Below are 423,539 nucleotides of genomic sequence, written 5' to 3' on the forward strand. Positions count from 1 at the left end.
CCATGGTATACTCTTGGAAAGTAGCCGTTTGGCTGCTCATAAAAATCGCCTCCTGGTGGTGTTGGTTTTGTCGCTTACACACACAGGTTCGGCGATTTTTTTCTGTTTCCTTCTATAAAATTACTTCTATACATAAAAAGGGGCTGTCCCGTCGATAATATCGACTTATGGGACAGCCCCTTTTTTAAGGATTACAACCTCGTTCCTGCTTTCTAAATGTATAACATGTTTTGAAACAACGTAAAATAGGTATTAAATGGAATGAAACAGAATGAAGATTCTACTTCACAAGCAGCGACTGATAAGCTGCCTTCAAAAAGGAGAAGATTAATGATGAAAGCACTTTTTCTGAACGGTTCGCTAAAGCCGTCCCCTGCCCTTTCACACACCTCTGGTTTATTGGAGGAAGCAGCGGAATGGTTCACGAAGCTTGGCGTGGAAACCGAAGAAATCCGGCTGGCTGATTACCGTATTCTGCCTGGAATGGAGAAGGACCTCGGGGAAGGTGATGAATGGCCTCAGCTTCTTGAAAAAGTCATGGAAGCAAACATTTTAATTATGGCAACTCCCATATGGATCGGGGAAAAAAGCAGCGTTGCCACGCTAGCCATGGAACGGCTTTACGCGGCTAGCAGCGATTTGAACGAGCACGGCCAGTCGATTTATTACAATAAAGTAGGCGGTGCTGTTGTAACCGGCAATGAAGACGGAGCAAAAGAATCCGCAAAATCCATCCTTTACGGCCTGTCTCATATTGGGTTTACGGTTCCGCCAAATGTGGATGCCTACTGGGTTGGGGAAGCAGGCCCTGGTCCGTCTTACTTAGAAACGGACCGTGATAACACATTCACACGTCAGAATACGAAAATCATGTGCTACAACCTGGTGCATTTTGCGCGCATGCTTCAAAAGCATCCGATTCCTGCTGAAGGCAACACCCGCAATTGAACTTATGAATAGCAGCAAACAAACCAGAATGTCAAGTCATGGAAGCTAACGCCGCTGCGCCTGGTTCATCGGCAGCCACATGAGTATGAAAACGGATGCATAAAGACCGGTCGCAATGCCGAGCAGGGCGTTGCGGCTCAGCGGTGCGAACCAGTAGCTCTCTTCCATCAGCAGCGGTCCCGTTACAAACGTAACCGTACATAAAAGCACGATCCCTGCCGCCGTTAAAACCGGCGGCTGCTTTCTGCTCCACCGTGCAAGCAGGAATGCTGCCGCCATGCTGATGACCATCATTCCTAAGAGATGACGAAAGACGCCTGGAATGGCCCAATCGTAAAAACGGCTTCCATAGTCGAGATAAATGAGCAGCATTGGCAGCGGAAAGGCGAGCGCGCACACGTAGATGATTCTGGTGAACGTGTCAGCCTTCATCTGAAAACCGTCCAAGCGTAAACGAAGTAAGATCCATTGTCGTATCGCTGCCTTCGACGAGCTGCACGAGCGCTTCTCCTACTGCCGGCGCGAATTTAAACCCGTGCCCGGAAAATCCGGCTGCGACCGCGATGTGAGCAAACTGCGGATGCCGGTCGATGACAAAGCTTCCATCCGGCGTCATCGTATATAAACACGTTTTGCCATGCTTCATGCTTCCGCACTGCGGCAGGAACCGGCTTAGAAAAGCTGACGCGTCTGCGCTGTCCGCTGCCTGAAAAGGAGCGAGCGGCTGCTCCGGATCGACCGCTTCCCCGCCGTCGTGGCGACCCAGCTTGATTCCTGCCTCATCGACACTTGAAAACCCGTAAAACGTTCCACCCGCTGTTTCCATCGCAAACCCCGGAAATACGTTTGCTGAGTAAAGCGCTTCATCGGCCTCGTACCAGGAAAACGTTTTGCGAATAGGCTGCAGCGGGATTCGCAGCCCAAGCTGCTTTAAAACAGCTCCGCTCCTCGCTCCGGCAGAAATGATTACTTTTTTTCCTGTAAAGCTGCCGCGGTCAGTCACCACAATCACATGATCCGCCGACGGTTCAACGGATTGCACGGTCGTGTGCGTATAAAGCTTAGCCCCGGCTGCGACTGCCTCCCGCCGGTAAACGCGAAGCGCTTTTTCAGCGTAGATAACGCCTCCCTCCGGTTCATAGCAGCCCGCATAATCAGCCGGAAGTGCAAGGCCCTTCCAGCGAGCATTTGCCTCCTCAGCGGTAAGAACATCGAGCGGAAGCTTGTATTCACGGGCGCTATCAATCATTTGATTCACGAAGGCCCCATCTTTTTTGCCTGCTCCAAGCACTCCTGTTTTCAGATACAGCTCTTCTCCCGACGCATGCTCCAGCTCCTCCCAAAGCGCTTTTGCCCGCAGTACAAACGGCACATACTGCGCACCCTCTCCATAAGCGAGCCGGATCATCCGCGTATCACCGTGATGACTGCCAGCTGTGTGCGGCGGATCGTCCGCGTCAATCATCGCCACGCTTTTTCCGTCTTTCGCTGCCGTATAACCGGCGGCAAGCCCCATCGTTCCCGCGCCGATAATGATCACATCAATCATGGAAAACCCCCTGTTATGTTCTAGTTAATGATAGATTTGCGATAAACAGCATTCCTGCAGCTCCGGCTGTAAATGTGACACCTGAAGCCACCCACACTGCTGGTGCTGAGGCTTCGAGATTGACACCGAGTGCATACAGAGAGCCCGTTACGAGGCCGGTGATGAGCAAATATGTACGAAAAGGATGGTTTGTAAGAGCTGCTTTAACAAGTCTGCTAATGACGAGCAGCCCTGTTATAACTCCTGCTGAGATTGGCAGCAAGACAGAGAAATTCAGTTGCAAAACAGCCGCCGTCGCCGTTTCGTACACACCGAGAATCGTTAAAATAAGTGCACCGCTCATTCCGGGCAGGACAAGCGCTGTGCTGGCAGCCAGTCCTGCAGAACCTAGAAATAAATAGTGTACCCACGCACTGCCTTCTGTTTCAAACGTGATTCTTCCTCCTGCTGCTTGCAAGACTATAACAGCAGCAATTCCTGCAAAAATCCACCCTGCTTCTTTGACTCGAATTCCTTTTCCCATCGCTGCCGTTTCTTTTACGAGTCCAGGTAAAAAACCGGTGATGATTCCTGCAAAAAAGAGTAAGGTTGGCGTTCTATAGGTTTGAAGCAAATGATCAATCGTCCACATCGCTCCGAGCAGCCCCGTCACCATGCCAAACCCAAATATCGCTAAAAACGGAATCGCCTTTTGTCGATCTTTCGTTGACAGCATGCTCAGCGAAGCGATTAGTCTCATAAATACCCACCATCATGGCCACCGTGCTCCCGCTAATCCAAGGCACGGTTTCTGTCACTCCTACGGCCACTCCTTTCCACCACAAACCTCTCATTCCTCCGCCTCCCAGAAATCTTTTCCAGCTCATTGTAGCACACCTTTTTTCCATTCAGTTTCCTCATCCAATTTTTTCATGCGGACGTCATCAGCATTTGATGGTATACTGGATTCGGAATCTCAGTCATTCCAATACCTTCAGTAAGGAGATCAGTATGAATAAGCTGACACTGTTTGGTAAAGCAAACGCTGTTTTCGGAGCGCTTCTGTTGATCGTCGGATTTTACGCAGCCTCAGCAGAATTTATCGGCGGGACATTTTCAGTTACGCCGTTGATCTACATTGCCCTCGGTGCTGTGCTGCTCATCAATGTATTTGTGTTCCCTGCTGCTTCGCTGAAAGACCATACATAAGGAACAAAGAAGCGCCCTTGGAAAGGCGCTTTTTTATATTTATAAACTATCTATCTTGATGCTTTGTAATGAAATTTATGACATTTATATGCTTTGATTTGGTATGATAAAAGTATATTAATTAGGGGGTATGATTATGAAAAAATCATTAGGTCTCCTTTCGATGAGTTTTATTTTACTGCTGGTTGCTTGCGGGGAAGAAAACAATGTGAATGAAACAGAAGCAAGCAATAACAACGATGCGACTAACCAAATTGAAGATAGCCCAGACAACAACTCTAACAACGGTGATAATGATGAAGAAGTAAGTAATGAACATGATAATTCTAATGAAGCTGCTAATGACTCGGCCGATCAAAACTTGAATAATGAAGATGAAGAGGTCATGGAAGAGGTTCAGGAGGATGGATGGGAAACGGAAGTTGGGGAAACCATCGAAAATGAGGGCGGTACATTCACACTCCATGCCCGACAAGATGATATTGATACAATTGAAACTGGTCCAGTCATAATGGATATTCTTCAAGTAAACACTGTATCCGGTGAACTAACGCCTGATATGGCTGAGCTGATGGAGTCAGACGTGATTGATTACATTCAAATTGATGTTGAGGTGCAAAACTCGTCTGATGACGATATCACATTCTATGTAAATCAGGCCACTATCTCAACAGATACAGGGGAGCAGCTTGAGTCTGACTGGCTGATGTCTGATTATTTAGACAGTGATATGATGGCAAATACGACTCATAGTGGCAGCTTCTTTTTTATTCTTGAAAATTCAAATGCAGAAGATGTAAACAGTGTAAGAATGACATGGTCAGCTCCGATTGATGAAGACTGGAATGAATTAGGGGAAGACATCGATATTGAGATTTCATTTTAATGAATTACAGTCTATTACTAAACTATCGTGAAGTACTTTTTTCAGATGCAGCTTAAGTACTTTATACAACTGACAGGCTCCAGTCATCATTTGACAGGAGCCTGATTATTTCATTCATAGTTGTTATGTTTATTATGATTCTTCCACCTGAAACGTAAACGTCTCCTGAAGCGACTCTCCTTCCTCGTGCCAATCAAGGGTGATGGTAATTGGTTCTTCATTTGCTATGCTTCCTAAAAAAGCAGGGTTTTGCGCGCTTCCTCTCCGTTCCTGCTCCACTATCTCGCCTGCCTCCACTTCATCGACTGAGGAAGAGGCCATTTCATTCTGATCCAATTCTGCAGATAGCGACGTGATCCGTACATTTTCTGCAACCGCTGATTCATTCCTATACTCAGCTGTAATGAGCACTTCTTCCCCTTGATCGTCCCCGGCTTCGAGTTCTTCAACCGAGACGTGCACGTCCCAATGATCCGATGTTTCATTCCATTCATAAGCACGCAGCTCGTCCGTTGCACAGCCTGCCAGCAGGATGGCAACAGCAATAAGTAAAACTCTTACCATTTCTCACGCTCCTTCCTTTCAATTACACGCACATATTAATAAAGTGTTCCGGGTTCTTCAACAGGCAGCTCCGAATGTCCGCTGACTGGTTCTGGCTCAGTCCTGTCTGCCACATCAGGGTGCACCGGTGCTACCAACGTGTACGGCTTTTAGTCGTCGGTGCAACCCTCTTGTCCTTCAATTGGGTCCGGATGCAGCTCAGCGAGTCCGCTTTCAAACACGCGAAATTCAGTAGGTTCGACGGCGCATGAGCTGCGATGATTCCCTTTTTCATGGAAACCCTCCTCTTATGATATTAGACGGGAGGCGTGCCTCCACGTTTCAACAAATTGGCAGTTTATTGAAACCGCTTCCGTCTTACTTCCGTAGTCATTTATAGAAGGAGGCGGTTATGAAAGCAACGTTACCTAAAGTTACAGTCCTGCTTGTATCAGCCTGCTCGACCGAAGAGGTTATCACTGACAAACAGGAACTAACGGGATTCTCAAGTGATTATGACGTGAACGCCTGGGAGATCACATACGAAAGCGACGGCTATCTGATTGACGGGTATGTGGTCAGTGCGGATGAGGAACCGGCACCGACGCTGATCATCAACAGAGGCGGAAACAGGGACTTTGGTGAAGTAACGCACGATGAACTCGCATACTTCCACAGCTACTGGGCCGAGCAAGGCTATACGGTGATAGCCAGTCAGTATCGGGAGGGCGGCAGCAGCGAAGGCGAGGATGAATTTGGCGGGGACGACGTGCACGACGTGCTGCAGCTCGCACACGTTGCGGAAGAACTCGCTTTTGCCGATGCAGATGAAATCTATATGCTCGGCTTTTCCAGAGGAGGCATGATGACGACCCGTGCCATCCAAGAAGGCATGGACATCCGGGCCGCCGCTGTCGTTGGAGGAGCGACTGATATCCGCGAGCTATATGAGAATCACCGCCCCGAAATGCGGCCGCTGCTCACTGAACTGATCGGTGTTCCCGATGAGGTGCCGGAGGAGTATGAAAAACGGTCAGCTGTTCATTGGGCAGAAGAGATCAACGCACCCCTCCTCATTCTCCACGGCGAGGCAGATGATCAGGTCCCGGTTGAACAGGCCGAAAAGCTGCACGAAGCGATGAATGCCGCCGGGCAGGAGTCCTCGCTGCTCACCTATGAAGGGGATGATCACAGCGTGCAGGATAACTGGGACGCTGCACAGGTTGAGATACTCGACTGGTTCGAACGTCACTAAACAACGAAGAAGCTTTCTGCAACATACTCTGCAGAAAGCCTATTCCCCTTACGTTTTTTGCTCATGCCGCCTCTTTACTCCGATCAGCAGCAGCCCGAAAAAGGCAATGGATGAAAGCAGCACGAGCAGCTGGGCTGTCTCGGACGAAGTCGTGAAAAAGACGACGCCGTTCACCAGCAGAAACACTGTGATAATCGCTAACGCTGCTGTTGATGGGTACTTCACGCGTTCCGTTCCCTCCATTCGTCTTCCAGCATGCTCATTTCAATTAAGTTCCAATATGTATCGCCGACTTTGCGAAAGTCACGGTACGTGCCTTCGTAATGGAAGCCGAGCTTTCGGTACGCATGAATGGCAGGCGTATTAAAATCAAATACGCCGAGGCTGACCCGATGAAGCTGCAGGTCGTCAAATGCTGTGGATAGGGCGTGTGACACCATCTGTCCGGCATAGCCACGGCCTCGTTCTTCCGGCACGCCTACGATGACTTTACCGATCCGCGCACTGTTGTGCGTGTGATCTATTTTTCGAAGCGCCAGGTGGCCGATAAGCCGCCCTTCTTTTTCAGCGCTCCAGATAATGCTGTCCGGCTCCTTCCGGTAATCCTCCAGCTGCAGCGATGTAAGCGGGAAGCTAAACGTCGTTCCTGCCCACTGCACGAGCATTTCCGGCGACGTGATCCAGCTGATTAACGTCGCATCATCCTCTGCCGTAAACGGACGAATGGTTAGTGTATCAGCTGATTTCATAGTGCAGCCACTCCGATAACGTTCCGCCCATTTTTGCGTAAAAAGCCTGTGCCGGCTCATTATCCGCTGCGGTTTCCCAGACGAGCGACGCATAATCGCCGTCGCGCACAAAATCCACGCACGCCGTAAACAACTTTTCCCCGACCTTGCCGCCACGCATCTCTGCCGTCACGTACAGGTCATTCATAATCGCCTGCGGCTTCATTTTTAACGTACTGAAGCTCATGTAGAGCGTTGCAAATCCGGCAAGACCGTCGTCCGTTTCCGCGACGAACTGCACGCCGAACGCTTCATCCTCCATTAATCGCTTGATTACCTCTGCGGTCTGCTTTGGATCGGGCTCTGTCTGTTCGTAAAACAAGGTAATATACTCATGCATCAGCTTTTGCAGTGCTTCTGCATCCTGAGGCTGTGACCGTCTGATCCGAACGTCTTTTTCCACACTGGTTCCCCCTCTGTCATCAAATCTGCTGTTTATCCTTCCATTCTTCCCGCAGATGAACGAGCTGATACACCATCTGCTCCTGCAGAATCTTCTGTTCACGGAAGTGCTGCTTCACTGTTTTCAGCAGAATGAGAAGCAGAACACTTTGTCCGATAAGTACGAATACCCCAATGATAACGGCTGCTGTCAGCATGACCTGCGCCCCCTTTCCATGTCCTCTTTCTTTACCACCAGAGGAAACCGGCTAATCCAACCAGCGCGAGAAAAGCAAAAGCCGCTCCAATCACGAGCTTTGTGCGCTCTTTCCCTTCTGCTGAAACGGCTGCTTCCTCCTGCTTCGCCAGTAAGCGGAAGGCGGCAATCAGAATTCCAAGCACAAACAGACCGAGAATACCGACGACCGCACCAAACATCCCCATGTTACTGCTCCTGAACGAAACCGAGCTCATTTCCATCCGGATCCTGAATCGTAAATTTCCTCGATCCGTACTCTGTTTCCAACAGCGGCTCCAGAACACGCACCTGATTTTTCAGCTTGCCCCAAAGCGAGTCGACATCCTCAGCATGGAAGTTAAACCGCCCGGCTGACGGAAAGTCCTCGTTTTCCATCAGGCCGAAAACAGCTCCATCAGCCGCTTCAAAGTGGACGTAGTTCGGCCGTTCTCTCGGCCACTCGGTCTCCACCTTCCAGCCAAGTGTCTTCGTATACCAATGAACCGCTCGCTCCAAATCCTTCACGTTAATTCGCACGTGCGCTAATTTCGTCTTCATAAACCCCACTCCTTTCGAACCTGATTTTACCCAGTTTATCAAACTATGCAGCTGAAAGCGATTTCCTCGGAAAAACAGGACCTTTTCATAGATTCCTTTTATTGATTTACTATTACTAAGGAGGGATATGCATGTTCGAAACCGAGAGACTGATCCTTCGTCCGTTTATCGGAGAAGAGATTGACTGGCTTATTGATTTTCTCGGTGAAACAGATATATGGACGACATTCATCTAATTACCGGTTGACTTCTCTCCAGCTCTGCGACAGAATATAAACGAATGCTTATATACTCACTCGATGCTGGAGGCTTGCTGACATGAGACAATATTTAACGGCGGAATTCGTCGGTACCTATATCCTTGTATTCGCCGGTACGGGAGCCGTGATCGTCAATGAATTAACCGGCACCATTACACATGTCGGGATCGCGCTTACGTTCGGACTCGTCGTCATGGCGCTTATTTATACGTTTGGTCATATATCCGGGGCCCATTTTAACCCCGCGGTGACGATCGGCTTCTGGGCGATGCGCACCTTTCCTGGAAAAAGCGTGCTTCCGTATATTGCGGCTCAGGCAGGCGGTGCGACTGCCGCAAGCTTGACGCTGCTTGCCCTGTTCGGAAACGTCGCGGACCTCGGGGCGACCCTGCCTGCCTATGCCCCTGAGCAGTCGTTCATCCTTGAAATCATTTTAACGTTCATTCTCATGCTCGTCATCGCCGCTTCAGCTGTACATGCGAAGGCGATTAAAAGCTTCGCCGGCATCGCGATCGGGGCAACGGTCGGGCTGGAGGCGATGTTTGCCGGTCCAATCAGCGGTGCCTCGATGAACCCTGCACGCTCACTCGGTCCCGCACTCGCGTCCGGCACGCTTGAGCACCTGTGGATTTATCTGACTGCAACGGTGCTCGGAGCATTGCTCGCTGTCGTTGTCTACCGGCTGCTGCAGGATTGACCTAAGACACATTGGAAAAGTCTGTATGATTTCATGATTGACAATCCCCCGCTTCCGGCGTAGCTTTAAAAGCAGGAAGTATAGGGGGGTTATTTTTTATGAGAAAAAAGAAAACTCGTCATAAAAATCAATACGCGGTGATCGGCCTCGGACGATTCGGAGGCAGCGTCTGCCGGGAGCTGCATAATATGGGCCACGAAGTGATGGCCATTGATATCGATCAGGATAAAGTCGATCAGTACAGCCGATTTTCCACTCATGCCGTACAGCTCGACAGCACGGATGAACGGCAGCTGCATGGCATCGGGATTCGAAATTTCGAACACGTTGTCGTCGCAATTGGTGATAACATTCAGGCGAGCATTTTAACGACGCTCGTGTTAAAGGATGAAGGCGTCTCACAAGTGTGGGTCAAGGCTCAGAATATGTATCATCAGAAGGTACTTGATAAAATCGGCGCAGACGTTGTCGTGCATCCGGAATTTGATATGGGCAAACGAATTGCCCATAACATCGTCTCCGATAAGGTTATCGATTATATCGATCTTTCCGATGACTACAGCATCATCGAGCTTCGCGCTTCCGATAAAATTGATGGGGAAACGCTTATGTCACTGCAGCTGCGAGCGAAATACGGCATTACGCTGCTTGCGATTAAAGACGGTGAAGCGATGAATATTTCACCAAAGCCGGATGAACCGATCCGCACAGGTAATATTCTGCTCGTCATTGGCCATAACAACGATCTTGAGCGATTCGAAGATACGGAACTGTAGCCTGGTGTTTTTTCATCCTGAAAGGAGCCGATCATGAACTGGTATCTGCACGTTTTAAAAAACTATGCTACTTTCTCCGGACGGGCGCGCCGCAAGGAGTACTGGATGTTTTTTCTTGTCCACTTGATGATTCTTGTCGGCCTCGCGATGATGGAAACGCTGATCGGCCTGCCCACGGTGATTTCTTCCGTTTACAGCCTGGCGGTCCTTATTCCGTCCCTTGCCGTCGGTGTCAGACGGCTGCACGACACAAACCGCAGCGGCTTCTGGATTCTGATCAATATTCTGCCGTTTCTCGGCTGGATCATTTTTATCGTATTTATGGCGTTGGAATCAGATTCCGGCAGCAACCGGTTTGGCCCCAATCCGCTGCATGAACCCGAACCATAAACCGTATATCCTTGAAACCGACCCCGCCGCGGGTTGGTTTTTTCTTGTTTTTCATGCACCGCGCCTTACAAATGATATTGTACCGTGTATACTGGAAGTCTGATTGTGGAAAGGAGACCTTGACACGTGGCACTCTTATTAGGATTTTTAACTGCCGTCTTATTTGGAATCGGTGATTTTCTGGCCGGACAGGTAACGCGCCGCATGCCGACGCTTGCGGTCATTTTTTATGCGCAGGCAGCAGGAACGTTGATGATGATTCCAATTGTACTGCTTACAAATGATACATACAGCACGGATGCTCTTATTTGGGGAGGTTTGTCAGGCGCAGCGCTGGCCGCTGGCTTTTTGTTTTATTTCCGGGCACTGGCTAATGGAAAAATGGGCGTTTCCGCGTCCATTTGCGGGATTATGTCGGCGATTATGCCGGTAACGGCCGGTCTGTTATTCGGCGAACGTCCCGGACTGCTGATTTTTGCTGGACTGGTTGTCCTTACACTCGCGATCGTATTAATTTCAAAGCAGGATGAGAATGACGATACTGCTGCTTCAGCCAAAGTGATGCTGGAAGCGGCGACGGCGGGCTTTCTGCTCGGGCTCTTTTTTGTGCTCATTTACGTTCCGCCAGCGGGTGAAGCGATGTGGACGGTGCTGTTTACGATGGCCGGGGCTCTCTTTCTGACCGCTGCTGTGATGATCGTGCAGCGTACAAGCCTTCAGCTGACTGTTCGAGCCGGCGTACTCGTTACCATTATGGGCGTTTTTCAAACGTTAGCTGCCGTGCTCTATATTATAGGCGTCAACATGGGGCTTCTCTCGGTCATTGGACTTGCCGGATCCATGTCCCCATTGTTCACGCTTCTCTGCGCCCGCCTGATCATTCAGGAAAAGCTCTCCGGCTGGCAGATGACCGGCTTTCTCATGGCGCTTGCAGGCGCCTGCCTGCTCGTGCTTGGTTCGTAATATTCGCTGAAATGAACAATTAGGGACATGTTGTTCACTTCACTGAAAAATAAGCCTTTGGACCTAATTAGAACTATTTACAAATTTCGACATTGTTTGTAAGATATATAGAAATACCAAGCGATATCCGCTTGAGGAGGAATGCACCATGAGCCCGTCGTTAACTTCTGCACAGCAGGCTGCCGACATCGTTCACCGTCACTTCAGTTCACCGTCCCTTACTGTTGGTCGTATTGCGAAGGAGCTTTTTATCTCCGAGTCTCATCTCAGCATGCTGTTTAAGAAGGAGTTTCAGATCGGTCTAAAGGCTTACCTGGTTGCGTATCGTCTCGATGCCTCCCTGCGCCTGTTAGCGGATAATCAGCTGTCGATCGAAGAAGTATCCATCCAGGTCGGCTTTCAATCCGCAAGCTATTATTCTTCCGTTTTTAAAAAGCGCTACGGCATCTCCCCAAAAACGTACGCCATGAAGCACGTTTTTGCTGGATCTGCCAGCTGATTTACTTCCTCTGTGAGATCTTCACAGAGGTTTATTTTATTTATTAAATCAAATTATTTTGATTTAATTGTTGCATAATTAGTCGCGGTTTATTATGATAAGGTTATATCAATTATTCTTGATAAAAGGAGGGAATTTGATGGAACTGCCGATTACGCTGTCAACAACGGTCGATTATGCTGCCTATGAAAAACAATTTAAAGCGCTCGGTGACCAAAAACGACTGCAGATATTGCATTTGCTGTGCGATCGTGGAGAACTTTGCGTCTGCGATCTGACAGAGCTTGTGCACCTGCCCCAGTCAAAGCTGTCCTATCACATAAAGCTGCTGCTTGATGCCGGACTGATCACCCGCGAAAAACGCGGCACGTGGAACTACTATTCTGCGAATCGAGAAACGATGAATCACCTGTTTTCCGAGGAATTATGCTGCATCTTCCGCCCGGCCCCGTAAGCCGGGTATACATTTTGCCTAATATATCAATTTTATTTGATATAAGGAGGGTCCACCATGTTTTTCGACATAGTGATATCGTTTGCCTCTATCATGTTGAAGCTCACAGCCTTGTTTATGATACTCTCGTTTATTCTTCATTTGCTTCAGGTATTTATTCCGTATCATAAGCTGGAACATTTACTGAAGCGGCACTCCGGCTTTCGCGGCGGATTGATCGCGCTTGTTTTCGCCTTTATGACACCGTTCTGCTCCTGTTCTACCGTTCCGATCGTCGTCCATTTATTAAAAAACAACATTCGCTTCGGTGTCGTTATGGTATTTTTGTTTGCTTCTCCTCTGCTCGATCCAACTATCTTAACCGTGATGACCGTGTTTATGGGCTGGGAAATAGCAGTCGCCTACACGCCCGTTACTGCCAGTTTTTCTTTAGCAATTGGTCTGATATTGGAACGATTCGGCATGGAACGCGCGGTGAAGCAGGTCGTCATGAGCGGCTACGATAACCGTCATAACTCGTTCTCAGTGAAACGCGCCTGGTTTGAAACATGGGCGATGATGAAAACTGTTTTTCCTTATTTGACAATCAGTGCTGCCATAGGAGCACTTATGCACGGCGTCGTTCCAACTGATTTCATCAGTACGTATTTAGGCGGCGATGCCTGGTGGCTCATTCCGGCCGCAGCAGTGATCGGCATACCTCTCTATATCCGCCTTTCCACGATGATCCCGGTATCGCAGGTCATGATCGCCGGCGGCATGGCCGTCGGACCGGTGATGGCGATGCTGATCAGTTCAGCCGGAGCCAGTCTTCCGGAGCTCGTGTTATTAAAAACCATTTTTAAAACAGAGCTGATCGTTACGTTTGTCCTCTCTGTTATTATGATGTCGACCGTGTCCGGATTTTTATTTTATCTCATACACGTATAGGAGGAATAAACAATGCTAAAAAAATGGATCAAACAGCTGCTTGGCGTTAAGTCCAGCACACCGAAGAACTGCTGCAGGGTGGAGATCAAGGAAAAATAGGCTTTCTCACGAGAAACGTCTTCTAACACCATAACAGTTATCGCTACTTTGCATTCGTACGCCGAAGCCTCATATAGTCGTTGACACTATCAGACAAACCATGTAATAATTTAAATCGTAACAATAACGATTTAAAAAGGTGGAATGCTATAATGAAACGAACAACGATGATACTATCATTCGCTGCGTTGCTCACAGCAGCTGGATGCCAGTCTGCTAATAACGAAGGCACAGAAAACGCCTCTGCGGAGCAAAGCGAACATCAAGCTGAGGAAAACGAGAACCACGATCAAGCGAATGAAACTAATCATCACAATGAGGAAGATCACAACGATCACGATCATAACCATGATGACAATCACGACCATAACCACGATGACGAGCACGATCACCATCACGACGAAGAAGATCAGGACATCTATGACGGGTATTTTGAGGATGATCAAATCGAAGACCGGGACCTCTCTGACTGGGAGGGAGAATGGCAATCCGTTTATCCTTATTTACAAAACGGTGAGCTGGATGACGTGATGGAGCATAAAGCGGACGAGGACGAGTCGATGACGGCCGAGGAGTACATAGCGTATTATGAAACAGGCTATCAAACAGATGTCGATGAAATTATCATTGAAGAAGATACATTTACATTCCTGACGGAAGATACGGAAATGTCAGCTTCCTACGATTATGATGGCTACGAGGTGCTTACCTATGAAGCCGGTAATCGTGGTGTCCGCTTCATTTTTGAAAAGCAGGATGGCGACAGCGATATGCCTGCCTTTATTCAGTTCAGCGATCATCAAATCGCCCCGAACCCTGCCCACCATTTCCACCTGTATTGGGGCGAAGATCGTGACGAACTCCTGGATGAAGTCACAAATTGGCCAACGTACTATCCAGCCTCCATGGACGGGGATGATATCGCACATGAAATGATCGCGCATTAAACAAGCTGCACGCTAGCAAAAAAAGAGCCGCTCCCACGCTGGGAACGGCTTCTTTTTTATACAAACAAGGAAATGGTAACACCGATCAGACCAATGAAGGCCATGATGTATACCGGCTTTTTCGGCATGTCGCCGCCGTTTTCCATCGCGCGTCCGAACATGTAAAACACAAGCGGATGCACGAGGAACGGCATGGAGAATACGAACGGAATGAGCAGTGCTGCGTTCTCTCCGAACATCCCTTCCTGAATCGCTGCAAACAGTCCGAAGTGCGAAATCGCGGAAGCCTGCGCCATCGCGGCATAGTCAATCGCGAGCGGCCCCATGTACAAAAACGCCAGGCCTCCGAACACCGCGCAAAGCTGCCAGCCGAAGGAAAACTGCATCAGTGACGTGACTTCGCGGCGATCCTCCCCTCCTGCTGCGCGCAGGTTTTTCAGTGCCAGCACCGTCAGCCCGAGGCCGATTGCAACGAGCAGAAGCGCCGGCCAGAGCCAGAGGCTTCCCTGCTCTGCACTTACCGCAAGGATTGAAAATACAAAAATGTGTCCGAAAAACGGAATGTTAATCATAATCGGCGCACGGCTTGCTGCCGTTTTTCCGAAGTCTCCGGCTGTACACGCGCCGGTAAGACCGGAGTGTGACAGCGCTCCTGCCATGCCCGGCGCCAGATTGCGGGCGTTGGACGTTCGGGCGAAATACATCAGCAGTGCGATCCCGCCGAACATCCAGACGAGCTGGCCAAAGAAGCCGTAAACGAGTACCGCATTAACGCCCGGAATATCGAATGCCTCACCGATTCGTGAGCCGCCGACGAGAAAGTTCGCGGCAAGCACGATCGGAATTCCCGCAAACAAAAGCGAGCGCAGCGTAGGACCAAACGTCCATTTATAAAACACGGCCCCGATCGCAGCCGAAACCATCATAGCAAAGAATATCTGCGGCAGCGCAATGACCGGCGCCACAAGCTGGGCAATCATGTAGGAAATGAGCAGCACTGCAAGCAGCAGCGTAAGCTCTACCACACCTTTACGCAAATAGAGCCGCTTGTTTGTAACGCGCGCCTTGTTATCGATCAAAATCAGCGCACCGATGATGCCGATGTAAGCAATCACGGGATAATAGCTGCTTAGTTCTTCCGTTCCCGTTCCTTGAATCGCATGCATCAGTCCGTACATGCCGAGCAAAATGAAAAGCGAGCGAACAATGAGAAACATTTGCGTGCGCGTTGTACCAAGAATGACTTCCTCATCTGCCGGCGTGACCATGTCCTCCGCATCGAGCGATTTTCGCCCGAGAATTTTGCGCAGCTCCTGTCCGCCGACAAAAAACGAAGCGATCAGAGCGATGATCGTCGTCTGCGCCATAATGCCGACCATCGGGAATGCCGTCAGTCCAGGGTCGCTCACCCCGCTGTATTCAAGTAAAAAGCCCATCGCCAAACCGAACAGCACGACGATCAAAATAGGAGAATACCGAGTCCCGGCTACGACCGTTCTCGAAATCAGCACGATCGGAATCAGGAAAAACACGATAATCCAAAACTGGTTCAAAAAATCCAGGTTCGTCATAATAAGTTCTCGTTCCTTTCTAGTTAAACGTCCGCTCTCTAGCTTACCGCAGCCAGCGTTTACGCTCAACGATGCTAACCGCTTACATTGAAAAAAAGTCGCAACGAACTGTGAACTCACTGGACAGGTATGGAAAACTGGTGCAGCTTAGGAGAACATGATGCCGGAACTGCGCAGGATCTGCTTCCGGAGCCGGAAGCTTCCTTACGAAGGGGGGTTGCTTGGGAAAGTGTTCATCTTTTCTGGTAAAATCATTAACTTCTTAAGGAAGATGTTCAACTTTTCAGGTGAAAGCTTTAACTTCGGTATCTAACTGTTTACGAGCATCAACTTTAATCTGCTATAACGAAGAAATGTTCATCTGGCGGACGGAAACGTTTATCTTCTCTAGAAAATGTTCAACTTTTCCGACTGAAGCAGATTGCTTCCGGGGTCCGGAAGCTTCCTTTAAGGATCTTGATAAGTTGACGGCACCAAATGAAAACTTGGCTCGGTCAACTAATAACTTTTTCGCTATATAGAACGCCAAATAATAACAATGATAACTTCGACGCAGAGGATGAAATGTTTGCCTCGTCATTTAATAACTTTTCCGGCCCAATTGAAAACTTCTTAAGCCGGAATGATAACTTTCATGTCGCTGCGGCTCTCTGCATTCGTCCGCAGAAAAACTCAGGAGCACATTGGCTCCTGAGCTTTTCATAGGAGAACAGAGATCTCCTTTGCAGATTGGTCGCGGTGACGATTGAAGTAGAATAAGTAGAGTGAATAGTAGAGTGAGTAAGAGTATTGAATCTGCTGTATGCTGTTGTACGGCTGCGAACCGGTTTATGCAAATGTTCCCTTCGGCTTCTCGGAAACAGGTGACGTCGCTTCTTCTGCCGACGCTTTTCTGACCTGCCACTCCATGGTAGGACGGATCGATTTATTCAGCGCTGCTGCCATCAATTCCGCTTCCTCCTTCGAGTCAAAAACCTTCGGAATGTCCAACCCAGTATGAGTCAGTATTTCATCCGTTCCCCATCTGTTGCGAAAAAGAATATACATGGTATCCCCTCCAAACGATGAGTATACGTTTATGATAGTTGGAAGCGGACAGAAAGAAAAGTAAATCTTTTCTAATACATAATTTCACACAAAAAAGACGTTTATTCAACAAATAGTGATGAAAATGACCTGATAATCATCTATATAACCAGGCTTAAATACTTACAAATTTCCATTAAAGGGGTTGCTTTCGTATGAATCACACAAAAACGCGAATATAATATTCATTTTACAGGAATTTACGTACTATCAGCACACATGAAGGAGGGTTTCTAGTGAGCCGTTTACTAAGAGGCATTACACCGCTGTTTGCGGTCGTTATGATCGTCGGCGCTGCCATTTATTTTATTTACACAACGACGCAGGAGCATCCGATTGGCGGACCTGCACAAGTTGCTGCCGACATCCTGATTCTCGTCGTTCTTGCCCTGGGATTAGGGTCGTTGCTTTTTGCCAAAGTTTCAAAAGAAGAAGGCACGATGAAGCCGGTTAAAGAAGGCCGCGCTGAAACAGATGAGGAAAAGGCAGACGTTACGCACGATAAAGATAATGAGAATCGATAGCGATATTAAAAAGCTGCTGCCAACTTATGGCAGCAGCTTTTTTATCAATGCCTGCTCTCCAGCTTTCGGCAGGCTTCAAACACTCCTTGATAATGATCGTCATTTTCCGCGTCGAAGGCTTCATTCCGATAGACGAGTGTGCCATCTCGGTGGATTAAGAAACAGGCACGGCTGGATACTTCGTCTTCGGGCTCTAAAACGCCAAAGTCACGAGCCGTCGTCTTATGCCAGTCGGCCAAAAGCGGATACGGAAGCGTCCCGAGCGTAGCTTCAAATACGTTTTGCGTGTACATATGATCGACGCTGATCCCTAGGACTTCAATCTGGCGTTCGTCAAAAAAATCGTAGGCCTCTTTCCAAGAGGTCAATTCTCTGATTCAGCCAGGAGTGAAGGCAAGCGGAAAAAACACGAGCAGCACATGCTTCTCCCCCGTATAATCAGAGAGCGCTATGCTTTTCCGCTTTGTGGATGGCAGCGTAAATTCCGGAACACGTTTTCCTTCTGATACTGTCATTTGATCACCTGCTTTCTAGTTGTCCCTATCGCCCCTGCTTCCCACAAACTGTGAATCGTTAACCTCTCTGTCTCAAATTAAGCCTTAAGCAGCAGCCGGAAAACATCCTGTGAAACCCTCCTTGCTAAAGCCACCTGCCCTCATTAAGACTAAAGCAATCTACTTCTACATATAAGAAATCATATAGTCTCATTTTTGATAAAATGATGAATCATTCGTTTATTTTTAACTGAATCGGCAATGAAGATCGTGAATTAACTTTTAAAAGGAGGTATACCATGAGTGCAATTAAAGAATTTATGAATACGGAAATTCAGTCTGCAGAAACAGATGCGACGCTGGAGGAACTTGCAAAGCTGATGGCAGAACACGACACCGGGTTTCTTCCAATTTTGAAAAATGAGAAGTACGCAGGTGTGGTGACGGATCGTGACATTGTCGTAAAAGGTCTCGCAAAAGGTTCGATCGACCAGCTTCGCGCAGAGGATATTATCAATGAAACGGTCATTACGGCTAACGCAGATATGGATGGAGAAGAAGCGTCTCTTTTAATGCAGGATCACCAAATTAAACGGCTGCTCGTAGTAGAGCATGATAAGGTGCAGGGCGTCGTCAGCTTAGGGGACATTGCCGCAGATGAAAATCCTGCTATCGCCGGAGGGGCGCAGCAGGAAATCAAAAAAGGCGATGCAACTAACTAGTCCCATCGCTAGTTCATCATCAGCCGACGTTATTCCGTCGGCTGATTTTTTTGTACCGGCTCAAACGGATAAAAGCTCGTGCGCTGCGTTTCGGCCAAGTGCACGACGGGCTCTTCCGGAGTGAAGCCGTCGATAAAGTCAAATAAGGAATTGTTATACACCTCTATCTCTGCATTTTTCACTTGCCAGACACCGTGTTCAATCGGCCCTTTGTACAACTCTCCTTTATTGGTCGTAAACAGTGCATATCTCTCCATCAGGAACTCCGTCAGCGGATATTGTACTGCAGGATAAACGGCATCCCTGCTTGCCGCACTGACGGTGAAGACCGCCGAATCTTTTTCTTTTCCTTTCCGAATAGAGGTGAAATCGCATCCATTCTCAAACGTGCGAATGTTCATAATAGCTTCATAGTAAGGGAGCGACGTCAGCCATCTTGCTCCTTTTACGGCGGTAAGCGAGTTGGCATCCATTGTTAAAAAGTAAACACCGCGCTCTGCTTCGTAATTCACGTACGTGCGGACATTCAGCTCCAGAAAGGATGGTACGACAGAAATACCGCTTGCAAGCCGGATTTTATTTTCTGCGGCTTCGAAACTGACGATCCCAATCCACGCACTTCCGTCGTACTCTTCAATGGTCAGTTCATCAGGCACGTGCGGGCGGAGCAGTTCGACCGGAATACGGTAGTGTACAAACAGCGTATGCTTCCAGTCCTGACTACCTATCCAGAATCGTTTCATTCTATCAAAACCCCTTTCATCATTCTTATCAACACAACTTTTTGAATGACTGACACCTGCGATTGTTCAGCTATGTTAGCAAGCTGCACCTATATGAATGTTCAGCGCTAAGCAAATGCCTCTTTACAACCTCGCCTTCCTCCTATCAGCGTCATCTTAAACATTTTCTCTGCATACCGATTGTATATTTTGTCGATAAAGTACACCAAATATGCGCCAAACCACGTATGTTTCAATAACGAGACAGATAATTCTGACTCTATAACCACGATTAAGTGAGTATTTATGCTTATTATAAATATGATTAATACGGTGATTCCAGTTTTTTGTCATATTCATGTAATCTGACGTAAGGCTTAAGAACGTTTTTTCAAAAATGCCTCAATAATCGTTTTATTGAGGGTATTCACACGTTGTACAAATTTTTTAAGACGTTTCTATTCGTTAGTTATCGGTTACACTAGTTATATGAGTAAATAAATAGACATGGTTATTTTGTATTAAAAAAAGTAAGTGATTCACTTCGTGTAAGTATAAGGTAATTTTTGTCTGATTACTCGAAAAATCGCATAAGTTATTGTAAGAAAAGAACCACCTGCAGGTTCGTTTCAGCCAGAGTAGTCAGCAGATGAACTCATCCAAAAGATCAACATGCTTGATTTCAAAATCGTTTTTATAAGGAGGAAACCTTACCATGAGTCAGCCAAAAGAACTGTCAGAAAAGGAACGGGAGATTAGGGAGAAGCAGCGTGAACAGCACCGTGCAAATGGAAAGAAAGGCGGTCTCGCGACAAAAACGAGATACGGCCGAGATTATTATGTGAATCTGGGCAAAAAGAAAAAGGAAACGTGATAACGACTGCTTCAATATGTCCGTATCAGGCTGCCTTTGAATAGAAATAGAGCGCGTGTTCTCCATGAGAAACACGCGCTTTTATACGTATAAAGAGTCTGCTTATTGCAATGTGTACGGAGCCTTCCCTTCAAGCATCAGGCTCCACACATCAGCGAGATACGGCATCATCTCTGCAGCTGCTTTAGCATCCGTCCATGTCATTGCAGAAACGGTGTCTGTATCCTCTATTTGTTCGGTCCCTCCGACAATAGTTCCATGAAACGTGATAAACAGGACGTGATTGCCTTTCAGAAACGCCTCGTTGATGCCTGCGACGCCTTCAACTGTTACAGTAAGACCGGTTTCTTCTTTTGCCTCCCGCACGGCTGCCTGCGCGAGCGTTTCTCCTGCTTCGACTCCGCCGCCCGGCAGCGACCATGAATCGTGCTTTTTATTATGGACAATCAGCACACGTCCTTCTTTCTGCAGCAGGACGTACGCGACATCGGCACGCTTCATCATGCATCCCCCCGAAATAAAAAAGTAATTGCGTCTGAAAAGCGTTCTCCCCACGAGGCTTCCTCATGCGTCCCGTTTTCCTGGACATGAAAGCGCGTGTCTGCCTTTGTTTGCTGCAGCACCTTAGCCGTAGAAAAAACCGACTCCATATACGCTTTCGACCCGACAGATCCAACGTGTTCATCCGTACCTGTATCGATGTAAATGCAGTGCTGCGGTGTGAAAGCCGCTTCGTTTATCTGATGCTCCAGCTTCTCCTGAAACAGCCAGCAGGCTGGGCTTAACGCTGCCGCATACTGAATCAGGTGTGGATACATGCAGACAGCGCTTAAGGTACAGTTCCCACCAGCAGAGCTTCCGGCCATCCCTGTGCGATCCGGGTCCGTGCGCCATTTCCGGTCCATTTCCGGCTTCAACTCCTCCATCAGATAGCGATTATACGCCGTTCCCCGACCGCCTGCTGAACGAGAAGGATCGAGAGCCAGCTTCTGTTTCACGTCGGCCTGCAGCTCCCACACGCTGTATTCGTCGAGCCGGCCGGTTCCTTCCGTGTTGCAGTCGACGGCGACAATTATTACATCTGCCCGCTCCGCTGCTTCCGCGGCCCGCCAGCTTCTACCGTAAAAAGCCCGCTCGTCATCAAAGACGTTCTGTCCGTCGTGCATATACAGCACAGGATACCGCTTCGCGCTCCTCTCATAGGACGCCGGCGTGTGAATGCTGATCTGTCGGCGTTTATCAAGCACCGTCTGCTCATATGTATCGATCGGCACTTTCTTCTCACCTCCTGTTTTTTCCAATTATAACATGAACTTCTTTGTAAGACGTATGAGGCTGCATCGTGAATGAGGAAAGGTCGGTTCACAGAGAAAACAGTGACCTACAAAAAAGAACGAGCTCCTGATTCCATTCTCAGGAGCTCGCCTCGTTCATGTGAATAGCAAAACCGTTCCAATTACCTTCCGTTTATACCTTGTCTTTCCAGGCTTCTTGCTCTGATTCTTTCATCTGCTCTTCGACTTCCTCCGGATAGGCGGTGCGGAACAGATGTGAATCATCGGCTATGACTTCTACCATCTTGCGGATCATATCTTCCGGATCGTACTGCTCATCTAAAATTTCTGCTGCTTCATTGATTGATTCTTCCTTCGTAAAGTGTGTGTCTGGATCGTACCACTTTTTTCGTTCTTCAAACATCCGGTCATTAAATCCAGTTTCGAACGGCCCAGGATTAATCGTAGCTACTTGTACGCCAAACTCTTTCAGCTCTGCACGCATCGTTTTCGCGATAGATTCTATCGCATGTTTCGATGACCCATAGGCACCGAGATACGGCATCGGCACGATTCCGACGATGGAGCTGAGGAAAATGATCTTTCCTTGCTGCTTCTCCACAAATTTTTTCGCTGCGATCTGCGCGTTTTCAAGCGTACTGAATACGTTCGTCTCATAGATCTCACGCATTCTGTCTACCGGGATTTCCGAAATTGGTCCACCCTCACCGATCGCCGCATTTGCAACAAATACATCGTAATCGTAGGACTCCAGAAGCTTTTGATCTTGTTTATCTGTAATGTCAAGCTTCACCACTTCTATATCGAGGCCTGCCGCTTCTGCCTCTTCCCGAAGCGGCGTCACCTGCGAAATGATTTCCACACCGGCGATCACCTTGTGCCCCTTTTTTGCTAAGCCAAGTGCCGTTCCTCTGCCCAGACCTGTCGCTGCGCCTGTGATAAAAACCGTTTTACTCATGTTGTCATTCCTCCTCTTTAGAAGCTATTGGCAGAATTCCCAAAAACATGTACTTGCAAACATCAACTTCTTTTTTTACCGAAATGAAAGAGTCCCAGCAGCAGCCATCCTGTCATAATCACAGCAGCCACAATCAATGCAGGAACTGGTCCAAATGCAATAATAAGCGGAACTGATGCCGCTGTTACAAGTCCGCCGCCTACAAAAATATCGAGCAGCAGCTGCTTGTAGCTGAAGCCATCTTTTGCAGGAGACTCATTTTGCGGGTCTGCCAATTTAATCAATAACAAGCCGGCGGCGCTCATTCCCATCGCTTGCCCCAGATCACCAATTCCTCGCTCGAACCAGTAGTCCGGCATGATTCGCGGAGCAATAAATAGAAAGGCAACGACGTTCCATAAAATCGCACCCGCTGCCATAATGAGAAACGGAAACAGGTGATTGCCGATCACCGTAAGTGCAAGTGTCGCGATAGCTGCTGTGATCAGCATATCAAGCGCAAGCCCCTGAATGCGGTTAATCATCCCCCGGTCGATGACATTATGTTTCACCACATTTGTTAAAAACAGCTGAACGATGACTGCTCCAATCATGGCAAGCGGAAAAAGCGGCAGATGAGTAAAAATCTCGATCTCTTCGATCCAAAGTGCTTATTCGATCAGAATCATGCCTTCCAGCATCAAAAACCCGATGGTGATGGCGACCCCAATGTATCCTAAATGAACGGTAAGGGTTTCAATGAATTCTGAATGCGTCGTTTGATGCCCGGCCGGTTCTTCCTGCTGATTTTCTTTTGCGATAAGTCCCTTCTTTTCCTCCTCGCTAATATCATCCGGGTTTTTAATAATCTCTGTTTTTCCTTTTCTGGCCGCCCACCATTCCTAAAAATACACCGGTCAGGACACCAATGGTTGCCAGACCAATTGCCAGATCCCTGCCTTCTTCAAAACCGACAGCTTCAAACGTTCCCGACAAACCCGCCGCTGTACCGTGCCCGCCGACAAAACTGATTTCCAGCAAGGCTCCTGCAGCTGGGTTCATGCCAAAAACCGGTGTTAATATAAGGAGCGTTAACAGTGTTCCGACAACGTACATTCCCCAGGAAATAAAATGGGCAAATGTAATCTGCGGACCGGAAATCTCCCACATCTTTTTAATAGACGGGAACGTCATGCCGAGAAATAACGAGGCAAAGATGACGTTGATCAGTAACCCCGGTAGCTCGCTCCACACATCCACCATGGATTGAGGAAAGAATCCTCCCTCGTCAAACAAATTCACTCCAAATTGACCTGCTATTTCAGGACCGAGCAGCAAGCCAATTAAACCAGCAATCATCGAGCTTGGCAAAAAGAAGTTTTGAAAGAACGGTGTAAAAACGCGAATCCACTTACCGATTAAGAGTAAAATACCTAAAAATAATTAAACTGAATCCGACCAGCTCCGGACTTATATCCATCGTCTCCCCCCCAGTGTTCATTTGGGTCTTTATGGTACTCATTTTCCAGTTAGCTTTTGTCATAAACGTGTTGCACGTAAATTAGGTCCAACTAAATAAAAACCGGCCTGCAAATAGACCGGCTCTTGGAAGTGCTCTGCACGATTAATCCCTGCTTTAGCACCATGAAAAACGCTCTGTTATGTAAATCTGTTGCGCTGTCATATCAAATCTGTTGTTCAAGAGGCTGCCATACACGCAAAAAACCGCACAGTACTCCTGTGCGGCTGTCGGTCAAACGGCCAGCTGACTGCTCATGATGACGCGTTACTTACTCTGTTTCAAACCCGGGCTGGACGATGACAAATCCGTCGCCTTCAAATTTCATTTGAATCGACTCCCCGCTGCCTCGTCCTAAAAAGGTGCGGTAGTTGATGTCGGTGTGAAATTCCGGTGTGAGGCCGCCGGACCAGGCGACGGTCGCGGTCGGATCGGTGTAGACCGGCTTATCCGGCGTCACGCTTAGGGTAAGCGGCTCGAAATACGTGGTGATCGCTACTTTTCCCTCGCCTTTCAGCGTAATATTGAACAGGCCGCCTGACATCATGCCGGCGACTTTTCTCATCAGCTCAATATCCCATTCGACGGTCGGTTCAAATGCCAGCAGATCATTGCCGTTGACCGTCAGCTGTCTGTTCCCAAGCTCCAGCACCGTCACGCGCTTTCCCTGGTCTGCCAGAAACAGATTGCCGCGGCCCGTTGCTTTCATCAATTCGCCGCCTTCGCTCGTAAACGTTTTTTTAAACATTCGTTCCACGCCGTGCTCCAGCGCCCGCTCCCGTTCAAATTTGATCTCACCGGTATAGGAAATCATGGCACCCATTTTCGCCCAGACTTCTCCCGCAAGCTCTACTTCCAAAATGCGGTCTGACTGCAGGCCGAACGCTTCCTCGGGCCGCTCTTTACGTTCTGTTCGTTCAATAAATTGTTCAATCGAATAGCTGCTCATGCGTGCGGACACCCCTTCAAATATTAAATACTTGCCAATAATACCTACGATTGGAAGAGACGGAAGGTTTCTCTTTTTTCAAGTACGGGAATGACGTGCGTAAAGAGAGGAGTGCCAGGATGACAAAACCAATTGCGTTAACGAACATTCGGATCGAACAGCAGCAGCCCCCGCACCGTTAAGCCTATCTGGAAGGATTTGAGGACCCGTTTGATTTTGGCGTTCACGGAGGTGTGAAGGAGTTTTACAGAGTCGAACCCGAAACGGAATATCCATCCACGCTGGATCACATCGTCGCCGCTGCCGGCGGCTGACTGACCGGCACCCTTGCCGGCGCGCTGGATGCGCGTGACATCCCTCTCTATCCGGACCGACTGAAAACCGATGTACAAGGCACGATCGAAGCACCCGAAGGCGTGCTAAAAATCACGAAAATTCACTGTCATTATCACATTCAAGTGCCTCGTGGAAAACGTGACCAGGCGGAGCGCGTTCTGCCGGTGTTCGAGAAAAAATGCCCGGTCGCACAAACCTTGAAAGGCTGTGTGGAATTCATCCACGACTGGACGATTGACGAATACGACTGAACAAGCAAAAGCCGGTGATTCCCTGTGGATCACCGGCTGCTTTTTAGTACCTGTTATCCTATTGCGACAGCTTTTACTGCATTCTTTAACCCGCAACTTGTTCCTTTCTCTCTTCCTGATGCTTGACCTTGCTCCGAAAATCTACATGAAGCCAGCCTGCTAGCAGAAGGAGCAGCACAACCATTACGCCTGGAATGGCCCAGACAGCATTTGTGACGATGGATGTTCCAAAAAGCACGAGAACCATAACAGGCGACATGACATAGAAAGCCCGTGTGTTATACAGCCAGCCATATGGAAAAAAGTGCGCTGCTACAATAACTGCTAGAAATAGGACCGCTTGTGATGGGGCCATGGAAACAGCCCAGAGCACGAGCGGTATGTACATCACCTGTGCAACATTCAGCTGCGATCCGAGCGACGCGAGCGGATGACCGTCAAACTTCCACTTCGCTTTTAACAGCACAGAAGCTGCCATTGCAAATGGGAACATGAGTCCAGTCGCAAACAGCATTCCTATATTTTACGTATGCTGATCAAGCGGCAGAAAAAACAACATTGTAATCAGGCACCAGATGACGCTGGCTGCCGCAATAAATGCAATCCCGTTTTTCCCCCGTAAAGAAAGCTTTTCTCTCATATGATCAAATTCTGACATCCGTTTCCTCCTAAGTGAACCGTTCAATAGACTTTAAATCATCACCCTGCCGCCTATGGACAGGGTGATCATTAAACGTTTCAATTCCTGACTTCAGGCGGTGAATTAAAAACCACCGGATCCGCCTCCTCCGCCGCCTGCTCCAGCCCCGCCGCCCGCGCTCGTTCCCGCGGAGCTATGCGTGCTCGAGGCTGCAGCTGTAGAAGAGGAGAACTGTGTACTTGCAAACAAGCCTGCTGTCATAAACACCGGGATCATATTGTCCTGATAAGCCGGCGCCGAGCCCTGCTTCATTTTCGGCATTGATTTACTGAGCTGCCTGACGGATTTTACATTCAGCCCGAGGCCGTAAATAAAGGCGAGCTGCTGCTCATCCGGATCGAGCCGCTGCCAGTCTTCCGGCTCGTAGCCGGCAACCTCTTTTTTATAATCGTGCCACTCCCCGAGAAGCCGCCAGCCTTTTTCCGTACGCGGCTGGTGCAGCGCAGCAGCCGCAATGCCGGCGAATCCGGTGAGAAGAAGCAGTATCGCCGGTAGAAACAAGCCGAACAGGAAGTACATAACGGAGGCTGCAATGGCGCCGACTCCGGCTGCTCCCGCCAGTACTCTCAGACCCGTTCGCGGGATTTTCAGCTCTGCCTGATTTTTCTCATGAACAACTTCCTTTGCCCAGGCCGCTTTTTTCGTTTCGAACTCGTTGTAATTCGCTTCTTTTTTCAAATGCTGCTCGAGGTCGCTCATGTTAAACGTCGTTCCATCTCCAATATCGTCGAAGAGCATCGCGGTCAATATTTGCTCATGTCCGCTTAATCCTTCGCGTGTCTTCAGCGTAAAGCTGTCTCCGTTTTGCTCGGCAAACCCTTGCCGGACAAGATCCAGAAGCGATGCCGTAAGCAGCTCGGACGTGACTGCAGGCTGCACATAAAACATCGTTGCCGGCAAACTCAGCTGCAAGTCCGGTGCTCCTTTTTCAAAGCCCTTTTCCATCGCCCGCCGTTTGTTAGGGAGATACTTGCGTCGGTCGAACCAGATCGGCACGAGCGAGAGTCCCGCAAACAGGACAATCAGAATCGGTGCAAGCGTCGTCATCACGTTTTCTCTTGCTGCTGCAGCTGCCGCTGCTTCCTCTGCTTCCCGCTCCTCAGCCTCCAAGATTTCCATCAAAGAGTCCGCGGATGTGACGGTCGCTGCCGGAAACAGCTCTGCATCAAAGGCGACGCGGAGATCCCCGTTTTCACCGGACGGAACCCGCCCCGGCAAAAAGGCGACCGTCGCTTCATCCAGCTGCTGTTCGGCGTCCTCAAGTGCATCGAATCCGGTGCCTAAAACTTCTTCCGACGGTCCTGGTGCATGGATACGGATTTCCATGTTCTCGTAGGCTGTTTCATTCGAGCGATCAAAAAACGCATAGTCGAAATCACCAAAATCCGTATAGCGTACGACCGCGTCTTCGATCACGTACGTTAAATCAACCGTAAACGTTTCATCCTCACCGGGCCGCTGAATCCGGTGTTCGCTCTCCTCCACCTCAATTGCGAGCGGTTCACCATCTTCAAACGCTTCCACGCTGTGAATCGTCATCTCCTCCGGCTCAATCAGCGATCGGATCACGCCATTAAATTCACCCTCAAACGCATACGTAAAGGATTCCTCTACTTGCGCCGAACCGTCCTCCTGCAAGTAGGCATCGATTTCAGCATTCGTAATCTCCAGTTCAAACGCAGACGCAGCTGCCGGTCCGATGAACAGCAAAATCAGCGCTGTTAAAAAGAATAACCAGTTTTTCATGTTCGCTCACCTCTTGTTTATCTTTTACGGAGCAAGCTGAAAAAGGTTTCTTTTTCTGACAAAAACGCTGGACTGACGAAAAAGGAGGCTCGTTATTCTTGCACCTGGCTCCGGCGGCCTCTCCATTACATTGGATTACGAACCGTACCGTTTTTCCATTTCTAAAGTCAACCACGCGTTCGCACGTGCAGGGCGCTATGAAAGCTGGGATACGATTACCCCAAAAGCGGATGATGCTTTTTTGGAAGAATTACGCCGTTACTGCCAATGGGAAGCCCGTCACTCCTGCTCATTATAAGAGGCCCGGATTTCCGAGAAGATATCCTGGATGAGCTCTTCGATTGCTTCACGCGGCATCTCAACGTCGATCTCTTCCATTTGAATTAAATAAGACGTATCGCGGTAATCGGTAATCACCTGCAGAAGACCCAGCGTATCTTCCGTACTAACATACAGTTCTTGTCCATCTAGTTCGAACAGCTCTCCATGATGGTCTTCGTTGTATTCCGACGGGGTCCCGCGCAACCAGACCGGTTCCGGTCCCTGTCTGATTGTGAGCACCGGCTCTTCATGCTCATACGGCCCTTCGACTGTCGTCATATGGTCGGGCACTGCTTCTTCATCGGCATCTGCTTCCCCGGCTTGCTCCGCGTACTGCAGCAAAATCTCACTTTCGTCGTCTGCGACAGCGGCCAGCACGATCTCCATCTCTTCAAAAGACGGATAGCTGTAGGAAATCGACACTTCCTCTCCAATCGGATCAATCACGGGCGTTTCGCTGAAAAAAATCAGCACTGCAGCCGTAATCGCGGTAATTGCTGCAAAAGCGAACAGCGTTTGTTTGTTCATAGCTTCTCCTCCTTGTAAAAAAAACAGCCATGCTTCGCATGACTGTTTGGCTGCCTTACTCTACTCCGCTTCCACAGGAGACGGACCAGTTAAAGGCCATAAATCCGAGATCGTTTTCTGTAATCTGCTTGTTTGCTTCCACGCATGTGGAGACCGCTTCTGAATAGCCGCTGTAGCTGAACGCTGCAGCAACGATTGTACCAATAAAGAGAAGCCCCACCACGAGCATAAATTTAAGCGGTACTGCATTCACCAAAAACACCCCTATTTATCATTGCTTTTTTCCCACCACGAGTGTATCATTCTTCCCTGTTTGATGGAAACCTATTTCCTAAAGAAATCTATTTCGATAGAAAATGCCTAATGCGACAAAAAAACCGGCGTAAGCACGCCGGTTTTTTCTACTCTTCTTTTACCTCGAGCTCATATTGGATATGCTCGTGCACCTCTTCGTCTTCCAGGTGCACCATGATGTGATAGCTGCCGTAGGATTCCGGTTCAAACGCTTTTTCATACGTGCCAGCCTCTGTTTCTTCTGCATCAAGCCACGTGCGCATGTCATCACCGTGCTGCCAGATTTCCAGCCGGACCTCTCCGTTCTCCCAGGCGTCGTCCTCCCAGCTGACATCAAAGGAAATTGTCACCTCATCAAGGCCGGTCACCTGATCAGGGGTATTCCTGTCAAGCGCCATGCTCTCATGCATCGGACCGTGTTCGTGACTGTGGTCCTCGTGATCGTGGTCGTGCTCATGATCTTCATTGTCGTGACTGTGGTCATGATCTTCATTATCGTTGTGCTCATGGTCATCCATGCTGTCAGCGTGCTCGGTGTCTTCCGCTTCCTCAAGCTCTTCTTCATCCGGTTCGCCGACCACAATATCGTGAACCGGCATGACGTGGGATCCGCGCGCGGTCGTGTGCGGCTGAATATGGTAGACCGCCTCATCTTCAAACGTATAGCTGACTTCATACCAGCCTTCTTCACCCGGAAGGTCAGACTCGACCATTTCGCTGCCTTCCTTGGAACCAGCCTGCCAGATTTCCCACTTTACTTCACTGGCGTCATCAACGAGCTCGTCGCCTTGCGTGACAAGCACGCGAAGCTCCGCGTCTTCACCCGGATCGAGTGCTTCCGGAGCCTCAATTTCCGCTTCAAGCGGCTCCAGATTGATTTCGTCCACTCCAACAGCACCGCTTTGTTCATTGTTGTTTTCTTCAGCTGTTCCGCAGGCAGCTAGTAATCCAACCGCCGCTGTTAGTATCCATGCTTTTCTCATGTTCGTATCCCCCTACATTATGTATGCGAAGATTGGCAGGAGCAGCCCATATCCTGTTTCACAAATTGGACCGCCTCATCATAATTCATCAGGCTTCCGCCAAAACCAGCCGCAAATTTCCGCGCTTCCTCCTGCCTCTGGAAGATGAGCGTCTGCGGGCTGCAGCAAAACAACGGCAGTGAGCTGTTCATAACGAATACACCCTGGCGAACATTGATGGTCGTATCGAGTAAAAAATCCCGGCCGATCATCTGCACCACCTCATCACTTTTTTCGTCAAACCGCAGCAGCGCACAGTGGCCGCAGCACGCTTTTTCCTGTGAGCGATTATTGTACACAAGCTGCACCGAAAGTCTGTCTCCAGCCGGCTTTTGACAGTATGCGCACGTGTCGCTTCCAGTCTGCTCCGGAACGAGCGCGGTGATTCCGCGGGACGTTTTTTGTACGCGTCCCTCTTGTTCGAGCTTTTGCACATCCCGATAAATCGTCATCTCTGACACCTGACAGACGCGGCTGATATCGGACACCTGCACCACATCGTGATGATGAACCATATCCACTATGATTTTCTGACGTTCTAATGGCTTCATCCGCGCCGCCTCCTTTCTCTTGCAAGTTTACGTGAACAATGAAGCGCTTAACAGAGATTTTTGTGATAAATTGTTACAAAATGTTGACCGTTCACAGCATTACCTATCCACAGGAGCTTTACATACAGGTTTTTGAGTATGTGGTTGATAAAAGGGTACAATCAAAGCACACCCTAAAATAAAGACAACATATGGAATGATTAACAGCGTGTGTGTCATACATGATTCTGTTCTTTAAACTGGTCGAACTCTTTACGATTGGCATGTTGCCTCTTTTATACTCTATCGTCACTGGCATAAAAAAGAGATATCGATGAATCTGAATAAGAAAGGTTGATCTTATGACCGCTGGAGAAGAAGTGAGGATCGGTTTGTTTATCTATTTAAGGCAGATTTTCTTAAAGCCTGCTGCGAATATTCAACATAACACCTATGTATCGTGGGTTTGGAACCTTTTCATTTTGTTTATCATCTTACCGTTCACTATCATCTGCGGGATCTTAATGAGAGCGCCCGCTATATTTGAACAATTATTTGGAGGAAACGGGAGAGCTGAAGATTTGATCTACCTCGCTGAATTTTTTTTATTCATCTTCCTGTTATACGTTATCGCTTATTGTCTGCCACTTGTACTGTTAAACGTCTCTGTTATCTATCTTCTTAATCGAACATTCAGCCCCGCTCCCAGCAGTGTTCAAAAAGTAGTAAGTGATCACACAAACGTGTTGGTGCAAAGCTTCATCTGGTTTTACTTAGGGTCCGTCAGTTTGTTGGCAGGCACCCATTTCAACAGTGATTTTCTCCAGGCCACTTCCCTGTTTTTATACGTTCTCTGCGGCGTCACTTTTTTGGCAGGCAGTATAGTTATGGTGAGATTCTATTTCAGGCATGCGCGTAAACGGAAGTTTTTGCTGATGTACGTTGCTTCCCTGGTGGCTGTGAGCGTAGGATATATGTCAGTCGTCTTCCTGTTTTTAGTGTAATCAAACGTAAAGCGAATGATCAACGATAGCTGCTTTGCTTCCGGTCCAACCGTACATGTAAAGGGGAGTGTCAACAACAAAACGTGAACAATGGCAAATGAAAAACCGCCCTTTGATAGAAGGACGGTTTCAAGTTACGGATTGACTGGCTGCGGGTTACGTGCCTTTGTTGACTGACGCTCCAACAGTCTTGACGGAAACATGATCGGCACCGCCGTTCGCCTGCCGCCGCTTTCGCTGGCATCCGCGATCATATTTAATACCGTCTGCGCTGCGGCCGAGCCTAGCTCCTCTTTCGGGTGCGGCACGGTCGTCAGCTTTACTTCTGAAGCCGTTGACAGAAAGGAATCATCAAATCCGATGATCGAGATATCCTCCGGCACGTTTAGCTTTGTTTCGCGCAGCACATCGAGCAGCAGCAGCGCGAGCTGATCGTTGTAGCAGACGACCGCGGTTGGACGGGTCGACGCGGCCTCCTTCAGCTTGCGCTTTAATTCCTTTGCGGGAAGCGAGTCGCGATTTTCAGTCTGATAGGTCACAATATGCTGCGGACTGAGCGGGGTACCGTGCTCCCGATGGGCTTTAATAAAGCCTTTCATCCGCTTCGCTCCTTGAATGTCGTCGTTTTTGAAAAAGCCGACGATGTTTGTATGACCGCCCTTAAGCAAATGCTCCGCCTGCAGACGGCCGCCTTCTACATCATCCATGACGACGTGGAGCGGCTCCAGCTCTTCGTAATACGCATTGATCATGACGTAAGGAATCCCAAGCTTTTCGATATTTAAATAATAGTTGATATTCGGGTTCGGCAGTGCACTCTTCGTCGGCTCAATCATCAGACCGTCAAACTGTTGGGAGAGGACCGCTTCCAGACAGCGCTTTTCTTCCTCATGATCGTTGTTCGTGCTGAAGACCGTTACCTGATAGCCGTTTTCCCGGAACAATTTCTCTGCACCGCGTATGATGGAAGGGAAGATATAGTCCGAAAAATAAGTGGTGATCACGGCTATATTTTTTCTGCCCGATCGTACTTCTGTATCTTTAGAGCGGTCTGCACAAAATGTGCCTGCCCCCTGTTTTTTATAAATCCATCCCTCATGCACGAGTTCGTCGACTGCTTTTCGGATCGTATGACGGCTGACACCGTACTCCTGCAGCAGCTCATTTTCGGAGCCGACTTTTTCGTGCGGCTGAAAATACCCCTGCATGATTTTTGATTTTATTTCTGCTTTTACGTAGCTGTATTTTGTTTTCATGCTCTTCTCACCTCTGCCGGCTGACCAATACGCCGTCTATTTTACCTCACCATTTCTTAAGTTGTAATACTCATACGTACAAATTCAGTATAGCATGTTTTCCCTATGTCTTCACTGTTATTCACTATTATTACCTCGTAAAAATTTAAAAAACATACAAGTTTTATCCTCCATATTGAACAGAAAGAGGCAGGGGCGTCACACAACGCCCTCTGCCCCTTTATAAACTTACTTTGTCACAGCCTGCTCTGTGTTCGGAACCCCTTCCGCCTTATAATCAAAGTGATCAAAATCAGCGGGCCGCTTTCTGCCGCTGTAATCCTGACAGGCCATGCCGATAAATGTGCCGGTAAAGCGGACATCAGCCGCCGAGTCATCTGACATATGCGTCGTATCGAGCTCTTGCCCGATCAGCTGCCAGTTTTCATCTTCTGTGCGGTATGAAAACTGCATACGGTCGTAGGAAATCGACACCTTCAGCTCGACCGGCCCCTCCTGGGTGATTCGCTTTGCAGGATGGAGCAGCTCTTCGTACTGTCCGTTTTTCGTGCGGATCAGCTGCAGCACCCGCCCTTTGCTTTCGTGATACGTAACATGCAGATACACATGGTCCTCGGTGTCATAATAAACGACAAGCCCCGCCTTCTGCTGGTACGTATCCGGGTCGAACGAAAGCGTTGTTGCTGCTGTGCACACAAACGCCGTCTGTCTTCTCGCAACGAGCGACTGTTTATGCACCGAGCTGAGTGACTCCCGCCCGTAAAGACGCAGATGTCCAGGAGCCTCTTTTAACGTACACCACGACTCCTCCATCGGAACACGCAGCGAATTCCAGTTTCCATGCAGTTCTGTTCCGTCAAATGCATCGCGCACCGGAAGCTCGTGGATCGTGCTTTCCGGCAGATCCGGCGCCTCCACGAATTCAGCCGGACGATTACCGCCGTGTGCGAGTCTCGGCCACCCGTCCTCGGTCCAGGTAATCTTCTGAATCGCCGTCTCTCGTCCGAGCGTACAGTACGTTCCGTTTAACGGACGTCCGCAAAGGTGAACGAAGTACCACTCGCCGTTCTGCGTTTCCACGAGGCTGCCGTGTCCTGCTTTTTGCAGCACGAGCGTGTCATCGCCGCGCGAGGTGATCAGCGGATAATCCGGATCCGTTTCGTACGGACCTTCCAGGCTGCGTGACCGCGCGACGGATTCTGCATGCTCATAGCGTGTACCGCCTTCCGCTACAATCAAGTAGTACCAGCCGTCTTTTTTGTACAGGTGCGGCCCTTCTGTCAGCTTCAGATCGGTTCCCTCATAAATCATACGAACCGGTCCAGTCAGTTCGCCCGCCGCCTCGTCAAATTCCTGCAGCACGATACCGGCAAACGGATGCTTTCCTTCGCGGTAGTCCCAGATCATGTTCACAAGCCACTTGCGGCCGTCATCGTCATGAAATAACGACGGATCAAATCCGCTGCTGTTCAGATAAACCGGCTCTGACCACGGGCCTTCGATGGAATCAGCTGTCACAAGATAATTATGGGCATCCTTATACGCCCCGTGCCATTGTTTAACGTCGGTATAAATCAGATAAAAGGTGCCATCGTGCCAGCTGAGGGCAGGTGCCCAAACGCCGCCGGAATTCATGTTGCCGCGCATATCCAGCTGACTCGTTCTGGTGAGCGGGCTCGACACGAACTCCCAGTGCTTTAAGTCGCGGGAATGATGAATCCGAACTCCCGGAAACCACTCAAATGTCGATGTCGCAATATAATAATCCTCGCCTACCCGCAAAATAGACGGATCGGCGTGAAATCCTGTTAAAATTGGGTTTTGTATTTGGGTCATAGCAGCTTCCTCCTTCAATGATTTACGTGCGGCGCTTCAGACGAATCACGTTCCAGGACGCATGCTTCAGCTCCACCTGCAGCTCCTGTTCTTCCCATGTGTGTGCCTGGCTGAGAGCCGGTTTGACGTTCTCCTGCGCCAGCGAATTGCCTGCCTTCAGGTCTTCATGGTGGAGTGTGATATGCTCCTCTACCTCGTAGCCCTCAAAATCATGCAGCGCGTAGTGGACGCGGATGTCCTCTTCCGTATGCCTGTTCAACGCAAAAATCGTCACTTCTTCTTCCTCTTCCCGGTACACGACAGCAGAGTCCGTATGCGGCACATCGGTGAAGTCCTTCGTATCAAACTTCGGCGAGGCTGATACGGTGTGAAGCGATTTTCCTCGTCCGAATACGGAAGCGTGCATGTACGGATAATAAATCGTCTGCTTCCAGGAGCCTCCTCCGTTTTCCGTCACGATCGGAGCAATCACGTTCACGAGCTGCGCGAGACAGGCCATTTTAATACGGTCGGCGTGCTTTAAAAACGTAATCAGAATCCCGCCCACAAGCAGCGCGTCTTCCATGTTATAACGGTCCTCCAGCTGCGGCGGTGCCTGCTGCCAGCGCTCCAGTTTTTCATCAGCTTCGTTTGAGTGGTACCAGACGTTCCACTCATCAAAGCTCAGCATCATCGTTTTTTTGCTTCGTTTTTTGGCCTTTAAGTAATCGCAAACCGAACGGACCGTGTTGATAAAATGCTCCAGCTCCATCGTGCTCGCCAGGTAGTTTTGCGAATCATTGTCGCGGTTGCCAAAATACTGATGGAGCGAAATGTAGTCGGCGACGTCATACGTATGCTCAAGCGTCACAGCTTCCCATTCCGGAAACGTCGGCATGCCGGAGCCCGAGCTGCCGCACGTGACCAGCTCAATATCAGGGTCGACTTGGCGCATCGCTTTTCCGCTTTCTGCTGCAAGCCGTCCGTATTCGACCGCTGTCTTCTGGCCAATCTGCCAGTCACCGTCCATTTCATTCCCGAGGCACCACGTTTTAAACTTGTGCGGTGCTTCATAGCCGTGCGAGCGGCGCAGGTCGCTCCAGTAAGAACCGGACGGATGATTGCAGTATTCCACCAGATTTCTGGCTGCATCAATTCCGCGCGTGCCGAGGTTGATCGCCATCATGACGTCTGAATTCGTTTTTTTGGCAAAGTCAGCGAATTCATTCGTGCCGAATTGGTTCGTTTCAATCACCTGCCAGGCAAGCTCGAGCCGTCGCGGCCTGTCCTCCTTCGGTCCAACCCCATCCTCCCAGTTATAGGCAGACACCATGTTGCCGCCCGGATAGCGGATAATCGGCACTTGCAGATCCTTCACGAGCTCCAGCACATCCTTTCGAAATCCCTGCTCGTCTGCTTCTGGATGATCTGGCTCGTAAATACCTCCGTACACTGCTCTTCCCATATGCTCGATGAATGATCCGTAAATTCGTTCGTCTATATTTGCAATAACGGCACGCTTATCGAGCATGACGTTCGCTTGTTTGGTCATGATTGCTGCCACCCTTCCTGCTTTACTTGTGTTTTCATTGTCAGCCGTTCAATCGAGCGGTTTAAAAACCATGCCAGCATATACGCCAGCACGCTCCCCGAAAAGAAGAGAATCAGCGCTGGAAACGCGAGCGACAGATAAACGCCGCCCCAAACGATTACAGCAAACCCGATGGCGACATGCAGTCTGCCGAGAATAAACCGCGCCGTATAGCCAAGCGCCTGCACAATCCCGCCCTGGTAAAACACCCAGACCGGAAAAATCATCACCAGCATCAGTGCATAGAAGCTCACCACGAACAGAAATGCGAGAACGACGAGAAGCGGCAGGCTCCCCCCGGCACTGACGATCACCTGATAATTGATAAACAGCACGGCACCAATGACTGCAAGCAGCCACCCAGCACCATTTGCCTGCCAGAATTTATGTTTATACACCTGCTTAAACTGTTTCCCTACACCGTCCTGTTCACCGTCGCGCACCCAGCGCTGCACCATTGTAAACAGGGCGTAGGTAGCTGGAAACAGCCCGAGTAAAACCCCTCCGAGCAGCGTAAAGCCGATCCAGATCATGTTAAGCCACGCGAACCGACTGATAAACCGGAGGGCTTCTTCTACTTTCGCCGTCATGCACTCGTGCTCCTTTCGCTATTATCCTTTGACGCCTCCGGATGTCAGACCAGCAATAAAGAAGCGCTGGAAGAACAGGAAGAGGACGATAATCGGAATGATCGCCATCATCGAGCCGGAGAAAAGAATTTCATAGTTGTTGCCATAAGGTGTCAAGAGCGTCGCCAGTCCTACCGGCAGCGTGAACATATCATTGGAACGAAGCACGATGAGCGGCCAGAGGAAGTTATTCCAGCTGGAAAGTCCCTGTAAAATCGCCATCGCTGCAAACGAGGGCAGCATGAGAGGTGCCATGATACGCGCAAAGATCCCAAACTCGGTACAGCCGTCTACGCGTCCTGACTCCATCAGTTCCTTCGGAAGGCCGAGACAGTACTGGCGGAAGAAGAAGACCGCGATCGGTGCGACAATCAGCGGCAGCATCACACCAAAATACGTGTCAACAAGCCGCAGGTTTACCATCATCGTGTAAAGAGGAAGCATCATAATCTCGAATGGAATCATGAGAATAAGGAGAACGAGAATAAAAATGAAGCGCTTCCCTTTAAATTCATATAAAGCCAGCGCATAGCCGACCATGGAAGAGAAGAAAAGCGACAGCACAATCAGTACGCCGGATACAATCAGGCTGTTCACGTACCAGCGCCAGTATGCTCCAGCTTCCCCTCCAAAAATAACCTCAAAGTTTTCTACGGTAAACCCGCTGAAGAACAGCTCGGCCGTCAGCCCGAAGCGCATCAGGTCCGTTGAGGGACTGAATGACGCGACTACGAGCGAGATGACCGGAAACAGCGCCACAAGCGAGATAAAGCTGAACATCAGGACGAGCAGCAGGCGGATGCCTTTTTCTTTCGGAGTCAGCTTCTTATCCATCATGAATCCTCCTTCTTAAACGCTCCGGTGACATAGAGCTGAATGATACTGACAACGAAGATGATGCCGAGCAGTACGATACCAATTGCTGCCCCGAAGCCCATGTCGTTGCGCTGAATCCCCTCTTGATAAATATAGCCGACGATCGTCAGACCAATGTTACCCGGTGAAGTCGTTTCAAAGAAAACGAAGCTCTCTTCAAACATGCGGAAGCCGTTAATCGTCGTAATCGTAGAGAGGAAAATGAAGATTGGCTTGATCGCCGGAAACGTCACGTTACGGAACTTCTGCCAGGCGTTTGCTCCGTCAATATCTGCTGCTTCATATAAATCCTTGCTAACATTCTGGAGGGCCGCCAGGTAGTAAAGAACGTTGACCCCCATCCAGCGCCAAGAAGCAAGACCGACCATAAGAAACATAGCCGTTGCCGCGCTGTATCGCCACTCCTGTGTCTCCAGTCCGATAAAGGAAAGCACTTGGTTTGCAAATGCCATATCAGATTCTCCGAAAATCATCCGGAAAATGGTACCGGCTACGATAACAGACGTCAGTGCCGGAATAAAGATTGCTGCCCGGAATACGTTTGTAAACATAATCAGTCTGTGATTTAAGAAAATCGCAAACAGCATAGGAATGAGCGTCAAAATTACTACGGTCCAGATCACGTAGATAGTCGTGTTCTGAACGGCCGTAAAGAAGACCGGATTGAATACCCTTTCAAAGTTTGAAAACCCGATATATTCTGTCTGTCCCGGCAAGACGCGCTGAAAGCTCATATTAATTGCACTGATAAATGGATAAAGCGACAGCACCAGAAATGACAAAATAAATGGAGAAACAAAAATATACGGAGCTGCTGTTTTTGAATACAAAATACTCGAGCGCTTTTTCTTCTCCACCGTTCGTTCGGCAGTTCGTTCCATTGATGACCCTCCTTTTCAATCTACACCACTTTAGTTATTGAGTGAACTAAGTAGCTATGTAACACTGCAAGGTTCAAACTATTCTGATAGATGACTCGCTTTACCCCACCTCACTCCTATAACTAAAACGGTTACATATGCGTACAACCTGTACGTATGTATATGTGAGAATTATATTTTATTCTTGCTTTATTCGCAAGTTCAGAATTTTTTATTTCTTTATTTTCATAATTCATTCATGGTTTCAACCCTTTTGCATCAGTGCTTCTACCCCAACTCATCTTTTTTCAATTTTATTTGTCACATTATTTTCTAATTGACTTGTACGCATAACTAAAATAAAATACTAATTAATCAATAATTTATTCAATGAATTATCTTCGTTGAATGCGCAGGACGATATTGAAGGAACTATTTCGCATCTGTCCTGCACCCAACACATCAGCATGTTTGGCGCTGTTCTGAAAGCGCTGACATGACATTGAAGGAGGAAGTGGAATGAAAAAGAGTCTTTGGCTGTCTTCTATGATTGGTTCTGCTCTGTTTTTAGCTGCCTGCGGAGGCGGCGGTAACGAAGATGGCAACGCCGGTAATGGAGATAATGCAGATGCAAGCGGCGGAGAGGCAGAAGAAACGGCAGTTGTCGGGGATGACATTGAAGGTGCAACGGAGCTTAGCTTCTGGACGTTCGCTGAAACGCATTCCGAATTTTTTGAGGATGCAGCTGAGCGTTGGAACGAAGAGAACGAAGATAATCCGATTCAATTGACGGCGGAAGTATATCCGTTTGATCAAATGCACAATAACCTGCTCCTGGCACTTCAGTCCGGTTCTGACGCTCCGGATATTGTCGACATTGAAATTGCCAGATTCCCTAACTTTCTTGTCGGCGACATTCAACTCGAGCCGCTCAACGATTTAATCGAAGACGAGCTCGATCAGTTTATCACCGAACGGCTGGACATTTATGCGCAGGACGGAAACTATTACGGAGCACCAACTCACTTAGGCGCAACCGTCGTCTACTATAATATGGAGATCATGGATGAAGCAGGCGTCGACATCGATGACATTCATACGTGGGATGACTATGTAGAAGCCGGCCAGCAGGTTGTGGAAGCGACTGGCGTTCCGATGACAACAGTGTCTGCTAACTGGTACGGCCTGTGGCCTTTCGTTGCTCAGCAGGGATCTGATTTCTTCAATGATGATCATGAATTGACACTTGCAAATGAGACAAACATCGAAACTCTGCAGTTCATGTCTGATCTCGTTAACGAATACGAAATTGCCCAGATCACACCAGGTGACGAGAATCATTCTGAGGAATACTACGGGTTTATGAACAGCGGAGGTGCTGCTTCCACGGTGATGCCGCTCTTCTTTATGTCCAACTTCCTGGCGGAGATGCCGGACCTTGAGGGTAAAATGGAAATTCGTCCAATGCCGGTCTTTGACGATGATGATGCACGTACCGTCGGGATGGGCGGAACAGGTACAGCTGTAACTAGCCAGTCAGATGATGTTGATCTGGCAAAAGAATTCCTCTACTTTGCCAAAATGTCAGAGGAAGGCAACATTAACCTCTGGACGCAGCTAGGCTTTGATCCACCGCGCTGGGACGTTTGGGATACGGAAGAAATTCAGGCGGACAGTGAATTTTATGAGTACTTTAATGATGATATCTTCGACCTTCTCCTGGACATCCGGGATGAAGTAGAAGGCGTTAATATTACGCAGCATACTCCGGATGTACTGGACGAGATTAATACAAACATCATGTTTAACGTAATCCGTGAACAGTCCCAGACGCCGGAAGAAGCGCTTGAGCAGGCAGAAGAAAGCATTCGTCCACGCATGGATTAATAACCCTACCGTTCAGCCGGCTTTGCGAAAGCAACTGCAGCCGGCTGAATCTTTTAGCAAACGAAAGGAGGAAGCGTCGTGCTTGAACAGCTGAAACAAGATGTGCTCGAAGCAAACCTCGCCCTTCCCCGCCATGAACTCGTGACATTTACGTGGGGAAATGCGAGCGGTTTTGATGAGGAATCGAAGCTGATGGTAATAAAGCCGAGCGGGGTGGGTTATGACGAGCTGACGGCTGATAAGATGGTCGTGGTGAATCTTGACGGCCGCACCGTTGAAGGCGAACTCCGTCCGTCGTCTGATACCCCGACCCATCTGGAGCTGTACCGCCGCTTTCCCGGCATTGCCGGCATCGTACATACCCACTCGCCGTGGGCCACCAGCTGGTCACAGGCCGGCATGGACCTGCCCGTCTTCGGTACGACTCATGCCGATTACTTTAATGGAGCCGTGCCATGTACGAGACCTATGACCGCTGCTGAAATCAGCGGTGATTATGAGCTTGCGACCGGAAACGTGATTGCGGAAACATTTGAAGCAAACGGAATTTCCCCGCTGGAGGTTCCAGCTGTCTTTGTTCACGGTCACGCACCGTTTACGTGGGGAGCGAGTCCGGCTGATGCCGTCTATCATGCCGTCGTACTTGAGGAAACGGCCAAAATGGGCTCGCGAACAAAAGCGCTTCAGCCGGATGTGTCCGGCATATCGCCCGAGCTCCTCAACAAGCATTTCTCACGAAAACACGGCAGTCATGCCTATTACGGGCAGACTGGAAAGGAGGAAAGCCGATGAAAAAATATGCAATAGGCGTCGATTTTGGAACGGAATCAGGAAGAGCCGTCCTCGTTTCCCTGAAGGATGGCCAAGAGCTTTCGGAGCACGTAACACCATATGCTCACGGCGTGATGGATACAGCGCTTACGGACGGCACGAAGCTTGGTCATGAATGGGCGCTGCAGCATCCGCAGGATTATTTGGATGTACTGTATACGTCCGTTCCCGCTGTTATCCAAGCTGCGGACGCCGACCCTAATGAGGTTGCCGGCATCGGTATTGATTTTACCGCCTGCACGATGCTCCCGGTAGATGAACACGATCAGCCGCTCTGCTTGAAGGAAGCGTATAAGAACGATCCGCACAGCTGGGTGAAGCTTTGGAAGCACCATGCTGCCCAGCCGCATGCAGACCGGCTGAATGAACGTGCAGCGGAATTGGGAGAAGACTTTATTAACCGCTTTGGCGGCAAGCTGTCGTCTGAATGGATGCTCGCGAAAGCCTATCAAATTGCGGACGAAGCACCTCACATTTATGACCAGGCAGATAAATTTGTGGAAGCTGCTGACTGGGTCATTTCCCAGCTTACCGGCACCTTTACACGCAACAGCTGCACGGCCGGTTATAAAGCCGCTTGGCATAAAGAAGAAGGCTTCCCGCCTGATTCGTTTTTCGCATCCGTTCATCCAAAGCTTGAAAACCTTGTCTCCGGGAAATTGAAGGGGCCGATTCTTCCGCCAGGCGCGAAAGCCGGCTCGATCACCGCCTCTGCCGCAGACAGAACAGGCCTTCCGGAGGGCTTGCCGGTTGCTGTCGCCAATGTCGATGCGCACGTTTCTGTCCCCGCAGTCGGCGTTGTAAAAGAAGGCAGCATGGTGATGGCGATGGGAACCTCGATCTGTCATATGCTGCTTGGAAAAGAGGAGAGATATGCGGAGGGAATCTGCGGGGTTGTGGAAGACGGCATTTTACCCGGCTACTACGGCTACGAAGCCGGCCAGTCGGCAGTTGGAGACATTTTCGCCTGGTTTGTTGATACGTGTGTGCCAGCCTCCCTCACCGAGGAAGCTGAAGAAAAAGGCCTGTCGATTCATGAGCTGCTGACAGAAAAAGCAGCAAAGCTTGAGCCCGGTGAAAGCGGCGTTGTCGCGCTAGACTGGTGGAACGGCAACCGCTCCACGCTCGTTGATACCCAGCTTTCCGGCTTGTTTATCGGTATGACCCTTCAGACGAAACCGGAAGAGCTATACCGCGCCCTGCTCGAGGCAACCGCCTTCGGAACCAAGCAGATCGTAGAAACCTTGCATCAGTCCGGTGTGCCGGTGAACGATTTATATGCCTGCGGCGGACTTCCCCGGAAAAACCCGCTGCTTATGCAAATATACGCGGATGTAACAGAACGGCCGATTTATACAGCCGATTCCGTACAGACGCCGGCACTCGGCTCCGCTATGTTTGCAGCAGTCGCCGCCGGTGAAGAAAACGGCGGGTTTGCAACCATCACCGATGCGGCAGCACGCATGGCACGAGTAAAAGATGACGTGTATCAGCCGTCACTCGAGAAGCGCGATGCGTACCGTGATTTGTACAGCGCTTATAAAGAACTGCACGATTATTTCGGACGCAGCAGCAGCCTTATGAAGAATCTGCTGCGCGGACGAACGAAAACACAAACGACAGAACCAGCAGGCGGTGGCAGCATTGAACGGTAACAGTGAATTTTGGATGATAACAGGTAGTCAGCACCTATACGGTCCCGAAACACTCGATCAGGTGAACAGTCAGGCGAACGAAGTCGCTGGTCATCTGACAGAGACACTCCCCTTCCCTGTTAAAGCCCAGGCGCTCGTGACGACTGAGCAAGAGATTACGCGAGCAATTCGCGAGGCAAACGAGCACGAAAGCTGTGCCGGCGTGATTGTATGGATGCACACCTTCTCTCCAGCCAAGCGCTGGATTCAGGGACTGATGGAGCTCGGCAAGCCAATGCTTCATTTTCATACCCAGCACCATGAACAGATCCCATGGCAGTCGATTGATATGGACTTTATGAACCTGAATCAGTCTGCGCACGGCGATCGGGAATTCGGCTTTATTTGCACGCGCCTCGGACTGAACCGTCGCGTCATTGCAGGCCACTGGAAGCATGAGGCGATTCAGCAGGACATCGCGTCCTGGATGCGGACAATGACGGCCGTGCAGGAAAGCCGTCAGCTGAAGGTGCTGCGCATCGGCGATAATATGCGCGGGGTCGCCGTCACAGAAGGTGACAAGGTTCAGGCGCAGAAAGATTTCGGCTGGACCGTAGACGGCTACGGCATCGGTGATATCGCGGATGCTGCAGACCGTTTTTCAGAGCAGGACATTCAGGCGCGCTTTGACGAATACAGCGACCGCTATTCGATTCCGGCAGCCAAGTCAGATGATGCATCTTTCCGGCAATCGGTCTGGGAGCAGGCGAAAATCGAGCTTGGCATCGAAGCCATGCTGACCGAAAACGGCTATCATGCGTTTACAACAACCTTTGAAGATTTGCACGGCGTGCCTCAGCTTCCCGGCCTGGCCGTCCAGCGCTTAATGGAGAAAGGCTACGGCTTTGCCGGCGAGGGTGATTGGAAAACAGCCGCTCTTCTGCGCATGATGAAAACGATGACCGGCAACGACCGGACAAGCTTCATGGAAGACTATACGTACCACTTTACGCCAGAAGGCACGCAGGTGCTCGGATCCCATATGCTGGAAGTTTGTCCAACAATTGCTGCAAATTCCCCTGAGATCGCCGTTCACCCGCTTGGCATTGGCGGTAAAAACGATCCTGCCCGGCTCATTTTTGACGGCATTGAAGGCGAGGCGGTTAACGTCAGCATCGTCGATATGGGCGGCCGCTTCCGCATGATTGCAAACGATGTGACGGCCGTACGCGTTCCTGAAAGCACGCCCAAGCTCCCGGTAGCGAAAGTGCTGTGGGAGCCAAAGCCCGACTTCCGCACGTCCGCCGAAGCGTGGATTTATGCAGGCGGTGCCCATCACACCGTGCTCTCGTTCAGTGCGACGAGGCACCAGGCAGCTGACCTCGCCGACGCACTCGGCATCGAATTTGTCAGCATCGACGCAAACACGGATCTCTTTACGTTCCGCCAGATGCTAAAGCAGCTTTAGCAGAGACAGCCGGCTCCCCCTGCCGGCTGCTTTTTTGATGCATAGAAACACCAAATGGCACGTTTACTGCCTGATCGGAAGCTTCCGGCTCCCGGAAGCAATCCAACTGAAGGCGCTTTTTGGCAATGTTGAACGTTTTCCTGCGGAAGTTGAATGTTTTCGCCCGACAGTTGAACGTTTATTCGTTATAGCAGTTTTAAGTTGAAGCTCGTAAACATATGACAGACGTTCTTGAAGCTTTTGAAGGAAAAGTTGAATAAATGACAGGCGAGGTTAATACGTTAGCCGCAAAAGTTGAATACTTTCTTGAAAGGTCAACCCCGTTATCGACCTCTGCAGGCTGCGCCTGCCTCTGTTCAACCCGCTTCAAACCTACTATCGGACGGACGTTTCTTTATTCATCACGCAACAACCTTCATAAACATAGGCGCATTTTTATCGAATGATAACTTTCGATTTGAAATGAAATCTTCATCTTGGCAAATGATACGTTTTTCGTTATAGCGCACGCCGTTTGATAACAATGATAAGCTGCCCACTGAGGATGAAAAGGTTGAAGACAAGAATGAAAACTTTAACCGTCCAAATGAAAAGGTTCAGCCGCAGCTTGATAACTTTCATGCGATCCTCTGTTTATACTGTCGCTAATCATATCTTTTACTTAATTAGCCTGCTGCATATATTCCGTGATCGTTTTCCAAACCTGTTGGTGTACATAAGCAGCTTGCTTATTTCCAAAAAGGAGGGGAAGATCGCAAAAGCTAAGATGATCGGCTCCTTTTACCGGCTCCATTTTAAGCGACGAATCAACAAGCTTTTTGGCCGGTTCAACCAGCTTACATGCTTCTTCTTCCTGTTCTTGATGTAATATGAGGCAGGGGGCTTTTCGAGTCGTTAGATCTCTCGCGGAGAGAAGCTGCAAGCTTGGATCCATCAATTGTGTTTGCAATCCCCCTGACACGTCATTCGCTGCTATCCATGCTGCAGCTCCACCAATGGAATGGCCAACTATCGTAATAGACTGATCCTCGTTTTCCCCGTTCAGCCATTTTATGACAGCTTGCAGCTGTATGACTCTGTATGAAAGAAGTCTTTGATAAAGTTCCTCTGTATCATGCTGCATTGCTTCCGGCTGGGAAATCCAAGTACCATCTGATAACACCGAAAACATAGCATCTGCTGGTGAGCCTACCGTCACAACTCTGTTACCTGCGGCAACCAGCTTCGTTATCAAATAGGTATACATAGAATGAGGAATGCCTAGCGCCGGAGATAAGACAAAGGTTTTTTGCAGCTTGAACTTTGTTAAGTCCTCTAAGGATAGTTTATGATGGTATTTTTTTTACGCCAATTTCTTTCAGCACCTCCCCGGCTTTTGCTTCGTGGGGGCTGAAAAGATTCATATAGTTCATTTCATCTCTTTGAGCTCCGGTCTTCCACATATGTATCGGAAAACGATCATCCGGAAGTGGAAACGGATGATGGGCAGCCGGAATGAATAAATCCTTTTTCACTATCTTCACACGTCATCACCACGTTTCGTGTATTCTAGTACTGTAAAAACGAATAGCTTCTTCATAATCTTCTCCATGCGATGCAAGCTTCAGTAATATTTCAAGTGATTTATTCTCCTGCTTCAAATTTACATAGGTCATTGCTAAAAACAGCTGAAGCGGTTTGTAATTCGGATAGATTGAGAGACCCTCATTTAAAATAGACAGCGCGCTCTCATACTCTCCAATTGCTCGATAGGAGCTGCCAAGCTGCACATACAAATTTCGTTCTACATGAGCTGGTATAACTAAAGCTCGAGCCTTTTCATAATAATCTATTGCTTCCCTTTCGAATCCGGTGGCGTCATAGCTGCTCGCTACATAAAAATAATCCTCACTGCTGAATGCCTCCTGTTTCATCGATATGATTTCACGAAATTCCCTTTTGTTAAATAAGTGTTTAAACACATTCTGACATTCCTTCCTCTCCACTTTCTTCCATTCTATCAGAAAGATCGCCGCAGCATTCGCATGGAATGTTTTATTGAATGCGTTTGAAAAAGGATAGCAAACAAGACGGAAAATAGAAGATAGCTGACCCCAACTCCCGCAGCTAGTTGGGCAGGTGTAAACAACTCTGATAAAACGCCTGCGGTGATCATAGCTACTCCCATTGAAGCTTGCTGCACCATCGCGAGCATCGCAAAAAGCGGTCCTCTTTTGTCTTCAGGGAAGGCTTTCATCATAACAGTATCAAAACAAATGTTGCTTATACCGGCAGCGAAGGTGATACCTATTGCAGTTAATGCACCAACTGTCAGAAAAGATGAAGTGCTTAACAGCAAATGGCCAACACCTTCTAATGCAATCATGATGACACCTAATGCTATCATTTTATTTCTCATCATACCTGCAAACAACGTACTGAGCATCAACCCAGCTCCAAGTGCTCCGTACATGATGCCGACTCCAAAATCACCTGCACGATAGACCTCCAGCGCAAATAAATTAAAGATGACATTATCGACTCCATTTGCAAGTGGCATCAGCAGCATGATGATTAGCAGCGTTCGCATGAGAGCCACTTTCATAAACAATGCAATCGGCAACGATTTACGTTGCTCCCATTTATGAGAATTAAAACTCCTTACAGCTTTACATCGAATAAGCATGAAGGAAGCTGCACCAAGTAAAAGAGCGTGCAGGATGAAGAGTATTCCAGTACTAAATACAAGTGCGATAACTCCGGCGCTGACGGAGCCAACAACTAGCGTCATACCTGTCATAGTCTGTTCCATCCCATTCACATGCCTGATATGTTTTCGCTCGACAAGTGCCGGGATAGCTGCAGTACGAAGAGGCTGATAAAGCCCCGACCCAAAAGCAAGTGCTATTGTAGCGAGAAAAAATATGTATAGCGTATCCGGAGTTGCTATTAGCGGCAGAAGGGCTACCGGTGCCCGAACCGCATCAATGATCTTTAATACTTTGATGCTATTTGTTCGAGTCGACAATTTTCCGGCAAGTGGTGCTGCTATAATGGCAGGAACGACGAGACAAGCCATAAGCAAACCGATTGCCGCACCAGATTCTGAATGCTGATACACTGCAGCTAAAATGGCTACTTGAGAAAAGCGGTGACCAGTTCCATTTAATAAAGCCGCATAAAATAAGAGAGCATAGTTTTTCTCATTTCTAAGTATCAAGTTGACGACCAGCTCCTTCTATTTAGATGATTATCTAAATAGTTTTTTTAAAAAAAGCCGATTATTACCGGCTTTCTGTCATCCACATCTCTCTTGGGTTACGTTCGTAATAATTTTTCTCACGATAGAAGAAATGATTCATGATTAATTCACGTCTTAGAGTAGCAGTATCCGAGTGAAATTTAAGGAGCTCCTCGTTCATTTCGGATTCGGAATAGGTTGCTTCCGTAAGTGTTTCTGCTACGTATGCCAATACGATAAGCCGCTTCTTTTGTTTAGCTGGTAAAGCTTTAATTGTTCCATCACACTGAACAAAATTGTCCAGCACAGAAGTTTTTTCATTCTTATCTGCGACCAAATCTGTATCAGCTCGTAAGCCGATTAACGTAACCGCCGAAGACATATCCTTTAAGCGCTTTTCATGAAGATGATAGTAAATCGTGTTTCGGTCGCGCCGCTGATATACAAGACCAATATCTTTTAATTTGTGAAGATGATGAGACACCGTCGCATGCTTTAAGAATAGCTGTTCAGCCAGATCGCTGCCTGCTTTGGCGCCATGTTGAAGTATGGCGATGATTCGTAAACGATTTTTATCCCCTAACGCTTTATGGAACGCCTCCAGCCGGTCTAACTGCATCCATTAATCCTCCTCCATGCTACTATTTAGACAATAATCTAAATAGTAGCGAAAGTAAGCTTATTTTGACAAAAAAATTATGTTCAAAACCTTATAATTTTGAAAATAGTTTATCATGGACATTTCATCTCTAAGAAACTCAAAAAACCAGAATGGCTTCTGCCTCGCTGGTTTTCTGCCTCAGTCAGTCAGCCCTCGTTTCGAGCGTCTGACAATATGCTGAACTGCTTTATAGACAGTTTCCTTTTCCGTTATGTACAGTTTTTTCGGCCTTCCTTCTTCAATCGGGATTAAATGCACGTAGAATAGCGGAGAACCGCTGGCAGATTCGTCAATATTCAACTTCAATTCGTACTCTCCGCTTTGATAAAGTGATTCGATCTGTCTAATATCCACGAATCCGCCTCCTCGTCTGCCTTTTAGTTCGGCACCCTCAATAAGTAGACTAAGTATACCATGATCTGCTGTTTTTTGTAAAACATTTGTACACCCATGTTCAGCTTTTATACAGGAGAACGTACGTTCTGAATTCTCTTAAAAAAGCAGCCTCCCGCTCATGCGAAAGGCTGCTCATCAAACCCGATTCAGCTGTTTTTCCAGCTTTTTAGTTCGTCCACGGACTGCAAGTGTACTTCGTCACCGTCTGCTTCATCGCCGTCCCACTCCAGCATGCCGCCTTCATAGTTTGCGACGTTCTCGTAGCCCTGTCCTTTTAAAAACAAGGAAACCTTCTGCGAGCGGTTGCCGCTGCGGCAGACGAACACATACTCTTTTTCTTTATCAATCCCGTCCGCAAGCTCTGGAATCGACATCATCGGGAGAAGAGGTACGCCGGGAATGTGGCGCTTCGTATACTCTTCCGGCTCTCGTACATCGATGACGATCTGATTCGGGCTTTTCTGCTCCAGGATCTGCTTCAGTTCCTCTTTATCAACCTGCTTAATGCCGTCCTGTTCGTAGCTCATCGGCTTCACTCCTTCTCGCTCATTCTCTGCTTATTTTAACGCTGATTAGTGTCTCCTGTAAACGATCAGCGGTTTAATTCCACATCACGCAAGTAGTAGAAGCTTGCCGGATACTGGAAATACCCTTCTACATCGTCGGAGAGTCCCGTTACAAGATCCGGGTAATATAAATAGCCGTAAGGAAGTTCATCTGCAAGAATCTCCTGAGCTTCTTCATAAAGCGCAAAGCGGGCGTCCTCGTCGCTTTCCTGACGTGCTTCTGTTAAGAGCGCATCGATTTCATCGTTTTCGTAAAAGGCCCTGTTTCCGGACGTACCGGCATTGCTCGAGTGATAAAGAGCGTACATGCCGTAGTCCGCGTCAAGCGTTACCGTCCCCCAGCTGCCGAGAAACAGCTCTGTGTCTCCCTGTCCGGCAAGCTCCAGGTAGGTGCCCTGCTCATACGACTCAATCGATACGTCAACGCCGATCTGTGAAAGCTGTGCCTGTATCAAGGCCGCGGCGTCTTCGTTTTCCCGGTCATCGTTTGTGACGAGCGTGACTTCCAGCCCGTCGCCGTAGCCAGCTTCTTCAAGCAGCTGCTGTGCTTGTTCCGGGTCGTATGCCGGAGCTTCAATGCTGTCAGAATAGCCGAACACGTCAGGTGCCAGCGGACCTTCTGCTGTGATGCCGGCACCGTCAAGCACGCCTTCTACGATGTCCTCTTTATTCAGTGCCATGTAAATGGCGCGGCGCACATCAGCATCATCAAATGGCTCCGCTTCTGTATTGAAGCCGAGATAAGCCATGCGGACACTGTTTTGCTCATACGTACCAACGCCTTCTGCTTCTTCAAGTCGTTGCATATCCTGTGGATTTACCGGATAAATGACGTCAAGACCACCCGTTTCCAGCTCGCCGATCCGCGTCAGGCTTTCCGGTACCACCTGGAAGGAAACACCTTCGACATTTGCAGGCTCTTCCCAATAGTCGTCATTTCTTGCGAGGGTCACATAATCGCCGGATACGTAGTCTTCCAGCTGGAAATAGCCAGTGCCTGCGGCTTCCTCATCAGCCACGTCAAATGGGTTGCCGCCTGCCTCCAGTTCTTCGTAGGAAGCTTCGATCATGTTGGGGCTGACAATGCCGCCGCCAGGATGCGCCAAATGAGACGGGAGCGCCGCGAACGGCGCATCCGTATGCATGCGTACCGTATACTCATCGACTACTTCCACTTCTTCAATCATGCTGAAAATAAACGAGACCGGTGATGCGATATCCTCATCTAAAATCCGGTCAAAATTCATTTTTACGATTTCAGCGTCCAGCTCTTCGCCGTCATGAAACGTCACGCCTTCACGGATCTCAAATTCCCACACCGTATCCTCAACCTGCTCATAGCTTTCCGCGAGCCACGGTTCCAGCTCCAGGTCTTCATTCATAAAAACGAGGCGGTCGTAAATTGTCGCGTTAATTGAATTGGATACGTTCTCGTTCGCACCGTGCGGATCCAGTGCTACCGGGTCAGATGCCACACCAACCTGCAGGTAGTCCTCCTCAATCCGCTCCCCCTCTGCTTCCGGTGCTTCGTTATTATTTGACGGCTCTTCACCGTTATTCCCGTTGTTTAACCCTTCCTCCGGCTCCCCTGCACAAGCGGCCAGCAAACCGACACCAATCATCAGTGCTGCATACTTTTTCACGTTCATTTCCCCCTTCTCACTCTAAACCGACAAACTATATCGGCTTTATGGACTTTTATTAGTATAGAAAAGCTTCCCTGACGTGTCAACTGAGTTGATTGCATCTGTGCTATGCTGGATAAAAAAAGGAGGATGTACAGGTGGATATACAGATCAGGCAAGAAACTCGCGCAGATATGGAAACAATCGAAAACGTGATTGCAGAGGCGTTTCAAAAAGAAGAAGTGAGTGATCAGACTGAGCATGAACTGGTGAAACGCATTCGCCAGTCCGAGGCTTATATACCGGAGCTTGCCCTTTCGGCTTTCCTAAACGGAACCATTGCCGGTCATATTATGCTTTCCCGAATCGACATTGAGCAAACGGATCAAACGCGGATCCCGTCACTGGCCCTGGCCCCTGTTTCCGTGCTGCCGGAGCTTCAGGGGCGCGGCATTGGCAGTGCTTTAATACATGATGCCCTTCAGCGCGCTGCATCGGCCGGATATCCTTCTGTGATCGTGCTTGGACATCCCGACTATTACCCGCGGTTTGGCTTTCAGCCGGCCTCCGGATTTGGCGTCCGCGCTCCGTTTGATGTACCTGATGAGGCGTTGATGGCCATGGAGCTTGAACCAGGAACGCTTCAGTCAGGCACCATTCGGTATCCCGCTGCGTTTCAACTGTAAAAAAACCAGAGTTCCCCTTGATTCCAGGACTCTGGTTTAGTCGTGACGGTGCTTATCTTTTTCTTCTGCTTCCTTTGCCCGTCGTTCCACGTCACGCATGTGATCGTTCCGCTTTGATGCGGTGCTTGCGTAAACGAGAAACATCGCAATCAGAAGGACCGGGATCAGCAGGCTCTGCAGGTTTCCGAATAGATCTCCCATTGGCAGGGCTCCTTTATCTCCGTTTCCCTCAGCTTAGCAGGGTTTCCAGCCAATGTACAGCAGTCCTACTTCGCATAAAAAGCATATCGGAAATGATACGCAGCGTTCCTTTTACTGATCACTGGCCCCTCTTCGCTTTTCATTAAGAAACCGCTCCTCATATGAGAGGAGCGGTTCGTTTTTTAGCGGTTCAGCTCAACATCCTTCAGGTAGTAATAACCGGATGGATACTGCCAGAAGCCTTCGACATCGTCTGTCACAGCCGAGATCGAGCTTGGGTAGTAAAGGAATGCGTATGGAGATTCTTCAATGAGCAGGTTCTGTGCTTCTTCATAAATTTCCAGTCGCTCTTCCTCCGTCTGTGCTTCACGACCAGCTTCGAGCAGAGAGTCGAGCTCGTCATTTTCAATGAAAGAACGGTTACCCGGTGGTCCGGCGTTACTGGAATGGAACGGTCCATAGAGGCCGTAGTCTGCATCCATTGTCACCGTGCCCCACGTGCCGTAGAACATTTCGGTATCCCCGTCGCCAGCCATTTCGAGATATGTTCCGATTTCATACGATTCGATCGAAACGTCGATACCAAGTACGCTCAGCTGCGCCTGAATCAATTCTGCGGCATCGATAGAATCCTGGGATTCACTTGTGAGAAGACTTACTTCAAAGCCTTCCTCCACGCCGGCATCCCGCAGCATCTGCTCCGCTTCTTCTGGGTCGTATTCCAGCGCGTCCAGGTTTTCCGACGCTCCGAACACTTCCGGTGCAATCGGTCCGTCTGCTTTAATACCGGTGCCGTTCAGCACGCCTTCAATGATATCGTCCTTGTTGAGTGCCATGTGAATGGCTCGTCGTACTTCCGGGTCGTTAAACGGCTCAACGTCTGTGTTAAAGCCGAGATAGGCGAGCATAGAGCTCGGCTGCTCATTCAGGTTGACGCCATCAGCCTGCTCCACCCGGCCGATGTCAGAAGGAACGACTGGTACGGAAATATCAATACCGCCAGTTTCCAGTTCGCCAATACGCGTCAGCGGCTCCGGAATAATTCGGAACGTGACACCTTCGACATTTGCCTCGCCGTTCCAGTAGTCTTCATTCCGACTGAAGGTGACGTATTCCCCGGAGTTATAGTCTTCCAGCTGGAAGTATCCGGTGCCTGCTGCCTGCGTATTCGCCGCGTTAAACGGCGAGCCGCCTTCCTCCATTTCTTCATAGGAAGCCTCGATTAAAGCCGGGCTCACAATTCCGCCGCCAGGATGCGCCAGGTGGGACGGAAGCGGCGCAAACGGAACGTCCGTCGTCATCTGTACCGTATAATCATCGATGACTTCTACCTCTTCAATCATGTCAAAAATGAAGGCGACAGGAGATCCGATATCTTCATCGAGAATCCGCTCGAAGTTCATTTGCACGACCTCGGCGTTCAGCTCTTCCCCGTCATGAAACGTGATGCCTTCGCGAATTTTAAACTCCCACGTCGTCTCATCCAGCTGTTCAAACTCTTCCGCGAGTCCTGGTGCGATTTCGAGGTCTTCGTCTACGTAAACAAGACGGTCGTACACCGAGGAGTTAATCGCGTTTGCGACGTTCTCATTTGCTCCGTGCGGATCAAGCGCTACCGGGTCTGTCTGCACCCCAATCTGCAGGTAATCGTCCTCCACCCGCTCGCCATCTCCTTCTTCGTTTCCTTCTGCGGCTTCCACATTGTTTTCAGCATCAGTGTTTTCTGCCGGATCATTCGTGTTCTCCGGTTCTCCGGCACAGCCGGCCAGAATCAACGTCCCGACTAATAGCCCTGCGTACTTCTTCATGCTGTCTTCCTCCCCTGAAAGATTATTTTATTTTTTCTACCAAACTATGTAACATTTTTCTAGTATATGAAACTGTCTGAATAATGTCAATATTAGCTATGATATCCTGAAATGGAAATGAAATCAGCTTCTTTCATCTTATATACACATGTACAACTGGTTCATCTGTCGTGTGACTTCCGTTCTGACTTCCTATAAGAGGAAAAAAATACCGATTATCTTATGTTACGATATCATTACAGAACCGTTAGTGAGGGATGTTCATGTCAGCACTCGTTAAACTGCGAACGAAGCAGATGCTCGTTTTTAATCTGGTGCTGCTACCAGCACTTACCGGAGCGGTTCTCCTTATTGAACGACTAGGGCTGTCGTTGCAGCTGCTGTTCGCCTTTTCTGCCGCAGCCGGTGCTTTCGTTCTTGTGCGGGAACTCATCCCGTTTCCTTTGAAGAAAGAGATGGAGCGCTATGAGAAAGAAGCTGTTGATCTGACACCGCGGCCGAATCAATATCCGCTTGCCATCTTCACAGCAGCTGCTGTCGCCGCAGCTGGTTTAGCGCCGGATTCGGCGCTCCCTGTACCGCTCGGAGCCGTCATTACCGCTGCGGGTGTGCTGGCTTTCACGATGAACCTGCATAAGCTTACGCATATCGCAGCAGTAGACGGGGCCAATAGTCCGGCTCATTTTCAGCAGCGCCGGGTCCTGATTCGATTCGCCGCAGGCCTGAATCTCTTTGCTCTATTTACGATTCTTTCATTCATTGTATCAGCGCTCTAATGGTTCCGGAGGTGTCAGACGTGTCTTCCATTCGCAAACTTCGCATCAAGCAGCTGAGTGTGATCGCCTGCAGCACGGCGGTCCTGCTCGCCGTTACGTTAGTAGTCATTGAACAGGCGGAGCTGACCATTCGTTACGCTACAGCCTCGATCCTGCTCATCGGGATTATCCTAACGACTTTTCGTTTGTCCCGAAAAGAGGTTCCGAGTTCCCGGCTGTCTCTTTTCCGGCGGGCCCAGCAGTACGAATGGGCAAAACTAGGAACAGAATGGCCGGCGTATAAAAGCGTTCAGAAAAATCGCCGCCTGTCTACGAGGCTCTATATAGCCGTATCGTTCGCGATTACGTGGGCCGGCATCACGCAGCTACCAGTAGATGAACCGATTCGCTTCGGCTTTGCCGGCGGCTTCGTGACTGTACTGATGGTGACAGCATTGATGGTGCTCACGAACGCCTTTCACTACGCCGCTGTCGACAAAACTGAATCGATTGAAGAATATAAGGATCACCAGCAGTCTGCAGATGTTGCAAACCTAATCGTTTACTTCTTTTTCATCCTCGCTGTCTTTGGCGTTGTTGAGCAATTCGATATCGTGATTTTTTAGTAAATGAGGCTGATCCATCGTGACCCAAACTGAACGACGCGTCCTGCGCTTGAAAGAAGTCGTCATTAAAAGTTTCATATCGGGAATTGTAATGGGGGTGCTGCTTGCCCTACAACTCGTGTTTTCCCTTCAGATTGTCCTATTTATCGCTGTTACGGTATTTATTGGATGGCGGACGTATCATTGGAAAACAAAAGACGTTTCGCTTTCCCGGTTTTCGTCGATTCGCAGGCTGCAGCTGTATGAAATTGACAAGCTCGGTGACAGCTGGCCGCTATATGAATGGAGACAGAACATGCGCACGAAAGCAGGTATGCTGCAAGGGGCTTTAAGCCTCGCGCTTGTGCTTTCCGCTTTATATCAGCTGGATCATATAGCACTTCCAATGACTGTCCCCGCCTCTCTCTCGTTCATCGCTTTAGCAATGCTTTCAACAGGTGCCATCGTTTTCGTAAGCGGCTTTCAGCTGGACCGCTCTGATACGATAACGGCATACAAGGAGAACAAAATCATCACCGGTGTCATAATCGTTTTTATCGTGTTATTTGCTCTTTTAACCGTCATTGGAATCGTCGATCAAACGACTACCTGATTCGAAATCTCGCGAAGGAGGACATAGTATGTCTGCCCACCCTGATTCCTTATCAAAATATGAGCTATACCGGCTGCGCCGCCTGGAGAAGCTGGCGTACGCCGGGATGATCGTAGCGTACAGTGCTGGCAGTGCTCTGCTTGCGTACGTCATTCCGCTGCAGCTGCTTCTGTTTGCATCTGCCGCTGCGCTGACGTCGTACACCATTTACCGCATACAGCGCGGCCCCCGTGAACCATGGCTCGCCGCTTCCCGCAGGCTTGAGGCTTACGAAAAACAAAAGCTCGGCCCGGATTGGCCAAAAGCAGTAAAACAGCATAATCCGCGCCAGAAGCGCTACGCCTGGCTGAGCGCCTTTGGGGTTGTTTTGCTGCTGACAGTCGGCTGGCTGACCGAGCCGGGGACGTATTACACGGTAACCATGGCTGAGTTTACCGGCTTCACGCTTCTCGTTCTGCTCACCTTCGTCGTCTACTACCACTTCGAGAAAAAACCGATTGATCTGGCAACCGCCGGTTGGGAATATCAGATGCTGAAGCCAAAGTTTACGAAATGGAAGGTTATTTCATTGTTTGCGATTCATTACTTTTTTATAAACACCGGAGTGCCCGGACTGTAGAAGGGAGACTTATGCATGACGCCGAAAACAAAGTCGTTTATCGTACGAGCTCTTCCCTGGGCCGCTGGTGCAGTCATTCAGCTCGCGGCCATCCTCTGGACAGATCCGGCGACGGCCGGGCTCACCTTTTCCCTGCTGATCATTGCTGCCGGTGTCCTTTCCTTGATCAAGATCCGCTTTCCGCATCTGGATCCGCTCGAGCAACGAAAACACGAACGCGGCGGCGTGTACTGGATGCTGACGTCTCTCATGCAAGGTCTTGGCCTGATTGGCCTGGGGACGCTATTTTTACTGATTGGCTTTTCCGCCTCCTACGTCTTCTTTTTAGGCCATGCGGGATTCTTTTCCACCTTTGCGATCATCCTGCTTGCAGGATCGGTGCTCGGTCACCAGCTTGAATGGGATCGCTTTGAGGAAGCAGAGCAAAAGCAGTTTAAAATCGCGTTATTCTGGAGTACACCTGGGGCTGTTTTCATTTGGGGCACTGTCCTTTTCACCGTCATCTTACAATAAATTCATACTCACTACTGGAGGCTGATTATGTCCATTCGCTCGCTTCGAACAAAACAATTTGCCCTGTATAACGCCTTTTTTATTGCAGCTCTTATCTTCGTTGCCGTGCTTCAGGAAACAGGCCTGACCATCCTTTTTACTGCAGGTGCTGTTCTCTTACTCATCTTCACCGTCCGATTATGGCGCGATAATACGCTCGCCCTGCTTCCTCACGAAAAAAAGCTCGAAGCGCATGAAATGGCAGTCGATCCCGAGCGTGTTCAAAAAGAAAAAAACAGATCGAAATACTTCATGCCGGTGCTGGCTGTGATTTGCGTGCTTGTTCCCCTCAGCAACCTTTCTGCAGATCCTTTCGTCCCGGTTATTGCCGGTACCATTGCTGGAAATATTGGGATATACGTACGTGTACGCCGCTTCGATCGTAAGGCTGAGGCAGCTGAAACATGACTCGGGAACGACTGCAATCGCTCCGCTTAAAGCAAATTCAGCTGACGACGTTTCTCTTTCTGTTAACCGTTAGTCTTTACGCTGTTTTCACATTAGGAGGGTTTCCAGCAAACGCTCTGTTATTCATTACGTTATCTGGGGTCATGATACTGCAGTTTCTGTCCGCTATGGCGGCGATTCGACTGTTTCCGCTTCCTTTCTTAATCGAACTTGAGCAGCATGAACGAGAAGCCTGGCCCCACCGCTGGCAGCGGGACGCGCTGGCGCTGAAGCTCGGTTCGCCACTCTCCGCAGTGCTATTGCTTTCAAATGGCGTTCAGCAGTTGACATCTGAAACGGACACCAGCTCGCCGTTTATCGGCCTTTTTGTTCTTGCTGCTCCGCTGACGTACGTGCTTTTACATCTTCGCATGAAGCGGTATGATGAAGGGAGCGGCGCCGAACTGTCTTTTCAAACGATGCTGCCCTATGCAGCCGGTGTGACGATTAGTTCCGCTATTCTTGCCGGCTTGGTCTACGCCGGATAAAAAGGAGAAACGACATGTCTGACCGTATTAAAACGTTACGAAAAAAACAGCTCCTGTTCATGAACGCCCTCTTAGTCGCCATCATCGTGATATATATCGCCCTCTCTGCAGCTGGACTGCCCGGGATCTCGATCCTTCTGTTTGCGGCAGCCGCCTTGTTTATTTTCCAGGCTTTCCGGCTTTTCCGTGGAAAAAGCGCTGTGCCGATTCCTTTTTTAGTAGAGCTCGACCGTCACGAACAGGAAGCACATCCTGTCCGGGCGGCGAGAACCCGCTCCAGTCAAAGAATGCTCAGTGTTGTACTTCCGCTGCTTTTACTGTTTCAAGCTTTTACGCAGCTCGAGCAAACGAGCTTCAGCTGGTGGGTGGCAGGCGGATTTCTGCTGATTGCGCCCATTTTGAATGTAGCAACGTTCCTGCAAGTAAAACAGTATGATGAAGGCGCCGGTGCTGAAGTATCCGGGCTGATGATTGTCTTTTACATACTGGGAAGTGTCGGTATTACCGGAGCTGTTTTGATGGGTGTATACCTCATCCAGCTATCCTAATGGAGGGCAAAGGAATGACAGAAAACCGACTTCAGTTGACCTATGCGGCGGCGCTGAACGCTGTGCTGCTTTTGCTGCTTGCAGCAGCTGTGCTTGTCTCACTCGTTGGCACACTTGATACAGCGCTGGCCGGATTCTTTGTAACAGCTCTCGCTGGCGGTGCTGCGATCGTGCACATGACTGATCTTCCGTTTCGCCGGCTTCATGAAGAACGGGAAGAGCTTGCCGGTCCTGCATACCGGCTGAACCGCCGCAGAGCCGGCCTCCTTTATGCCGGTGTCGCAGCACTGATCGTCATCACGTGGCCAGGGGGACTTCCGGACGGGCCGTACAGCGTTCAGACCGTCATCGTTGCCGGGGCAATGGGCGCGCTGATCGTAAATGCATCTATATTTGCGGAGGCCTACCGGTACACAGGCCGCATGGAAGAAGAAATCCGCGCAGACCTTACGAAGCGCCTCGCGAAAACGACGGCGCTTGCAGCCATCGCCTGGCTCGCCGCTGCTGCACTGGCGCTGATAACCTGGCTGTGATCATGAAAAAGGAGGTTCTCCTATGCTCTCATTTTTAGAGGATTTGGCAGGTGCCGTGTACGATTTGATCCGCATGCTGATTATGATGGTAACGACTATGTTCGGCGGGGCGATGCTCGTTTTCATCCCAGTTGTTTTGTTTGTGTACTCGCTAAGCTTTTTTTAATTCTGCCCATATTCTCATTCGCAGGGAGGGTCTCCCCTGCTTATCGATGTTGGCAGCTTCGGGATCGCACTCCCTCCATTGCCGATTATCGTGATCCCTAGTAAGGTGAGGAAGCAGGCAAGTGGAGCAATAAAGTCTTTCTCTACTTACTCGTCAGCGCTGTCACGTTGCTTGTTTTTACGCGGTCGACGACGCATGAAACGTTCAAGCTCTGGCTGACGGTCGACGTTATTTTCGGCAGCTTTTATTTACATCAGTCTCATCCTGATCAGCTTTCCAGCTGCGATCTGGAAGCTGTTTTTTGTTATACAGCTATCCGCTTTGCAAATGATACCTTCAGGTTGGAGAATGATAACTTTCAGAGGCTGGTTGAAACGTTTTTCGTTATTGCGAACGATTGTTGACACCTGTAATAAGATTGCGCCTTGCTATGATAAGCTAGGCCCGGAAAATAAAACGTTTCCGCTGCCAAATAATACGTTTGCCGCAGAGATTGATAACTTTCACCGGGAACCCAGAGTGACCACTTTTTCGCACAACGGTATGCTCGTTTTCATCCTCCTTCCTAAAAACAAAAAACCGTGCAGAGCATCGCTCTACACGGTTTTTTTGGCGCTTTCAATGAGTCGGCGGCACGTCTGGCGTTTGATCATTTTATGAGGAATGAGTATTTTTCGCGCTTCGATGTTCGGATGGAGAATTTTATCAATGAGCAGGTTCGCTGCTTCGTAGCCGAGGCTGTAAATGTTAATGTCCACCGTCGTCATTGGCGGTGCCGAGAGCTCCGAGATCATGACGTTATTAAAGCTGATAATGGAAATATCGTCCGGCACGTTCACTTCCATTTCGCTCAGCATGCGCATGACGCCGAACGTCATAATGTCATCGGCGACGATCAGTGCTGTCGGACGTTCACTCAGGCTCATCAAGTCGATAACGGCTTCCTGTCCGCCTTCCTGCAGCTCCTCGTGAAAGACGATATAATCGTCGCACACCTCAATACCAGCGTTATTTAACGCACGGCGGTAGCCTTCCATATGGTCGATCGTCACGACGTAATCGAGGTTCCCGCCGACAAAAGCGATCCGCTTGTGACCGAGCAGCAGCAAGTATTCCGTTACTGTCTTCGCAGCTTTGAAGTTGTCGTTGTTCACGTAGGAAACACCACGAACTGTCTCGTCATACGGACGGCCGATCAGCGTAAACGGAAAGTTCTGCTCGTGTAAATACTTCATTACTTTGTCATTCACCTTTGAGTACAGCAGGATAATGCCGTCAACGCGCTTTCCTTGTACCATATGCTGCACTTCTTCGAATATCTCTTCATCCGACTGGCCTGTCGAGAGGTAAAGACCGTACTCGAGCTGGTGCGCCTTCGTACTGATGCCGCGGATAACCTCCGGGAAGAACGGATTTTGGAACGTTTTGTTTGCGGAGTTCGGCATGATGACGCCGATCGTTTTCGTCGTCTGATTCGCCAGGCTGCGGGCATTGAAGTTCGGGTGATAGCCGAGCTGCTTCATCGCTTCACGTACTTTATCTTTCGTCCGGTCGCTGATGCGGGGACTGTCTGAAATAACCCGGGATACGGTGGAAGGGGCAACGCTGGCAGCTTTGGCGACGTCTTTTATCGTTACAGTCATGGTCTTCAACCCCTTTTCTCTGTCTGTAAAAAACAGGTCTCGTTTCTTTCTATTGTAAAGGGTTTCACAAACATTTTGAATACCCTTTTCACATTACGCATGTCTTCTTCTCTACCCGTCCCCCGAAAGCTGGAAACGCAGCGTGAAAAAAGCGCTCCTCGGTTAACCTTTAAAAAAGGGGGAAGCAGGCGGCTGCCTCCTTCCCCACTGGTTGAACGGTTATCCTTTTGTTGCTCCGGAAGTCAGACCGGAGATCAGGTAGCGCTGCAGGAAGAGATAAACGAGCGCGATCGGAACCGCGATCAAAATGGCACCGGCAGCGAACCGGGTGAAGTTATTGGCAAACTGGTCGTTAACAAAGTTGAACAGACCGAGTGCGAGCGTGAAGTTTTCCGGACTCCGCAGCACGATACGCGGCAGGATAAAGTCCATGAACGGGGCCATGAAGTTAAACAGCGCAACGACGGCGAGAATCGGCTTTGCAAGCGGCAGCATGATCTGGAAGAAGATCCGGAAATGTCCGGCTCCGTCAATCTTCGCCGACTCATCCAGTTCACGCGGAATCGTATCAAAATATCCTTTTACGAGGAAGGCGTTCATCGGAATCGCCCCGCCGACGTAAATGATAATCAAGCCGAGCAGGCTGTCGAGCAGGTTCACCGTGTTCAGAAGGATGTAGAGCGCCACCATTGCCATGAGAACCGGGAACATCTGCAGCAGCAGAAACGCGTAAAGGCCGTTTTTTCGTCCCTTAAAGCGGTAGCGGGAGAACGCATACGCTGTCAGGGCAATCATAAAGGTTGCGATAATCGTCACGGAAAAGGCAACAATCAGCGTATTTCGGTACCAGAGCAGGTAGTTACTGCGCGGGTCGGTAAACAGCCACGCATAGTGCTCAAACGTAATGTTATCCGGAATAATCGATGCGCCGTACACGCCGGTACCTGTGTTTAACGAGATACCGAGCGCCCAGGCGAGCGGGTACAAAATAATGACGAACATGATCGCGATAACCGTGTAGCTTCCGATCAGTTCAAGACGGTTAACCAGCTTTCTATCGAGTGGTTTCTTTGTTTTAGCAGCCATTTAGAATGTTCCCTCCTCTTTAAAGGAACGGGACCGGCGAAACTGGAAGAACGCGAACGATGCGACCAGCAGACCGAGAATAATCGAAATTGCCGCAGCCATGTTAAACTGCTGGTTTTCGAACGTAAGCCCGTAAATCCACGATATGAGTATGTCTGAGCCACCGGCGGTCTGGCCTCTGACGGCAGGTCCCCCCTGGTTGAACAGATAGATGATATTAAAGTTGTTGAAGTTAAACGAGTACTGCATGATCAGAAGCGGCGCCGTTGCAAACATCACGTGCGGGAATGTAATGTGGCGGAACTTCTGAATCCGGCTTGCCCCGTCGATGTCTGCCGCTTCGTACCAGTCGGCGGAAATACTTTGCAGCACGCCGGTAAAGAGAGCATAAACAAATGGGAAACCGAGCCAGACTTGAATCATAATGATCGCGATCCTCGTCCAGGTAGCGTCGGTCAGCCACGGAATGCCGGTGCCGAATATAGGCTGGATGATCCCGGTGTTGATCGCCCCGAAGTTGTCGTTAAACAACGCGGAGAAAATGATGATCGTCGTAAATGCCGGTACCGCCCAGGGCAGAATGAACACGGTGCGGATCAGCTTTTTAAACTTGATGCGCGGATCGTTCACGATCGTTGCCAGGAACAAGGCAAGGGCGATCTGAAGCGTCGTTGCGACAAACGTCCAGATAAGCGTCCAGGAGAGTACGTTAACGAACGTGTTGCGCCATTCGCTGATCGTAAACAGGTTAATAAAGTTCTGGAACCCGACCCATTCAAGCAGATTTCGCGGCGGTGCGTTGTATAAATTGTAGTTTGTGAATGCGAGAAATACCATGAACATAAGTGGGAAAATAACAACAAACACGAGGAGCAGCAGTCCCGGACCAACGAGCAGGTATGGAAACCCTGCGTCCCATGCGTTTTTAAATCCTTCGCGAATGTTCGGTACTTGCCAGCCTAATTGAATTCTCTTTGCGTCTTTCAGCGCGTCCTGAATGTTCAGGGCATAAAAAGCAATGAAAAAGGTCAGCAGGATGAGCGAGATGATTCCGTTACTGAGGAATACGCGCGAGTCGTCTTCACGCGGGACTTCCCCGAGTGTAATCAGGCCCTGCAGGCCGTTTGACATGAAATCAACTGCAGCAATCACAAAAGCTGCAAAGAGAATGAATAAGGCCGCGCCTTTAATGAAGCGCTTGTTGTATGCCTGACCGAGTCCTGGAATGATGGACAAAAGAGCGGCTAAGGTCGGATTGTGTTTCGGGTTGACCAAAATCGTATTCGGGTCACGTTCTTTTTTTGCAGCCATAGGTGCTACCTCCAAATCTGAAAGAACAGAGGGCCGGACTGAGCCGCCCAGCCCTCCTGCTCTAAACTATTGTTGACTGATCGCGATCTGCTCGCGGATTTGCTCGACAGCTTCATCGAGTACTTCCTGCGGGTCATCTCCCTGGGAAATGAACTCCATTGCTTCCCCGATTGGATCCCACACCTGGGACATTTCAGGAATGTTCGGCATTGGCTCTGCGAATTCAGTCTGGTCGAAGATTGGTCCCATGAACTCATCGTCGATTTCAACTGCTGTGTGCGCAGGCAGCTCGCCGGCTACTTCAAAATATGTTTCCGAGTTTTCTGCGTTTGTCAGGTAAAGCGCAAGCTCTGTTGCCCAGTACTCGTTTTCCGTGTAGTAGTTCACGAGCCAGCCTTTGTTACCTGCAAATGAGCTGAGAGGCTCTCCGTCCTGCTCCGGAAGCGTGGATACAGCGAGGCTGTCGCCGAGTGCTTCTTCGTATTCCGGAATCGCCCAAGGTCCTGTTACGACCATGCCGACCTGTCCGTCTGTGAAGAGGCCGTTCATGATGTCGCCGTCAATACCAGTCGGCATCAGGTCTTCTTCAAACCAGGACTGGATCGTTTCAGCGCCTGCTACGGCACCATCCGTGTTCAGTCCGATATCTTCCGGATCATAGACCCCATCGTCATCCTGTGCGAATACGTATCCGCCTTCAGCAGTCAGGAATGGGTAGGTAAAGTAGAAATTCGTTGCTTCCATAAGGAATCCGTACTGATCGCCGTCCGTCAGGTCACGTGCAACGTCCATCAGCTCATCCATCGTTTCCGGAGCTTCTTCAACGAGATCCGTGTTATGGAAGAGTGCATATGTTTCGACGACTGCCGGAATGCCGTACTGAATGCCGTCAAAGCTGAATGATGTTACCGCTTCTTCGTTGTACTCGCTCAGACGCTCCTGCTGATCTTCTGTGAGCTCAAGCTCCGCTGCAAGACCCTGCAGGTGAATGTCACCAAGACGGTCGTGCGGCTGGAAGAAAAGGTCAGGTCCTTGTCCGGCCGGTCCGTCAAGAGACATACCCTCTGTCTGCTCGAGCATGGAGTAAGGTGTAATGCTTACTTCAATGCCGTGCTCCTCTTCAAATCCCTGTACGATTTCTTCGTATGCATCAAGCTGTGCTTCTTCATCGTTAACCCACATAGTGAGCTCTTCCGGCGGTTCTGGAGCGTCACCGTCAGCGGCTGCTTCTTCACCATCGTTTTCCGCGTCGTCCGCGTTGTTGTCCGTGTCTGCGTTGTTCTCTACGTTGTCCGCTCCGCCATTGTTTTCAGCACCGCCGTTGTTCTCAGCGTCGTCGCCGCCGCAGGCAGCAAGCATCAGTGCCGGTACAACTGCAAGCGTGACCAAGAGTGATTTACTTCTTTTCATTACCAGTTTCCCCCTTAAATGAATGTTGGAATAATGAAAGGTGGTGTCTCTATTTGTATGCCTGTTTGACAGCGCTTTACGTAATCGCTTGCATAGTCCCTGTAAAAAAGAACAGCGCTCGCCATCCGTAAGGCTTTGTTTCCGCCGGCATGACACAATTAAGACAACCGATTGCATAAGAAGTGAATACGCGATTCCCGACTGCGGAAACGTTAGTGAAATCGTTTGCATCACTTTCTGATTTCAATATACACGTTCCCTCGTTTAAATACAAGCTTTTTATGTGAAGTTTTTTGACTTCTTTGTTTACCTGCAAAAAAGAAACTGCCTCTCAGGCAGTCTCTTTCTCTTTCGTATCAAGGCTTTCAGCCATTTCTTCAAGTCTGCTCACTTCGTTGGAAAGTTCGCGCTGCTGTACATACTGCACGCGGATGATTTCCTCCATCTCCCCTGTTCTGGAAAGCAATTCCGTTGCATGAGATGCCAGTTCTTCAGTATGCGATGCTGATTCTAAAAGCGCGCGCTTCATTTCTTCTGCAGCGGATTTTACTTCCTGTTGCTCACGTGTTGCACGGCGGTTGCCCTCTTCTATTTTCCTGAAAGAAGCACCTGCAGCTTTTGTAGCGGATGACGCTTCGGCGATCTGCTCACTCAGCGCAGAAAATGTTTCACTCAGCGTAGCTGCATCCGTGCGCACTGTCATCAGTCCGCTGCCGGTTTCTTCCGCAAATGAAGCTGTTTGCTCCGACAAACGGCGGATTTCCTTTGCCACGACGGCAAAGCTTCTGCCTGCTTCTCCTGCTTTTGCTGCCTCGATAGATGCATTGATTGCCAACAGCTCCGTCTGCCGGTTGATGTCGCGAATGCCGTTTAAAAAAGCATCCATCTGTTCGAGATCCTGACTCATTTGCAGAGCGCCTGCAGCTGCGTCTCTGCTCTCGTGACTGACCTCGGCAACGATGGTTTCGACTTCCTCCATTGCATAGAGTCCGTCTGCAGACTCCTGCTGCAGCTCCTGCATAAACGCATGCAGCCGTTCCATTGATCCATTGACAGCATCTACAGACGACGACATTTGGCCAGCCGCGGCAGAAATCGCAGCTGTCTGGACAGACTGTGCCTCCATTTTTCGGTTGAGTGTGCGCGTATGCTGCTCCATATCGCCAGCTGCCGCACTTTGTCCGTGCGATCGCTCAGCCGCAGCGGCAGCTATTTGACGTACATCCCTTCCTGCCTCCCGGGAACGAGCCTGATAGGCGGCGAGTCCTGCCCCTAAACGGCCCAACGCCTCGTCAATCGAGCCGAATTCATCCTTTCTCGATGCTTGCTTATACGTTAAATCGCCATTTTCGAAGGCGCGAATCCGCTTCATAACATGAAGCAGACCCTTTGATATAGCCCGGGCAAACAAGCCAAGCAGAACGACCGGTACAAGAATCAAAATGAGCAGACCGCTCCAAGCAGCCGTTCCCGCCCCTTCAAGCGCCCCGTCAGCGGCTGCCTGAGCCGCTTCCCGATCCTCCTGCAGCACGGTTTGAATCCGTTCATCATACGCAGCCCGCTGCTCTTCTGTCCTCGTGACACCCGGCAGAACCCGGCTCGCCGTCTGTGCTGCTTCATCGCCTGTAAAGATGGTGGAGAAATACGTCTCGTAGTGAGCTTGATAAAGCGTCACCGGTTCTTCCATGAAGGACAAATAGTGAGCCAGATCGCCGTCACCGGCGTCGGCCTGCAGGGCATCGAGCAAGCTGGCGGATTCGACAAGCAGCTCTTCCATCCTGTCTGCGCCCTGCTCGCGCCAGCCGGTTTGAGAAAGCTGCAGCTGAATCAGGCTCAGCTCCTGTAAATGTCCGGATAAATCGTAATAATGCTGCTGAAATGCATCCAGTTCTTCCAGCTCTGCACTTTGAACGCTTGCCTCCGATATGTAAGTAAACAGTACGGCACCGGTCCCGGCACAAATGAGTACGAGCATCACGGTGAGCACATAGAGCCTCCTCACCAATCGCTTCTGTTTCATGCTATCCCCTGCTTTCCTCGACTTAGAGCATGCCCGCGAAAAGGTGCAATCGCTTGCATTATTGCTCTTTACTAGGAAGTATAGCATGTATCCGTTTGCAAATCTATGCTTTTATACCTAGAAACCACTTCGTCCTATAAGCCTTCGGTACTGACCGGGCGTCATTCCCTCGCGCTCTTTAAACAATCTGGAAAAATAGCTGACGTCCCGAAACCCGCTTTCCTCTGCAACAGCTTCCACATGATAGGAGCCGTGCTGCAAGAGCTCCTTCGCCTTTTCCAGACGTACGTGATGCAAGTACTGCTTTGGCGTGAGACCCGTCACTTTTTTCATCGATCTCGTTACGTAGTCCGGATGGTAGAGCAGCTGCTGGGCCAGCTCATCAATCCGTACACCCGCTTTATAGTGATTCTGAATATAGGCCATCGCTCTGCGTGCGACCTCCTGCGCGCCTGACGGAAGCTCCATCGCTTCCTTTTGCAAATAAATCAGGCAGTCAAAAAAACGGCTCTGGCGGTGCATCCTCATTTCCGGATCGTCTGACTGCTCCGCTGCAAGCAGATTTTCAAACACCGTCTGCGCCCGTTCCGGATATCCAAATGTGCCGGTCTGTCCGATTTGCAGCTGAAACTCATCCGGCGTTTGATGGGTCGCCTGTCTGCGGTATACCTGCGACCAGTCCGGCTTCGTCCCGTGCTTAACCGTAAACGGCGCATTCAGCTGGAAGTGTGCCCAGTAAAAGCTCGTATCCTCCTCGCACAGGCGGTAGCCGGCGTGATGCCTGTCCGGTACCAAAATGATGTAATCACCTGGCTTCAGCTTAAATTCCTGCCCGGCTTCTTTCATATATAATGTCCCTTTTGTTACAAAGAGAAAATCAAACAGGTGAAAGGTGCGTGCAAAGTGCTTTGTCCCTTTCGCAAACATCCCTGCGCCTCCTTTTACATACGTAGGAAGCGGCGGCACTAATGTATGGATCATCGTCATCGTCATCTTCTCCTCTGGTCGGAAACGTTCAAGTTTAACCGGATTTGTCTCTATGCCAACTTGCTGTAATCAGCTAAACTGTACCACGTATGTAAACGGATTTGTACAATTCATTCCGCTGATAACGGCTTCATGCAAAAACGCTGCTTCCGTTTAATAAGGAAGAAAGACAGATAGATTGTCCAGAAAGGAGGGTGCGGTATGTCGAAAAAACAAGCCGGGCAGATGACGCTGTTTGCGCTAACGTGGCCGATCTTTATCGAAATTCTGCTGCATATGCTGATGGGAAACGCCGATACGCTCATGCTGAGCCAGTACGATGACAACGCGGTTGCGGCGGTCGGAGTCTCCAACCAGCTTATGAGCGTCATTATCGTCATGTTTGGCTTTGTCGCAACGGGAACGACGATTCTCGTTGCGCAGTATCTCGGGGCCGGAGACCGGGAGCGTGCCGGGCAGACAGCAGTCGTTTCGATCGTACTAAACATCATCACCGGTCTCATGCTTAGCGCCGCACTTCTCTTTTTCGGCAGACCGATTCTCGGCGCTATGAACCTTCCGCCTGAGCTGATGGATATGGCGCTGATTTATTTGCAGATTGTCGGCGGCTTTGCGTTTGTGCAGGCGGTTATCATGACCGTCGGTGCTGTGCTGAAGAGCCATGGATTCACAAAAGACGTGATGTACGTCACGCTCGGTATGAATGTGCTGAACGTATTCGGAAATTTCATCCTGATTTTCGGGATGTTTGGTGCCCCCGAGCTTGGGGCAATGGGTGTCGCGATCAGCACAGCCGCTGCCCGCACAATCGGGACCGTGGTCCTCTTTGCACTGCTCGTCAGACGGGTGCGCGGCGAACTGCCGTGGAGCTACTTAACGGCGCGCTTTCCGAAACGGGACGTACGGGATCTGCTTAAAATCGGTGTTCCCACAGCGGGAGAGCACCTCGCCTACAACGGCTCTCAGGTCGTCATTACGATGTTTATCGCTTCCATGGGAACCGTCGCGCTGACAACACGCGTCTATACGCTGAATATCATCATGTTTACCCTGCTTTTCTCTATCGCCATCGGGCAAGGTACACAAATCCTCATCGGTCATATGGTCGGAGAAAAGCGCTTCGATGATGCATACAGGCGCTGCCTCAGAAGCCTGTCGATCGGTATCGGTGTTTCTACATTTGCAGCAGTCACCGTTTATATCTTCGGTGAACAGATTTTCTCTATCTTTACCTCCAATCAGCAGATCGTGGAGCTTGGCATGACCCTATTGCTGCTGACCATTTTGCTCGAGCCTGGACGAGCCTTTAACCTGATTGTGATCAATGCGCTGCGGGCAGGCGGTGATGTCCGCTTCCCGGTTTACATCGGGATCCTATCGATGTGGGGCGTGGCCGTAACCGTCTCGTATGGAGCCGGCATCTGGCTCGGCTTCGGCCTGGCCGGGATCTGGATTGCGATGGCGCTTGATGAATGGCTGCGCGGTCTCTTGATGCTCTGGCGCTGGCGCACGAAAAAGTGGCAGAAAATGTCGTTTGCTGATAATCCCTCAGCAGAAACGGACGAACCGGTCCCGCAAACGGCCGGAAATTGACCGCTGTATCATCTGTACCAGTTTTAAACGGGGTCAATGAATGATACACACCGGCAAAAAACCTCTCAATCCCTCATAATGGAGCAGATAGCGGCGCAGTGGCACAGGCGCCGCTCTTCTGCGTCCATTGCGGGGAAAGTTTTGACATTCCCCCATGATTCTGATTAAATGAAGAAGAATATGTGCATCATATTCGGACACTATTTTCTAAAGGGGGAATACGTTCATGAAAAAGGTTACATCCCTGTCAGCTCTCATGCTTTCCGGTGCTCTCGTCCTCGCTGCGTGCGGTGACAACGACGGCGGCGGCAATACCGTGGATGAGAACACTGACAACGCGTCCGGCAACGTGAATGAGAACACAGAAACCGACCTCAATGACGATGACGGCGAAGAAGCAGACAACAATGCAGACAATGACGGCGGCGAAGCGTCCGGCGACATCAGCAACCTGCAGATGGGAACCGGCTCCACCGGGGGTACATACTACCCGCTCGGTCAGGAGATCGCGACTGTAGTGAACAACAACATTGAGAACTTCGATGATTTTGACCTCAGTGCCGTATCATCCGGTGCTTCTGTGGACAACCTCTCGGAAATCTTCCAAGGCAACTTTGATCTTGGTATGACGGTTCATCTTCCAGCAGTTGACGCTCTGACCGGCGACGGCGATTTTGAAGGCGTTGAAATCGACAACTTCGGTTTCATGGGCCATATTTACCCGGAAGTGATGCAGATCGTTATTCCTGCTGATTCCGACTTTGAATCTGTCGCTGATCTTGAAGGCGAACAGATTGCGATTGGACCACCAGGAAGCGGTACGCAGGCAGCTGCACGCCTCATTTTAGAAGCGTATGGTCTTGAAGACGGCGACTACGAAGCATTCGAAGAAGACTTCGGCGATGCTCAGGGCCGAATTCAGGATGGACAGCTTTCTGCATCCTTCGGTCTCCTCGGCCTTCCAGCCGGCGGTATTGAAGAGCTTGCTGCTTCTTCTGACATCGACCTCCTGCCGCTCAGCGACGAGGGTGTTGATTATGTAGAAGAAAACAGTGGTTATGAAGGCTTCGACATTCCTGCTGATTCCTATGACTTCCTTGAAGAAGACGTGCAGGCAATCACTGCCTTTGCGGTACTTGTAGGAAACACAGATACGATTGACGAAGATCTCGGCTATGAAATCACAAAAGCCATGTTCGAGTACGCGGACGAAATCGCGCATCCACAGGCAGAAAACATTACAGATGAAAACGCTCTGAATGGTTCTGACGACCTGCCGATGCACCCAGGTTCCGAGCGCTACTTTGAAGAACAAGGCTGGCTCGACTAAAACAGCAAAGCGGTACGGAGACCGGACAGTTTCGTCCGGTCTCCTTGTTGCCGCCCTGCATATCCTGTGCTCTGCCAGTTTTGGCGGAACAGCGACGAAAGAGCAGGAAAAACTTCCTGGCCTTTCGTCGGATGATATGCAGCATCGATTCAGATAAGTGAGGTGAGGTTTTATGGCGGATCAGCACAATGATCACAAGGATCAGGAACTGATGACTGAAAAAGAAAAAGAAGAGATGCTTGCGAAATACGACAAAGAATCTTCTGTCCGTCAGCGAACAGGCAAATGGGCGTGGGTCATTACCTTCATCGCCGTTTCCTTAACAATTTTCCATCTTTACCGGGCCTTCCCTCAGACGGGCGGACCCCTTGTATCCATTATGCAGGGTGCGGTTCACCTCGGTACAGCAATGGGTCTTATTTTCCTTCTTTATCCATTTAAACGAAGCGGGTTAAAGAAATACGGCGTCCCTTGGTACGACGTCATATTCGCCTTTCTTGCCATGGGTTCGTGTTACTACATTTTATTCCGCTATGAGTGGATTACCGGCGCAGCGAGAATTGTCGGTTTTACTACCTATGATATAGCAGTCGCGACGATTGCGATCGTGCTGCTGCTTGAAGCAACCAGGCGTGCGGTTGGTCTTCCAATCGTCATTATTGGTACGCTTGCAATTGTGTACGGTATGTTCGGAACAAACATTCCATATTTTGGTCATGGAGGCTTTGACTGGACCGGTCTTTCCCGGCGGCTGTTTTTCTCGACAGACGCGATTTTCGGAACGCCGATTCAAATCTCCTCGACGTATATATACTTATTCTTGTTCTTTGGAGTCATGCTGACGAAAACAGGCGTCGGCCAGTACTTTAACGATCTCGCCTTTGGCATGACCGGGCGTTTCACGGGCGGTACGGCTAAAGCTGCTGTTGCGGCTTCAGCTATGCAGGGAACGGTAACCGGGAGCTCGGTTGCCAACACGGTTGCTTCCGGCTCGTTTACGATTCCAATGATGAAGCGCGCAAAATTCCGTCCCGAGTTTGCCGCTGCCGCAGAAGCATCTGCCTCCACTGGTGGACAGATTATGCCGCCGATCATGGGTGCGGCAGCTTTTATCATGGCGGAGTACGTGTCAGACGTCAGCTACAGTGACATTATTATCATCGGGATCATCCCGGCGCTGCTTTACTTCTCCGGGATTTTCCTCGGCACGCATTTTGAAGCGAAACGGTGCGGCATTCACGGTTTGCCGAAGGAAGAGCTTCCGTCCCGCAAAGGGCTCTTGAAAGGCTCCTACCTGCTTCTGCCGCTGATCGTGATTGTAACGATGCTCGTTAACGGCTTTACGCCGACGTATGCAGCTTTGACGGGTATCGGTACAGCCTTTGCCGTAAGTTATGTGCGCAAGGATACGCGCCTGATGCCGAAGGACATTCTGGACGCCTTTGAACAGGGTGCCCGCATTGCCCTTCCGGTAATCGCAGCGTGTGCGACCGCAGGGATCATCGTCGGTACCGTCGTCTTCACCGGCCTCGGAGGCCGGATTGCGGGCGGACTGATTCAGATGGCAGGCGAGAACCTGTTCCTGCTTCTCTTCTTTACGATGATTGCCTGCATCCTGCTCGGTATGGGTCTGCCGACGACGGCGAACTACGTCGTAACAGCATCCATGGCCGCTCCGGCGCTGATCAACTTCGGGGTACCGGAGATTGCAGCTCACTTTTTCGTCTTCTATTTCGGTATCGTGGCGGACATCACACCGCCTGTTTGTCTCGCGGCCTACGCGGGGGCCGGAATAGCCAAAGCGAACCCGATGAGGGCCGGGGTGAACGCCTTCAAGCTTGCAATCGCAGCCTTCATTATTCCGTACGTGTTCGTCTACAATCCGCAGCTGCTGCTTGTAGACGCCCAATTCGGAACGGTCGTTCTGTTGATTATTACATCAATGCTCGGCATGGCGGCTGTGAGTGCATCCATCATGGGCTACTTCTTTAATACGTTCCTCCTGTATGAACGGCTGCTTCTGTTTGCGGCCGGCATCATGCTCATCTATCCTGGTAACGTCATGATAGAGGGCGGCGGCCTCGTTATTTTCATTCTGATCGCTGTTCTCCAGACGATCCGGAAGAAGCGGGCAGCTAAAAAAGCATAATGGCATGATTAAAAAGCCGTTCCCGCACCATGCGGGAACGGCTTTCAGAGTGTTGATAAAGTCATTTCAGGTGAATGACTTTGCATCTGCCTGCATCTGCGGACACTCGCTTTCCGGAGGGAACGGCCTCAGCTAACCGCTTCTTCCTTTCGTCAGAAGCGCTGGATCTTCGCCTCGTTCTGATCCTCTCGGAGTCGAGTTTCCTCCGATTTAGCAGCTGGCTGTCCGGTTAAAACCCTGGTGATGATTCACACGAGCTTGTTCCATCTAGAGGGAACCTTTCGTTAGGCAGCGCTTCGATGTCGAATCGGGATGAAACGTTTTTCTCCATCAAACAAATTAATCTCCCCTTTGTGTCCGGCGGGGACGCCTGTGGAATTAGCGCAGCCTGAAGATCCTTTCTCAGAGGTTTATCCTGAGAAATAGCTGAAGGCAAGCCCACGGCAAGCTTCCGCCGGTAAACAGAGGGGAAAGTCAATCAATCGAATAAACATGTAAATAAATTGACTTTATCAACAGCCTGAAAAGCCGTTCCCGCCCCATGCGGGAACGGCTTTTGCGTGCCTTTTCTTCAGAAAATGTTTCCATACGAGAGCAAACCTTGTCTACTTTCCGCCGTCGTGAAACACGTCGAACGTTTCCCAGAGTGATTCAAGCTCCTCCAGGCGCCGGGCAACTTTGTCATGCTCAGCCCGGGTTAAGGCTGTGATGAGGGCGCTCGCTACACTCATCGGAGCTGCGAAGGAATCAATGAAGGAATTGATTTCGGTTGCAGTGATCAAATGCTTATTTCCGTAAGGATAGAGCGGACTGAGCAGATGATCTGTCATCACAATCGTATTCGCCCCCCGCTGCTTGACGTACTTCATCACTTCGACCGTCCGCTTTGTGTAGCGGGCAAAGCCGAGGCCGATGACGACATCGTTCTCCGTGATATCAAGCAGATGCTCCGACACCCCGTCCGCTTCCTCGATCAGCTCGGTGTTCTGTAAAACGAGATCCAGATAAAACGCTAAATACGAGCCAATGCTCGCAGCGCTGCGATAGGCGACAATATAAATGCGGTCTGCCTCAATCAGATCTTTCACAATCGCTTCAAATTCTGCCGGGTCCACCTGCTCGGTCGTAGCCTGCAGGTTCTGCATGTCGTCGTGCAGAATCTCTGTAATCGTCTCCTGCGATGCTTCTTTGCCGGACGTCGTCCGTTTCAGCACTTCAGCGGACGTATATTTTTTCGTGAGCGCTTCCTGCAGATGGCGCTGCAGGTCGGTATAGCCTTTATAACCTAATACCGTCGCAAAGCGGATCACCGTTGCTTCCCCTACTTCTGCATTCTGAGCCAGACGGCTCGCAGTGAGAAATGGTGCGGATTCCCGATGCTCGACGAGGTAGCGGGCAATTTTTTTATGGGATTTACTTAAATCCTCCTGGGCACGGCTGATGCGTGCGTATACATCCATATCAGTCATAGGAGGCACCGTCCTTCCTTTTCTTAGTGTAAATCAAACTCCTCCTCTCTGCCAGCCGGCACATGAAGAAATCGCTTTCAGAATGAATGATTCCCTCCACCTTTATCAAAATGAAAAGGATATCATCCATTTTTGACCAATTTTTACCTTTATGTTTAAATGAAGATACATCATGGAAAAAAGGAGAGATGCACGATGGCGCAGCCGAAGTACATTATGAATATTGAAAAGGTGCCGCACCTGTCCGACGAGGAAAAGGCCAAGCTGAAGCAGATCACAGAAAAGTTCGTCTTCCGCGTGAACGAATATTACCTTGGACTCATCGACTGGGGCGACCCGCAGGATCCGATTCGTAAGCTCGTCATCCCGAACGAGGGGGAGCTGGAGGAATACGGCCGCTGGGATGCATCAGATGAAGACACGAACTACGTCGTACCAGGCTGCCAGCATAAATACGACCAGACGGCTCTCTTAATCGTTTCTGAAGTTTGCGGAGCTTACTGCCGTTACTGCTTCCGCAAGCGTCTGTTCCGTAATGACATTAAAGAAGCCATGTCGGATGTTTCACCGGGAATCGAGTACATCCGCAACCATCCGGAAATCACGAACGTGCTGCTGACAGGCGGAGATTCGCTTATTCTTGCCACGCGCAAGCTGCGTAAAATCATCGAGCAGCTCCGCGAAATTCCGCACGTAAAAATTATTCGTCTCGGTTCGAAAATGCCGGTCTTTAACCCGATGCGCATTTACGAGGATGAAGATCTGCATGAGCTGATTCGGGAATACTCCACGCCGGAGCAGCGCATTTACGTCATGGCACACATCAACCACCCGCGTGAAATCACGCCGGAAGCGAAGAAAGGCTTTGAGGCGCTTCACAACGCAGGAGCGATCGTCGTCAATCAGACGCCGGTACTGCGCGGCATCAACGACGATCCGGAAGTACTTGCAGAGCTGCTCGATAAGCTTTCCTGGGCCGGCGTAACGCCGTACTACTTCTTCATCAACCGTCCGGTAGCCGGCAACAACGACTTCGTGCTCTCCTTGAAGGAAGCATACGATGCCGTCGAGCAGGCAAAAGCGAAAACGTCCGGTCTCGGCAAGCGTGTGCGTCTTTCCATGAGCCATACGTCCGGAAAAATCGAAATTCTGGCGATCGAAGACGGAAAAGCTTACTTGAAGTACCACCAGTCCCGCGACAACCAGTACGGTAAATTCATGGTGCTTGACTGCCCGGATGATGCTGCCTGGTTTGATGATCTGCCAGGAAACGAAGCACACTGGGAGCCGCCAAAGAAGAAATGGGAAGAGTTCACAGGTGCCAACGAAAAAATCAAGCAGAAAGAAACAGCCGAACAGCTGTAGGCTGACAGACACAAAAAAGACCGTTCCGGACTAGCTTCAGCTCCGGGACGGTCTTTTTGCAGGGATGTGACACGTATAGTGATGCAGTTTATCCTTCATTCCGTTCCAGACGATCGATTCGACAGCGTGCGGCACAAATCCGTTGCGCTCCAGCACTTTTACTGACGCCGGATTCGTTACAGTTGCTCGTGCGGTCACGGTCGTCAGGCCTATGTCTGCAGCTTCGTTGAGAAGCAGTGCCAGTCCGGCAGTTGCCGCTCCGTTCCCAGCCGCAGCTGCGCCGATCCGGTATCCGGCTTCCGCAGTGCCTTCCCCGGTGATGTTCGTCAGGTTCATCCGGCCGATGAGCGTCTCCCCTTCATAGTACAAGTAGTAGCGGTCTTCGCCCCGTTCCTGTTCAGCGAGAAGCTGCTGAAGCCGTTCGCTGAACACCTCGGGACGATAAAAATCGTCTCCGCGCGACGGGATAAAGGCTTCAAAATAGGCGCGGTTTTTTCGTTCAAACTCGTATAATACTGCCTCTGCCGATGCATGCAGCAGCTTTAGCTGACGGGTCATACGTGTTCCTTCTTTCGTATACATCATCAAAAACATGACTTTTTTCCTGTAATAGTCTGATACAATAGGAAGATATCCAACGACAGGAGGCGTTCGTATGCGCAATTGGACCTGGCTGCTCCTCGCTGCGGCATGCAGCGCTGGTGAGCCGCCTGAAGAGCAGCCGATAAACGAACAAACGTCCATTTCCATTGAGCCGCTCCACATGACGCACGTAGAATCGGTGAAGGGCGGGGACGGCGTCGACGTTCATTTTCTGCTCGAACATACAGACGAACGGCCGCTTCTTGAAGCGGACTATGAATTCGACTTCCCGGATCTTGTCTGGGATGATGCGGATGTTCCCTACCGCCTGATCGATTCTGAGATCAGCAGGGAGGGACTGGAAGAGCATGAACTTTCGCTGACGCTGACCCTTTCCCCTCCTCCGCCGGAGGCTGAGGGATACATCCACGTGCCCTTTTACGTGACGCCTGCCGTGTATGCAGACGGCTATACGTTTTACATTGAAGCGGAGGATACGCCGGTCCGGCTGGGCGATATTCAGCTGAGCGGACTGGAGCAGGATGCCACGTCGCTCCAGTTTGTGCTTGAGGACAGTCATCTGCAGGCCCGCCAGGACACCGCTCAGTATCAATTCAGGCTTTTTGACGAAGACGAGTACGTTTACCCTGTCTTCTCAAGTGTCGAGCCTTACAGCGGCCGGGCAGAGCTGACGTTTGCCTCCGAACAGGAGCTGCCGATCCAGCTCGAGCTGGAACGATTTCCAGCGTCGCTTCCCGTATGGCGCTTCTCCTTCACTGTACCGCTTACATAGTACGTTCCTTCCCATGCAGCCGCTGCCAGGCGGCTGCTTTTTCGCGCAGATGAGTAAGCATGTCCGCGCGCTGCTCGTCTGAAGCCTGAATGACATCCCCGAAATGAACGACATCCATCAGTTGGAGACCGACAAAGGAGAGCAGGTGCTTGTCGAGACCTTCTACCACATTATCGTACAGGCCTTCCTCATGAAACACATCGGGCGGCGTTCCGGTCGTAAACACGAGCGATGCTTTGCCTGAGAGCTTCGGCACCGGCTCTTCCCCTTTAAGCTCATAGGCAGCCCCATAAGCGAAGACCCGGTCAATAAATCCCTTGCCGGCAGCGGGGAAGCCGCCCCACCAGAGCGGAAACATAAAGATGACGTGATCTGCAGCCTGCAGATCTTTTGCCGCTTCGGCCACGTCGGCTTCATATTCCCCTTCCATGCTGCGCTTGTATTCCTTATGCGTTAAATGCGGATCAAACCCGTCTACGCCGGGACGGTACAAGACGGCCTCCGGTATTTCCTCCAGCACCTGGGCGAGCATCGCCCCGTTTAAGCTGTCTTCTGTCGGGTGCATATAAATGACCATTACAGACATAGCGAAATCTCCTTTCAACTGTCCTTTTACCATCAGCAAAGCCTGACGCGAACGATTCACGCCAGGCTTTCGTACGTGTCAGGCAGGCTTCATCAGCGGGCGTCCGAAAAAGTATCCCTGTACGAGATCCACGATCGGTTTTAATGCTTCGTATTCCTCAGGCCGTTCAATTCCTTCTGCAAGCAGCAGCGTTCCCTGCGCAGCAGCCGTTTCCTTCAGTTTTTTAATGTAGGCAATTTTCTCCGGATGCTGATCGCAGTGTTCGACGAGCGAGCGGTCTATTTTAGCATAGTCCGGCTTCAGCTTTTGCAGCACTTCAAGCGTGGCATGTCCGCTGCCCACATCATCCAGTGCCACGTGTACGCCGGCTTTTTTGTATTCATCGAAAATAAACTGCAGGTGATTAATGTCTTCAATCTTCTCTGTCTCCACGACTTCAAAGACGAGATCATCAGCCTGCACCCCGTACTCTCTCACTGCTTTAAACGTGCTCTGCAAACAGTGGCGGGGATCATAGATAGACGACGGGAGAAAGTTAATGAACCGCTTCATGCCGTTTTCAAGCATGTGAGCACCGGTGCGGATCGCATTGATGCGCGCCTGGCTATCGAGCATCGACTGCAGACCCGATCGCTGGGAAAACGCGAATAACTCGCCCGGTGAAAATGGAAACAGCTTGCTGTTCGGCCTCAGCAGAAACTCATAGCCGAACGGTTCGCCGGTTGCTGTATCAATGACAGGCTGCATAAACGATTGAAACAGCCGCTCCTGAATAATCTTCACAAAGATTGGATGTTTCACCTGCTCAAACAATTCGTAGTAGGAGAAATCATTTCCCGGAAAATGCTTGCTGCCCGTATCCGTCATTAAGCTGCCTCTAAGGCGCCCGAGCTCTTCTTCCGGAAGGATATTCTCGGTTCTGAACAAATGTTTCTCCAGGTTATCCCAGGAATCGTATGGGATAAACAACCTGCCCTGCTTTGACATTTCTGCTCCGTACTTTTTAAAAGATCGGTGCAGCGTTTCCGTTACTCCCGGTTCTATACTGGAGAGGATCAGTCTCCCGCTCTCATCGAGCGGAATTTTACCCTGACAGATTTGACACGTTTCCATATGCTGAGCCACCAACTTTCTGTCCATTCGTTTTCTCATCCTTTCCCCGACTTTTAGTTCTAAAAACCTACAAAAGGAAGCTTAGTACCTTTATCGGTTAATCTCGCTTCCATTTATAGTCTAATCGCCTCAGGATTTCTGGCTCTGCCTGTTGGGCAGCTTCCAGCATATCCTGCAGAATCCACTTTTGCAAATCCCCCCGCCCCGGCTGTCCGAACGTACGGCCAAGCGGAAAGCGGATGTGCAGAGCACGAGGTGCATGAACCTTTTCCGTAAGTTCTGGAAAATGGGTCATCGACACAGTCGGTATGCCTTCTTTTTCAATTTCTTTCTGAATCAGCCCCACGGACTGATGGCAGATATATCAGCCGGGTGACAGCAGCACGACATCGGGCTTATCCTGACGCAGCGTCTTCATGATCTCCGGCACGCTTTCCTTTAACAGCTTATCGGTACGCGGGATGTATCCCATCATGCCGAAATTCGTCGGTGATACTTCCTTGATCACGCCTTCTAAAGCAAGCGACCGCAACGCATCGATCGGAAACACGGTGTTGATATCTTCTTCCGCTGCTTTCGTGTCGTAGTGTGTGTGGGTCACCGTCAGCTTGCTCGTTTCCGCATCCGCCGGCAGGAGTCGGACGCTCCAGTCGCCGGCATCCACGTCAAACGGCTTATCGGATTTCAGATGCACGCCCGCTGTTGTTAAAAACGCGACGCGCCATTCTTCCGGCTTCGTCTTGATCGAAGCAGGCGCCACTCGTTCACCGCCGTACTTTCGGATCGATCTCGCTGCAATCTTACGAAACACCCATTCCTTCAACTTGTGTATCATCAGTTTGTCACCTCTGCCATTCCTATACCCCGGAGCAATGAAATTCTAACCGGATTGATCGATCTATACACGGAAGGAAATATCTGCTATGATGCTTGTACAATGCTGAATTTTCAGACAATAGAAGGAGGATGAACAGATGGTATTAACGCATGAAGAGGTAAAGGCTAACATTAACGAAGCAGACGGCTGGAAGCTTGAAGGGGACGACTGGATTATGAAATCGTACACGCTCTCATCCTATCCGAAGGCGATTCAGTTCGTGAATGCCATTGCCGACATTGCGGAAGACCGCCAGCATCATCCCTACACAATCATCGACCATAAAAACGTCACGCTGAAGCTCTCGACAATCGACGAAGGCGGTCTCACTCAAAAGGATTTCGAGTCGGCGCACGCCTATGATAAGCTGTTTGACCGGTACAGCTGACGGTTTTCCTCTTTCCGCTCCCGATTCTCCGTGCTAAAATAGAGGGAGCCGAAATAATCGGGGGGAACGCACATGCAGTGGATCTACTTATTTACAGGGGTTGTGGCAAGCGTCATTGCCATCTATCACCTGTTCACGGACCGTCTCCGCCGCCTCCGCGGTGCAGAAACGACGTATACACCCGCTGACACGAAAAAAATCAGCACCCATTCTGCCGTCTATAAAGTTTCTGTTTATTCCTGTTACCTCGTCCTGATTTTGTCAATCGTGCTGTTTGTGGAAGTATTTAACAGTTTTCAAAACGCGACGATATTGTTCGTCTTTATTTTGACGCTCGGCCTCTTCATTTTGCTGACGCTCGACCGCGTCTTTGAAATTCAGGGAGATGCCCTGATTTTTGCCGGCTATCACGCCCGCTGGTCTACGATCCAGAAAATTCGCTGGGGGCGCCAGAAGTCCAGCCGCCGTCAGCTCGTGATGGAGCTTGCAAAAGGCCAGAAGATTAAAACGACGATTGCCAATGAAGCAAAGGAAGACGTGGAAGAAACGCTGTCCGTTTACTGTCATTTTGAAACAGATCAGGAACGTGCGCAGGCCGGCAAACCAACGGGCCGGTAGCTCAATAAATACCGATAAAGAGAACCCCGGGCGAATGATGATCGCCCGGGGTTCTCTTTTGTTCAGGAAGGCTCAATCAGCGTCCTGTTTGCTGAAATGTCTTAATGCGCTCGCCGATTTCATCGCGGACGCGCTGAAAGAACGCCCACTTTTCTTCGTCGGTGCCCTCTGCTTTTGCTGGATCGTCGAAGCCCCAGTGCTCCCGCTCCTTATTCGGCGGCGTCGCCGGACAGACGTCATTCGCATGGCCGCAAAGCGTCACTACGAGATCTGCCTTCTGCAGCAGCTCCTGATCGATCGTATCAGACGTCTGGCTGCTGATGTCAATGCCTGCCTCCTGCATCGCCTTCACGGCATTCGGATTTACACCGTGTGCTTCTATCCCGGCAGAGTAAACGTCCCACTCGCCGCTCAAGTAGTGCTTTCCCCAGCCTTCTGCCATCTGGCTCCGGCATGAATTTCCTGTACATAGAAAATAAAGAATTGGTTTTGTCATGTCTGCATACCTCCAGCATCATATATAAACGTTCGTTTATATGATAACATGCCGGTCGTTATACGTGTATGAAGAGTTTGTAAAGATCAGCAGCAGTTAACGCGCAGACCGTCTTTTTCGATTTGCAGAAGCTTCGGCTTCGGATCAGGCAGCTCGCTGACAATCGACGTAATCATTGGATAAAACGGCGAATCGGTGTTAAGCGAATAAAACACCCACTGATTATATTTTCGTTCCCGGACGATTTCTTTTTGCTTCAGCTTTTTCAAATGCTGGCTGATCGACGGCTGGCTCATATGAAACAGCTCCACAAATTCACACACGCAAATTTCATCAACGGCGAGCATCGACACCATATGGAGCCTCGTTTTATCACCTAAAAGCTTGAACAAATCCGCTGCTGCTTCTACCGTCATCCTTTCTGCTGCCGTTGTCATACCGCCGCCTCCTTTTTTATTATCGTCTGCAGGATGTGCCGGAACGCCCGCTGAACAGTTTCCGGTGCCATCGTCGGTTTGGATCCATCCGGAATCATGTCCGGCGACGCCGGCAGATGGATAAATCCTGCCTGAACCGGGAGGCTGTGAGCAGAAGCTTCATGCAGCACCCGGTACATCGTTGTATTGCAAATATACGTGCCTGCTGAATAGGAAAAAGCGGCCGGCACTCCGCCCTGTTGGAGCGTCTCCTTTATCTCGCGCAGCGGCAGCGTGGAAAAATAAGCTGCCGGCCCTTCGTTAACGACTGGCCTGTCAACGGGCGCCTCTCCTTCATTATCTTCAAGACCTGGCGCATCCTCCATGTTGATCGCGATCCGCTCCAGGCTGATCGACGGCCGGCCCGCGGCAACGCCGAACAGCAGAACGACGTCCGGCTTCCAGCTGTGCAATGCCTCTACTACGGACTCTGCGCACTGGCTGTACGTGACCGGAAGCGTCATTGTTTTCACCTCAGCTTCAGGAAATGTCTCCTCGTCGATCCACGATACAAGCTTTGATGACGGGTTCTGCGTCATGCCTCCAAACGGTTCAAATCCGGTTACGAGTATTCTCACGATCGTTCCTCCTCTTTTAATCCCTGTCTTCATTTTCTCCTGTTCGGCTCTTTTTTTCAAGCAGCCCCCTCCCTTTTTCAGTCCCGGATGTACTTCATCTGTGAAAGGAGGTGGTCAGCATGGTCATCACATCCCGCTCCAGACTCGTTCTTACCTTAAACCAGGGGTACGACGAAGACGGTATGGTAATGCTCGTCACACGTTCGTTTCAGAACGTGCGCACAGATGCAGCCGATGAGAGCCTTAAAGCAGCAGGAGAAGCTTTAGCATCCCTGCAGCAGCACGGTTTGTCCAACGTTCAACGATTCAACACGTACGAGCTGTAAACGAAGTGCTTCATACTAAAAGGAGGTGAAAACAATGGCAAAACGACTGGAACTGCTTTTTCGTACAGAGGCTGGCACGACGGCTACACTTGGGATCGATGACCCGAAGGAGCCTGTCACACCAGCTGACATCCGCGATGCGATGGACAGCATTCTTGCTGCCGGTGTATTTTATGGCCCGAGCGGCTACTATGTTTCGAAGATTGGCGCTCGCGTAGTAGAGCGGCACGTAGAAACCATCGACATTGGCGTCGAGTAAGCTTGTCCGGCCGAGGCATTGATGCCCGGCCGGCTTTTTTCATAAGTGGAAACGAAAGGAGGTGTCCTGCTTTATGGAGCTCTGGATGCAGGCGCTTGGGGAGTATGGGTTTCCGATGACGATCACGTTCTATCTTCTCTATCGGATGGAGAAAAAGCTGGACGTCATTAACAGCTCGATCCTCGCGCTGAACCGGCCGGCGTCTCCGCCGCTCGACCGCAGCCGCAGATCAGGCTGACAAGAAAGCGTGAATAACAAGCGGTGCAGCGGTCTATTCCTAGACCTCCGGCACCGCTTGTTGATTTTCCGCTGTTATTTTTGAGGCTGCGTGTACGACATCAGCTGCAGCTTCCATTCCTCTTCTTCCCGGATCAGCTCGGCCTCCAGCATCCCCGTCGCCTGTATTTCCTCTTCCGCTGCGTGTACGAATTCAATGACGACCGCAGCCTCATCATCGTTCACATCGATATCACGCACCTGCACCAGATTCATGCGCTCAAGGTTTACCCAGTGCAGCGAGCGGGTTTCATCCTCCTCAAGCTGAAACGTGAGCAGTGCTTCTTCTTCGTTAATCACAGTTCCTTCCGACGTCACATCTTCCAGCACATCGGCGTTTTGTTCATGCATCGCTGTAAGCGCCTCGCGGATACGGGTTTCAATCTGCTCCATTTCATCCGCCGCCATGCGGTGGTCTGATTCCGTATCCACGGTCTCCTGTTTGCTCGTCAACAGATCGTCCTTCAGCTCGGCGTTTTCCTCGTGCAGCTCTGCAAGTTCCTCCTCCAGCTCAAGCGTCCGGTTGCGTTCCTTTTCAAGCTGGTCCGTCAGGCTTTCATTCGTCTTGATCAAGGAATCGGTGTTGTTTTCGTCGCCGGCCGACGGCTCCTGATCGGAGCAGGCCCCAACGAGCAGAATCGGGCAGGCAAGCAGTGCCAATTTTGTCTTCATACGTGTTCCCTCTTTTCATCGTACCTCGTACCGGACAGGTTATCTTTCCCTATCATACAGAATTCCGTCTGATTTGACCAGAGCTTCCGGCAGTTTTTGGCAATTGCTCGCTTGTTCTATTCTTGCTGCAATGAGCGTCGCCGGCTGAAAACGGCCTCCCCATGCCTTAAAGCTGTATCATGTACTGCGAAAACCGCCGGGCTGCATTCTCAATGCGAACGTTACTTCCCAATACGTTTTGCGATAAAGATAACTCGTTGCTCCTCAAACGTTTCTCAGCTTCACTGAAAAACGAACACCGAAGCCGGCAAGCTGCATACAGAAAGAACCGCCCACATGGACGGTTCTCCTTTTCTCTTTATTTATCTTCTTTATTGCGCCGGATTAGTTCTTCGAGCACGTCGAGCAGTTCTTCCTTCGACATGTCTTCCTTCTGACGCCTTGGCTCCTGTTGAACCTGGCTGCTGTATGCTGGATCGTCGTAGCGCAGCTCCTCTACTTCCTCCGGTGCATATTCCTGCAGCTCCGGATCCCAGCTGTCCTCCACGTCGCGGTAGTACTCTTCATACGACGTGACCATCATATCTTCATCAAGTTCCTTCGCCTTTTCCGGCTCCTGCAGCTGCTTGCGGTTCGTTTCGCTGCTGCTTATGCGGTCATCGAGCAGATAAGCAGGCACGAGCTGACCGTCCGGCGTCACATACTTCTTATTTAAGTGACGGGTTTCTCTGTCAAAGAAGCTGTAGACGACTGGAATCAGCACGAGGGTCAGGAAGGTGGCGCTGACCATGCCGCCGATCACCGTAATCGCAAGCGGCTGCTGAATTTCCGATCCTTCTCCAAGACCAAGCGCAAGCGGAATCAACGCAAGAATCGTCGTCGTCGCTGTCATTAAAATCGGACGCGCCCGGTTTTTTACCCCTTCGACAATCGCGTCGTAGCTCTTAAAGCCATAGCTCTTCAGCCTGTTCATGTAGTCGACGAGCACGATCGCATTGTTGACAACGATCCCGACGAGTACAATGAGACCGATAAAGCCGGTGACGCTGATTGGCGTTCTCGTCAGCGTCAGGGCAAGCGTGACCCCGATGATCACGAGCGGTACCGTAAACATGACAACGAACGGATACTTCAACGACTCAAACTGGGCTGCCAGCACGAAGTAGACAAACACTATCGCCAAAATGAGAGCGAGCGTGAGATCCGAAATAGCGTCCTCCAGCAGCTGCTGATCGCCGGTAAAGGATACATTCGTTTCAGCCGGCAGGTCATAGTCGTCTATGATGTCGTTAACGATCTGATTGATCTCGTTCAGCGTATTATTCGACGTGTACGTCAGCGTGAACTGAACGGACGGCTCCTGATTGATCCGGTTGATCGTCTCCGGAGAGTCACCGACTTCAAATGCAGCAACGTCAGCCAGGGCAATGAAGTCACCCTCCTGGTTGCGAAGCAGCAGGTCTTCCAGTGCTTCTGTATTTTCCGTCACCTCGTCAGCCATGCGGACGTTCACTTCCAATACGTCCTCTTCTGCGGTGACTACCTGTGTCGCAAACGCGCCGCGCGTCAGGCTGTCGACGGTATCAGCAATTTCAGCCGGTGTCAGGCCTTCCTCCCGTGCTGCTTCCTCATCGATTTGGATCTGCAGCTCTGGCAGCGTTTCTTCAAACGTATTCGTCACTTCCGTAAATTCTGACTGATCTTCAAACTCTTCGAGCAGATCATCCGCCGCTTCCTGCAAGCGCTGTGGATTCTGATCAGTCAGGTCGAAGCTGAACGTATTCGGGTCTCCACCAAAAGAAGCATCGACGGAAATCGTAACGTCAGCATCCGGTGCCGCATTTTCCACGTCCCGGCGGATTTCCTCTGAGAAATCAATCGTGGAAATATCCCGTTCGGCGACTGGTACGAGTGTCACGTAGACGGCACCCTGATTGCCCTGCGTTCCTTCTCCCATCGGACCTTGATCCCCGCTCGTTCCGGTGACGGTCGTATAAGCCTCTATTTCAGAATAGTCATCTAAAATGGCTTCTATCTCCTGAATGTTCTCAAACGTTGTGTCGAGCGGCGTTCCTGGTTCGTTTTCTACTTCAATCTGCATAAAACTTTCATCGGTCGCAGGCAGAAATTCCGTTCCGACCGTTGTGATGCCTGCAGCTCCCCCGCCCAGCAGACCGAGAGTTACAAGAAAGACAACGAGCCGGTTTTTAAGCGACCAGCGGGCCGTTTTATCAAAAAAGCGGATAAAGCCTGAATTGCGGCGCTTTTCTTCGATTTTTTCACTCGGTGCCTTGAGCCAGCGGCTTGCGATCATCGGAACGACCGTCAGTGCGACCGCAAGCGAGGCAAGCAGGCTGAACGCAACCGTCAGCGCAAATTCTCGGAACAGGTTCCCGACAATCCCGCTGATAAAGACGACCGGCAGGAATACGGAGATCGTCGTAAGCGTAGACGCTGTGATCGCGGTAGCGACCTCTTTCGTTCCGTCCTGTGCTGCCTGACGCGGAGATTTTTTCATCGACAGGTGGCGGTAAATGTTCTCGATGACAACGATCGAGTTATCGACGAGCATCCCGATCCCGAGTGCCAGTCCGCCGAGCGTCATGATGTTCAGTGAGAAGTTCGTAAAGAACAGCAGCACGAACGTCACGATAACAGAGAACGGAATGGCAATGCCGATCAAGAGCGGTGTTTTCACGCTTCTTAAGAAGAAGAACAGAACGATCATCGCGATCGCGCCACCGGCAACGAGTGCCAGCGTCACGTTCTGGACGGCATCCTCAATGTAATCTCCCTGGTTAAACAGGACGTCTGCCTGAAGCTCTTCGTACTGCTCTTCATCCAGAAGTGCCTCCAGTTCTTCCATGAAATCGGATGCCACATTTGCAGTATTCGCATCAGCCTGCTGCTGCACGCTCATTAAAATGGCGTCGTCCTGATTAGTTCGGGTGATAACATCTGACGGCTCCGGTCCGCGGGTCACTTCCGCCACATCGGCTACGGTCACCGTTTCGGTGTCCTCGTCTCCCGTTACGGTTTCTGAAACGACGATATTTTCGATGTCCTCAACGTCAGCGAGCTCAAACAGCACACGCGTCGTAATTTCATTGCCTTCATTCTCTACAACGCCGCCTGGAGCCGTCACATTGTGGGACTGCAGCACCTGGACGACATCGCTTTGCGTCAGGTTATTGTCTTCTAATTCATCCTGATCGAGCGTGACGGCAATTTCCTCTACGTTATCTCCATCGAGGTTGATCGTGCCGACACCGTCCACTCGGAGCAGATCATTTTCAATATCCTGCACGAGCCCGTCGATCGCTTCGCCGTTGTCCGAAGACAGCGAAAGCTGAATAATCGGGAACTGTGACGGATCAAATTTAATGAATGACGGGTTACCGGCACCGTCCGGCAGCTGGACCTGGTTCATCTGCGTGATGATGTCATTTTCGACCTCATCAATCGTCTGCGTCCACGAAAACTCGAGGATCGTCAGCGACTGCCCTTCCATGGAAATCGTGCTGATGTTATTCAGACCGGAAACCGTCGCAAGCCCCTGCTCCATCGGCTGGGAAACGCGCTGGGACACTTCCTCCGGTCCGGCGTCATCATAGGTTGTCACGACCGCTGCTATCGGCGCATCAATGTCCGGAATCAGCTTCAGCGGGATGTTCGTAAGCGAGACGAACCCGAGCAAAAGAAATAAGAGCATCGTCACAATTGTAAAAACTGGTCTGGCAATCGAAAAATTGGTTATTCTCATGACTCGTCTCCTTCGTTAACAGATTTCAGCAGCAGATGATGCATGCTCCCAAACGCTGCCCGCATTGCCTGCAAATCCTTCTCCGGAAGCTTCATCAGCAGGTCTTCCATAATCAGCCTCCGCTTTTGTTCAAGCTGTCCGATCAGCTCCGCTCCGGCATCCTCAAGCTTCAGCACCGTCTGTCTCCGGTTCTCCGGATCGATGCTGCGCGTGACGTAGCCTCCCTGCTCGAGCTTCGCGATCATCTGACTGACCGCACTGGCCGAGACATTCATGAATCCTGCGAGTTCTTTTACTCTCGTCACGCTGCGTTTGGCAACGAGAAACAGGACGAGCTGCTGGTTCGGCGTCAGTTCATTGTCAAAGTGGCTGCCGTATTTATGCTGCATGAGCAGCGTAATATCAAGCATGTATTCTTCAATATCGGTGATCAAGCCTGCTTTTCCCATCGGTACACCACCTAAACAGTTAAGTATTTTAATTATTAACTTACTTAACTATATGCAAGTCCTCTTTATCCTGTCAAAGGATGCGTCCTCTGATTTTGTGGCGATTTATTGAACAAAAAAGAACCGCTCCTTTTGGAACGATTCCTTATCACGAATCCGGCTCTTTACCTTCTGTTTGCTATAAGAGGACGACGGCGCCTATCAGGGCCAGCGATCCCCCGGCAACGAGCTGAATGGTTGCCGCTTTTCGATTTGATTGATAGACATTAAATAACAGCAGATACAGACCGAACATGACGGCCATGAATAAAATGCCGTCCACGAGCGGACTGAAGAAGGCTGGATCGTCCGATGCGGCATAGATACCGTAGTTCACCAGCATCGCAACCGTCCACCCGGCAAAAATAATGATGCCGATCATCATTGCCAGTCGTTTCATGCAATCGCTCCTTTCTTAATCGGCAGCTCGTTCAAACAGCTGCTCGTACTCTTCTTCGGGACCGAGGCCGGTAATCCGGTCTACTTCCTCCCCGTCCTCAAATAGGATAACCGTCGGGGTTCCCTCGAGGTTGTAGTCTTCCCATCCTTCGTTAAATTCGAGCACGTTATACAGCTCAAGGTCAGCCCCGGCATCCTCTGCCATCGGCACAAGGACAGGCGTTGCCTGATTACAGTATTCACACTGCCCGCTGTAGAAATAAATCAGCGCATCTTCCCCGTTTGCCAGGCGCTCATCCAGCTCCTCCGGCAAAATCACGTTCTGGTAGTTCGGATCATCAAGCTGGTCGATCGTTTCCTGAGCGAGCGTGCTTTTGCCAAACGGATTTCCTTCTGCCTGCTGCTGGTTCTGCAGCTGAACGACGACGATCAATGTCACAAAAAGTGCGACGGCAATACCGCCGAACAGTAAAATCTTTTTCATGGTGCTATCCCCTTTTCACTGTGCGCATCACGAAAATGAGCAGCACACTGATGATTGTAAACGCAGTTAAGGCTAGAAACGGAATTGTGATAAAGCCGAACCAGTTCATGTACTGAGCATTACACGGGACAATTCCGCATGCGCTTCCCTGCTCCTGCATGGCCGGTACCTTTTGAATGAAATAGTGATACAGCGCGACACCTGCTCCAATAACAGAGAGCGGGAGCGAGTATTTCACCACGCCTGCATCTTTCTTTACTGCCGCAACCGCGAGAATCACGGCGAGCGGATACATAAAAATACGCTGCACCCAGCAAAGGTCGCACGGCACATAATTCATGACTTCTGAAAAGAAAAGCGAGCCAAGTGTCGCCGTGAATGCTGTGATCCACGCACCGGCAAGCAATGATTCCACCCTGTTTTTCATCGGCCTCTCCCCTATTCTACCTAAATGATAGCCGACCGCAAATTCTTTGTAAAGAAAAGTTAAAACGTATTTGTAAATAGGATCCAGAGCCTTTTTGAAAAAGAGCAGTCACCGATGCTTTTGTTCTTATTTTTTCTTCAGATAAACGGAAAAACGGGCATCCGCCCGTTTCATTCGAACTGTGATGCAGTAGGATTACGTCGCGATGCCGAGCTGCTTGTATAAGCTTGCTGCCGGCATCGGTCTGCTGTATAAGAAGCCTTGCATCGCATCGCAGGAGCGCGCCGCCAGGAACGGAATGGTCTCCTGTTTCTCGACGCCTTCCGCTACAACGCGCATGTTCATGTTGTGGGCCAGCTGAATGATCGAAGCAACAATCGCCTGGTCATTTCGGTTGTCCAGTACTTCACGGATAAACGATTTATCAATCTTCAGCGTATCGACCGGGAACTGCCGCAAATAGCTGAGCGAGCTGTAGCCGGTCCCAAAATCATCAATTGAAATCCGGACCCCTAGCGACTTGAGCTGCTGCAGCGTCTCCAGACACTCTTCCCGATGATAAAGCAGGTCGTTTTCTGTGATTTCCAAATCGAGCAGCTCTGCATCAAAACCGCTGGTGTGCAAGGCATTGCGGACTGTCGCCACAAAATCCCTGCTCTGAAACTGCAGCGGCGAAATATTGACGCCGACTGAAAGCCGGTGGCCGGCATCGCTGAGTCGTTTGCCTTCGCGGCACGCTTCCAGGAGCACCCAGCGTCCAAGCGGCACGATCATACCGGACTCTTCGGCAGCAGGAATAAACCTGGCAGGCGGCACCATGCCGAGCTCGTCGTCCGTCCAGCGAAGCAATGCTTCAACACCGGTCATCTCCTTTGTCGCAAGGTCATACTGCGGCTGGAAATGCAGCGAAAAGTCTTTCCTGCGAAGCGCTCGGCGCAGCCGGTGCTCCAGCTGGAGCCGTTTGTCAAACCGGCAGCGAAGCTCCGGATCGTAAAAGACAACGCCCTCGATTCCTTCCTCTTTTGCCGACTGCACTGCAGTCGTTGCCTGCTGGATCAGACTCCGTCCAGCACTGTCCTTACCGGGGCGAACCGCTGCTCCTAAACTGACGGAAACAGACAGCTCTTTTCCTTTAATAAAAAACGGCTCACGGATGAGCGGAAGCATCCGCTCTGCAAACGTTGCGGCAGTTTCACTCCGGTAAATTCCCTCCAGCAGAAACGCAAACTTGTCTCCTCCCACCCGGAACAGCTGAAACCCATTCGTCCGAAACCGGCGCAGTTTGTCGCCCATCTGCGCGATCAGGGCATCGCCGGTGAACGGTCCCAGCGTATCGTTGTAATACTTAAACCGGTTGATATCGATGATGATGAGTGTAACGGGCGTCTTCTCAAGCTCCGTCCGGGTGATCGCCTTCTCCAGCTCCTTCCGGTTTGGAAGTCCGGTAAGCGAATCTGTTGCACTCAGCTCGTCAATAGCTGCCTTTGCCTCTTCCAGAAGCGTTAAGTTACGGTGAAACAAAATTGTCCGCCCCAGATGAGGGATCGGATAAGGCAGCAGCTGAAACGTACAGGCCGTATTTTCTTTGCCTGTAATAGAAATGGAATCTCCTGAGCGGACGGCTTCCTGCCATTCGGCAGCCGGCAGTCCGCTCCACTGCTCGTACGAGACTCCTTCAGCGGCTGAGTTGCTGAGGCCAAGGAGGCCGGCGAGCGTGCTGCTCATTTTCAAAATGTGGTTCGTTTCATCCAGCAGCACCGGATAGGCATGCTCTTCCATAAATTGAAGCAGATTATACAAGTGCTCTCCTTCCAGCTTTAGGGAAGCCAGAAGACCAGTTTGATCGATGTGTTCCATACATGTCCTCCGTCCTCGTCATGATGTTATGTATCAGCTCATCCCAGATTATTCATCAACCTTAGTTAACTTCGTCCCAGCCAGATAAGCCTTCCGCCTTACGAAGGGACGTTTATCTCTTATATCGGCAGGGAATTGAATACTATAAACTGGTATAAAGGGGGCAGTTACACATGGAATGGGCAGATCTGAACAGTAACGGCTTCAAACGGGTCGGCTACGACGAAGAGCTCAAGCAATTGCACGTCCGTACAGAGGATGGGAAATACATCATTTACTACGAAGTGCGTGAGTCAGATTACGTCGGCATGTATTCCAGCCGCAACATGCGCGAGTTTTACGAAAACAATATCGTCAACCGGTTTCCTTACACAGAGGTATCTCAGTAACGGCCGCGTTTACGGCTGTCCGTTCAGCGGGCAGCCGGTTTGCTGTGCGGTCCTATTTTCAGAAGGGAGCGGATCTGGATGATTATCGGAGTTCCAAGAGAAATGAAAAATCACGAAAACCGCGTCGCCCTCACCCCCGCCGGCGTCATGACGCTCAGGCAAGAAGGGCACTCCATTTTAGTAGAGCATGAAGCCGGGACCGGCAGCGGCTTTCCGGACGCCGACTACGAGCAGGCGGGCGCAGAGCTCGTCAACGAAGCAGGAGCGCTCTGGCAGCGGAGCGACATGGTGATGAAGGTAAAAGAGCCGCTCCCGGAGGAATACGGCTATTTTCGTGAAGGCCTGCTGCTGTTTACGTACCTGCACCTTGCAGCTGAACCGCAGCTCGCGGAGGCGCTGACGAAGCACAAGGTGACAGCGGTCGCCTATGAAACCGTCGAAAAAGACGGCACGCTGCCGCTGCTGACGCCGATGAGCGAGGTCGCCGGCCGAATGGCAGCACAGATCGGGGCCCAGTTTCTCGAACGTCCGAAAGGCGGAAGCGGAGTCCTGCTTTCCGGTATTCCAGGCGTCAAGCGCGGCCGAGTAACCGTCATCGGCGGAGGTGTTGTCGGCACCAATGCAGCGAAAATTGCGATGGGCCTCGGGGCAGACGTGACGATTATTGATTTAAGTCCTGACCGGCTGCGGGAGCTCGATGATTTATTCGGCACGGAAATCAATACGCTGATGAGCAACCCGCTTACCATCGCGCAGGCCGTCAAAGAGTCGGACCTGCTCATTGGAGCGGTGCTCATCCCTGGTGCGAAAGCGCCGAAGCTTGTGACAGAAGATATGGTTCGTACGATGCATCCCGGGTCCGTGATAGTCGATGTTGCGATCGATCAGGGCGGCATCGTTGAAACGATTGATCACATCACAACGCACGATGACCCGACGTATACGAAGCACGGCGTTGTTCACTATGCCGTTGCCAACATGCCGGGAGCGGTGCCGCGCACGTCGACGATCGGACTCACAAATGTGACCGTGCCGTATGCGGCGCTCATTGCCCGGCACGGTATCCACGAAGCCTGCCGGCAGCACCCCGGCCTGCGGAAAGGCGTCAACACAGCCGGCGGCTTCGTTACGTATGAAGCTGTCGCCCGGGATCTCGGCTATGAACATAAAGACCCGCTTGCCGTTCTCAGCGGGTGATTCGATCATGATGGACGAAAAAGCCCGCTCCTGAATTCGGAACGGGCCTCTTCATATGATGACTTGGAGAGGAGCTGAATCGATGAATCGAATCGTTATCATCGGGAGTCCCGGCACCGGGAAGTCTACTGCCGCAAGAAAACTCGGTGCCTCCCTGCAATTGCCTGTCTATCATCTCGATACGTATATGTGGTCAGCTGGCTGGCAGCTTTTGAACGCGGAAGACCAGCGCCGCATCTCCCATACGCTTGCTGCAAAACATCGCTGGATTATCGACGGCAATTACCGCGCCTCCTTACAGGAGCGCATCCAGCGAGCAGACTGTGTGCTGCTTTTCGAACGTCCGCTGCTGCTATCCTTGTACCGCATTGTAAAACGGCGTATTCGCTACCGCAAAACAACCAGACCCGATATGGCATCCGGATGCCCAGAGCAGCTGAACGTGGAGTTCCTGCTCTATACAATCCGCTTTCGACGCGAAAAACTGCCGAAGCTTCTTTCTGAAGTGCCGGAAAGAAAATTAATTCGACTATCATCCAATCGTGCGCTGGAGCGGTTTATCGCGCGTAACGGCTGATCCGGTGCTTTTCCCGTTCCATCCATTCACTCATTGTGTAAGCCTGCTCCAGCCTGTCTCCCGACTTGACTGAGGTACCGATAAACACACCGCGCATGCCGAGCCTTAAAGCCGGTGCTACATCGTTCATGAGGTTGTCCCCTACGGACGTAACGGATTGAGGCATGTGTTCGAATTCGTTAATCAGTTCTTCAAATAAAGACGCTGCAGCCGCCGGCTTTCCGGCAGATGGTACGACTTTGTGAAAAATACCTCGCATATCCAGTTCTCCTAAAAGCCGGTCTGTATCTTCAGCATCGCTGTTTGTTACGAGCACCGTCGGCACAGCCTCACTCAGCTGCTTTAGAAATACAGGCAGCCCTTCAATTTTCTCCAGCTGAAACGCTTCACTCGCCATATAACGCTTTGTTTCATGATAAAACGGCTGACAGTCGCGGATGCCATAATGGCGTGCACAGGCGAACGGCAGCCACCAGCCGTCTCCAATTGCGACAATTCGCTCCAAATCAAATGACTGCGGACCTTCCGTATACGTAGACACATCTAGCTCCTCCCCGCTCCACGATTTCACAGCCGTGATACGTGAAGTAAAGGCGTCCACCTCCAGAATGGTATCCTGTTCTGTGTCGTAAGCCGTTCCGATTTTCACCGCATGCTCACCGCGCTTCATCTTTTCGTAATCCCGTACAAACGCCCTCTGCCACTCTGCCGGCAGCTCCTGCTTCATCAATGCTGCATAATAATCAAAGTGGGCTGTTCCTTGATACAAGGTGCCATCCAAATCAAAAATATACATCGCTCGCTCCTTTCTGTCCTGCTGCATTCTACATTGCCATGACGGTTCAAACAAGCAGATTTTCATTACAGCTTTGTAAATCCGCAGACTCCTGGCTATACACGCACTGCAGCCTCTTCAATCATCTGTAAAGCTCGTTTTTCCTTAAGATTATGAACAGCTGATGAATAAATGCCGGTTTCTGTAAATCCTTTGTTAGGAAACCGTAAATTCGGTAGGCACGAAGAAACCCTTCCTTCATAATCAGGTACGAACGAGCAAATTAAATCATGATAAGGGGTTTTGAGGACATGAAAAAGGCAACAGCGCTTTTGACAGCAGCCGCTGCAGCAATGATGCTTGCAGCCTGCGGGGACGCAAACAATGACGGCGAGAACGGTACGAATGCATCGGACAACAATGCCGACGCTGAAGTAAACGCCGACAACAATACGAATAACGGTGGTGACGAAGCCGAAGCAGCAGAAGGGGATGCAGACCGTCCGGATGAGATTGTGATGGGATTTGTACCGTCATCTGATTCAGATCAGATTGCAAGCACTGTCGAGCCGCTCGCAGACGAGCTGTCTGACATTCTTGGCGTAGAGGTTGAAGGAACGGTAATGACAAATTACTCCGCCCTCGTTGAAGCGATGGGAAGCGGTCAGGTACAAATTGGCTTTATTCCTGCGTTTGCCTATGTGCTCGCAAGCGAGCGCTATGATATTGATGCCATTCTCAAATCCGTCCGCGACGGCGAGGACAGCTACCGCGCTCAGTATTCTGTCAGAGCAGACTCCGAATTTGAAAGCATCGAGGATTTGGAAGGCGCTGACTGGGCGTTCGTTGACGTGGCATCCACCTCCGGCTATCTCTTCTCTGCTACGGAGATCCGAAACGACTTCGGCATGAATGAAGAAGAGTTTTTCGGCGGCATGGTCGAAGCCGGCTCCCATGACAACGCGCTGATTACGGTGCTTGAAGGAAATGCTGATGTGGCTACAACGTTTGAAGATGCGCGCGGCATCATCGAAGACGACTATCCGGAAGTAATGGACGAAGAAGACGGCCTGCGCGTGCTCGGCTACACGGAGCCAATTCCAAACGATACGATTTCCGTACTCGGCGACATGCCGCAGGACTTTATCGACGAGATTCAGGAAGCGTTCCTCTCATTTAACGATGACGAAGACATGATTCAGATTATGGATGAGGTTTACGAGTGGACCGGAATCACCGAAGCAGATGACAGTGACTACGACATCGTCCGCGATGCGTACAATGAGTTCTCTGACGAAGTAGACCCGCTCGACTAATGCATGTACGCCCGTCGGAGCAGCGTCCGGCGGGTGTTTTGATGACCAGGAGGAATCAGAATGATTGAATTTAACAACGTCTCCCTTACCTATCCAAACGGGACGAAGGGATTAAAGAACATTAACGTCACGATCAATAAAGGCGAGTTTGTCGTGATCGTCGGCCTGTCAGGTGCCGGCAAATCGACGTTTATCCGCAGCATTAACCGCATGGTAACCGCGACAGACGGTGAACTGCGTGTGAACGGCGACAACATCCTGCCGTATAAAGGAAAGAAGCTGCGGGATCTGCGCACAAACGTCGGCATGATCTTTCAGCATTATAACCTCGTCAAGCGCTCAAGCGTGATGAAAAACGTGATTGCCGGTCGTCTCGGCCATACCGGAACGCTCCGCACGCTCCTGCAGCTTTACAGCAAAGAGGATCTCTCGCTCGCCTACACGTCGCTGCAGCGGGTGAACATTGCCGAAAAAGTTCATGCCCGAGCGGACGAGCTTTCCGGAGGCCAGCAGCAGCGTGTGTCGATCGCACGTGTACTGACGCAGGAACCGGACATTCTGCTCGCCGATGAGCCCGTTGCAAGCTTGGATCCCCCGACGTCGCATCAGGTGATGTCTTATTTAAAACGTGTTAATCAGGAGGACCAGATTACCACGATCGTCAACCTGCACTTTATCGATATGGCAATGGAATACGCTGATCGCATTATCGGCATGCGCGGCGGTGAAGTCGTGTATGACGGCCCGGCGTCCGACGTCTCAGAAAAAACGTTCGAGGAAATTTACGGCCGCACGATTCGTGAAGAGGACAAAGTCGGAGGCGAAGACCATGCCTCCTAGCACTGCCGTCATGCAGCAACACGCTGCGGAAGCACCGGGACTTCGCGCGAAAAAAACAAAATGGCGGCTCACCTTTATTTTCACATCGGTAGCCGTGCTTTATGCGCTGTCGCTGCTTTACACCAATGCTTCCCTTGCAGATCTGATCGCAGGCATTCCAACGATTCTGGCGATGTTCGGCCAGCTGTTTCCGCCGAACTGGGGCTATGCGCTTGAGGCTTGGTTCTGGCTTGCGCAGACGATTCAAATGGCGATCATTGCGTCCACGGTAGCTGCCGTCATTTGTATTCCCGTCAGCCTCATGGCGTCGTCCAACATTATGGAGAATCGCGTTCTGCACCACACGACGAAGCAGCTGATGAATATCCTGCGCACGATCCCCGATTTGCTGCTCGCTGTTATTTTCGTCGGATTATTCGGGATCGGTGTTTTCTCCGGGATTCTCGCGCTGATTATCTTTTCGCTCGGCATCCTTGCCAAACTGCTGGCAGAAACGATTGAAGCGATCGATAGCGAGCCGCTCGACGCGATCCGCGCAAGCGGCGGCAATACGCTTCAGGTGATTGCTTACGGAGTGATCCCGCAAATTTTGCCGCAGTATACGTCGTTCAGCCTCTACGTCTTTGAAATTAACGTCCGGGCCTCGCTTGTACTCGGCTTTGTTGGTGCAGGCGGGATCGGCCAGCTGCTGCAACGCTCGATCAGCTTCATGGACTACGACCGTACCATGATGATCATCTTTATTATATTTCTTGCTGTCGTCCTGATTGAGTACGTCAGCGGAAAAATCCGGGAGGCGATTCTCTGATGGAACAAACACTCAACCTCCCGCCGAAAAAAGTCGTCAGTCCGAAACGAAAATGGAAGATCGCTGCAGTCACGGCGGCGCTCGTCCTAATTTACGCTTGGACGTTTGCCGGGATCGGCATCGATTTCGCGAGAGTATTCAGCGAACAGACGCTGCAAAATGTCACCCGCGTGATCCCGCAGCTGTTCCAGCCGAATACGGCCGTTGCCGGCGAAGCGGCTGTGCTGATGCTGCAGACGCTCGCGATGGCTTTTGCAGGCACGTTTATCGCTGCGATACTAGCTGTTCCCTTCGGCTTTTTAGCGTCTAAAAATATGATCGCTTCGAAAGCGCTGAACCTGTCGTCGAAGTGGTCGCTCGATGCCATCCGCGCTTTTCCCGAGATCATGCTGGCGTTGATTTTTGTTTCCGCTGTCGGTCCATCGCCCTTTGCCGGCGTGCTGGCGATTGCGATCGGATCCATCGGCATGCTCGGAAAGCTGTACGCTGAAGTGATTGAGTCAGTGGACATGAAGATTGTCGAGTCGCTGGAGGCAAACGGGGCGAACCGAGCGCAGATTCTCTGGTACGGCATCGTGCCGCAGATTACGCCGGAATTTTTGTCCTATGCGATTTACCGCTATGAAATCGACGTCCGCTCCTCTACCATTCTCGGTCTCGTCGGTGCAGGCGGGATCGGTTTAATGATCCAGCTCGCCACCATGAACCGGAACTGGGACGAGGTTGGAATGGCGCTGATCGTCATCATTCTCGTCGTCACCGCGATCGATTATCTCAGTTCCTTTATCCGCAAACGAATCGTGTAAGCCGAACACAAAACGGTGCCGGGGATCATCTGCTGATCCACCGGCACCGTTTAGGTTGTTAGCGGTTCGCAGCTGTCAATTCAGCGTTTTTCTGAATTTCAACCGCATACCAGCTTGCTGCATCTCCGTTCTCATCTATATACTCTTCCAGACCGGTCATGCCGCGGTGATACGCCGTCAGTGCATGATCCCAATCCTCGTATTTATCATACAAATAGGCAAGATAGGTGACGGAAAGCTGAATCGCATAGTGCGGATCAAACAGCTTCTCCTTTTCATAGTCCATCCCGGCCTTCTCTGCAATCCACGGACCTGTATTCTCCATAAATTGAGCAAGTCCGTACGCCTGTCCGTAGCGTGTTTCCGGACCTACGGCATCCGGGTCAAACGTTTCACCAGACTCGACTTTCAACAGCTCATAGACAATTAACGGATCAATCCCATACTTGTCCGCTTCCAGACCGAGCAGCACCGCCCAGTCCCGTTTGAAATAACCGTCACTGTCTATGTAGAGAAACTCTGATAGCCCTTTGATCTCTTTCCAATTGACTGCACCGCGGATCGTGTAATCCTCCGGAAGCTCTGACGACGTATCAGCAAGCTCCAGCAGGGCGCTGTCAAATCCTGCACTGCGCTCCAAGGCCAGTGCATTCTTTGAAGCTGCCGGTTCTGACGCCGCACTCTGCGCCCCGTATTGCATCAGCAGAATGACAGCAAGCCCGATGTGCATCGTCTGCAGCAGCACGTTTCCTAAAATGGTATTTCTACGCATACAATCTCCTCTGCTTTCCGGCCTCTTATCAAAAAGAAGCCTGGCGTGACTAAAGCATAAGTATCGTTTGTTGCCCTGTTTCCTGTACTTCCCGCTTAAGCTATTCTTAAACATCTGTGCACGCAAACCTGCTTTTTTGTATAATAATGGGAAAGGGAGGGATGCAGATGATCGTTCGCAAGGCACAGCCAGCAGACGCCGGAGGTATAGCCGCTGTTCACGTCGACAGCTGGCGGGAGACGTACCGCGGCATCGTTCCAGATTCGTATTTAGACAGGATGTCAAAAGCAGAGCGGGAACAAAAGTGGAAAGAGAAAACGAACTCGGTCATCGTCGCAGAAATTGAGGGTCAAATCGCCGGTTTTGTTCATTACGGACCGGAACGCTCTGGCAGCTGGTCAGGCTTCGATGGAGAAATATATGCGCTTTACATACGAAAGCAGCATCATCGTCAGGGAGCTGGTCTGCTGCTGTTTGAAGCGGCTGGACACGAGCTCGGCCGTCTCGGGCTTGAAGCAGCGGTATGCTGTGTGCTGACGGAAAACCGCCAGGCCCGGTGCTTTTATGAAAAATCAGGTGGAGAGCTACTCGGCGAAGATACGTTTTTAATTGACGGCGTGCGCATGCACGAACTAATTTATGGATGGCGCAGTCTCCCTCTTCAGCGGTAAAAACATCCTGAACGATGTTTCAGCTCATCTGAAACGTGGAACGGATTTACAGACAGAAAAGGGGGCCGGGAGTATGAACGAAAACAGCTATTTTCAGGAAACCTACGAACAATCCAGAGCCCTCTTCCGGACCCGTATCGACGATCTGCGGGCAAAATGGGACCGGGTCGCTCTTTATAAGTGGTTTATCGGTGTGCCGCAGGATGATAATACAGCGGATGTGCTGCTCGCAGACGCTTCGGAATCACCCGAAACGCTGCTCATAATTACGAGCGGTCTGCATGGGATAGAAGGCTACGCCGGTGCCGCCGGCCTTCATCTGTTTATGGATGAACTATTTCCGTATATCAATCCTAAAGTGACAGGCGTCCGGCTCGTACACGGGGTGAACCCCTGGGGGATGAGGCACCGGCGCCGCGTTACCGCGCGAAACGTGGATTTAAACCGAAACTTTCACAAAGACTGGGCCGCAAGAAGATCCCAAATGCCGCTTCTGTACCAGTGGCGCCGTGATTTATTTACGCCTGAATCCCCTCTGCCGCCGGATGTCCGTTACGAGCTCTCTGCCACGTACTCCGACAACGAGCTTGCGGAAATGAAAAACACGCCGCCTCCTCAGCATGCAGAACGCTTTGGCCTGTATTTCGGAGGTGCTCAAATGGAAGAAGCCTCTCAGAAACTCGCCCTCAGCTTTTCCGACTGGGCGGCCGGCTACAAGCAAATCATTCACCTCGATTTGCATACCGGCGGAGGTCCCCAGGGCGAGCTGCAGATGATCTTCAATGAAAACGAAGCCCGTTCCGTTCTGGAGCTGGAACACGAAGTGGCTCATCCATGGATTCAGAAAGGAGAGAAGTCCGTTGAACTTGGAGACGCAACGGCTGTACTGCAGCAGTATTTGATGAGAACGTATCCAGGAAAGCGCGTCGTATCCGTCCTTATGGAAGCCGGCACGGTGCCGGAAACGTCTGACGGCTTTTTATTTTGCAGCAGGGCGATGGTTGAGGAACATGCGCTGTCGATCTCTCCTGACTACGTCTCCACACCGAAGCAGGATATCCGCGAACATTTCCGGGCTCTTTTTGATCCGAAGGACACTGCCTGGCGGCGGGAATACCTTCGTCAGCTTTATAAAGCATATCTCGCCCTTCTCAGTTCAGAAGGTATTTTGTAGCATATGAGGACAGAGCGCACGGTGCGCTCCGTGAAGAAGCAGAACGTAATCTCAAATAGAAACGCCCGGCTTCCAGTGGCCGGGCGTTTCGTTTACATCGCTATTCGTTTGTTCCGGCCGGACGCGGCTATATAAATCCCGTCCAAATCGTGCCTTTCATCCGGGTTCCGTCTGTTACTCTGATCATATCAGCATCACTCCTTTAATCGTGTGTAAACCTTAGTATAGCCGTCTGTTCTGCATCGGTCTTTCCTGCTGGCTGCGAAACGCTTCCCGCCGTTTTGCTACGGCCGCTTCCCGCTTGCGCTCCTGTTCACTGAAGCGCCTCCGCTTAATCAGCACAGTGAAAAAGATTAAGTTCAGCTGCATCCTGCACCCCTCCTGCGCCCGGTGTATCTGCCGCGCGGAAGGCATCTCCCTCGTCTCCTCCTTTCAGAAAATAAAAAACCGGAGCCCTTCCTGTACAGCTGTCTCTTCTCCGGTCAGCCGGGCAGCTGACGGTTCATCGAAGAGGACTGTACAGGAAAAGGAACTCCGGTTCCGGTTTATTCAAAGAACGATCTGCGACAGGCAGCCGTTCTCTTACGAAGCGGTGTTCCAATTATATGTATGTGTGTGGATGGATTGCGTACGTGTAACTGTCATGGGAACACCGCTCCTTTCTGTAAGAATTTGTTATATGTTCAACATACAGAACTGCTTAAGCTCTGTAAAGCATTTTTTGAAAATTAGGTCTATAGTTGACACTTTTATACAAAAAAACTGCCCTTTCCACAGGACAGTTTTCTTTCTCAGCTGTCGTTATGTTACGACAAAGCCGAATACGAGTACGACGACGAGCGCCACAGCGAATTGAATCCACATATTCGTTTTCAGACCGCCTGTCAGCGTGCCTTTACCAGTGCGTGTAGCGATCATTTCCATCGTATAAATCAGCCAAAAGGCCAGCATTCCTTTTACGGCTGTCGCCCAGTAGAAATTCATGATCACCATCGTAATACCCGTCACAAGAAGCAGAATATACATCAGGCGCAGCACCATGTGCATGATCTTTGCAGGCTTTGCTTTGCCTTTATTATAAAAAATCGTAATCAGGGCAAACAAAATCACTCCCACCAGCCAGAACAGCGAGTGTGAATGAAGAAATACATCATAACTCAAACCAGTCCCCTCCTTCCCTCTTCTTTCGCACATTTCATTATATCGGAAAAAAATCAGCCGTGCAAAACGGTCTGGTGACAAATCAGCGAATCCTGTCGGTGGGCGAAGTGATTTTATATTGGAGGTCTCCGCAGCAGGCTTTGCCGCTGCTGCTGACTGACCGGCGAATGTTAGATTTATTCAAGTTTAAGCTGCGTTCAGAGATCTTAGAGTCTCTTTATTCGTGATAACGTTCTGTTAAGTTGCACAAATCGCTTTCGCCTCCTGCAACGTTATATTCCAGCACCCATGAGTCGCTTTCTAACGAAGTTGTGGAGCTTTTAGGCCGCGCTAAGTTCCTTTTCGTACATTATGCCTGAAACAAGATAAAGAACGTTGCAGATGCTACCCGCTTGTAAACAGAAACCGCTGATGCGTCTGAGCATGTAATTGTCTACTCATTTCTACAGAGTCCAGGCATAAAAAAACGGGCAGCTGCCCGTTTTTTTGCAGATAGTTATGATGATGTCTGACGCAGCTATGAATACGTGATGCGGGTGCTGACCCGTTCCTGACTTCGCATCATGTAGCCAACGCCGCGAACGGTTTTGATGTAAGTTGGATTTCGTTTGTTCGGTTCGATTTTCTGACGAAGCCTGCTGATAAACACATCGATGATCCGCTCATCCAGATCCCGTTCTACATTAGATACGGCTTCAAGCAGGTCGCCTCGCGAAAAGGAGCGGTCTGGATGCTGCATGAGATAAAGCAGAATCTCAAACTCCCGCTTCGTCATTTCCACCCACTCCTCTTCTACAAACACGCTGTGCTGATTCAGATCAATCAGCAGCCTGCCGTTACGGATAATCATATCCGGTTCGGTCTCGTCCTGTGTCAAGGTGCAGCAGAGATCCCCTCTGCGAAGCACTGATTTCATGCGGGCGACCACCTCTTTGTAGCGGACCGGCTTTCGGATATAGTCGTCTGCGCCGAGTTCCAGGCTCAGCACGCAGTCTAATTCATCGTCACTCTCTGTCAGCATAATCAGCGGCGTCCAGTTTTGGTCCGCACGGATGTGCCGGCAAAAATCGAGTCCGCTGTCCCCGTCGAGCACGGCTGACACGACGATGCCGTCCGGCCGTCGGTGCAGGAGCGTCTTTTCCGCTTCCCGCACCGAGTTTTCCGTCCAGACGATAAAGCCTCCGCCGGAAAAGCTTTGCTTCAATTTATCCAGGAGGTCCGGATTCGTCTCAAGAATCAGAACCGACCGTTCCTTCATCCAACCACCACCTAGTTGAGATCAAACCTTTTTCCGTTCACTTCATAAATGATCCACTCTGCAATGTTCGTGCAGTAATCGCCGATTCGCTCCATATAGCGCGCGATAAACGCAAGCTGAGCTGTCTGATCAGCGCTGTAGTCCGATTTGAACAGTGCTTTAACAAGATCGCCGTAAGCCCGGTCAATCTCATCATCCATGCTGGCAATCTGCTGTGCTTTTAACACGTCTAGCGATGCATAGGCCTCCAGTACGCGGTCGATCATCACGGTAACCGATGCCTGAATCTGATCGAGATCCGCTTTATAGGCAAGGAATGCCTCTCGTGACGACATGTGCATATACGCTTTCGCCATATCAACGCTCAAATCGCCCATCCGCTCTAAATCACTGCTTATTTTCAGACAGACGATAATGTGGCGCAGGTCGCTCGCGACAGGCTGCTGCTTGGCAATGACGAGCGTCGCCTGTTCATTGATTTCGAGCTCTTTTGCGTTAATCGCATCATCTGCATCAATTAAGTCTTTCAGCGCCGGCACGCAGTCGCCGTCCATCGCATCGTACACGCTGTGAAACGCCTGCTGAATATCCTTTCCAAGTGCGGTAATGTCCTGCTTCAGCTGTTCCAGTTCAGTCATAAATGTATTTCGGATCATGTTGTTCTCTCCTTACCCGAATCGTCCGGTGATATAGTCTTCTGTACGGCTGTCATTCGGATTTGAGAAAATCGTATCGGTTTTATCAAATTCAACTACTTCGCCGTTCAGGAAAAATGCCGTCCGGTCGGAAATTCGTGCCGCCTGCTGCATATTGTGTGTGACGATCATAATCGAGTATTTCGCTTTCAGTTCCTGAACGAGTTCTTCTACCTTCAAGGTTGATTTCGGGTCAAGTGCCGATGTCGGCTCGTCCATGAGAATGACGTCCGGCTCTACCGCGAGGCACCGGGCAATGCAGAGACGCTGCTGCTGGCCGCCGGACAGGCCGAATGCGTTCTCCTGCAGACGGTCTTTTACTTCATCCCAGATAGCTGCGCCTTTTAAGCTTTCCTCCACAATCTGCTCAAGCAGTTTTTTATCACGAATGCCGTGAATTTTCGGGCCGTACGCAACGTTATCAAACACTGACTTCGGGAACGGATTTGGCTTCTGGAACACCATGCCGACACGCGTGCGCAGCTCTTCTACCGGAAAGCGGCGGTCGTAAATATTCTGGCCGCGGTAGTAGATCTTGCCTGTCACCTTGACGTCTGGATTCATTTCCACCATGCGGTTTAATGTTTTAATGTACGTCGATTTGCCGCAGCCGGACGGACCGATAATCGCCGTTACTTCCTGCTCGCGCTGTTCCAGTTCAATATCATGCAGCGCGTGTGTTTTTCCGTACCATAAGTTCACCTTTTCTGTACTGTAGACAACTTCCTTTTGTGCTTCAGCCTTTTCCCCTTGCGGCTGCAGCTCTACCTTTGTGTTTTGCTTTACTGATACCTGACTCATGATCAGACATCCCCTTTCGTTATCGTTAGAATCGTTTCTGGAACTTGTTGCGGATTAAAATCGCAGTTGCATTCAAAATGAACATGACGACGAGCAGTACGACGATCGTTGCAGCCGCCAGTGACGCAAGCTCAGCGTTCAGTGCAGCGTCAATGGTCCAGTAGTAAATCTGCACCGGCAGCACGGTAAAGCTGTCGAACAGTCCGGATGGGAGCGGAATGAGCAGTGCCGGAATCCCGATCGCAATCAGCGGTGCGGTTTCTCCGATGGCACGCGACATTGCTAAAATCATTCCGGTTAAGATACTTGGAAGTGCAGCAGGAAGTACGACGTTTTTGATCGTCTGCCAGCGCGTCGCCCCCATACCGAACGACGCTTCCCGCAAATAAGATGGGACCGCACGGAGCGCTTCCTGCGAGGCTACGATGACGATCGGCAGTACGAGCAGCGACATCGTCAGAGCACCTGCCAGCACGACAGAACCCATACCGAGCATCCGGACGAATACGGTCAGACCGAGCAGTCCGAAAACGATCGACGGCACACCTGCAAGGTTGGATATATTCGTTTCAAAAAACGTGCGGACACGTCCTTCTTTCACATACTCTTCCAGGTAAATGGCGGTCGCGACCCCAAGAATCATCGTGAGCGGACCGACGATAATCATGAGCCAGAGCGTACCGGTGATCGCACCGATAATGCCTGCATTTTGTGCATCAAATGATGTGACGCTCGTTAAAAAGTTCCAGTTAATCCAGCCCCAGCTGTCGGTAATCACGTCGTACAGCAGAACAGCCAGCACGACAAGACCGAACAGCGTCGAGCCGAAAAAGAGGCCGCGGATGATTTTGTTGACGGCAATCCGCTTTGGCAGCTGCCTGGATACCGCTTCCTGGTCGATATAATTCATTGCCATATCAGTATGCCTCCCTGAATCGCTTCGATATATATTTCGCCAGCATGTTCATCGCCAGCGTAAAGAAGAAGAGCGTGATGGCGACGGCGTACAGACTGTAGTAGGCGGTCGTCCCGGCTCCGGCATCTCCGCTTGTGACCTCTACAATGTAGGCGGTCATCGTCTGCATCGACTGGGTGATATCGAAGGTAAGGTTCTTGTTGCTTCCGCTTGCAATCGTGACGATCATCGTTTCCCCTATTGCCCGGGAAATACCGAGAACGAATGAAGCGATAATACCGGAAATTGCAGCAGGAATGACAACACGGACGGTTGCTTCAAACTTTGTGGCTCCAAAGGCCATTGCGCCTTCTCTCATGGAGTTCGGAACCGAGCTCAGTGCATCCTCGGATAACGAGGCGACCATCGGAATGATCATGATCCCCATGACGATCCCCGGACTGAGAATGTTCGTACGGTCCAGAATCGGAATGATTTCTCTGAGCACTGGTGTAACAAACGTAAAGGCGAAGAACCCGTATACAATTGTTGGAATTCCTGCTAAAACTTCAACGATCGGCTTCAGTACGCGCCTTGCTGATTCTGTCGCATACTCACTTAAATAAACAGCCGTCGTTAAACCAATCGGAATCGCCACAAACATGGCAATCACCGTCGATAACAGCGTGGCGGATAACAGCGGCAAAATACTGAATGTTGGATTGTTGCGGTTCAGCGGCTGCATGTCAGTTGATGTAAAAAACTCCCTGAATGAAACCTCTGAAAAAAACATCACCGTTTCCACGATCAGCGTCAGCAGAATACCGACGGTCGTGAGAACCGATACAGAAGCTGCCGCAAACAGAAAGGCTGGTACAAGCTTCTCCAGCTTCTGCCTTTTGCTCTTCTGCCGTTTTTCTTTAATTAATGCACTTACACTCGTGGACTGTGCCATCCCCGATTCTCCTCTCTTTTCTCCCGCCTCTTTAAAGGCCCCCTGGGTATTGAACAGAAGGAAAGCAGGGCAGCACGTGCTGCACCTGCCGCTTTCCCTAAATTAATTAATCGCTTCTACTTCTTCAATCTGCTCCTGAAGCTGTTCTTCCGGCAGCGGTGCAAAACCTGTTTCCGGCGCAAGCTCATCTGCTACTTCAAATACGTAGCGGGCATAATCTTTCACAGCCGGGTTCTCACGGGCAGCATCTACGTTCAGGTTTGTAAATACTTCACGCGTATATTCTGCATAGTCACCTTCGAGGTCGATCGTATCGAGTGACGGGGTGATATTGCCTTCCCCAAAATCGATGGACACAACGCCAAGTGCGTCCTGGTTGTTCTCATAATAACCAAAGCCGAAGAATCCAATGGCGTTCTCGTCGTCGTTTACGAGTTCAACGAGTGTCGGATATTCCTGCTGCAGGTTCGTGCCATCCTTCAGATCTTGACCATCGATCAGTTCATCAATGAAAAATTCGTACGTACCATGGTTCTCGTTCGGGCCGTATGTGTTAATTTCTTCTTCCGGCCAGTCGGAGTTAATATCAGACCACATCACCGTATCATCATCGCTGATTGCGCCGGAAATAAAGATCGACTCTACTTCTTCCACCGTCATTTCCGTTGCCCAGTCGTTATCCGGGTGAAGCACGATCGTCATGCCGTCAAGCGCAACCGGAAACTCCATATTTTCGATTCCGTTTGCTTCCATTTCCTCTATTTCCTCATCGCGCACGTTTCGGGACGCGTTCGCAAAATCCGTTTCGCCTTCAACGTAGCGCTGCATGCCGGCGCTCGTTCCTGCTCGGCTTACTTCTACGCTGACGTTCGGATTTTCTTCTACCATGTACTGCTCTGCAATTCTGGACATGAGCGGATAAACGGTACCAGATCCGTCAATTGATACGGAGCCGGAAATGTCCTCATCAGCGCTGCTATTTGCTCCTTCATTATTGTCAGCAGCTTCGTTTGCTTCCTCTGCATTGTTTTCGCCTGCGTTATTTGCTGCGTTGTCACCGGATGCTTCTTCATTTCCACCACATGCTGCCATAACGGCCATTGAGCTGATTGCGATGACGCTGAGTCCAAACTTTTTCACGTACATTTCCTCCTTGGTTAGAAACCGTTTTGTTTTGCCTCACAAGAATGAGTATAGGCTCCGTTTGTTAACCTCACATGAATTGCATGTAAAGGTTTGTAAAGCAATTGTTAAGATTGTCTTTACATATGAACGTGACTTAGGAAGGTGGTGAGAGAAGCTGAGTTTTGAGACAATACAGGAAAGAGAAGGGTGGAGGAGGAGATAGGATGGAGGTAAAGCTTGATGCGGAAGTCGCTCAGCAGGTGGAGCGGATGGACTGGGAAGCCGTCTTTACTGATTCATCGGCGCCCGCATCCCTGATGGAAACGCTGATGCGCTATACGAGAAGAGAACTGGATCATCTGAGAAAGCTTGCAGCTGTGAAAGGCTTCAGCAAGCTGAACAAAGCAGCGCTGGCTGAAGCACTGCGGGAGCACGCGCTGCATCAAATAACCGACGTTCTCATGAAAGCCGACAGCAGACGGGCTAACGTTCTGCAACAGCTTGCGGCTGATGGGGTTTATGACGTTGCTGATATTAACGATCTTCATTTTGTTCACATTGAATATTTACAGCAGCTCTATTTCATTCGTGCCGTTCGGGAATCAGAGCGGTTTTATCTGGCGGTCAGTCCGGATGTACAGCAGCGGATGCAGGAAGTGTTAAAAGAAAACCCTGAATTCAGCGCTGTCTGGGAGCGAAACGATATCATCTGCGGCACAGCGCTTGGCTGCGCCGTTCATTACGGCGTCGTCACCGTGCCGACGTACGTCGCGATGGTCCAGCGCGCCCTGCCTGACGCTGATGAATCGACGATTTTAGGTATTTTCGAAGAATTTACTTACTGGAATCCGTACGAAGTATTTTTAGAGGACGGGCTGCTCGCACAGACCGAGCTGACGCTTCCTAACCGTGATCCTCTCGGTCTCCTGGAGGAGCAGTTTTCAAGGCCGATCGGCTATGCAGAGGTAGCGCCTGAGCTTCTCGCCAGCTACCAGGACAGCGCCGGCCCGGCAGATACTGCTCCGGTGCGAAAGTTTGCCGCATTTATGGAGAACACACTCGGTATCGAGAAAGAGGAAGCATGGAAAGACGCCGCACTTTTAGAGCACTCGTTCCGAATGGGTGATTCGTTCAATGAGGAAGCAGTCGAGTTCGTGGAACGGTTTGAAATAGCAGATGATCAGGATGCAGCGAAAACGATGGCAGCGATGCAGCAGCTGTACAATCATACGAAGCAGTGGATGTTAAAAGGCTATGCGCCTGTCGAGATGCCCAATCCGGCAGCTGCCAAATCACCGGTCGTCTCCAAAGTATCACGAAACGCCCCCTGCCCGTGCGGGAGCGGAAAAAAGTATAAAAAATGCTGCGGGGCTTAGAAACGCATATTACTAAAAAAGAGAGGCTGATCGTTTAAATACGATCAGCCTCTCAGAGTGTTGATAAAGTCATTTTAAGTGAATAACGTTGCATCTGCCTGTATCTGCGGACACTCGCTTTCCGGAGGAAACGGGCTCAGCTAACCGCTTCCTCCTGCTGTCGGAAGCGCTGGATCTTCGCCTCGTTCTGATCCTCCCGGAGTCGAGATCCTTCGATGTCGGCAGCTGGCAGTACGGTTCATATGTGTGGTTAGGCCTGCACGTCGGCTTCCATACGGATAGAACCTTCCCTATACGACGTTTCGATGTTGATTAGGGATGCCAATTCTTCCTACAATTCCGTATAAAAGGGTAAAAAAGCGGTCGCACCTACCTGTCGTGACGTTGTTCTCCATGAATCAGAGCCGTTTCCCCGATGTGTCCGGCGGGGACGCCCGTGGGATCAGCGCAGTCTGAAGATTCTTTCTCAGGGGTCGCCCTGAGAAATAGCTGAAGGCCAGCCCACGGCAGGCTCGGTAAGCGGAGGGGGAATACAATCAAACGAACAAATATGTAAGTTGAAAGACTTTTTCAACAGCCTGAGAGGCTGATCGTTTAAATACGAGCAGCCTCTCAGGTTGTTCATCTCTATTCTGCTTGCATCGTAAGTCCCGCTTCAGCAAGCTTTACACTGCCGCCGAACGTAGCTTCCGCTTCGCGTTTCAGCTCTGCCACCTCCCCAAAGTGAGGCAAATGGGTCAGCCACAGCTCCTGGACACCGGCTAAGGCAGCTAGTCTGCCGCACTCCACGCTCGTCATGTGTCCGAACGCGCCTGCATCCTGTCCAGCATAAAAGCTGCATTCGGCGATGAGCAGATCTGCTCTTTTCGCAAACGCGGCCAGCTTTTCATCATAAACGGCGTCGGCCGTAAAGACGATCGTGCGCCCCTCTGCCTCGAGCTTTACCGCATAGCACGGCACGGGGTGTCCAGTCTTTTGAAAAGTAACCGTGACGCCGCCGAGCGTCAGGCGTTCCGCTGGATCATAAGGAATGATGACCGCTGCCGGCTCTTTTTCATATTGCTCGTAGTGCTGCCTGCTTTCTCCTGGATAATGAATCGCAAGCATCTGGTCTGTATCCTTAAGAGCCTGGTCGACAACGCGGCTGTATACGAGAGCCCCTAGATCGGCCACGTGGTCAAAATGATGATGCGTGGAAATAACAGCAGCAATGTTCCTTCGGTCTGTATATGCCTGAAGCGTACTTAACGCCCCGCTTCCACAGTCGATTAAAAAGCTGTAACCTTTATGCTCAACGATATAGCAGGCTGACGCTTCCCCCTGTTCCGGAAACGCCCCCCACCTGCCGACAACTGTTATTTTCATTTGCTGTCACGCTCCTTTTTTTTATGAGCTACCTTGAAAATAGCTCGTTCAACCAACATACATCAAGCTGTTCCACTCTCGGCGAAGGCTTACCCAAGGGCTTGTTCTCGACTACTATTGGCGAAAGTTAAAGCAGCTGTAGCAATCCTCCCCAGACAAGCTTTTACTTCACGTATGTAACCCATTTTTTCAGGTTCTAAGTCAATTGTTGGGGTAGGTGGTTCTTCCGCCTGCCCCTTATCCAATTCCAGTCTTGATATCCTTGTACTGATGATGCAATAAGATGCGCATGCGAAAGCGATCAAAGCGCTGAAAGCCGAAGGCATTCCGCTTGAGCACTTTCGTCTGGTTGTTCAATCCCTCCACAAAGCCGTTCGTATATCCATAGGCAAAGCTGTTCATGATCTCCGGCTGCCAGTTCTGGAGGGTCTGGATGGCGGAAAGAAAGGCATCTAATCCGGATTTCTTTACCTTGCGGTAAAACGCATGCAGGGAGGTTTTGGTCGTCGCCAGATCCTGGTCGCCTCGTTCCTTTGCCTGATCCAGCCAAACACAGAACGATTCCTTTAACGCATGTGCTTGTCGCAGATCGTCTGACTTCGCCAGAAAGCGTTCCAGGTGCCAGCGCTGCTTCGCCGTCAGCTTCGCTTCCCGCTTGTAAAACACGTGACGCATCCGTTTACAGGTTTTGCGGTCGTCGTCATCAAATGACTGTTGGACTTGGCGCCGGACTCGTTCCAAAGCCCAATAAACATACCGGCAATAGTGGAAGCGGTCGGCGATAATCACCGGTCGGCCGAGTGCCTGGTTCACGGCATGCTTAAAGCTGTGGCTCATGTCCATCACCACCGTGGTGACCCGCTGACCCTTTTCCCGCAAATACGCTTTGAGGGTATCCGCCCGGCGATCCGGGAGAATCTCCAGCGGCTGCCGGGTGACTGGATCCGCGATAATCAATTGAAACTTCCCTGCCCGTGTATCCCCTTTGTACTCATCAATCGCAATCACCGGAGGCAGTTCGGTTACCGCCTTCCATTGCGGGGCGGCCAGGGTGTCAAACCGGCGCATCACGGTCGTGGGAGAGGTACCGGCACTTTCTGCGGTATCGGTAAACGTTTTGGCTTTCACGACGTTTAGCGTAAGCATTTGATTCCACTCGATGGTCTGACGCTGATACCGTGCCACGAAAGGGGCGCTTTCTGCGAACCGTTTTCCGCAGGAACAGGCATAGCGGCGCTTTCGGTAAAACACGACCGTCCAGCGCTCCGCCTGTTTCAGATGATCCAGCTTTTGGATCCGGTAATCGGGCATCCGTCTAGTCTTTCGCTGACAGGCCGGACAGGTATGTCGGCGTTTAGGCAGTTCGACATGAATCTGAATGGTTCGATTGTGATAAGTCCAGTTGGTCACGATGACGCCTTCTAATCCAATGGATTTTGTGATAACATGCAGGTGCACGCAGCTCCACTCCTTTGTCTTGTTTCTCAGCAATTCAAGTATAAAGGAATTGGAGCCTGCGTGTTTTTTTTTTATGCCACCATTGTGTTAAAACCCCAACAAATATTATAGAACCTTTTTTCAAAACCGTTTCACCGGACTCGCTGCTGGCAGAAGGTTCCCCTTACCCTTGTTTTCGTATACAAAAAAAGCTCCTTCCATAAAGGAAGAAGCCTGCCGGCTTATGCTTCAACAGCTGCCGGTACCGGGTAAACGCTGACGCGCTTGCGGTCGCGTCCAACACGTTCAAATTTAACAACGCCGTCGACTTTCGCAAATAGCGTGTCGTCGCCGCCTTTTCCAACGTTCACACCTGGGTAGATGCGCGTTCCGCGCTGACGTACGAGAATAGAGCCGCCAGTTACAGACTGTCCGTCTGCACGCTTAGCACCAAGACGCTTGGACTCGGAGTCACGGCCGTTCTTTGTACTACCTACACCTTTTTTCTGTGCGAAAAACTGAAGATCCAGATTGAATAGCATGGTCTTCACCTCCCGTGATTTAAGAATGGACACGAATAAATTCGCCGTACTGGTCTTCGATCGTTTTGAGAGAAACGAGAAGTCCTTCAAGCAGGAGCTGAACCTGGCTGAATACCCGCTCCGGCAGCCCTTGCGGCACTGCTGCAGACAAATATCCGCCTCCGCTCTCCATGCCGACGTCAAGCTTCGTCCCGGTCAATTCATACACCGCGTTAACGGCTCCGAATGAAACCGCAGAAGCTCCGGCACAGACGAGATCGTATCCATAGGGACCGGATTCAGCGTGACCGCTCATTGTAAAGGACGTGACCGCCCCGTTTTCATCGCGTTCGAAGTGAACATGTATCATATAGCTTGGACCCTGTTACAGGCTGATCTTGTCGACAGTCAGCTTTGTGTATGGCTGACGGTGACCCTGCTTGCGGCGGTAGTTCTTCTTTGCCTTGTACTTAAAGACAGTGATTTTCTTGCCGCGGCCGTTTTTCTCAACCTTTGCAGTAACAGTAGCTCCGTCGAGAAGTGGAGCTCCGACCTTTGTTTCGTCTCCGCCTACGAGCAGAACACGGTCAAATGTGACAGTGTCACCTGCTTCCACGTCAAGCTTTTCAACGAAAATCTCCTGGCCTTCTTCCACTTTAACCTGCTTACCACCAGTTTCAATGATTGCGTACATCTTGCGCACCTCCTCTTGGACTCAGACTCGCCTTTGCAGGTGCGTCAGACGCTTAAAAACCTGCTCCGTGCGGTTACAGTCATTTGGGCGCAGCCAAATAACTAACAAAGGAAATCATACCATAGCAGAACTATCAGCGTCAATCGCTTTTTCGATCAGGAACGAACGCCCCCGAGACGCTCTCCGCTCTCCTTTACTTCATCCACCGTGCCGGTTCGAACAAGCTCTGCGTTTCCGCTTGTGCGGCGGATGCGGATAAACAGCTCCGGCAGAGAGGTTGAGAAGGTTTCCTTCCTTAAATAAGCGGCAAGCCGTTCCGGCACCTCGAACAGGCACGCCTCCGCCTCAACCGCGGCTGCCTGCTGCTTCAGCTCTTCTGTCAGCTGCCAGCGGGTTTTCTGCCTGCCGCCGCCGGAGCAGCATGTGCACGGCTCCGTCAGCAGCTGGCTCAGCTTCCGTCTCGTCTGCTTACGCGTCATTTCCATATTTCCAAGCTTCGTAAAGCCGGCGACGTTTGTCGTCGATCCGTCCCGCCTCAGCGCCTTCCGCAGCGTATCGTCCACCTGCTGCGCCGCCTCCCTGGCATTCATTTCGATGAAATCAATGATCACCATGCCTCCGATGTTGCGCAGGCGGAGCTGCCTGGAGATCTCCTCCGCTGCGGCCATGTTGACCTCAAACGCAGTATCACGCATCCCGGAGGTCCCGGTGTATTTGCCAGAGTTTACATCAATAATCGTCATCGCTTCGGTTTCCTGAATCATAAGGGAACCGCCGTTTTTCATCCATACAAACGGACGCAGGCTTTTTTCAAGCTCCTTATCGAGATGATAGGCAGAAAACAGCGAACCATTCTGCCACGTCACGTGCGGGGATTTCCGTTTCCACTGCGCCGCAAGCTCCGCATCATTGGTGATCACTTCGGTACCGGCAGCGCCGACGTAATCTTTTTCCACACGAAGGTCGGTCCGCGACTCATCGTAGTAAAGCGTTCCAGGCGCCTTCGGTTTTTCTTGAAGTATGCCTGCAATCCGGGAGCGGAGCAGTTCAAACTCATCCTGTAAGCGTAACAGCTCGGCCTGTTCGGCATTCGTCCGTACGATGATGCCCTCCTGCCCCGTCAGCCATCTGCGCACCTCCCGCCTGAGACCGGCGCGGCTCTCATCCGATATTTTTTTGGAGACAGCCGCATAGCCGCCGAACGGCATATAGATCGTGTATGTGCCGGAAATCGACAGCAGCATCGTCAGCGAGCAGCCCTTCGACCCGGCTGCTTCCTTTTTCACTTGAACGATAACCCGGTCTCCTTTTTGCAGAAGCGATCCTGCTTTCGGAGCCGGCTTGCCGTTCTCCTGCAGCTTCCACGCCTGATAGTCAGGGTGCTCTTTTATATGTAGATACCCGTGCTTGTCATCACCAATGTCGATAAACGCAGCATCCATACCGTTTAAGACATTTTCCACTCGTCCTGCAATGATCATGCCCTCCTGCAGTGGTCCGTGCACGTCATCAATGAGCCATTCCCGCACCGATCCATGCTCCAGCACCGCCCCGCGGTGTCCGATATCCAGTTTTTCGACTATCACCGTGCGATCCATGTCGTCCGCCTCCTCTGAACGTTAAGTGTAGCATACCTTCCCGCTCCCAGACTATTCTTCCGTGTATAACCGGCAGGGACCTCCTCAAGACAATCATCCATTTTCCCCTGCAGCTAAAAAAACGCGCCGCAGGGTGGCTGCCCCGGGCGCGTCTGATGGACCGTTATTCTTTTACAGAACCGGACGTGAGTCCTGCTACAATTCGTCGCTGGAAGATCAGCACGATGATGACAATTGGAATCGTCACAATCACGGTTGCTGCCGTAATGTCGCCCCACGGAATGGTGAACTGCGACTGATAGAGGGACAGCCCGACCGGAATCGTCCGCCAGCTGTCGTCCGAGTTAATTGTTAATGCGAACAGAAACTCGTTCCAGGCGGCAATAAACACGAGAATCGCTGTCGTGAAAACCCCGGGAGCCGCAAGCGGAAAAATAATTTTCCGAAATGTCTGAAACGGTGTCGCTCCATCCAGCTTTGCTGACTCCTCCAGCTCATACGGAATCTTTTTAAAGAAGGTTGCCAGAATCCAGATAGCGAGCGGCAGGCTGATCGTAATATACGGAATGACAAGCCCCATGTAGCTGTTACGCAGGCCCAGTCCCTGGATCAGGTTAAAGATTGGGGAAATGATCGCAATCTGTGGAAACATAGCCGCTGCGAGCACGATCCCGAGTATCGTTCCTTTAAATTTAATCGGCAGCCTTGTGACGGCATAAGCCGCAAGCGATGCTACCGAGATCGCCAGAATCGTCGTCAGACCGGAGACAGCGATACTATTCCACATGTACAAAAACAGCGGACGCGTCTGAATCGCATTGATATACGAATTCAGCGATGGTTCCGTTGTAAACCAGGCAAAGCTCGAGAATATTTCACTCGGCGGCTTCAGGGAAGTCAGGAAGACCCAGATAAACGGGAACATCGTGACGAAAATAAAGATGCTCAAAAAGATGTAAAACGGCAGTCCTGCTTTTTTCCTCATCGTGAATCGCCTCCTTCTGCGTTATTTTTTGTCCTCGAACAGATCCGAGCCAATCAGCTTAATGAAGAGAATACTGATCAGAGCGACGGAAATAAACATGATCACGGAAAGCACGGAGCCTTCTCCAAAATTCTGCTGGGCAAAGAGCACCTGGTAGGCATAAACCGAAATCGACTCCGTCGAGTTTGCCGGGCCCCCGCCTGTTAAAACGTAGATCAAGTCAAATACCCGGAAGGCATCAAGCGTACGGAACAGCAAGGCAACGAGAATCGCTGATTTCAGCATCGGCAGCGTGACGTAGAAGAAGCGCTGCACTCTCCCTGCACCATCTACTTCCGCCGCTTCGTATAGCGACTCGGAAATCGTCTGCAGACCGGCAAGAAGCAGGAGTGCCATGTACGGCATCGTTTTCCAGACGTCTGCCAAAATAATGGAGAACATAGCACCTGATCCTGTACTCAGTAATACCGATGAGTCAGAGATCAATCCGAGCTGTTCAAAGTAATGCGCCACAATCCCGGACTGTCCGTCGTAAAGGTAGCTCCACATCATCGCACTGACCGCTGTCGGAATCGCCCACGGAATCAGTACGGCAGCCCGCACCGCACCGCGGCCGATGAAAGCCCGGTTGATGACGAGTGCGACGGCGAGTCCGATGATCAATTCAAAGAAGACGGATACGACAGTGAAGAACACGGTGTTCCACATCGCTGACCACGTTCTCGCTTCTGTTAAGTACTTGCCGTAGTTTTGCAGTCCGATAAAGTTCGGGCGGATCATGCTGCGATCCAGCTGGCCGATTTGAGCATTGGCATCGGCGATTGTCTGCGCGAGTTCTTCATCCTCTTCTTGTTCAAAGAAGGTACCCAGCTGTTCATCAGCCGATTCCAGAACGTCAATGTAGTCTTCCGAAAAACTGTTATCGATCTGACCGTACTTCAAGTCGTTATCGTTCACCGGCTCAAAGTTCATCACCATTTCGTCAACGATAGCAAACTGGTCGCCGATATTGTCAGATTCTACAATCATTTGATGATAGTCAGCGATCTCATTTTGAATGGAGATCACCGTATCTCCCATTTCGGTCCCTTCTGTTTCAGCTACGAGCTGCTCCATATCACGCTCGTAGAAAAAGTAATTATCCGCGTACCGCTCCAAGTCAATTTGATAGCTGAGCGTCGTCTGGTTTCTCGTCGGATCATTTAACCGGTAGTCAAACATACTGTTATAAAATGACTGCGCCACCGGCCAGAGTGTGACAGCAAAGATGAGTATCAGCGCCGGAAGCACCATCAGGTAGCCGAGCTGTGACTCACTGAGCTGAAACTTTTTCTTTTTATCTCCCATGTCATCTTCCTCCTTCTCCGCGGCACGTTATGACCTGCTATTGAAATCGATTTCAGTACCAAGCATGGCTGTCCCTTCTTCGTTACGTTGACTCTCTGATGATCAACTGCAGCGGGAGCAGTTCTTTTTTGTAGGTTACTTCACGGTTGTGACGGATCATATCCACCATCATTTCCATTGCCCTCGTCCCCATGAGCTTCGTCGGCTGATCAATTGTCGTAATGCCTGGATCAATTAAATCTGCCAGCGGCTGATTATCAAAGCCTACGACAGCCAGGTCATCGGGCACACGGCAATGGAACCGTTTTGCCTCCTGGATTACCCCGGCAGCAACCTCATCTCCTCCTGCAAAAATAGCAGTCGGCCGGTTTTCCATCGCATACATGCGGTGGAAAATGTTTTTTCCGTCTTCAATGCCGTAAAAGCTTGGAAATAAGTAGTCGTCGACAATCGGAATGCCTGCTTCCATCATTGCCCGTTTGAAGCCTGCGAATCGGTCACGCGTCAGCTCAATCCGGTCGGTTCCGCCTGCATAGGCGATGTTTTTATGCCCGCGGTCAATCAAATGCTTCGTCCCGATATACCCTCCGTACTCCTGATCGCAGACGATCATCGGCATATCAGCAGCAGAGTCATATTCATTGCAGCTGATGATCGGGCCGAAGCGGGTATACGGTTCAATATCCTTCCAGCGATTCTGCAGGGACGCGAGAATAATGCCATCGACCTGCTTTGTCTTCAGCAGCTCCAGCTGCTGGAGCTCCCGCTCCTTTTCCAGCCTCGAATCGCAGAGAATAAGCTGGTAACCCCGTTCTGCTGCTATTTTCTCCATCGCATCCACAAGGTGGCCAAAAAAAGGATTGACGATCCGTGAAATAATGACGGCAATAGTATTCGTACGCTGCCCGCGGAGCCTTCTTGCCGACGAATTCGGAACATATCCGAGCTCTTCCATCGCCGTGAGCACCAGCTTCCGTTTTTTTGGATCGACGTAGGGATGGTTGTTAATTACGCGTGAGACTGTCGTCGGAGACAGTCCTGTCTTTGCTGCCACTTCCTTAATCGTTGCCATACCATGCCCTCCCTCCCCGCCTTTCTGCACCAAAAGAGCCTGTTGGCCGTATGATGGTTTCACGCGCTAGGCTTGTAAAAAAGAGCATCCCGGCCAGAGGTGAATCCCTCTGGTCCGAGACGCCCCTGTGTGTGCTTATTCGTCCAGTGCGGACTGAATTTCCTGTTCCATGTTCTCGATCGCTTCTTCAGCTGAAATATCGCCGGAAAGCGCACGGGACAGTTCGATCTGCATGATATCTGAAATCTGCGGGTAGATTGGTGTAACCGGACGCGGTACCGCATTCTCGAGCGTTGCAACGAATTCCTCGTCTGCAAACAGCGGAGCAGCATCCTGTACTTCCTCATCTTCGTAAAGGTCACGCAGCGTCGGCGCTGATCCGCCTTCAATTGCCGTAATCTTCTGTCCTTCAGGGCCTGTCATAAACTTCACGAACTCCCACGCTTCTTCCGGATGTTCAGAGTTACGGTTAATCATTGTCATCCAGCCGCCGAGACCAGCTGCACTTCCCTCATCGCCTGCCGGCAGGAGCGCAAACTCCACGTTGCCCTGCACCTGGGAGATTTCCTCGTCTTCCGTCATCGCCTGCATGTACGGCCAGTTACGAGCAAAGACAGACTGTCCTTCAAGGAAGGCGGTGTGCGTAGCAGGCTCATCAAAGTTTAAAATGTCGCCTGGTACGAAATCAGACTGTACAATTTCAATCATTTTCTCAAGAGCAGCAACGGCTTCCGGAGAGTTAATCGTTACGTTCTGATCTTCGTCAATAACTTCTGCGCCGTATGCACCGAAGAATTCAATCGCGTTTACCACAAGTCCCTCATACTGGTTCGCCTGCATCAGGTACCCAAAGTCTGTGCCTTCTTCACCTGCATATTCGCCAGCCATGTCGATCAGCTCGTCCCATGTTTCAGGAGGTCCGTCTACGATGTCAGAGCGGTAGTAGAGAAGTCCGGCATCTGTAAACTTCGGCATCGCCCACATACGGCCGTCAAACGTACCGGAATCTACCGTTCCTTCAAAGTAGTCATCGAGGTCAATTCCGTCACGCTCAATAAAGCGGTCCAGCTCAAGCACGTAGTTTGCCTGTGCAAATTCTGCCGGCCAGATTACGTCTGCATCAAAAACGTCGATCGAGGCATCGCCGCCGGAAAATTCCGTTACGTACTGGTCATGGGACTGACCTGTATCAGCCGGCATTTCCCGGAATTCAACGTTGATGTTTGGAAACTCTTCTTCAAATGCCTCTACGAGTACATCTGTCGCACCTGTAGCATCCTGTCCCCGGGCATAAGTGATCGTTACCTCTTCGCCGTCCGCTGCTTCTTCCCCATCGTTCTCTTCTGCGTCTTCGTCAGCCGCCTCATCGTCGTTATCCATGTCTTCATTCATGTCATCCGCATCGTTGTCTGCAGTATTATTTGTGTCTGCATTTGCGTTGTCAGCCCCGCCGTTGTTCTCCATGTTGTCTCCGCCGTCATTGCCTCCACACGCTGCAAGAACACCTACCATTGATAATGCCAGGACACTCGTCAGAACTCTGTTTCTAATGCGCATGCCGTTTCCCCCTTAAAGAAATTAGATGTGTGATAACGATTTCAGAGTCCGCTCATAAAAATGGATGCCTTTCCGCCGGTTATTTCGCCAAACGAACAACATCCACAACTTGTCGGTGTGACTGGAATCGCTTTCATACGCTTAGTATATTTCCATATGATAACGATTTCAAGCTTTATTTTTAGAAAATTTTATATTTCGATTACAACATAATGATAAACCCTTGCGCCCCAACTGTTTACTCTGTAAAAAAATCTGTCCGCACACAAGGGACAACAAACAAATTGTGTCAATTCCACCCTGATTTAGACCTGTGGTTCGTGCAGAAAGATGCCTGTGAAGAGAGCGGGAAATTGTTCTGATCTATTCATAAAACCGTGAGTGATTCGAAAAAGTGCGAAACAAGCGCGGCTGCATGCCGGTAAAAGCAAAAAAAACCGCCCGGATGGGCGGTTTTACAGGTTGTTGATAAAGTCAATTTGTTTACATGTTTATTCGATTGATTGACTTTCCCCTCTGTTTACCGAGCCTGCCGTGGGCTTGCCTTCAGCTATTTCTCAGGATGACCCAGTATGAAGGGAAGAAAGGCACGGCTTCACTCGGACTCAGGCTTCTTACAAGAAGCCTTCAAGACCCAGTCCGGCTCCGCTCGTGCTTGGATGCCGTTCGCAGATCTGAACGGCACGGCATCTTCAGGCTGCGCGGCTTCCACGGGCACGCCGGACACAAAGGGGAAATGGATTTGTTTGATGGAGAAAAACGTTCCAATCGCTAGACGCTGCGGCTTTTTTTAGTGGATACGTTGACGTTCATCCCGATTCGACATCGAAGCGCTGCCTAACGAAAGGTTCCCTCTAGATGGAATAAGCTCGTGTGAATCATCACCAGGGTTTTAACCGGACAGCCAGCTGCTAAATCGGAGGAAACTCGACTCCGAGAGGATCAGAACGAGGCGAAGATCCGGCGGACGAAAGGAAGAAGCGGTTAGCTGAGGCCGTTCCCTCCGGAAAGCGAGTGTCCGCAGATGCAGGCAGATGCAAAGTCATTCACCTGAAATGACGTTATCAACACTCTGAAAAACCGCCCGGATGGGCGGTTTTAGGAAGCGGAGTTTCAGCCTCGCATACCGAGAAATTTCTTCACGCGCGTCAGCATGCTCGTATCTTCTTCCAGCGACATAAGCGGTACCGATTCACCATTTAAGCGGCGGGCAATGTTGCGGTATGCGATCGATGCCCGGCTTTTTGGAGACAGCGCAGCAGGCTCACCCGAGTTGGATGATTTGATGACGTGGTCATCATCTGCTACGATCCCGAGAAGGTCAACGGCGAGAATGGAGACTATTTCATCGACGTCCATCGATTCACCTGACTTCATCATATGGCTGCGGATCCGATTGACAACAAGCCGCGGCGTTTCCACGTGCGTCTCCTTCTCCAGAAGACCGATGATGCGGTCTGCGTCACGTACAGACGAAATTTCCGGGGTCGTAACCACGATTGCTTTGTCTGCTCCTGCGACTGCATTTTTGTACCCCTGCTCAATTCCTGCAGGACAGTCGATTAATATGTAGTCAAACTGCTCTTTCAGCTCCGTGACAAGCTCCTTGATCTGTTCCGGTGCCACTGCGTCTTTGTCTTTCGTCTGCGCAGCAGGCAGCAGGTAGAGAGATTCAAACCGTTTGTCTTTAATCAGGGCCTGCTGCAGCCGGCAGTTGCCTTCTGCGACATCGACCAGATCATAAATGATCCGGTTTTCAAGCCCCATAACGACATCCAGGTTGCGCAGGCCGATATCTGTATCAACCAGGCATACGCTGAAACCGTTTAATGCCAGTGCCGTTCCAATATTTGCAGTTGTCGTTGTTTTTCCGACGCCGCCTTTTCCTGACGTCACGACGATGGCTTCTCCCACTGCACTCTCCCCTTTCGCACGTTGCCGAATTCTGCTTTTATTCTATCATACAATCGCCGCTCGTCTACTCCTCCCCGGACAATTCCGGTCGGAGAATCCCGAGCTTCTGGGCCCGCTCAAGCTCTAGAGAACCTTCATCGTTCACATAGGCACATTCGAACATCCCGCGCCACTCCTCATCCTCCGGCGGCTGCCGGACGACGTGGGCAATCCGCAGCTGGGATGGATCCATAAAAGAGGCGGAGATCACGGCTCGTACATCACCGTCCGTTCCTGCATGCGCCACGCCCTTCAGACTGCCGAGCACGTAAATGCTGCCGGTCGTCTTCAAAACGGCCCCGGGATTGATATCGCCTATGAGAATCACGTCTCCCTCAAGCTCAAGCACCTGGCCGGATCGGATAACGCGGGCCATCCGGATCATCTGCTTTTTACGGACGAGGGCTTCTGCCTCTTTCCGGGAAACGACTTCGGACCTGATGTCGGTGACGTCAAGCGGAAAGCTGGTTTCCAGAAGCTCCTTGAGCTCCCGTCTGTCGCCGTCGCTGAGATACCGTCTTCCAGCATCTACGATCACCTGGAGTCGTTCATCCTTTGCAGATATCAGCTTATCCTTTTGATCGTTCAACTGCTTTTCCATCTGTTCAAGCATGGTACGGAAAGGACTTTCATCATCCAGCAGCAGCTGAAGTCCCTGTTTCGTACCTTTCAGCGTGACATAAGAGCGAACCTGTGCCACCTGCGTCACCTCCATCCCCTTAGTCGCTAATCCATATCAGCTCCGTCCATGCGGATAAACCATGCACGGACCGGAACGGCGAGAATCGCTGCAAGCAGGCCGTTCATGATGAACGACGGCAGCAGCCTCGACGTGAATATCGCTTCATGCGGCAGCGCGGTGATTCCGAGCAGCAGCATCATCCCGTAAATATAATATTCCAATCCAATTACCGCGGCGGTAACGAGCAGAGCCGTCACAGAGGGACGACGCTTCACGTAAGAGTTGGAAATAGAAAATAAGTAGGTAAAAAAACCAAATCCGAACGTATAAATACCAAGAACTGGTGAATAGACGATATCGTAGAGGATACCGAAAATAATACCGTAAAACAGGCTGTAGCTTCTGCCCCGGATAATTCCGGTTAGCATGATCAGAATGAACATAAAGCGCGGAACGAGCTCCAAGGCAGATCCCCGGTTATCCGGAGCAAATACCTGAAACACCGTTCCTTCAAACACAAGCAAAAAGAACAGCGCTGCCGGAAGAATAAAACGGGTCATTCCACGCCCTCCTCCGGAACCGCTTCCGGATCGGCAGCCGGATCTTCATCCGGGTCAGCCGCCGGGTCTATCTCTGGCACCATTTCTTCCTCTTCTTCATCCAGCTCGTCGAAGAGGCTTGTCTGGGCCGCGCCGCGTTCAATTACCATCACGTAGTCGAGGTGGTAATAATCTGCTGCGGGCTCTACGAGTGCCGTCTGGCTTAAGCCGTATTCATCAGTAGTGACGTCGACGATTTCACCGATCGTCAGTCCGTCAGGAAAGACGCCGCCGAGCCCGGACGTCGACACCGTCATGCCTTCTTCCACCTCAATGTCTACGTCTATCTTTGTAAAACGCAGATGGCCGGTCTCATCATCAATGCCTTCCATAAAGCCGTAGATCGTATCATCATCACCCTCTGCCATCGCCGAAATCCGGTTGTTGGCATCCTGATCGCTAAGCAGCTGCACGGATGACGAAAACTGGGAGACGTCACGGATCTTGCCGATCAATCCCTGTGACGTGATGACGGCCATATCCTGCTCGATGCCGTGCTGCGCGCCGAGGTTGATGCCGATCAGCTCATTCCAGCGGTCCGGCGAGCGGTGAATGACGGTCGCATTTCGAACCGAATAGTCGAGCAGGTTATCCTGCACGTCCATCGCTTCCTCCAGCTCTTCATTCCGCCGCTGAAGCTGCGTCAGCTCAGACTGCAGCGCGGCATATTCATCCAGATGCGAACGCAGCATCTGGTTTTCCTCGTAAACGCTGCGCAGCTCATTTACCGAATCCACTGCGTTTGAAATCATGTAAGCCGGTCTTGAAAAGACAGATTGTACGGTGCCGACAGAATCTTGTATAAACTGCTCCGGCCACGAAAGTCCCCGCTGGTCGCTTAATGAATATCCAATCAGCCCAACCAGGAATATTAAGCAGACGAGCAGGACGATCAGGCGCCGGTTCGAGAAAAATGGGGACATTTACAGCACCCGCTTAAGCTTTCCGGTTGGAACGGGCTGTAATCCCTGCTTTGGAACGGAAGAGGTGCAGGTTCTCCAGTGCTTTTCCTGTTCCGACAGCGACGCTGTCAAGCGGCTCATCGGCAACGAGCACCGGCATGTTCGTTTCATCGCTGAGCACTTTATCAAGGTTGCGCAGGAGCGCTCCTCCGCCGGTCAGCACGATGCCGCGGTCCATGATATCTGCGGCGAGCTCAGGCGGCGACTGCTCCAGCGTATTTTTCACGGCTTCTACAATCGACGAGACCGTCTCAACGAGCGCGCCGGAAATTTCCTTTCCAGTGATCGTGATCGTTTTCGGAAGACCAGTGACGAGGTCGCGTCCGCGAATTTCCATTGATTCTTCGCTGCTGACATCGCCGGCTGCCCCGACTTCGAATTTAATCGCTTCCGCCGTGCGCTCCCCGATCATCAAGCTGTACGTCTTCTTTACATACTGGACGATGGACTCATCCATTTCGTCACCTGCTACACGGACAGACTGGCTGGTGACAATGCCGCCGAGGGAAATAATCGCCACTTCCGTCGTTCCGCCTCCGATGTCGACAATCATGCTTCCAGTCGGCTCCCATACTGGCAGGTTGGCACCGATCGCTGCTGCAAACGGCTCCTCAATCGTGTAAGCTTCCCGAGCGCCTGCCTGTTTCGTCGCGTCTTCCACCGCACGCTTTTCAACCGCTGTGATGCCGGACGGTACGCAGACCATCACGTTCGGCTTCTTCGTCAGCGACGAACGCTTGCGGAGCGCCTGCTGAATGAAGTGCTTCATCATCGTGGATGTCGTGTCAAAGTCGGCGATAACCCCGTCCTTCATTGGGCGAATGGCAATGATGTTGCCGGGGGTACGTCCGATCATGTTTTTCGCGTCGTTTCCGACTGCTTCAATGGAACCGGAGTCCGAGCGGATCGCTACGACGGACGGTTCACGAAGAATAACACCTTTCCCTTTTACATAAACGAGCGTGTTTGCTGTACCGAGGTCAATCCCCAAATCTTTTGAAAATCCAGAAAACATCTATGTAATCTCCCTTCAACTTCTCTATTCATAGGCTTCCATTCTACATGTCGTTAAATTTGGCCGATACGTTTCATTATACGCAACTTTTTCAGGAAAGAGTAGCGTTTTTCCGCACGAGCCAAAATTTCCTCACTTTATCCTAACATACGTCTCCTCCTTCGCATAGAACACCTGGGAGCCGAGAGCCGGTTCCATGAGCTTCTCATCCTCTTTCTGAGGCGTTATGACGACTGGACGAACGAAAGCCGGCCGGGACAAAACCTCCCGGCCGGCCGTTTGAAAGGTGCTACAAGTAGCCTTTTTCTTTTAGTGAGCAAAAACGCCTATCGCCGATAATCACATGATCCAGCAGCTCCACGCCGAGCATGCGCCCCGTTTCCTGCAACCGCTTCGTTACGTCAATATCCTCCTGACTAGGATCCGGTATGCCGGAAGGATGATTGTGCAGGCAGATAAGCGATGCGCTTGAATAGCGGAGCGCTTCTTTAAACACTTCCCGCGGGTGCACCAGACTGGCGTTCAGGCTGCCGATAAAAATCGTCTTTTTGTGAAGCACCGCGTTTTTCGTATTGAGGTATAACGCGACAAAGTGCTCCTGCTTCAGGTGCCGCATTTCCTCCATCATGTAATCAGCTACGTCCTGGGGAGAACGGACGACGTGCGTTTCCTCCACCGGAAACTGCTTAATCCTCCTGCCGATCTCCAGTGCAGCCCGCACCTGCACGGCTTTCGCCTCTCCAATCCCCTTTACATCCATCAGCTCAGACACGGTTGCATCCTTTAAGAGCTTCAGGCCGTCGAACGTCTGGATCAGCCTTCCCGCTAAATCCATCACCGACTCTCTTCTCGTACCGCTTCCAAGAAGCAGAGCGAGCAGCTCCTGATTGCTCAGCGCTTCAGGGCCATAGTGCATGAGTCGCTCCCGCGGACGTTCACTTTTCGGCACGTCCCGGATCATCATTGCTTTTCCCATTCCTTACGTCCTCTCCCGGACGATGTCAGTCAGACATATCCGCGCTTTTTTAACGCACGGAACACCTTGGCGGCAGGAAGGCCCACCACCGCACTGTAGTCTCCTTCGACTCTTTCCACGAGTACGGCTCCCAGGCCCTGAATCCCGTATGCCCCTGCCTTGTCATCGGGCTCACCGGTTGCCGTATACCAGCTGATCTCGTCATCATCAAGCTGATAAAATGTCACTGCTGCTTTAGAAACAAACACGTCTGTTTCGCCGTTTTCTGCAAGCGCTACACCGGTATACACCTTGTGCGTGCTGCCGGAAAGCGTGCGGAGCATAGATACCGCTTCCTGCCTGTTCTGAGGCTTTCCCAGTATCCTGCCGGCTGCGGCAACGACCGTATCAGCACCGAGTACAAGGGAATGTGGAAAGCGTGCAGCCACTTCCTCTGCTTTTTGCCTGGCCAGCGATCGAACCGCTTCCTCCGGCGTCATGTCCGGTGCAATTCGTTCCTCTCCTTCTGCAGGCACAGCCTGGTAAGCCACTCCAAGCTGTGTCAGCAGCTCTTTGCGGCGCGGGGACTTCGATGCCAGTATAAGGTGTTTCATGCTGCCAGCTCCTTCCGCCTCTGAATGGTACCTCTGTTATGTAGCCTGTTCCGTCTCACCTGAGAAAGGAATTGGTATGTTAAAACATACCATATCCATGTCAAAAAGAAAAGCAGAAACACGAACGTACCTTCGCGTTTCTGCTTTGCTGTTATTCTGAATCGAGAAACGGCTCTGCTTCTTCCCCAGGATCGGGATAATCCAGCACTGGCGCTTCAGGCTCCAGATGCTCCAGCTCTTCATAATAGTACGAGGACACCTGCACTTCCAGGAAGATATCGGAGGCTCCGTCAAAGATCCGGTCGTCCGTCGCCCCAAGGAACAAGATCGATTCAATGTTGACGAACCGGACGAGCTGATCCAGCTCGTCAATAAAGCCGGCAAGGGCATCGTAGCTGCTGACGCGAAGCTCGACTGTCGCGGTCTGCTTGAGCAGGCCGTCAAGCTCGTCTGTGCGCACGGCACCATTTCCGGCGGTGTCGTCAACCTGTTCCTGCCGGTCAGTAATGTCCGGCTCTGCTTCTTCCGGCGGCACACCCTCTTCTTCGACTGCTTCTTCCGGATCCTCTTCCGGCTCTTCCTCAAGATCCTCATACTCACTTCGGCGGACATCTGCCGGCGTCGATGCCTGTTCTTCCACGTCTTCAGTATGCGGCGCTTCAATTGTATCAAAGCCTTGCACGGGAAGATCATAACGCATGCTGATCGAAATGATTCTCGCATCCGACACTTCCTCTGCCTGATTTAGATCCATAATAAACCTGTCCGTCTGGCGGACAACAGGTAGTCTCCGCTGCAGCTCCGTCGTATCCTCCGGCTCCGAGGCACGGGCTTCAGCCTCTTCGCGGATTGCAGTTTCCAGCTGCTGCTGATACTGCTCTTCCTCCACGAGATCGGCTTCAGCCTGATCTCTGTCCTGAATATCTGGAAACACTGCGAGGAAAAAATAGAGGACAAGGGCGGCTGTCAGAATAACGATGCCCGCAGCCGTCCACATTCGCGTCGTCATGGCAGCTCCACCTCCTCTTCCTCTTCCCCAGGCTCATACGCCTGGATGGCGTCCGGATGCAGAACGAGGTGAATGGTCGCAAAATAGGATGGGAGGAAGTCGTCAAACCAGAGCGGATTATCGGCTGCCTCTTCCAGCACAGCTTCCCCTTGGACGATATCGATTTCTGCTTTTTGAATCAACGCCGATTCCTCCGCGTGAAATTGAAAGGCGGCCAGTTCAGGGGCAGCCGTCATAAGCGCCTCCAGTTCAATTTTATCAGGATATGTATAGTCAAACATCGTAATAGCAGCATCCTCAGGGAGAAGTGCCATCGTTTCCTCAAGCACGACCGAAGCCGGTACGATTTCATCCTCCAGCTGATCCATTGCTGCAAGCAGCCGTTCAGGATCACTGTTCTCTATCTCTTCCAGCTGCGCCTCCAGCTCCTCGGTGTGCTGACGGGATTCCTCCAGCTCAGCTTCAGCTCCGAGCCGCTGCTCATCCATCGTCTGTCCGATTGAAAAAAGGGCAAGAAAAATGATCAGCGCCAGGGCGACAAGCAGCGCAGCTACGAGCGGCAGCGCCGAGCGGCTTCGCTTTTCTTTAGTAGACATGTTTTGGGAACCAGACATCATTGCTCTCCTTTTCTGCGTGCCCTGAAGACTTGTTCGTCCCGGGTCAGATTCACTTTTTCGATTCGTGCACCGTCAGGCTCGTGCAAAATAAACGAGCAGTGCACCTGCTGCGATAAACGGGCCAAACGGTATTTCGGTTTTTCTGCCCCACTTGTTCATAAAAACGCCCACAAGACCAGCACACAGGCCGAGAATCGAGGCGGCAGCAAGAGACAGCAGCATACCTGAAAAGCCAATCATGAGCCCGACCACCGCGTAGAGCTTAACGTCCCCTCCACCGAGACCCCCTCGCGATACAACCGCCGCAGCAAACAGCAGCAGGAATCCTCCTGCACTGCCGGCCGCAGCATCCCACCAAGGATCCAGCGGGGCAACTGTCAGCCTTACTAACGCAATCGGCACACTAAAAACGAGCAGGATGCGATCTGGAATCACCATATAGCGCAGGTCGCTGACGGTGATCATAACCAGCATCGCGGAAAATAAAAGCGCAGCGGCCAGTTCCATGGACCAGCCGAATATGTAGTAGCTCGCAACTGCCAGCACGGCAAACGCAAGCTCTCCTGCCGGATAAATGGGAGAGATCCGCTCCCTGCAGCGTGTGCAGCGTCCGAACTGCCACACATAAGAAAACACCGGAACCAGGTTCCACGGCCTTAACCTTGCGCTGCAGAAAGGACATGCAGAGGGCGGATATACAATGGATTGCTTCGCTGGAAGCCGAAGCCCCGCAGCCGTTAAAAATGAGCCTATCAGTAACCCGATGACGCCAACGATTATCGTTTCCATTTGCCCATCGTCCCTTTCCAGTCAGTAACTGGTCAGCGCCCATCCCCTTTTACAGGTGGACGCTCAAAGCCGGGAAATGTGCTGCCGTCCCCACTGTCCGGAAATGTTCCGGGACGGCCGAATTCAATCTCATCGCCTGTGTAATCAATCCCCATCTGCGGGTCTCCCCCATGCTCCCGGAGCCAGTTGTTGTAATCTCCGGGTGTACCGCTTTCTGCCCATGCATCAAAGGCCTCTCCACCGCCTTGATCGAGCCAGCTGTCAAAGCCGCTCCCGCTTCGGAACTGCCGTTCTGCGCGTTGCTGCTCGGGCGTTAAACCGCTGCTTCCACTGTCAAAGTCATTCCCATCAGAAAATCCATTGCCGTTGCCTCCGTTGAAGAAATCATCTCCTCCGTCAAAGCCGCCGTCTCCGTCGAAGAAATCATCTCCTCCGTCAAAACCGCTGCCTCCGTCGAAGAAATCGTCCCCTCCGTCAAAGCCGCCGTCTCCATCGAAGAAATCGTCTCCCCCGTCAAAATCGCCGTCTCTATCGAAGAAATCGTCTCCCCCGTCAAAATCGCCGTCTCCGTCGAAGAAATCGTCTCCCTCATCAAAGCCGCCGTCTCCGTTGAAGGACCCATCCCCTCCGTCAAAGCCGTTTCCGCCGTCGAATGAATCATCACCGCCGTTGAAACCGTTATCTCCAGAGTCGAATCCGTTCTCTGGCGTGTGCTCCCATGGGAAGTCCCACTCGTCGTCCGGCTCCAGGTCCTCCTCTTCCTCTTCTTCAGGCTCCCGCACCGAAATGGAACGGCTTTCCAGCGCGTGTACCGGGGCATAGTAATCCTCTGCGAGCACGATCGTATCCTCGTCCTCGGTCGAATCGCCGCGGAAAATTGTACGAATCGTTTCCACCAGCATACCTTCTGAGCCGCCGGACGCACTGCTTCCGTCGTCATCAAAGCTGGTTTCATCTTCAAAGGACGAATCGAACCCGGTGTCGTCGTCCATTCCCCAGTCACTTCCTTGACCAGCGTCAAATCCAGCGGCATCCTCGTCCGGTGCCGTATAGCGAATTCGCGTAGCTGCTGTTAGTCCGCCGTTTTCCATAACGTCTACGTTAATCGCATGTGGATAGGCGTAGCCGTAGAGCTCCACCTGAAGCGTGCCGCCTGTGACTTCCAGCTGCAGCTCGTAGTCGTAATCGTTCGGGTTGCCGAATGCAAAATCCTTTCGCCCAGGAGAAAGGTGTGCGTCAAATCCGGCCGGCACGTGATCAAGCAGCGTATGACGGATATGACGCTCCTCGATCGTAAAGTTAGTTGGCGCCACCGCCTCAAATACAGCTGAGCCAAGCGCTGCCAGAGACGCTTCATCCATGTCCGGATAATCGTGAAGGCCAAGCGATTCCATGACGGAAACGTCGCTGTTTCCCGGAATCGTGATGGCAGGCTGCTGCTGAAGCAGCTGCGCCATCTCTTCTGAAATCATGCTTCTGTCAGCTGCAGTAAGCACGTCTTCTGCCGGCTGCGCGTGCGCGTGCAGGTGCGGATGGAGCATCCAGGAATAATCGGTTTGTGCAAGGGCCCCGGCCTCTTCCACGATCTGCGCTGCGAGCTCGTCCAGCCGAACAGCTTCTTCCATGCTGCTGTTAAAGGAAAAGCTCGCTACTGCTTCCCGCAGTGCTTCTTCATCCACGGACACAGCAGCCGTTTCCTGCGAGCCGTCCTCAGCCGCCCGACCGACAGAAGCACCGGTGTGAAAGGATACTGCTTCGCGCGGGAGCGGAATCTGTTCATCGAACCAGGTTAACTCATAGCGGACATTTTCCTCAAAGGTTTCAATCCTTTCCTGCAAGGCAGCCTCCGCCTCCTCCGGCCGCATTTCACCGACCTGAACGCCCGCGATAGTCGTTTCTTCCGCTAATTCTTCCTCCTGAAAGCTGAATTCATACATCAGCTTCCCCGTGAAGGCGAACAGCATCATGAAGACCACGCTTCCAGCAATGACAAGGAAAGAGGCGCCGAACCATTGTTTAGACGTCATACGTTTTCCCCCTCTCCGCTCTGTTCCCTCCCTGCCAGATACCAGGAGGCGAGCAGGGAAACGAGCAGTACCGCTGCCAGCATCAGCATGACGCCGGGAACCCAGCCAAAAACAGATAAAATCCAGTATCCTCCGAGCGATACGAGCAGTGCCGCCGTTACGAGCAGCGCTGTCACCGTCCTGGAAAACACGGATGGGATGAGCAGCATAATGCCGAGAAGAACGGCATAACAAATAAGAATAAACAGGTACATCAAGGCGCCCCGGCCCCTTTCTGGCAGATTATAGGTTGCTACTCCTATCTTATCTTACAAGGACCGTGAATGAAAGATACATCTTGAAACCTGCGCGAATCGGAAGCGAAAGAACCAGTATCGTCCCCTTAAGTCCGATAAGGCTCGCGGTAACATAAACAGCATGTTTTCTCTTTCCTGAAAATGAAAAATCGCGTTCGCCTGCGGCCAACGCGCTTTTCGTTCATAATCAAGCAGCGGACACTATCCTGCCCGTCCTGGAAGACCATGCATCGCCACCCGGTTTCGTCCTTTTTGCTTTGCCCCGGTATACATGGCCCGGTCGGCATTTCGCAGCACATCGAGCGGGTCTTCTCCCGGCACTGAACCGGCTACGCCGATACTTGCCGTCACTGCTGCTTTTCGTTCTTCTCCGCTCAGGTCAGGAAGCGTAAACTCACGCTCTGCCAGCTGCTCCCGTAAATGTTCGGCGGTTTCCGCCGCTTCTTCTGCCGTATACGAAGGAAGGAGCAGCACAAATTCTTCACCGCCGTACCGTGCTGCCAGGGCATCGTCCGGTGCACATGTTTCAATCATTTCCGCTGCTTCCCGAAGAACATCATTTCCGCCGTCATGCCCGAACGTGTCGTTCACTTGCTTGAAGTGATCAAGGTCCAGCAGCACGACTGCAAACGGTTCACGGCATTCCACCAGCTTCTCTTCAAAAAAGCGGAAATTGTACAAGCCCGTAAGTGCACAGCGCTCTCCGCGCTTTTTTGCCCGCGACAAATGCCTGGCATTCTGCATCGCAACGGTCAAATAGCCGGCCATAATTTCCAGGAGCATCAATTCGTCCTTGCCGAACGCCCGTTTCTCCTCGGAAAGAAGGGTGACGACGCCAACATTTTTTTGAGCGCGCACAGCTGGAGCGCTCATCACCGACTTAGTATGGGAAGGAAGACCAGTGCGGGCAAGCTTTGGAATCTCGCTGTCCTGTTCGTACAGTCGCGAGCGTCCGCTTTTATACACGAGCCGGCTTACCCCGTCTCCGCTTTCAGGAGGCAGCTGGGAGCCGGGGGCCTTCGTGTGGCGGAAGACCGGCTGCAGTCCGCCCTCTCCGTCTTCCTCGTACAGACAAACGTCACGCGGGTCGAACAAATCCCAGCATGTGTCCATAAACAGCTCCAGCACTTCCGCCGTATCAAGGCGTTCGTTGATGCTCGCTCCGAATTGACTTACTTTTTTCAGCTGATTGGCCGTTTCCCTGCTTGCTCCGTAAAACGAGAGAATAATCGCGATCGATGTCACCGGCAGTGCCGCAAGAATTAATACGACCGGACCGGCAATCTCATACAGGAGTGCCAGCGTCAGTCCGACCGGAAGCACGAACAGCAGCGAAAGCACTTCCCACTTCAATGCTTCATCAAAGAAGCGGACGCTTCGGTCTGTGACAGTAAGCCGCTGCACGGCATATATGAGTCCGTTGTTAATAAAGAAATACGTGACAACATAGAGCACAATCAAGCCAAGCGCAAGTTCATCGAGCAGAGCGCTCCCCGTTTGTCCTCCGGCTGCATAATAGACCGCAGCTGCCCCGGATGACGTTGCCAGAAAAATAAGCGAATTGAGCGGGAGCCGGTACCAGTCTTCCGGATCAAGCTTCATGCGTGCAATTCCAATTACTATCCCGATTTGCGTAATTAAAAGCTCTCCGGAAAATCCCTGAAGCAGGAACACCGCAAGCGCAACTCCTTGCAGCGGCACAATCGACGTTTCCCGTATGTGAATCGGAAACATTGCTGCAAGGGCGATCAGCAGAACAAATGGAAGAAACGAAAGCCAGTCTGACACCTGCCAGCCGGCGTAGACCGGCACGATGGCGGCCGCAGCTGCAGGAAACAAAAGCATCCAAAGCACCCAGATGACTCGTCGGTATTTCCGGTCCATCCGTCATCCTCCCCTGTCTTTTGTACGAACTATTCTGAACTATCTGCTATATCATACCATATACAACATCTAAATTGAATCTTTATAACTAGTTCTAAAGAATCAATTACGAATCATGCTCGTAAATGCGTGTGAGCCGGTAACGATCAGCTTTCCCTCAGCGGAACCGGAGCAGTCATGTACGAACTGCTTTGGATCAGAACAGACTGATTCAGACGGAAGAAGCTCCAGCCACTCATGCTCTGTCATGGCCCGGCTGTCCGGAAAGAGGGCCGGCACCACTCGGCCCCTGGCTGTCAGCCTGCTGACCATCTCGTGAACGGCTTTATCCCGCATCGCTCCGAAAAGAAACGTCACGTCCCATTCGTTTGGGACACTGTTAAGCATAGCCTCGACCGCTTCTATGTTATGAGCGGAATCGACATATACGCCTGGCTGTATCTGTTCGAACCTGCCCGGCATCCGTGCTTGGCTGAGCCAGGCTTCCTGCAGCGGGACTCCGAACAGCCGTGCTGCCGTCCAGGCACACGCTGCATTTTGCTCCTGATGAGCACCGGGTGCCGGCAGCGTAACGGATCCTTTCGGTGTTTCCAGTGTCTCAGGCGGTAAAAATGACCACGTGCGCTCCAGCTCCATCCAGTCCGCACCGCATTTTTCTGCTTCTTCCTTCAGCCAGGTGTCTGCATCGCCGCAGCCGGATACGACTGGTACTCCCTGCCGCATAATACCGGCTTTTTCCCGTGCAATCTGCTCTCTGCCATGTCCGAGGAACGCTTCATGATCGGTGCCGATGGAAGTAAGAATGGTCACAGCCTTGTTTTCGAGCACGTTTGTTGCATCAAGTCTTCCTCCCAGCCCGCATTCTACAAGAAACACATCCGGCTTCCATCGTTTACAGGCAGCAAATGCTGTTGCTGTCAGCAGTTCAAACGGACTCACCATGCCATGTACGCGCTCTACGCCGGGAAGAAAGGCTGCCGCATCCCGGCACACCTCTGCGAATGCGTCAGCTGTGACTGGTTCACCGTTCCAGAGAAGATGCCCTTCTCTGCCGCCGAATGACGGCGATACGAAAGAAAGTACTGTTTTGCTGCTTCCGGCAAACAGCGCCTCCAAGTAGGAGACAGTAGAGCCCTTCCCGTTTGTACCGGCAATATGAATAACTTCTGCATCCTGCTCAGGCCGATCAAGCTTTTGATACAACGCTCTCATCCGCTCGAGCGTATAGTTGATTCCTGCCTGTTTCCGGTCGTGAAACAGCTTGTGAATGTCCATCGTTTTCCCTCCGTCGTTGCATAATCTGTCGAACAATGAAAAAATATGCCATACTGGCTATTATACATTTCTGGAGCAAAGGAGCGCTTCTCTCATGAAAGAAACTGCCTGGCTCGTTTACAACGGCGGCTTGTTTACACATAAATTTCAAGATTATGCCTCGCTGATGCAGCGGGCTGCCAGACTCCGCGGCGTCGAGCTTACGACGGTTGCCAATGATGAGCTTCTCGTCACAACAGACGGTGTCACCCCCTGTCGCTCCGACCTTGCGGAGCCTGCATTTATCCACTTTGCAGATAAGGACCTGCCGCTTGCCAATGCGCTTGAGCGCGAAGGATACCGGCTTTATAACAGAGCTCGGACGATCGAGCTATGCGACGATAAACGGCTCATGCACCAGGCCTTTGCCGGATACGGTGTCCCGCAGCCGCTGACGATCACAGCGCCAATGGCGTATCCGAAGCTTGGCTACCGGAACACTGCCTTTTGCAGGCAGGCAGCCTCCTTACTCGGCTTTCCGCTCGTCGTAAAAGAAGCATTCGGTTCTTTTGGAGAGCAGGTGTACTGGGTGGAAACGATGACCGAGCTGGAAGACCTCGTCGAACGGCTTGCCGGGGTGCCACACTTGTATCAGAAAGCGGTGACAGAAAGCTTCGGCTCTGATATCCGTATTAATATCGTCGGCTCTTCCCCAGTTGCAGCGATGAAACGGAAGGCTGAAGGCTTCCGCGCAAACGTGACGGCAGGCGGAACAACTGAACCGTACGAGCCGTCTCAGGAGGAAATTAACGTTGCCGTAGCAGCTGCACGGGCCGTTGGCGCCGATATGGCTGGCGTCGATTTGTTTACCGGAAGCGAGCAGCCGCTCGTCTGTGAAATTAATTCCAATCCGCACGTCCGCAGCATCATCGAATGCACCGGCGTGCCAGTTCATCACACGATGATCGAAAAAATGCTGCAGGGGAGGACCCATATATGAGAGGCTGGCTGATTTATAAAGAACATGACCGGATTCGGAACGAAGCGTTTATCCGTCTGCTGCAGCAGGCGAGTGCAAAAAGGGGCATGACGCTCGAGGTCGTGATTTACGAGGAGATGATTTATGCAGTATCGGGCGGAGCTTCTTTGTTCGGACGCAGGGAAAATCCGGATTTTCTGATCATCCGGACGTGCACCCCGTGGCTGAATGAAGCGGCTGAGCTGCACGGCATCCGCGTCTTTAACAGCTCCCGAGTGAGCAGGACCGCTAACGATAAGCGGCTCTCCCACGCCTGTTTATCCGCCTTGGGAATTCCGATGCTTCCGAGTACGGCCGTTCACCAGCGCCGCCTTTCGTCCTTGAGCCCGTCTTATCCGCTCATCTTAAAAGATCCGCTCGGACGCGGCGGTACGGGAGTCGACTGGGTCGCCCGCCCGCAGCAGCTCGGCGCCATGACAGCGGATGACGAGCTGCTGATGCAGCCGGTCGGCGGACAGCGCGGACGCGATGTGCGCGTCTATATCGTCGGCGGGGCAATCGTTGCGGCCGTCGTACGTGAATCAGAAACAAACTTTAAAGCCAATATTTCCGGAGGCGCGAGCGCATCGCTCTACCGGCTTTCACAGGAGGACACTGAGCTGATTGAGAAGGTGACGCGCGCGCTCCCGATCGATTTTGCAGGGATTGATTTTCTCATCGCCGACGACGGCTCGCTTCTGTTTAACGAAATGGAGGACGCAGTCGGATGCCGCAGCCTGTATGACCAGAGTGATATCGACATCGCCGACGTCTTCATCGAGCATGTCGCGGCTCAGCTAAAATAAATTGTGCTTGAGCGCGTAAATTACGGCCTGGGTCCGGTCCTGCACCTCCAGCTTGCTTAAAATGCTGCTGACGTGCACTTTCACCGTTTTGACGGCAATAAACAGCTCATCTGCGATCTCCTGATTGGACATACCGTCTGCCATCAGCTTCAGTACGTCCAGCTCTCTCGCCGTCAGAGCGTCGTGCAGCGCATTTGGCTGCGGCCGCATTCTCGTCATGACTTTGCGGGCAACGGCCGGCTCCAGCACCGATTCACCTCGATATGTACGGCGCACGGCTTCTGCAATATCCGCTGCCTTCGACGTTTTCAGCATGTAGCTGAACGCGCCGGCTTCTAAAGCCGGATACACTTTTTCATCGTCTACGAAGCTGGTCATGATCAGCACCTTTGCTTCTGGATTTTCTTCGGTTATTAACCGCGTTGCCTCGATCCCATCCATCGGCTCCATCACCAGGTCCATCAGGACGACGTCCGGCTGGTGCATTCGGACGAGCTCGACCGCCTCCTGCCCGTCCGATGCCTCTGCGACGACTTCAATATCCGCCTGCGAGGTTAAATAGGCGGAGACACCGATGCGCACCATTTCGTGGTCATCTGCAAATACGATTCGGATCATGCTTGTTCCTCCTTCCACAGCGGCAGCTGTACGTCCACTTTTGTACCTTCTCCAGGCACGCTGATAATGCGGAAGCGGCCGCCGATTTCTTCCGCACGCTCCTTCATCGTCGAGAGCCCGTATGAGCCGAACGCGTCCTTCCCGGCTTCAAACCCTTTTCCATTATCGATCACCTGCAATATTGCTTTCTCATCGCGATTTAACAAAAACACCTTCAGTCTCGTTGCCTCTGCATGTCGCAGACAGTTGGAAACCGCTTCTTGTAAAATACGGAACAGATGATCCTCCGAGCCTTTATCCAGCGGCACTTCCTCAAGTGAAACAACGATCTCAAGCGGCACTTTCTGCTCCAGCTCAGCCAGCAGTTCGTCCATGCCGTCAATCAGGGAACGTCCCTTGAGCGCGGCCGGACGCAGATGCAGAAGCAGCGCACGCATCTCCAGCTGGGACTGATTAATCATGTTTTCAACTAATCGAAACTGACCGGCGGTCGTTTCATCCAAATCGGCCGTTTCATTGATCGCCGCTGTCAGCATCGAAGCAGCGAACAGCTGCTGGCTGACAGAGTCGTGAAGCTCGCGCGCAAGCCGTGTCCGCTCCTGTACCACAACCTCCTGTAAACTCTGCTCCCGCACGTCCGCTTTTTCAGCCGCTATCTGTCTGGCGTGCTGAGTTTGACGTGCTACCTGCTCCTGCAGGTCGTATAGTGCCAGCTGAAGCTCCTGCTGGTTTGCAGGCGGTGCTGCCTCTCCTTTTACAGCATCGTTTGCGTAGCTGACTGTATCTGCAGCCGCCCTGCGCCATGCCCCTTGTACAAACACGCCGATAAACAACAGCAGCAAAAGCGCCGCGCCGCCTGCAAGGATTGGAAACGGCACGCCGTAAAGGCGCGTCATCAACAGCGGCCAGACACCTGTGGGTAAAATGACCAGCAGCGCACCGGCAGCTGCAGCTGCTGTGACAAAAATCACGAGTGCAAGCTGAACGTACAGCAGCGGACGTATTTTCATATGCGCCGCACCTCCAGCTCCCCGCTCATGACCGATGTCATGATTTTGACGCGAACGTCCGCTTCCGCATAGCCCGGCGTCTCCAAGGAGATCGATTCATTTAACAGACGCTTTCGCTCGCCTAAAATTTCTGCGCTTCCATACAGGGCACTATGCAATACCTGTACCTCCATCTCATACGGCACGAGGACGGTGACCTGTCCGATAATATGCCGGACGGACACGACCGCTGTTCCGTGCACGACCGTATTTGACAGGTCAATCGTTTTGCTGCCGATGCCGGTTTGAATATGGATGTCCCGCCACTGATACGGCTCCGTCCCGGTCGACTGCCTTCCGATCAGCTTCTGAGGCAGAAGGGTGCCGCTTTCCACCAGACCGCTTCCCTGCTTGGGAGCGGCAGCTGTTTCCGGCTGGATCACCGGCGGCTGCTTCTGCTGCCTCCGGTACTCCAGAACGAGCAGAATCAGAAATCCGATGATAAAGAAACCAACAGCAAACAGGCTCAGCACTTGAATGATGAGCCCAATGACGCCGATCCAGCAGATGACTTTTCCGAACGTAGATTCGTATTCCTTCCAGCCGAGGTAGACCATAAACAACAGAATCCCGACACCAAGCAGCATGCCCGCTCCGCGGGAGAGCAGCTCAGTGACGAGAAAAATAACGGACAGGAGGAGAAGCAGATTCAATCGGTTCACTGGAATTTCCCTGATCATGGCCTTCTCCCCCTTCGTTGTAATTATTGTATCATGTTTCCAAATAATCGGATGGATTTTTACGCTCGCCGTGCCGCTTTTCGAGCAGCATCAGCTGTCGTTCCATGCTGCTGCGAACCTCATCTGCTGAGGGCTCTTCCTGCTCTGCATGAGCCGGCTCGGTCTCTTTCAGCCCGCTCATCTCCCGGCGCAGCTTCGCTGTCGTTTCCCGGCGTACCAGCTCTTGTTCTTCCAGCTCCTGCCTCGTTAATGCGTGCCGGACCTCCTGAAACAGCTGCTCAAGCTCGACGATACGTGCATCTGCATCATCTGTCATACGGGCAAGTGTTTCTGCTTCCTGGTCAAATGCTTCTGCATCCCGTTCAGCAAAGGCAGCGAGCGCTTTCTCTCCGGCTTCCTCCGCAAGCTGCTGCTGGCGGCGTCTGTCCGCTGCCTGAACGAGGGCCTGATCGCGGCGCGTCCGCAGCTCATCGGCTTCCAGACGCTGAGCTGCTATCTGCTTTTGCAGCATTTCCGCTTTGCGCAGCTTCTCGCCAGTTTTTTTCGTTACGCCTGCAGCCGTTCCTTTCAGCTTTGCCAGATCCTGCTTCATCGTATCTGCCATTCGTTCCCAAATGTTACGCATGGTGCACCCCTCCATCTTCTTTTTCCTTCCAGCTTCTAATCAGGACATACAGCACGTAAAGAGCGGCCAGACCGATCACTGCCTGCAGGTTGCCGAGCATGACGAGAATAATGATGGCGCCTGCAATTCCCCATCCAATCCGTCCGCCGGTGGACGTTGTGTTCACGAACTGCTTCCAGACGAGCCAGAGCAGCCAGGCGGAAAGGGCAAACAGGATGATCGAGCCGAGATTACCGATCGCAAGTAAAAATGCCGCAATTCCGAGTAGTACAGCAAGTAATTTCATCTTCAATCCCTCCTTCTGTCTGTATCATACCGCGGCACACGCAAGCGCCGGAATGAGCCGTGGCCGTATTTTCTTCTAAGACCGGAGGCGTACTGCTGATAGGCCGGCGATCGGAAGGCACGTACGAAGGCCCGCTGCTTCTGCAGCGGGCCTTCGCATGTTACCGCGCCGATCAGGAATCGACGGTTTCTTTTCTGGTTCTTTCGACGAACTTGGCGTGAATGCGGTCGAGAATCGTCCGGCCACCGTTCAGCGGCGTTCCATCGACTGCAGAAATACTCGCAGCTTCCATCGTCGTCGAGCTGAGAAACGCTTCGTCGGCCTCTAAAAGCTCTTCCAGTGTAAACGTTCGTTCTTCCACGGGAATACCGAGCTCTTCTGCAATGTCGAGGATAACGCGGCGCGTAATCCCGTGTAAAATGGCATTCGTCGCCGGATGTGTCAGCAGCGTCCCTTCTTTCACGATAAACAGATTGGAGCTTGATCCTTCTGTCACTATGCCTTCGTCGACAAAGACAGCTTCGTGTGCACCGGCCTCCATCGCCTTTTGCTTTGCCATGACGTTAGGCAGCAGATTAAGCGACTTGATCCAGCACATTTTCCAGCGAATCTCTTCTGTTGTAATCACCGGCACACCGGAAGCACGCTTTTCCGGCGTCAGTTTGCGTGCCTCTTTGACGACCATCGAGAGCACCGGCTTTGACGGATCCGGATAATGATGCTGCCGCAGGTGGATCCCGCGGGTGATCTGCATGTAAATCTCTGCCTCCTGGATGCCGGACCGCTCAAGCGCCTCCAGCGCAAGAGCTTCGATCTTTTCCCGGCTGTATGGAAGTCCCATGCCGATCGCTTCAGCACTCTTCTCCAAACGCTCCATGTGCTCCTTCATCGTAAACGGTTCGCCATCATAGACGCGGATAACCTCATAAATACCGTCGCCGAACTGATGCCCGCGTTCCTGGATCGGTATAACCCGTTCATCAACATCGACGAACCGGTCGTGATAATAGGCAATCTCTTTCATTGCTCGTTCCTCCCTACTGCTTCAGTTCCTCGAGCCTCGCCTGCACTTTTTCCCACTGCTCCGCATAGTCCTTCTGCTTCCGCTTTTCTTCTTCTACCACATGCTCCGGCGCTTTGTCCGTGAAGCCTTTATTCGAAAGCTTTTTCTCGACTCGCGTGACTTCCCCGTCGAGCCGCTTCACTTCTTTTTCCAGACGCTTTACTTCCGCATCAAGATCGAGCAGGCCGGCAAGCGGCATGTACAGCTCAACGCCTGAAAGCACGGAGCTCATCGATTTTTCCGGTGCTTCCAGTTCGGTGCCGATCAAAAGCTCTGACGGGTTGCAGAACCGCTCCAGATACGCCTGGCCGCGCTCAAGCTGCTCTTTTACGTGCTCATCGGCTGCTTTTACGTGCAGCGTAATTTCACGTGACATCGGCACATTTAGCTCCGCACGTGTATTTCGGACAGAGCGGATGATTTCCTGCAGCAGCTGCATATCCTTTACCGCCTGATCGTTCCCGTACGGGTTTTCTTCCGGCCACGCTGCGCGTGTAATTGACTCTCCTTCATGCGGCAGGTGCTGCCATACTTCTTCGGTGATAAACGGCATGAACGGGTGCAGGAGACGCATCGTCTGGTCGAGCACGTAGGCAAGAACGGAGCGAGTCGTGTGCTTCGCCTGTTCGTCGTCGCCGTTTAACGGCAGCTTCGCCATTTCGATGTACCAGTCACAGAAGTCGTCCCAGATAAAGTTGTACAAGGAGCGGCCTACTTCTCCGAATTCATACGCATCGATGTACTTCGTCACGTGCGTAATGGTTTCATTCAAACGTGTCAAAATCCATTCGTCTGCAATCGTTTTCGGCCCGGACAGATCCATATCTTCAAAAGAGAGACCGTCGAGATTCATGAGCGCAAACCGTGAAGCATTCCAAATCTTGTTGCCAAAGTTCCAGTTTGCTTCGACTTTTTCCCAATAAAAGCGCAAGTCCTGACCGGGCGTGCTGCCTGTGCTGAGGAAAAAGCGCAGCGCATCCGCACCGTATTTATCGATTACATCCATCGGGTCGACACCGTTCCCAAGTGATTTACTCATTTTGCGGCCTTCCGCGTCCCGGACGAGTCCGTGAACGAGCACATCTTTAAACGGCCGCTCATCGGTAAAGTGTTTCCCTTGGAAAATCATGCGTGCCACCCAGAAGTAAATAATGTCATAGCCGGTTACGAGCGTATCGGTAGGGTAGTAGCGCTTAAAGTCGTCCGACTGCTCATCCGGCCAGCCCATCGTCGAAAACGGCCAGAGGGCAGAAGAGAACCACGTGTCCAGTACGTCTTCGTCCTGCTCCCAGTTCTCCGCATCCTTTGGCGCCGTGCGTCCGACGTAGATTTCTCCGGTTTCCTTATGATGCCATGCCGGAATCCGGTGACCCCACCAGAGCTGGCGGGAAATGCACCAGTCACGTATATTTTCGATCCAGTGCATATACGTCTTCTCGAAGCGGTCCGGTACGAAGTGAACCTTGCCGTCCTGTTTTTGCAGCTCAATCGCCTGCTCAGCAAGCGGCCCCATTTTAACGAACCACTGCGTGGACAAATACGGCTCTACGACCGCGCCGCTGCGCTCAGAGTGGCCGACGCTGTGATCATGGTCTTCGATCTGAAACAGAATACCGTCTGCCTGCAGGTCCTGTACAATCTGCTTGCGGCAGTCGAACCGGTCCAGCCCTTCGTAACGTCCGGCATTTTCATTCATCACGCCGCCTTCGTCCATTACAAGAACACGTTCAAGGTCATGGCGATTGCCGATCTCAAAGTCGTTTGGATCGTGCGCCGGCGTGATTTTAACCGCACCGGAACCGAAGTCACGATCAACGTAGTCGTCTGCCACAATCGGAATTTCCCGTCCGACGATTGGAAGCTTTACCGTTTTGCCAATCAGATGTGCATAACGCTCGTCCTTCGGATGCACAGCGACAGCCGTATCTCCGAGCATCGTCTCCGGCCGCGTCGTGGCTACCTCAATCGAACCTTCCCCATCGGCAAGCGGGTAGCGCATATGATAAAACGCGCCTTTCACATCTTCGTAAATGACTTCGATATCCGAAAGTGCTGTTTTCGTCGATGGATCCCAGTTAATAATGTATTCGCCGCGGTAAATCAGGCCTTCTTCATACAGGCGGACGAACACTTCCTTTACAGCATCCGACAAGCCGTCATCGAGGGTGAACCGCTCACGAGAATAGTCGAGGGAAAGCCCCATTTTAGACCACTGATCACGGATAAATGACGCGTACTCTTCCTTCCAGTCCCAGCTTTTAGCAAGGAATGCTTCGCGGCCGAGATCATGACGGCTGATGCCTTCCTCGCGCAGCTTGCCTTCTACCTTCGCCTGTGTCGCAATTCCGGCATGATCCATACCCGGAAGCCAGAGGGCATCGTATCCCTGCATGCGCTTCGTGCGGATCAAGATGTCCTGCAGCGTCGTGTCCCAGGCGTGACCGAGGTGCAGCCTTCCCGTTACGTTCGGCGGCGGAATAACTACCGTGTAAGGCGTTGCTTCCGGATTTTTGCCTGCCTCAAAAAACTTTCCCTCCACCCAGTAGCTGTACCATTTTGATTCAACCGCCTGCGGATCGTATTTCGGCGGCATAGAAACCTGTTTTTCATCCATGTAAACCATCCTCTCTTACAGTTATATGCGCATACAAAAAGCCCTCTTGTCTGAAAGGACGAAGAGGGCTGTCTCCCGCGGTACCACCTTTGTTCACCGGAGCATTCCCCCGGTACACTCACGGCCTTAACGCGGCTGATTCGTCCGAGTGTTTCCACGCGGCTGCTCCGGAGCGACCTTCAGATGTTCCTTCCGGGAAAGCCTCGCAGCGGCCAACATGACCGGCTTTCCTCTCTGGCGGAATTTCCATCCTACTCTTCTCCATCGGTGCATTCTGATTTTATTCTACAACGGTCCGGTGCCGGAATCAACCTCGTTTACGATCTGTTGCATGATCTGCAAACAGACCGAGAAAGTACCGGTGGGAGCGCCTCAGTTTTTCAGGCAGCGCAGTGAGTGGAAAATAACGGAGCTCCAGCGTTTCTTCGTCTCCGTCTGACAGCGGCTGCGCAGGATCGGTGCACGTATACAGCGCCGTCACCGCATAATAGGGATCTCCGTTCGGTGCCTCCACAAAATAGTCTTCGCCGGAGAAGACGTTGAAAAGCTGCAGATCCTGCTTCCGAATTGTGACACCCGTTTCTTCTTCCACTTCGCGTACGGCCGTTTCTTCGTAGCTCTCTCCCGGCTCCATCAGACCGCCCGGAAGCCCCCAGTCTCCATCCTCGCGCTTTTGCAGCAGAATTTCTCCGTCCGGAGTATGTATAATAACGGCGGAGCCAGGCAGCAGCAGCGTTTCCTGACCGACCTTCTCCCGTATTCGTTTCACGTAGCTCATGCAGGTTCTCCCTTCTGTCTTTTCGACGTTTCACGCAGGACCGCGTGCGACAGTTAGTTTCCATCCGTCAAGTCTCACGCTGCTCGACTAATCCGGTCTTCTAAGCCCTGCATGCTGCAAAGCGGCCTGCTGACGCGCAGACCGCTCTTCATACCTTATCCTAACCGCGTTCTGCAGCGATTGTCTGAAATGCCTTTTCCGCTGCTTCCAGCGTCAGGTCAATGTCTTCCTCCGTATGTTTCGTAGAAAGAAACAACCCTTCAAACTGTGACGGCGGCAGTGATACGCCGTTTTCTAGCATCAGGTTGAAGAAACGGCTGAACATGTCGAGATCCGACGTTTTCGCCGTTTCAAAGTTCTTCACCTTCTCCTTTGTAAGGAAAAAGCCGACCATGGAGCCTGCACGAGTCGTCCAGTGCGGAATGCCGTGCTTTTCAGCCGCAGCTGCCAGTCCTTTTTCAAGCTTATCGCCAATCTGGTCGAAGTAGGTATAGCTTTCCGGCGTCAGCTGGCGAATCGTTTCGTAGCCTGCCGTCATAGCAAGCGGATTTCCGGACAGGGTGCCTGCCTGGTAAATCGGTCCGGCCGGCGCAATCTGCTCCATAATGTCCCGACGTCCGCCAAATGCTCCAGCTGGCAGGCCGCCGCCGATCACCTTGCCTAAGCACGTGAGATCAGGCGTCACACCGAGCTCTCCCTGTGCACAGTTGTAGCCGACGCGGAAGCCGGTCATCACTTCATCAAAGATGAGCAGGGACCCGTGTTCATTCGTCAGCTCCCGAATACCTTCCAGATAGCCTTCCTCAGGCCTTACTACACCCATGTTGCCCGTCACCGGTTCCAAAATCACACCCGCGATTTCATTGCCGAATTTTTCAAAAGCGAGCTTGAGGCTTTCGAGATCGTTGTAGGGAACCGTCAGCGTATTCGCTGCCACTTCCTCTGGTACGCCGGGACTGTCCGGAAGGCCGAGTGTCGCCACGCCGGAGCCTGCTTTAATCAGCAGAGAATCTCCGTGCCCGTGGTAGCAGCCTTCGAACTTGACGATCTTGCTGCGTCCCGTGTATCCGCGCGCAAGCCGCAGCGCGCTCATCGTCGCTTCGGTGCCGGAGCTCGTCATGCGGACCACCTCGACAGAAGGAACACGCTCAATTACAAGCTCCGCAAGCTTCGTTTCCATTTCATGGGGAGCGCCAAAGCTCGTGCCTTTATCCGCCATGTCTTTCACCGCGTCGATCACCTGATCATCCGCGTGACCGTGCACGAGCGGCCCCCAGGAAAGCACGTAGTCGATGTATTCGTTGCCGTCTACGTCCCAGAGTCTGGAGCCTTTTCCTTTTTCAAAATAAACCGGATCGCGTCCGACCGAGTTAAACGCGCGGACCGGCGAGTTCACGCCCCCCGGCATGAGGGGCTTTGCTTCTTGAAATGCTTCTGATGATTTGTTCCAGTTCATGTTTTCACCCCGCAATAGAATTAATTCTGCAGCCAGCGTGCGATATCTTTGGAGAAATACGTAAGGATCAGATCAGCTCCTGCACGCTTCATGCTCGTTATTTTTTCCAGTACGACCGCCTTTTCATCGATCCAGCCGTTTTCGGCAGCCGCTTTGATCATGGAATATTCTCCGCTCACGTTATACGCCACAATCGGCAGCTGTTCGCGCTCCCGGATGTCGCGGATAATGTCGAGATAGGAAAGAGCCGGCTTTACAATCAGAAAGTCTGCCCCTTCCTCCACGTCTGATCGTGCTTCCCGAAAAGCTTCGCGCCGGTTCGCCGGGTCCATCTGATACGTCTTCCGGTCCCCGGACTGCGGGGAAGAGTGGGCAGCGTCCCGGAACGGGCCGTAGAAGGCAGACGCGTATTTTACCGCATAGCTCATCACCGGAACGTGCTTAAATCCGGCTTCATCTAACCCGGAGCGAATCGCTGTTACAAATCCATCCATCATGTTGGACGGTGCAATGATATCTGCTCCAGCCTCTGCCTGAGAAACAGCCGTTTTGACGAGAAGATCAAGCGATTCATCGTTAAGAATCTCGCCGTCTTCCACGACGCCGCAGTGGCCGTGATCGGTAAACTGGCACAGGCACGTATCTGCAATTACCGTCAGTTCTGGGTGTGCAGCTTTTACCTGGCGCACCGCTTTTTGCACAATCCCCTCCGGATCATAGGCACTGGAGCCTACTGCATCCTTTTCAGCCGGGACGCCGAACAAAATGATCGACCGGATGCCGAGATCGACCGCTTCCTGCACTTCGGTATCGACACGGTCCAGCGACCACTGATAAACCCCCGGCATTGATTTCACCGGGTTTTTAATGTCTTCCCCTTCCATCACAAACAGCGGGTAAATCAAATCTTCTGTGTGAAGGTGTGTTTCACGAACGAGATCGCGCATTCCAGCCGACGTTCGCAGACGGCGGTGACGGTCAAATGACTGCATGCTATCGTACTCCTTTGCGTAGTGAAATCAATTCAATCAGCGCTTCCGCCGTATACGTATCCGGCGTCAGTGCTTCTGCATCCGTGAAGCGGCGCAGCTCTTCTTCGGTCTTCGTACCAACGCAGCCGAAAAAAAGACCGGCGTCGCTGCCGCCGAGCTCAAAAAAAGCCCGTACAGCCGTTGGACTGAAAAAGAGCACACCATCCAGGTCAGGCAGCTGCTGCTGGAGCGCTTCCCGGCCGTTCTCATTCGGAATCGTATCGTAAACCGGCAGATCGATCACGTTTCTGCCCCGGTTCATCAAATAATCGCGTAAGTAGGTTCTTGCTTTGGCGCTGCGCGGATAAAGCACAACGTCCCCCTCGCTCGTAGCCACTTCCAGCGCCGCAGCCAGGTGCTCGGCGTCATACACGTCCGGCACGAGCGATACAGGATAGCCGGCTTCCCGGCAGGCGTGCGCCGTTTTCTCTCCGACACAGGCTGTTTTTTCAGGAGCCCGGGCGCCGCTTTCCTTCCACCAGGTGACGCTGTTGACGCTCGTAAACGCCACCCAGCTGTTCGCAGGCTCCGGCAATTGCGCCGGAAGCATTTGGATACGAATAAGCGGCAGCGTGACGGGTTCCATCCCGGCGTTTCGAATCAAATCTGCAACCGGCTGCTGCTGATGGGCAGCTCGCGTAATGAGCAGACGCAGAGGTTTTTTCATGTGCTACTGCCCGTCGAGCTCTGCCTTCACACGGTCCAGTACTTCCTTCGCGCCTTCCGACAGCATCTTTTCCGCCACGTGATGGCCGATCGCCACCGGATCATCTCCAATGATGTGCTCTTTAAACACTTCTTTCCCGTCCGGCGATGAAACGAGCGCCGTTAAGGCCACCTGATTGTCATCCGTCAGCTCCGCATAGCCGGCAATCGGCACTTGGCAGCTTCCTTCCACCTTATTTAAAAACGCCCTCTCTGCAGCAGTCGTCCGTGCTGTAACCGGATCATTGATTTTTGCGAGCAGCTCCAGCAGATCGCTATCATCTTCCCGGCACTCTATTCCGAGTGCACCTTGTCCAACTGCAGGGATGCTCACTTCAGGAGCAAGGAATTCCGAAACAATTGATTCATCCCAGCCGACACGCTTCAGGCCGGCTGCTGCTAAAATAATCGCATCGAATCCTTCCTCGCGGCACTTTCGCAGCCGTGTCTCAATGTTCCCGCGGATCCAGTGTATCGTCAGGTCCGGACGCTGCATGAGCACCATCGCACCGCGGCGCAGGCTGCTCGTTCCGACGACAGCCCCTGCAGGCAGATCCTTCAGCTTCGCACCGCTGTTCGAAATGAACGCGTCCCGGGGATCTTCCCGCTCTGGAACGGCACCGACAGTCAATCCTGGTGAAATCTCTGACGGAAGGTCCTTCATGGAATGCACCGCCATATCGATTTCCTTATCGTACATGGCCTGCTCAATTTCTTTCACGAAAAGCCCTTTTCCGCCTACTTTGGAAAGCGTCACATCAAGGATTTGGTCACCTTTCGTTACAATTTCCTTTATTTCGAACTCATAGGGAAGCCCGAGTTTCTCCAGCTGGTCGATCACCCAACGTGTCTGCGTCATCGCCAGGTTGCTCCGGCGTGATCCGATTACAATTTTACGCATTAACAAAATCCTCCTTCGGCATGTTCCGGTCCGCACTTATTGTAACATGCAGCGGCCGGACTCCGCTTCCTTCATCAGGATGAAGAGCGGCATTTTACCAGATATGAAAATCGGAGAGTGCCCCCGACAAAAAGTAGTTGATTAATAAAAGCAGGAACGCTGCCGTGTTGTACAGTGCAATGTTATAGCCGCGCCGCTTAAACAGCTGATATTGGATCAGGTAGACGGCGTAGGCTCCAAGCACAAGAAAGGACGTCAGCACCTTCCAGTCGGCCCATGGCACACCTCCCACGGTGATTGATGCCCAAATAATGCCGAGAATCAGTCCGGTAAGAAGCAGCGGAACGCCAATGAGCGCTGACGCATACGAATTCCGCTCCAATGTGGAAAGCGATCCAAATTTCTGCATCCATTTCAGCCATTTTTTCTGCTTTAAAAAGCGGTGCTGGATTAAGTAGATCAAGGAGAACGCAAATGAGATGGTAAATGCTGCGTAGGACAGCAGCAGAAGGATGACGTGGACGACGAGAAATTCAGTGATCAGCACCCGGTTCAGTTCTTCAGACACCCCGGCATCCGGTGCAGCCATGCTGAAGGCAAGCATAATAAAGCCAATCGTATTCAACAGCAGCATCAGCACGTTCATGCGTACAAACCGGTTCAGCACGAGGGAGATACTGACGAGCATCCACGCGTAGACAAACATCCCCTCAAAAGCAGTCATGAGCGGAAGGCGGTCAAACATCATGAATCGCCAGGCAAACAAAAGGCCGAGCAGCACCCAAACAATAGAAAGCAACCAGAAAGCCAATCGATTGACTTTCTGGTTGTTCTGCATGAAATCAATAAAATAGCCAAGGATGCTGATCGAGTACAGCGCCAGAATCAGCACGTATAGGAGACTCATGAAAGATACGTCCGTGCTGGCTCCTGTATTGCTGCTTCCATCCTGGAGCGCCGTTGTTCAATACTCCACTCCCGTTCTGCTTTATTGATCTGTATATCATGAGTGAGCGGAGAGCCGCTGTCGCGGATTTCCTCTTCGAGCCCAAACACTTTTGTCATATATTCAAGCAGCTTTTCCGGGTCCTCTTCGTCCGGAATTTCTTTCAGAGCCGTTACCGGATCGCGGAGCAGTTGATTGACGATGCTTTTCATATGCTTGCGGATCACTTTCTTTTCCCGCTCAGACAGGCTGGAAAGCTTTCGCTCCAGGCTTTCCATCGTCTGTTCCTGTACGACAGACGCTTTTTGGCGCAGCGCAGAAATAACGGGAACAACACCGAGCGTGTCGAGCCACTGGCTGAACGCCACGAGCTCTTCTTCGATCATCAGCTCAATTTTTTCTGCTTCCTTTTTACGCTCTGCCAGATTCGCATTCACGATTCCCTGCAAATCATCGATGTCATACAAATAAACGTTATCAAGCTCTGCAAGTGCCGGATCGAGATCACGCGGCACCGCAATATCGACAAGGAAAAGCGGACGTCCGCGGCGCTTTTTGAGAAGCTTTTTCACTTCTTCCTGCCGGACGACATAATCCGTTGCGCCGGTTGAGCTGATCAGAATGTCAGACTCTGCAAGCGATTCATAGAGGGAATCCATTCCCTCTGCCCGGCCGAAAAACCGGTCCGCAAGCTCCTGTGCTTTTTCCCTCGTACGGTTCATCACCGTGATGTCCGTTACACCGCTTGATGACAGGTGCTTGGCCGTCAGTTCACTCATCTTACCGGCACCCATGACGAGCACTTTTTTATTGTCAAATCCGCCAAAAATCTTACGTCCAAGCTCCACCGCTGCATAGCTGACGGAGACGGCGTTTTCATTGATGGCGGTTTCGGACTGGCCGCGCTTTGCCAGCGTGACAGCCTGGCGGAACAGATGATTAAAGATCGTACCGGTCGTGCCGAGCTCACGCGCCTGATCGAAGCTCTGGCGCACCTGGCCGAGTATCTGCGTTTCACCGAGTACCATGGAGTCCAGTCCGCACGCAACGCGGAACAAGTGTTCAATCGCATGCTCGTCTTCACGTACCTGCAGGTAGTGGCTGAAGTCCTCTTTCGGCACTTCAAACCATTCCTGTAAAAATAATTTCGTATAATAGCGTCCGGTATGGAGCTGATCTGCTACTACATACAGCTCGGTCCGGTTGCACGTGGAAACGATGACACTTTCCAGAATACTCTTAGACTGCCGCAGCGTTTTCAGTGCAGGTGAAAGATCCCCGGTAAAGGTAAATTTCTCTCGAATTTCAACCGGAGTTGATTTATAATTCAAACTGGTTACTAAAATATGCATGCTGCGGGTACACCCCCCTGATTTCAACCGTTATCTATTTTACACGATCATACGGAACGTGACAATGTTACACATTCGTCCCGCTCTTACTTCATTCGTTCTACATTATAACATTTTTAATCTGGCTTCGTCACTGGAAGAAACCGATACATTTGAAGAAATTGTGACGAGCGGATACATGACTGGGGGACGTGGAAAGTGAAAGCAAATTACGCACTGCCGGGACTGATCCTGCTGGTAATTGGGCTCTATTTTTTAGTCGACGAGCTGGGATGGTCCATCCCTTATGTAGAGCTGCTGCTGACGTGGCAGAGTATTCTGCTTGGCATCGGCCTCGTACTCATGTGGCAGGGATTTTCAAACCGGGACGATCAGCGTCTTTTCTCCGGCAGCGTACTAGCCGGACTCGGCATCCTGTTCCACGGTGTACATACGCTCGGCCTGTGGGGCTATGAGTGGCCCTATTTTACGCTTGTAATCGGCACTGCCTTCCTTTTGAAATACGCGTTCGGACGGCGCGACGGACTGGGTACCGGCTTGATTCTGCTTACCGTTACTGCAGCCGCTGTTTTCTCTGCCAGACTGATGCCGGCAGTCCAGGACCACCTGGGAGGGCTCCTTGCCTACTGGCCGGTGCTGTTTATACTCCTTGGCGTTTATTTCCTCTTTTTCCGGCGCCGCTAAACCTGTTTTTACATAGTATTCGTCAATTTATGAAACAGGCAGGTCCCCCATTCTGTCGGGGACCTGCCTGTTTGCAGCTGCTTACTCGGCGGCTTCCCTTCCGAGCACGCGGTGCAGAAATGATTTTGTTGCTTCTTCTTGCGGCGTGCTGAACAGCTCTTTGGAGGGGCGGTCTTCTACGATGCGGCCTTCGTGGAGCAGCATCGTGCGATCGGAGACTTCCCGCGCGAAGTTCATTTCGTGCGTGACGACCATCATCGTCATCCCTTCTGCTGCGAGCTGCTTCATCGTCTCCAGCACCTCACCGACAAGCTCCGGGTCAAGCGCTGACGTCGGCTCATCAAACAGCATCACGTCAGGCTTCATCGCCAGTGCTCTGGCGATCGCAGCCCGCTGCTGCTGTCCGCCGGAAAGCGATGCCGGATAGTCATCCGCTTTTTCCTTCATGCCGACTTTTTCCAGCAGCTCCATTGCTTCAGCTGCCGCTTCATGCTTCTTTCTCCCTAGAACGTGCACTGGGGCTTCTATGACGTTTTCCAGCACCGTTTTATGCGGGAAGAGATGGAAATGCTGAAATACCATGCCCACCTTTTGACGAAGCTCTGTCTCGGCGCGCCTTCCTTCAATGAGAGAGCCGCTGATTTCAATCGTGCCGCTGTCTTTCTGCTCTAAGTAGTTCAAGCAGCGCAGCATCGTGCTTTTGCCGGAGCCGCTCGCCCCGATCACACAAACGACCTCGCCCTCGTCCACTGTAAAGCTGATATCCTGCAGCACGTCTTTTCCATCAAATGATTTCTTCAGGTTTTCCACACGAATCATGTGTTTCAGCTCCTTGCTCAGCTGTCGAACAGCGCCCGCTGAATATGGCTCCAAGCTTTGTCTTTACCGTATCCTGTTTCAGACGAGAACAGAAGCAGCGGATCCTCCTCTTCCAGTTCAAGCGCTTCCCTGATCTTCTTTTTATGGGTATCCCATTTGTTTTTCGGTACTTTATCTGCCTTCGTTCCGATCACAATTACCGGCAGTTCATGATACTTCAGCCAGTCGTACATCATGATATCGTCTTCTGTAGGCTCATGACGGGCATCAATCAGCTGTACGACAGCCTTAAGCTGCTCGCGCTCCTGAAAATACGTTTCCATAACACGGCCCCATGCTTCCCGTTCTTTTTTGGACACTTTAGCGTAGCCGTAGCCCGGGACGTCAACGAAATGAAACCGGTCGTTGATCCAGTAGTAATTCAGCGTCTGCGTTTTACCAGGGCGCTGGGACGTTCGCGCAAGCCCCTTTCGAGCGAGCAGCGTATTAATAAGCGAGGACTTGCCGACATTGGAACGCCCGGAGAGTGCGATCTCCGGGGCTGGGTTTTTAGGGAACTGGTCAGGCTTTGCGGCACTGATGGTCAGTTCGGCTTGTGTTACTTTCATGATTTCTCCTTTTCGGGAACGAGCGCCTGCTCCAGCACCTCATCGAGATGAGACACAGAAATGAAGGTTAAATCCTCCCGGACGCTTTCCGGTATATCTTCTAAATCTTTTTCATTGTCTTTCGGCATGACGATATGCGTAAGGCCGGCACGGTGGGCGCTCATCGCCTTTTCCTTCAGTCCGCCGATCGGCAGCACGCGTCCGCGCAGCGTAATCTCCCCGGTCATACCGACTTCCTTGCGGACCGGTCGACCGGTAAGAGCGGAAATAAGCGCCGTCGCCATCGTAATCCCGGCTGACGGGCCGTCCTTTGGAATCGCGCCTTCCGGTACGTGAACGTGAATGTCGTTTTTCCGGTTAAACTCCGGATCAATGTTCAGCTCGGATGCTTTCGTGCGGATGTAGCTGAAGGCAGCCTGAGCCGATTCCTTCATGACATCGCCGAGCTTCCCGGTAAGCGTAAGCTTTCCGTCTCCCGGTGTCAGGGCCACTTCAATCGTGAGCGTGTCACCGCCGGCAGCCGTATAGGCAAGGCCGGTAGCGGCACCGATCTGATTTTCAAGCTCTGCCTTTCCGTAGCGGAAGCGGCGCTTGCCGAGCATCGTTTCCAGCGTTTTGTCGGTGACAACGACCCGCTTCTTTTCACCGGCTACGATCATTTTCGCTGCTTTTCGGCAGACGGTAGCCAGTTCCCGCTCCAAGTTACGCACGCCGGCTTCACGCGTGTAATGGCGGATAATCGAAAGCACTGCTTCATCCCGCACCTGCAGACTGCTCTTCGTCAGACCGTGCTCGCCAATCTGCTTCGGCAGCAGGTATCCTTTGGCAATCTCCAGCTTTTCGACTTCGGTATATCCGGAAATATGAATGATTTCCATTCGGTCGCGAAGCGGCGGCGGGATCGCTCCGATGTTATTCGCTGTCGTGACAAACAGCACCTTGGAAAGATCATACGGTTCCTCGATAAAGTGGTCGCTGAACGTATTATTCTGCTCAGGATCCAACACCTCAAGCAGCGCCGATGACGGGTCTCCGCGGAAATCACTTGCCATCTTATCAATTTCATCGAGCAGAAAGACCGGATTGACCGTACCGGCTTTTTTCATGCCCTGAATAATACGGCCCGGCATGGATCCGACGTACGTTCGACGATGGCCGCGGATTTCCGCTTCATCCCGTACTCCGCCGAGTGACATTCGGACAAAGTGCCGGTCGAGCGAGCGGGCGATGGAACGGGCGAGTGACGTTTTACCGACACCTGGAGGTCCAGACAGACAGAGAATCGGCCCCTTCAGCTTTTTCGTCAGCTGCTGAACAGCCAGGTATTCGAGCACCCGCTCTTTCACCTTTTCCAGGCCGTAATGATCTTCATTCAGTACAGCCTCTGACCGGTGAATGTCGAGCAGGTCCTCTGTCTCCTCCGACCAGGGTATCTGCGTGAGCCATTCAATGTAGTTCCGAATGACAGAGCTCTCAGCTGCGTTCGGAGGCATTTTTTCGTAGCGCTTCAGCTCTTTGAGTGCCTTCTCTTCAATTTGATCGGGCATCCCTGCAGCGTAAATTTTATCACGCAGTTCTTCCGTTTCATCCTCTTTGCCTTCCCGGTCTCCCAGCTCTTTTTGGATCGCTTTCATCTGTTCGCGCAGGTAGTATTCTTTTTGCGTGCGCTCCATTGATTTTTTCACGCGCTGGCCAATTTTCTTCTCCAGTCCGAGCACTTCCCGCTCGTTGGATAAAATGCGGAGAATCAGCTTCAACCGCTCTTCCAGCGTCAGCGTTTCGAGCACTTCCTGTTTCTGAACGACCTTCAGAGGCAGGTGGGACGCCACGATGTCCGCAAGACGTCCAGGCTCAATGATGTCGGCAACCGACGCAAACGTTTCCTGGGAGATCTTTTTCGACAGCTGGGTATACTGTTCAAACTCATCCAGCACGTTGCGCATGAGCGCCTGTTCTTCGACATTAGCTTCCTGACGTTCTTCGATCGGTTCCATGTCCACCGTCGTATACTCGTCTTTTTCATTGACCGACAGTACTTTGCCGCGCTGCAGCCCTTCTACGAGCACCCGGATCGTCCCGTTAGGCAGCTTCAGCATCTGCTTGACGTGTGCACACGTTCCGATTGTATATAAATCCGATACAGAAGGCTCTTCTGTAGCGACTTCCTTCTGCGTCAGCAGAAATATCTCGTTCTCCTCTACCATCGCCTGCTCCAGCGCGCTGACCGATTTTTTACGGCCGACGTCCAGATGCAGCACCATTGTCGGATAGACGAGCACCCCTCTGAGCGGCAGGAGCGGAAGCTGTTTAATTCGTTCTGACATAGTCTCGCACCTCCGTTAAATCGCTTACGATTTGAAAGCGTATGTATCTGTTCCCTTTCTGGCTTAGTCGGGAAACCTGCACATAAAAAAAGTGTCCAGTCCGGCGCCGCTGCCGGGAATCAAGATTCCCGGTACCGCTGCACGCCAGAGCTGCACACCAGGTTCCGTCTGGTTAATTAAGCACTCTCTTTCGGTTCGCGCTGAATTTCACTTCCATCCTCATCAATGAGGGTTGGAGCTTTATTGTCGCGCACCGTTTCGCCTGTAATGACACACTTGACAATATCCTCACGGGACGGGAGATCATACATGACGTCCAGCATGAGCGATTCAATGATGGAACGGAGACCCCGTGCACCAGTCTTTCGCTCAATCGCGAGGCGGGCAACTTCCTTCAACGCTTCATCCGTAAACTCAAGCTCGACATCATCGAGTTCGAGCAGCTTCTTGTACTGCTTGACAAGAGCATTTTTCGGTGCGGTCAGAATTTCCACGAGAGCCTCTTCATCCAGGTATTCCAGAGATGCAATGACCGGCATACGGCCGATAAATTCCGGAATCAGCCCGTAGCGGAGAAGGTCTTCCGGCAGAATCTTGGACAGATACTGATGCTCCTCCAGCTGGGACGTTTCGTTTTCAGATCCGAATCCGATCACCTTTTTACCGAGACGGCGCTTGATGATCTGGTCGATGCCGTCAAACGCTCCGCCGATAATGAACAGCACGTTCGTCGTATCAATCTGAATAAACTCCTGGTGCGGATGCTTTCGTCCGCCCTGCGGAGGAACGCTTGCTGTTGTCCCTTCCAGAATTTTAAGAAGGGCCTGCTGTACCCCTTCACCGGAAACATCACGCGTGATGGACGGGTTCTCTGATTTTCGCGCAACTTTATCGATCTCATCGATATAAATAATGCCGCGCTCTGCTTTTTCAACGTCGTAATCGGCAGCCTGAATCAGCTTCAGAAGAATGTTTTCCACATCCTCCCCAACGTAACCGGCTTCCGTAAGCGACGTCGCATCTGCAATAGCAAACGGAACGTTCAAAATACGGGCAAGCGTCTGGGCAAGAAGCGTCTTACCGCTTCCTGTCGGTCCAATCAGACAGATGTTACTTTTCGCAAGCTCCACCTCGTCGTTCCGGCCACTTGCATTAATTCGCTTATAATGGTTGTACACCGCAACAGAGAGCGTCTTCTTCGCCTGATCCTGTCCGATGACGTATTCGTTTAAAATGCTGCGGATCTCCTGCGGTTTCGGAATATCTTCAAGCTCTACTTCTTCATCAGAGCCAAGCTCCTCTTCCACAATCTCCGTACACAGCTCGATGCACTCATCGCATATATACACACCCGGACCGGCTACAAGCTTGCGCACCTGGTCCTGCGTCTTGCCGCAGAATGAACACTTGAGCTGTCCCTTTTCTTCATTAAATTTAAACATCCGCTTTCACCCCTCTTAAAGAGTATTGAATCATATGTCCGGCTTGAACACAAAACATCCGGCTGCCGAGTAAGTCCCGGTCTGGTAAACTGCTTGCGGCAGAACGAAAGGAGGAGTGAACCCCGAACCGTCCTTCTTATATACAATCATAGTGTATCACATTATGTTTGCGCTTCCTATTAGAAGCGGTTTGCTGCCGCACTTCCTAACAAGAATACGGGAGGCGCAGGCAGTATGTCAAATATGTAGAAAGAGGTGTCCCGGCAGCATGATCCGGGACACCCGAGGCGGTCAGATAAATTCTGACCGGTATCAATTTATTCGTTCGTTTCAGCGTCTTCTTTCGGCGCTACTTTCTTGCTGTTTTCCTCAAGAAATTCGATCGCTTTGCGAACCTGCAGATCACCTTTCAGCATATCTGTTCCGCCCTGCATCTCAAGCAGCTGCTTGATTTCATCAACTGGTCGCTGATACATTTCAGCCATCTTCTCGAGCTCCTGCTCAATATCTTCCTCAGAGGCTTCGAGGTTTTCCGCTGCTGCTACTGCCTCAAGCGTCAGGTTCATGCGTACACGCTTTTGAGCATCTTCTTTGAACTGCTCCTTCATGCCTTCTTCGTCCGTCTGAGCGAACTGATAGTACATGTCAAGGGACATTCCCTGAGACTGGAGACGCTGTCCGAACTCCTGAAGCATGCGGTCTACTTCTGTATCGACCATTGCTTCCGGAATGTCGATCTCAGCGTTTTCGGACGCCTTTTCAACAAGCTGATCCTTGATCGTCATATCTGCCTGCTGCTGCTTCTCGGTTTCAAGACGCTCACGAACTGCCTTCTTCATGTCGTCAAACGACTCGTACGACTCGTCTACGTCTTTCGCAAATTCGTCGTCCAGCTCCGGAAGCTCTTTACGCTTGATGTCGTGTACCTTCACTTCAAAGACAGCCGGCTTACCAGCGAGCTCTTCTGCGTGGTACTCTTCCGGAAATTCTACTTCGACAGACGTTTCTTCACCGGATTTTGCACCGACAAGCTTTTCTTCAAAGCCTGGGATAAATTGACCGGATCCGATTTCAAGCGTATGGTTTTCCGCTTCGCCGCCTTCGAATGCCTCTCCGTCAACGAATCCTTTAAAGTCCATCACGACTGTGTCGCCGTCCTGCACTTCACCGTCTTCAATAACGGCGAGCTCCGCATTTTCACTCTGCAGACGCTTAATATCATCGTCTACTTCTTCATCTGTTACGTCTGTAGCCGGTGCTTCGACTTCAAGACCTTTGTACTCGCCGAGCGTTACTTCCGGCTTTACTGTAACCGTTGCCTTGAACGTAAGCGGCTCGTTTTTCGCCATCTCTTCGATGTCGATATCCGGCTGTGCAACTGGATCGATGCCTGCTTCCTCTACAGCTTCTGAGTAAGCCTGTGGTAGCAGAATATCCAGCGCATCCTGATACAGAGCTTCAACGCCAAAGCGCTGTTCAAAAATCGGACGCGGTACTTTTCCTTTACGGAAGCCCGGTACGTTAACCGACTTCACAACTTTTTTGAATGCCTGATCAAGCGCTTCGTTCACTCGCTTGCTGTCTACCTCCACCGTCAGTACGCCGGTGTTTCCTTCTTGTTTTTCCCAATTAACTGCCATAGGATCTATTCCCTCCAACATGTTTGTTCAATTCATTCTTTTTTCCTTGTTGACAACCATTCAATTATAACACAGCACAATTTCATTTCAACGGGTAGCGTTCATTCTTTATGTAGGTCCCTCTTCACTTGGAAGCACAATCGATTCCAGCTCCCGCAGCAGCTCTTCTGCCTGTTTCACATCTGCTTCTTCAGCACCGTAAAGCGCCGTCACGTCACCCGGATCTTCTCCGAACATTCTCCTCGCCGTTGCATGCAGTGCCGCGGCCCAAACCGGTGCATCAATTGGACGAGGGGATTTAGGGTACAGGGCGAAGAGAAAGTGCCACCACATCTGCCCGATCATGTCGAGCATCGACGGGTTTTCCTGGTCCAACTCCTGCTCAAGCTCTTTGAACACCGCTTTGCCGAATTGCTCATGAAACACCGCTTCCAACCTGTTGATATCCACTTCATACGTCTCGCCGAATTTGTACACCTCAAACGTATCCGTGCAGTCGAGCTCTTTTAACAGCTGCAAAATATAGCTTTTCAATACCGGATTTTGCTGCGGGTCGGCTAAAAACTGGCTGTATGTTTCCTTCACTGCTTGAACGTCGTACTTGCTCAGCTGCTGGATCGCCCCGAGCTGCTGATCGACGGTGCCTTTTTCCAGCTGTTCGACGAGCTCTCCGCGCGGCAGTTCAAACTCTGCATCCTGACTTTTATGTATAGGGGTTTCCGTCATTTGCCGTGCAAACGAAAGCAGCTGATAAAAATGCTCTGCTTTATCGGAAGGAAGCCTGTCTTCCTCCATCACGGATTCAAGCATATGTACGACTTCCTCATAGTCGCCCAGCTGGACGAGAATCGATATGTAAACCTGCAGGATTTCGTAATAATCGCCGACGCCTTCATCGAGCATAGACCGGCAGTGCGATTCAGCCTGTTCCATTCTGTTCAGTTCTATGTTGGTGATCACCATGCCGTACCTGGCCTGAGGATGGTTCGGCTCCAAGTCGGTCGTCTGCTGAAAGCAGGAAAGGGCATCGTAATACCGTTTTTCTTTCAAAGCCTGCATACCTCGTTCGACCAGTCTGGAGATCAGCCCCGGGAACAGCACCACGTTGTCTCGGTTTTCTTCTTTGGTCATTGGTTCACCTCCTTAAACAAGACGTATATGATTCTTTAGTATCAGTGTAGCAGGAGTATTCATGAAACTCAATTCTGCTGTCAAACCTTTTTATTCCCGTCACAGCGCAGATGTAAACCGTTTCCCGGCTTCCCGTTAATCCGGTACTTTACAGGCGGAGAAGCGGAGCTTTACGGAACGTTTACGGCCATCCAGCGCGCTGCTGCTGCTTGAAGCTGAACGGATGAGGAGCTGGCTCTGGATATGCTGGATGGAGTCAACCCACCTATAAAAAAACAGAAAAACCCCTGCATAGCAAGGGTTTGAGTCATTGCGATATGGCGTCCCAGGCAGGATTCGAACCTGCGACCGACAGCTTAGAAGGCTGTTGCTCTATCCAGCTGAGCTACTGGGACAATCTAGTATGTAAAAGGCGGAAGGAATTGCCTGCCGCTTCAGCGACAATATTAAATATAAAACAATTCCTTCCTTGGTGTCAACCTCTTAACGTGAAAGTTTTCGAGAGCTCGTCTACCGGCTCCCCGTCCATGGTCATAAACGTAACGGTCACTTGGGCACCGCCGTTTTCGAGGAGCACGTAAGTGCCGTCCGGATACTGCCTTGGCAGCCGCATGCTGCCTGGATTAATCAGTATCGTTCCTTTTTCCTGAACGGCGGCCGGAACGTGGGTGTGACCGAAACAGACGATGTCGGCAGCCTGCTCCTCTGCTTTGTACAGCAGATTCATTTCAGTCGTTTTTACGTTCAGCAGATGGCCGTGCGCTGCGAAAAATCGGAGTCCGGCCATATCCTCCGTGACTTCCTCCGGAAATCCGCTGTGCATGTCACAGTTCCCGCGGACGACTGCTGTGCCTTTTAGCTCTTCAGCGTCCGCTTCAAGTTCAGAGTCTCCGCAGTGAATGACGCCCTCTACTTCACCGCGGTGTCGTTCTACTACTTCCGCCACTTCACTCGTCCAGCCGTGGCTGTCACTCATGATTAATACCTTCACAGAAGGTTCCCTCCTTCTTGCTGCAAATATTCCCGCAGCTTCCGGACAGCATCGGCGCGATGGCTGATCCTGTTTTTCTCTTCCCGAGAGAGTTCTGCCATAAAACGTTTTTCCCCCGGCACGTAAAAGAGCGGGTCGTAGCCGAATCCGCCTTCTCCGTGCAGCTCCGTTCCAATTTCGCCTTCCGCCGTTCCACGCACTGTAACGGTTTTCCGGCCGGGCCGGTACAAGGCCAGCACGCAGACGAAACGGGCGCGGCGGTCTGCAGCACCATCCAATTCGCGCAGGAGCTTGGCGTTGTTCGCCTCGTCGCTCTTCGCTTCACCTGCATAGCGTGCAGAATAAATACCAGGTGCGCCGTTCAACGAATCCACTTCCAGACCGGAATCATCTGCAAGGACCGCGCGATTGAAACGGCGGCCGATTTCTTCTGCTTTTTTTACAGCATTCGCTTCAAACGTGTCGCCGTCTTCAACCACATCAATCGCTTCCGGCAAGTCTGCCAGTGATTTTACGTCAGCATCGTATTCGCGGAAAAAATCCGCAAACTCCTTTATCTTTCCCTTATTATTGGAGGCAATGAAAATCTCACGCATTGGCTGTTTCTCCTTGAAGCTGTGCGAGCTCTTCTCCAAACTCTCCAAGCACCTCTTTTTGCAGCTCAAAAAGCTCTTCAATTCCGGCTTCCGCAAGGTCGAGCATATCGTTCAGCTCTGCTCGGGAAAAGGTTGCCTCTTCTCCGGTCCCCTGCACTTCGACGAGACGTCCTCCGCTCTTCATGACGACGTTCATATCGACGTCTGCTGCGGAATCTTCTTTAAAATCGAGGTCGAGCAATTTGCTTCCATCTGCCGTCTTTCCGACCGATACTGCAGCAAGATAGCCAGTTAGCGGATTTTCCTTAATCTTTTCCTTTTCGAGCATCCGGCTGACTGCCAGCGCCACGGCGGCGAAGGCTCCTGTTACGGCAGCTGTTCGTGTTCCGCCGTCAGCCTGAATGACGTCGCAGTCCACCCAGATCGTCCGTTCGCCAATCTTCGTCAGGTCTACGACCGAACGCAGAGCCCGGCCGATCAGACGCTGAATCTCCATCGTGCGTCCTGCTACCTTCCCTTTCGATGATTCCCGTATGTTCCGCTGCGATGTCGCCCGCGGAAGCATGGCGTATTCTGCTGTAATCCAGCCCTGTCCTTTTCCTCTCAGAAAAGGAGGAACCCTGTCTTCCACGCTCGCCGAACAAATCACTTTCGTGTCGCCGAACGAGACGAGGACGGATCCCTCCGGATGTTTAATATAGTCCGGAATGAGCTCTACGTGCCGTATTTGATCCGGCCTGCGCTCATCTGCTCTCATGCTGTCACGCTCCTTTTCATGTATCGTTACCCACTTTCATCATAATCGGTTGCCGGCCCGATTTCAAACCCCGCGGCTGATTCGCACTATTCTGACGGCTGTTCCAGCACGTCTGTGAGGCTGAAAAAACTCCGGTGCGGGGCACTAAGTCGAAAAGCCGGCCTGCACATTCGGCAGACCGGCTTGCATTCATGATCAGATTTTCTCAGCGAAACGAGCTCAATCCCTGTCCGGCTTTCTCCAAGTCCACCGAGCGGACCGGGAGCTTCCGGCCGAGCCATTCATCAGCAATCGCCGCAAATGCCCCTGCCTCGCCTGACGTATAAAAGCAGTGCTCGGGCTCTCGGTCCCCGCTGTACTGCATATGCTGGTGATAAAGCAGCGAGCTAACTTCCCTTGCCGTTTCGTCCCCCGACGAAATCACTTCCACCCCGTCTCCGACTACCCGGCGTATGACCGGCGCGAGCAGCGGGTAGTGGGTGCAGCCGAGAATGAGACTGTCAATGTCATAAGCAAGCATCGGCTCCAGCGTATGCCGAACGGTTTCTTCAGCCGTTTTGCCGTCCAGCACGCCTGATTCCACAAGCGGAACGAGCGGCGGACACGCCAGACTCACAACCCGGACGCTGTTGTTAATGTCCGTCAGTTCTTTATGATAGGCACCGCTGTAGATCGTGCCTTCTGTGCCGATCACGCCTACGTGCTGGCGCTTTGTCGCCTTCAGCGCCGCCACGGCACCTGGATGAATGACGCCGATCACTGGTATGTCGAGCGCCTCTCTTGCTTCATCCAATACAACCGCTGTCGCCGTATTGCAGGCAATGACAAGCATCTTCATTGACTTGGATCGAAGATAGTCGATCATTTCCCATGTGTATTGGCGCACTTCTTCTTCCGGCCTTGGACCATATGGACACCGTTTCGTATCACCCATGTATATGATTTTTTCCTTTGGCAGCTGCCGCATAATTTCGGAAGCGACCGTTAGTCCGCCTACTCCGGAATCAATTACGCCGATGGGCTGCTCCGTCTGCTGCTGATGCTTCACACTGTCTGCCTTCTTCCTACGTTAAAATGACTTCCACGTTTCTGCATCTTTCTTCATTTCCTCATACAGGTAGTTCAAGCTTTGATCCAGAAAATCGACGTTTTCCTGCGAAAAGCCTTCCAGTACGTCCTGCAGGTAAACCTGACGCTGCTGAATAACTTCCTGGATAATCGTCTTTCCTTTATCCAAAAGGTGAATGCGCACAACACGGCGATCGTTTGTGTCCTTCACGCGTTCCACAAGCTCGTTTTTTTCCATGCGATCAATTAAGTCCGTCGTTGTGCTGCAGGCAAGGTACATTTTTGTAGAAAGCTCGCCGATCGTCATATCGCCAAATTCGTGCAGCCACTGCAAGGCAATAAACTGTGGGGGTGTAATCGGAAAATCGCTTAAAATCTCCCGCCCCTTCTGCTTCACAATATCTGCAATCATCCGCAGCGATTTCTCTATTTTTGCTACCTGCTCCAATTCAACGGGTACCGCTTCCTGTTTGTTGGTCATGACCCTCTCCCTTTCTTTGACGCAGCCGCCATCTGTATAGTACTCATTGTCCACACTTTGACTGGAAATATCAAGAGAGTCGAAAGAAAAACATTCCGTCTTTGTAAAAAAAGAAGCAGGGCTCTCTCTTCCTATTGGTCGACAGCCGTGCACAAAAGTTGCACGACCGCCGCAAATTCCGATAAGCAAACAAATCTCCGTAGATAAATACTATGGATGTAACGTGTTTTTTCATCCAGGTAAACGTTCTTTCGCTTTCATCCTGCAGGCACAAGCCGGCAAATACCGATTGGACTTTCCGATACAGCATTTCGCATATAAGCAGAATGTTGTTGTAAACAAAGAGAAGGAGCCGGCGAAAGATCGCCGGCTCCTCCATCACGTATATCAAAAACTGCTGTTTTATGCCATTGGAAAACGGGATTCCACAAGCTGTTGTACTTCATCTGCTGTGGAAAGCTTCAGCGCTTCGGCTGCTGTGTCTGCTGCTTCCTGCTTCGTCATTTTAAGAAGCTGGCTGCGTGCAGGCAGCACGGACGTAGCGCTCATGCTGAATTCGTCGAGGCCGAGACCGAACAGAAGCGGAACCGCAATTGGATCTCCTGCCATTTCCCCGCACATGCCAGTCCATTTTCCTTCTGCGTGGGACGCATCAATCACGGACTTTACAAGCCCTAAAATGGCCGGATTATACGGCTGATACAGGTAGGAAACCCGTTCATTCATCCGGTCTGCAGCCATCGTATACTGAATCAGATCGTTTGTTCCGATACTGAAAAAGTCAACCTCTTTGGCAAACTGAGGCGCCATAACGGCAGTCGATGGAATTTCCACCATGATGCCGACTTCGATATCCGTCCCTGTCTGAACACCTTCCGCTTCCAGCTTCTGCTGCTCCTCTTCAAGGAGCGCTTTTGCTTGACGGAACTCTTCAAGCGTTGCGATCATCGGGAACATGATTTTCAAGTTTCCATATGCGCCGGCACGAAGCAGCGCCCGCAGCTGGGTGCGGAACATGTCCGTCATCTCCAGACAGAGGCGGATCGCTCGGAAGCCGAGAAACGGATTCATTTCCTCCGGAAGGTCAAGGTATGGAAGTTCCTTGTCCCCGCCGATATCCAACGTGCGGATGACGACCGGTTTGCCGTTAAGTGACTCGACGACCTGCTTATAGGCGTCAAACTGTTCGTCCTCTGTCGGCAGCTCGCTGCGGCCCATATACAGAAACTCGGTCCGGTAAAGACCAACACCTTCTGCGCCGTTGTTGTGCACGCCTTCAAGATCATTCGGCGTCCCGATATTCGCGACAAGCTCCACGTGCGTCCCGTCTTTGGAAACGGAAGGCTCGTTTTTCAGCTTGGCCCATTCGGCTTTCTGCTGTTCAAACGCCTCCTGGCGGCTGCGATAATCTGCCAGCTCGTCTTCGGACGGATCAATGATGACCGTACCGTCGTTCCCGTCAACGATGATGTACTGGTGCTGTCCGGTATCATGTGTCACCGTCTTCGTGCCGACGACTGCTGGAATTTCCAGCGAGCGGGCCATGATTGCAGAGTGAGACGTGCGTCCGCCAATGTTAGTGGCGAAGCCTTTGACAAACTCTTTATTCAGCTGTGCGGTGTCAGACGGAGTGAGGTCCTCACCAACTACGATAACCTCTTCGTTGATTTCAGCAAGTGATACAATTGGCTTTCCAAGCAGATGTGCCAGTACACGTTTGGATACGTCGCGGATGTCTGCCGCACGTTCTTTCATGTACTCGTTATCCATGCTCTCGAAAATCATGATGAATTCATTTGCTTTTTCATCGAGGGCAAAGGAAGCATTCACTTGATCGTCCTGCACCTTTTGTCTGACTGCATCAACAAACTCCGGGTCCCGGAGAACGAGCAGGTGTGCAGAGAAAATCTCAGCGTGCTCATCCCCCATGTCCCGGCGTGTTTTTTCTTTAATTTCTTCAAGCTCAGCGCGAGACTTTTCCAGCGCTGCATCGAAGGCCTGAATTTCTGCCTTTACGTCTACGCCGCTCTTTTTCTCAACAGTCAGGTCCGGTTCTTCGTAGCGGAACGCTTTCGCAATGGCGATCCCTGCCGAGGCTGCAATACCGGTAAGGGAAGTGCTCATTATTCGGAAAGCCCCTGCTTCATGACGTCATCAAGAGAGCTGAGCGCTTCTTCTTCGTCCGGACCTTCTGCCTTAATCGTTACTTCCGCTCCCTGGCCGACACCGAGGGACATAACACCCATGATGGACTTCAGGTTAACAGACTTGCCTTTGTAGTCGAGCGTGATTTCTGATTCAAACTGTCCTGCTTTGTTAACCAGCTGTGTTGCCGGACGAGCGTGAATTCCTGTTTCTGCTGTAATCGTATACGTTTTTTCTGCCATGATTGAACACTCCTTCAAAAGTTTTAAACTCATAGTCTATTACCCGCTTATGGGAAAGCCTAATGCTCATATGCTACTAATCATACAAATGAACACGCTTACGTGCAAGCAGAAGACGTAAAAAAGGCATGAGCAGCCCGCTGCTGTCCGGATAGACAGCAATTAAGCGGATTACTCATGCCTGATCGGATCAGTTACACGTAATACCTTTTCGCCTGATTCTATTGCGCTCATAAAGGTGAGCACCGTCTGGACAAGGTCGCGCTTAGAGGCTTCCATGCCAGATGCTTTCTCCATCATGCGGATGACGTTTCGGGAAATATCATAGCACACCGGATGGGACTTTTTCAACAACAAATACATCTCCCGATCCACTTTTTGCTCCGGATGCTGCGGCGGCAGATCAATCAGCTGGCGCAGGTGCTGGATCAGGCGCCGGAATGCAGGTGATTCACGATCAAAATTCGTGGCACTTTTTTCTTCTGCGTAATGAACGCATCGCGTAATGATATCCGGGGCCGACCGCTCCACGTAGCCGAACGCGCTTTGGATGTGAAGCGTAACGAAGCCGATTTCCGCTTCCGGCAGCAGCACACCCGTTTCGGCTTCTATATAGCGGACTACCTCTTCGGCAATTCTGTACGTGTCATGATACAGCCATTTCGTCTCCGTTAGAAACGGGTTCTGAATTTCCGTATCATCCCTCGTCCGCTGAAGCGCGAGGATGATGTGCTGCGTAAGAGCAAACAGCGTTCTGTCATGCAGTCGCTTTCCGATCGCTTTTTGAATCATTCCGATCGCCTCGTGAATGACAAGCATCGTATCTTCGGGCTCCCGGTCAAACAGGCGGTCGTACTGCTCCCGCTCGGATTCCGTGACGAGGGCATATGCTTTGTCATACGATGTTTCATTGAAAAGGTCGCCGCGCTTTTTTCCAAAGCCGATACCTCTGCCGATGAAAATCGCTTCCCGGCCTTCTTCTGCCTGGCAGATGACCACATTATTGTTCAGTGCCTTCAGTACCGTAAATTCCTGTTTCATACCGGACCCTCCTACCATCTTGTACTATCATAACGAGTGGAGTGGGCCTGTGCAAGCAGGTTATACTTCCATTTTCTCCAGCAGATGGTTCTCCCAGGCGGCAGGCTTGCCAGTCGTCTTATCTACCTGCACAATACGACCGCGCCCTGTCATACAGAGCTCGTCTTTTTCGTTCAATACCATATAATGAATATCGACGGACGTGCGCCCGATTTTTGCTGCTTTCACGCCAACGCGGAGCGTTTCGCCGAATGTAATCTGACGGATATAATCGCACTGCAGGTCGCCGGTGACAATCATATACGGTCCGTTTACCCATTCGTCCATTAATCCGCCGTGCTGGAAAAAGCGGATGCGGGCTTGTTCAAAATAAATAAACGCAACCGTATTATTCACGTGACCGAACGCATCGGTTTCCGAAAAACGCACGCTGATCTCGTCAAAAAACGTAAATTCCTCTGCCCATTGTTTTTCATCCTCTATGTACGCTGGCTTTCCCATTAAACCTTCCTCCTTTTAATAGACCCTTTTGGTAAAAATACGAAACAGCGTTCAAAATGAACGGTCATTCATTATTGAATGGAAAAGAAGGTGCAGAGCCGGAAAGCCGGTTGCACCTTTTAAACGATCATGCCGTGTTGTCTGATCCAAAGAAGTTCTTAAACGATTGCAGCGTCGTCGCGCGGTTCAGCGCCGCAATAGACGTCGTCAGCGGGATTTCCTTCGGGCAGGATTCCACGCAGTTCTGCGAGTTTCCGCACTGCGCAAGGCCGCCGTCCCCGTCCATAATCGTCTGCAGACGCTCTGCCTTGTGCATGGCACCAGTCGGATGCGCGTTAAAGAGACGAACCTGGGACAGTGCTGCCGGTCCGATAAACTCGGACTTGTCGTTTACGTTCGGGCATGCCTGGAGACAGACGCCGCAGGACATACATTTGGAAAGCTCGTACGCCCACTGGCGCTTCGCTTCCGGCATACGCGGTCCAGGACCGAGATCGTACGTTCCGTCGATCGGCACCCATGCTTTTACACGCTTGAGCGAATCAAACATGCGGGAGCGGTCTACCGTGAGGTCACGCATAACCGGGAACGTGCTCATCGGCTCTAAACGGATCGGCTGCTCGAGCTTATCGATCAGCGCCGTGCAGGACTGGCGCGGCTTGCCGTTGATAACCATCGAACAAGCACCGCACACCTCTTCCAGACAGCTGGCATCCCAGGCAACTGGAGTCGTGTCTTCGCCATCTGCGTTCACCGGGTTGCGGCGGATTTCCATCAGCGCAGAGATCACGTTCATATTCGAACGGTAAGGAATCGAAAATTTTTCTTCGAACGGTTTGCTATCCGGGTCTTCCTGCCGGACGATGATCAGCTCAATTGTTTTTGAGGCTGTTTCTGTGCTCATACTTTTTCACCGGCTTTCTTCTTAGAAGTATAGTCGCGCTTACGCGGCTTTATCAGCGAAGTGTCGACTTCTTCATATTCAAACTCCGGATCTTTCGTATCCGGATTATACTTCGCTTTCGTTGTCTTGAGCCAGTCTTCATCATTACGTTCCGGGAATTCCGGCTTGTAGTGAGCGCCGCGGCTCTCGTTACGGTTGTAGGCACCGATCGTAATCACTCGTGCCAGGTTCAGCATCGATTTCAGCTGGCGGACAAACATGGCACTCTGATTTGTCCACTTTGCTGTGTCAGCCAAATTGATATTGTCAAATCGCTTTAACAGCTCCTGAATTTTCTCATCTGTTTCCTTGAGCTTTTTGTTTTCACGAACTACCGTTACATTTTCTGTCATGAGCTGGCCGAGCTCCTGGTGAATCGCGAATGCGTTCTCGTCGCCCTTCATGTTCAGAATCTGATCGAAGAAGGCTTTATCTTCATTCACTTGATGCTCATAAACCGAGTCCGGAAGATCCTCAGCGGACGTTTCCAGTTCCTCAATATACTTGGCTGCGTTCGGACCTGCTACCATCCCCCCGTAAATGGAGGAGAGAAGCGAGTTCGCTCCGAGACGGTTGGCGCCGTGAATGGAATAGTCCACTTCTCCAGCAGCAAACAGGCCTGGAATATTCGTCATCTGGTCATAGTCGACCCAAAGACCGCCCATAGAGTAGTGAACCGCCGGGAAAATCTTCATCGGTACTTTACGAGGGTCATCCCCCATGAACTTTTCGTAAATTTCCATGATGCCGCCAAGCTTAATGTCAAGCTCTTTCGGATCTTTATGAGACAGGTCAAGATAGACCATGTTTTCACCGTTGATGCCGCGCTTCAAGTCCACGCAGACGTGGAATATTTCACGCGTCGCAATGTCACGCGGAACGAGGTTACCGTATGCCGGATATTTCTCCTCGAGGAAGTACCAAGGCTTGCCGTCTTCATCATACGTCCAGACGCGTCCGCCTTCTCCGCGCGCCGACTCACTCATGAGGCGAAGCTTGTCGTCGCCGGGAATGGCTGTCGGGTGAATTTGAATAAATTCTCCGTTGGCATAGTAAACGCCCTGCTCGTAAACAGCTGCAGCCGCATAGCCTGTGTTGATCATTGAGTTCGTTGACTTGCCAAACACGATACCAGGGCCGCCTGTTGCCATAATAACAGCATCAGCGCGGAAGGATTCGATCTCAGACGAGTTCAGGTTCTGGGCGGTTATGCCGCGGCAAGCTCCTTCGTCGTCCAGTACAGCGTGCAGGAATTCCCAGCCTTCGTACTTCGTCACGAGCCCGTTCGCTTCATGACGGCGCACCTGCTCGTCGAGAGCGTATAAGAGCTGCTGACCGGTAGTGGCCCCTGCATAAGCGGTGCGGTGATGCTGCGTTCCGCCGAAGCGGCGCAGAGACAGAAGTCCCTCCGGCGTCCGGTTGAACATAACGCCCATCCGGTCTAAAAGATGAATAATACCAGGTGCTGCATCAGCCATTGCCTTTACAGGCGGCTGGTTGGCAAGGAAGTCCCCGCCGTATACGGAATCATCGAAATGCTCCCACGTTGAATCCCCTTCCCCCATTGTATTGAGAGCGCCGTTAATACCGCCCTGGGCACATACGGAGTGGGAACGCTTTACCGGAACAATCGAAAATAATTTAACGTGCTTGCCTTTTTCGGCCGCTTTAATCGTTGCCATTAATCCGGCCAGACCGCCGCCGACAACGATAATATCGCCTTTACTCATAGTTGGTCACTCCTTCTTTTATGCTATACCCCTACGAACGCAAGGATGGAACGAATTCCAACAAATGTGAGAGCAAGGAATACACCGGCTGTCACATACGTCGAAATCTGCTGGGATCTCGGTGTTACCGTAATCCCCCAGGTTACTGCGAATGACCACAGACCGTTCGCGAAATGGAACGTGGTTGCTGTGATACCGATAATGTATGCAATAAGTGCGATTGGATTGGCTACAATCTCTTCCATCATCTGAAAGTTTACTTCTGCGCCGAATGCAGCTGCGATTCGTGTTTCCCAGACGTGCCACGTCACAAAGATGAGAACGAGAACACCTGAGATCCGCTGCAGGCGGAACATCCAGTTACGGAAATAGCTGAACCGGGAAGTATTGTTACGGGCTTGAAATGCGATGTAAAGTCCGTAGACAGCGTGGAAGATCAGTGGAAGAAAAATAATAAAGATTTCAAGTGCGTAGCGGAATGGCAAAGACTCCATGAACGCTGCTGCCTGGTTGTATTCCTGCTCGCCGCGGACAGCAAACCAGTTGACTGTCAGGTGAACGACCAAGAAGGCCCCGATGGCCACAACTCCAAGCAGTGAATGAAGTCTGCGGTACAAAAACTCACGGTTAGATGACATCTGTCTTTCCCCCTAAAACGATGATTTCGAACGATGAAGTCGGATAAATCAATTGTCCTCCTTTAGCTCGTGATGTCTTGCCGCCCCAAGGTGTCAGAAGGTTTTTGACAATTTTCATTTTACTCCCGGCTCGCGCCATAGTCAAGAAAGCGGATTCACAGAAGCTTTTAGAGAAAAACGTTTTTCCGTATTCAGCCGTTCCGTATGTAACGTATAAAATTGTACCACAATTTCGACACGGTTTAAGGGTTTTCTCAAAATATATCCAAATCGAGCTGAACGTCCCTGTAAAGGCGTCGATTTTGTCGAATCATGCAGGGAGCGGGCGGATATATGAAAAAAAGACCGGAAGAAAGCTTTCCCCTTCCGGTCCTGTTCAGCAATGCACACGCTGCTTTTTCGCAATATCTTTTACCCGATAATAATACGCTCGGTAGGATGTTTATACGTCGTTTTCTTTTCCTGTGCCCGGATCGAGAACAGGAAGGCGACGAGTCCGACCCGTCCGACGAGCATAAGAATCATCAGCACAACCTGACTAGGAAAGGACAAATCCGGCGTGATGCCCATCGACAGTCCGGAGGTCCCGAAGGCGGAGCTTGCTTCAAATAAAATCGCCATCAGTGCAAATTCTCCGGTTCCTTCGAAGGCGGCGATCATCATGATCGCACCGAACAGTCCGACTGCAAACACCGAGAGAACGATAAAGGCCTTCTGTTTATCTTCCGTGTGAATTTCGCGACCGAACACTTTTACATCATCACGACCGAGCGCGAAGCTGCGAATCGTCAGAAACATGACGGCAAGCGTCGTCGTCCGGATTCCTCCCCCCACACTGGAGGGACTCGCGCCGATTATCATGAGACCGGACATCAAAAGCAGGCTTGCAAGCGTCAGTTCATTCATGTCCATCGTAGAAAGGCCGCCGCTTCTTGCCGTTGCCGAATTAAACAGGGAGAAAAACAACTGGGAATGCCACGGCATCCCATCGTAAAAGGCGTTCCGCTCGAAGATCCACAGCATTGCCACCCCAATACCGAAAACGATAAAGTAGGTCGACGTGGCAATTTTCGTAAACAGGCTGAAGCGGAAGTTCGGATTCTTCGGCGAGAAATACTCGCGCAGCTCCAGCAGCACCGGAAATCCGATCGCGCCCGCAAAAATGAGCAGGATATGCACGAGCTGCACGAAGTAATCATCGACGAACGGAGCCAGGGATTCCCCGGTTATATCGAAACCTGCGTTTGTGAAGGCAGACATGGCTGAGAAAGCACCCTGATAGTATGCTTCAAATGTCGTATCAAAGTAGTTTAAGTAGTACGTACCGAGTATCGCTGCCCCGATCAGCTCGATCACGAGAGCGGTGAGCAGAATGCCGCGCATAAGACGTACAAGGCCTGAAAATGAGATCTGGTTCTGGTCGACCATGATCAGCATCCGCTGCGAAAGCGGAATTTTACGCCCGAGCACCATCCATACGAACGTGCCGAGCGTCATCACCCCGATGCCGCCCAGCTGTATACCGAGCGCAAGAAAAAGTATGCCGGCCCAACTGTACGTTTCGGAGACGTTTACGACCGTTAATCCCGTTACACTGACGGCGCTGACGGCGGTAAAGAGTGCTTCATCATATGTAACGTTCACTCCAGCCTGTGAAGAGAACGGCAGGAACAGCAGCAGGCTGATGACAAACATCGCTGCCACATAGGAGATTACAACAACGCGAAAAGGCGTGAGAAATTTCGTCATGCCCAGCTTCATACAAAACACCCGGCTTTCCAGTCAAATCATATCGCGCCTTAGTATATCACGCTCTCCCATAATCTTCTATGCTGTTTTACAGCACGAGCTTTCGGCGCCCGTACCTTCCCGTCTGGAATTATGATAGACTGAAAGCATACTTAATCAGCAGAGAAGGAATGAGATACATGTCTGAAGAACAGCAGCAAGCCGAAACAGCAGCGGGCTATGATGTCATGCGGCACGAGCTCCTTCCGATTATTCTCGGGGAAGATGAAGAAGTGATCCTTTACTGGGCGGGGAAAAGCCTCGCACGGGAGAAAAAGAAAACGGATGAAGAAGCGCTTATGCAGTGGTTTCGTACGGCGCAGTGGGGAGAGCTCCGCCTTATCAAAGAAAAGCGTGCAGAGCGTATTTACGAAGTGACGACCAGCAGCTACGAGCCAAAGCGGCCATATTCACTGGAAACCGGCTTTCTCGCCCAGGCAACCGAGCTTGAAAAGGGGCTCCTGGCAGAAGCCAACTATGAAATTAAAAAGAAAAAGCCTGTCACCTTTCACGTCACGGTGAAATGGGACAAGAAGGATCCTGCTGCATCCGCCAGTCAGGAATAATGCCTCTCCTCTCTGCCTTTTGGCTGGAGAGGTTTTTTATTGCCGGTTTTTAGTTTACAGGGTAAACTACTTACATACTGAATCATGGAGGAACAATGATGAATGAATCAAGGCTGCATCAGCTCATTGAAGAATATGCGAACGTGTATTTATTTGCGACTAAACGGCTCGACCGTGTGCTTGTCGATCAGGCAATGCCGCTCTCTCTGGAACAGTTCGGCATCCTGCGGGTGCTCCAGACTCAGGGCCCTCTGTCTGCCAAACAGATCGCTGCCGAAACAGATGTACATAAAAGTGCCGTGACGGCCAAGGTTTCCCGCCTGGAAGAACGGGGGCTCGTCACCCGAACCGTGCAGAGCATGGACCGGCGCAGCGTACTGGTTGCGCTCACCCCTGTCGGCGAAGAAGCTCTGTCTGAAGGGATGAAAACAATCACTGCTTTTACAGCGCCTTATTTTTCTAAGCTTGAGGAACATGAGTTGGAAGTCTTCCTGCGCGTCTACAGCAAACTAAACCGTATGCTCAAGGAGGATCAGTCATGAAACGGATTTTTTATCTGCTTCCCTTAATATGGGCAGCGGTTGCCGTCTGGCTCACCATCATCAGCCCGGACCTCGATCAGCTCGTGCGGGAACGAGGGCAGTTCGATATTCCCGATACGTATCCTACAGCAGTTACAGCTGACATATTGGAACGGAACGAAGCAGCTGCCGGGGAAGAAATTCTTGTTGTTTATTATGAAGAGGACGGCATTACGGCGGAGCAGGAAGAGGAAGTCGAACGCATTTTTGCTTCGCTGCCGGATAACCTGAACGGGTTCGCAATTGAAGATACAGCAACTCCCTTTGACGGCGAAGGAAGCGATGCCCTCCGCAGCGATGACAACACGACAATCATGACGGTCATCACCATCGACATGACTCTGAATGATGTGCCTGCTGTGCGCAGTCATATTGAAGACGCCGTTGAAGCAGACAGCATCCGTACGCTTGTCAGCGGCTCTCCCATTATCGAGGACGATGTGATAATCAGCTCCGAGGAAGGCCTGCAGACGACTGAAATAATTACCGTTATTTTCGTCATCAGCATCCTGCTGATCGTGTTCCGTTCGATTGTTGCTCCGTTTGTCCCGCTTTTAACAGTAGGGGCAACGTACTTTATGACCGTACCGGTTGTCTCTTTCTTAATTGAGGGAGTCGATTTCCCTGTATCTAACTTTACGCAGATTTTTATCGTCGCTATCCTGTTTGGGATCGGAACGGATTACTGCATTCTCCTCATGAACCGCTTCAAAGAGGAGCTTGCCGTCTCCCCTGACCGGACGGCTGCTGTGGTCCGCACATACCGGGCAGTCGGGCCGACCGTATTTTCAAGCGCCCTCACCGGTTTTATCGGGTTTGCTGCAATCGGACTGGCCGATTTTGATCTCTACCAGTCAGCATCGGGCGTTGCGGTCGGGATCGTGCTGCTCGTGATTGCGCTCGGTGTCTGGGTGCCGGCCGCGATGCTGCTGCTCGGTGAAAAGCTGTTCTGGCCGAGCAAACGGGCACTTGATGCGACGGACAGCAAAATCTGGAAAGGGCTCGGCGTGTTTTCCATTGCCCGCCCCGGCTGGACCTCGATGCTGCTGCTCGTCCTGCTCGTCCCGGCCTTTCTCTTTTATGATCAGCGGCTGTCTTTCGAATCTCTCGATGAAATCAGCAGCGAATATGAATCGGTCGAAGCCGTAGAGCTTGTTGGAGAACGCTTCGGTACCGGCTTTGCTTTCCCGGCGCAGATCGTGCTTGAATCTGACGAGCCTTGGGATCAGTCAGAGCGGATACCCATCATCGAATATGTATCTCTGCAGACGGCTCAACTGGAAGGTGTCGAAGAAGTTCGCAGCTTTTCGAGACCTGATGGTGAACGGATAGAAGATTTCCGGATTCCGGAGCTCGCGGACAGCCTTCGCGATGGCTTGGAAGAAATCGATGACGGCCTGATGGAAATCGAAGAGGGACTCCGTGAGCTCGAAGAGGATTTAGCTGAAACCCCGGATGACGATGCGTCTGAGCTTACTGATGCTGCTGATGAGCTGGAGGACGGTATTCGGACTCAGGCAGACGGGGCTGGTGAAGCAGCAGAAGCAGCAAGCGAACTTGCTGAAGCTCAAGAGGGCATCGCCAATGAACTCGCTGCCGTGCAGACAGGACTGGAAGAGGCTGCTTCGAACCCTGCACTGGATCAGCAGACAGCCGGGCTGCTTGAAGAAAGCGGCGGAGGCTTAGCAGAACTTTCCGCTGCGCTCTCCGAGACGGCCGATGGCACAAACTCACTCGCCGAGGGGCAGCAGGAGCTGCAGCAGGGTTTGGAGCAGACGGCTGACGGACAGGCCGAACTGGCGGAAGGACAAGCTGAACTGATTGACGCTCTGGATGAATCGGCGGAAGCATTTGACGAAATTGGTGAAGCTGCCGGCGAGCTGGCACAAGGAGTGGAGGACATTCGCGAAGGGCTTGAGGACGTATATGACCTGCTCGCAGAAATTGCGGAACAGCCGGCTCATCCGCTGGAAGGCTTTTACGTTCCCGAAGAGACGTGGAGTGAAGATGGCACCGAAGACCTCATAGACGCCTTTCTTTCTCCAAACCGCCAGGCAGCCACTCTGGAAGTGGTTCTCGCAGTCGATCCGTACAGTACCGAAGCGATGGCCATCACGGACGAGATCAACGAGCAGACCGCTGCAGCACTCAGTCATTGGGACGATGTCACCTTTTCTATCGGCGGGCTTCCTGCCGTGAACGCCGACTTGTCCACGATCTCTGATCAGGACTTCGACAGAACAGCCTTAATTATGCTGAGCGGAATCTTCATCGTCTTGATCGTAATGCTTCGTTCGTTCATCATGCCGGTATATATCCTTGCATCGCTGATTGGAACGTACATTATTTCCATGGCCGTTACGGAGTTTATTTTTATTACGATTCTCGGATATCCGGGAATCAGCTGGGCCGTTCCATTTTTCGGCTTCGTAATGCTGATGGCGCTTGGAGTCGACTATTCCATCTTCCTTATGGGGCGCTTTGCGGAAAACATGCAGACAATGGACGTTCGCGAATCACTCGTCAATGCAATGACGAAAATCGGAACCGTCATTTTATCCGCTGCTGTGATTCTGGCCGGAACATTCGGAGCAATGATGCCGTCCGGCGTTTTATCTCTCGTCCAGATCGGTACGCTCGTCCTCACAGGCCTTCTGCTTTACGCCTTTGTGATGCTGCCGCTGTTCATTCCGCTGATGGTCAGACTCTTCGGTGAAAGCAACTGGCTGCCATTCAAGCCGCCGGCAAAGAAATGAAAGCTGCGCTGAGTCAATCGGCACGAACGAGCAGTGCCAACGTCAGCGGCTGGTCTCTTTCCGGAACCCACCGGCAGGGTGCTCCGTCAGCATACATTCGTTTATGAAGCTTCTCTGATTCTAAGATACGTTGATTTTCCCGCATTAAAGAGCCTCCGTCTGCTTCGAGACGGAGGCTCTTCAGAATGTTGATATAGTCGTTATAGGTGAATAAGATGGCATCTGCCTGTATCTGCGGACCCTCGCTTTCCGGAGGGAACGGGCTTAGCTAACCGCTTCCTCCTGCTGTCGGAAGCGCTGGATCTTCGCCTCGTTCTGATCCTCCAGGAGTCGAGCTCCTTCGATGCCGGCAGCTGATAGTACGCTTGAAGTACTTGTTTAGGACTGAACGATCGGCTTCCATACAGGATAGAACTTTCCCGATGAGGCGTTTCGATGTTGAATCGGGGTGTCCATCCTTCATCGAATTCATGATGCACGTAAAAAAGCAGTCGCGTCTGCCTGTCGTGACATTGTTCCCCACGAATCAGAGCCGTTTTCCCGATGTGTCCGAGTGAAGCCTCATCACCGTTCGAACTTGAACGACATGACAAGCGCGAGCGGAGCCGGACCGGCTCTTGAAGGCTTCTTGTGAGAAGCCTGTGTCCGAGTGAAGCCGCGTCATTTTCCCTTCATACAGGGGTCACCCTGAGCAATAGTTGAAGGCCAGCCCACGCCAGGCTCAATAATGCAGAAGGGAAATACAAGCAAACGAATAAACATATAAGTTGAATACACTTTTTCAACAGCCTGAAAAGCCTCCGTCTGCTTCGAGACGGAGGCTCTTGTTTTATGCCTGCTTGGCAAGCTCAATTTTTTCCTGTTCTTTTTCGTCGAGTCCGAAGTACGTGTGCAGCGCTTCGGAGGCACGGATCATATCTTTTTCCGGCACGACCGCTGATACGGCAATTTCAGAGGTGCTGACCATCTTAATCGCCACCTCTTCTTCTGCCAGCACTTTGAACATATCAGCGGCGACACCCGGATTAGAGATCATCCCGGAGCCGACAATAGATACTTTCGACTGAGAGCTCTCGTGGCGTACTTCGCTGTAGCAGAGCGTTTCTTTCGCCCCGTGAATCAGGTCCAGCGTCTTTCCAAGGTTCCCGGAATCAATCGAAAATGATACGTTCACCCCATGATCGGCAGTCATCTGCTGAATAATGATATCGACGTTGATGCCTTCTTCAGCGAGAAGCTTGAACAGATTGGACATCGTATCGTAGTGGTTTGGCAGACGTTCCACGGTGACCTTCGTGATGTTTTTATCAAATGCGAGGCCCCGCACCGTTAAGTTCTGCTCCATAGTTGCTTCCTCCTCCACAATCGTTCCTTCTACATTTTCCATGCTGGACCGGACGACCAGCTTCACGTTGTAATTCTTCGCAAATTCCACTGCACGCGGATGCAGGACGCCCGCTCCTAAATGAGCAAGCTCCAGCATCTCATCATAGGAAATGCTGCCGAGCTGGCGCGCTTTTTTGACATAGCGCGGGTCCGACGTATATACCCCGGTCACATCGGTAAAAATCGAGCAGGATTCTGCCTCCAGTGCAGCCGCGAGTGCAACAGCTGTCGTATCAGATCCTCCGCGACCCAGCGTCGTAATATTGCCGTCTTCGCTGACACCTTGGAATCCGGCAACGAGTACAGCTTTACCGTCATTGAGGTGCCCTTCGAGCGTCGACGTGTTAATGTCGGTAATACGTGCATCCTGATGAACTTCTTCCGTTACGATGCCTGCCTGCCAGCCGGTCAGGGAAACAGCGTCCACGCCGAGTTCCTTCAGCGCCATAACCACCAGCGAAATTGTTACCTGCTCACCGGTCGTCAGAAGCATGTCCATTTCACGTGGATCCGGATTATCTGTGATCTCATCCGCAAGTTCCACCAGTTTATCGGTTGATTTCCCCATCGCAGATACGACAGTGACCACGCTGTGTCCCTCATCCATACCTTGCTTGATCCGTTTAGCAACACGCTTAATCTTGTCGGTATCTCCGACGGAAGTACCACCGAACTTCTGAACGATCGTAGCCAATAGTTTACGCCTCCTTCAAATTTTAAGCCGCAAAGCTTCGATATTTAAATACCTGCTTTACACCAAAAGAAAACCTGAATTTGCGCCTTTTTTCAGGTATTTCTCACACCTTTAAAAGCGTAACAAAGGGTAGATTTATTGACAAACCGTTTTAAACTCTATTTAGCGGTATCTTCCTGTAAACGGTCTCTTAAGGAGCGGGCAACTGGCTGAGGGATGCCTACTCTCTCGATTTCTTCCACTGACGCCTCTTTCAGCCGTTTGAGCGACCCAAACTCCTTTAACAGCATACGTTTGCGTTTTTCTCCAATTCCTTCAATATCATCCAGAACAGAGGTAAACATCGATTTTTTTCGAACGTTGCGGTGAAAGCTGATCGCAAATCGGTGTACCTCATCCTGTATTCGCTGCAGCAGATAGAATTCTTCACTCGTGCGCGAAAGCTCAACTGCAACCGGCGGATCGCCCATCATGAGCTGGGAGGTCCGGTGACGGTCGTCTTTCGCCAGACCGCATACGGGGATGGACAAACCAAGCTCGTGCTCGACGACCTCCTGGGCGGCGCTGATCTGGCCTTTCCCCCCATCGATGACAATTAGATCCGGAAGGGACTCTTCATCTTTAAGCAGACGGCTGTAGCGCCTTCTGACGACCTCGCGCATCGATTCGTAATCATCCGGTCCCTGGACCGAGCGGACCTTATACTTCCGGTAGTTTTTCTTATCGGGCTTCCCGTCCAGAAACGAAACCATTGCCGAAACTGGATCGACGCCCATGATGTTGGAATTATCGAATGCTTCAATCCGGTGCGGCGTATCGATATGCATCGCCTGCCCGAGCTTTTCGACAGCGACCACCGTTCGCTTTTCATCCCGCTCGATCAGCTGGAACTTTTCACGCAGGGCCATTTTTGCGTTTTTCACGGCGAGTTCCACAAGCTCTTTCTTCTGGCCGCGCTTCGGCTGGACGGCTTTAATCTGAAGAAACTCCTCCACGACCTGCGCATCCGGCTCCTGGGGAATAAACAGCTCCTTCGGCGGTTTGTGGTGCTCCTCGAGGTAAAATTGGCCGAGAAACGTATAAAAGTCGTCTACGGGGTCCTGGTAGACTGGAAACATGGAGACATCCCGTTCGATCAGTTTTCCCTGGCGTACGAAAAAGACCTGAACGCACATCCAGCCGTTATCAACGTAGTAGCCGAATACGTCCCGGTTCGTCTGCTCGGTCATCGTCATTTTCTGCTTTTCCATAACCGCTTCGATATGCTTAATCTGATCGCGGAATTCCTTTGCCCGTTCAAAATCCATCTCTTCAGAGGCAGCGTACATTTTCGCTTCGATGTTGTTCTTAATCTCCTCATGGCCTCCGTTTAGAAACCGAGTAATTTCCCTGATCATCTGCTGGTTCTGCTCCTGAGTGACATCAAATTCACACGGTGCCAGGCACTGGCCGATATGGTAGTACAGGCACACCCGGTCCGGCATCGTACGGCATTTCCGAAGCGGATACAATCGGTCGAGCAGCTTCTTCGTCTGATTCGCTGCCTGCGCATTCGGATAAGGACCGAAGTACTTGGCACCGTCTTTCTTCACCTTTCGAGTTGTAATAAGGCGAGGATGTGCTTCTTTTGTAATTTTTAAAAACGGATAGGATTTATCGTCCTTCAATAAAATATTGTATCGGGGCTCGTGCTTTTTAATTAAATTTTGTTCCAGGACGAGCGCTTCCAGATCAGAGGAGGTGACAATGTATTCGAAGTCGCGGATTTCGCTGACGAGCCGCTGTGTTTTTTTGTCGTGCGAGCCTGTAAAGTACGAGCGGACTCGATTCCGTAGAACCTTCGCTTTGCCGACGTAAATAATGCCGCCCTGTTTATTTTTCATTAAATAGCAGCCGGGCTGATCTGGCAGCAGCTGCAGCTTTTCCTTAAGCGGATCCATCGTTATCCTCCTCTCGTTTTATGTATGGCCTTATCAGGAAAGAAAAAGGCTGCCGTCTCGAAAGACGGACAGCCGTATCGTTGTCTCATGTGCTTACTTATGCTTGTTCAGTGTGTTTACGAGCTCTTCTTTCGGCTTAAAGCCGACTACCTGATCGACAACCTCGCCGTCTTTCATCACGAGAAGCGTCGGGATGCTCATCACACCGTACTTGCTTGCAGTTTCCTGGTTCTCGTCAACATCGAGCTTCACGATTTTCACTTCGTCGCCCATGTCGCCGTCGAGATCTTCCAGAACAGGCGCGATCATCTTACAAGGTCCGCACCAAGGTGCCCAAAAGTCTGCGAGAACGAGACCTTCACTTGTTTCCTGACCGAAGTTTGCATCTGTAACGTTAGTAATTGCCATTTCTTAACTCCTCCTTCATATATCAGCCTGAGCTGTTAAATCCAGTATAACGGATACTCCCCGGGGTTGAAAAACAGTCTGCTCACAGATGTCCCGGTTCGCTGTCATCTATAGTAGCGTACCATATTTTCAAATGCAAAAAAACTGCCTGTCTCAGCTGAACCGGTTTAGGATCAGGCTTCAACGCACGTAAAAGCCCGCATCAGAAGTGTCCGGATGCGGGCCTGTCCTGTTATCAGCCTGAGACGACTGCTTTTTTGAATTCTTCGGTGAGCTTCGGCACGATGTCGAACAAGTCTCCGACGATGCCGTAGTCAGCGATAGAGAAAATATCAGCTTCCGGATCCTTATTGATCGCGACAATAATTTTGGAGTTGGACATACCAGCTACGTGCTGAATCGCACCGCTGAGACCAACTGCAATATACAGATCCGGTGTTACGACTTTTCCTGTCTGCCCGATCTGAAGCGCATAATCACAGTATTCTGCGTCACATGCCCCTCGGGAAGCACCCACTGCGCCGTTCAGAACCTCGGCCAGCTCATCGAGTATTTTAAAGTTCTCTTCGTTTTTCATGCCGCGGCCGCCGGCTACAATAACGGAGGCTTCGGAAAGATCCACGCCGGATGTCGTATTTTTCACAACTTCTTTAATGATCGTATCCAGATCTTTAATCTCTGCCTGGACTGCTTCAGCTGAACCGTTGAGAGAATTGTCCTGCTCCGGAGCTGGAATGTTGTTTGGACGGATCGTGACAAACGTGAGACCGTCTTCGATTTCCACTTTTTCAAACGCTTTACCGGAGTAGATAGGCCGGATAAACGTCGCTCCGCCCTCGATTGCAACGACATCGGATACGAGACCGGAGCCGAGACGGCTTGCAAGCTTTGGTGTAATATCCCGGCCGATGGACGTATGTCCCATCACGATGCCGTCCGGGTTTTCCTGCTCGATCACCGTCATGAGCGCCTGCGTCCAGCCTTCCGGCGTGTAGTGTTCCAGCTTCTCATTGTCTACTGTGAGCACACGGTTCACGCCGTACTGAAAAAATGCGTCTGCAGCGTCAGCAATCCCGCTTCCCAGTACAACTCCTACCGTTTCTGCACTCTCATCGATCATGTTTGCTGCTCCAACTGCCTCAAAGGAAACGTTACGGAACGCACCATCCTTTACTTCACCAATCACGAGAAATTTTGCCATTACCAGTCACCCTTTCCTGTCCGTTTTTTGTTTATATAACTTTCGCTTCGTTTTTCAGGAGAGATACGAGTTCAGAAACCTGCTGGTCCACGTCACCTTCGAGAATCCGGCCAGCCTGTTTTTCAGGCGGAAGGTAGCGGTCCACCGTCTTTGTCTTCGGCTCTGCATCTTCTTCATCAAGGTCCAGATCGTCCAGGTCAAGCGTTTCAAGCGGCTTTTTCTTCGCCTTCATAATTCCCGGAAGCGACGGATAGCGCGGCTCGTTTAACCCTTGCTGAGCGGTCACGAGAACCGGAAGCGGCACTTCCACGATCATCTGATCCCCTTCCACGTCCTTTTCGATAACGGCACGCCCGTCACTGATATCAATCTTTACAATCGATGTCACGTGATTGATGCCGAGCTGATCGGCAAGCCGCGGACCGACCTGGCCGGAACCGCCGTCTACCGCTACGTTCCCGCCGAGAATGACGTCTGCTTCCTGATCTTTAAAGTAAGCCGTAAGAAGTGCCTGCGTCGTGAACGTATCGCCGTCTTCAATATCTTCGTCTTCGATTAATACCGCTTTATCTGCTCCCATCGCAAGTGCGGTGCGAAGCTGCTTTTCTGCTTCTTCTTCTCCGACTGTAACAACTGTTACTTCTCCTCCGTGCTCGTCGCGCAGCTGAATTGCTTCTTCCACTGCATACTCATCGTACGGGTTAATAATAAATTCCGCACCGTCTTCCACAATCTTGCCGTTTTCGATTTGAATCTTCTCTTCCGTATCAAACGTGCGCTTTAGTACAACAAAAATATTCATGCTTTTCCCTCCTGTTTATGCTGCGCTGCAATGAAGCGCTTTCATTAATTTAGTATAAAAAAGCTGTAAGAACAGCTTTATTATCGTTGATTAAAGCTCGGCTTTCGTTTTTCCAGAAAGGCGGCGATGCCCTCTTTTGCATCTTTTGTTTCAAAAACGTCACCAAACTGGACGGCCTCTTTCTCCTGACCTCGCTCAATTGGGTCGGTTTCTGCATTTTGCAGCAGTTCCATGACTGCCTGTACGGCACGGACGCTTTTTCCGGCTGCTGCTTTTGCAAGCTTTTTAGCCTCATCCAGATGGGCTCCTTCCGGAACAGTCCGGTTAACGAGTCCCCACGCTTCCGCTTCAGCTGCGGTCAACGGCTGGCCAGTGAGGAGCATTTCCATGGCCCTAGGCCTGCCTACAAGCTTCGGAAGCCGCTGCGTACCCGCAAATCCCGGAACAAGTCCCAGGTTTAATTCCGGGAGACCGAGCTTTGCGTTCTCACAGGCTATCCGCATGTGACAAGCCATTGCGAGCTCCAGTCCGCCGCCGAGCGCAGCTCCGTGAATCGCAGCAATGACCGGCTTTTGGGCAGTTTCAATCTGCCTGAAAATCCGCTGGCCGTCGCGTGCAAGATCTGCAAATTCACTCCCGTGCTTTATTTCTGTAAACTCCTTAATATCGGCTCCAGCTGCAAAAAAACGGCCTTCGCCATGAAGCACGACCGCGCGAACGCTGTCATCTTCCATTATCTGCTCCATTGCACTGCCAAGCTCCTGAATCATGTCCTTGGACAACGCATTGGCAGGCGGCTTATTCATCGTAATCACTGCTGTAAAGTCATCTAGTTCTACTGAAATAAACTGCCAGCTGCTCATCGTTTCTCCTCCAGTCGTTTCGGGGATATCATGCCCTTCATCAGAAAGGCGTGCAACGGCTCCGCCAGCGGGGCAAGCTCGTAGCGGTGATCCTTCATAACCCAGTTCGTCACAACCTCATCAATCGATCCGAAAATGACCTGCCGCATCATCCGCGTGTCGATCGCTTCATCAAATGAGCCGTTTTCTTTGCCTTGTTCGATAATCGAATCGATCAGCCCGAGGTAGCCTTTCAGCACTTCATTCACTTTAAAGCGAATCGAGATATTCGACTGCCTAAGCTCGAGCTGGGTAACGAGTGCCAGGTTATGATCTTTTTCCAGCTGAGCAAGGTGCATGTTGATTAAAATCGCCAGCTTCTCCTCATCTGAGGTGACACCTTCCAGCTTGTGCTTAATGTAGTCAACGAACTGCCCCATTTTTTCTTCAAACAGTGAGATAAGAATATCTTCTTTGTTTTTAAAATAAAGGTAGATCGTTCCATCAGCTACACCGGCTTCCTTGGCGATTTTGGAAACCTGTGAATGATGATAGCCGTTTTGTGCGATCACTTTTACGGCTGCATCTATAATTTTATCGTATTTCAATCCGCGCTTTTTAGCCATGGCTTTCGACTCCTCCGGCAAAAATGAATGACTGTTCATTCATATTCAAATCATATCGAACTCCGCTCCGTGTGTCAATGACCGGAGCGGAAATTCTTTCTACCAGTATCATACCCTATCTGAACTGGTCTGACCAGCCTGCTTTGCTTTTTCCTCTTCCTGCAGGGCCCGGCGGAGAACTTTTCCGACCATTGTTTTCGGCAGCTCTTCACGGAATTCATACAGGCGCGGCACCTTGTAGGATGCAAGCTGTGACCGGCAGTAGGCATTCAGCTCTGCCTCGTCTGCTTCCCGGCCGTCCTTTAACACGATATAGGCCTTGACGGTTTCTCCCCGGTACGGATCCGGTATCCCGACTGCCACCGCTTCTTTGACCGCTTCGTGCTCGTAAAGCACTTCTTCAATTTCCCGCGGGTAAATGTTAAATCCACCGGCAATGATCATGTCCTTCTTCCGGTCGACGATGTAGAAAAAGCCCTCTTTATCCATATAGCCCATATCACCGGTGTAGAGCCAGCCGTTTTGAAGCGTCTGTGCCGTCTCCTCGGGACGGTTCCAGTAGCCCTGCATCACTTGCGGTCCGCGGATGAGCAGCTCCCCGACTTCTTCCGGTTCAGCAGGCTCTCCAGTTTCCGCGCTCAGTACCATCACGTCTGTATCCGGCCAGGGAAGTCCGATGCTTCCCTGAGGCCGTTTTCCCCACATGAGATTAAAATGCGTAACTGGTGAAGCTTCTGTAAGCCCGAAGCCTTCAGAGAGTTTACCGCCGGTCATCTCCTCAAACTTCTGCTGGACTTCCAGAGGGAGCGGAGCCGAGCCGCTGATACAAACCTCGACCGAGCTTAAATCATAGCTGGACACATTGGGGTCATTGATTAACCCGACATACATTGTAGGCGCTCCCGGGAAAATCGTTACTTTCTGATTCTGGATTGCCTCGAGCGTCTGTTTTGTATCAAACTTTGGCAGAATGACCATCTTCGAGCGGTCCATCACAGCAAAATTCATGCCGACTGTCATGCCGTAAACGTGGAAAAAAGGCAGGGCACAGAGAATAACTTCCTCTCCGTGGTTAATGTTATACATCCAGCGGATACACTGGGTTGTATTCGCCACGAGATTCGCGTGCGTGAGCATGACCCCTTTTGCCGCTCCTGTCGTGCCGCCGGTATACTGCAGCAGCGCGAGATCCTTTTCCGGATCGACCTCGACAGGGTCCGGCTTCGCCGGCGCCTGTTTGATCAGCTTGACGAAATCATGGCACGTCTCATTATAGGCAGGCTTTACGTTCATCCCTGTATTTTTCTTCTGGATGAACGGATAAATCATATTCTTCGGAAAAGGGAGGTAGTCTTTGATCCGCGTCACAATCACGTGCCGCAGAGATGTCTTATCCTTAACTGCTTCTACCTTCGGATATACGAGATCAAGACAGACGATAATCTCTGCGCCGGAGTCGACAAGCTGGTGCTCCAGCTCCCGTTCCACGTAAAGCGGATTTGTCTGCACGACAACTCCTCCTGCCAGAAGAATGCCGTAATAGCTGATGACCGACTGAGGCGTATTGGCAAGCATAATCGCAGCGCGGTCGCCTTTTTTCAGTCCCATTCCCTGAAGAGCCGCGGCAAACCTTGCAGCTGCTTCGTACACTTCGCGGAAGGTCATCGATTTCCCTAGAAAATCAAGCAGCTCTTTATCCGGTGTTTCAAATGCCGCATCTGCCAAGTATTGTTCAAGCGGCTTTCGCTCATAGTCAAGTTCAGCCGGAATTTCCGGCGGGTACTGCTCCAGCCAGGGCTGGGTTATCGTTTCGGTGAGCATCTCTATTCCCCCTGATGACTTTCCGGCAGCATCACATTCTCTCATTCACAGCAGTTCCGGAAGAGCAGAACTCCTCCGGAACCTGTCCGATCAGCTGTTGCGCTTTTCTTTTTCTTCTTCTACCAGAACGCGGCGCAGTATTTTACCGACCATCGTTTTTGGCAGTTCGTCACGGAACTCGTAATACTTTGGCAGCTTGAACGATGCCAGCTCCTGTCTGCAGTGTTCATCGAGATCCTCTTCCGACACCTGTGCTCCTTCTTTAAGCACGATAAATGCCTTGACCGTCTCCCCACGGTATGGATCTGGAACGCCGATAACGCAAGCTTCCTGAATCGCTTCATGCTCGTACAGCACTTCTTCCACTTCGCGCGGATAAATATTAAAGCCGCCCGCAATGATCATATCCTTTTTACGGTCTACGATATAGAAAAACCCTTCTTCATCCATGTAGCCCATATCGCCCGTTAGAAACCATTCCTCTCGGAAAGAGGCCTGCGTCGCTTCCGGCTGGTTCCAATAGCCCTTCATCACCTGCGGTCCTTTGATCATCAGCTCTCCCACTTCATTCGGGCGCGCATCCTCTCCCGTTTCAGCAGAGAGCACTTTCACATCGGTATCCGGCCACGGCACACCGATGGAGCCTTGCTTGCGTCGGCCCCAGATAAAGTTTGCGATGGCCACCGGAGAGGTTTCCGTCAGTCCGTATCCCTCTACCAGGCTTCCCCCTGAAAGCTCTTCAAACTTCGTCTGCACTTCCACCGGCAGCGGCGCTGATCCGCTGATGCACGCTTTAATAGAGGACAAATCATGCTTTTTCATATCCGGGTGGTTCAGCAGTCCGATATACATCGTCGGCGCTCCCGGATAGAGCGTTGCTTTATGCTTTTCAATCGATTTCAGAATGGCCTTCGGATCAAATTTCGGCATAATAATCATTTTAAACGCCATCCGGACGGCAAGGTTCATCACCGTCGTCATTCCATAGACATGGAAGAACGGCAGTGCAGCCATAATGACTTCTTCACCCGGCTTCATTTTGTACATCCAGTCCTCACACTGCTGCGTGTTGACGGTCAGGTTGTAATGAGTGAGCATGACACCTTTTGCGGGTCCGGTCGTCCCTCCCGTATACTGGAGCAGCGCCAGATCCTCCTTCGGATCAATCGACAGCTCAATCTCCTCCGCCTTTCCGTTGTCAATCAGCGACGTAAAGGACAAGAGCGTCTCCGAATACGTCAAATCGACCTTGATTCCAGTATTCTTCTTCTGGATAAACGGGTACACCATATTTTTCGGGAACGGCAGGTAATCTTTGATTCCGGTGACGATGATGTGCGTCAGCGGTGTCCGGTCTTTCACTTTCGCTACTCTCGGATAGACAAGGTCAAGACAGATCATTACTTTGGCGCCGGAGTCGATCATCTGGTGTTCGATTTCACGCTCAACGTACAGCGGATTCGTTTGTACGACGACTGCGCCTGCCAGCAGTGCCCCGTAATAGCTGATAACAGCCTGCGGCGTATTGGCAAGCATGATCGCAACTCGGTCTCCCTGCTCTACTCCAAGAGCGCGCAGTTCGTTCGCCAGCTTCAGTGCTTCCTCATAAACCGCCTTGTACGCCATTTCTTTCCCCATGAAATGAAACGCGACTTTATCAGGAAACTCATCGGCAGCACGCTTCAGATAACTCTGCAGCGTTTTTTCCTCGTACTGGATCGAATGCGGTATTTCCTGCGGATACGACTCCAGCCACGGCTTCTGCGTCAATGTAGTCATGATAGTTCCCTCCCTGTTTGTCTATCTTCTCCCTGTCAGCCGGACACTGACCGTATTCTGTTGTCACAGAATAGTCAAACATTCTCTCTTACTAATATTGTAATGAAAACGCATCCAAAAAGAAACAAGATTTCATAAATTCAGTCAAAAAAATGAATGAACACTCATTCTTTACCTGTAAAACTGCCCTGTTCCAGTCGGAAATGCGGCGTCCGTTTCGGAATCTGGTTCAGCCAAGACGTCAAAAAGAGCCTGCCATCCGTGTTGGATCACAGGCTCGAAAAGCTTTTCTGTCTGCATACAGCTGACTGCTCCCGCCTTCGAAAAGATGCGCTTCGGGACGAGGCCCCTGGTTTCTAACAGCTATTCTCTCGTTAAAAGCCATACGGAGCGCTTCAGCTTTAACAGAGAGACAAAGAAAGACGCTTTCACGCTCTGATCTGCTGCGGTGTGCGTGGCCTGTCAGAGTGCGGTCAGGAGTTGGAAGGCTCATCCTGAGAAAGAGCCGAATCAAGCTCCCGCCGGAAACAGAGGCCGTCATTCGATTGGCAGCGGCGGATTTTTTATCCGTTTCTTAAATAAAGAAGAGCCAGTAAATCACTCCGCCAAGCATAAACACGGCACAGAAAATCATCAATATTTTGGCAAGTCGTTCCATACTATTACCTCCGGATTAAATGGTTGCGCCGATGACGAAGGAGAGCGACACGGAGAGAACAAATGAAATGAGTCCCGCTGCCCGGTTGCCGGCAGACAGCTCCTCATCCACGTTAAATGCCGGTGTTAAGAACTCGTAAACAAAATAGACGAGCAGAAGCAGCATGAATCCGAACAACCCCCACCCGAGCATGTCCATCACAGAATCATTTGCTTCTATTGAATACCGAAAAATGTTCGCGATCCCGAATATTTTCCCCGACGATGCGAGTGCCACCGCTACATTTCCCCGTTTGATCTCCTCCCACGTCCGGTATTTAGTCACGAGTTCAAATACAACGAGCGAGAATACAATCGCCGCAGTCGTGAGGCTGTAAAGGCCTGCGGTATATACATATGGATGGCTGAACAAATCGGTCATCATACACCTACCTTAGCTGGGCGATCGTCACACCGGATCCGCCCTCACCCTGAGAGCCGAGCCGTGTTTCGCCGACATTTCGATGGGTTTTCAGCAGCTCCTCCACGCCTTTCCGGAGCGCACCGGTTCCTTTTCCGTGAATGATGGAAACTTGATGATAGCCTGCCAGCACGGCGTCGTCGAGATATTTTTCCACTTGCAGCATCGCGTCCTCGTACCGCTCGCCCCGCAGATCGAGCTCTGTTTTCACGTGTGCACTGCGGCCGCGTACGGCTGTCAGCGGCTTCGTTTCCACCTGCTTCGGCCGGCTCACATAAATCAGATTGTTCTTATTTACCTTCATTTTCATCATACCAAGCTGAACCGTAAACTCCTTGTCGTTTACTTTTTCAACGATGTGGCCCTTTTGATTAATGCTTTCTACCTTCACTTCATCCCCTGGCTGCAGCGTATCGACGGACGGTTTCGCCTTTTTCGGCTTCGGCTTAGGCTTCGCAATCTCCGGCTCTGCTTCTTCCAGATGCTTCTTCGCATCGATCAGCTGGTGTTCTTTGATCGATGGATTGTTTTTCTGCATCTCACGGAGCTCTCCGATGATCAGATCCGCTTCTTCGCGGGCCTGCTGCACGTAGCCTGATGCTTTATCCTGTGCGCTCTGCAAAAGGCGGTCCTTTTCTTCCTGCCAGCGGCTGACTTCTTCCTGCAGTTCCTGATGCAGCTCCTCCGCTTCCTGTCGAATAACTGCCGCCGCTTCCATCTCCTGCTCCGCTTTTTTACGGCTTTCCTCAAGCGACGTGATCATATTTTCCACTTTATTCGTTTCCGTGGAAATCTGGGCTTTCGCAGCATCAATAACCTCACGGCCCAAGCCGAGACGTTCCGAAATCGCAAATGCATTGCTTCGTCCTGGAACACCAATCAGCAGCCGGTATGTGGGGCGAAGGGTTTCTACGTTAAACTCCACGCTCGCGTTCATGACACCTTCCCGGTTATACGCATAGCCTTTCAGCTCACTGTAGTGCGTCGTTGCGATTGTTCTGGCACCGGTACTGTAAACAAAATCGAGAATGGAGATCGCAAGCGCCGCACCCTCAGTCGGATCGGTGCCTGCCCCGAGCTCGTCAAACAGGACAAGGGAATCGTGTCCGACGTTTTCTAAAATCGAGACGATATTCGTCATATGCGAGGAAAACGTACTAAGCGACTGCTCGATAGACTGCTCGTCGCCAATATCAGCAAACACGCTGCCAAAGACCGCAGCCTCAGATCCATCCGAACACGGTATTTGCAGGCCGGACTGCGCCATCAGCGTCAGGAGGCCTACCGTCTTCAGAGTGACTGTTTTTCCGCCTGTGTTCGGCCCCGTAATCACTAATGAGGTAAAGTCTGCACCGAGTTCAACATCAATCGGCACAATCTCCTCGTCTGCAATCAGCGGGTGACGTGCCTCTTTTAAGCGAAGCCTGCCGCTGTCATTCAGCTTTGGTTCGCTGGCCCGGATCGCCCGTGCATAAAAAGCTTTTGCGAACATAAAATCAATTTCTGTCATGATATCTGTGATGGCGCTCAGTTCATACGTATACCCGCTGACAGAAGCAGAAAGGGCCTGTAAAATGCGTTCAATCTCATACGCTTCTTTCGTCTTGGCCTCGCGCAGCTGATTGTTCGTCTGCACGACGCTCTCCGGTTCAATGAAGAGGGTCTGGCCGGACGCGGATTGATCGTGCACAATCCCTCCAAAATGGGACCGGTACTCTGCCTTCGCAGGAATCACGTACCGGTCATTCCGAATAGTCACAATGGCATCAGACAGCATTTTTCTGCCGGAAGCAGAGCGGGTGATTCCTTCCAGGCGGGACCGGACTGCCGATTCGTGAGAGCGGATCTGCTGGCGGATCGTGCGCAGCTCCGGACTTGCCGAATCGAGCACCCGGCCGTCATCATCGAGTGCCTGATTTATTTCGCGCTGCAGATCGGTCAGCGGTACAATATCTTCGGTAAGCTCCGGCAGCACGGTGAGCTCGATTTCATCCTCTGCCATTTGCTGAACAAACGACTTAAACGTTCTCGACGCGTATATCATCGATGCGATATCGTTCAGCTCAGAGGCATTCAGACTTCCACCGATTTCTGCACGCTTGATGGAAGCGCGGATGTCACGAATACCGCCAAGCGGTGCGTTTCCTTTTAAACGCAGCACCTTTCCTGCTTCTGCCGTTCGCTGCTGTCCCTTTTGAACCTCATCCAGACTGTAAGAAGGCTTCAGACTGCGGACACGCTGTTTGCCGAGCGACGATCCAGCGTGCGGAAGCAGCTGTTCTTTCATTTTGTCGTACTCCAACACTCGTAGAACGCGTTCCTGCATGTTTTTCTCTCCTTATGACTTTGTGCGGAACGTTTGAAGAAACGCCTTCAAGTCGTCTGCACTCCACGTATTAATGATCCTGTCTCGCGGTATTCCTGCCCGCCGCGCCGTTTTGACGCCGGACTCCATATCCTCCAGCATATCAAAGTGATGAGCATCTGTGTTGATCGCAATCCGCACGTCGGAATCCAGCAGCATGCGCAGATGCTCCGCAGACAAATCGAGCCTGCTCGGGTTCGCATTTACCTCCAGCACGGTGCCGGTCTCTGCAGCAAGCTCAATCAATCGCTTCATGTCCACTTTGTACCCGTCTCTTTTGCCAATTAGTCTTCCTGTCGGGTGTGCGATCATCGTCACGTATGGATTACGGCAAGCGGCCTCCAGGCGTTTCATGATTTCTTCCTCTGACTGCTGGAAAGACGAATGAATGGAGGCGATAACCATGTCTACGCCGCTAATGATATCATCTTCAAAATCAAGTGATCCGTCGGGCAGTATGTCCATTTCCGTCCCTGTAAAAATAAGAATATCTGCATTCGTGGAGCGTATTTCTTCATGCTGCCGGGCGAGTCTCTCTTCATTTAATCCGTTTGCTACACGCAGAAACTTCGAATGATCTGTGATGGCCATGTACGAGTAGCCTTTTGCGATACACGCTTCGGCCATTTCCTGAATCGACTGCGCTCCGTCACTCCACGTTGTATGCATATGGAGGTCACCCTTCACGTCTTCCAGAGCAACAAGGTCATCAAACGACTGTTCCAGTTCGTCTCTGCCTTCACGCTGTTCAGGCGGCACGTAAGGAAGATTGAAATGGGCAAAGAAGGCCTGCTCCGTATCAAACTGCTTGACGTTTCCGTCAGCATCCTCCACACCGTATTCGCTGATCTTTTCACCGCGCTCCTTTGCCAGCTGACGCATCAGGACGTTATGATCCTTCGACCCGGTAAAATGATGCAACGTCGTAGCAAAGGCACCGTCCTCTACAAGCCTGAAATCAACCGGTACGATCGTATCATCGTAGGAGAGTTCGACCGATATTTTCGTATCGCCGCTGCCGATCACGGCATGAATGTTTCCCAGTCCGAGCAGCAGCTCCTTAACGTCCTCCGGCTCTTCCGTACTGATAATGAAATCGAGGTCCTTTACCGTTTCCCGGCCTCTTCGAAAGCTGCCTGCAAGCTCATATCTGGTTACAGCATCAGCTGCCTGAAGCCGCGTTTGCAAATCATGCACGGCGCCCATCACTCCTGCAACCGGCAGCCTTTCCGGCCGTTTCCCCATATCCTCAACGGCGGCGAGGATTTTGTCCTGTGATTTCTTTCCGAAGCCGCTCAGCTCTTCCACCCTGCCTGCTTCACAGGCTTCCTTCAGTTCTGCTGCATTGGTTACCCCGAGCTCCCGGTAGAGGCGCCCGATCTTTTTACCGCCGAGGCCCTGCAGCTTCAACAACGGGATCAGACCTTCAGGGATGCTTTCCCGAAGCTCCTCCAGCAGCTCGGTCGTTCCTGTTTCGCGCAAATCGGTAATGATGCCTGCGGTCCCTTTGCCGATACCGGATAACGCCGCCGGATCGTCAAGCTCCTCCATGCTGCGCTCATCGCGTTCCAATGCCCCGGCAGCTTTACGATAAGCCGACACGCGAAACGCGTTCGCTCCTTCTACTTCTAAATAGACAGCAATCGTTTCAAGCGTTTTGATGATCTCTTTTTTATTCATAGTCGTATCCTCCCGGCATAAAAAAGTCCTGTTTCAGCTACGCTAGCGCAGAAAAACAGGCTCTTTAATCAGCGTATCAGTCCCAGCTTCCCTGGAGCCAAAGCTCACGAAGTTCATTGGAAACGATCGGTGTGTAGTAGAAAATCCATTGAGCAATAGATGATGACTGCAGAATTTCCTGCAGAAAATCGACCTGAATCAAAGCAGCCAGGTGGAGCAGGATCGTAATAATAATCAGACCCTCTACCAGTCCGAGCACCGCTCCGAGCCAGTTATTGAAAAAGTGCAGAATCGGCAGGTTCGCAATAAAATCGAACAGCGAACCAATGATCTGCGCAATGATTTTAACGACGATAAAAATAATGACAAATGCAATTCCGTTATAGTAAACCCGTTCTGTACCGAAAGCTTCATTTAACAATTCAAGTGAACTCTCAGACGGCAGCTGGGGAAATGGTATCCACAGTTGAATCATTTGTGCAAACGGCTCATAGTACAGCCATGCGACAATAAACGCCGCTGCCAGTCCTGCAATATGTACGATCTGCAGCATGAAACCCCGCCGGTAGCCGACAGAAAAACTTACGGCAAGCATTAGCAGTAAAAATAAACTCAAAATCATGTTGTCCCATCCTCGTCTTTCGTCTCATTCTCCTGCTGGCGCTTCAGCGATACGTATTCGTTGCTGATGTTCAATGCTGCCAGTACAGCCAGCTGTGTCGATGTCAGATAAGGATTGGACTCACGGAGCTGCTTCATTTTAGTATCAACCAGTTCGGAAGCTTCCCTTACGTGGTCTGATGATTCCTTTCCGATCACGGTATACGTTTGATTCGCTATTTTCACAATCGTACGGATTTTTTCCTCATCCTGTTCCACAATAGTCCCCCCTGACATGACAGCATAGACTACCTGTTATCATAACATGACAGAGGGACAGATGAAAAATAAATTCATGTGAATCAAGCACGGACCTTTCTGGTACAATCGAAAAGGTATCGCAATCAAGGAGGTTACATACATGGGACAGCAGGTCATCCAAGCAGACCGGCAGCTTTTGAACAGTATGGAAAAGCATTATGCCGGCTCGATTCAGTCACCGCCGCAGGGCGCTGTCTTTCAGGCGAAGACATCCGGCTGTACCGTTACAGCCTATAAGTCCGGCAAGGTACTATTTCAAGGCAAGCAGGCTGACGCCGAAGCGTCAAAGTGGGGCCGTTCTTCTGGAGGAGCGGTCCGCAAACGTCCGGCGCCTGCTTCGCACCGGTGGGCTCCGCCTGCTGATATTCGCTCTTTGTCTGTCATTGGAAGCGATGAAACCGGTACTGGAGATTACTTTGGTCCGATGACGGTCGTGGCCGTTCATTTAACGAGCGATCAGCTTCAACAGACCGAAGCGCTCGGCCTGCGTGATTCCAAAACGATTACCGATCCGGAAATCCGCCAGACCGCGCCAAAGCTATTGAAGCAATGCACATACAGTCTGACCATTTTACGCAACGAAAAATACAATGAGCTTCAGCAGCAGGGCATGAACCAAGGCCGGATGAAGGCTCTCCTTCACCACGAGGCGATCAAAGGCGTGATCCGGAAGCTCCAAGAAAGCAAAACACCCTACGACGGCGTGTTTATCGATCAGTTCGTCAAACCGGAAGGCTATTTTAACTATTTAAAGCAGAGCGGCAAGCAGTGGCCGGATTCGATTCCGATCTATTTTGCCACAAAAGCAGAAGATATGCACCCGGCTGTCGCAGCTGGCTCGATCCTCGCACGATATGCGTTCCTTCAGGAAATGGACAAGCTGGCGAAAAAGCTTGGCGTTCCGATTCCAAAAGGAGCAGGCCCGAAAGTCGACCAGGCCGCCCGCGACGTCCTGCGCCTGCACGGCGAAGATACGCTGCGCCAGTCCGTAAAATGGCACTTCTCCAATACGGACCGCGTCGTTCAGACGTAACGGACCGGATGAGCCTGGCGCATAAACCACCGGTAGTATTAACGAAGAGGGCTCTCCGCGTTGGAGAGCCCTCTTCGGCAGTTTATCATGATCAGCTGGTCGCGCGTTACTGCTGGCGCAGCTGAGCTCCAGCCTTCTGTTCCAGTGCGTCCAGCACGTTTTGGTGGACGGACGCTACATCTTCCTCGGTAAGCGTCTTGTCGCGGTCCAAGTAACGGAGCGAGAAGGCAGCTGATTTCTTTCCGGGAGCAATGTGCTCGCCTTCATACAAATCAAACAGATGCACCCGATCCAGCAGCGGCTGGCCGTTTTCCTTTATAATCCGCTCCAGTTCTGCTGCACTGACAGTTTGATCAACGACCAGTGCAATGTCTCGGTCGACAGACGGATAGCGCGGAATCGGGCGATAGCGAACCGTTTTTTCCTCTGCCTTCAGCAAGGCGTCGATGTCGAGCTCTACGACGTACGTTTCCGGGAGCGAGAACGCTTTTGCTGTATCCGGATGAAGCTGACCGATGACGCCTGCCGGACGATCATGGATCAGCACAGAAGCCGTACGCCCTGGATGCAATCCGCTTCGTTCCGCTTTTTCAAAGGAAACTTCCGCCTTCAGCTCCGCGAGCAGTCCTTCTACAACGCCTTTCACAACGAAAAAGTCGACCGGCTTCTTTTCTCCCTGCCACTCATGCGATTCCCACAAGCCTGTAAATGCACCGGCGAGATACGTTTTTTCTTCAGGCTGCTTCGTTACATCTGTTTCAGCCGTGTGAAACACAGAACCAAGCTCAAACAGCGATACGTTGTACAAATTCCGGTTGCGGTTGTGACTGAGCGCTTCCAGCAGATGCGGAATCAGCGTCGTGCGCAAGCTGCTTCGGTCCTCGCTCATCGGCAAAGCGACTGATACACGAGGCTCCTCTTTGCTGCGGAAGTGTGCTTCCTTTTCTGCTGTCGTCAACGAATAGCTTACTGCTTCGTGCATGCCCGCACTTTCCAAAAAGCGGCGGATGCGGCGCTTTCGCTTTTGTGCGACGGTAAGACCGCCTTTTGTCGACGGCGTATTCGGCAGTGTAACCGGGATGTTGTCATAGCCGTAAAGACGAGCCACTTCCTCCACGATATCCGGTTCGATGGAGATGTCCTGCCGCCGTGTCGGGACCGTCACGTGAAGGGTTCCTTTCTTTTCCTTCACAGGAAAGCGGAGCCGTTCCAGCACCGACGTCATCTCATCTGCTGACATGTCTGTGCCCAGTGAAGCATTGATCCGGTCTGCCTGAACATCGAGCTCCAGCTCATCGCGGTTCAGCGTATCGTGCTCCACCGGATCGGCTAACACGACACCGCCGGCCAGCTGCTGAATGAGAGAAGCGGCACGTTCGCCAGCGGCTGCTACGCGGTTCGGATCTACTCCTTTTTCAAAGCGGATGCTCGAGTCACTGCGGATGCCGAGATCCTTTTGGGCTTTCCGGACGGTTTCCGGCTTAAAGTAAGCCGATTCCAGAAGCAGGTTTTCCGAGGTTGCTTCCACCTCAGAGTCAGCTCCTCCCATGACCCCGGCAAGTGCCGTTGGGCGAGTACCGTTCGTGATGACGAGATGCTCGGCGCTCAGAGTCCGCTCCTCGCCGTCAAGCGTTGTCATCGTTTCATCCTGCTCAGCGCGGCGCACGACTACTTCATCCGAACCGAAGCGGTCAAAGTCGAACGCATGCAGCGGCTGCCCGTATTCAAGCAGCACGTAGTTCGTAATATCGACTACGTTATTCAGCGGGCGCACGCCGCTTGCCATCAGCGCGGTCTGCAGCCAGAGCGGGGATTCACTTACTTGGACACCGCGGATCATCGTAGCTCCGTAGTACGGGTTCCATTCATCTGCTTCCACTCTGACGTTGACGAATTCCTCGGTCCGGTCCTTTGCAGGCACAATGCGAGGCTCAGGCATGTAGACGTCGCGGTTGAGTACGGCAGCCGCTTCGTAAGCAGCTCCCAGATAGCTCAGGCAGTCCGACCGGTTCGGCGTAAGATCCAGCTCCAGCACTGTGTCATCTAGACCAAGCGGCTCCTTCGCATCTGTTCCTGGTACCACTTCTTCAGGGAAAACGAAAATGCCTTCGCTGTATTTCTTCGGCACTACTTTTCCTTCGAAGCCAAGCTCCTGCAGAGAACAGATCATTCCTTCTGAAACCTGCCCTCGCAGCTTAGCCCGCTTGATTTTCATCCCGCCAGGCAAACGGCCTCCGACACGGGCAACGGCCACAGACTGGCCTTCCGCCACGTTTGGAGCTCCGCATACGATCTGAACGGCTTCTTCTTCCCCGATATCAACCTGGCAGACCTTCAGCTTATCCGCATCCGGATGCTGCTCACAGGAAACGACTTTACCGACGACAAGGTTCGTAATGTCTGCTCCAAGCTCCTGAACGGCATCAACCTCGACACCGTGAAGCGTCAGTTCCTCAGCCAGTTTTTCCGGCGTAATGCCGGATAAATCCACATAATCACTCAGCCATTTATATGATAAAAGCACGCTGCTTCCTCCTTCGCTTTTCTATTCTCTGATAAACTGTTCCAAGAAACGGGTATCGTTCGTGTAAAAATGACGGATGTCGTCGATCCCGTATTTCAGCATTGCAAAACGCTCGACACCCATGCCGAATGCGAACCCGGAATAAACCTCCGGATCAAATCCGCCCATTTTCAGCACGTTCGGGTGCACCATACCGGAACCCAGAACCTCAATCCAGCCGGTTCCCTTGCACGTTCTGCAGCCTTTTCCGCCGCACATAGCGCAGGAAACGTCCAGCTCAGCAGACGGCTCTGTGAATGGAAAGAAGCTCGGACGAAGCCGCATGTCCCGGTCTTCTCCGAAATAACTTTTTACAAAGGCTTCAAACATGCCCTTCAGGTCACTCATACGGATGCCTTTATCGACAACAAGACCTTCAATCTGCATGAACTGATGGGAATGGGTCGCATCATCTTCGTCACGGCGATACACTTTACCAGGGCAGATGATCTTAACCGGCCCCTTGCCCTCATGCTTCTCCATCGTCCGTGTCTGCACGGGGGATGTCTGCGTTCTCAGCAGCAGATCCGGTGTGACAAAGAACGTGTCCTGCATATCTCGTGCCGGATGGTGCTTCGGCAGGTTCAGTGATTCAAAGTTGTAATAGTCGGTTTCCACTTCCGGTCCCTCTGCCACCTGAAAGCCCATGCCGGTAAAGATATCTTCAATCGTCTCCACCACTGACGTAAGCGGGTGACGTGCACCGCGCGCTACCGGTCTGCCGGGAAGCGTCACATCGATGCTTTCTTCTGCCAGCTGCTTTTGCACAGCAGCCGCCTGAAGCGTCTGCTCCTTCTCTTCAATAAGCTTTTGCACCGATTGACGCACTTCGTTGGCTTTTGCGCCGACGACCGGGCGCTCTTCGTTAGAAAGCTTTCCCATTCCTTTCATCACTTCTGTGATCGGGCCCTTTTTCCCCAGGTAAGAGATCCGTACCTGCTGCAGGGAATCAAGGTCCTGCGCTTCTGCTACTTTTACTACTGCTTCATCGTGCAGTTCCTGCAGACGTTCCAGCATACTGTCATTACCTCCTTCAAATATAAACCGCGTCATCCATTCTTGCATCGGGGTCCTGCCACGAAAAAAAGCCTTCCCGCCCCGGACCGAGGGACGAAAAGACTTCGCGGTACCACCCTAGTTAACAGAAGCAGCTGCTTCTGTTCTCTCAAACAGGAAGATAACGGTCTTCCTTCCGGGCTGCCTTTTCAGCTGATCAGCTTACTCCGGCACCAGCTCGGGAGTGAATTCAGCGGTTCTTTTCGAACAGTGCTTCCAGTCTTCGGCACTGTCTCCCTGGCAAAAAGATGAATCCGCTTACTGCTCTCCTTCATCGCGTTCAATGATTCGATCTGTAGTTCATTATATAAGGATCGGAGACGCTTTTCAATTGCTTTTTAATCTCCGCGCAAATGATAGATCAAAATGCCGGCTGCAGCTCCAACGTTCAGGGATTCTGCCTCCCCGTATATTGGAATGTACAAATTCTGATCCGTCTTCTCGAGCAGGGACGGCTCGACGCCTGCCCCTTCATTGCCCATCAGCAGCGCAAAGGATTCCTGCGGCTCTATCGCAGTGAATGTGCTGCCGTTCAAGCTTGTTCCAAAAACGGGAATGCCGTTCTCCCTGCAGCGATCCACCGCATCGTGCAGATCCATCTGCTGCACGTAAATATGAAAAATAGCACCCTGGGTGGAACGAACAACTTTTCCGTTAAATGGATCCGCGCAGCCCTCACCAAAAATGACGCCCTCCAGTCCTGCTGCTTCTGCAGTCCGGAGCATACTGCCCAGATTTCCGGGGTCCTGAATCCGGTCCAGCAGCAGATAGCGTCCAGACTCAAACACGATGTTTTCGAGCGCGGGCTTTTCGCAGACTGCAATCATTCCTTGAGGCGTCTCTGTTTCCGCCAGCTCCGTCATCACCCGCTCCGTCACGTAAACCAGCTCAATATGATCAATGAGCCAGCGCTTCGGGATTTCCCGGTCTTCCCGGATGATGATTTCTTTGACAGAAACTGCCGCTTTTAACGCTTCTTCAACAAGATGCTCGCCTTCTACGAGAAAGAGGCCGGAGCGGTCCCGCTCCCGTTTCTTTTGCAGTTTTTTCCATGCTTTAATTCGTGGATTCTGGACCGATGAGATAGCTTCCACCGGTACTCCCCCCTCTTGTATGCCGGCAGTGATACCGGACTAATCGTCTTTTCTGAAATTCCCCATCACCTGCATCGACTGACTGATGCTGACAAACGCATCCGGATCAATATCCTTCAGCACATTTCGGATTATTTCCAGCTCGTAGCGTGTGATCACCGTATAAAGCACTTTTTTCTCCTCACGGGAGTAAGCGCCCTGACCGTCAATCACGGTGATTCCTCTGACGAGATTTTCCAGCAGCGCACGCCGGAGCTCTTCCCCGTGGCTAGTGACAACCATGAGGTTCAGTTTCACGTGGCGGGTGTGAATCCGGTCAATGACAATTCCCGTAATGTAGATCGAGAGCATCGTATACAGCGCAAGCTCCCAGCCGAAGAAAAATCCGGAAAGGACAACGACGCCGGAGTTCAGCGCAAAAATCAGTCCGCCGAGCGGAATGTCCCATTTTTTAATGAGCAGGATTCCGATCACGTCAAAACCGCCTGTCGAACTGTAGTAGCGAATGATTAAACCGATGCCGACCCCTGTCAAGACGCCGCCCCAAACGGAAGAAAGCAGGGCGTCCTCCGTGATTTGCACAATCGGAATGTAGAGCATCGACACCGATGTAACCGCTACAGAGATAATACTGTTTATAATAAACTCTTTTCCGAGTTTCATCCAGCCCAAGATGACAATAGGAATGTTCAGGATGATAATCCAAAACCCTGTATTGACCGGTGTCATCAGCCCAAAGATCATGGCAACACCCGTTACGCCGCCCGTCAGGACTTCATGCGGCAGCAAAAACACGTTGAAGGCAAAACCGAGTAAAATGGATGCCGCGACAATAATAGATAGTTTAACAAAATAGTTCAACAGCGGGCTCCTTTCGTCCGAAGAGTAAACAACTCTCTGCATTATAGGGAAACAGACCCATCCCGTCAACATGAGATTGCATCGTCCTGCTATTCTGACGTCTCTTTCTTCTCCCAAGTTATGATTAATTGGTGTCCGGCACGTAAAAGCCTGCCTGTTAAAAGATTCGTTTCCAATATGTTTATAAAACATAAAAAGAAGCTTCTTTTCAATCCGGCGATTTAGCCTGAAGCTTCTACATCTGCCTTTTATTTAAAAAAATCAGGTGCAGGCCCAATTTCCTTCATAGAGCCAGCTGCCTGGTTGTATAAAAAACCTGCCCCCTTACCAGGGAGCAGGTTCACATTACTTATTACGAGAACGTAATCGTGTTGACGGTGTCGCGATCCAGCTTTTTAATCACTTCCACGATTAGCTTCACTGCGTTTTCAAAGTCATCCCGGTGCAGAATACCAGCATGTGTGTGAATGTAGCGTGTCGCGATCGTGATCGACAGGGCAGGCACTCCGTTCGCTGTTAAATGAATGGCTCCAGAGTCTGTTCCGCCTCCCGGGACCGAATCAAACTGGTACGGAATGTCAGCAGCATCTGCTGTATCCGTTACGAAATCACGCAGGCCTTTGTGCGAAATCATCGATGCATCATAGACGATGATCTGTGGACCTTCCCCCATTTTTGCAAGGGCGTCTTTGTCGGATACACCAGGTGTGTCACCTGCAATTCCCACGTCTACACCGAAGCCGATGTCCGGCTGAATCTGATTGGCAGACGTTTTTGCTCCGCGCAGGCCAACCTCTTCCTGCACGGTGCCAACACCATAGACGGTGTTTGGATGATCTTCGTCTTTCAAGCGGCGCAGCACTTCAATTGCTATCGCACAGCCGATGCGGTTATCCCACGCTTTAGCCATCAGGTACTTTTCGTTTTTCATCACCGTGAAATCACAAACCGGTACGACCGAATCGCCAGGGCGCACGCCGAAAGATTCTGCTTCTGCCCGGTCCTTGGCACCGATATCAATGAACATTTCCTTTTTATCAACCGACTTTTTTCGTGCTTCTGCCGGAAGAATGTGCGGAGGCTTCGAGCCGATGACACCTGGAATGTCGCCTTCCTTGGTCATGACAGTGACACGCTGAGCCAGCATCACCTGCTCCCACCAGCCGCCGACGCACTGAAATTTTAAAAAGCCGTTGTCATCAATATTTGTAATCATGAAGCCAATTTCATCGAGGTGGCCTGCCACCATGATTTTCGGCCCGTTTTGAACGCTTCCGTGTTTTTTCGCAATCAGGCTTCCGAGCTGATCCGTTTCGACTTCGTCCGCAAACGGTTCAATGTAGCGTTTCATGACGTCACGCGGCTCCCGTTCGTTACCTGGAACGCCGTTCGCGTCTGTCAGATCCTTCAGCATGCTGAGCATTTCATCCATGATCGATCATCCTCCTGTATTCCGTTAGTATGTACTCTAGTTCAGTATAGCGTTTTTCCGGCTTCGTCTCAATTCCTTCGTATATCGAATTAATAACCGTTTTCCTGCCGGGAATAATTCTCCTCGTTTTTTGCCTGATAGGCGAGAGTCACATCCTCCCACGAATATCCGAGCTGCCCTGCCAGATTCAAATAAGCGGAGAACAGCGCGCCGTACGTTTCAGCAGACGGCTCAATTCGCAGCAGAGATACAGCCGCGAACAGCTCCAGAAACGCTGCGGTCTGCTCTTTCTTATCCGCTTTTTCCTGTCCCAGGTCCACCTCATCGACCTCCGGGGACAGCGCAAGGGTATTACCGATTGACAGCAAAAAATGCAGGCCGTCTACATATTCTTCTAAAATCACACGGTCGTCAGAAGGGCCGCGGCTGCTCCAAAATTTAAAGCTGCGGACCTCATTGGCAAGCTCCCCCGCTTCCACAGAAAAAGCCAGCAGCTTCTCTTCAAATACGTCCTCCGGTTTGACCTGACGCTTTTCTTCAATATAACTGTCCAGCTCCTGCTGGCGTTTAAACAGCATCTGCAGATCCATATGTAACCGTCTCCTTTTTCTGCTCTTTTTCCCCTTGATACAGAGCCTTATTCACGTCTTTTAACAGGAAAATCAATGCATGATGAAACCTTCCCGCATGCTCTATCGTAACATAACAAGAGCTATTTCTTTACGTTTAAATCATCTGGCGTGTACGATAGATACAGATACTCTGGTACGACCTTGAGAGAAGGAGAGATTACCATGATGACCGTAATTCTTTTTCGGCTTTTTCTGCTTATCGCTGTCGGAATCATCGCCTTCAGTATCATTAAATATATAACCGATCCCACGCGCAAACTGGAAAGAGCCAGACGCAATCATGACTTTTACGTGCTTGACGACCCGGAAAACGTGCGGCGCCACCTTTTTATCACAACCCAGGGCGCCATGTTTGAAGGTGAAAAATTTCTCGGAACTGCCGATCAGTCAGTAGAAGTGACAACGATCGTCATCCAGGCCGAAAACCTCGATGAACTGCGGGGGATGATGCTCGCTGACTTTGAGACGATGGAAAAAGAGATTCTTGTCCGCTATCCGAAGGCATCGATCGAATGGGGCCTTCCGGTGCATGATATCATTAAGCGTCTGCGCAATCAGCAGAAGCAGTCCAAAACCTAAACCGTTACGACACCTTAAAAGGCACTCACCCGCAGTCAGGGATGAGTGCCTTTTTTGAGTGCTGTCGATGCGCTGCTTCTGATAATCGAAGGAAGAGAAGCCAACCATCATCCGGCCTTGCTCGTCGACGGGCGCATTGGATCAGGCCGCTCTTCCCGACGGCCTAAATAGAAAAAAGCGATTGCGAGAAGTCCGAGAATCGGCAGTGCATATATCCACGATAGTTCTACCAGAATATGCCCGAAGCCGGTAAACAGCATCGCCGGCAGAATAATGCCAAGCACGCTGTACGTCATGTAACGTCGAAAGGTGTTCGTCATCTCCATCAAGTAAAGTGACAGCAGATGAAAATGAATAAACGGGAGCATCCGTAAAATCATGACTTGTCCGATTGTCATCTGCCTGTCGTGAAACACTTTCTTTTTCAAACGAGCCACACGTTCGCGAAAACGGGGCATCTTCTGCACAACCGCATAAAAGGCGGCGGACATAAGGGCAAGACCGGCAATGGAGTAAAGGCTTCCCTGTACAAAACCAAAAAAGTACCCGCCGGCCATACAAACAATGACGACCGGAAGAAACAGGAATGGCCGGAACAGGTGCAGCAGCACAAAAATGATCGGCGCGAGCCATCCTGCCTGTTCAATGACTTGAAAAATCGTCGTTTCCAGTTCTTCCACGTTACCAGACTCCTTTACATCAGCATCCAGATCCAGAATCCAGCGTGGATCAGGACAGCAGCCGGCATACCGGCGCGAAAAACAAGCGTACGCGTTTTATGCCGGATAAGCCTTCCAGTCACGATCATCAGCGGCGCTGCTCCGGCAAATGCCCAAAGCAGCAGCGTCTTTTCCTGAATCCGCCACTTGCCGAGCCGGGCCTTTCGCTTATCCGCTGCAAAAAACGCAGCTCCAATTGCATTGACGGTGATATAATAGACCGCTGCTGTTATCATCCACACTGCCTCCATCATCGATATCCAAGCCCGCCATACAAAGCGCGGCGGCCATGAAAAAAGGCTGCCCGGCATAAGTGCGGGGCAGCCGACTGTTTCATTACTTCAGGTTTTCTTTCGCTTTTGCAGCAAGATCTGCAAACGCCTGCTCGTCGTTGATCGCGATATCAGCGAGCATTTTACGGTTCATGTCGATTCCTGCTGTCTTCAGACCGTGCATCAGACGGCTGTAGGAAAGACCATTCATGCGGGCTGCCGCATTGATTCGTGTAATCCACAGCTGACGGAAGTCACGCTTCTTCTGACGGCGGTCACGGTAGGCATACAGGTGAGATTTCATTACCTGATCCTGCGCGACGCGGAACAGACGGTGTTTGGAACCGTAATAACCTTTCGCTAGTTTTAATACTCTTTTACGACGACGACGGGATACATATCCGCCTTTTACTCGAGCCATCGTAATCCCTCCTCAAATGATATAGTTTCACGGGCTGCGCTGCAGCTTCCGTTATCTGTTCGTTACTTTACGAGCTCGTTGATGCGCTTCTGGTCGCCTTTAGAGACGAGAGCAGATTTACGGAGCTTACGCTTCTGCTTCTGGGACTTGTTTGCCGCCAGGTGGCTTGTGTAGCCGTGGCTGCGCTTAAGCTTGCCGGAACCTGTTCTTTTAAAACGTTTTGATGCACCGCTGTGCGTCTTCATCTTTGGCATGGTCAAACATCCTTTCCTGCTATAGAAATCGTTGTTGTCTCAAGGTGAAGCGGAAACGGTCGTGGGCTGAATCACAGGCCGCCGCTCTATTTTTCGTTTTCTTTATTTGGCGCAAGCACGAGGAACATGCTGCGGCCTTCCATCTTCGGCTTCTGTTCAATCGTCGCGAGATCCTTGCACTCATCGGCAAGACGGACGAGAACTTTGCGGCCGAGTTCGGAATGCGTAATGGCACGTCCGCGGAAGCGGATCGCAGCCTTTACTTTATCGCCTTTTTCAAGAAACTTTCGTGCATTGCGAAGCTTTGTGTTGAAATCATGTTCTTCGATGTTCGGGCTGAGTCGAACTTCTTTCAAGTTAATGATTTTCTGCTTCTTGCGCGCTTCTTTTTCTTTCTTCTGTTGCTCGAAGCGATACTTACCGTAGTCCATGATACGGCATACAGGCGGCTTTGCGTTCGGTGCTACCATCACAAGATCAAGGTCAGCATTGCGGGCCATGTCCAATGCTTCCTGCTTGGATTTCACACCGATCTGATCGCCGTTTGCACCAATCAGACGAACTTCACGGGCACGAATATTTTCGTTGACGAACATATCCTTACTAATATTGAGCCACCTCCATAATGTCTCGGAGCAAAGCAAGAGCTTTCACGTGTCGTGAAAGCAGAAAAAAAGCGTGGGCACACTTCGCCCACACTTCACCTATCGTAAAATAGATCCACGATAACCTGAACGTACTGATGACGAAACAGGTGAGAAGCGGGCGCTTCTTCTTGCTTTGGAGTCCGTATATTGTTCACCAGTACACTCTATCAGGTACGCCCGCTCCTGTCAACTGCTTCTCTTACTTGGATTTATCGGCGATCGTCTGCTTCATATGAGAGGCGAACGCTTCAAGGCTCATTTCTTCTGTTTCTTTTTGTCCGTATCGGCGTACGTTGACGCCGCTGCTCTCAATTTCCTTATCGCCCAGCACGAGCAGATAAGGTATTTTTTTCATTTGCGCATCGCGGATTTTATAACCGAGTTTTTCATCACGCGTATCGATCTCCACCCGCACACCTTCACGTCGCAGCCGGTCCTCGACCTGCTTCACGTAGTCAAGATGCACGTCGCTTACCGGAATCGCCTTCACCTGTACAGGTGCCAGCCAGGCCGGGAATGCCCCTTTGTATTCTTCAATCAGAAATGCAATAAACCGTTCCATCGTCGAGACGACACCACGGTGAATCACGACCGGACGATGATCTTTGCCGTCTTCCCCTGTATACGTCAAGTCGAATCGCTCCGGCAGATGGAAGTCAAGCTGTACAGTGGAGAGCGTTTCGTCCTTGCCGAGCGCTGTCTTGACTTGAACGTCTAGCTTCGGTCCGTAAAAGGCCGCTTCCCCTTCTGCTTCCACGTACTCCACGCCCATATCATCGACGGCTTCTTTCAGCATATCCTGAGCCTTCTCCCACATCTCGTCGTTATCCACGTATTTCTCTGTGTTTTCTTTATCTCGGTAAGAAAGGCGGAAATAGTAATCGTTGATGCCGAAGTCGCTGTACACGGCCTGAATCAGCTCCACCACGCGGATGAATTCCTGCTTCAGCTGATCCGGACGGCAGAAAATGTGGGCATCGTTTAAGGTCATTGCTCTTACGCGCTGCAGACCCGCAAGCGCTCCTGACATCTCGTGCCGATGCATCGTGCCGAGCTCTGCAATCCGCAGTGGCAGATTGCGGTAGCTGTGCTTGTCATTTTTGTACACCATCATGTGATGCGGACAGTTCATCGGGCGCAGTACAAGATCCTCGCCGTCCATTTCCATCACCGGAAACATATCGTCCTGATAGTGATCCCAGTGGCCGGATGTTTTATACAAATCCACGCTGCCGAGTACCGGTGTATACACATGATTGTAGCCGAGTTTTTCTTCGATATCGACGATGTAACGTTCGACGATGCGGCGGATCGTTGCGCCGTTTGGAAGCCATAGCGGCAGCCCCTGCCCTACTTTCTGATTGACTGCAAAAATGCCCAGTTCCTTGCCAAGTTTACGGTGATCGCGCTCTTTTCGCTCCTCCAGCAGCTGCAGGTAATCATCGACTTCCTGCTGCTTCACAAAAGCAGTTCCGTAAATGCGCTGAAGCATTTTATTATTGCTGTCGCCACGCCAGTAAGCACCGTTCACCTGCATCAGCTTAAATTTCTTCAGCTTGGACGTCTGCGGTACGTGGACGCCCCGGCAGAGATCGAAAAACTCTCCCTGCTCATATATCGAGATCGTTTCCCCGGCCGGTATCTCTTCCAGCAGCTCCAGCTTCAGCTCATCCCCAATTTCTTTATAGCGCTCGATCGCCTCCTCACGGGAGACTTCCACTCGTTTAATTTCATGATTCTCATCGATGATCTTCTTCATTTCCTTTTCGATCTTCGGCAAGTCTTCACTCGTAATCGGCTCATCGACATCGATGTCGTAGTAGAACCCTTCCTCGATCACCGGTCCAACGCCGAGCTGCACGTTGCCATAGAGACGCTTCACAGCCTGCGCGAGCAAATGAGCCGTGCTGTGCCGGAGTATATGCAGCCCTTCATCGGACTGATACGTAATAATTTCAATATCTCCGCTCTCTTGAATTGGTGTGCGCAAATCAATCTCTTCTCCATTCCACTTGCCTGCCAGTGCATTTTTTCGAAGCCCCGGTGAAATCGACTGGGCTACGTCCTCTGTCGTTACGCCCGCCTCAAATGCTTTCACTGCGCCGTCTGGAAAAGTCAGCTGAATTTCTGCCATCGTCTTCTTCCTCCTTTAAGTATATCTGCAAGATCAAGCACAAAAAAAGCACACGTCCCTTCTGATTTAAAAATCAGAAGGGACGTGTGCCGACGTGGTTCCACCCTTATTCCGGGCCAAAGCCCGCTTCGTTCAGCCGTTAACGGCGGCAGCCGTCCGCCTCTAGCCGGCTTCCCGGGTCAAAACGGATGCTCAAAGGTGGTAACCAGTACCCCGTACCGCAGGAAGCTCTCAGCAGGCTGCTTCCCTCTCTGTTCCGGCCTTCAAGTACGATCTCGTCCTTCTCAACGCTGTGCGTATGAACCTGAAACTTAGTATAGCGGGGCTCCTCATAAAAATCAAGAGCTGGTCAGTTTTGCATAATAAAGTCTTTTTCGACTGTCTCGCCTTCCGCAAAGGAGCGCAGGTGCTTGTACTTCGTATTACGCTGGACAGGCGTTTTACCTGCTTCACGGATCAATCGCAAAATCAGATTCGTGTCGACCTTATACGTAGCACCGGCAGCTGATACAACATTTTCCTCAATCATCGTGCTTCCGAAGTCATTACAGCCGTAAGAAAGAGACGTTTTGCCGACTTCAGGTCCCATCGTCACCCAGGACGACTGGAAATTCGGAATGTTATCGAGGAAAATACGGGAAATCGCCAAGTTTTTCAAGTAGTCACGCGGCGTCACCTTTTCCCCTTTCATATTCGTGTTTTCCGGCTGGAACGTCCAGGAAATAAAGGCGAGGAAGCAGTCTGCGTCGTCCTGTGCGTCTCGGACACGCTGCAGGTGAAGTGCTCTCTCTTCCATGGATTCGCCAAAGCCGATGACCATCGTAGCCGTACCATGCATGCCGGCGCGTTTCACAGCCTTCATGCAGTCGATCCACTGCTCCCAGGTGCCTTTCAACCGGCTGATCTTTCTTCTCGTGCGGTTATCCAGAATTTCTGCGCCGCCGCCCGGTACAGAGTCCAATCCCGCTTCCTTCAGCTGCTTGAGAACCTCATCGACGGACAGACCGGAAACATCGGCCATTTTGTAAATCTCTGCAGGTGAAAACGAGTGCATCGTGATGTCGAACCGCTTCTTGATTTCGCGAAGCAGATCCGTATAATAGCTGAACGGCAGGTTCGGGTTCGTACCGCCCTGCATTAGAATCTCCGTCCCGCCGACATCGATGGTCTCCTGGATCTTTTGAAAAATCACTTCGTTATCCAGCGTATAGCCGTCCTTCGCGTTCGGAGGCCGGTAAAACGCACAAAAACGGCAGTATGTGTCGCAGAAGTTCGTATAGTTGACGTTGCGTCCAATCACAAAAGTGGTCTCCGGCTCCGGATGCCACTGCTTCATCTTCTCGTTTGCGAGCTCACCCATCTTCTCTACTTCATCTGATTCGTAAAGACGGATGGCATCTTCTACAGTAATTCGCTCCCCGTTCCGAGAGCGTTCCAGAATATCATCGATACTCATCTAGGAATCCCCCATTCATAACTTACAAGCTCTTGTCCTATCGTACCACATTCTGTGCGGCGGTCAAAAAGAAACCGTTGTAATCAACCAGTGAACAGTCTGTGTCCACGCGCAGCTTCTGCAGACGTTCCAGCTGTACATTCCCCTCCAAATCTATCTTTCTGCACGTGTTTCTGATCATCTCCTCCCTGTTAAATAAAGAAGCTGCCTTGATCAGGCAGCTTCTCCCAGAGTGTTGATAACGTTATTTCAGGTGAATTACCTTGCATCTGCCTGCATCTGCGGACCCTCGCTTTCCGGAGGGAACTCCTGGAAATAGCTGAAGGGAAGCTTTTAGCGAAAAGCGGAGCAGGCTTGCATAGAAAACGGCATGCTTCTTCTGTCTCCATTCATCAGTCTGTCCGCCGGTTGCGGCCGCTCATGGGGATTTCATCAGTCAGGTGACGAATCCGTTCCATGATCCGCTTCGCTTTCAGTTCGTCTACCTTTTCCGCTCCGCGCGTCTGTGTGGAGGCGAAGTGCAGCTCCAGGTCGTCCAGGCTGAAATTAGAGGTGAAGACGGTAGGCAGCTTTTCCATCATGCGGAACTGCAGCAGGGAGCCGAATACTTCGTCCCGCACCCAAGGCGTCATCGTCTCTGCGCCGATGTCATCGAGAATCAGCACGCTGGCCCGTTTCACGTTATCGAGTTTATCCTGATAGGATCCGTCAGCAATTCCGCTTTTCAGCTCCCGTAAAAAGTCAGGTGTGTAAACGAGCATTGTTTCTACTTCCTGGTCAGCAAACTCGTTGGCGATCGCACTGACCAAAAACGTTTTTCCGACCCCGAATGGACCGTGGATGTAAAGACCTTTAGCCGTTTCCCCAGGTACTGTGTTGGTACAAAACGCCAGCGCTTTGACGTAGGCGTCTGTTCTGGTTTCCGTATCTGACTCAAAGTCATCGAACGTCACAGTCAGCATATCCTTCGGCAGGTAAAGACTCTTCATAAATGATTCGTGTCTTTTCCGTTCGTCGTCCCGCCTCTTTAGCGGGCACGTCTGATAGGAAAGATGAATGCGCCCGCGCACTGCATCGAGCTGCGGCTGATAGCCCTGCATCACATTCGGACAGGCGGCAAGTCCAGGACAGTGATCGCAGTTGTGCCACTGTTCTTTATACTGATACAGGTCGTTCAGACCGCTTTCAACAGCTTCGCGGCCAATCTCCGGATGCTCGTTTAAGAATGCCGCCACTCTGCTGTCTGCTGTCACTTCCCGCGTCAGCTTGTTCAGCCGCTCCTGAATCCGTCCGTCACCAAACCGGCGCAGCGACTGGTTAATCGGGTCCATCGCTTATCCTCCTCTCTTTTCTTTTTTCTCGCGCAGCAGCGCTTTGTATTTTTCCGCTTCCTGCCTGGCCCGCTGCAGAGACTGCTCATCCTGCTTTTTTTCTTCCTGGGGCTCCTGCATCCACTTCGGGAGAGGCTGCTTGACCTGTTTTCCCTGCGGCTGCTTCTGCTTTTGTTCATAATTCTTTCTGCCTTCATGCTCCTGCTTGGCCAGTGCCATCGCATCCGCGACAGTCTTTACTTTTTTACGCTTCCACTGGGTCGCGATTTTAAAAGCGAGCCCTTTCGCCAGATTGCCGTTGTTGACGATATACAAATAGTCGATTAAAACATTCACAACGCCTGCCGGAAGTCCGTAATCGGCCATCAGCTCTTCGATAATATCTACGTCGCCCGGGAACACTTTTGCCCCGTCGCTCAAGGCATGCAGGTATTCAAGAGGCGATGTCGTTTCAAAGTACTGAATCTGCCGCTCTTCGTCAGTAGCAGGCTTCTTTTGCACGGTGCGCAGCTGCGGCGGCTGGCTGCGCATGCCAAGCATCGGCGGTTTGCCGTTTTCCTGCAGACGGTATCGCCTTTTAGCGGCCTCACGCAGCTCCTTTACGTCGAGATGATCGGTGTGAAGCATCGCATCCTGAATTAAATAAGCAATTTCTTCCGCGCTGTACCGGTATAAAAACGCAATTTGACGAATACACGTTTCATTGATTTCGGTGTACAGCTCCTCCCGTTTAACGAACGGAGGCAGATAAGCTGCAATTTCTTCGAGCGTCAGCTCCTCACTGCCAAAACTGAAGGAGGCTTCGTCGCCGCTCCCCTGCAGGATCGAGGCAGACGAGACAGCGTCGGCCATTTCCCCGGACGTACTTCGCATTTCAGACGGATGGATCGAAGTGAATACTTCATCGAATCCTTGCGTCACTTTTTCAAAGCCGCTTTTATCTGATTTATGTACGGAAAAGGATTCCCGGAGTCTGCGGTATCGTTCACGGCTGCCTATTCGATTGTACAAATACACGCTCAGTAAATCGTCCGCAAAAAAGTCGGCAGGCGAAAGCGGCTGCTTGAGCTCATATAAATACACGCTGTCTCCGTCTTCCTGCTTTTTAAATGTGTCGAGCAGCCCCATTGCTTCGAGCTTTCTCCGTTCATCTGCCAGCATCGGCAGCGGCTGTCCGGTATGCGTCATCCACTGTTTATGCGTGCCCCGGATGGAGAGGTCCGCACTCATGCTGATCTCTGATGCGAGCATCATATACAGGCTGTAAGCGACTGGTCCGATAAGCGGCTGATATAAAAGTGTCAGCGAGCGGACACGTTCGTCCGGCACCGCTGCGGACATGACGGCGGTAAATGGTGTTGCGGGCTGTATGTCCTGCCAGCGCATGTCGTCATCCCTCCATAGAAAAGAGCCGCCCCGAAACAGACTGGGGCAGCCCCGGTAGTTACGATCGTTTGTTTTCCCGGTTGATCAGATCCTTCAATTCGTCAACAAATACATTAATATCTTTAAACTGTCTGTAGACAGATGCAAATCGCACGTAAGCTACATCGTCGATATCAGCTAAATGCTGCATGACGTATTCACCAATATCGTTGCTGCTTATTTCCGATGCGCTTCGGTTCCGCATCTCTTTTTCCACTTCCGTCGTCAGCTGCTCCAAACGCTCGAGCGGAATCGGCCGCTTTTCACATGCCCGCACCAGACCGCGAAGCAGCTTTTCACGGCTGAACTCTTCCCGGTTGCCGTCTTTCTTTACCACAATCAGAGGCGTTTTCTCAACGCGCTCGAAAGTTGTATAGCGGTAGCCGCACGCTTCACACTCCCGGCGGCGCCGGATCGCTCTTCCTTCGTCGCTCGGTCTAGAATCTAATACCTTTGTTCCGTTATGAGAACAGTGCGGACATATCATTGCGGACACCTCACTTTATCTGCTCAGTTCATCTCCGAGTGCCGTACCGACGAACGTCAGCCTGCTGTTCAGCTCTTTGTAGAGGCTTCGCACCATCTTGGCGCTGCTTCCGAAGTCTGTAAACAGGACGGTATCCGTATTCACAGCAAAATCAACCGCAGTACGGTACGGACGTACCATGATGACCGTTATGACGATAAATTGCTTTTTTCCAGACGTCGTATTGACGATAATTTCCCCATGCTCTTCTGATACGGAACTGACCGTGTACCCCTGCTTCTGGGAAAACATTGTCTGAAGCTCCGCCATCACTTTATCTTTCATGGCTTTATAGTAATGGGTTTGCAGCGTTTCGTCCGGATGTTTTTCGTTTGTTTCTGTTCTGGTACTGAATGCTTTTTGCAACGTTTGTTTGATTCCCATTTATATGCACCTCGCCTTCTCTAAGAATAGCAAGAAACGGCCGCTGATTCAATCGAATATGACAGACCGGTCAAAACGCATTGCTTGGAATCAAAGACTGAGCATCGGATGGAATCAGCAGGAAAATGGTGGAACGAGTCGATCCTCAGCATTCCTTCATCTGGAAATTTCCGGCGCTGTAAAGTGAGATGCGTATATACCCCTGCCGACATCAGAGGACCTCGGCTCAGAACGAAGTGAAGATCCATCGCTTCCAACGAAAGAAAGAAGCAGCTAGCTGAGCCTGTTCTCTCCAGAAAGCGAGTATCCGCAAATACAGGCAGATGCAAAATAATTTACCTGAAAGGACGTGATCACCACCCTGAAAAAACCGCTCCGGCTGATCTGCCGGAGCGGTTTTAAAACGATAATGCTATTTTACGAAGAAGTGCTGCTGTATGAGCCTTCCCCTGATTTCTGCATGACTTCAATCGGTCCAATACCTCGTGGTACCTCAACTACTTCTGATCGTCCAGCACCAAGTGCGTTCGCAATAAAATCGGCTGCCACGTTCGGGTCGATCCGGTCTCCGCACGTATATACGTCAATACTTGCATACCCATGTTCCGGAAAACTGTGAATCGTCAAATGCGACTCGCTGATAATCACCACACCGCTGACACCCTGCGGTGCGAACTTATGAAAAGCGACCTCTCTAACTTCTGCGCCTGCTTCAAGTGCGGCGTCAACGAAGGTTCGTTCAATAAATGCCATATCATTAAGCTTGTCGATGTTGCACTTCCATAGTTCTGCAATTACATGTCTTCCCATTGTATCCATTGCAAAATCCCCCTTCTTCAGTTTCAAAGCTGTTTGTCGATCACTTAATCCGGGATTACTGGGGGGAAAGTTAGTCCGGTGAGGTCCTAACCCTTTAATAATCAGGCTAAGCGAAGTTTACGAGAGTTAGTATACGTTTTTTACAACAATAATGCAATCATTTTTTACCGTATCTTCCAGCTGTATTAAGCTGATTATGCCGGGCAATTCACTCTGTTTTTAGCCGTTCATAGCGAAAGCCGTCCTCCGGAATGTTCCGGAAGACGGCCGTCATGTTGACCGATCAGGATGCGTATGTGCTGCGGTCGGCATTTAAGTAGCTGCCGACGTGGTAAACAAGGTCGAGCAGACGGCAGGAGTAGCCCCACTCGTTATCGTACCAGGCAAGTACCTTTACCTGACGATCGTTCACGACCATAGTGGACTGTCCGTCGATGATAGCAGAGCGTGCGTCGCCGTTAAAATCAACGGAAACGAGCGGATCATCCGTGTAGCCGATAATGCCGGCCATGCCGTTCATCCCGGATTCACGAAGAATGTGGTTTACTTCTTCCACCGACGTATCGCGGCCGACATCGACGACGAGGTCAACGAGCGATACGTTTGGAGTCGGAACCCGCAGAGCAAGTCCGTGAAGCTTTCCTTCCATTTCCGGAAGCACAGACGAAATTGCCTTTGCTGCTCCGGTTGTAGTCGGTATGATCGACTGGCCGCATGCACGTGCACGGCGCAGATCTTTGTGCGGATTATCAATATTTCGCTGGTCTCCTGTGTAGGAATGAACCGTTGTCATCATTCCGGACACAATGTCGAGCTCATCATGCAGCACTTTGACGACAGGTGCCAGGCAGTTCGTTGTGCAGGAAGCATTAGAAAGGACATGATGGTTTGTGTGATCGTAGTCTTCTTCATTAACGCCGTATACGATGGTCACATCTTCATTTTTACCTGGCGCCGTGATAATCACCTTTTTTGCCCCTGCTTCCAGGTGCTTTTCCGCTTCTTTCTTTTCGCGGAACTTGCCTGTTGCTTCCAGTACAATATCGATACCAAGCTCTCTCCACGGCAGCTCAAGCGGGTCACGGGAATTAACCAGTTCTACCTGCTTCCCGTCTACTACCAGCTTTCCGTCGACAGCTTCCACGCGCTTTTTAAATGTCCCGTGTACTGTATCATAGTTTACGAGGTGGGCTAGCGTCTCCGCCGGATACCCTGCGTTCACAGCCGCGATTTCCACCTTTTCATCCATCATCGCCTTGCGAAACACCATCCGTCCAATTCTGCCAAACCCATTAATTGCTACTCGTATCATATAATACCCCTCCCAAGCTAATGTGCTATATTATATAAGCGTTTTCATGGATATAGTATAGCACATTAGTCAAAAAAGATACTATCTATTTTTGTAAATTACAAAAGATTTCCTTCCTTTAAGGCAAGGGGCACGTATACTTGGCGCTCCCTTCCTTTCATCATTCTATTGTGCTGAACGGAAGCGAGGAGATAGATGGATAAGCGGACGAATGAAGCCGTCATGGAATAATGAATTTGGATGACTTCTGCTGCTATGGCTGCTGCTAAGTTCCTTCGATGCAGCCTGTATGAGAGGATGCCAAAAAAACACCGTCCATACGACGTTGGCACGTTGACCAGTTTGTATAGACGGTGTCTTTGTCATTGTAGTCATCCCAAAGCATGAAGTGCTATCGAAATACAGCAGCTGCCCCGGTATCAGCCGGCATCCGTTCCTGCGGCAGCACCACAAGCGGGACGTTACGCCGAAAGGCAAGCTCTGTTAAATCTCCTAAAATATCGCCTGTCTGTCGCTCTTCTGGTTTAGCTCCAATCACTTCTCCAGTTGTTTCTTCAATATGGCCGGGAACGTTTTTCCCATCCTCTATAAGCAGATGGGCCAGCCGGTTTTCCGTTAAGGCCAGTGCAATCTCTTCCAATCGGGAGGAGCCTTTGCCATTTGCCCGTGCTGACTCGAAAGCATCGACCGCTTTTTTCGTTTTTTCTAAATAAACCGGCTCTATACGCTGCCAAGCAAGCTTGGTCAATTCGTCCATTTCCACCGAACTGACATCCCGTTTGATGCCTGATTTCATCAGAAACGTATTGCTGCTTACTTTATGGAACAGCCCGTGGTGCTCCTTTACAGCAACAAGTATGAGCTGGAGCTTTGATATATTCGAATGATGCTCTGTTACATACCGATCGACATACCGGAAAAACTTCTCCGTTTCTTTGTCCATTTCATCTTTGCGTCCGCCTTGTCCGAAATAGGCAGCATTTCCGCCGCTGTACGTTACCTGATCAACGTGCGCTTCCTTCTTTTCTGCACCGACGGCCTCTTCCTTTGTCGTCGCATTGTCATCCGGCAGTTCCACTTCGTTTATGCCGTACCGGTTTCCTTCGAATAATCGAAATGTATTCTTCGTCAGACCGAGAAGCTGGTACTTATCCGCAGATTGAAATACGCGGATCAGCGGACTGATGAATGGGCGCTCTGAGACCGCTGCAATCGCCTTTACCGGTCTTGCAAGCTGATAAACGATGCAGCGCTCGTCCGCAGCGAATACGGCAATTCCTTCTGTTACTTGACGCCAAAAGGTACGATCGCTCGCAATGTCATGAAGCGGCTTTAGAAGCCTATCTGCTTTGACGTGCGGATACCGCTCTTCCAGCGCGCCTTCCAGAGCCTTCAGCATATTGCGGAAGACTACTTCGTTCGACTGCTTTTCTCTTCCTGCCCGCCCCGTAGGCTGATAGAGTGACAAAAACGGCGGTTTGGCTTCCTGAAACAAGCTGTGAGGAAAGTGATTCGTTCGTTCATACATACGTTTCCCCTCCATTCAAAATCTGCTGATAGTCAGTCGTTCACTGTGAGCGAATAATCGAGTCTATAAAGTTCTTAAAAACGAACTGTTTTTCTCATTATACAATATTCCCTCGCTTATGCCATCGTTCTTTCTGCATGACATTTTTTCCGGGCTTAACCCACTATGAAGAGAACAGACAGTTCAGCAGTCGTACATACAAAAACCCCCTGTCACTTCGATGACAAGGGGCGTCCTGCTATTCATTCGCACTCTTCCTGCTCTTTTTAAGGCGTACCGTCCTGATGCTTTTTCAGAAGCGCCTCAACGAGCTTTTTCACCTGCCTGGAGGTCTCTTCTTCCGGGCCTGTGTTCAAGATCACAAAATCCGCCCGCTGCTTTTTTTCTTCAATCGACAGCTGTGAGTCCATTCTGCTGAGCGCGTCCTCTTCGGAGTAGTTGTTCCGCTTCATTAACCGTTCCTTTTGGACCTGTTCGGGCACATAGACGACTGCTGTTTGATCGACTAAATAAAACAGTTCATTCTCAAATAAAAGGGGAATGTCCAGCACGACAATCGGATGAGATGCTTCGGCCTCTTCTGCCTGCTCTTTCATCTTCTCCCGAATGGCAGGATGAACGATTGCATTCAGCTGCTCGCGCTTTTGAGGATCGTTAAAAATAATGGTGCCCAACTTCTCCCGGTCCAGAGTCCCGTCACCGGCAATGACTGAGCTTCCAAAAGCGGACTCAATTTCCTGCAATGCTGGTGCTCCCGGCTGGACTACCTCCCGTGCAATGACATCCGCATCGATCACCGGACAGCCTTCCTCGCGGAAAAATCCGGCAGCCGTGCTTTTGCCTGTTGCAATACTTCCTGTCAGACCAAGCTTCATACAGCACGCTCCTTTTCAGGCTGGCAGCTGGGACAAATATGCGTCCCGCGGCCGCCGACGGTAAAGCGGATAATCGTTTCTCCGCAATGCTTACACGGTTCATTTTTTCGTCCGTACACGTTTAGCTGCTGCTGAAACATGCCCATTTCGCCCTGGCCGTTCACGTACGACTTTACTGAGGATCCGCCTGCTGCTATCGCATCCGCAAGCGTTTGGACGATACATCCGTGCAGGCGGCTGATCTCCTCATCCGTCAGTTCAGAAGAGACCGTCTCCGGGTGAATACCTGCTGAAAACAGCGCTTCGTCCACGTAAATGTTGCCTAATCCAACGAGCTTCGTTTGATCAAGGAGCTGGGTTTTCACCGCCCGTGAAGACAAGAGCCTGCTTTTCAGCACCTCCGGCGTAAAAGAATCTTCCAACGGCTCGGGACCAAGCTGACGCAGCGGCAGCTCTGTCAAATCGGTACCTGCCTCAAAGATGTGCATCGTTCCAAACTGACGTACGTCCGTATAGCGGAGCTCCTCCCCGTCCGTAAACACAAAGCGGACGTGGGTATGTTTATCAACCGGGTCCTCTTTTGAAAACATTCCGTACCTGCCCTCCATCCGCAGATGAGAGACGAGCACATAGTCATCCAGCAGCAGCCGCAAAAATTTGCCTCGCCGCTCAACCCGGCGGAACGTCTGCCCCTGCAGCAGCGTCCGAAATGCTTCCACATCGTCTGGACGCTGAATAATTCGCGGCAGCGTGATAACAACATCGTCGATGGTTTTCTGTTGAATCAATTGATTTAATGTTTGTTTAACCGTTTCCACTTCCGGCAGTTCCGGCATGTAAGCACTCCTTTCAGACTGGCTGCGCTACTTCGCGTCGTACCATGTCTTTCCATAGTCGGCATCGACTTTTAACGGAACATCGAGTTCTACACACGATTCCATCACCCGGCTGACAAGCTCCGACAGCTCATCCGCCTGTGATGCAGATACTTCAAAAATTAGTTCATCGTGCACCTGCAGCAGCATCACCGCTTCTAATAGCGATTCTTCCAATGCTGCATCCACATCAACCATTGCTTTTTTGATAATATCAGCGGCACTGCCCTGAATGGGAGTGTTCATCGCTGTCCGTTCAGCAAAGCTGCGCTGATTAAAGTTGCGGCTGGTGATTTCCGGGAGGTACCGCCGCCTGTTCATCATCGTAGTGACGTAGCCGTTTTCCCGGGCCTGATCCACAATCGTATCCATATAGTCTTTTACTCCAGGATAGCTTTCAAAGTATTTATCGATAAACGACTGTGCTTCTTTTCTTGTTACGCCAAGACTTTGAGACAATCCATAGTCACTGATCCCGTAGACGATACCGAAGTTGACAGCTTTGGCAGTGCGTCTCATGCCTCCGTCCACTTCCTCTGCTGCGACACTGAATACGTCCATCGCTGTCTTCGTGTGGATATCCATGTCTTCCTGAAACGCCTTAAGCAGGTTTTCATCCTGGGAAATGTGTGCGAGCACCCGCAGCTCAATCTGTGAATAGTCAGCTGCAAGGATCACAGAATCCTCTCTTGTCGGCACAAATGCGTGTCGAATCTTCCGTCCTTCTTCCAGCCGGATCGGGATATTCTGCAGGTTGGGCTCCGTCGAGCTGAGCCGCCCGGTCTGCGTCAATGCCTGATTGAAGATCGTATGAATACGCCCTGTTTTATCGTTAACGGCCTTCAGCAGACCTTCGATGTACGTCGAATTCAGCTTGCCGAGCTGGCGGTAAAGTAAAATCTCGGGAATAATCTCATGGGAATCCTCCAGCTTCTCGAGCACGTCAGCAGAGGTCGAGTAGCCTGTCTTCGTTTTTTTGACCGGCGGAAGCTGCAGCTTCTCAAATAATATCTCTCCAAGCTGTTTTGGTGAATTGATGTTGAATGCAGTACCGGCAAGATCGTGAATTTTCGCCTCAATCGCCTCAAGACGCTCTGTCAGACTTTTCCCGAGCGCCTCCAGCTCCTCTTTATCGATGGCAACGCCATGCTGCTCCATGCGGCCTAAAATAACAGAGAGCGGCATTTCCAGGTCAATCAGCAGCTCAAGCTGTTCATTGTCGTCAAGCTCCTGTTCAAGGGCCGGCTTCAGCTCCAGCAAGGCAGCCGCTTTTCTCCCTAAGTGCTGGCTGAGCACATCTTCATCCGGCACTTGCTGCTTTTTCCCTTTGCCATAGACCGCTTCATCGTGCTGGACCTGCAGGCCGCTCTTTCGTTTTGCTATATCAGCCATGTCATGTGAGGATGCCCCCGGATCCAGGAGATAGGAAGCCATCTGTACATCAAAAGCAGCACCATCCAGCTTAATTTCCTCCCAGCCGAGGCTGACGACGGCTCGCTTTGCGTTAAAGACCCATTTCTTCTTATCCGGATCAGCAGCCCACTCCTGAAATGCCGGGTCCTGCAGCATGTCCGGTTTTAAGAAGTACACACCGTTCTCGTTCGCGGCCGCTGCGCCGATGATGGCTGCATGATGATAATTATCCTCCAGTGATTCAACCACAAGCGCGCATTCCTCTGTCAGCACCTCATCTGTCAGCTTCTCCGGGATGATCACTTCCAGATCTTTAAGATCCTCTTTCGTTTCCGCTTCCGCTCCGATGCGGTCCAGCAGCGACTGAAATCCGAGCTCTTTAAACAACGACGCCAGCGCGCCCTGATCTGCTTCCTGAACTGGAAGGTCCTCGATGTTGGTTTCAATTGGCGCCTCAGTCAAAATCGTCGCAAGCTTCTTACTCATGAGCGCCTGCTCTTCATTGGCTTCCAGCTTCTCCTTCATCTTCTTTCCTGAAACTTGATCCAGGTTTTCGTAAACGCCTTCGACTGTTTTGTGGGCTGCCAGCAGCTTCAAAGCTGTCTTCTCACCGATCCCCGGTACGCCGGGAATGTTATCAGAGCTGTCGCCCATCAATCCTTTCATATCGATGATCTGATCCGGTGTAAGGCCGTACTTCTCATCGAGTGCCTTCAGATCATATGTATCCACATTGGTAATCCCTTTGCGCGTCAATGCGACCTGCACATGCTCGTCAACGAGCTGAAGCAGATCCTTGTCTCCCGTATATATCTTCGTTTCCCAGCCTTCTTTGGCCGCTTTTACCGAAAGCGTTCCGATGATATCGTCCGCTTCATAGTTTTCCACTTCCTCAAATGGAATCCGGAACGCGTTCAACAGGTCCCGCATGACCGGAAGCTGTTCCGCAAGCTCGGGCGGTGTTTTTTGGCGCGTGCCTTTATAGTCTTTAAACGTTTCGTGCCGGAACGTCGTTTTTCCTGCATCAAACGCGACAAGCATGTGCGTCGGCTTTTCTTCTTCAAGCACCTTCAGCAGCATCGTTGTAAAGCCGTATACCGCATTCGTATAAACACCCTTGTCATTATTCAGAAGGGGCAATGCAAAAAAGGCCCGGTACGCGATACTGTTTCCATCTACTAACACTAGTTTGTTCGTCATTCCATCCACCCCGGTTTCATGATTTCTTCCTTCTGCTATTCTAGCATGAATCTCCGGCGATGACATAAACGATAGGCGAAAAAAACGAACGTACTTTCGCTTATGCTTCTCCTTCTGTCTGGAAAAACAGAAAAGGACCGGAAGCTCAGGGGAGGGCTTCCGGTCCGCAAAAGGGGATGTATCATATACTGCTGCTGCGGGGGGCAGCCGGCAGTACATGAAGCAGTTCACACTTCGTAGTATAGCGCGTGAATACTAAGCGTGTTTTAAGCTCATGTAAAGAAATTGTAAAGTTACCCCTCGTCGTCAAACGGCTGCCGCTTGAATACGAGACGGAACGTCGTCCCCTTGCCTGGCTTGCTGTCGACAGAAAGCTTCGCATGGTGGGCTTCCGCCAGATGCTTGACGATAGCCAGACCGAGGCCTGTACCGCCTGAATTGCGGCTGCGCGCGCGGTCAACCCGGTAAAACCGTTCAAATATACGCGGAATCTCCTTTTTCGAAATGCCGATTCCCGTATCAGCTACTTCCAGCACGACTGTCTCTGTCTGCCCGTAAGCCCGCACGAAAATATCGCCGCCTTCCGGTGTATAGACAATCGCATTATTCACTAGATTGATCAGCACCTGCTTCAGTCGGGCTCCATCTGCCGGCACGTGAATATCTCCATCGGTCTTTGTATGAATCGTCATGTTTTTCGCGGATGCTTTTTCGTTCAGCATCACTGTCGTTTCCTCAATCATTCTGCCAAGATCTACTTCATCCCAGTTGAGCTCAAAGTGCTCCCCTTCTATTTTGGAAAGCTCGAGCAGGTCGGTAATCAGACCCTCCAGCCGCACGGACTCCTTGGAAATAATCGTTAAAAACTTTTCCCTTAGTGCTTCGTCATGCATAGCACCGTCCAGGAGTGTTTCGGTAAACCCTTTTAACGAGGTTACCGGTGTCTTCAGTTCATGAGACACGTTTGCCACGAAATCCTTTCGTGCCTGCTCCAGCTTTTTCAGCTCTGTGATATCGTGAAAGACAAGCACGACCCCTTTCAGCTCATCATCATGTCCGATAATCGGAGCACCGTGTACGTCAAAATGACGGATGTAAATACCGATCGGCCATTTTATCTGACGGCGCAGCGGCCGTTCGACGAGGAACAGCTCCTGCACGAACCGGATCACAGCCTTTCGGTCGATCGCGTTATAATACAGCTTGTTCAGCCACCGGTCCGTATCTTCTTCAAACAGCTCCCGGCATGATCGGTTTACGAGCGTAATATCGCCTTTGGAATTAATCAGCACAAGACCGCTTCCCATATTTTCAATCAGCGTCTCCAGCCGTTCCTGCTGATTTTCATACGTTTTCGTAATCTGATCCAGATTTTCAGCGAGCACGTTAATCGACCGGTTTAATTCTCCTGTTTCCAGGTGCAGTCCCTCATAGGTTCTCGCCTGGTAATTGCCGCGGGCCAGCTCATTGGCAACGCGCCGCGAATCCTCGATCGGTTTGATCAGCTGGTTTGCAAGCTTTGTCGCAAACATCACGATGATGATAAAGGCAATGAAGAAGGAAACGAACAGCAGCAGCCAGACGTTCTGGTAAACGTCGTTCAGCTCGCTCATTTCCAGACCAAGCCGCAAAAACCCAATCTCTTCTCCGTTTACCGCAAGCGGTTCGGCATAATAAAGAAGTTCCTGTCCGACTGTATCACTAAAGCGAACCTCAAACGCCTCTGAGCCTTCCCGCGCCCCGATGATCTCCGGGCGATCGGCATGATTCTCCATGATGTCCGGATCCTCTGCACTCTCTGCAAGCACGGTGCCATCCTCTGCGATGATCGTAATGCGGGCACCGAGCCGTTCCGAAAGCTCGACGACTACCTCCTGAAAGTCACCGCCGGAAGCCGGATCGCTTTGTGCGACGGCATACGACACAACGGCAGCCTCTTTCTGTACCCGTTCGTTCATCCGCTCCTGGTAAAAGTCTTGAATGAACGGTCCAAGCAGGGCGCCAAGACTGGCTAATACCGCGAGAATGATAAGTGACAGCGGCACAATCAGCCGAAAACGATAGCTATTCATCCCGATATGGATCCTCCATTTTATAACCCAGTCCCCGCACTGTTTTGATGTAAACCGGCTTCTTCGTCACCGGTTCAATCTTTTCACGAAGGTGGCTGATATGCACGTCAACAATTCTCGTATCTCCAACAAAATCGTAGTTCCAGACGGAATTGAGAAGCTGGTCACGTGTCAGCACCCGGCCCCGGTTGTTGATCAAATACAGGAGCAGCTCAAATTCCTTCGGAGTCAATTCCAAAGCCTGTCCCTTTAAAAACACTTCATAATTATCCGGAAAGATTTCGACGTCGCCGATTTTCAGCTTGTTTTCCTTCCGTTTTTCCTCGGCTGGAGCTGATGGAGAGCGACGTAAAATTGCCCGGATCCGCGCGGTCACCTCTCTCGGGCTGAACGGCTTTGTTAAATAGTCATCTGCCCCAAGCTCCAGACCGAGCACTTTGTCAAACTCGTCGCCTTTTGCTGTCAGCATCAGGATCGGCGTCTGCACTTTGCTTTGCCGAAGCTCCTTGCAAACCTCCATGCCGTCCATCCCGGGCAGCATTAGATCGAGTACGATCAGATCAAACTGTTCGTCAAGCGCTTTTCCGAGTGCCTCTTTTCCATCCATTGCAGTCGTTACCTCAAATCCGCCCTGCTCCAAATTAAACTGGAGCAGGGTCAGGATTGATTCTTCATCATCCACCACCAACAGGCGCTGTGCCATGTGTCATCCTCCCTGTTGCCGGTCCCGCCCCCTGATGCAGGCCGGCAGATAAAATCGTAAACTGCTTCTGCCTTTATCTTACTATACTTTATGCGGATGACAAGGAAGCGGTGCTTTTCTATGACAAAAGTCCGCCAACTCACATGTTGATTCGTTTGGCTGTTTTTCTACTCTGTTTCCCGGCGGAAGCTAGCCTTCAACTGCGTCGCGGACTGTCCCGCCTCATCGGATCAAGCAGCGCACATGCAGCTGCGTTTAAGCTATCAAAAAACAGGAAGCTGCATGCCTCCTGTTCGGTAAATATGCGGTCGGTTAAAAGTTTTCAAACGTACCTGCTTGTTCCGTCATCGGCTTCCACGGGTAAGGCGGGGTGACGTCCATTGTGCCGAGAATAATGGAATCGTTATACTCATCGCGTCCATCAACGGTCATCAGTGCGGTTCCCTTCTCTGTGTTCAGCTTTTCCACGGTAAGCGTAAGCGTCAGCTTTCCATAATGATAAAGCGGCTTTGGGAAAGCGAGCTGCTGTTCACGAATGACAGAACCTGGTCCTGGAAGCCCGGTTGAAATGAGTGACGTCACAAACCCTATCAGCATCAGCTGCGGAACAATTGGTCTCTCATAGGGTGTCCGCGACGCATAATCATGCTGAATGTAAATCGGATTAGCATCGTCACTGAATCCGAGATACAGCAGAATATCCTTATCGTTTATTTCAAATTCCTTTGACACCGAAGAACCTTCCTGCAGCTCTTTCAGCGTTTTCCCAAGCTTTTTTCGTTTAGAAAACATACCGTTCGTCCCCTTCCATCGTCGTACTTCGCTATCGTAAGCGCTTACACTACCAGTATACCAGACAGGCATGAACTGGCACAGCTTTTCATGGATATTGCTATGCCGCTCGGCTCTCGAAAAGCAGCCAATCCTTTACAGATAGAATACTTCTTCTTCCGGTAGAACGCACGAGGACCAGTCAGCATAAGAAGCTGACTGGTCCTGTCATCTAACGGGACGTTCGGTGTAATTAAAGAGCCTTCATAACATTTTTGACGGATTCAGCGGATTGATCCAGCTGCTTTTTCTCTTCATCGTTCAGATCCAGTTCGAAGACTTTTTCGAGACCGGCTCCGCCAAGCATACACGGTACACCTAGATACATATCGCTGTAGCCGTATTCTCCTTCCAGGTAGGCAATCGCAGGCAGGACTCGCTTCTTATCCTTCAGCACTGCTTCTACCATCTGGGTGATGGCTGCGGCCGGTGCATAGTAGGCGCTGCCGGTGCCAAGAAGGCCGACGATTTCGCCTCCGCCTTTTCTCGTCCGCTCGACGATTGCCTCGAGACGGTCCGGTGCAATCAGCTTTTCAACGGGAATCCCGCCAACAGAGCTGTAGCGAAGCATCGGCACCATGTCATCTCCATGTCCGCCGAGTACGAAACCGCGGACATCTTCGACAGAGACGTTCAGCTCCTCGGCAATAAACGTATTAAATCGTGCCGTATCCAGTACACCTGACTGTCCGATTACGCGGTTTTTCGGAAATCCGGATTCCTGATACACCGCATACGTCATCGCATCAACAGGATTTGTGAGCACGATAATCAGACACTCCGGCGAGTAACGGACAATTTCTTTCGTTACGCTGCGCATAATGCCGGCATTCGTACTGATCAAGTCATCGCGGCTCATCCCCGGCTTGCGCGGAATACCGGCTGTAATGACGACGATATCAGAGTCAGCGGTATCTGCGTAGTCGGACGTACCTGTCACCTTGGCATCAAAGCCTTGAACGGGTGCTGCCTCCAGCATATCGAGCGCCTTGCCCTTCACCGGTCCTTCATTATCGGGAATATCAACGAGGACCACGTCTCCAAGTTCCTTTTGTGCTGTCATCAAAGCCGTCGTCGTACCGGTGAATCCTCCTCCGACCACGGTGATTTTTCTGCGTTTAATCGTAGCCATACCAACACATCCTTCCAGAAAATAAATAGCTTGCAAAGAGAAAAAGGCTGCCTCGACTAACATTCGCGAGACAGCCTCTTAAGGAGCGCGCTCCCGCCTTGCCGGCAGGAGACACGTTCGTCTTTATCGTGCAGAGGCTTCGCATGCTGCCGGAAATCGTTCGTCCGATCAGCCCAGGTTTTTAATCAGTGCGTCACCAAACTCGGAGCATTTCACTTCTTGAGCACCGTCCATCAGGCGCGCGAAGTCATACGTTACCGTTTTTTCTGCAATTGTTTTATCCATTGCGTTTTCAATCATGTCAGCAGCTTCGCCCCAGCCGAGGTGGCGGAGCATGAGCACACCGGAAAGAAGAACGGAGGAAGGATTTACTTTATCCTGTCCCGCATACTTTGGTGCAGTGCCGTGTGTTGCTTCAAAGATCGCGTGACCGGAGTCGTAGTTAATGTTCGCACCTGGTGCGATTCCGATTCCGCCAACCTGCGCAGCAAGTGCATCGGAAACGTAGTCCCCGTTCAGGTTCATCGTTGCGACAACGGAGAATTCTTTCGGACGAGTCAAAATCTGCTGCAGGAAGATGTCTGCGATAGAATCCTTGATGATAATCTTTCCGGCAGCTTCTGCCTGATCCTGCGCTTCGTTGGCAGCGTCCTTGCCTTTTTCTTCTACGATGCGGTCGTACTCAGCCCATGTGAACACCTTATCGCCGAATTCGCGTTCAGCGAGGTCATAGCCCCACGTTTTGAAGGCTCCCTCTGTGAACTTCATGATGTTGCCTTTGTGCACGAGCGTGACGCTCTTGCGGCCTTCATCAAGCGCATACTGAATCGCAGAACGTACGAGACGCTCCGTGCCCTCCTTGGAAACAGGCTTGATGCCGATTCCGGACGTTTCCGGGAAACGGATCTTCGTTGCGCCCATTTCATCCTGGAGGAAGCTGATCAGCTTTTTCGCTTCGTCTGTTCCCTCCTGGAATTCAATACCCGCATAAATGTCTTCCGAGTTTTCACGGAAAATAACCATATCCGTATCTTCCGGACGCTTTACTGGAGAAGGTACGCCTTCATACCAGCGTACCGGACGTACGCATGCAAACAGGTCAAGCTCCTGACGAAGCGCTACGTTCAGGGAACGGAAGCCGCCGCCGATTGGCGTCGTCAGAGGACCTTTGATTGCGATCATGTATTCGCGGATGGTTTCAAGCGTTTCTTCCGGAAGCCATTCGCCAGTCTGATTATGTGCTTTTTCACCTGCGAGCACTTCTTTCCACTCGATGGCTTTTTCTCCGTTATACGCTTTATCTACTGCAGCTTCAATAACTCTGGAAGCAGCTTTCCAAATATCCGGACCGATGCCGTCCCCTTCAATGAAAGGAATAATCGGTTTAGCAGGTACGTTCAATTCTCCATTTGTTACCGTAATTTTTTCTCCAGCCATTCGTAAAAAACCTCCTAAATATAGTTCGTTCCTTCACAAATATATCATAAAGGACAGGGCTGTATCGATACAGCCCCGCCGCCTTTATGTGATTATCGTTTCTCGAGCGGGATCCATTCCTGCTTATCCGGTCCAGTGTATTCTGCACGCGGACGGATGAGACGGTTGTCTGCATACTGCTCAAGAATGTGGGCAAGCCAGCCGGACACACGGCTTACTGCAAAAATCGGCGTAAAAATGTCGTGCTCAATGCCGAGGCTGTGGTAAACAGAAGCCGAATAGAAATCGACGTTTGGCAGCAGCCCTTTTTCATTTGTTACGATTTCATCAATCTTAACGCTCATCTCATACCAGTTGGATTCCCCGGTAATTTCCGTCAGCTGACGGGACATTTCACGCAGGTGCTTGGCACGAGGGTCGCCGTTTTTATAAACGCGGTGACCAAAGCCCATGATTTTCACTTTATTGGCGAGAGCTTCTTTGATATATGCTTCCGCTTTATCGACATCGCCGATTTCGCTCAGCATCGCCATTACGCGCTCGTTGGCTCCGCCGTGCAGCGGACCTTTCAGGGCGCCGATTGCAGCTGTTACACCGGAGTATACGTCGGAAAGCGTTGCTACACAAACGCGCGCTGTAAACGTGGAAGCATTCAGCTCGTGATCCGCGTGAAGCACAAGCGCCTTGTTAAAGGCCTTCTCGGAAATTTCATCCGGCTCTTCTCCGTTCAGCATGTAAAGGAAATTCGCAGCAAAGCTGAGTTCCGGTTTTGGAGCGACCGGCTCTTTCCCCTGGCGGATACGCGAGAAAGCCGTCACAATTGTTGGAAGCTGCGCCTGGAGTTTTACTGCTTTTCTGCGGTTTGCTTCCTCTTCCATCTCATCTGCTTCCTCATCAAACAGAGCAAGATTGGAAACCGCCGTACGAAGGGCAGCCATCGGGTGCACCTTGTCGATCGGAAATGACTTCAGCTGATCGAGCACTTCATCCGGTACCTTGGAAGCCTGAGCAAGCTCTTTAGCAAATGCATCCAGTTCCTCTTTATTCGGAAGACGGTTATTCCAGAGCAGGTAGACAACTTCCTCAAATGATGCGTTGTCCGCAAGATCGTCAATATTGTAGCCGTGGTATGTCAAAACCCCGTCAATGATGGAGCTGACCTGCGACTGTGTTGCAACAATACCTTCTAACCCTTTAGTCTGACTCATGCTATCTCTCCTTTACACACAAAATACGGGCCAAGCCCGGGTTGAACAAAGGAAGCAGCCGGCGTGCGTTTTCGTCCGGCTTTCCTGGATAATAGAAAGCGGTTACGAAAAACATTAACCGCAGAAACCAAACCATTTCTTCTATGTATTTGGCAGTGTCACGATTCCTATTATACCATTTTTCGTATTTTTGTGAATCGAAAAGTTCTGAAATCGACAAGAAGATTCATACAGTTTTCGACAGCCGTCGCAGTAGCCCTTCGATTAGAAGCCGGTGCAGAACGTTTCCTGCCCCGGCTCACAATTGCACGATTATACCTTAATGTGTATAAATACAGATCCTTGGCTCAACCGATTAGTCCCGAAAAAAATTGAACAGCCCGCATCGCTAAATAAGCAATGCCTGCACCGATTACCGGACCGACCGCGACGCCTCCAAACAGGGCGACCGCAAGAATGGTACCAAATACGAGCGCCGTGGTAATATGCGGGTCGCTTTGCAGCAGGTCGATGCCGTTTGACGCAATCACAGCGACAAACACGCCCGATACGAGTGCGATCCAGGCATACGAAGAGCCCATTGCCTGCCGCAGATCCTGAAGGCCGATCTCACCGGTTACGATCGGAACCAGCACAGCAATCGTAATAATTGTCACCCCGATCTGGATGCCTCTTTCCTGCAAAAACGGCAGCACACTGCCCGCCATTCCGCCGTAGTATAGGATCAGCAGTACGGCGACCGCTGTCATCAGCGTGACATTGCGAGCAAAGAATCCGACCGCAAGTAAAAGCAGCATAAAGACAAGCGCCTGATTCATCGAACCACTTCCTTTCGTTATGAACAGAAAAAAACCGCCTATCCGGCGGTTGCAACAGCTATCGTCTGCCGTTCTGTGTATTGAGGACATAGACATTTCCGGCCTGAATCATACGCTCATACATGCGCTGAAGCAGTGCCTTAAACATTTCGCGGGTCTGCGGGATAAGCAGAAGAAGACCAAGCGTATCCGTGATAAAGCCTGGCGCCAACAGTGCGATACCACCAATCAGAATACAAACCCCGTCCAGAATTTCACTGCCCGGTATCTGTCCCTGGGAGGATCGCAGCTGGGCTTTTCGAATAGCCTGCAGACCTTCTCTTCTCGCAAGCCATGCACCAAGAACACCGGTCAGAATGATGAGGATGATCGTCCAAAACAAGCCGATGAAGTTCCATGACAGCAGAATCACGATCATTTCAAGCGTCGGTACAACAATCAGCAGTAAAAGCAGAAGTTTCTTCACAGTGGTTCCTTCCTTTCCTACGAGACGCGCTTTGAAAAAAGACGTGAAAAAGAGCCTGGCTCTTTTTCACGTCTGAATAACCTGCTCGCTTCTTCTATTATAGAATACTCGCAGAGCCTTTGTAAATCTTTCCTTGCGTGCCGTCGACAGTAACCTCGTCCCCATCCTGGAAGGAAGCCCGGGCGTTCTCCACACCGACGACTACCGGAATACCAAGGTTGAGGCCGACTACAGCCGCATGCGACGTCAGGCCGCCCTGTTCGGTAATCACGGCTGCTGCTTTCTCAAATGCTTCCATCATGTCGCGGTCCGTACTGTTGGTTACAAGGATATCTCCCTGCTTCATTTTGCTGATTGCTTCTTCAGCTGAGTCTGCGACGACTACAGCACCCTTTGTTACTTTACGGCCGATTCCCTGACCTTGAGCGACTACTTCTCCGATGACGTGCACCTTAAGCAGGTTTGTCGTACCCTGCTCGCCCACTGGTACACCGGCTGTGATCACGACGAGATCGCCGTTTTTCACGTGGCCCGATTTGAGTGCTTCATCAACAGAAAGCTGCAGCATTTCATCCGTTGAGCTGACCGGCTGGCCGATCTGGCTGTGAACGCCCCAAACGAGTGACAGCGCCCGGCTGACTCGTGCACTGCTTGTAACAGCAATGATAACCGATTCCGGACGATACTTGGAGATCATGCGTGCCGTATGACCGCTTTGCGTAGCTGTCAGAATAGCAGAAGCTTCCAGGTTCAGCGCTGTATGGGCCACCGACTGGCTGATCGCCTCTGTAATCGTGCGGTCGCTTTCCTTCGTAATGCGGCGGAGCGCATCTTCATGCTTCATCGCTGTTTCTGCACGAAGCGCAATATTCTGCATCGTCTGAACAGATTCTACCGGATACAGACCTGCTGCCGTTTCACCAGAAAGCATAATCGCATCGGTACCATCGAGAATCGCATTAAAGACATCAGATGCTTCTGCACGCGTTGGACGCGGGTTGCGCTGCATCGAATCCAACATTTGTGTCGCGGTAATGACCGGCTTCCCGAGCCGGTTGCAGCGCTTGATCAGATCTTTCTGGACGAGCGGTACTTCTTCAGACGGAATTTCCACACCGAGATCCCCGCGGGCAACCATCAGGCCGTCAGATACCTCGAGAATTTCTTCGATGTTGTCGACGCCTTCCTGATTTTCAATCTTTGGGATAATCTGAATGTGCTCGGCATGATGCTTCTCAAGCAGCTCGCGGATTTCCAGCACGTCAGATGCACGGCGAACGAAGGAAGCGGCGATAAAATCAACGTCCTGCTCAATGCCGAATTCGATATCCGCTGCATCTTTCTCCGTAATACCAGGCAGGTTCACGCTCACATTTGGAACGTTTACGCCTTTTTTATTCTTCAATTCTCCGCTGTTGAGCACTTCTGTCACGAGCTCTGTGTCCTTGATTTCAGTAACGAGCAGCTCGATCAGTCCATCGTCCAGAAGCAGCTTGGAGCCGACATGAACGTCATTTACAAGTCCTGGATACGTGATGGAGATAACGTCTTTGTTCCCCGTCACTTCTTCCATCGATACGCGCAGCTTCTGGCCTTTTTCAAGCTCTACCGCTCCGCCTTCAATTGTTTGTGTACGGATTTCCGGTCCTTTTGTATCAAGCAGGATGGCCGTGTCTGTGCCTGCCGCCTTTGCTGCTTCACGAATGTTTTTAATACGTGCGCCGTGCTCGTCAAAATCACCGTGCGAGAAGTTAAGGCGGGCGACGTTCATTCCTGAGTCAATCAGTTCGGCGAGCTTTTCCTTCGATTCACTGGCCGGTCCGATCGTACATACAATTTTCGTTTTACGCATACGTTTGTTCCTCCTTCAGTTGTGGGCAGGGTGCCCATACAAAAGCCAGGACCGCCCTGAAGGCGTCCCAGCCGGGTGCGTGGCACCATGTTTGTTTAAATAGAAAGCTCCTTCGAAAGCTGATACATTTCCTGGTCGAGCGTCTTTTTTTTCGCAAGTGCGTCATCAATTGGATGATAAACAAGCTTATTATCTTCAATTCCGACCATCTGGCCTGCTTCACCTACGAGCAGCAGTTCTACTGCTTTAGCTGCAAGCCTGCTTGCAAGTACGCGGTCCTGCGCCGTCGGAGAACCGCCGCGCTGAATGTGACCAAGAACCGTCACACGCGTTTCCAAATCGGTAGCTTCTTTAATTTGGCGGCCGATTTCCACTCCGGATCCGACTCCCTCTGCTACGAGAATGATACTGTGCTTTTTCCCGCGGTCATGCCCTCGCTTCAATCGCTTTACAATCTCTTCCATATTCTCATTCACTTCTGGAATCATGATTGTTTCGGCACCGTCTGCAAGCCCGGCCCAAAGAGCCAGATCACCGGCATCGCGGCCCATTACTTCCACGACATACGTCCGTTCATGGGAAGTAGCGGTATCACGGATTTTATCGACTGCATCAATCACTGTATTCAAGGCTGTGTCAAAGCCGATCGTGTAGTCCGTTCCCGGAATGTCGTTATCAATCGTGCCTGGAACGCCAATTGTTGGAAAACCGCGCTCTGCCAGTTTTTTTGCACCTTGAAAAGAGCCGTCGCCGCCAATCACGACAAGTGCTTCGATTCCGAATTTCTTCAGCTGCTCAATCCCTTTAAGCTGCCCTTCTTCTGTCTTAAACTCTTCGCATCGAGCTGTATACAGCTTCGTGCCGCCGCGGTGGATAATATCCCCGACAGACCCGAGCTCCAGCTTTTCAATATCTCCATTAATCAGTCCCTGGAAGCCGTAGTAAATTCCGTACACTTCCAAGTTGTGATAAATCGCTTTTCGTACCACCGCGCGGATCGCGGCATTCATGCCGGGTGAGTCCCCGCCGCTGGTCAATACTCCAATACGTTTCATCGACTGCATTCACCTCGTCCTTAAGCATCATATTCTTGCATGAGTTAAAAATACCACTTTCGATTTTCAAACACAATAGACATCAGACGACGACTGGAGCCTGCATCACAGCGCGGTTTCGGCAAGAATCCCTATTCTTCGGTAATGGCATCGTTTACATCATCGAACTCTCCGATGCGATTAAATTTTTCGTGCCTTTGCTCAACGAGTGCAGTTTTATCCAATTTTAGCAATTCCTGCAGGCTCTGCTCCAGTACTTGGCGGATTGCCTCAGCCTGCGCGTATAAATCACGGTGGGCGCCGCCTCGCACTTCTGGAATCACGCTGTCAATAATGCCAAGCTCGTGCAAGTCCGGCGCTGTAATTTTCATCGTTTCGGCTGCGCGCTTCGCCTGTCCGGCATCCTTCCATAGCAGTGCCGCAGCTCCTTCAGGTGAGATAACGGAATAAGTCGAGTTTTCCAGCATAAACAGTCTGTCCCCAATGCCGAGCGCAAGTGCTCCGCCGCTGCCTCCTTCACCGATCACTACGCAGATTATCGGCGTCTGCAGGCCGGCCATTTCCAGCAGGTTGCGGGCGATCGCCTCGCTTTGGCCCCGCTCTTCAGCGGCCATACCCGGGTAAGCCCCCTTTGTATCGATAAAGCAGACAACGGGACGGCTGAATTTTTCGGCCTGTTTCATGAGCCGGAGCGCTTTACGATAGCCTTCTGGATGCGGCATGCCGAAGTTACGTCTGATATTCTCTTTCGTATCCTTGCCCCGCTGGTGGCCTATTACCGTTACAGGCGTACCTTCAAACATGGCAACGCCGCCAACGATTGCCTCGTCGTCGCCGTGCAGCCTGTCACCGTGAAGCTCCATAAATCCTGTGAAAAGCTGATGAATGTAGTCGAGCGTCGTCGGCCGCTGGGAATGCCGAGCCAGCTGAACCCGGTCCCACGGCTTCATGTTTCCGTAAATATCTTCTTCGAGCTGTTCGAGCCGCTTTTCCAGCTTTTCGATTTCACCGCTTAAATCAATTTCTTTTTCAGCCGTAAATTGCTTCAGCTCCGTGATCTTTGCACGCAGTTCAATAATCGGCTTTTCAAATGACAGGTGTTCAGCCATCTCCATCACGCTCCTTTCCAGCAGGTTCATGTACAGCAAGAAGCAGGCTCAGCGTCCCGCGCATGTCGTGCCGGTGAACCACTTTATCCAGCTGACCGTGCTCCAGCAAAAATTCTGCAGTCTGAAAATCATCCGGCAGCTTCTGTCGGATCGTTTGTTCAATGATACGGCGTCCTGCAAAGCCGATTAAAGCACCTGGTTCTGCCAGGTTGATATCCCCGAGCGAAGCGAAGCTTGCAGACACACCGCCTGTCGTCGGGTGGGTCATAACACTGATGAATGGAAGTCCTGCTTCGTCCAGGCGTTGAAGCGCTGTGCTCGTTTTTGCCATTTGCATCAGACTGACGACGCCTTCCTGCATACGTGCTCCTCCGGAAGCTGCGAACAATAGCAGCGGCATCCGCTCTTTTACAGCTTGATCGCAGGCCCGGACGATTTTTTCTCCGACGACTGAGCCCATCGAGCCCATACGGAATCCGGCATCCATCACGCCGATGATCACCGGTCTGCCTTCGATCGCTGCACGTCCGGTCACGATCGCTTCGTTCAACCCGGAGTTCTCCCGGTCTTTTTGCGACTTCTCTTTGTATTCCGGGAAGCCCAGCGGGTCTTTGGCAATCATGCCGGAGTCAAATTCTTCAAACGAGCCTTCATCGATTGTGCAGTGAAGCCGTTCTCCCGCAGTTAAACGATGATGATAGCCGCACTGGTCACAGACCATGTCATTTTTACGAAGCTCTTTTATGTAGGAAATGGAACGGCATTCCGGACACTTCGCCATAATTCCTTCCGGTACATCGTTTTTGCCTTTTTTGGATGGTACTTTTGCTTTACGGCCTTTTTTAGAAAACAAATCTCGTATCATGCTGATTCCTCCTCTTCCCCGGTTAAAACCGGCTGTTGCTCAAATGCCGGTTCAACGCATCAGCTGCCCGGGTACTGTCTTTTTCACGAATGGCTTCCAGAATGTCACGATGCTCTTCCCAGGCGTGAACGGTGCGTCCTTCTCTGGAAAGGGACTGTTTCAGCGCCTCCCGGCTGTACTCTACGAGCGGACGCCAAATGTTCAGCAGAAGCCTATTTTTACTCAGTGCGACAAGCGACTTGTGAAATTGAATATCTTCATCGATAAAATAGCCGTCCTGCCCTGTCTCCAGCGAGGAAGACACCAGCTTCTGCAGTGCTTCCAGCTCTTCCGGCTCTGCACGCTCACAGCCAAGCTTGACTGCTTCCACTTCTAATATACGCCTCGTCTCGGCAAGATCCTGGCGGGCTTTTGCGTCCTTTAAAAAGAAGCCCGCAAGAATCTCAGCAAGGCGGTGGCTTCCGGCCTGGCGGAGAAAGGTTCCCTCTCCTTTTCTTGTTTCTATCAAATCCAGAAGTTCCAGAGCGCGGAACGCTTCTCGAACAGAGGAACGCCCAACCTGAAGCCGCTCCGCGAGCTCCCGCTCAGACGGGAGCCGGTCTCCTGCCTCCAGATTTCCCTGCATAATCATCGTTTCGATATGTTCCAATATACGAACGTATACTTTCGATCCTGCTGTCAAGCTGCCAGCCTCCTTCCTTAAATGGCGAAGAAGCTGTCCGCCGGAACGGGGACAGCTTCAGCAGGTGATCAGGCATCGTGCTCAATCATTGTCAGGCGGCGGGTTTTCTCGGCAACCTCCTCCGCATTTACCTGACGCCGGGCAACGCCGGTCTCCATAGCTGCCTGCGCAACAGCCTTCGCTACTGCTGGTGCTACCCGCTTATCAAACGGAGCAGGAATCACGTAATCTGCGTGCCGTTCGGCGTCAGCTACGAGATCGGCAATCGCCTTCACTGCTGCTACCTTCATTTCTTCATTGATATGCGTCGCATTGACGTCGAGTGCGCCTCGGAAAATTCCAGGGAACGCCAGCACGTTGTTTACCTGGTTCGGAAAGTCGGAACGGCCTGTTCCGATCACGCTCGCGCCAGCTTCTTTTGCATCCTCCGGCATGATTTCCGGCACCGGATTGGCCATAGCAAAAATAATCGGGTCTTCGTTCATGCTTTCCACCATTTCTTTCGACAGCGCTCCTTCAACGGATACTCCGACAAACACATCGCTGTCTGCAATCACTTCCCCCAGCTTGCCGTCAAGGTGCTGGCTGTTGGTGACCTGGGCAATTTCGTGCTTCAGGTCATTCATGCCGTGCGGACGGCCTTCATAAATAGCACCTTTCGAGTCACACAGGATGATATCCTTGCAGCCCATGCTCTGCAGCAGCTTCATAATTGCAATGCCGGCTGCTCCGGCTCCGTTGATGACAACACGTATTTCTTTCATCGCTTTGCCGCTGATCTTGAGCGCATTCACAAGACCTGCCGCTGTAACGATGGCCGTTCCGTGCTGATCATCGTGGAAAACCGGAATGTTCATCTCCCGCTTCAGACGTTCTTCAATTTCAAAGCAGCGAGGTGCTGCGATATCTTCCAGGTTCACTCCGCCGAAAGTCGGCTGCATCAGCTTAACTGTGCGGACGATTTCATCCACGTCGTTGGTGTCCAGACAGATTGGGAACGCATCGACTCCTGCAAATGATTTAAACAGAACGGCCTTTCCTTCCATAACGGGCATCGCTGCTTCCGGTCCAATGTTTCCAAGACCGAGGACAGCTGTGCCGTCCGATACGACTGCTACCATATTTCCTTTAACCGTGTAGTCATACACGCTTTGAGGATCATCGAAAATCGCTTTGCAAGGCTCTGCCACTCCCGGGGAGTAAGCGAGTGAAAGGTCGTCGGCGTTTCGTACCGGTACCTTCGGCGTCGTTTCGATTTTCCCTTTTTTCATTCGGTGCATGTGCAGTGCTTCTTCTCTCAATGTAGGCACAGTCGCCACTCTCCTCTGTATCAAGATCCATTTTTCAGGTGGTCTGACCACCATGAGCCATCACTTATTATAGCAGATTCTCGAACGCGTTACACCCTCGGTCTTTTCAGAAAGACATGTTTTTTTCCAAGCAGGGCACCGAGGCGGTCCACCAGACGATCATCCGGCTTCACGTTCCACATTTCAGACAGACGGACAATCTCCCCTGCTGCGCCGTATTTGAGCACAACGGGAACACTTCCCGGGGTGTCCTCCAGCAGCTCCTTCACCTTATCGAGGCTGCGGCGTTCTGCTTCCGGTGTAATATACAGGTACAGCGTTTCCTTCTCGTGAGCCTTCTGCCTGTCGACCAGCTCGTCAATCAGAATACATTTTTTCAGAATCGCCTTTCTCGTTCCCTCATATTCCTCTATCACAGCCTCGATAAACAGCTTTTCCTGTTTTTGCAGCTTTAGCTGACAGCTGCTGTATTCCTCCGGAAACACGGTAACATCGATCGTTCCTGTCTCATCTTCTAATTCCATAAAGGCCATCTGTTTTCCTTTTTTTGTCTGAATTTGTCTGATGGACATGACGATTCCTGCCATACGGACCGGTGTTTTATGAGAAAGCTGAATGGCTTCTGCACAGACCGTTCTCCCATACTTTTCGAGCAGTTCTGCAGCTTCTTCCAGCGGATGCCCGCTGATATAGCAGCCTACCATTTCTTTTTCAAGCTGCAGCTCCTGCATGCGCGGCATCGGCTTCGCTTCCCGGTAGGTCGTTTCTACCTCTTCATCTGCAAACAAAGCTTCTCCGCGCTCCGCCGTTTTATCTTCCTGTGCTGCATAGTCCAGCGCATCATCAAGTGTGGCCAGCAGCACAGCTTTATTTTCGCCGAACGCCTCAAGCGCCCCTCCTCCGATCAGCGCTTCGAAAAAGCGCCGCTGCCGATGGACAGCCGGGATGCGGGCGCACAGGTCAAACAAACTTTGAAACGGTCCGCTTCCTCTCGCTTCTTCGACGGAAGCGGCAGCGCGCGCATTGACGTGACGCAGAACGTGAAGTCCGAGCCGGACAGCGCCGTTTTCCATGCGGAACGCTGCACCGCCGTCCTGAACAGAGGGCGGGAGAATCCGGATGCCGGCCCGTTTTGCCTCGTGAATCAGAAACGCCAGTTTTTCCTTGTCATGCGTCACGCTCTCCATTAAGGCGGTATAAAACGCTTCAGGCGCTCGTGCTTTCATGTAGGCCAGCTGGTAGGCAATAAAGCTGTAGGCGACAGCATGGCTCCGGTTGAAGCCGTAGTCGGCAAAGCGGACGATCAAATCATAGACCGCCTCCGCCTCTGCTTCTTCGTAGCCTTTTCTGCGGGCCCCTTTTAAAAAGCCTTGCCGTCCCTCTTCTAAATCCTCGCGTTTTTTCTTACTGACAGCCCGTCTCAGCAGATCGGCCTCTCCCATCGAATAGCCTGCCATAAGCGAGGCAATCTGCATAATCTGCTCCTGATAAATGAGCACGCCGTATGTCTGCTTCAGCACCGGCTCCAAATCCGGGTGAATGTAGCGGATCTGCCTGCGGCCGTACTTTCCGTCAATGTAGTCCGGAATATACTTCATCGGACCCGGCCGGTAGAGAGCATTGACGGCTACAATGTCTTCAAAGCTTGTCGGCTTCAGCTTTTTCAATACGCGCTGCATGCCTTCTGACTCCAGCTGAAAAATGCCGGAAGTATCTCCCCGGCTCAGCAGCTCGTAAACGGCGCTGTCGTCAAGCGGGGCGTTTGATGCCGACAACCCGGAGAGCTCTTCCAGCCTGTCGAGGAGCGTCAGGTTCCGCAGACCGAGAAAATCCATCTTCAGCAGCCCCATCCGCTCCAAATCTCCCATCGGATACTGCGTCAAAACGAGGCCGTCGTGCCCCTGCATAAGCGGCACAAGCTCTGTCAGCGGAGCACGGCTCATAACAATTCCGGCTGCATGCACCGACGTATGCCGCGGCAGTCCTTCCATACGGGCCGCAATGTGAAACCAGTGGCTGTGTTCCTCCTTCATCATTGCCAGCTGCTTCTGCTGAAAGGCTTCCGCGAGTGTCACGCCCGGCCGGGCCGGCACGAGCTTGGCAGCCCGGTCAATCGCATAAGGATCGATGCCGAGCGCTTTCCCGGAGTCCCGGAGCGCAGCTTTCGCCGCAAACGTTCCAAACGTAATAATCTGGGCTACATGCTCCCTGCCGTATTTTTCTGCCACGTATTGAATAACGCGGTCCCGGTCTGAGTCTGCAAAGTCAATATCGATATCCGGCATCGTAACCCGGTCAGGATTTAAAAACCGTTCGAACAGCAGGTTATACGCCAGCGGATCAACATCTGTAATTTGCAGCAGGTAGGCGGTAAGCGAGCCTGCTGCTGACCCGCGTCCAGGACCGGTACGAATGCCGCTTCTTCTTGCGAAGCGCATAAAATCCGCTGTGATTAGGAAGTAATCTGAGAACCCCATAGACGAGATGACGGACAGCTCGTAGTCGAGCCGGCTTTGGGCTTCCTCTAGCCGGTCCGAATAGACAGCTTCCAATGCCTCTGCGCACCATTGCTGCAGGAGCTGATCAGCCGGCACGTCGGACGGATACGTTGGCAGATGCTGTTCCGGCTCAGGTACCGGATTGTCAGCGAATTCGCTGACAATCTCTTCAGCCGCAGTTAATGCATGCTCCCATCCCTTCAATGCTTCTTCCATTTCTGTATGGGATTTCAAGTAGCCTTCTTCCAATCCGGCCTCCGGCTCCGTTTCAGAAAGAAGTGAGCCCTGCTTAACAGCCTGCAGCACCGGAAGAACGTCGGTCGTTTCCCGCTCAACTGCATGTACGTGATTGCACGCGATGACTTTAGCCGGAAAGCTTTCCAGCCACTTTCTCAGCTCGAGCAGCATATGTCTGTCCGCTTTCGTGTAATGATTGCGCACTTCTATATACACATCGCTTGCAAGCCGCTCGAACTGCCCCTGCAGGACAGCTGCTTCCTCCTGCTTTCCTTGTTTAAGCAGGAAGGGTACAGGTCCTTCGTGAAGCGGCTGGATGATCACACAGTCTTCAATTGCTTCCAAATCTGCGAATTCGAGCGGTGTATCCTGGAGCTGAATTCTGCTGACGAGCCGGACAAGTCCGCGGTAGCCGCGAGCCGTTTTCGCAAGCACGATCAGGCTCGTGTTTCCTGAATAGTCCAGTTCTGCTCCTATGATTGGACGGACTCCTGCTTTTCGGCAGGCTGCAGCAAACGCCGGAACCCCATACATCGCGTTTTTATCGGTGAGTGCCAGTGCAGGAGCTTTCTGGGCTGCCGCCCTGACTGCCAGACCCTCTATTCTGGCCGACGAATCCAGCAGGCTGTATTCACTGTGCACGTGAAGATGAGGAAATGTCATCGCTATTTTCCTTTCCCCGTTCTAACAGACGGTTTGGTTGCTTTCATTATACACGAACACACGTTCTTTCATCCAGGCGTTTCATTCTTCTTCTATTCTGCTCGTCTGGAAACCGATTTGCAAGCCGCCGGCTGCACCTGCTTAAAAGCAGTCACTTTCATCACGCGCTGGGGCAGCCCCCGAAAAGGAAGCGACCGTTATCTATTCAGCCTATTACAAGCAATCACCGTTTCCGATCGTCTTCATTCCGACAAAAAGCAGACACCGGGTTGACGTAACCTGGTGTCTGCTTGAACGGGAAATCTATGCATGGTTCGCAGCTTCACTATCACGGCAGACGTGACGAAGCTCGCCAAAAAAGGAGTCGGTCTCTTCCCAGCTGAACGCACTTGCTCCTGACGCCATCGGATGACCGCCGCCGCGGTACTTTTCTGCGAGCTTGTTGATCACAGGTCCTTTTGACCGAATGCGCATACGGATCTGATCCTCCTCTTCCACAAAAAACACCCATGCCCGAAGGCCTTCCAAATTAGAAAAGCAGTTTACGATCGAAGCGGCTTCACGCGAGGTTACACCAAACGATTCCATCCGCTCGCGTGTGAGGTACACCTTGGCAGCCCCTTCCTCGGTCACTTCCACTTCCTGCAGCACGTAGCCTTGCAGGCGAAGCATCGGCAGCGTCGTCACATCCATTTCGTTATACAACGAATGACGGTCAAACGAATGCTCGCTCAACGACGCAGCAGCCCGGAACGTAGCCGGAGTCGTGTTGGAAAACCGGAATCGTCCGGTATCTGCCGACATACCTGCGAAAAGAAGCCGCGCAGCACGAGCCGTAACTTTTATACCGGTGACGTCTGCAAGCCGGAAAATCATTTCACAGGTCGAGCTTGCTTCCGTGTTCACCCACTGAATATCACCGTAAGCATCGACTTCTGGATGGTGATCGATTTTAATCAACGTATCTGACTCCGGAATCTCTCCATCAATTCGCGCTTCATTGGCAGTATCCGTCACGATAACGAGCGCTCCCCGGTACTCTTCTGCCGTCACCTCATCCATACCGGAAAGAAACGTAAGCGACTGCTCTTCTTCACCGGCAAGCTTGACGATCTTATCCGGAAACGCTTCTTGAATCAGCTCGCCAAGTCCTGCCTGTGAGCCGACCGCATCAGGGTCCGGTCTGACGTGCCGGTGAATAATAATACGCTCTGCCTTCTCAATCGTATCCCAAATATTAAAAATTACTTGTTTTGTCACTGGATTCCCTCCCGTTGTTTGTTGCGCCCTTCCTTGTGCTCCGGTACAATGAACGAAGGCTACAAGTATGTAAAGGAGTATGCATCATGATTATTTTCCCATTGGTGATCGTTTTTTCTCTGATCGCGTTCGTATATTTCAAAGTGTTTCAATCCCGCGGTTACGGGCCTGCCCAGCGCCAGCTTTATGGTGCAAAAGCGTCGATTTCACTTGGCATTTTCGTTCTGTCCTTTGGCGTTAACGCCTACATCAACTATCAGACGACGACAGCAGCTGTGATCGGCTTGATTTTCACTGCTTTAGGTGCAGCAAACATCTACTTCGGCTCTCGTCAGCATCGCTACTTCAGTCCGCTTGCCAAAGAAGAAAAACAGCAGACTGCCTGACACTTCCTCCATGACATCTGTCATGGAGGTTTTTGTTTCTTAGCGGTCAAGCAGCTGTGCCATCAGCATCGCTTTTCCAACAATCTGCTCGTTATAATAGAGCTCTACGTCGACCTTTCCAAACTTGCGGCCGACTTCCAGAACGCGTGGCCGAATTTCAATCTTTGCATCGATCTGCACCGGCTTCATAAAGAAAACCGTCATGTTTTCCACGACAAGGTCGCCTTTCTTGTACTTCCGCAGCACCCGGCTGGATGCTTCCGTTACGATCGTAGTGATGACACCATAGGAAATGGTTCCGAGATGATTCGTCATCTGCGGCGTCACTTCGAGCTTGTATAAAGTTGTCCGGTTATCCGAAACATCCTCCAAGTGACGGGTGACCAGATCTTCGATCGTATCGCCGACGTGAGGCTGCCGCTGGATCATCTGCAGCGCTTTCAGCACATCCTGACGGCTGATGATCCCGAGAAGCTGCTTGGATGACGTGATGACAGGCAGCATCTCAATTCCTTCCCACACCATCATATGCGCAGCAGATGCGACAGACGTCTGCCGCGTCACGGTTATCGGCTGCTTCGTCATGACTTTTTCAATATCGGTAAACGGACTCGTCCCCATTATATCCTTTGCCGTCACAATGCCCTGCAGCTTCCCATTTTCATCGATGACCGGATAGCGGCTGTGGCCGGTCTGATTATTCAGGTTTTGATATTTTTCCACCGTATGCTGAAGGGTAAGGTGATCCGTTTTATCAAGCGGAATCAAGATATCCTCCACCGCAATAATTTCTTTTTTAATCAGCTGATCGTAAATAGCACGGTTAATCATCGTCGCCACAGTAAACGTATCATAGCTCGTTGAAATAACAGGCAGATCCAGCTTATCTGCCAGCTGCTTTGTTTCTTCCGCCGTGTCAAATCCACCCGTTACGAGTACCGCTGAGCCAGCTTCAAGTGCCATATGGTGAACTTTATCCCGATTGCCGACAATCAGCAGGTTTCCTGCCTCTACGTAACGCATCATCGCCTCTGCCTTCATGGCCCCGATAACGAACTTGTTCAGCGTTTTATAAAGTCCGTTTCTGCCGCCAAGCACCGTTCCTTCCACGATATTGACAACTTCAGCATACGTTAACTTTTCAATGTTCTCTTTTTGCTTCTTCTCGATCCGAATCGTGCCGACTCGTTCAATCGTACTGACCATTCCCTGGTTTTCCGCATCTTTAATCGCCCGGTACGCTGTTCCTTCACTGACATGAAGCTCCTTGGCAATATGCCGGACGGATATTTTATTCCCTACTTCCAGCGATCGGATAAACTGTAATATCTGCTCGTGCTTTGTCATCGCAGGCGCACATCCTTTATTTCAAAACTGTTTACCTTTACATCATTACTCTGTACTACTACAAGTATACGTTTCCCGTGACGGGAGTTCAAGGCAGAGAAGGAGAAGAATGGCAGCAAGTCTTGGGGGCGTGGGTACATGAACCATTTTTCCCCATGGGGATGGATCCAAATCAGGACCATGCTCTCAAATTCGAGGTTTCGCTCCAATTTCACACTAAATTTGACAATTAACGATATTTTTCTCATTGTTCAGGGTATAGGAAGAGTGGGAGAATAGTGTTCGAACAGAAATGGGTGAAGCGTGATGAAAATCCTGACGGCACTTCTAGTGCTATTACTGGCTGCAGCGTGCACGAATGAATCGCCAGATGCTGTACCTGCTGAAGAAGACGGCACGGTAGAGCTTATTTTTGGCGATCAGGAAGTTAGCTTTACTGCCGGACACTATGAACGGATGACGAATGAAGCGCTTGACCTGTTTGCAGAAACAGCAGCTCCCTCTCAGCGCCTGGACGCACAGCTGGAGCGCTGGTTTATCCGTTATTACATTCAGCGCTATGAATATAATGAGTCATGGTCTCCTGAAGACATCCTTCTTTTCGCACATGAACGGAGTGAATTTGAAACGCTCTGGCGGGAATATGCCCTGATCGCTTATGAAGTGGAAGTAACAGAAGAAATGGTCGAAAACCACGCCCGCTATAACGTGGAACTTTATGAAGGGAACATGCCGGCTTCTGTACAAGGTATGTCAGAGGCACTCGACATTTCTCCAGAAGATTTTTTTCTTGAATTTGACCGGGATCATATTGAACGAAGCGTTATTTGGGAAGAGCTGTACCCGCTGCTTGAGGAAGAATATAACAACGCCTCTGATGAAGGCAACAGCATCTCTATCGCCAATGCTTATAATGAGGAAGTAATGCTTTATATGGAATCAGGAAATGAGCTCTATCCGTAATTCCTCTTAAGCGTACAAACGCCCGGCGCATTCATGCACCGGGCGTATTTTCATGCAGAAGCTGACTACAGATCGAGGGAATCTCCCGCTTTCATAACGCTTCCTTTTACATCGAGCAGGTCAACGAATGCCTGAGGGTCCTGTTTAATGACATCGAACGTGTCGTAATGAACCGGAACGACGTGGGAGGCCTGTATCCACTCCGCTGCGGTGGCAGCATCTTCAGGCCCCATCGTAAAGTTGTCTCCGATCGGCAGAAAAGCCAAATCAATTTTATTGCGCTCGCCAATCAGCTTCAGGTCGGAAAAGAGTCCTGTATCTCCGGCATGATAAATTGTTTTTCCTTCTGCCGAAAATAAAATCCCCGCCGGCATGCCGGTATAGACGATCCGCTGGTTCTCTTCCTCTGTATAGGCAGAGCCATGGAACGCCTGAGTGAGCTTAACGGTACCGAACGCAAATTCATGGCTGCCGCCGATATGCATTGGATGAGCATTCACTCCCTGAAAACCAAGATATGTGGCCAATTCAAACGGCGCCACGACAAGGGCACCGTTGCGCTTCGCGATATCTACTGTGTCGCCGACATGGTCATTATGTCCATGTGTAAGCAGAATGACGTCTGCCTTCGTGTTATCAGCCTCCAAATCGGTCAGGCCGTTACCGGTTATAAAAGGATCAATGAGAATGTTCGTGCCGTTCGTTTCAATTTTTACAACGGAATGTCCATGATAAGATACTTTCATCTGCCATCTCTCCTCCTTTATATTTTCCTCTTTCCCGTACCCGTTCAGCAACGTGAATATGCATGAAAATCCCCAAATTAATTTCCTGCGGCTTCCCACCGGTTGTCTGTATGCTAGACTGAGTGCAGATACTTTTAAGGAGTGGTGGCAGATGACCCGTATACAAACTCTTCAAAAACAGATGATGCAGCAGGGAATCGATGTGCTGATGGCTCAGTCAAGACCAAATGTGTTTTACATAAGCGGCTTTGATGCCGATCCGCACGAAAGGCTGCTCGCCGTGCTTCTTTTTGCCGAGGGCGACCCGCTCATCGTATGTCCCGCAATGGAAATAAATCAGATTAGGCAAATGATCGATGCTCCCATTATCGGCTACACCGATACCGAAGATCCGTGGGAAAAGCTGCAGCAGCATTTGTCAGATCAACACGTCCGTGCGGAGACGATCGCACTGGAAAGCGGCATCTCCTGGAGCAGGCTGAAATCCTGGCAGCGCCTTGCACCGGATGCAACATTCGTCGAAGCAGATGACGTGTTAACGGGCAGCCGCCTTGTGAAAGCACCTGACGAACAAGAGTTGTTGAAGGAAGCAGCTGCTCTTGCAGACAAAGGCATTTCAGCCGGTATCAACGCTCTTCAGGAAGGCGTTACCGAGGTAGAGGTTGTCGCCGCTATCGAATATTCCTTGAAAAAACAGGGCGTTCGGGAAATGTCCTTTCAGCCGATGGTTCTGTTTGGCGGCAACGGCGGAGATCCGCACGGTGTGCCGGGGACTGCCCCGCTCAAAAAAGGAGACAGTGTGTTGTTCGACCTCGGTGTCATGTGGAAAGGCTATGCATCTGACATTACCCGGACTGTCTTCTTCGGAGAGCCGGACGACGAGAGCCGACGCGTGTATGAAACCGTCCGTTCTGCACTGGAACAAGCCTTGAAGGCTGCCGTACCCGGTGAAACGATTGGCACGCTCGATCATGCCGCCCGCTCAGTTATTGAGGAAGCCGGCTATGGAGAGTATTTTCCTCACCGGATTGGACACGGCCTCGGGATCGAGGTCCATGAGCTTCCTTCCATGCACGCAGACAACACTGACTTGTTGAAGCCGGGTATGACGTTTACGATTGAACCCGGGATCTACATTCCCGGTAAAATCGGCGTTCGAATTGAGGACGACGTTCTCCTAACAGAGGATGGAGCTGTTACGCTTACATCGACTCCGACGAGCCTGACCGTCATTTAAGGACGTTAAGCAAAGGGACTGCCACTCAGCATCAGAGCGGCAGTCCCTTCTTCTATGGCTCACGCGATCATCGATCATCCATTTCAACCCGCATCTGCAGACACAGCCTTTTCGAAGTCGTCACCGGCCGATGTTGGCAGCTTCCAGTGCCGTTTGACAGTTCATGCCGCACTTTTCGTCGACCAGAATAGGAAAATCAAAAGAAGCCGCCCACGCGGCTTCTTTTTCGGGCTGTTGATAAAGTCAATTTGTTTACATGTTTATTCGATTGATTGACTTTCCCCTCTGTTTACCGAGCCTGCCGTGGGCTTGCCCTTCAGCTATTTCTCAGGATGACCCAGTATGAAGGGAAGAAAGGCACGGCTTCACTCGGACTCAGGCTTCTTACTAGAAGCCTTCAAGACCCAGTCCGGCTCCGCTCGTGCTTGGATGCCGTTCGCAGATCTGAACGGCACGGGATCTTCAGGCTGCGCTAATTCCACAGACGTCCCCGCCGGACACAAAGGGGAGATTAATTTGTTTGATGAAGAAAAACGTTCCAATCGCTGGACGCTGCGGCTTTTTTTGGTGGATACGTTGACGTTCATCCCGATTCGACATCGAAGCGCTGCCTAACGAAAGGTTCCCTCTAGATGGAACAAGCTCGTGTGAATCATCACCAGGGTTTCAACCGGACAGCCAGCTGCTAAATCGGAGGAAACTCGACTCCGGGAGGGTCAGAACAAGGCGAAGATCCGACGGAAGAAGGAAGCGGTTAGCTGAGGCCGTTCCCTCCGGAAAGCGAGTGTCCGCAGATGCAGGCAGATGCAAAGTCATTCACCTGAAATGACGTTATCAACACTCTGACGAAGCCGCCTGCTGGCGGCTTCCTGCATGTTTCCTTCCCTTTAAGAGCGGTGCTTATGGAGAACGTCCAGGCCTCCTGTCACTTCAATAACACTGCCCGTGATCATATCAGCTTTGTCATCTAAGAGAAACATGACCGTCCTGGCTATATCTTCCCCGGTGCCGCTTCGCCCAACCGGCGTTTTATCGTCGGGCTGACTGCGCGAATAATCAATCGAACTTTCCTTCATCTCATCAAGAATTTCACCGGGGCATACCATATTGGCAGTGATCCCGTTCGGCGCTTCCTCAATTGCCAGTGATTTTGTTAAAGAAGCAAGCCCTGCCTTCGATGCTGCGAAGGCTGCGCGAAACAGCCACCCCGGTGAGTGGTCGGCCCCTTGAAAGCCATATGTAACCACCCGGCCGAACTGCTGCTCCCGCATAACAGGTATCACTTTTTTCAGTAAATAGAATGCTGCATTTAAGTTGCCGTTGATCATTTCATGCCATTCGCTGTCCTCATAGTCAGCGAGAGCTTTGCGTTCAAAGATGTAGGGACCGGCGTTCAGAAGAAGCACATCAATTCTGCCGAAACGCTTCAGCCCTTCGTCAGCAAGCCGGTTCAGATCCTCTTTGTTCTGGACATCTCCCTGCACGAACTGAATTTGATCGCCATAATCCTGCCAGTCTTTCTGTCTTTCACGCACCGCTTCTATATCCGAACGGTAATTCACGGTTACTGCGTAGCCGGCCTTCAGCATCGTTTCCGTCATTTTTCTGCCAAGACCTTTCGTTCCAGCCGTAATAATAGCATGCCGCAATTCCAAAACCACCTTCATCTTGTGATATATCTATTGTCGCTGAATCCGTCTTTGTTCTCAACTGCAACGCATTAAAGTAGCTGATAATGCGTTTTCATTCCATTTTTTCGGGAATAAGTATGGTAGAATGACAATATAACCGGGTAAACCGGCACTTTGGGAAATGGGAGGCGTTACTAATGTCTGTTCGTTATTCTAACATTCTCGTTGCTGTTGATGGCTCTGATGAAGCAAAGCGCGCTTTTCGCAAAGCCGCCCTTCTGGCGAAAGATCACGACGCCAAGCTCTTACTTGCCCACATTGTCGATACAAGGACTTTCGCCTCGGTTGAACACTACGACCGCACGATCTTTTCAGAAGCCGAGCAGTATGCCAAAGACATGCTTAATGAGTACAAAAAGCTCGCTGAAGATCAAGGCTTAACGGATGTCACCCTCATTTTGGACTACGGTTCTCCAAAGGTAAAAATCGCGAAAGATGTCGCTAAAAAGCATGAAGTGGATTTAATTGTCACCGGTGCGACCGGCTTGAACGCTGTAGAGCGGTTCCTGATCGGCAGCGTATCCGAACACATTACGCGTCATGCGAAGTGCGACGTATTGATCGTCCGTACAGAAAATGCTACAGATGGACGCTAATTCACGAGTAAACATAAACCGCCTGCGCAATGTGCGCAGGCGGTTTTAACGTGCAGCAACCCATTAATCGAGCCATCCTTCTTCCCGGCAAAGGGTGACAGCTGCAATCCGGTTGGGCACTTCCAGTTTATCAAGAATAGACGAAATATAATTTCGAACCGTGCCGTTCGTTAAATAAAGGCCGGCAGAAATCTCCTTCGTTGTCTGCCCATCCGCGATCAGCTTCATGACCTCTTTTTCCCTGTCTGTAAGCGGATTAGGTGTACTGTAGGCAATATCAATCAGCTCCGGCGCGTATACTTTGCGCCCGCTCATAATCGTGCGGATTGAATTGGCCAGCTCTTCGCTGGGACTGTCTTTGAGCAGGTAGCCGCTCACACCGGCTTTTCTTGCACGCTGAAAATAGCCGGAACGAGCAAACGTAGTCAGAATGATAATTTTACAGGGATGATCCGCCAGCTCTTCTGCCGCATCCAGACCTGTTTTAGACGGCATTTCAATGTCCATCATGCACACATCCGGATTCAGCGTGCGTACTAACTCCACTGCTTCCTCGCCGTTTTCTGCCTTTCCGACAACCTCCATGTCTTCTTTTAGACCAAGCAGGGTTCCTAGAGCCCCAAGCAGCATCTGCTGGTCTTCAGCAAGTACAATTCGAATCATAACGGCTGCTCCTTTCTAACCGGCTGCACGATACGCGGAATCCGCATAAACAGGCTTGTGCCATCATTCGATACGATGTCGAGCGTTCCATTTACAAACTCCAGTCGTTCCTTCATTCCTTGAATTCCGCTTTCATTCTGCTGCACTGTATGAAGCGAAAAACCGCTGCCGTTATCTGTTACTTTCACCAAAATTTCACCCGCTGAATCCAAAATCGAAATCTCGCACAGCGTTGCCTTGCTGTGTTTGACGATGTTTGTGACCGCTTCTTTCAGACACATGCTGAGCGTGTTTTCTGCGAGCAGCGGCACTTCCTTCAGCTCCGGACTGCCTGATACGTGTAAGTGGATTCCGGCTATTTCCAAGATCTCCTGCACATGCCGCATTTCTTCTGCAAGCCGCGTTCCCCGCATATCCGATACGAGCTCACGAACTTCTTTCAACGCAAGCCGGGCGGTGCGGTTAATATCGCCGATCTCTTTCTTGGCTTCCTGGCCGTTGATCTCAATCAGCTTTTCCGCAAGGTCGCTTTTCAACCCTATCAGCGAGAGCTTTTGACCGAGTGTGTCATGCAAATCTCGGGCTATGCGCTGGCGCTCTTCCATGACGATCAGCTGGGAGATCTTTTTATTAGCGTCCTTGAGTTCCCCTTCGAGCTTCTCCTGCTTTTTTCGTAAATATATCGTAAACGGAAGAAGCAGGATGCCAATCAGACTGATAACGATAAACGGCAGCTGCATCATGAAAATCTCACTTTGGATATAAAAGCCGAAAGCAGCAGATGATACGCCTGCCACAACGTTTAACGTGTACAGCAGAACGAATTCACGGCGCTGCGTGATATTTCCGATAAAGAAGGCCAGAAATAAAAAGAAATAAATGTACCCGAAGTACAGCGTCATCCCGATACTTACGGTCAGTTCAATACCGACTGCCGCATAAACAATCGAGCCCCGTTTTACAAAAGAAAAACGGTAAGCCGCGAAAAAAATGATGATCATCAGCACCCCTGCTACAATTTCACGCGGGGCGGAATTGGCAATAACGAAATAAAACGGCAGCAGACAGAATATAATCCAGGCATACAAACTCAAGCCGGTGTGCTGCGGAAATATGTGAAACCAGTTTTTCATACGGCACCTCTCCCTATCTGACGGTCCCCCGGAGTAAACCATGACACGTCAGTACCCGGCTGTACAGCATGCAGCCGGATCTTCCTCTATTGTATCAAAAAGCAGGTCCTGCAGGGAGCCGCCGGACCTGTGAACCGCAATTTTAAGAAGAAGCCGCCCTCCAAAGCGGAGAGACGGCTTCTCAATTGGTTATGCTCCCTTTCGTGTCTTAACAGGAGAAGTCGGCTTGGCCGGTACAGCTCTGATTTTTCTGGCTGCTTGGTAGCCGGTAAACCGTTTGTTCTTCTCATCGTACAGCCGAAAGTTGACGGCTTTTAAACTCGTCCAGAGCGTAATCGTGGTCACCTTTTGCAAAGGCTTTGTGTTTTCATGTGTCTGCTCAAGCCGATAGTTTGGAACCTTCGGGCTGAGATGATGGACGTGATGGTAGCCGATGTTGCCGGTCAGCCATTGTACCACTTTCGGCAGCTGATAGTAAGAGCTGCCGTCGACTGCCGCTTTGACAAAATCCCACTCTGATTCATTCTCGAAATAGGAATCCTCAAACTGATGCTGGACGTAAAACAGCCAAATACCGAGAGCTCCGGAAATGAAGAGGATCGGCAGCTGAACAAGCAGGAATGCCTGCAGGCCTACAGCCCAGATCAAAAGACCGTACACGACTGCGATCGTAGCTGTTATCAGGTGTGTATTTAAACGCTCTTTCGTTTTAGCTCCGCGGCGGTTAAACCGGTTGTCAATCAGAAAGAGAAAAATGGGCCCGAGTCCGAACATAACGATCGGATTCCGGTAAAGCCGGTAGGACATTCGCTGCCAGAATCCGGCAGCCGCATATTCCTCCACCGTCATAATCCATATATCTCCTGTGCCGCGCTTGTCCAGATTTCCGCTCGTTGCATGGTGAATCGTATGGCTTCGTTTCCATTTATCAAAAGCAAAGTGTGTGATCACACCTGTTAAAAATCCGACTGCCTTATTCGCCTTTGCGCTCTTAAAAAAGGAACCGTGGGTACAATCGTGGAAAATGATAAACGTCCGTACGACAAAGCCTGCTGCGACGATGACTAATGGCAGGGTCAGCCAGTAAGAAACGGAAAGGCTCATGTAGGCTCCGTACCAAAGAAGAACGAGTGGCACGATCGAATTGACCATCTGCCAGATGCTCTTTTTTGTATCCGATGCTGCGAATGGTGCGACGCTCTTTTTAAGTTCTGCTAACTGTTGCCGGCTCATAATCATTCCTCCTGATGGTTGTTCAATACGTTTAGTTTACATCCATACAACTCCATCAGGTAGGCATAGCTGTCAGTCTGTTCATATGACATTTGTCATCTTTTTGTTTCCATGCTGAACGGCACGCACGCGCAAAGCCGTGCTCTTCTCCTGCTTAGAAGCTCACGGCCATCTCGATAAGCGGAGCAACACCTGCCTGGCGAGTCCATGTTTACAGCATAAATAGAGCCGCCCCTCGGAAGGGACGGCCTTGTTATCTTATTAATGAGCGAGTCGCAGCGTATCGCGTGCAATCATTACTTCTTCATTCGTTGGAATGACGAGCACTTTTACTGGAGAATGCGGATAGTTGATAAACGCCTCTTCGCCCCGCGTCTTGTTCAGTGCAGGATCCCAGTATATCCCCATAAATTCGAGGCCTTTGAGCACCTGGGAGCGGATCACATCACTGTTTTCCCCGATTCCTGCCGTGAAAATAACGGCATCAAGACCATGCATACGAGCCGCGTAGGAACCGATATATTTATGAATTCGTGATGTAAACACATCCAGCGCCAGCTTCGCCCGTTCATTGCCATCGGAAGCCTGAAGTTCAATATCGCGCAGGTCGCTGGAAAAGCCGGACAATGCGAGCATACCGCTGCGCTTGTTCAGTACGTTCATTACTTCTTCAGCACTTAGATCTGCCTTTTCCATAATGTACGGGATCAGAGCCGGGTCAATGTTTCCGGAACGCGTCCCCATCGTGACACCTGCAAGCGGGGTAAAGCCCATGGAAGTGTCAATCGATTTACCGCCGTCAATCGCTGCAATGGACGCACCGTTGCCCAAGTGGCAGGAAATGAGGCGCAGATTTTCGACAGGACGGCCAAGCATTTCAGAGGCACGCTCCGAGACATATTTGTGCGACGTTCCGTGAAAACCGTATTTCCGAATGCCGTATTTCTCATAATATTCATACGGAAGGCTGTACAAATAAGACTCTTCCGGCATCGTCTGGTGGAAGGCTGTGTCAAATACCGCTACAGCTGGTACGTTTGGAAGCACCTCCCGAAAAGCCCGAATACCAGTCAGGTTGGCCGGATTATGAAGCGGCGCGAGCTCTGACACATCCTCAATCCCCTGAATAACCTCATCCGTAATAAAGACGGAATCGTTGAACTTCTCTCCGCCGTGCACGACACGGTGGCCGATTCCTTCAATTTCATCCAGAGATGAGATAATCCGGTAGCGTGTCAGCTTATCAAGCAGCAGTCTCACCGCCTCTGCATGATCCGGGATGGACGTCGTTTCCTTTCTCTTTTCGCCATCTACCTCTATTGCAAATACAGCGTCATCCATTCCAATCCGTTCCACAAGGCCCTTAGTTACGACCGTCTCTTCAGGCATCGTCAGCAGCTGAAACTTCAGTGATGAGCTGCCGGCGTTGATCGCCATGATTTTCGACATCTGTTCATCGCTCCTTCATCGTGTATACGATTGTTTGTCAACCATAATTAAAACACTGTGCAGAGCAGAATGCAACCTCTGTGCTAACTAAAAATAAAAACAGAATTGTAACACAATAACATTTCAAAAACGTTGCAATGAAAGGGTTTTCTTCACTAAAAAGAAAACTATACTACACCATGCCGATTCTGAATTGATACAGTCATTCGTGGACGTTATCCTCTATCCATCCAGAGATCCGTTTCATCATATCTGCCAAAGCCGCTTCTTTTGTAAACGAAGGCATCTCTGCAAGCAGCGCCTGCGACGGAGGCACAATGCCATCCTTTTTTTTACGCAGGATCAACATACTTTTCCCGGAACCACGTGTCTTAAACATTGTTTCCGGCAGCTGCAGCACCGCATAAATGTGCGCGCTCTTCCGGATCATCTCCTGAAGCTGTGCTGCCTGATTGGAGTGAAACAGCTGATTTGGCACGAGCAGCACAAGGAAGCCGCCCTCTTTCACGTGCCGAATAGACCGCTCTATCAGCAAATGGTGCACATACGTTTTTTCCTCCTCTGCTTTAACGAGGAAGCCGGACGCTGTCTCATCATCGGGATAGTATCCTGCTGGCAGATCACATACGACTGCATCCGCATGATCGAGCAAAGGGGAGGCGACGCTGTCCTGATGGAAAAGATCGACCTCATGCTCCTGCAGGTTTGCATTCATAAATGCCAGTTTCAGCAGCGTTTCATCTGGTTCAGCTGCAACGAAATGAGCGTCCATGGGCAGCTGATTCAAAACGGCTGTCATCAAATTTCCGCTGCCTGCTGCAGGATCAAGCAGCACTGGCTTGCCTTCTTCCTTTTGCAGCAGCAGGTTGGTCAGGTACCCCATGAACAACGCCACCGCATCCGGCGTCATCGCATGGTGTGGCTGGACGGCTTCCTTCATCCCTTTTAAAACCGCCAGCTGAATAGCTCTTCTGACTTCTTCCCGATGCATCTGAGATGGAAGCGAAGCAGCAGCTTGTTCCAGCTCTGCGCGCAGGTCCTCCCCGGCTAATGCAAAATTGCGTTGAAACAGTGCTTCTCCCATCGTACCGAGCGCTTCTATATATAGATTATCCTCTTTTGCGCGGATCTTTTCCGTACCTTGATCGAGCACTTGAAAATACTGCTCTGTTTTTGTAGACTCCTTCATTGGTCCATCCCTTCTTTCATAAAGTCGTACCCAGTCATCCACCTTAGCAGATATGGCAAATCCGGAAAACTAAAACCTCATTTACAGCACCAAATAGGCGACGAATATGCTGACGATGAAAAAGGCACCTGCGAATACGAGATTGTGCAGCGAGATCCGGTATGGGTTCTCACTGAGGTTGGCAGATGTAATTTGTACAAACAGGCCGTACGTGTTTACCGTCAGTGTAGCAATCGAACTTGTGATCAAAATAATCGACAGACTGAGCGGGCTGATCACGCTCATGAGCAGCGGACTAAGAGAACTGAGAATGCCGATTGTCGCAATTGGATGCACCCCGAACAGGCTGAGAAATACAAAAGTTATCTGGATCAGCATGAACACGAGAATCGGATAATCCTGCACATACATCACCGGGGCTTCCAGCAGCTCCAGCAGTCCAGTCTGCTCCAGAGCCGCCGCAAAAAATGAGAGGGTCAGAAACAATACAAAAAAGTGCTGCATCGTATTTGTTTTCTCTTTCCACGTTTGCCAGCCGATACGCAAGAAGCGCCGGCGCCGCCGCAGTACAAGCGACCAGCAAAAAGCGAATGGAAAAATGAGGAGCGTAACAGTCAGAATAAAATCAAATCCAGTTACGTTTCCCATAATAATGACCGCGGCAAGAAAAATACTCAGCGCAGCAAATAAATGAATCATGCTGCCTGCGAGCCGCTTCCACCCGCTCCAGTCAAGCGACACCATGCCCTCTTGATCAAGCGGTTCATTCCTGTAGCGTACGTAGTTCCAGAGAGCATCCCCGCAGAACATGAGTAGCGCGATCAGCAGCAGCCACGGGAGAAGCTCCAGATACGCAGTGCCGGTGATGAAAATAGTGAGGGCAATGAGCACCTCCAGCGGACTCCAGATCAATGCGAGTGAATTCCCCCGCAAAGTCGCCCGGCTGATAAACGTATTACGAAGCCGCACTGGCAGTGACGCTAAATTCCGACGCAAAACACCTTGTGATATGGGGGCTGCGGACAGGTTTAAAAAGGCAGTCAGAATGACGGAGGTAAACAAGCTGCGTGGGTAAAGACTCCCGAGACTGTCCGCGTTGACCCGCAGCAGCTCTGCTATTTTCCGGTCAAATTTGCCGCTTTCGACGACGCTTTTCATCCACGGCAGCATGAGCAGCAGCGCCAGCAGCCCGTAGTTGTCTGTTAACAAAAACGGGACTTCCACAAGCGAGCCTCCTGCATACCAGTGAAAAACCGCACCAGCCCCCATAAAGCCCGCTCCTAATATTTTAAACAAACGAGGCGCTCCCGGATACGAGAGTACGAGCAGCACGACTGCAGCCGGTGCCAGCATCCATTCCAGCAGCGGATTTCCGGTAAAGACGACAAGCAGGTACAGCGCAATCACCGGCGTGTAAATCATATATAAGTATGGCTGAATCCATCTCACCTAAAACGCCTTCTTTCACGATGCTGCTGTTATACAGCAGCTTTCAAAGTTCAACAGCATGCGGCGTAACAGAACGGAGCTGACCCGGCATCTGCCGGTCAGCTCCGTTCTTTCCGTATCCTGTTTCATCTGGCTTCATGCCTTAATCGGCTTGCTTCAATGCTTCGATTGCTTTGTCGTACTCCGGGTGTCCGCTCACTTCTCCAACAATTTCGCTGTACACAATCGTTCCAGAGCTGTCTACAACAAATACCGCTCTCGACAATAGGCGGAGCTCTTCGATCACGAGACCGTAAGCTGTACCGAAATCGAGCGTTTTGTGGTCTGAATAAATGTGAGCACCCTCAAGTCCGGCGTTTGCACACCAGCGGCGCTGGGCAAAAGGCAAGTCTGCACTGATCGTCCAAATTTCAGCGTTCTCCACTGCAGCTGCTTCTTCATTGAAGGTGCGCGTCTGCTTATCACATGTGCTCGTATCAATTGACGGAACAACACTGATGAGCGTTTTCGTTCCGGCTTCGAACGTCACCTCCGATAAATCCGTTCCGAGCACGGTAAAGGAAGGGGCTTTCTCCCCTGTCTGTGGCTGTGCTCCGCTGAGGGTAACTGGTTTTTCTTTGAACGTAATTCCCATCGGTATCCATCCTCTCATTCATTCGTTTACGAATTTACTGTATCATACGCCTGGGGAACTTTCCAATTGCTGCGGTCTCTCTTCCCTGCGTTCTGGTACCGTTACAGTAGCACGCTTCTCCATAACAACTACCGTATCACCAAGAAAATCGTGGATCCCACGCTTCTTCGGGTGAAACGCAACAACGAGATACAAAGCATTTGTTACAATCAAAAACCGGTGTAAAAACCGCCCGACAAATTCGCGGAACAGCACATCCATCCATGACATCTCTTCATGTCGGAAGGAAACGACGCGCAGGCCGAAAAGCTGTTTGCCGAGCGTCCGTCCCGTATATTTCGTGAGCAGGATGAAATACAAAAAGGTCACCAGTCCGGATAAGATGCCGCTCACACTGAACGTGAGAATAGTTACGTCGGTTCCTGTAACTGCAAAATACAGTCCAGTTACAGCTGCGCTTGCAGAGAACGTGACGAGAATGTCGACCGTATACGCCCAGAGACGAATCCAGAAACCGGCCTGCATGTATTCTGCAGCAGGAGCGTAAGGGACGGCGTGTGGTTCTTCTGCCTGCACTGTTTCTGTTGCTTCTGTGTGTTCATTCATCTTGCTCACCTCAGTTCGTATAAAGATACAGGAGTCTGCCGCCCTGATTTTGATGGAGCCATTCTGTCAGCTGATTCAGCTGACGCTGTTCAAACAATGAATCCATCGTAAGGCCAAAAAAGGACCCGAATCCAAAACCTTGTTCATATTCAACCACATCTGTATCACGGCCGAGGTCTTCTTTCATATCCTCAATCACGTCTTCGAGATTTCCGAGATCATCAATTAGGCCATTTTCCACTGCCTGGTTTCCGGTGAAAATTCGGCCGTCTGCTAATTCCTCTACTTCTGAGCGGCTCAAATCACGTCCGCCTTCAATAACATCAAGAAACTGCTCGTAAGCGTCATCTACAATTGACTGCAGAATTTCCTCATCCTCATCTGTCATTTCACGAGTCGCTGACATGATATCTTTGAATTCTCCGCTTTTGATCGTCTGATCACTGATCCCGAGCTCGTCTGCAAGCTCCGCAAAGTTGATCGACTGCATAATGACTCCAAGTGAGCCGGTAATCGTCTGGCCGTTTGCGTAAATCCGATCGGCAGGAGCAGAAACGTAATACCCGCCGCTTGCTGCCTGACCGCCCATCGACACGTAAATGTCCTTGGCATACTCATCACGAACTTCGACAATTTTGTCATGTATTTCATCGCTTTCCACAACGCCTCCGCCCGGCGTATCTACTCGCAGAACGATACCGTCCACCGATGCGTCGCGAGCTGCGTGGTCCAGCTGATCGAGTAACAGCTGATGGTTGTACCCTCCGCCAAAGAGAGCGTCGCCTCCAGCCTGAATAATTCCTTCAAGACGGATAACCGCAATTTTCCCGTCATCGGTCCCCTGCTCCACCAGCCGCTCCTGTACCGGTTCATCAGCGAATCCAGGGAATCCGCCGGCAAAATCATCTGTATCTGCCGGTGAGGTGACGAGGCTGACCGCTCCCGATACGGCAATAATAGCTAATACTGCCACAAGGGCAATCCAACGTTTTGCATTCATTATGTACTCCTCCTCTTTCATTGTTTTTCTTCCTTACTGCGCGGTTCTGTCTGTTTTGGTAGAATAAACATGTACGTATCATGACTGGAATCAGAAAGGGTGCTTATGCTATGACTGACCGTAAAAATGTCTATCTGTTTTCCAAAAAAACAGAAGAAATTGAACAAAAAATACTTGAGTTCCGGGAACTTGGACGAAAATACGGATTCAAGCTTGTCGACCACCCGAAAGATGCCAACATCATTGCGAGCTTCGGCGGCGACGGAACGTTTCTGCAGGCGCTTCAAAAAACAGGCTTCCGGGAAGACGCCCTCTATATCGGCATCAACGACGGAGAGTTCGGTTTTTATACCGACTTCAGCATCCACGATCCGGACCGGGTAGAACTCGCGATGCAGTCTGACATGGTGGAGGTGCTGCGCTATCCGACACTGGAAGTTACGACTGACGACGGACAAAAGTTTCACTGCCTTAACGAATTATCCATCCGCTCCAACATTATTAAAACATTTGTCATCGATGTTTACGTGGACGGCCTTTACTTTGAAACCTTCCGCGGAGATGGCCTCCTCGTTTCCACGCCAACAGGAAGCACGGCCTATAACAAGTCCCTCGGGGGCGCAATCGTCGACCCGAAGCTCCCGTCCATGCAGCTGACAGAAATGGCGTCCGTGAACAACAACAGGTACCGCACGCTCGGTTCGCCGCTTGTGATGGGAAAGGAACGGGAGCTTACGCTGAAAATAGTACAGGACGGCAATGATCATCCAATCGTCGGAATCGATAATGAAGCAATGGGAATCCGGCACAGCCACGAGCTTCACGTAAAAGTGTCAAACCGGATCGTCAAAACGCTTCGAATGAAAGACAATCTCTTTTACCATAAAGTCAAACGAAGCTTTCTTTAACCAGATGCCCCGCGCTGCTCAGCAGATGCGGGGTTACTGCTGTTCTGCACATTCCGGATTGCGGTGATAGACAATCGTATCATCCACTACTGTCATCACCGTTTTGACGTGCAGCCACTCATCAGGCTCCAGTAATGAAAGATCCCTGCTCAAGACGGTAAAGTCAGCTCGGTAGCCTGGCTTTACCATCCCCGCTTTATGTTCTTCGGAAACGGCCGCCGCACTCCCTGACGTAAACAGGCGCAGCGCCTCAAAGAGCGTGAGCTTTTGATCAGGAAGCCATCCCTCATGAGCTTCATCGTGGCGCCGGCGCGTAACCGCGGCATGAATACCAAGCAGCGGATCGACCGGTTCGATCGGGGCATCCGAGCCACCCGCACAGATCAATCCGTCCTCGAGCAGCGTTTTCCATGCAAATGAATGAGGGAGCCTGTCTTCCCCCAGTCGGTCCATTACCCATGGAAAATCAGAGGCCGTAAAGCGCGGCTGAATATCGAGCGCCACTTGCAGATTTCTCAGCCGGCTGCGAAGCTCGGGTGTCGTTACCTGCAAATGAATCAAGCGGTCTCGTTTCCCTGCCGGAGGCGGATCGTTCTCAATTGCTGTCACTGCCATCTCCAGCGCCTCATCTCCGATTGTATGCACGGCTACCGGCATTTGCAGCGTCCGTGCCTTTTTCACGATCGCTTCCAGCTGCTGCTGAGTATGTATCGCCACTCCTGATGTGTCCGCATCGGAATAAGGAGCTTTTAAGAGCGCGGTCCGCCCACCGAGTGCCCCGTCAGCAAACAATTTTATCGATCCCGGCTGCAGAAATTCCGATTCGGGAAATGAATCCAGCACATCGACAGCTTCATGGTGTACCAGTAAATTGGTCCGGAATTTTCGATGGGGTCCAATTACCTCCCGAAAGACAGAAGCCGTTTCTTCCGGCTTGTTGTAATAAAACAGATCCTCCGTATGTCCACCGGTAAAGCCATGCTGATACAGATCAGCAAGCGCCGTTTCCAGGGCGCGCTTCACATAATTCCGGTCGATCTTAGGTAAATAAGGCTTAATCAATTCCTGTGCCTGGTCGTGTAAATAACCAGTCGGCTCTCCATCGTCCCAGCGTTCGATCCTTCCTCCTGCCGGTGACTGCGTTTCTTTTGAAACACCGGCAAGCTCAAGAGCAGCAGAATTTACCGCCATCGCATGCCTGCACACTCGTGTAATCATGATCGGTTTCGTCGCTGATATTTCGTCCAAAAACAACCTGTCCGGAACCGTCCGGTTTTCATATAAGTTTTCGTTAAAGCCTTCTGCGAGCACCCACTCGCCATCAGGTACTGCCGCAGCCTGCTGCTCGAGCAGTTTTTTCAGCTGATCCAGGCTTGTAACTGACGATACGTCCAGCTTCAGCAGCTTTTCCCCGTGGCCGATCATATGCAGATGGCTGTCGATAAAGCCCGGGTACAAAGCGCCTCCGCGAAGGTCGACTTCTTTATGAATCGATGCCCCAAATTCCGAGCGCAGCGCTTTTTCTGAACCGATCGCTGCAACGATGCCGTTTTCCGTGAAAACAGCCTCCTCCCTTCGCTCTTCTTCTGTCATCGGTACAACTGTTCCTCCAAACCAAAGTGTCCCCATTTCCGCTTTCCTCCTTTACCTTTCTATTATGGCGTTATCGAGCCATCTCCTGCAAGCAGTAGCCTCCTATTTGCACACAGAACAACGGTATACACCTCCAGTTTCCTTACACGGCGACCAACGCCGCTGCAGGTTATCCAAAACCGTTCTGCCCGGCAGGCGGACAGACGACTGGCATGCTTTGGCAGAGCCAGCGCTCCCTATCAAAAAAAGCAGAATCCCTTCTCAAAGATTCTGCCTGCCGCAGCGGACCTTAAAAAAGGTCCTCCAGTTCTTTATCCTGCTTTGTTCTGCCGTCAATCGTCCGGACCTCGGTTCGTTCAACTGCATCCGCTACGATATCATCGATTGCGAGAAAACTTTCATAGTAGGCTACTTTCTCAGCGTTTGGTTTCGTCTTCGGATCAGCCGGAAGAAAAATCGTGCAGCAGTCCTCAAAAGGACGAATCGATATATCGTATGTGCCGACCTCCCGGGCTTTTTCAGTGATCTCCAGTTTATCTTGTGTGATCAGCGGCCTGAGAACCGGCATCGACGTCACCTGATTGATCGCATACATGCTGTCTAACGTTTGGCTTGCCACTTGACCAAGGCTTTCCCCGCTGATCAGCGCCTTGATGTCCTCAGCATTCGCCAGCTGTTCCGCCATTCGCAGCATAAAGCGCCTCATCACGGTGATCTCTACATTATCCGGCACCTGCTGATGTATCGCCAGCTGTGCTTCTGTAAATGGGACCACGTGCAGCTTCACCGGTCCCCCATACTCAGAAAGGACAGCTGCAAGGTCCTCCACCTTCTGCTTAGCCTGAGGGCTTGTGTATGGCGGACTGTGAAAATGGATAGCTTCAAGCGTTACTCCCCGCTTCATCGCTTCAAAACCAGCAACCGGACTGTCTATTCCACCCGACAGAAGCAAAAGGGCACGACCGCCGGTTCCAGTCGGCAGTCCGCCTGCTCCCTTGTATTTTTTCCCAGTGATTGACGTCCCTTCCTGGCGAATTTCCACGAACAGCTCCACATCCGGATGGTGCACGTCTACGGCCAGCTCAGAAAATTGCTGCAGCACATACTTGCCGATCACCTGGTTCATTTCCTGAGAACCGGTTGGGAATTTTTTATCAATTCGCCGGCATGACACCTTAAACGTACGTTTCCCCTGGTTAACAGCGGATGAAATCGCGGCTGCCGCTCCCTTTTTTATATCGGCTTCGATGTTGGCCGTTCGAACGACGGGACTGACAGAGGAAATGCCGAAAACGTGGCGCAGGGCTTCCAGTACCTTTGCTCCATCCTCTCCGTTCAGCTCCACATAAAGCCTCCCAAACGTTCTTGATGTTGCTGCTTGCGGAAAACGGTGCTGCAGCAGCTGTTGAATGGTTTTTTCCAGGCGCCGTTCGAATTTTTTCCGGTTACGCCCTTTTATCGCAAGCTCCGCATAGCGGATCAGTATCGCATCTTCATTCATGTTCCTGCTCCTTTCGCTGCCGCCACTTGAGGGACAGTCTGCTCCCAGGCCTCAATGAAAGAATGGACCTCAGCTGCAGTAGTCAGTCCGGACAGCGAAATCCGCACTGCACTTTCTGCTACAGCCTGATCGGCTCCCATCTCTTTAAGGACGCTGCTTTCGTTCGATGTTTTTGACGAGCAAGCGCTTGTCGTAGAAATATAGATATCCTTTTCTTCAAGCGCGTGAACGATCGTTTCTGCCATCCTTCCCGGACAGGAAACGTTTAATATATGCGGTGCCCGTTCCGCAGGTGAGTTGATGACTACTTCCGGTCGTGAAGCAAAAAATGCTTCGAGCTGCACGTTCAGCTCCCGCATATGAGCAGCGTGTTCCACCTGGTTTTCCACGGCGAGGCGAAGTGCTTTTACAGCGGCTGCTGCTCCAGCTGGATTCTCCGTCCCTGCTCGTGCACCAGCTTCCTGTCCTCCTCCGAACAAGAGCGGCATGATGTGCCTTGTATCACGGTAAAGCAATAATCCTGTACCTTTTAAGCCGTGTATTTTATGCGCCGAGAGTGACAGAGAGTCTGCCCCGCTCTGTTGAAATGACACTGGAATCTTTCCGATTGCCTGAACAGCATCGACATGAAAATGAACAGTTGGATATTGCTTCAGCATTCGTCCGACTGCCTCAATCGGCATGATCGCACCTGTTTCATTATTGACATGCATCAAACTGACGAGAATGGTATCCTTCCGAAGCGCCTTCTCTATAGATGAGACGGTTACTTCTCCATTCGTATGAGGAGGAACACGCGTCACCTCAAAGCCCTGCCGTTCCAGGTAAGCTGCTGATTCTAAAATGGACGGATGCTCCAGCGAGGAAATGACGAGATGCTTGCCTCTGCTTTGTCTTGCATATGCCGTCCCCTGCACGGCCAGGTTATTTGATTCCGTCGCACCGGATGTAAAGACGACGTGCTGTTGTTTTGCCTCCAGAAATTCCCCTGCTTTGGCACGTGCTTTCTCAAGCAGAGCTGCTGCGTGTCCGCCGAGCTTATGAAGCGAAGATGGGTTGCCAAAGTAGCTGGTGGACGCTCGCGTGAACGTCTCAACTACTTCTTCGTGCGGCATAGTCGTGGCGCTGTTATCCAAATAAATCATGATTGCTGATGCCCCCCCGTGCGTTTATTCACCGGAAAATCCTATCATACATAGACCCGCTTTTCCAGCCCCACTTTTTACCCAGCGAGCCAGGCGTCAGACACATGCCCGCTGGTATTTCGATGAATAAGCAGCAGGCTTCCCATTCTCCTTCCAAGCAAAAAAACGAGCCGTTGGGCTCGTTTCCAGCATGTTGATAACGTTTTATGAATGACTGCTGTCTGCGGACATTTGCTTTCCGGAGGGAACGGGATCGGCTTCCTTCGTGGTGTCCACCGGATCTTCGCCTCGTTTTCGAATTCGACGCTTCGGTGAAGGGATGCCGGTGCACTTGACTACTCGTCTATTGCTTCTAATTCCTCGAGGAAAGCAAGCAGGTCATCGATTGACATTCGCTGATCAGGCGCGGCTTCACGGATGTCCTCAACTTCAAGCCCTTGATCCTTAATCTTCTCAATCAGCTGCTCCGGTACGTCTTCGAGCTCTGTCTTTTCTAAATCTTCGCTTTCTTCTTCAACTGCTGCAGGCGGCTCATCAGCTGGATCTGGATCTGGTTCTGCTGCTGCAGCTGGTTCATCATCCGGCTGCTGCGCATAAAAGTCTACCAATTCCTGTTCTTCCTCTGAAAGAGCTGTTTCAGCCTGATCGGATCCGCTTGGTTCAAATACGGTCATCAATAGCACGCCCCAGACCGCCGCACAGACTGCCCCAGTACCACCGATTATCAACCATTCCTTCTTCACGCTGCTTCAGTCCTTCCGCCTCACATGATATTGGTACTATTATACCCCTTATCGGCACAAATTCAACTACAGTGAACGTTTTGTATGAAATTAGCAGCTGGAAATACGTATAAGCTGTCCGAGAATAAGAGACAATTTCAAAGCCAGACAACGGGATCTCCCCCGCTGTCTGGCTCTGCAGTCAGGCGTTGCCTGCTTTACTGTTCCATTCTGTCGACGTGCCATTTACTTTGTCCAGTACCTGCTTGTCGACTTTTTCGACGCCTTTTACCGAAAGCTCAACTGCTTCCTCATAATGGCCCTGGCGAAACCGGTCTTCTGCTTGAAGCAGCAGAATTTGAACCTCGTCATGCTTCGTGCGGTAACGGTTGCCATATTGAATTACCCGCTCAGCAAGCTCCCCATCTGCAACCATTTTATCAACCATCGCCGCAGCTTTATCAATTTCAGAAGCTGCCTCTGACACCGCACGGCGCACGTCCTCCATGACAAGCGGCGCCTCTTCCAGCTGGGCTTCTGCCTGCGAAAGCTGTTTCTCCGCTTCCAGCAGCTGATTCTTTGTCAGATCCGGCACTCTTGGCAGGGAGCAGCGGTCGACCCGGCGTTTAATTCCCCGAAGGTAGCGCCTCTTTTCCGCAACCGTTTCGACTGCCTTCAGCTCATCCTCGCGAAGATGCCCAAGGTTTACCTTCATATCTTCCAGCGCTGCTTCCACTTCAGCAATATCGGCATCAAGCTCCTTCAGCCTGACTTGAATAGCAGAAAAAGACTGATTGCGCTCTTCTTTTGAAGCTTCGAGTACGCGAAAAGCGGAGACAAGCTCTTTCCACTTCTTTTCACTTGCGGCAAGCTCTGCTTCTTCCTTTTCCGACAGCTGATAGCTGAGCCTGACAGTTTCCAGCTCTTCTTTCATCGCTTCAATCAGCTGACCTGCCTGCTCGAGCTTTGCCGCTGTTTCCGGCAACGCGGTTTCTGCATCCTGGCGCGCAACGGCTTCTTCTTCCAGTTTGCCGTAAATATGCTGAAGATCCTGCTCCACTTCATCCAACAGCAGCGATGAACTGGCGACATCGAGCTCCTCCAGTGCTTCTTCTGCATTGGCACACTTTGCTTCCAGATCTTTTTGAAGCGGCTCCAGATCCAGCAGTTCAACCGGATAGCCCTGCTCCTTCATTTCTGCTATGCCGTCCCCAAGCTCGCGCAGCTGAGCGGGAACGTCACGTTTTACTTTCAGCTGCAGCGCTGGCAGCTCATCGATCAGTTTATTGATGCGGTCCAGTGCTTCCCGGACACCCTGGAGTGTTTCTCTAGCCTGAAAATAGTTGCCCTCTTCCGTCTGCACATGGAACACGGAGAAGTTCCCGTGGGCTGCCTCAAGCTCGCTGTCAATCCGTTCAGCGGCAGTGCCAAGCGAGCCCCGATGGACCCAAAGCTTCTTTTTCGTTTCCTGATAGTACTCTTCTACACGTTGAATATCATGCCGGTTCTGTTCTTCACTATGTACAAGCTCGTGCACTTCATGAATCAGATCGTTAATATGTGCTTCAATCGCGGAAAGCGCCTCTTCCACCACGCCTATCAGCTGACGGGCTCTGCCGAAGCGGTACCGGTTAGCTGCTTCTTCGATGTCAAAAAGCTTTTCTTCAATGTCTGGAAGCTGAACGGTTACAATCTCGTCCCATTCGCGCCGCCATTCATTGAACCGCTCTTCGGTCTCCCCGGAGAGTTTCAGTCCTTTCATCTTAGACAGCTCTTCGGTTACGGGCCGGTTCATCAGCTCCACTTTCCGTCCGCCTAGCCGGTCCACGTCTTTGAAAATGTTCCTGCGTGCCAGTGCCCCATAAATAATACCTGCAAGGAGCAGGGCAATTACTGCATAAATTACATAGCTCATCAGAACCCTCCTTCGCCAGCCTGCTGCTTTAAAAACGTCCTGGACAGCGGTAAATATGTATATAGTCGTGCTATAATAAATGAATTGAAAAGCTTTCTTTTCCTATCTTATCATGACAGACAAGGTTTGGAATAACTTATTCCATAATTTCTTTCAATTAATCTCCCTTTTTTATCCTTTTTACACGGAAAGTTGCTTCAATGCGAACAGCTGTCCGCAGCTGCATGCTATTTAATGAGAGGATGTTCCTGCTTGCACATTAAACACGACGCTCATATACACACTCCTTTTTGCCCGCACGGATCTGCGGATACGATGAACGACTATGCAGAAGCCGCTCTCCGGGCGGGACTTCATGAAATTACCTTCACCGAACATGCGCCGCTCCCTGACGGCTTTGTTGACCCGGTTCCGCATCAGGACAGCAGTATGAAGGCCGCTGATCTGTCTCGTTACTTCGAAGCATGCCAAAAAATGAAACAGGAGTATGCCGGGCATCTGATCATACGGACAGGGCTTGAAGTCGATTATATCGACGGCTGGGAGAACGAAACGAAACGCTTCCTCGATCAGGCTGGACCATCCCTGGATGATGCGATTTTGTCGGTGCATTTCTTGCGCACAGACTCTGGCTACGTCTGTATGGATTACCATGAGGATACATTTGCAGAGCTGATCAAAGTCTGCGGCTCACTGGAAGAAGTGTATCAGCTGTATTATAAAACGGTTCTTGCTTCCGCCTCTGCTGATTTAGGAAAGTGGAAGCCGGATCGGCTGGGTCATATTACGCTCGTACGTAAATTCCAGAAACAGTTTCCGCGAAGCTTTGACGACAGCCCCTGGATTCAGGCAGTCATCGATACAGCGGCAGAAAAAGAGCTGGCGCTTGATGTTAATACGGCCGGTCTTTATAAGCCTCTATGCGAAGAGCACTACCCGCCTGAAGAAGCACTCAAACACGCTCTCGCAAAGGGCGTCCGGCTCGTTTACGGCTCTGATGCGCATAAAAGCAGTCAAGTCGGTGCATCCCGCGCTGCTGTAGACGCATTTTTTACCGAGCAGAGCCCTTTCCACCTCTGATGAGGCTGTGCTATAATGCTCGTCATATACTTTATCTAAAAAGGATGATGACCCATGTTTGAAGCTGTTACCACTTCCGGCACTCTTGAAGAGCAGTATTCGATGCTGTCCCGTCAGCTGGATGCACTCCTTGAGGGGGAGACGGATGTTACCGCGAATCTGAGTAATGCCTCTGCTCTACTCAATCAGTTCCTGAATGATGTCAACTGGGTCGGCTTTTACCTTTGGAAAAACGACGAATTAATTCTTGGACCATTCCAGGGACTCCCGGCGTGTGTGCACATCGCCTACGGCAAAGGGGTTTGCGGCACGGCAGTCAGTGAGCAGAAAACGCAGCGGATCGAAGATGTTCACGCTTTTCCCGGCCACATCGCATGTGACGCTGCTTCCAACTCCGAAATTGTTGTTCCATTATTTAAGGACGGAGAGATTTTCGGCGTGCTCGATATTGACAGTCCTTCTAAAGCCCGTTTTACTGAAACAGATCAGCAGGGCATTGAAGCCTTCGCAGCCGTTCTGGAAAAGCATTTGTAGGAAATAGTAAGAGCGCTCCCTGTCAGATAAACGCGGTGTCACGCTTCTTCAGGCAGCTGGCAATTAGGCAAAGGATCCGGCACAGCCGGGTCTTTTTTGTTTGCAGCCAGCACCATCATCGAAGAACCCGGCCCTGGCTGATTCTGAGACGTACGCCTCTGTCTGCTGGTGAAAAGCGCAGAGCTCTTTTAGGATACTCCTAATTATCCGCAGTAAACTATTGACACAACGGAAGCTTCATTATACACTGTACGTTGTGCAAATAAGACAGCCTGCGTAAACGGCTTTCAGTTCATTTCATTCCCGCGGAACGTCGAGGGGTATTGTGTAACCTCTAGCTGTCGAGGCGAAGATACCTAAAATGAAATGTCTGGGACTCGAGATTACGACCTGTTTATTTCACGAATTCTTTTCAATAAAAAGGAGGAGCTATTTATGGCTCGATACACAGGACCAAGCTGGAAGCTTTCCCGTCGTCTCGGAATCTCTCTGAGCGGCACAGGAAAAGAGCTTCAAAAGCGCCCATACGGACCAGGCCAGCACGGCCCGAATTCCCGTAGAAAAGTAACAGAATACGGACTTCAGCTTCAGGAGAAGCAGAAGCTGCGCCACATGTACGGCATGAACGAGCGTCAGTTCCACAAGCTCTTTGAAATTGCCGGCAAGCGTGAAGGAATCCACGGTGAGAACTTCATGATTCTTCTTGAATCCCGCCTGGACAACCTTGTTTACCGCTTAGGCCTTGCACGTACTCGCCGTGCAGCACGTCAGCTCGTCAACCACGGTCACGTGACTGTTGATGGCCAGCGTGTCGATATCCCATCCTACCGCGTAGCACCTGGTCAGAAGATCTCTCTTCGTGAGCGTTCCATGAACCTGGATGCAGTAAAGGATGCGTTGGAAGTAAACGACTTCGTTCCATCTTACCTTGAGTTTGATGAAGACAAGCGCGAAGGTACGTTCACTCGTCTGCCGGAGCGTTCTGAGCTTCCTGCAGAAATCAATGAACAGCTGATCGTTGAGTGGTATTCCCGTTAATAGCCTCAACATCTCGACCCGGACCACTGCGTCCGGGTCTTTTTTATCGTTTCGCGTCACAGCTTCAGCTGATTTGAGTGTTTTAACGGCTGATTCCGAATGACCACAATAAACAGCTCTTCTCTTTGAAGCAAAGAAGCCCTCTCTGCATCGAGACGGCTTCTTTCAGAGTGTGGATATAGTCATTTCAGGTGAATAAGATGGCATCTGCCTGTATCTGCGGACCCTCGCTTTCCGGAGGGAACGGGCTCAGCTAACCGCTTCTTCCTTTCGTCAGAAGCGCTGGATCTTCGCCTCGTTCTGATCCTCTCGGAGTCGAAGTCCTTCGATGTCGGCAGCTGGCAGTGCGTTTCACGTGCCTGGTTGGGCCTGCACGATCGGCTTCCATTCAGGATAGAACCTTCCGGATGAGACGTTTCCATGTTGAACAGGGGAATCAGTTCTTTATCGAATTCATGATAAACGTAAAAAAGCAGTCGCACCTTCCTGTTGTGACGTTATTCTCCAACAAGCAGAGCCGTTTTCTTGATGTGTCCGGCGGAGGCGCAACAAGCAGTCTGAATATAGCTGAAGGCAAGCCCGCGGCAGGCTCTGTAAGCATAGGGGAAATACAACCAAACGAATACACATGTAAATTGAAAGACTTTTTCAAAACCCTGAAAGAAGCCGTCTCGATGCAGAGACGGCTTCTTTCGTTTACATCCATTTAATAAGAAAGAACTTTTTCTTGCCGCGCCGGATGATCGTAAAGCTGTCTTCCAGCTTCTCTTCTGATTCGACTACTTTGTCGAGATCCTGGCAGCGTTCCCCGTTAATCGAAATCGCCCCGTTTTTAATATCTTCCCGCGCCTGACGCTTCGATGGCGCAATACCGGCTTCAATCAGAAGATCAACGAGCGGCATGCTTTCCGCTTGAATATCAGCGGACGGCACATCCTTAAAGCCTTGAAGGACCTCGTCTTTCGTAAGCTCCTTCAAGCTTCCGCCGCCGAAGAGAGCATGTGTAATGTTCTGTGCCTGGCTGAGTGCTGCCGCACCATGCACAAACGTCGTAAGCTCTTCTGCAAGACGTTTTTGGGCAGCCCGCTCATGCGGCCGCTCTTCCACTTCTTTTTTCAGCTCATCGATTTCGTCGGCGGTTAAGAAAGTGAAGTAATGAAGAAACTTAATGACATCAGAATCCTCCGTATTCAGCAGGAACTGGTAAAATTCATACGGAGATGTTTTATCGGCATCGAGCCAAATAGCTCCGCCCTCTGTTTTACCGAATTTCTTACCGTCCGCTTTCGTGACAAGTGGAATCGTAAACCCAAAGACTGCCTCACGCTCTTCTTCTTCCCTGCCGTACATTCTGCGAATCAGCTCAAGACCTGCAGTGATGTTCCCCCACTGATCGCTTCCGCCGATCTGCAGCTTGACGCCGTGTTCCTTATAAAGATGGTAAAAATCAAGCGACTGCAGAATCTGGTACGTGAATTCGGTAAAAGAGATACCGCTCTGAATCCGTGTTTCAACAGATTCCTTCGCAAGCATGTAGTTCACGCCGAAGTGTTTACCGGTATCACGAAGAAAATCGATGATGCTCATTTGTCCGATCCAGTCATAGTTGTTCATTAATTCCGCAGCGTTATCGCCTTCAAAGTCCAGAAAACGCATCAGCTGACCTTTAATTTTGTCACTGAACTCCTCTACAACGCTCTGCTCGTTTAACGTCCGTTCCACACTTTTACCGCTTGGATCTCCAATAAGACCGGTCGCTCCTCCAACGAGCGGATATGGCTTGTGTCCAGCGAGCTGGAACCTTCTCAGTGTGATAATCGTCAGCAGGTGCCCGATATGGAGACTGTCACCCGTCGGATCAAATCCGCAGTACAGCTTTACCTGCTCCTTATCCAGCAGCTCCTTCAATCCTTCTTCATTCGTCATCTGGTTCACAAGTCCGCGATGCTGTAAATCTTCCAGTAGTGTCATTGACCGTTCCTCCTTCATTATTAGGCGCGCACAAAAAAGCCCCCTGCCGAAATCAGCAAGGGACGTATAGAATAACGCGGTACCACCCATGTTGAAGAGCGCGCAGCTCTCCCACTCTTCCCTGATAACGCCGGGACAGCGCCTCTCATTTCTGAAAGGCCACTCCAAGACCGTAATTCACCGGATGGATCTGCACCGGTTCCCAGCACCACCGGCTCTCTGAAGCAGACGTTCCTTCCCGCTACTTTATCTCTTCTTTGTGGAAATCTTCACGTTGACTTTCCTATTAATAGCACAGTCAAAAAAACAAGTCAAGAGACTCCTGTATGTAATTAAGGCTTGCCTCCTATTTGCGTTCGGCAGCCGTATGCTATAATGTGGAGTGATAATGTTTTCGCGAGGAGGGTTTCAGGTGAGTGAAGAACGTTCTTCACGTACCAGGTTTTTCGGGAGCCGCGGACCAGCTGCTGTAACGAAAGGCGTACGTATTACATCTGCCGTTTTCTGGAATTTATTGCTTATTTTCTTTATCTTAGGGTTGGCAGGTGCAGCGTTTGCCGGAGGTGCAGGAGCAGGCTATTTTGCTTCTCTCGTTCAGGATGAACCAGTACGTGATGTAGAAGAACTCTCAGTTAATATATTTAATTATGAAGAAACGACAGAAGTTTATTTTGCCGGTGAGGAATATCTCGGCGACCTGCCGTCTCCGCTTGAACGACGCGAGGTCGATCTGGAGAACATATCCGATCACCTTATTAACGCGGTGATTGCAACCGAAGACGAATACTTTTACGAGCACGACGGAATCGTTCCGAAAGCACTTATGCGTGCAGTATATCAGGACTTTTCCAATGCCGCTACCCAGACAGGCGGAAGCACACTCACCCAGCAGCTTGTGAAAAACCAGGTGCTCTCGAGTGAAGTCACGCATGACCGGAAAGCTGCTGAAATTCTCCTTGCGATGCGGGTCGAACAGTTTATGGAGAAGGACGAAATTTTGGAAGCATACTTAAACATCGTACCGTTCGGCAGAAATGCCAACGGACGCCAGGTTGCCGGTGCAGAAGCAGCTGCTCAGGGTATTTTCGGTGTCAGTTCTTCTGAGCTTAACATTCCGCAGGCTGCGTTCATTGCAGGAATGCCGCAAAGCCCGTTCTCCTATACTCCTTTTCTAGGCTCAGGTGAAGTGAAGGAGGACATGGACGCCGGTCTGAATCGAATGAATACCGTTTTAAACCGGATGCACAGACACGGCTATATTACGGATGAGGAATATGAAGAGGCGCAGAACTATGACATACGGGAGAGTTTAACGGACCCGACGCCGTCGAGCTATGAAGAATACCCGTTCATCGTAGACACCGTCCGCGACCGTGCTGAACAAGTGATCTTTGAACATCTGCTTGAGGAAGATGATGTCGTACTCGAAGAGATCGAGGACGAAGAATACCGTCAGCTGCAAAGCAGCAATTATCGGGAAGCTGCACGGGAAGCGCTCCAGCGTGACGGATATGTGATTCATACAACGATTGATAAAGAAATATACGATGCGCAGCAGGATGCAGTATCCGAGTATGAGAACTTCGGACCCGACCGTACGGATATTGTCGAAAATGAAGAAGGCGAAGAAGTCGAAGTGACCTATCAGGAGGAAGTCGGTTCTGTACTGATCGACAACCGTACCGGTGCGATCATCAGCTTCGTCGGCGGACGCGATTTTCAGCAGAGCCAGTTCAACCACGCGACAGGAAATGCCCTGCGCCACACTGGTTCAACGATGAAATCGCTACTCACCTATGCTCTCGGTTTTGAAACCGGCGACCTACAGCCAGGGTTCATTACACCAGACACGCCGTATGAATACGAATCAGAAGAAGACCGCGAAGTGACTAACTTTGATAATGATCACAGCGGTATGATCACCGCCCGGGAAGCATTGTCCCGATCCCGAAACGTCCCTGCCGTTCGCGAATTTCACCGCGTCGACCAGGACTTCGCCCGTGAGGCGATGATTAACTACGGTCTTGAGCGGTTTATGTATGATGAAAACCTTCCGTACGAAGGAACGCCGCTTGGTACGATGGGCATGACCGTGGAAGCCAACACAAGCGCCTACTCGGTTTTCGGAAACGAAGGAAAACGCAAGGAAGCGCATATGATTGCGTCCATCGAAGATTCTGAAGGCAACGTGATCTTCGAACAGGATACAGAAGAAGAAATTGAGGTTGTCTCTCCGCAGACTGCCTATCTGATGATTGACGTGATGCGTGATGTAATGGAATCCGGACTCGGTACAGCTCCTAATTTGCCGGGCTACCTCGACTTCGACTCCGATCTCTCCGGAAAAACCGGAACGAGTCAGGCACTGCGAGACTCCTGGTTTGTCGGGTTGAACCCTCACATCACCCAGGGACTCTGGATCGGCTATGACGATGATCAGTTCCGGGTTGTGCAGGAGCATAACGGCATCGGTTATGGCCCGCGTACACAGATGCTCTGGGCAGACCTGGCGAACGCTGCCTATGAAGTTGACCCGGATCTGATGGCGCCGGAGGAAGACTTTGAGCGTCCGGACGGCATCGTGGAAGAAACGATTTGCGGCATTACAGGCATGCTGCCGTCAGACCTTTGTGAAGAAGCAGGATTTGTTACTACCGACCTTTTCAATGAAGAATTTGTTCCGGATGAAACGGACGACAGCCTGGAACGTGTTGACTACGTCCGCGTTAATGGTGATACGTACCTGGCGCTGGACAGCACACCGTCTGAATTCACCCGTCAAGGGGTGTCGATCCAGGATGACTTCTTTGATCTTGGAGATGAAGACCTGTCTGAATACCTTCCGGATGACTGGGACAACCTTATCTCAACCGATGAAGAAGCACCGGATAATGGACGAACTCCTGGTGCCCCATCGATCAGCACCAGCGGCGATACCGTTACGTGGAACGAGCATGAGGAAGGCGATGTCGTCGGCTATCGTGTCTACCGCGCTTCTAATGAAGACGGAGACTTTTCTGAAGTAACGAGCGTCCGCTGGGATGAAGACTTTGAGTATTCAGGCAGCAGCGGAGCCTATTATGTCACAGCAGTCGATGTTGCCGGCCGTGAATCATCCTCGAGTTCAACCGTCACCATTGGCTCCACGAGCAGCGATGACGATGACGACGATAATGATGACAATAACAATAACGGCTCCAATGATTCAGACAACGAATCAGACGATAACGGCAGCAGCAATGACGATGGCAATGACAGTGACAGCAGCAGTAATAATGATGACAGCAGTAACGATACCAGTACGAATGACAGCAGCGATAACAATGCGGACAACAGCAGCAATGCCAATGATAACGAAGATAACAATGGCAGCAATGCAAACAATGGTAATAATAACAACAACAATTCAAACAATGGTAACAACAACAATTCCAACAACGGAGACAATAACAGCAACAATTCGAATGGCGGGAATAATGAATCAAATGAGGAGGCCTCGAACAACGAGGCCTCCTCCCCCTCCAACTCGAACAACGAAAACAACTCTGGAAACAATAACGGCGGCGGGAATAACGCTGAAGAAACAACGGATGACTCAGGTAACAACGAAGCTGACACAAACAATTCCGGCGGAAACAACGAGAGCAGCAACGAAGCCGGAAGCAACAATGGCGGGAATAACAGCGCTGAAAACAACAGTGGTGGCAATAACAGCGCTGACTCCAATAATAACGCCGAAGCAGAATCAAATGCAGATAACGAAAATACAGCAAATAATGACGGGGCGGGAAATGACAGTGGAAACAATAACGAATAGCATGATGCGAACTCCTGCCGGAGCATACGGCAGGAGTTTTTCGTTAAATACATACCAAACCTTTTTGAAAGCGCCTTCAGTATTACCGTAGGTTTGAGTGGCAGACTATGGTATATTAGACATATTAAGAGGGAAGGTAGGGATGGCTTTGAAGCATCGGAAAACATATCACTCTATCACGCATACTGGTAAAGAAAACCGACAGTTTCAGATCGCCGGGCCACTCAGCACCGATACAATTGAACAGGCTGAATTCGATGACGGACTGAAAGCGTTCCGCCAACCCGAACAGCAGAAAAAAGCATTGATTGATGTATCGAAGCTCGAGGAGAGCCGTATTGTTGCTGCCATTGAAAACAATAAAATCGTCGGCTATGCCGTCTATTTATATCCGGATGAAATGGAGCGGTGGTCACAGTACCGATTTGATAACCTGATCGAACTCGGTGCCATTGAAGTATCCATGGATTACCGGGGCCATAACCTCGCAAAAGAAATTTTAAAAGTATCCATGATGGACGATGCCGTTGAAGATTACATTATCATTACAACAGAATACTACTGGCACTGGGACCTTCGCGGGACCGGTCTTTCTATCTGGGATTATCGCGATATCATGGAAAAAGTGATGAAGTCCGGCGGCTTAATGTGGTATGCCACAGACGATCCGGAAATCACCTCTCACCCAGCTAACTGCTTAATGGCCCGAGTAGGCAGCCGTGTAAGCACCGAATCCGTTCACGAATTCGACCGCGTCCGTTTTCAAAACCGTTATATGATCTAATTGATGGAGGTGCAGACAATGAAAATAGAAGAAGTGATGCAAAAAGACGTCATTACGATATCCTCTAATAAATCTGTAACTGAGGCTGCTAAAGCGATGAAGCAGCACGATGTCCGCCACCTTCCTGTTGTTGATGAAGACGGGCTCGAGGGAGTCCTTTCCAACCGGGATGTTCGCGGAGTCGATTCCGGTACGGTAGCAGACTATATGACACGCCACGTACATACCTGCCTGCCAGGGGATTTTGTTGAAGACGCTGCTCACCAGATGCTCGAAAATAAAATACACTGTCTTCCCGTCATTGATCCAAATGAGAAGGTGATCGGCATATTAACCGACACGGATCTGCTGCGGACGCTCGTGCGCCTTACCGGATCAGACCGGCCGTCCTCCCGCGTGGAAGTAGAAGTCGATGATAAAAGCGGCAAGCTGGCTGACGTGACGGCAGTAGCGAAAGAACACGCCCAGAATATCCGCAGCATCTTTGTCATTCCCGCCGAGGACGGCAGAATGCGGATCGTGATGCGATTGCAGACAATGAATCCGGGCCGCTTTGCCCAGGCACTGAAAGAAAACGGCTGTGAACTGATCTGGCCTGAAGAACCGGAGATGACACTATGAAACATGAAGCAGCTTTTGTGTTTTCTGAAGAGCAGCTTGGCTATAAATTTCATGAGGATCACCCCTTTAACCAGCGGCGCCTGACGATGACCAACGACCTTTTAGTAAAAGCAGGGGCCTTGAATGAGGCTGACATTATTCCAGCGCGAATGGCGACGGTGGATGAACTGCTCCTCGTTCACGATGAAGATTTCGTTTCGGCCGTGATGAGTGCAACAGATGGTCAGCATAAATCGTCATTTACAACGAAATACGGGATCGGTACGGAAGACACGCCTGTCTTTCCGATGATGCATGACGCTGCTTCGTGGCTTGTCGGCGGAACGCTGCAAGCAGCCGATCTCGTTTTTGAAAAGAAATATGAGCATGCCCTCAACTTAGGTGGTGGCCTGCATCACGGGTTCCGGGGCAAAGCTTCCGGTTTTTGTATTTACAACGACAGTTCAATCGCGATTGAATACATGAAGCAGAAATACCAGGCACGAGTCCTTTATATTGACACCGATGCGCATCACGGGGACGGTGTGCAATGGGCTTTTTATGACGATCCGGATGTCTGCACGCTGTCGTTTCATGAGAGCGGACGATTTCTGTTTCCGGGAACCGGCCATGTGTCGGAGCGCGGTCACGGCGACGGTTACGGCACTGCCTTCAACGTACCGTTTGAAGCTTTTTCGGAAGACGACACGATGCTTGAAGCATGCGAAAAGGTCATGCGCAAGGTCGTGGAGACGTTCAAGCCGGATGTGATTTTAACCCAAAACGGAGCTGATGCGCACTATTTTGATCCCCTTACACATCTTTGCGGGACGCTTCAATTTTTTCATGAAGTGCCGCGGATTGCCCACGAGCTGGCGCATGAATACTGCGATGGGCGATGGATTGCTGTCGGCGGCGGCGGATACGATATCTGGAGAGTCGTTCCGCGCGCGTGGGGGAGCCTGTGGATGGAAATGAGCGGTCAGACAGCTCTCCGCGAGGAACCGATTCCGGACGATTGGCTTGCAAAGTGGCAGGAAGAGTCTCCCGTGAAGCTGCCCCACTCTTGGCACGATCCAAAAGGACTGTATCCGGAAATTCCCCGCCGCAAGGAAATCAATCAGAAAAATGCCCGTACGGTTAAACAAGCCCTCAAATTTCTTTCTAAACAGACGTGATCGTTCCAAGCCTTCGTGCTGACGGCATAGAAAAAGCAGAAGCCTCCCTTTAGGGACCGGCTTCTGCTTGTTTTTGTTTCGTAATGGTTTTCAGCCCCGCATCTTCTATTGGCTGCTGCTAATTTCAGATGACAGCCTCGTCAGTGCACTGGAAATAATAGCCGCCGAGCGTTCAGCCGTTTCGTACACCCATTTCTGAAAGGCTTCGGGCGCTTCCCCGTTGGCTTTGTCAGACATCGAGCGCAGAATCACGAAGGGGACATCGTGCATCCATGCAATCTGCGCCACTGCTGCACCTTCCATTTCCACACAGTCCGCCTGAAACGTCTGCCTGAGATCCGCTACTTTGTCTTTATCAGCAATGAATTGGTCACCGCTGACCACTTTACCTGCATAGACATTAACATCGTCCTCCAGCTCATTTGCAGCTTCCAAAAGCCGCTGCTGCCAAGATTCATCTGCCGGAATGTCGGCAGGGGTGTCCGACATAGGAATGGTCCCTCTTGGAAACCCCAGTGCTTCTGCCTCAATGTCATGCTGCTGGCATGAGGTGCTGATTACCACATCCCCAATTTCATAGTCAGGATTAGCAGCCCCGGCCACGCCGGTAAAGAGCAGCACATCCACTTCAAACACATCAATCATTTTCTGAGCAGCGGCTGCGGCGTTCACTTTGCCGACACCTGCTTTTGTCAGAACCACATCACACATGCCAAATTTGCCGACCGCATACGTGTTTTTAGCGAGCTGATATTTTTCCTCAACTGTAAGCAGATGCATGAAGTGGGCAATTTCTTCTTCCATTGCACCGATTAATCCGATTTTCATGCGATCCCTCCTCTGTAAAAGCGTCAAAACAGGCTGCCGTCCGCCGCAGCGGAACGACAGCCTCTGCTGACTCCATTGTATCATTTACTGTTCCGTTTGGTGACCGTTCTTTACGTTTATGTCCCCTATGCTGGGTGCGTTTAATAAAGATCGTCCTCGTCAAAGGATGGGTCTGAAATCACAAGCACAACACGCCTGTTCTGCTGAAGGTTCTCTTCCGACGTGTTCGGCGCCACCGGTCTCGTATCCCCATAGCCCGCAGCCATGAACCGCTGCGGATTAAGCTCTCCCGCCTCAGTTAAATAGCGGATGACGCTGCTTGCACGCGCCCCGGAAAGCTCCCAGTTGGATGGAAACTGCATCGTGCTGATTGGCCGGCTGTCAGTATGACCTTCCACTTTCACCATGTTAGGGATCGTATCAAGCAGCTCAGATACTTTATCAAGAAACGGCTCAGCTTCGTCAATCAAGTCTGCACTGGCTGTTGCAAACAGCGCCTGCTCCTGCAGAACCAGCACGACACCTCTATCATCCCGCGAAGCTGTAATCTCTTCGGTGAATTCATTCTCTTCCAAATATTCATTGACGTCTTCGAGCAGTTCATCGAGCTGTTCGTTCAGCTCATCCTGCTCCATTTCCTCATATGGCTCAAAGGGATCCATTTGACTGTCCGAAGGCTCTGCTTCCAGCTCCCGTTCTTCTGCCGGACTTTCAAACGGCAGTACGGAAGGGAATCCATCAAACACAGCCCGTTCCTGAAATGAATCAGCAATCGCACGAAACTTCGTCGCATCTACGACGGACATGGAAAACAGCAGAATAAAAAAGACGAGAATCAGCGTCATCATATCGGAGAACGTGACCATCCATTTTGGAGCCCCGCGTTCTTCTTCACGGCGTCTTCTATTCATTCGAAACCGGCTCCCCTATAGGTGCTTCTTCTTCCTTCTTTTTTGAAGAAGCTGGCAGAAACGCAGCGAGTTTTTCCTGCAGCACCTTTGGATTTTGACCGGATTGAACACCAATGACACCTTCGATAATAATTTGCTTGACGAATACTTCATCTTCCGTACTAAGCATGAGTTTATGGCCCATCGGACCAAAGACGAGGTTCGCGAGCAGCGTACCATAGAGCGTCGTCAATAAAGCGACTGCCATATTAGGGCCGAGCGTTGCCGGATCATTTAAATTTTGCAGCATTAGCACGAGCCCGACCAGCGTACCGATCATTCCCCAGGCAGGTGCATATTCAGCAGCCTTTTCAATGACAAGACGGCCCTTCCGGTGACGCTCTTCCATCGCCACGACCTCTGCCATCATAATATCTTTAATAACATCCGGCTCAATGCCGTCCACGGCGAGCAGGACCCCTTTCTCAATAAACGGGTCCTCTACTTCCTCCAACCCAGCTTCAAGCGCTAGCAGCCCTTCCCTTCGCGCTTTCGTCGACAGGTCGACAAATGTATCAATGAGCGATCTCAGGTCGTGATTACGCGTCTGAAACGCCTCCTTGAATACACGGGGCATCAGCTTGATATCTGTCAGGGAAAAGTTGATGAAAATTGCAGCCGTCAGCCCCCCAAGTACGATCAGAATGGAAGTCACCTGCAGAAAATCTGTCAGGTTTCCTGTTCCAGCCGTGCTTGAAAAAATGGCTAAAAACATTGCGGTCATGCCGATGAACAGTCCGATCGGTGTGAGTAAATCTGTTTTTTTCATAAGTCGCTCCCCACGCTGCAGCTGCCGCCGGATGACCGCCTACCAGAACTTACTCGTCTTCAGAAAAGGACGTCGACTGGCGGTATTCGATACGATGCGGCAGTACTACTGCATTTTCTGTTACTTCTTCTTTATTCATGAGCTTCGTAAGCAGACGCATGGAAACCGCGCCGATGTCATACATCGGCTGAACGACTGTGGAAAGCGTAGGGCGAACCATCGTTGCGAGACGAGTGTTATCAAATCCAACAATTTCAAAGTCATCTGGCACATGCTTGCCGTGATCCTGTGCACCGTGAATCAAACCAAGCGCCATTTCATCGGTGCTCGCAAAGACAGCTGTCGGCTGTTCATCAAGTTTCAGAAGCTGTTCCATCGCATCCACACCAGCGTCATGCGTATAGTCGCCGATCACTACCAGGTTGTCGTCAAGGTCGATGCCGGCGTCGTGAAGCGCTTCTTTGTAGCCTGAAAACTTCTGATAACCGTTGATCGGGTCTTCCAGCGTGCCTGTAAGCATTGCGACACGCTTGTGACCCTGCCGAATGATGGCTGATACAGCGTCGTAAGCAGCCTGCTTGTAATCGATGTTAACCGATGGAAGCTCCCGTTTTTCGTCCAATGTTGCGGAAAGCACAATCGGTACCGGCGACTGTTTAAACGTTTCCTCATGTTCCTTTGTAATCTCTCCGCCCATGAAAACAATACCGTCCACTTGTTTCTCAAGCATCGTATTGATGAGGTGAATTTCTTTTTCCTTGTTTTGATCAGAGTTGCTGAGGATAATGTTATATTTATACATTGTTGCAATGTCCTCTATCCCCCGTGCCAGTTCAGAGAAAAAGATGCTGGAGATGTCCGGAATAATAACCCCTACAGTCGTCGTCCGTTTGCTCGCAAGCCCCCTCGCGACAGCGTTTGGTCGATAGCCCAGCCGCTCAATTGCTTCCATAACACGCTTTCTAGTCGTCGGTTTTACGTTTGGATTACCGTTTACCACTCGTGAAACGGTAGCCATGGATACACCTGCTTCTCTAGCTACATCATAAATCGTTACATTATTCATTTGCTGTTTCCTCCTTACGGTATATAGAAAAATTTTACTTTCATATTTTCATAATATACGCTAATCATAGTATACTTTCAGGAGGCACGCAAACTATAGATTATATCGACAGCCTGCTTTCCTTCCTGAAGGAATCGATGTGATTTCCTCGAAAAAACATGATTAGTCCTGAATAGGGCGACCCTAATGCCGCACCTGAAAAACGACATAATCAACATTCAATATTCACGTTTTCATACATTGTTTTCAAAAGTGCACACGTAAAAGCGGACCGCCCTCCCTTAACTTGAGGAACTGGTCCGCTTTTTTTCATCACTTAGTTTGCTGTTACACTCCCACGCTTGTAAAGACCGGATTCTTCCAGTTTGTTGAGGAACTCATCAAACTGCGGGAAGTCCATCTGCTGCGCAGAATCGGAAAGTGCTACTGCAGGATCCGGGTGAACCTCGGTCATCACACCGTCGGCTCCGATTGCAAGAGCTGCCTTCGCTGCCGGAAGCAGCAGATCCCGGCGGCCGGTAGAATGCGTGACATCGACAAGAACCGGCAGGTGTGTTTCCTGCTTCAAAATCGGAACAGCTGAAATGTCCAGCGTATTACGTGTAGCAGTTTCGTACGTGCGGATACCACGCTCACAAAGGATGATGTTGCCATTGCCTTGAGAGTGGATGTACTCTGCTGCATTAATGAACTCAGCGAGAGTTGCCGAGAGGCCTCGCTTCAACAGAATTGGTTTATCCACTTTACCTGCAGCCTTCAGAAGCTCGAAGTTCTGCATATTGCGGGCACCGATTTGGATCACGTCCAGGTAGTCCACTGCTTTTTCGATATCGTGCGGCGTGACGATCTCACTGATCACTGCAAGATCATGCTTGTCAGCAGCTTCCTTTAAAATTTCAAGTCCTTCAATCCCAAGCCCCTGAAAGTCGTACGGAGATGTTCTCGGCTTGAATGCGCCGCCCCGCATCAGTTTAATGCCCTGCTTTTTCAGCGTCTGAGCTACCTGATCCACTTGTTCGCGGCTCTCTACGGAACATGGTCCTGCGATTATGCGCTGCTGACCATCCCCGATTGCCTCGCCTTTAATAGTAACAATTGTATCATCCTGCTTGCGCTTACGGGAGACGAGCATCGCTTTACTGTGATCATCCTCCTGAAGCTCCAGGCTTGCCTTGAAAATTTCTTTAAATATATGCTGAATAGTTGATGTTTCAAATGGTCCTTCGTTTTTAGCTGCGAGTGCATCAAGCATCTTTCGTTCACGAACCGGATCGAAGCGGTTCAGACCCTGAGCTGCTTTTACCCGTCCAACTTCCTGTGCAAGCTCGGCACGCTTTGTGATCAGTTCAAATAGCTGATCATTCACCTCATCTAATTGTTTTCTAAGCTCTTCCAGCTGTTCGTTACCCATTCTATAAAACTCCTCTCGTGATTAGCACCAAGCTTGTGCTTCCTTTAGATTTAATGATCATTATAAACGATACTTGCCTGCTTGTCAGCCCCTTTTCTTTAATAATTAAACGCTTTTAAGCATTAAAGCGACAAAATATCGCGAAACTCCTTCTCGCTCAGAGGGTTGAGGATTTAACAAAAATAATATCTTTTTTTCATTCATTCATTCGTTTCTGTTTTTGAGCGAAAATAACATCCGCCGAAGCTTGCTTCGGCGGATGAATCGAATCACGATGCTATAGTATTTACGACCGGCGTACACCGGCCTCTGCCTGCTGCAGGCTGTCTTTCGTAATATTCCAGTGTGAATCATGCCAGAGCACCCGCTGATTGTGCACGAGCAGTGCCTGGGGCGATTCGTGTTTAACGCTGTAGGTCTCTGCAATATCGGCAGATCCGCTGCGAAACTCCTGCACATGCAAGTAATAGATCGGCAGTTCGGAAATGTCTGCATAAGATTGGAGCTCGCTCCAAGCCTCCGAGCTGATCGGACAGGTCGTACTGTGCTTAAAGATCAGAAAAGGCTCTGGGCGCTCATAAAGAGTCCGGAGGGTTTCGTTGTCTTCAAGCTTTTTTAACGTCATGTAGAAGCTCCTCCCCGATTTTGCTTTTCGCGCTCTTCCACTTCCTGGATCAGCTGCTCGACAGACCGCTGCAAGTCTTCCACTTCTTTACGGACAGAAGCTGCAATATCATCGGACAATCCTTCAAAATCCTCCATCAGATAGTCTGCAGAGTCGGTCAGTTCTTTCATATCACGTCGCACCGAGCGCGACAAATCTCTCATTTTGTCCGCAAGACTGCTCGTGCTCTCTCTTGCCTGCGTATTAATATTACGCCGGATTTCACGTCCGGATTTTGGCGTAAGCAGAAAAGCAGCGGATGCTCCTGCCAGCCCGCCTACCAGTGCCCCGATTACAAAATCCTTTACGTTCATGCCTTCGTCGCTCATTGGCACAGCCTCCTTCACGTATACTTACACATTCGTTTCTTTTTGCTTCTTATAGCGGGTCCACAGCTCAAGCGCTACGTTCCCCCATTGAACGGCCTTTGCTACCTGTTCAGACCGCTGGTCGGCCTGGCGCGATACCGAATCGGATACGCGTTTAACGGACGTATTCATATTCTGAAACGTCACGCCGAGATCCTGAGCTGCTGCAAATACGGAGTTCAAGGAATCTGATTTACGCTGCAGGTCGTCTGCAAGCGCATTTGTTTTATGTAGAAGATTCGTGGATTCATTTGTGATTCCTTCCACCTGTCCCTGCAGGTCCTCCACTGTTTTGGATACGTTGTTCATCGTTTCCTTCAAGGATTGCAGCGTCTTGATGAGATAAAAAACGAGAAGTGCAAATGCCACTGCGACAATTGCAATGCTGACATACATGAGCCATTCCATAATTAGTTCCTCCTTGTCTGATTGCGGTTTAACTTTACCGTATCCAACTCTTATTGAACTAGATTCGAGATAAATTGTCAAAATCCTCCCGGAAAACAGCACCGGCTGGTGTTTTTTCTGTACAGCCGGTAGAATGGAAAACGGATACATAAACTATAAGTGTGAAGGAGCGTGCTGTAAGCATGAGAGATCCACGGATTCAAACCCTTGCTCGAAACCTGATTCAGTATTCCACTGATCTTCAAAAAGGAGAGAAAATCTTAATTGAAAATTTCGGCCTTCAAAAAGAGCTGGTAAAGGCGCTGGTGGAAGAAGCGTATGCTGTCCATGCTATTCCCTTTGTTTCCCTAAAAGAGCATGATGTAAACCGTTCCCTGCTTATGGGAGCTACAGATGAACAGCAGCAGCTGACCGCTCGTTTTGAAGCGGACGTGATGAAGGAGATGGATGCCTACATAGGCCTTCGCGCCGGCGACAACATCAGCGAGCTGTCCGATGTACCTTCAGCCAATATGGCCCTGCACCAGAAAACGGTGGGTACAGTAGTACACCGCAAAATTCGTGTACCAAATACGAAATGGGTCGTGCTGCGTTACCCGACTGATTCGATGGCACAGCTTGCTGGAATGAGCACGGAAGCGTTTGAGGATTTCTATTTTAACGTGTGCAATCTTGACTATGCCAACATGGATCAGGCAATGGATGCCCTTGTTGATCGAATGAACCGCACAGACCGCGTTCACATCCAGGGGGATGGAACAGACCTGCACTTTTCTATCAAGGATATCCCGGCCATCAAATGCGCGGGCCGTCTGAACATTCCGGACGGGGAGGTTTACACTGCTCCTGTCAAAGATTCCGTGAACGGCACCATCACCTATAATACCGCTTCCCCTTATCAGGGCACAACGTTTGAACAAATTCGTCTCACGTTCGAAAACGGTAAAATTGTCGATGCCGCATCGAGCGATACGAAAAAGCTTAACGAGATCCTCGACACGGATGAAGGCGCTCGATTTATTGGTGAATTTGCAATTGGGGTCAATCCATTCATTCAGCATCCTATGCAGGATATCTTGTTTGATGAAAAAATTGACGGCAGCTTCCACTTCACTCCAGGGCAAGCTTATGAAAATGCTTATAACGGAAACGACTCAGCCGTACACTGGGACATTGTAAACATTCAGCGTCCTGAATACGGGGGCGGTACGATCTCCTTTGACGGGGAAGTCATTCGCCGCGACGGACGGTTTATCGTTTCTGATCTCGAACAGCTGAACCCTGAAAACTTGAAGTAACCGTCATCTGAAGAGACTGCCAGAAGCATCTTGACAGCGGTCTCTTTGTTATAAAGCAGGCAGCAGAAAGGCTTCCATCCTGAAACGGAATGGAAGCCTTATCGTTTTCGTTACAGCGCACCTTCCTGGCTGCTTCGGTTTTCTTCGTATGCCCGCTGAAACTTCTGTACGTCTCCGGCTCCCATAAACAGCAGAACCGCCTGTTCGTACTGCATCAGGACATCTGTTCCGGATTCTTCCAGGATCTGTGCACCTGAAATTTTATGCTGCAGGTCGTGAATCGTAAGCTCAGCCTTTTTTTCCCGGGCTGACGAAAAGATGTCGCAAAGATACACATAATCTGCGTCACCCAAAGCGGATGCAAAATCGTCTAAAAATGCCTCGGTTCTGGAAAAGGTGTGCGGTTGAAAAATCGCGATGACATCTCTGCCGCTGTACTTCTTTTTTGCAGACTCAATCGTTGCACGAATTTCCGTCGGGTGATGAGCGTAATCATCTACGAGCACCTGAGTACCGACTTGTTTTTCGGAGAAGCGGCGCTTCACTCCGGAAAACGTAGCGAGCTGCGCGGCTACTGTTTCCTTTTCGATCTCCTCATAGTGGCAGATCGCGATCACTGCAAGTGCGTTCAGGACGTGGTGGGTGCCGTAGCCGGGAATGGTAAACCGACCATAATGCTCCTGCCGCACGTAGCAGTCGAAGTGCGTCCCTTCCGCGTCAGTCTTGATGTCCCGTGCCTGAAAATCACTTTCTTCTGACAGCCCGTAATAAATGACCGGAACACCTGCCTGCAGATGCTGGAGATGCGGATCGTCGCCGCAGGCGATAATTGCTTTTTGGACCTGGGAAGCCATATCCTGAAAGGCTTGAAAGACATCATCGACATCTTTAAAATAGTCGGGATGGTCAAAATCAATATTTGTCATAATTGCATAATCGGGATAATAATTCAAAAAGTGACGGCGGTACTCGCATGCTTCAAATGCGAAATACTCGCTGTTTTCTGTTCCTTTTCCAGTCCCGTCCCCGATCAAGTACGAGGTCGGTCTGGCTTCAGACAAGACATGGGAAAGAAGCCCGGTCGTCGTCGTTTTCCCGTGCGACCCGGTTACAGCTACACTCGTGAATTGTTTAATAAACGATCCTAAAAAGTCCGGGTAAGAGTGGACGGTTATCTTTTTTTCACCGGCCCGCTGAACTTCAGGATTTGTCTCGTTATACGCAGGTGATGCTATGATAGTCTGTCCTTCCTGCACGTTGTCAGCTTCAAAAGGATAGATTGGGATGTTTTTATTTTCAAGCGGAATCTGTGTAAAAAAACGCTTTTCCACATCAGAGCCCTGTACGTTCATTTTCATATCGCTCAAAATTTGTGCCAGCGCACTCATGCCTGAGCCTTTTATTCCAATGAAATGATAGTTTGTCATTTCCTACTGCCTCCGAATTTTGAATAAGTCGTGTTGCCGGATCGTCCCGGCGGTTCATTCCCTCATTATAACAGAGAGACCGTCTCCCTGCTATGTGCCATTTTACGGACGGTACTGCAGAAACGATATGCCTGTTTCCTTCAAAAACCGATGGTAGGATTTTCTCCCTTTCGCTTCAAAGTAACGGAGTTTTTCAAGTACTTTTTCCTCATGTTTCGGGTCAATACGAATACAAGGGCCTACCATTGTCTTTTCAAAACCGACCTGAGCCACTCTTGCTAAAATGAGCTCGCCTGCTTCTGCCTGCTGCGGGCTGCCGACTGCACGGACTGCAATTTCACGTTCCTCCTGAAAAGGAGAAAGCAGGTGTTCACTGCCGCTCGTATGAAGGACACGATACGGGGCCAGGTGCATGAGCATCATCATGCCAGCCGTTTCTTTCATTTTCGGCGTCAGCTCACTGCTGTGGCTGCGGATAAACAAATCAAATGGACGGGACCCGATGACGGTAATGTAATCAAACAGCATCCAGTGCTCGGCGTGCAGCTCCTCCTCCCGGGTCAGCACGGTTTCTGTCTGAAATCCGCACAGATCTCGAAACATATGCTTGGCCCTTACCTTTTCTCTCATGTTTAAATCCCGTTCGAGGAAATGGAACAGCCATTCGTACAAATCTTCCGCTTCCCGGTGATAAGCTTCCTGTTTTTCACGCTTCATTTCCTCAAAATTAATCATAAACGTGGCTTTTCGTTCGGGCATGCTGCACGCCTCCTTTCCAGCTATGTACGTACTTGGGAAGAAAAAAGAGCCGTCCCGAAGGCACAGCTCCCCACTGTCACTCTTTTATGAGGCGCACTGCTGAAAGGCGCCTTACTTCCGGATGTCCGCCGCCTCGAGCTCTATTTTCTTTAAGCGCGGATTTTCCCTGTATTTCCTTCCTTCTTTCGCCTGAGGTTCTCCATTTAAAAGAACGTTATCTCCTGTAAATCCGATATGTACCTTAAGCAGGCTGCTTCCTACTCCGTACATATCAACTGGAACACCGTCTTTTTCATACCGGCTGATCCGTTTTGCATCGAAGCCTCCGGAAGCGACAATTTTTACATGATGAAACCCTTCTGCATCAAGGGCATCTCTCAGTGCAAACAGCAGCTTTGGGTTAACGCCTCTCGGATCAAAACTGCCGAGAACGTCCGGATTTCTTGTAAAATACCGGTCTACCATGTGGTTAGAGGTATCTACTCGGACACCGCTCAACTCACGGCCGAATTCCCTGGCTACTTTAAGTGAATCTTCAATCACATCATTGTTGTAATCGACAAGCGCAAGAAGCTCGTCGTCCGGAAACGTATCTTTATAGGCTTTTGTCGCCTGCACAAGATCTCCCTTGAACAGCTGAATAAGCGCATGCGGCATCGTGCCGATTCCTTTCTTGCCCCACCATTCATTCATGGCGTGAGTCGCCTGGGCCTTCGAACCGCCGATAAACGCTGCATATCCGTCACCAGACTGCATGGTAAAATGATCATCGCGATCTCCCATGAAGATGACAGGTTTCTCTGTTCCGGACGTTTTTGCTGCTTTAACAACTTCATAGACGTTCGTCGCCACCGATGTTCTTCTGGCGAGAATGCCGTCAATAACTCCTTCTAAAAAGCCAAAATGCTGATAGGGTCCCGTGATCGTCAGGACAGTTTCAAACGGCTCCACCTTATCTCCGTCTTCAAGCGAATGAATTTCCAGTGATTCCGGTTCAACAGCAAACTCCTGCAGCAGAGCAATCGCTTCATCGGTTCCGCAAAGGACAGCATGCTGCTTTTGAAAAAACTGCATCGTCACCACGTTATCGGGAATGACTTTTTCTGCAATTTCTTTTGTTTTCAAAAAATAAACTGCTGAGAACCAGCCTTCCCCGACACGTTCATCGAACTTAAACGTTTTGTTTGTCAGGCGGTCTATCTCTCCACGCAGCTTTAGCGTTATTTCTTTCATTAATCCAGTTCTCCTCATTCTTCATCATTAAAATTATGCTGGTTTCTAATGGTACAGGGTGTTGTCTGCTTTTTCTGAAATGACTGCTTCCATGATCTCTTTCACATCGTCTTCGTTGACCTGATCGACTCCGTGGCGCAGGACAATATCTTTCGTCCGTTCCTCCTCTGTCAGGAGGTGCAGCCACGCAGGTGAAATCTGTTCTACGAGATGTCCAAGTAAAATCTGATGCATTCTGATCCCCTCCCTGTCTGATTGGTAGTCAAACGAAGTATGGGGCCGGCCGTTCAGGCCGCCTGCATGATCACGGTTCCCTGTTTCATAAAAAAGGGGGTACAGTTGGAAGGCTGTACAACCTTTCCTCTACTATACCCTTTCCTCATATACATAATCCAGTACATCGGCTGATATCTTGAAAAATCCGTATGCCGGTTTACACCTCTGACGTGTAGACGTCTCTGGGGCGGCTTCCCTTTGCCGGAGAGACAATTCCTTGGGACTCCATATCATCGATCAGTCTCGCTGCCCGATTATAGCCGATTTGAAACCGTCGCTGCAACAGCGAGGTGGAGGCCGATTGGCGTTCTGCCACGAACGAAACCGCTTCTTCGTAAAGCTCATCTCCGGAAGAGGCACTGTCCTGCTGCTCACGAATTTCAGCCGGGTCAAACAGCGGTTCCGGCTTTTTCATAGCTGAGGTGTGCTGAATCACCCGATCAATTTCATCATCGGTGACAAAGGTCCCCTGAATCCGCATCGGCTTCGGGAGCGAGTTTGGATGAAAAAGCATGTCCCCTTTACCCAGCAGCCGCTCCGCTCCGCCGCTGTCCAAAATAGTTCTCGAATCAGCGGAAGACGAAACAGAAAAAGCAATTCTTGAAGGAATGTTCGCTTTAATTAAGCCAGTAATTACATCTACCGACGGGCGCTGCGTCGCCACGAGCAGGTGGATGCCGCACGCTCTTGCTTTCTGAGCAATCCGGCAAATGGCGTCCTCCACTTCCTGCGGGGCAACCATCATTAAATCAGCCAGCTCATCAACCACAATAACTAATCGCGGCAGCTTCTTTTCTGCTTTATTGTTGTACCGCTCCAGATCTCTGGAGCCGGTTTTTGCAAAGAGCTGGTACCGTCTCTCCATTTCTTCTACCGCCCATTTCAAGGCAGCTGTTGCTTCCTTCGTATCCGTAATAACAGGGGCCGCAAGATGCGGTACATCATTAAACGGAGCAAGTTCAACCATTTTCGGGTCAATCAGCAGCAGTCTCACTTCATCCGGAGACGCTTTATACAGCAGGCTCAAAAGCATCGAATTAACACAGACACTTTTACCCGATCCGGTCGTACCGGCAATCAGCCCGTGCGGCATGGAGCCGATATCTGTTGTAATCGCGTTGCCTCCGATGTCCATTCCGAGTGCGACCGTCAGTGGAGAACCGGCCTCACGAAAGGCGTTGTCTCTCAGGATGGTGCGGAGCATTACAGGCACGGCTGATGGGTTCGGCACTTCAATCCCTACGGTCGTCTTCCCCGGAATCGGGGCTTCTATTCGAATTTCAGTAGCCGCCAGACTGCGCTTTAGGTCATCTGTGAGCTGAACGATTTTATTGATTTTTACCCCAGGCTCCGGCTGCAGCTCAAAACGGGTAACAGAGGGGCCTGACGTGTAGGTTACTACTTCTGCACGGACTCGAAAATAGGCCATCGTTTCGTTTAGTTTTTGGGCCGTTTCACCTGCCCAGCTGTCCAGGTTCTCATCCCGTTTCGGCGGAATAGAAAGAAGATGGAGCTCGGGCTTTTGGTAGCCTTCATCATGCTTTCTCGCCTTTCGTTTATCCGATGGCTGCATCATGACATTAAAAGGAACTTTTGCGTCTTCCTGTTTCCTGCGGACGGACTGTACCTCGGGCTTACGCCGTTCCTTCTGCGGTGGCGGGGCGGAAGCAGCTTCTTTCAGCTGCTTTCTTTCTTCCCGGCTGAGTCCCGCTTTCCAATCTGACTGCTCCGATGCGCTCCGCTTCGGCTCAGCCGGAGGCACGGGTTCTGCAGCAGCTCGCACTGGCTCAACGCCACTGACGGCAGGCTCTTCCTGATCAGGTCCCGGAGCCGGAACGATCTTCTTTGCCTCATACACTTCCTCCACCGCGTCTGCAAGCTCATTTTTCGCACGGTCAGCAGATGCCTCGTCCTTTGCTTTTATCAGCTGCTCACCGTATCCTTCAGCGACATCCGGCAATCCTTCCGGCTGCTCCGTCGCGGGAAGCTCTGCAGGCTGCTCTGCTTTTGGTACGCCCAATTGTTCCGGTGTTTGACCCTCTGCTTCTACTTCGTGTGCAGCGGATGGATAGAGCGCTTCACGACGGCGCTTAACACGTTCCCGCTGTAGCTGCAGCCCGTAAATAGGAGAAGGAATTTCCTGCGCTTTAAACGGACCGCGGCTGTAAACGTCCGGACGTTTTTTAGGCGGTTTCGGCACGGCCTGCTCCTGTGAACCGGATGAACGCCGGCGCTTTTCCAACGGTTGTTTCCTCCAAGCCGGACGTTCTTCCGGCGGCTTTGCTTCTGTCTTTGGCTTGTTACGTGCCGGCGGTTTTGATTCCGTCTTCGTTTTTTTGCGCTCCAGCGGCTTTAGCGGCTCAGCCGTATTCAGCTTTTCCTTCGGATAATAGTGCTGCATTTTGACTTCACCGAGCTCTGGAATTTGACGCCGGCGCTCCTGCTTCTCCAGTTTTTGGAACTCACGCGGCGGACGCTCTGTCCGATCATCAACGCCAAACATCCATTCTCTCATTTTATCTATATAATGCTTTGGGTCTCTCACTACGCTCACCTGACTTTTATGTAAAATATGGAAAAGGTAACTCGCAGACTGTGCCCAGCATGAGTTACCTTTCCATCACTAACTATACAGGATGCATCATAGAAAAATCATCCATCTTTTTTCGTGCTCTTCGGTTTTTTCTGAGCCAGAATAAAGATCGGCTCTAATTCATCATTTTCATAGAGAAATGGCAGGGCTGTCAGCGGCACATGGCCTTCTGAGAAAAACTGAAACGTAATTTGTGCCAGCACATCGTAGCCTGCTTCATTGCGAATGTCTGCAAAAATGAGCACATCGTGATGAGGAACTGCGACCGCAAGCTCGCCCTTTGCCATATCCTTCATCGATTCCAGCAGCTGATCGTTGAGAATGCGGCTTGCCTCATACCCGTCACCTGCGCGTAAAAAGTAAAAGTGGTTTCCCGCAACCGTGTCCTGCTTCATGTCCGTTGAAAGCGAGCGAATGTTGAACATAGCCGCTTCTCGCACTTCCTGGGCCGTCTTGCCCGACGAGGCGAGCATATTCTCATCAATTAAAGAATACGACTCGCCTTCATCGACTGCATAAAATACGCTCGTTTCTGCCGTATGCTCGTCTTTAACTAAATTCTGATCCTCAGCGAAGTCCGGCGTACGGAGTACCGGGAAGATCTGCTTCTCCTTGCCAGTTAAATCAACTCGCTCAATGAGAAGCCGCATCCCTTCTTTTATTTTTGAAACGGTTGAAGCGAGTGCTTCCTCCGGATCGTTTTCGAATGCCTGCTTTACATTTCCTAAGCGGACCGTAATACCTTTGTCCACACGGTCGTCTTCAATGCGGAACGTTTCCCTGTCCCGATCAAATGATGTCGTCCAATGATCATGCTGCAGCTCTTTTTCAAGCGCCCGCTTTATTTCCATCGTTTTCATGTTCGTATCCCTCCATTGAAGCCATTTTAACACGCTTTAGCGGCAGGCTTCACACTTCCTGCAAAAACCGGATAATTTCTTCTTTCGTTTTGCGATCCCGGCTTACGAATCGCCCTGCTTCCGTTCCATCGCGGAAGACGACAAAACTTGGAATCCCCATGATATCAAGTTCTGAAGCCAGATCAGGGTGAAGATCCCGGTCGATTTTATAAAAATTCATCCTTGAAAAGTGTGCTTCCACTTCAGGAAGTTCTGGTTCGATTACCGTGCAGTCCGGACACCAGCCGGCTGAAAACATCAGTACGGTCTCTCCTTCTTCCATTGCGCTTCGAATCTCGTGTTCCTGCGTCAGTTCTTTCACAGCGAATACGCCTCCTATGCTTGTTCAATTTTCATATCACCGGCTTTGATCCAGCCTTTATGCCTCATCCATTCTGAGAGCAAGAGACTGATCACAGCCGGGAGCACAACGTGCAATAAAAGCACGGACCATAATACACTTTGGGTAAATCCCATCGTATGAAACGTCATAATCTGTCCAACAAATCCGCTCGTCCCCATTCCGGCTCCTTCAGGGTTATTCTCCATGAGAAAGACGATCGTTGCAAGCGGACCGATCAGCGCTCCAGCTGCAGTAGGCGGAATCAGGATCAGCGGGTTACGAACAATATTGCCAATTTGCAGCATCGAGGTGCCAATGCCAAGCGATATCAGCCCGGCAGCTTTGTTTTCCCGATAGCTGCTTACAGCAAAGCCAACCATCTGCGCGGCACAGCCGACTGCGGCAGCCCCGGCAGCCAGTCCGTCAAGCTGCAGCATGATGGCGATAGCCGCGCTGGAAATTGGTGCAGTCAGCGCCAGTCCCATAACTGCTGCGATGACAATCCCCATAACGAACGGCTGCTGCTCTGTCGCCCACATGACAAACTGACCGATGCCGATCAACAACGCACTGACCGGCGGTCCGATTGCCGCAGCTGCAGCTGCCCCGGCACTGATCGTTACAAACGGTGTTACTAGAATATCTATTTTGGTTTCACCTGATACAAGCTTGCCTGCTTCTACTGCACCAACCGCAGCAATAAACGCCCCTGCCGGTCCTGCCAGATCGTAACCTGCAGCTCCTCCGAACAAGGCTGCAAATAATACGAGCCCCGGCGCCTTAAGGCCGTAAGCGACCGCAGCACCGATTGCAGGTCCTGCCAGCGCCATGGCCTGCGTACCGGTATTCTCCAGCCATCCAATGCCAGCAGCGTCACCCGCCGTCTGCATGATCAATCCGATAATCAAAGAAGAAAACAGCCCTAACGCCATATAGCTTAAACCCGTTATAAAATAAGTCCGCAGCGACAGCTCGATTCCTTTTTTATGTAAAAACTGTTTCATAATTTCTTCGCCTCCGCCTCCTCATTTGTTCATCATGCTGTCTTGACACCTGATTTGTCAAGAAGGATGCGCAGACGAAAAGAGGCATCACTCCCCGACTGCGGGAGCCATGCCTCTTCCAATATGATCATGTTTTTCGACAGACTGAACAATATCAAACATCATTCCCGCCTGTTCAGAGATCTCCTGAAGCTTCATGACTGCAGAAATTTTGGCATTTCCGGACCCTACCATCACTTCATAGGCATCTCCATCAAACGGCGCGATGTGAAAGAAGGCTTCTTCCGCCCCTTCTTGGGACACTTCGGCAAGAAGCGGCTCCCGTTCAGGGAGAAGGCTCTCCTCCGCCTCTGCATCTGCACCATCCAAGTTCAAGATAAAAATTTGCTCTTCCATGCTAATGTGAAACTCAGCGCTGCCGTTCTTCTCCATTTCAGCCTGATCGGGCAGAAAGACAGAAAATCCATTCTGATGAACGGTCGGCTCTTCCGGCTCTTGTTCCACTTTTTCGTGAAGCAGTTTTTCTGCTTTTTCAGAGAGCTGGTCATCACTTAAGCTGCACGCACCCATCAGAATACAGGCAGCCGCAAGACCAGCTGGTTTTCCCATCCACCACACGGGAATTCCTCCAATCCAGACAATCGGTTTCATTGATTTGCCAGAGCATGTGCTCAAGCTGTATATGACCCGGAGCACACTCCGGCTGTTTAATCCTTTGTAATCATATCACAGTTCTGTTACAAACGCGAAACATTTTTGTAACATTTGTCGAATGAAGGCGAATTGCGGAGGTTATATGGGAGCTTTAGTTGCCTTTCTAAACAGATAAACCAGCTCTTGCATTTCTTCTTCCCGCAGCCCGCAATTTTTTCTCGTGTCCGAGCATGGCAAGCTGTCAGCGGTTCACCGCTTCCAATTAGTTGACACGCCGGTACGTTTTTGATGATAGTAGAGGAAGCCCTCTCAATCGGGCATCACTTAAATGATAAGGAGTGTTCAGAATGGAAATCACCGTTTATCTGGCAGGACAAATCCACGATGACTGGCGGCGCGATCTGAAGGATAAAGCACAGCAGCAAGGCCTGCCGATCCACTTTACCGGTCCGATGGAAAACCACAGCCGATCTGACAATATCGGAGAAGAGATTCTCGGAGAGCAGGCTAATAAAATTGCCAAGGATGAGGCGGCTTCCCAAATGAACAATTTACGTACGAGAGTGCTGCTGAACCGTTCGGATGTCGTGCTCGCACTCTTTGGGGAAGACTACCGTCAGTGGAACAGCGCGATGGACGCCGGCGCTGCGATCGCCCTCAACAAACCCTTGATTCTCGTGCGTCCGGAAAAGCTTCACCATGCCTTAAAAGAGCTCTCTGAAAAGGCACAGGTCACCGTTGAAACCTCGGATCAAGCACTGCAAGCTCTGTCCTATATCTTTGAGACCGAGTAGCATAAGCGGCATAAACCAGCAGACCGCTGGCCCCTCTTGAAAGCTGGAAACCTTGTGAAGACGAAAAAGTCTTTCAACTTCATTATTTATTCGTTTGGTTGACTTTCCCCTCTGTTAACCGAGCCTGCCGTGGGCTGGCCTTCAGCTATGTCTCAGGGTGATCCCGTATGAAGGGAAGAAAGGCACGGCTTCACGCGGACACAGGCTTCTTACAAGAAGCCTTCAAGACCCAGTCCGGCTCCGCTCGAGCGTGGATGCCGTTCGCAGATCTGAACGGCACGGCATCTTCAGGCTGCGCGGCTTCCACGGGCACGCCGGACACGAAGGGAAAATGGATTTGTTTGTTGGAGAAAAACGTTCCGATCGGTAGATACGACTGTTCCATGGTACATACGTGAAAGCACTGGTAATCCTTATTCGACATCGAAGTGTTGCCTATATAAAGGTTCCACCCATATGGAACAAGCACGTGCGAATCATCACCAGGTGTTTCAACCGGACTGGCAGCTGCCAAATTGGAGGATCTCGACTCCTGGAGGATCCGAACGAGGCGAAGATCCAGCGCTTCTGACAACAGGAGGGAGCGGTTAGCTGAAGCCGTTCCCTCCGGAAAGCGAGTGTCCGTAGATGTAGGCAGGTGCAACGTTATTCACTTAAAATGACTTTATCCACACTCTGAAAAGCCTGCCGCACAGGTTACTTCGGCAGGCTTTTATGATGCGCGTCTGTTACACGTTGTCACGAATCGTCTGCATCGTCGTGCGGTCTGTTGCTTTCACCAGCTTGACGAGCAGCTCTTTCGCCGCTGCGTAGTCATCTACATGCATCATTGATGCAGCGGTGTGAATGTAGCGCGAGCATATGCCAATGACAGCTGATGGTACACCGTTATTGGAAATGTGGACTCGTCCAGCATCGGTGCCCCCTTGCGAGATAAAGAACTGATAAGGTATCTTGTTCGATTCTGCCGTATCCAGAATAAATTCACGCATTCCCCGGTGTGTGATCATCGTCCGGTCAAAAATACGAAGCAGCGCTCCTCCACCGAGTTTTCCAAACGCATCTTTTTCACCGGAAGCATCGTTAGCAGGGCTTGCATCCAGAGCGTAAAAAATATCCGGACGAATCATGGCGGCTGCTGTCTGTGCCCCGCGCAGACCGACTTCTTCCTGGACAGTTGCTCCGGAATAGAGCGTATTCGGAAGCGTTTCTCCCTGAAGCTCTTTTAAAAGCTCAATAGAAAGGCCGACACCGTAGCGGTTGTCCCAGGCTTTGGCGAGCAGTTTTTTCTCGTTTGCGAGCCTTTCCATCGGACAGACCGGCACGATCTGCTGACCTGGTTTAATACCGATCTTTTCAGCATCTGCTTTATCATCAGCGCCAATGTCAATATACATATTTTTTATATCCATCGGTTTACTCCGCTTCGCTTCATCAAGAAGGTGCGGCGGAACGGATCCAATGACACCGGTAACCGGCCCATTGTCCGTTATGATATGCAGACGCTGTGCCAGCAGCACCTGACTCCACCAGCCGCCCAGCGGCTGAAAGCGAATCAGTCCTTTATCGTCAATGGACGTAACCATAAAACCAACTTCGTCCATATGACCTGCTACCATTACGCGCGGATCATCCTCGGACCCGTGCTTGACGCCAAACACACTTCCCAGTCTGTCCTGAACGACTTCGTCACTGTACTGACTGAGTTCGTTTTTTACGAAGCGGCGTACTTCGTGTTCAAAGCCCGGAGCTCCCGGAAGCTGCGTCAACGTTTCAAATAACTGATATGTATCCTGATGCATGCTTGCACTCCCTTTCTGTAATCTGTTCCACCTGCTATTCTACCGGAGCAGCTACGTGGATTCCAGTTTTTTTCGCTATTCGAAATAATTCTGCTTCTCTGCCTATTTTTTCATGAAACCGCTTTGATTTCCATTGGCAATGTCCCCCACTTTCGCTATACTGAAGGAAATAGATGTGAAGGAAGAGGAGTGTTCAACATGAGCTGGAAACGCTTTGCTGCTGGAGTGGGGGCAGGAGTTGCCGTCACGATGATCGCAAAAAATACGCTGGATCAGAAGGAAACGGTGCTTGCACCGGAGAAAGCATTGAAACTCGTAAAAAAGAAGGCTTCCGATATCGGAAAAATTGAAGGGTCTTGGGTACACATGATCACAGAGCGCTATGAAAAAGATCAGCTCGTGTATGACGTTTACCGCGGCGGTGTCACAATCGAGGAAGAAGACGGTGTTTTCGCCTACGAATTTCGTGTAGATGCAGCCACAGGTTCAATTTTAGACTTTAAAAAGCAAGAGTAGATGCGCAGCAAAAAGCGCTTCAGGATGATGAGATCCTGAAGCGCTTTTTTCGATTAAATACTGGTTAACGTCGGGACGGACTTTCTGCCGCTGCCTTCCGTTCAACAGCATCCTTTACTTCTTTACCGGTTTCATCCCAGCGGATCGCGCGGTATTTGTAATCGTGATAGAAAAAGAACCAGTTTTCTTTTTGAAGTGCTTCTGTCACGTATTTCTGCTTCGCATAAATCGAATCCATCGGGTAGTCGTCATACGCCAGCACCCAAAGAGCGTTTTGGTGCGCATGCGTCGGCATAATATCAGCCATGTGCCAGTAAACGCTGTCTGCACCTTCAATGCGGATGATCGCATGACCTGCGCTGTGGCCGCCTGTATGAATCATGCGAATCGCAGGCGACGGCTCGTGCTCGTCTGTATAGGTGCGCACGAGCTGTTCAATCGGCTGCCAGTTTTCTTTGAAATACGTGTTTTTGGAGCGGATATTCGGCTCCCTCATCTCCTTCCACTCCGTTTCATTTACGTGAATGACCGCATTCGGGAAGGCGGGAACCGGCCCGTCCTCTGTCTCGGCAACAAGACCGCAAGCATGGTCAAAATGCATGTGGGTCATCACGACATCCGTAATATCCTCAGCCGTAAGCCCAAGCTCCGCGAGATTTTCCTCGACGCGGGACTCTCCTGTAACGCCATAGTTGCGCAGCGCTTTTTCCGAAAGCCTGTTGCGGCCGATACCACTGTCGATCAGCAGAATCTGCTCCTCCGTCTGCACGAGAATCGGATCGCAGCGAAGCTCAATCTGATTATTTTCATTAACTGGATACTTTCTCGACCAGAGCGGTTTTGGTACAACTCCGAACATAGCGCCTCCGTCCATAAACGTGTCGCCGCCGTCAAGCCAAGTAAGCGTGATGTTATTTCCGATGTTCAGCTGTTCCAATGCCATGCTTTCCCCACCTTATTAATCATGATGAAGCTGAGCTTCCAGCCGGTAAATCCGCATTCCCTTCTGCGAAAACTTTTGTTCATATTCTGTCATGATGTTTCCTTCCATTTCGCTTTGATGAAGGTCCAGGCTGATATTTTTCAAACGTGCTCCTGCACGTGAGAACGACTCCAGTGAGAATTCAAACAGCCCCTGATTATCGGTTTTAAAGTGGATCTCTGCTTCTCTGTGTAGTACTTCTCGATAGAGATCCAGAAATCCTTCATGTGTGAGCCTTCTCTTTGCGTGCCTCTTTTTCGGCCACGGATCCGTGAAATTAATATATAGCCGGTCGATCTCTTCCGGAGCAAACATGTCCGGCAGATCTGCAGCGTTTTCCTGCAGAAACCGCAGATTAGGCTTTCGCTTTTCCACCGCCTGTTCGACTCCATTCACAATTACACTTTCATACAGTTCGAGTCCGATCACATTCACTTCTGGATTGGCTTCTGCCAGATCGTTTACGAATTTTCCTTTACCCGACCCAACTTCGACATACAGCGGCCCATCATTGTTAAAATGCTCGTGCCACTTTCCTTTCCATCGGGATGGTGCTTCCACGACAATATCATTGTTTTCCTTTAAATATTCCGGGGCCCATGGCTTATTACGCAATCTCATCTTCGTTCGTCTCTCCTTTTATCAAATAAGTTCGTTCATGATCCAGTACCGTTCATCATGCAGGCAGCATGTAAAAAACACAGTAAAAGAGCTCCACGACGCTGATGCGTCATGAAGCCTGTCACACGGCACCGGCGTTTCAGCTCTGTGCACCGCTTCCTTTATGCAGAAGCTCTTCTACCTTCAGATTCCAGCCTGCAGCCTGTGCCTCATCTCCGCGTTCTTTATACCAGAGAATGTTTTCGATGCTTTGCACCAGGCGGTACCACCACAGTCTGTACCAAAGGCTGTCATCCGGCTTACGGCCGTAAGCTCGAAGCCACATTTCCCAGCTTTCTTCCGGCACATAGGCATAGAGAAGCGGGGCTAAATCGAGCGCAGGGTCTGCTACCTGCGCTCCATCCCAGTCGATCAGGAATAAATTTCCTTTCTCGTCCTCTATCCAGTTATTATGATGCACGTCTGCATGGCAGACGACAAAATCCTGTTCGGTCAAATTGGGAAATCTGGACTCCAGCTGCTGCAGTGCCTGCTTCAAGCTGCCGTGATCCAGTCCTTTATGACGCACGTGTGTCTGCAAGGCTCGAAAGATGTTTCCCGGAATCAACGGGCGGTTGCCCATCCGTTTAAACATATCGAGAAGCTCCTGCGACTGATGGATTTTAGCGAGAAGCTCTGCTACGCGGGAATGGTCCATTTCCGCTATCTTAAGCTCCCTGCCGCTGATCCACTGCTGGGCTGTAATAACATCACCGTTCTCAAGGCGCTTCGTCCACAGCAGCTTTGGAACAATTCCCTCAGCTGAAAGGACTGCCAGGAACGGTGACGAATTACGTTTCACAAATATTTTTTGTTGTCCCTGTTCGGCCACGTACGCTTCACCGGTAGCTCCACCGGCGGGGCGCAGGTGCCATCCTTCCCCCATGCTGAAATGTTCCAATCGTTTCACCCTTATCCGATTCCGTACTTACGCTCAAAAAGCGCAGGAAAAGCCTTTTATCATTGTAAATAAGTTTTCCCGTTTGTTCAACTACTGACGGGATTTTTTTACGAGCATAAATTCATATGGCTCCAAGTGCATAAATTCACCTTCGAGCGGCACGCGCTCCACTTTTTTATTTGATACGAGCAGGCGCCAAATACCCGAAGCAGGAAGCTGCAGCTCATAGCGGCGCTTCGTTGGATTCACATAAAATGCGATGTCCCCTTCCGCTGCAAGCAGCAAAAATCCGAACACCGGGGCAGGCGTACTTAAAACATGAAGTCTGCTGCGAACAGATTCAGCAGAGCGAAGCCGGAAGACACCGTATTTTTTCCGGATAGCAATCAGTTCTTTTACCGTATCAATGTGCGGATCATATTCGGTGCGGCGCTCCCAGTCCAGCTGGTTGATGCGGTCACCGGAGATGTAGCTGTTCCCTTCCCCGAATTTTGTCCGGAAAAACTCCTGACCTGCATGAAGAAACGGAACACCCTGGCTGATGAGAACGAGCGCCGAAGCAAGCTCATGCATCGCTCTGCGGTCCGCCTCGCTCTCCGCTTCGTTTGAGCGCCGCAGCCTGTCCCACAGCGTATGATTGTCGTGGCACTCGACATAATTAACCGTCTGTGTCACTTCAGAAACGTGCGGCTCTGCCCACTCCATCGTATCGGCAGATCCTTTCACGAGCTGGGGCATCCGTTCAATAAAGCGGCCCTTTCCATTTACAAATCCGAAGTCATTAAAATCAAACAATCCTCCTTTAACCGTGTCTCTGAAAAAGTCATTGAAGAACCGGACTTCCGGCACATCTCCCGCCTGCGTATTAACCGTTTTTTGATCGGAGGCGAGGGCCGTCGGCAGGTCCCATCCTTCTCCAAGCAGGACAACCGGGATGCTCTCCTCCTGGCAGCGTGCTGATATCAGCCTCATGGTCAGCTTGTCGAGTGCCCCCATTAAATCAAATCGAAAGCCGTCGAGTCGGAAGTGTGTCAGCCAGTAGTCGATCGTGTCCAGAATAAATTTTCTCGCCATATGGCGCTCAGATGCAAAGTCGTTGCCGACTCCCGTTCCGTTGCTCGGGGATCCGTCCAAATGAAAGCGAAAGTAATAGCCCGGCACCAGCTTTTCAAAGGAGGATTCTTCACGGATGAATACGTGATTGAATACGACATCGGCAATGACGCCAAGTCCCTCGTCATGAAAAGCATCTATCATCTCCTGAAGCTCGCGTACCCGGCAGAGCGGATCCTGCGGGTCCGTTGCGTAGCTGCCTTCCGGTACTTGAAAGAAAAGCGGATCATAGCCCCAGTTATAATAGTCGTCCGGATGATTGTCATCGACCCGTGCAAAATCATTAAACGGCAGACATTGCACATGGGTGACACCGAGCTCTTTGATATAGCTTAAGCCGGTACTGTCTCCGCTGCTGTTCACCGTTCCCCGTTCCGTCAACCCTTTGTACTTCCCTTTCCATGTGACTCCGCTGTCGGGATGAATCGTGGCATCGCGGATATGAAGTTCATAAATGATGCTGTCCTGCGTATGCTCTATAAATGGACGTCCAGAGGCGTCCTCCCGGCTCTGCGGGTGATAGACGACCGCTTCTTCACCATTGGCAGTCAACGCCTTCGCATATGGATCGACAGCCACGACCTCCTCGCCGTGGATGAAACATTCATATAAATAGGGTGTGCCGGAAAGGTCTCGGTCAGCCCATGCTTCCCATGTTCCGTTCGCATTGATCACCATATCTTTTTTGGATTCCCCGATTTGCACTGAAACAGCTTCTGCACAGGGCGACCACATACGAAAAACGGTTACGCCGTTTTCAAGCACAGCGCCAAGTCTCTCCAAATCTCCAGGAAATTCTGCGTCGAATGCCGGGTCCCGGACGATACGGCGCAGATACACCGGGGCTTCAGCTGCTCCAAGCTTCAACCGCATGCTGCGTTCGACCGGCAGCAGATCGGTACAGCGGTACACCGCTGTTTCATGATCAAGCGCCTTTTCGTAATACAAGCTGTAAGTAAGACCGCTCTCCGACATTAATTCTGCCCTGTCCTCAAAACGGTCTGCTTCTATCGTCACAATGTGACGTTCATCAAGCCATGCTTTCATCATCCTGCCCACCCTCATCTCTTCGAATTCTGTTCCATGCTATTCCCTTTTCCGACAGGTTTCAAGCCAAAGCATAAAATGAATGATCATTCAATAATTTTCTAAATTTAATTAAAATTCATACAGGACTTTTTCCTATTAAAATCGAATAAGTGTAGTATGCGTTTTTACGCGTTGATTCCTATGAAAGGAGGAATGCCCTGCATGCAAAACCTCATTACGGAAGATGACATTTACTTGTTCCATCAGGGTACTAATTATTTCTCCCACCGGATCCTTGGCTGTCATCCTCATCAGGAAAATGGCGTACATGGTTTCCGTTTTGTTGTATGGGCTCCACACGCTAAATCTGTCAGCGTCACTGGCAGCTTTAACGACTGGGAGTGGGAAAGCCACCCGCTGGAGCCGTGCTCGGAAGCTGGCTTATGGGGCGCATTTTTTACCGACATTGAGGCCGGCGCTTCCTATAAATATGCCATCCGCCACGAAAATGGATGGAGCGGCCTGAAAGCGGATCCCTTCGCACGCCAGTCAGAGCTGAGGCCTGCGACGGCATCTGTCGTGCCGTATGACTATGACGGTTATACATGGAATGATACTGAATGGATGGCTTCGAAAGGGAAAACTCCCAGCTATGAAAAACCTGTAAACATTTACGAAGTTCATTTCGGAACGTGGAAGCAGAAAGAAGATGGTTCGCTGTATACGTATACGGAGATGGCCGAGCTCCTGATTCCTTATGTAAAAGAAATGGGCTACACCCACATAGAGCTGATGCCGCTCGCCGAACACCCCTTTGACTTATCCTGGGGCTATCAGATCACCGGATACTTTTCGGTGACAAGCCGCTACGGGACCCCCAATGAATTTAAAGCATTTGTTGATGAATGCCACCAGCAGGGCATCGGAGTGATCATGGACTGGGTGCCCGGTCACTTCTGCCGGGATGACCACGGTCTGCGCATGTTCGACGGCGAGCCGTTGTTTGAATATGCAGATATTGAAAAAGCGGACAAACCATCCTGGGGGACGCTCACGTTCGACTTTGGCAGACCGGAGATTCAAAGCTTCCTCGTCTCCAATGCGCTGTTCTGGTTTGAAGAGTGCCACGTTGACGGTATCCGCGTTGATGCTGTGGCAAGTATGCTGTATTTAAACTTCGACCGCGGGGACGATAAACCGAAGCTTTATAACTCGTACGGGGGCGAAGAGAATCTCGAGGCACTTGCCTTTCTGCGAAAGTTGAACGAAGCCGTCTTTGCCTTTAATCCCGATGCGCTCATGATGGCAGAAGACAGCTCCGACATTCCGCTCGTCACAGCTCCGACCTATACAGGCGGTCTAGGCTTCAACTATAAGTGGAATATGGGCTGGATGAACGACATGCTGAAGTATATGGAATATGATTCCTATTACAGGAAATGGCACCACAACCTGCTGACATTTTCCTTTATGTATGCTTTCAGTGAAAACTATGTACTTCCCCTATCCCATGATGAAGTTGTCCACGGGAAAAAGGCACTTGTCGATAAAATGCCGGGAGATCAATGGCAGCAGTTTGCCCAGCTGCGGCTGCTGTATGGATATAAGATAGCTCACCCGGGAAAGAAGCTGCTGTTTATGGGCGGGGAGTTTGCCCAATACGCCGAATGGCGTGACCAGGAGGGGCTTGACTGGCTCCTGCTCGACTACCCGCTGCACGATGCGATGAAGTCCTACGTGAAGGAACTGAATCACCTTTACAAAGACTACCCTGCTCTGCATGAGCTGGACCATGACGGCAACGGATTTGAATGGATCGATCCGCACAACAGCGAACAAAGTGTTATTTGTTTTCAGCGTAAATCACGCAAGCCCGAGGAGACGCTGCTCGTTGTCTGCAACTTTACGCCGGTCGTTCACTACGACTACAAAATCGGCGTACCGGAGCCAGGTACGTATGAAGAAGTTTTTAATTCAGATCTGGACCGTTACGGTGGCTCTGGACAGGTGAACGAAGAGAAGCATTTCAGCTTTCCTGAGCAATGGCACAGTATGCCGCAGCATATTCAAATAAAAGTGCCTCCCTTTGCGGTCTGCATTTTTCAGAAATCAAAAGCTGCCCGCCGCTCGTAAACAGGTACCGGAAAGACTCCTGACAGACAAAGGCATGCTTTATTCAAGAGGAGGAATTTGTCATGAAAAAACAGTGTGTAGGAATGCTGCTGGCCGGCGGTGAAGGGAAAAGACTCGGCCTGCTGACGAAGGATTTGGCTAAGCCAGCCGTTCCTTTCGGAGGAAAGTACCGAATTATTGATTTTACACTCTCCAACTGCTCCAATTCCGGTATTCAGACAGTCGGAGTGCTGACGCAGTACTCTCCGCTCGCTCTGCATAAGCATATCGGCATTGGCAAGCCGTGGGACATGGACCGTCAGTTTGACGGCCTCACGATTCTTTCCCCATACACGGCTAAACGCGGCGGAAGCTGGTATTCCGGCACAGCAGATGCCATTTACCAGAACATTCATTACATCGATCAATACGATCCGGATTATATTCTTGTTATTTCCGGGGACCATATCTATCAGATGAACTACGATGATCTGATTCAGCACCATGAAGAAAAGCAGTCGGATGCAACCATTTCAGTGATTGAAGTGCCGTGGGAAGAAGCATCCCGCTTCGGTATTTTGAATACGAAGGACAATCTTGAAATTTACGAGTTTGACGAAAAACCGAAAGAGCCTAAAAACAATTTGGCCTCCATGGGGATTTATATCTTTAACTGGAAAACACTCCGCAGCTACCTCCTGGAGGATGCGGAAAAAACAGATTCCGACCACGACTTCGGTAAGGATATCATCCCAGCGATGCTGAATGAAGGGAAGCGCATGTTTGCCTACCGCTTTGAAGGCTACTGGAAAGACGTAGGAACCATTCAGAGCTACTGGGAAGCGAATATGGATCTGCTTGAAGAAGATCTTTCCGTCTCCCTTAACAACAAAGAATGGCGCACGTATTCCCAGGACGTTAACTACCCGCCTCAATTTCTTGACAGCCGGGCTGTCGTCGAAAATTCCCTGATCAATTCCGGATCGTGGATCAGCGGCACCGTTAAGAACTCCATTTTGTTCCAATGCGTCGAGATTGGAACTGGCACGACTGTCAATAAGTCGATCCTTCATCCGCACGTCAAAGTCGGCAGAAACTGCACGATCGAGCGGGCGATTATTATGGAAAACGTCGTGATTCCGGATAATACGGTGATTGACGGAACGAAAGAACCCGAGCCGGTGGTCATCAACGACGAATACGTGGAACAGTTAACTTAAAGGAGGATGTGCCGATGAATACACTGATGGGGCTTATTAACCTGGAGCATGAACATGATTTTCTTGAAGAGCTGACATACTTCCGCTGCGGAGCAGCTGCACCTTTTGCCGGACGATATCGGCTGATTGACTTTACGCTGTCGAACATGGTGAAAACACGCATTGAAGAAGTAGCAGTGTTTACGAATAAGAAATACCGGTCCCTGATGGACCATGTCGGCACCGGCGCCGACTGGGAGCTGGCAAGACGTCACGGCGGACTCTTCATTCTCCCTCCCGACTGGAATGATCCGACCGATATTTCAAGAGGGGATCTTCGCCATTTTCACAATAATCGGGATTACTTCCACCGCTCAAAAGCCGATCATGTTCTGGTGAGCGGCAGCCAGTTTATTGCAAACACGAATTTTGATGATGCGTTTCAGCATCACCTGGAAACAGGCGCCGACGTCACGCTTATCAGCGTGCAGCTGAACGAGTCACTGCCGGAGCACGTTCCGCAGCTGAGGCTTGAGACCGATGGAGCTGGAAAAGTCATTAACCTGACCAACGATCAGGAAAATATGCATGCGTTTACGAACGTCTATATCATCAAAAAAGAAGTGCTGCTCCGTCTCGTCGATCAATGCATCGCGTTCCATAAAGATCACTTTTTATTTCACGGAATTAAAGAAAATCTGCACGATCTACACGCAGAATATTTTCAATATGACGGCTACAGCTTCTTTGTCAATTCGATCGAAAGCTTTTTCCGCCATAACATGAACCTGCTCGATCCCGATCCGTACCGCGAGCTTTTCTTCAAGAATGAATATGTGCAGACAAAAATCAGTAACGAGCCGCCGGTGAAATACCGCGAAACGGCCGATGTAAAAGATTCACTGCTTGCAAACGGAAGCGTTATCGACGGCGACGTGCATAACAGCGTGCTGTTTAGAGGCGTTCGGGTGAGAAAAGGCGCCGTCATAAAAAATTCGATTATTTTACAGCGCTGCATCATCGAAGAGGATGTTCATCTGGAAAACGTGATCCTCGACAAAGATGTCCGGATCAGCAGCGGTCAAACGTTTATTGGGTCCAAGGATAAACCGTTTGTAGTAGCAAAACGTAAACAGATCTGATAGCAATGCGAAACAGGGGGCGTTCCGTCATCCAATTCGGGATACGCTTTCGTTACGTGCTTCGTAAAGAAGCCGGCGGGCCTTGCCTGCCGGCTCCTGCCCATTATCAATTACTTATTCGTATCAGGAGGAGAGCAATTCATGCGCACGATACTTTTTGCTGCTTCAGAATGTACCCCATTTATGAAAACCGGAGGATTGGCTGACGTTATCGGCTCGCTGCCGAGAGCATTGCAACAGGAGCGCGGAACAGAAGTACGCGTCATTCTGCCGCTTTATGAAGAGATGGATGATAAGTGGAAGGACCAGCTGGAAAAGGTAGCTGATTTTACAGTTCCGGTCGGCTGGCGCAACCAGCCTGCCTCCTTGCACCGCCTTGACCATGACGGCGTCACGCACTATTTCATCCGTAATGAGTTTTATTTTGGCCGTCAAGGCGTCTATGGATACTTTGATGATGGTGAGCGCTACGTCTTTTTCAGCCGAGCTGTGATCGAAGCAATTCCGCTTCTGGACCGGGATATCGACATTCTTCACGCGCACGACTGGCAGGCTGGACTTGCAGTTGCGTTCGCTAATATTATGCGTACCGACATTCGTACGGTCTTTACGATTCACAATATTCAATATCAAGGCTGGATGACCCACGAAGCATTCAGCGATCTGATGAATATTGGGATGGAGCACTTTGCCGGCCTCGAATGGCACGGCATGATCAATTGTATGAAAGCTGCCCTGTTCCACGCAGATAAAATTACGACGGTGAGTCCTTCGTATGCGGAAGAAATTAAGCAGCCCTATTACAGCGAAGGGCTTGATTCCATTTTGAACGACCGCTCCGCAGATCTGATTGGCATTATCAATGGAATCGACACAGATGAATATAATCCGCAGAAGGATCCGTACATTTACGCGCCATATACCTCCTCCCGTGCAAAGAAGCGGGAAAATAAGCGGTTTCTCCAGCGTGAGCTCTGTCTGACAGAGGATCCGGATGTGCCTATGTATGCAGTCGTTTCACGACTTGTCGAACAAAAGGGCTTCCATCTGCTTGAACGTATCCTGGAGGAATTTCTGCAGGAAAACGTGCAGGTCGTTATGCTGGGAACCGGTGACTATGCTTTTGAACAATCGTTTGCGTATTTTGCCAATAAATATCCGAATAAAATGTCGCTTCAGCTGAAATTCAGTGAAGCGGCTGCAAGACAGATTTATGCGGCGTCTGATTTCTTTATTATGCCGTCAAAATTTGAGCCTTGCGGGCTTTCCCAGCTTATCTCTCTGCAGTATAAGACGATTCCAATCGTCCGGGAAACAGGCGGCCTTCGCGACACCGTTCAGCCGTTCAACGAAGTAACCGGCGAAGGAAACGGCTTCAGTTTCGCTAACTACAACGCCCACGAGCTGCTGTATGCAATGCGTTATTCGCTGCTCGCCTATCACCGGGATGACTTGTTTAAGCCGCTGTTAAAAAATGTTAATAAAAGCCGCTTCAGCTGGAAAGATTCAGCCAAGCTTTACAGCGGCGTGTATGCAGAGCTCGTTCCATAAAAGTAGTGCCGCACGAGCATCCGGCATGCACACCTTAAGTGACAATCAGAGCGCTCCGACCGCTCTTCACTGACCCGACGCTGTCCGCTGAGTAAACTCAAAACGGCCTGTGCGCCGTGGAATCGAAAGAGGAGGAACCATCGTGCTTACAACGCAATCATTTGAAGAACAGCTGACGGAAAAGCTCCGCAGTCTCCGGGGAACCGGAGTAGAAGAGGCAAGCGAAAAAGACATGTATTACGCGGTAGCTTCCATTGTCCAGGAACAGCTCAGCGCTTCCTGGCAGGACACTCGCAAGCATTATGATAAGCGGGAAGAACGTCAGATGTACTACATTTCGATGGAATTTCTCATCGGGCGCCTTATGGAGAATAACCTGCAAAACTGCGGTCTGCTGGAAACCTGTACGACTACGCTGAAAAAGTTAGGCTTTGAGCCGGAGCTCGTCTATGGCCAAGAGCATGACGCGGGGCTTGGCAATGGCGGCCTGGGACGGCTCGCGGCCTGCTTTCTCGATTCTGTTGCTTCTCTGCGGTACGCAGGGCACGGCAGCGGCATCCGCTACCGCTACGGCTTATTTGAGCAGCGGATCATTCACGGAAATCAGGTAGAGCTTCCCGATTACTGGCTGAAAGAAGAGTATCCTTGGGAAACGCGCCGGGCTGATGAATCCTTGACCATTCACTTCGGCGGTCATGTCGTTCCGCATAAACGCTCAGATGGCACGCTGGAATTCTCCTATTATGACACCGACGAAGTGCAAGCCGTTCCGTACGACGTTCCTGTCGCGGGCTACCAGAATGACGTAGTAAACACCCTGCGCCTTTGGAGTGCCGAGCTTGCTCCGGAAAACACGGACATTCTTGCGGATGCAGAGGGGAAATACTATCACCATCTCGATCACATGCATTCTGTTGAGCAGATTTCCGGCTTTTTATATCCAGATGATTCAAGCTATGAAGGAAAAGAGCTTCGACTGAAGCAGCAGTATTTTCTCGTATCAGCCACCATTCAAAATATTATTCGGGACCACAAAACGCGCTGCTCAAAATCGTTAAAAAATATGCATGAGAAAACGGTCATCCAGATTAACGACACGCACCCGTCGCTTGCAGTTCCAGAACTAATGAGACTGCTGATGGATGAAGAGGGCTTTTCGTGGGACGACGCCTGGAAGGTCACAACGAAGACGATCGCCTATACCAATCATACGACGCTGAGTGAAGCACTCGAAAAATGGCCGGTCAGCATGATGGAGAATCTGCTTCCTCGTATCTTTATGATTATTAATGAGATCAACGAGCGGTTTTGCCTTGGTATTTATTACGATAAGCCTGCCTTCCGCGATTTGATCCCAAGTGTTGCCGTGATCGCAGATGACCAAGTGCATATGGCCCGTCTTGCGATTGTCGGCAGCTTCAGCATCAACGGTGTTGCCAAACTGCATACGGAAATATTAAAGCGCTCGGAAATGAACGATTTTTACAGAATCTTCCCGGAAAAGTTCAATAACAAAACAAACGGCATCACGCATCGCCGCTGGCTTCTGCAGGTAAACCCCGGTTTGTCCTCGCTCATTTCTGATGCGATCGGACGCGGCTGGGTCGAGCAGCCTTCCAAGCTGAGCACCCTCGTGCGTTACTCAAATGATTCACCATTTCTCGACAAAATCGCGGAGGTGAAGAAGGAAAATAAAAAATCCCTGGCAGAACTGATCCGCCAGCGGACCGGTATCACCGTGAATGAACATTCGATTTTTGATGTGCAGATTAAACGGCTCCATGAATACAAGCGGCAGCTGATGAATATCTTTCATGTGATCTATCTATACAACGAGCTGAAAGATAATCCGATGATGGATATGACACCCCGTACATTCATTTTTGGTGCCAAAGCAGCTCCTGGCTACTACATGGCAAAGGAAATTATCAAGCTCATTCACCATGTTGCTTCCATCGTAAATAACGACCCTGCTGTCGGTGACCGTCTCAAAGTCATCTTCCTGGAAAACTATAATGTCAGCCTCGCCGAGAAAATTATTCCGGCAGCTGAGCTCAGTGAACAGATTTCCACGGCCAGCAAGGAGGCGTCCGGCACCGGAAATATGAAGATGATGATGAACGGAGCGCTGACAATCGGTACCATGGACGGAGCGAACATCGAAATCAATGATTTTGTTGGACGCGACAACATTTTCATTTTCGGGCTCTCAAGCGAGCAGGTGCATGATTATTACGCAAACGGCGGATACAACGCAAAAGATATTTACCATGCGGATGACCGCATCCGCCGGATCCTCGACCAGCTTTATGGAGGCGAATTCGGATCACAGGAAATCGAGTTCAAGGATATTTTTCACAACATTATGTACAACAATGATCCTTATTTTGTACTTAAGGATTTTGATTCCTATATTGACGCACACGAGCTGGCAGAATCCCGGTACCGCAACCACCGGCAGTGGCAGCAGATGAGCACCATTAATATCGCCCACTCCGGAAAATTTTCAAGCGATCGGACGATCCACGAGTATGCTTCAGAAATCTGGAAGCTCTCGCCGGTGCCAAAGCCGCGTCAATAAACGTAAAAGAGCCAGCAGAGAGCATATTCGCTCTCTGCTGGCTCTTTTAGCATGTTCAACCTGGAAACTGTTTATCCAGCATCCTTGTAACGTGCTCATTGATTTCAACAAATTCGCTGTCTGCCATCGGCGGACAAATAAAAAAGACGGTGCCGGCTGGACAAGCCTGGCGAAGCGAGTGCATGTTATCGAAAAAATGCACGTCCTCTTCCAGCAGCCGTTCTAAACCAAACCCGCCGTTCCAATCCGGGGCGCGGCGAATATACGTAAATTCTGTCGGTATCATCGCAAGGATTCCGCTCCTTCATACTGATAAGTGCCTTACTTATCTTAACGGAATTCTTCCTCTGAATCAACGCCGTTTTCCGGTTCTGCATCCATCCGGTTTTCCGACACCGTCAAGCCAGCATCCAGCAGCTGTTCGGCCGCTTTCAGCTGATCTGCTTTAATCGGAGTTGTCATTTTGCGTAAGCTGTTTTGAAACAACGACATAGAGCGCTTGTCGTAAAATTCAAGCCTGTTGTTTTTGCCCGTGTCAATGTACCCATCGGGACATAAAACAGCTGTTTTCAACTTGATCCCGCTCCCCTGCAGAATCTGCTGCAGCACCGTTACCGTTCTTCTGATCGATACAGATGGATGCAGCAGCGTTTCACGCGACTCCCCTTCCCGCTTCTCCCAATAGCGGGTCCCCTGCGACGAGTATATCGTTGTGCCGTCTCCAGGGAGAACGTGGAGCACCCAAAGCTCGTTCGGCGTAAGCAGCAGCGTGTCACATTCAACCGGTGCCTGTCCGGCCATGAGGACAGGTTCGTAAAACAGAAAAAAAGTGTCCGGAAAGCTGGTGAGAAACCAGTTTAACAAGGGATCATTCCGGTGTACGGGAGCTATGGCAGAGATTTCTGAAACAGTGGAGCTTGCCCAGTTCAGCTGAAAGGACAGCAGCTCTTTAACAAACTGTTCCCGCAGCGCATCAACAGACTGGTGCCGAAGCTCCCAGTTTGATGGGAGATCCATTTCCTCCTGCGTCTTCTTTTTCCAGTTCTTTGCGAGAAGCATCCGTGCTTTTTTCCATGTTCCCTTTTCTTCATAATGCTGAAATAAAGGCCCTTCTCCTTCCCTTCTTGTCGCCTCCCAATCGGCTTTGATCCGCTGCCATCGTTCTTTTTTCAAACGCACATAGCGGCTCGGATAACGATATATGTCTATTTCATAACGTGATACGTAATCAGCTAGTTTGACGAGCTGCGCCATCTGCTTAACTCCTCCCGCATAATGTCATCGTTGTTTCAGCGTAATATCTCGGTTTGCTTCCGGGGCGGACCTGGTAAAGAGTCAGCTCCGTAACGGGCATCGCCACCTGTTCCATCTCGCCGTAAACCGGCTCTGGAAAGGGGACGCTTCCAGCTTTTTTAGCGAGTGTAAGATGCGGATGATAGCCTCTTCCGGGAACTGGAAAATCAAGCTGTGATGCTTCCTGAATAACAGTCTGATACATGTCTGCCAAAATCGGCTCCGGGTCCGGTCTGAGAAAGAGAACACGCGGTCTTTCTGCTTTACCAAATATGGCATAGCGCCTGAAGGATAACGTAAAGGCTGGAAGCTGCTTGTCTTCCAACCGTTTCCACAGCTTCTCACGCTTCCTTTGTTCCCAGCCTCCGAGAAACAGAAGCGTCACATGAAAATCCTCTGGACCAGTTAGATGACGAAAATAATCAGAAGCGTTCAGTTCCTCCTGCATCTGCACAGCTTTATCCCTGATCCTTATATCGGCAGAAAATCCCAGAAAATAATGTGCTGACATGAGTTTCACCTCTTTCTTCTTCCTCTGCCTATCTATTCCTTTCTGCCGACTTGCAAAAACATGAGACAAACAGCCGCGTTTATCCTGTTGAATGGCTGTGCTATACTGATAAAGGAAGCATACAGATAAACATACTTCGTTTTAGAGAGGATGAACCGGATTGAGCAGAGTAGTCAATTACATGGATGAACTGATCGGGGATACCCCCTTAGTAAAGCTTCAGCGGCTTCCCGATAAAAATGGAGCACAGGTATACTTGAAGCTTGAGTTTATGAATCCAAGCGGCAGCGTCAAAGACAGAGCCGCCTCCAATATGATTGAACAGGCAGAAAAAGACGGTATTCTGCACCCTGATTCGGTTATCATTGAACCAACATCAGGCAACACCGGGATCGGACTGGCGATGAATGCTGCTGCGAAAGGCTATCGTGCGATTTTAACGATGCCGGATACGATGTCCCAGGAGCGGATTAACCTGCTGAAAGCTTACGGTGCCGAAGTGGTGCTAACACCGGGCGACAAAAAAATGCCGGGTGCCATTGAGAAGGCGCGGCAGCTGACAGAAGAAATCCCGAACGGCTTTATGCCAATGCAGTTTGAAAACGGTGCTAACCCGGATGCTCACCGAAAAACGACCGCATTGGAAATTAAGGAAGCGATGAAGCAGATTGACGGACAGTTTGCCGCTTTTGTCGCTACTTCCGGTACTGGCGGAACGATAACAGGCACAGGTGAAGAGCTTCGCAACTCCTATCCGGACGTTGAAATTCACGTGGTCGAACCAAAAGGGTCCCCCGTGCTATCTGGCGGAAAACCTGGCCCGCACAAACTTGTCGGAACGTCTCCCGGCTTTATTCCCCCTATCTTAAACGAAGAGGTGTACGGGAAAATTCACCAGATATCCGATGAGGATGCATACGAGGCTGCCAGAGGGCTGGCAAGAGAAGAAGGCATACTTGTAGGCCCCTCCTCCGGCGCAGCGTGCTATGCAGCAATGGAAACAGCCAAGAAATTTGGTCCGGACGATGTCGTTGTTGCGATTGCCTGCGATACGGGTGAACGCTACTTGAGTACGGATCTGTTTCAGTTCGATTAAGCTAATCAGCAAAAAAGAACCCGTCACAGCTTACATGCTGTAACGGGTTCTTTTTACGTACTGAATCAGCCGCTTTCTTTTTTTACGATGTGAGGCTGTCGCGAGGCAAGCACAAACAGCAGAAAAGCACCAATCAACGTCATGACTCCGTAAAATAAGTAAACGGCAAGAATCGAGTGCAGATCGATAAGCAGACCTGCTGACATGCTGAAGAAAAAGGCGCCGACGCCGTTACCGACAGCTGCGTACACAGACACTGCTGTCGCTTTGACCTCTGCGGGGGCAATTTCCGTCACGTACTGAAGCGCTGCCGGCACGAAGAGACCAATGCTGAAACCTTGCATGATGGTTGTCGCATAAATCCAGACAGGATCCGGTTCGAAAGAATAAAAGATCCACCGGACGCCGGAAACAAACGCTGCTGCAAAGAGAATCGTTAAGATGCCGCGCCGTTGAATCCAGGCTCCAGCCCACCGCATAAACGGCACCTCGCTCCCTGCCGCCAGTAAAAAGGCGAAGCCTACACCGGCAAGCGTTCCTCCGGCAAACTGAATCAGCACCCCAAAGTAAAAGTTGTTTGCCATTATCGGTCCGTAGACGAGAAATGTAATCACTAAAAACAACGGGAACCCTCTCACCTTCATCAGCCGCTTCATGCCTCCGCGGACATCGACGACCGTGGAGCCGGCCTCATTCGGCATATGGCGGGAAAAGAGGGCACCTGCAAATAATACGGCAGCAAAGCCGTAAAAGATGACTTCCAGACCGATCAGATCAGACGCGTTTCCCATGATCCATACAGCAACAGCAAACCCGACTGCTCCCCACATCCGAATTTTCCCGTAATCGCCGCCTTCACGTTTCGTATAGTTCATGGCGATACTGTCGGAGAGTGGAATCAGTGCGCTTTGAAACAAGGCAATCAAAGAAGCTGTAAGGACAAAATAGATATATTCCTGTGCGAATAAATACGTGAAGCCGGAAACCCCTGCTCCGACTGAAGCGACAGTCAACAGCAGCTTGGGCCGCTTCGTATAATCACTAAGCATCCCCCACAGCGGCTGAATCAGGATCATGACGATTGGACCGATGGAGGTGATGACGCCAATCTGTGCCCCACTCAGCTGTACCTCATCCTGCAGATAGACCGTAAGCAGCGGGAACAGCCCGCCAAATCCAAAGTAAATGAAGAAAAAATAGCCCTTCATGTAAAAAACCGGATTACGCTGTTTCATTTCAACATCCCTGACTTTCTATGTATTTTGCATGACGATTACCAGTATACGTCAACTATCGCGGTATTCCCACTATAAAAACCGAACGTTTCACGTCCGGTTTACGAAAGTTTTACGAATTTTACATTCAATTCGCTTTACGTAACACGTCACTTTAGGTAAAATTAGTGCAAAGGAGGGGAAAGCGATTGGATATTAGTTCCATGATGAACGCTCAGGCCAGGCAGCTCCAGCATACTGTGAGCCTCAGCCTCATGCAGAGCGCGCTGTCCACCCAGGCCGCACAGAGCATAAACATGCTTCAGGCACTGGATTCCGCCGTACAGGAGGCTCCTCATCCTTACGCCGGAAAACGAGTTGATGTGAGCGTGTAGAAGCCCTTCCTGGTCTTTCTGCGCTTGATGTTTCAGCGATTTACACTGGAGTAACAAACTTGAAGGAGTGGTTTTTTGAAGCCGTCAACCGATCGTATGTTAACTCGCATTAAATCTGTGTATCTCTACATTAATCAGAAAGGAAACGTGACGACGAAAGAGCTCACGGAAGAGTTCGGAACGACTGAACGAACCATTCAGCGCGACTTAAACGTGCTGGAATATAATGGTCTGGTCACCACGCTTGAACGGGGTGTCTGGACGACAACCGGCAAGAAAACAAAAGTATCTTGAGAACAAATCACTTGAAGCAGCGTTTTACGGACGCAGCTTCTTTTTTTGTTTACCTCTGCTTCATCAGCCTGGCCAGCTCCTGCTCGGTAAGCTCCCTGTATTCGCCTCGTTTCAAGTCTTCATCCAATACGAGCGGTCCCATTCTGATCCGCTCCAGCTCTGCGACATGGCTTCCGCAGGCTGCGATCATCCGTTTTACTTGATGATATTTCCCTTCTTGAATCGTCAGGAATATGACAAGCGGATCGTCGGTATGGCTGACCTGTGCCGGCTTCGTTTCCAAGCCGTCCTCAAGCGTCATTCCTTCCTTTAATCGCTGTTCTCCCTCTGCTGAAAGCGGACGTGCTAAATGAACACGATACTCTTTATCCACCTTGTGCTTTGGCGAGGTCAGCCGGTGCGCCAGCTTTCCATCGTTCGTCAGCAGCAGCAGACCCGTCGTATCCTTATCCAGCCTGCCGATCGGAAATGGCTCAAACAGCTGGTCTTCCGGTTCCAAAATATCTACGACCGTTTCCTGAACAGCATCTTCAGTCGCAGACAAAAGTCCGTCCGGCTTATTCATCATTAAATAGATGTGTGTTCTATAGATGACTGGTTCCCCAAACACTTCAAGCTTCTGCTCATCCGGATAGACATGTGTTTTTCCGCTTGGCACCACTTCACCGTCGGCAGTCAGCGCCTTTTCCCTAAACAGTTTTTTTACGTCTTTTCTGGACCCGTATCCCAAATCAGCAAGCAGTTTATCTGCTCTCATGATCATGACCTCCTTATTTACATACGATTAGATAAAGGCTTCAGGGAGAGTCCCGAAGCCTTTATCTTTCGTTATTCTTCTTCGCCAAACATGTAATGCTTCGTTCGTATGTTGACGTTCAACACGATTCCGATCGCCAGCATATTCGTGACCAGGGCACTTCCTCCGTAGCTGATAAACGGCAGTGCGAGACCTGTGATCGGCACAACACCAATAGTCATGCCAACGTTCTGGAAAATCTGGAAAACGAGCAGTCCAACAACCCCTGCCGTCAAATACGTGCCAAATGAATTGTTACACGTAAATGCAATCAGCACCATTCGGTACAGCAGCAGGAAGTAGATAACCATCAGCACCGTGGCTCCGATGAATCCGAACTCCTCTGCGATCACCGTGAAAATGAAGTCCGTGTGCAGCTCTGGAATAACACCGCTTTGAGATTTCACTCCCTGCGTGAATCCGCTCCCGTACAGTTGTCCGGCTCCGATCCCCTGCAGTGCATGATACAGCTGATAGCCTTCCCCGCCGATGTTCGCAGTAGGGTCCAGCCACGCATAAATACGTGACAGCTGGTGAGGCCGGATGACCTGCGTGAACAGTTCAAACGCATTGTTGTGGAGCCAGACAAGTCCGGCGACTGCAGAAAGCGCCATCGTCACGAGCAGTCCAATCATTCGGAAAGTTACCCCTGCCATTAAAATCATGATTGCAATCATCGCCAGGATAACGAGCGCCGTTCCAAGGTCCGGCTGAATTAAAATAAAAGCAAACGGCGGCAGGCCGACTCCCAGTATTTTGGAAACGACAATCACGTCCGATTTGAATGTTTTAGGACGCGGCGACCGCGTAATGGTAAACAGCAGATGCGCCAGAGAAATCAGAATAAAAATCTTTACGAACTCCGACGGCTGAAACGTAAACACACCCGGAATGCCAAGCCAGCGCTGGGCACCGTTTACTTCGATGCCGAACAAGTGGGTGGCAACGAGTAAAATCATGCTCACGGCATAAAGCGGAATTGAAAGATGCTTAAACAGATCGTAATCGATCACCATCGCTGAAATCAGAAGCACTGTTCCGACAGAGAACCAGAGAATCTGACGCTGGACGAAATACGACGGTGCCACGCCGTACTGTCCGGATGTCGCAGCGCTGTAAATCGCGACGAGACTGATGCACATCAGTACAAATAAAAAGAATAATAATGTATAGTCCAGCTGTTGAAACGGACTTTTTCGTTCCTGCATAGTTCCACCCTCTTACACGCCCCGGGAAACAGAGGTCCTTTCGAACGTCCCTTCGTCGTGCATTTCCTTATTATCAGAAGCATAACTCTCCCGTTCTTTTTCCGTTTTTCTCGATATATTTGCGAGAATTCCAATTCCGGCAAGGGTAACGAGAAGCGATGAACCGCCATAGCTTAAAAACGGGAACGGTATTCCTGTAATTGGCAGAAAACCGCTGACGGCACCAGAGTTGAAGATCACCTGTATAGCAAGCTGTGAGACAATACCAAATGCGAGCAGACTGCCGAACGTATCCCGGCAGCGAACACCGATGAGAAAGCCGCGTCCAATAATGAACGCCACGCCGCCAAGTGCCAGCAGCACCCCTAAAAAGCCGAGCTCTTCACTGACGATGGCGAGAATAAAATCCGTATGAGCCTCCGGTAAATAAAACAGCTTCTGGACGCTTTGACCAAATCCAGCCCCGGTTAGTCCTCCGTGCGCAATCGCAATATACGACTGCACCAGCTGAAAGCCGTCTGACTGCTCCAGTTCAAACGCATTGACAAATCCAGTGATCCGGTTCATCCGGTATTCGGCAGAGCTGGCATAATAATAAAGACCAGCGCCAGCAAGCGCACCAAGCGATATCATGTGAAAAAAGCGGGCTCCGGAATAAAACGCGATCAGCCCTGCAACGAGCACAATTGACGTGCCGGTACCGAGATCCGGCTGCATCATGATTAAAATAAACACACCCGCTGTAATCAAAAGCGGCGGAAAAAGACCGCTTTTAAAGTCATGGATATATGATTGTTTGCGTGAATAAATATATGCCAGATAAATAATCATGCCAAGCTTTACGAATTCAGACGGCTGGATCGTAAAGCCTCCGATTGCAATCCAGCGCGTTGCTCCGTTCACCGTATGACCGACTCCCGGAAGGGCAACAAGGATCAGCATCGCCACAGACGCCAGCAGAATAAGCGGAACGAGACGTCTGAAATGACGGTATGGAAAGAACATAAAAAAAAGGAACCCGAGACCTCCGAGCACAACCCAGATCAAATGCCGATCAAAAAAGTATGTGACATCGCCGTAATTTTGATATCCCTGCACGAAGCTTGCACTGTACACCATAATCAGTCCAAACGCTGTCATAACGACGACCGCTGTGATCAAATACCAGTCTATGTAAAGCTTCGATTTGCTTTCCTCCACCGTTCCGCCCCCCTTCTGCACCCTATTGTCCAATGCTCCCATTATAGCAGATGCCCCCTACCCCTGAAAGGTACTTTGGCAGGGAAAGAGGAAATCTCATAATGCGTTGCGCTTTCAACCTTCATCGCAGGTGCAGCTGAACCGGTTTTTAGCAAAGACCGAAGAACGCATTCCCTCCATACTGCTGTCAGCGGACGCTCTCACTTGTTATCCACCTCCAGCTATTAAACAAAAGTTTGTTTCTTTAAAAAAGTTCATTGTTGGCGTTCTATTCCGCAAATCGGATATATTGTGTTATAATAGACAAACAACTGTTTAGGTATATGCATCAGCATATAAAGAGAGGTGAACCTACATGGAAGAGTTAGCGATGTGCCCAAAGTTCGAATCGGCTTTTCAACTTCTCGGCAAACGCTGGAACGGCTTGATTATCCGTGTGCTTCTGCATGGACCGGCACGGTTCCGCGATATTTCTTCTAACATTCCCAATATGAGCGACAAAATGCTCGTCGACCGGCTGAAGCAGCTGGAAGAGATCGGTATCGTCAAACGTCACGTCTACCCGGAAACACCGGTGCGTATAGAGTATACTCTCACGGACAAAGGAAGAGCGTTAGAATCCGCTCTTGATGAAATTCAGGCGTGGGCAGAAGCATGGGTCCCTGGCGAAACCCCGCAGGAATCCGTGCAAAATTAACAATCAACCAGTGCCGAAGATCAACAAATGATCTTCGGCACTGCTTTGTTATAAGCAGATTTTTTAAGGATTGAACAGGTTCGGTTCGTCTGCTTCCGGTTCTGCTATTTATTCAGCATGGAAAACCGGTGGCCGAGAACCTTTCCGGCAAGACCTGACCGAAACGCCAGATTTAAATAAACGATGACGCCTGCTGTAACCGAGATTCCAAGGACGAGCAGACCGTTCCCCTGGCTAGTGACCGGCCAAATTCGCTGCAGACCAAAGGAAATATACCAGGTGACAAGCACCATAATCAGCGAGTAAACTCCTACTTGCATGAATCGTTTACGTACAAGCCGGTAATCAAAATCAGCATAGTAGCCGATCGCCCAAATATTGATACAAACCGACAGCAGATATCCTCCAAATGTAGCGTAAACGCCGCCTTCCGGACCAAACCAGCCGATAAATAAGCTGTTAAACGCGACCTTAAACAAAAGACCTGCAGCAAGTGACACGACAGCCATCCGCTGCTTCTCCATTCCCTGCAGCAGGGAAGCCGTTACGGCAAACACAGCAAAAAAGACGGCAACCGGTGCATAGTTGCGTAAAATAGACGCGCCCGCCGTTACTTCTTCAGCAAACAAAGCGCCATATGCCGGCACTGCGAGCACCATCAGGCCAGCCGCTGCCGGCACTGTCAAAAACAAAATGATCTGATAGGTCTGTGTAATCGTCCGCTGCAGCTTTTCGGTATCGTTCTGGGTGTACGCCGCTGTAATCGTCGGCAGAATCGTAAGCGACATGGCCGTAGCAAGCGACACCGGAATCATAATCAGCTTATGGGACGTTTGCGTAAAGGACGCAAAAAAGGTTTCTGCCTGTGTATCCGTGTAGCCAGCTGCCATCATCGCCGGATTAAATGTCCATAGGTCAATCATCTGGTACAGCGGAATGGCAAGACCTACGAAGGACAGCGGCAGTGCATATCTGAGCAGTTCCCGGTACATTTTTCCGAGCGGCAGCTGATGATCAACCGTACTGCGGCTGACCATTTCCTGCAATCCGGCATACCGCTTTTTCCAATACCAGAGCAGAACAGCAAGTCCGCCGAGCGCTCCGGCAAAGGCACCAAAAACGGCAAAGCCGATTGCGGTGCCCAGCTGCCCGTCAAATGTATACAAAATCAAGTACGTAAGGACCAGAATAAAGACAATCCGGACAATTTGTTCAATTACCTGCGAAACGGCTGTCGGCCCCATAGACTGGTTTCCTTGGAAAAATCCGCGAATGATGGCCATAAGCGGCACGACAATCAGGGCCGCGCTGACCATGCGAATCGTGAAAACAGCGTCTGCTACTGTATTTCCTTCCAGGTTATCCGGGTCAAGCACTCGGTTCGCAATGACCTCTGCAGAAAAAAACAGGACAAGAAAGGCGATAAAGCCGGTGACGCCCATGACGATCAATCCTGACTTTAACAGCCGTTGTCCGGTGTGATAATCACCGAGCGAATTGTATTTTGAAACGAATTTGGACACCGCAAGCGGTATGCCGAGCGTCGCAAGGCTGAGCAGCACAGTATACGGCAAGTACCCGTATGCATACAGTGCAAGCCCCTGGTGACCTACAAGATACGTGAATGGGAATATGTAAATAAATCCGAGAAACTTCGTTAAGAAAATGCCTGCGGTCAGCACCATCGTTCCCCGGATCAGCTGTTGATCTGACATAATGACCTTCTCTCCTGCCTGTTAATCAGCCTGCTGAGACTTTCACATGAACGTTTCTCTTACGCGGGCCGTCAAATTCACAAAAATAAATTCCTTGCCAAGTTCCAAGCAGAAGCCTGCCTTCGTGGACAATCAGCGTCTGCAGCGTGCCTACTGTCGATACTTTCAAATGAGACGCCGTATTTCCCTCCATATGCCGGTCCTGCGGATGGTCCCACGGGTACACGTCATTGAACCGGTTCAGCATATCTTTCTTTACATCCGGATCGGCGTTCTCATTTACCGTGATTCCTGCTGTCGTGTGAGCCGATTGAATGTACACGAGCCCATCTTTAATGCCCGATTCATTAATCACCTGCTGCACCCGGTTTGTCAGGTCTACGATTTCATCCCTTGATGATGTTGTTACCTCAAGTGTTTTCAGCATATTACGTATTCCCTCCTGCGTGACGGTTTACTGCTGCTACCGCCTGTTTCATAATTCGGTCTACGTCATACGTTTCAAGCACGTGCAGCCCCTCAGCTGTGGAGCCGCCTGGTGATGCAACCTGTTCAATCAATTCTTTTGGATCTTTCCCGGAAGCAAGCATCGCAGCTGAGCCTTTCATCATCTGCACCACAAGCCGCTGCGCCTGCTCCTGCGAGATTCCGGAGGCTGCGGCCGCTTCCTGGAGCGATGAGGCAATGTAATACATAAAAGCTGGAGCACTGCCTGTCACAGCCGTCAGCTCGTGCACCTGCCTGGCCGTCAATTCTTCTGCCGGTCCAATTGCATGAAGCAGTCCTTCAATCAGCGGCCGATGAGTCGATGTTACAGCACGTCCGCAAACAAATGTCGACATCGATTCTCCAATTTGGGCTGCAGTATTCGGCATGATCCAGCAAACTGGTGCCTCTGCCGGAAGCCTTGCTTCCATAAAATCCGGATCAATACCAGCTGCGAGCGTGACAATCAGCTGCCCTTTCCACAGCGGGGCTACAGCATCAAGCAAATCTCCATGTGCGGACGGCGGCGCAGCCAGCACAATGACATCATGGTGCTGCATCACTTGCAGCCAGTCGTCGGTCGTATGAACGCCGTAGTCAGCAGCAAGCCTCTCCCGTTTTTCCTGATTCGACTTATTTGCGACCGTTATCCGGTCGAACGGAGATCCATCGTCCGCTGCAATACCGGCAATGACGGCTTCTGCCATTCGTCCGGCGCCGATAAACAATATAGAACTGCCCATAGCTGTCATCCTCTCCTGTTTCGCTGCTATTATCGTAACATAAAGGAGCACAGAAAATGGAATACGTATCCCTATGATTTTTTCGAACAGTCCGGCAGTTCCTGTACATACGAAATTCGCCGCTATCTGACGGAAGAGCGACAAATCCTGTCATGAAAAAGCCTGCAAACCGTCTGTACGGCTGCAGGCTTTGTTGATCAGCTGATGTTCTGCAGCTTTCGTTCCAGCTGCTTCAGCTTATTTTCTTCGCGGCTCGCTTTGTCGAACTGCTTCAGCTTGCGCTTCAGCCGGCCCTTCGTCCACGTAAAGTCAGCAATGTTCTTGTGGTTCAAATACGTTGCGAAGAAATCAAGGTGACCGCTCTCATACTTACTGGAGGCATCTACCGTATCGACATAACGTGCAAACGCTTCTGTAATTGGTGCTTCTTCCGGAATAAAGTCACCGTATACGTCCAGCAGACGGCGGAAATTATTTTCCCGAAGCTTTGTTAAGAACGTCTGCAGAAACAGCTCTTCCTGCCCTTCGATTTGAAAGCCACGACGTTCCAGAAGGGTAATAAATATTTTCAGCTCGTTATGATAGAACGAGTAGGCTTTCCGCATTTCCTCTGTCATAGAAATGCTCATGCTGAATCTTCCCTCTGCCCGGGCATAAAGCAGATTCAGAAGAGCACGGTGCACTTCCGGCTTCAATAAAAATGTCGGATGAACGGTTTTAAGGTACCGTCCAACTTCCTGATTTAAAATAAACTGCTGGGACTGGGAACGCTCCAATTCCTCCAGAGATCGTTTTTGTTCAAACTGCGCAAACTGCTCGATTCGCTCCTGGGTTTCCTGCATCCATACGGCACGCTTCTGTGAAATTATTGTTTTAAGGCTTGTCAACATGTGACATCCTCCTCCCGATTCCTAAGTGATCTATCTTTATTTATTATCTCCACAGAGCAGTGTAGCACATCCGCCATGTAAATAAAACAGCGTTTTTGCGAAAAATCGATACAATTCCGCAGGTTGACCTCTTCTCAGTCCTGCTCAGCAGAAATAATCTTCTCATATCCCCGATTATAGGGATATACACTAGTTGAATCAACTTATCTGCTTTGTTAGGAGCTTCATTCACTTGCCAGCTTGCTAAAGCGTTCGCTTCTGCTCCACATCCATGCGGTTGTGTTTTCGGTCACGCTGCCTTACAATCAGTTGAGATTGAACGTAAAGGAGCATGATGTATGCACGATGTAATTGTTATTGGAGGAGGTCCGGCTGGCCTTATGGCTTCTGCAGCAGCGGCAGAGCATGGCGCCCGGGTGCTCCTGCTCGATAAAGGAAATAAGCTGGGACGGAAGCTCGCAATTTCGGGCGGAGGGCGCTGCAACGTAACGAACCGCGTTGATGCAGAAGAACTGATCCGGCATATCCCCGGTAATGGCCGGTTCATGTACAGTCCGTTCGCGGTTTTTAATAACGAGAATATCATCGCATTTTTTGAGTCACTCGGAATCGAACTGAAGGAAGAAGACAACGGCCGCATGTTTCCTGTTAACGATAAAGCAATTGACGTCGTTCGGGCGCTGCTCGACCATATCCGCCGGCATAAGGTGGAAATCCGCACGAAAACAGAAGTGCGCGATCTTCACTTTGAAGATGGCCGGGTGAGATCAGTAGAAACGGCGGACGGTAAGCTGCTTGAAGCAGGAGCGGTTATCGTTGCCGCAGGCGGTATGTCCGTTCCGCATACCGGTTCGACCGGGGACGGTTACCCTTGGGCTCGTAAAGCAGGACATACCATTACAGAGCTGTATCCGACAGAGGTCCCGATCACGCTGACAGACTCTTTTATCCGCTCAAAAGAACTGCAGGGTCTGTCCCTCCGTGATGTTGCTCTCAGCGTCATTGATCCGAAGAAAAAGAAGCCAATGAAAACGCACCGCGGTGACATGATTTTTACCCATTTCGGCATCTCCGGTCCAATCGGGCTCCGGTGCAGCCAGTACGTGATTAAGATGAAGAAAAAGCATGACGTCCGCTCTGTTGCCCTATGGATCGACCTGTTCCCAGAAGAATCAGCGGAGGATGTATTACAGCGGCTGCAGACAATCGTCAGAGGTGCACCTAAAAAAGCGGTCAAAAACGCGCTTCAGGGTGTCCTTCCTGAGAGGCTCCTTCCTCCGGCTATGCTGCTTGCAGGTGCCGAGCCCTCCGCTACCGGATCCGAAACGTCGCAGGAAACTCTTCGAGAACTCGCTGCGGTCATGAAACGATTTCCACTGACTGCTGACGGCACGCTTTCCATCGAAAAAGCATTTGTAACCGGCGGCGGTGTCAGCGTGAAAGAGGTATATCCAAAACGAATGGAATCCAAACTGCAGCAGGGTCTCTTCTTCTGCGGCGAAGTCATGGATCTGCATGGTTATACCGGCGGCTATAATATAACCGTTGCCTTCTCCACAGGCTACACGGCCGGTTCCGCTGCAGCCGAAACTGCAGCCGCCTCCATGTAACTGTTCGGATCATTTTAAAGAGGGCCCTCACAGCATCGTGAGGGCCCTCTTTATCCTAGTTATTAATTTGCCACAATGTTGACGAGCTTGCCGGGAACAGCAATTACTTTGCGAATTGTTTTCCCGTTTGTTTCTTCTTGAATGCGTGCGTCGTCAAACGCGGCTTTTTCCAGGTCTTCCTTCGAAGCATCCTTTGCAACCTGCAGCTTAGCACGGACTTTACCGTTTACCTGCACAACGATTTCAATTTCATCCTCAGTGAGCCAGCTCTCGTCATACACAGGCCAAGTAGCATAGGAAATCGTCGTATCATGACCAAGCTTGTGCCAAAGCTCTTCACTGACGTGAGGTGCTACCGGCGAAAGCAGCTTGAGGAAGCCTTCCAGGTGACTTCTGGACAATTTTTCCTGCTTGTACGCTTCGTTGACAAATACCATCAGCTGGGAAATCCCCGTATTAAAGCGCAGCCCTTCAAAATCCTCGGTCACTTTTTTAACCGTCTGGTGATACACTCTCGTTAATGATTCACTGCTTTGTTCATCTACCACGACATCGCGGAGCCGGTTGTCCTCCACAAACAATCTCCAGACACGGTCGAGGAAGCGGCGTGCTCCGTCGAGTCCGTTTTCACTCCAGGCAATGGAGGCGTCGAGCGGCCCCATAAACATTTCATAGAGACGCAGGGTGTCCGCACCGTGAGAATCCATAATAACGTCCGGATTGACGACGTTTCCTTTGGATTTACTCATCTTCTCGTTATTTTCTCCAAGAATCATGCCTTGGTTGTACAGTTTTTGGAACGGCTCCTTCGTATGCACGACGCCGATGTCATACAGCACTTTGTGCCAGAAACGCGCGTAAAGCAGGTGGAGCACCGCATGCTCAGCTCCGCCGATATAAATGTCAACCGGCAGCCACTGCTTCAGCTTCTGCGGATCGGCCAGCTGTTCGTTGTTGTCCGGATCAATAAAGCGCAGGTAGTACCAGCAGCTGCCTGCCCACTGCGGCATCGTATTCGTTTCCCGGCGTCCTTTCATCCCCGTTTCCGAATCTGTGACGTGCAGCCACGCTTCGTTGTTGGCAAGCGGGGATTCTCCGGTGCCTGAAGGCTTAAACTCATTCATATCCGGAAGGGTGAGCGGAAGTTCTTCCTCCGGAACCGTCGTCATGGAACCGTCCTCCCAGTGAATGACAGGAATCGGCTCGCCCCAATAGCGCTGACGGCTGAAGAGCCAGTCGCGCAGACGGTACGTAATCTGACGCTTGCCTTTTTTATGCTGTTCGAGCCAGTCGCACATAGCGGTAATAGCTTCTTCATTATTCAGGCCGTTAAGGAAGTCGGAGTTCACGTGCTCTCCGTCATCCGCGTAAGCTTCCTTCGACAAATCACCGCCGGCCACCACTTCCTTGATCGGCAGACCGAACTCCTGCGCAAACTCATAGTCACGTTCATCATGGCCCGGTACAGCCATAATCGCTCCTGTTCCGTAGGTTGCCAGTACATAATCGGCAATCCAGACCGGTACCTCTTCCCCGGTAACCGGATGCTCTGCATACCCGCCTGTAAATACACCCGTTTTATCTTTATTAAGCTCTGTACGCTCTAAATCACTTTTCAGCGCCACGCTTTTGCGGTAGGCTTCTACTTTTTCTTTCTGATCTTCTGTCATCACCTCATCAACAAGACTGTGCTCCGGTGCCAACACAAGATAGGTGGCACCGTAAAGCGTATCCGGTCTCGTTGTAAAAACAGTGATTTCCTTGCCAGTTCCTTTCAAGCGAAAATCGACGTCGGCTCCTTCTGAGCGGCCGATCCAGTTGCGCTGCATATCCTTAATCGATTCCGGCCAGTCCAGCTCCTCCAGGTCCTCCAGCAGCCGATCCGCGTATTCCGTAATTTTAAGCATCCACTGCTTCATAGGCCGGCGCTCGACAGGATGGCCGCCGCGCTCGCTTACGCCATCAATAACTTCCTCATTTGCAAGCACGGTTCCAAGCGCCGGACACCAGTTCACCGGTACTTCGTCCACATAGGCGAGCCCTTTATTGTAGAGCTGAATGAAAATCCACTGCGTCCACTTGTAGTAATCCTCATGAGTTGTATTGATTTCCCGGTCCCAGTCGTAGGAAAAGCCGAGCGCCTTAATCTGGCGGCGGAATGTATCTACGTTCTGCTCTGTAAAAGAGCGGGGATGTTTTCCAGTGTCGAGCGCATACTGCTCCGCTGGAAGGCCAAACGCATCCCACCCCATCGGATGCAGTACGTTATATCCCTGCATCCGCTTCATGCGGGAAAGAATATCCGTAGCTGTATAACCTTCCGGATGCCCTACGTGAAGTCCGGCGCCAGATGGGTACGGGAACATGTCGAGTGCATAAAACTTTTTACGGGACGGATCTTCCGACGTTTTAAACGTCTTGTTATCCTCCCAGTGCTTTTGCCATTTTGCTTCAATTTCCTGGTGTTGAAATGCCAACGAAACAACCTCCTGTAAATTCAATATATGTAAATAGGAAAGAAAAAGCTCCTTATCCCGGGGTATATGCCGGGACAGGAGCGTACCAGAATCTGCTTTTGCCGCCTACCTGCCAAAGAGTTCCGGGCCATCTTGCCGGCGGTCGTGGAGCAGGCTGCCGATGCCCTTCCAGACTTCACTGTCTATAGACGTGTATCGATACCATTGTATGCACCACTTCCCGCGTGTGTCAAGCGTTGTCGCGGGTAAAGCGAATGTGCGGAACGCCTTTATCGAATACGGCCGTCATGACGAACGGAATGATGAACAAGGCAGTAATAACAAGAAACAGCACCTGCATCCCAAACAGATCAGCCATGATTCCTCCAAACAGCGGACCGATCAGCCTTCCCCCAGTCGCAATGCTGTTGACAATTCCTTGATAAAAACCGGCCTTTCCTTCCGGTGCGAGCTGGTGGGCAATCGTCGGCACAGCAGGCCACACAAACATTTCACCAATCGTTAAAATAACCATCGCAGCTACAAAACCAGTATAAACATCCGTCTGGGAGAGCAGGAAAAATGCACCCATGAAGATCAATAAACCGGTATAAATCTGGGCTTTCAGCGAATGTACCCAGCGGTTGATAAAAAACTTGATCAATGGCTGGCAAAAAATAATCATCGCGCCGTTTATCGTCCACAGCAGGCTGTAATAAGGAAGCGCGATGCCAATGTCCTGCGTGTAAGCAGCGATGGTAGACGCCCACTGCGCGTAGGCAATCCAGCAAATAAGAAAGCCGGCACATAAAAGAGCAAGCGCACGGAACCTCCGCTTGTGCTCCAGTTTTTCAGCCTGTTCAAATACGTTGGACGCAGAGGCTGCCTGTCCGCCTCCCTGCAGCTGCCTTATGTAGATGATCGCCAGCATAAGAAAAATAACGTACAAAACGCCGTTTCCAAAAAACACAAAGTCGAACCGGAAGCTTGCCAGCAGTCCTCCAAGCGCAGAACCTAGAGCAACTCCGACATTTTGTGACACGTACATCGCATTAAATGGCCTTCTGCCTCCTTCCGGCCAAACCGATCCTGCTAAGGCATACATACACGGTATCATCATTCCCCCGCCAAATCCGAGAAAGACAAGACAGATGATGTAAGCCGTAAGAGACGTGTGCAGCACGGCCAGACCAAATGCAGCGGTCATGGCAATCAGTACACCGGCGATGATCGTTCGAAATCCGCCAATCAGATCGAAGAGACGTCCCCCAATCAAATTTCCTGTGACGCCAGCCATCGCATTCAGTGTCAGCACAGATCCAGCTACCGTCAGCGATTGCCCGAGCTCCTGAGACATATAAATCGTATTTAGCGGCCAAATAAAAGATGCCCCGGTGATGTTAATCGCCATGCCGATTACCAGAATCCAGATTGCTTTTGGCACCGTGTCACCTCCCGCACTCTTATTTATTCGTTAGACACCCAAAATAAATGGTAGCTTATTCCACTGCTTCGGGCAACCTTTTCCATCCCGTCTTCCCGTGATAAGATTACGGCAGACATTGATGAAAGGCGTGACGGACTAATGATGATCGATCTCCGCAGTGACACTGTTACAAAACCAACCGATACAATGCGGCAGCTGATGGCCTATGCAGCTGTCGGAGATGACGTATATGAAGAAGATCCTACTGTTAATGAACTGGAATCTTATGCAGCTAAGCTTCTCGGAAAAGAAGCAGCCTTATTTACAACGAGCGGCACACAGGGGAACCAGGCCGCTCTGCTGACCCACACGGTGCCCGGCCAGGAGGTGCTGATGGATGACGAGGCGCACGTATTTATTTATGAAGGGGCAGCGATCTCTGCGTTCGCCGGTGCTCAATCCCGCACGCTCCCTCATCAAGGCGGTCAAATTGCCTTGGATGTGCTGAAAAAGTCGGTCCGCTCTGATGATATTCATTACCCGGAAACCGGTCTGATCTGGCTGGAGAACACCCATAACCGCGGAGGGGGAACGTATTTGCCAGAAGCGTATCTGCAGGAAGTCCGGGCAATCGCCGATCAGGCTGGTATTCCGGTCCATATGGACGGAGCCAGGCTGTTTAACGCAGCAGAAGCCTCTGGAATGAGTGCCGCCCACATTGCTTCGTTTACGGACAGCGTTCAGTTTTGTCTGTCCAAAGGACTTGGAGCTCCTGTCGGTTCCATGCTCGCCGGCAGTACATCCTTTATTAGGACTGCGCGCAAGAAGCGGAAGATGCTCGGCGGCGGAATGCGTCAGGCGGGTGTGATTGCAGCACCAGCTCTACATGCTCTGAAGGAGCACCGGGCGCTCTTAAAGCACGACCATGAGCACGCCCGTCTTTTGGCAGAAGCGATTCAGTCGTCTACCGATTTGACCATCCGTCACAATGTACAGACGAATATTGTAGTTGCAGATACCGACACCTCCAAATACAGCGCGGAGGAATGGGTTCAGCTGCTGGATCAGGAAGGAATCCGCATCATTCAGTATAAGCCGGAGGCACTCCGCTTTACGACGAACAGTGATGTTTCAAGAGAAGAGGTGGAAACCGTATGCCGCAAGCTGGCCAGCATCCAGTAAGTTCCTCTGTTCCAGCTCATTTTGGTGAGAAACGGTATTACCCGTGGAACAGGCAGCTTCAGGAACACTTCGGCCGCAAGGTGATGAAAATCACGCTGGACGGCGGTTTCGACTGTCCGAATCGTGATGGCACCGTAGCCTATGGAGGCTGTACGTTCTGCAGCCAGCGCGGCTCCGGTGATTTTGCCGGAAAGCGCGGAGATGATCTCGTCGACCAATTTTACGACCGCAAGTCTGTCATGGAGCGAAAGTGGAGCGGTGGCGCCTGTATGGCTTACTTTCAAGCCTTTACGAATACGCACGCACCGCTGGATGAATTAAAGGAAAAATACGAGGCCCTGCTCAAGCTTCCCGAAACAAAAGCACTCTCCATCGCGACCCGCCCTGACTGTCTTCCAGACGATGTAGTCGAGTATCTGGCCGAACTGAACGAGCGTACCTATTTGTGGGTCGAGCTCGGGCTGCAAAGTGCGTTCGACGAAACCGGCGAGCGCATCAACCGAGCACATGACTTTGCCTGTTTTCAGGAAGGAGTGCGAAAGCTCCGTAAGCACGGGATCCGCGTCTGTGTTCATTTGATTAACGGTCTTCCCGGCGAAACACATGAGATGATGGTGCGCTCTGCAGAAGCGGTCTCCGCCTTGGACATACAGGGGATGAAAATTCACCTGCTCCACCTGCTGAAAAAAACGCCAATGGTCAAACAATTTGAACAGGGCGAGGTCCAGCTGCTTGGGCAGGAAGCATACATTCAAATTGTCTGTGATCAGCTGGAGCGGATCCGCAGTTCTATTTCCATTCACCGCCTCACAGGGGACGGACCGGCCGAGCTGCTTATCGGCCCGATGTGGAGTTCGCATAAATGGGCAGCATTAAATGGAATTGATGCAGAGCTTCGCACCCGTCAGACGTGGCAGGGCATCTATGCAAAACCTTTGCAGGAAGGGAGGTCATAAGGAATGGAAAACGTGCTGCAGTATGCTAAAACATTGGCCGCAGAAGTCCTTCCTGAAGATGGCATTGCGGTTGATGCCACCACAGGCAACGGCCACGATACGGTCTTTCTCGCCAGACTCGCGCCGAAGGGTACCGTCTACAGCTTCGATGTTCAGAAACAGGCGCTCGACAGCTGCCGTAATAAGCTGGAGCTGGAACAGCTTCAGGCAGAATTGATTCACGATGGTCATGAACATGCGGCTCGCTATGTAAGGGAAGAAGGCATACATGCCGTGATGTTTAACCTGGGCTACCTTCCCGGAGGCCCTAAGGACGTTACCACTACCGCAGAGACAACGATTACGGCTGTTTCATTCTTCTTAGAAAAGCTGCTTCCGGGAGGCAGGATCATTCTGGTTATCTATCACGGCCATCAGGAAGGCAAAGCAGAAAAGGGAGAGCTGCTTCCATTTCTGCAGTCTCTCCCTCAGCATGCTTATCAAGTGTTGCAATACGGATTTATCAATCAGGCAAACGATCCGCCATTCATTTGCGCGATCGAGAAGCGGCGCCAGCGGAAAGGCTGAGCGTCGTTTTAATAAAGCCAGCCATATGTGCAAAGACGTCCTCCCGCTCCGGCTCATTCATGACTTCATGATACAGAGAAGGCCACTCCCGCCAATGCTTTTCCGATACATCGAGATTGTCAAACCAGCGCTTTACTGCCAGCCTGTCGACGATCCGGTCTGCTCCGCCTTGAGCGGTGTAAACGGGAATCTGCGGCATGACGCCTGTCGTCCGGTGCGCCTCTTCCATCGCCTTCAGCAGTTCCCGATACCATCGGGCGCTGACTTTTTTGACGAGCAGTTCATCTCCCTCATCTCTCGACCGCATTCCTTCTTCGCGCGTGCCGGATCCCGGTTCCAATCCGTTTGGGAACATTGTTTTCGGCGCTGTAAGATTCAACAAAGCCGCCGCTCCTTTCTTCCATACCGATGGATGCTGCACGAGTCCGAAGCACGGCGACGATAACAGCAGCATGTCCGGACGCGGTACTGACTGTTTACGCACAACAGTTGACGCAATCAGCCCGCCCATACTGTGTCCGAATAAAAGCAGCGGTCCTTCGCGCCTTTTTGCCTCTTTTATCCATGCTGTCACGGTATCCACATATTCCTGAAAGCTGTCAATATGGCCGCGAGGACCGGGTGTCGTGCCCTGTCCGGGAAGATCCCCCATGATCACATCGAATCCAATATCATTAAAGCGGCGGATCAGCCAATCATAGCGACGATGATATTCCCCCGCTCCGTGTACAATCACTACCGTTCCTTCCGCATTCTGATCCGTTTCCCATGTCCACATTCCTGCTGTCACTCCTTGATACGGTCGCTGCCGCAGTTGGTATTTTCTTCATCTTCGCTTTTTCTGACTTCCGCGTCAACAAAGAAGCTGTGCATCCCGGCTGTAAGTAAGGTACGATAAAGAAAATGATGGAAGGAGAGGAAGCCGTGATACATTATCCGTATGAAGGAAAAACACCAGACGTTCATGCCGGCGCCTATATTGCCGAAAACGCAGTCATTACTGGCGATGTGAAGATTCATGATGGTGCAAGCATTTGGTATCATACAGTGATCAGGGGCGATGTCGCTCCGACGATCATCGAACGAAACGTCAATATCCAGGATCAAAGCCTGCTTCATCAAAGTCCAGGGCTGCCGCTGCATATTCATGAAGGCGTCACCGTCGGCCACCAATGTATGCTGCACTCTTGCATAATTGAAAAAAACGCTCTGATTGGGATGGGAAGCACCGTTCTCGATGGAGCAGTCATCCGCGAAGGGGCTTTTATCGGCGCCGGCAGTCTCGTAACTCCAGGCACTGAAATTCCCCCTGGTAAGCTTGCACTTGGAAGACCTGCACGTGTCGTCCGTGATTTGACAGAAGAGGATCAGGCAGAAATGAAGCGGATTAGGGAAAGTTATGTGGAAAAAGGACGCACGTACAAAGCGATGCAGGAAAGCCGCTACCATCATTTCCCGGGAAATAGTCAGAGAGGAGATTGAACGATGCCATATGTAAACATTAAGGTAACGAAGGAACACGGCGGGTTAACGAAGGAACAAAAAGCAGATTTAATCGAGGGGGTAACCGGACTTCTAGAAGAGAAGCTGCAGAAAAACCCTGCTTCGACAGTGGTGATCATCGAGGAGATCGACATGGACAACTATGGACTCGGTGCCGAACAAATTTCAGAAAAACGAAAGCGGCAGTCGTAAAGCCGTTTCCGCACGCAAAAAAGCTGCCGGTTTCCTGATTGATTAGGCCGGCAGCTCTCTATTTGATTTCCATGACTGGCTCTCTCCTTCAGGCGGTGGTGGTTTTCTCGGTCATCAGCCGTTTCAAGCCCTTCACTTCCAAGTGCTGAAACGCTGTGTTTCCGGATAGATGAAGTTTAATCGTATCACGTTTTGGCTGTAAATCCTGATGAATATAAATGGTGCATCCTTCTACCTCATATTTAGCATAATGATCTTCCTTTGACGGCTCCTGAGGAATACAGTGAAAATCAACGAAAATTCGCTTGTTTTTGAACTCTCCCGGAAACGGAAAAACTTCTACCGTGCACGTCCCTCCCTGCTTTTGCAGCCATTCTCTTGTCCGCTTGTCAGCTTCAATCCTCATGATTGATTCCTCCTAATTACATCTAAGAAAACCCGCAGGCTCCAAGCGGTTGTAAGCCTGCAAAGTATCTTGTAACCCTCGCATTTCCTTTTTTATGGTACGTTAAAACGGGCAGTTTATGTGAAAATCTATGATTGTTTTTCTTTTCGCGTCTTCACAATAAGCAAGCGAAATTGTTGCGGTTTAATTCATACACCATTAGAAAAAAGCTGCACCGACGTCATATCGGTGCAGCGTTGATTCCTTTATTCTGCGGCTCATTATTTTCCGATGAGCTGCATCGCTTCTGCTTCCAGCGTTTCTGCTTTATCCGTTTTTTCCCACGGCAGTTCAATGTCTGTACGTCCAAAGTGGCCATAGGCAGCAGTTTGCTTGTAAATTGGACGGCGCAGATCCAGCATTTTAATAATGCCGGCCGGACGGAGGTCAAAGTTGTTCCGCACGACCTGGACAAGTACGTCTTCGGATACTTTTCCGGAATCAAACGTATCGATAGCGATGGAAACCGGCTGCGCTACGCCGATCGCATAGGCCAGCTGCACTTCACACTTATCGGCAAGTCCGGAAGCGACGATGTTTTTCGCCACATAGCGTGCGGCATAAGCCGCTGACCGGTCAACCTTCGTTGCGTCTTTTCCGGAGAACGCACCCCCGCCGTGTCTCGCATAGCCGCCGTACGTATCAACGATGATTTTACGTCCTGTCAGGCCTGCATCTCCCTGAGGCCCACCAATCACGAAGCGTCCTGTCGGATTGATGAAGTATTTCGTTTCTTCATCAAGCAGATCAGCTGAGACGACCGGTTTGATGACGTGCTCTGTCAGATCCTGTTTGATCTGCTCCAGCGTTATTTCAGGGTGATGCTGTGCGGAGATGACGATCGTATCTACCCGTAAAGGCTGCTGATTCTCATCGTATTCCACTGTAACCTGTACTTTCCCATCCGGTCGCAGATAGTCGACAATCTGTTCTTTTCGCACCTCTGTCAAGCGTCGAGCGAGCTTGTGAGAAAGGGAGATCGGCAGCGGCATCAGCTCCGGCGTCTGATTATCTGCATAGCCGAACATCAGCCCTTGGTCCCCTGCACCAATCGATTCAATTTCTTCATCTGTCATTTGACCTTCACGTGCTTCCAGTGCCTGGTCAACTCCGGCTGCAATATCAGCTGACTGTTCGTCAATGGACGTCAATACCGCACATGTTTCATAATCAAAGCCGTATTTTGCGCGTACATAGCCGATATCCTTCAGTGTTTCCCGCACAACTCGCGGAATGTCCACATAGGTAGACGTTGTAATTTCACCTGCAACGAGTACTAAACCGGTATTAACAGAAGTTTCACAGGCAACCCGAGCGTTCGGGTCGTGCGTCATAATTTCATCCAGAATAGAGTCTGAGATTTGATCACAGATTTTATCCGGGTGACCTTCCGTTACTGATTCTGATGTAAACAAACGTGTTTTTCCTGCCATGGTAGGAATCCTCCTCGAACAATATTACGGCACTCATTTTCCCAGCCATCAATCCCACAGATGAGGGCTGTCCGGTTACATAAACAAAAAACCTTCTCCGTTGAGGAGAAGGCTGTCTCGTTTCCTTTCACCTCTTATCGGTCAGAACACGATTCATGTGTTCTGCAGGTTGGCACCGTTCACCTTTTTTACTCAAGTGATGGTTGCCGGGCTTCGCAGGGCCTGTCCCTCCGCCAGCTCGGGATAAGAGTATCCGCTTTTGAGAATGATACCCAACATCGGTCCCAATGTCAACTGCCGGCTATCAGGAGTCACCATTATGTTCGAAGCTGTCCACTTCAGCTGTAAAGGTATGTACGTACACGTAAACAAATTTGATTGTAAAAATCTCTCCAAATCCATTGATTTCCTTAATTAGTATGTTATAAATAAAATATATGACATACTAATAGATGAGGGGGCGGATGATTGATGAGCATGATTTACGATGATCTCCGGCTTGCTTCCGTTTTGAAGCAAAAAAATGTACGAAAACAGCTTAGTGTATCGGCGCTGGTGGAAACTGCCATTAGAAAAGAAGAGGGGATGCTCTCAAGCTCGGGTGCATTTCGAGCCTTAACAGGTGAATTTACGGGACGGTCTCCTAAAGATCGGTTTATTGTAAAGGAAGCAGCGTCAACAGATGTGGACTGGAACGATATTAATCGTCCGGTAACGCCGGAGATTTTTGAAAAGCTGGAGCAGAAGGTGCTTGCTTATTTAGCCGAGCTGCCGGAGCTTTATGTCCGTGAAGCTGCTGCAGGTGCTGATGAGAATGCCAGACTCCCGATTACGGTCGTCAATGAGCTTGCCTGGCATCAGTTGTTTGCCATGCAGCTGTTCCTTCGTCCGGAAGAAATAGAGGGCGAAGCTTCCATGGAGCCATTCACTATCCTATCCGCCCCAGGGTTTCAGGCCGACCCCCATGTAGACGGCACGGAGTCAGAAGTATTCGTCATGATTTCATTCAGCCGCAGAAAGATTTTGATAGGCGGAACCGCGTACGCAGGGGAGATGAAAAAGTCGATCTTTTCTGTTATGAATTATTTGCTGCCGGAACTGAACGTGCTGCCGATGCACTGCTCGGCCAACGCCGATCATGAGGACCGTACCGCCTTGTTTTTCGGGCTTTCCGGTACTGGAAAAACGACGCTCTCTGCCGCCCCGGACCGGCTTCTGATCGGAGATGATGAACACGGTTGGTCAGACTCTGGTATTTTCAATATTGAGGGCGGGTGCTATGCAAAGTGTATCGGACTGGAACGTGAGAAAGAGCCTGAGATTTATCACGCCGTTACGTTCGGATCGGTACTGGAAAACGTTGTTCTGCAGGAGGATCGTTCTCCGGATTTCCACGACGGCTCCCTGACGGAAAACACGCGGGCAGCCTATCCGCTGACAGCTGTTCCGTCTGCTAAGCTACCAAGCACCGGCGGTCATCCTGATGTGATTTTGTTTCTTACAGCCGACGCAACCGGTGTTCTGCCTCCAATCAGCCGTCTGACACCTCAGCAGGCGATGTATCATTTCTTGTCCGGCTACACAAGCAAGCTGGCAGGCACTGAAAGAGGCGTCACCGTACCGCAGCCTGTTTTCTCGCCATGCTTCGGTGCCCCATTCCTGCCCCGCGAGGCTGCCTCATATGCGGAAATGCTCGGCGACCGTATGAAGAAGCATCGTACGGACGTCTACCTTGTGAATACGGGATGGACGGGCGGTCCTTGCGGCACTGGCCGGCGGATGGATTTGAAGTTTACCCGTGCTATGGTGAATGCAGCTGTCAAAGGTGACCTTGCCCGTACGGCTGTCATTACAGATCCTGTTTTTGGGCTTGATGTGCCGGCCAGCTGTCCGGGGGTTCCATCTGAAGTGCTTCAGCCGAGACTTGTTTGGGACAGCCTGGACGAATATGAACAGGCTGCGCTGGATCTTGCTGCAAAGTTCAAAGCAAATTTCACTCGATTCTCATCTACAACAGCTGACATTCTCCGCGGAGGACCAGTCGTATAGTGCAAAGAAGCCCGGGCCGCTGCAAACAGGCGGTCCGGGCTTCTTATGTGTGTTCCTGTCAGCTGGAAGCTGCGTTCAGAAAGCGCGCCTCAATTTCTTTCATACTGAGGGGAAGCACCTCATCTTTCATTATGAAGCTGTAGTTCTTTTTTTTCTTTGGCTGGTGCGGAAGGCGTTCCAGCAGCAGCGGTCCTTCGGTTTCAAAGTAGCTTTCTTTTTTCTCAAGTCGATCCACTTCTGCAAAATACACGTTCTTAATGACCGTTTCTGCTCTGCCTTCAACCATGTATTGCCCAACATAATGAAGCGTGGAAACGTGTCCGCCTGTCTCTTCATATACTTCTCTCACAGCCGCCTCGTCAGCCGATTCTCCAGGCTCCACTTTTCCGCCCGGGAACTCGATTCCTCTGGATGGATGCCTTGTCAGCAGCCAGCTGTCACGATAACGGCATACGACCCAGACATGTCTTGGATCGCCTGAAAACGGCGCGTTTTCTGTAGAATAGGTGACCGTATTTCGGTAGAAATCTTTAAACACATGTTCACTCATCTGTGACATCTCCTTCAGCCTCTGCCCGTCTGCGAATCCATTTGTATTCATCCGGCCTGTTCATGTTAAAAAAGGACTGGGTGATCGTTTCCTTTTTTATGCCTGCTTCCATCATATCGGCCTCAGATACAGTGTCAACTTTTATGCTGTCAAGCAGCGCTCCCATGGACCGTTTCTCTTCATCCAGGCATGCTGTCACCAGTGGAAGCAGCGAACAGCGGTAAGCTGCAAGCAGAGGCTGTCTTCTTCCATCCGCTTCCGGAACAACCGCATCCGCATTTGTCTTCGCTGCTCGCTGCACCAGCAGCTTCACGATGTCTTCGCTGATGAGCGGCATATCACATGCCGCAGCGATACACCAGACGGCCTGCGTTTGCTCCATTGCCGTTTCCAAACCCGCCAGAGGGCCTTCAAAAGGTCGTTTATCTGCAAAGACGGGAATGTCCAGCTCCTGCTTTAATGCGGCTTCATTAGCAATACAGAGCTGTTCATCTGTCACACGGAGCGAACGCAGTGTATGTGCAGCTGCAGACAAGCCATTAATACGGAGCAGCGCTTTATTTCCGCCCATCCGGCTTGACCGCCCGCCTGCAAGGAGAACTCCTGCTGTGTAAATCTGCATCGCTGTCCCCTCCTCTCATGGCTACAATATTGGACTCAATAATCCCGAAATACCCTCTTTTATTTTCACGCCGGCACTGCGCCGGTCGTACTCTTTTTTGGTTAGCATGCGGCATCGCTGTTTATCCGATTCAAATAATTCCTCCAGCGTCATCGCTGTATGGCTGTCGAACACGAGTGCATTGATTTCGAAATTAAGTCGAAAGCTTCGCGCATCCAGATTGGTTGTTCCGACAGTGGCAATTTCACTGTCCACCGTCATCATTTTCGCATGCAGAAATCCTTCTTCATATAAGTAAACATGAACCCCCTCATATTGAAGAAGCTCTCCAAGAAACAGCCTTGAGGCCCAAAACACAAATGGGTGATCCGGGACGCCTGGGATCATAATGTGCATCCTTACCCCGGACGTCACAGCCATTTTACAGGCATCCATAAAGCTTTTATCCGGAATAAAATACGGGGTCTGAATATAAATATCGTGTTCCGCGCTCATGATCATTTTAATCATCATGTTTTTTAAATGCTCTGTTTTTGAATTGGGCCCGCTCGTCACAATTTGCACAGGCTTCATGGAACGGACTTTGTGAGAAGCAAACGCAAACGATTCATCTTCCCGATGCTTCTTATCCCCTGCATACGTCCAGTCCAGAATAAAACGATCCTGAATCAAGGAGACAGCGTCCCCTTCCATGCGAAGGTGCGTGTCACGCCAGTAGCCGAACTTTTTGTCGATGCCCAGGTATTCGTTACCGACGTTAAATCCGCCGATGTAGCCGATTTTACCATCTATAATACAGACTTTCCGGTGGTTCCGGTTATTCATCCGCAGATTAACGGGACCGAAGATCGCAGGAAAAAAGATTCGCACCTCTCCGCCGTGCTCCAAAAGCACGTTGAAATCCTTCTCTTTTAGGCTTCTCGATCCGACGCCGTCATAAAGCAGGCGCACCTTCACACCAGCTGCAGCCCGTTCTTCCAGCCGGTCAAGCAGCCTCCGCCCGAGGGCGTCCCGCTGAATAATGTAGTATTGTATATTAATTTCAGACTGCGCATGCTCGATATCTGCGATCAGCTGGTCAAATTTTTGATGGCCGTCATGAAGAATCATTAAGCTGTTCGTCAGCCCGATGAGCGATTTCGGCGCTCGCAGATTCATCTCCATCAGCTGACGGTATTTATGTCGAACGGCTGGCGGCATTTCCATTTCGTCCTTCTCAAGCCGCTCCAGCTGGCCCTGAATTTGATGCGCATAATAGGTCTGCTCATCGACACTGAGGTTGTAAAAATTATCACTTTTCAGCTGCCGGCCAAGAAACAGGTAAATGATAAACCCAAGAATAGGCAGAAAGAACAGGACAAGCACCCAGGCCCACGTCGATCCCGCATCACGGCGTTCCACGAAGATGACAAAGCAGGCAAGCAGAATGTTCATTAAAATAACCGTGTTCAATGTCCACGCCAGCACAACGGTAACATCCATCCCGTTCCTCCCCTTTCGTTCTATCTGCTCTTCACTATCACACATATTGGAAACTGGCGCAACCAACTGCTGCGTCGGGCCTCCCGTATACGCTCCTATTCCCGGAAGGCCTTTTTCGTAAGCCGGCTGTATTCGATATTAACCGAATAAAAACGAGCAGACGGACGGAGGAGTTGCAGACTTCACAGGAGCAGTCTGTGTACTCATTCAGCTGTGCGCTTCTCTAAAAAACCGCAGCAGCAGTCTCCTTAAACCAGGAGTAATCCATTGCGGGCAAATAAAAAGACCGGCACAGGAATAATCCCTGCCGGTCTTTCAGTGACGTGCTGTCCGTTGTTGTGATCATTTGTCGTACAATTCAGAAGCACGCCTTTGATAAGCTACTGTGGAAATGAGGTTAAGTCGATACCAAATACGATTGGAAGCAGCAGAACAATAAACAACGTAATCATAAGCACAGAGATGAGGTTCATCCAGAATCCGGCTTTGATCATGTCAATCATTTTCAGATAACCCGATCCAAAGACGACCGCGTTCGGCGGAGTCGCTACCGGCAGCATAAAGGCACAGGAGGCAGCGACGGCTGCAGGAACCATCATCGCAAGCGGATGCACGTCAATGGCATAAGCGAGCGAAGCCATGATCGGCATGAGCATCGTCGCGGATGCTGTGTTGGACGTGATCTCTGTAAGGAACGTCACGAGCAGCGTGACACTCATAATGATAATAAAGAATTGAACGCCGACGAGAACAGAGAGCTGCTCACCAATCCAGACATCCAGTCCGCTGTCTCCAAACGCTCCGGCGATAGCGAGACCGCCCCCGAAGAGAATCAAAATGCCCCATGGCACATTTTTAGCTGTTTTCCAGTTCATCAGCTTGGCTCCCTGATAGCGTACTGAAGGAATCAGGAAGAGAACCGCTGCACCAGTGATCGCAATCATCGTATCGTTAATGCTTTCACTGACATATTCCTGAAGTACGTAAACCCGCAGAATCCAGGCAAGTGCTGTCAGTGAGAACACGAGGGCGACAAGCTTTTCATCTCCGCTCATAGGCCCGAGTGCCTGCCGTTCTTTTTGAATAACTTCACGCCCGCCCGGAATCTGCTTCATTTCCATCGGGAAGGCAAATTTAATTAAGTAAACCCAGGCGATGATAATCAGGACAACCGCAAGCGGGACGCCGAACATCATCCAAAGCGCGAAGGAAAGATCAAAATCAAATATCTCTCTCAGCTGTCCAGCTAGAATCGTGTTTGGCGGAGTTCCGATAATTGTACCGAGTCCGCCTATGGAAGCAGAAAAGGCGATTGCGATCATCAGGCTCTTGGCAAATTTATCACGCTGCTGTTCCGCATTTTTAACTGTATCATCATCCACCAGCGAGGAAAGCTGATAAATAATGGCGGTTCCAATCGGCACCATCATCATAGCCGTAGCCGTATTCGATATCCACATGGACAGAAAGCCTGTGGCAGCCATAAAGCCTAACAAAATCCGGCTCGTACTCGTACCGACACCGTAAATGATGCCGAGCGCAATTCGTTTATGCAGGTTCCAGCGTTCCAGAGCGAGGGCGATGATGAACCCGCCAAGGAAGAGAAAGACGATATCGTCCCCGTAGTTCGGTGTCACATCACCGACGCCGATATCCGTTACAAGCGGAAACAAAATGATCGGCAGCAGGGATGTAACCGGGATTGGAATCGCTTCGGTGATCCACCAGGTGGCAATCCAGACCGTTGCTGCGAGGACCCCCCGAGCTTCAGGCGCAAGTCCCTCCGGCTGGAACAGAAAATAAATAATGAAAAAAAGAAGCGGTCCCAATATCAGTCCGACCTTTTGTTTCGGTGTGAAATCCCGGCCGTCCGGAGAAGGTTCGCGGTACGTTCCTGTCATTTTTCCTGATGCCTTGGCCATTCGGCCTGGTTCATCACTTTTCGGTCCGTCCCCACCTATACGGGCTTGGAACAAAAGCAGTTCTTTGATGCGGTCATGGCTGTACCATGCTTTTTCCCATAGCTGTTTTACTTGTGTCAAACGCGTCATCTCCTTTACTGTCACTTTGGAACACTATCTATCATACCGAATTTTGCGAATCTTGAAAGCGCATTATATGGAATTTATGCTTTTTTCAGACGACTGTACGGGTATAGAAGGTAAAGATGGTCCTGATATCCAGTCAGATATCCCCTTCAATGACAGCATGATCCATCGTTTCACTTACTGGAATCGAAGCTGTTCTCATGACAACTTTATGTCAGTCACTCCCTTTAATCGACGGACATGGTATACTGGTAAAGGTTTTTAGTTTCCCTGATGAGGTGAGTACATGCAAAAACAAAAATTATTTATATTAGGTGCGGGAGCGGTGATTCTCCTCGTTCTCTCGACTGTTTTATTTATGATGGACAGCGATCAGCAGGTGATTCAGTCCGATCAAGTGTCCAACGGTGCCGGTTCTGAAACGGCCGTGCAGGAGGAAAACAGCAGTCCCGACGAGGGAGCAGGAACGGAAGGCGGCTCCATCAGCGTGGAAAGCACCGAAGAAAACGGTACTGCATCACTTGATGAAGAAGAGGAAGAAGAATACCGCTCCAGAGCAGAGGACGCGCTCGATGAGTATACCCCGTCCGACTATGAATCATTCAGCTACGATGCGTTTGAAAGCCACGCCTATTTGTATACGATTTATCAGCAGCAGGCAGAAGACAGCGTCATTGAGCAGGATGCTATTCAGTCCAATTCCGAACTTCTGGCACTCGAGCTGGAAGGCTGGCACGACTATGCAGCCGAAGAATACGGATTCACGTTTAATGAACAGGATTTTCTTGACTATGTAGAGGGCGAACAGGAATCCTCGCCCGTCGAAGAAGCAGATGTCCGCATCCTTGTAGAAGAGCTTGAAGCAGTCAGCAGCACCGCCGCTTCCCAGCAGCTTGAATTTCAGTATGCACGGCCTTACATATGGTCACAAATTCAGGATGAGGCAGCTGATGATGCCGGCGTAACTCCGGAAGAGACATCAGAATGGAATCAGCTCTATTTCGAAATTGAACAGCGCGTTTTTGAACGCATCGCCGAGTCGAATCCCTCTTTTATGGAGGGGGAACCGGAATAGCTATTATCCATCCTCCGCGGGAAGATGAAACACAGCCTGCGGAGGGTTTTCTCTGTCGAGAGGATCGCGAACGATCAGGACAGCCCCTTCCGGAATTCCGTCCGGAAGAACCACTCGCATGACAGCGCCGCCCGAACTGCTTTCAGCCTTCAACGCTTCCTCCCCCTCTCCACGGTCTAAATAAACGTCATAAATGAACGCTTCATTATCAGGAAAGCGGATGATAACGGCGGTTTCCTCACTATACTGCTCCTCATACGGAAACTGGTCATGCTCCCGCATTCCACTGAGTGATGCCCGTAAAACAGGCGTTTCGATGTATGTAAAAGACGGAATATGATCCGGCAGCGTGGATTCTGTCGCTTCCAGCATCACCGCTTCCTCGTGACCCAGTCCGCTTGCTCCTTCTTCCGCAGCAAGCTGCAGCTCCTCCGGGACAGGTTGTTCGTCCGCTTCCTCCCTCTCAGCTGCTGCAATAAGCATGACGGCAGCCGCTGCTCCGCATAAGGCGACACTAAAAGTGATCCATTTCAACATAAAAGACCCCCTCCCGCCCGATTATACAGGAGAGAGGGGGGTTCTGCTATTTCCTGTCGAGAAAGGAAAGCATTTCCGGCGGCAGCTGCGTGTTCAGCGTAGACTGTCCTTCGTGGATAACTCCTTTAGGCTTCACGATGCGGATTGCTTTTTCCAGCAGCTCCTGACTGTTTTCAGGAGCATGCACATAATCGATTTCCTGCCCTTCAAGCTCTTTCAAGGATGCTTCATCCACTGCGCGGCTCACCCGGTAGCCGATCCGCTCCCATTTTTTCGTAGACTGTAAAGCAGATGAAAGGCTGACTAGATGTTTACGGCGCGGTCCTTCTGCGGTATACGCGACCGCAGCCCGCACGGCTTCACCATAAAGATCTTCTTCGATCTCCGGTCCTTCCTGCCCTGTAGCCTGCGCAAGTGCATAATCAAGGTCAGCAAACAAATCTTCAACATTCTCGAGACCGACCGAAAGCCTGACCATGTCAGGTGTGACGCCGGACCGCTGCTGGTCCGCTTCACTCAGCTGCAAATGCGTAGTCGAGGCGGGATGAATAATCAGACTCTTTGCATCCCCAACGTTGGCTACATGCGACCACAGCGACACGTGCCGAATAAGCTCCCTTCCGGCTTCCACGCCGCCGTCTATGCCGAAGTTCACAATACCTCCATAGCCGCCGTCTAAATATGTTTCAGCTAAGTCGTGTGCCGGATGTCCCTCCAAACCAGGATACTTCACCCAGTTAACTGCCGGATGTGACTCCAGTCTTTTTGCAACAGCAAGGGCGTTCGCCTGATGACGCTGCATACGCAAGGAAAGTGTCTCCAGCCCCTGCAGAAGCAAAAATGCATTCTGCGGACTCAGCGAAGCGCCGATGTCCCGAAGCAGTTGAACGCGAAGCTTCAAAATAAACGCCATATCTCCAAGGTCAGAGAAAACAAGGCCATTGTAGCTTGGATCGGGTTCATGGAAGTGAGGGAATTTATCTTTGTTCCATTCAAAACGGCCACCGTCGACGACTACGCCGCCAATAGTTGTGCCGTGACCTCCTATCCACTTTGTAGCCGAATGAATCACAATGTCCGCCCCGTGCTGAAGCGGTCTGCACACTGCCGGTGACGCAAACGTGCTGTCTACGATAAGCGGAATGCCATGTTCATGTGCGACATCAGAAATCGTATGAAAATCAAGCACGTGCAGTCCCGGATTTCCAATCGTTTCACCAAAAACAGCTTTTGTATTTTCCTGGATAGCTCCTGCTACTTCATCCGGATTCGTGATATCGACAAACGTGACATCAATGCCGTACTTCGGCAGTGTCATCGAAAATAAATTATACGTACCTCCATAAAGGTGAGAAGCCGCTACAATGTGGTCGCCGCTGTGTGCGATGTTCATAATCGTCATCGTAATTGCCGCCATGCCCGAGGACAGACCGAGCGCACCTACCCCGTCTTCCAAGATGGCCATACGCTTCTCAAACGCATCCACGGTCGGGTTCATAATCCGGCTGTAAATATTACCCGGCTCCGCCAGAGAAAACAACCGCTCCGCATGCTCCGAATCCTCAAATAAATAGGATGTCGTCTGATAAATCGGCACGGCTCGCGACCCCGTAGCCGGATCTGGCACCTGCCCTGCATGAAGCAGCTGTGTAAACAATCCTTGCTCATCGATTCGTTTTCCCATCAGTTATCGAGCCTCCTGTTATAGAATGACTGTCACTATTTCGATTTTGTACTCGCGGTCTCCTGCTCTCACCGGTTAAATAGTTTATAAATTCTAATTTTACAGATAAGCGTTCCTCCGCTAAACTAGGTACATCCGTAAAACCATAACAAGAAGGAGATCTGATGATGAAAAAAGCCGTTTTCTTTGATTTGGATGATACAATCTTATGGGACAAAAAAAGCATTCAGCTTGCGTTTGATGAGACATGCCGCAAAGCGCAGGAGCTCTTTCAGGCAGATGCTGCCCAGCTGGAGGCAGACGCCCGACAAGCAGCAAGATCGCTGTATGCCAGCTATGATACATACGAGTTTACGCAAATGATTGGAATCAACCCGTTCGAAGGACTTTGGGGAAAATTTGAAGATGAGGGGACCAATTTCAACAAAATGGCCGCGATTATCCGGGATTACCAGCTCGGCGTATGGAAAGAAGCACTGGCTGCTCAAAACATCCATGAGCTGGATGCAGCAGAGGTGCTGGCCGATGCTTTCATTGCAGCACGACGACGCTCACCGGTTCTCTTTGATGATGCGATTGATGTCGTCAAGCAGCTCCAGGAGCAAGTTGTTCTCGTTCTCCTGACTAACGGGTCGCCTCAGCTGCAGCAGACGAAGCTCGAAATTACACCGGAAATCGCTCCGCTGTTTGATCACATTATTATTTCAGGCGACTTTGGAAAAGGAAAGCCTGACGTGACACTGTTCGAGTATGCCCTTGAGAAAGCCGGCACCTCGCCGGAGCAGACGTGGATGGTCGGCGATAATCCGAAAACTGACATCCTGGGCGCCAACCGTGCCGGAATCAAGTCCGTCTGGCTGAATCGCGACAATGACCAGCTTCCGGAGGGTATTGAAACCGACTATGAAATTACATCGCTGCCCGAGCTGCTTGACCTGCTTCCGCTCAAGCGTTAAACGATAGAAACGATTAAAGAGCCGGCATCTGCCGGCTCTTTTCAGGCTGTTGATAAAGTCAATTTGTTTACATGTTTATTCGATTGATTGACTTTCCCCTCTGTTTACCGAGCCTGCCGTGGGCTTGCCTTCAGCTATTTCTCAGGATGATCCCGTATGAAGGGAAGGATGGCGCGGCTTCACTCGGACACAGGCTTCTCATGAGAAGCCTTCAAGACATAGTCCGGCTCCGCTCGCGCTTTTCATGCCGTTCAAGTTCGAACGGCGATGAGGCTTCACTCGGACTCAGGCTTCTTACAAGAAGCCTTCAAGACCCAGTCCGGCTCCGCTCGTGCTTGGATGCCGTTCGCAGATCTGAACGGCACGGGATCTTCAGGCTGCGCTAATTCCACGGGCACGCCGGACACAAAGGGAAAATGGATTTGTTTGATGGAGAAAAACGTCTCAATCGCTGGACGCTGCGGCTTTTTTTGGTGGATACGTTGACGTTCATCCCGATTCGACATCGAAGCGCTGCCTAACGAAAGGTTCCCTTTATATGGAACAAGCTCGTGTGAATCATCATCAGGGTTTTAACCGGACAGCCAGCTGCTAAATCGGAGGAAACTCGACTCCGAGAGGATCAGAACGAGGCGAAGATCCGGCGGACGAAAGGAAGAAGCGGTTAGCTGAGGCCGTTCCCTCCGGAAAGCGAGTGTCCGCAGATGCAGGCAGGTGCAACGTTATTCACTTAAAATGACTTTATCCACACTCTGTAAAGAGCCGGCATCTGCCGGATCTTTTTATCGTTCAGATTAGCTGAGGCGAAGCGGTATCTCTTTTGTATCTCCCAGTTTCAGGCTGATCGTCTCATCATGATGCTTAAACGTCAGACTTCCTTCAAGCGCTTCATAGCGGACCAGTTCTTTTTCCAGTTGGACTTCGAGCAGCGCTTCTCTCCAGCGGATCCGAAACGACATCGACTTCCATGCTTTTGGCAGGACCGGTCGGAACAGAAGGCCGCTTTCTTTCACACGCATTCCGGCAAAACCATAAACGAGCGCAAGCCATGTCCCCCCCATATTGGCGAGATGCAGTCCATCCTTCGTGTTCTGATGCGTGTTATCGATATCGAGACGGGCCGTTTCGATAAAGTACCGGTACGCTTTTTCCACGTCTCCGTGCCGCGCCGCCATCATGCTGAACACACAATAGGAAAGGGAGGAATCATGCGTCGTTACCTTCTCGTAGTATTCATACGAATGCTTCATCGTCGCTTCGTCTGCTGTATCCTCCAGCAGAAAATGGGCGAGGACCGTGTCTGCCTGTTTACAGACTTGATAACGGTAAAGCGTCAGAGGGTGGTAGTGAAGCAGCAGCGGGAACTTTTCTTTCGGAGTTGCCGCTAGATCCCACACTTTTTTCTGTAAAAACGTATCGTCCTGCGCATGGATCCCGAGCTTCTCGTCATAAGGAAGATACATCCGCTCTGCGGCTTCTTTCCATGCAGCAATCTCCCCCTTCTCCAGCTCCAGCTTTTGGTTCAGGGCTTGAGCGTCCTTCGCCTCAAGCAGCTCCCAGCACGCAGCTGCCCATTTCAGGTTATACTGCGCCATCGCGTTTGTATAAAAGTTGTTGTTCACGATACACGTATATTCGTCCGGACCCGTCACGTCGTCGATACGAAAGACGCCGTCCTTCATATGACCGGTATCCATCCACAGTCTCGCTGTCTCCGTCAGCAGCTCGGTCAAGTACTCTCTCAAAAATGCTTTTTCGCCGGTAACGAGGTAGTACTGAATAAAGCTGTACGCAATGTCGGCACTAATATGATACTGGGCCGTACCAGCCGGGAAAAAGGCCGAGCACTCGCCTCCGGAGATCGTCCGCCATGGAAAGAGAGCTCCCTTCGTATGACCGACTTCCCTGGCTCTTTTCTTCGCTGCGTTCAGAAGCGAAAATCGATACTTTAACAGCTGGCGCGCGGTATCCGGCCGTGTCATTAAGAAGAAAGGGAACATGTAAATTTCGGTATCCCAGAAATAATGTCCTTCATATCCTTCTCCGGACAGACCTTTTGCAGAAATATTACTGACGGCGTCCCGTCCTGCCGACTGAAGCAGATGAAACAAATTAAAGCGGATGCCCTGCTGCAGCTCCGGATCCCCCTCAATCTCCAGCAGCGTATCCTTCCAAAACGCCTTCAAATATTCATGCTGTGCCTCTTCTGCTTCGGTAAACGATCCGCACTCGCTTAAAAGCCTGGCTGCTGTTTGTTCAAGCTGATCGCCGTGACGGTACGTATCTGTATACATACTCCATCTCGTCAAGACAGCTTTTCCCGAGGACGTATACGAATACGCTTCTTCCGCCCGTCCCTCTCCGCTGGAAACGGTTCTTTCAGCTGGAACGCTGATGGCTGACTTCGATGAGCAGTGAACCGAAAGGGCGCTCTCATACGTGCGGCACGTTACAGACAGGATATCCCCTGCGTCCACCTGTTCGATCGTCAACCGTTTGGCGTGCCCGCTCGCAACACGCGGGTCGTCCGGGTCGGAAAAATTCGATACGTCTCCATTGACGGCCATGCTAATGTGAACGGAAGCTTCCCGTTCTGTTTCAATTTCCACCTGCTGAACAAACAGCTCCTTCACCGTAAACGATACGAGCCGTTTGAAGGTTACGGTCGTTTTCCCCGCTTCTTCATCATGCCAGCTTAAAACACGGATTGATAAACCGCGCTCCATATCAAGCGTACGCTCCATCGTAACAGCTTCTCCGGCTTGCACCTGTCTGCCATTGATCGTCATCAGAATCGTTTGACTGTCGATCACATTCAGCAGTTTCTGCTGGGTCTCAGGAAAAGCGTGCAGCTTCTCCCCGTACGTAATCTCTGTGCTATCATGAAAGGCATTTATATACGTACCTCTGACAGACTTTTTTTCGTCGGAATATCCTTCTTCGAAGTTTCCCCGGACTCCGAGAAATCCGTTGCCGAGAGCGAAGAGACTTTCATTCACAAGAAGCTGCTCTTCATTGCGGTCATTGTTTACCAGCTGCCAGCTCATAGCACCATCCTCCTGTCATTTGTATGTGGTCATGAAAAGGTTTTCATATAGGCATTTTATCAGACTCCCGTCTCGACGGGAAGTTGTTTTTTCAAAGGAGCTGGGCATTCGATCTTTTATCGGCTATACTGATTGAAAACGCTTCCGATATGCTCGGGAAGGGGATGAACAGCATGCGGATTCATCAGAAATTCATGGTGTTTTTCGTGGTGATTTTATGTGCGATGGGCGCGATCTCGTGGTATTTGTATTCGAGCGGGAAAACGACATCAGAGCAGTACGATGACATATTGGACCGTTTTCTCGTGTTAAATGAAATCTCTCAGCATACATCAGAGGCAGCCAGGCACTTTGAGCAGTATTTGCTGCTCCAGTCAGAACCGCAGCTTGATGCCCTTCGTGAAAGTCAGGAAGCACTGGAACAGTCCCGGACGCTGTTCACCGAAATTATGCCTGCAGAACATGATGTTTCGTTATATAAAAACTACTATCACATGCTGGCTTATTTTAATCATGAAATGAACGCAGCGGTTATTACGCAGCGCAGCCAGGAAACAGGCATGCACCTGATTCACCGGGATGAGGCAGAAAAGGTAGCCTCCTGGCTGAATGATACAACGCTTCAGCTCATCAATGCCGAGCTGCGCGATTATCACGACATGCACGCAGCAGCTCTTGAAGCGCGGGAATCCCAGCTGACACTGGCACTAAACGGAGCTGGGCTGTTGTTCCTTACGAGTATTATTTTTACGTACATCATGTCTAAGCGGATTTTACGACCTGTTCGAAAGCTCATTCATCAGTCCAGCGAAATTTCAGCCGGCAATTTTACGGTGGAGGATGTGCCCGTCACAACTGATGAAGTTGGTGTCCTTAGCGCTACATTCAATCAAATGAAGCATAATCTTCAGCAGCTGATTGGGGAAATGAGAGAACGAGCGCGGCTGGAGCGGGTCGTAAAGGATAATGAAATTGAACAGGCGCAGACGCTGCGGCTTTTGAAAGAAATGGAGCTGAAATCTCTGCAAAATCAGATGAACCCTCATTTTCTGTTTAATACGCTTAATACGACAGCTAAAATGGCATATGTCGAGGGGGCTGGCGCGACAAGCCAGCTGATTGTTGCGATCTCAAAGCTGCTGCGTTACAACTTAAAGCCGATCGAGTCCAAGGTCACCCTTGCTGAGGAGCTAAACCATATTCAGAAATACGCAGATATCCAGCGGGCCCGGTTTGGAGAGCGTGTTTCCGTGGAGGTCGATATTCGTACCAGCCACCTTGATCTGCGTCTGCCGGTGCTGACGCTGCAGCCGCTTATTGAAAATGCTTTTATTCACGGACTCGATCCGCTGGAGGAAGGCGGCAGCATTTATATTACAGCAGAAGATACCGTGCGCGGGGCTGCTGTCACGGTCCGGGATACCGGAGTCGGCATGAGTGCGGAAGCGTTAGAACGAGTCGTTTATTCCGGCAGCGGCAGCACCGCGCCGAATGGACATTTAACTGGAATTGGTCTTGTCAATGTGCAGAAGCGCCTTCAGCTTTTGTTTGATGAACCTGATCTAGTAGTCATTCAATCTGAAGAAGGAAAAGGGACAGCGATAACGCTTCACCTTCCTCTGGAGACGAAAGGAGTGATCACCGATGAAGCACCGCATGCTGCTGGTGGAAGATGAGCTGCTGGAGCGCCAGGCGCTTCGACAGATGATCGAAAAGCAGTTTCCACACATTGAAATTGCCGGCGAAGCCTCTTCCGGACGCCAGGCCCTGCAGCTGGCTGAAGAGCTTCATCCGGATATTGTCTCAATGGATATCCGGCTGCCCGGCATGGACGGTCTGCAGACCATTGAGGCGATTCGTCAGACGCAGCCTCATATCAGCTTCATTATTATGTCTGCCTTTGATACGTTTTCGTACGCGAAAAAAGCAATCTCCCTCGGCGTCCACCAGTATTTGCTGAAGCCGTACGACGAGTCCGAGCTTTATGAAACGCTGCTTGAAGTTACTGCTTTACGAGAGAAGGACTGGAAAAGACGCATGGATCACCTGGAGCTCCGGGATCGTCAGGAGCAGGTGCAACGGCTTGCTGCCACTGAATTCACAGCTTCTGCAGCAGAAGACCGGCTGGAAAAGCCTTTTGAGGAAGCTCTCTACGATGTAACTGGAGAACGGGCAGCATCCGTCTGTTCCCTCGTTATACGCTCTGACTCGATTCGCAGCGTATACGGGCTTGTCCAGCAGGAGGTGTTTGCGACCCCCCGGACCCTGAATGGACCCATGTCACCACCTTTCCTGACGATTTTAATCTATTCGACAGAAGACGGAACCGATCCGCGCCGTACGGCCCGCGAGCTGTGGGACCGCATCTCCAGGCGATGTGAAACCGCTGAGCTGACGGTCCGCGCCGGCATGAGCAGCGTGCAGACAGACTTGGATTCTGCTCCGTCGTTAATCAAGGAAGCTCGCCGGAAAGCGTCTTCCGGAAAGCGGGAATACGCTCTGACTACATCCATACCAGCTGTTCAGGACCGACCTGCCCTGCTTCCGGAAACGAAGCTCTTCGACTTGTTCAGGCTCGGTAAGTTGAAAGAAGCAGAGACACTCATTACCGACTTTACAAATGAACTGCGGATGGCGGCTTCTGCTCCATCGCCGCACCTGATGGAAGAAATGCTCGTCGTCTGCTCTCGAAGCGGTGATCCTGTATTCGCATGGGACCGTAGACCTGTGCCGGAGGAGCCTGAAGAAGCAGCTGACTATTTGGAACGTGTGCTGATGAGCTGGGTTCGGGAGCGTGCGCAGCAGCTGCAGGAGCTTGAGTCCGAGACTGTTCCAGTTTTAATCGAATACCTGCAGCGCCATTACATGGAAGAGGTGACGCTGGAGTCGGTATCCAGCTATGTCCACCTCTCCCCTGCCTATGTAAGCAGACGCTTTAAGGAGGTGACCGGCTCCACGTTTATTGAACACCTGTCTGCCATTCGCATTGAGAAAGCAAAAGAACTGCTGGCTGTATCTGCAATGCCGCTTAAGGAAATCTGCTTTGCAGTCGGGTATCACGATCCGAATTACTTTAGTAAAGTATTCCGCCGGCAGACCGGCAGCTCTCCAAGAGAATACCGGCAGGAAAAAAAGCTGGAGCAGCTCGTGACTGAAACGGATCCAGACTAAGGGCCTAATCGCGGCAGCAACCGGACGCTGAAATCTGGCGTCCGGTTTGTTTGAGATCAAAAAATGGCTTCAGCAGACCTCTCCGATAAAATAATCCCTTCTTCCAACAAAATAATGCTAGTTGAGCCCGCTTTTTTGTAAACGCTTACAACCATGTAAAATAATCACCTGTCTTTCGCTTAAATAGTCAGAATTTTTTGAGCCTGCAAATGATAAAACTATGATTAACTGAATATGGATACACGATTCAGCACTATTTTAAGGGGGTAAGAAGCAGTGAAAAAATCACTATGGCTCAGCGTTATTTTCGGTTCGCTTTTGGTTACAGCAGCTTGTGGCGGAGAGGAAATGAACTCTATCGATCCGGATGCAGAAGATCCGGCTGATGCAGAAGAGGAAACAAACGAAGCAAATGACGGAGATGAAGCTACCAACAACGAAGCGTCCGGAGACGGTGAAGAGCTGGAAATCTTCAGCTGGTGGACAGGTGCAGGTGAAGAAGCTGGACTTCTCGCAATTATTGATCTGTTTGAAGAACAAAACCCGGATGTTGAAGTCGTAAATGCTGCTGTCGCCGGCGGAGCCGGTACAAACGCCCAGGCCGTTCTTGCAAGCCGTATGCAGGGAAATGATCCTCCGGGCACCTTTCAGATTCACGGCGGCGCTGCTCTTAACACCGGCTGGGTTGAAGCAGGCAGAATGGAACCTATTACAGATATTTATGAAGAAGAAGAATGGATGGACAAATTCCCGGAAGATTTAATCGACATGGTGACTACCGACGATGACATTTATTCTGTACCGGTAAACATTCATCGAAGCAACGTGGTATTTTACAATGCCGGTATTTTTGAAGAGCACGGTCTGGAAGCGCCAACGACGTTTGATGAGTTTTATGAAGTAGCAGATGAGCTTGAGGAAGCAGGAATAACACCGCTTGCACTTGGCGACCGGGAGAGCTGGACATCGCTGCACCTCCTGGAAACGGTGATGCTGGGCGTGCTCGGACCGGAGGGCTATAACGATCTCTGGACAGGGGATCTCGCATTTGATTCACCGGAGTTTGAGGAAGTCATCGATGAATTTGATCGAATGCTCGATTATATTAACGACGATCACGCAGCCCGGAACTGGCAGGATGCTGCGCAAATGGTAGCTGAAGGCGACGCCGCCATGAACATTATGGGCGACTGGGCAGCCGGTTACTTTGCAACAGATCTCGGGCTGGAGCCGAATGAGGACTTCGGATGGGCGGCAACGCCGGATACAGAGGGTATGTTCATGGTCGTAACAGACAACTTTGGACTTCCGTCCGGTGTCGAGAATCCGGAAACGGTGAAAGACTTCCTGCGTTTCCTTGGTTCAGTAGAAGCACAGGACACGTTTAACCCGCTGAAAGGATCGATTCCTGCACGCGTCGATGCTGATCCGGAAGAGTATAACGAGTACGGACAGTCTACGATTGAAGACTTCCAGGATGCCGTATTGACGCCGAGTCTGGCTCATAACTCTGCTGCTCCTGCCGGCTTCGTTTCGCAAGCGGATCAGGCTGTCAACGTCTTCGTTTCCTCCCGGGATAAAGAGCAAGTCATTCAAGCGCTGCAGCAGGCTCAGGACGATAACATCGAGTAGCCGCTGGGGACATAAAGCGGGAGCAGCTTTCCATGTTGGAAAGACGCTCCCGTTTTTCAGGAAAACGCCTGCTGAAGGAGTGTGATCACACAATGAATACCAATCGGGCCGGTTCAGACAGATGGATGTCCATTCTGTTTATCCTCCCTTCCATTATTGCAATCGCGATTTTTGTATACGGCTTCATCAGCTGGACCGGCTACGTGTCTTTCTCCAACTGGAACACGCTCACTCCGGACTTTTCATTTGCCGGTTTGCAAAATTACGCGTTTCTGCTCCAGGACTACCGCTTTCAGTCCGGGATGAGAAATACGCTGTTCTTTACGATCTTTTTTATTTTCGGCGTGCTGTTTATGGGCTTTATGCTCGCCACTTTTATCGATTCGAATATAAAACAGGAGTGGTTTTTTCGGAACGTCTTCCTGTTCCCGATGGCTCTCTCCTTCGTCGTTACGGGGGTCGTCTGGCAGTGGCTCCTGAATCCGAGTACAGGCGTCAATATTCTGTTTGCCATGCTCGGCTTTGATTCAGTACCAGCCTGGTATACGAGTACGACGATCGCATTTGGGTTTCCGCTCGGCTCCATAGAATTTGGTCTGCCGGTGGCGATGCTTTCCGTCGTGATTGCTGCCGTCTGGCAGATGACCGGCTTCTCTCTTGCGATGTACCTTGCCGGGCTGCGCGCCATTCCTGATGAAATAAAGGAAGCAGCCCGCATGGACGGCGCAACCGAATTTCAGATTTACCGGAAAGTTATCTTTCCGATGCTGCTGCCGATCACCGTCAGTATCGTGATTATTATGGGGCACATGTCGCTTAAGATTTTTGATTTAATTTATGCGATGACCGGTTCCGGGGCTAACTTTGTCACCGATGTACCTGGTGTGTATATGTTCGAAACAACGTTCCGTGCGAACTTCTTTGCAAACGGCGCTGCGATCGCGATGATCATGCTTGCACTGGTAGCTGTTATTATGGTGCCGTACCTCATCTCGGCGAGAAAGGGGGAATCGTAAATGGTTTTGAAAAGTCCTGTCAGTAAATTTCTCGTCTATACGCTTTTAATCATCATGTCCCTGTTCTTTCTGATGCCGATTTACGTCATGGTCATCACGAGCTTAAAGCCGCTCGACGAAGTGTCTCTGACGCAGATGTGGGCACTCCCCTCTTCGATTTCCTTTGAGGCATACGGCTTTGCGTTCGAACGGCTCGCACCAAACTTTATGAATACGATCTATCTCGTCGTACCTGCCACTATTCTATCGGCGATGCTCGGCTCATTAAACGGCTATGTGCTGTCGAAATGGAAGTTTAAAGGATCAGACTGGATTTTTACTGCTATCCTGTTCGGCATGTTTATTCCATACCAGAGCATTCTGATTCCGCTGATTCAATTTCTGCAGGGTGTCGGCCTGTACAATACGATTCCGGGACTGATTCTCGTTCACGTCGTGTACGGTATTCCGATCACGACGCTGATTTTCCGCAACTTTTATGCTTCGATCCCCGGTGATCTAATCGAAGCCGCACGAATCGACGGAGCAGGATTTCTGAGTATCTACGGAAAGATCATTTTTCCTCTTTCGATTTCAGGCTTCGTGGTCGTCTGCATCTGGCAGTTTACAAACATTTGGAACGAATTTTTGTTCGCTGTCAGTATTACGAGCACCGGATCTCAGCCGATTATGGTCGCACTGCAGAACCTGTCGGGGAGTCAGATCGTGCAGTGGAACGTACAAATGGCTGGTGCCCTTCTTGCCGCACTGCCGACCCTGCTCGTGTATATCTTCGTTGGAAAATACTTTGTCAGAGGGCTTTTAGCCGGCTCTGTCAAAGGCTGAATCCTGTTTATGAGCAGCTGTTTCAGGGAATTCTTCTACAAAAGCTACTACGCTTCGTTGGAGGATACTCATGAAACAGCTGTTTGCAATGGATCGACAATTACTGGAGCTGTTTAATCAGCAGTGGACATCTCCAGCCATGGACCCGTTTATGCGCACCGCAACAATCGCAAGCGATATCGGCTTAATCTGGTATGCTGCAGCCGTACTTCTGATGCTTGCGGTTCGCTGCAGCCGTGCGCGACTGGCAGGCGCGGCAATGATCATTGCCAACGGCGCCGCTTTTTTATTTCAGGCGCTGGTAAACCTTATTCTCCCCCGCCCCCGTCCTCCACTCGTTGAAGAAGGCATCCGCTTCCTCGTAGAGACGCCAGCCTCAAGCTCTTTTCCCTCAGCTCACGCAGCCACCTCTGCAGCTGCTTGCACCGCGCTCGTTTTCTTTTATCCGAGAGCCGCTTGGCTTGCCGTGCCATTCGTCTTGCTTTTTGCCTATACAAGGTTGTATGCAGGGGTTCATTACCCAAGTGATACGTTAGCAGGTCTTGCAGCCGGTGCAGGAATCGGCATTCTTGCTGCTAAAGCTGTCCAGCTGCTAAACAGCCGACGCTCTTAAGGTAAAAAACGGCAAGTACCGGTGTGATAAACTGGTGAGGAGACAACTGAATAGAAGGGATGGATGTGTATGAAAGAAAGATTTACGATTGTCTTAAAGGTTTCCATTTTTCTCGCAGCTGTATTTGTTGCTGTCGGTATTTTTATTCCAGAAACGATGGGAAATGCGTTTGCCGAAATTCAAGCCTTTATGTTTACGACATTTGGGTGGTATTTTCAGATTCTGACTACGCTGTTCTTTATTTTTGCTATCTACCTGGGCTTAAGTCGTCACGGTGGGGTCCGCCTGGGTTCCCCGGATGAAAAACCTGAGTTCAGCAGACCTGTCTGGTTTTCCATGCTGTTCTCTGCTGGCATTGGGATTGGCCTCTTCTTCTTTGGAATTGCAGAGCCGATTGATCATTTCTCTGCGCCGCCTGTTGGTGAAGGAGGCACTGAAGCCGACGCTGTTGGAGGAGTTACTTAAACTTGGCTTCACTGGGGACTGCATGCATGGGCGATTTACGCTCTGGTTGCGTTGGCGCTGGCGTTGCAGCAGTTCCGCTATAAGGCTCCCGGTCTGATGAGCACAACGCTGTCACCTGTATTCGGCGCTAAAATGAAGGGACCGCTCGGCCATATGGTAGATATCATCGCCGTATTTGCCACCATTTTCGGCGTGGCTGCCTCTCTTGGACTTGGTGCGCAGCAAATTAACGCCGGGCTGGAGTATGTGTTTGGTGTTCCTTACAACTTTGCTGTTCAGCTGCTGATCATGATGATCATTACCATTATTTTCGTAACGTCGGCAATGACGGGAATTCACAAAGGGATCAAGTATTTAAGCACAATTAATATTTCCTTATCCGGCCTGTTTCTGCTGTTCATCGTGATAGCAGGACCGACCTTGTTTTTATTAAACATGTTTGCGTCGAGTCTCGCCCATTATGCCGCTACCTTTATACCTATGGGGATGCGGATGAGCCCGGTCGATGCTCAGGAAGCAGATTGGACACAGGCATGGACGGTCTTTTACTGGGCATGGTGGATTTCCTGGACACCGTTTGTCGGCATGTTTATCGCGCGGGTTTCCAGAGGAAGAACGATCCGGGAATTTATTTTTGGAGTAATCCTTGCACCGAGTCTCGTCACCTTCTTCTGGTTTGCGATGCTTGGCGGCACCGGTATTTACCTGGAGCTTTACGAATCCATTCCAATTTCAGATGAATCGCTGGAAACAGCTTTATTCGCCGCGCTTCAGGAGCTCCCGCTTACGACATTTGTATCTGTTGCAGCCATGGCGATCGTGATTATCTTTTTTGTCACCACTGCCGACTCTGCAACGTTTGTACTCGGCATGCAGTCTACGGGCGGACGGCTGAATCCGCCGCCGTCCATCAAAGTGATGTGGGGCGTTATTTTCGTCAGTATCACCTCCATTCTGCTCCTCGTAGGCGGATTAGATGCCTTTCAGACCGCAATTGTCGTACTGGCACTTCCGTTGTCCGTCATTATGATTTTTATGTGCGTCGGCATTATGAAAATATTGAACGAAGAAAAACAGGCATAAACCAGACCGAAGCTTCCTTATTTGGAGGCTTCGGTCTGCCTGCTTGATATCTGAATATTCTTGACCTTCTTCATGAAAGCGGTTACGATTTTAGTATACATATTTTGGAGGAGGCACGTTTATGCATGTTCCTTTGTTACTAACAGACTTTCTTGATCGGGCTGTTCGTATTTACGGACGTGAAACCGCCGTTATTGATGGAGATGTCACATTGACATACAATGACGTTTTTCATCGTGTACAGCAGCTTTCCCATGGTCTGCATGATCTCGGCATCCAAAAAGGCGACCGGGCAGCCTATCTGGCGCCAAATTCACATGAAATGTTTGAGGGATTTTACGGTGTGTTTCAAACAGGTGCCGTTATGACTCCCCTTAATACGAGGCTCAAGCCTGAAGACTATATTTTTATCTTGAATCACAGCGAATCGAAGGTTCTGTTTGTTGATTACACGCTGTATGATACCGTTAAAAAGATCCGCTCCGAACTGGAGACAGTGCACACGGTCATCGTACATGGAGCGGAGGAAACAGCAGATGGAGACCTTGCTTATGAAGCTTGGCTGAATCGTTATCCAGCTGATCCGTTTGATCGTGCCGAGCTGGAAGAAACGGATACCGCGAGCCTTCTCTATACGAGCGGTACAACCGGCAATCCAAAAGGGGTTATGCTGAGCCATCGCAGTAATTACCTCCATGCGCTGACGACGATGCATCATCTGCGTGTCACCGATAACGATACGCTGCTCCACGTCCTGCCTATGTTTCACGTAAACGGCTGGGGGTCGCCGTTTTACTATACGGCAAATGGCGCCTGCCAGGTGATGCAGCGCAACATCGATGCTGACAGCATCCTTGATACTATCCAGCAGCACCGCGTGACCGTCTGCCATATGGCTCCGACTGTGCTGAATATGCTGATCGAAGCCTATACGGAACGGCGCGATTCATATTCCAATGAGCACAGCGTTCGGGTTGTGATCGCCGGATCCGCTCCTCCGCCTGCCTTCGTTACACGGGTGGAAGAGGATTTAAAATGGGAATTCATACAAGTGTACGGAATGACGGAAATTGCGCCGCTCGTAACGACTTCGCAGCCGCTCCGCTATCATGATAATCTGAAGCCGGAACAGCTTCATCGCATGAAATCGAAGCAGGGCGTGCCGCTGATCGGATCCGATGTGCGTGTCGTAACTGAAGACGGTGAAGAAGTCCCACATGATGGTCAAACTGCCGGGGAAATTGTCGTTCGCTCTAATAATGTCATGGAGGGATACTGGCAGAATCCGCAGGCAACGGCTGATACGATCCGCGATGGCTATTTGCATACAGGTGATATGGCGAACGTCGATGAAGATGGCTTTATCGAGATCGTCGATCGCAAAAAGGACGTGATCATCAGCGGCGGCGAAAATATCTCTTCTATTGAAGTGGAAGGATGCCTATATGATCATCCGGATGTCCTGGAGGCTGCCGTGATCTCCGTCCCTCATGAAAAGTGGGGGGAAGTGCCCCATGCAGTAGTAGTGCTGCGCGAAGGTGCTTCAGCTGATGAAGAAACGCTGATTGCGTTTGCCAGAGAAAAACTTGCTCATTTCAAAGCTCCAAAAGGGATTACGTTTACCCATGCACTTCCGAAAACGGCTTCCGGTAAAATTCAAAAAGTCCAGATTCGCAAACCGTTCTGGGAAGGAAAGGACCGCTTCATTAATTAATCAAACGCTCTTCATTTCCGGATTCTGCTCGTACCCGTAAAAAAGCTTCAGGACGTCGCATCGCCCTGAAGCCTATCTCAGTGAGGTACACCGCCGCTTCCAGGCGGCCGGTTGTCCCGGTTTTTTTCGATCATTTCGGCACGCTTGCGTTCGAACTCCTTTTGTTCTTCCGTTCTTCCGTCATACGACGTGTACTGTTTCCTCTGTTTTCGCTGGTCCAGAAGAATGCCCCCGGCAACAATAGCAATCAACCCGAGTACTACTGCAAGTCCACCCATCGGCTGCTCCTTTCTCTGTTCAGCTTTCTTCTTTTAAACTCCGGCTGAACAGCTTCAGTTTTTCTAAATCGCTTATATCGTGAGGCTGAAGCGGGATGATAATCCGTTTCTGATGCGGAAATGTCTCCTCGATCAAATCCAAATACGTATGCTCATGCTTTCTCCGTTCTGCTAAAAAGGAACCGTCCGCATCGTCCGGAAGTACCTTGTTGACGACGAGTGTTTCCACATGCAGATCATATTGGTTTAAAAGTGTCAGTGCCTTTTTTGTCTCCAGCACCGGCAACCGCTCCGGATTTAAGACGAACACGAACCCGGTGATCTCCGGATTCAGCAAAATGTCCCTGGCTTTCTTAAACCGTTCCTGCCTTTCAAGGAGGACCTCATAAATCGGATCCTCAATCGGTTCTCCGTCGTGCAGCAGCCGGCTGTAATTTTCATTTGTTTTCTTCCGCTTTTTTAACAGTCCTTCTATCCACACACCCATCAGCTCAGGCAGCGACAGCAGGCGGATCGTGTGGCCGGTCGGTGCCGTATCGATCACAAGCCGGTCGTACGATTGACGCTCCTCCAGTATGAGTGAAATCAGCTTATCAAACATAGCTGCCTCGTCTGCCCCGGGCGATGCTTTAGCCGTATCAAGCTGCCTGTTTACTTCCTCCATCATCCCGCTGTGCACCGTATGACGAATGTTTGATCGAACAGAATCAATGTAACGCTCCGTCTCTGTTTCCGGATCAATTTCAAGGGCGTCCAGATTTTCCGACACGTTGACCGGGGCACCGCCTATATGTTTATTAAAAATATCTCCTGTATTGTGCGCAGGATCGGTAGAAACGAGCAGTGTTTTCCTGCCCTCAGCCGATGAAAGCAGCGCCAGAGCAGAAGCTGTTGTCGATTTTCCGACCCCTCCTTTTCCGCCTACGAACACTATCTCTTTTTCCGTCAGACTCATCCTCGGCCTCCTTAGCAGCAGCGAATTCCGTTAAGCGGTGATTTGTCCATGCCCATCCGCAGGTGCCATTCGTGAAATTCCTCCAGCATATGCGGATACAGCTCCAGCGTGTAATAATAGACCGGATTTGGGATGCCGATCATTTCCGAGTACAGCATCAGCATAAACAGATCGTCTTCATCCCGCAGCTCCCTGGCAATTTCCTGGCGGTGGTTCAGGCTGATCACTTCTTCGTAGTAGCGGATGAGCTTTTTCACACTATCCAGCACAGGCTCCGCCTCCTTTTATGAACGTATACCTTTATTATCGCATACTTTTCCGTCCCGGAGGAAATACCAGAATGCGTCTTACGCCGGATTTTAAGCATCTGGACCGGAGACGCTTCACATACGCACTCAATCTTTGAAAAAGCACAAAGGCCGCCTCTAAACGAGACAGCCCGGGCAAAATTAATCGTTGTCAATCGGATCATTTCCAGTTTTCGCCATCACAGAGAAAGCCGTGAGCGCAATCCAAAGAGCGAAGACGAAGTTAATCGCACCGAAGACAAACAGAAGCGTGTTCGAACCGTCTGCCCACCAGGCCCATTGGAATACGACCTGCTGGAACAATGCATACATCGTCATAAATAGCAGGAAAACCATTGGAATGAGCGTGTAGATGTAATTTCTGCCCAACCGTTTCAGCCAAAGAGAGATTAGCAGCAGACTGATTCCAGCCAGCAGCTGGTTACTTGTTCCAAACAGCGGCCAGAGCAGATACCCGCCGGAACCGAAGCCCTGAGGACCTTCCGGAATAAGCACAAGCGCTGCAGTAGAACCAACTGCAATCGTAGTGGCCACGTGCGTCTTCGTAAGTGCCGGCACCTTATATTCCGTACCGAGCTCTGAAATAATGTAGCGCATAAGACGGACGGACGTATCAAGCGTTGTGGCAGCAAAACTGACGACAATGATGGACACGATCGTGGTGGCCACTGCCTGAGGAATCATCAGCCCCTGCGCCAGATTTCCGGCCCCTTCAACGAAGTTTCCAAGCCCGATAGCTCCAGCACTTTCAAAGCTGTCATAAGCTCCAAGGAACTCATCAGCATTTGCAAACAGCGTGACGACGGCCATGATGGAAACGAGAGCAAGAATCCCTTCTCCTACTGCACCAAAGTAGCCGACAAAACGCGCGTCGGTTTCTTTGTTCAGCTGCTTGGAGGACGTTCCCGACGAAACGAGTCCGTGGAAACCTGAAATCGCCCCGCAGGCAATCGTGATAAAGAGAAGCGGCATCCAGGATGTGTCTGCACCCGGATTAGTCGCCGGCGCAGTAATCTCCGGATTCGTCAGGAACAGGCCAAGATAAAGAATGGCCAGACCGACTACAAGCTGGTGAGAGTTGATAAAATCCCGCGGCTGCAGGAGCTTCCACACCGGCAGCGTTGACGCAACATAGACGTACGCAAGTAAAATCAAAATCCAGATAAAGAAAGCAGTTGATACCGCCCCTAGACCAAACAGACCTGCCGCTTCCTCGCCGCCCATATAACGGACGAGGTCAATTTGCAGAAACTCTGTTCCGCTCGCTACAATCGCAGTAGCATACATCACCGCAAGCGCTACCAGCGACGGGACGAGCATTTTAACATTGCGCTTGTATACAGCATAGCCGATCCAGATAGCAAGCGGAATCTGAATAAAGACCGGTATAACACTTGCCGGGTATGTAATAAACAGATTGGCTATGACCCATGCAAATACGGCGTTGACCATAAGAACGAGAATAAGAATGATAAATAAAAACAGAATTTTTCCCCGCTGGCCGATCAGCTTATTTGCCAGTGTTCCGATCGACTGTCCTTTATTTCGAACAGAGAGGACAAGTGTACCAAAGTCGTGGACACCGGCTGCAAACACGGTACCTAATACGACCCAGAGGACCGCCGGGAGCCAGCCCCAGTAAACGGCGATTGCCGGTCCTAAAATAGGTGCAGCACCGGCGACCGATGTAAAGTGGTGCCCCCAGAGAACGTATTTGTTGGTCGGAACAAAATCGACTCCATCCTTGTATTTATGTGCTGGTGTCACATAGTCAGGATCGAGCCGGTAAATACGTTCTGTAATAAACTTTGAATAGAAGCGATAACCGAGCGCAAAGACGATCAGCCCTGATACCGCAACCAGAATCGCAGACATAGAACCCCTCCTTTTTGTAAGCGCTTCACTTAATGCGCACCTCTCATTTTATCAGAAATCGAAATTTTGTAAATATTATTTATTTTGAAAGAACAGCATGCTGTTAGCAGGTGATTAAAGATTATAAAAAACCTCCCCGAGAGCATTCCCGGGAAGATCTGTTTTAGCTGGAGATTATCCGAAGCTGTTCACTTCGGCGGATAACTCCAGGCTTTATGACCGATACGTACAGGCCGAATTCATTCTTTAATTCGGTGGCTGTCGTTCGCAGGTAGTCCCTGTCGGTTTCTCCGGTGGCCGGATCGACGTTGATAATCGCACAGCGGGGACACATGCGGACTCCTTCCAGAACAGCGCCCCCTTCGGTCTGCAAACGAACCCCAATGAAATCTGACTCGGAAAAAGGAGGGAGGTCCGCGTCGAGGATAATATTTGGGCGAAAACGTTCAGCTGCAGTAGGCTTTCCGAGCCGCTTTTCCAGTTCCGCAAGCGAACTTTTCGTTACGATGAGTATCGCCTCTTCCTCAATTGCTCCCGACGGCACAGCTTCCGGCTGATAAACCTCTTTATATACCGTCTCTCCCCACTGCTCTTCCAGCTCCATCCGGATACCCTCGTCATGAAACGAATAGGTGTTGCCAGATGGTGTGTTAATTCGGACAGCCGGATAGGCATCAAGCGACTCTTCTCCTTCGAATGCCGCCTGATAAGCTGTCATTTGTGGAAGCTGAGTAATGGTTAAATACCGTCCATCCTCCCGCTTAAACGTATGGCTTCTGTCTCCGTAAAAGCCGTAGGGCATGATCGCTGTTTTGCTTACTTGCTCGCCTTGCATCGATTTTACTGGGTACCTGTACAGCGCTTCTACTCTCATCTGAACCTCCCGAAAACGATGTTTTATTTATCGTACCAGTCTGAGCTGGTTGATACCAGCGTCTCATGGAGCCAGTTACTAGTAGAGCACGGATTTCAGGTAATAAAGCGTTTCACTCCATAGGTTATAGATATACGGTTTAACGGGTATATAGGAGGAACGGGAGGTGAACACATGCTGGGACCAATGTTTGTAGTTGCTGCTTTCTTAGCAGTTCAAGTATTTGCGAATAAAATAATCTCCAGTTCGTCTCTCGGTAAAATTAAATGGGTTTCTCTTGCCGGCGGGATAGCTGTTTCGTACATTTTTGTCTACATACTCCCTTCGTTGCATCACGAACAGGAAGAATTCGGCGACACGGCCTTCGAGCTGGCTATGGAATCGGAACTGTATTTATTCGGACTTGTCGGAATTGTCGTCTTTTATACGCTCACAAAGGCAGCAGAACGCCACCGCTATAAAAGCGGAGCAAGCGTAGAGGACCGCTTCTTTTTTGTGCAGACGTGTCTATTTTTTATGTACAACATGCTTATTGCTTATATTATGTTTGCAGCTGATCAGTCGATTGAACAGCTGATTTTTTACAGTGTTGCAGTCGGGCTCCATTTTATGACGGTAGCTCATGACCTGTTTCGGGAAAATGAATCAAAGTATCGACAGTACGGCCGCTTTATGCTGGCAGGCGGCATTTTTATCGGCTATTTGATCGCAACGATTACACCTTATTCAGCTGTCGCGTTGTCGATTGTCTTCTCATTTGTATCCGGTGCCATCATGTTTAATGTGATCAAGCATGAGCTCCCCTCAGAGGAGTCTGCCCACCTGCCAACATTTGTTTCGGCAGCGTTTATTTACTCCGGAGTGACGGTTTTGCTGAAATTGTTTTTGGAGTGGTAAATGCTGCTTCTTCGACATACAACAGCTATGATATTGAACCTATGAAGTCCCCTTGTAAAAGCGATCCATCAACATATATGAGCATCTGTACGATTTTCTAAGATCGCCGTCTGGGTTTCCAAACGGACCTAAACCCGTATGGAAAAAGAAACCGCTCAGCAGGCGGCTTCTTAATCAAATGTTTAAAAGATGAAGCCAACGGTAATCAGATTCTTAAAGCCAGTTGAAGGAGTGAAGCAGTTGAGAATTAAAATTGATTATAAAGCTAGTAAGCAAGTAGACGGTCAGATTACGGACACCCCTATTCCGGGAGTTATTGTAACAGAAATTCCAGAAAACAAGTTTAACGACCGCGCGTTTGTTGAAGAAACGCTGCGCAAGGAAACGGAAGACCCTGACGCAGAAATGGTCAGCTACGAACAAGAGTAACGGAAAAAAAGGTCGCTCCGTTCAATCGGAATGACCTTTTTTTGTGCGTTATGCCTCCTGAGACCACTTATCATTTCTAAGTGCACAAAGCGCCTCGAGTGTTGATGTAATAAGACTTTCATCCTTTTTTCGCCGCCGGAGACGAAGGGCCTGCTCCAAGCTCTCCTCAGCCGACTTTGTATCCCCCATTTCCCACTGAACCTTGCCGAGGTGCTGCCAGGCAAAATCCTCGTACTCAGGGGCCAGCCGTTTTAACGAGAGGGCTTGCTTGAAGCAAGTTACAGCACCAACGTGCGTTCCGCTGTACTTCATCGCCTCGCCAAGCCGAATGAGTGCGGCACTTTCTTTTCTCGGACAGGCTTGCCGTCTTGCTTCTCCGAGGAGCTCATGAAAAAGCGGGAGTGCCTCTTCTGCCCGTCCGCTTATTCTCAGCAGTGAAGCACAGAGAAGTGCCGTTTTTCCATCCTTTGGTACATAGCCTTCCGCTTCCATCAGCAGTTCGGCCGCTTTCTCTTTATCACGGACCTCCTCCCTCATCCAGTTATCGGGATTGTAATTCGTGTGCTCGATCAGATCGCGGACTTCTGTTTCCCACCTTTTTTCCATAAGCTCCCTCCTTTTCTATGAACAGTTTATCATACATTCAACAAATATTATTATAAAATTCAGAATGTTGCAGAATTTCATCAGTTGATGATCTTTTTACGGTGACAGGATTTCGCATTTCTCAACAGGTACAAGCCGGTCTTCCTCGAAGACCGGCTTAGTATCTTGTTGATATTTAATTTTGACGCTGCGCGTTTCCTGGATTTCCATTTCCGTTATTTTTTTGAAGAACCTTCAGTCCCTGTCCCATATCGGAAGCTAGCACATAGTTTCGATCAACGAAAACGCCCCAGACGTTTGATTCATCAGGTGTGTAGCGTGCAATTTCCTTCGGTTCTGATGGATTCGTAATGTCTACTGCGATGACCCCGCCTGCATAATACGATAAATATAAGGTATTGCCGTGCACCTTTGGATCATGAACCGTGTTGGCAAACGTTGTTCCGACGAAATCGAACGTCAGCTCTGTTGTAAATTCACTCAGCAGCTCCGGGTTGGATTTATCCGAAATATCGAAAATTCGCGTATAACCGTAAGCATCCTCAAATCCTTCACCGTGCGGGTTGGCAATTTCCCGGGTCTCAATCAGAATGTTGCCTCCTCTTGCAACCGCTGCAGAGTGTGCAGCCCCCTTTTGATTATCGGCATATTCCGTTCTTCCCAGATACACCGGCTCTTCCGGGTTGCGGATATCAAAAATGACCGTTCCAAGATCCCACATGGAGACATACGCATACTGACCGTTGTTGTCAGTAATCACACTGTGATTAAAGACCGGACGTGTGTGCCCATCCGGAGCATCCCAGTGATAGCCGTTGAACGATTCGTCTACTTCCGGCAGCATGCGCGGATCAAATTCCCACAGCTTTTCCGGCTCAGCAGGATTGCTCACATCAATGATCTGAAAATCCTTTTCCGCCCCATTCGTGTAATAATCGGCGTAAGGATTTGAAAGCAGCATGAGCGCCTGATTTCCCTGTGTCGTCAAATACAGCTCATGCGTGCCGGTGATGGCGCGGTCGAGCTCGTAAAACCCGAGACGTTCAGGATTGTACGGATCAGTAACATCATAAAGCAGCGCGCCGCCGACGCTGTCAGGGCGATTTGCATTGTTACGTGAGGTCTGCTGCAGACTAACAACTGCAAGATCTCCTTTAAAATCAGGTGTGTTTACTCGTTTCACGATTACTTTTTCCTGCCATGTGTGAGGTATATCAGCTGCAATCTGCCCAATTTCTTGCGGGTTAGCAGGATTTTGCAGATCGAAAATACGCACTCCGCCATTCGCACCGTTGGCAGTATGTGTACCTAAATAAGCAAATCCCTGGTGCGCATATACGTCTGCCGTATTGTTTTGAACACCATCGATCTCAGCAATCTGCTCTGCCGCAACCTCATGCAGGTTCTTCAGGTTCTTGCCGCCTGAAAGCTCAGGCTCACCTAGCTGTTCAATCGCGTCATGATCAAAAGGAGCTCGTTCCTCTTTATTGATACCCTCCTCTTCCATCGCATCATGTGCATAGGCTGCGGTCGCTGCCGTAAGCATCCCTCCAGCCAGAATCGAGGTTAACAGGATCTTTTTCTTCACGTTGCATCATCCTCCTTCAAGATGAGAACTGCTTCAGCAGCGGCCCGGGCGCAGCAAGCTGAGTGATAGTCCTTCTAGTTCTTAATTATAGGAAGATGCAGACATCTTTAGCTACCCTTAAATTTAGACACTTCAGATAAATTAGAAACTTTTTACTGTTTTTGCTCCTGCTTCCATTGGAATTCCTGTCGCAAAGTGTCGAATTTGCTCCCGCTATTTCAAAAAAGCCGTAAAAATCATTCAAAAGGCCTTGGGATAGACTGCCTACACCAGCTGAACATGCAAACTATAGAAGCATGTCCTGCATAATTACATGACTATCGAATCATGAAAGCCGAATAGACTAGTTCTAAATCCTTTTGTTAGAAGGCTTTTTTATAAGAGCGCAGCAGCAGCGTCTTCATCATAAATTCGTTCTTCGTAGCGTTGAAGCATTTCTTCTGTCACAATGCCTGGTACAAAATCGAGTCGCTGTTTCAGCAAAGTTTCAATTGCCTTCACTTTTCGCGCCATCTTCTGTTCTTCTCTTACTGCTGTACGGACGGTTGTTTCGGGCAGCTCCGTCTGTTCCTGCAGGCGGATGATCTGCTCAAGCACCCTCCCCATATCCGCAAGCTCTCTTCTGGAGAGGGCCAGCAGCTGAAGCAGTTCATACGTGCTTCTTTTCATCAGTTCCGGAGTCGGCTTCGTCAAATGTGTCTCCATCATCCGAACCGGCCTGACCTGTTTGACTTCCCTTGCTGCCCTGGAAGCATACATTTTGCAAAACGGGCAGTAAAATCGCTTTCTATGGAGAAGCAGATTCCCTTCACAATAGCGGCAGTGCTGATTCACATGCTGATTTTTCATGTTATCCCTCCTCAACGCCTGTCATTTCCCACAGCTTCAGCCTTCTCCCATTCATATAAAAAACCGCACTGCTTCGATCCACTGTTTCCACAACTCCGCAAATGCGTTCTCCATCAGTCAACTTTACTGTCACCGGTACAGAGAACGCGCGGCTTTTCAATAAACAAGCTCCAATATGAACGACATCTGGTTCCATCTTTTTCATGTGTCATTCCTCCTGCTTTTACTATATCGTATTTCCCGCCTCATTACAAGAACAAACGTTCGTATTATGTGAATTAGAAAAGCACAGCTTCATCAGCTGTGCCTTCCGATTTATCGGTTTCGAGTGACATATGTTATCAGATCATCCCAAGAGTGAAACACGACGTCCGGCTGCTGCTTGAGGGGCTCTGGCTCATAATCCGGAAACCAGTCCACGGCCGCTCCTGTCGCACCCGCCGCCGCAGCCGCTCCGATATCCGCATCCGTATCGCCAATCATCAGCAGCTGGCCGATTTCCGCACCGAACTGTTTCGCAGCAGCTTGCAGCGCTTCCGGATCCGGCTTGGGCGTATAAACATTTCCGGCTGCGGTAAATGCAAAGCTGTCGGCAATCTGCAGGTGCTCCATTGACACTCTAAGGCTTCTGGATGCTTTTCCGCTGATGATGCCGAGCTGGAAACCGTCTTGTATTAGCTGCTGCAGCTTATCCTTTAGTCCGGGCAGTGCTTTAATTTGATCCAGGCGCTGTTCGTAGTATGAATAAAACGCATCGACTGCCCGAGGAGCGGACGTTTGTGTCCGGATAACGTCGGTCTCGGGAGGTCCGAGCAGCTCCTGAATCTGTTCTCGTGTAATGGACACACCAGCTTCAGCAAATGCATGTTCAAATGCATCGAGACAGAGCGGAAGAGAATCGGCGAGCGTGCCATCAAAGTCAAAGAGAAGAACATACTTCATGACGGGCGGTCCTTTCGCAGCTCCCGGATAACGTGAGTCAGCTCCGGACGAATGAGCCTGGTCATCGCAAGCTTCACCGCTCCGCTCGATCCTGGTAAGGCGAAAACCGCGGTTCCCTCTGCCGTACCGGCAGCTGCACGGCTCATGATAGCCGCAGAACCTATATCATCCGTATAGCTCAGCATACGAAAAATCTCTCCAAATCCGGGAATTTCTTTGTCAAACAACGGTTCTACGGCTTCGATGGTCACGTCTCTCGCTGCGATCCCCGTCCCGCCATTGATGATCACTGCTTCAACCGCCTTCTCTTTAATCCCTGCTTGTACGGCTTCTTGAATCTGCTTCTTCTCATCCGGCACAATCCGTTTAGCCACAATCTGGTGACCGTCCTGCTCAAGCAGCTCACGAATCAGCTTTCCGCTTTTATCGTCTGCCTCTGTTCTCGTATCGCTCACTGTGACGATCATCACCGCCGCCACGTTCGGTGCCTGCTTTTTGTGCTCTTCTACGCTCATCTAACCGCCTCCTTATTTATCTTTCGCAGATATGCCTTGTCTGCGAACTTCCTTTGTCAGTCTATCAAGCTTTCGTTCAAACCTTGCCAGGATATAAATCATTATAAGGCCCGGCAGTCCGACATTTTCAGCAAAAATCGTCCATTCTGTCACGGTACCCTCATCTCCTTTCTTATCAAAAGGAAAGACGAAAAGGAACCCTCGATACAAATGATGATCGCAGAAAAGGACTTTCTCATGTAAAATGGGTAAATACGAACTAATGTTCGCTTTTTAGTTGTATAATCGAACATATATTGTCTTTCTATTCTATGAAAGGAGGCTGAGACAATGACCTATCGATGCCCTTACTGCCGAATTCCCGGCGGCTGCCGGGAGCTTGGCCGTATACGAACAGCATTACCCGGCTTGTTCCGCCACGGACTTACTGCTTCCTTTCTAAGGGACTCAAAGCAGCGGGAGCAGTTTTATCTCGGCGTATGCTCCGATCTGTTTCTTCATAAAGCCGCGCTGGATCACGCCTTTCGTATCCATGTTGAAAACCGGCAGTTTCTCCGCTATATGAGAACAAGCCTTTACTGGAAGGCCATTCGCGCCGACCAGGAGCATCGCCGCCTGCAGCAGCGGTCCATTCCTTCTGCTGACGTGCCGGAGCCAAAGCCGGAGCTTGTACCTGATACCGGCTTCAGCCTTCCGGAGGACGCCGCAAAACGACTGACGAAGCGGCAGCTCGACGTTCTTCGTCTGCTTTATGAAGAAGACCTGCTTCTGCATGAGGCAGGCCGCAGGCTCGGCATCACGCAGCAGGCCGTTTCCGCCTCACACCATGCTGCTCTAAAACGGCTTCGTTCGGATTGAAAGGAGGAAGCAACATGTGGAAACAGCAATTATATGATATACAGACCGGCAGCCGTGAAGCCGAAGAAGAGGCGATCGAGCTGCTTCTGCCGCTGATCGAACAGCAGCTCCACTATTGCCAGAATACGATCCGTGAAGATGTCCGTCAGGAACTTCTGGTTGAAGCCCTGTTGATTCTGCGTAAGCTGGATCTCCACCCGGCACCAGGATTTATCCTTTGGATGGCAGCCGAACACCTCAGCTGTCCAGCCGCTTTGCAAAGCAGATGATTCGGTTCACTTCTGTGAATCCAGCCTTCTCATGAAAAGCAGCACCACTTTCATTCGTAAGCACCGTGTCTGATCCCATTTCCTTGCAGCCCTGCGATCTGCCCCAGCTTTCACCGGCTTTGAGCAGGGCAGAGGCCGTACCGGAAAAACGGTACGCCTCTTTTACATAAATTCCTTCTAAATAAAGAACCGGACTCGAAGCTGTCCCCTCCACATAGTCTTGCCGAAGCGACAAGTGAATAAAACCGGCTGCATCAGAAGCAGATCTTGCCAGGAACAAACTGTTCGTCGTGGGAAGCGATTGAAACTCAGCCAGCATGGCTTCTGCAGATTCATGTTTATATAAAGCTGCGGCAAGTTCTGCGCAGGCAGTCAGCTGACTTGCTGTCGTGACACGCTGAATATCCATTACACACCTCCCGGCTTTCGTTTCAAGACGACTGTAACTATGTTAAACTATGGGATAAGGTATCATTTTCCAGTTATAACGACTAAAAGGGGGCCTTCCTGTGAAGTTTGGTGTGCGAAAACCAAGTCTGAAACGTTCATTAAAGGCGCGAACGACCGGACGAGCGAAGCGGACCGTCAAAAAAGCCGTCACTCCCGGATATGGCAAAAAGGGCATGGGCTACGTGAAAAACCCAAAGAAAGCCGTTTACAACAAAGTTTACAAAAAAACGTCCTTCAGCATTTTTGACTTGTTTAAAAAGCTTAAGTAATATTTTCGCTGTCGTCATAAACGCGGCTGGCAACGGCACCTTTTTGGTTCACGTATTTGCCGCTGTACGGTTCAGCTCCGGGAGTGACTTCAGCAAAGACAAGCTGGCACAGCCTGCGTCCCGGGATCAGTTCGATCGGAAGCCGGTTCGCATTGAATAATTCCAGCGTAATCTGTCCTTGAAAGCCGGGATCGACCCAGCCTGCATTTTGAATGAATAAGCCGAGCCGGCCGATGGAACTGCGTCCCTCTACAAATGCTGTCACGTCCGCAGGAAGCCGGATCGTTTCTTTTGTAGTCGCAAGCAGAAAGGACTGCGGCGGCAGCACAATCCGGTCTTCTGTATAAATATCTCTCGTTTTCGCCGGCGCTTCCAATGAAATAAGCTGCTGTTCGTGCTCCTCGATGGCTGAAAAATGCGTGCCGAGGTGCATATCGATCGAAGCGGGCTGTATTTGTTCGTCCACGAGCGGCGTAATACCCATCGCGCCGCTCTCCACGCGTCGTTTTACTTCCTTGCCGGATAAAATCATCACATTTCCTCCTCCAAATATGAGATAAGCTGTTCATAAGCAGGCAGCACCCGTGCTCCGCAGTTCATTTCCCCATGCAGCCAAAGGCTTCTCATCCCGGCAGACGCCGCACCTCTCGCATCTGCTTCAAGAGAATCCCCGATAAACAGACACGCTTCCGGCTCCAGCTCCAGTTGATCGGCCGCCCGGAGAAAGATGTCAGCTTGCGGTTTGCGGATATCCTCTTCTTCAGAGATGAGTATCACATCCATTCTTGCCTCCAGCTGAAGCGCGCCAATCACACGTCGCTGCAGCGTACGTTTGCCGTTCGTAATCAAGCCGGTTTTCAGCCCTTTCCGTCTGCAGGCTGCCAGTGCTTCTTCTGCACCTTCCATCCAAACAGCGTGATCTGCGACATGCTCCACATACTCTTCCAAAAGCACGTCAGGATGCTCCGAAACATGCAGTTCTTCTTTCAGCTGTCGGTATACTTGATCCTTCCAGACCATCCCGCCTTTATCATATGCTGCAAACTGCTGCATAAAGGTCTCTTTCGAAAATGTTCCCCAACTGGACGCGTGCTTGTCATACTGCCACTGCAGAAAGTGCTGCAGTGTTCTTTGCCGGTCGTGCAGTGTGTCATCTAAATCAAATAAAACCGCCTGTATCATTCTCGCACCTCCGGCCACTCTGATTTCCAGCTTTTCTCCTGCAGCCTCGTTTGGTATATGCGGTTCTTCGCTCCGTGTCGATACAGAGGTGTCGGCGTGATGGTCATGTTCAGCAGTGCTTCAACACCGTAGGGAGCAGCAAGACGAAGCTGTCCGCGTTCGAGTCTGATCGCGACAGCTGTACACGTTTCCGGAAAGGAGGCGACACCGTCGAGCGTCGATCGAAACGGTGGAAGACCGTTCTTGTGATGCATCCGCGCCTGGTTTTTAACCGACCATGGCACTTGCGGAAGCCTGAGCCGCAGACGTTGTTCAGCAGCCTTTTCCCATTCTTTTGATACATTGAATGCATCAAAGCAGACGACATCCACATCATCCAGCCTGTCCGTCGTGTGACGCCCGGTTTGCCTGTCCCAGACGAGTCTGCGGATCACACCTGCACACACCCAGGCATCCGGGAGGTTTTCCGATTCTACTGCCTCCAGCAACTCCATCAGCCAGCTGTCTGAGCCTAAAAATCGGATCAGCTCTGCTTTATGCTTCAGCATCGTCTGCCTCCTCGGGAACCTGCATTGTCAGTGTACCCTTTCCATTGCTGCAGGCAGCAGTTGCCCAGGCTCCATTGACAAATGTCAACTGCGGCGGTACGTGTCCGCAGTCGATATCATAGATAACTGGCAGGCCGGTGTCTTGTGCAAGGTCCTGATACACGTCGACAGCGGTATATCCGTCGGCCTCGGAAACGGCTGCACTTCTGCCAAATAGAAAGCCGGCGCTGTTTTCAAACCAGCCAGCATACTCCATCTGCTTTAAGCAGCGCTTCATTTCATTCGGATTCATGTCGCAGTTTTCAAAATACCAGAGGATCGGCTCGTCATGCAGCTTGTTCCGCTGGAATTCCCGTACCTTTCCATAAGGCGTGCCAACAAGGTGGGTAATCACATCGATACAGCCTCCGAGTAACCTTCCTTCCACTCTTTCAGGCTTGCCGCTCACCGTTTTCCACTCTGTCGGCTCCGTTAAATGAAACACAACGTCTGTAACCTCATCAAACTTCCATTCAGGCTGATAAAGCTCCGAGCTGCTCTGAGTAATCGTCTTTCCGCCTTCCCAGGCGAGCACCTTTTCCCACGCTGCTGTGACTGGATCCATCTCAGCCCCTCTTATATCGACGATGTTCGTTCCGTGTGCCGTTGCGATCCCTGTTTTGATCGTCCAGGCAAACAAGAGCGCGCTCGTATCTGAGTAGCCCAGTATCCACTTTGGGATTGGAGCAGAATAGTCCAGCAGCGGAAGCATTTCGAGCAGTCTTTCTCCTCCCCACGGGGGAATAATCGCTTTCGGTGACTCATCCTTCATAATTCGGTTAAACTCGGCTGCCCGTTCCTCTGCCGGGGCAGACACCGATTTTTTCTGCTTCCAGGCGGTCGGATAAATCGTCACTGGATAACCGCGCTGTTCCTGCCGGTTTTTCGTATCTGTCAGTAAATGATGCAGCTCCTCCGGGACGCCGGATGATGGAGCAGTGACAGCAATCGGATCTCCTTGTTGAAATCTAGGCCACAGAATCATTCGCATTCGCTCCTTTCCTCATCTTCCACCCGGGCCATCATATATTCGTCCTCCGGTTTATCATTAATGATGAGAGAAGCTTGCTTCTTTCCTTCCACCTGGAAACCGAACTTTTCATATAGCCTGACCGCCTCTTTATTCCGGCAGACGGTCGTCAACTCGATCCGCATGACGCCGTTTTCACCGCACCAGCTGATCATATGCTCCAGGAGACGGGAACCAATCCCCTGCCCCTGACTGTTTTTTCTTACACCCATGACAAGATAAGCACGGTGTTTCGTTCTCTCTGTGCTGCTGCCGAAAACGAAGCCATAGCCAGCAAACTGATCATTTCCTGCTGCAGCAAACACAGCTGAGGAGGCCTGTTTTTCCATTCGCTTAAGCTGCTCTGCTATTTTTATCGGCGTCACGTTTCGCTCTCCCGGAGCCATCATCATGAAATCTGCTTCTTGTTCCACTGTGTGCATAACCTCTGCCAGCATCGGTGCATGCGTTTCATTCAGCTGTTCTATGTACATCCGGGCTCCCCCTTTCCGCTTTCTATCAGCATAGCAGAACTGGAGAGTATTTCCCAGATAGAAGGGGAGGGCCTGCGCAGCTAAACAGAAAGACCCTTGATCAGCAATGGATACTGATCAAGGGCCTTCGCGTTCTGCTAGGGCAGCACTATACGTCTTCTTCGGCTTTCTCATCTTTATCAGAAAGCTCTTCTTCGTGTTCGTCGGAGGTTTCTTCCTTCGGTTCTTCCTCCTCCACTTGCTCGTCGGATTCTTCTTCATCAGATGGTTTGTCAGAGGCGGAAGTTGTTTCGCTCTCCGATTCCTGTTTTGTTTCATCCTTCGTTTTCGTCTCTTCTTTTTCTTTGGGGTCAGCCTCTTTCGCTGCTGCCTCTTCTTGATCGTCTTCTTTGTCTGTTTTTTCTTCTATTGCTTCTTCATCCTCGCCGTGACGGTGACTGTTTTCTTCCCGCTTCTCGCGGCCTCGATCTCCACCCGCATGATCCGGCTTCTTTTCTTCTGATTTACCGCGCTCTTTCTCTTCCGGTTCCTCAAATGCATTCACCGTGAAGGAAACGGTCTCTTCCACGAACGCTTCAAACGCTTTGATCGTTACGGTTTGTTCGATCGGTTCCGTTCTGTCCCCCGCTTCAAACGAGAACAGCGTTTCGATCGTTTCCCCAGGCTCTGCATGCACGCTCTCACCGTCCACCGATACCGGCACGGAAGCGTGACTGACGTTTTTCACGAGTACGTGAACGACAGCTGAACCGTCTTCCTCGTATACCGTATCTTCTACATCAATTCGGAGGATATCCTCAGACGAAGCCGTCGTAAAACTGCCCAAAGCAGTCGAGGAGGAATCTGTAAATCCGCCGGCAGCAGCCGGAACCGCTGAGGCGAACACAATCATTAGCAGCACCGCTGCCGCCACCATTTTCATATGGCCTGCCCCCTTTGCATCAAACAGGCTGCCTCCAAAAGAGACAGCCCGGTATGGATATTAGTTACGGTCCGCTTCGTTGTTCTGTTCAACTTCCAGATAGAAACCTGCTGAGAAAGACTTTCCTTGGAATTCATTCCCTGCAGACTCGCTTAGTCCCATTGAAAAATCAATTTCAATTTCTTCACCCGGAAGTAAAGTTCTGTTTGCAGATAGAGGGTTACTTCCCCCTTGAAGTTGACCATATTTCAAGATAGCACGAGGTACATATTCATCAAATGCTCCACTTACACTGGCAGTGAAATCTTCAAATGTATAATCTACATTAATAAACAGATCTTCACTTTGTGCCCATGTGCCATCTACAAAATCTGTGTCAAATAGAAATCTAGTTCCCGTAGTTTGTGCATTACTATGAACGATGTCAAATGCACGTGTTCCATCATTTTTAATGGTGAACGTTTCAGAAGCCCACTCTTCACCTGGCAGAAGATCTAATCCGTCTTCATCAGTAAACAGCTGAATCGCTCCGCCTTCTCCGTTTACTACGAGATTTCCTTCTGAGTCATAAATTCCTGCGTCGATCACAGCTGCAGAGTTCTCCAGGTTCAAGTCCTCACCAATAGCGCTCTCATCATCAAATGCTGAGTATGTCCCGAATCCTACTGCTGCTACGACGGTTGCAGTGACGGCTGTGCCGATTAACCCTTTTTGTACTTTGTTCACGTTCGTTTCCCCCTAGTATTGTTTTTTTAGGTGGATGAGGCTCCTTCTGGATTATCATCCTTTTTAGCTGAGCGGCTGAACCGCTTCATCAAACTCATCGTCACAACTGCGGTGACCGGCAGCACAATCAGAAGCAGGAATCCTGGCAGCGATGTGATGAAATGGACGACAAATCCTGCGTATGGAATGGTCAGAACATGTCCGCCTTCGATCATCCCCGGCTCGGCCAGTGTAGAATCCACGGTGGCATTTGCATCGCCCATCGTGTGAAAGCCATCTGGAACAGCCTCCACAATCCGGTGCGTCACGAGCTCCGATCCGGTATTGACGGTGATAATATCACCTTCCGCATAATGCTGCTGCTCGCCGATAATGATCATGTCCTGAGTCGTAAATTCCGGCTCCATGCTGTTGGACAGCACGGTAAGTGTCTGATAGCCGAATAACGACAGGTTGCTTCGATCGTCGTTCAGTATGTAGAACGGCCACGCTAGTATTACTGCTGCCAGAATTCCAGCTGTTACCATCCAACTGCCTATCTGCTTCATGTTGTGCACCTCCCCGCTGTTGTGTGATGTTCTGTTTATAGAATATGACAATCGGGAATTTTTTCCTATTCTTCCCGGGTAGTATTTAAACGACCTTTCAGCATGAACTTTTCCTCCTCCTTCAGGATGAGAAGCTGCAATAAAAAACCTCCGCCTAATTTCAGGCAGAGGCTTGCTTCTTCATGTTCTCTTGAAAGGTGCGGAGCAGTCGGCCGTTTAGTTTGCCGTCTAACTCTTTGCAAACGGTCCGGACGGCTTCTGCTTCTGTCATCGGAGCGCGGTAGGCACGCCCGTTTCGCATTGACAGATAGGTTTCAATCAATCCGAGCATCTGAGCACGCTCATCTATTTCCCTTTCTGTCAGCGCATGCGGGTATCCGCTGCCGTCAATTCGTTCATGGTGCTGAAGAAGTACGGTACGCACATTCTGCATCCGCTCTTCTGCCGGCATCATATCCACGGCAAAGTGGACGTGTTCCTGCACGACAAGCTGCTCCTGATCGGAGAGCGCACCCTTTTTTTCATACAGGTAATCCGGCAGCGCAAGCCGGCTCGCATAGTGGGCATGTGCGATGAAATCTGCTTCCCACCACTGCAGCGGCGTTTCTTTCGTCTGCATGTCATGCAGCATCAGCGCCATTTGTCTGATTTCCGACCTCGGCACCTGCGTCCGCTGCTCAACAGTCGGAATCAAATTTTCAAATAATGCTAATACGAACGTGTTTTTCTCGGAAATAACCGATTCCCGAAAGCGATCATGCAGGCAGTCCATCTTATGTACGATAATGCGGCCAAGCACGGTGCTGATCAGAAACAAAACCAAGTAGGCGGCGTGACCGCCTAAAACAGCCGGTGCTTCATAAAAAGCATAGAGGCCGTAAAAGACTGCATACACAGAAGTCCAAATCCAGAACGGCCGGGCCGTTAATCCAAGTGCCGCGATAAGCGGAAATAACGGCAGGTAAACCCATACTGCATGGTCTGGAAACGGCTCCAGATGCATAATCAGTTTAAAGTAGCTGAGCAGAACAGCGGGATAAAAATAAACAGACCAGGCTGTACGTGCTGCAGAGCGGTATAGCAGGGCTGCTCCCCAGGAAAGACCGGTAACGAGCAGAAGCTCCCGTCCGGAAACGTCACGAGTCTCCGTAAACAGCCTCTCTGCTGCAATGAGCCCTGACGCGATTGTGACAATCAAGGCTCCCCAGAAGATAATTTTCAAGCGCAGCTCTTCATTTGCTTTTCGAATCATCCGGCATCCTCTCTCAGCTGGTCAAAATCGATCAGGTTGTGCTTCAATACGTGAAGAACGGCCTGAGAGCGATTCGGCTGGCCGGTCTTTTTCAGCACTTGCCTGACGTGGCTTTTCACTGTCGTTTCAGAGACAAACAGCTTTTCTGCTATCTCTTGATTGGAATAATTTTCTACAATACAGGCAAATACTTCTTTCTCTCTCGGTGTAAACGAGAGTGTTTCTGTTTCCTGCAGCTGCTCTACCTGCGGCTGAAAGCAGGTAAAGCCGTTGAGCACCATCTCCACTGTCGATAAAATCCGATCCGGCGGCGTATCCTTCATAATGTAGCCGTCAATCTGATTCTGCATGGCACGCGACACATCGCCCTGTTCATCATAAGCGGTCAGCACGATCAGCTTCACGTCGGGGAGGGCTGCCTTTAGTTTTAAGGCATTGTCAATGACAGAAGGACCCGGCATTTTTAAATCAGATAAAATCACATCCGGCTTAACGGCCAGCGCCTTTTCTAAAAGCTCGGCGCCGTCAGCCGCTTCTCCGACTGTTGTAAATCCCTCTCTGGACTCCACAATCATCTTCATTCCGTCCCGTACAACCTGATGGTCATCCGCTAAAAGCAGTCTGCACAAGCCAGGTCCCCCCTCTTCTTGGTATGGTTACAAAAGCTGCAGTGCCGTCGTGATGTTCCAGCTTCAGCGTTCCACCGAGCTTCTCGAGTCTCTGCCGAATTCCGGTTAGCCCGTAGCCGGCTCCGTCCCGGTTGCGTATCCCTCGTCCATCATCCCGCACAACAAGCTCCCACTGCACCGGGTTTACTGTCACCGTAACGTGCAGCGTGCCAGCTCCGCTGTGCTTTGCCGCATTGGCCATGAGTTCTTCTCCTATGTAAAAAACAGCTTCCTTGATTTCCGGACGTTCCCGCACCGCTGTTCCCTCTGCCGAAAATACGGGCATCAGCTGCTGATCTGCACAGATCGTTTCAAGCGTCTGCTTCAGCAGCAGCGCGGGGTCGAGCCGTTCCTTATCACCGCGCAGATCAGCGATGAGATCCCGCGCCTCCTTTTGCAGCTCCTGCAGCCGCTTTTCCATCGTTGCTGTATCCGGCTGCTCCTGTAGCTTCATTTGAAACAGGAGCGCCGATAAGAAGAACAGCTTTTGTGAAATCGTATCGTGTACCGCCTGGGATGCTCGAATCAAGGCTGCATCCTCTGCCTTTTTTACGGCTCGTTCCCGATCCTCTACAGCCTGCATTCTCAGAAAAAAAAACATCGGCCATTTGCTGCAGCTGATACTGCTTCCAACGAACGACCGGATACCAGCTCGTTGAACGGGTCAACACCTCCCACCTGGTCCCGTCCGGTTCGTAGAGCGGGATGATCTGAAATCGTGCGTCGTCCCCAGTCCGGTCTTTCACCTGCACAACCGCAGGCTTGCCGGATGGATGGTCGTTCAGGGCGGTTCGATAAAAATAGGCGTCAGGGTGAAGCGGAGCGCTTTGATGCAGGGGAGCAGTGAGAACCGGTTCTCCGGCCGGGAATGTAGCATCGATGTAAGCTTGAAACACAGCCATCAGCCCTTTTTTTGAATGAGCAAGCTGCAGCTGCTGCACGACCTGCTTCTGAACGGTTGACAGCATGAGGACCTCCTGTTTTTCGTCTTTCTAAATTTTAGCAGGAACAAGGGACCTGTTCAATAGGATTGTCCCAAACTCCTTTAAGCACTTCGACTCAAAATATGAAACATTCTATGATTGTGCTTTTTATTTCATAAAAAAAGAGCCGTTATGCACGGCTCTTCGTCGGGTATAAGTGAGGCAGCTTGCAGCTCACTCGTACCTCTACTGCCCGGGTGTCAGCCGCAGCAGACGATCATCATCCTCTGCCGGGTCGCCCCGGCCGTCGGTATTGTTTGTCAGCACGTATAAGGCGCCATCGTGATAAAGAACATCGCGCAGCCTTCCTTCCCCGTCGAATACGACTTCCACTTCTTCGCTTTCCTCATTCAGGACATACAGGCTCTGCCCCCTGAGCCCCGTCATGACAAGCTCTTCTTCCTGCCACATAGCCGTGCCGGATGGTGCCCACGTATCGTCTCCGGAATGAAGAAGCGGCTCTTCCATACCTTCTTCCGTTTCATCTCCTTCTATAACAGGCCAGCCATAGTTGTTTCCGGCTTCAATGATGTTGATTTCGTCCAGCGCCTGCGCTCCGTGTTCAGAGCTGTACATCGTGTCATCTGCGGCCCAGGCCAGGCCTTGCGGATTCCGGTGACCGTAGCTGTAAACGTAGGAGTCGTCCATCGGATTATCCTCCGGAACCTCGCCTTCAAGCGTCATACGCAGTATGCTTCCTGCAAGCACGTCCGGATCCTGTGACCATTCGGTTACTTCCGCATCCCCTGTCGTTGCGTAAAGCATGTCGTCTGGTCCGATCGCCAGTCTGCCTCCGTTATGTGTCCTGGCTCCTTCAATTTCGTCCAGCAGGACCTCTGTCTCCTCCCAGTTATCCCCGGTGCGTTCTATTTGCGCAATTTTATTCAACAGCTCGCCGCCGCTCTCATACGTATAGTAGATAAAGGCGCTGTCGTCATCAGATTCAGACGGAACAAATCCGAGCAGCCCTCCTTCTCCTTCCTGTACGATTGCATCCGATGTATCAAGCTCTACTTCCGTTACGCTGCCGTCTGAAATGTCCAGCAGCGTTCCTTCCCGGCTTGTAAGCATAAAATTCTCTTCGTCATAAACAGCGATCGACCAGGGGCTGTCCAGGTTGTCTGCGACGATTTCAACGCCCCAGTCCTCTGTACCCGTACCGAGCAGGGATATTTGATCAGCGCCATCACCGGCGGTCTCTGCTTCCTCATCTGCTTCGTTATCTTCATTGGCTTCATTCTCATTGTTTTCATCGTTTTCGATTTCGCTGTTTTCCGGCTCGGTATTTTCTGCTGCATCGCCGTTCTCATTCTCGATTTCAGTATCATCATTGATCGTCACATCGTTCTCCTCCCCGCCCTGACAGGCAGCAAGAAGCACAACGGCTGACATGACCCACGCTTTTCTCATGCAAACACTCCTTTATCTGTATCTGTGTTTCTTTACCCGATTTCGACCCTGATCAAAAGAAAAGCAGATGAAGCAAAGTGAACGGCTCTCGAGCGAATCAGAACGAAGTAAAAATCCGGCGCATTGAAAAAAGAAAAGCGGAGGACGTTCCCTCCGAAAAGCGAGTGTTAGTAGATGCAAGGGTATTCAGCCATAACAACAGGATCGAGAATTCGAAAAAACCGCCCGGGGAACCGGACGGTTTCAGCTGATTTACTTTTATCGTTTGGACGAGCCGCCTTTGCTGCCTTTCGATCCGCCCTGCTGCAAAGAGAACAGATTGGAATCGATGGAAAACATGAGGCGTCCGCGTTCCCGCTCGCGCTTCAGTGCGAGCTGGATCAGCTGATCGGTCAGCTGGCGGTACGATTTTCCTGCCGGCTCCCATAAATAGAAGGAAAGGGAGCCGGGAATTGTATTGATTTCATTGATGTATACTTTTTTCTGATCGTTGTCGATGATGAAGTCGATCCGGGAAACACCGCTCGCTCCGAGTGTACGGAACGATTCCTCTGCAAGCCGCTTCACTTCAGCGGTCATGCTGTCACCGATTTCGGCAGGAATGATTCGGTTCGTCGATTCCATCCCCTTGCTGGCACCGCCGTTTTTCGAGCTGCTTCCAGCGTACTTATCCTCATACGACAGAAATTCATCCGACCCGAGCACCTGCTCGCACACAGAAGACTCGACGTGTTCTGTATCTCCGACGACGGAACAGTTTACCTCCGTCATGTTCTGCACCATTGGTTCCACGACAATTTTTTGTGCGAACCGCTGAGCCAGGTCGACTGCTTCTTCAAGCTCTTCCCGGTCGGCAGCTTTGCTGATGCCGACGCTTGACCCGAGGTTTGCCGGCTTTACGATCACCGGATACGGAATGCTTGATTCAATCCGTTCCAGCCAGACGGACGTTTCCTCGTTCCACTGGGTCGAATAAAACGTGACAAAATCAAGAACAGGAAGTCCGGCGTCCCGGTAGATCCGCTTCATCTGCACTTTGTCCATACCCGATCCGGAACTCATGACATCACAGCCGACGTACGGCAGATTCAGCAGCTCCAGGTAGCCTTGCAGCACCCCGTCTTCGCCGAACGTTCCATGAATGACAGGGAACGCCACGTCAATTTCTGCAATTTCTGCTTTCCCAAAGCGAGGACGAGGCTCCTTATTCACGATGACTCTTCCGTCTGTAGTCCGCTGCAAGGACATGTTCTGCGCGTCCTGAAGCAGCTTTTTCAAATCTTTGTAATTCTCAATATCGAGCAGGTTATCTCCCGTATACCAGACGCGATCTTTGGAAATGTAGATCGGCGTGATGTCGTATTTGGATTCATCCATGTTTTGAATAGCCTGCAGGGCTGAGATAACTGATACTTCATGCTCGACGGATACTCCGCCGAATATAACCGCTACGCGTGTTTTCATCCTTGCATCCCCCATCTTCGTCTATTCATTAAAAGTGTCCGGCAGATCGTTTTCCAGCAGCACGATCGTATCTGCCTGGGCTTTTTCGTGCATGTGCTGGATCGCGTCATTTAAATCAGCTGCCACATAAAACTGCGATTCCGGATAGTTCGCTTCAGCAAGACCATCCTGAAGCGGCTTTGTCTGCTTTTTACCGACGAGTATGACGTAATCGCAATTCTCGGCAGCGTGCAGCGCGAGCGTTTTATTCAGCTCATACTCCTGATCGCCAAGCTCGATCATTCCCGGTGTTACGAGCATGCGGAAGCCGTCCATTTTCCCAAGTACTTCTACGGCCATTTTGGAGCCGACCGGGTTGGAGTTAAAGCTGTCGTCAATAATCGTAATATTGCCGTTCGCCGGCTTCAGCTCCAACCGGTGTTTAACTGGGGGCAGGTTTTTGACAGGCACCGTCATTTGCTGCAGGGTCATGCCCATTTCCAGCCCGATCGCGATGGCTGCCAGCACGTTGTAAATGTTGTGTTTTCCGAGCAGCCGTGTGCGGAAGTGCTCGGTTGTGCCATCTTTCAGGGTGACAGTAAACGTCATCCCTTTTGAGCTGTATCCAATATCTCCGGCATGAATGTCTACATCTGTCCGCTCAACTCCGTAATAAACGCGGCGGGCCGGATTTTTAGCCTTGTAAGACATGATGTTTTCGTCGTCCTTATTCAAGACTGCTACGCCGCCTTCCGGCAGTGTTTCCACGATTTCATGCTTCGTCTTTTTTATATTATCGAGTGTTTTGAACGTATCCAGATGCTGCGGACCGATCGCTGTAAGAATACCGTACTGCTGGTTGACGATTTCACAGACGTCCTGAATATCTCCCGTCTGCTTTGCCCCCATCTCTGCGATGAAAATTTCATGATAGGGCTTCAGCTGTTCATTAATCGTCCGGGTTACCCCAAGACGGGTGTTGTAGCTTTCCGGTGTCATCAACACGTTGTACTTCGATGACAGGATCGCCTCCACAAAATGCTTCACGCTTGTCTTTCCGTAGCTGCCGGTGATCCCGACTACTTTCAAATCAGGTGAAGACTGAATCAGCCGCTTGGCATCATCCACAAACCTTTGGTTGATGCTGCGCTCGATCGGCTCATTGATCAGGTTGGTAAGCTTCACAAGACTGAATGGGAAGACGGCTGTTACGAGCAGAATGACGACGGCGAAGCCCATGTTGACAAAAGCTCCAAGCCCCGTAGCAACCGCTGCAATCAGCCCGTACATCAGATACGTGACGCCGAACAGACGCTGCACACGCTGCGTGTAAACAAGCTTTTTCTTTTCCGGTTTGCGTGCTGCATAAAAAGCCGCAAACACGAGTACGAATACAGCAGAGGCAACTGCTAAAATTAAAATGTCTGAATTGGAAAACAACAGGATCACAACCGGAACGAGATAGAGCATCTCAGCCGGTGAGTAAACTTTGCTGCTGTTTTCTGACATCCATTTGGCGTATCGTTCATTCCTGTACGAATTCAGCTGCAGCATATGTACGCTGCGCTTTACTTTCAAGGTGACAGGCAAAATCCAGGCTGTCAGGACGACTACAAAGAAAATAATAGTTGAAATCATGAGCTGCTCCTTTTATCGTTCTCTAAAAATGAATGAAGCACCGCATTAAACTGCTGCGGCTGATCGAGGTAGGCGAAATGCCCGGCGTTTTTTAACACCACAAGCCCGGCATCCGGAATCAGCTTCTCCATCTGCTGACCATGGCTGACCGGGGTCGCCGTATCCTGCTCGCCAAAGATGAGCAGCGTCGACGCTTGAATGGACGGCATCAAGTGCTGAAAATCATCGTTGACGACCTTCACGAGCGTCTGCTGCATCGTGCCACTCACGTTTTTATAGTCCGCCGAGCCGACACGTCCTTTCATTTTGTTTAAAATGTCCTCCCGGTAGCGGTTCAATCCAGGCAGCTTCAGCAAATGCTTCGCTGTTTTGTAAGAGTATACCTTGGCATAGTAGGAGGGCTTCCGTTTCGGCTTAATCCCCGCTGCATCAATTAAAATCAGCTTATGCACATCGCCGTATTCGGCTGCATAATGAATCGCCGTTCTCCCGCCGTGGGAGTGGCCGGCGATAATCGGCTGTTTAATGCCTGTTTTCTCTATAAACTCGCGAAGCGCACGGCTGTAGTCCGTGGTGTCCCACGGTTTATCAGGCTCGTCGCTTTCACCGAATCCTGGCAGATCCAGCGTGTACACGTGAAAAAATGGCTCCAACGCTTTATGTACCGGCATCATCGTCTTCACTTCTGCACCCCAGCCGTGCAGTAAAATGACAGGGCGGCCTTCGCCGGATTCATGATAGTGCAGACGCCCGTGTGCTAAATCTATGTACATGATGCATTACTTCCTCTCTGCAGGTCAGCACTGATACGATTCGATTCAGGTGCTTCTTTTCTGTGCGTTTTCCAATTGTCTATTCTACCATAGTTGGACGCCGTAAAGAAGCTGTCCGTTACGCTCTATAGACAAGGATTTTTCTTTTTTCGCATATCCTTTCTGCCTATCCTCATACCCGGGAAAAAGGGGATGGAAAACGTGCAACGTATTTTGCTCAGAACGTTACGTGAACTACTGCAGCGTTTTTAGAGCTGAAGGTCTCTGCCTTTCGCTCTCAACAGCCTCTCTTCTCCCCCGACAAATGGGGTCCGGCCGGTATCTTCCATAAAAAAAGCGGCGGATGATCTCCACCGCAGCTCAGGTTGCATCAGCCGATTTTCCCATCGGTTTCAGCAGCCGGTATAATACATCTTCAAGCGGGACCGGGTCCGTAACCGAGCGGATCGAAGCTTCCAGCACTTCTGACTTATCGGCTTCCGCCCAGTTCAGCTCAAAGCCTGCATCGTAAGAAAGGGCCCGAATAAATTCACGGATGCTGCGGCCGTTTCCGTCTCGAAATGGATGCAGCACGTTCATTTCTGCGAAATACCAGGCAAGCTTCTTTGCCAGCGTTTCACGGTCCATATTCTGCCATTTTTCCTGCTGAAGCGCAGAAAAAAGGGCAGCTGCACTCTGCTCAATGTGGGCTGCCTGAGCAAACGTGAAGCCGTCCTTCGAGATATTCTCCTGGCGCACCTTGCCGGCAAATGGATATAAGTCCTGAAAAATCCAAGCGTGAATCCGGCACAAATGGGCAAAATCCCAGCCGCCTTGAAGTGGCTTCAATGATAGCTCTGCCAGACGTTTAGACGTTAACATGGCATCGAGACGCTGAAGCTGTTCTTCCCGGCGTATATGAAAATAATTGCGAAGTGTTTCTGTTCCGGGATAACAGTACCTAGACGGTCCTGACCGGTATTTACTCATGACGGGAAAGTTCCAGGGCACGCTCAACGAAAGCTTCTTCACTCATTCTTCCTGAAAGCTGGTCCATCACGAGAGCCTCCTGCTTAGCCGAAAGCGTCATTCCCTCTACTGCCAGGGATGCCCGGGCAGATTGAAATGCTGACTTGATTTCTTTATTGCTCCTTGACACTGATACATCGCCTCCGTTTTAAGCTACTCCTATTATACTATATATTGTTCGTCTTTTCACCTTTCAGCTGGGGTGTTTTCGCCTTAACATAAGGCTTTTCTTTTTGCTTTGCGCGTATTAAAATGAGGAGCGTGCAGGAGGGATGCCAATGACTTCCAAAACCGCTTACTTACTTGTTATGGCCGGGGCTGCCCTCTGGGGCACGACCGGTTTATTTGTAAATGAACTAAATGCCGCAGGCTTTACACCTTGGGAGGTAGTCGGAATCCGCCTCTCCTTTTCTGCTGCACTTCTGCTCGCCTTTCTTTCGGTGTATGACAGAAGACTTTTATATGTAAAACTGAAGGATCTTCCTTTCTTCGTCGGGACCGGCATCGTCAGCATAGCGTTTTTCAATTACTTCTTTTTCTCTGTAATTGAGGGAGCCTCCATTTCGCTGGCGGTCGTCTTACTCTATACGGGCCCGGTGTTTGTCGCACTCATTTCCCGTTTGACCTTTAAGGAACCGTTCACGGCCCGTAAAAGCGCAGCACTGGTCCTGATGCTGCTTGGCTGTGTGTTTACCGTCGGCCTGCTTCCGGCAGGTTCGTTATCAACGTCTGGCACGATGATTGTATTTGGCGTTCTTTCCGGCTTCTTTTATGCGCTTTACAGCATCTTCGGAAAATACGTCAGCGGCCGCTACCATGCCATGACCATTACGACGTATTCGATGGTATTTGGAAGTCTGTTTCTGCTGCCGACGAGCAGGCTTTGGGAGAAAGCAGAGCTCTTTACCGGCGGCGTCATCCTTTCCGGACTCGGCCTCGCTCTTTTTGCGACGGTTGCTGCTTACATTTTGTATACAGCTGGACTCCGCTGGATTGAATCAGGAAGAGCTGCGATTCTGTCGACTGTAGAACCTGTCGTAGCGATTATCATCGGACTGCTCGTTTACGGGGAAGTGATTACCGTGTGGCAGGGAGCAGGTATGGCGCTCGTAATAGGCTCCGTCCTGTTGACAGTTAAACGACAAAAACGAACGCATCCGATGGCTCAAAAGTGGAAAGGCTCTGCCTGAACAACGAAAAGCACCTCAGGATCAGAATCTCAGCCGGAGCTCATGATGAGAAAATCACGCCAGCGTCGAATTTACTGAAAAGGTTTTTCAGTGTAAAGGCCGAAAGCTGAAGTTCTGGAAACTTACTATTTTCGTTTATCAGACAACTTATAAAAAGCGCCTCAGGACTTGTAGATCCTGAAGCGCTTTTCTTCTTCCTGCTGCATTTACACGGACCATGGCTGTGTCAGCTTAAAACAAACGACGCGCGGCTCCGTCATTTCCTGAATGGCGTGAGCGACGCCTTCGCGTCCTAAACCAGACTGCTTCACACCGCCAAACGGCATTTCGTCAATGCGGTAGTCACTGCTGTCGTTTACCATCACGCCTCCGACATGCAGGTGATGAACCGCATAAAAGGCATGGTCAATACTGGAAGTGAAAATGCCGGCGTGGAGACCATAATCTACGTCGTTTGCCGCTGCAACCGCCTCCTGCAGCCCTGCCGTCTTCTCAAGAATAACGACTGGTCCGAATATCTCCTCATAATAGACCCGGCAGCTGTGCGGAACGTCAGCAAGCACTGTCGGCTCGTAGAAGGCACCGTTTCGTTTGCCGCCCTGCAGAATGACCGCTCCTGCTGCTACTGCTTCGTTCACCCACTGCTCGACCCGCTCTGCTTCCGACTCTTGGATGAGCGGTCCCATATCCGTCCATTCAGACAGTTTATCTCCAGTCTGAAGCTCCTTCGTCCGCTCGACAAATAAATCGGTGAAATCCTCATACAGCTCATCCTGAATGAATACCCGCTGCACGCCGATACAGTTTTGCCCGGCTGCAGCAAATGCGCCAGAAACTGTCGATCTTACTGCATCGTGGAGATCGGCATCATTCAGCACGATGACAGGTGAATTAGACCCAAGCTCCATCCCCAGCTTTTTCCGTCCTGCCTTTTCTGCGATACGATCCCCGGCTGATGAGCCGCCGGTAAATGAAACCATCTTGACAGCTGGATGCGACACCAGCTCGTCTCCAAGCTCCCTGCCGGAGCCCGTCACAACGGACAGGAATCCTCTTGGAACACCCGCTGCATCAAATGCTTCTGCCAGCAGCAGCGCACTAAGCGGTGTAACCGAAGCTGGCTTCACGACGACTGCGTTGCCGGCTGCAAGCGCCGGACCTACCTTATGCGCGACGAGATTAAGCGGATCGTTGAACGGTGTAATCGCCGCTACGACTCCGATTGGAAAACGGAAATAATAGCCGGTCCGGTTCTCACTTCCTTCACGCTGGTCGAAATTAATGGTTTCCCCTTTTACTCGGCGGGCTTCTTCGGCACTGATACGAAGCGTTTGAATCGCCCGACTCGCCTCTCCCCGTGCCTCCGTGATCGTTTTGGATCCTTCCCGTGCGATCGTATAAGCGAAACGCTCGTGGTTTTTCTCCACATAATCTGCTGCTCGCTGAATGACGCGGATGCGTTCGTGCACCGGCCATGAGGAAATGGCCTTAAACGCCTCGTCTGCACCGTCAATAATCGTTCGGACCGTTTCTTTTGAAGCCTTTGGTACAACTGCAATAACCTCATTATTTTGAGGGTCCATCACCTCAAACGTTTCCTCCTGGCTGACCCAGTCACCGAGGGCATACATTTTTGCTGAGAGCACTTTCGTCTGCACAAGCAGCACCGCCTTTCTCTCTTTACTGTTTCACTTTTTGTTTCATCCGTTCTGCGTGAATCAAATCAATCAATAGGGAGAATCCGGTCTCGGCGAGGCCGGCGCCTGCACCGCTTAAAAAGATTGGTCCGGATAAATCACATTCATACAAAATGGCATTCACTGCTCCCGGAACGGCTGCCAGCGGATTATCCTCCTCCAGCTCGACCGGTTCAACGGATGCTTTCACCCCGCTGGCCGTCCGCTCAATGGATGCCACGAGACGAAGCCGTTTTCCTGCTGCTTTGGCACGGTCAAGATCTTCTTTTTTAATGCCGGTAATGCCTGTACAGGTCACATCGCCTGCTGCGAGCGGAACCCCGAGGACGACGTTGGAAAGAATAACCGCTTTGTACCTCGCATCGTATCCTTCTACATCGCTTGTCGGATCGGCCTCTGCATAGCCGTTCGCCTGCGCTTGCTCCAGCGCTTCTTCATAGGAAAGTCCCTTTTCCATTTCTGTCAGCATATAGTTCGTTGTTCCGTTTAAAATCCCGCTGATTCGGCTGATCGTGTTGCCGCGAAGCGTTTCCTGCGGCAGCCGCAGTGCCGGAGTTCCGCTCATGACGGTTCCCTCAAAGCCCCAAAACGCGCCGTTTTTATCAGCAAGCTCCTGCAGCTCCCGGTAAGCTACCGCGACAGGACCTTTATTCGTCGTGACAACGTTCTTCCCAAGCTCAAAAGCGGCCCGGCAGTGGTCTGCTGCCGGCTGTCCTGTTTTCACGTCTGTAAACGTTACTTCCACGATCGTATCCGCATTTGTGTTCCGGATCGAATCCATGCTGTCCAGTCCGTACGTGACGCCCTGCCCTTCGTATTCATCCAGCTTTTTACCGCTGGAAACGAGTTCAAGCAGCTGCCGTCCGTCCAGCCCGTCCGGGTGATAGACTGCCCCTTTCATTACATCAGATACTGCCACCACTTTCGTTTCCATTCCTTCTTCATCGCGAAGCTGTGCTTCCTTGTCGAGCAGGATTCTCAAGAGTGCCTGGCCGACCCCTCCGAATCCGATGAATGCTAGTTTGACTGCCATACAAGCCGCCTCCTTGTCATGTTGTTACACGCTTGTGTAGAGCTCCTTTGGCAGCGACTGAAATGCTTGTTCCAAATCGCCGATCAGGTCCTCGATATCCTCTATACCCGCTGAGTAGCGGATCAGACCTTCCGGAATACCCATGGCAGCGCGCTCTTCCGGTGTACACTCTACGTGGCTTGTCGTTCTGGACGGTCCGACGATCGTTTCCACCGCACCAAGGTTCGCAGCCCGGTTCGCAAACTGGAGCTTCGGCAGGAGGTGGCGGACTGTATCCACCCCGCCCTTTACGCTGAAGCTGAGCATACCGCCAAAGCCTTTCATCTGCTCTTTGGCAATGTTGTGATGCGGGTGCTCTTCCAGTCCCGGATAAAAGACGCTCTCGACCATATCAATTGTCTGCAAATATTCAGCTACCTTCTGGGCGTTCTCGTTTTGACGCTCAACACGCAGCTTCAATGTCTTCATGCCGCGCAGAAGCAGGTATGCCGCCATCGGATCAAGCGTTGCTCCATTAATTTCCCGGTAATGATACACCTTTTCGACAAGCTCATGCGAGCCGACAAGCACGCCGCCGAGAGCATCTGCGTGTCCTCCCAGAAATTTTGTGGCACTGTGCAGCACAAGATCGACGCCCATTTCGAGCGGATTCTGGTTGATCGGCGTAGCAAACGTGTTGTCTACGATGACTAGTGCCCCAGCTTTTTTACCTGCTTTTGCCATACGCGCAATATCGGTAATTTTCACCGTGGGATTCGTCGGTGTTTCCAGATACAGCACTTTACAGCCTTTTTCCACTTCGCGCTCAATTGCTTCATGATCCCCTGTATCGCAAAGCTCCACATCAATATTCATTTGTGGCAGAAACTCTGTGAAAATCTTGTTCGTTCCGCCGTACGTATCTTTAATGGATACGATTCTGTCTCCAGGACGGAGGAAGGTGCTGAGCGTGTTGCTGATCGCTGCCATTCCTGTAGAAAAGCTTGTTGCGTGCTCCGCTCCCTCGAGAATTTTTACCTTCTGTTCAAACGCCTCGACTGTCGGATTCGTGTTTCGGCCGTAGATGTGTCCCTTTTTATTTCCTACCGCTACCTCATACCATTCGTCCATATCTTCATATCCGTAGGACACGCTGTGTACGACCGGCACTTGTGTCGCTCCGAATGCCAAATAGTCCTGCTCTCCTGCCCAGATTGCTTTTGTTCCCATCTTTGTCTCTTTGTTCATAGTAAAAACCTCCCTCACAAATTTTACGAAATTTCACCGCTCTGCTGATTCATCAAAAAAGGGTGCTTTACGATCAGCTCCCGCGGATAGTTGGAGAACGTCGTACAGCCTGTTTCCGTAATCCGAAGTGTTTCCGATATTTCAATGCCGTACTGATCAAACCAGAGTGCCGGAATCAGATGGAATGTCATGTTCGGCTCCAGCACCGTTTCATCGCCCCGGCGGATGCTTGCTGTATGCTCGCCCCAGTCCGGCGGATAGCCGAGACCGACAGAGTAACCGAGCCTTGCTTCCTTTTCAATGCCGTAGCGTCCGATCGACTTGCGCCACGCTTCTTCCATATCAGAGCAGGTGGCACCTGGCTTCGCTGCATCGAGCACCGATGCAATTCCTTCCTGTACAATCGGCTGCAGCTGCTGAAGCCGGTCATCGGGTGTGCCAATCGTCACCGTTCTCGCAAGCGGAACGTGGTAGCGCTTGTAGCAGCCTGCAAGTTCGATAATCGTGGAATCCCCATCCTCAAAAGGACGCTCGCTCCACGTCAAATGCGGAACACCGGTATTTTTTCCGGAAGGAATGAGCGGAACAATGGACGGATAATCCCCGCCGTAATCGTCTGTGCCGCTGATCATGCTGTAATAAATATGAGCTGCAGCATCATTTTCCCTGCTGCCGATCCGGATATTGTCCACGCCGCTGCTCATCGCCTTATCGGCAATTTGCGCTGCACGCTCCATGTATGCAATCTCCTGGGTGGATTTGACGATGCGAACGCGGTTGACGACGAGATCTCCATCTGTAAAGACGGCGTTTGGCAGTGCCTGCTGTAATTTCATAAACGCTTTCGCGCTGAAGTAGTAGCTGTCCATCTCTACTCCGGTTCGTCGGTTTCCATGACCAATCTGCGTTAAGATCTCTCCGATAAATGACATTGGATGGTACACGTCGGAGTGAACGTAGTAGTCCGGGTAGGCGATGATATTTTCGTCGTAAATCCAGGTGGTCACTCTAGCGCCATTGGCATCAAGATAGCGGCCGATCCAAAGAGGCTGCGGCTCATCGATAATAATGACAACCATCTGGTGTACGTAAAAAGACCATGCATCATATCCAGTCAGGTAATTCATATTCGCCGGATCGGTTACAAGCAGCACTTCGATGTCCCGCTCGGCCATTTTCTCTTTTGTTTTCAATAGGCGCTCCTGATATTCCTGAATATCAAAAGGAAGCATGTCTATCCACCCTCTTTCGTTTGAAAGTTTTGATTGTTCTTACTTTTCATCATAGACGCTCAGCATCATTTATGTGATGTACAAACTGTATGAACATTTATCTACCCGGTTTATACACTTTCAACAAATGGCTTTGCATCAAGCTCTTTAAGCCTTTTAAACCGTTATATTTCCTCACAAAAAAAGCTTCCGGACTGTTAGAAGTCCAGAAGACATTTGTAGGAAGCAGCTTACGTCCATCCTCGGCTCCGATCGCTTTGAATACCCAGTGCCGGACGCTGCAAATCTTTAAGCTGCCAAAGCCGAATGGTAAGCTCTAACAGGAATACATCGTCAGCCTCGAGGAGCGACAGTCCGGTGAGGGATTCAATATTACGAAGCCGGTAGAGCAGCGACTGCCTGTGAAGGTGCAGCGCGCGGGCCGTCTGGCTCACATTTCCACTGTAGCGGTTGTAGGTCATAAATGTATGAATCAAATCAGTCTGACGTTTTTCATCATAGTCGGCGAGCGGTTTAACAATTTCATGCACGAGCGACTGAATGTCGTGGTTGGCAGACATAGCAAGCAGCACCCGGTTAATTCTCGTATCTTTATAAAACGTCCGGCTCGTCTCTTCTGCCTTGCGAATGCCAATTTCGAGCGCAGTATAGGCTTCACGGTAGCTTAGGTGAAATCCATTCGCCTCTTCTTTTTTAACCGAAATGCCCCAGCGCAGTCCAATTTCCGTGAGCATGTCGGAGAGCCTGCGCTCAATATAGTCGAGAAACTGATTCGCCGTTTCTGTATAAACATCGTAGGCTGCTTCGAGAAATACAATGACTTCATCCTCATCGAACGTAGCCATAGCCCGCCTGCCAATGAACCTCGCTGCACTGTTGATTTCTTTTTGAATGTAATAGTTCACATTTTGCAGAGAGGAGGTCGGCGGATTGTCTTTATGGAACGACGGAAATTCCGATTCATCTTCTCTAAGATGAATTCTTCCTACGATGCAGACGTATGGCAGATCAAGATCATAGCCGAGAAGCTCCGCCTTGGAACGAATAACTCCGAAGTCATCCGGTTCTTCTTTGGCCAGCTGCAAAATAAAGCTGTCTTTTACTTTAATCTCACGCGCCTCTACTGCATCTTCTTTAATAAAGAAAAGAGCGCACGCGGTGACCGCATGCTCTAATACGTTCATCGTAAACCACGTCATCGGCTTACCATCTGGAAGCCTGAACCAGACAAACCCCTGCTTTCGGTGCTTCGTATGAATCAGGACGCGGCACCAGCGCTCTCCAGCTGTATCATATACAAATATATGCGGATGCAGCCTGTGTTCGCTGAATGCAGCACCTAAATGCTGCTCAATTTCATACGCCTTCGGGCGGGTCCACTGTTTTGCCTCTACTGCAGTGAGCACCTCATCCGAAACATCGTAATACGCCCGCATTGTTCCATCGAACTCCGTGATCATCGCCGGCATACGCGTATGACGGTGCAACAGTTCGGCAATCTCCTGTAAATCCCCTTCCTGGAGCACTTGATTCAAAAAATCCAGCCTGATTTCCTCCGACACCTGCCGCTCCTCCTGCTTGCTCTTGTTAATTTCATCTAAAACGGTGGAAATGACATCGCCGAAACGAATGTCCCAGGGAAGATCTACAATAATAAAGCCGTGGTCCTCCGCCAGCTGCAGCACCCGGTCCGGAATATCAAATATGTGCCGGCCGGTTGCGATTCCGAGCATGGAAGCGCCGGAATGAATAACATCTGAAACAAATTTTTCAAGCAGGTCGGCATCTTCACCAATGCCGATGCCCGTCGTCAGCACAAACTCTTTTTCCCGAATGAAATTCTCTACCGGGGTCTCCATTACAGACACCCATTCCACCTCGTTTTGTTTCAGCCTGCTCTCACCCGCCCGGACCTGCGCCGTTGCAAACAGCGGAGCGTGAATAATCTGCTCTGCAAATACTCCCATACCGTTCACCCCATCCGTTTTCTTTCTATTCTGATTATAGTGTCGCACGGGTTGCACACCTTGGCAACCAATCCGTTTCATGGAAAATCACGGTGAGCTTCGACTTTTTCTGAAAATATGAAAAAATAACTGTTTTCATTTTTTCATAATGTGTTATAGTAAAATTCTAAAACTTTTACACTTCAACGTTTTAAAGGGGGAGCACATTTTATGGTATCGCAACAACCAGCCAGAGAACAGTGGGGATCGCGGCTCGGCTTTATGCTCGCAGCGCTCGGTTCTGCTGTCGGACTCGGGAACATCTGGCGTTTCTCATATGTTGCCGGAGAAAGCGGCGGTGCTGCATTCTTACTTATTTATATCTTATGTATTATTGCAATTGGTCTGCCGATTTTAATGGCAGAATTTACAATCGGACGCCGGGCACAGCTTGATGTCGTCGGCTCGTTTCAATCACTCGCGCCTGGCAAACCCTGGGTTATTGCCGGCTTTATGGGAGTCGCATCTGCATTTATTATTTTGGCCTTTTACGGCGTTGCAGCCGGCTGGTCGCTCTTTTACTTCTTCCAATATGTATTTGGCGGACTGAATGTCGCAGCGGAAGGCGCTTCGGCAGATTTCTTTGTGAATTTTCACACGTCGCCGATTCATCCGCTGTTCTGGCAGTTTGCCTTTATGGCAACCGTCACCGGAATTGTATTTGTCGGAGTTAAAAAAGGCATTGAGGCGTCCAACAAGTTTCTGATGCCGCTCCTGGCCATACTCGTTCTTGTTTTGGCCGGATACAGCATGACACTTAACGGCGCCGGTGAAGCGTTGAGCTTCCTGTTCTCTCCTGACTGGAGCGCCCTTACCGATCCGGCCATTTATCTGGCAGCTATGAGTCAGGCCTTTTTCTCCCTCAGCCTGGGAATGGGGGCATTGATTACCTACGGATCCTATTTATCCAAAAAAGAAAAGCTGCCTGGAGCAGCTGTCGGCGTAGCATCCATGGACTCGCTGTTCGCGATCGTCGCAGGTCTTATGATTTTTCCGGCCGTCTTTACGTTCGGCATTGCGCCTGACTCCGGACCAGGACTCGTTTTCATTACGCTGCCGGAGATTTTCTCCAGCATGTCGCTTGGAACCGTATATGGATTGACCTTCTTTTTCCTGCTTTCTGCTGCGGCTATTACTTCCGGAGTTTCCCTGTTGGAAGTTGCTGTCGCCTACTTCATGCGCCAGTTTGAATGGTCCAGACAGAAGGCCGCTTTCATCATCGGCTCCATTATCTTTTTGCTTGGTATTCCAGCCTCCCTCGGTCTCGGTGTCTGGTCAGACATCACGCTGATCGGCGGACGGGATATATTCGATTCGATGGACTTCCTGGCTTCGTACATCTTCCTTCCGCTCGGCGGAATGATTATCGCCCTCTTTATCGGATGGGGATGGAAGAAAGCCGATGCGTTCGAAGCTTCAGATTTTGGAGACACGCTGCTCGGAAACATCTGGATCTGGCTGCTGCGAGTCTTCGCACCAGTTGGTATCCTGCTCGTTTTCATTTATTCAACAGGCATTTGGACGTTCTAAAAATCGTATAAGCGGTCACGCTGCCGGCGATCCTTATGAAGGATCGCCGGTTCATCGTGTTGATAACGTCATTTCAGGTGAATAAGATGGCATCTGCCTGTATCTGCGGACCCCCCGCTTTCCGGAGGAAACGGTCTCAGCTAACCGCTTCTTCCTTTCGTCCGCCGGATCTTCGCCTCGTTCTGATCCTCTCGGAGTCGAGGTCCTCCGATTTAGCAGCTGGCTGTCCGGTTGAAACCCTGGTGATGATTCACACGAGCTTGTTCCATCTAGAGGGAACCTTTCGTTAGGCAGCGCTTCGATGTCGAATTGGGATGAACGTCAACGTATCCACTAAAAAAAGCCGCAGCGTCCAGCGATTTGGAACGTTTTTCTTCATCAAACAAATCCATTTCCCCTTTGTGTCCGGCGGGGACGTGGAAGCCGCGCAGCCTGAAGATGCCGTGCCGTTCAGATCTGCGAACGGTATCCACGCATGAGCGGAGCCGGACTGGCTTTTGAAGGCTTCTTGTGAGAAGCCTGTGTCCGAGTGAAGCCTCATCGCCGTTCGATCTTGAACGGCATGAAAAGCGCGAGCGGAGCCGGACTAGGTCTTGAAGGCTTCTTATGAGAAGCCTGAATCCGAGTGAAGCCGCGCCATCCTCCCTGCAGAAAGGGGGTCACCCTGAGAAATAGCTGAAGGCCAGCCCACGACAGGCTCGATAATGCAGAAGGGCAATACAAGCAAACGAATAAGCATGTAAGTGGAAAGACTTTTTCAACAGCCTGTGCCGGCGATCCTCATGAAGGATCGCCGGTTTTTTGCAGTCAAAAACATACCTGCTTTGTCGAAGAAGAGCTCGTAAAAACAGCTCTCGCTTTTCAGCGGGCAATACCATCGACCATTAGAAAAACGATCGGAAACCGCTCCGTGCTTCTGCTCCAAAGCGGTAACGGGGGAAATGCGTTATTCACTATCCGGCATATTTCTGCTCTTGCGCCCGTACTGATGCAGCCCAGCTCCACCCGCAGTCCGGTTGTACCAGCGGCTGCTGAGCTCGTTTGTACGCTGAAGGTTCAAGCTGTTATTCTGCTGTCTTTATTCGGTGCATCCGCGGTACCATCATTCTAAAAAAAAAGATAATGAAGCGCTATCCCTTTCATTCAGGGACTTTGTTGCTTCAAAGCGGTAGTACATTACGCCTTTTTTTGGCAAATAAGTTGCTTCAAGTCTGAAAATTTGAAATAATCAAAGGTGTCTCTTTTTACAGTGAATTGTAAAAGAGACATTTGTTACCCGGTTCTGTTATACGTCAGATGTTTTTCTACCATACTGATTTGTAATAGAGCCTCGTATACTCGGGGTGGTCTGACCGCTTCCGATATGTTTGAAGGAGGGTTTCGTACCATGTGGATGCTTATTTTATTTTGGACGCTCGCGCTTGCAGCCGTGATCGGAACGATCCGCTACAAAAAACCGCTCCTGCTCACCGTGCCGTTTTTTGCCATCATCGGTTTCGTATTCGTGCAGGTTGCCATGGTCCCAATGCCGTTTTGGGACACGCTGAAATTCATCTTCAGTATGCGCTGAATGACGGAGGGATCAGACAGACAATGAGTGAAGTACGCTGTCCTTCGTGCCGCAGCCGTGACGTTAAGGTCATTGAGCGCTGGCAGTATATGTTTATGATGTCTGTCCTGCCAGTTGTTGTAACAACTGCAGTCGGCATCCTGTTTACACCGCTGTTCCTGCTGTTTATTCCGGCTATTCTGCTTACAAACGACCTCATCGCCAGGCGCAAGACGCCAATGATGATCTGCCGTTCCTGCAGACGAACAACCCGTGAAGCTCAGCATCAGACGCGCTAATTTGAAAGCGATTACACCATTAAAGGAGGTGAGGCTCCGAGCACCGGCAGTTCAAGACATACTAAGAAGGAGTGACAGACATGCGAAAAGTTGAAAAAGCGACTGCAGACAAATACTTTCGAATCCGTACGATGATGGTCATTATTTTTCTCGCCATCGGTTTTTCTGTATCCTTCGGGGTTGCGTTCTTCGCTGAAAGCATTTACGAAGGCGGCGCTCTCATTCTCGGAATGCCTGCCCACTATTATATGGGGGCACAGGGAGCAGTTATTACGTTCGTTGTACTGCTCTTTCTGAACGCTATGATCAGCGACCGTGTCGATAAGGCGTTTGGTATTGATGAGAAGCAAAACGAACAAATAAGCGGCGGAGCTTCTGACCATTAATCATCTTGAACCGCCGCTTCTATCATTGCGAAGGAGGGAACTTTCTTGGACCAGCAGTCAATTGTGTCACTTACGCTTATTCTATTAACATTTGCCTTATACATCGGAATTTCTGTTTACAACCGTGCTAAAGTCACTTCGGATTTCTACGTAGCCAGCCGCGGCATCCCGCCGGTATGGAACGGGATGGCCATTGGCGGCGACTGGATGAGTGCCGCCTCATTTATCGGCATGGCCGGTACAGTTATGATTCTCGGCTACGACGGGCTCGCTTACATAATGGGCTGGACGGGAGGCTATTTGCTCCTGACCTTCCTGCTCGCTCCGCAGCTCCGTAAATACGGCCGTTTTACCGTACCGGAATTTATCGGCGACAGATTCGACAGCAACGTCGCCCGTCTGATCGCTGCGATTGCGACGATCATCATCAGTTTCACCTATATCATCGGACAGCTGTCAGGATCCGGTGTCGTGATCGGACGACTCTTAAACCTGCCGGCATCAACGGGGGTTATGATCGGGGTTGTCGTTATTGCGATTTACGCCTCCCTCGGCGGGATGAAAGGGGTCACCTGGACCCAGGTCGCTCAGTATTTGATATTAATTACGGCCTACATCATACCGATTATCTTTATGTCGCTTCAGGTAACAGGAAATCCGCTGCCGTGGCTGACGTACGGTAACATCGTAAATGAGCTCGGTGCAATCGACCGGGAGCTTGGAATCTCGGAATACTTTGCACCGTTTACCGAGAGCGACAGAAGTCAGTTTCTCGCTCTGCTCTTTACACTTATGGTCGGTACTGCCGCCCTTCCGCACGTTATTGTCCGTTTTTATACGGTAACGACGATGAAGGCTGCCAGATGGAGCGGTGCCTGGGCACTTCTCTTTATTGCCCTTCTCTATCTCTCTGCACCGGCCTATGCGGCGTTTTCGCGCTTTATCATTATGACGCAGGTCGTCGGTCAGCCGATTGATGAACTTCCCGCCTGGACAGAACCGTGGGTCAACACAGGCCTGCTTGAAATTGCTGATGCAGGCGGAGATGGGATTCTTGAATGGGAAGACCTCGTAATCAATCCGGATATTGTCGTGATGGCAACGCCGGAGATCGCAAACCTCGGTGTCTTTGTCGTCGGTCTCATTGCAGCCGGCGCCATGGCAGCTGCTCTGTCAACTGCCGGCGGTCTCTTGATTACGATTTCGTCCTCCTTTGCACACGACATTTACTATCGGCTTCTGAAGCCGGATGCAACCGATGCAAAGCGTCTGAAGGCCGGACGAATTGCGATCGTGCTTGCCACCGTAGCTGCAGGTATTGTCGCTCTTGATCCGCCAGGGGTTATTACGCAGATCATTGCCTGGGCATTCGGTTTAGCAGGCGGAACCTTTTTCCCGGTACTGTTCCTTGGTGTCTGGTGGAAGCGAATGAACGCACAAGGCGCTATCGCCGGCATGCTTGGCGGACTCGGTGTGACGCTCGTTTATATCTTCCTGTCTATGAACGGTATCATGCTGTTCGGTATTCAGGATACAGGCGCAGGGGTCTTCGGGGTTACCGCAAACCTTCTGCTCGTCATTATCGTGTCGCTGCTGACACCGCCTCCTGCTCAGCACCTGCAGGATGAAGCGATGGATCTTCGCTATCCGGAGCAGATGACGTATAAAGATGGTGAGGTCTGGATGAATGACTCAGCCGACAAGTAAGGAATCGATTCGACGGCATCCTCTCTTCAGCGGGCTTAACTCTGCTGAAGCGGAGGAGCTGATCGATCAGTGTGAGCAGGTGGCCTACAGTCGCGGTGAGAAAATACTATATGCGAAAACCGCACGGGAAGGTCTGCTCCTTATTCTTGAAGGAGTCACGGAAGTGTTTGTGGATACGGATGGCTCGGCCTCGCAGGAGGTGCTGGAAGTACTGGAAGCCGGTGAAATGCTTGGCTTTTCAAGTCTTGCTGACTTTCTCGGAGAACCAAACGAGCATGAGGAGTCCTACACCGTCGAGGTTCGCGCGGCGGAAGAAACCTCCTGCCTGCATATCCCGTATTCAGTTCTCGAAGCCAGATGGCATGATGAAACAGTTCGCGACTATGTGATGCGTCAGGTGGCGGTAAGACTGCGTGAGATTTATGCGTCACTTGCTGAACAAGTTCGTCTTTCCAGGCAGTGGGGAGAAAGCGAGCCATTCATCCGTCGAGTGCAGGACTTGATGAATGCCCCGCCTGTGACGCTTCCGGAATCCACCCCGGTCAAAGAAGCGGCGGTGAAGATGGAACAGCATGCTGTAAGCTCGCTGATCATCGTCAATGAAAGCGGCGGTATTACAGGCATCATGACGGAAAAAGACATCGTAAACCGGTTCGTCGCTCCCGGCAAATCCGACGGCACTGTGAAAGACATTATGACGCCGGATCCGGTTGTAATCGGCAGATCCGCCTACTATTATCAGGCACTGTCCACCTTTCTCGTCAATGGCATTAAACACCTGCCTGTCGTCTCCGGAACGGAACCTGCCGGGATCGTTACGCTTTCCGATCTGCTTCGCAGCAAAAACCGGGGGACGTTTGATATTTTGCAGGAGATTGAAGCTTCCTCACCGGAAAAGCTGCCCGAAGTGAGAACTGCCATTTACGGCGTTCTCGGCAAGCTCCTTGAAGATGGCATTCCAATTAAGCACGTTCTCAGCGTTATCACCAGCCTCTATGACAGGCTCATTCGTCACTGTATCGAGCTTGCACTTGAGGAGATGAAAGCTGACGATGAAGGAGAACCGCCTTGCGCATTTGGTTTCTTTGTAATGGGCAGTGCCGGAAGAGCAGAACAATTCCTGCTCACCGACCAGGATCATTTTCTCGTTTACGAAAACGTTCCGGCTGATCAGCAGAAAGAAGCAGACCGTTATTTTGAAAGGCTCGGTGCCGTTATTACCTCTTTTCTTGAAACAGCCGGCTACAAGCGCTGTGACGGCGATATGATGGCAGAATTCAAGCAGTGGCGCGGGTCTATCAATCGCTGGGAAGAGCGGATACGCACGTGGGGCCTGAGAGCTACTAACGACAACATTCTGCTCGGACACAACTTTCTCGCCTTCCGTTTTCTTTACGGAGACGAGGTATTGCGCGATTCGTTTACGTCCATGGTCAAGCAGCAGATGACCAAGTCGCGCATCTTTCTGTACCGGGCCGCGGAAAACGAGAAACAGGCGCTTGTGCCAACCCTTGATCACCCAATCCGGGCTTTGTTCCGTATGAAGCGCGATAAGCTTGATATTAAAAAAGAAGCTCTATTTCCCCTGTATCATTCCCTGCAGCTGTTAAGCGCTCAGCATGAAATCGTAGAGGCAACTCCTGCCGAAGCGATACGCGCTCTCCGCAGGCGCAAGGTATTCAGCGAACAGTTTACGGATGAAATCATGTTCGCGTATGAAGTTCTGCTTGCGGTCCGGGTTTCTCAGTCGTGGAGCCGCTACCAGCGCGGCGAAGAGTCATCAAGCGAAGTCCAGTTCGTGCACATGAAAACGAGGGAGAAAGAGGAGCTGATTATTGCTCTCAAAGCAGTCCGCTCCCTTCAAAATCAGATGCTTGCCTCATTCGGAATAATGTAAGTGTGAATCCAGCATAAAGGAGCGCTTCCCATGATGATGTTCTGGAAGAAAAAGAAGCTTCACTACCAGCTCGTTCAGGATCAGCCGCTGAATACGCCGATCAGCGAGCTCTCGTTTACGGTGTTCGATACGGAAGCTACCGGTTTTTCTGTCGGCAGCCACGACCGGCTGATTGAAATTGGTGCCGTCCACGTGGAACGTCTGAAAGTAACCGACGATACGTTTCAGACTTACGTGAATCCCGGACGCGCTATTCCAGAGCGGATTACGGAATTGACAGGCATCACCGATGATCATGTGAAGGACGCTCCTGATTCACTGGAGGCAATAGAACGGTTTTATGAGTATATTGAAAAGCATGAGAGCGGCGGTTGGGTGGGGCACTATCTCGCTTTCGATGTCCTCGTTCTGAAGAAGGAGCTGCTTCGCCACAAGTACACGTTTGACGAGCCGCTCTATTTTGACACACTTGACCTCATCGGCTACCTGGCGCCTTCCTGGGATATGCGCGATCTTGAGCATTACGCACTCAGTTTTGGGACAAAAATATTTGAACGACACAGTGCGGTCGGTGACGCACTGACAACGGCCCATCTGCTTGTAGAACTGCTTCATTATTTAGAGGACCGCGGCAAACGAACGCTAGCCGATCTGATTGATATCACCCAGGGAGAGAACGGCAATTCCGCTTTTCAACGCTGAATCAGTTTCATCGCTTGCTGATCAACGCTTTATCCTGCAAATAGTACAAGCGAAGACCGCATCTCCTGTAAAGGAAGATGCGGTCTTCTGTCTTTTATGCTCCTATGAGATGCAGTAGTACGGCTGTTGCAGACACGGCTATTCCTGCAATAAGGCAGAAGACAAGCGTCGGCTTAAATACCTCTGCATCCTTCCCTTGGATGCCTGCCGTACTCGTCCCTAAGACAACGTTGGCAGGGGCGATCGAGTTACCGATTGCACCGCCTGTTGACTGTGCTGCAATCGTCGCAGCAAGACCCAGGCCATCCATCGATTCCGCCACGTTTCCATGCAGTGGTGCGAACAGAACGTTTGAAGAGGTATTGGACGAGGTCATAAAGGCCCCGATAATACCGATAATATTTGCGAGCGCCACATACACGGGCGGAGTAGAAACGGTGGCGATGCCAAGTGCAATAACCGTCGTTTGTCCGGATGTACCCATAATTTCTGTCATTGTTAAGAACCCGGATATCGCGAGTGATGCTCCAATTGCGTTACCGAGCAGTCCTTTGCGGATTTCTTTCGTTGCATCATCACTGAAGAGCTTCAGCTTTCGATAATAGAAAACAGCAAAGATCGATGCAAGCAGCAAATATGTTCCCGGATGAGTGAGCGGAGCGATCGGTGAATACATGCCTTCCGCCTCTTCCTCAAAACCATACCCCGTTTCAGTTGCCGGGAACGGGAAGCCGAATTCAAACTGCTCCAAAAACTCGTTTACCTGAGGAATACCTAGAGCAAGCACCGAAACAACCGTCAGTACATAATACGGCATAAATGCTTTATGCAAGGAAATTTTCGGTTTTTCAGACGTGCTTTGATGCTCCTCTTCCAACACATCCGTTTCATCTTCGAGCTCCGTACGCTCACTGTATTTTTTACGGCGGGCAAATAAGAGCAGCACCACCATTGCAAGTGTTGCCGGGATAAAGGTGGACAGTGTAGCATTTACCTGTGTCAAAGCAAGCTGGCCGCCGCCATGAATCAGGGAAATGATAACAACCACCCAAAATCCTTCTTTTACACCCTTCCATTTTGCAAATAAGTAGCAGATCATTAGTCCGGCCAGCAGGTTCGGAATCCAAAGCAGAATTGATGTGTAGAACAGCGTTAGTGCCTGCTCCTGAATTTCTACCGCGTTAATCGTTGCAATCCAGCCGACTGCAAGCGTTCCGAACATGTTGGCCCAAGCATGACCAATCAACGGGATCACGACAGCGGTAACCGGCTTTACACCGATCCCGATCAGCAGCGGTGCTACAACTGCAATAGGTGCGCCGAAGCCTGCTATCCCCTGCAGGAAGGAAGCGAAAACCCAACCGAAGGCGAGAATAAGAAAAAGGTAGTTCTGGCTATGTTCCTGGATTTCCTCACGGATAACCGTAAACGCACCTGCTTCCTTCGTTACCTGATAGAGAAGCAGAGCAGGCCAAACGACAAGTAAAATAAAGAATGCTTCCCAAAGCCCTTTCCCGAATCCGACCGCCACCGCATCAAACGGTGCCTGATAAAGCGTAAACGCAATCAGCGTTGCAATCCCCATTGCGATCCAGCCGGACCGTGGACCCGACCAGCGCAGAACGACCAGCATAATCAGCAGGAGAACGAGCGGCAAAGCCGCTGCTCCCCAGTGAAGCAGGTCCAGAGGAAGATTTCCCTCCATGATAATCTCTCCTTTCATCTATCGTGCTTCATGTGTTACCAGCTAAGTGCGATGCCGTCTCCACGGGGGTCTGCTCCCGCCTCATAGCACGTTGGACGGAATAATACAGCCTGCGCATGGCCCATTTGCTGCGAATAGCCGGGCGTAATTTCTATTTCGTGGCCAAGGTCGCCAAGCGCCGTTAAGATACTGTCCGGAATCCGCTTTTCCATTTTGAGAGAAGAGCTGTTTTCGCCCCACGTTCTTCCGTACAGCCAGCGAGGTGCTTCAATCGCCTGCTGGACATTGTAGCCGAAGTCAACAATTCTTGTCAGCAGTGCGCATTGTGTTTGAGGCTGTCCTTCTCCTCCCATTGTCCCGAACAGAAGGAACGGATCTCCGTCTTTTAAAGCGAGTGCCGGAATAATCGTATGGAATGTTCGTTTTCCCGGATCCAGCCGATTCGGATGATCGTCATCCAGGCTGAAGAAAGAGCCTCGGTTCTGAAGCAGAAATCCTCCATCAGCCATAAAGCCGGAACCGAATTCATGATAAATGCTTTGAATCATTGAGACAGCATTTCCTTCCGTATCAACGGCTGCAAAGAATGTTGTATCTTTATTAACGGAAAGCTCCGGAAGCCGCGGCAGATCTGCAACCGGGTATGCCTTGTGTAAATCAATCTGATCGACCATTTTTTTCGTATGTGCATCAGAAAGAAGCGACTCAATCGGCACTTGTTCATACGCCGGGTCAGTCACCCACTGATCACGATACGTAAATGCTACTTTTGCTGCTTCCGCCATCACATGGTAATATTCTTTCGTGTTGTCTCCAAGTGCGGCGACAGGGAAATATTCCAGGATGTTCAGCATCATGAGAGTGGCAATCCCTTGTGTATTTGGACGCATTTCAAACACTTCATATGCTTCATGATACGTTGTAGAAAGCGGAGTCTCCCATGTGGATTCATGCGAGCGCATGTCGTCCATTGTCAGCAGTCCACCGGCCTGCTGAAGCGATGCGGTTACCTGCTCTGCAATAGGTCCTGAATAAAACGCTTCTGCCCCTTCCTCCGCAATGCGGCGCAGCGTCTCTGCAAGCTCCGGCTGCTTGACGATCTCGCCTGGCTGAGGCACGTTCCCGCCTGGAAGCAGAATCGCGGCAGCTTTATCATGCTGGTTAATGACCTCTTGCTTTTCAAACAGAAACCGGCTGAACTTTTCTGTCACGGTAAATCCTGATTCTGCAAAATAAATCGCTTCCTCAAACAATTCCGGCCACGTTAAGTTGCCGTAAGCTTGATGCAGCTCCTGCCAGGCTGCCACCGTTCCAGGAACTGTGTTTGCTGCAAGCGGACCACGATCGGGGATTTCTTCATAGCCCTGGTCAGTATAAAAGCGGCGTGAGGCATTTTCCCCGGCGCGGCCGCTGCCGTTTAAGGCTTGAACGTCTTCATCTTTATTTTTAACGAGTGCAAATAAATCTCCGCCAAGGCCGGCCATGTGAGGGTAAACGACACATAGAACGGTATTGACTGCAATCGCCCCTTCCACGGCGTGACCACCGCGGCGCAAAATCTGCTCGCCTGCCTGAGTAGCGAGATAGTTCGGCGATGTCACTGCTCCTCTGACTCCTTGAACAGGTTTTCTGCCAGTATCAAAATAAGGCGCATTAGCTCCTGTGTAATGCTGCATGCAACCATCCTCCTTTAAGATTTCATGTAAAGCCAATCTTCCCATTAAAAAAGTGGGATAAACATGCTTTATCCCACCTCAAGTTCCATTTTTATTCTATTCGCTTGACTGAATCCGAAATGTACCCGCTTTTTGGTTGTTGTAAAAGAGGACTAGTTCATCCCCTTTTTGCACTTTCCCGACTCCTTCCGGGGTACCCGTATAGAGCAGATCCCCTGGACCGATGCCAAGAAGCGGACCAGTAAAGTCGACAAGCTCACGCAGGGAAAAGATCATTTGAGCAGGTGATCCTTCCTGAACTACCTCATGATTCTTTTCTAATCGGAAGGTTGTGTGCTGCCACTGCTTCTCATCAAACGGAAAAAACGGACCGACTGCAGCCGAATATTTAAATCCTTTTGCTGCAAGCCAGGGATGCCGCTTCTGCTTTAATTTTTCCTGACGGTCCCTCAACGTGAAATCAATTCCTACTGCTGTCTGCCCAATCATTTCCTGAAGAGATTTATCCGGGCTGTACGTATCTTTAAAAAGGACGACAAGCTCTGTTTCATAATGAACCTCTCCGGCATCCTCAGGCAGGTCAAGCGTTTTATCTGCACCGTGAGCCAGAGCATGTGTCGGCTTCATAAACAGCATTGGTGCGTCCGGCACCTCATTTCCGAGCTCCTTCGCATGATCAGCGTAGTTTCTGCCTACACAGTAGATGTTACGGATATCCACAAGCCTCACTCCCTGATTTCGTATTCCATTCGTTTCGCGGTGCGCAGCTTTGCCTGCTCTCCGGCAAACCGGCCAACTGTATACAATGAAGCATCGATGCCTGCTGAAATGCCGGCGGCTGTCAGTACAGGCCCTTCGTCTACGAAACGTGTATCTTTCAGGACGGTGACATCCGGAAAAGCGCGCTGCAGATCGTCACGATCCATCCAGTGCGTCACCGCTTCACGCCCATTGAGGAGCTCAGCCTCCGCCAAAATAAACGCTCCTGTGCAGACGGACATCACCAGCTCGGCTGTTTTCGCCTGCTGCTTCACGAAAGTAAGCAGATCTTTGTTGTACACTTCATTCGTTGTTGCTCCGTGACCACCTGGCACAATCAGAATGTCGAGCGAAGGACAGGCTTGAATCGATTTTTCCGTTTCGATTCGAAGTCCGTTTTTAGCAGCCGTCAGCCCGCCGCGGTACGAGAGCGTAATTACATCAAACAACTTATCGCCGTCCTCATCTTCAGCCAGCGAAAAAACCTCATATGGCCCTGCAAAATCCAGCACTTCCACGTCTTCAAACAGGTAAATGCCAACCTTCCATTTCCGCGTCATCGCGGCACCTCCCTCTCAGCAGCGATGTGCCGCTTCATTAGTGCCTCTTATGAAATGACAAAAAGCCCGCCTCCGGTTCTCTTTAGGAATGGCCGAGCCGGCGGGTTTCGTCATTGTGTGTCAGCAGCAGGCTATTCCGTCATCTCCTTTGTAACGTAACCCTCTGTCTGTTTAATCTCATCTATAATGTCTTGCTTGTTCTCTTCAGGCGCTTCAAATTCCAGTACATAGTCAGCATGTGAGCCATGATCAGCTGTCATGGTCTCGCGTAAATTCGAGAGCGATTGAAAAATGCCCGGATGACCGCCTTGCCCTGTGGCCGATCCACCGCTGATTCCGGCCGCAGGAATAACGACAATTTCTTTACTCCCGTCCTCCGGCACACGCTCCACGCGTTCATTATTAATCCCGAACTTTTTTAAGCTTGCAGACAGCGATTCAGCATCGTTCTCGTTTTGAAAGTAAACCGACATTTTTATCGTCATTCTCGTCACCCTTTCTGCATCATTATCAACCTTTTCCCAGCATTGCCCTGTTCAAAACTATTTCCCGGGAAATGAGCTGCTTCCAGACACTTCGTTGAATCGAGCTGCCTGCATGATGAGCAGTATATATCAGGTTAGAGACAGCGTTTACGGGCGGCAGTTGTCCAATTTGCGCTCATCGTTAATGGTTGCCTATGAGAGAATAACTGAATGAAAAGGAAGGCTGCCGATTCCTTTATTCTCCTCCATATGGGCATGTCGCTACTTATGATTGCTTCTTCGCTGCTTCACGTTCCCAGAGCGCTTCTGCTGTCAACCTTCGCGAATGCGGCAGTTCCCTGTCCTTGTACATAAAAAGGCCTGGCCAGTTCGGATCCAAGCCAGGCACGTCTTTTCAAGTTAATCCTGCATCGATTCAAGCACGTCTAGAACTTCCTCGATATTTTCTCCAGGGAGGTAGTCGATTTCTTTCGCGAGTTCGTTTGAATCCGGATTAGCCGCTACATATCCACGGTAAATGGTCTGGTCTTCTTCAATGAACTCATGAGTGAACCCGAATTCTCCTTGTACATCTGTGAGAATGTCAAAATCCAGGTCATATTGATCGGCGATAACCTGATGGTTTTCAGCAGGATCAGGGCTTATCGCATAGAGGGTAAACCCAGCGTCTTCAATTTCATCCAATGATTCGTTCAGCTCAACTAGCTGAGAGAGGCAGATACTTCAATTGACTCCGGTAAAGTAATAATAGAGATCTGCCCGGTTGTCAGTGAAAATCTCCGTTTCACTTCCGTCTGTCGACGGGAAAGCAATCTGATAATCATCCGGACTGTAGGATTCGGTATCCGGATTATCAGCGGAGCAGGCTGCTGTTAATCCTAAAGCGGCAAACATAGCTGTCAGCTTTTTCATTCGTTCGCGTCTCCTTTCGGTTGCAGGTGATGCAGGACTCCGCCAGGTTCAAAAAAACGGGCCGTGCGTCGTTCAACTGCTTCATCTTTTACGAGCGGTGGTGCGTGATGAGGCTTTTTCCTTGCATCGATAATCATTTGATCGCATCCCCAGTGTTTAAAGCGGTATTGCTCATTGACACCGCTTATATCATGCGATGGATTGCTGCGCGTAAAAACGGACCAAAGGAAATTACTCGTTTGTGCAGCGGTAAAGTCTGCATCGTCGACGATGACAATCATCGGCAGTGTATCATCTGCACCTGCTTTTGTCAGCTGTTCGGCAAGCAGCTCTGCATCAGAACCGTCTGCATAGCTGCCGATTTCAACCGCTGCTACTCCAGGCTGAACGAACGCTGTCTTTTCAATCAGCTCCTGCCGCTTCAGCGCAGACGGTACTGCCTGAGCCAGCTCTCGGCGTTTATCACTATAAGCAGCTGCAATCACCTTGCTGCCCGTATTCAACCCTGTACCGCTGTAATCGAGAGTGTCGATTGTCGTTTCGGTTTGAAAATGCAGATCCCGCTGCAGATCGATTCTCTCCAGCACATAGTGCAGGAAGCCTGCCTCGTCATGCGTCGAAACGGCATCGTCACCCGCTGTAATAAATAAATACTTTGCCAGGCTGAGCTGACCGGTTCCGAGGATGCGGTTCGCAATCGTCAAAAGCTCTGCCGGCCGTTTTGTTTTTTGGTACGGCGTGTAGCGTTCGCTTCCAATCGCAAACAATAGCGGATGTACTCCTGCCGCATCAACCGCGTGCACTTCTTTGACTCCCGGAATTTCCTGACGAACCGCGTCTCCGGTCAGTTCGTGGATCATCGCGCCAAACGCCGTATCTTCCTGCGGCGGTCGTCCGACGACGGTAAACGGCCAGATGGCATTCTCGCGTGCATAGACGTTTTGAATACGCATCAGCGGAAAGTCGTGAGTCAGGCTGTAATAGCCGAGATGATCGCCAAACGGCCCCTCCGGCTTCGTTTCATCCGGAAAAATATCTCCGGTAATGACAAAATCAGCGTCATTGCTGATAGCATATCCACCGCTGTCGTAGCTGTAGCGGAACCGCCTGCCTGCAAGCAGTCCTGCAAACGTCATTTCACTCAGGCCTTCCGGCAAAGGCATCACGGCAGAAAGTGTATGTGCCGGAGGTCCGCCGATAAAAATACTAACTTTAAGCGGTTCGCCTTTCTTTACAGCCTTCGACTGATGCACCCCGATTCCACGATGAATCTGATAATGCATGCCTGCCTCTTTATTCAACTCGAACTCATTTCCGCTCAGCTGTACCCGGTACATGCCGAGATTTGCGTTCATAATCCCTGGCTGTTCAGGATCCTCCGAGTACACCTGCGGCAACGTGACAAAAGCTCCGCCATCCTCCGGCCAATGGCGAATCAGCGGAAGCTCATCTATAGAGATTTTCTGAAATCCGACTGGCTCAAGCGTTTTTCGCTTCAGTGGAAGCGCATTTGTCGCAGCGATTCCCGACGTCACATGCTTCCACGGCTTTTTCAGAGCAGCCGCTGGATCATGACGGACCTGCATGACGTTCTGCACGCTTCCGAGCGTGCTGCGAAACAAAAACCGGCACCTCTCCATCGTTCCAAACATATTGGAAACCGCCGGAAACGGACTGCCTTTTACACGTTCAAATAAAATAGCAGGGCCACCCTGCTCAAACACTTTCAGGTGGATGGATGCCATCTCCAGATTTGGATCTACTTCTTCTTTAATCCGGACTAAGTGTCCGTGCTTTTCTAAATCAAGAACAGCGTCTTCCATGCTTTGATACATGCTGTCTCCCCTTTCTGTTCTCTCTGCTTTCTAGTTTAACGGATTTCCGCGCATCAGCCGCTCTTTACCTGCGACAATTTCGTTACAGGTTTCGCAGCCATCTCGATCACCAGCCCTCTTGCAAACGTCCGTTTTGAAACGGGTTCAAATCCATATGTCTCCAGTACCTTCTCTGTCGGCCGGTCCAGTCTGCATCCCCCGCACATTTTCTCCCAAACCGGTGCAGCTTGAGTAAAGACGTATTTTCTTACTTTGTCCTCTGGCAGCACATGCTCCAGGAGCAGCAATGTTCCTTCTGGCTTCAAGACCCGCCTGATTTCCCGGACCGCCTGGGGCTGATTTTCAACGGTACATAACACAAGGGTACAGACGACGGTGTCAAAGCTGGAAGATGCAAACGGAAGCTCTTCTGCTTTTCCGGCCGCTACGCTCACGTCCGCATCTGCTTTAATCATTCTGCTTAACGATTGATTGCGGAGGTCGTCATCCGGCTCCAGTGCCGTTACCTGCAGATCTGATGGATAGTAGGCAAAGTTCAGGCCTGTTCCTGAGCCGATTTCAAGCACACGGCCAGCCGCCTGGTTCACGAGCCGTTTTCGCAGCTCCTTCACGATGAGTTGATCTGCAGGCTGCATGATGAAATCGTACACTTTCGCAAATATCGCCACGCTGACGTCCCCCTCTCTGTCGTCCAGTATACCAGATTCCTGCAGTCTGTCCTTTACAGGTGATTTCTGCTAAAATAGGCGGCAGAGTTAAAAGGAGCTGATGAAATGCTTGGTGCATTCATATTTACAATTACGATGTTTATCGGCTGGACGCTGTTTGATTACATTAAGCATAAGAAGCTGATGAAAGAAAACGTCATTTCCGGGCTGATTGCTTCCATCGTCGCGGGTATCGTCTGGTATATTCTTTTCGTGATCTTTTAATAAAAATGAAAAAAGGCTTGCATCCGCTGAAGCTTCTGACGTATAATCATTTTTGTGAGCAAACCAAGGGGCATTAGCTCAGCTGGGAGAGCGCCACGCTGGCAGCGTGGAGGTCAGCGGTTCGAGCCCGCTATGCTCCACCATACATATGTTATTAAAGCAGGATTTCCTTCAGTGGAAATTCTGTTTTTTTATGGCCATACCGCTTTTATGATCGCACGTCTTGTTCGTTTCTGCCCCTGTGATAAAGACACAAATAAGCCATTCTGACTTCCGTTATCCAGAAGTCAGAATGGCGGCACCCGTTAAGACCGGGTCTGCTTTCGTTTAAAACGGCTTCGCTCTTTCGTTTTCAGCAGCCGCTTCCGCGCTTTAGAGGCGGTCACCCGGGAAGCTTTTGTCGCTTCATGATCAAGGGTTATCCGGCCTGCGCTGCCGTCTGCCTCTGACAGATCAACGAGCAGTCTGTCGCCTTCTTTTGCACCTGCCGGCAGGTGCAAAAGCGGCAGATTCAGCTGCCTTTGCTGCTCTTCCAGCAGGATAACAGCCGTTCTATCATCAACAATGCGGTCTAGAACACCTCTGCATGTTAGTGTCATGGCACACACGCCAACCCTTCCTCTTTAATATCAGCCAGTCTGCCGGCTGCAATGCCATTAATCTGCTCCAGCTCCTCCAGGGACGAAAATGGCCGTTTTTCAATCAGTTCTGTGGCTCTTTCCGGTCCGATATGGACAATCTCCTCCAGCTGTTCCGAATCAGCTTCATTAATGTTTATACATCCATCTGCAGGGGCTGTTTCGTCTCCAGTTTCATTAGCTGTGTCCGCTTCTTCTTCAGGAGCAGCTTCCGGCTCTCCGTCTTTTTCCGTTTCCAGCTCGTACGTTTCTCCGTCGGTTGTAACAATAATCGTACCGTTTACATCGGTGCCGTATACATCGGCCCCATGATCTTCCACGCGCTGCAGCACCTCGTCGTGCGGGTGCCCATAGCTGTTCGCTGCTCCAGCAGAATAAATAGCTGTCTCCGGGTCTACTGCCTCTAAAAAGGGCTGCGTCGTCGATGTATCTGATCCGTGATGCCCCAGCTGCAGAATATCAGCTTCTACGTCTTCATCCCGATTCAGCATCATCTGCTCGGCGCTGTCCTCTGCATCACCGGTTAACAGGACCGAAACGTCCCCATATGTGACGTGGACGGTGAGAGACCCGTCGTGCAGATCTCCGGTCAGCTCCGCTGGATGAAGCACGTCCACCTGCAGCGCTCCAATATCGAAGGAGTCCCCTGCCCGCGGCTCATCATAAACCGGTACGTGCCGTTCGATCGCATCCATCACTCGTAAAAACGTATCCGAGGTCGCTTCATCTCCAGACATCCACACTTCCTCTACCGCAATACCACTCTCCAATATTTTGTCCATCTGTCCGATGTGATCGGCGTGCGGATGACTACCTATCATCACCTGCAGCTCGTCCACCTGCTGTTCCTGCAGATAATGAAGAGCATCCGACCGGTTCCAGTCGCCGGTATCAAACAGGACATGGTACGCTTCACCGTCGTATTCATGGCTGAAGAGAGTGGCATCCGCCTGGCCGACATCGATAAAATGAATGGAAAGCTCTCCGGCTGGTTCAGGCGGTGCTCCGTCTTCCGCTTCATGCTCCTCCTCAGCTGAGTTGTTTTCTGCAAGGTCTCCGTTTCCTTCGCCGCTGTTTGTTTCGTCGTCTGTCTTTTCTTCCGCTATGTTCTCTGCTTCTTCGTCTGTATTTTCTTCGGATTCGTTGTCTGCTTCTTCTTCTACCTGCACGTCTTCGTTTTCTGCCTCAGCTGCATTGTCCGTTTCTTCTACTCCTTGCTGTTCCGTTCCACATCCTGCCGCTATCAGTATACACGCTGAATAGAAGATCCATGAACGAACCACGTCTGCGCTTCCCCCTTCGATAGGTTAGTAGGCTTCAGTGTACCACGGCAGCCCGACCAACGACGGCTTTATCGTCGTTTTGCCTCTAAGCGCTGCTGGACCTGGTCGCGCAGTTCCCGCTTTAAAAACTTTCCGACGGACGTTTTTGGAATCTCTTCCATGAACAGCACGTCATCCGGAAGCCACCACTTTGCAAAACGCTGTTCCAAATGATGCAGCAGTACCTCTTTATTTTCCTCTCGTCCTTCGTGCAGCACGACGCATGCAACCGGACGCTCCTGCCACTGTGGATCTGGTACGGCCACCACAGAGGCTTCAAACACATCCTCATGGGCCATAAGCTCATTTTCCAGATCAACAGAAGAGATCCATTCTCCTCCGCTCTTAATCAAATCCTTTGTCCGGTCGACAATTTTGATCGTTCCTTCCTTATCGACCGTACACACGTCACCGGTATGAAGCCAGCCGTCCCGGAACGTATCATCTGATCGAACATCTTTGTAATAGGAATCAGCGATCCAAGGCCCGCGCAGCAGCAGTTCGCCCATTTCCTCATCATCCCAGGCGACTGTCCCTCCGCTGCCGACCACCTTCATTTCTACGCCGGGAACCAGCAGGCCTTGTCTCGCCCGAACGGCAAGTCTGTCGTCTCCGGTTAAATCCTGCTGATAGCTCTTTAATCGTGATACGGTAACGAGCGGACTTGTCTCCGTCATTCCGTATGCGTGCAAGAACGGGACATCGTACTTTTCCTCGAATGTACGGATCATGCCGGCTGGAGCTGCGGACCCGCCGCAAATGACGGCCCGGAGCGCTGAAACATCATAGTTTCCTTCATCCAGCTCCTTCAGCAGAGCGAGCCAAATAGTCGGCACACCAGCCGTCACAGTGACCTGTTCGTCCTGCAGCATTCCTGCTAACAGACCCGGTGTAAAACGCGGTCCCGGCAGTACCTGTGTTGCGCCCATCCATGTCGATGCATAAGGCAGTCCCCATGCATTGACGTGAAACATTGGCACAACCGGCAAAAGGGTGTCCGATTCGGACAGCGCTGCAGAATCAGCAAGCGACAGGCTCATACTGTGCAAAACGGTGGAGCGGTGCGTATAGACAACGCCTTTTGGATTGCCGGTCGTAGCTGACGTAAAGCACATCCCGGCTGGATCTGTTTCTTTAATATCGTCTGGAAACGAAAACTCCGGATCTCCGTCTGCAATCCATTCCTCATACGAATAAACCGGGCTTATGTTTGTTTCAGGAAGGGCTTCGTCCGTCATGACGATTACTGCTTTTACTGTCGTCAGTTTGTCATAGACAGCTTCCACGAGCGGCAGAATGTCAGCATCTACAAATAGAAGCTCGTCTTCTGCGTGATTGATAATATAGACGATATGCTCCGGCGAAAGACGGATATTGATCGTATGTACAACCGCTCCAACTGCCGGAAGAGCAAAGTACAGCTCCAGGTGACGGTGATGGTTCCAGGCAAGCGTTCCTGCCTTCTGTCCTCGCTGCAGTCCTGACTTTTGCAAGGTGGACGCGAGCTGCCTCGTTCGGCGGCCGATCTCCCGATACGTAAGCCGGTGCACCTTCTCCCCGGTTCGCGAAATCACCTTCTTCTCAGGAAACAGGTTTTCCGCTCGCTCAAGCATCGACGTTATGAGTAAATCTCCGTGCATCATACAGCATCCCTCCATTAAATGAATGATCGTTCATTCTTATCTTAACAGAAAGCGCTTTCAAAAATCCATAAGTTGTCTGAATAGTCAGTCCTGATTTACTATTGAAGATAGAAAGGGGAGACGCATCGTGACCTACTTACAGCTGGAAGCCGATGTACTGGATACGTACAGGCGTCACGAAGGCTTACTGACGATTGGCATTGACGGCCTTGCTGGAGCCGGTAAATCTCATCTGGCAGACTGCCTCGCTGACCGCCTTCGCGGTGATCAGATTCCCGTCACGCTCCTCCGGCTGGACGAGCTCATCACGCCGAAAGCCTGCCGCTATGGGACTGGTCAGGAAGAGTGGTTTGAATATATGTATTTGCAGTGGGATGTAAAGCAGCTCGAACTGAGCCTGTTCCAACCTCTGCAGGAGAAGAAGCGGCAGTTGACGCTCCCCTATTACGACCCGGAGACAGATAAAATTGTATATGAGCAGCTGCAGCTTTCGGCCTCTGGGATCCTGATTATCGAAGGTATTTTTCTGCAGCGCCCGGAATGGCAGCACAAGCTCGATCTGACCGTTTACCTGGACTGTCCCCCACCGGTTCGAAAACGCCGTGCCTTAAAGCGGGATGCCTATATCGGGACACTGCAGGAACGGCTGCGCAAGTACACGCATCGCTACTGGCCGGCGGAAGCCTGCTACCTCCGCACCTGCCGTCCAAAGCAGAGGGCGGATATAGTCGTATTGTGTGAAGCACAGCTGTCATAAGCCGGCACCTGCCAGGAAGCGAAGGCTGCGACAAAGTCGAACACTTTCAGGTGGAAGTTGAATATTTGACCTTGGCAGATCATGCTTTTTTATTCTGACAGCCGTAAGTGAACGCTCGTGAACACTTGATGGGCGAGATTAACGCTTTGGCGGCCGATGCTGATGATTTCCGGAGCCGGGCTAACACGTTTGTCCCCAATAGTTGAATACTTTCATGAGTAGCAATCCTGCCTTTCTAAACGATACCCTGCCTAAAAATTTCCTCTGCGACTAGCTCTCGCTCCAGTCAGGCTGCTTTCGTTAACATAAAAAAGCTGCCCCGCCTGAATTCAGACGGGGCAGGGCTACTCATTACATATCCTTCAAACGCTGTTCCAGGCTAGCTTTTTCCGCTTCGAATCCTGGTTTGCCAAGCAGGGCAAACATGTTGCGCTTATAATCTTCTACACCCGGCTGATCAAACGGATTAACCCCGAGCAGATAGCCGCTTACGGCACATGCTTTTTCAAAGAAATAAAGCAGGTAGCCGAAGTGATATTCTGTCAGTTCAGGAATGTCGATGATCAGGTTCGGAACACCGCCGTCCAGGTGTGCAAGCAATGTACCTTCGTACGCCTTAGCATTTACAAAGTCCATCGTTTTCCCGGACAGGTAGTTCAGGCCATCGAGATCCTGCTCGTCACGCTCAATCGTCATTTCCTCCTGCGGCGTACCGACGTTCAGTACAGTTTCAAACAGGTCTCTCCGACCGTCCTGTACGTACTGACCGAGGGAATGCAGGTCCGTTGAGAAGTCTGCGGCTGCAGGGAACAGTCCCTTTCCGTCTTTTCCTTCACTCTCTCCGTAGAGCTGCTTCCACCACTCCCCTGTAAAATGAAGCGCAGGCTCGTAGTTAACCATCAGCTCAATCAAGTAGCCTCGCTGATAAAGGGCCTGACGCACAGCCGCATACTGGTAAGCTTCATTCTCCTTCAGACTGTCGCTCTCATAAGCCGTGCGCGCATCTGCTGCTCCCTGCATCATCGCGTCTATATCGAGCCCTGCAGCTGCGATCGGCAGCAAGCCGACAGCTGTTAAAATGGAGAAGCGCCCGCCGACGTCATCCGGAATAATGAAGGACTCATAGCCTTCTTCCGATGCCAGCTGCTTTAACGCTCCTTTTTCTTTATCGGTCGTTGCATAAATGCGGCGGCGTGCTTCCTCAACGCCATACTTCTTCTCGACATAATCCCTGAAAATACGAAAGGCAATCGCCGGCTCCGTTGTCGTTCCGGATTTGGAAATGACGTTGATCGATACGTCTTTCCCTTCAATCGCATCGAGTAGATGCTTGGCATACGTGGAGCTGATGTTATTGCCGACGAAAAATACCTGCGGCGTCTTGCGCTTCTCGCCGCTCAACTCATTGTAAAAGGAATGCGTCAGCGCTTCGATCGCTGCACGGGCTCCCAGATACGAGCCTCCGATGCCAATAACGAGAAGAACGTCGGAATCAGATTTGATTTTTTCGGCTGCCTGCTTAATCCGGGAAAACTCATCTTTATCATAGTTGACGGGAAGATCCATCCAGCCTAAGAAATCACTGCCTGCGCCTGTACCTTCATGAAGTGCCTTGTGGGCTGCAGAAACGGCATTCTGCTGAAAATCGAGCTCATGCTGGCTGACAAACCCTGCTGCTTTTGAATAGTCGAACGAAATGGTTTTAGACATTGTAGTCTCCTCCATACTCATTTTTACTTCCACTTAACACTTTAGTAAAACCGCCGCCAAGTTGCAAGCGCCCGTCGTTCTGTAATCGCTGTCAACATGTCATTTGCAAAGAAAAGCCGCTGAAAATGAATTCAGCGGCTTTTAAAAGCATTATAGAGAGGCGCGTAAGATTGCGAGCACATCGTCTTTTTCAAGCTTATTAAAGTTCCCGAACGGTCCGTTGATCATCGCTTTGTCTGCCATGTCCTCGAGCCGGGAATCGTCAATGTCGTAATCAGCAAGACGGGCAGGTGCTCCAAGATTCTGCCAGAACTCTTCTAGGCGCTGAATTCCTTCTTCAGCGAGTTCAGCATCCGATTTGCCTGCCGGTGCTACACCCCAGACACGTTCTGCCAGCTGGACAAGCTTCTTCTGCCCAAGCTTTTGATGATGACGCATCCACTGCGGGAATAAAATGGCCAGCCCTCCGGCGTGCGGAATATCATATACGGCTGATACAGCGTGTTCGATGTTGTGGGACGCCCAGTCACCACGGGTACCCATCTGGAGCGTACCGTTCAGCGCGATTGTGCCGGAATAGAGCACCGTTTCACGCTTTTGCAGGTCCTCCAAATTATTTGCAAGGCCGGGTGCTTCGTCGATCACGGTGCGAAGTACGGCTTCACACATTCTTTCCTGAAGCGGCGTATTGTCCTGCGGATGAAAGTACTGCTCCAGCACGTGCGTCATCATATCAACCACGCCGTAAATAGTCTGATCCTTCGGCACGCTGAGCGTGTTGCCGGGATCCAGTATAGAAAATGCCGGGAACACGAGCGGGCTTCCCCAGCCGTACTTCTCGTGTGTTTCCCAGTTCGTAATAACCGAACCGGAGTTCATTTCCGAGCCTGTGGCAGCGAGTGTCAAAATTGTTCCAAATGGGAGTGCCGCTTCCGGCTTCGCCTTCTTCGTGACAAGATCCCACACATCGCCGTCATATTTGGCTCCGGCAGCCATCGCCTTCACAGCATCAATAACGCTGCCGCCTCCTACAGCAAGCAAAGCATCCACTTGGTTGCTGCGGGCTTTTTCTATCCCTTTACGAACCGTATCGACACGCGGGTTCGGTTCAACGCCGGCCAGTTCATGCACGGTAAAGCCATTGTCGTTTAATATTCCCATCACTTCATCGTACAGTCCGTTTTTCTTTATACTGCCGCCACCATAGACGACCATCACGTTTTTTCCGAGAGCTCCGAGCTGATCTGCGAGCTGTTCCTGTACCTGTCCCTGTCCAAAAATGAGCTTCGTCGGATTTTGATACGTAAAGTTTTCCATTGCAGCTGTCACTCCTTTAACTGATTACGATCACTCGTTTATTATCCCGAAATCATTCTGGAGATGCAACGAATCTGACTGACGCAAAAAAAGCACCGCCCGGAGGCAGTGCTTTTTTCGGTGGAAGTGCCGGACGAGCCGGCGTTCCTTAAAGAAAAAGACAGGAACTTACTTTTTGATGCGCTTGTTAAGATCAGCCTGGATTTCGTTAGACTGCTTGAGCCAATCCTTCAGCTTATCTTCCAGCGTGTTGAAGCCCTGCGGCTGGCTCTGCTGGCTGTTGCCGCGCTTAGGACCGCCGCCGCCCTGATGGCGTGGACGCTCTTGGCGCTCCGGCTTCGGCTGTGTCTCTTTAATGGAAAGAGAGATTTTACCTGAAGCTTCATCGACAGAAAGAATCTTGACTTTAACAGTGTCCCCTACAGACAGCTCGTCATTGATATCCTTCACGTAACCGTGTGCAATGTGGGAAATGTGTACAAGACCTTGCTTCTTCTCGTCCAGCGCAACAAATGCACCAAAAGGCTTGATTCCTGTAACTTTTCCTTCAACGATACTTCCAACTTCGTATTGACCTGACATGAAAACAACTCCTAAATATTTTTTAACTGTGTAATTATAACACGGATTTCGTTAAAAAACAAAGGGCTTTACCATTCCTTTTTTCGTGTATTCATGAAGACTGCAATCCGGTCTACAGCCTCTTCCAGCTGGGCCATGGAAGCTGCATAGGAGCAGCGGATATGCCCCTCCCCGCCTTCGCCAAACACATGTCCAGGTACAACAGCAACATGCTGTTCCAGCAGCAGCTGCTCGGCAAACTGCTCTGACGTGAGTCCTGACGCTGTGATGGATGGGAACGCATAAAATGCACCTCCAGGAGTGTGACAAGAAAGACCTGCCTCCCGCAGAGACTTCACGAAAAAGTTCCGCCGCTGCCTGTAGCTCGTGATCATCTCTTCCATCTCCTGGCGCCCATTTGTCAGAGCTTCCAGAGCTGCATATTGTGCCATGGTTGAGGCACACATCATCGCGTACTGATGGATCTTCAGCATGGCAGCAGCGTAAACAGCAGGTGCACAGACGTATCCGACTCGCCAGCCGGTCATCGCAAAGGACTTGGAAAATCCCGAAATCAATATCGTACGCTCCTTCAAGCCTTCGATTGCAGCCGTACTCACGTGCTCCTGATCGTAGGAAAGCTCGGCATAGATCTCGTCTGACAATACGACGAGGTCATGCTCAATAATAAACGATCGCAGCTTTTCCAAGTCTTCCCGTCCCATAACTCCTCCAGTCGGATTGTTAGGAAAGGAGATCATCAGCGCCTTCGTTTTTGGAGTTACTTTTTCTTCAAGTGTTTCTAATGTGACTTGAAAATCGTCCTTCATGAAGGTAGGAACCGGAATCGGCTGCCCCCCAGCCATCGATACAAGCGGCGCGTAGGACACGAAGCACGGCTCCACAATAAGTACATCATCGCCTGGATCAACGACGCTCCGCAGCGCAATATCGATGCCCTCACTCGCTCCAACCGTGACGATCACCTCATCGTCCGGACGGTAATGAACGTCAAACCGCTCCAGCATATAATCGCTGATCGCTTCGCGCAGTTCGATCAAACCGGCATTTGCCGTATACGACGTCCTTCCTGATTCGAGCGAGTGAATACTCGCTTCCCTGACGTTCCATGGGGTGGTAAAGTCCGGCTCCCCAACCCCGAGTGAAATAATATTTTCCATCGAAGAAGCCATATCAAAAAAACGCCGTATCCCGGATGGCTGAATGCTTTCCACTGCACGGGAGAGTTTCACTTCATGCTTTTTAACCTGTGTCATGGTGATACCACCATGCGCGGATCTTCATCGTCATCTTCTTCAAATATAATGCCGTCGTGCTTGTATTTTTTCAGTTGGAAATGAGTCGTCGTCGAGATAACTGAATCGAGCGTTGAGAGTTTTTCTGATACGAAATTTGCAATCTCTGACATTGTTCTTCCCTCCAGCACGACAGAAAGGTCATATGTACCTGACATCAGGTAGCACGCCTTCACTTCCTTAAACCGATAAATTCGCTCTGCCACTTCGTCGAAGCCGACCCCTCGCTTCGGTGTCACTTTCACATCAATCATCGCCGTCACCATTTCTGTCCCTGACGCTTTAGTCCAGTCGATCACCGCTGAATAGCCGAGAATCACGCTCCGCTTTTCCAGATTTTCAAGCATCTGCTTCACTTCGTTAAGCTGTATATCCAGCATTTTCGCCAGTTTCTCTGCAGGCATCCGACCTTCCTTCTCAATCAGAAGCAGCAGTTCCCTTTCTTTTTCAGTCATGAATAGTCCCTCCTCAATGTCCCTATTCTACACCAGCATCCGTATCCATTCTAGCTCTCAGCTGGAATTGTTCGAATAATCAATCCCCAGTCTTCTTTTTGCGCCTGCCGAAAAGCAAATAAATGATCGGTCCAAGAAAATTAATAAAGATAATAATCAATATCCATACGAGTCTTCGTTCTTTTGTCATTTCCTGGCGGATACAAAGCACCAGTGCCACCAGCGTAAGCGAAAACTCCAGTAATACAAACGGAGCAATCAGCTCCCAGTTAACCGCTTCAATTCCTTCCATTAAATTCCCTCTTTTCTGCAATAAATGGTATGATGAAGGCACCAACCGCCACTATCGTATCTTGTTTCCACCTAAAAAACCAGAGCCGTATGAAACTTTCCCACGTCTTCATACGTTAATCTATCAGACTCGATGAAAGGATGAAGCCTTATGAAAAAATCAGGAGCCTTGCTCTGTCTTGCTGGTGCAGCCGGAATGATGACAGCATGCGGCACCGATGAGAGCGCAGAAGACGTTCTCATACAGTCAGCAGAAACAATGGAGGAAGCGGAGTCCTACCGCGCTGACAGCATCATCGATCAGCAGATTGAAGCACAGGGCGAGACAATGAACATTCACGCCGAAAGCAGCATGAATATCACGAATGATCCAATGGCATTCTTTCAGGAAACAACGATGACAATGGAAGAGATGGACGATACAATGGCTTACAACTCCTACTTTCACTCGGAAGATGGTTTTTACATGGAGGATCCGATGACCGGCGAATGGATGAAGCTTCCGGACGACAGCATGAATGACATGCTTTCCATGGCAGAGGCTCAGACAAGCCCAGAGCAGCAGCTTGAGCAGCTTCGTGACTATGTATCGGATGTCGACATGGAAGAAACCGATGATGAGTATGTGATCCATTTCTCCGGCGAGGAAATCGATGCCGAAGAGCTCCTTGAAAGCACCGGTGGAGCTGGAATTGACGGCTTCGACGAAATGATGATGATGATGGAGAACATTGATTTTGAAGACTTTGCTTATACTGTTCATATTGATAAAGAAACGTACTATCAGACCCGTGGCGTAATAGATATTACGATGTCCATGGAAATGATGGGAGAAACGGCTGTCATGCAGCAAAGCATGGATATGAACATGTATGACTTTAACGAGGTAGAGCCTATTGAAATTCCCCAGGACGTGCTCGACAATGCAGAAGAGGTTGATGATGCCGGCATGGGCGGATTCTAACAAATTATAAAGAGCGGCCGGGATGCTATTTTCCCGGCCGCTCTTTTCATGCTGCTGTATTTACAGGTTCAGAACGAGTACTTTGTCGCGCAGCATGGAATCAATGCTGCGGCCAATCCCTTGAACGCCCTGTCCAGAGTTTTTCACGCCGAGGAATGGGAAGTGATCCGGCCCGCGTGATGTTTTACCGTTCACCTGAACAGTGCCAACATTCAGCTTGTCAGCAATCGTAAAGGCATTTTCCAGATTCTTTGTGAAGATACTGGCCTGAAGACCGTATTCATTGCGGCGCTCCAGATCAATTGCCTCCAGTTCATTGGAGATACGGATAAATGGAAGCACTGGTCCAAACTGCTCTTCCCATGCTACCTCCATATCCTCTGTCACGTTATCAAGAAGCGTCGGTCCGAGAAGGTTTTGTTCCTGAATACCCTCATGCACCACAGTAGCGCCTTTCTGCTTCGCATCATCGATAAGTGATACGACAAAGTCAGCAGATTTCTGGTCGATCATCGGCGTGATATCCGCATCATCAGAAGATGGTCCGACCTTCAGAGCTGCAACACGCTCCTTCACTTTAGCAACGAGCTCATCTGCGACTTCATTTACAACCATTACACGCTTAATAGCCGTGCAGCGCTGACCGGAATAGCTGAGCGCACCGCTCACAATTTCTTTGGCAGCTTTATCAAGGTCTGCATCCTGCAGCACAATCGCAGGGTCTTTTCCTCCAAGCTCAAGCACAACCGGAATCATGGACGCCTTCTTGGCGATATGCTGTCCGGTCGCCGTGCCCCCGGTAAAGGTGATCATGTCAATTTTCGGATGTGTCACTACAAAATCACCGATAACAGAACCTCGTCCCGTTACAACGTTAAGAACGCCTTCCGGAAGTCCGGCTTTCACTAGAGCTTCCACCATCAGCAGTCCGCTGACAGCCCCCTGTGTAGCAGGCTTAAATACAACTGTATTCCCAGTAATAAGCGCAGGAGCAATTTTAGATGCTGCCAGGTTTACCGGGTAGTTAAATGGGGCAATCGCGAGCACCACACCGTGAGGTACCTTTTGTACCATCGCCTTCGTTGATTTTGAGGCGCCAGGAAAGGCATCGCCCTGAATAAAGCTTCCGTGTGTGCGCAGACCCTCTTCAGCCGTGTGACGAATCAGCTGAGCGGTACGCTTTACTTCGCTCTTCGCTGCAGAGAGCGTCTTGCCCACTTCTTTATGAATCATGTCACCAATTTCATCCGTCATTTTTTCGAGCTCCTGAGCCCAGCGGTGAAGCAGTTCAGATCGTTCCGTTCCGTCAAGTGCTTCCCAGTTCGGCTGTACATCCGCAGTTTTTGTAACTGCTGCATCTACCTCAGCCTGGCTTAATGCCGGAATTTCCCCAGTCACTTCCTGATTATCCGGAGAGTAAATCTTGACAGTTTCTCCACTGCTGCTTCCAACCCACTTATTGTTCAGCAGGGTATGAAACTTTTTATTGTCTTGACGTAATGCCATGTTTACTCACGCTCCGTTTCATAGTTTAGCCCTCTAATGAGGTAATGTTGTATATTAAACCACGTGAAAACATTTACAAACAAGAGGTTTGCTCAAGAAAAATTCATTCTTCATGTGTTTTATTTGAGCACAATCTACTAGATGGCAACAAATCTGACAAACTGGATACGCTTACAATCCTTGCGATCCCTTTCTATGACTGCGTTCACTTGAAATTCCCTCCGGAAAATCTCTATTCATGATTGTATATCCATAATCATCCATATAAAGCACTGTGGATACAGGCTGCGTCATTTTATCAAGCTCAAACTGGCTAAGCATTTTCATGTCAATTAGGAACAGGACACCATAGCGAAGTTCGATTTTTACCTGTATGAACCTCAATACTGGTCAAATAAAGTGCCAGACATTACGGAAATAGTGTGTCAAATGCTCTACACTTCTATCTCTGCTGCGTTGAAGGTTCAGTACAAGAAAAAAAGCCTTCTGCATGCACAGAAGACTTGAAAATTGAAAACATGGTGAGCCATGAAGGACTCGAACCTTCGACCCTCTGATTAAAAGTCAGATGCTCTACCAACTGAGCTAATGGCTCGAAATATGGTGACCCGTACGGGATTCGAACCCGTGTTACCGCCGTGAAAGGGCGGTGTCTTAACCACTTGACCAACGGGCCTCAAATGGTGGGCCTGAGTGGACTCGAACCACCGACCTCACGCTTATCAGGCGTGCGCTCTAACCAGCTGAGCTACAGGCCCCCACCAAAAAAGACATAAAAATGGAGCGGGTGATGGGAATCGAACCCACATCATCAGCTTGGAAGGCTGAGGTTTTACCACTAAACTACACCCGCATCAGGCAAACTATTTAATTTGAGAATGGCGCGCCCGAGAGGAGTCGAACCCCTAACCTTCTGATCCGTAGTCAGACGCTCTATCCAATTGAGCTACGGGCGCAAATATCTGGAGCGGGAAACGGGATTCGAACCCGCGACCCCCACCTTGGCAAGGTGGTGCTCTACCACTGAGCTATTCCCGCATATACGATTTAAGAAAATGGCAGGGCTAGCAGGATTCGAACCTGCGAATCACGGAATCAAAATCCGATGCCTTACCGCTTGGCTATAGCCCTAAAATTTAATATGGGGCGGTTGATGGGAATTGAACCCACGAATGCCGGAATCACAATCCGGTGCGTTAACCACTTCGCCACAACCGCCTTAATAAGTATGTATGGCAGGGGTAGCAGGAATCGAACCCACATCAAAGGTTTTGGAGACCTTCGTTTTACCATTAAACTATACCCCTGTGAAGTTGGTGGAGGGGGAGAGATTCGAACTCCCGAACCCGAAGGAGCGGATTTACAGTCCGCCGCGTTTGGCCAACTTCGCTACCCCTCCACATATAAAAATGGCGGTCCCGACGGGAATCGAACCCGCGATCTCCTGCGTGACAGGCAGGCATGTTAACCGCTACACCACGGGACCAGTATAATAAAAATTGCTTAAAAAATCAATGGCGGAGGAGGAGGGATTCGAACCCCCGCGGGCTTTGACACCCCTGTCGGTTTTCAAGACCGATCCCTTCAGCCAGACTTGGGTACTCCTCCAAAACATTGGTAGCGGCGGAGGGAATCGAACCCCCGACCTCACGGGTATGAACCGTACGCTCTAGCCAGCTGAGCTACACCGCCGCAAATAATATATATGAAACTAAGTAATGGTGGAGCCTAGCGGGATCGAACCGCTGACCTCCTGCGTGCAAGGCAGGCGCTCTCCCAGCTGAGCTAAGGCCCCAAATAAAAAATCCAGCAACGTCCTACTTTCGCAGGGGGAGAGCCCCCAACTATCATCGGCGCTGGTGAGCTTAACTTCCGTGTTCGGCATGGGAACGGGTGTGACCTCACCGCTGTCGCTACTGGATACATGAGCGTACCCGCTCAAAACCGGATAACGCGAAAACGAATCGTGTGTCTTGGTCGCTCTGCCGAGCGACGATGTTCATTGGTTAAGCCCTCGATCGATTAGTATCTCTCCGCTGCACG

At 50.7% G+C, this 423,539-nt stretch carries 419 protein-coding genes, 16 tRNA genes, 1 rRNA gene, 2 pseudogenes, 1 riboswitch and 5 other annotated features; of the genes and pseudogenes, 120 read left to right on the plus strand and 318 right to left on the minus strand.

Features of this window, described 5'->3' with window-relative positions; translation table 11 throughout:
* Positions 1–333 precede the first annotated feature (333 nt).
* Positions 334–948, plus strand: coding sequence for a flavodoxin family protein (locus tag ACSZLD_RS00005; RefSeq protein ID WP_444684104.1), 615 nt, complete (start codon positions 334–336; stop codon positions 946–948).
* Between the two features lie 45 nt (positions 949–993).
* On the opposite strand, the gene ACSZLD_RS00010 is transcribed toward ACSZLD_RS00005, so the two are convergent.
* Genes ACSZLD_RS00010 through ACSZLD_RS00020 form a run of 3 tightly spaced genes read right to left on the minus strand, consistent with a single transcriptional unit; the run spans position 994 to position 3,236 of the window.
* Complete coding sequence (locus ACSZLD_RS00010; RefSeq protein ID WP_444683855.1) at positions 994–1,380, minus strand: hypothetical protein; 387 nt, start codon at positions 1,378–1,380, stop codon at positions 994–996.
* Positions 1,370–2,497: an N-methyl-L-tryptophan oxidase gene (solA, locus tag ACSZLD_RS00015; RefSeq protein WP_444683856.1), complete on the minus strand. Its 1,128-nt coding sequence runs from the start codon at positions 2,495–2,497 to the stop codon at positions 1,370–1,372. Before solA ends, ACSZLD_RS00010 begins: the two co-directional genes overlap by 11 nt.
* Before the next feature lie 13 nt (positions 2,498–2,510).
* Positions 2,511–3,236, minus strand: coding sequence for an undecaprenyl phosphate translocase family protein (locus tag ACSZLD_RS00020; RefSeq protein WP_444683857.1), 726 nt, complete (start codon positions 3,234–3,236; stop codon positions 2,511–2,513).
* A 251-nt stretch (positions 3,237–3,487) separates the two neighbouring features.
* On the opposite strand from ACSZLD_RS00020, the gene ACSZLD_RS00025 reads away from it, so the two are divergent.
* Together ACSZLD_RS00025 and ACSZLD_RS00030 are read left to right on the plus strand one after the other, a co-directional pair.
* On the plus strand, positions 3,488–3,685 hold the full coding sequence (locus ACSZLD_RS00025; RefSeq protein WP_444683858.1) for a hypothetical protein: 198 nt from the start codon (positions 3,488–3,490) through the stop codon (positions 3,683–3,685).
* Between the two features lie 136 nt (positions 3,686–3,821).
* Entirely contained in the window at positions 3,822–4,571 is a 750-nt protein-coding gene (locus tag ACSZLD_RS00030; protein WP_444683859.1) for a hypothetical protein, read from the plus strand.
* Between the two features lie 132 nt (positions 4,572–4,703).
* Here ACSZLD_RS00030 and ACSZLD_RS00035 read toward each other — a convergent pair whose 3' ends face one another.
* A complete protein-coding gene (locus tag ACSZLD_RS00035) occupies positions 4,704–5,135 on the minus strand; it encodes a hypothetical protein (RefSeq protein WP_444683860.1) in 432 nt (143 codons plus the stop codon).
* 391 nt (positions 5,136–5,526) lie between these two features.
* On the opposite strand from ACSZLD_RS00035, the gene ACSZLD_RS00040 reads away from it, so the two are divergent.
* Positions 5,527–6,369: an alpha/beta hydrolase family protein gene (locus tag ACSZLD_RS00040; RefSeq protein ID WP_444683861.1), complete on the plus strand. Its 843-nt coding sequence runs from the start codon at positions 5,527–5,529 to the stop codon at positions 6,367–6,369.
* Between the two features lie 48 nt (positions 6,370–6,417).
* On the opposite strand, the gene ACSZLD_RS00045 is transcribed toward ACSZLD_RS00040, so the two are convergent.
* Genes ACSZLD_RS00045 through ACSZLD_RS00070 form a run of 6 tightly spaced genes read right to left on the minus strand, consistent with a single transcriptional unit; the run spans position 6,418 to position 8,334 of the window.
* A complete protein-coding gene (locus ACSZLD_RS00045; protein ID WP_444683862.1) occupies positions 6,418–6,594 on the minus strand; it encodes a hypothetical protein in 177 nt (58 codons plus the stop codon).
* Positions 6,591–7,118 carry a GNAT family N-acetyltransferase gene (locus ACSZLD_RS00050; protein WP_444683863.1) on the minus strand — a complete coding sequence of 176 codons (528 nt, stop codon included), beginning with the start codon at positions 7,116–7,118 and terminating at the stop codon, positions 6,591–6,593. The genes ACSZLD_RS00045 and ACSZLD_RS00050 overlap by 4 nt, the downstream gene beginning before the upstream one ends.
* Positions 7,105–7,560 carry a GNAT family N-acetyltransferase gene (locus ACSZLD_RS00055; protein ID WP_444683864.1) on the minus strand — a complete coding sequence of 152 codons (456 nt, stop codon included), beginning with the start codon at positions 7,558–7,560 and terminating at the stop codon, positions 7,105–7,107. Before ACSZLD_RS00055 ends, ACSZLD_RS00050 begins: the two co-directional genes overlap by 14 nt.
* A gap of 19 nt (positions 7,561–7,579) precedes the next feature.
* A complete protein-coding gene (locus ACSZLD_RS00060; protein ID WP_444683865.1) occupies positions 7,580–7,756 on the minus strand; it encodes a hypothetical protein in 177 nt (58 codons plus the stop codon).
* Between the two features lie 31 nt (positions 7,757–7,787).
* On the minus strand, positions 7,788–7,982 hold the full coding sequence (locus ACSZLD_RS00065; protein WP_444683866.1) for a hypothetical protein: 195 nt from the start codon (positions 7,980–7,982) through the stop codon (positions 7,788–7,790).
* A 1-nt stretch (position 7,983) separates the two neighbouring features.
* Entirely contained in the window at positions 7,984–8,334 is a 351-nt protein-coding gene (locus ACSZLD_RS00070) for a VOC family protein (protein ID WP_444683867.1), read from the minus strand.
* Positions 8,335–8,652: 318 nt separating this feature from the next.
* Between ACSZLD_RS00070 and ACSZLD_RS00075 the strand changes: the two genes are divergently transcribed.
* From ACSZLD_RS00075 to ACSZLD_RS00110, 8 genes are all read left to right on the plus strand, one after another.
* Positions 8,653–9,291, plus strand: coding sequence for an MIP family channel protein (locus tag ACSZLD_RS00075; protein WP_444683868.1), 639 nt, complete (start codon positions 8,653–8,655; stop codon positions 9,289–9,291).
* Positions 9,292–9,389: 98 nt separating this feature from the next.
* Positions 9,390–10,067: a potassium channel family protein gene (locus ACSZLD_RS00080; protein ID WP_168007975.1), complete on the plus strand. Its 678-nt coding sequence runs from the start codon at positions 9,390–9,392 to the stop codon at positions 10,065–10,067.
* A gap of 33 nt (positions 10,068–10,100) precedes the next feature.
* Positions 10,101–10,457 carry a DUF805 domain-containing protein gene (locus tag ACSZLD_RS00085; protein WP_444683869.1) on the plus strand — a complete coding sequence of 119 codons (357 nt, stop codon included), beginning with the start codon at positions 10,101–10,103 and terminating at the stop codon, positions 10,455–10,457.
* 126 nt (positions 10,458–10,583) lie between these two features.
* Positions 10,584–11,420, plus strand: a complete 837-nt coding sequence (locus ACSZLD_RS00090; protein WP_444683870.1) for an EamA family transporter — start codon at positions 10,584–10,586, stop codon at positions 11,418–11,420.
* 148 nt (positions 11,421–11,568) lie between these two features.
* The gene (locus ACSZLD_RS00095) at positions 11,569–11,919 is read left to right on the plus strand and encodes a helix-turn-helix transcriptional regulator (protein ID WP_444683871.1); all 351 of its coding nucleotides are present in this window, start codon (positions 11,569–11,571) and stop codon (positions 11,917–11,919) included.
* A 139-nt stretch (positions 11,920–12,058) separates the two neighbouring features.
* Positions 12,059–12,373, plus strand: a complete 315-nt coding sequence (locus ACSZLD_RS00100; protein ID WP_444683872.1) for an ArsR/SmtB family transcription factor — start codon at positions 12,059–12,061, stop codon at positions 12,371–12,373.
* Between the two features lie 57 nt (positions 12,374–12,430).
* Positions 12,431–13,303 (plus strand): permease, encoded by an 873-nt coding sequence (locus ACSZLD_RS00105; protein WP_444683873.1) that lies wholly within the window; start codon positions 12,431–12,433, stop codon positions 13,301–13,303.
* Positions 13,304–13,554: 251 nt separating this feature from the next.
* Entirely contained in the window at positions 13,555–14,349 is a 795-nt protein-coding gene (locus tag ACSZLD_RS00110; protein WP_444683874.1) for a metal-binding protein ZinT, read from the plus strand.
* Between the two features lie 56 nt (positions 14,350–14,405).
* Here ACSZLD_RS00110 and ACSZLD_RS00115 read toward each other — a convergent pair whose 3' ends face one another.
* Positions 14,406–15,920, minus strand: coding sequence for a hypothetical protein (locus ACSZLD_RS00115; RefSeq protein WP_444683875.1), 1,515 nt, complete (start codon positions 15,918–15,920; stop codon positions 14,406–14,408).
* Between the two features lie 828 nt (positions 15,921–16,748).
* Entirely contained in the window at positions 16,749–16,967 is a 219-nt protein-coding gene (locus tag ACSZLD_RS00120; RefSeq protein WP_444683876.1) for a hypothetical protein, read from the minus strand.
* 275 nt (positions 16,968–17,242) lie between these two features.
* On the opposite strand from ACSZLD_RS00120, the gene ACSZLD_RS00125 reads away from it, so the two are divergent.
* Positions 17,243–17,530 carry a hypothetical protein gene (locus ACSZLD_RS00125; protein WP_444683877.1) on the plus strand — a complete coding sequence of 96 codons (288 nt, stop codon included), beginning with the start codon at positions 17,243–17,245 and terminating at the stop codon, positions 17,528–17,530.
* A 44-nt stretch (positions 17,531–17,574) separates the two neighbouring features.
* Here the strand turns inward: ACSZLD_RS00125 and ACSZLD_RS00130 are convergent, their stop codons facing one another.
* Positions 17,575–18,045: a redoxin domain-containing protein gene (locus ACSZLD_RS00130; RefSeq protein WP_444683878.1), complete on the minus strand. Its 471-nt coding sequence runs from the start codon at positions 18,043–18,045 to the stop codon at positions 17,575–17,577.
* A 278-nt stretch (positions 18,046–18,323) separates the two neighbouring features.
* On the opposite strand from ACSZLD_RS00130, the gene ACSZLD_RS00135 reads away from it, so the two are divergent.
* Positions 18,324–18,746 (plus strand): CBS domain-containing protein, encoded by a 423-nt coding sequence (locus ACSZLD_RS00135; RefSeq protein WP_444683879.1) that lies wholly within the window; start codon positions 18,324–18,326, stop codon positions 18,744–18,746.
* Positions 18,747–18,775: 29 nt separating this feature from the next.
* Here the strand turns inward: ACSZLD_RS00135 and ACSZLD_RS00140 are convergent, their stop codons facing one another.
* Positions 18,776–19,489 carry a YqjF family protein gene (locus ACSZLD_RS00140; RefSeq protein ID WP_444683880.1) on the minus strand — a complete coding sequence of 238 codons (714 nt, stop codon included), beginning with the start codon at positions 19,487–19,489 and terminating at the stop codon, positions 18,776–18,778.
* 694 nt (positions 19,490–20,183) lie between these two features.
* On the opposite strand from ACSZLD_RS00140, the gene ACSZLD_RS00145 reads away from it, so the two are divergent.
* Complete coding sequence (locus tag ACSZLD_RS00145; protein WP_444683881.1) at positions 20,184–20,342, plus strand: hypothetical protein; 159 nt, start codon at positions 20,184–20,186, stop codon at positions 20,340–20,342.
* A gap of 102 nt (positions 20,343–20,444) precedes the next feature.
* On the opposite strand, the gene ACSZLD_RS00150 is transcribed toward ACSZLD_RS00145, so the two are convergent.
* From ACSZLD_RS00150 to ACSZLD_RS00180, 7 genes are all read right to left on the minus strand, one after another.
* On the minus strand, positions 20,445–20,843 hold the full coding sequence (locus ACSZLD_RS00150; RefSeq protein WP_444683882.1) for an NUDIX hydrolase: 399 nt from the start codon (positions 20,841–20,843) through the stop codon (positions 20,445–20,447).
* Positions 20,843–21,616, minus strand: a complete 774-nt coding sequence (locus tag ACSZLD_RS00155; protein ID WP_444683883.1) for an alpha/beta hydrolase — start codon at positions 21,614–21,616, stop codon at positions 20,843–20,845. The genes ACSZLD_RS00150 and ACSZLD_RS00155 overlap by 1 nt, the downstream gene beginning before the upstream one ends.
* A 193-nt stretch (positions 21,617–21,809) precedes the next feature.
* The gene (locus ACSZLD_RS00160) at positions 21,810–22,595 is read right to left on the minus strand and encodes an SDR family oxidoreductase (RefSeq protein ID WP_444683884.1); all 786 of its coding nucleotides are present in this window, start codon (positions 22,593–22,595) and stop codon (positions 21,810–21,812) included.
* Between the two features lie 62 nt (positions 22,596–22,657).
* A complete protein-coding gene (locus tag ACSZLD_RS00165; RefSeq protein WP_444683885.1) occupies positions 22,658–23,188 on the minus strand; it encodes a sodium/glutamate symporter family protein in 531 nt (176 codons plus the stop codon).
* Between the two features lie 247 nt (positions 23,189–23,435).
* Positions 23,436–23,876 carry a sodium/glutamate symporter family protein gene (locus ACSZLD_RS00170; RefSeq protein ID WP_444683886.1) on the minus strand — a complete coding sequence of 147 codons (441 nt, stop codon included), beginning with the start codon at positions 23,874–23,876 and terminating at the stop codon, positions 23,436–23,438.
* 488 nt (positions 23,877–24,364) lie between these two features.
* Positions 24,365–25,042 (minus strand): AIM24 family protein, encoded by a 678-nt coding sequence (locus tag ACSZLD_RS00175; protein ID WP_444683887.1) that lies wholly within the window; start codon positions 25,040–25,042, stop codon positions 24,365–24,367.
* A gap of 137 nt (positions 25,043–25,179) precedes the next feature.
* Positions 25,180–25,434: a hypothetical protein gene (locus ACSZLD_RS00180; RefSeq protein ID WP_444683888.1), complete on the minus strand. Its 255-nt coding sequence runs from the start codon at positions 25,432–25,434 to the stop codon at positions 25,180–25,182.
* On the opposite strand from ACSZLD_RS00180, the gene ACSZLD_RS00185 reads away from it, so the two are divergent.
* The gene (locus tag ACSZLD_RS00185) at positions 25,417–25,629 is read left to right on the plus strand and encodes an OsmC family protein (protein WP_246238095.1); all 213 of its coding nucleotides are present in this window, start codon (positions 25,417–25,419) and stop codon (positions 25,627–25,629) included. The genes ACSZLD_RS00180 and ACSZLD_RS00185 overlap by 18 nt on opposite strands.
* Before the next feature lie 85 nt (positions 25,630–25,714).
* Here the strand turns inward: ACSZLD_RS00185 and ACSZLD_RS00190 are convergent.
* The 6 genes and pseudogenes from ACSZLD_RS00190 to ACSZLD_RS00215 all read right to left on the minus strand — a co-directional run bounded on the left by ACSZLD_RS00190 (position 25,715) and on the right by ACSZLD_RS00215 (position 30,791).
* Positions 25,715–26,287: pseudogene (locus ACSZLD_RS00190) on the minus strand (DUF7010 family protein).
* 105 nt (positions 26,288–26,392) lie between these two features.
* Entirely contained in the window at positions 26,393–28,075 is a 1,683-nt protein-coding gene (locus ACSZLD_RS00195; protein WP_444683889.1) for a DUF2207 domain-containing protein, read from the minus strand.
* 279 nt (positions 28,076–28,354) lie between these two features.
* Positions 28,355–28,924, minus strand: a complete 570-nt coding sequence (locus ACSZLD_RS00200) for a hypothetical protein (RefSeq protein ID WP_444683890.1) — start codon at positions 28,922–28,924, stop codon at positions 28,355–28,357.
* A 55-nt stretch (positions 28,925–28,979) separates the two neighbouring features.
* Complete coding sequence (locus tag ACSZLD_RS00205; RefSeq protein WP_444683891.1) at positions 28,980–29,177, minus strand: hypothetical protein; 198 nt, start codon at positions 29,175–29,177, stop codon at positions 28,980–28,982.
* Positions 29,178–29,325: 148 nt separating this feature from the next.
* Positions 29,326–30,201 (minus strand): FixH family protein, encoded by an 876-nt coding sequence (locus tag ACSZLD_RS00210; protein WP_444683892.1) that lies wholly within the window; start codon positions 30,199–30,201, stop codon positions 29,326–29,328.
* A gap of 17 nt (positions 30,202–30,218) precedes the next feature.
* Positions 30,219–30,791, minus strand: a complete 573-nt coding sequence (locus ACSZLD_RS00215; RefSeq protein ID WP_444683893.1) for a DeoR family transcriptional regulator — start codon at positions 30,789–30,791, stop codon at positions 30,219–30,221.
* Between the two features lie 341 nt (positions 30,792–31,132).
* Between ACSZLD_RS00215 and ACSZLD_RS00220 the strand changes: the two genes are divergently transcribed.
* Entirely contained in the window at positions 31,133–31,774 is a 642-nt protein-coding gene (locus tag ACSZLD_RS00220; RefSeq protein WP_444683894.1) for a hypothetical protein, read from the plus strand.
* Between the two features lie 134 nt (positions 31,775–31,908).
* Here ACSZLD_RS00220 and ACSZLD_RS00225 read toward each other — a convergent pair whose 3' ends face one another.
* The 6 genes from ACSZLD_RS00225 to ACSZLD_RS00250 form a co-directional block, all read right to left on the minus strand.
* A complete protein-coding gene (locus ACSZLD_RS00225) occupies positions 31,909–33,030 on the minus strand; it encodes a GntR family transcriptional regulator (RefSeq protein WP_444683895.1) in 1,122 nt (373 codons plus the stop codon).
* 228 nt (positions 33,031–33,258) lie between these two features.
* Complete coding sequence (locus ACSZLD_RS00230) at positions 33,259–34,866, minus strand: glycoside hydrolase family 43 protein (protein WP_444683896.1); 1,608 nt, start codon at positions 34,864–34,866, stop codon at positions 33,259–33,261.
* Between the two features lie 22 nt (positions 34,867–34,888).
* The gene (gene arfA / locus ACSZLD_RS00235) at positions 34,889–36,397 is read right to left on the minus strand and encodes an arabinosylfuranosidase ArfA (RefSeq protein WP_444683897.1); all 1,509 of its coding nucleotides are present in this window, start codon (positions 36,395–36,397) and stop codon (positions 34,889–34,891) included.
* Positions 36,394–37,026, minus strand: a complete 633-nt coding sequence (locus ACSZLD_RS00240) for a YesL family protein (protein WP_444683898.1) — start codon at positions 37,024–37,026, stop codon at positions 36,394–36,396. Before ACSZLD_RS00240 ends, arfA begins: the two co-directional genes overlap by 4 nt.
* A gap of 21 nt (positions 37,027–37,047) precedes the next feature.
* Positions 37,048–37,899: a carbohydrate ABC transporter permease gene (locus tag ACSZLD_RS00245; RefSeq protein ID WP_444683899.1), complete on the minus strand. Its 852-nt coding sequence runs from the start codon at positions 37,897–37,899 to the stop codon at positions 37,048–37,050.
* Positions 37,899–38,822, minus strand: a complete 924-nt coding sequence (locus ACSZLD_RS00250; protein WP_444683900.1) for a carbohydrate ABC transporter permease — start codon at positions 38,820–38,822, stop codon at positions 37,899–37,901. The genes ACSZLD_RS00245 and ACSZLD_RS00250 overlap by 1 nt, the downstream gene beginning before the upstream one ends.
* A gap of 498 nt (positions 38,823–39,320) precedes the next feature.
* Between ACSZLD_RS00250 and ACSZLD_RS00255 the strand changes: the two genes are divergently transcribed.
* From ACSZLD_RS00255 to araA, 4 genes are all read left to right on the plus strand, one after another.
* Positions 39,321–40,688 carry an ABC transporter substrate-binding protein gene (locus ACSZLD_RS00255; protein WP_444683901.1) on the plus strand — a complete coding sequence of 456 codons (1,368 nt, stop codon included), beginning with the start codon at positions 39,321–39,323 and terminating at the stop codon, positions 40,686–40,688.
* A gap of 78 nt (positions 40,689–40,766) precedes the next feature.
* Complete coding sequence (locus ACSZLD_RS00260) at positions 40,767–41,480, plus strand: L-ribulose-5-phosphate 4-epimerase (RefSeq protein WP_444683902.1); 714 nt, start codon at positions 40,767–40,769, stop codon at positions 41,478–41,480.
* Positions 41,477–43,174, plus strand: a complete 1,698-nt coding sequence (locus tag ACSZLD_RS00265; protein ID WP_444683903.1) for a ribulokinase — start codon at positions 41,477–41,479, stop codon at positions 43,172–43,174. The genes ACSZLD_RS00260 and ACSZLD_RS00265 overlap by 4 nt, the downstream gene beginning before the upstream one ends.
* Entirely contained in the window at positions 43,164–44,621 is a 1,458-nt protein-coding gene (gene araA, locus ACSZLD_RS00270) for an L-arabinose isomerase (protein ID WP_444683904.1), read from the plus strand. Before ACSZLD_RS00265 ends, araA begins: the two co-directional genes overlap by 11 nt.
* 661 nt (positions 44,622–45,282) lie before the next feature.
* On the opposite strand, the gene ACSZLD_RS00275 is transcribed toward araA, so the two are convergent.
* The 7 genes from ACSZLD_RS00275 to ACSZLD_RS00305 all read right to left on the minus strand — a co-directional run bounded on the left by ACSZLD_RS00275 (position 45,283) and on the right by ACSZLD_RS00305 (position 51,107).
* On the minus strand, positions 45,283–45,867 hold the full coding sequence (locus ACSZLD_RS00275) for a lipase family protein (RefSeq protein WP_444683905.1): 585 nt from the start codon (positions 45,865–45,867) through the stop codon (positions 45,283–45,285).
* Positions 45,868–46,150: 283 nt separating this feature from the next.
* Entirely contained in the window at positions 46,151–46,582 is a 432-nt protein-coding gene (locus tag ACSZLD_RS00280) for a tetratricopeptide repeat protein (RefSeq protein ID WP_444683906.1), read from the minus strand.
* Positions 46,583–46,620: 38 nt separating this feature from the next.
* Positions 46,621–47,820, minus strand: coding sequence for an MFS transporter (locus ACSZLD_RS00285; protein WP_444683907.1), 1,200 nt, complete (start codon positions 47,818–47,820; stop codon positions 46,621–46,623).
* A 64-nt stretch (positions 47,821–47,884) separates the two neighbouring features.
* Complete coding sequence (locus tag ACSZLD_RS00290) at positions 47,885–48,460, minus strand: DUF2087 domain-containing protein (protein WP_444683908.1); 576 nt, start codon at positions 48,458–48,460, stop codon at positions 47,885–47,887.
* A 180-nt stretch (positions 48,461–48,640) separates the two neighbouring features.
* The gene (locus tag ACSZLD_RS00295; RefSeq protein ID WP_377909957.1) at positions 48,641–48,856 is read right to left on the minus strand and encodes a hypothetical protein; all 216 of its coding nucleotides are present in this window, start codon (positions 48,854–48,856) and stop codon (positions 48,641–48,643) included.
* A 188-nt stretch (positions 48,857–49,044) separates the two neighbouring features.
* Positions 49,045–49,425 carry a rhodanese-like domain-containing protein gene (locus ACSZLD_RS00300; RefSeq protein WP_168005126.1) on the minus strand — a complete coding sequence of 127 codons (381 nt, stop codon included), beginning with the start codon at positions 49,423–49,425 and terminating at the stop codon, positions 49,045–49,047.
* Between the two features lie 65 nt (positions 49,426–49,490).
* Positions 49,491–51,107: a glutathione ABC transporter substrate-binding protein gene (locus tag ACSZLD_RS00305; protein ID WP_444683909.1), complete on the minus strand. Its 1,617-nt coding sequence runs from the start codon at positions 51,105–51,107 to the stop codon at positions 49,491–49,493.
* A 140-nt stretch (positions 51,108–51,247) separates the two neighbouring features.
* On the opposite strand from ACSZLD_RS00305, the gene ACSZLD_RS00310 reads away from it, so the two are divergent.
* Complete coding sequence (locus ACSZLD_RS00310; protein ID WP_444683910.1) at positions 51,248–51,775, plus strand: GNAT family N-acetyltransferase; 528 nt, start codon at positions 51,248–51,250, stop codon at positions 51,773–51,775.
* A 36-nt stretch (positions 51,776–51,811) separates the two neighbouring features.
* On the opposite strand, the gene ACSZLD_RS00315 is transcribed toward ACSZLD_RS00310, so the two are convergent.
* Together ACSZLD_RS00315 and ACSZLD_RS00320 are read right to left on the minus strand one after the other, a co-directional pair.
* On the minus strand, positions 51,812–51,976 hold the full coding sequence (locus ACSZLD_RS00315; protein WP_444683911.1) for a hypothetical protein: 165 nt from the start codon (positions 51,974–51,976) through the stop codon (positions 51,812–51,814).
* Between the two features lie 182 nt (positions 51,977–52,158).
* Positions 52,159–53,784, minus strand: a complete 1,626-nt coding sequence (locus ACSZLD_RS00320; protein WP_444683912.1) for a glutathione ABC transporter substrate-binding protein — start codon at positions 53,782–53,784, stop codon at positions 52,159–52,161.
* A 263-nt stretch (positions 53,785–54,047) separates the two neighbouring features.
* Between ACSZLD_RS00320 and ACSZLD_RS00325 the strand changes: the two genes are divergently transcribed.
* The 10 genes from ACSZLD_RS00325 to ACSZLD_RS00370 are packed head-to-tail and all read left to right on the plus strand — an operon-like array spanning position 54,048 to position 59,110.
* Positions 54,048–54,560 (plus strand): hypothetical protein, encoded by a 513-nt coding sequence (locus tag ACSZLD_RS00325; protein WP_444683913.1) that lies wholly within the window; start codon positions 54,048–54,050, stop codon positions 54,558–54,560.
* 20 nt (positions 54,561–54,580) lie between these two features.
* Complete coding sequence (locus ACSZLD_RS00330; protein WP_444683914.1) at positions 54,581–55,165, plus strand: hypothetical protein; 585 nt, start codon at positions 54,581–54,583, stop codon at positions 55,163–55,165.
* A 19-nt stretch (positions 55,166–55,184) separates the two neighbouring features.
* A complete protein-coding gene (locus ACSZLD_RS00335) occupies positions 55,185–55,757 on the plus strand; it encodes a hypothetical protein (RefSeq protein WP_444683915.1) in 573 nt (190 codons plus the stop codon).
* A gap of 28 nt (positions 55,758–55,785) precedes the next feature.
* Positions 55,786–56,376: a hypothetical protein gene (locus ACSZLD_RS00340; RefSeq protein ID WP_444683916.1), complete on the plus strand. Its 591-nt coding sequence runs from the start codon at positions 55,786–55,788 to the stop codon at positions 56,374–56,376.
* A gap of 15 nt (positions 56,377–56,391) precedes the next feature.
* Entirely contained in the window at positions 56,392–56,889 is a 498-nt protein-coding gene (locus ACSZLD_RS00345) for a hypothetical protein (protein ID WP_444683917.1), read from the plus strand.
* 27 nt (positions 56,890–56,916) lie between these two features.
* Positions 56,917–57,336, plus strand: a complete 420-nt coding sequence (locus ACSZLD_RS00350; RefSeq protein ID WP_444683918.1) for a hypothetical protein — start codon at positions 56,917–56,919, stop codon at positions 57,334–57,336.
* The gene (locus ACSZLD_RS00355) at positions 57,333–57,863 is read left to right on the plus strand and encodes a hypothetical protein (RefSeq protein WP_444683919.1); all 531 of its coding nucleotides are present in this window, start codon (positions 57,333–57,335) and stop codon (positions 57,861–57,863) included. The genes ACSZLD_RS00350 and ACSZLD_RS00355 overlap by 4 nt, the downstream gene beginning before the upstream one ends.
* Positions 57,864–57,877: 14 nt before the next feature.
* Positions 57,878–58,411, plus strand: a complete 534-nt coding sequence (locus ACSZLD_RS00360) for a hypothetical protein (RefSeq protein WP_444683920.1) — start codon at positions 57,878–57,880, stop codon at positions 58,409–58,411.
* A gap of 14 nt (positions 58,412–58,425) precedes the next feature.
* Positions 58,426–58,944, plus strand: a complete 519-nt coding sequence (locus ACSZLD_RS00365) for a hypothetical protein (protein WP_444683921.1) — start codon at positions 58,426–58,428, stop codon at positions 58,942–58,944.
* A gap of 22 nt (positions 58,945–58,966) precedes the next feature.
* Complete coding sequence (locus ACSZLD_RS00370) at positions 58,967–59,110, plus strand: hypothetical protein (RefSeq protein WP_444683922.1); 144 nt, start codon at positions 58,967–58,969, stop codon at positions 59,108–59,110.
* A 596-nt stretch (positions 59,111–59,706) separates the two neighbouring features.
* On the opposite strand, the gene ACSZLD_RS00375 is transcribed toward ACSZLD_RS00370, so the two are convergent.
* The 6 genes from ACSZLD_RS00375 to ACSZLD_RS00400 form a co-directional block, all read right to left on the minus strand.
* On the minus strand, positions 59,707–60,753 hold the full coding sequence (locus tag ACSZLD_RS00375; protein ID WP_444683923.1) for a LacI family DNA-binding transcriptional regulator: 1,047 nt from the start codon (positions 60,751–60,753) through the stop codon (positions 59,707–59,709).
* Between the two features lie 219 nt (positions 60,754–60,972).
* Entirely contained in the window at positions 60,973–61,839 is an 867-nt protein-coding gene (locus tag ACSZLD_RS00380; protein ID WP_377909975.1) for a sugar ABC transporter permease, read from the minus strand.
* The gene (locus ACSZLD_RS00385) at positions 61,840–63,150 is read right to left on the minus strand and encodes a sugar ABC transporter permease (RefSeq protein WP_444683924.1); all 1,311 of its coding nucleotides are present in this window, start codon (positions 63,148–63,150) and stop codon (positions 61,840–61,842) included. It lies immediately after the preceding gene.
* A 66-nt stretch (positions 63,151–63,216) separates the two neighbouring features.
* A complete protein-coding gene (locus ACSZLD_RS00390; protein ID WP_444683925.1) occupies positions 63,217–64,560 on the minus strand; it encodes a sugar ABC transporter substrate-binding protein in 1,344 nt (447 codons plus the stop codon).
* 331 nt (positions 64,561–64,891) lie between these two features.
* On the minus strand, positions 64,892–66,580 hold the full coding sequence (locus ACSZLD_RS00395) for a methyl-accepting chemotaxis protein (RefSeq protein WP_444683926.1): 1,689 nt from the start codon (positions 66,578–66,580) through the stop codon (positions 64,892–64,894).
* A gap of 117 nt (positions 66,581–66,697) precedes the next feature.
* Positions 66,698–67,567 (minus strand): helix-turn-helix transcriptional regulator, encoded by an 870-nt coding sequence (locus ACSZLD_RS00400; RefSeq protein ID WP_444683927.1) that lies wholly within the window; start codon positions 67,565–67,567, stop codon positions 66,698–66,700.
* A gap of 201 nt (positions 67,568–67,768) precedes the next feature.
* On the opposite strand from ACSZLD_RS00400, the gene ACSZLD_RS00405 reads away from it, so the two are divergent.
* The 3 genes from ACSZLD_RS00405 (at position 67,769) to ACSZLD_RS00415 (ending at position 72,639) form a co-directional block, all read left to right on the plus strand.
* Positions 67,769–69,160, plus strand: a complete 1,392-nt coding sequence (locus tag ACSZLD_RS00405) for an MATE family efflux transporter (RefSeq protein WP_444683928.1) — start codon at positions 67,769–67,771, stop codon at positions 69,158–69,160.
* A gap of 226 nt (positions 69,161–69,386) precedes the next feature.
* Positions 69,387–70,490 carry a TAXI family TRAP transporter solute-binding subunit gene (locus ACSZLD_RS00410; RefSeq protein ID WP_444683929.1) on the plus strand — a complete coding sequence of 368 codons (1,104 nt, stop codon included), beginning with the start codon at positions 69,387–69,389 and terminating at the stop codon, positions 70,488–70,490.
* Between the two features lie 172 nt (positions 70,491–70,662).
* Positions 70,663–72,639 carry a TRAP transporter permease gene (locus tag ACSZLD_RS00415; protein ID WP_444683930.1) on the plus strand — a complete coding sequence of 659 codons (1,977 nt, stop codon included), beginning with the start codon at positions 70,663–70,665 and terminating at the stop codon, positions 72,637–72,639.
* Positions 72,640–73,244: 605 nt separating this feature from the next.
* Here ACSZLD_RS00415 and ACSZLD_RS00420 read toward each other — a convergent pair.
* Positions 73,245–74,108: a MurR/RpiR family transcriptional regulator gene (locus ACSZLD_RS00420; protein WP_444683931.1), complete on the minus strand. Its 864-nt coding sequence runs from the start codon at positions 74,106–74,108 to the stop codon at positions 73,245–73,247.
* Between the two features lie 195 nt (positions 74,109–74,303).
* On the opposite strand from ACSZLD_RS00420, the gene ACSZLD_RS00425 reads away from it, so the two are divergent.
* Complete coding sequence (locus tag ACSZLD_RS00425) at positions 74,304–75,473, plus strand: KamA family radical SAM protein (protein WP_377909984.1); 1,170 nt, start codon at positions 74,304–74,306, stop codon at positions 75,471–75,473.
* A 36-nt stretch (positions 75,474–75,509) separates the two neighbouring features.
* Here the strand turns inward: ACSZLD_RS00425 and ACSZLD_RS00430 are convergent, their stop codons facing one another.
* Complete coding sequence (locus tag ACSZLD_RS00430) at positions 75,510–76,031, minus strand: GNAT family N-acetyltransferase (RefSeq protein WP_377909985.1); 522 nt, start codon at positions 76,029–76,031, stop codon at positions 75,510–75,512.
* Positions 76,032–76,128: 97 nt separating this feature from the next.
* Here ACSZLD_RS00430 and ACSZLD_RS00435 point away from each other — a divergent pair, with 97 nt between their 5' ends.
* Positions 76,129–76,848, plus strand: a complete 720-nt coding sequence (locus ACSZLD_RS00435; RefSeq protein ID WP_444683932.1) for a hypothetical protein — start codon at positions 76,129–76,131, stop codon at positions 76,846–76,848.
* Here the strand turns inward: ACSZLD_RS00435 and ACSZLD_RS00440 are convergent.
* The 4 genes from ACSZLD_RS00440 to ACSZLD_RS00455 form a co-directional block, all read right to left on the minus strand.
* Positions 76,841–77,434, minus strand: a complete 594-nt coding sequence (locus tag ACSZLD_RS00440) for an NAD(P)H-dependent oxidoreductase (protein WP_377909987.1) — start codon at positions 77,432–77,434, stop codon at positions 76,841–76,843. The genes ACSZLD_RS00435 and ACSZLD_RS00440 overlap by 8 nt on opposite strands.
* Positions 77,435–77,512: 78 nt before the next feature.
* On the minus strand, positions 77,513–78,574 hold the full coding sequence (locus ACSZLD_RS00445; RefSeq protein WP_444683933.1) for an EAL domain-containing protein: 1,062 nt from the start codon (positions 78,572–78,574) through the stop codon (positions 77,513–77,515).
* Positions 78,575–78,644: 70 nt separating this feature from the next.
* The gene (locus tag ACSZLD_RS00450; RefSeq protein ID WP_444683934.1) at positions 78,645–78,848 is read right to left on the minus strand and encodes a hypothetical protein; all 204 of its coding nucleotides are present in this window, start codon (positions 78,846–78,848) and stop codon (positions 78,645–78,647) included.
* Between the two features lie 63 nt (positions 78,849–78,911).
* Positions 78,912–79,382 carry a glycine/sarcosine/betaine reductase selenoprotein B family protein gene (locus ACSZLD_RS00455; RefSeq protein ID WP_377909990.1) on the minus strand — a complete coding sequence of 157 codons (471 nt, stop codon included), beginning with the start codon at positions 79,380–79,382 and terminating at the stop codon, positions 78,912–78,914.
* A gap of 139 nt (positions 79,383–79,521) precedes the next feature.
* On the opposite strand from ACSZLD_RS00455, the gene ACSZLD_RS00460 reads away from it, so the two are divergent.
* Positions 79,522–79,812, plus strand: coding sequence for a 4a-hydroxytetrahydrobiopterin dehydratase (locus tag ACSZLD_RS00460; RefSeq protein WP_377909991.1), 291 nt, complete (start codon positions 79,522–79,524; stop codon positions 79,810–79,812).
* A gap of 72 nt (positions 79,813–79,884) precedes the next feature.
* Complete coding sequence (locus ACSZLD_RS00465; protein WP_377909992.1) at positions 79,885–80,430, plus strand: hypothetical protein; 546 nt, start codon at positions 79,885–79,887, stop codon at positions 80,428–80,430.
* 76 nt (positions 80,431–80,506) lie between these two features.
* Here the strand turns inward: ACSZLD_RS00465 and arsC are convergent, their stop codons facing one another.
* From arsC to pcp, 3 genes are all read right to left on the minus strand, one after another.
* Positions 80,507–80,926, minus strand: coding sequence for an arsenate reductase (thioredoxin) (arsC, locus tag ACSZLD_RS00470; protein ID WP_377909993.1), 420 nt, complete (start codon positions 80,924–80,926; stop codon positions 80,507–80,509).
* An 86-nt stretch (positions 80,927–81,012) separates the two neighbouring features.
* Complete coding sequence (locus ACSZLD_RS00475) at positions 81,013–81,363, minus strand: ArsR/SmtB family transcription factor (RefSeq protein ID WP_377909994.1); 351 nt, start codon at positions 81,361–81,363, stop codon at positions 81,013–81,015.
* Positions 81,360–81,980, minus strand: a complete 621-nt coding sequence (pcp, locus tag ACSZLD_RS00480; RefSeq protein ID WP_444683935.1) for a pyroglutamyl-peptidase I — start codon at positions 81,978–81,980, stop codon at positions 81,360–81,362. The genes ACSZLD_RS00475 and pcp overlap by 4 nt, the downstream gene beginning before the upstream one ends.
* Positions 81,981–82,099: 119 nt before the next feature.
* On the opposite strand from pcp, the gene ACSZLD_RS00485 reads away from it, so the two are divergent.
* The 3 genes from ACSZLD_RS00485 to ACSZLD_RS00495 all read left to right on the plus strand — a co-directional run bounded on the left by ACSZLD_RS00485 (position 82,100) and on the right by ACSZLD_RS00495 (position 82,803).
* Positions 82,100–82,306 carry a DUF1659 domain-containing protein gene (locus ACSZLD_RS00485; protein ID WP_377909996.1) on the plus strand — a complete coding sequence of 69 codons (207 nt, stop codon included), beginning with the start codon at positions 82,100–82,102 and terminating at the stop codon, positions 82,304–82,306.
* A 34-nt stretch (positions 82,307–82,340) separates the two neighbouring features.
* Positions 82,341–82,565, plus strand: coding sequence for a DUF2922 domain-containing protein (locus ACSZLD_RS00490; RefSeq protein ID WP_377909997.1), 225 nt, complete (start codon positions 82,341–82,343; stop codon positions 82,563–82,565).
* A 73-nt stretch (positions 82,566–82,638) separates the two neighbouring features.
* A complete protein-coding gene (locus ACSZLD_RS00495) occupies positions 82,639–82,803 on the plus strand; it encodes a YvrJ family protein (protein ID WP_377909998.1) in 165 nt (54 codons plus the stop codon).
* Between the two features lie 74 nt (positions 82,804–82,877).
* Here ACSZLD_RS00495 and ACSZLD_RS00500 read toward each other — a convergent pair whose 3' ends face one another.
* The 7 genes from ACSZLD_RS00500 to ACSZLD_RS00530 all read right to left on the minus strand — a co-directional run bounded on the left by ACSZLD_RS00500 (position 82,878) and on the right by ACSZLD_RS00530 (position 90,931).
* Positions 82,878–83,513 (minus strand): hypothetical protein, encoded by a 636-nt coding sequence (locus ACSZLD_RS00500; RefSeq protein ID WP_444683936.1) that lies wholly within the window; start codon positions 83,511–83,513, stop codon positions 82,878–82,880.
* Positions 83,514–83,871: 358 nt separating this feature from the next.
* Positions 83,872–87,276 carry an efflux RND transporter permease subunit gene (locus tag ACSZLD_RS00505; RefSeq protein WP_444683937.1) on the minus strand — a complete coding sequence of 1,135 codons (3,405 nt, stop codon included), beginning with the start codon at positions 87,274–87,276 and terminating at the stop codon, positions 83,872–83,874.
* Complete coding sequence (locus tag ACSZLD_RS00510) at positions 87,273–87,725, minus strand: MarR family winged helix-turn-helix transcriptional regulator (RefSeq protein ID WP_377910001.1); 453 nt, start codon at positions 87,723–87,725, stop codon at positions 87,273–87,275. The genes ACSZLD_RS00505 and ACSZLD_RS00510 overlap by 4 nt, the downstream gene beginning before the upstream one ends.
* Positions 87,726–87,903: 178 nt before the next feature.
* Positions 87,904–88,164, minus strand: coding sequence for a hypothetical protein (locus tag ACSZLD_RS00515; protein WP_444683938.1), 261 nt, complete (start codon positions 88,162–88,164; stop codon positions 87,904–87,906).
* Positions 88,165–88,179: 15 nt separating this feature from the next.
* On the minus strand, positions 88,180–88,647 hold the full coding sequence (locus ACSZLD_RS00520; protein ID WP_377910003.1) for a thioredoxin family protein: 468 nt from the start codon (positions 88,645–88,647) through the stop codon (positions 88,180–88,182).
* Positions 88,648–88,651: 4 nt separating this feature from the next.
* Positions 88,652–89,074 carry a disulfide oxidoreductase gene (locus tag ACSZLD_RS00525; RefSeq protein ID WP_444683939.1) on the minus strand — a complete coding sequence of 141 codons (423 nt, stop codon included), beginning with the start codon at positions 89,072–89,074 and terminating at the stop codon, positions 88,652–88,654.
* A gap of 195 nt (positions 89,075–89,269) precedes the next feature.
* Complete coding sequence (locus tag ACSZLD_RS00530) at positions 89,270–90,931, minus strand: putative bifunctional diguanylate cyclase/phosphodiesterase (RefSeq protein ID WP_444683940.1); 1,662 nt, start codon at positions 90,929–90,931, stop codon at positions 89,270–89,272.
* 173 nt (positions 90,932–91,104) lie between these two features.
* On the opposite strand from ACSZLD_RS00530, the gene ACSZLD_RS00535 reads away from it, so the two are divergent.
* From ACSZLD_RS00535 to ACSZLD_RS00545, 3 genes are all read left to right on the plus strand, one after another.
* Positions 91,105–91,320: a KTSC domain-containing protein gene (locus ACSZLD_RS00535; RefSeq protein ID WP_168005080.1), complete on the plus strand. Its 216-nt coding sequence runs from the start codon at positions 91,105–91,107 to the stop codon at positions 91,318–91,320.
* A 78-nt stretch (positions 91,321–91,398) separates the two neighbouring features.
* Positions 91,399–92,517, plus strand: coding sequence for an alanine dehydrogenase (gene ald, locus ACSZLD_RS00540; protein WP_377910006.1), 1,119 nt, complete (start codon positions 91,399–91,401; stop codon positions 92,515–92,517).
* 82 nt (positions 92,518–92,599) lie between these two features.
* Positions 92,600–93,094: a P-loop NTPase family protein gene (locus tag ACSZLD_RS00545; protein WP_444683941.1), complete on the plus strand. Its 495-nt coding sequence runs from the start codon at positions 92,600–92,602 to the stop codon at positions 93,092–93,094.
* Here ACSZLD_RS00545 and ACSZLD_RS00550 read toward each other — a convergent pair.
* On the minus strand, positions 93,075–93,890 hold the full coding sequence (locus tag ACSZLD_RS00550) for an HAD family hydrolase (protein WP_444683942.1): 816 nt from the start codon (positions 93,888–93,890) through the stop codon (positions 93,075–93,077). The two genes, ACSZLD_RS00545 and ACSZLD_RS00550, sit on opposite strands and share 20 nt — an antisense overlap.
* Before the next feature lie 290 nt (positions 93,891–94,180).
* On the opposite strand from ACSZLD_RS00550, the gene ACSZLD_RS00555 reads away from it, so the two are divergent.
* Genes ACSZLD_RS00555 through phnE (ACSZLD_RS00570) form a run of 4 tightly spaced genes read left to right on the plus strand, consistent with a single transcriptional unit; the run spans position 94,181 to position 97,639 of the window.
* Positions 94,181–95,185 (plus strand): phosphate/phosphite/phosphonate ABC transporter substrate-binding protein, encoded by a 1,005-nt coding sequence (locus tag ACSZLD_RS00555; protein WP_444683943.1) that lies wholly within the window; start codon positions 94,181–94,183, stop codon positions 95,183–95,185.
* Between the two features lie 60 nt (positions 95,186–95,245).
* On the plus strand, positions 95,246–96,025 hold the full coding sequence (gene phnC / locus ACSZLD_RS00560) for a phosphonate ABC transporter ATP-binding protein (RefSeq protein WP_444683944.1): 780 nt from the start codon (positions 95,246–95,248) through the stop codon (positions 96,023–96,025).
* Positions 96,015–96,833, plus strand: a complete 819-nt coding sequence (gene phnE / locus ACSZLD_RS00565) for a phosphonate ABC transporter, permease protein PhnE (RefSeq protein WP_377910011.1) — start codon at positions 96,015–96,017, stop codon at positions 96,831–96,833. Before phnC ends, phnE (ACSZLD_RS00565) begins: the two co-directional genes overlap by 11 nt.
* The gene (gene phnE / locus ACSZLD_RS00570) at positions 96,833–97,639 is read left to right on the plus strand and encodes a phosphonate ABC transporter, permease protein PhnE (protein ID WP_444683945.1); all 807 of its coding nucleotides are present in this window, start codon (positions 96,833–96,835) and stop codon (positions 97,637–97,639) included. Before phnE (ACSZLD_RS00565) ends, phnE (ACSZLD_RS00570) begins: the two co-directional genes overlap by 1 nt.
* Before the next feature lie 58 nt (positions 97,640–97,697).
* Here phnE (ACSZLD_RS00570) and ACSZLD_RS00575 read toward each other — a convergent pair whose 3' ends face one another.
* Complete coding sequence (locus ACSZLD_RS00575; RefSeq protein WP_444683946.1) at positions 97,698–98,411, minus strand: lytic transglycosylase domain-containing protein; 714 nt, start codon at positions 98,409–98,411, stop codon at positions 97,698–97,700.
* A 167-nt stretch (positions 98,412–98,578) separates the two neighbouring features.
* Between ACSZLD_RS00575 and ACSZLD_RS00580 the strand changes: the two genes are divergently transcribed.
* Positions 98,579–99,082: a GNAT family N-acetyltransferase gene (locus tag ACSZLD_RS00580; protein WP_444683947.1), complete on the plus strand. Its 504-nt coding sequence runs from the start codon at positions 98,579–98,581 to the stop codon at positions 99,080–99,082.
* 73 nt (positions 99,083–99,155) lie between these two features.
* Positions 99,156–100,256 (plus strand): M14 family metallopeptidase, encoded by a 1,101-nt coding sequence (locus ACSZLD_RS00585; protein WP_444683948.1) that lies wholly within the window; start codon positions 99,156–99,158, stop codon positions 100,254–100,256.
* A gap of 219 nt (positions 100,257–100,475) precedes the next feature.
* Here the strand turns inward: ACSZLD_RS00585 and ACSZLD_RS00590 are convergent, their stop codons facing one another.
* The 8 genes from ACSZLD_RS00590 to ACSZLD_RS00625 all read right to left on the minus strand — a co-directional run bounded on the left by ACSZLD_RS00590 (position 100,476) and on the right by ACSZLD_RS00625 (position 107,167).
* Complete coding sequence (locus tag ACSZLD_RS00590; protein WP_444683949.1) at positions 100,476–100,625, minus strand: YrzI family small protein; 150 nt, start codon at positions 100,623–100,625, stop codon at positions 100,476–100,478.
* Positions 100,626–101,057: 432 nt separating this feature from the next.
* Complete coding sequence (locus ACSZLD_RS00595; RefSeq protein ID WP_444683950.1) at positions 101,058–101,417, minus strand: DUF1516 family protein; 360 nt, start codon at positions 101,415–101,417, stop codon at positions 101,058–101,060.
* Between the two features lie 517 nt (positions 101,418–101,934).
* Positions 101,935–102,675, minus strand: coding sequence for a response regulator transcription factor (locus ACSZLD_RS00600; RefSeq protein WP_444683951.1), 741 nt, complete (start codon positions 102,673–102,675; stop codon positions 101,935–101,937).
* An 11-nt stretch (positions 102,676–102,686) separates the two neighbouring features.
* A complete protein-coding gene (gene phoU, locus ACSZLD_RS00605) occupies positions 102,687–103,331 on the minus strand; it encodes a phosphate signaling complex protein PhoU (protein ID WP_377910019.1) in 645 nt (214 codons plus the stop codon).
* A gap of 12 nt (positions 103,332–103,343) precedes the next feature.
* A complete protein-coding gene (gene pstB / locus ACSZLD_RS00610) occupies positions 103,344–104,171 on the minus strand; it encodes a phosphate ABC transporter ATP-binding protein PstB (RefSeq protein ID WP_444683952.1) in 828 nt (275 codons plus the stop codon).
* A 25-nt stretch (positions 104,172–104,196) separates the two neighbouring features.
* Positions 104,197–105,081: a phosphate ABC transporter permease PstA gene (pstA, locus tag ACSZLD_RS00615; RefSeq protein WP_377910320.1), complete on the minus strand. Its 885-nt coding sequence runs from the start codon at positions 105,079–105,081 to the stop codon at positions 104,197–104,199.
* A gap of 7 nt (positions 105,082–105,088) precedes the next feature.
* Positions 105,089–106,021, minus strand: coding sequence for a phosphate ABC transporter permease subunit PstC (pstC, locus tag ACSZLD_RS00620; protein WP_377910021.1), 933 nt, complete (start codon positions 106,019–106,021; stop codon positions 105,089–105,091).
* Between the two features lie 102 nt (positions 106,022–106,123).
* Positions 106,124–107,167: a phosphate ABC transporter substrate-binding protein PstS family protein gene (locus tag ACSZLD_RS00625; RefSeq protein WP_444683953.1), complete on the minus strand. Its 1,044-nt coding sequence runs from the start codon at positions 107,165–107,167 to the stop codon at positions 106,124–106,126.
* 203 nt (positions 107,168–107,370) lie between these two features.
* Between ACSZLD_RS00625 and ACSZLD_RS00630 the strand changes: the two genes are divergently transcribed.
* Positions 107,371–108,522 (plus strand): SEC-C metal-binding domain-containing protein, encoded by a 1,152-nt coding sequence (locus ACSZLD_RS00630; RefSeq protein WP_444683954.1) that lies wholly within the window; start codon positions 107,371–107,373, stop codon positions 108,520–108,522.
* Between the two features lie 627 nt (positions 108,523–109,149).
* Here the strand turns inward: ACSZLD_RS00630 and ACSZLD_RS00635 are convergent.
* The 24 genes from ACSZLD_RS00635 to ACSZLD_RS00750 all read right to left on the minus strand — a co-directional run bounded on the left by ACSZLD_RS00635 (position 109,150) and on the right by ACSZLD_RS00750 (position 133,775).
* Positions 109,150–109,887: an MBL fold metallo-hydrolase gene (locus tag ACSZLD_RS00635; protein ID WP_444683955.1), complete on the minus strand. Its 738-nt coding sequence runs from the start codon at positions 109,885–109,887 to the stop codon at positions 109,150–109,152.
* A 237-nt stretch (positions 109,888–110,124) separates the two neighbouring features.
* A complete protein-coding gene (locus ACSZLD_RS00640) occupies positions 110,125–111,339 on the minus strand; it encodes an ISL3 family transposase (protein WP_444684105.1) in 1,215 nt (404 codons plus the stop codon).
* 227 nt (positions 111,340–111,566) lie between these two features.
* A complete protein-coding gene (rpmA, locus tag ACSZLD_RS00645; RefSeq protein WP_377910025.1) occupies positions 111,567–111,866 on the minus strand; it encodes a 50S ribosomal protein L27 in 300 nt (99 codons plus the stop codon).
* 19 nt (positions 111,867–111,885) lie between these two features.
* Complete coding sequence (locus ACSZLD_RS00650; RefSeq protein WP_377910026.1) at positions 111,886–112,215, minus strand: ribosomal-processing cysteine protease Prp; 330 nt, start codon at positions 112,213–112,215, stop codon at positions 111,886–111,888.
* 15 nt (positions 112,216–112,230) lie between these two features.
* Positions 112,231–112,539, minus strand: coding sequence for a 50S ribosomal protein L21 (gene rplU, locus ACSZLD_RS00655; RefSeq protein ID WP_377910027.1), 309 nt, complete (start codon positions 112,537–112,539; stop codon positions 112,231–112,233).
* Between the two features lie 13 nt (positions 112,540–112,552).
* Positions 112,553–112,624: a sequence feature (ribosomal protein L21 leader region), on the minus strand.
* A gap of 70 nt (positions 112,625–112,694) precedes the next feature.
* A complete protein-coding gene (locus tag ACSZLD_RS00660; RefSeq protein ID WP_444683956.1) occupies positions 112,695–114,137 on the minus strand; it encodes a ribonuclease E/G in 1,443 nt (480 codons plus the stop codon).
* A 163-nt stretch (positions 114,138–114,300) separates the two neighbouring features.
* The gene (locus tag ACSZLD_RS00665) at positions 114,301–115,122 is read right to left on the minus strand and encodes a carbohydrate ABC transporter permease (protein WP_168005059.1); all 822 of its coding nucleotides are present in this window, start codon (positions 115,120–115,122) and stop codon (positions 114,301–114,303) included.
* Positions 115,123–115,143: 21 nt separating this feature from the next.
* Entirely contained in the window at positions 115,144–116,469 is a 1,326-nt protein-coding gene (locus ACSZLD_RS00670; protein WP_377910029.1) for a carbohydrate ABC transporter permease, read from the minus strand.
* Between the two features lie 82 nt (positions 116,470–116,551).
* The gene (locus tag ACSZLD_RS00675; protein WP_377910030.1) at positions 116,552–117,541 is read right to left on the minus strand and encodes a LacI family DNA-binding transcriptional regulator; all 990 of its coding nucleotides are present in this window, start codon (positions 117,539–117,541) and stop codon (positions 116,552–116,554) included.
* A gap of 135 nt (positions 117,542–117,676) precedes the next feature.
* Positions 117,677–119,098 carry an ABC transporter substrate-binding protein gene (locus ACSZLD_RS00680; RefSeq protein WP_444683957.1) on the minus strand — a complete coding sequence of 474 codons (1,422 nt, stop codon included), beginning with the start codon at positions 119,096–119,098 and terminating at the stop codon, positions 117,677–117,679.
* Positions 119,099–120,211: 1,113 nt separating this feature from the next.
* Positions 120,212–121,012: a septum site-determining protein MinD gene (gene minD / locus ACSZLD_RS00685; protein ID WP_377910032.1), complete on the minus strand. Its 801-nt coding sequence runs from the start codon at positions 121,010–121,012 to the stop codon at positions 120,212–120,214.
* A gap of 64 nt (positions 121,013–121,076) precedes the next feature.
* Positions 121,077–121,751, minus strand: coding sequence for a septum site-determining protein MinC (locus ACSZLD_RS00690; protein ID WP_377910033.1), 675 nt, complete (start codon positions 121,749–121,751; stop codon positions 121,077–121,079).
* Between the two features lie 26 nt (positions 121,752–121,777).
* Complete coding sequence (mreD, locus tag ACSZLD_RS00695; RefSeq protein WP_444683958.1) at positions 121,778–122,293, minus strand: rod shape-determining protein MreD; 516 nt, start codon at positions 122,291–122,293, stop codon at positions 121,778–121,780.
* Positions 122,290–123,255: a rod shape-determining protein MreC gene (gene mreC, locus ACSZLD_RS00700; protein ID WP_377910035.1), complete on the minus strand. Its 966-nt coding sequence runs from the start codon at positions 123,253–123,255 to the stop codon at positions 122,290–122,292. Before mreC ends, mreD begins: the two co-directional genes overlap by 4 nt.
* A gap of 13 nt (positions 123,256–123,268) precedes the next feature.
* Positions 123,269–124,309 carry a rod shape-determining protein gene (locus ACSZLD_RS00705; protein WP_444683959.1) on the minus strand — a complete coding sequence of 347 codons (1,041 nt, stop codon included), beginning with the start codon at positions 124,307–124,309 and terminating at the stop codon, positions 123,269–123,271.
* Positions 124,310–124,598: 289 nt separating this feature from the next.
* The gene (gene radC / locus ACSZLD_RS00710) at positions 124,599–125,285 is read right to left on the minus strand and encodes a RadC family protein (protein WP_377910037.1); all 687 of its coding nucleotides are present in this window, start codon (positions 125,283–125,285) and stop codon (positions 124,599–124,601) included.
* 29 nt (positions 125,286–125,314) lie between these two features.
* On the minus strand, positions 125,315–125,878 hold the full coding sequence (locus ACSZLD_RS00715) for a Maf family protein (RefSeq protein ID WP_444683960.1): 564 nt from the start codon (positions 125,876–125,878) through the stop codon (positions 125,315–125,317).
* Positions 125,879–126,029: 151 nt separating this feature from the next.
* A complete protein-coding gene (locus tag ACSZLD_RS00720; protein ID WP_444683961.1) occupies positions 126,030–126,887 on the minus strand; it encodes a hypothetical protein in 858 nt (285 codons plus the stop codon).
* A complete protein-coding gene (locus tag ACSZLD_RS00725) occupies positions 126,884–127,501 on the minus strand; it encodes a PilN family protein (protein WP_444683962.1) in 618 nt (205 codons plus the stop codon). Before ACSZLD_RS00725 ends, ACSZLD_RS00720 begins: the two co-directional genes overlap by 4 nt.
* A 75-nt stretch (positions 127,502–127,576) precedes the next feature.
* A complete protein-coding gene (locus tag ACSZLD_RS00730; protein ID WP_444683963.1) occupies positions 127,577–128,293 on the minus strand; it encodes a prepilin peptidase in 717 nt (238 codons plus the stop codon).
* A 32-nt stretch (positions 128,294–128,325) separates the two neighbouring features.
* Positions 128,326–130,320, minus strand: coding sequence for a VanW family protein (locus tag ACSZLD_RS00735; protein ID WP_444683964.1), 1,995 nt, complete (start codon positions 130,318–130,320; stop codon positions 128,326–128,328).
* Entirely contained in the window at positions 130,317–130,577 is a 261-nt protein-coding gene (locus ACSZLD_RS00740; protein WP_377910043.1) for a hypothetical protein, read from the minus strand. The genes ACSZLD_RS00735 and ACSZLD_RS00740 overlap by 4 nt, the downstream gene beginning before the upstream one ends.
* 240 nt (positions 130,578–130,817) lie before the next feature.
* Complete coding sequence (locus ACSZLD_RS00745; protein ID WP_444683965.1) at positions 130,818–132,500, minus strand: sensor domain-containing diguanylate cyclase; 1,683 nt, start codon at positions 132,498–132,500, stop codon at positions 130,818–130,820.
* Positions 132,501–132,602: 102 nt separating this feature from the next.
* The gene (locus ACSZLD_RS00750; protein WP_444683966.1) at positions 132,603–133,775 is read right to left on the minus strand and encodes a bifunctional folylpolyglutamate synthase/dihydrofolate synthase; all 1,173 of its coding nucleotides are present in this window, start codon (positions 133,773–133,775) and stop codon (positions 132,603–132,605) included.
* A 94-nt stretch (positions 133,776–133,869) separates the two neighbouring features.
* Between ACSZLD_RS00750 and ACSZLD_RS00755 the strand changes: the two genes are divergently transcribed.
* Positions 133,870–134,754 carry an ATP-grasp domain-containing protein gene (locus ACSZLD_RS00755; protein WP_444683967.1) on the plus strand — a complete coding sequence of 295 codons (885 nt, stop codon included), beginning with the start codon at positions 133,870–133,872 and terminating at the stop codon, positions 134,752–134,754.
* On the plus strand, positions 134,751–135,578 hold the full coding sequence (locus ACSZLD_RS00760; protein WP_377910047.1) for an ATP-grasp domain-containing protein: 828 nt from the start codon (positions 134,751–134,753) through the stop codon (positions 135,576–135,578). Before ACSZLD_RS00755 ends, ACSZLD_RS00760 begins: the two co-directional genes overlap by 4 nt.
* Here ACSZLD_RS00760 and ACSZLD_RS00765 read toward each other — a convergent pair.
* The 14 genes from ACSZLD_RS00765 to hemA all read right to left on the minus strand — a co-directional run bounded on the left by ACSZLD_RS00765 (position 135,570) and on the right by hemA (position 149,682).
* A complete protein-coding gene (locus ACSZLD_RS00765) occupies positions 135,570–136,196 on the minus strand; it encodes a response regulator transcription factor (protein ID WP_444683968.1) in 627 nt (208 codons plus the stop codon). The genes ACSZLD_RS00760 and ACSZLD_RS00765 overlap by 9 nt on opposite strands.
* On the minus strand, positions 136,193–137,206 hold the full coding sequence (locus ACSZLD_RS00770) for a sensor histidine kinase (protein WP_444683969.1): 1,014 nt from the start codon (positions 137,204–137,206) through the stop codon (positions 136,193–136,195). The genes ACSZLD_RS00765 and ACSZLD_RS00770 overlap by 4 nt, the downstream gene beginning before the upstream one ends.
* Positions 137,203–137,925, minus strand: a complete 723-nt coding sequence (liaF, locus tag ACSZLD_RS00775; RefSeq protein ID WP_444683970.1) for a cell wall-active antibiotics response protein LiaF — start codon at positions 137,923–137,925, stop codon at positions 137,203–137,205. The genes ACSZLD_RS00770 and liaF overlap by 4 nt, the downstream gene beginning before the upstream one ends.
* A 31-nt stretch (positions 137,926–137,956) precedes the next feature.
* Complete coding sequence (locus ACSZLD_RS00780) at positions 137,957–138,550, minus strand: hypothetical protein (RefSeq protein ID WP_377910051.1); 594 nt, start codon at positions 138,548–138,550, stop codon at positions 137,957–137,959.
* Positions 138,543–138,836 carry a lmo0954 family membrane protein gene (locus ACSZLD_RS00785; protein WP_444683971.1) on the minus strand — a complete coding sequence of 98 codons (294 nt, stop codon included), beginning with the start codon at positions 138,834–138,836 and terminating at the stop codon, positions 138,543–138,545. The genes ACSZLD_RS00780 and ACSZLD_RS00785 overlap by 8 nt, the downstream gene beginning before the upstream one ends.
* A 172-nt stretch (positions 138,837–139,008) precedes the next feature.
* Positions 139,009–139,860 (minus strand): D-amino-acid transaminase, encoded by an 852-nt coding sequence (gene dat / locus ACSZLD_RS00790; RefSeq protein ID WP_444683972.1) that lies wholly within the window; start codon positions 139,858–139,860, stop codon positions 139,009–139,011.
* Between the two features lie 13 nt (positions 139,861–139,873).
* Positions 139,874–142,513 (minus strand): valine--tRNA ligase, encoded by a 2,640-nt coding sequence (locus ACSZLD_RS00795; RefSeq protein ID WP_444683973.1) that lies wholly within the window; start codon positions 142,511–142,513, stop codon positions 139,874–139,876.
* A gap of 51 nt (positions 142,514–142,564) precedes the next feature.
* Positions 142,565–142,790: a binding site (T-box leader), on the minus strand.
* A gap of 30 nt (positions 142,791–142,820) precedes the next feature.
* Positions 142,821–143,291: an NUDIX hydrolase gene (locus tag ACSZLD_RS00800; protein ID WP_444683974.1), complete on the minus strand. Its 471-nt coding sequence runs from the start codon at positions 143,289–143,291 to the stop codon at positions 142,821–142,823.
* Between the two features lie 160 nt (positions 143,292–143,451).
* Entirely contained in the window at positions 143,452–144,747 is a 1,296-nt protein-coding gene (gene hemL, locus ACSZLD_RS00805; protein WP_444683975.1) for a glutamate-1-semialdehyde 2,1-aminomutase, read from the minus strand.
* Between the two features lie 20 nt (positions 144,748–144,767).
* On the minus strand, positions 144,768–145,739 hold the full coding sequence (hemB, locus tag ACSZLD_RS00810; RefSeq protein WP_444683976.1) for a porphobilinogen synthase: 972 nt from the start codon (positions 145,737–145,739) through the stop codon (positions 144,768–144,770).
* Between the two features lies 1 nt (position 145,740).
* A complete protein-coding gene (locus ACSZLD_RS00815; RefSeq protein ID WP_444683977.1) occupies positions 145,741–146,445 on the minus strand; it encodes a uroporphyrinogen-III synthase in 705 nt (234 codons plus the stop codon).
* 3 nt (positions 146,446–146,448) lie between these two features.
* Complete coding sequence (hemC, locus tag ACSZLD_RS00820; RefSeq protein ID WP_444683978.1) at positions 146,449–147,384, minus strand: hydroxymethylbilane synthase; 936 nt, start codon at positions 147,382–147,384, stop codon at positions 146,449–146,451.
* 94 nt (positions 147,385–147,478) lie between these two features.
* A complete protein-coding gene (gene ccsA, locus ACSZLD_RS00825) occupies positions 147,479–148,291 on the minus strand; it encodes a cytochrome c biogenesis protein CcsA (RefSeq protein WP_377910060.1) in 813 nt (270 codons plus the stop codon).
* Positions 148,288–149,682, minus strand: a complete 1,395-nt coding sequence (gene hemA, locus ACSZLD_RS00830; protein ID WP_377910061.1) for a glutamyl-tRNA reductase — start codon at positions 149,680–149,682, stop codon at positions 148,288–148,290. The genes ccsA and hemA overlap by 4 nt, the downstream gene beginning before the upstream one ends.
* A 198-nt stretch (positions 149,683–149,880) precedes the next feature.
* Between hemA and ACSZLD_RS00835 the strand changes: the two genes are divergently transcribed.
* Complete coding sequence (locus tag ACSZLD_RS00835) at positions 149,881–150,366, plus strand: LiaF transmembrane domain-containing protein (protein WP_377910062.1); 486 nt, start codon at positions 149,881–149,883, stop codon at positions 150,364–150,366.
* A gap of 81 nt (positions 150,367–150,447) precedes the next feature.
* Here ACSZLD_RS00835 and ACSZLD_RS00840 read toward each other — a convergent pair whose 3' ends face one another.
* The 20 genes from ACSZLD_RS00840 to ACSZLD_RS00935 all read right to left on the minus strand — a co-directional run bounded on the left by ACSZLD_RS00840 (position 150,448) and on the right by ACSZLD_RS00935 (position 171,224).
* Complete coding sequence (locus ACSZLD_RS00840) at positions 150,448–151,185, minus strand: amino acid ABC transporter ATP-binding protein (RefSeq protein WP_444683979.1); 738 nt, start codon at positions 151,183–151,185, stop codon at positions 150,448–150,450.
* A gap of 17 nt (positions 151,186–151,202) precedes the next feature.
* Positions 151,203–151,793 carry a ribosome biogenesis GTP-binding protein YihA/YsxC gene (gene yihA, locus ACSZLD_RS00845; RefSeq protein ID WP_377910064.1) on the minus strand — a complete coding sequence of 197 codons (591 nt, stop codon included), beginning with the start codon at positions 151,791–151,793 and terminating at the stop codon, positions 151,203–151,205.
* Positions 151,790–154,117 carry an endopeptidase La gene (lon, locus tag ACSZLD_RS00850; protein WP_377910065.1) on the minus strand — a complete coding sequence of 776 codons (2,328 nt, stop codon included), beginning with the start codon at positions 154,115–154,117 and terminating at the stop codon, positions 151,790–151,792. Before lon ends, yihA begins: the two co-directional genes overlap by 4 nt.
* 176 nt (positions 154,118–154,293) lie before the next feature.
* Positions 154,294–155,559 carry an ATP-dependent protease ATP-binding subunit ClpX gene (gene clpX, locus ACSZLD_RS00855; RefSeq protein WP_377910066.1) on the minus strand — a complete coding sequence of 422 codons (1,266 nt, stop codon included), beginning with the start codon at positions 155,557–155,559 and terminating at the stop codon, positions 154,294–154,296.
* 317 nt (positions 155,560–155,876) lie between these two features.
* A complete protein-coding gene (tig, locus tag ACSZLD_RS00860) occupies positions 155,877–157,199 on the minus strand; it encodes a trigger factor (RefSeq protein ID WP_444683980.1) in 1,323 nt (440 codons plus the stop codon).
* 108 nt (positions 157,200–157,307) lie between these two features.
* A complete protein-coding gene (locus ACSZLD_RS00865) occupies positions 157,308–158,330 on the minus strand; it encodes a tetratricopeptide repeat protein (protein WP_377910068.1) in 1,023 nt (340 codons plus the stop codon).
* Between the two features lie 318 nt (positions 158,331–158,648).
* A tRNA-Arg gene (locus ACSZLD_RS00870) sits at positions 158,649–158,725 on the minus strand.
* 80 nt (positions 158,726–158,805) lie between these two features.
* Positions 158,806–159,321, minus strand: a complete 516-nt coding sequence (locus ACSZLD_RS00875; protein ID WP_377910069.1) for a metallophosphoesterase family protein — start codon at positions 159,319–159,321, stop codon at positions 158,806–158,808.
* Entirely contained in the window at positions 159,318–159,917 is a 600-nt protein-coding gene (locus ACSZLD_RS00880) for an XTP/dITP diphosphatase (protein ID WP_444683981.1), read from the minus strand. The genes ACSZLD_RS00875 and ACSZLD_RS00880 overlap by 4 nt, the downstream gene beginning before the upstream one ends.
* Entirely contained in the window at positions 159,910–160,674 is a 765-nt protein-coding gene (gene rph, locus ACSZLD_RS00885) for a ribonuclease PH (protein ID WP_377910071.1), read from the minus strand. The genes ACSZLD_RS00880 and rph overlap by 8 nt, the downstream gene beginning before the upstream one ends.
* Positions 160,675–160,879: 205 nt before the next feature.
* Complete coding sequence (racE, locus tag ACSZLD_RS00890) at positions 160,880–161,722, minus strand: glutamate racemase (protein ID WP_444683982.1); 843 nt, start codon at positions 161,720–161,722, stop codon at positions 160,880–160,882.
* A gap of 21 nt (positions 161,723–161,743) precedes the next feature.
* On the minus strand, positions 161,744–162,223 hold the full coding sequence (locus ACSZLD_RS00895; RefSeq protein WP_168005015.1) for a MarR family winged helix-turn-helix transcriptional regulator: 480 nt from the start codon (positions 162,221–162,223) through the stop codon (positions 161,744–161,746).
* A 402-nt stretch (positions 162,224–162,625) separates the two neighbouring features.
* Positions 162,626–164,347: a phosphoenolpyruvate--protein phosphotransferase gene (gene ptsP, locus ACSZLD_RS00900; RefSeq protein ID WP_444683983.1), complete on the minus strand. Its 1,722-nt coding sequence runs from the start codon at positions 164,345–164,347 to the stop codon at positions 162,626–162,628.
* The gene (locus ACSZLD_RS00905; protein WP_377910074.1) at positions 164,347–164,610 is read right to left on the minus strand and encodes a phosphocarrier protein HPr; all 264 of its coding nucleotides are present in this window, start codon (positions 164,608–164,610) and stop codon (positions 164,347–164,349) included. The genes ptsP and ACSZLD_RS00905 overlap by 1 nt, the downstream gene beginning before the upstream one ends.
* A gap of 171 nt (positions 164,611–164,781) precedes the next feature.
* Entirely contained in the window at positions 164,782–165,651 is an 870-nt protein-coding gene (locus ACSZLD_RS00910) for a PRD domain-containing protein (protein ID WP_444683984.1), read from the minus strand.
* A gap of 60 nt (positions 165,652–165,711) precedes the next feature.
* Positions 165,712–166,152: an acyl-CoA thioesterase gene (locus ACSZLD_RS00915; protein ID WP_377910076.1), complete on the minus strand. Its 441-nt coding sequence runs from the start codon at positions 166,150–166,152 to the stop codon at positions 165,712–165,714.
* 127 nt (positions 166,153–166,279) lie between these two features.
* Positions 166,280–167,056, minus strand: a complete 777-nt coding sequence (gene sdhB / locus ACSZLD_RS00920; protein WP_377910077.1) for a succinate dehydrogenase iron-sulfur subunit — start codon at positions 167,054–167,056, stop codon at positions 166,280–166,282.
* On the minus strand, positions 167,053–168,825 hold the full coding sequence (gene sdhA / locus ACSZLD_RS00925) for a succinate dehydrogenase flavoprotein subunit (protein WP_377910078.1): 1,773 nt from the start codon (positions 168,823–168,825) through the stop codon (positions 167,053–167,055). The genes sdhB and sdhA overlap by 4 nt, the downstream gene beginning before the upstream one ends.
* A gap of 23 nt (positions 168,826–168,848) precedes the next feature.
* Positions 168,849–169,463 carry a succinate dehydrogenase cytochrome b558 subunit gene (locus ACSZLD_RS00930; protein WP_168005008.1) on the minus strand — a complete coding sequence of 205 codons (615 nt, stop codon included), beginning with the start codon at positions 169,461–169,463 and terminating at the stop codon, positions 168,849–168,851.
* Between the two features lie 411 nt (positions 169,464–169,874).
* On the minus strand, positions 169,875–171,224 hold the full coding sequence (locus ACSZLD_RS00935; protein ID WP_444683985.1) for a TrkH family potassium uptake protein: 1,350 nt from the start codon (positions 171,222–171,224) through the stop codon (positions 169,875–169,877).
* Between the two features lie 167 nt (positions 171,225–171,391).
* Here ACSZLD_RS00935 and ACSZLD_RS00940 point away from each other — a divergent pair, with 167 nt between their 5' ends.
* From ACSZLD_RS00940 to ACSZLD_RS00950, 3 genes are all read left to right on the plus strand, one after another.
* A complete protein-coding gene (locus ACSZLD_RS00940) occupies positions 171,392–171,817 on the plus strand; it encodes a DUF2507 domain-containing protein (protein WP_377910080.1) in 426 nt (141 codons plus the stop codon).
* Positions 171,818–171,915: 98 nt separating this feature from the next.
* A complete protein-coding gene (locus ACSZLD_RS00945) occupies positions 171,916–172,359 on the plus strand; it encodes a MarR family winged helix-turn-helix transcriptional regulator (protein ID WP_377910081.1) in 444 nt (147 codons plus the stop codon).
* On the plus strand, positions 172,356–175,154 hold the full coding sequence (locus ACSZLD_RS00950) for an MMPL family transporter (protein ID WP_444683986.1): 2,799 nt from the start codon (positions 172,356–172,358) through the stop codon (positions 175,152–175,154). Before ACSZLD_RS00945 ends, ACSZLD_RS00950 begins: the two co-directional genes overlap by 4 nt.
* An 829-nt stretch (positions 175,155–175,983) precedes the next feature.
* Here the strand turns inward: ACSZLD_RS00950 and ACSZLD_RS00955 are convergent.
* From ACSZLD_RS00955 to zapA, 14 genes are all read right to left on the minus strand, one after another.
* On the minus strand, positions 175,984–177,234 hold the full coding sequence (locus ACSZLD_RS00955) for an aspartate kinase (protein ID WP_444683987.1): 1,251 nt from the start codon (positions 177,232–177,234) through the stop codon (positions 175,984–175,986).
* A gap of 158 nt (positions 177,235–177,392) precedes the next feature.
* A complete protein-coding gene (gene uvrC, locus ACSZLD_RS00960; protein ID WP_377910084.1) occupies positions 177,393–179,174 on the minus strand; it encodes an excinuclease ABC subunit UvrC in 1,782 nt (593 codons plus the stop codon).
* Between the two features lie 93 nt (positions 179,175–179,267).
* Positions 179,268–179,582, minus strand: a complete 315-nt coding sequence (gene trxA, locus ACSZLD_RS00965; RefSeq protein WP_168005001.1) for a thioredoxin — start codon at positions 179,580–179,582, stop codon at positions 179,268–179,270.
* A 235-nt stretch (positions 179,583–179,817) separates the two neighbouring features.
* Entirely contained in the window at positions 179,818–180,783 is a 966-nt protein-coding gene (locus ACSZLD_RS00970; protein WP_444683988.1) for an electron transfer flavoprotein subunit alpha/FixB family protein, read from the minus strand.
* Between the two features lie 31 nt (positions 180,784–180,814).
* A complete protein-coding gene (locus ACSZLD_RS00975; protein ID WP_168004999.1) occupies positions 180,815–181,585 on the minus strand; it encodes an electron transfer flavoprotein subunit beta/FixA family protein in 771 nt (256 codons plus the stop codon).
* Between the two features lie 80 nt (positions 181,586–181,665).
* On the minus strand, positions 181,666–182,448 hold the full coding sequence (locus ACSZLD_RS00980) for an enoyl-CoA hydratase (RefSeq protein ID WP_444683989.1): 783 nt from the start codon (positions 182,446–182,448) through the stop codon (positions 181,666–181,668).
* Complete coding sequence (fadR, locus tag ACSZLD_RS00985; RefSeq protein ID WP_168004997.1) at positions 182,445–183,053, minus strand: fatty acid metabolism transcriptional regulator FadR; 609 nt, start codon at positions 183,051–183,053, stop codon at positions 182,445–182,447. Before fadR ends, ACSZLD_RS00980 begins: the two co-directional genes overlap by 4 nt.
* 108 nt (positions 183,054–183,161) lie before the next feature.
* Positions 183,162–184,874, minus strand: a complete 1,713-nt coding sequence (locus tag ACSZLD_RS00990; RefSeq protein ID WP_444683990.1) for an AMP-binding protein — start codon at positions 184,872–184,874, stop codon at positions 183,162–183,164.
* Positions 184,875–184,964: 90 nt separating this feature from the next.
* Positions 184,965–186,653: a long-chain-fatty-acid--CoA ligase gene (locus ACSZLD_RS00995; RefSeq protein ID WP_444683991.1), complete on the minus strand. Its 1,689-nt coding sequence runs from the start codon at positions 186,651–186,653 to the stop codon at positions 184,965–184,967.
* Positions 186,654–187,326: 673 nt separating this feature from the next.
* Positions 187,327–187,731: a DUF350 domain-containing protein gene (locus tag ACSZLD_RS01000; protein ID WP_377910090.1), complete on the minus strand. Its 405-nt coding sequence runs from the start codon at positions 187,729–187,731 to the stop codon at positions 187,327–187,329.
* Between the two features lie 7 nt (positions 187,732–187,738).
* A complete protein-coding gene (locus ACSZLD_RS01005; protein WP_444683992.1) occupies positions 187,739–190,096 on the minus strand; it encodes an endonuclease MutS2 in 2,358 nt (785 codons plus the stop codon).
* Positions 190,097–190,108: 12 nt separating this feature from the next.
* A complete protein-coding gene (gene polX / locus ACSZLD_RS01010; protein ID WP_444683993.1) occupies positions 190,109–191,815 on the minus strand; it encodes a DNA polymerase/3'-5' exonuclease PolX in 1,707 nt (568 codons plus the stop codon).
* 76 nt (positions 191,816–191,891) lie between these two features.
* Complete coding sequence (locus ACSZLD_RS01015) at positions 191,892–192,437, minus strand: CvpA family protein (protein ID WP_377910093.1); 546 nt, start codon at positions 192,435–192,437, stop codon at positions 191,892–191,894.
* Complete coding sequence (gene zapA / locus ACSZLD_RS01020) at positions 192,434–192,694, minus strand: cell division protein ZapA (RefSeq protein ID WP_377910094.1); 261 nt, start codon at positions 192,692–192,694, stop codon at positions 192,434–192,436. Before zapA ends, ACSZLD_RS01015 begins: the two co-directional genes overlap by 4 nt.
* Before the next feature lie 142 nt (positions 192,695–192,836).
* Here zapA and rnhC point away from each other — a divergent pair, with 142 nt between their 5' ends.
* Positions 192,837–193,769 (plus strand): ribonuclease HIII, encoded by a 933-nt coding sequence (gene rnhC / locus ACSZLD_RS01025; RefSeq protein ID WP_377910095.1) that lies wholly within the window; start codon positions 192,837–192,839, stop codon positions 193,767–193,769.
* A gap of 106 nt (positions 193,770–193,875) precedes the next feature.
* On the opposite strand, the gene pheT is transcribed toward rnhC, so the two are convergent.
* From pheT to ACSZLD_RS01055, 6 genes are all read right to left on the minus strand, one after another.
* On the minus strand, positions 193,876–196,293 hold the full coding sequence (gene pheT, locus ACSZLD_RS01030) for a phenylalanine--tRNA ligase subunit beta (RefSeq protein ID WP_444683994.1): 2,418 nt from the start codon (positions 196,291–196,293) through the stop codon (positions 193,876–193,878).
* Positions 196,294–196,314: 21 nt separating this feature from the next.
* Complete coding sequence (pheS, locus tag ACSZLD_RS01035) at positions 196,315–197,349, minus strand: phenylalanine--tRNA ligase subunit alpha (RefSeq protein WP_377910097.1); 1,035 nt, start codon at positions 197,347–197,349, stop codon at positions 196,315–196,317.
* An 86-nt stretch (positions 197,350–197,435) separates the two neighbouring features.
* Positions 197,436–197,672, minus strand: a binding site (T-box leader).
* 54 nt (positions 197,673–197,726) lie between these two features.
* Positions 197,727–198,482, minus strand: coding sequence for a TrmH family RNA methyltransferase (locus ACSZLD_RS01040; RefSeq protein WP_377910099.1), 756 nt, complete (start codon positions 198,480–198,482; stop codon positions 197,727–197,729).
* A 39-nt stretch (positions 198,483–198,521) separates the two neighbouring features.
* Complete coding sequence (locus ACSZLD_RS01045) at positions 198,522–199,343, minus strand: YitT family protein (protein ID WP_377910100.1); 822 nt, start codon at positions 199,341–199,343, stop codon at positions 198,522–198,524.
* 352 nt (positions 199,344–199,695) lie between these two features.
* Complete coding sequence (locus tag ACSZLD_RS01050; RefSeq protein WP_377910101.1) at positions 199,696–200,775, minus strand: M42 family metallopeptidase; 1,080 nt, start codon at positions 200,773–200,775, stop codon at positions 199,696–199,698.
* 89 nt (positions 200,776–200,864) lie between these two features.
* Positions 200,865–201,365: a dUTP diphosphatase gene (locus tag ACSZLD_RS01055; RefSeq protein WP_444683995.1), complete on the minus strand. Its 501-nt coding sequence runs from the start codon at positions 201,363–201,365 to the stop codon at positions 200,865–200,867.
* Positions 201,366–201,569: 204 nt separating this feature from the next.
* Here ACSZLD_RS01055 and ACSZLD_RS01060 point away from each other — a divergent pair, with 204 nt between their 5' ends.
* Complete coding sequence (locus tag ACSZLD_RS01060) at positions 201,570–201,986, plus strand: sigma-w pathway protein ysdB (protein WP_444683996.1); 417 nt, start codon at positions 201,570–201,572, stop codon at positions 201,984–201,986.
* A gap of 107 nt (positions 201,987–202,093) precedes the next feature.
* Here the strand turns inward: ACSZLD_RS01060 and ACSZLD_RS01065 are convergent, their stop codons facing one another.
* The 33 genes from ACSZLD_RS01065 to ACSZLD_RS01225 form a co-directional block, all read right to left on the minus strand.
* Positions 202,094–202,666, minus strand: a complete 573-nt coding sequence (locus ACSZLD_RS01065) for a TVP38/TMEM64 family protein (protein ID WP_377910104.1) — start codon at positions 202,664–202,666, stop codon at positions 202,094–202,096.
* Positions 202,667–202,680: 14 nt separating this feature from the next.
* Positions 202,681–202,941 carry a DUF1294 domain-containing protein gene (locus tag ACSZLD_RS01070; protein ID WP_444683997.1) on the minus strand — a complete coding sequence of 87 codons (261 nt, stop codon included), beginning with the start codon at positions 202,939–202,941 and terminating at the stop codon, positions 202,681–202,683.
* A 100-nt stretch (positions 202,942–203,041) separates the two neighbouring features.
* Complete coding sequence (rplT, locus tag ACSZLD_RS01075; protein WP_168005324.1) at positions 203,042–203,398, minus strand: 50S ribosomal protein L20; 357 nt, start codon at positions 203,396–203,398, stop codon at positions 203,042–203,044.
* A gap of 62 nt (positions 203,399–203,460) precedes the next feature.
* Entirely contained in the window at positions 203,461–203,652 is a 192-nt protein-coding gene (rpmI, locus tag ACSZLD_RS01080) for a 50S ribosomal protein L35 (RefSeq protein WP_168005323.1), read from the minus strand.
* A gap of 86 nt (positions 203,653–203,738) precedes the next feature.
* Complete coding sequence (infC, locus tag ACSZLD_RS01085) at positions 203,739–204,248, minus strand: translation initiation factor IF-3 (protein WP_377910106.1); 510 nt, start codon at positions 204,246–204,248, stop codon at positions 203,739–203,741.
* 68 nt (positions 204,249–204,316) lie between these two features.
* Positions 204,317–204,435 (minus strand) — a sequence feature (ribosomal protein L20 leader region).
* Positions 204,436–204,498: 63 nt separating this feature from the next.
* The gene (gene thrS, locus ACSZLD_RS01090; protein WP_444683998.1) at positions 204,499–206,433 is read right to left on the minus strand and encodes a threonine--tRNA ligase; all 1,935 of its coding nucleotides are present in this window, start codon (positions 206,431–206,433) and stop codon (positions 204,499–204,501) included.
* 349 nt (positions 206,434–206,782) lie between these two features.
* Positions 206,783–207,889, minus strand: a complete 1,107-nt coding sequence (gene mqnC / locus ACSZLD_RS01095; RefSeq protein ID WP_444683999.1) for a cyclic dehypoxanthinyl futalosine synthase — start codon at positions 207,887–207,889, stop codon at positions 206,783–206,785.
* A 392-nt stretch (positions 207,890–208,281) separates the two neighbouring features.
* The gene (dnaI, locus tag ACSZLD_RS01100) at positions 208,282–209,220 is read right to left on the minus strand and encodes a primosomal protein DnaI (protein ID WP_377910109.1); all 939 of its coding nucleotides are present in this window, start codon (positions 209,218–209,220) and stop codon (positions 208,282–208,284) included.
* A gap of 3 nt (positions 209,221–209,223) precedes the next feature.
* Positions 209,224–210,606 carry a replication initiation and membrane attachment family protein gene (locus ACSZLD_RS01105; protein ID WP_444684000.1) on the minus strand — a complete coding sequence of 461 codons (1,383 nt, stop codon included), beginning with the start codon at positions 210,604–210,606 and terminating at the stop codon, positions 209,224–209,226.
* Between the two features lie 58 nt (positions 210,607–210,664).
* Positions 210,665–211,132, minus strand: coding sequence for a transcriptional regulator NrdR (gene nrdR / locus ACSZLD_RS01110; protein WP_444684106.1), 468 nt, complete (start codon positions 211,130–211,132; stop codon positions 210,665–210,667).
* 15 nt (positions 211,133–211,147) lie between these two features.
* Positions 211,148–211,555, minus strand: coding sequence for a DUF1499 domain-containing protein (locus ACSZLD_RS01115; protein ID WP_377910111.1), 408 nt, complete (start codon positions 211,553–211,555; stop codon positions 211,148–211,150).
* Between the two features lie 417 nt (positions 211,556–211,972).
* Positions 211,973–212,374, minus strand: a complete 402-nt coding sequence (speD, locus tag ACSZLD_RS01120; protein ID WP_377910112.1) for an adenosylmethionine decarboxylase — start codon at positions 212,372–212,374, stop codon at positions 211,973–211,975.
* Positions 212,375–212,657: 283 nt separating this feature from the next.
* Positions 212,658–213,686 (minus strand): glyceraldehyde-3-phosphate dehydrogenase, encoded by a 1,029-nt coding sequence (locus tag ACSZLD_RS01125; protein WP_377910113.1) that lies wholly within the window; start codon positions 213,684–213,686, stop codon positions 212,658–212,660.
* Between the two features lie 391 nt (positions 213,687–214,077).
* A complete protein-coding gene (locus ACSZLD_RS01130) occupies positions 214,078–215,214 on the minus strand; it encodes a baeRF3 domain-containing protein (RefSeq protein WP_444684001.1) in 1,137 nt (378 codons plus the stop codon).
* A gap of 266 nt (positions 215,215–215,480) precedes the next feature.
* Complete coding sequence (gene coaE / locus ACSZLD_RS01135; RefSeq protein ID WP_444684002.1) at positions 215,481–216,089, minus strand: dephospho-CoA kinase; 609 nt, start codon at positions 216,087–216,089, stop codon at positions 215,481–215,483.
* Positions 216,086–216,925, minus strand: coding sequence for a DNA-formamidopyrimidine glycosylase (mutM, locus tag ACSZLD_RS01140; RefSeq protein ID WP_377910116.1), 840 nt, complete (start codon positions 216,923–216,925; stop codon positions 216,086–216,088). The genes coaE and mutM overlap by 4 nt, the downstream gene beginning before the upstream one ends.
* A 27-nt stretch (positions 216,926–216,952) precedes the next feature.
* The gene (gene polA / locus ACSZLD_RS01145) at positions 216,953–219,577 is read right to left on the minus strand and encodes a DNA polymerase I (protein ID WP_444684003.1); all 2,625 of its coding nucleotides are present in this window, start codon (positions 219,575–219,577) and stop codon (positions 216,953–216,955) included.
* A gap of 293 nt (positions 219,578–219,870) precedes the next feature.
* Positions 219,871–221,649 (minus strand): two-component system histidine kinase PnpS, encoded by a 1,779-nt coding sequence (pnpS, locus tag ACSZLD_RS01150; protein ID WP_444684004.1) that lies wholly within the window; start codon positions 221,647–221,649, stop codon positions 219,871–219,873.
* Complete coding sequence (locus ACSZLD_RS01155; protein ID WP_444684005.1) at positions 221,642–222,352, minus strand: response regulator transcription factor; 711 nt, start codon at positions 222,350–222,352, stop codon at positions 221,642–221,644. Before ACSZLD_RS01155 ends, pnpS begins: the two co-directional genes overlap by 8 nt.
* A gap of 312 nt (positions 222,353–222,664) precedes the next feature.
* Positions 222,665–223,144 (minus strand): MaoC/PaaZ C-terminal domain-containing protein, encoded by a 480-nt coding sequence (locus tag ACSZLD_RS01160; protein WP_377910120.1) that lies wholly within the window; start codon positions 223,142–223,144, stop codon positions 222,665–222,667.
* 232 nt (positions 223,145–223,376) lie between these two features.
* Positions 223,377–224,315 (minus strand): malate dehydrogenase, encoded by a 939-nt coding sequence (gene mdh, locus ACSZLD_RS01165; protein WP_377910121.1) that lies wholly within the window; start codon positions 224,313–224,315, stop codon positions 223,377–223,379.
* 168 nt (positions 224,316–224,483) lie between these two features.
* Positions 224,484–225,752 carry an NADP-dependent isocitrate dehydrogenase gene (gene icd / locus ACSZLD_RS01170; RefSeq protein WP_377910123.1) on the minus strand — a complete coding sequence of 423 codons (1,269 nt, stop codon included), beginning with the start codon at positions 225,750–225,752 and terminating at the stop codon, positions 224,484–224,486.
* 92 nt (positions 225,753–225,844) lie between these two features.
* Positions 225,845–226,960, minus strand: a complete 1,116-nt coding sequence (gene citZ / locus ACSZLD_RS01175) for a citrate synthase (protein WP_377910124.1) — start codon at positions 226,958–226,960, stop codon at positions 225,845–225,847.
* A 347-nt stretch (positions 226,961–227,307) separates the two neighbouring features.
* Positions 227,308–227,778 (minus strand): DUF441 domain-containing protein, encoded by a 471-nt coding sequence (locus ACSZLD_RS01180; protein ID WP_444684006.1) that lies wholly within the window; start codon positions 227,776–227,778, stop codon positions 227,308–227,310.
* Positions 227,779–227,836: 58 nt separating this feature from the next.
* Positions 227,837–228,244 (minus strand): FxsA family protein, encoded by a 408-nt coding sequence (locus ACSZLD_RS01185; protein ID WP_444684007.1) that lies wholly within the window; start codon positions 228,242–228,244, stop codon positions 227,837–227,839.
* Positions 228,245–228,341: 97 nt separating this feature from the next.
* The gene (gene pyk, locus ACSZLD_RS01190) at positions 228,342–230,096 is read right to left on the minus strand and encodes a pyruvate kinase (RefSeq protein ID WP_377910127.1); all 1,755 of its coding nucleotides are present in this window, start codon (positions 230,094–230,096) and stop codon (positions 228,342–228,344) included.
* A 95-nt stretch (positions 230,097–230,191) separates the two neighbouring features.
* Complete coding sequence (gene pfkA / locus ACSZLD_RS01195) at positions 230,192–231,151, minus strand: 6-phosphofructokinase (protein ID WP_377910128.1); 960 nt, start codon at positions 231,149–231,151, stop codon at positions 230,192–230,194.
* A 131-nt stretch (positions 231,152–231,282) separates the two neighbouring features.
* Positions 231,283–232,260, minus strand: coding sequence for an acetyl-CoA carboxylase carboxyltransferase subunit alpha (locus ACSZLD_RS01200; RefSeq protein WP_377910129.1), 978 nt, complete (start codon positions 232,258–232,260; stop codon positions 231,283–231,285).
* The gene (accD, locus tag ACSZLD_RS01205) at positions 232,253–233,125 is read right to left on the minus strand and encodes an acetyl-CoA carboxylase, carboxyltransferase subunit beta (RefSeq protein WP_444684008.1); all 873 of its coding nucleotides are present in this window, start codon (positions 233,123–233,125) and stop codon (positions 232,253–232,255) included. Before accD ends, ACSZLD_RS01200 begins: the two co-directional genes overlap by 8 nt.
* A gap of 22 nt (positions 233,126–233,147) precedes the next feature.
* Positions 233,148–233,807, minus strand: a complete 660-nt coding sequence (locus tag ACSZLD_RS01210; protein ID WP_377910131.1) for a FadR/GntR family transcriptional regulator — start codon at positions 233,805–233,807, stop codon at positions 233,148–233,150.
* A gap of 68 nt (positions 233,808–233,875) precedes the next feature.
* Positions 233,876–235,087 carry an NADP-dependent malic enzyme gene (gene ystJ / locus ACSZLD_RS01215; protein ID WP_444684107.1) on the minus strand — a complete coding sequence of 404 codons (1,212 nt, stop codon included), beginning with the start codon at positions 235,085–235,087 and terminating at the stop codon, positions 233,876–233,878.
* 119 nt (positions 235,088–235,206) lie between these two features.
* Entirely contained in the window at positions 235,207–238,515 is a 3,309-nt protein-coding gene (gene dnaE / locus ACSZLD_RS01220; protein WP_444684009.1) for a DNA polymerase III subunit alpha, read from the minus strand.
* Positions 238,516–238,818: 303 nt separating this feature from the next.
* Complete coding sequence (locus tag ACSZLD_RS01225; RefSeq protein ID WP_444684010.1) at positions 238,819–239,775, minus strand: DHH family phosphoesterase; 957 nt, start codon at positions 239,773–239,775, stop codon at positions 238,819–238,821.
* Between the two features lie 86 nt (positions 239,776–239,861).
* Here ACSZLD_RS01225 and ACSZLD_RS01230 point away from each other — a divergent pair, with 86 nt between their 5' ends.
* The gene (locus tag ACSZLD_RS01230; protein WP_377910134.1) at positions 239,862–240,161 is read left to right on the plus strand and encodes a YtpI family protein; all 300 of its coding nucleotides are present in this window, start codon (positions 239,862–239,864) and stop codon (positions 240,159–240,161) included.
* A 39-nt stretch (positions 240,162–240,200) separates the two neighbouring features.
* On the opposite strand, the gene ACSZLD_RS01235 is transcribed toward ACSZLD_RS01230, so the two are convergent.
* Positions 240,201–241,508, minus strand: coding sequence for a DRTGG domain-containing protein (locus ACSZLD_RS01235; protein ID WP_377910135.1), 1,308 nt, complete (start codon positions 241,506–241,508; stop codon positions 240,201–240,203).
* A gap of 306 nt (positions 241,509–241,814) precedes the next feature.
* Here ACSZLD_RS01235 and ACSZLD_RS01240 point away from each other — a divergent pair, with 306 nt between their 5' ends.
* Positions 241,815–242,471, plus strand: a complete 657-nt coding sequence (locus ACSZLD_RS01240) for a hypothetical protein (protein WP_377910136.1) — start codon at positions 241,815–241,817, stop codon at positions 242,469–242,471.
* A 65-nt stretch (positions 242,472–242,536) separates the two neighbouring features.
* Here ACSZLD_RS01240 and ACSZLD_RS01245 read toward each other — a convergent pair whose 3' ends face one another.
* Complete coding sequence (locus tag ACSZLD_RS01245; protein ID WP_444684011.1) at positions 242,537–243,217, minus strand: metal-dependent hydrolase; 681 nt, start codon at positions 243,215–243,217, stop codon at positions 242,537–242,539.
* Between the two features lie 151 nt (positions 243,218–243,368).
* On the opposite strand from ACSZLD_RS01245, the gene ACSZLD_RS01250 reads away from it, so the two are divergent.
* Together ACSZLD_RS01250 and ACSZLD_RS01255 are read left to right on the plus strand one after the other, a co-directional pair.
* Positions 243,369–244,454 (plus strand): M24 family metallopeptidase, encoded by a 1,086-nt coding sequence (locus ACSZLD_RS01250; RefSeq protein ID WP_444684012.1) that lies wholly within the window; start codon positions 243,369–243,371, stop codon positions 244,452–244,454.
* Between the two features lie 342 nt (positions 244,455–244,796).
* Positions 244,797–245,069 (plus strand): hypothetical protein, encoded by a 273-nt coding sequence (locus ACSZLD_RS01255; RefSeq protein ID WP_444684013.1) that lies wholly within the window; start codon positions 244,797–244,799, stop codon positions 245,067–245,069.
* A 272-nt stretch (positions 245,070–245,341) separates the two neighbouring features.
* On the opposite strand, the gene ACSZLD_RS01260 is transcribed toward ACSZLD_RS01255, so the two are convergent.
* Positions 245,342–246,103 carry an SDR family oxidoreductase gene (locus ACSZLD_RS01260; RefSeq protein ID WP_444684014.1) on the minus strand — a complete coding sequence of 254 codons (762 nt, stop codon included), beginning with the start codon at positions 246,101–246,103 and terminating at the stop codon, positions 245,342–245,344.
* A gap of 179 nt (positions 246,104–246,282) precedes the next feature.
* Here ACSZLD_RS01260 and ACSZLD_RS01265 point away from each other — a divergent pair, with 179 nt between their 5' ends.
* Positions 246,283–246,741 carry a universal stress protein gene (locus tag ACSZLD_RS01265; RefSeq protein ID WP_377910140.1) on the plus strand — a complete coding sequence of 153 codons (459 nt, stop codon included), beginning with the start codon at positions 246,283–246,285 and terminating at the stop codon, positions 246,739–246,741.
* Positions 246,742–246,804: 63 nt separating this feature from the next.
* On the opposite strand, the gene ACSZLD_RS01270 is transcribed toward ACSZLD_RS01265, so the two are convergent.
* The 9 genes from ACSZLD_RS01270 to sppA all read right to left on the minus strand — a co-directional run bounded on the left by ACSZLD_RS01270 (position 246,805) and on the right by sppA (position 256,097).
* Complete coding sequence (locus ACSZLD_RS01270) at positions 246,805–247,404, minus strand: response regulator (RefSeq protein WP_377910141.1); 600 nt, start codon at positions 247,402–247,404, stop codon at positions 246,805–246,807.
* Positions 247,401–248,537, minus strand: a complete 1,137-nt coding sequence (locus ACSZLD_RS01275; RefSeq protein ID WP_444684015.1) for a sensor histidine kinase — start codon at positions 248,535–248,537, stop codon at positions 247,401–247,403. The genes ACSZLD_RS01270 and ACSZLD_RS01275 overlap by 4 nt, the downstream gene beginning before the upstream one ends.
* Before the next feature lie 189 nt (positions 248,538–248,726).
* Complete coding sequence (gene desA, locus ACSZLD_RS01280) at positions 248,727–249,770, minus strand: Delta(5) desaturase DesA (protein WP_377910143.1); 1,044 nt, start codon at positions 249,768–249,770, stop codon at positions 248,727–248,729.
* A gap of 261 nt (positions 249,771–250,031) precedes the next feature.
* Positions 250,032–251,219 (minus strand): acetate kinase, encoded by a 1,188-nt coding sequence (locus ACSZLD_RS01285; protein WP_377910144.1) that lies wholly within the window; start codon positions 251,217–251,219, stop codon positions 250,032–250,034.
* A gap of 202 nt (positions 251,220–251,421) precedes the next feature.
* Positions 251,422–252,408, minus strand: a complete 987-nt coding sequence (locus tag ACSZLD_RS01290; protein WP_444684016.1) for a class I SAM-dependent methyltransferase — start codon at positions 252,406–252,408, stop codon at positions 251,422–251,424.
* A gap of 81 nt (positions 252,409–252,489) precedes the next feature.
* Entirely contained in the window at positions 252,490–253,857 is a 1,368-nt protein-coding gene (locus tag ACSZLD_RS01295; RefSeq protein ID WP_444684017.1) for a hypothetical protein, read from the minus strand.
* Between the two features lie 142 nt (positions 253,858–253,999).
* A complete protein-coding gene (gene tpx, locus ACSZLD_RS01300; RefSeq protein ID WP_377910147.1) occupies positions 254,000–254,491 on the minus strand; it encodes a thiol peroxidase in 492 nt (163 codons plus the stop codon).
* A gap of 42 nt (positions 254,492–254,533) precedes the next feature.
* Positions 254,534–255,097, minus strand: a complete 564-nt coding sequence (locus ACSZLD_RS01305) for an RDD family protein (protein ID WP_444684018.1) — start codon at positions 255,095–255,097, stop codon at positions 254,534–254,536.
* 10 nt (positions 255,098–255,107) lie between these two features.
* Positions 255,108–256,097 (minus strand): signal peptide peptidase SppA, encoded by a 990-nt coding sequence (gene sppA / locus ACSZLD_RS01310; protein ID WP_377910149.1) that lies wholly within the window; start codon positions 256,095–256,097, stop codon positions 255,108–255,110.
* A 110-nt stretch (positions 256,098–256,207) separates the two neighbouring features.
* Between sppA and ACSZLD_RS01315 the strand changes: the two genes are divergently transcribed.
* Complete coding sequence (locus ACSZLD_RS01315; RefSeq protein WP_377910150.1) at positions 256,208–257,005, plus strand: NAD kinase; 798 nt, start codon at positions 256,208–256,210, stop codon at positions 257,003–257,005.
* Positions 257,006–257,038: 33 nt separating this feature from the next.
* On the opposite strand, the gene ACSZLD_RS01320 is transcribed toward ACSZLD_RS01315, so the two are convergent.
* The 5 genes from ACSZLD_RS01320 to ACSZLD_RS01340 all read right to left on the minus strand — a co-directional run bounded on the left by ACSZLD_RS01320 (position 257,039) and on the right by ACSZLD_RS01340 (position 263,881).
* Positions 257,039–258,634 (minus strand): amidohydrolase, encoded by a 1,596-nt coding sequence (locus tag ACSZLD_RS01320; RefSeq protein WP_377910151.1) that lies wholly within the window; start codon positions 258,632–258,634, stop codon positions 257,039–257,041.
* Positions 258,635–258,887: 253 nt separating this feature from the next.
* Complete coding sequence (gene thiI / locus ACSZLD_RS01325; RefSeq protein ID WP_444684019.1) at positions 258,888–260,099, minus strand: tRNA uracil 4-sulfurtransferase ThiI; 1,212 nt, start codon at positions 260,097–260,099, stop codon at positions 258,888–258,890.
* A complete protein-coding gene (locus tag ACSZLD_RS01330; RefSeq protein WP_444684020.1) occupies positions 260,096–261,244 on the minus strand; it encodes a cysteine desulfurase family protein in 1,149 nt (382 codons plus the stop codon). Before ACSZLD_RS01330 ends, thiI begins: the two co-directional genes overlap by 4 nt.
* Before the next feature lie 335 nt (positions 261,245–261,579).
* On the minus strand, positions 261,580–261,987 hold the full coding sequence (locus tag ACSZLD_RS01335; RefSeq protein ID WP_444684021.1) for a hypothetical protein: 408 nt from the start codon (positions 261,985–261,987) through the stop codon (positions 261,580–261,582).
* Positions 261,988–262,168: 181 nt separating this feature from the next.
* A complete protein-coding gene (locus ACSZLD_RS01340; protein ID WP_377910155.1) occupies positions 262,169–263,881 on the minus strand; it encodes a septation ring formation regulator EzrA in 1,713 nt (570 codons plus the stop codon).
* 252 nt (positions 263,882–264,133) lie between these two features.
* Here ACSZLD_RS01340 and hisJ point away from each other — a divergent pair, with 252 nt between their 5' ends.
* From hisJ to rpsD, 3 genes are all read left to right on the plus strand, one after another.
* A complete protein-coding gene (hisJ, locus tag ACSZLD_RS01345) occupies positions 264,134–264,961 on the plus strand; it encodes a histidinol-phosphatase HisJ (RefSeq protein WP_377910156.1) in 828 nt (275 codons plus the stop codon).
* Between the two features lie 54 nt (positions 264,962–265,015).
* A complete protein-coding gene (msrC, locus tag ACSZLD_RS01350) occupies positions 265,016–265,495 on the plus strand; it encodes a free L-methionine (R)-S-oxide reductase MsrC (RefSeq protein ID WP_377910157.1) in 480 nt (159 codons plus the stop codon).
* 435 nt (positions 265,496–265,930) lie between these two features.
* Complete coding sequence (gene rpsD, locus ACSZLD_RS01355) at positions 265,931–266,533, plus strand: 30S ribosomal protein S4 (RefSeq protein WP_377910158.1); 603 nt, start codon at positions 265,931–265,933, stop codon at positions 266,531–266,533.
* Positions 266,534–267,229: 696 nt separating this feature from the next.
* Here rpsD and tyrS read toward each other — a convergent pair.
* On the minus strand, positions 267,230–268,504 hold the full coding sequence (gene tyrS / locus ACSZLD_RS01360) for a tyrosine--tRNA ligase (protein ID WP_377910159.1): 1,275 nt from the start codon (positions 268,502–268,504) through the stop codon (positions 267,230–267,232).
* A gap of 55 nt (positions 268,505–268,559) precedes the next feature.
* Positions 268,560–268,771, minus strand: a binding site (T-box leader).
* 145 nt (positions 268,772–268,916) lie between these two features.
* On the opposite strand from tyrS, the gene ACSZLD_RS01365 reads away from it, so the two are divergent.
* The 4 genes from ACSZLD_RS01365 (at position 268,917) to ACSZLD_RS01380 (ending at position 274,883) form a co-directional block, all read left to right on the plus strand.
* A complete protein-coding gene (locus tag ACSZLD_RS01365) occupies positions 268,917–272,321 on the plus strand; it encodes a transglycosylase domain-containing protein (RefSeq protein WP_444684022.1) in 3,405 nt (1,134 codons plus the stop codon).
* A gap of 148 nt (positions 272,322–272,469) precedes the next feature.
* Positions 272,470–273,105, plus strand: a complete 636-nt coding sequence (locus ACSZLD_RS01370; protein WP_444684108.1) for a GNAT family N-acetyltransferase — start codon at positions 272,470–272,472, stop codon at positions 273,103–273,105.
* An 18-nt stretch (positions 273,106–273,123) separates the two neighbouring features.
* Positions 273,124–273,726 carry a CBS and ACT domain-containing protein gene (locus ACSZLD_RS01375; protein ID WP_377910161.1) on the plus strand — a complete coding sequence of 201 codons (603 nt, stop codon included), beginning with the start codon at positions 273,124–273,126 and terminating at the stop codon, positions 273,724–273,726.
* Positions 273,723–274,883, plus strand: coding sequence for an acetoin utilization protein AcuC (locus tag ACSZLD_RS01380; protein WP_377910163.1), 1,161 nt, complete (start codon positions 273,723–273,725; stop codon positions 274,881–274,883). The genes ACSZLD_RS01375 and ACSZLD_RS01380 overlap by 4 nt, the downstream gene beginning before the upstream one ends.
* 105 nt (positions 274,884–274,988) lie before the next feature.
* Here ACSZLD_RS01380 and ACSZLD_RS01385 read toward each other — a convergent pair whose 3' ends face one another.
* The 8 genes from ACSZLD_RS01385 to ACSZLD_RS01420 form a co-directional block, all read right to left on the minus strand.
* A complete protein-coding gene (locus ACSZLD_RS01385; protein WP_377910164.1) occupies positions 274,989–275,711 on the minus strand; it encodes a 5'-methylthioadenosine/adenosylhomocysteine nucleosidase in 723 nt (240 codons plus the stop codon).
* A 140-nt stretch (positions 275,712–275,851) separates the two neighbouring features.
* A complete protein-coding gene (gene motS, locus ACSZLD_RS01390; protein WP_377910165.1) occupies positions 275,852–276,622 on the minus strand; it encodes a flagellar motor protein MotS in 771 nt (256 codons plus the stop codon).
* Positions 276,615–277,430, minus strand: coding sequence for a flagellar motor protein MotP (gene motP / locus ACSZLD_RS01395; RefSeq protein ID WP_444684023.1), 816 nt, complete (start codon positions 277,428–277,430; stop codon positions 276,615–276,617). Before motP ends, motS begins: the two co-directional genes overlap by 8 nt.
* 49 nt (positions 277,431–277,479) lie before the next feature.
* Complete coding sequence (gene ccpA / locus ACSZLD_RS01400; RefSeq protein ID WP_444684024.1) at positions 277,480–278,496, minus strand: catabolite control protein A; 1,017 nt, start codon at positions 278,494–278,496, stop codon at positions 277,480–277,482.
* A 316-nt stretch (positions 278,497–278,812) separates the two neighbouring features.
* Positions 278,813–279,907 carry a bifunctional 3-deoxy-7-phosphoheptulonate synthase/chorismate mutase gene (locus ACSZLD_RS01405; RefSeq protein WP_377910168.1) on the minus strand — a complete coding sequence of 365 codons (1,095 nt, stop codon included), beginning with the start codon at positions 279,905–279,907 and terminating at the stop codon, positions 278,813–278,815.
* A 286-nt stretch (positions 279,908–280,193) separates the two neighbouring features.
* Positions 280,194–280,532, minus strand: coding sequence for a bacillithiol system redox-active protein YtxJ (gene ytxJ / locus ACSZLD_RS01410; protein WP_377910169.1), 339 nt, complete (start codon positions 280,530–280,532; stop codon positions 280,194–280,196).
* Positions 280,529–280,900, minus strand: a complete 372-nt coding sequence (locus tag ACSZLD_RS01415; protein ID WP_377910170.1) for a YtxH domain-containing protein — start codon at positions 280,898–280,900, stop codon at positions 280,529–280,531. The genes ytxJ and ACSZLD_RS01415 overlap by 4 nt, the downstream gene beginning before the upstream one ends.
* A 24-nt stretch (positions 280,901–280,924) precedes the next feature.
* A complete protein-coding gene (locus ACSZLD_RS01420; protein ID WP_377910171.1) occupies positions 280,925–281,347 on the minus strand; it encodes a DUF948 domain-containing protein in 423 nt (140 codons plus the stop codon).
* A gap of 182 nt (positions 281,348–281,529) precedes the next feature.
* On the opposite strand from ACSZLD_RS01420, the gene ACSZLD_RS01425 reads away from it, so the two are divergent.
* On the plus strand, positions 281,530–282,645 hold the full coding sequence (locus tag ACSZLD_RS01425; RefSeq protein WP_444684025.1) for an aminopeptidase: 1,116 nt from the start codon (positions 281,530–281,532) through the stop codon (positions 282,643–282,645).
* A 110-nt stretch (positions 282,646–282,755) separates the two neighbouring features.
* On the opposite strand, the gene murC is transcribed toward ACSZLD_RS01425, so the two are convergent.
* From murC to ACSZLD_RS01470, 9 genes are all read right to left on the minus strand, one after another.
* Positions 282,756–284,072 carry a UDP-N-acetylmuramate--L-alanine ligase gene (gene murC / locus ACSZLD_RS01430; RefSeq protein ID WP_377910173.1) on the minus strand — a complete coding sequence of 439 codons (1,317 nt, stop codon included), beginning with the start codon at positions 284,070–284,072 and terminating at the stop codon, positions 282,756–282,758.
* Positions 284,073–284,174: 102 nt separating this feature from the next.
* The gene (locus tag ACSZLD_RS01435; RefSeq protein ID WP_377910174.1) at positions 284,175–284,831 is read right to left on the minus strand and encodes a hypothetical protein; all 657 of its coding nucleotides are present in this window, start codon (positions 284,829–284,831) and stop codon (positions 284,175–284,177) included.
* Positions 284,832–284,942: 111 nt separating this feature from the next.
* The gene (locus ACSZLD_RS01440; RefSeq protein ID WP_377910175.1) at positions 284,943–286,064 is read right to left on the minus strand and encodes a nicotinate phosphoribosyltransferase; all 1,122 of its coding nucleotides are present in this window, start codon (positions 286,062–286,064) and stop codon (positions 284,943–284,945) included.
* A gap of 45 nt (positions 286,065–286,109) precedes the next feature.
* Positions 286,110–286,298: a hypothetical protein gene (locus ACSZLD_RS01445; protein ID WP_377910176.1), complete on the minus strand. Its 189-nt coding sequence runs from the start codon at positions 286,296–286,298 to the stop codon at positions 286,110–286,112.
* A 199-nt stretch (positions 286,299–286,497) separates the two neighbouring features.
* Positions 286,498–288,885 carry a DNA translocase FtsK gene (locus ACSZLD_RS01450; protein WP_444684026.1) on the minus strand — a complete coding sequence of 796 codons (2,388 nt, stop codon included), beginning with the start codon at positions 288,883–288,885 and terminating at the stop codon, positions 286,498–286,500.
* Between the two features lie 107 nt (positions 288,886–288,992).
* Positions 288,993–289,793 carry a DUF1444 family protein gene (locus tag ACSZLD_RS01455; RefSeq protein WP_444684027.1) on the minus strand — a complete coding sequence of 267 codons (801 nt, stop codon included), beginning with the start codon at positions 289,791–289,793 and terminating at the stop codon, positions 288,993–288,995.
* A gap of 49 nt (positions 289,794–289,842) precedes the next feature.
* The gene (locus tag ACSZLD_RS01460) at positions 289,843–290,154 is read right to left on the minus strand and encodes a thioredoxin family protein (protein ID WP_444684028.1); all 312 of its coding nucleotides are present in this window, start codon (positions 290,152–290,154) and stop codon (positions 289,843–289,845) included.
* Positions 290,155–290,168: 14 nt separating this feature from the next.
* Positions 290,169–291,179 carry a PTS sugar transporter subunit IIC gene (locus ACSZLD_RS01465; RefSeq protein ID WP_444684029.1) on the minus strand — a complete coding sequence of 337 codons (1,011 nt, stop codon included), beginning with the start codon at positions 291,177–291,179 and terminating at the stop codon, positions 290,169–290,171.
* 87 nt (positions 291,180–291,266) lie between these two features.
* Entirely contained in the window at positions 291,267–291,797 is a 531-nt protein-coding gene (locus ACSZLD_RS01470) for a hypothetical protein (protein ID WP_377910180.1), read from the minus strand.
* Between the two features lie 383 nt (positions 291,798–292,180).
* Here ACSZLD_RS01470 and ACSZLD_RS01475 point away from each other — a divergent pair, with 383 nt between their 5' ends.
* Positions 292,181–292,627, plus strand: a complete 447-nt coding sequence (locus tag ACSZLD_RS01475) for a YtoQ family protein (RefSeq protein WP_444684030.1) — start codon at positions 292,181–292,183, stop codon at positions 292,625–292,627.
* A 456-nt stretch (positions 292,628–293,083) separates the two neighbouring features.
* On the plus strand, positions 293,084–293,218 hold the full coding sequence (locus ACSZLD_RS01480; RefSeq protein WP_444684031.1) for a hypothetical protein: 135 nt from the start codon (positions 293,084–293,086) through the stop codon (positions 293,216–293,218).
* A gap of 137 nt (positions 293,219–293,355) precedes the next feature.
* Here the strand turns inward: ACSZLD_RS01480 and ACSZLD_RS01485 are convergent, their stop codons facing one another.
* Positions 293,356–294,429, minus strand: a complete 1,074-nt coding sequence (locus tag ACSZLD_RS01485) for a M42 family metallopeptidase (protein ID WP_377910185.1) — start codon at positions 294,427–294,429, stop codon at positions 293,356–293,358.
* Between the two features lie 198 nt (positions 294,430–294,627).
* On the opposite strand from ACSZLD_RS01485, the gene ACSZLD_RS01490 reads away from it, so the two are divergent.
* On the plus strand, positions 294,628–294,945 hold the full coding sequence (locus tag ACSZLD_RS01490; RefSeq protein WP_377910186.1) for a PepSY domain-containing protein: 318 nt from the start codon (positions 294,628–294,630) through the stop codon (positions 294,943–294,945).
* 64 nt (positions 294,946–295,009) lie between these two features.
* Here the strand turns inward: ACSZLD_RS01490 and ACSZLD_RS01495 are convergent, their stop codons facing one another.
* The 4 genes from ACSZLD_RS01495 to pulA form a co-directional block, all read right to left on the minus strand.
* Entirely contained in the window at positions 295,010–295,882 is an 873-nt protein-coding gene (locus ACSZLD_RS01495) for a YtnP family quorum-quenching lactonase (RefSeq protein ID WP_417281519.1), read from the minus strand.
* Positions 295,883–295,903: 21 nt separating this feature from the next.
* Positions 295,904–296,548 (minus strand): tRNA (guanosine(46)-N7)-methyltransferase TrmB, encoded by a 645-nt coding sequence (gene trmB, locus ACSZLD_RS01500; RefSeq protein WP_377910188.1) that lies wholly within the window; start codon positions 296,546–296,548, stop codon positions 295,904–295,906.
* Between the two features lie 139 nt (positions 296,549–296,687).
* The gene (locus ACSZLD_RS01505) at positions 296,688–297,488 is read right to left on the minus strand and encodes a phosphotransferase family protein (protein ID WP_377910325.1); all 801 of its coding nucleotides are present in this window, start codon (positions 297,486–297,488) and stop codon (positions 296,688–296,690) included.
* Between the two features lie 90 nt (positions 297,489–297,578).
* The gene (gene pulA / locus ACSZLD_RS01510) at positions 297,579–299,651 is read right to left on the minus strand and encodes a type I pullulanase (protein ID WP_444684032.1); all 2,073 of its coding nucleotides are present in this window, start codon (positions 299,649–299,651) and stop codon (positions 297,579–297,581) included.
* A gap of 201 nt (positions 299,652–299,852) precedes the next feature.
* Between pulA and glgB the strand changes: the two genes are divergently transcribed.
* The 5 genes from glgB to ACSZLD_RS01535 all read left to right on the plus strand — a co-directional run bounded on the left by glgB (position 299,853) and on the right by ACSZLD_RS01535 (position 308,215).
* Positions 299,853–301,763 carry a 1,4-alpha-glucan branching protein GlgB gene (gene glgB / locus ACSZLD_RS01515; protein ID WP_444684033.1) on the plus strand — a complete coding sequence of 637 codons (1,911 nt, stop codon included), beginning with the start codon at positions 299,853–299,855 and terminating at the stop codon, positions 301,761–301,763.
* Positions 301,764–301,825: 62 nt separating this feature from the next.
* Positions 301,826–302,962: a glucose-1-phosphate adenylyltransferase gene (locus ACSZLD_RS01520; RefSeq protein WP_444684034.1), complete on the plus strand. Its 1,137-nt coding sequence runs from the start codon at positions 301,826–301,828 to the stop codon at positions 302,960–302,962.
* Between the two features lie 14 nt (positions 302,963–302,976).
* Positions 302,977–304,083, plus strand: coding sequence for a glucose-1-phosphate adenylyltransferase subunit GlgD (gene glgD / locus ACSZLD_RS01525; protein ID WP_444684035.1), 1,107 nt, complete (start codon positions 302,977–302,979; stop codon positions 304,081–304,083).
* Between the two features lie 141 nt (positions 304,084–304,224).
* Positions 304,225–305,634 carry a glycogen synthase GlgA gene (gene glgA / locus ACSZLD_RS01530; RefSeq protein ID WP_377910193.1) on the plus strand — a complete coding sequence of 470 codons (1,410 nt, stop codon included), beginning with the start codon at positions 304,225–304,227 and terminating at the stop codon, positions 305,632–305,634.
* Positions 305,635–305,773: 139 nt separating this feature from the next.
* The gene (locus ACSZLD_RS01535; protein ID WP_444684109.1) at positions 305,774–308,215 is read left to right on the plus strand and encodes a glycogen/starch/alpha-glucan phosphorylase; all 2,442 of its coding nucleotides are present in this window, start codon (positions 305,774–305,776) and stop codon (positions 308,213–308,215) included.
* A gap of 55 nt (positions 308,216–308,270) precedes the next feature.
* Here ACSZLD_RS01535 and ACSZLD_RS01540 read toward each other — a convergent pair whose 3' ends face one another.
* Genes ACSZLD_RS01540 through thpR form a run of 3 tightly spaced genes read right to left on the minus strand, consistent with a single transcriptional unit; the run spans position 308,271 to position 310,019 of the window.
* A complete protein-coding gene (locus ACSZLD_RS01540; RefSeq protein ID WP_444684036.1) occupies positions 308,271–308,501 on the minus strand; it encodes a hypothetical protein in 231 nt (76 codons plus the stop codon).
* 44 nt (positions 308,502–308,545) lie between these two features.
* Positions 308,546–309,469, minus strand: a complete 924-nt coding sequence (locus ACSZLD_RS01545) for a hypothetical protein (protein WP_444684037.1) — start codon at positions 309,467–309,469, stop codon at positions 308,546–308,548.
* 4 nt (positions 309,470–309,473) lie between these two features.
* Positions 309,474–310,019 (minus strand): RNA 2',3'-cyclic phosphodiesterase, encoded by a 546-nt coding sequence (gene thpR / locus ACSZLD_RS01550; protein WP_444684038.1) that lies wholly within the window; start codon positions 310,017–310,019, stop codon positions 309,474–309,476.
* A 181-nt stretch (positions 310,020–310,200) separates the two neighbouring features.
* On the opposite strand from thpR, the gene cysK reads away from it, so the two are divergent.
* Positions 310,201–311,115, plus strand: coding sequence for a cysteine synthase A (gene cysK / locus ACSZLD_RS01555; RefSeq protein ID WP_444684110.1), 915 nt, complete (start codon positions 310,201–310,203; stop codon positions 311,113–311,115).
* Between the two features lie 65 nt (positions 311,116–311,180).
* Here cysK and ACSZLD_RS01560 read toward each other — a convergent pair whose 3' ends face one another.
* Positions 311,181–312,350 (minus strand): MFS transporter, encoded by a 1,170-nt coding sequence (locus ACSZLD_RS01560; RefSeq protein ID WP_377910197.1) that lies wholly within the window; start codon positions 312,348–312,350, stop codon positions 311,181–311,183.
* 188 nt (positions 312,351–312,538) lie between these two features.
* Here ACSZLD_RS01560 and ACSZLD_RS01565 point away from each other — a divergent pair, with 188 nt between their 5' ends.
* Both ACSZLD_RS01565 and ACSZLD_RS01570 read left to right on the plus strand, forming a co-directional pair.
* Positions 312,539–312,724, plus strand: coding sequence for a putative motility protein (locus ACSZLD_RS01565; RefSeq protein WP_377910198.1), 186 nt, complete (start codon positions 312,539–312,541; stop codon positions 312,722–312,724).
* Between the two features lie 75 nt (positions 312,725–312,799).
* Complete coding sequence (locus ACSZLD_RS01570; RefSeq protein ID WP_168005232.1) at positions 312,800–313,018, plus strand: DeoR family transcriptional regulator; 219 nt, start codon at positions 312,800–312,802, stop codon at positions 313,016–313,018.
* 49 nt (positions 313,019–313,067) lie between these two features.
* Here ACSZLD_RS01570 and ACSZLD_RS01575 read toward each other — a convergent pair whose 3' ends face one another.
* From ACSZLD_RS01575 to ftsW, 3 genes are all read right to left on the minus strand, one after another.
* Positions 313,068–313,775, minus strand: a complete 708-nt coding sequence (locus ACSZLD_RS01575) for a pseudouridine synthase (protein ID WP_444684039.1) — start codon at positions 313,773–313,775, stop codon at positions 313,068–313,070.
* 71 nt (positions 313,776–313,846) lie between these two features.
* Positions 313,847–315,022: a rod shape-determining protein RodA gene (gene rodA, locus ACSZLD_RS01580; protein WP_377910200.1), complete on the minus strand. Its 1,176-nt coding sequence runs from the start codon at positions 315,020–315,022 to the stop codon at positions 313,847–313,849.
* A gap of 12 nt (positions 315,023–315,034) precedes the next feature.
* Positions 315,035–316,264, minus strand: coding sequence for a putative lipid II flippase FtsW (gene ftsW / locus ACSZLD_RS01585; RefSeq protein ID WP_377910201.1), 1,230 nt, complete (start codon positions 316,262–316,264; stop codon positions 315,035–315,037).
* Positions 316,265–316,577: 313 nt separating this feature from the next.
* Here ftsW and ACSZLD_RS01590 point away from each other — a divergent pair, with 313 nt between their 5' ends.
* Entirely contained in the window at positions 316,578–316,919 is a 342-nt protein-coding gene (locus ACSZLD_RS01590; RefSeq protein WP_377910202.1) for a winged helix-turn-helix transcriptional regulator, read from the plus strand.
* A gap of 104 nt (positions 316,920–317,023) precedes the next feature.
* On the opposite strand, the gene ACSZLD_RS01595 is transcribed toward ACSZLD_RS01590, so the two are convergent.
* From ACSZLD_RS01595 to ACSZLD_RS01610, 4 genes are all read right to left on the minus strand, one after another.
* Positions 317,024–318,634, minus strand: coding sequence for a putative polysaccharide biosynthesis protein (locus ACSZLD_RS01595; protein WP_377910203.1), 1,611 nt, complete (start codon positions 318,632–318,634; stop codon positions 317,024–317,026).
* A gap of 25 nt (positions 318,635–318,659) precedes the next feature.
* Positions 318,660–319,061, minus strand: coding sequence for a secondary thiamine-phosphate synthase enzyme YjbQ (locus tag ACSZLD_RS01600; RefSeq protein ID WP_377910204.1), 402 nt, complete (start codon positions 319,059–319,061; stop codon positions 318,660–318,662).
* A 1-nt stretch (position 319,062) separates the two neighbouring features.
* The gene (proC, locus tag ACSZLD_RS01605; protein WP_444684040.1) at positions 319,063–319,863 is read right to left on the minus strand and encodes a pyrroline-5-carboxylate reductase; all 801 of its coding nucleotides are present in this window, start codon (positions 319,861–319,863) and stop codon (positions 319,063–319,065) included.
* A gap of 197 nt (positions 319,864–320,060) precedes the next feature.
* Positions 320,061–320,753 carry a hypothetical protein gene (locus ACSZLD_RS01610; RefSeq protein WP_444684041.1) on the minus strand — a complete coding sequence of 231 codons (693 nt, stop codon included), beginning with the start codon at positions 320,751–320,753 and terminating at the stop codon, positions 320,061–320,063.
* A 338-nt stretch (positions 320,754–321,091) separates the two neighbouring features.
* Between ACSZLD_RS01610 and ACSZLD_RS01615 the strand changes: the two genes are divergently transcribed.
* Positions 321,092–322,363, plus strand: a complete 1,272-nt coding sequence (locus tag ACSZLD_RS01615) for a BaiN/RdsA family NAD(P)/FAD-dependent oxidoreductase (RefSeq protein ID WP_444684042.1) — start codon at positions 321,092–321,094, stop codon at positions 322,361–322,363.
* A gap of 62 nt (positions 322,364–322,425) precedes the next feature.
* Here ACSZLD_RS01615 and leuS read toward each other — a convergent pair whose 3' ends face one another.
* Both leuS and ACSZLD_RS01625 read right to left on the minus strand, forming a co-directional pair.
* The gene (leuS, locus tag ACSZLD_RS01620) at positions 322,426–324,840 is read right to left on the minus strand and encodes a leucine--tRNA ligase (RefSeq protein WP_444684043.1); all 2,415 of its coding nucleotides are present in this window, start codon (positions 324,838–324,840) and stop codon (positions 322,426–322,428) included.
* A 229-nt stretch (positions 324,841–325,069) separates the two neighbouring features.
* Complete coding sequence (locus ACSZLD_RS01625; protein WP_444684044.1) at positions 325,070–326,263, minus strand: MDR family MFS transporter; 1,194 nt, start codon at positions 326,261–326,263, stop codon at positions 325,070–325,072.
* A 141-nt stretch (positions 326,264–326,404) separates the two neighbouring features.
* Here ACSZLD_RS01625 and ACSZLD_RS01630 point away from each other — a divergent pair, with 141 nt between their 5' ends.
* From ACSZLD_RS01630 to mnmM, 3 genes are read left to right on the plus strand one after another with little or no spacing between them, the layout of a single operon-like run.
* Entirely contained in the window at positions 326,405–327,427 is a 1,023-nt protein-coding gene (locus ACSZLD_RS01630) for a threonine aldolase family protein (protein WP_444684045.1), read from the plus strand.
* The gene (mnmL, locus tag ACSZLD_RS01635; protein ID WP_444684046.1) at positions 327,400–328,383 is read left to right on the plus strand and encodes a tRNA modification radical SAM protein MnmL/YtqA; all 984 of its coding nucleotides are present in this window, start codon (positions 327,400–327,402) and stop codon (positions 328,381–328,383) included. The genes ACSZLD_RS01630 and mnmL overlap by 28 nt, the downstream gene beginning before the upstream one ends.
* A gap of 3 nt (positions 328,384–328,386) precedes the next feature.
* Complete coding sequence (mnmM, locus tag ACSZLD_RS01640; RefSeq protein ID WP_377910214.1) at positions 328,387–328,950, plus strand: tRNA 5-(aminomethyl)-2-thiouridylate-methyltransferase MnmM; 564 nt, start codon at positions 328,387–328,389, stop codon at positions 328,948–328,950.
* Here the strand turns inward: mnmM and ACSZLD_RS01645 are convergent.
* Entirely contained in the window at positions 328,910–329,728 is an 819-nt protein-coding gene (locus ACSZLD_RS01645; RefSeq protein WP_444684047.1) for an alpha/beta fold hydrolase, read from the minus strand. The two genes, mnmM and ACSZLD_RS01645, sit on opposite strands and share 41 nt — an antisense overlap.
* A gap of 146 nt (positions 329,729–329,874) precedes the next feature.
* On the opposite strand from ACSZLD_RS01645, the gene ACSZLD_RS01650 reads away from it, so the two are divergent.
* Both ACSZLD_RS01650 and ACSZLD_RS01655 read left to right on the plus strand, forming a co-directional pair.
* Positions 329,875–330,432: a gamma carbonic anhydrase gene (locus ACSZLD_RS01650; RefSeq protein WP_377910216.1), complete on the plus strand. Its 558-nt coding sequence runs from the start codon at positions 329,875–329,877 to the stop codon at positions 330,430–330,432.
* A gap of 3 nt (positions 330,433–330,435) precedes the next feature.
* Complete coding sequence (locus tag ACSZLD_RS01655) at positions 330,436–330,645, plus strand: tautomerase family protein (protein ID WP_168005214.1); 210 nt, start codon at positions 330,436–330,438, stop codon at positions 330,643–330,645.
* An 88-nt stretch (positions 330,646–330,733) separates the two neighbouring features.
* Here the strand turns inward: ACSZLD_RS01655 and ACSZLD_RS01660 are convergent, their stop codons facing one another.
* Together ACSZLD_RS01660 and metK are read right to left on the minus strand one after the other, a co-directional pair.
* A complete protein-coding gene (locus tag ACSZLD_RS01660; RefSeq protein WP_377910217.1) occupies positions 330,734–331,051 on the minus strand; it encodes a CC/Se motif family (seleno)protein in 318 nt (105 codons plus the stop codon).
* Between the two features lie 260 nt (positions 331,052–331,311).
* Positions 331,312–332,523, minus strand: a complete 1,212-nt coding sequence (gene metK / locus ACSZLD_RS01665; RefSeq protein ID WP_444684048.1) for a methionine adenosyltransferase — start codon at positions 332,521–332,523, stop codon at positions 331,312–331,314.
* Between the two features lie 131 nt (positions 332,524–332,654).
* A riboswitch (SAM riboswitch) is annotated at positions 332,655–332,773 on the minus strand.
* A 221-nt stretch (positions 332,774–332,994) separates the two neighbouring features.
* Between metK and pckA the strand changes: the two genes are divergently transcribed.
* Complete coding sequence (pckA, locus tag ACSZLD_RS01670; RefSeq protein ID WP_444684049.1) at positions 332,995–334,572, plus strand: phosphoenolpyruvate carboxykinase (ATP); 1,578 nt, start codon at positions 332,995–332,997, stop codon at positions 334,570–334,572.
* 58 nt (positions 334,573–334,630) lie between these two features.
* Here the strand turns inward: pckA and ytkD are convergent, their stop codons facing one another.
* The 4 genes from ytkD to ACSZLD_RS01690 all read right to left on the minus strand — a co-directional run bounded on the left by ytkD (position 334,631) and on the right by ACSZLD_RS01690 (position 339,277).
* The gene (gene ytkD, locus ACSZLD_RS01675) at positions 334,631–335,122 is read right to left on the minus strand and encodes an RNA deprotection pyrophosphohydrolase (protein WP_377910222.1); all 492 of its coding nucleotides are present in this window, start codon (positions 335,120–335,122) and stop codon (positions 334,631–334,633) included.
* Positions 335,115–335,744: a molybdenum cofactor guanylyltransferase gene (mobA, locus tag ACSZLD_RS01680; RefSeq protein WP_444684050.1), complete on the minus strand. Its 630-nt coding sequence runs from the start codon at positions 335,742–335,744 to the stop codon at positions 335,115–335,117. The genes ytkD and mobA overlap by 8 nt, the downstream gene beginning before the upstream one ends.
* Before the next feature lie 21 nt (positions 335,745–335,765).
* Complete coding sequence (cls, locus tag ACSZLD_RS01685; RefSeq protein WP_444684051.1) at positions 335,766–337,226, minus strand: cardiolipin synthase; 1,461 nt, start codon at positions 337,224–337,226, stop codon at positions 335,766–335,768.
* A gap of 380 nt (positions 337,227–337,606) precedes the next feature.
* Positions 337,607–339,277: an SLC13 family permease gene (locus ACSZLD_RS01690; RefSeq protein ID WP_444684052.1), complete on the minus strand. Its 1,671-nt coding sequence runs from the start codon at positions 339,275–339,277 to the stop codon at positions 337,607–337,609.
* A 283-nt stretch (positions 339,278–339,560) separates the two neighbouring features.
* On the opposite strand from ACSZLD_RS01690, the gene ACSZLD_RS01695 reads away from it, so the two are divergent.
* Complete coding sequence (locus tag ACSZLD_RS01695; protein WP_377910227.1) at positions 339,561–340,349, plus strand: hypothetical protein; 789 nt, start codon at positions 339,561–339,563, stop codon at positions 340,347–340,349.
* 3 nt (positions 340,350–340,352) lie between these two features.
* On the opposite strand, the gene ACSZLD_RS01700 is transcribed toward ACSZLD_RS01695, so the two are convergent.
* Both ACSZLD_RS01700 and ACSZLD_RS01705 read right to left on the minus strand, forming a co-directional pair.
* Entirely contained in the window at positions 340,353–340,886 is a 534-nt protein-coding gene (locus tag ACSZLD_RS01700; RefSeq protein WP_444684053.1) for a hypothetical protein, read from the minus strand.
* 46 nt (positions 340,887–340,932) lie between these two features.
* Complete coding sequence (locus tag ACSZLD_RS01705; RefSeq protein WP_444684054.1) at positions 340,933–342,570, minus strand: O-acetylhomoserine aminocarboxypropyltransferase/cysteine synthase family protein; 1,638 nt, start codon at positions 342,568–342,570, stop codon at positions 340,933–340,935.
* A 167-nt stretch (positions 342,571–342,737) separates the two neighbouring features.
* On the opposite strand from ACSZLD_RS01705, the gene ACSZLD_RS01710 reads away from it, so the two are divergent.
* Entirely contained in the window at positions 342,738–343,526 is a 789-nt protein-coding gene (locus tag ACSZLD_RS01710) for an HAD family hydrolase (RefSeq protein WP_444684055.1), read from the plus strand.
* Between the two features lie 794 nt (positions 343,527–344,320).
* Here ACSZLD_RS01710 and ACSZLD_RS01715 read toward each other — a convergent pair.
* Positions 344,321–346,573, minus strand: coding sequence for a glycoside hydrolase family 65 protein (locus tag ACSZLD_RS01715; RefSeq protein ID WP_444684056.1), 2,253 nt, complete (start codon positions 346,571–346,573; stop codon positions 344,321–344,323).
* Between the two features lie 173 nt (positions 346,574–346,746).
* Here ACSZLD_RS01715 and ACSZLD_RS01720 point away from each other — a divergent pair, with 173 nt between their 5' ends.
* The 8 genes and pseudogenes from ACSZLD_RS01720 to ACSZLD_RS01755 all read left to right on the plus strand — a co-directional run bounded on the left by ACSZLD_RS01720 (position 346,747) and on the right by ACSZLD_RS01755 (position 357,092).
* Positions 346,747–348,249, plus strand: a complete 1,503-nt coding sequence (locus ACSZLD_RS01720) for a sensor histidine kinase (protein ID WP_444684057.1) — start codon at positions 346,747–346,749, stop codon at positions 348,247–348,249.
* On the plus strand, positions 348,218–349,744 hold the full coding sequence (locus ACSZLD_RS01725; protein ID WP_444684058.1) for a response regulator transcription factor: 1,527 nt from the start codon (positions 348,218–348,220) through the stop codon (positions 349,742–349,744). Before ACSZLD_RS01720 ends, ACSZLD_RS01725 begins: the two co-directional genes overlap by 32 nt.
* Before the next feature lie 276 nt (positions 349,745–350,020).
* Entirely contained in the window at positions 350,021–351,376 is a 1,356-nt protein-coding gene (locus ACSZLD_RS01730; protein ID WP_444684059.1) for an ABC transporter substrate-binding protein, read from the plus strand.
* Positions 351,377–351,468: 92 nt separating this feature from the next.
* Complete coding sequence (locus tag ACSZLD_RS01735; RefSeq protein WP_377910236.1) at positions 351,469–352,392, plus strand: carbohydrate ABC transporter permease; 924 nt, start codon at positions 351,469–351,471, stop codon at positions 352,390–352,392.
* A complete protein-coding gene (locus tag ACSZLD_RS01740; RefSeq protein WP_377910237.1) occupies positions 352,393–353,217 on the plus strand; it encodes a carbohydrate ABC transporter permease in 825 nt (274 codons plus the stop codon). It abuts the gene before it with no gap.
* A gap of 70 nt (positions 353,218–353,287) precedes the next feature.
* Positions 353,288–353,830: a phosphatase PAP2 family protein gene (locus ACSZLD_RS01745; protein ID WP_444684060.1), complete on the plus strand. Its 543-nt coding sequence runs from the start codon at positions 353,288–353,290 to the stop codon at positions 353,828–353,830.
* 69 nt (positions 353,831–353,899) lie between these two features.
* Positions 353,900–355,378: pseudogene (locus ACSZLD_RS01750) on the plus strand (BCCT family transporter).
* A 121-nt stretch (positions 355,379–355,499) separates the two neighbouring features.
* Positions 355,500–357,092: a long-chain-fatty-acid--CoA ligase gene (locus ACSZLD_RS01755; RefSeq protein ID WP_444684061.1), complete on the plus strand. Its 1,593-nt coding sequence runs from the start codon at positions 355,500–355,502 to the stop codon at positions 357,090–357,092.
* A 77-nt stretch (positions 357,093–357,169) separates the two neighbouring features.
* On the opposite strand, the gene ACSZLD_RS01760 is transcribed toward ACSZLD_RS01755, so the two are convergent.
* The 5 genes from ACSZLD_RS01760 to ACSZLD_RS01780 form a co-directional block, all read right to left on the minus strand.
* Positions 357,170–357,370, minus strand: coding sequence for a hypothetical protein (locus ACSZLD_RS01760; RefSeq protein WP_444684062.1), 201 nt, complete (start codon positions 357,368–357,370; stop codon positions 357,170–357,172).
* Positions 357,371–357,389: 19 nt separating this feature from the next.
* Positions 357,390–358,325, minus strand: coding sequence for an ArsA family ATPase (locus tag ACSZLD_RS01765; RefSeq protein ID WP_444684063.1), 936 nt, complete (start codon positions 358,323–358,325; stop codon positions 357,390–357,392).
* A gap of 11 nt (positions 358,326–358,336) precedes the next feature.
* Positions 358,337–358,594 (minus strand): cory-CC-star protein, encoded by a 258-nt coding sequence (locus ACSZLD_RS01770; protein WP_168005192.1) that lies wholly within the window; start codon positions 358,592–358,594, stop codon positions 358,337–358,339.
* Between the two features lie 180 nt (positions 358,595–358,774).
* Entirely contained in the window at positions 358,775–360,508 is a 1,734-nt protein-coding gene (locus ACSZLD_RS01775) for a carbon starvation CstA family protein (protein ID WP_444684064.1), read from the minus strand.
* 163 nt (positions 360,509–360,671) lie between these two features.
* Positions 360,672–361,382, minus strand: coding sequence for an MOSC domain-containing protein (locus ACSZLD_RS01780; protein ID WP_444684065.1), 711 nt, complete (start codon positions 361,380–361,382; stop codon positions 360,672–360,674).
* A gap of 174 nt (positions 361,383–361,556) precedes the next feature.
* Here ACSZLD_RS01780 and ACSZLD_RS01785 point away from each other — a divergent pair, with 174 nt between their 5' ends.
* Positions 361,557–362,279, plus strand: a complete 723-nt coding sequence (locus ACSZLD_RS01785) for a hypothetical protein (protein WP_444684066.1) — start codon at positions 361,557–361,559, stop codon at positions 362,277–362,279.
* A 240-nt stretch (positions 362,280–362,519) separates the two neighbouring features.
* Complete coding sequence (locus ACSZLD_RS01790) at positions 362,520–362,708, plus strand: hypothetical protein (RefSeq protein ID WP_444684067.1); 189 nt, start codon at positions 362,520–362,522, stop codon at positions 362,706–362,708.
* A 48-nt stretch (positions 362,709–362,756) separates the two neighbouring features.
* On the opposite strand, the gene ACSZLD_RS01795 is transcribed toward ACSZLD_RS01790, so the two are convergent.
* The 7 genes from ACSZLD_RS01795 to ACSZLD_RS01825 form a co-directional block, all read right to left on the minus strand.
* The gene (locus tag ACSZLD_RS01795) at positions 362,757–363,314 is read right to left on the minus strand and encodes a tetratricopeptide repeat protein (protein ID WP_444684068.1); all 558 of its coding nucleotides are present in this window, start codon (positions 363,312–363,314) and stop codon (positions 362,757–362,759) included.
* A 175-nt stretch (positions 363,315–363,489) separates the two neighbouring features.
* Entirely contained in the window at positions 363,490–364,902 is a 1,413-nt protein-coding gene (locus tag ACSZLD_RS01800; RefSeq protein ID WP_377910253.1) for an LVIVD repeat-containing protein, read from the minus strand.
* A gap of 375 nt (positions 364,903–365,277) precedes the next feature.
* The gene (locus ACSZLD_RS01805; protein ID WP_377910254.1) at positions 365,278–365,751 is read right to left on the minus strand and encodes a hypothetical protein; all 474 of its coding nucleotides are present in this window, start codon (positions 365,749–365,751) and stop codon (positions 365,278–365,280) included.
* A 1-nt stretch (position 365,752) separates the two neighbouring features.
* The gene (locus tag ACSZLD_RS01810) at positions 365,753–365,956 is read right to left on the minus strand and encodes a hypothetical protein (RefSeq protein WP_377910255.1); all 204 of its coding nucleotides are present in this window, start codon (positions 365,954–365,956) and stop codon (positions 365,753–365,755) included.
* 110 nt (positions 365,957–366,066) lie between these two features.
* A complete protein-coding gene (locus ACSZLD_RS01815) occupies positions 366,067–366,693 on the minus strand; it encodes an HAD family hydrolase (RefSeq protein ID WP_444684069.1) in 627 nt (208 codons plus the stop codon).
* Positions 366,690–367,208 (minus strand): MogA/MoaB family molybdenum cofactor biosynthesis protein, encoded by a 519-nt coding sequence (locus tag ACSZLD_RS01820; RefSeq protein WP_444684070.1) that lies wholly within the window; start codon positions 367,206–367,208, stop codon positions 366,690–366,692. The genes ACSZLD_RS01815 and ACSZLD_RS01820 overlap by 4 nt, the downstream gene beginning before the upstream one ends.
* A gap of 12 nt (positions 367,209–367,220) precedes the next feature.
* Complete coding sequence (locus ACSZLD_RS01825; RefSeq protein WP_377910258.1) at positions 367,221–367,361, minus strand: hypothetical protein; 141 nt, start codon at positions 367,359–367,361, stop codon at positions 367,221–367,223.
* 177 nt (positions 367,362–367,538) lie between these two features.
* Between ACSZLD_RS01825 and ACSZLD_RS01830 the strand changes: the two genes are divergently transcribed.
* Both ACSZLD_RS01830 and ACSZLD_RS01835 read left to right on the plus strand, forming a co-directional pair.
* On the plus strand, positions 367,539–368,066 hold the full coding sequence (locus ACSZLD_RS01830; RefSeq protein ID WP_444684071.1) for a sigma factor-like helix-turn-helix DNA-binding protein: 528 nt from the start codon (positions 367,539–367,541) through the stop codon (positions 368,064–368,066).
* A 14-nt stretch (positions 368,067–368,080) separates the two neighbouring features.
* Complete coding sequence (locus ACSZLD_RS01835; protein ID WP_377910260.1) at positions 368,081–368,335, plus strand: hypothetical protein; 255 nt, start codon at positions 368,081–368,083, stop codon at positions 368,333–368,335.
* On the opposite strand, the gene aac(6') is transcribed toward ACSZLD_RS01835, so the two are convergent.
* Positions 368,304–368,744, minus strand: a complete 441-nt coding sequence (gene aac(6'), locus ACSZLD_RS01840; protein WP_377910261.1) for an aminoglycoside 6'-N-acetyltransferase — start codon at positions 368,742–368,744, stop codon at positions 368,304–368,306. The genes ACSZLD_RS01835 and aac(6') overlap by 32 nt on opposite strands.
* Positions 368,745–368,844: 100 nt before the next feature.
* Here aac(6') and ACSZLD_RS01845 point away from each other — a divergent pair, with 100 nt between their 5' ends.
* Positions 368,845–369,054, plus strand: coding sequence for a hypothetical protein (locus tag ACSZLD_RS01845; RefSeq protein WP_377910262.1), 210 nt, complete (start codon positions 368,845–368,847; stop codon positions 369,052–369,054).
* On the opposite strand, the gene dcd is transcribed toward ACSZLD_RS01845, so the two are convergent.
* The 18 genes from dcd to ACSZLD_RS01935 form a co-directional block, all read right to left on the minus strand.
* Positions 369,047–369,586: a dCTP deaminase gene (gene dcd / locus ACSZLD_RS01850; RefSeq protein ID WP_444684072.1), complete on the minus strand. Its 540-nt coding sequence runs from the start codon at positions 369,584–369,586 to the stop codon at positions 369,047–369,049. The two genes, ACSZLD_RS01845 and dcd, sit on opposite strands and share 8 nt — an antisense overlap.
* Positions 369,586–370,236, minus strand: a complete 651-nt coding sequence (locus ACSZLD_RS01855) for an HAD family hydrolase (RefSeq protein ID WP_444684073.1) — start codon at positions 370,234–370,236, stop codon at positions 369,586–369,588. Before ACSZLD_RS01855 ends, dcd begins: the two co-directional genes overlap by 1 nt.
* Positions 370,233–370,784, minus strand: a complete 552-nt coding sequence (locus ACSZLD_RS01860) for a nucleotidyltransferase family protein (protein ID WP_444684074.1) — start codon at positions 370,782–370,784, stop codon at positions 370,233–370,235. Before ACSZLD_RS01860 ends, ACSZLD_RS01855 begins: the two co-directional genes overlap by 4 nt.
* Positions 370,771–371,808: a S66 family peptidase gene (locus tag ACSZLD_RS01865; protein ID WP_444684075.1), complete on the minus strand. Its 1,038-nt coding sequence runs from the start codon at positions 371,806–371,808 to the stop codon at positions 370,771–370,773. Before ACSZLD_RS01865 ends, ACSZLD_RS01860 begins: the two co-directional genes overlap by 14 nt.
* On the minus strand, positions 371,805–372,326 hold the full coding sequence (locus ACSZLD_RS01870; protein WP_444684076.1) for a GNAT family N-acetyltransferase: 522 nt from the start codon (positions 372,324–372,326) through the stop codon (positions 371,805–371,807). Before ACSZLD_RS01870 ends, ACSZLD_RS01865 begins: the two co-directional genes overlap by 4 nt.
* Positions 372,327–372,474: 148 nt before the next feature.
* Positions 372,475–373,248 carry a hypothetical protein gene (locus ACSZLD_RS01875; protein WP_444684077.1) on the minus strand — a complete coding sequence of 258 codons (774 nt, stop codon included), beginning with the start codon at positions 373,246–373,248 and terminating at the stop codon, positions 372,475–372,477.
* Between the two features lie 60 nt (positions 373,249–373,308).
* On the minus strand, positions 373,309–373,974 hold the full coding sequence (locus tag ACSZLD_RS01880; RefSeq protein ID WP_444684078.1) for a hypothetical protein: 666 nt from the start codon (positions 373,972–373,974) through the stop codon (positions 373,309–373,311).
* 26 nt (positions 373,975–374,000) lie between these two features.
* On the minus strand, positions 374,001–374,522 hold the full coding sequence (locus ACSZLD_RS01885) for a signal peptidase I (protein WP_444684079.1): 522 nt from the start codon (positions 374,520–374,522) through the stop codon (positions 374,001–374,003).
* A gap of 160 nt (positions 374,523–374,682) precedes the next feature.
* Entirely contained in the window at positions 374,683–375,774 is a 1,092-nt protein-coding gene (locus ACSZLD_RS01890; RefSeq protein WP_444684080.1) for an HD-GYP domain-containing protein, read from the minus strand.
* The gene (locus tag ACSZLD_RS01895; RefSeq protein ID WP_444684081.1) at positions 375,771–376,403 is read right to left on the minus strand and encodes a response regulator transcription factor; all 633 of its coding nucleotides are present in this window, start codon (positions 376,401–376,403) and stop codon (positions 375,771–375,773) included. The genes ACSZLD_RS01890 and ACSZLD_RS01895 overlap by 4 nt, the downstream gene beginning before the upstream one ends.
* Positions 376,378–376,863: a sensor histidine kinase gene (locus ACSZLD_RS01900; protein WP_444684082.1), complete on the minus strand. Its 486-nt coding sequence runs from the start codon at positions 376,861–376,863 to the stop codon at positions 376,378–376,380. The genes ACSZLD_RS01895 and ACSZLD_RS01900 overlap by 26 nt, the downstream gene beginning before the upstream one ends.
* Positions 376,811–377,410 carry a hypothetical protein gene (locus tag ACSZLD_RS01905; RefSeq protein WP_444684083.1) on the minus strand — a complete coding sequence of 200 codons (600 nt, stop codon included), beginning with the start codon at positions 377,408–377,410 and terminating at the stop codon, positions 376,811–376,813. Before ACSZLD_RS01905 ends, ACSZLD_RS01900 begins: the two co-directional genes overlap by 53 nt.
* A 201-nt stretch (positions 377,411–377,611) precedes the next feature.
* On the minus strand, positions 377,612–378,835 hold the full coding sequence (locus tag ACSZLD_RS01910; protein WP_444684084.1) for a PQQ-dependent sugar dehydrogenase: 1,224 nt from the start codon (positions 378,833–378,835) through the stop codon (positions 377,612–377,614).
* Between the two features lie 258 nt (positions 378,836–379,093).
* Positions 379,094–380,299, minus strand: a complete 1,206-nt coding sequence (locus ACSZLD_RS01915) for a D-alanine--D-alanine ligase family protein (protein ID WP_377910275.1) — start codon at positions 380,297–380,299, stop codon at positions 379,094–379,096.
* A gap of 21 nt (positions 380,300–380,320) precedes the next feature.
* Positions 380,321–381,916, minus strand: a complete 1,596-nt coding sequence (locus tag ACSZLD_RS01920) for a UDP-N-acetylmuramoyl-tripeptide--D-alanyl-D-alanine ligase (protein WP_444684085.1) — start codon at positions 381,914–381,916, stop codon at positions 380,321–380,323.
* Positions 381,913–382,689, minus strand: coding sequence for an alpha/beta fold hydrolase (locus ACSZLD_RS01925; protein ID WP_377910278.1), 777 nt, complete (start codon positions 382,687–382,689; stop codon positions 381,913–381,915). Before ACSZLD_RS01925 ends, ACSZLD_RS01920 begins: the two co-directional genes overlap by 4 nt.
* A 360-nt stretch (positions 382,690–383,049) precedes the next feature.
* On the minus strand, positions 383,050–383,658 hold the full coding sequence (locus ACSZLD_RS01930; RefSeq protein WP_377910279.1) for a Fic/DOC family protein: 609 nt from the start codon (positions 383,656–383,658) through the stop codon (positions 383,050–383,052).
* Positions 383,651–383,827, minus strand: coding sequence for an antitoxin VbhA family protein (locus ACSZLD_RS01935; protein WP_377910280.1), 177 nt, complete (start codon positions 383,825–383,827; stop codon positions 383,651–383,653). Before ACSZLD_RS01935 ends, ACSZLD_RS01930 begins: the two co-directional genes overlap by 8 nt.
* 148 nt (positions 383,828–383,975) lie before the next feature.
* Here ACSZLD_RS01935 and ACSZLD_RS01940 point away from each other — a divergent pair, with 148 nt between their 5' ends.
* Positions 383,976–384,887 (plus strand): DMT family transporter, encoded by a 912-nt coding sequence (locus ACSZLD_RS01940; RefSeq protein ID WP_444684086.1) that lies wholly within the window; start codon positions 383,976–383,978, stop codon positions 384,885–384,887.
* A gap of 206 nt (positions 384,888–385,093) precedes the next feature.
* On the opposite strand, the gene ACSZLD_RS01945 is transcribed toward ACSZLD_RS01940, so the two are convergent.
* From ACSZLD_RS01945 to ACSZLD_RS01965, 5 genes are all read right to left on the minus strand, one after another.
* Positions 385,094–386,545, minus strand: coding sequence for an aldehyde dehydrogenase family protein (locus ACSZLD_RS01945; protein WP_377910282.1), 1,452 nt, complete (start codon positions 386,543–386,545; stop codon positions 385,094–385,096).
* 22 nt (positions 386,546–386,567) lie between these two features.
* Positions 386,568–387,617: a homoserine dehydrogenase gene (locus ACSZLD_RS01950; RefSeq protein ID WP_444684087.1), complete on the minus strand. Its 1,050-nt coding sequence runs from the start codon at positions 387,615–387,617 to the stop codon at positions 386,568–386,570.
* A gap of 24 nt (positions 387,618–387,641) precedes the next feature.
* Complete coding sequence (locus ACSZLD_RS01955) at positions 387,642–388,844, minus strand: cystathionine gamma-synthase family protein (RefSeq protein WP_377910284.1); 1,203 nt, start codon at positions 388,842–388,844, stop codon at positions 387,642–387,644.
* A 23-nt stretch (positions 388,845–388,867) separates the two neighbouring features.
* Complete coding sequence (locus ACSZLD_RS01960) at positions 388,868–390,076, minus strand: M24 family metallopeptidase (protein ID WP_444684088.1); 1,209 nt, start codon at positions 390,074–390,076, stop codon at positions 388,868–388,870.
* A 230-nt stretch (positions 390,077–390,306) separates the two neighbouring features.
* Positions 390,307–392,043: a PucR family transcriptional regulator gene (locus tag ACSZLD_RS01965; RefSeq protein ID WP_444684089.1), complete on the minus strand. Its 1,737-nt coding sequence runs from the start codon at positions 392,041–392,043 to the stop codon at positions 390,307–390,309.
* 210 nt (positions 392,044–392,253) lie between these two features.
* Between ACSZLD_RS01965 and ACSZLD_RS01970 the strand changes: the two genes are divergently transcribed.
* From ACSZLD_RS01970 to ACSZLD_RS02000, 7 genes are all read left to right on the plus strand, one after another.
* Entirely contained in the window at positions 392,254–393,612 is a 1,359-nt protein-coding gene (locus tag ACSZLD_RS01970) for a sodium-dependent transporter (protein WP_444684090.1), read from the plus strand.
* 1,387 nt (positions 393,613–394,999) lie between these two features.
* Entirely contained in the window at positions 395,000–395,182 is a 183-nt protein-coding gene (locus tag ACSZLD_RS01975; protein ID WP_168008238.1) for a hypothetical protein, read from the plus strand.
* A 23-nt stretch (positions 395,183–395,205) separates the two neighbouring features.
* The gene (locus ACSZLD_RS01980) at positions 395,206–395,460 is read left to right on the plus strand and encodes a hypothetical protein (protein ID WP_377910288.1); all 255 of its coding nucleotides are present in this window, start codon (positions 395,206–395,208) and stop codon (positions 395,458–395,460) included.
* A gap of 80 nt (positions 395,461–395,540) precedes the next feature.
* Positions 395,541–395,846, plus strand: coding sequence for a DUF4212 domain-containing protein (locus ACSZLD_RS01985; RefSeq protein ID WP_377910289.1), 306 nt, complete (start codon positions 395,541–395,543; stop codon positions 395,844–395,846).
* 45 nt (positions 395,847–395,891) lie between these two features.
* Positions 395,892–397,553: a sodium:solute symporter family protein gene (locus ACSZLD_RS01990; protein WP_444684091.1), complete on the plus strand. Its 1,662-nt coding sequence runs from the start codon at positions 395,892–395,894 to the stop codon at positions 397,551–397,553.
* On the plus strand, positions 397,534–399,450 hold the full coding sequence (locus ACSZLD_RS01995; RefSeq protein WP_377910291.1) for a DUF294 nucleotidyltransferase-like domain-containing protein: 1,917 nt from the start codon (positions 397,534–397,536) through the stop codon (positions 399,448–399,450). Before ACSZLD_RS01990 ends, ACSZLD_RS01995 begins: the two co-directional genes overlap by 20 nt.
* Positions 399,451–399,486: 36 nt before the next feature.
* The gene (locus ACSZLD_RS02000; protein ID WP_377910328.1) at positions 399,487–400,152 is read left to right on the plus strand and encodes a 3'-5' exonuclease; all 666 of its coding nucleotides are present in this window, start codon (positions 399,487–399,489) and stop codon (positions 400,150–400,152) included.
* Positions 400,153–400,246: 94 nt separating this feature from the next.
* On the opposite strand, the gene ACSZLD_RS02005 is transcribed toward ACSZLD_RS02000, so the two are convergent.
* The 9 genes from ACSZLD_RS02005 to ACSZLD_RS02045 form a co-directional block, all read right to left on the minus strand.
* Positions 400,247–401,857 carry an L-lactate permease gene (locus ACSZLD_RS02005; RefSeq protein ID WP_377910292.1) on the minus strand — a complete coding sequence of 537 codons (1,611 nt, stop codon included), beginning with the start codon at positions 401,855–401,857 and terminating at the stop codon, positions 400,247–400,249.
* A 35-nt stretch (positions 401,858–401,892) separates the two neighbouring features.
* Positions 401,893–403,533, minus strand: a complete 1,641-nt coding sequence (gene ggt / locus ACSZLD_RS02010) for a gamma-glutamyltransferase (RefSeq protein ID WP_444684092.1) — start codon at positions 403,531–403,533, stop codon at positions 401,893–401,895.
* Positions 403,534–403,629: 96 nt separating this feature from the next.
* Positions 403,630–404,253, minus strand: a complete 624-nt coding sequence (locus ACSZLD_RS02015) for a fumarylacetoacetate hydrolase family protein (RefSeq protein WP_377910295.1) — start codon at positions 404,251–404,253, stop codon at positions 403,630–403,632.
* Between the two features lie 5 nt (positions 404,254–404,258).
* Positions 404,259–404,852, minus strand: coding sequence for a DJ-1/PfpI family protein (locus ACSZLD_RS02020; RefSeq protein ID WP_377910296.1), 594 nt, complete (start codon positions 404,850–404,852; stop codon positions 404,259–404,261).
* A 131-nt stretch (positions 404,853–404,983) separates the two neighbouring features.
* The gene (locus tag ACSZLD_RS02025) at positions 404,984–405,337 is read right to left on the minus strand and encodes a hypothetical protein (protein WP_377910297.1); all 354 of its coding nucleotides are present in this window, start codon (positions 405,335–405,337) and stop codon (positions 404,984–404,986) included.
* Between the two features lie 399 nt (positions 405,338–405,736).
* Positions 405,737–406,057, minus strand: coding sequence for a peroxiredoxin family protein (locus ACSZLD_RS02030; RefSeq protein ID WP_377910329.1), 321 nt, complete (start codon positions 406,055–406,057; stop codon positions 405,737–405,739).
* 3 nt (positions 406,058–406,060) lie between these two features.
* Complete coding sequence (locus ACSZLD_RS02035) at positions 406,061–406,249, minus strand: hypothetical protein (protein ID WP_444684093.1); 189 nt, start codon at positions 406,247–406,249, stop codon at positions 406,061–406,063.
* Complete coding sequence (locus ACSZLD_RS02040) at positions 406,246–408,084, minus strand: UbiD family decarboxylase (RefSeq protein WP_444684094.1); 1,839 nt, start codon at positions 408,082–408,084, stop codon at positions 406,246–406,248. The genes ACSZLD_RS02035 and ACSZLD_RS02040 overlap by 4 nt, the downstream gene beginning before the upstream one ends.
* 53 nt (positions 408,085–408,137) lie before the next feature.
* On the minus strand, positions 408,138–408,752 hold the full coding sequence (locus tag ACSZLD_RS02045) for a class I SAM-dependent methyltransferase (protein WP_444684095.1): 615 nt from the start codon (positions 408,750–408,752) through the stop codon (positions 408,138–408,140).
* Between the two features lie 105 nt (positions 408,753–408,857).
* Between ACSZLD_RS02045 and ACSZLD_RS02050 the strand changes: the two genes are divergently transcribed.
* Both ACSZLD_RS02050 and ACSZLD_RS02055 read left to right on the plus strand, forming a co-directional pair.
* A complete protein-coding gene (locus ACSZLD_RS02050) occupies positions 408,858–409,016 on the plus strand; it encodes a hypothetical protein (protein WP_377910302.1) in 159 nt (52 codons plus the stop codon).
* 67 nt (positions 409,017–409,083) lie between these two features.
* Positions 409,084–409,159 (plus strand) — tRNA-Ala (locus tag ACSZLD_RS02055).
* 162 nt (positions 409,160–409,321) lie between these two features.
* On the opposite strand, the gene ACSZLD_RS02060 is transcribed toward ACSZLD_RS02055, so the two are convergent.
* From ACSZLD_RS02060 to ACSZLD_RS02070, 3 genes are all read right to left on the minus strand, one after another.
* Positions 409,322–409,615, minus strand: coding sequence for a DUF3006 domain-containing protein (locus tag ACSZLD_RS02060; RefSeq protein WP_377910303.1), 294 nt, complete (start codon positions 409,613–409,615; stop codon positions 409,322–409,324).
* The gene (locus ACSZLD_RS02065) at positions 409,612–410,937 is read right to left on the minus strand and encodes an MBL fold metallo-hydrolase (RefSeq protein WP_444684096.1); all 1,326 of its coding nucleotides are present in this window, start codon (positions 410,935–410,937) and stop codon (positions 409,612–409,614) included. The genes ACSZLD_RS02060 and ACSZLD_RS02065 overlap by 4 nt, the downstream gene beginning before the upstream one ends.
* Before the next feature lie 68 nt (positions 410,938–411,005).
* Complete coding sequence (locus ACSZLD_RS02070; protein WP_444684097.1) at positions 411,006–412,619, minus strand: long-chain fatty acid--CoA ligase; 1,614 nt, start codon at positions 412,617–412,619, stop codon at positions 411,006–411,008.
* A gap of 127 nt (positions 412,620–412,746) precedes the next feature.
* Here ACSZLD_RS02070 and ACSZLD_RS02075 point away from each other — a divergent pair, with 127 nt between their 5' ends.
* On the plus strand, positions 412,747–413,376 hold the full coding sequence (locus ACSZLD_RS02075) for a nucleoside/nucleotide kinase family protein (RefSeq protein ID WP_444684098.1): 630 nt from the start codon (positions 412,747–412,749) through the stop codon (positions 413,374–413,376).
* Positions 413,377–413,727: 351 nt separating this feature from the next.
* Here the strand turns inward: ACSZLD_RS02075 and ACSZLD_RS02080 are convergent, their stop codons facing one another.
* The 6 genes from ACSZLD_RS02080 to ACSZLD_RS02105 form a co-directional block, all read right to left on the minus strand.
* Positions 413,728–415,086, minus strand: a complete 1,359-nt coding sequence (locus tag ACSZLD_RS02080; RefSeq protein ID WP_444684099.1) for a glucose-6-phosphate isomerase — start codon at positions 415,084–415,086, stop codon at positions 413,728–413,730.
* Positions 415,087–415,236: 150 nt separating this feature from the next.
* On the minus strand, positions 415,237–416,403 hold the full coding sequence (locus ACSZLD_RS02085; protein ID WP_444684100.1) for an iron-containing alcohol dehydrogenase: 1,167 nt from the start codon (positions 416,401–416,403) through the stop codon (positions 415,237–415,239).
* Positions 416,404–416,571: 168 nt separating this feature from the next.
* The gene (gene yugI / locus ACSZLD_RS02090) at positions 416,572–416,985 is read right to left on the minus strand and encodes a S1 domain-containing post-transcriptional regulator GSP13 (RefSeq protein WP_168008199.1); all 414 of its coding nucleotides are present in this window, start codon (positions 416,983–416,985) and stop codon (positions 416,572–416,574) included.
* 68 nt (positions 416,986–417,053) lie between these two features.
* A complete protein-coding gene (locus ACSZLD_RS02095) occupies positions 417,054–418,241 on the minus strand; it encodes an aminotransferase (RefSeq protein WP_444684101.1) in 1,188 nt (395 codons plus the stop codon).
* A complete protein-coding gene (locus ACSZLD_RS02100) occupies positions 418,238–418,735 on the minus strand; it encodes an Lrp/AsnC family transcriptional regulator (protein ID WP_377910311.1) in 498 nt (165 codons plus the stop codon). The genes ACSZLD_RS02095 and ACSZLD_RS02100 overlap by 4 nt, the downstream gene beginning before the upstream one ends.
* 79 nt (positions 418,736–418,814) lie before the next feature.
* Positions 418,815–419,027 (minus strand): PLDc N-terminal domain-containing protein, encoded by a 213-nt coding sequence (locus tag ACSZLD_RS02105; RefSeq protein WP_377910312.1) that lies wholly within the window; start codon positions 419,025–419,027, stop codon positions 418,815–418,817.
* Between the two features lie 150 nt (positions 419,028–419,177).
* On the opposite strand from ACSZLD_RS02105, the gene ACSZLD_RS02110 reads away from it, so the two are divergent.
* Entirely contained in the window at positions 419,178–419,990 is an 813-nt protein-coding gene (locus tag ACSZLD_RS02110) for a DUF6612 family protein (protein ID WP_444684102.1), read from the plus strand.
* A gap of 60 nt (positions 419,991–420,050) precedes the next feature.
* On the opposite strand, the gene ACSZLD_RS02115 is transcribed toward ACSZLD_RS02110, so the two are convergent.
* The 16 genes from ACSZLD_RS02115 to rrf form a co-directional block, all read right to left on the minus strand.
* Positions 420,051–421,496, minus strand: a complete 1,446-nt coding sequence (locus ACSZLD_RS02115; protein ID WP_444684103.1) for an NADP-dependent glyceraldehyde-3-phosphate dehydrogenase — start codon at positions 421,494–421,496, stop codon at positions 420,051–420,053.
* Between the two features lie 519 nt (positions 421,497–422,015).
* Positions 422,016–422,091, minus strand: a tRNA-Lys gene (locus ACSZLD_RS02120).
* A 6-nt stretch (positions 422,092–422,097) separates the two neighbouring features.
* A tRNA-Glu gene (locus tag ACSZLD_RS02125) sits at positions 422,098–422,172 on the minus strand.
* A 5-nt stretch (positions 422,173–422,177) separates the two neighbouring features.
* Positions 422,178–422,254: transfer RNA gene (locus tag ACSZLD_RS02130), tRNA-Ile, on the minus strand.
* 21 nt (positions 422,255–422,275) lie between these two features.
* Positions 422,276–422,349: transfer RNA gene (locus ACSZLD_RS02135), tRNA-Gly, on the minus strand.
* A gap of 26 nt (positions 422,350–422,375) precedes the next feature.
* Positions 422,376–422,452 (minus strand) — tRNA-Arg (locus tag ACSZLD_RS02140).
* Positions 422,453–422,459: 7 nt separating this feature from the next.
* Positions 422,460–422,534, minus strand: a tRNA-Gly gene (locus ACSZLD_RS02145).
* 18 nt (positions 422,535–422,552) lie between these two features.
* A tRNA-Gln gene (locus tag ACSZLD_RS02150) sits at positions 422,553–422,627 on the minus strand.
* Positions 422,628–422,638: 11 nt separating this feature from the next.
* A tRNA-His gene (locus tag ACSZLD_RS02155) sits at positions 422,639–422,714 on the minus strand.
* A gap of 15 nt (positions 422,715–422,729) precedes the next feature.
* Positions 422,730–422,803 (minus strand) — tRNA-Trp (locus ACSZLD_RS02160).
* A 7-nt stretch (positions 422,804–422,810) separates the two neighbouring features.
* Positions 422,811–422,895 (minus strand) — tRNA-Tyr (locus tag ACSZLD_RS02165).
* Between the two features lie 11 nt (positions 422,896–422,906).
* Positions 422,907–422,982: transfer RNA gene (locus ACSZLD_RS02170), tRNA-Asp, on the minus strand.
* Between the two features lie 29 nt (positions 422,983–423,011).
* Positions 423,012–423,104, minus strand: a tRNA-Ser gene (locus ACSZLD_RS02175).
* A gap of 7 nt (positions 423,105–423,111) precedes the next feature.
* A tRNA-Met gene (locus ACSZLD_RS02180) sits at positions 423,112–423,188 on the minus strand.
* A gap of 27 nt (positions 423,189–423,215) precedes the next feature.
* Positions 423,216–423,291, minus strand: a tRNA-Ala gene (locus tag ACSZLD_RS02185).
* 9 nt (positions 423,292–423,300) lie between these two features.
* Positions 423,301–423,417, minus strand: a 5S ribosomal RNA gene (rrf, locus tag ACSZLD_RS02190).
* Between the last annotated feature and the right edge of the window lie 122 nt (positions 423,418–423,539).

This window comes from Alkalicoccus luteus (assembly GCF_052061695.1).
Taxonomy (GTDB): Bacteria; Bacillota; Bacilli; order Bacillales; family Salisediminibacteriaceae; genus Alkalicoccus; species Alkalicoccus luteus.

What these genes read in the sequence shown, in the direction of transcription:
- ACSZLD_RS00005 (WP_444684104.1), top strand. Translation starts at nt 334, where the DNA reads ATGAAAGCACTTTTTCTGAACGGTTCGCTAAAGCCGTCCCCTGCCCTT.
- ACSZLD_RS00010 (WP_444683855.1), bottom strand. Translation starts at nt 1,380, where the DNA reads ATGAAGGCTGACACGTTCACCAGAATCATCTACGTGTGCGCGCTCGCC.
- solA (WP_444683856.1), bottom strand. Translation starts at nt 2,497, where the DNA reads ATGATTGATGTGATCATTATCGGCGCGGGAACGATGGGGCTTGCCGCC.
- ACSZLD_RS00020 (WP_444683857.1), bottom strand. Translation starts at nt 3,236, where the DNA reads ATGAGACTAATCGCTTCGCTGAGCATGCTGTCAACGAAAGATCGACAA.
- ACSZLD_RS00025 (WP_444683858.1), top strand. Translation starts at nt 3,488, where the DNA reads ATGAATAAGCTGACACTGTTTGGTAAAGCAAACGCTGTTTTCGGAGCG.
- ACSZLD_RS00030 (WP_444683859.1), top strand. Translation starts at nt 3,822, where the DNA reads ATGAAAAAATCATTAGGTCTCCTTTCGATGAGTTTTATTTTACTGCTG.
- ACSZLD_RS00035 (WP_444683860.1), bottom strand. Translation starts at nt 5,135, where the DNA reads ATGGTAAGAGTTTTACTTATTGCTGTTGCCATCCTGCTGGCAGGCTGT.
- ACSZLD_RS00040 (WP_444683861.1), top strand. Translation starts at nt 5,527, where the DNA reads ATGAAAGCAACGTTACCTAAAGTTACAGTCCTGCTTGTATCAGCCTGC.
- ACSZLD_RS00050 (WP_444683863.1), bottom strand. Translation starts at nt 7,118, where the DNA reads ATGAAATCAGCTGATACACTAACCATTCGTCCGTTTACGGCAGAGGAT.
- ACSZLD_RS00060 (WP_444683865.1), bottom strand. Translation starts at nt 7,756, where the DNA reads ATGCTGACAGCAGCCGTTATCATTGGGGTATTCGTACTTATCGGACAA.
- ACSZLD_RS00065 (WP_444683866.1), bottom strand. Translation starts at nt 7,982, where the DNA reads ATGGGGATGTTTGGTGCGGTCGTCGGTATTCTCGGTCTGTTTGTGCTT.
- ACSZLD_RS00070 (WP_444683867.1), bottom strand. Translation starts at nt 8,334, where the DNA reads ATGAAGACGAAATTAGCGCACGTGCGAATTAACGTGAAGGATTTGGAG.
- ACSZLD_RS00075 (WP_444683868.1), top strand. Translation starts at nt 8,653, where the DNA reads ATGAGACAATATTTAACGGCGGAATTCGTCGGTACCTATATCCTTGTA.
- ACSZLD_RS00080 (WP_168007975.1), top strand. Translation starts at nt 9,390, where the DNA reads ATGAGAAAAAAGAAAACTCGTCATAAAAATCAATACGCGGTGATCGGC.
- ACSZLD_RS00085 (WP_444683869.1), top strand. Translation starts at nt 10,101, where the DNA reads ATGAACTGGTATCTGCACGTTTTAAAAAACTATGCTACTTTCTCCGGA.
- ACSZLD_RS00095 (WP_444683871.1), top strand. Translation starts at nt 11,569, where the DNA reads ATGAGCCCGTCGTTAACTTCTGCACAGCAGGCTGCCGACATCGTTCAC.
- ACSZLD_RS00100 (WP_444683872.1), top strand. Translation starts at nt 12,059, where the DNA reads ATGGAACTGCCGATTACGCTGTCAACAACGGTCGATTATGCTGCCTAT.
- ACSZLD_RS00105 (WP_444683873.1), top strand. Translation starts at nt 12,431, where the DNA reads ATGTTTTTCGACATAGTGATATCGTTTGCCTCTATCATGTTGAAGCTC.
- ACSZLD_RS00110 (WP_444683874.1), top strand. Translation starts at nt 13,555, where the DNA reads ATGAAACGAACAACGATGATACTATCATTCGCTGCGTTGCTCACAGCA.
- ACSZLD_RS00115 (WP_444683875.1), bottom strand. Translation starts at nt 15,920, where the DNA reads ATGACGAACCTGGATTTTTTGAACCAGTTTTGGATTATCGTGTTTTTC.
- ACSZLD_RS00120 (WP_444683876.1), bottom strand. Translation starts at nt 16,967, where the DNA reads ATGTATATTCTTTTTCGCAACAGATGGGGAACGGATGAAATACTGACT.
- ACSZLD_RS00135 (WP_444683879.1), top strand. Translation starts at nt 18,324, where the DNA reads ATGAGTGCAATTAAAGAATTTATGAATACGGAAATTCAGTCTGCAGAA.
- ACSZLD_RS00140 (WP_444683880.1), bottom strand. Translation starts at nt 19,489, where the DNA reads ATGAAACGATTCTGGATAGGTAGTCAGGACTGGAAGCATACGCTGTTT.
- ACSZLD_RS00145 (WP_444683881.1), top strand. Translation starts at nt 20,184, where the DNA reads ATGAGTCAGCCAAAAGAACTGTCAGAAAAGGAACGGGAGATTAGGGAG.
- ACSZLD_RS00150 (WP_444683882.1), bottom strand. Translation starts at nt 20,843, where the DNA reads ATGAAGCGTGCCGATGTCGCGTACGTCCTGCTGCAGAAAGAAGGACGT.
- ACSZLD_RS00160 (WP_444683884.1), bottom strand. Translation starts at nt 22,595, where the DNA reads ATGAGTAAAACGGTTTTTATCACAGGCGCAGCGACAGGTCTGGGCAGA.
- ACSZLD_RS00165 (WP_444683885.1), bottom strand. Translation starts at nt 23,188, where the DNA reads ATGATTGGAGCAGTCATCGTTCAGCTGTTTTTAACAAATGTGGTGAAA.
- ACSZLD_RS00175 (WP_444683887.1), bottom strand. Translation starts at nt 25,042, where the DNA reads ATGAGCAGCTATTCGATTGAACAATTTATTGAACGAACAGAACGTAAA.
- ACSZLD_RS00195 (WP_444683889.1), bottom strand. Translation starts at nt 28,075, where the DNA reads ATGAAAAACTGGTTATTCTTTTTAACAGCGCTGATTTTGCTGTTCATC.
- ACSZLD_RS00200 (WP_444683890.1), bottom strand. Translation starts at nt 28,924, where the DNA reads ATGAACAAACAAACGCTGTTCGCTTTTGCAGCAATTACCGCGATTACG.
- ACSZLD_RS00210 (WP_444683892.1), bottom strand. Translation starts at nt 30,201, where the DNA reads ATGAGAAAAGCATGGATACTAACAGCGGCGGTTGGATTACTAGCTGCC.
- ACSZLD_RS00215 (WP_444683893.1), bottom strand. Translation starts at nt 30,791, where the DNA reads ATGAAGCCATTAGAACGTCAGAAAATCATAGTGGATATGGTTCATCAT.
- ACSZLD_RS00220 (WP_444683894.1), top strand. Translation starts at nt 31,133, where the DNA reads ATGACCGCTGGAGAAGAAGTGAGGATCGGTTTGTTTATCTATTTAAGG.
- ACSZLD_RS00225 (WP_444683895.1), bottom strand. Translation starts at nt 33,030, where the DNA reads ATGAAAACAAAATACAGCTACGTAAAAGCAGAAATAAAATCAAAAATC.
- ACSZLD_RS00230 (WP_444683896.1), bottom strand. Translation starts at nt 34,866, where the DNA reads ATGACCCAAATACAAAACCCAATTTTAACAGGATTTCACGCCGATCCG.
- arfA (WP_444683897.1), bottom strand. Translation starts at nt 36,397, where the DNA reads ATGACCAAACAAGCGAACGTCATGCTCGATAAGCGTGCCGTTATTGCA.
- ACSZLD_RS00240 (WP_444683898.1), bottom strand. Translation starts at nt 37,026, where the DNA reads ATGACGGCGAAAGTAGAAGAAGCCCTCCGGTTTATCAGTCGGTTCGCG.
- ACSZLD_RS00245 (WP_444683899.1), bottom strand. Translation starts at nt 37,899, where the DNA reads ATGGATAAGAAGCTGACTCCGAAAGAAAAAGGCATCCGCCTGCTGCTC.
- ACSZLD_RS00250 (WP_444683900.1), bottom strand. Translation starts at nt 38,822, where the DNA reads ATGGAACGAACTGCCGAACGAACGGTGGAGAAGAAAAAGCGCTCGAGT.
- ACSZLD_RS00255 (WP_444683901.1), top strand. Translation starts at nt 39,321, where the DNA reads ATGAAAAAGAGTCTTTGGCTGTCTTCTATGATTGGTTCTGCTCTGTTT.
- ACSZLD_RS00265 (WP_444683903.1), top strand. Translation starts at nt 41,477, where the DNA reads ATGAAAAAATATGCAATAGGCGTCGATTTTGGAACGGAATCAGGAAGA.
- ACSZLD_RS00275 (WP_444683905.1), bottom strand. Translation starts at nt 45,867, where the DNA reads ATGTATACCTATTTGATAACGAAGCTGGTTGCCGCAGGTAACAGAGTT.
- ACSZLD_RS00290 (WP_444683908.1), bottom strand. Translation starts at nt 48,460, where the DNA reads ATGCAGTTAGACCGGCTGGAGGCGTTCCATAAAGCGTTAGGGGATAAA.
- ACSZLD_RS00300 (WP_168005126.1), bottom strand. Translation starts at nt 49,425, where the DNA reads ATGAGCTACGAACAGGACGGCATTAAGCAGGTTGATAAAGAGGAACTG.
- ACSZLD_RS00315 (WP_444683911.1), bottom strand. Translation starts at nt 51,976, where the DNA reads ATGGGAGATCTATTCGGAAACCTGCAGAGCCTGCTGATCCCGGTCCTT.
- ACSZLD_RS00320 (WP_444683912.1), bottom strand. Translation starts at nt 53,784, where the DNA reads ATGAAGAAGTACGCAGGGCTATTAGTCGGGACGTTGATTCTGGCCGGC.
- ACSZLD_RS00325 (WP_444683913.1), top strand. Translation starts at nt 54,048, where the DNA reads ATGTCAGCACTCGTTAAACTGCGAACGAAGCAGATGCTCGTTTTTAAT.
- ACSZLD_RS00340 (WP_444683916.1), top strand. Translation starts at nt 55,786, where the DNA reads ATGTCTGCCCACCCTGATTCCTTATCAAAATATGAGCTATACCGGCTG.
- ACSZLD_RS00345 (WP_444683917.1), top strand. Translation starts at nt 56,392, where the DNA reads ATGACGCCGAAAACAAAGTCGTTTATCGTACGAGCTCTTCCCTGGGCC.
- ACSZLD_RS00350 (WP_444683918.1), top strand. Translation starts at nt 56,917, where the DNA reads ATGTCCATTCGCTCGCTTCGAACAAAACAATTTGCCCTGTATAACGCC.
- ACSZLD_RS00355 (WP_444683919.1), top strand. Translation starts at nt 57,333, where the DNA reads ATGACTCGGGAACGACTGCAATCGCTCCGCTTAAAGCAAATTCAGCTG.
- ACSZLD_RS00360 (WP_444683920.1), top strand. Translation starts at nt 57,878, where the DNA reads ATGTCTGACCGTATTAAAACGTTACGAAAAAAACAGCTCCTGTTCATG.
- ACSZLD_RS00365 (WP_444683921.1), top strand. Translation starts at nt 58,426, where the DNA reads ATGACAGAAAACCGACTTCAGTTGACCTATGCGGCGGCGCTGAACGCT.
- ACSZLD_RS00370 (WP_444683922.1), top strand. Translation starts at nt 58,967, where the DNA reads ATGCTCTCATTTTTAGAGGATTTGGCAGGTGCCGTGTACGATTTGATC.
- ACSZLD_RS00375 (WP_444683923.1), bottom strand. Translation starts at nt 60,753, where the DNA reads ATGACTGTAACGATAAAAGACGTCGCCAAAGCTGCCAGCGTTGCCCCT.
- ACSZLD_RS00380 (WP_377909975.1), bottom strand. Translation starts at nt 61,839, where the DNA reads ATGGCTGCTAAAACAAAGAAACCACTCGATAGAAAGCTGGTTAACCGT.
- ACSZLD_RS00385 (WP_444683924.1), bottom strand. Translation starts at nt 63,150, where the DNA reads ATGGCTGCAAAAAAAGAACGTGACCCGAATACGATTTTGGTCAACCCG.
- ACSZLD_RS00390 (WP_444683925.1), bottom strand. Translation starts at nt 64,560, where the DNA reads ATGAAAAGAAGTAAATCACTCTTGGTCACGCTTGCAGTTGTACCGGCA.
- ACSZLD_RS00395 (WP_444683926.1), bottom strand. Translation starts at nt 66,580, where the DNA reads ATGAAACAGAAGCGATTGGTGAGGAGGCTCTATGTGCTCACCGTGATG.
- ACSZLD_RS00400 (WP_444683927.1), bottom strand. Translation starts at nt 67,567, where the DNA reads ATGACGATGATCCATACATTAGTGCCGCCGCTTCCTACGTATGTAAAA.
- ACSZLD_RS00405 (WP_444683928.1), top strand. Translation starts at nt 67,769, where the DNA reads ATGTCGAAAAAACAAGCCGGGCAGATGACGCTGTTTGCGCTAACGTGG.
- ACSZLD_RS00410 (WP_444683929.1), top strand. Translation starts at nt 69,387, where the DNA reads ATGAAAAAGGTTACATCCCTGTCAGCTCTCATGCTTTCCGGTGCTCTC.
- ACSZLD_RS00415 (WP_444683930.1), top strand. Translation starts at nt 70,663, where the DNA reads ATGGCGGATCAGCACAATGATCACAAGGATCAGGAACTGATGACTGAA.
- ACSZLD_RS00420 (WP_444683931.1), bottom strand. Translation starts at nt 74,108, where the DNA reads ATGACTGATATGGATGTATACGCACGCATCAGCCGTGCCCAGGAGGAT.
- ACSZLD_RS00425 (WP_377909984.1), top strand. Translation starts at nt 74,304, where the DNA reads ATGGCGCAGCCGAAGTACATTATGAATATTGAAAAGGTGCCGCACCTG.
- ACSZLD_RS00430 (WP_377909985.1), bottom strand. Translation starts at nt 76,031, where the DNA reads ATGACCCGTCAGCTAAAGCTGCTGCATGCATCGGCAGAGGCAGTATTA.
- ACSZLD_RS00435 (WP_444683932.1), top strand. Translation starts at nt 76,129, where the DNA reads ATGCGCAATTGGACCTGGCTGCTCCTCGCTGCGGCATGCAGCGCTGGT.
- ACSZLD_RS00440 (WP_377909987.1), bottom strand. Translation starts at nt 77,434, where the DNA reads ATGTCTGTAATGGTCATTTATATGCACCCGACAGAAGACAGCTTAAAC.
- ACSZLD_RS00445 (WP_444683933.1), bottom strand. Translation starts at nt 78,574, where the DNA reads ATGGACAGAAAGTTGGTGGCTCAGCATATGGAAACGTGTCAAATCTGT.
- ACSZLD_RS00455 (WP_377909990.1), bottom strand. Translation starts at nt 79,382, where the DNA reads ATGATACACAAGTTGAAGGAATGGGTGTTTCGTAAGATTGCAGCGAGA.
- ACSZLD_RS00460 (WP_377909991.1), top strand. Translation starts at nt 79,522, where the DNA reads ATGGTATTAACGCATGAAGAGGTAAAGGCTAACATTAACGAAGCAGAC.
- ACSZLD_RS00465 (WP_377909992.1), top strand. Translation starts at nt 79,885, where the DNA reads ATGCAGTGGATCTACTTATTTACAGGGGTTGTGGCAAGCGTCATTGCC.
- arsC (WP_377909993.1), bottom strand. Translation starts at nt 80,926, where the DNA reads ATGACAAAACCAATTCTTTATTTTCTATGTACAGGAAATTCATGCCGG.
- ACSZLD_RS00475 (WP_377909994.1), bottom strand. Translation starts at nt 81,363, where the DNA reads ATGACAACGGCAGCAGAAAGGATGACGGTAGAAGCAGCAGCGGATTTG.
- ACSZLD_RS00485 (WP_377909996.1), top strand. Translation starts at nt 82,100, where the DNA reads ATGGTCATCACATCCCGCTCCAGACTCGTTCTTACCTTAAACCAGGGG.
- ACSZLD_RS00490 (WP_377909997.1), top strand. Translation starts at nt 82,341, where the DNA reads ATGGCAAAACGACTGGAACTGCTTTTTCGTACAGAGGCTGGCACGACG.
- ACSZLD_RS00495 (WP_377909998.1), top strand. Translation starts at nt 82,639, where the DNA reads ATGGAGCTCTGGATGCAGGCGCTTGGGGAGTATGGGTTTCCGATGACG.
- ACSZLD_RS00500 (WP_444683936.1), bottom strand. Translation starts at nt 83,513, where the DNA reads ATGAAGACAAAATTGGCACTGCTTGCCTGCCCGATTCTGCTCGTTGGG.
- ACSZLD_RS00505 (WP_444683937.1), bottom strand. Translation starts at nt 87,276, where the DNA reads ATGAGAATAACCAATTTTTCGATTGCCAGACCAGTTTTTACAATTGTG.
- ACSZLD_RS00510 (WP_377910001.1), bottom strand. Translation starts at nt 87,725, where the DNA reads ATGGGAAAAGCAGGCTTGATCACCGATATTGAAGAATACATGCTTGAT.
- ACSZLD_RS00515 (WP_444683938.1), bottom strand. Translation starts at nt 88,164, where the DNA reads ATGAAACGACTGGCAATGATGATCGGCATCATTATTTTTGCCGGGTGG.
- ACSZLD_RS00520 (WP_377910003.1), bottom strand. Translation starts at nt 88,647, where the DNA reads ATGAAAAAGATTTTACTGTTCGGCGGTATTGCCGTCGCACTTTTTGTG.
- ACSZLD_RS00525 (WP_444683939.1), bottom strand. Translation starts at nt 89,074, where the DNA reads ATGAAAAACAGGGTGGAATCATTGCTTGCCGGTGCGTGGATCACAGCA.
- ACSZLD_RS00530 (WP_444683940.1), bottom strand. Translation starts at nt 90,931, where the DNA reads ATGGAACACATCGATCAAACTGGTCTTCTGGCTTCCCTAAAGCTGGAA.
- ACSZLD_RS00535 (WP_168005080.1), top strand. Translation starts at nt 91,105, where the DNA reads ATGGAATGGGCAGATCTGAACAGTAACGGCTTCAAACGGGTCGGCTAC.
- ald (WP_377910006.1), top strand. Translation starts at nt 91,399, where the DNA reads ATGATTATCGGAGTTCCAAGAGAAATGAAAAATCACGAAAACCGCGTC.
- ACSZLD_RS00545 (WP_444683941.1), top strand. Translation starts at nt 92,600, where the DNA reads ATGAATCGAATCGTTATCATCGGGAGTCCCGGCACCGGGAAGTCTACT.
- ACSZLD_RS00550 (WP_444683942.1), bottom strand. Translation starts at nt 93,890, where the DNA reads ATGTATATTTTTGATTTGGATGGCACCTTGTATCAAGGAACAGCCCAC.
- ACSZLD_RS00555 (WP_444683943.1), top strand. Translation starts at nt 94,181, where the DNA reads ATGAAAAAGGCAACAGCGCTTTTGACAGCAGCCGCTGCAGCAATGATG.
- phnC (WP_444683944.1), top strand. Translation starts at nt 95,246, where the DNA reads ATGATTGAATTTAACAACGTCTCCCTTACCTATCCAAACGGGACGAAG.
- phnE (WP_377910011.1), top strand. Translation starts at nt 96,015, where the DNA reads ATGCCTCCTAGCACTGCCGTCATGCAGCAACACGCTGCGGAAGCACCG.
- phnE (WP_444683945.1), top strand. Translation starts at nt 96,833, where the DNA reads ATGGAACAAACACTCAACCTCCCGCCGAAAAAAGTCGTCAGTCCGAAA.
- ACSZLD_RS00575 (WP_444683946.1), bottom strand. Translation starts at nt 98,411, where the DNA reads ATGCGTAGAAATACCATTTTAGGAAACGTGCTGCTGCAGACGATGCAC.
- ACSZLD_RS00580 (WP_444683947.1), top strand. Translation starts at nt 98,579, where the DNA reads ATGATCGTTCGCAAGGCACAGCCAGCAGACGCCGGAGGTATAGCCGCT.
- ACSZLD_RS00585 (WP_444683948.1), top strand. Translation starts at nt 99,156, where the DNA reads ATGAACGAAAACAGCTATTTTCAGGAAACCTACGAACAATCCAGAGCC.
- ACSZLD_RS00590 (WP_444683949.1), bottom strand. Translation starts at nt 100,625, where the DNA reads ATGCAGCTGAACTTAATCTTTTTCACTGTGCTGATTAAGCGGAGGCGC.
- ACSZLD_RS00600 (WP_444683951.1), bottom strand. Translation starts at nt 102,675, where the DNA reads ATGAAGGAACGGTCGGTTCTGATTCTTGAGACGAATCCGGACCTCCTG.
- phoU (WP_377910019.1), bottom strand. Translation starts at nt 103,331, where the DNA reads ATGATCCGAAATACATTTATGACTGAACTGGAACAGCTGAAGCAGGAC.
- pstB (WP_444683952.1), bottom strand. Translation starts at nt 104,171, where the DNA reads ATGAGTCAGGTATCAGTAAAGCAAAACACAAAGGTAGAGCTGCAGCCG.
- pstA (WP_377910320.1), bottom strand. Translation starts at nt 105,081, where the DNA reads ATGAATTATATCGACCAGGAAGCGGTATCCAGGCAGCTGCCAAAGCGG.
- pstC (WP_377910021.1), bottom strand. Translation starts at nt 106,021, where the DNA reads ATGGCACAGTCCACGAGTGTAAGTGCATTAATTAAAGAAAAACGGCAG.
- ACSZLD_RS00625 (WP_444683953.1), bottom strand. Translation starts at nt 107,167, where the DNA reads ATGTACGTGAAAAAGTTTGGACTCAGCGTCATCGCAATCAGCTCAATG.
- ACSZLD_RS00630 (WP_444683954.1), top strand. Translation starts at nt 107,371, where the DNA reads ATGGAGGTAAAGCTTGATGCGGAAGTCGCTCAGCAGGTGGAGCGGATG.
- ACSZLD_RS00635 (WP_444683955.1), bottom strand. Translation starts at nt 109,887, where the DNA reads ATGAAAATAACAGTTGTCGGCAGGTGGGGGGCGTTTCCGGAACAGGGG.
- rpmA (WP_377910025.1), bottom strand. Translation starts at nt 111,866, where the DNA reads ATGCTATTCAATCTGGATCTTCAGTTTTTCGCACAGAAAAAAGGTGTA.
- ACSZLD_RS00650 (WP_377910026.1), bottom strand. Translation starts at nt 112,215, where the DNA reads ATGATACATGTTCACTTCGAACGCGATGAAAACGGGGCGGTCACGTCC.
- rplU (WP_377910027.1), bottom strand. Translation starts at nt 112,539, where the DNA reads ATGTACGCAATCATTGAAACTGGTGGTAAGCAGGTTAAAGTGGAAGAA.
- ACSZLD_RS00660 (WP_444683956.1), bottom strand. Translation starts at nt 114,137, where the DNA reads ATGGATCGCACGGTGATAGTCGAAAAACTGGATATCGGACACCGCGGG.
- ACSZLD_RS00665 (WP_168005059.1), bottom strand. Translation starts at nt 115,122, where the DNA reads ATGAGGAAAAAAGCAGGACTGCCGTTTTACATCTTTTTGAGCATCTTT.
- ACSZLD_RS00670 (WP_377910029.1), bottom strand. Translation starts at nt 116,469, where the DNA reads ATGGGAGATAAAAAGAAAAAGTTTCAGCTCAGTGAGTCACAGCTCGGC.
- ACSZLD_RS00675 (WP_377910030.1), bottom strand. Translation starts at nt 117,541, where the DNA reads ATGGCAACGATTAAGGAAGTGGCAGCAAAGACAGGACTGTCTCCGACG.
- ACSZLD_RS00680 (WP_444683957.1), bottom strand. Translation starts at nt 119,098, where the DNA reads ATGCGCATTAGAAACAGAGTTCTGACGAGTGTCCTGGCATTATCAATG.
- mreD (WP_444683958.1), bottom strand. Translation starts at nt 122,293, where the DNA reads ATGACCCGTTTTATTCTTCCGGCAGCGCTGTTCTTTTTGCTTGTGTTT.
- mreC (WP_377910035.1), bottom strand. Translation starts at nt 123,255, where the DNA reads ATGTCCCCATTTTTCTCGAACCGGCGCCTGATCGTCCTGCTCGTCTGC.
- ACSZLD_RS00705 (WP_444683959.1), bottom strand. Translation starts at nt 124,309, where the DNA reads ATGTTTTCTGGATTTTCAAAAGATTTGGGGATTGACCTCGGTACAGCA.
- radC (WP_377910037.1), bottom strand. Translation starts at nt 125,285, where the DNA reads ATGGGAAAAGCAATGATGATCCGGGACGTGCCGAAAAGTGAACGTCCG.
- ACSZLD_RS00715 (WP_444683960.1), bottom strand. Translation starts at nt 125,878, where the DNA reads ATGAAACACCTTATACTGGCATCGAAGTCCCCGCGCCGCAAAGAGCTG.
- ACSZLD_RS00720 (WP_444683961.1), bottom strand. Translation starts at nt 126,887, where the DNA reads ATGACGACGCGAATGTGGACGGCTGCGGGCATCGTTATTCTGACAGCC.
- ACSZLD_RS00725 (WP_444683962.1), bottom strand. Translation starts at nt 127,501, where the DNA reads ATGTCTGGTTCCCAAAACATGTCTACTAAAGAAAAGCGAAGCCGCTCG.
- ACSZLD_RS00730 (WP_444683963.1), bottom strand. Translation starts at nt 128,293, where the DNA reads ATGGAAACGATAATCGTTGGCGTCATCGGGTTACTGATAGGCTCATTT.
- ACSZLD_RS00735 (WP_444683964.1), bottom strand. Translation starts at nt 130,320, where the DNA reads ATGACGTCTAAACAATGGTTCGGCGCCTCTTTCCTTGTCATTGCTGGA.
- ACSZLD_RS00745 (WP_444683965.1), bottom strand. Translation starts at nt 132,500, where the DNA reads ATGGACCGGAAATACCGACGAGTCATCTGGGTGCTTTGGATGCTTTTG.
- ACSZLD_RS00750 (WP_444683966.1), bottom strand. Translation starts at nt 133,775, where the DNA reads ATGGACATTCACAAGCTGTTTCACGACCGGAAACAGGCAGGAATCAAC.
- ACSZLD_RS00755 (WP_444683967.1), top strand. Translation starts at nt 133,870, where the DNA reads ATGAAAGAAACTGCCTGGCTCGTTTACAACGGCGGCTTGTTTACACAT.
- ACSZLD_RS00760 (WP_377910047.1), top strand. Translation starts at nt 134,751, where the DNA reads ATGAGAGGCTGGCTGATTTATAAAGAACATGACCGGATTCGGAACGAA.
- ACSZLD_RS00765 (WP_444683968.1), bottom strand. Translation starts at nt 136,196, where the DNA reads ATGATCCGAATCGTATTTGCAGATGACCACGAAATGGTGCGCATCGGT.
- ACSZLD_RS00770 (WP_444683969.1), bottom strand. Translation starts at nt 137,206, where the DNA reads ATGAAAATACGTCCGCTGCTGTACGTTCAGCTTGCACTCGTGATTTTT.
- liaF (WP_444683970.1), bottom strand. Translation starts at nt 137,925, where the DNA reads ATGATCAGGGAAATTCCAGTGAACCGATTGAATCTGCTTCTCCTCCTG.
- ACSZLD_RS00780 (WP_377910051.1), bottom strand. Translation starts at nt 138,550, where the DNA reads ATGCGTAACATTTGGGAACGAATGGCAGATACGATGAAGCAGGATCTG.
- ACSZLD_RS00785 (WP_444683971.1), bottom strand. Translation starts at nt 138,836, where the DNA reads ATGAAATTACTTGCTGTACTACTCGGAATTGCGGCATTTTTACTTGCG.
- dat (WP_444683972.1), bottom strand. Translation starts at nt 139,860, where the DNA reads ATGAAAGAGATTGCCTATTATCACGACCGGTTCGTCGATGTTGATGAA.
- ACSZLD_RS00795 (WP_444683973.1), bottom strand. Translation starts at nt 142,513, where the DNA reads ATGGATGAAAAACAGGTTTCTATGCCGCCGAAATACGATCCGCAGGCG.
- ACSZLD_RS00800 (WP_444683974.1), bottom strand. Translation starts at nt 143,291, where the DNA reads ATGAGCTACGTGAAACGAATACGGGAGAAGGTCGGTCAGGAAACGCTG.
- hemL (WP_444683975.1), bottom strand. Translation starts at nt 144,747, where the DNA reads ATGAACTGGAACAAATCATCAGAAGCATTTCAAGAAGCAAAGCCCCTC.
- hemB (WP_444683976.1), bottom strand. Translation starts at nt 145,739, where the DNA reads ATGCAGTCATTTGACCGTCACCGCCGTCTGCGAACGTCGGCTGGAATG.
- ACSZLD_RS00815 (WP_444683977.1), bottom strand. Translation starts at nt 146,445, where the DNA reads ATGAAAAAACCTCTGCGTCTGCTCATTACGCGAGCTGCCCATCAGCAG.
- hemC (WP_444683978.1), bottom strand. Translation starts at nt 147,384, where the DNA reads ATGCGTAAAATTGTAATCGGATCACGCCGGAGCAACCTGGCGATGACG.
- ccsA (WP_377910060.1), bottom strand. Translation starts at nt 148,291, where the DNA reads ATGAGTCTCCTATACGTGCTGATTCTGGCGCTGTACTCGATCAGCATC.
- hemA (WP_377910061.1), bottom strand. Translation starts at nt 149,682, where the DNA reads ATGCATATTTTAGTAACCAGTTTGAATTATAAATCAACTCCGGTTGAA.
- ACSZLD_RS00840 (WP_444683979.1), bottom strand. Translation starts at nt 151,185, where the DNA reads ATGATTCGTGTGGAAAACCTGAAGAAATCATTTGATGGAAAAGACGTG.
- yihA (WP_377910064.1), bottom strand. Translation starts at nt 151,793, where the DNA reads ATGAAAGTAACACAAGCCGAACTGACCATCAGTGCCGCAAAGCCTGAC.
- lon (WP_377910065.1), bottom strand. Translation starts at nt 154,117, where the DNA reads ATGTCAGAACGAATTAAACAGCTTCCGCTCCTGCCGCTCAGAGGGGTG.
- clpX (WP_377910066.1), bottom strand. Translation starts at nt 155,559, where the DNA reads ATGTTTAAATTTAATGAAGAAAAGGGACAGCTCAAGTGTTCATTCTGC.
- tig (WP_444683980.1), bottom strand. Translation starts at nt 157,199, where the DNA reads ATGGCAGTTAATTGGGAAAAACAAGAAGGAAACACCGGCGTACTGACG.
- ACSZLD_RS00865 (WP_377910068.1), bottom strand. Translation starts at nt 158,330, where the DNA reads ATGACCAAAGAAGAAAACCGAGACAACGTGGTGCTGTTCCCGGGGCTG.
- ACSZLD_RS00880 (WP_444683981.1), bottom strand. Translation starts at nt 159,917, where the DNA reads ATGCGTGAGATTTTCATTGCCTCCAATAATAAGGGAAAGATAAAGGAG.
- rph (WP_377910071.1), bottom strand. Translation starts at nt 160,674, where the DNA reads ATGAGAGCAGATGAGCGCAGGCCGGATCAAATACGGCACGTAGAGCTC.
- ACSZLD_RS00895 (WP_168005015.1), bottom strand. Translation starts at nt 162,223, where the DNA reads ATGACCAACAAACAGGAAGCGGTACCCGTTGAATTGGAGCAGGTAGCA.
- ptsP (WP_444683983.1), bottom strand. Translation starts at nt 164,347, where the DNA reads ATGAGCACTTCCCTTACCGGTATTGCAGCCTCGGCAGGGATCGCCATT.
- ACSZLD_RS00905 (WP_377910074.1), bottom strand. Translation starts at nt 164,610, where the DNA reads ATGGCAGAAAAAACGTATACGATTACAGCAGAAACAGGAATTCACGCT.
- ACSZLD_RS00910 (WP_444683984.1), bottom strand. Translation starts at nt 165,651, where the DNA reads ATGAAACAGGAATTTACGGTACTGAAGGCACTGAACAATAATGTGGTC.
- ACSZLD_RS00915 (WP_377910076.1), bottom strand. Translation starts at nt 166,152, where the DNA reads ATGGGAAAGCCAGCGTACATAGAGGATGAAAAACAATGGGCAGAGGAA.
- sdhB (WP_377910077.1), bottom strand. Translation starts at nt 167,056, where the DNA reads ATGAGCACAGAAACAGCCTCAAAAACAATTGAGCTGATCATCGTCCGG.
- sdhA (WP_377910078.1), bottom strand. Translation starts at nt 168,825, where the DNA reads ATGAGTAAAGGCGATATTATCGTTGTCGGCGGCGGTCTGGCCGGATTA.
- ACSZLD_RS00930 (WP_168005008.1), bottom strand. Translation starts at nt 169,463, where the DNA reads ATGTCATCTAACCGTGAGTTTTTGTACCGCAGACTTCATTCACTGCTT.
- ACSZLD_RS00935 (WP_444683985.1), bottom strand. Translation starts at nt 171,224, where the DNA reads ATGAAGCTGGGCATGACGAAATTTCTCACGCCTTTTCGCGTTGTTGTA.
- ACSZLD_RS00940 (WP_377910080.1), top strand. Translation starts at nt 171,392, where the DNA reads ATGTCTGAAGAACAGCAGCAAGCCGAAACAGCAGCGGGCTATGATGTC.
- ACSZLD_RS00945 (WP_377910081.1), top strand. Translation starts at nt 171,916, where the DNA reads ATGAATGAATCAAGGCTGCATCAGCTCATTGAAGAATATGCGAACGTG.
- ACSZLD_RS00950 (WP_444683986.1), top strand. Translation starts at nt 172,356, where the DNA reads ATGAAACGGATTTTTTATCTGCTTCCCTTAATATGGGCAGCGGTTGCC.
- uvrC (WP_377910084.1), bottom strand. Translation starts at nt 179,174, where the DNA reads ATGGATCCGCTTAAGGAAAAGCTGCAGCTGCTGCCAGATCAGCCCGGC.
- trxA (WP_168005001.1), bottom strand. Translation starts at nt 179,582, where the DNA reads ATGGCAATTACTAACGTTACAGATGCAAACTTCGGTCAGGAAACAAGT.
- ACSZLD_RS00970 (WP_444683988.1), bottom strand. Translation starts at nt 180,783, where the DNA reads ATGGCAAAATTTCTCGTGATTGGTGAAGTAAAGGATGGTGCGTTCCGT.
- ACSZLD_RS00975 (WP_168004999.1), bottom strand. Translation starts at nt 181,585, where the DNA reads ATGAATATTTTTGTTGTACTAAAGCGCACGTTTGATACGGAAGAGAAG.
- ACSZLD_RS00980 (WP_444683989.1), bottom strand. Translation starts at nt 182,448, where the DNA reads ATGAGCAGCTGGCAGTTTATTTCAGTAGAACTAGATGACTTTACAGCA.
- fadR (WP_168004997.1), bottom strand. Translation starts at nt 183,053, where the DNA reads ATGGCTAAAAAGCGCGGATTGAAATACGATAAAATTATAGATGCAGCC.
- ACSZLD_RS00990 (WP_444683990.1), bottom strand. Translation starts at nt 184,874, where the DNA reads ATGCTCACCGAAACGATAACCCAGCCCTGGCTGGAGCAGTACCCGCCG.
- ACSZLD_RS00995 (WP_444683991.1), bottom strand. Translation starts at nt 186,653, where the DNA reads ATGACTACATTGACGCAGAAGCCGTGGCTGGAGTCGTATCCGCAGGAA.
- ACSZLD_RS01000 (WP_377910090.1), bottom strand. Translation starts at nt 187,731, where the DNA reads ATGACCGATTTGTTCAGCCATCCATATGTATATACCGCAGGCCTTTAC.
- ACSZLD_RS01005 (WP_444683992.1), bottom strand. Translation starts at nt 190,096, where the DNA reads ATGCAGGAACGCGTTCTACGAGTGTTGGAGTACGACAAAATGAAAGAA.
- polX (WP_444683993.1), bottom strand. Translation starts at nt 191,815, where the DNA reads ATGAATAAAAAAGAGATCATCAAAACGCTTGAAACGATTGCTGTCTAT.
- ACSZLD_RS01015 (WP_377910093.1), bottom strand. Translation starts at nt 192,437, where the DNA reads ATGATTTTGAGTTTATTTTTACTGCTAATGCTTGCCGTAAGTTTTTCT.
- rnhC (WP_377910095.1), top strand. Translation starts at nt 192,837, where the DNA reads ATGGGACAGCAGGTCATCCAAGCAGACCGGCAGCTTTTGAACAGTATG.
- pheS (WP_377910097.1), bottom strand. Translation starts at nt 197,349, where the DNA reads ATGCTGGAACGTCTGCAGGAACTGCACGATGAAGCAGTAGTAAAAGTA.
- ACSZLD_RS01050 (WP_377910101.1), bottom strand. Translation starts at nt 200,775, where the DNA reads ATGGATGAAATGCTCAGCATGCTGAAGGATCTGACAGACGCGAACGGC.
- ACSZLD_RS01055 (WP_444683995.1), bottom strand. Translation starts at nt 201,365, where the DNA reads ATGGATCTGCAGATGCTGTTTAAACGCCAGCAGGAGCTGGACAGTTAT.
- ACSZLD_RS01060 (WP_444683996.1), top strand. Translation starts at nt 201,570, where the DNA reads ATGATGACCGTAATTCTTTTTCGGCTTTTTCTGCTTATCGCTGTCGGA.
- ACSZLD_RS01070 (WP_444683997.1), bottom strand. Translation starts at nt 202,941, where the DNA reads ATGATAACAGCAGCGGTCTATTATATCACCGTCAATGCAATTGGAGCT.
- rplT (WP_168005324.1), bottom strand. Translation starts at nt 203,398, where the DNA reads ATGGCTCGAGTAAAAGGCGGATATGTATCCCGTCGTCGTCGTAAAAGA.
- rpmI (WP_168005323.1), bottom strand. Translation starts at nt 203,652, where the DNA reads ATGCCAAAGATGAAGACGCACAGCGGTGCATCAAAACGTTTTAAAAGA.
- infC (WP_377910106.1), bottom strand. Translation starts at nt 204,248, where the DNA reads ATGTTCGTCAACGAAAATATTCGTGCCCGTGAAGTTCGTCTGATTGGT.
- thrS (WP_444683998.1), bottom strand. Translation starts at nt 206,433, where the DNA reads ATGGCAGAAATTCAGCTGACTTTTCCAGACGGCGCAGTGAAAGCATTT.
- mqnC (WP_444683999.1), bottom strand. Translation starts at nt 207,889, where the DNA reads ATGAGTATCGATGATATTCTGGAACGCTCTCGGAACGGGGAGCGAATT.
- dnaI (WP_377910109.1), bottom strand. Translation starts at nt 209,220, where the DNA reads ATGGACCCGATTAACCAGTCGCTGCGCCGGTTTGGTGACGGACGGATT.
- ACSZLD_RS01105 (WP_444684000.1), bottom strand. Translation starts at nt 210,606, where the DNA reads ATGCGCTGGCAGGACATACAGCCCGCAACACCATTTACCGCCGTCATG.
- nrdR (WP_444684106.1), bottom strand. Translation starts at nt 211,132, where the DNA reads ATGATATGTCCGCACTGTTCTCATAACGGAACAAAGGTATTAGATTCT.
- ACSZLD_RS01115 (WP_377910111.1), bottom strand. Translation starts at nt 211,555, where the DNA reads ATGGGAATCAAACAAACGTTGCAAAAAGCATTCAGTACCAGAACAGAA.
- speD (WP_377910112.1), bottom strand. Translation starts at nt 212,374, where the DNA reads ATGGATACAATGGGAAGACATGTAATTGCAGAACTATGGAAGTGCAAC.
- ACSZLD_RS01125 (WP_377910113.1), bottom strand. Translation starts at nt 213,686, where the DNA reads ATGATACGAGTAGCAATTAATGGGTTTGGCAGAATTGGACGGATGGTG.
- ACSZLD_RS01130 (WP_444684001.1), bottom strand. Translation starts at nt 215,214, where the DNA reads ATGTATGAACGAACGAATCACTTTCCTCACAGCTTGTTTCAGGAAGCC.
- coaE (WP_444684002.1), bottom strand. Translation starts at nt 216,089, where the DNA reads ATGAAGCTTGGTCTGACAGGAAGTATTGCAACAGGCAAAAGCACGGCT.
- mutM (WP_377910116.1), bottom strand. Translation starts at nt 216,925, where the DNA reads ATGCCGGAACTGCCGGAAGTGGAAACGGTTAAACAAACATTAAATCAA.
- polA (WP_444684003.1), bottom strand. Translation starts at nt 219,577, where the DNA reads ATGACGAACAAACTAGTGTTAGTAGATGGAAACAGTATCGCGTACCGG.
- pnpS (WP_444684004.1), bottom strand. Translation starts at nt 221,649, where the DNA reads ATGAATAGCTATCGTTTTCGGCTGATTGTGCCGCTGTCACTTATCATT.
- ACSZLD_RS01155 (WP_444684005.1), bottom strand. Translation starts at nt 222,352, where the DNA reads ATGGCACAGCGCCTGTTGGTGGTGGATGATGAAGAATCAATCCTGACC.
- ACSZLD_RS01160 (WP_377910120.1), bottom strand. Translation starts at nt 223,144, where the DNA reads ATGTTTTCTAAACGAAAAAAGCTTGGGAAAACGCTGAAAGAGCTGCAG.
- mdh (WP_377910121.1), bottom strand. Translation starts at nt 224,315, where the DNA reads ATGGCTACGATTAAACGCAGAAAAATCACCGTGGTCGGAGGAGGATTC.
- icd (WP_377910123.1), bottom strand. Translation starts at nt 225,752, where the DNA reads ATGGCTGGAGAAAAAATTACGGTAACAAATGGAGAATTGAACGTACCT.
- citZ (WP_377910124.1), bottom strand. Translation starts at nt 226,960, where the DNA reads ATGAGTCAGACTAAAGGGTTAGAAGGTATTGTTGCAACACAGTCGCAG.
- ACSZLD_RS01180 (WP_444684006.1), bottom strand. Translation starts at nt 227,778, where the DNA reads ATGAATCAGGCGCTTGTCTTTATGCTGCTTTTACTTGCGGTCGGATTC.
- pyk (WP_377910127.1), bottom strand. Translation starts at nt 230,096, where the DNA reads ATGCGTAAAACGAAAATTGTATGTACGATCGGACCGGCCAGTGAATCG.
- pfkA (WP_377910128.1), bottom strand. Translation starts at nt 231,151, where the DNA reads ATGAAACGTATTGGAGTATTGACCAGCGGCGGGGACTCACCCGGCATG.
- ACSZLD_RS01200 (WP_377910129.1), bottom strand. Translation starts at nt 232,260, where the DNA reads ATGGCTGAACACCTGTCATTTGAAAAGCCGATTATTGAACTGCGTGCA.
- accD (WP_444684008.1), bottom strand. Translation starts at nt 233,125, where the DNA reads ATGATACGAGATTTGTTTTCTAAAAAAGGCCGTAAAGCAAAAGTACCA.
- ystJ (WP_444684107.1), bottom strand. Translation starts at nt 235,087, where the DNA reads ATGCACCGAATGAAAAAAGGGAAAATCGAAACGACGCCGAAGGTACCG.
- dnaE (WP_444684009.1), bottom strand. Translation starts at nt 238,515, where the DNA reads ATGACATTTCCTCATCTTCACGTGCACAGTGAATACAGCCTGCTGGAT.
- ACSZLD_RS01230 (WP_377910134.1), top strand. Translation starts at nt 239,862, where the DNA reads ATGATTATTTTCCCATTGGTGATCGTTTTTTCTCTGATCGCGTTCGTA.
- ACSZLD_RS01235 (WP_377910135.1), bottom strand. Translation starts at nt 241,508, where the DNA reads ATGACAAAGCACGAGCAGATATTACAGTTTATCCGATCGCTGGAAGTA.
- ACSZLD_RS01240 (WP_377910136.1), top strand. Translation starts at nt 241,815, where the DNA reads ATGAAAATCCTGACGGCACTTCTAGTGCTATTACTGGCTGCAGCGTGC.
- ACSZLD_RS01245 (WP_444684011.1), bottom strand. Translation starts at nt 243,217, where the DNA reads ATGAAAGTATCTTATCATGGACATTCCGTTGTAAAAATTGAAACGAAC.
- ACSZLD_RS01250 (WP_444684012.1), top strand. Translation starts at nt 243,369, where the DNA reads ATGACCCGTATACAAACTCTTCAAAAACAGATGATGCAGCAGGGAATC.
- ACSZLD_RS01255 (WP_444684013.1), top strand. Translation starts at nt 244,797, where the DNA reads ATGAAGGGAAGAAAGGCACGGCTTCACTCGGACTCAGGCTTCTTACTA.
- ACSZLD_RS01265 (WP_377910140.1), top strand. Translation starts at nt 246,283, where the DNA reads ATGTCTGTTCGTTATTCTAACATTCTCGTTGCTGTTGATGGCTCTGAT.
- ACSZLD_RS01270 (WP_377910141.1), bottom strand. Translation starts at nt 247,404, where the DNA reads ATGATTCGAATTGTACTTGCTGAAGACCAGCAGATGCTGCTTGGGGCT.
- ACSZLD_RS01275 (WP_444684015.1), bottom strand. Translation starts at nt 248,537, where the DNA reads ATGAAAAACTGGTTTCACATATTTCCGCAGCACACCGGCTTGAGTTTG.
- desA (WP_377910143.1), bottom strand. Translation starts at nt 249,770, where the DNA reads ATGAGCCGGCAACAGTTAGCAGAACTTAAAAAGAGCGTCGCACCATTC.
- ACSZLD_RS01285 (WP_377910144.1), bottom strand. Translation starts at nt 251,219, where the DNA reads ATGTCGAAAATCATGGCGATCAACGCCGGCAGCTCATCACTGAAGTTT.
- ACSZLD_RS01290 (WP_444684016.1), bottom strand. Translation starts at nt 252,408, where the DNA reads ATGAAGGAGTCTACAAAAACAGAGCAGTATTTTCAAGTGCTCGATCAA.
- tpx (WP_377910147.1), bottom strand. Translation starts at nt 254,491, where the DNA reads ATGGGAATTACGTTCAAAGAAAAACCAGTTACCCTCAGCGGAGCACAG.
- ACSZLD_RS01305 (WP_444684018.1), bottom strand. Translation starts at nt 255,097, where the DNA reads ATGAATGAACACACAGAAGCAACAGAAACAGTGCAGGCAGAAGAACCA.
- sppA (WP_377910149.1), bottom strand. Translation starts at nt 256,097, where the DNA reads ATGAATGCAAAACGTTGGATTGCCCTTGTGGCAGTATTAGCTATTATT.
- ACSZLD_RS01315 (WP_377910150.1), top strand. Translation starts at nt 256,208, where the DNA reads ATGACTGACCGTAAAAATGTCTATCTGTTTTCCAAAAAAACAGAAGAA.
- ACSZLD_RS01320 (WP_377910151.1), bottom strand. Translation starts at nt 258,634, where the DNA reads ATGGGGACACTTTGGTTTGGAGGAACAGTTGTACCGATGACAGAAGAA.
- thiI (WP_444684019.1), bottom strand. Translation starts at nt 260,099, where the DNA reads ATGAATGAAGATGCGATACTGATCCGCTATGCGGAGCTTGCGATAAAA.
- ACSZLD_RS01330 (WP_444684020.1), bottom strand. Translation starts at nt 261,244, where the DNA reads ATGATTTATTTGGATAACAGCGCCACGACTATGCCGCACGAAGAAGTA.
- ACSZLD_RS01340 (WP_377910155.1), bottom strand. Translation starts at nt 263,881, where the DNA reads ATGAGCTATGTAATTTATGCAGTAATTGCCCTGCTCCTTGCAGGTATT.
- msrC (WP_377910157.1), top strand. Translation starts at nt 265,016, where the DNA reads ATGTTTGAAGCTGTTACCACTTCCGGCACTCTTGAAGAGCAGTATTCG.
- rpsD (WP_377910158.1), top strand. Translation starts at nt 265,931, where the DNA reads ATGGCTCGATACACAGGACCAAGCTGGAAGCTTTCCCGTCGTCTCGGA.
- tyrS (WP_377910159.1), bottom strand. Translation starts at nt 268,504, where the DNA reads ATGACACTACTGGAAGATTTACAGCATCGCGGACTTGTGAACCAGATG.
- ACSZLD_RS01375 (WP_377910161.1), top strand. Translation starts at nt 273,124, where the DNA reads ATGAAAATAGAAGAAGTGATGCAAAAAGACGTCATTACGATATCCTCT.
- ACSZLD_RS01380 (WP_377910163.1), top strand. Translation starts at nt 273,723, where the DNA reads ATGAAACATGAAGCAGCTTTTGTGTTTTCTGAAGAGCAGCTTGGCTAT.
- ACSZLD_RS01385 (WP_377910164.1), bottom strand. Translation starts at nt 275,711, where the DNA reads ATGAAAATCGGATTAATCGGTGCAATGGAAGAAGAAATTGCCCACTTC.
- motS (WP_377910165.1), bottom strand. Translation starts at nt 276,622, where the DNA reads ATGAATAGAAGACGCCGTGAAGAAGAACGCGGGGCTCCAAAATGGATG.
- motP (WP_444684023.1), bottom strand. Translation starts at nt 277,430, where the DNA reads ATGAAAAAAACAGATTTACTCACACCGATCGGACTGTTCATCGGCATG.
- ccpA (WP_444684024.1), bottom strand. Translation starts at nt 278,496, where the DNA reads ATGAATAATGTAACGATTTATGATGTAGCTAGAGAAGCAGGTGTATCC.
- ACSZLD_RS01405 (WP_377910168.1), bottom strand. Translation starts at nt 279,907, where the DNA reads ATGGGTAACGAACAGCTGGAAGAGCTTAGAAAACAATTAGATGAGGTG.
- ytxJ (WP_377910169.1), bottom strand. Translation starts at nt 280,532, where the DNA reads ATGACGTTAAAAAAGCTTGAAGACAACGAAACCCTCCGGACTCTTTAT.
- ACSZLD_RS01415 (WP_377910170.1), bottom strand. Translation starts at nt 280,900, where the DNA reads ATGAGCGACGAAGGCATGAACGTAAAGGATTTTGTAATCGGGGCACTG.
- ACSZLD_RS01420 (WP_377910171.1), bottom strand. Translation starts at nt 281,347, where the DNA reads ATGGAATGGCTCATGTATGTCAGCATTGCAATTGTCGCAGTGGCATTT.
- ACSZLD_RS01425 (WP_444684025.1), top strand. Translation starts at nt 281,530, where the DNA reads ATGAGAGATCCACGGATTCAAACCCTTGCTCGAAACCTGATTCAGTAT.
- murC (WP_377910173.1), bottom strand. Translation starts at nt 284,072, where the DNA reads ATGACAAACTATCATTTCATTGGAATAAAAGGCTCAGGCATGAGTGCG.
- ACSZLD_RS01435 (WP_377910174.1), bottom strand. Translation starts at nt 284,831, where the DNA reads ATGCCCGAACGAAAAGCCACGTTTATGATTAATTTTGAGGAAATGAAG.
- ACSZLD_RS01440 (WP_377910175.1), bottom strand. Translation starts at nt 286,064, where the DNA reads ATGAAAGAAATAACGCTAAAGCTGCGTGGAGAGATAGACCGCCTGACA.
- ACSZLD_RS01445 (WP_377910176.1), bottom strand. Translation starts at nt 286,298, where the DNA reads ATGCATCAGATTTTACTTGGACATCTCGTAGAACAGATTTCACCTGCG.
- ACSZLD_RS01455 (WP_444684027.1), bottom strand. Translation starts at nt 289,793, where the DNA reads ATGAAAACGATGGAAATAAAGCGGGCGCTTGAAAAAGAGCTGCAGCAT.
- ACSZLD_RS01465 (WP_444684029.1), bottom strand. Translation starts at nt 291,179, where the DNA reads ATGAAACAGTTTTTACATAAAAAAGGAATCGAGCTGTCGCTGCGGACT.
- ACSZLD_RS01475 (WP_444684030.1), top strand. Translation starts at nt 292,181, where the DNA reads ATGGAAATCACCGTTTATCTGGCAGGACAAATCCACGATGACTGGCGG.
- ACSZLD_RS01480 (WP_444684031.1), top strand. Translation starts at nt 293,084, where the DNA reads ATGGAACAAGCACGTGCGAATCATCACCAGGTGTTTCAACCGGACTGG.
- ACSZLD_RS01485 (WP_377910185.1), bottom strand. Translation starts at nt 294,429, where the DNA reads ATGCATCAGGATACATATCAGTTATTTGAAACGTTGACGCAGCTTCCG.
- ACSZLD_RS01490 (WP_377910186.1), top strand. Translation starts at nt 294,628, where the DNA reads ATGAGCTGGAAACGCTTTGCTGCTGGAGTGGGGGCAGGAGTTGCCGTC.
- trmB (WP_377910188.1), bottom strand. Translation starts at nt 296,548, where the DNA reads ATGAGATTGCGTAATAAGCCATGGGCCCCGGAATATTTAAAGGAAAAC.
- pulA (WP_444684032.1), bottom strand. Translation starts at nt 299,651, where the DNA reads ATGATGAAAGCATGGCTTGATGAACGTCACATTGTGACGATAGAAGCA.
- glgB (WP_444684033.1), top strand. Translation starts at nt 299,853, where the DNA reads ATGCAAAACCTCATTACGGAAGATGACATTTACTTGTTCCATCAGGGT.
- ACSZLD_RS01520 (WP_444684034.1), top strand. Translation starts at nt 301,826, where the DNA reads ATGAAAAAACAGTGTGTAGGAATGCTGCTGGCCGGCGGTGAAGGGAAA.
- glgD (WP_444684035.1), top strand. Translation starts at nt 302,977, where the DNA reads ATGAATACACTGATGGGGCTTATTAACCTGGAGCATGAACATGATTTT.
- glgA (WP_377910193.1), top strand. Translation starts at nt 304,225, where the DNA reads ATGCGCACGATACTTTTTGCTGCTTCAGAATGTACCCCATTTATGAAA.
- ACSZLD_RS01540 (WP_444684036.1), bottom strand. Translation starts at nt 308,501, where the DNA reads ATGATACCGACAGAATTTACGTATATTCGCCGCGCCCCGGATTGGAAC.
- ACSZLD_RS01545 (WP_444684037.1), bottom strand. Translation starts at nt 309,469, where the DNA reads ATGGCGCAGCTCGTCAAACTAGCTGATTACGTATCACGTTATGAAATA.
- thpR (WP_444684038.1), bottom strand. Translation starts at nt 310,019, where the DNA reads ATGTCAGCACATTATTTTCTGGGATTTTCTGCCGATATAAGGATCAGG.
- cysK (WP_444684110.1), top strand. Translation starts at nt 310,201, where the DNA reads ATGGATGAACTGATCGGGGATACCCCCTTAGTAAAGCTTCAGCGGCTT.
- ACSZLD_RS01560 (WP_377910197.1), bottom strand. Translation starts at nt 312,350, where the DNA reads ATGAAACAGCGTAATCCGGTTTTTTACATGAAGGGCTATTTTTTCTTC.
- ACSZLD_RS01575 (WP_444684039.1), bottom strand. Translation starts at nt 313,775, where the DNA reads ATGAGAGCAGATAAACTGCTTGCTGATTTGGGATACGGGTCCAGAAAA.
- rodA (WP_377910200.1), bottom strand. Translation starts at nt 315,022, where the DNA reads ATGCAGGAACGAAAAAGTCCGTTTCAACAGCTGGACTATACATTATTA.
- ftsW (WP_377910201.1), bottom strand. Translation starts at nt 316,264, where the DNA reads ATGGGAGCATTGGACAATAGGGTGCAGAAGGGGGGCGGAACGGTGGAG.
- ACSZLD_RS01590 (WP_377910202.1), top strand. Translation starts at nt 316,578, where the DNA reads ATGGAAGAGTTAGCGATGTGCCCAAAGTTCGAATCGGCTTTTCAACTT.
- ACSZLD_RS01595 (WP_377910203.1), bottom strand. Translation starts at nt 318,634, where the DNA reads ATGTCAGATCAACAGCTGATCCGGGGAACGATGGTGCTGACCGCAGGC.
- ACSZLD_RS01600 (WP_377910204.1), bottom strand. Translation starts at nt 319,061, where the DNA reads ATGCTGAAAACACTTGAGGTAACAACATCATCAAGGGATGAAATCGTA.
- proC (WP_444684040.1), bottom strand. Translation starts at nt 319,863, where the DNA reads ATGGGCAGTTCTATATTGTTTATCGGCGCCGGACGAATGGCAGAAGCC.
- ACSZLD_RS01610 (WP_444684041.1), bottom strand. Translation starts at nt 320,753, where the DNA reads ATGTTGACAAGCCTTAAAACAATAATTTCACAGAAGCGTGCCGTATGG.
- ACSZLD_RS01615 (WP_444684042.1), top strand. Translation starts at nt 321,092, where the DNA reads ATGCACGATGTAATTGTTATTGGAGGAGGTCCGGCTGGCCTTATGGCT.
- ACSZLD_RS01630 (WP_444684045.1), top strand. Translation starts at nt 326,405, where the DNA reads ATGATGATCGATCTCCGCAGTGACACTGTTACAAAACCAACCGATACA.
- mnmL (WP_444684046.1), top strand. Translation starts at nt 327,400, where the DNA reads ATGCCGCAAGCTGGCCAGCATCCAGTAAGTTCCTCTGTTCCAGCTCAT.
- mnmM (WP_377910214.1), top strand. Translation starts at nt 328,387, where the DNA reads ATGGAAAACGTGCTGCAGTATGCTAAAACATTGGCCGCAGAAGTCCTT.
- ACSZLD_RS01645 (WP_444684047.1), bottom strand. Translation starts at nt 329,728, where the DNA reads ATGTGGACATGGGAAACGGATCAGAATGCGGAAGGAACGGTAGTGATT.
- ACSZLD_RS01655 (WP_168005214.1), top strand. Translation starts at nt 330,436, where the DNA reads ATGCCATATGTAAACATTAAGGTAACGAAGGAACACGGCGGGTTAACG.
- ACSZLD_RS01660 (WP_377910217.1), bottom strand. Translation starts at nt 331,051, where the DNA reads ATGAGGATTGAAGCTGACAAGCGGACAAGAGAATGGCTGCAAAAGCAG.
- metK (WP_444684048.1), bottom strand. Translation starts at nt 332,523, where the DNA reads ATGGCAGGAAAAACACGTTTGTTTACATCAGAATCAGTAACGGAAGGT.
- pckA (WP_444684049.1), top strand. Translation starts at nt 332,995, where the DNA reads ATGAGCATGATTTACGATGATCTCCGGCTTGCTTCCGTTTTGAAGCAA.
- ytkD (WP_377910222.1), bottom strand. Translation starts at nt 335,122, where the DNA reads ATGAGTGAACATGTGTTTAAAGATTTCTACCGAAATACGGTCACCTAT.
- mobA (WP_444684050.1), bottom strand. Translation starts at nt 335,744, where the DNA reads ATGCAGATTTACACAGCAGGAGTTCTCCTTGCAGGCGGGCGGTCAAGC.
- cls (WP_444684051.1), bottom strand. Translation starts at nt 337,226, where the DNA reads ATGGATGTTACCGTTGTGCTGGCGTGGACATTGAACACGGTTATTTTA.
- ACSZLD_RS01690 (WP_444684052.1), bottom strand. Translation starts at nt 339,277, where the DNA reads ATGACGCGTTTGACACAAGTAAAACAGCTATGGGAAAAAGCATGGTAC.
- ACSZLD_RS01695 (WP_377910227.1), top strand. Translation starts at nt 339,561, where the DNA reads ATGCAAAAACAAAAATTATTTATATTAGGTGCGGGAGCGGTGATTCTC.
- ACSZLD_RS01700 (WP_444684053.1), bottom strand. Translation starts at nt 340,886, where the DNA reads ATGTTGAAATGGATCACTTTTAGTGTCGCCTTATGCGGAGCAGCGGCT.
- ACSZLD_RS01705 (WP_444684054.1), bottom strand. Translation starts at nt 342,570, where the DNA reads ATGGGAAAACGAATCGATGAGCAAGGATTGTTTACACAGCTGCTTCAT.
- ACSZLD_RS01710 (WP_444684055.1), top strand. Translation starts at nt 342,738, where the DNA reads ATGAAAAAAGCCGTTTTCTTTGATTTGGATGATACAATCTTATGGGAC.
- ACSZLD_RS01715 (WP_444684056.1), bottom strand. Translation starts at nt 346,573, where the DNA reads ATGAGCTGGCAGCTGGTAAACAATGACCGCAATGAAGAGCAGCTTCTT.
- ACSZLD_RS01720 (WP_444684057.1), top strand. Translation starts at nt 346,747, where the DNA reads ATGCGGATTCATCAGAAATTCATGGTGTTTTTCGTGGTGATTTTATGT.
- ACSZLD_RS01725 (WP_444684058.1), top strand. Translation starts at nt 348,218, where the DNA reads ATGAAGCACCGCATGCTGCTGGTGGAAGATGAGCTGCTGGAGCGCCAG.
- ACSZLD_RS01735 (WP_377910236.1), top strand. Translation starts at nt 351,469, where the DNA reads ATGAATACCAATCGGGCCGGTTCAGACAGATGGATGTCCATTCTGTTT.
- ACSZLD_RS01740 (WP_377910237.1), top strand. Translation starts at nt 352,393, where the DNA reads ATGGTTTTGAAAAGTCCTGTCAGTAAATTTCTCGTCTATACGCTTTTA.
- ACSZLD_RS01745 (WP_444684060.1), top strand. Translation starts at nt 353,288, where the DNA reads ATGAAACAGCTGTTTGCAATGGATCGACAATTACTGGAGCTGTTTAAT.
- ACSZLD_RS01755 (WP_444684061.1), top strand. Translation starts at nt 355,500, where the DNA reads ATGCATGTTCCTTTGTTACTAACAGACTTTCTTGATCGGGCTGTTCGT.
- ACSZLD_RS01760 (WP_444684062.1), bottom strand. Translation starts at nt 357,370, where the DNA reads ATGGGTGGACTTGCAGTAGTACTCGGGTTGATTGCTATTGTTGCCGGG.
- ACSZLD_RS01765 (WP_444684063.1), bottom strand. Translation starts at nt 358,325, where the DNA reads ATGAGTCTGACGGAAAAAGAGATAGTGTTCGTAGGCGGAAAAGGAGGG.
- ACSZLD_RS01775 (WP_444684064.1), bottom strand. Translation starts at nt 360,508, where the DNA reads ATGTCTGCGATTCTGGTTGCGGTATCAGGGCTGATCGTCTTTGCGCTC.
- ACSZLD_RS01780 (WP_444684065.1), bottom strand. Translation starts at nt 361,382, where the DNA reads ATGAGAGTAGAAGCGCTGTACAGGTACCCAGTAAAATCGATGCAAGGC.
- ACSZLD_RS01785 (WP_444684066.1), top strand. Translation starts at nt 361,557, where the DNA reads ATGCTGGGACCAATGTTTGTAGTTGCTGCTTTCTTAGCAGTTCAAGTA.
- ACSZLD_RS01795 (WP_444684068.1), bottom strand. Translation starts at nt 363,314, where the DNA reads ATGGAAAAAAGGTGGGAAACAGAAGTCCGCGATCTGATCGAGCACACG.
- ACSZLD_RS01805 (WP_377910254.1), bottom strand. Translation starts at nt 365,751, where the DNA reads ATGAAAAATCAGCATGTGAATCAGCACTGCCGCTATTGTGAAGGGAAT.
- ACSZLD_RS01810 (WP_377910255.1), bottom strand. Translation starts at nt 365,956, where the DNA reads ATGAAAAAGATGGAACCAGATGTCGTTCATATTGGAGCTTGTTTATTG.
- ACSZLD_RS01815 (WP_444684069.1), bottom strand. Translation starts at nt 366,693, where the DNA reads ATGAAGTATGTTCTTCTCTTTGACTTTGATGGCACGCTCGCCGATTCT.
- ACSZLD_RS01820 (WP_444684070.1), bottom strand. Translation starts at nt 367,208, where the DNA reads ATGAGCGTAGAAGAGCACAAAAAGCAGGCACCGAACGTGGCGGCGGTG.
- ACSZLD_RS01830 (WP_444684071.1), top strand. Translation starts at nt 367,539, where the DNA reads ATGACCTATCGATGCCCTTACTGCCGAATTCCCGGCGGCTGCCGGGAG.
- ACSZLD_RS01835 (WP_377910260.1), top strand. Translation starts at nt 368,081, where the DNA reads ATGTGGAAACAGCAATTATATGATATACAGACCGGCAGCCGTGAAGCC.
- dcd (WP_444684072.1), bottom strand. Translation starts at nt 369,586, where the DNA reads ATGATTTTATCCGGCAAGGAAGTAAAACGACGCGTGGAGAGCGGCGCG.
- ACSZLD_RS01855 (WP_444684073.1), bottom strand. Translation starts at nt 370,236, where the DNA reads ATGATACAGGCGGTTTTATTTGATTTAGATGACACACTGCACGACCGG.
- ACSZLD_RS01860 (WP_444684074.1), bottom strand. Translation starts at nt 370,784, where the DNA reads ATGCTGAAGCATAAAGCAGAGCTGATCCGATTTTTAGGCTCAGACAGC.
- ACSZLD_RS01865 (WP_444684075.1), bottom strand. Translation starts at nt 371,808, where the DNA reads ATGATTCTGTGGCCTAGATTTCAACAAGGAGATCCGATTGCTGTCACT.
- ACSZLD_RS01870 (WP_444684076.1), bottom strand. Translation starts at nt 372,326, where the DNA reads ATGTACATAGAACAGCTGAATGAAACGCATGCACCGATGCTGGCAGAG.
- ACSZLD_RS01875 (WP_444684077.1), bottom strand. Translation starts at nt 373,248, where the DNA reads ATGAAAATGGTGGCGGCAGCGGTGCTGCTAATGATTGTGTTCGCCTCA.
- ACSZLD_RS01885 (WP_444684079.1), bottom strand. Translation starts at nt 374,522, where the DNA reads ATGAAGCAGATAGGCAGTTGGATGGTAACAGCTGGAATTCTGGCAGCA.
- ACSZLD_RS01890 (WP_444684080.1), bottom strand. Translation starts at nt 375,774, where the DNA reads ATGATTCGAAAAGCAAATGAAGAGCTGCGCTTGAAAATTATCTTCTGG.
- ACSZLD_RS01900 (WP_444684082.1), bottom strand. Translation starts at nt 376,863, where the DNA reads ATGGAAAAGCGGCTGCAGGAGCTGCAAAAGGAGGCGCGGGATCTCATC.
- ACSZLD_RS01905 (WP_444684083.1), bottom strand. Translation starts at nt 377,410, where the DNA reads ATGCTGTCAACCGTTCAGAAGCAGGTCGTGCAGCAGCTGCAGCTTGCT.
- ACSZLD_RS01910 (WP_444684084.1), bottom strand. Translation starts at nt 378,835, where the DNA reads ATGAGAAAAGCGTGGGTCATGTCAGCCGTTGTGCTTCTTGCTGCCTGT.
- ACSZLD_RS01915 (WP_377910275.1), bottom strand. Translation starts at nt 380,299, where the DNA reads ATGAAAACACGCGTAGCGGTTATATTCGGCGGAGTATCCGTCGAGCAT.
- ACSZLD_RS01920 (WP_444684085.1), bottom strand. Translation starts at nt 381,916, where the DNA reads ATGATTTCAACTATTATTTTCTTTGTAGTCGTCCTGACAGCCTGGATT.
- ACSZLD_RS01925 (WP_377910278.1), bottom strand. Translation starts at nt 382,689, where the DNA reads ATGTACATAGATTTAGCACACGGGCGTCTGCACTATCATGAATCCGGC.
- ACSZLD_RS01930 (WP_377910279.1), bottom strand. Translation starts at nt 383,658, where the DNA reads ATGAGTAAATACCGGTCAGGACCGTCTAGGTACTGTTATCCCGGAACA.
- ACSZLD_RS01940 (WP_444684086.1), top strand. Translation starts at nt 383,976, where the DNA reads ATGACTTCCAAAACCGCTTACTTACTTGTTATGGCCGGGGCTGCCCTC.
- ACSZLD_RS01950 (WP_444684087.1), bottom strand. Translation starts at nt 387,617, where the DNA reads ATGGCAGTCAAACTAGCATTCATCGGATTCGGAGGGGTCGGCCAGGCA.
- ACSZLD_RS01955 (WP_377910284.1), bottom strand. Translation starts at nt 388,844, where the DNA reads ATGAACAAAGAGACAAAGATGGGAACAAAAGCAATCTGGGCAGGAGAG.
- ACSZLD_RS01960 (WP_444684088.1), bottom strand. Translation starts at nt 390,076, where the DNA reads ATGCTTCCTTTTGATATTCAGGAATATCAGGAGCGCCTATTGAAAACA.
- ACSZLD_RS01965 (WP_444684089.1), bottom strand. Translation starts at nt 392,043, where the DNA reads ATGGGAGTATTTGCAGAGCAGATTATTCACGCTCCGCTGTTTGCAACG.
- ACSZLD_RS01970 (WP_444684090.1), top strand. Translation starts at nt 392,254, where the DNA reads ATGGTATCGCAACAACCAGCCAGAGAACAGTGGGGATCGCGGCTCGGC.
- ACSZLD_RS01975 (WP_168008238.1), top strand. Translation starts at nt 395,000, where the DNA reads ATGTGGATGCTTATTTTATTTTGGACGCTCGCGCTTGCAGCCGTGATC.
- ACSZLD_RS01980 (WP_377910288.1), top strand. Translation starts at nt 395,206, where the DNA reads ATGAGTGAAGTACGCTGTCCTTCGTGCCGCAGCCGTGACGTTAAGGTC.
- ACSZLD_RS01985 (WP_377910289.1), top strand. Translation starts at nt 395,541, where the DNA reads ATGCGAAAAGTTGAAAAAGCGACTGCAGACAAATACTTTCGAATCCGT.
- ACSZLD_RS01995 (WP_377910291.1), top strand. Translation starts at nt 397,534, where the DNA reads ATGACTCAGCCGACAAGTAAGGAATCGATTCGACGGCATCCTCTCTTC.
- ACSZLD_RS02000 (WP_377910328.1), top strand. Translation starts at nt 399,487, where the DNA reads ATGTTCTGGAAGAAAAAGAAGCTTCACTACCAGCTCGTTCAGGATCAG.
- ACSZLD_RS02005 (WP_377910292.1), bottom strand. Translation starts at nt 401,857, where the DNA reads ATGGAGGGAAATCTTCCTCTGGACCTGCTTCACTGGGGAGCAGCGGCT.
- ggt (WP_444684092.1), bottom strand. Translation starts at nt 403,533, where the DNA reads ATGCAGCATTACACAGGAGCTAATGCGCCTTATTTTGATACTGGCAGA.
- ACSZLD_RS02020 (WP_377910296.1), bottom strand. Translation starts at nt 404,852, where the DNA reads ATGACGCGGAAATGGAAGGTTGGCATTTACCTGTTTGAAGACGTGGAA.
- ACSZLD_RS02025 (WP_377910297.1), bottom strand. Translation starts at nt 405,337, where the DNA reads ATGACGATAAAAATGTCGGTTTACTTTCAAAACGAGAACGATGCTGAA.
- ACSZLD_RS02035 (WP_444684093.1), bottom strand. Translation starts at nt 406,249, where the DNA reads ATGAAAAAGCTGACAGCTATGTTTGCCGCTTTAGGATTAACAGCAGCC.
- ACSZLD_RS02040 (WP_444684094.1), bottom strand. Translation starts at nt 408,084, where the DNA reads ATGTATCAAAGCATGGAAGACGCTGTTCTTGATTTAGAAAAGCACGGA.
- ACSZLD_RS02050 (WP_377910302.1), top strand. Translation starts at nt 408,858, where the DNA reads ATGCTTGGTGCATTCATATTTACAATTACGATGTTTATCGGCTGGACG.
- ACSZLD_RS02060 (WP_377910303.1), bottom strand. Translation starts at nt 409,615, where the DNA reads ATGACACTAACATGCAGAGGTGTTCTAGACCGCATTGTTGATGATAGA.
- ACSZLD_RS02070 (WP_444684097.1), bottom strand. Translation starts at nt 412,619, where the DNA reads ATGATGCACGGAGATTTACTCATAACGTCGATGCTTGAGCGAGCGGAA.
- ACSZLD_RS02080 (WP_444684099.1), bottom strand. Translation starts at nt 415,086, where the DNA reads ATGTCTAAAACCATTTCGTTCGACTATTCAAAAGCAGCAGGGTTTGTC.
- ACSZLD_RS02085 (WP_444684100.1), bottom strand. Translation starts at nt 416,403, where the DNA reads ATGGAAAACTTTACGTATCAAAATCCGACGAAGCTCATTTTTGGACAG.
- yugI (WP_168008199.1), bottom strand. Translation starts at nt 416,985, where the DNA reads ATGTCAGGTCAATACGAAGTTGGAAGTATCGTTGAAGGAAAAGTTACA.
- ACSZLD_RS02095 (WP_444684101.1), bottom strand. Translation starts at nt 418,241, where the DNA reads ATGACACAGGTTAAAAAGCATGAAGTGAAACTCTCCCGTGCAGTGGAA.
- ACSZLD_RS02100 (WP_377910311.1), bottom strand. Translation starts at nt 418,735, where the DNA reads ATGACTGAAAAAGAAAGGGAACTGCTGCTTCTGATTGAGAAGGAAGGT.
- ACSZLD_RS02105 (WP_377910312.1), bottom strand. Translation starts at nt 419,027, where the DNA reads ATGGAAGGAATTGAAGCGGTTAACTGGGAGCTGATTGCTCCGTTTGTA.
- ACSZLD_RS02110 (WP_444684102.1), top strand. Translation starts at nt 419,178, where the DNA reads ATGAAAAAATCAGGAGCCTTGCTCTGTCTTGCTGGTGCAGCCGGAATG.
- ACSZLD_RS02115 (WP_444684103.1), bottom strand. Translation starts at nt 421,496, where the DNA reads ATGGCATTACGTCAAGACAATAAAAAGTTTCATACCCTGCTGAACAAT.